At 46.4% G+C, this 456,210-nt stretch carries 371 protein-coding genes, 4 tRNA genes, 1 other RNA gene, 1 pseudogene and 1 riboswitch; of the genes and pseudogenes, 237 read left to right on the plus strand and 140 right to left on the minus strand.

Annotated features, from left to right (window positions below):
• Positions 1 to 399: 399 nt before the first annotated feature.
• Positions 400 to 1,425, plus strand: coding sequence for an efflux RND transporter periplasmic adaptor subunit (locus LZU85_RS04440; protein ID WP_372456870.1), 1,026 nt, complete (start codon positions 400 to 402; stop codon positions 1,423 to 1,425).
• Positions 1,425 to 4,538: a vibriobactin export RND transporter permease subunit VexH gene (gene vexH / locus LZU85_RS04445; RefSeq protein WP_011149859.1), complete on the plus strand. Its 3,114-nt coding sequence runs from the start codon at positions 1,425 to 1,427 to the stop codon at positions 4,536 to 4,538. The genes LZU85_RS04440 and vexH overlap by 1 nt, the downstream gene beginning before the upstream one ends.
• A 78-nt stretch (positions 4,539 to 4,616) precedes the next feature.
• Here the strand turns inward: vexH and LZU85_RS04450 are convergent, their stop codons facing one another.
• Positions 4,617 to 5,198: a porin family protein gene (locus tag LZU85_RS04450; protein WP_237286490.1), complete on the minus strand. Its 582-nt coding sequence runs from the start codon at positions 5,196 to 5,198 to the stop codon at positions 4,617 to 4,619.
• 164 nt (positions 5,199 to 5,362) lie between these two features.
• On the opposite strand from LZU85_RS04450, the gene LZU85_RS04455 reads away from it, so the two are divergent.
• A complete protein-coding gene (locus LZU85_RS04455; protein ID WP_013572165.1) occupies positions 5,363 to 5,680 on the plus strand; it encodes a DUF1244 domain-containing protein in 318 nt (105 codons plus the stop codon).
• A 104-nt stretch (positions 5,681 to 5,784) separates the two neighbouring features.
• Here the strand turns inward: LZU85_RS04455 and LZU85_RS04460 are convergent, their stop codons facing one another.
• Positions 5,785 to 6,870, minus strand: a complete 1,086-nt coding sequence (locus LZU85_RS04460; protein WP_011149862.1) for a PLP-dependent cysteine synthase family protein — start codon at positions 6,868 to 6,870, stop codon at positions 5,785 to 5,787.
• A gap of 129 nt (positions 6,871 to 6,999) precedes the next feature.
• Between LZU85_RS04460 and LZU85_RS04465 the strand changes: the two genes are divergently transcribed.
• Positions 7,000 to 7,461 (plus strand): Lrp/AsnC family transcriptional regulator, encoded by a 462-nt coding sequence (locus LZU85_RS04465; RefSeq protein ID WP_237286491.1) that lies wholly within the window; start codon positions 7,000 to 7,002, stop codon positions 7,459 to 7,461.
• A gap of 94 nt (positions 7,462 to 7,555) precedes the next feature.
• Here LZU85_RS04465 and tesB read toward each other — a convergent pair whose 3' ends face one another.
• Positions 7,556 to 8,419 carry an acyl-CoA thioesterase II gene (tesB, locus tag LZU85_RS04470; protein ID WP_237286492.1) on the minus strand — a complete coding sequence of 288 codons (864 nt, stop codon included), beginning with the start codon at positions 8,417 to 8,419 and terminating at the stop codon, positions 7,556 to 7,558.
• A gap of 185 nt (positions 8,420 to 8,604) precedes the next feature.
• On the opposite strand from tesB, the gene LZU85_RS04475 reads away from it, so the two are divergent.
• Entirely contained in the window at positions 8,605 to 9,030 is a 426-nt protein-coding gene (locus tag LZU85_RS04475; RefSeq protein WP_176298594.1) for a YbaY family lipoprotein, read from the plus strand.
• 52 nt (positions 9,031 to 9,082) lie between these two features.
• Here LZU85_RS04475 and LZU85_RS04480 read toward each other — a convergent pair whose 3' ends face one another.
• Positions 9,083 to 9,385 (minus strand): MGMT family protein, encoded by a 303-nt coding sequence (locus LZU85_RS04480; protein WP_176298593.1) that lies wholly within the window; start codon positions 9,383 to 9,385, stop codon positions 9,083 to 9,085.
• A 146-nt stretch (positions 9,386 to 9,531) separates the two neighbouring features.
• On the opposite strand from LZU85_RS04480, the gene LZU85_RS04485 reads away from it, so the two are divergent.
• From LZU85_RS04485 to ffs, 3 genes are all read left to right on the plus strand, one after another.
• Positions 9,532 to 10,275 (plus strand): VP0952 family biofilm-associated protein, encoded by a 744-nt coding sequence (locus tag LZU85_RS04485; protein WP_176298592.1) that lies wholly within the window; start codon positions 9,532 to 9,534, stop codon positions 10,273 to 10,275.
• 244 nt (positions 10,276 to 10,519) lie between these two features.
• Complete coding sequence (locus LZU85_RS04490; protein ID WP_237286493.1) at positions 10,520 to 12,493, plus strand: GGDEF domain-containing protein; 1,974 nt, start codon at positions 10,520 to 10,522, stop codon at positions 12,491 to 12,493.
• A 152-nt stretch (positions 12,494 to 12,645) separates the two neighbouring features.
• An RNA gene (gene ffs, locus LZU85_RS04495) (signal recognition particle sRNA small type) lies at positions 12,646 to 12,742 on the plus strand.
• 298 nt (positions 12,743 to 13,040) lie between these two features.
• Here the strand turns inward: ffs and LZU85_RS04500 are convergent.
• Both LZU85_RS04500 and LZU85_RS04505 read right to left on the minus strand, forming a co-directional pair.
• Positions 13,041 to 14,792, minus strand: a complete 1,752-nt coding sequence (locus LZU85_RS04500; protein ID WP_176298590.1) for an amidohydrolase — start codon at positions 14,790 to 14,792, stop codon at positions 13,041 to 13,043.
• Between the two features lie 161 nt (positions 14,793 to 14,953).
• On the minus strand, positions 14,954 to 15,676 hold the full coding sequence (locus LZU85_RS04505) for a C13 family peptidase (RefSeq protein ID WP_237286494.1): 723 nt from the start codon (positions 15,674 to 15,676) through the stop codon (positions 14,954 to 14,956).
• A 367-nt stretch (positions 15,677 to 16,043) separates the two neighbouring features.
• Here LZU85_RS04505 and LZU85_RS04510 point away from each other — a divergent pair, with 367 nt between their 5' ends.
• The 6 genes from LZU85_RS04510 to LZU85_RS04540 all read left to right on the plus strand — a co-directional run bounded on the left by LZU85_RS04510 (position 16,044) and on the right by LZU85_RS04540 (position 34,390).
• Positions 16,044 to 16,520, plus strand: coding sequence for a hypothetical protein (locus tag LZU85_RS04510; RefSeq protein WP_176298588.1), 477 nt, complete (start codon positions 16,044 to 16,046; stop codon positions 16,518 to 16,520).
• 10 nt (positions 16,521 to 16,530) lie between these two features.
• Positions 16,531 to 18,219, plus strand: a complete 1,689-nt coding sequence (locus tag LZU85_RS04515; protein ID WP_237286495.1) for an LruC domain-containing protein — start codon at positions 16,531 to 16,533, stop codon at positions 18,217 to 18,219.
• A gap of 1,128 nt (positions 18,220 to 19,347) precedes the next feature.
• Positions 19,348 to 20,583, plus strand: coding sequence for an SAM-dependent methyltransferase (locus LZU85_RS04525; RefSeq protein ID WP_176298586.1), 1,236 nt, complete (start codon positions 19,348 to 19,350; stop codon positions 20,581 to 20,583).
• A 9-nt stretch (positions 20,584 to 20,592) separates the two neighbouring features.
• Positions 20,593 to 21,498, plus strand: coding sequence for a DNA-3-methyladenine glycosylase (locus tag LZU85_RS04530; protein ID WP_176298585.1), 906 nt, complete (start codon positions 20,593 to 20,595; stop codon positions 21,496 to 21,498).
• A 15-nt stretch (positions 21,499 to 21,513) separates the two neighbouring features.
• Positions 21,514 to 22,155, plus strand: coding sequence for a phage tail protein (locus LZU85_RS04535; RefSeq protein WP_176298584.1), 642 nt, complete (start codon positions 21,514 to 21,516; stop codon positions 22,153 to 22,155).
• A gap of 322 nt (positions 22,156 to 22,477) precedes the next feature.
• A complete protein-coding gene (locus LZU85_RS04540; RefSeq protein ID WP_237286496.1) occupies positions 22,478 to 34,390 on the plus strand; it encodes a tandem-95 repeat protein in 11,913 nt (3,970 codons plus the stop codon).
• A 189-nt stretch (positions 34,391 to 34,579) separates the two neighbouring features.
• Here LZU85_RS04540 and LZU85_RS04545 read toward each other — a convergent pair whose 3' ends face one another.
• The 3 genes from LZU85_RS04545 to gap all read right to left on the minus strand — a co-directional run bounded on the left by LZU85_RS04545 (position 34,580) and on the right by gap (position 38,866).
• On the minus strand, positions 34,580 to 36,616 hold the full coding sequence (locus LZU85_RS04545) for a methyl-accepting chemotaxis protein (RefSeq protein WP_237286497.1): 2,037 nt from the start codon (positions 36,614 to 36,616) through the stop codon (positions 34,580 to 34,582).
• Positions 36,617 to 36,803: 187 nt separating this feature from the next.
• Complete coding sequence (locus tag LZU85_RS04550) at positions 36,804 to 37,688, minus strand: D-hexose-6-phosphate mutarotase (protein ID WP_176298581.1); 885 nt, start codon at positions 37,686 to 37,688, stop codon at positions 36,804 to 36,806.
• 182 nt (positions 37,689 to 37,870) lie between these two features.
• Positions 37,871 to 38,866 carry a type I glyceraldehyde-3-phosphate dehydrogenase gene (gap, locus tag LZU85_RS04555; RefSeq protein WP_086467326.1) on the minus strand — a complete coding sequence of 332 codons (996 nt, stop codon included), beginning with the start codon at positions 38,864 to 38,866 and terminating at the stop codon, positions 37,871 to 37,873.
• 288 nt (positions 38,867 to 39,154) lie between these two features.
• Here gap and msrB point away from each other — a divergent pair, with 288 nt between their 5' ends.
• Positions 39,155 to 39,619 (plus strand): peptide-methionine (R)-S-oxide reductase MsrB, encoded by a 465-nt coding sequence (msrB, locus tag LZU85_RS04560; RefSeq protein ID WP_237286498.1) that lies wholly within the window; start codon positions 39,155 to 39,157, stop codon positions 39,617 to 39,619.
• A gap of 194 nt (positions 39,620 to 39,813) precedes the next feature.
• Here the strand turns inward: msrB and LZU85_RS04565 are convergent, their stop codons facing one another.
• The gene (locus LZU85_RS04565) at positions 39,814 to 40,632 is read right to left on the minus strand and encodes a DUF2989 domain-containing protein (protein WP_237286499.1); all 819 of its coding nucleotides are present in this window, start codon (positions 40,630 to 40,632) and stop codon (positions 39,814 to 39,816) included.
• 104 nt (positions 40,633 to 40,736) lie between these two features.
• Here LZU85_RS04565 and LZU85_RS04570 point away from each other — a divergent pair, with 104 nt between their 5' ends.
• A complete protein-coding gene (locus tag LZU85_RS04570) occupies positions 40,737 to 41,021 on the plus strand; it encodes a YeaC family protein (RefSeq protein WP_176298578.1) in 285 nt (94 codons plus the stop codon).
• A 99-nt stretch (positions 41,022 to 41,120) separates the two neighbouring features.
• Here LZU85_RS04570 and ansA read toward each other — a convergent pair whose 3' ends face one another.
• Positions 41,121 to 42,134, minus strand: a complete 1,014-nt coding sequence (gene ansA / locus LZU85_RS04575; protein ID WP_011080934.1) for an asparaginase — start codon at positions 42,132 to 42,134, stop codon at positions 41,121 to 41,123.
• 104 nt (positions 42,135 to 42,238) lie between these two features.
• Positions 42,239 to 44,089: a signal peptide peptidase SppA gene (sppA, locus tag LZU85_RS04580; protein ID WP_237286500.1), complete on the minus strand. Its 1,851-nt coding sequence runs from the start codon at positions 44,087 to 44,089 to the stop codon at positions 42,239 to 42,241.
• 245 nt (positions 44,090 to 44,334) lie between these two features.
• On the opposite strand from sppA, the gene LZU85_RS04585 reads away from it, so the two are divergent.
• The 4 genes from LZU85_RS04585 to LZU85_RS04600 all read left to right on the plus strand — a co-directional run bounded on the left by LZU85_RS04585 (position 44,335) and on the right by LZU85_RS04600 (position 50,069).
• Positions 44,335 to 46,347, plus strand: coding sequence for an NADPH-dependent 2,4-dienoyl-CoA reductase (locus LZU85_RS04585; protein WP_017790716.1), 2,013 nt, complete (start codon positions 44,335 to 44,337; stop codon positions 46,345 to 46,347).
• A 173-nt stretch (positions 46,348 to 46,520) separates the two neighbouring features.
• Entirely contained in the window at positions 46,521 to 47,069 is a 549-nt protein-coding gene (locus LZU85_RS04590) for an NAD(P)H nitroreductase (RefSeq protein ID WP_017790715.1), read from the plus strand.
• An 85-nt stretch (positions 47,070 to 47,154) separates the two neighbouring features.
• Positions 47,155 to 49,125, plus strand: coding sequence for a DNA topoisomerase III (locus tag LZU85_RS04595; protein WP_237286501.1), 1,971 nt, complete (start codon positions 47,155 to 47,157; stop codon positions 49,123 to 49,125).
• 5 nt (positions 49,126 to 49,130) lie between these two features.
• The gene (locus LZU85_RS04600; RefSeq protein ID WP_237286502.1) at positions 49,131 to 50,069 is read left to right on the plus strand and encodes a histone deacetylase family protein; all 939 of its coding nucleotides are present in this window, start codon (positions 49,131 to 49,133) and stop codon (positions 50,067 to 50,069) included.
• Here LZU85_RS04600 and LZU85_RS04605 read toward each other — a convergent pair.
• From LZU85_RS04605 to LZU85_RS04635, 7 genes are all read right to left on the minus strand, one after another.
• Positions 50,064 to 51,539: a phospholipase D family protein gene (locus tag LZU85_RS04605; protein WP_237286708.1), complete on the minus strand. Its 1,476-nt coding sequence runs from the start codon at positions 51,537 to 51,539 to the stop codon at positions 50,064 to 50,066. The two genes, LZU85_RS04600 and LZU85_RS04605, sit on opposite strands and share 6 nt — an antisense overlap.
• A 206-nt stretch (positions 51,540 to 51,745) precedes the next feature.
• Complete coding sequence (locus tag LZU85_RS04610) at positions 51,746 to 52,213, minus strand: NanQ anomerase/TabA/YiaL family protein (protein ID WP_237286709.1); 468 nt, start codon at positions 52,211 to 52,213, stop codon at positions 51,746 to 51,748.
• 135 nt (positions 52,214 to 52,348) lie between these two features.
• Entirely contained in the window at positions 52,349 to 53,719 is a 1,371-nt protein-coding gene (locus LZU85_RS04615) for a TrkH family potassium uptake protein (protein WP_237286503.1), read from the minus strand.
• The gene (locus tag LZU85_RS04620; RefSeq protein WP_011080923.1) at positions 53,716 to 54,378 is read right to left on the minus strand and encodes a potassium channel family protein; all 663 of its coding nucleotides are present in this window, start codon (positions 54,376 to 54,378) and stop codon (positions 53,716 to 53,718) included. Before LZU85_RS04620 ends, LZU85_RS04615 begins: the two co-directional genes overlap by 4 nt.
• Positions 54,379 to 54,677: 299 nt before the next feature.
• Positions 54,678 to 54,768 (minus strand) — tRNA-Ser (locus LZU85_RS04625).
• Positions 54,769 to 54,853: 85 nt separating this feature from the next.
• Positions 54,854 to 56,674: a DUF3413 domain-containing protein gene (locus LZU85_RS04630; RefSeq protein WP_237286504.1), complete on the minus strand. Its 1,821-nt coding sequence runs from the start codon at positions 56,672 to 56,674 to the stop codon at positions 54,854 to 54,856.
• Positions 56,675 to 56,695: 21 nt separating this feature from the next.
• Complete coding sequence (locus LZU85_RS04635; RefSeq protein WP_011080921.1) at positions 56,696 to 56,923, minus strand: YejL family protein; 228 nt, start codon at positions 56,921 to 56,923, stop codon at positions 56,696 to 56,698.
• A gap of 84 nt (positions 56,924 to 57,007) precedes the next feature.
• Between LZU85_RS04635 and yejK the strand changes: the two genes are divergently transcribed.
• Positions 57,008 to 58,009: a nucleoid-associated protein YejK gene (gene yejK, locus LZU85_RS04640; RefSeq protein WP_045619911.1), complete on the plus strand. Its 1,002-nt coding sequence runs from the start codon at positions 57,008 to 57,010 to the stop codon at positions 58,007 to 58,009.
• 116 nt (positions 58,010 to 58,125) lie between these two features.
• A complete protein-coding gene (locus LZU85_RS04645) occupies positions 58,126 to 59,424 on the plus strand; it encodes an Hpt domain-containing protein (RefSeq protein ID WP_237286505.1) in 1,299 nt (432 codons plus the stop codon).
• Positions 59,425 to 59,493: 69 nt separating this feature from the next.
• Here LZU85_RS04645 and pflB read toward each other — a convergent pair whose 3' ends face one another.
• On the minus strand, positions 59,494 to 61,770 hold the full coding sequence (gene pflB / locus LZU85_RS04650) for a formate C-acetyltransferase (RefSeq protein WP_176298566.1): 2,277 nt from the start codon (positions 61,768 to 61,770) through the stop codon (positions 59,494 to 59,496).
• 288 nt (positions 61,771 to 62,058) lie between these two features.
• Positions 62,059 to 63,606 (minus strand): DUF3360 family protein, encoded by a 1,548-nt coding sequence (locus tag LZU85_RS04655; protein WP_176298565.1) that lies wholly within the window; start codon positions 63,604 to 63,606, stop codon positions 62,059 to 62,061.
• Between the two features lie 468 nt (positions 63,607 to 64,074).
• Between LZU85_RS04655 and LZU85_RS04660 the strand changes: the two genes are divergently transcribed.
• The 6 genes from LZU85_RS04660 to LZU85_RS04685 all read left to right on the plus strand — a co-directional run bounded on the left by LZU85_RS04660 (position 64,075) and on the right by LZU85_RS04685 (position 71,787).
• Positions 64,075 to 65,460: a flagellar sheath protein A gene (locus LZU85_RS04660; protein WP_237286506.1), complete on the plus strand. Its 1,386-nt coding sequence runs from the start codon at positions 64,075 to 64,077 to the stop codon at positions 65,458 to 65,460.
• A gap of 254 nt (positions 65,461 to 65,714) precedes the next feature.
• Entirely contained in the window at positions 65,715 to 66,485 is a 771-nt protein-coding gene (locus LZU85_RS04665; protein WP_237286507.1) for an ABC transporter ATP-binding protein, read from the plus strand.
• A gap of 152 nt (positions 66,486 to 66,637) precedes the next feature.
• Positions 66,638 to 67,408 (plus strand): ABC transporter substrate-binding protein, encoded by a 771-nt coding sequence (locus tag LZU85_RS04670; RefSeq protein WP_303396466.1) that lies wholly within the window; start codon positions 66,638 to 66,640, stop codon positions 67,406 to 67,408.
• 90 nt (positions 67,409 to 67,498) lie between these two features.
• Complete coding sequence (locus LZU85_RS04675) at positions 67,499 to 68,239, plus strand: ABC transporter permease (protein WP_237286508.1); 741 nt, start codon at positions 67,499 to 67,501, stop codon at positions 68,237 to 68,239.
• A 6-nt stretch (positions 68,240 to 68,245) separates the two neighbouring features.
• Positions 68,246 to 68,923, plus strand: a complete 678-nt coding sequence (locus LZU85_RS04680; RefSeq protein ID WP_237286509.1) for an ABC transporter permease — start codon at positions 68,246 to 68,248, stop codon at positions 68,921 to 68,923.
• A gap of 146 nt (positions 68,924 to 69,069) precedes the next feature.
• Positions 69,070 to 71,787, plus strand: a complete 2,718-nt coding sequence (locus LZU85_RS04685) for an ImpA family metalloprotease (protein ID WP_237286510.1) — start codon at positions 69,070 to 69,072, stop codon at positions 71,785 to 71,787.
• Positions 71,788 to 71,873: 86 nt separating this feature from the next.
• Here the strand turns inward: LZU85_RS04685 and xthA are convergent, their stop codons facing one another.
• Positions 71,874 to 72,680, minus strand: coding sequence for an exodeoxyribonuclease III (gene xthA / locus LZU85_RS04690; RefSeq protein WP_237286511.1), 807 nt, complete (start codon positions 72,678 to 72,680; stop codon positions 71,874 to 71,876).
• 214 nt (positions 72,681 to 72,894) lie between these two features.
• Here xthA and LZU85_RS04695 point away from each other — a divergent pair, with 214 nt between their 5' ends.
• Positions 72,895 to 75,012, plus strand: coding sequence for a methyl-accepting chemotaxis protein (locus LZU85_RS04695; RefSeq protein ID WP_237286512.1), 2,118 nt, complete (start codon positions 72,895 to 72,897; stop codon positions 75,010 to 75,012).
• Positions 75,013 to 75,056: 44 nt separating this feature from the next.
• On the opposite strand, the gene rsmS is transcribed toward LZU85_RS04695, so the two are convergent.
• Genes rsmS through dinG form a run of 4 tightly spaced genes read right to left on the minus strand, consistent with a single transcriptional unit; the run spans position 75,057 to position 78,673 of the window.
• On the minus strand, positions 75,057 to 75,224 hold the full coding sequence (rsmS, locus tag LZU85_RS04700) for a pleiotropic regulatory protein RsmS (protein WP_237286513.1): 168 nt from the start codon (positions 75,222 to 75,224) through the stop codon (positions 75,057 to 75,059).
• A complete protein-coding gene (locus LZU85_RS04705; protein ID WP_176298555.1) occupies positions 75,224 to 75,769 on the minus strand; it encodes a primosomal replication protein in 546 nt (181 codons plus the stop codon). The genes rsmS and LZU85_RS04705 overlap by 1 nt, the downstream gene beginning before the upstream one ends.
• The gene (locus tag LZU85_RS04710; RefSeq protein ID WP_176298554.1) at positions 75,766 to 76,548 is read right to left on the minus strand and encodes a sulfite exporter TauE/SafE family protein; all 783 of its coding nucleotides are present in this window, start codon (positions 76,546 to 76,548) and stop codon (positions 75,766 to 75,768) included. Before LZU85_RS04710 ends, LZU85_RS04705 begins: the two co-directional genes overlap by 4 nt.
• Positions 76,549 to 76,597: 49 nt before the next feature.
• The gene (gene dinG / locus LZU85_RS04715; protein ID WP_176298553.1) at positions 76,598 to 78,673 is read right to left on the minus strand and encodes an ATP-dependent DNA helicase DinG; all 2,076 of its coding nucleotides are present in this window, start codon (positions 78,671 to 78,673) and stop codon (positions 76,598 to 76,600) included.
• A 513-nt stretch (positions 78,674 to 79,186) separates the two neighbouring features.
• On the opposite strand from dinG, the gene LZU85_RS04720 reads away from it, so the two are divergent.
• Together LZU85_RS04720 and LZU85_RS04725 are read left to right on the plus strand one after the other, a co-directional pair.
• Positions 79,187 to 80,110, plus strand: coding sequence for a porin (locus LZU85_RS04720; RefSeq protein ID WP_237286514.1), 924 nt, complete (start codon positions 79,187 to 79,189; stop codon positions 80,108 to 80,110).
• 72 nt (positions 80,111 to 80,182) lie between these two features.
• Entirely contained in the window at positions 80,183 to 80,815 is a 633-nt protein-coding gene (locus LZU85_RS04725) for a YccT family protein (protein WP_176298551.1), read from the plus strand.
• A gap of 40 nt (positions 80,816 to 80,855) precedes the next feature.
• On the opposite strand, the gene LZU85_RS04730 is transcribed toward LZU85_RS04725, so the two are convergent.
• Positions 80,856 to 81,554, minus strand: a complete 699-nt coding sequence (locus tag LZU85_RS04730; RefSeq protein ID WP_206625293.1) for an rRNA large subunit pseudouridine synthase E — start codon at positions 81,552 to 81,554, stop codon at positions 80,856 to 80,858.
• A gap of 299 nt (positions 81,555 to 81,853) precedes the next feature.
• Between LZU85_RS04730 and LZU85_RS04735 the strand changes: the two genes are divergently transcribed.
• Entirely contained in the window at positions 81,854 to 84,079 is a 2,226-nt protein-coding gene (locus tag LZU85_RS04735) for an NADP-dependent isocitrate dehydrogenase (protein WP_237286515.1), read from the plus strand.
• Positions 84,080 to 84,171: 92 nt separating this feature from the next.
• Here LZU85_RS04735 and cspD read toward each other — a convergent pair whose 3' ends face one another.
• Entirely contained in the window at positions 84,172 to 84,393 is a 222-nt protein-coding gene (cspD, locus tag LZU85_RS04740) for a cold shock domain-containing protein CspD (RefSeq protein WP_176298548.1), read from the minus strand.
• Positions 84,394 to 84,928: 535 nt separating this feature from the next.
• Here cspD and clpS point away from each other — a divergent pair.
• Both clpS and clpA read left to right on the plus strand, forming a co-directional pair.
• Complete coding sequence (clpS, locus tag LZU85_RS04745; protein ID WP_176298547.1) at positions 84,929 to 85,249, plus strand: ATP-dependent Clp protease adapter ClpS; 321 nt, start codon at positions 84,929 to 84,931, stop codon at positions 85,247 to 85,249.
• Between the two features lie 47 nt (positions 85,250 to 85,296).
• Positions 85,297 to 87,573, plus strand: coding sequence for an ATP-dependent Clp protease ATP-binding subunit ClpA (clpA, locus tag LZU85_RS04750; protein ID WP_176298546.1), 2,277 nt, complete (start codon positions 85,297 to 85,299; stop codon positions 87,571 to 87,573).
• Between the two features lie 120 nt (positions 87,574 to 87,693).
• On the opposite strand, the gene infA is transcribed toward clpA, so the two are convergent.
• From infA to aat, 3 genes are all read right to left on the minus strand, one after another.
• Positions 87,694 to 87,912 carry a translation initiation factor IF-1 gene (gene infA, locus LZU85_RS04755; RefSeq protein WP_001040192.1) on the minus strand — a complete coding sequence of 73 codons (219 nt, stop codon included), beginning with the start codon at positions 87,910 to 87,912 and terminating at the stop codon, positions 87,694 to 87,696.
• Positions 87,913 to 87,993: 81 nt separating this feature from the next.
• On the minus strand, positions 87,994 to 88,692 hold the full coding sequence (locus LZU85_RS04760; protein ID WP_237286516.1) for an arginyltransferase: 699 nt from the start codon (positions 88,690 to 88,692) through the stop codon (positions 87,994 to 87,996).
• A complete protein-coding gene (gene aat / locus LZU85_RS04765; RefSeq protein WP_237286517.1) occupies positions 88,689 to 89,402 on the minus strand; it encodes a leucyl/phenylalanyl-tRNA--protein transferase in 714 nt (237 codons plus the stop codon). The genes LZU85_RS04760 and aat overlap by 4 nt, the downstream gene beginning before the upstream one ends.
• 36 nt (positions 89,403 to 89,438) lie before the next feature.
• On the opposite strand from aat, the gene LZU85_RS04770 reads away from it, so the two are divergent.
• A complete protein-coding gene (locus tag LZU85_RS04770) occupies positions 89,439 to 89,894 on the plus strand; it encodes an outer membrane lipoprotein (protein WP_176298543.1) in 456 nt (151 codons plus the stop codon).
• A gap of 124 nt (positions 89,895 to 90,018) precedes the next feature.
• The gene (gene aroA / locus LZU85_RS04775) at positions 90,019 to 91,305 is read left to right on the plus strand and encodes a 3-phosphoshikimate 1-carboxyvinyltransferase (RefSeq protein ID WP_237286518.1); all 1,287 of its coding nucleotides are present in this window, start codon (positions 90,019 to 90,021) and stop codon (positions 91,303 to 91,305) included.
• A 68-nt stretch (positions 91,306 to 91,373) separates the two neighbouring features.
• Here aroA and LZU85_RS04780 read toward each other — a convergent pair whose 3' ends face one another.
• Positions 91,374 to 91,622, minus strand: a complete 249-nt coding sequence (locus LZU85_RS04780; RefSeq protein ID WP_176298541.1) for a YciN family protein — start codon at positions 91,620 to 91,622, stop codon at positions 91,374 to 91,376.
• 412 nt (positions 91,623 to 92,034) lie between these two features.
• Between LZU85_RS04780 and topA the strand changes: the two genes are divergently transcribed.
• The 4 genes from topA to LZU85_RS04800 all read left to right on the plus strand — a co-directional run bounded on the left by topA (position 92,035) and on the right by LZU85_RS04800 (position 98,794).
• On the plus strand, positions 92,035 to 94,659 hold the full coding sequence (topA, locus tag LZU85_RS04785; protein WP_237286519.1) for a type I DNA topoisomerase: 2,625 nt from the start codon (positions 92,035 to 92,037) through the stop codon (positions 94,657 to 94,659).
• A gap of 467 nt (positions 94,660 to 95,126) precedes the next feature.
• Positions 95,127 to 96,344 carry a glucose-1-phosphate adenylyltransferase gene (glgC, locus tag LZU85_RS04790; protein ID WP_176298539.1) on the plus strand — a complete coding sequence of 406 codons (1,218 nt, stop codon included), beginning with the start codon at positions 95,127 to 95,129 and terminating at the stop codon, positions 96,342 to 96,344.
• Positions 96,334 to 97,791, plus strand: a complete 1,458-nt coding sequence (gene glgA, locus LZU85_RS04795) for a glycogen synthase GlgA (protein ID WP_237286520.1) — start codon at positions 96,334 to 96,336, stop codon at positions 97,789 to 97,791. Before glgC ends, glgA begins: the two co-directional genes overlap by 11 nt.
• Positions 97,792 to 97,999: 208 nt before the next feature.
• A complete protein-coding gene (locus tag LZU85_RS04800; protein WP_176298537.1) occupies positions 98,000 to 98,794 on the plus strand; it encodes an alpha/beta fold hydrolase in 795 nt (264 codons plus the stop codon).
• A gap of 64 nt (positions 98,795 to 98,858) precedes the next feature.
• Here LZU85_RS04800 and LZU85_RS04805 read toward each other — a convergent pair whose 3' ends face one another.
• The 5 genes from LZU85_RS04805 to torD form a co-directional block, all read right to left on the minus strand.
• The gene (locus LZU85_RS04805; RefSeq protein WP_237286521.1) at positions 98,859 to 99,167 is read right to left on the minus strand and encodes a putative signal transducing protein; all 309 of its coding nucleotides are present in this window, start codon (positions 99,165 to 99,167) and stop codon (positions 98,859 to 98,861) included.
• Positions 99,168 to 99,176: 9 nt separating this feature from the next.
• Positions 99,177 to 99,857, minus strand: coding sequence for a TVP38/TMEM64 family protein (locus LZU85_RS04810; RefSeq protein WP_237286522.1), 681 nt, complete (start codon positions 99,855 to 99,857; stop codon positions 99,177 to 99,179).
• A 127-nt stretch (positions 99,858 to 99,984) separates the two neighbouring features.
• Complete coding sequence (locus tag LZU85_RS04815; RefSeq protein WP_176298534.1) at positions 99,985 to 100,578, minus strand: TfoX/Sxy family DNA transformation protein; 594 nt, start codon at positions 100,576 to 100,578, stop codon at positions 99,985 to 99,987.
• Between the two features lie 115 nt (positions 100,579 to 100,693).
• Positions 100,694 to 100,782, minus strand: a riboswitch (cyclic di-GMP riboswitch).
• A 195-nt stretch (positions 100,783 to 100,977) separates the two neighbouring features.
• Positions 100,978 to 101,982: an HTH-type transcriptional repressor PurR gene (gene purR / locus LZU85_RS04820; protein ID WP_237286523.1), complete on the minus strand. Its 1,005-nt coding sequence runs from the start codon at positions 101,980 to 101,982 to the stop codon at positions 100,978 to 100,980.
• 308 nt (positions 101,983 to 102,290) lie between these two features.
• The gene (torD, locus tag LZU85_RS04825) at positions 102,291 to 102,938 is read right to left on the minus strand and encodes a molecular chaperone TorD (protein ID WP_237286524.1); all 648 of its coding nucleotides are present in this window, start codon (positions 102,936 to 102,938) and stop codon (positions 102,291 to 102,293) included.
• 235 nt (positions 102,939 to 103,173) lie between these two features.
• Between torD and torR the strand changes: the two genes are divergently transcribed.
• Positions 103,174 to 103,887, plus strand: coding sequence for a two-component system response regulator TorR (gene torR, locus LZU85_RS04830; protein ID WP_013571408.1), 714 nt, complete (start codon positions 103,174 to 103,176; stop codon positions 103,885 to 103,887).
• 80 nt (positions 103,888 to 103,967) lie between these two features.
• Here torR and elyC read toward each other — a convergent pair whose 3' ends face one another.
• Positions 103,968 to 104,768 carry an envelope biogenesis factor ElyC gene (elyC, locus tag LZU85_RS04835; protein WP_176298531.1) on the minus strand — a complete coding sequence of 267 codons (801 nt, stop codon included), beginning with the start codon at positions 104,766 to 104,768 and terminating at the stop codon, positions 103,968 to 103,970.
• Positions 104,769 to 104,865: 97 nt separating this feature from the next.
• On the opposite strand from elyC, the gene cmoM reads away from it, so the two are divergent.
• The 4 genes from cmoM to mukB are packed head-to-tail and all read left to right on the plus strand — an operon-like array spanning position 104,866 to position 112,178.
• Entirely contained in the window at positions 104,866 to 105,675 is an 810-nt protein-coding gene (gene cmoM, locus LZU85_RS04840; protein WP_237286525.1) for a tRNA uridine 5-oxyacetic acid(34) methyltransferase CmoM, read from the plus strand.
• Between the two features lie 2 nt (positions 105,676 to 105,677).
• Positions 105,678 to 107,015, plus strand: a complete 1,338-nt coding sequence (gene mukF, locus LZU85_RS04845) for a chromosome partition protein MukF (protein ID WP_237286526.1) — start codon at positions 105,678 to 105,680, stop codon at positions 107,013 to 107,015.
• Positions 106,996 to 107,718, plus strand: a complete 723-nt coding sequence (gene mukE, locus LZU85_RS04850; RefSeq protein ID WP_011080023.1) for a chromosome partition protein MukE — start codon at positions 106,996 to 106,998, stop codon at positions 107,716 to 107,718. The genes mukF and mukE overlap by 20 nt, the downstream gene beginning before the upstream one ends.
• Positions 107,715 to 112,178 (plus strand): chromosome partition protein MukB, encoded by a 4,464-nt coding sequence (gene mukB / locus LZU85_RS04855; RefSeq protein ID WP_237286527.1) that lies wholly within the window; start codon positions 107,715 to 107,717, stop codon positions 112,176 to 112,178. Before mukE ends, mukB begins: the two co-directional genes overlap by 4 nt.
• A 50-nt stretch (positions 112,179 to 112,228) precedes the next feature.
• Here the strand turns inward: mukB and LZU85_RS04860 are convergent, their stop codons facing one another.
• Entirely contained in the window at positions 112,229 to 113,278 is a 1,050-nt protein-coding gene (locus tag LZU85_RS04860) for an AraC family transcriptional regulator (protein WP_237286528.1), read from the minus strand.
• A 161-nt stretch (positions 113,279 to 113,439) separates the two neighbouring features.
• On the opposite strand from LZU85_RS04860, the gene LZU85_RS04865 reads away from it, so the two are divergent.
• Together LZU85_RS04865 and LZU85_RS04870 are read left to right on the plus strand one after the other, a co-directional pair.
• The gene (locus LZU85_RS04865) at positions 113,440 to 114,924 is read left to right on the plus strand and encodes a coniferyl aldehyde dehydrogenase (protein ID WP_237286529.1); all 1,485 of its coding nucleotides are present in this window, start codon (positions 113,440 to 113,442) and stop codon (positions 114,922 to 114,924) included.
• A gap of 80 nt (positions 114,925 to 115,004) precedes the next feature.
• Positions 115,005 to 116,645 carry a GMC family oxidoreductase gene (locus tag LZU85_RS04870; RefSeq protein WP_237286530.1) on the plus strand — a complete coding sequence of 547 codons (1,641 nt, stop codon included), beginning with the start codon at positions 115,005 to 115,007 and terminating at the stop codon, positions 116,643 to 116,645.
• Between the two features lie 124 nt (positions 116,646 to 116,769).
• Here LZU85_RS04870 and LZU85_RS04875 read toward each other — a convergent pair whose 3' ends face one another.
• The 6 genes from LZU85_RS04875 to LZU85_RS04900 form a co-directional block, all read right to left on the minus strand.
• Positions 116,770 to 117,762: an alpha-L-glutamate ligase-like protein gene (locus LZU85_RS04875; protein ID WP_039554233.1), complete on the minus strand. Its 993-nt coding sequence runs from the start codon at positions 117,760 to 117,762 to the stop codon at positions 116,770 to 116,772.
• 3 nt (positions 117,763 to 117,765) lie between these two features.
• Positions 117,766 to 119,271, minus strand: a complete 1,506-nt coding sequence (locus LZU85_RS04880) for an inactive transglutaminase family protein (RefSeq protein WP_237286531.1) — start codon at positions 119,269 to 119,271, stop codon at positions 117,766 to 117,768.
• Positions 119,272 to 119,278: 7 nt separating this feature from the next.
• Positions 119,279 to 120,025 (minus strand): ATP-dependent zinc protease family protein, encoded by a 747-nt coding sequence (locus LZU85_RS04885; RefSeq protein ID WP_101957205.1) that lies wholly within the window; start codon positions 120,023 to 120,025, stop codon positions 119,279 to 119,281.
• A 132-nt stretch (positions 120,026 to 120,157) separates the two neighbouring features.
• Complete coding sequence (gene cmoB / locus LZU85_RS04890) at positions 120,158 to 121,129, minus strand: tRNA 5-methoxyuridine(34)/uridine 5-oxyacetic acid(34) synthase CmoB (RefSeq protein ID WP_011080032.1); 972 nt, start codon at positions 121,127 to 121,129, stop codon at positions 120,158 to 120,160.
• Between the two features lie 132 nt (positions 121,130 to 121,261).
• On the minus strand, positions 121,262 to 121,999 hold the full coding sequence (cmoA, locus tag LZU85_RS04895) for a carboxy-S-adenosyl-L-methionine synthase CmoA (RefSeq protein WP_026050621.1): 738 nt from the start codon (positions 121,997 to 121,999) through the stop codon (positions 121,262 to 121,264).
• 101 nt (positions 122,000 to 122,100) lie between these two features.
• Complete coding sequence (locus tag LZU85_RS04900; RefSeq protein WP_237286710.1) at positions 122,101 to 122,967, minus strand: DUF72 domain-containing protein; 867 nt, start codon at positions 122,965 to 122,967, stop codon at positions 122,101 to 122,103.
• A 271-nt stretch (positions 122,968 to 123,238) separates the two neighbouring features.
• Between LZU85_RS04900 and aspS the strand changes: the two genes are divergently transcribed.
• From aspS to LZU85_RS04985, 17 genes are all read left to right on the plus strand, one after another.
• The gene (aspS, locus tag LZU85_RS04905; protein WP_176298526.1) at positions 123,239 to 125,017 is read left to right on the plus strand and encodes an aspartate--tRNA ligase; all 1,779 of its coding nucleotides are present in this window, start codon (positions 123,239 to 123,241) and stop codon (positions 125,015 to 125,017) included.
• Positions 125,018 to 125,083: 66 nt separating this feature from the next.
• Entirely contained in the window at positions 125,084 to 125,605 is a 522-nt protein-coding gene (gene ruvC, locus LZU85_RS04910; protein ID WP_011080036.1) for a crossover junction endodeoxyribonuclease RuvC, read from the plus strand.
• Between the two features lie 89 nt (positions 125,606 to 125,694).
• Positions 125,695 to 126,309, plus strand: a complete 615-nt coding sequence (ruvA, locus tag LZU85_RS04915) for a Holliday junction branch migration protein RuvA (RefSeq protein WP_176298525.1) — start codon at positions 125,695 to 125,697, stop codon at positions 126,307 to 126,309.
• Between the two features lie 21 nt (positions 126,310 to 126,330).
• Positions 126,331 to 127,335 (plus strand): Holliday junction branch migration DNA helicase RuvB, encoded by a 1,005-nt coding sequence (ruvB, locus tag LZU85_RS04920; protein WP_176298524.1) that lies wholly within the window; start codon positions 126,331 to 126,333, stop codon positions 127,333 to 127,335.
• A 462-nt stretch (positions 127,336 to 127,797) separates the two neighbouring features.
• Positions 127,798 to 129,384, plus strand: a complete 1,587-nt coding sequence (gene cydA / locus LZU85_RS04925; RefSeq protein WP_237286532.1) for a cytochrome ubiquinol oxidase subunit I — start codon at positions 127,798 to 127,800, stop codon at positions 129,382 to 129,384.
• A gap of 16 nt (positions 129,385 to 129,400) precedes the next feature.
• A complete protein-coding gene (gene cydB / locus LZU85_RS04930) occupies positions 129,401 to 130,537 on the plus strand; it encodes a cytochrome d ubiquinol oxidase subunit II (RefSeq protein ID WP_176298522.1) in 1,137 nt (378 codons plus the stop codon).
• A gap of 12 nt (positions 130,538 to 130,549) precedes the next feature.
• Positions 130,550 to 130,657 (plus strand): cytochrome bd-I oxidase subunit CydX, encoded by a 108-nt coding sequence (cydX, locus tag LZU85_RS04935; RefSeq protein WP_000270284.1) that lies wholly within the window; start codon positions 130,550 to 130,552, stop codon positions 130,655 to 130,657.
• Positions 130,650 to 130,952, plus strand: a complete 303-nt coding sequence (ybgE, locus tag LZU85_RS04940) for a cyd operon protein YbgE (protein WP_176298521.1) — start codon at positions 130,650 to 130,652, stop codon at positions 130,950 to 130,952. Before cydX ends, ybgE begins: the two co-directional genes overlap by 8 nt.
• A 144-nt stretch (positions 130,953 to 131,096) precedes the next feature.
• A complete protein-coding gene (gene ybgC, locus LZU85_RS04945) occupies positions 131,097 to 131,516 on the plus strand; it encodes a tol-pal system-associated acyl-CoA thioesterase (RefSeq protein ID WP_176298520.1) in 420 nt (139 codons plus the stop codon).
• Positions 131,506 to 132,189 carry a protein TolQ gene (gene tolQ, locus LZU85_RS04950; RefSeq protein WP_176298519.1) on the plus strand — a complete coding sequence of 228 codons (684 nt, stop codon included), beginning with the start codon at positions 131,506 to 131,508 and terminating at the stop codon, positions 132,187 to 132,189. Before ybgC ends, tolQ begins: the two co-directional genes overlap by 11 nt.
• Complete coding sequence (locus LZU85_RS04955) at positions 132,189 to 132,629, plus strand: ExbD/TolR family protein (protein WP_237286533.1); 441 nt, start codon at positions 132,189 to 132,191, stop codon at positions 132,627 to 132,629. Before tolQ ends, LZU85_RS04955 begins: the two co-directional genes overlap by 1 nt.
• A gap of 12 nt (positions 132,630 to 132,641) precedes the next feature.
• The gene (gene tolA / locus LZU85_RS04960; RefSeq protein ID WP_237286711.1) at positions 132,642 to 133,709 is read left to right on the plus strand and encodes a cell envelope integrity protein TolA; all 1,068 of its coding nucleotides are present in this window, start codon (positions 132,642 to 132,644) and stop codon (positions 133,707 to 133,709) included.
• 30 nt (positions 133,710 to 133,739) lie between these two features.
• Positions 133,740 to 135,071 carry a Tol-Pal system beta propeller repeat protein TolB gene (tolB, locus tag LZU85_RS04965; protein WP_217904590.1) on the plus strand — a complete coding sequence of 444 codons (1,332 nt, stop codon included), beginning with the start codon at positions 133,740 to 133,742 and terminating at the stop codon, positions 135,069 to 135,071.
• Positions 135,072 to 135,102: 31 nt separating this feature from the next.
• Positions 135,103 to 135,648 (plus strand): peptidoglycan-associated lipoprotein Pal, encoded by a 546-nt coding sequence (pal, locus tag LZU85_RS04970; protein ID WP_176298516.1) that lies wholly within the window; start codon positions 135,103 to 135,105, stop codon positions 135,646 to 135,648.
• A gap of 15 nt (positions 135,649 to 135,663) precedes the next feature.
• Positions 135,664 to 136,446, plus strand: coding sequence for a tol-pal system protein YbgF (gene ybgF / locus LZU85_RS04975; protein WP_176298515.1), 783 nt, complete (start codon positions 135,664 to 135,666; stop codon positions 136,444 to 136,446).
• Between the two features lie 137 nt (positions 136,447 to 136,583).
• Complete coding sequence (nadA, locus tag LZU85_RS04980; protein ID WP_176298514.1) at positions 136,584 to 137,645, plus strand: quinolinate synthase NadA; 1,062 nt, start codon at positions 136,584 to 136,586, stop codon at positions 137,643 to 137,645.
• A gap of 106 nt (positions 137,646 to 137,751) precedes the next feature.
• Entirely contained in the window at positions 137,752 to 138,792 is a 1,041-nt protein-coding gene (locus LZU85_RS04985; RefSeq protein WP_176298513.1) for a potassium channel family protein, read from the plus strand.
• 117 nt (positions 138,793 to 138,909) lie between these two features.
• Here LZU85_RS04985 and LZU85_RS04990 read toward each other — a convergent pair whose 3' ends face one another.
• The gene (locus LZU85_RS04990; protein ID WP_176298512.1) at positions 138,910 to 139,479 is read right to left on the minus strand and encodes a UPF0149 family protein; all 570 of its coding nucleotides are present in this window, start codon (positions 139,477 to 139,479) and stop codon (positions 138,910 to 138,912) included.
• A gap of 225 nt (positions 139,480 to 139,704) precedes the next feature.
• Between LZU85_RS04990 and LZU85_RS04995 the strand changes: the two genes are divergently transcribed.
• The 5 genes from LZU85_RS04995 (at position 139,705) to LZU85_RS05015 (ending at position 144,903) form a co-directional block, all read left to right on the plus strand.
• Positions 139,705 to 142,143 carry a hybrid sensor histidine kinase/response regulator gene (locus tag LZU85_RS04995; protein ID WP_237286534.1) on the plus strand — a complete coding sequence of 813 codons (2,439 nt, stop codon included), beginning with the start codon at positions 139,705 to 139,707 and terminating at the stop codon, positions 142,141 to 142,143.
• A 249-nt stretch (positions 142,144 to 142,392) separates the two neighbouring features.
• Positions 142,393 to 142,842 (plus strand): L-alanine exporter AlaE, encoded by a 450-nt coding sequence (locus LZU85_RS05000; protein WP_237286535.1) that lies wholly within the window; start codon positions 142,393 to 142,395, stop codon positions 142,840 to 142,842.
• A gap of 144 nt (positions 142,843 to 142,986) precedes the next feature.
• Positions 142,987 to 143,074 (plus strand) — tRNA-Ser (locus tag LZU85_RS05005).
• A gap of 312 nt (positions 143,075 to 143,386) precedes the next feature.
• Entirely contained in the window at positions 143,387 to 144,619 is a 1,233-nt protein-coding gene (locus LZU85_RS05010; RefSeq protein WP_011150772.1) for a tyrosine-type recombinase/integrase, read from the plus strand.
• A 92-nt stretch (positions 144,620 to 144,711) separates the two neighbouring features.
• Positions 144,712 to 144,903 carry a helix-turn-helix transcriptional regulator gene (locus LZU85_RS05015; protein ID WP_011150771.1) on the plus strand — a complete coding sequence of 64 codons (192 nt, stop codon included), beginning with the start codon at positions 144,712 to 144,714 and terminating at the stop codon, positions 144,901 to 144,903.
• Positions 144,904 to 144,941: 38 nt separating this feature from the next.
• On the opposite strand, the gene LZU85_RS05020 is transcribed toward LZU85_RS05015, so the two are convergent.
• Positions 144,942 to 145,898 carry a hypothetical protein gene (locus LZU85_RS05020; protein ID WP_130247795.1) on the minus strand — a complete coding sequence of 319 codons (957 nt, stop codon included), beginning with the start codon at positions 145,896 to 145,898 and terminating at the stop codon, positions 144,942 to 144,944.
• Between the two features lie 393 nt (positions 145,899 to 146,291).
• On the opposite strand from LZU85_RS05020, the gene LZU85_RS05025 reads away from it, so the two are divergent.
• Positions 146,292 to 146,930 (plus strand): inovirus Gp2 family protein, encoded by a 639-nt coding sequence (locus tag LZU85_RS05025; RefSeq protein WP_237286536.1) that lies wholly within the window; start codon positions 146,292 to 146,294, stop codon positions 146,928 to 146,930.
• A 40-nt stretch (positions 146,931 to 146,970) separates the two neighbouring features.
• Here the strand turns inward: LZU85_RS05025 and LZU85_RS05030 are convergent, their stop codons facing one another.
• The 4 genes from LZU85_RS05030 to LZU85_RS05045 all read right to left on the minus strand — a co-directional run bounded on the left by LZU85_RS05030 (position 146,971) and on the right by LZU85_RS05045 (position 149,977).
• A complete protein-coding gene (locus tag LZU85_RS05030; RefSeq protein WP_237286537.1) occupies positions 146,971 to 148,452 on the minus strand; it encodes a hypothetical protein in 1,482 nt (493 codons plus the stop codon).
• Complete coding sequence (locus LZU85_RS05035; protein ID WP_080533197.1) at positions 148,449 to 149,147, minus strand: hypothetical protein; 699 nt, start codon at positions 149,145 to 149,147, stop codon at positions 148,449 to 148,451. The genes LZU85_RS05030 and LZU85_RS05035 overlap by 4 nt, the downstream gene beginning before the upstream one ends.
• A gap of 102 nt (positions 149,148 to 149,249) precedes the next feature.
• Positions 149,250 to 149,585, minus strand: coding sequence for a hypothetical protein (locus LZU85_RS05040; protein WP_011150766.1), 336 nt, complete (start codon positions 149,583 to 149,585; stop codon positions 149,250 to 149,252).
• Positions 149,586 to 149,725: 140 nt separating this feature from the next.
• On the minus strand, positions 149,726 to 149,977 hold the full coding sequence (locus LZU85_RS05045) for a hypothetical protein (RefSeq protein ID WP_053541673.1): 252 nt from the start codon (positions 149,975 to 149,977) through the stop codon (positions 149,726 to 149,728).
• A 29-nt stretch (positions 149,978 to 150,006) separates the two neighbouring features.
• On the opposite strand from LZU85_RS05045, the gene LZU85_RS05050 reads away from it, so the two are divergent.
• Positions 150,007 to 150,525: a ribonuclease HI gene (locus LZU85_RS05050; RefSeq protein ID WP_237286712.1), complete on the plus strand. Its 519-nt coding sequence runs from the start codon at positions 150,007 to 150,009 to the stop codon at positions 150,523 to 150,525.
• A 256-nt stretch (positions 150,526 to 150,781) separates the two neighbouring features.
• Here the strand turns inward: LZU85_RS05050 and LZU85_RS05055 are convergent, their stop codons facing one another.
• Genes LZU85_RS05055 through radC form a run of 3 tightly spaced genes read right to left on the minus strand, consistent with a single transcriptional unit; the run spans position 150,782 to position 152,175 of the window.
• Positions 150,782 to 151,225, minus strand: coding sequence for a DUF2787 domain-containing protein (locus LZU85_RS05055; protein ID WP_237286538.1), 444 nt, complete (start codon positions 151,223 to 151,225; stop codon positions 150,782 to 150,784).
• Positions 151,226 to 151,273: 48 nt separating this feature from the next.
• Complete coding sequence (locus tag LZU85_RS05060) at positions 151,274 to 151,702, minus strand: DUF2787 domain-containing protein (protein ID WP_237286539.1); 429 nt, start codon at positions 151,700 to 151,702, stop codon at positions 151,274 to 151,276.
• The gene (gene radC / locus LZU85_RS05065; protein ID WP_237286540.1) at positions 151,699 to 152,175 is read right to left on the minus strand and encodes a RadC family protein; all 477 of its coding nucleotides are present in this window, start codon (positions 152,173 to 152,175) and stop codon (positions 151,699 to 151,701) included. The genes LZU85_RS05060 and radC overlap by 4 nt, the downstream gene beginning before the upstream one ends.
• A gap of 147 nt (positions 152,176 to 152,322) precedes the next feature.
• On the opposite strand from radC, the gene LZU85_RS05070 reads away from it, so the two are divergent.
• From LZU85_RS05070 to LZU85_RS05080, 3 genes are all read left to right on the plus strand, one after another.
• Entirely contained in the window at positions 152,323 to 152,529 is a 207-nt protein-coding gene (locus LZU85_RS05070; protein ID WP_225488112.1) for an AlpA family transcriptional regulator, read from the plus strand.
• Positions 152,530 to 152,678: 149 nt separating this feature from the next.
• A complete protein-coding gene (locus LZU85_RS05075) occupies positions 152,679 to 153,560 on the plus strand; it encodes a radical SAM protein (RefSeq protein WP_130314135.1) in 882 nt (293 codons plus the stop codon).
• A 29-nt stretch (positions 153,561 to 153,589) separates the two neighbouring features.
• Positions 153,590 to 154,360: a hypothetical protein gene (locus LZU85_RS05080; protein WP_237286541.1), complete on the plus strand. Its 771-nt coding sequence runs from the start codon at positions 153,590 to 153,592 to the stop codon at positions 154,358 to 154,360.
• On the opposite strand, the gene LZU85_RS05085 is transcribed toward LZU85_RS05080, so the two are convergent.
• Both LZU85_RS05085 and LZU85_RS05090 read right to left on the minus strand, forming a co-directional pair.
• Positions 154,281 to 157,343 carry a glycosyltransferase family 2 protein gene (locus LZU85_RS05085; RefSeq protein WP_237286542.1) on the minus strand — a complete coding sequence of 1,021 codons (3,063 nt, stop codon included), beginning with the start codon at positions 157,341 to 157,343 and terminating at the stop codon, positions 154,281 to 154,283. The genes LZU85_RS05080 and LZU85_RS05085 overlap by 80 nt on opposite strands.
• A complete protein-coding gene (locus LZU85_RS05090) occupies positions 157,336 to 158,157 on the minus strand; it encodes a glycosyltransferase (protein ID WP_237286543.1) in 822 nt (273 codons plus the stop codon). The genes LZU85_RS05085 and LZU85_RS05090 overlap by 8 nt, the downstream gene beginning before the upstream one ends.
• A 135-nt stretch (positions 158,158 to 158,292) precedes the next feature.
• Between LZU85_RS05090 and LZU85_RS05095 the strand changes: the two genes are divergently transcribed.
• Positions 158,293 to 159,333: an NAD-dependent epimerase/dehydratase family protein gene (locus tag LZU85_RS05095; protein WP_130314143.1), complete on the plus strand. Its 1,041-nt coding sequence runs from the start codon at positions 158,293 to 158,295 to the stop codon at positions 159,331 to 159,333.
• Between the two features lie 53 nt (positions 159,334 to 159,386).
• Here LZU85_RS05095 and LZU85_RS05100 read toward each other — a convergent pair whose 3' ends face one another.
• On the minus strand, positions 159,387 to 160,247 hold the full coding sequence (locus LZU85_RS05100) for a helix-turn-helix transcriptional regulator (RefSeq protein WP_237286544.1): 861 nt from the start codon (positions 160,245 to 160,247) through the stop codon (positions 159,387 to 159,389).
• A gap of 138 nt (positions 160,248 to 160,385) precedes the next feature.
• On the opposite strand from LZU85_RS05100, the gene LZU85_RS05105 reads away from it, so the two are divergent.
• The 19 genes from LZU85_RS05105 to LZU85_RS05195 all read left to right on the plus strand — a co-directional run bounded on the left by LZU85_RS05105 (position 160,386) and on the right by LZU85_RS05195 (position 188,197).
• The gene (locus LZU85_RS05105) at positions 160,386 to 162,413 is read left to right on the plus strand and encodes a competence protein CoiA family protein (protein WP_237286545.1); all 2,028 of its coding nucleotides are present in this window, start codon (positions 160,386 to 160,388) and stop codon (positions 162,411 to 162,413) included.
• 3 nt (positions 162,414 to 162,416) lie between these two features.
• On the plus strand, positions 162,417 to 163,253 hold the full coding sequence (locus LZU85_RS05110) for an HNH endonuclease (protein WP_237286546.1): 837 nt from the start codon (positions 162,417 to 162,419) through the stop codon (positions 163,251 to 163,253).
• A complete protein-coding gene (locus tag LZU85_RS05115; RefSeq protein WP_237286547.1) occupies positions 163,250 to 163,651 on the plus strand; it encodes a (deoxy)nucleoside triphosphate pyrophosphohydrolase in 402 nt (133 codons plus the stop codon). The genes LZU85_RS05110 and LZU85_RS05115 overlap by 4 nt, the downstream gene beginning before the upstream one ends.
• Before the next feature lie 12 nt (positions 163,652 to 163,663).
• Complete coding sequence (locus LZU85_RS05120; RefSeq protein ID WP_237286548.1) at positions 163,664 to 165,565, plus strand: DNA/RNA helicase domain-containing protein; 1,902 nt, start codon at positions 163,664 to 163,666, stop codon at positions 165,563 to 165,565.
• Between the two features lie 46 nt (positions 165,566 to 165,611).
• Positions 165,612 to 166,865 carry a DUF6361 family protein gene (locus tag LZU85_RS05125; RefSeq protein WP_237286549.1) on the plus strand — a complete coding sequence of 418 codons (1,254 nt, stop codon included), beginning with the start codon at positions 165,612 to 165,614 and terminating at the stop codon, positions 166,863 to 166,865.
• On the plus strand, positions 166,849 to 168,672 hold the full coding sequence (locus tag LZU85_RS05130) for a phospholipase D family protein (RefSeq protein ID WP_237286550.1): 1,824 nt from the start codon (positions 166,849 to 166,851) through the stop codon (positions 168,670 to 168,672). Before LZU85_RS05125 ends, LZU85_RS05130 begins: the two co-directional genes overlap by 17 nt.
• Positions 168,673 to 168,710: 38 nt before the next feature.
• The gene (locus LZU85_RS05135) at positions 168,711 to 171,953 is read left to right on the plus strand and encodes a DEAD/DEAH box helicase (protein WP_237286551.1); all 3,243 of its coding nucleotides are present in this window, start codon (positions 168,711 to 168,713) and stop codon (positions 171,951 to 171,953) included.
• A 153-nt stretch (positions 171,954 to 172,106) separates the two neighbouring features.
• The gene (mads1, locus tag LZU85_RS05140) at positions 172,107 to 172,289 is read left to right on the plus strand and encodes a methylation-associated defense system helix-turn-helix domain-containing protein MAD1 (protein ID WP_132699715.1); all 183 of its coding nucleotides are present in this window, start codon (positions 172,107 to 172,109) and stop codon (positions 172,287 to 172,289) included.
• Between the two features lie 8 nt (positions 172,290 to 172,297).
• Positions 172,298 to 172,681: a hypothetical protein gene (locus LZU85_RS05145; protein WP_237286552.1), complete on the plus strand. Its 384-nt coding sequence runs from the start codon at positions 172,298 to 172,300 to the stop codon at positions 172,679 to 172,681.
• 52 nt (positions 172,682 to 172,733) lie between these two features.
• The gene (locus LZU85_RS05150; protein ID WP_237286553.1) at positions 172,734 to 174,878 is read left to right on the plus strand and encodes an HsdM family class I SAM-dependent methyltransferase; all 2,145 of its coding nucleotides are present in this window, start codon (positions 172,734 to 172,736) and stop codon (positions 174,876 to 174,878) included.
• Complete coding sequence (locus LZU85_RS05155; RefSeq protein ID WP_237286554.1) at positions 174,878 to 176,434, plus strand: restriction endonuclease subunit S; 1,557 nt, start codon at positions 174,878 to 174,880, stop codon at positions 176,432 to 176,434. The genes LZU85_RS05150 and LZU85_RS05155 overlap by 1 nt, the downstream gene beginning before the upstream one ends.
• 2 nt (positions 176,435 to 176,436) lie before the next feature.
• Positions 176,437 to 177,756, plus strand: coding sequence for a hypothetical protein (locus tag LZU85_RS05160; RefSeq protein WP_237286555.1), 1,320 nt, complete (start codon positions 176,437 to 176,439; stop codon positions 177,754 to 177,756).
• Positions 177,757 to 177,768: 12 nt separating this feature from the next.
• Positions 177,769 to 182,055 (plus strand): hypothetical protein, encoded by a 4,287-nt coding sequence (locus tag LZU85_RS05165; protein WP_237286556.1) that lies wholly within the window; start codon positions 177,769 to 177,771, stop codon positions 182,053 to 182,055.
• 10 nt (positions 182,056 to 182,065) lie between these two features.
• Positions 182,066 to 182,914 (plus strand): hypothetical protein, encoded by an 849-nt coding sequence (locus LZU85_RS05170; RefSeq protein WP_237286557.1) that lies wholly within the window; start codon positions 182,066 to 182,068, stop codon positions 182,912 to 182,914.
• A 2-nt stretch (positions 182,915 to 182,916) separates the two neighbouring features.
• Positions 182,917 to 184,074, plus strand: a complete 1,158-nt coding sequence (locus LZU85_RS05175) for a hypothetical protein (protein WP_237286558.1) — start codon at positions 182,917 to 182,919, stop codon at positions 184,072 to 184,074.
• The gene (locus LZU85_RS05180) at positions 184,064 to 185,749 is read left to right on the plus strand and encodes a helicase HerA domain-containing protein (RefSeq protein ID WP_207805466.1); all 1,686 of its coding nucleotides are present in this window, start codon (positions 184,064 to 184,066) and stop codon (positions 185,747 to 185,749) included. The genes LZU85_RS05175 and LZU85_RS05180 overlap by 11 nt, the downstream gene beginning before the upstream one ends.
• A complete protein-coding gene (locus LZU85_RS05185) occupies positions 185,697 to 186,299 on the plus strand; it encodes a hypothetical protein (RefSeq protein ID WP_237286559.1) in 603 nt (200 codons plus the stop codon). Before LZU85_RS05180 ends, LZU85_RS05185 begins: the two co-directional genes overlap by 53 nt.
• The gene (locus LZU85_RS05190) at positions 186,296 to 187,765 is read left to right on the plus strand and encodes a serine/threonine-protein kinase (RefSeq protein ID WP_237286560.1); all 1,470 of its coding nucleotides are present in this window, start codon (positions 186,296 to 186,298) and stop codon (positions 187,763 to 187,765) included. Before LZU85_RS05185 ends, LZU85_RS05190 begins: the two co-directional genes overlap by 4 nt.
• Before the next feature lie 111 nt (positions 187,766 to 187,876).
• Entirely contained in the window at positions 187,877 to 188,197 is a 321-nt protein-coding gene (locus LZU85_RS05195) for a hypothetical protein (RefSeq protein WP_237286561.1), read from the plus strand.
• A gap of 290 nt (positions 188,198 to 188,487) precedes the next feature.
• On the opposite strand, the gene LZU85_RS05200 is transcribed toward LZU85_RS05195, so the two are convergent.
• From LZU85_RS05200 to LZU85_RS05215, 4 genes are all read right to left on the minus strand, one after another.
• Positions 188,488 to 191,394 carry a DEAD/DEAH box helicase family protein gene (locus tag LZU85_RS05200; RefSeq protein ID WP_237286562.1) on the minus strand — a complete coding sequence of 969 codons (2,907 nt, stop codon included), beginning with the start codon at positions 191,392 to 191,394 and terminating at the stop codon, positions 188,488 to 188,490.
• 14 nt (positions 191,395 to 191,408) lie between these two features.
• Entirely contained in the window at positions 191,409 to 191,990 is a 582-nt protein-coding gene (locus LZU85_RS05205; RefSeq protein ID WP_237286713.1) for a class I SAM-dependent methyltransferase, read from the minus strand.
• Positions 191,991 to 192,365: 375 nt separating this feature from the next.
• Positions 192,366 to 193,697, minus strand: a complete 1,332-nt coding sequence (locus LZU85_RS05210) for a type II toxin-antitoxin system HipA family toxin (protein WP_237286563.1) — start codon at positions 193,695 to 193,697, stop codon at positions 192,366 to 192,368.
• The gene (locus LZU85_RS05215) at positions 193,691 to 194,014 is read right to left on the minus strand and encodes a helix-turn-helix transcriptional regulator (protein ID WP_011080067.1); all 324 of its coding nucleotides are present in this window, start codon (positions 194,012 to 194,014) and stop codon (positions 193,691 to 193,693) included. The genes LZU85_RS05210 and LZU85_RS05215 overlap by 7 nt, the downstream gene beginning before the upstream one ends.
• A gap of 637 nt (positions 194,015 to 194,651) precedes the next feature.
• Between LZU85_RS05215 and LZU85_RS20985 the strand changes: the two are divergent.
• From LZU85_RS20985 to LZU85_RS05270, 11 genes and pseudogenes are all read left to right on the plus strand, one after another.
• Positions 194,652 to 195,024, plus strand: a pseudogene (locus LZU85_RS20985) (zf-TFIIB domain-containing protein).
• A 147-nt stretch (positions 195,025 to 195,171) separates the two neighbouring features.
• Positions 195,172 to 195,336 carry a hypothetical protein gene (locus LZU85_RS05225; RefSeq protein ID WP_419795956.1) on the plus strand — a complete coding sequence of 55 codons (165 nt, stop codon included), beginning with the start codon at positions 195,172 to 195,174 and terminating at the stop codon, positions 195,334 to 195,336.
• 13 nt (positions 195,337 to 195,349) lie between these two features.
• On the plus strand, positions 195,350 to 195,880 hold the full coding sequence (locus tag LZU85_RS05230; RefSeq protein ID WP_237286565.1) for a nucleotidyltransferase family protein: 531 nt from the start codon (positions 195,350 to 195,352) through the stop codon (positions 195,878 to 195,880).
• A 392-nt stretch (positions 195,881 to 196,272) separates the two neighbouring features.
• A complete protein-coding gene (locus tag LZU85_RS05235) occupies positions 196,273 to 197,268 on the plus strand; it encodes a 2-hydroxyacid dehydrogenase (protein WP_039554146.1) in 996 nt (331 codons plus the stop codon).
• A 218-nt stretch (positions 197,269 to 197,486) separates the two neighbouring features.
• Positions 197,487 to 198,257, plus strand: a complete 771-nt coding sequence (locus LZU85_RS05240) for a TerC family protein (protein ID WP_045595235.1) — start codon at positions 197,487 to 197,489, stop codon at positions 198,255 to 198,257.
• Positions 198,258 to 198,594: 337 nt separating this feature from the next.
• The gene (locus LZU85_RS05245) at positions 198,595 to 199,476 is read left to right on the plus strand and encodes an ABC transporter six-transmembrane domain-containing protein (protein ID WP_237286566.1); all 882 of its coding nucleotides are present in this window, start codon (positions 198,595 to 198,597) and stop codon (positions 199,474 to 199,476) included.
• On the plus strand, positions 199,466 to 200,686 hold the full coding sequence (locus tag LZU85_RS05250) for an efflux RND transporter periplasmic adaptor subunit (protein ID WP_237286567.1): 1,221 nt from the start codon (positions 199,466 to 199,468) through the stop codon (positions 200,684 to 200,686). The genes LZU85_RS05245 and LZU85_RS05250 overlap by 11 nt, the downstream gene beginning before the upstream one ends.
• A complete protein-coding gene (locus LZU85_RS05255) occupies positions 200,683 to 203,781 on the plus strand; it encodes an efflux RND transporter permease subunit (protein ID WP_237286568.1) in 3,099 nt (1,032 codons plus the stop codon). The genes LZU85_RS05250 and LZU85_RS05255 overlap by 4 nt, the downstream gene beginning before the upstream one ends.
• Positions 203,778 to 204,740 (plus strand): helix-turn-helix transcriptional regulator, encoded by a 963-nt coding sequence (locus tag LZU85_RS05260; protein ID WP_419795957.1) that lies wholly within the window; start codon positions 203,778 to 203,780, stop codon positions 204,738 to 204,740. The genes LZU85_RS05255 and LZU85_RS05260 overlap by 4 nt, the downstream gene beginning before the upstream one ends.
• Before the next feature lie 176 nt (positions 204,741 to 204,916).
• Entirely contained in the window at positions 204,917 to 205,855 is a 939-nt protein-coding gene (locus tag LZU85_RS05265; RefSeq protein ID WP_237286569.1) for a DUF2860 family protein, read from the plus strand.
• Between the two features lie 23 nt (positions 205,856 to 205,878).
• Entirely contained in the window at positions 205,879 to 206,913 is a 1,035-nt protein-coding gene (locus LZU85_RS05270) for an alpha/beta hydrolase family protein (protein ID WP_237286570.1), read from the plus strand.
• Positions 206,914 to 207,040: 127 nt separating this feature from the next.
• On the opposite strand, the gene LZU85_RS05275 is transcribed toward LZU85_RS05270, so the two are convergent.
• The gene (locus LZU85_RS05275) at positions 207,041 to 209,131 is read right to left on the minus strand and encodes a sensor domain-containing diguanylate cyclase (RefSeq protein ID WP_237286572.1); all 2,091 of its coding nucleotides are present in this window, start codon (positions 209,129 to 209,131) and stop codon (positions 207,041 to 207,043) included.
• Positions 209,132 to 209,498: 367 nt separating this feature from the next.
• Here LZU85_RS05275 and LZU85_RS05280 point away from each other — a divergent pair, with 367 nt between their 5' ends.
• Positions 209,499 to 210,194, plus strand: a complete 696-nt coding sequence (locus LZU85_RS05280) for a pirin family protein (protein WP_237286573.1) — start codon at positions 209,499 to 209,501, stop codon at positions 210,192 to 210,194.
• Between the two features lie 149 nt (positions 210,195 to 210,343).
• On the plus strand, positions 210,344 to 212,386 hold the full coding sequence (locus LZU85_RS05285) for a PhoX family protein (RefSeq protein WP_237286574.1): 2,043 nt from the start codon (positions 210,344 to 210,346) through the stop codon (positions 212,384 to 212,386).
• Between the two features lie 102 nt (positions 212,387 to 212,488).
• Here LZU85_RS05285 and LZU85_RS05290 read toward each other — a convergent pair whose 3' ends face one another.
• From LZU85_RS05290 to pyk, 9 genes are all read right to left on the minus strand, one after another.
• Complete coding sequence (locus LZU85_RS05290) at positions 212,489 to 213,010, minus strand: hypothetical protein (RefSeq protein WP_237286575.1); 522 nt, start codon at positions 213,008 to 213,010, stop codon at positions 212,489 to 212,491.
• Between the two features lie 17 nt (positions 213,011 to 213,027).
• Positions 213,028 to 213,540: a copper chaperone PCu(A)C gene (locus LZU85_RS05295; RefSeq protein ID WP_237286576.1), complete on the minus strand. Its 513-nt coding sequence runs from the start codon at positions 213,538 to 213,540 to the stop codon at positions 213,028 to 213,030.
• Complete coding sequence (locus LZU85_RS05300; protein ID WP_176299589.1) at positions 213,537 to 214,169, minus strand: SCO family protein; 633 nt, start codon at positions 214,167 to 214,169, stop codon at positions 213,537 to 213,539. The genes LZU85_RS05295 and LZU85_RS05300 overlap by 4 nt, the downstream gene beginning before the upstream one ends.
• Positions 214,166 to 215,083, minus strand: a complete 918-nt coding sequence (gene cyoE, locus LZU85_RS05305; protein ID WP_237286577.1) for a heme o synthase — start codon at positions 215,081 to 215,083, stop codon at positions 214,166 to 214,168. Before cyoE ends, LZU85_RS05300 begins: the two co-directional genes overlap by 4 nt.
• Before the next feature lie 12 nt (positions 215,084 to 215,095).
• Positions 215,096 to 215,428, minus strand: coding sequence for a cytochrome o ubiquinol oxidase subunit IV (gene cyoD / locus LZU85_RS05310; RefSeq protein WP_176299591.1), 333 nt, complete (start codon positions 215,426 to 215,428; stop codon positions 215,096 to 215,098).
• Entirely contained in the window at positions 215,428 to 216,042 is a 615-nt protein-coding gene (cyoC, locus tag LZU85_RS05315) for a cytochrome o ubiquinol oxidase subunit III (RefSeq protein ID WP_419795959.1), read from the minus strand. Before cyoC ends, cyoD begins: the two co-directional genes overlap by 1 nt.
• 2 nt (positions 216,043 to 216,044) lie before the next feature.
• Entirely contained in the window at positions 216,045 to 218,072 is a 2,028-nt protein-coding gene (cyoB, locus tag LZU85_RS05320) for a cytochrome o ubiquinol oxidase subunit I (RefSeq protein ID WP_237286715.1), read from the minus strand.
• 28 nt (positions 218,073 to 218,100) lie between these two features.
• Entirely contained in the window at positions 218,101 to 218,985 is an 885-nt protein-coding gene (gene cyoA / locus LZU85_RS05325; RefSeq protein ID WP_237286580.1) for a ubiquinol oxidase subunit II, read from the minus strand.
• A 977-nt stretch (positions 218,986 to 219,962) separates the two neighbouring features.
• Positions 219,963 to 221,411, minus strand: coding sequence for a pyruvate kinase (gene pyk, locus LZU85_RS05330; RefSeq protein ID WP_237286581.1), 1,449 nt, complete (start codon positions 221,409 to 221,411; stop codon positions 219,963 to 219,965).
• Positions 221,412 to 221,678: 267 nt separating this feature from the next.
• Between pyk and mlc the strand changes: the two genes are divergently transcribed.
• Both mlc and LZU85_RS05340 read left to right on the plus strand, forming a co-directional pair.
• The gene (gene mlc / locus LZU85_RS05335; protein WP_176297760.1) at positions 221,679 to 222,896 is read left to right on the plus strand and encodes a sugar metabolism global transcriptional regulator Mlc; all 1,218 of its coding nucleotides are present in this window, start codon (positions 221,679 to 221,681) and stop codon (positions 222,894 to 222,896) included.
• A gap of 182 nt (positions 222,897 to 223,078) precedes the next feature.
• Positions 223,079 to 224,020, plus strand: a complete 942-nt coding sequence (locus tag LZU85_RS05340) for a chemotaxis protein CheV (RefSeq protein WP_176297759.1) — start codon at positions 223,079 to 223,081, stop codon at positions 224,018 to 224,020.
• Positions 224,021 to 224,100: 80 nt separating this feature from the next.
• On the opposite strand, the gene LZU85_RS05345 is transcribed toward LZU85_RS05340, so the two are convergent.
• The 4 genes from LZU85_RS05345 to LZU85_RS05360 form a co-directional block, all read right to left on the minus strand.
• Complete coding sequence (locus LZU85_RS05345; RefSeq protein WP_237286582.1) at positions 224,101 to 227,175, minus strand: error-prone DNA polymerase; 3,075 nt, start codon at positions 227,173 to 227,175, stop codon at positions 224,101 to 224,103.
• 6 nt (positions 227,176 to 227,181) lie between these two features.
• Positions 227,182 to 228,579 (minus strand): Y-family DNA polymerase, encoded by a 1,398-nt coding sequence (locus LZU85_RS05350; protein ID WP_237286583.1) that lies wholly within the window; start codon positions 228,577 to 228,579, stop codon positions 227,182 to 227,184.
• A 4-nt stretch (positions 228,580 to 228,583) separates the two neighbouring features.
• Entirely contained in the window at positions 228,584 to 229,267 is a 684-nt protein-coding gene (imuA, locus tag LZU85_RS05355; RefSeq protein ID WP_237286584.1) for a translesion DNA synthesis-associated protein ImuA, read from the minus strand.
• A gap of 116 nt (positions 229,268 to 229,383) precedes the next feature.
• Positions 229,384 to 230,127: a YciK family oxidoreductase gene (locus tag LZU85_RS05360; protein WP_176297755.1), complete on the minus strand. Its 744-nt coding sequence runs from the start codon at positions 230,125 to 230,127 to the stop codon at positions 229,384 to 229,386.
• A 130-nt stretch (positions 230,128 to 230,257) separates the two neighbouring features.
• Here LZU85_RS05360 and sohB point away from each other — a divergent pair, with 130 nt between their 5' ends.
• From sohB to LZU85_RS05430, 14 genes are all read left to right on the plus strand, one after another.
• Positions 230,258 to 231,319: a protease SohB gene (gene sohB, locus LZU85_RS05365; protein ID WP_176297754.1), complete on the plus strand. Its 1,062-nt coding sequence runs from the start codon at positions 230,258 to 230,260 to the stop codon at positions 231,317 to 231,319.
• A 195-nt stretch (positions 231,320 to 231,514) separates the two neighbouring features.
• The gene (gene cmk, locus LZU85_RS05370; RefSeq protein WP_176297753.1) at positions 231,515 to 232,195 is read left to right on the plus strand and encodes a (d)CMP kinase; all 681 of its coding nucleotides are present in this window, start codon (positions 231,515 to 231,517) and stop codon (positions 232,193 to 232,195) included.
• A 109-nt stretch (positions 232,196 to 232,304) separates the two neighbouring features.
• Positions 232,305 to 233,975 (plus strand): 30S ribosomal protein S1, encoded by a 1,671-nt coding sequence (gene rpsA / locus LZU85_RS05375; RefSeq protein ID WP_176297752.1) that lies wholly within the window; start codon positions 232,305 to 232,307, stop codon positions 233,973 to 233,975.
• A 249-nt stretch (positions 233,976 to 234,224) separates the two neighbouring features.
• Complete coding sequence (gene ihfB / locus LZU85_RS05380) at positions 234,225 to 234,506, plus strand: integration host factor subunit beta (RefSeq protein WP_176297751.1); 282 nt, start codon at positions 234,225 to 234,227, stop codon at positions 234,504 to 234,506.
• Positions 234,507 to 234,644: 138 nt separating this feature from the next.
• A complete protein-coding gene (locus tag LZU85_RS05385) occupies positions 234,645 to 234,911 on the plus strand; it encodes a LapA family protein (protein ID WP_176297750.1) in 267 nt (88 codons plus the stop codon).
• A 15-nt stretch (positions 234,912 to 234,926) separates the two neighbouring features.
• A complete protein-coding gene (lapB, locus tag LZU85_RS05390) occupies positions 234,927 to 236,096 on the plus strand; it encodes a lipopolysaccharide assembly protein LapB (protein WP_237286585.1) in 1,170 nt (389 codons plus the stop codon).
• Between the two features lie 85 nt (positions 236,097 to 236,181).
• Positions 236,182 to 236,883, plus strand: coding sequence for an orotidine-5'-phosphate decarboxylase (pyrF, locus tag LZU85_RS05395; protein WP_237286586.1), 702 nt, complete (start codon positions 236,182 to 236,184; stop codon positions 236,881 to 236,883).
• A gap of 430 nt (positions 236,884 to 237,313) precedes the next feature.
• Positions 237,314 to 238,336: an ABC transporter permease subunit gene (locus LZU85_RS05400; RefSeq protein ID WP_176297747.1), complete on the plus strand. Its 1,023-nt coding sequence runs from the start codon at positions 237,314 to 237,316 to the stop codon at positions 238,334 to 238,336.
• A complete protein-coding gene (locus LZU85_RS05405; RefSeq protein ID WP_237286587.1) occupies positions 238,336 to 239,379 on the plus strand; it encodes an ABC transporter permease in 1,044 nt (347 codons plus the stop codon). Before LZU85_RS05400 ends, LZU85_RS05405 begins: the two co-directional genes overlap by 1 nt.
• A 26-nt stretch (positions 239,380 to 239,405) precedes the next feature.
• Positions 239,406 to 241,247, plus strand: a complete 1,842-nt coding sequence (locus LZU85_RS05410) for an extracellular solute-binding protein (RefSeq protein WP_237286588.1) — start codon at positions 239,406 to 239,408, stop codon at positions 241,245 to 241,247.
• 18 nt (positions 241,248 to 241,265) lie between these two features.
• Complete coding sequence (locus LZU85_RS05415; RefSeq protein WP_237286589.1) at positions 241,266 to 242,132, plus strand: ABC transporter ATP-binding protein; 867 nt, start codon at positions 241,266 to 241,268, stop codon at positions 242,130 to 242,132.
• 2 nt (positions 242,133 to 242,134) lie between these two features.
• Positions 242,135 to 242,965, plus strand: a complete 831-nt coding sequence (locus LZU85_RS05420; protein WP_237286590.1) for an ABC transporter ATP-binding protein — start codon at positions 242,135 to 242,137, stop codon at positions 242,963 to 242,965.
• Positions 242,966 to 243,190: 225 nt separating this feature from the next.
• A complete protein-coding gene (locus LZU85_RS05425; protein WP_237286591.1) occupies positions 243,191 to 244,060 on the plus strand; it encodes a hypothetical protein in 870 nt (289 codons plus the stop codon).
• Positions 244,061 to 244,089: 29 nt separating this feature from the next.
• Positions 244,090 to 248,226 carry a zinc-dependent metalloprotease gene (locus LZU85_RS05430; protein WP_237286592.1) on the plus strand — a complete coding sequence of 1,379 codons (4,137 nt, stop codon included), beginning with the start codon at positions 244,090 to 244,092 and terminating at the stop codon, positions 248,224 to 248,226.
• A gap of 65 nt (positions 248,227 to 248,291) precedes the next feature.
• On the opposite strand, the gene miaE is transcribed toward LZU85_RS05430, so the two are convergent.
• Positions 248,292 to 249,065 (minus strand): tRNA isopentenyl-2-thiomethyl-A-37 hydroxylase MiaE, encoded by a 774-nt coding sequence (gene miaE, locus LZU85_RS05435; RefSeq protein WP_237286593.1) that lies wholly within the window; start codon positions 249,063 to 249,065, stop codon positions 248,292 to 248,294.
• Between the two features lie 71 nt (positions 249,066 to 249,136).
• Positions 249,137 to 249,901 (minus strand): DNA repair protein, encoded by a 765-nt coding sequence (locus LZU85_RS05440; protein ID WP_176297738.1) that lies wholly within the window; start codon positions 249,899 to 249,901, stop codon positions 249,137 to 249,139.
• Positions 249,902 to 250,237: 336 nt separating this feature from the next.
• Here LZU85_RS05440 and cysB point away from each other — a divergent pair, with 336 nt between their 5' ends.
• Positions 250,238 to 251,212 (plus strand): HTH-type transcriptional regulator CysB, encoded by a 975-nt coding sequence (cysB, locus tag LZU85_RS05445; protein WP_176297737.1) that lies wholly within the window; start codon positions 250,238 to 250,240, stop codon positions 251,210 to 251,212.
• A 58-nt stretch (positions 251,213 to 251,270) separates the two neighbouring features.
• Positions 251,271 to 252,476, plus strand: a complete 1,206-nt coding sequence (locus tag LZU85_RS05450; RefSeq protein WP_237286594.1) for a methyltransferase — start codon at positions 251,271 to 251,273, stop codon at positions 252,474 to 252,476.
• 119 nt (positions 252,477 to 252,595) lie between these two features.
• Here LZU85_RS05450 and ald read toward each other — a convergent pair whose 3' ends face one another.
• Positions 252,596 to 253,720, minus strand: coding sequence for an alanine dehydrogenase (gene ald / locus LZU85_RS05455; RefSeq protein WP_176297735.1), 1,125 nt, complete (start codon positions 253,718 to 253,720; stop codon positions 252,596 to 252,598).
• A gap of 155 nt (positions 253,721 to 253,875) precedes the next feature.
• Here ald and lrp point away from each other — a divergent pair, with 155 nt between their 5' ends.
• The 5 genes from lrp (at position 253,876) to serS (ending at position 260,877) form a co-directional block, all read left to right on the plus strand.
• The gene (gene lrp / locus LZU85_RS05460) at positions 253,876 to 254,370 is read left to right on the plus strand and encodes a leucine-responsive transcriptional regulator Lrp (protein WP_176297734.1); all 495 of its coding nucleotides are present in this window, start codon (positions 253,876 to 253,878) and stop codon (positions 254,368 to 254,370) included.
• Positions 254,371 to 254,513: 143 nt separating this feature from the next.
• Positions 254,514 to 257,453 carry a DNA translocase FtsK gene (locus LZU85_RS05465; RefSeq protein WP_237286595.1) on the plus strand — a complete coding sequence of 980 codons (2,940 nt, stop codon included), beginning with the start codon at positions 254,514 to 254,516 and terminating at the stop codon, positions 257,451 to 257,453.
• A 72-nt stretch (positions 257,454 to 257,525) separates the two neighbouring features.
• Positions 257,526 to 258,122, plus strand: a complete 597-nt coding sequence (gene lolA / locus LZU85_RS05470; protein ID WP_237286596.1) for an outer membrane lipoprotein periplasmic chaperone LolA — start codon at positions 257,526 to 257,528, stop codon at positions 258,120 to 258,122.
• A 6-nt stretch (positions 258,123 to 258,128) separates the two neighbouring features.
• Positions 258,129 to 259,478: a replication-associated recombination protein A gene (locus LZU85_RS05475; protein WP_039553312.1), complete on the plus strand. Its 1,350-nt coding sequence runs from the start codon at positions 258,129 to 258,131 to the stop codon at positions 259,476 to 259,478.
• Positions 259,479 to 259,569: 91 nt separating this feature from the next.
• Positions 259,570 to 260,877, plus strand: a complete 1,308-nt coding sequence (gene serS, locus LZU85_RS05480) for a serine--tRNA ligase (protein WP_011080763.1) — start codon at positions 259,570 to 259,572, stop codon at positions 260,875 to 260,877.
• Between the two features lie 62 nt (positions 260,878 to 260,939).
• Here serS and bioA read toward each other — a convergent pair whose 3' ends face one another.
• Complete coding sequence (bioA, locus tag LZU85_RS05485; RefSeq protein ID WP_237286597.1) at positions 260,940 to 262,217, minus strand: adenosylmethionine--8-amino-7-oxononanoate transaminase; 1,278 nt, start codon at positions 262,215 to 262,217, stop codon at positions 260,940 to 260,942.
• Positions 262,218 to 262,358: 141 nt separating this feature from the next.
• Between bioA and bioB the strand changes: the two genes are divergently transcribed.
• From bioB to bioD, 4 genes are read left to right on the plus strand one after another with little or no spacing between them, the layout of a single operon-like run.
• Positions 262,359 to 263,411: a biotin synthase BioB gene (gene bioB / locus LZU85_RS05490; RefSeq protein ID WP_237286598.1), complete on the plus strand. Its 1,053-nt coding sequence runs from the start codon at positions 262,359 to 262,361 to the stop codon at positions 263,409 to 263,411.
• Positions 263,395 to 264,552, plus strand: coding sequence for an 8-amino-7-oxononanoate synthase (gene bioF, locus LZU85_RS05495; protein WP_237286599.1), 1,158 nt, complete (start codon positions 263,395 to 263,397; stop codon positions 264,550 to 264,552). Before bioB ends, bioF begins: the two co-directional genes overlap by 17 nt.
• Entirely contained in the window at positions 264,552 to 265,361 is an 810-nt protein-coding gene (bioC, locus tag LZU85_RS05500; RefSeq protein ID WP_176297728.1) for a malonyl-ACP O-methyltransferase BioC, read from the plus strand. The genes bioF and bioC overlap by 1 nt, the downstream gene beginning before the upstream one ends.
• The gene (bioD, locus tag LZU85_RS05505) at positions 265,358 to 266,041 is read left to right on the plus strand and encodes a dethiobiotin synthase (RefSeq protein ID WP_237286600.1); all 684 of its coding nucleotides are present in this window, start codon (positions 265,358 to 265,360) and stop codon (positions 266,039 to 266,041) included. The genes bioC and bioD overlap by 4 nt, the downstream gene beginning before the upstream one ends.
• An 89-nt stretch (positions 266,042 to 266,130) precedes the next feature.
• Here bioD and LZU85_RS05510 read toward each other — a convergent pair whose 3' ends face one another.
• Entirely contained in the window at positions 266,131 to 266,298 is a 168-nt protein-coding gene (locus tag LZU85_RS05510) for a hypothetical protein (protein ID WP_176297726.1), read from the minus strand.
• A 332-nt stretch (positions 266,299 to 266,630) separates the two neighbouring features.
• On the opposite strand from LZU85_RS05510, the gene htpX reads away from it, so the two are divergent.
• The 9 genes from htpX to LZU85_RS05555 all read left to right on the plus strand — a co-directional run bounded on the left by htpX (position 266,631) and on the right by LZU85_RS05555 (position 273,830).
• Complete coding sequence (gene htpX, locus LZU85_RS05515; protein WP_176297725.1) at positions 266,631 to 267,497, plus strand: protease HtpX; 867 nt, start codon at positions 266,631 to 266,633, stop codon at positions 267,495 to 267,497.
• 239 nt (positions 267,498 to 267,736) lie between these two features.
• On the plus strand, positions 267,737 to 268,156 hold the full coding sequence (locus tag LZU85_RS05520; RefSeq protein WP_237286601.1) for a nuclear transport factor 2 family protein: 420 nt from the start codon (positions 267,737 to 267,739) through the stop codon (positions 268,154 to 268,156).
• A complete protein-coding gene (locus LZU85_RS05525; protein ID WP_060532009.1) occupies positions 268,153 to 268,878 on the plus strand; it encodes an SDR family oxidoreductase in 726 nt (241 codons plus the stop codon). The genes LZU85_RS05520 and LZU85_RS05525 overlap by 4 nt, the downstream gene beginning before the upstream one ends.
• A 16-nt stretch (positions 268,879 to 268,894) precedes the next feature.
• On the plus strand, positions 268,895 to 270,187 hold the full coding sequence (locus tag LZU85_RS05530; RefSeq protein WP_176297722.1) for an NAD(P)/FAD-dependent oxidoreductase: 1,293 nt from the start codon (positions 268,895 to 268,897) through the stop codon (positions 270,185 to 270,187).
• Positions 270,184 to 270,957 (plus strand): DUF1365 domain-containing protein, encoded by a 774-nt coding sequence (locus LZU85_RS05535; RefSeq protein WP_237286602.1) that lies wholly within the window; start codon positions 270,184 to 270,186, stop codon positions 270,955 to 270,957. Before LZU85_RS05530 ends, LZU85_RS05535 begins: the two co-directional genes overlap by 4 nt.
• Before the next feature lie 35 nt (positions 270,958 to 270,992).
• Positions 270,993 to 272,249, plus strand: coding sequence for an SAM-dependent methyltransferase (locus LZU85_RS05540; protein ID WP_237286603.1), 1,257 nt, complete (start codon positions 270,993 to 270,995; stop codon positions 272,247 to 272,249).
• Positions 272,250 to 272,253: 4 nt separating this feature from the next.
• A complete protein-coding gene (locus LZU85_RS05545; protein WP_237286604.1) occupies positions 272,254 to 272,760 on the plus strand; it encodes a DUF2878 domain-containing protein in 507 nt (168 codons plus the stop codon).
• Positions 272,726 to 273,292 carry a chalcone isomerase family protein gene (locus tag LZU85_RS05550; protein ID WP_237286605.1) on the plus strand — a complete coding sequence of 189 codons (567 nt, stop codon included), beginning with the start codon at positions 272,726 to 272,728 and terminating at the stop codon, positions 273,290 to 273,292. Before LZU85_RS05545 ends, LZU85_RS05550 begins: the two co-directional genes overlap by 35 nt.
• Position 273,293: 1 nt before the next feature.
• Complete coding sequence (locus LZU85_RS05555; protein ID WP_237286606.1) at positions 273,294 to 273,830, plus strand: DUF3833 domain-containing protein; 537 nt, start codon at positions 273,294 to 273,296, stop codon at positions 273,828 to 273,830.
• 134 nt (positions 273,831 to 273,964) lie between these two features.
• On the opposite strand, the gene purB is transcribed toward LZU85_RS05555, so the two are convergent.
• From purB to mnmA, 3 genes are all read right to left on the minus strand, one after another.
• Positions 273,965 to 275,335 (minus strand): adenylosuccinate lyase, encoded by a 1,371-nt coding sequence (gene purB / locus LZU85_RS05560; RefSeq protein ID WP_005460028.1) that lies wholly within the window; start codon positions 275,333 to 275,335, stop codon positions 273,965 to 273,967.
• A 148-nt stretch (positions 275,336 to 275,483) separates the two neighbouring features.
• A complete protein-coding gene (hflD, locus tag LZU85_RS05565) occupies positions 275,484 to 276,101 on the minus strand; it encodes a high frequency lysogenization protein HflD (protein WP_011080746.1) in 618 nt (205 codons plus the stop codon).
• Positions 276,102 to 276,111: 10 nt separating this feature from the next.
• Entirely contained in the window at positions 276,112 to 277,236 is a 1,125-nt protein-coding gene (mnmA, locus tag LZU85_RS05570; protein WP_237286607.1) for a tRNA 2-thiouridine(34) synthase MnmA, read from the minus strand.
• A 191-nt stretch (positions 277,237 to 277,427) separates the two neighbouring features.
• Between mnmA and LZU85_RS05575 the strand changes: the two genes are divergently transcribed.
• From LZU85_RS05575 to LZU85_RS05595, 5 genes are all read left to right on the plus strand, one after another.
• On the plus strand, positions 277,428 to 277,694 hold the full coding sequence (locus LZU85_RS05575; RefSeq protein ID WP_237286608.1) for a hypothetical protein: 267 nt from the start codon (positions 277,428 to 277,430) through the stop codon (positions 277,692 to 277,694).
• Between the two features lie 116 nt (positions 277,695 to 277,810).
• The gene (locus LZU85_RS05580; protein ID WP_176297716.1) at positions 277,811 to 279,115 is read left to right on the plus strand and encodes an inosine/guanosine kinase; all 1,305 of its coding nucleotides are present in this window, start codon (positions 277,811 to 277,813) and stop codon (positions 279,113 to 279,115) included.
• Positions 279,116 to 279,316: 201 nt separating this feature from the next.
• Positions 279,317 to 282,055, plus strand: a complete 2,739-nt coding sequence (locus tag LZU85_RS05585; protein ID WP_237286609.1) for a bifunctional diguanylate cyclase/phosphodiesterase — start codon at positions 279,317 to 279,319, stop codon at positions 282,053 to 282,055.
• Positions 282,056 to 282,173: 118 nt separating this feature from the next.
• Positions 282,174 to 283,733 carry a YjjI family glycine radical enzyme gene (locus LZU85_RS05590; protein WP_237286610.1) on the plus strand — a complete coding sequence of 520 codons (1,560 nt, stop codon included), beginning with the start codon at positions 282,174 to 282,176 and terminating at the stop codon, positions 283,731 to 283,733.
• Positions 283,734 to 283,741: 8 nt separating this feature from the next.
• Complete coding sequence (locus LZU85_RS05595; RefSeq protein WP_237286611.1) at positions 283,742 to 284,647, plus strand: YjjW family glycine radical enzyme activase; 906 nt, start codon at positions 283,742 to 283,744, stop codon at positions 284,645 to 284,647.
• Between the two features lie 11 nt (positions 284,648 to 284,658).
• On the opposite strand, the gene LZU85_RS05600 is transcribed toward LZU85_RS05595, so the two are convergent.
• Complete coding sequence (locus LZU85_RS05600; protein WP_237286612.1) at positions 284,659 to 285,603, minus strand: LysR family transcriptional regulator; 945 nt, start codon at positions 285,601 to 285,603, stop codon at positions 284,659 to 284,661.
• Positions 285,604 to 285,746: 143 nt separating this feature from the next.
• A complete protein-coding gene (locus LZU85_RS05605; RefSeq protein WP_237286613.1) occupies positions 285,747 to 286,706 on the minus strand; it encodes a DUF4382 domain-containing protein in 960 nt (319 codons plus the stop codon).
• Positions 286,707 to 286,925: 219 nt separating this feature from the next.
• Between LZU85_RS05605 and LZU85_RS05610 the strand changes: the two genes are divergently transcribed.
• Positions 286,926 to 287,528 carry a 2OG-Fe(II) oxygenase gene (locus tag LZU85_RS05610; RefSeq protein ID WP_237286614.1) on the plus strand — a complete coding sequence of 201 codons (603 nt, stop codon included), beginning with the start codon at positions 286,926 to 286,928 and terminating at the stop codon, positions 287,526 to 287,528.
• Between the two features lie 109 nt (positions 287,529 to 287,637).
• On the opposite strand, the gene LZU85_RS05615 is transcribed toward LZU85_RS05610, so the two are convergent.
• Positions 287,638 to 288,906 (minus strand): HD-GYP domain-containing protein, encoded by a 1,269-nt coding sequence (locus LZU85_RS05615; protein WP_237286615.1) that lies wholly within the window; start codon positions 288,904 to 288,906, stop codon positions 287,638 to 287,640.
• A 319-nt stretch (positions 288,907 to 289,225) separates the two neighbouring features.
• On the opposite strand from LZU85_RS05615, the gene LZU85_RS05620 reads away from it, so the two are divergent.
• The 5 genes from LZU85_RS05620 (at position 289,226) to LZU85_RS05640 (ending at position 293,993) form a co-directional block, all read left to right on the plus strand.
• Positions 289,226 to 290,137, plus strand: coding sequence for a diacylglycerol/lipid kinase family protein (locus tag LZU85_RS05620; protein ID WP_237286616.1), 912 nt, complete (start codon positions 289,226 to 289,228; stop codon positions 290,135 to 290,137).
• A gap of 175 nt (positions 290,138 to 290,312) precedes the next feature.
• Positions 290,313 to 291,518, plus strand: coding sequence for an aromatic amino acid transport family protein (locus tag LZU85_RS05625; RefSeq protein ID WP_237286617.1), 1,206 nt, complete (start codon positions 290,313 to 290,315; stop codon positions 291,516 to 291,518).
• Between the two features lie 366 nt (positions 291,519 to 291,884).
• Positions 291,885 to 293,027 carry an HD domain-containing phosphohydrolase gene (locus LZU85_RS05630; protein WP_176297706.1) on the plus strand — a complete coding sequence of 381 codons (1,143 nt, stop codon included), beginning with the start codon at positions 291,885 to 291,887 and terminating at the stop codon, positions 293,025 to 293,027.
• Positions 293,028 to 293,164: 137 nt separating this feature from the next.
• Complete coding sequence (locus LZU85_RS05635) at positions 293,165 to 293,641, plus strand: Dps family protein (RefSeq protein ID WP_176297705.1); 477 nt, start codon at positions 293,165 to 293,167, stop codon at positions 293,639 to 293,641.
• 133 nt (positions 293,642 to 293,774) lie between these two features.
• On the plus strand, positions 293,775 to 293,993 hold the full coding sequence (locus LZU85_RS05640) for a hypothetical protein (RefSeq protein WP_237286618.1): 219 nt from the start codon (positions 293,775 to 293,777) through the stop codon (positions 293,991 to 293,993).
• A 65-nt stretch (positions 293,994 to 294,058) separates the two neighbouring features.
• Here LZU85_RS05640 and LZU85_RS05645 read toward each other — a convergent pair whose 3' ends face one another.
• The 4 genes from LZU85_RS05645 to LZU85_RS05660 form a co-directional block, all read right to left on the minus strand.
• The gene (locus tag LZU85_RS05645; RefSeq protein ID WP_237286619.1) at positions 294,059 to 294,607 is read right to left on the minus strand and encodes an MSHA operon transcriptional regulator; all 549 of its coding nucleotides are present in this window, start codon (positions 294,605 to 294,607) and stop codon (positions 294,059 to 294,061) included.
• A gap of 288 nt (positions 294,608 to 294,895) precedes the next feature.
• Complete coding sequence (locus tag LZU85_RS05650; protein WP_237286620.1) at positions 294,896 to 296,671, minus strand: ABC transporter transmembrane domain-containing protein; 1,776 nt, start codon at positions 296,669 to 296,671, stop codon at positions 294,896 to 294,898.
• Entirely contained in the window at positions 296,671 to 298,416 is a 1,746-nt protein-coding gene (locus tag LZU85_RS05655; RefSeq protein ID WP_237286621.1) for an ABC transporter transmembrane domain-containing protein, read from the minus strand. Before LZU85_RS05655 ends, LZU85_RS05650 begins: the two co-directional genes overlap by 1 nt.
• A 546-nt stretch (positions 298,417 to 298,962) precedes the next feature.
• Positions 298,963 to 300,510, minus strand: a complete 1,548-nt coding sequence (locus LZU85_RS05660) for an alanine/glycine:cation symporter family protein (RefSeq protein ID WP_237286622.1) — start codon at positions 300,508 to 300,510, stop codon at positions 298,963 to 298,965.
• Between the two features lie 766 nt (positions 300,511 to 301,276).
• Between LZU85_RS05660 and LZU85_RS05665 the strand changes: the two genes are divergently transcribed.
• Genes LZU85_RS05665 through LZU85_RS05715 form a run of 11 tightly spaced genes read left to right on the plus strand, consistent with a single transcriptional unit; the run spans position 301,277 to position 314,597 of the window.
• Positions 301,277 to 302,692: an undecaprenyl-phosphate glucose phosphotransferase gene (locus LZU85_RS05665; protein WP_237286623.1), complete on the plus strand. Its 1,416-nt coding sequence runs from the start codon at positions 301,277 to 301,279 to the stop codon at positions 302,690 to 302,692.
• A complete protein-coding gene (locus LZU85_RS05670) occupies positions 302,676 to 303,968 on the plus strand; it encodes an outer membrane beta-barrel protein (protein ID WP_237286624.1) in 1,293 nt (430 codons plus the stop codon). The genes LZU85_RS05665 and LZU85_RS05670 overlap by 17 nt, the downstream gene beginning before the upstream one ends.
• 12 nt (positions 303,969 to 303,980) lie before the next feature.
• Complete coding sequence (locus tag LZU85_RS05675; protein ID WP_237286625.1) at positions 303,981 to 304,559, plus strand: polysaccharide biosynthesis/export family protein; 579 nt, start codon at positions 303,981 to 303,983, stop codon at positions 304,557 to 304,559.
• A gap of 1 nt (position 304,560) precedes the next feature.
• Positions 304,561 to 306,711 (plus strand): GumC family protein, encoded by a 2,151-nt coding sequence (locus LZU85_RS05680; RefSeq protein ID WP_237286626.1) that lies wholly within the window; start codon positions 304,561 to 304,563, stop codon positions 306,709 to 306,711.
• Between the two features lie 4 nt (positions 306,712 to 306,715).
• On the plus strand, positions 306,716 to 307,960 hold the full coding sequence (locus LZU85_RS05685) for a lipopolysaccharide biosynthesis protein (RefSeq protein WP_176297697.1): 1,245 nt from the start codon (positions 306,716 to 306,718) through the stop codon (positions 307,958 to 307,960).
• Positions 307,957 to 309,384: a capsular biosynthesis protein gene (locus LZU85_RS05690; RefSeq protein WP_237286627.1), complete on the plus strand. Its 1,428-nt coding sequence runs from the start codon at positions 307,957 to 307,959 to the stop codon at positions 309,382 to 309,384. Before LZU85_RS05685 ends, LZU85_RS05690 begins: the two co-directional genes overlap by 4 nt.
• Positions 309,377 to 310,375, plus strand: coding sequence for a glycosyltransferase family 2 protein (locus tag LZU85_RS05695; protein ID WP_237286628.1), 999 nt, complete (start codon positions 309,377 to 309,379; stop codon positions 310,373 to 310,375). The genes LZU85_RS05690 and LZU85_RS05695 overlap by 8 nt, the downstream gene beginning before the upstream one ends.
• On the plus strand, positions 310,372 to 311,574 hold the full coding sequence (locus tag LZU85_RS05700; RefSeq protein WP_237286629.1) for a glycosyltransferase family 4 protein: 1,203 nt from the start codon (positions 310,372 to 310,374) through the stop codon (positions 311,572 to 311,574). Before LZU85_RS05695 ends, LZU85_RS05700 begins: the two co-directional genes overlap by 4 nt.
• A gap of 8 nt (positions 311,575 to 311,582) precedes the next feature.
• A complete protein-coding gene (locus tag LZU85_RS05705; protein ID WP_237286630.1) occupies positions 311,583 to 312,689 on the plus strand; it encodes a glycosyltransferase family 4 protein in 1,107 nt (368 codons plus the stop codon).
• A gap of 2 nt (positions 312,690 to 312,691) precedes the next feature.
• Positions 312,692 to 313,096: a hypothetical protein gene (locus LZU85_RS05710; protein WP_237286631.1), complete on the plus strand. Its 405-nt coding sequence runs from the start codon at positions 312,692 to 312,694 to the stop codon at positions 313,094 to 313,096.
• Positions 313,097 to 313,115: 19 nt separating this feature from the next.
• On the plus strand, positions 313,116 to 314,597 hold the full coding sequence (locus LZU85_RS05715) for a DUF4832 domain-containing protein (RefSeq protein ID WP_237286632.1): 1,482 nt from the start codon (positions 313,116 to 313,118) through the stop codon (positions 314,595 to 314,597).
• Between the two features lie 36 nt (positions 314,598 to 314,633).
• On the opposite strand, the gene LZU85_RS05720 is transcribed toward LZU85_RS05715, so the two are convergent.
• Positions 314,634 to 315,125: a prepilin-type N-terminal cleavage/methylation domain-containing protein gene (locus LZU85_RS05720; RefSeq protein WP_237286633.1), complete on the minus strand. Its 492-nt coding sequence runs from the start codon at positions 315,123 to 315,125 to the stop codon at positions 314,634 to 314,636.
• Between the two features lie 391 nt (positions 315,126 to 315,516).
• Here LZU85_RS05720 and LZU85_RS05725 point away from each other — a divergent pair, with 391 nt between their 5' ends.
• Genes LZU85_RS05725 through LZU85_RS05735 form a run of 3 tightly spaced genes read left to right on the plus strand, consistent with a single transcriptional unit; the run spans position 315,517 to position 318,311 of the window.
• Positions 315,517 to 316,407, plus strand: a complete 891-nt coding sequence (locus tag LZU85_RS05725) for an ABC transporter substrate-binding protein (protein ID WP_237286634.1) — start codon at positions 315,517 to 315,519, stop codon at positions 316,405 to 316,407.
• 13 nt (positions 316,408 to 316,420) lie between these two features.
• Positions 316,421 to 317,725: a putative bifunctional diguanylate cyclase/phosphodiesterase gene (locus LZU85_RS05730; RefSeq protein ID WP_237286635.1), complete on the plus strand. Its 1,305-nt coding sequence runs from the start codon at positions 316,421 to 316,423 to the stop codon at positions 317,723 to 317,725.
• Between the two features lie 46 nt (positions 317,726 to 317,771).
• Positions 317,772 to 318,311: a GNAT family N-acetyltransferase gene (locus LZU85_RS05735; protein WP_237286636.1), complete on the plus strand. Its 540-nt coding sequence runs from the start codon at positions 317,772 to 317,774 to the stop codon at positions 318,309 to 318,311.
• Between the two features lies 1 nt (position 318,312).
• Here LZU85_RS05735 and LZU85_RS05740 read toward each other — a convergent pair whose 3' ends face one another.
• Entirely contained in the window at positions 318,313 to 319,017 is a 705-nt protein-coding gene (locus LZU85_RS05740; protein WP_237286637.1) for a DNA-3-methyladenine glycosylase I, read from the minus strand.
• A 128-nt stretch (positions 319,018 to 319,145) separates the two neighbouring features.
• Here LZU85_RS05740 and LZU85_RS05745 point away from each other — a divergent pair, with 128 nt between their 5' ends.
• Entirely contained in the window at positions 319,146 to 319,319 is a 174-nt protein-coding gene (locus LZU85_RS05745) for a hypothetical protein (RefSeq protein ID WP_176297688.1), read from the plus strand.
• A 70-nt stretch (positions 319,320 to 319,389) separates the two neighbouring features.
• Here the strand turns inward: LZU85_RS05745 and LZU85_RS05750 are convergent, their stop codons facing one another.
• Genes LZU85_RS05750 through LZU85_RS05760 form a run of 3 tightly spaced genes read right to left on the minus strand, consistent with a single transcriptional unit; the run spans position 319,390 to position 324,801 of the window.
• A complete protein-coding gene (locus LZU85_RS05750; protein WP_237286638.1) occupies positions 319,390 to 322,197 on the minus strand; it encodes an Hsp70 family protein in 2,808 nt (935 codons plus the stop codon).
• 58 nt (positions 322,198 to 322,255) lie between these two features.
• On the minus strand, positions 322,256 to 324,169 hold the full coding sequence (locus LZU85_RS05755; RefSeq protein ID WP_237286639.1) for an Hsp70 family protein: 1,914 nt from the start codon (positions 324,167 to 324,169) through the stop codon (positions 322,256 to 322,258).
• Positions 324,169 to 324,801: a DUF2760 domain-containing protein gene (locus tag LZU85_RS05760; protein ID WP_045596488.1), complete on the minus strand. Its 633-nt coding sequence runs from the start codon at positions 324,799 to 324,801 to the stop codon at positions 324,169 to 324,171. Before LZU85_RS05760 ends, LZU85_RS05755 begins: the two co-directional genes overlap by 1 nt.
• Before the next feature lie 281 nt (positions 324,802 to 325,082).
• Here LZU85_RS05760 and LZU85_RS05765 point away from each other — a divergent pair, with 281 nt between their 5' ends.
• Positions 325,083 to 326,642 (plus strand): sensor domain-containing diguanylate cyclase, encoded by a 1,560-nt coding sequence (locus tag LZU85_RS05765; protein ID WP_237286640.1) that lies wholly within the window; start codon positions 325,083 to 325,085, stop codon positions 326,640 to 326,642.
• An 89-nt stretch (positions 326,643 to 326,731) separates the two neighbouring features.
• The gene (locus LZU85_RS05770) at positions 326,732 to 327,262 is read left to right on the plus strand and encodes a 3'-5' exonuclease (protein WP_130341522.1); all 531 of its coding nucleotides are present in this window, start codon (positions 326,732 to 326,734) and stop codon (positions 327,260 to 327,262) included.
• Between the two features lie 95 nt (positions 327,263 to 327,357).
• Here the strand turns inward: LZU85_RS05770 and LZU85_RS05775 are convergent, their stop codons facing one another.
• On the minus strand, positions 327,358 to 327,804 hold the full coding sequence (locus LZU85_RS05775) for a tellurite resistance TerB family protein (RefSeq protein ID WP_176297684.1): 447 nt from the start codon (positions 327,802 to 327,804) through the stop codon (positions 327,358 to 327,360).
• A 71-nt stretch (positions 327,805 to 327,875) separates the two neighbouring features.
• Positions 327,876 to 328,235, minus strand: coding sequence for a VC1380 family protein (locus tag LZU85_RS05780; protein WP_176297683.1), 360 nt, complete (start codon positions 328,233 to 328,235; stop codon positions 327,876 to 327,878).
• Positions 328,236 to 328,353: 118 nt separating this feature from the next.
• Between LZU85_RS05780 and LZU85_RS05785 the strand changes: the two genes are divergently transcribed.
• On the plus strand, positions 328,354 to 329,658 hold the full coding sequence (locus tag LZU85_RS05785) for a MipA/OmpV family protein (RefSeq protein WP_176297682.1): 1,305 nt from the start codon (positions 328,354 to 328,356) through the stop codon (positions 329,656 to 329,658).
• A 63-nt stretch (positions 329,659 to 329,721) separates the two neighbouring features.
• On the opposite strand, the gene LZU85_RS05790 is transcribed toward LZU85_RS05785, so the two are convergent.
• Positions 329,722 to 330,642, minus strand: a complete 921-nt coding sequence (locus tag LZU85_RS05790) for an Lcl C-terminal domain-containing protein (protein ID WP_237286641.1) — start codon at positions 330,640 to 330,642, stop codon at positions 329,722 to 329,724.
• A gap of 10 nt (positions 330,643 to 330,652) precedes the next feature.
• Positions 330,653 to 333,553 carry a DUF1566 domain-containing protein gene (locus LZU85_RS05795; RefSeq protein ID WP_237286642.1) on the minus strand — a complete coding sequence of 967 codons (2,901 nt, stop codon included), beginning with the start codon at positions 333,551 to 333,553 and terminating at the stop codon, positions 330,653 to 330,655.
• A gap of 247 nt (positions 333,554 to 333,800) precedes the next feature.
• Here LZU85_RS05795 and LZU85_RS05800 point away from each other — a divergent pair, with 247 nt between their 5' ends.
• The 13 genes from LZU85_RS05800 to LZU85_RS05860 are packed head-to-tail and all read left to right on the plus strand — an operon-like array spanning position 333,801 to position 344,530.
• Positions 333,801 to 333,977, plus strand: coding sequence for a Flp family type IVb pilin (locus LZU85_RS05800; RefSeq protein WP_176297679.1), 177 nt, complete (start codon positions 333,801 to 333,803; stop codon positions 333,975 to 333,977).
• Positions 333,978 to 333,979: 2 nt separating this feature from the next.
• Positions 333,980 to 334,411, plus strand: a complete 432-nt coding sequence (locus LZU85_RS05805) for a prepilin peptidase (protein ID WP_237286643.1) — start codon at positions 333,980 to 333,982, stop codon at positions 334,409 to 334,411.
• 15 nt (positions 334,412 to 334,426) lie between these two features.
• On the plus strand, positions 334,427 to 335,266 hold the full coding sequence (gene cpaB, locus LZU85_RS05810) for a Flp pilus assembly protein CpaB (RefSeq protein WP_237286644.1): 840 nt from the start codon (positions 334,427 to 334,429) through the stop codon (positions 335,264 to 335,266).
• Between the two features lie 2 nt (positions 335,267 to 335,268).
• Entirely contained in the window at positions 335,269 to 336,660 is a 1,392-nt protein-coding gene (locus tag LZU85_RS05815; RefSeq protein ID WP_237286645.1) for a type II and III secretion system protein family protein, read from the plus strand.
• A 17-nt stretch (positions 336,661 to 336,677) separates the two neighbouring features.
• Positions 336,678 to 337,247 carry a hypothetical protein gene (locus tag LZU85_RS05820; RefSeq protein ID WP_237286646.1) on the plus strand — a complete coding sequence of 190 codons (570 nt, stop codon included), beginning with the start codon at positions 336,678 to 336,680 and terminating at the stop codon, positions 337,245 to 337,247.
• Positions 337,237 to 338,334, plus strand: a complete 1,098-nt coding sequence (locus tag LZU85_RS05825; protein WP_237286647.1) for a CpaE/TadZ family protein — start codon at positions 337,237 to 337,239, stop codon at positions 338,332 to 338,334. Before LZU85_RS05820 ends, LZU85_RS05825 begins: the two co-directional genes overlap by 11 nt.
• Positions 338,334 to 339,626 carry a TadA family conjugal transfer-associated ATPase gene (locus LZU85_RS05830; protein WP_237286648.1) on the plus strand — a complete coding sequence of 431 codons (1,293 nt, stop codon included), beginning with the start codon at positions 338,334 to 338,336 and terminating at the stop codon, positions 339,624 to 339,626. Before LZU85_RS05825 ends, LZU85_RS05830 begins: the two co-directional genes overlap by 1 nt.
• A 9-nt stretch (positions 339,627 to 339,635) precedes the next feature.
• The gene (locus LZU85_RS05835) at positions 339,636 to 340,520 is read left to right on the plus strand and encodes a type II secretion system F family protein (protein WP_237286649.1); all 885 of its coding nucleotides are present in this window, start codon (positions 339,636 to 339,638) and stop codon (positions 340,518 to 340,520) included.
• Positions 340,521 to 340,523: 3 nt separating this feature from the next.
• Positions 340,524 to 341,405, plus strand: a complete 882-nt coding sequence (locus LZU85_RS05840; RefSeq protein ID WP_237286650.1) for a type II secretion system F family protein — start codon at positions 340,524 to 340,526, stop codon at positions 341,403 to 341,405.
• 46 nt (positions 341,406 to 341,451) lie between these two features.
• The gene (locus LZU85_RS05845) at positions 341,452 to 342,192 is read left to right on the plus strand and encodes a tetratricopeptide repeat protein (RefSeq protein ID WP_237286651.1); all 741 of its coding nucleotides are present in this window, start codon (positions 341,452 to 341,454) and stop codon (positions 342,190 to 342,192) included.
• On the plus strand, positions 342,189 to 342,656 hold the full coding sequence (locus tag LZU85_RS05850; protein ID WP_237286652.1) for a TadE family protein: 468 nt from the start codon (positions 342,189 to 342,191) through the stop codon (positions 342,654 to 342,656). The genes LZU85_RS05845 and LZU85_RS05850 overlap by 4 nt, the downstream gene beginning before the upstream one ends.
• On the plus strand, positions 342,643 to 343,131 hold the full coding sequence (locus LZU85_RS05855) for a hypothetical protein (protein WP_237286653.1): 489 nt from the start codon (positions 342,643 to 342,645) through the stop codon (positions 343,129 to 343,131). Before LZU85_RS05850 ends, LZU85_RS05855 begins: the two co-directional genes overlap by 14 nt.
• A gap of 1 nt (position 343,132) precedes the next feature.
• On the plus strand, positions 343,133 to 344,530 hold the full coding sequence (locus LZU85_RS05860; protein WP_176297669.1) for a VWA domain-containing protein: 1,398 nt from the start codon (positions 343,133 to 343,135) through the stop codon (positions 344,528 to 344,530).
• Between the two features lie 102 nt (positions 344,531 to 344,632).
• Here the strand turns inward: LZU85_RS05860 and LZU85_RS05865 are convergent, their stop codons facing one another.
• From LZU85_RS05865 to LZU85_RS05875, 3 genes are all read right to left on the minus strand, one after another.
• The gene (locus LZU85_RS05865; RefSeq protein WP_176297668.1) at positions 344,633 to 345,181 is read right to left on the minus strand and encodes a hypothetical protein; all 549 of its coding nucleotides are present in this window, start codon (positions 345,179 to 345,181) and stop codon (positions 344,633 to 344,635) included.
• Positions 345,182 to 345,386: 205 nt separating this feature from the next.
• A complete protein-coding gene (locus LZU85_RS05870) occupies positions 345,387 to 345,884 on the minus strand; it encodes a response regulator (RefSeq protein WP_176297667.1) in 498 nt (165 codons plus the stop codon).
• Positions 345,877 to 347,820: an ATP-binding protein gene (locus LZU85_RS05875; protein WP_237286654.1), complete on the minus strand. Its 1,944-nt coding sequence runs from the start codon at positions 347,818 to 347,820 to the stop codon at positions 345,877 to 345,879. The genes LZU85_RS05870 and LZU85_RS05875 overlap by 8 nt, the downstream gene beginning before the upstream one ends.
• Before the next feature lie 189 nt (positions 347,821 to 348,009).
• Here LZU85_RS05875 and LZU85_RS05880 point away from each other — a divergent pair, with 189 nt between their 5' ends.
• Both LZU85_RS05880 and serC read left to right on the plus strand, forming a co-directional pair.
• Positions 348,010 to 349,269: a DUF945 family protein gene (locus LZU85_RS05880; RefSeq protein WP_237286655.1), complete on the plus strand. Its 1,260-nt coding sequence runs from the start codon at positions 348,010 to 348,012 to the stop codon at positions 349,267 to 349,269.
• 127 nt (positions 349,270 to 349,396) lie between these two features.
• Entirely contained in the window at positions 349,397 to 350,491 is a 1,095-nt protein-coding gene (serC, locus tag LZU85_RS05885; protein WP_237286656.1) for a 3-phosphoserine/phosphohydroxythreonine transaminase, read from the plus strand.
• A gap of 126 nt (positions 350,492 to 350,617) precedes the next feature.
• On the opposite strand, the gene cydC is transcribed toward serC, so the two are convergent.
• The 3 genes from cydC to trxB form a co-directional block, all read right to left on the minus strand.
• Positions 350,618 to 352,339 (minus strand): heme ABC transporter ATP-binding protein/permease CydC, encoded by a 1,722-nt coding sequence (cydC, locus tag LZU85_RS05890; protein WP_237286657.1) that lies wholly within the window; start codon positions 352,337 to 352,339, stop codon positions 350,618 to 350,620.
• Positions 352,332 to 354,119: a heme ABC transporter permease/ATP-binding protein CydD gene (gene cydD, locus LZU85_RS05895; protein ID WP_237286658.1), complete on the minus strand. Its 1,788-nt coding sequence runs from the start codon at positions 354,117 to 354,119 to the stop codon at positions 352,332 to 352,334. The genes cydC and cydD overlap by 8 nt, the downstream gene beginning before the upstream one ends.
• 107 nt (positions 354,120 to 354,226) lie before the next feature.
• Entirely contained in the window at positions 354,227 to 355,186 is a 960-nt protein-coding gene (gene trxB / locus LZU85_RS05900) for a thioredoxin-disulfide reductase (protein ID WP_176297661.1), read from the minus strand.
• Positions 355,187 to 355,695: 509 nt separating this feature from the next.
• Here trxB and LZU85_RS05905 point away from each other — a divergent pair.
• Both LZU85_RS05905 and LZU85_RS05910 read left to right on the plus strand, forming a co-directional pair.
• Positions 355,696 to 356,355: a 2OG-Fe dioxygenase family protein gene (locus LZU85_RS05905; protein WP_072616443.1), complete on the plus strand. Its 660-nt coding sequence runs from the start codon at positions 355,696 to 355,698 to the stop codon at positions 356,353 to 356,355.
• On the plus strand, positions 356,339 to 357,583 hold the full coding sequence (locus LZU85_RS05910; protein WP_237286659.1) for a cysteine desulfurase-like protein: 1,245 nt from the start codon (positions 356,339 to 356,341) through the stop codon (positions 357,581 to 357,583). The genes LZU85_RS05905 and LZU85_RS05910 overlap by 17 nt, the downstream gene beginning before the upstream one ends.
• A 38-nt stretch (positions 357,584 to 357,621) precedes the next feature.
• Here LZU85_RS05910 and LZU85_RS05915 read toward each other — a convergent pair whose 3' ends face one another.
• Positions 357,622 to 358,446 (minus strand): DUF2797 domain-containing protein, encoded by an 825-nt coding sequence (locus LZU85_RS05915; protein WP_237286660.1) that lies wholly within the window; start codon positions 358,444 to 358,446, stop codon positions 357,622 to 357,624.
• Positions 358,447 to 358,819: 373 nt separating this feature from the next.
• On the opposite strand from LZU85_RS05915, the gene LZU85_RS05920 reads away from it, so the two are divergent.
• Positions 358,820 to 360,139 carry a GGDEF domain-containing protein gene (locus LZU85_RS05920; RefSeq protein WP_237286661.1) on the plus strand — a complete coding sequence of 440 codons (1,320 nt, stop codon included), beginning with the start codon at positions 358,820 to 358,822 and terminating at the stop codon, positions 360,137 to 360,139.
• 349 nt (positions 360,140 to 360,488) lie between these two features.
• Here LZU85_RS05920 and LZU85_RS05925 read toward each other — a convergent pair whose 3' ends face one another.
• The 3 genes from LZU85_RS05925 to LZU85_RS05935 all read right to left on the minus strand — a co-directional run bounded on the left by LZU85_RS05925 (position 360,489) and on the right by LZU85_RS05935 (position 364,610).
• On the minus strand, positions 360,489 to 361,859 hold the full coding sequence (locus tag LZU85_RS05925; protein WP_176297658.1) for an SLC13 family permease: 1,371 nt from the start codon (positions 361,857 to 361,859) through the stop codon (positions 360,489 to 360,491).
• A 208-nt stretch (positions 361,860 to 362,067) separates the two neighbouring features.
• Positions 362,068 to 362,790 carry an ElyC/SanA/YdcF family protein gene (locus LZU85_RS05930; RefSeq protein WP_237286662.1) on the minus strand — a complete coding sequence of 241 codons (723 nt, stop codon included), beginning with the start codon at positions 362,788 to 362,790 and terminating at the stop codon, positions 362,068 to 362,070.
• Positions 362,791 to 362,921: 131 nt separating this feature from the next.
• Positions 362,922 to 364,610, minus strand: a complete 1,689-nt coding sequence (locus LZU85_RS05935) for an NAD-dependent malic enzyme (protein WP_176297656.1) — start codon at positions 364,608 to 364,610, stop codon at positions 362,922 to 362,924.
• Between the two features lie 252 nt (positions 364,611 to 364,862).
• On the opposite strand from LZU85_RS05935, the gene LZU85_RS05940 reads away from it, so the two are divergent.
• Entirely contained in the window at positions 364,863 to 367,208 is a 2,346-nt protein-coding gene (locus LZU85_RS05940; protein ID WP_237286663.1) for a helicase-related protein, read from the plus strand.
• Positions 367,209 to 367,416: 208 nt separating this feature from the next.
• Entirely contained in the window at positions 367,417 to 367,821 is a 405-nt protein-coding gene (locus tag LZU85_RS05945) for a hypothetical protein (protein ID WP_011080631.1), read from the plus strand.
• Between the two features lie 73 nt (positions 367,822 to 367,894).
• On the opposite strand, the gene LZU85_RS05950 is transcribed toward LZU85_RS05945, so the two are convergent.
• The 6 genes from LZU85_RS05950 to LZU85_RS05975 all read right to left on the minus strand — a co-directional run bounded on the left by LZU85_RS05950 (position 367,895) and on the right by LZU85_RS05975 (position 373,197).
• Positions 367,895 to 368,998 carry a phosphoribosylaminoimidazolesuccinocarboxamide synthase gene (locus tag LZU85_RS05950; RefSeq protein WP_237286664.1) on the minus strand — a complete coding sequence of 368 codons (1,104 nt, stop codon included), beginning with the start codon at positions 368,996 to 368,998 and terminating at the stop codon, positions 367,895 to 367,897.
• Between the two features lie 202 nt (positions 368,999 to 369,200).
• Positions 369,201 to 369,593: a SulA-like leucine-rich domain-containing protein gene (locus tag LZU85_RS05955; protein WP_011150110.1), complete on the minus strand. Its 393-nt coding sequence runs from the start codon at positions 369,591 to 369,593 to the stop codon at positions 369,201 to 369,203.
• A gap of 312 nt (positions 369,594 to 369,905) precedes the next feature.
• Complete coding sequence (locus tag LZU85_RS05960; protein ID WP_011080628.1) at positions 369,906 to 370,583, minus strand: LrgB family protein; 678 nt, start codon at positions 370,581 to 370,583, stop codon at positions 369,906 to 369,908.
• Positions 370,584 to 370,585: 2 nt separating this feature from the next.
• Complete coding sequence (locus LZU85_RS05965) at positions 370,586 to 370,957, minus strand: CidA/LrgA family protein (RefSeq protein WP_011080627.1); 372 nt, start codon at positions 370,955 to 370,957, stop codon at positions 370,586 to 370,588.
• Between the two features lie 46 nt (positions 370,958 to 371,003).
• The gene (gene sbcB, locus LZU85_RS05970) at positions 371,004 to 372,425 is read right to left on the minus strand and encodes an exodeoxyribonuclease I (protein ID WP_011150112.1); all 1,422 of its coding nucleotides are present in this window, start codon (positions 372,423 to 372,425) and stop codon (positions 371,004 to 371,006) included.
• A gap of 73 nt (positions 372,426 to 372,498) precedes the next feature.
• On the minus strand, positions 372,499 to 373,197 hold the full coding sequence (locus LZU85_RS05975; RefSeq protein WP_237286665.1) for an oxidoreductase: 699 nt from the start codon (positions 373,195 to 373,197) through the stop codon (positions 372,499 to 372,501).
• A gap of 536 nt (positions 373,198 to 373,733) precedes the next feature.
• Here LZU85_RS05975 and cobT point away from each other — a divergent pair.
• The 8 genes from cobT (at position 373,734) to btuD (ending at position 381,705) form a co-directional block, all read left to right on the plus strand.
• Positions 373,734 to 374,762 carry a nicotinate-nucleotide--dimethylbenzimidazole phosphoribosyltransferase gene (gene cobT, locus LZU85_RS05980; protein ID WP_237286666.1) on the plus strand — a complete coding sequence of 343 codons (1,029 nt, stop codon included), beginning with the start codon at positions 373,734 to 373,736 and terminating at the stop codon, positions 374,760 to 374,762.
• Between the two features lies 1 nt (position 374,763).
• Complete coding sequence (locus tag LZU85_RS05985) at positions 374,764 to 375,531, plus strand: adenosylcobinamide-GDP ribazoletransferase (protein WP_011080623.1); 768 nt, start codon at positions 374,764 to 374,766, stop codon at positions 375,529 to 375,531.
• A 2-nt stretch (positions 375,532 to 375,533) separates the two neighbouring features.
• Positions 375,534 to 376,094, plus strand: coding sequence for a bifunctional adenosylcobinamide kinase/adenosylcobinamide-phosphate guanylyltransferase (gene cobU / locus LZU85_RS05990; RefSeq protein ID WP_237286667.1), 561 nt, complete (start codon positions 375,534 to 375,536; stop codon positions 376,092 to 376,094).
• A 9-nt stretch (positions 376,095 to 376,103) separates the two neighbouring features.
• Positions 376,104 to 376,742, plus strand: a complete 639-nt coding sequence (gene cobC, locus LZU85_RS05995) for an alpha-ribazole phosphatase (RefSeq protein ID WP_237286668.1) — start codon at positions 376,104 to 376,106, stop codon at positions 376,740 to 376,742.
• Between the two features lie 24 nt (positions 376,743 to 376,766).
• On the plus strand, positions 376,767 to 378,566 hold the full coding sequence (locus LZU85_RS06000) for a M3 family oligoendopeptidase (protein WP_237286669.1): 1,800 nt from the start codon (positions 376,767 to 376,769) through the stop codon (positions 378,564 to 378,566).
• Positions 378,567 to 378,808: 242 nt separating this feature from the next.
• On the plus strand, positions 378,809 to 379,837 hold the full coding sequence (locus tag LZU85_RS06005) for a succinylglutamate desuccinylase (RefSeq protein WP_237286670.1): 1,029 nt from the start codon (positions 378,809 to 378,811) through the stop codon (positions 379,835 to 379,837).
• Between the two features lie 118 nt (positions 379,838 to 379,955).
• Positions 379,956 to 380,951: a vitamin B12 ABC transporter permease BtuC gene (gene btuC / locus LZU85_RS06010; protein ID WP_237286671.1), complete on the plus strand. Its 996-nt coding sequence runs from the start codon at positions 379,956 to 379,958 to the stop codon at positions 380,949 to 380,951.
• Complete coding sequence (gene btuD / locus LZU85_RS06015) at positions 380,941 to 381,705, plus strand: vitamin B12 ABC transporter ATP-binding protein BtuD (RefSeq protein WP_237286672.1); 765 nt, start codon at positions 380,941 to 380,943, stop codon at positions 381,703 to 381,705. The genes btuC and btuD overlap by 11 nt, the downstream gene beginning before the upstream one ends.
• 98 nt (positions 381,706 to 381,803) lie before the next feature.
• Here the strand turns inward: btuD and LZU85_RS06020 are convergent, their stop codons facing one another.
• From LZU85_RS06020 to LZU85_RS06030, 3 genes are all read right to left on the minus strand, one after another.
• Positions 381,804 to 382,379 carry a nucleoside triphosphate pyrophosphohydrolase family protein gene (locus LZU85_RS06020; RefSeq protein ID WP_013571938.1) on the minus strand — a complete coding sequence of 192 codons (576 nt, stop codon included), beginning with the start codon at positions 382,377 to 382,379 and terminating at the stop codon, positions 381,804 to 381,806.
• Positions 382,380 to 382,527: 148 nt separating this feature from the next.
• Positions 382,528 to 383,088, minus strand: a complete 561-nt coding sequence (locus tag LZU85_RS06025) for a DUF1415 domain-containing protein (RefSeq protein WP_237286673.1) — start codon at positions 383,086 to 383,088, stop codon at positions 382,528 to 382,530.
• 72 nt (positions 383,089 to 383,160) lie between these two features.
• Positions 383,161 to 384,369, minus strand: coding sequence for an MFS transporter (locus LZU85_RS06030; RefSeq protein ID WP_237286674.1), 1,209 nt, complete (start codon positions 384,367 to 384,369; stop codon positions 383,161 to 383,163).
• A 94-nt stretch (positions 384,370 to 384,463) separates the two neighbouring features.
• Between LZU85_RS06030 and LZU85_RS06035 the strand changes: the two genes are divergently transcribed.
• The gene (locus LZU85_RS06035) at positions 384,464 to 385,333 is read left to right on the plus strand and encodes a LysR family transcriptional regulator (protein ID WP_013571935.1); all 870 of its coding nucleotides are present in this window, start codon (positions 384,464 to 384,466) and stop codon (positions 385,331 to 385,333) included.
• A 6-nt stretch (positions 385,334 to 385,339) separates the two neighbouring features.
• Here LZU85_RS06035 and LZU85_RS06040 read toward each other — a convergent pair whose 3' ends face one another.
• Positions 385,340 to 385,570, minus strand: coding sequence for a glutaredoxin family protein (locus LZU85_RS06040; protein WP_237286675.1), 231 nt, complete (start codon positions 385,568 to 385,570; stop codon positions 385,340 to 385,342).
• A gap of 134 nt (positions 385,571 to 385,704) precedes the next feature.
• On the opposite strand from LZU85_RS06040, the gene LZU85_RS06045 reads away from it, so the two are divergent.
• From LZU85_RS06045 to LZU85_RS06055, 3 genes are read left to right on the plus strand one after another with little or no spacing between them, the layout of a single operon-like run.
• On the plus strand, positions 385,705 to 386,217 hold the full coding sequence (locus LZU85_RS06045; protein ID WP_013571934.1) for a YgjP-like metallopeptidase domain-containing protein: 513 nt from the start codon (positions 385,705 to 385,707) through the stop codon (positions 386,215 to 386,217).
• Entirely contained in the window at positions 386,217 to 387,311 is a 1,095-nt protein-coding gene (gene rlmF, locus LZU85_RS06050; protein ID WP_111416129.1) for a 23S rRNA (adenine(1618)-N(6))-methyltransferase RlmF, read from the plus strand. Before LZU85_RS06045 ends, rlmF begins: the two co-directional genes overlap by 1 nt.
• A 56-nt stretch (positions 387,312 to 387,367) precedes the next feature.
• Positions 387,368 to 387,583 (plus strand): hypothetical protein, encoded by a 216-nt coding sequence (locus LZU85_RS06055; protein WP_011080609.1) that lies wholly within the window; start codon positions 387,368 to 387,370, stop codon positions 387,581 to 387,583.
• A 92-nt stretch (positions 387,584 to 387,675) separates the two neighbouring features.
• On the opposite strand, the gene pilW is transcribed toward LZU85_RS06055, so the two are convergent.
• The 4 genes from pilW to LZU85_RS06075 all read right to left on the minus strand — a co-directional run bounded on the left by pilW (position 387,676) and on the right by LZU85_RS06075 (position 392,927).
• On the minus strand, positions 387,676 to 388,410 hold the full coding sequence (gene pilW / locus LZU85_RS06060) for a type IV pilus biogenesis/stability protein PilW (protein ID WP_103185159.1): 735 nt from the start codon (positions 388,408 to 388,410) through the stop codon (positions 387,676 to 387,678).
• Between the two features lie 174 nt (positions 388,411 to 388,584).
• Positions 388,585 to 389,526, minus strand: a complete 942-nt coding sequence (gene metA / locus LZU85_RS06065; RefSeq protein ID WP_080536030.1) for a homoserine O-acetyltransferase MetA — start codon at positions 389,524 to 389,526, stop codon at positions 388,585 to 388,587.
• A gap of 160 nt (positions 389,527 to 389,686) precedes the next feature.
• Positions 389,687 to 391,591: a bifunctional metallophosphatase/5'-nucleotidase gene (locus LZU85_RS06070; RefSeq protein WP_176297645.1), complete on the minus strand. Its 1,905-nt coding sequence runs from the start codon at positions 391,589 to 391,591 to the stop codon at positions 389,687 to 389,689.
• 229 nt (positions 391,592 to 391,820) lie between these two features.
• Complete coding sequence (locus tag LZU85_RS06075; RefSeq protein WP_237286676.1) at positions 391,821 to 392,927, minus strand: M20/M25/M40 family metallo-hydrolase; 1,107 nt, start codon at positions 392,925 to 392,927, stop codon at positions 391,821 to 391,823.
• A 410-nt stretch (positions 392,928 to 393,337) separates the two neighbouring features.
• Here LZU85_RS06075 and hppD point away from each other — a divergent pair, with 410 nt between their 5' ends.
• The 5 genes from hppD to LZU85_RS06100 are packed head-to-tail and all read left to right on the plus strand — an operon-like array spanning position 393,338 to position 398,129.
• The gene (gene hppD, locus LZU85_RS06080; protein WP_011080604.1) at positions 393,338 to 394,411 is read left to right on the plus strand and encodes a 4-hydroxyphenylpyruvate dioxygenase; all 1,074 of its coding nucleotides are present in this window, start codon (positions 393,338 to 393,340) and stop codon (positions 394,409 to 394,411) included.
• Entirely contained in the window at positions 394,404 to 395,540 is a 1,137-nt protein-coding gene (locus LZU85_RS06085; RefSeq protein WP_047109150.1) for a homogentisate 1,2-dioxygenase, read from the plus strand. Before hppD ends, LZU85_RS06085 begins: the two co-directional genes overlap by 8 nt.
• Positions 395,541 to 395,580: 40 nt before the next feature.
• Complete coding sequence (locus LZU85_RS06090) at positions 395,581 to 396,600, plus strand: fumarylacetoacetate hydrolase family protein (RefSeq protein WP_011080602.1); 1,020 nt, start codon at positions 395,581 to 395,583, stop codon at positions 396,598 to 396,600.
• A gap of 7 nt (positions 396,601 to 396,607) precedes the next feature.
• The gene (gene maiA, locus LZU85_RS06095) at positions 396,608 to 397,276 is read left to right on the plus strand and encodes a maleylacetoacetate isomerase (RefSeq protein ID WP_011080601.1); all 669 of its coding nucleotides are present in this window, start codon (positions 396,608 to 396,610) and stop codon (positions 397,274 to 397,276) included.
• Positions 397,277 to 397,310: 34 nt separating this feature from the next.
• Positions 397,311 to 398,129 carry a substrate-binding periplasmic protein gene (locus LZU85_RS06100; protein WP_237286716.1) on the plus strand — a complete coding sequence of 273 codons (819 nt, stop codon included), beginning with the start codon at positions 397,311 to 397,313 and terminating at the stop codon, positions 398,127 to 398,129.
• A 67-nt stretch (positions 398,130 to 398,196) separates the two neighbouring features.
• On the opposite strand, the gene LZU85_RS06105 is transcribed toward LZU85_RS06100, so the two are convergent.
• A complete protein-coding gene (locus tag LZU85_RS06105) occupies positions 398,197 to 398,376 on the minus strand; it encodes a hypothetical protein (protein WP_237286677.1) in 180 nt (59 codons plus the stop codon).
• A 229-nt stretch (positions 398,377 to 398,605) separates the two neighbouring features.
• Here LZU85_RS06105 and LZU85_RS06110 point away from each other — a divergent pair, with 229 nt between their 5' ends.
• From LZU85_RS06110 to LZU85_RS06125, 4 genes are all read left to right on the plus strand, one after another.
• Positions 398,606 to 399,271 carry a DUF2726 domain-containing protein gene (locus LZU85_RS06110; protein WP_176297640.1) on the plus strand — a complete coding sequence of 222 codons (666 nt, stop codon included), beginning with the start codon at positions 398,606 to 398,608 and terminating at the stop codon, positions 399,269 to 399,271.
• A gap of 66 nt (positions 399,272 to 399,337) precedes the next feature.
• A complete protein-coding gene (locus tag LZU85_RS06115; RefSeq protein ID WP_176297639.1) occupies positions 399,338 to 400,129 on the plus strand; it encodes a type 2 periplasmic-binding domain-containing protein in 792 nt (263 codons plus the stop codon).
• A 147-nt stretch (positions 400,130 to 400,276) separates the two neighbouring features.
• A tRNA-Val gene (locus tag LZU85_RS06120) sits at positions 400,277 to 400,353 on the plus strand.
• Between the two features lie 35 nt (positions 400,354 to 400,388).
• Positions 400,389 to 400,465: transfer RNA gene (locus LZU85_RS06125), tRNA-Val, on the plus strand.
• Positions 400,466 to 400,583: 118 nt separating this feature from the next.
• Here LZU85_RS06125 and LZU85_RS06130 read toward each other — a convergent pair.
• Positions 400,584 to 401,552 (minus strand): GGDEF domain-containing protein, encoded by a 969-nt coding sequence (locus tag LZU85_RS06130; protein WP_237286678.1) that lies wholly within the window; start codon positions 401,550 to 401,552, stop codon positions 400,584 to 400,586.
• A 772-nt stretch (positions 401,553 to 402,324) separates the two neighbouring features.
• On the opposite strand from LZU85_RS06130, the gene cspE reads away from it, so the two are divergent.
• Both cspE and LZU85_RS06140 read left to right on the plus strand, forming a co-directional pair.
• Complete coding sequence (gene cspE, locus LZU85_RS06135; RefSeq protein ID WP_176297637.1) at positions 402,325 to 402,537, plus strand: transcription antiterminator/RNA stability regulator CspE; 213 nt, start codon at positions 402,325 to 402,327, stop codon at positions 402,535 to 402,537.
• 118 nt (positions 402,538 to 402,655) lie between these two features.
• Positions 402,656 to 403,006: a DMT family protein gene (locus LZU85_RS06140; RefSeq protein WP_011150137.1), complete on the plus strand. Its 351-nt coding sequence runs from the start codon at positions 402,656 to 402,658 to the stop codon at positions 403,004 to 403,006.
• A gap of 63 nt (positions 403,007 to 403,069) precedes the next feature.
• Here the strand turns inward: LZU85_RS06140 and katG are convergent, their stop codons facing one another.
• Positions 403,070 to 405,241, minus strand: a complete 2,172-nt coding sequence (katG, locus tag LZU85_RS06145) for a catalase/peroxidase HPI (RefSeq protein WP_237286679.1) — start codon at positions 405,239 to 405,241, stop codon at positions 403,070 to 403,072.
• 367 nt (positions 405,242 to 405,608) lie between these two features.
• Positions 405,609 to 406,316 (minus strand): glycerophosphoryl diester phosphodiesterase, encoded by a 708-nt coding sequence (locus LZU85_RS06150; protein WP_237286680.1) that lies wholly within the window; start codon positions 406,314 to 406,316, stop codon positions 405,609 to 405,611.
• Between the two features lie 388 nt (positions 406,317 to 406,704).
• Here LZU85_RS06150 and LZU85_RS06155 point away from each other — a divergent pair, with 388 nt between their 5' ends.
• The gene (locus tag LZU85_RS06155) at positions 406,705 to 408,252 is read left to right on the plus strand and encodes a response regulator transcription factor (RefSeq protein ID WP_237286681.1); all 1,548 of its coding nucleotides are present in this window, start codon (positions 406,705 to 406,707) and stop codon (positions 408,250 to 408,252) included.
• Between the two features lie 77 nt (positions 408,253 to 408,329).
• On the opposite strand, the gene LZU85_RS06160 is transcribed toward LZU85_RS06155, so the two are convergent.
• Positions 408,330 to 409,814, minus strand: coding sequence for a histidine kinase N-terminal 7TM domain-containing diguanylate cyclase (locus LZU85_RS06160; protein ID WP_237286682.1), 1,485 nt, complete (start codon positions 409,812 to 409,814; stop codon positions 408,330 to 408,332).
• Between the two features lie 229 nt (positions 409,815 to 410,043).
• On the opposite strand from LZU85_RS06160, the gene LZU85_RS06165 reads away from it, so the two are divergent.
• The 9 genes from LZU85_RS06165 to LZU85_RS06205 all read left to right on the plus strand — a co-directional run bounded on the left by LZU85_RS06165 (position 410,044) and on the right by LZU85_RS06205 (position 426,104).
• The gene (locus LZU85_RS06165) at positions 410,044 to 411,018 is read left to right on the plus strand and encodes a hypothetical protein (protein WP_237286683.1); all 975 of its coding nucleotides are present in this window, start codon (positions 410,044 to 410,046) and stop codon (positions 411,016 to 411,018) included.
• Between the two features lie 48 nt (positions 411,019 to 411,066).
• Positions 411,067 to 414,645, plus strand: coding sequence for a hypothetical protein (locus tag LZU85_RS06170; RefSeq protein WP_237286684.1), 3,579 nt, complete (start codon positions 411,067 to 411,069; stop codon positions 414,643 to 414,645).
• A gap of 245 nt (positions 414,646 to 414,890) precedes the next feature.
• Entirely contained in the window at positions 414,891 to 418,541 is a 3,651-nt protein-coding gene (locus LZU85_RS06175; RefSeq protein ID WP_237286685.1) for an immunoglobulin-like domain-containing protein, read from the plus strand.
• A gap of 201 nt (positions 418,542 to 418,742) precedes the next feature.
• Positions 418,743 to 419,189, plus strand: coding sequence for a hypothetical protein (locus LZU85_RS06180; protein WP_237286686.1), 447 nt, complete (start codon positions 418,743 to 418,745; stop codon positions 419,187 to 419,189).
• Positions 419,190 to 419,199: 10 nt separating this feature from the next.
• A complete protein-coding gene (locus LZU85_RS06185) occupies positions 419,200 to 421,803 on the plus strand; it encodes a hypothetical protein (RefSeq protein ID WP_237286687.1) in 2,604 nt (867 codons plus the stop codon).
• A 64-nt stretch (positions 421,804 to 421,867) separates the two neighbouring features.
• Positions 421,868 to 424,183, plus strand: coding sequence for a hypothetical protein (locus LZU85_RS06190; protein ID WP_237286688.1), 2,316 nt, complete (start codon positions 421,868 to 421,870; stop codon positions 424,181 to 424,183).
• A 143-nt stretch (positions 424,184 to 424,326) separates the two neighbouring features.
• Positions 424,327 to 424,926 carry a hypothetical protein gene (locus LZU85_RS06195; protein WP_237286689.1) on the plus strand — a complete coding sequence of 200 codons (600 nt, stop codon included), beginning with the start codon at positions 424,327 to 424,329 and terminating at the stop codon, positions 424,924 to 424,926.
• A gap of 53 nt (positions 424,927 to 424,979) precedes the next feature.
• Positions 424,980 to 425,555 carry an HD domain-containing protein gene (locus tag LZU85_RS06200; protein ID WP_237286690.1) on the plus strand — a complete coding sequence of 192 codons (576 nt, stop codon included), beginning with the start codon at positions 424,980 to 424,982 and terminating at the stop codon, positions 425,553 to 425,555.
• Positions 425,556 to 425,564: 9 nt separating this feature from the next.
• On the plus strand, positions 425,565 to 426,104 hold the full coding sequence (locus LZU85_RS06205; RefSeq protein ID WP_237286691.1) for a tetratricopeptide repeat protein: 540 nt from the start codon (positions 425,565 to 425,567) through the stop codon (positions 426,102 to 426,104).
• A gap of 7 nt (positions 426,105 to 426,111) precedes the next feature.
• Here LZU85_RS06205 and LZU85_RS06210 read toward each other — a convergent pair whose 3' ends face one another.
• The 3 genes from LZU85_RS06210 to LZU85_RS06220 form a co-directional block, all read right to left on the minus strand.
• A complete protein-coding gene (locus LZU85_RS06210) occupies positions 426,112 to 427,272 on the minus strand; it encodes an HD-GYP domain-containing protein (RefSeq protein WP_176299681.1) in 1,161 nt (386 codons plus the stop codon).
• Positions 427,273 to 427,532: 260 nt separating this feature from the next.
• Positions 427,533 to 429,269 carry a methyl-accepting chemotaxis protein gene (locus LZU85_RS06215; protein ID WP_237286692.1) on the minus strand — a complete coding sequence of 579 codons (1,737 nt, stop codon included), beginning with the start codon at positions 429,267 to 429,269 and terminating at the stop codon, positions 427,533 to 427,535.
• A gap of 159 nt (positions 429,270 to 429,428) precedes the next feature.
• The gene (locus LZU85_RS06220) at positions 429,429 to 430,187 is read right to left on the minus strand and encodes a sulfite exporter TauE/SafE family protein (protein WP_237286693.1); all 759 of its coding nucleotides are present in this window, start codon (positions 430,185 to 430,187) and stop codon (positions 429,429 to 429,431) included.
• A gap of 220 nt (positions 430,188 to 430,407) precedes the next feature.
• Between LZU85_RS06220 and LZU85_RS06225 the strand changes: the two genes are divergently transcribed.
• Entirely contained in the window at positions 430,408 to 431,622 is a 1,215-nt protein-coding gene (locus tag LZU85_RS06225; RefSeq protein ID WP_237286694.1) for a S1 family peptidase, read from the plus strand.
• Positions 431,623 to 431,659: 37 nt separating this feature from the next.
• On the opposite strand, the gene LZU85_RS06230 is transcribed toward LZU85_RS06225, so the two are convergent.
• From LZU85_RS06230 to LZU85_RS06240, 3 genes are all read right to left on the minus strand, one after another.
• Positions 431,660 to 433,201 (minus strand): tripartite tricarboxylate transporter permease, encoded by a 1,542-nt coding sequence (locus LZU85_RS06230; protein WP_013571909.1) that lies wholly within the window; start codon positions 433,199 to 433,201, stop codon positions 431,660 to 431,662.
• 21 nt (positions 433,202 to 433,222) lie between these two features.
• Positions 433,223 to 433,738, minus strand: coding sequence for a tripartite tricarboxylate transporter TctB family protein (locus LZU85_RS06235; RefSeq protein WP_237286695.1), 516 nt, complete (start codon positions 433,736 to 433,738; stop codon positions 433,223 to 433,225).
• Between the two features lie 237 nt (positions 433,739 to 433,975).
• The gene (locus LZU85_RS06240) at positions 433,976 to 434,947 is read right to left on the minus strand and encodes a tripartite tricarboxylate transporter substrate binding protein (RefSeq protein ID WP_072603126.1); all 972 of its coding nucleotides are present in this window, start codon (positions 434,945 to 434,947) and stop codon (positions 433,976 to 433,978) included.
• 350 nt (positions 434,948 to 435,297) lie between these two features.
• Between LZU85_RS06240 and LZU85_RS06245 the strand changes: the two genes are divergently transcribed.
• From LZU85_RS06245 to LZU85_RS06280, 8 genes are all read left to right on the plus strand, one after another.
• Positions 435,298 to 435,993 (plus strand): GntR family transcriptional regulator, encoded by a 696-nt coding sequence (locus LZU85_RS06245; RefSeq protein WP_011080573.1) that lies wholly within the window; start codon positions 435,298 to 435,300, stop codon positions 435,991 to 435,993.
• A 12-nt stretch (positions 435,994 to 436,005) separates the two neighbouring features.
• Positions 436,006 to 436,902, plus strand: coding sequence for a methylisocitrate lyase (gene prpB / locus LZU85_RS06250; protein ID WP_011080572.1), 897 nt, complete (start codon positions 436,006 to 436,008; stop codon positions 436,900 to 436,902).
• A 170-nt stretch (positions 436,903 to 437,072) separates the two neighbouring features.
• Positions 437,073 to 438,215: a bifunctional 2-methylcitrate synthase/citrate synthase gene (gene prpC / locus LZU85_RS06255; protein ID WP_013571905.1), complete on the plus strand. Its 1,143-nt coding sequence runs from the start codon at positions 437,073 to 437,075 to the stop codon at positions 438,213 to 438,215.
• Positions 438,216 to 438,267: 52 nt separating this feature from the next.
• Entirely contained in the window at positions 438,268 to 440,883 is a 2,616-nt protein-coding gene (gene acnD, locus LZU85_RS06260) for a Fe/S-dependent 2-methylisocitrate dehydratase AcnD (protein ID WP_419795958.1), read from the plus strand.
• 2 nt (positions 440,884 to 440,885) lie between these two features.
• The gene (gene prpF, locus LZU85_RS06265; RefSeq protein ID WP_237286697.1) at positions 440,886 to 442,112 is read left to right on the plus strand and encodes a 2-methylaconitate cis-trans isomerase PrpF; all 1,227 of its coding nucleotides are present in this window, start codon (positions 440,886 to 440,888) and stop codon (positions 442,110 to 442,112) included.
• 69 nt (positions 442,113 to 442,181) lie between these two features.
• Positions 442,182 to 444,059 carry a propionyl-CoA synthetase gene (locus LZU85_RS06270; RefSeq protein ID WP_237286698.1) on the plus strand — a complete coding sequence of 626 codons (1,878 nt, stop codon included), beginning with the start codon at positions 442,182 to 442,184 and terminating at the stop codon, positions 444,057 to 444,059.
• 105 nt (positions 444,060 to 444,164) lie between these two features.
• On the plus strand, positions 444,165 to 444,641 hold the full coding sequence (locus LZU85_RS06275; protein ID WP_237286699.1) for a GNAT family N-acetyltransferase: 477 nt from the start codon (positions 444,165 to 444,167) through the stop codon (positions 444,639 to 444,641).
• 203 nt (positions 444,642 to 444,844) lie between these two features.
• A complete protein-coding gene (locus LZU85_RS06280; protein WP_237286700.1) occupies positions 444,845 to 446,278 on the plus strand; it encodes a bifunctional NUDIX hydrolase/phosphatase PAP2 family protein in 1,434 nt (477 codons plus the stop codon).
• Positions 446,279 to 446,329: 51 nt separating this feature from the next.
• Here LZU85_RS06280 and LZU85_RS06285 read toward each other — a convergent pair whose 3' ends face one another.
• Positions 446,330 to 447,967: a methyl-accepting chemotaxis protein gene (locus LZU85_RS06285; protein ID WP_237286701.1), complete on the minus strand. Its 1,638-nt coding sequence runs from the start codon at positions 447,965 to 447,967 to the stop codon at positions 446,330 to 446,332.
• A 155-nt stretch (positions 447,968 to 448,122) separates the two neighbouring features.
• On the minus strand, positions 448,123 to 448,932 hold the full coding sequence (locus tag LZU85_RS06290) for a Cof-type HAD-IIB family hydrolase (RefSeq protein ID WP_237286702.1): 810 nt from the start codon (positions 448,930 to 448,932) through the stop codon (positions 448,123 to 448,125).
• 192 nt (positions 448,933 to 449,124) lie between these two features.
• Between LZU85_RS06290 and queE the strand changes: the two genes are divergently transcribed.
• Together queE and queC are read left to right on the plus strand one after the other, a co-directional pair.
• A complete protein-coding gene (gene queE / locus LZU85_RS06295) occupies positions 449,125 to 449,775 on the plus strand; it encodes a 7-carboxy-7-deazaguanine synthase QueE (protein WP_237286703.1) in 651 nt (216 codons plus the stop codon).
• 12 nt (positions 449,776 to 449,787) lie between these two features.
• Positions 449,788 to 450,483: a 7-cyano-7-deazaguanine synthase QueC gene (queC, locus tag LZU85_RS06300; RefSeq protein WP_237286704.1), complete on the plus strand. Its 696-nt coding sequence runs from the start codon at positions 449,788 to 449,790 to the stop codon at positions 450,481 to 450,483.
• Here the strand turns inward: queC and LZU85_RS06305 are convergent.
• From LZU85_RS06305 to LZU85_RS06320, 4 genes are all read right to left on the minus strand, one after another.
• Positions 450,470 to 452,410, minus strand: coding sequence for a tetratricopeptide repeat-containing diguanylate cyclase (locus LZU85_RS06305; protein ID WP_237286705.1), 1,941 nt, complete (start codon positions 452,408 to 452,410; stop codon positions 450,470 to 450,472). The two genes, queC and LZU85_RS06305, sit on opposite strands and share 14 nt — an antisense overlap.
• A 184-nt stretch (positions 452,411 to 452,594) precedes the next feature.
• Positions 452,595 to 452,945 carry a DUF2750 domain-containing protein gene (locus LZU85_RS06310; RefSeq protein ID WP_237286706.1) on the minus strand — a complete coding sequence of 117 codons (351 nt, stop codon included), beginning with the start codon at positions 452,943 to 452,945 and terminating at the stop codon, positions 452,595 to 452,597.
• Positions 452,946 to 453,058: 113 nt separating this feature from the next.
• Positions 453,059 to 453,685, minus strand: coding sequence for an OmpA family protein (locus LZU85_RS06315; RefSeq protein ID WP_237286707.1), 627 nt, complete (start codon positions 453,683 to 453,685; stop codon positions 453,059 to 453,061).
• Between the two features lies 1 nt (position 453,686).
• A complete protein-coding gene (locus tag LZU85_RS06320) occupies positions 453,687 to 454,952 on the minus strand; it encodes a TolC family outer membrane protein (RefSeq protein ID WP_237286717.1) in 1,266 nt (421 codons plus the stop codon).
• 458 nt (positions 454,953 to 455,410) lie between these two features.
• On the opposite strand from LZU85_RS06320, the gene LZU85_RS06325 reads away from it, so the two are divergent.
• The coding region (locus LZU85_RS06325) for a Calx-beta domain-containing protein (RefSeq protein WP_272909841.1) at positions 455,411 to 456,210 on the plus strand (800 nt) is incomplete at its 3' end.

Below are 456,210 nucleotides of genomic sequence, written 5' to 3' on the forward strand. Positions count from 1 at the left end.
TCGAACCATCGAAGGCGGAGCCGGCAGATTTACAGTCTGCTCCCTTTGGCCACTCGGGAACCCCTCCAGGGTGTTTTCCTAACCTCATCTGGATTAGGCTTAAGCGGTGTTTTCCCAACGCATCGCTCAAGTGCGGAGCGCATCATAGCAAACCAGTTCAGTGTGTAAAGCCTTTTTCTGTGCTTTCCATGCTGAATGCTGCCTTTTTGGGCAAAGATGCCAGAAAGTACACATTTTGGTGACAACTTAGGCCGCTAAATCCTTCACTTCTCACCATTATTTACACAACTTGACGTTACAGTACGCTAGAGCTGATACACTGATAATCTCAACTATGGCTTTATTGATTGACGGAACATGAAAAAACGCATTCTTATCTCATTTATTACTCTGGCTCTTATGGGGACTTCCTCTCTATCCCATGCTGCTCCAAGAGGGCCATCTGCTGTTACTGTGGTTGCAGAAGAAGTGCAAACACACCAAATTAGCCAATCTTTAGCGCTGGTCGGCAAATTGGAAGCGGTGCAGTCAGTGGTGATTGCGTCCGAAGTGTCCGGCAAAGTCGAAAGCATTCAAGTGAAAGCCAACCAGAATGTCACTAAAGGGCAACTGCTGGTGAAGCTTGAGGACGATAAAGCCTTAGCGGCCGTATCTGAAGCAAAAGCTTATTTGAAAGATGAGCAGAGAAAGCTGAAAGAGTTTGAGCGACTGGTCAGCCGTAATGCGATTACGCAAACAGAAATTGACGCGCAAAAAGCCAGTGTCGAGATAGCACAAGCGCGTTTGACCGCGGCCAATGCCAACTTGAATGATCTTCATATCACCGCGCCTTTTGCCGGAACGGTGGGTTTCGTCGATTTTAGCCGCGGCAAGTTGGTGAACTCAGGCACGGAATTACTGACGCTCGACGATCTCTCATTGATGCAGCTGGATCTGAGAATTCCGGAACGTTATCTGTCGATGTTGTCGATAGGTATGCCTGTGACAGCGACATCCAGCGCTTGGGGTAAACAAGTGTTCACTGGCAAGGTGGTGGGTATTGACTCACGGATTAACGCTGAAACGTTGAACCTGCGCGTGCGCATTCAATTTGAAAATCCGGAAAATCAGCTGAAACCAGGGATGTTACTCAATACCGCCTTAGCGTTCCCGGCGATTGAAGCGCCGATCATTCCGGTGCAGGCATTAGAGTATTCCGGGACCAAACGTTACGTCTATGTCATCGGCAGCGACAACAAAGCGAAACGCACAGAAGTTCTGCTTGGTGCGCGAGTAGAGAACCAAGTGGTGATCGAGTCGGGTGTCAACATCGGAGATAAAATCGTCGTGCAAGGTATCGTGAACATGCGTGATGGTGTGTTAGTCAAAGAAATTGGCGGCGCAGCGGCAGGGCAAAAGACCGTAGCGAAGAAGGATGAGCAATAATGTTACTCTCTGATGTTTCGGTGAAAAGGCCAGTTGCTGCGCTGGTATTGAGTTTGTTGTTGTGTGTGTTTGGTTTTGTCTCGTTCAGTAAATTGGCAGTGCGCGAGATGCCGGACATCGAAAGCCCAGTTGTCTCCATTAGTACACGTTACGATGGGGCGTCGGCAACGATCATCGAAAGCCAGATCACCTCAGTGCTTGAAGATCAACTTTCAGGCATCAGTGGTATTGATGAGATTTCGTCGACCACGCGTAACAGCATGTCTCGTATCACCATTACCTTTGAATTGGGTTATGACCTCAATACTGGAGTGAGTGATGTTCGTGATGCGGTTGCGCGTGCGCAGCGTTCGCTACCCGAGGAAGCCGACGATCCTATCGTGTTTAAGAACAACGGTAGCGGTGAGGCATCCGTTTACATCAACCTCAGCTCGTCAGAGATGGATCGTACTCAGCTCACCGATTACATCGAGCGTGTACTCATGGATCGCTTTAGTCTTATCACCGGCGTGAGTTCCGTTGATATCTCCGGAGGCTTGTACAAAGTTATGTACGTGAAGCTAAGTCCTGAGCTGATGGCCGGACGAGGCGTGACTGCTACGGACATTACCGCCGCGCTACGCAGTGAGAACCTTGAAAGCCCGGGGGGCCAAGTGCGTAACGATCAAACGGTGATGTCTGTTCGTACCGCGCGCAGCTATAACTCAGTAGAAGACTTCCAATATCTGGTGGTCAAACGTGCCAGTGACAACACGCCGATTTATCTCAAAGACGTGGCGGATGTCTTTATCGGTGCTGAGAATGAGAACTCGACGTTTAAAAGTGACGGGGTAGTCAACGTCAGCATGGGGATTGTCCCTCAGTCGGACGCCAACCCGCTTGAGGTTGCAAAAAGAGTGCATGAAGAAGTCGATAAAGTGCAGAAGTTTTTGCCAGAAGGGACACGTCTCGCTATCGACTACGATTCAACCGTGTTTATTGAACGCTCTATTTCTGAAGTTTATAGCACCTTGTTCATCACTGGCGGGCTCGTGATTCTTGTGCTGTATATCTTCATCGGTCAAGCTCGCGCCACCTTGATCCCTGCGGTGACCGTGCCTGTGTCGCTGATTTCCTCGTTTATTGCCGCGTACTACTTTGGTTTCTCGATTAACCTCATCACCTTAATGGCCTTGATCCTCTCTATCGGTTTGGTGGTCGACGATGCGATTGTTGTCGTTGAGAACATTTTCCATCATATCGAGAAAGGTGAATCACCTTTGCTTGCGGCCTATAAAGGCACGCGAGAGGTAGGCTTTGCGGTCATTGCCACCACCTTAGTGTTGGTGATGGTGTTTTTGCCGATCTCCTTCATGGATGGCATGGTGGGCCTACTCTTTACCGAGTTCTCGGTGTTGCTGGCGATGTCCGTGATTTTTTCATCATTGATTGCGCTGACGCTCACCCCCGTCTTAGGCAGCAAAATTCTCAAAGCCAATGTTAAGAAAAACCGCTTCAATGACGTCGTGGACGTGTTGTTCGGCAAGTTAGAGTCCGGTTATCGCGCGTTGCTAAAGCGAGCCCTCGCATGGCGATGGCTTGCGCCCGTGATCATCCTTGCCTGTATGGGCGGCAGCTACGCGCTAATGAATCAAGTGCCAGCACAATTAACACCACAAGAAGACCGAGGGGTCATTTTTGCCTTTGTCCGTGGCGCCGATGCCACCAGTTATAACCGCATGTCTGCCAATATGGACTTAGTGGAAGAGCGTTTAATGCCACTGTTAGGGCAAGGGTTCCTCAAATCATTCAGCATCCAGTCGCCGGCGTTTGGGGGCCAAGCGGGTGACCAAACCGGATTCGTTATTATGATCTTGGATGATTGGAATGAGCGTTCAGTGACAGCGCAACAAGCGTTAGGCGAAGTGCGTAAGGCGCTTGCGGGCATTCCTGATGTCCGTGTTTTCCCGTTTATGCCCGGATTCCGTGGTGGTTCGAGTGAGCCTGTGCAGTTTGTGCTTGGCGGCTCGGATTACAACGAACTGCGCGATTGGGCCGAGGTGCTGAAGAACAAAGCGGAAGAATCCCCAATTATGGAAGGGGCGGAGATCAACTATTCTGAGAAAACGCCGGAACTGGTGGTGTCGGTGGACAAGCGTCGTGCCGCCGAACTGGGCATCAGCATCAAAGAGATTTCCGATACCTTAGAAATCATGTTGGGTGGGCGTAAAGAAACCACTTTCGTGGAACGTGGTGAAGAGTACGATGTTTATCTTCGTGGTGATGAAAATCGCTTTAATAACGCAGCAGATCTGAGCCAAATCTACCTGCGCACAAAAAGTGGCGATCTGGTTACCTTAGATACAGTGACCAACGTTGAAGAAATTGCGTCGTCGATTCGCTTATCGCACTACAACAAGCAAAAGGCGATTACGATCACCGCCAACTTATCGGATGGTTACACGCTGGGTGATGCGTTGGATTTTCTTGATCAGCAAGCGATCGAGACGCTGCCGGGCGATATTACCATCAGCTACTCTGGTGAATCGAAGGACTTCAAAGAAAACCAGTCTAGCGTTGCCATTGTGTTTGCGTTGGCCTTGCTGGTGGCCTACCTCGTTCTTGCTGCGCAGTTTGAAAGCTTCATTAACCCTCTGGTGGTGATGTTTACCGTGCCGATGGGGGTGTTTGGTGGTTTCTTAGGCTTGCTCATCATGCAGCAAGGCATGAATATCTACAGTCAGATTGGCATGATCATGCTGATCGGTATGGTGACCAAAAACGGTATCTTGATTGTGGAGTTTGCTAACCAACTGCGTGACCGTGGTTTTGAGTTTGAACAAGCCATTATTGATGCCTCGGCACGACGGTTGCGCCCGATTTTAATGACCGCCTTCACAACCCTAGCGGGCGCGATTCCACTTATCCTGTCGGATGGGGCGGGCTACGAAAGCCGCGTCGCTGTTGGTACCGTTATTTTCTTCGGTATGGGTTTTGCCACTCTCGTCACCTTGTTCGTTATCCCTGCGATGTATCGTTTGATATCTCGATACACAGAAGCGCCAGGGCATGTGGAAGCGGAACTAAATCAAGCCCTCAGCCATGATACGAAAGGCCGAGTGAGTCACGGTTAGACCAATCCCCAATACCCAAAGAGCCGAGGAACAAAAACCTCGGCTCTTTTATCTCGGCTGGTATAGAGTGCTACGATGCTAGAACTGCTTACCGATAGAGAGTTGGAAACCAGAATACTTATCGTAAAAATCGTCGAAGCCTGCGTCAGCAAAGCTATAGACATATTCGGCTTTCAGCCAGAAATTTTGCCCCATATCCCAGCCTAATCCGCCCCCGACGTTGAAAATCATTCCCGCTTCTTCAGAGATTTTCACGGTGTTGTTGGTCACGTCATACATGTTTGCTTGGGTGATCAAACCCGACAAGCGACCGAAAAGTGAAATCGGGGTATCCCCTAAGTTGCCCGTGGAGAGCAGAGCGGAAACGCCCGCTTGATAATAGTCTAGGTTAAGGCTGGTTCCTGCCGTGCTGTTAGTGACTTCATTTTGCGTGTAGCGAAACAGACCTTCTACAGCAACATGTTCATTGAAGTTTTTACCAAAGCCGATCGTAAAGTTTGGGGTTGAAAGCTCGCTGCCACTGTTGTCGCCGTAAGCAGAAACGTCAAAAGCGATGGTGCCTGCACCAAGGTAAAAGTAGTTCGGCAACTCGCCCATGTTCTCCGCGAAAACCGGTTGGGAAAGTAATAATGTTGAACACGCCAGCATAATTTTTTTCATAATTGTTCGCCACCTAAGAGTGTTTCAATAAGATGCATAAGAGAGTGTTGGCTGAGATAGTACACAATTCCTCGGCGAAGAGCTTGGTTTTATTAGTGGATTTTGTACTATGCTGGTTATCCGCCCGTGATCAAGACGGAAAAATGAGAAGAAAGGAAAGTAAAGTGACACAGTTTAAATACCAAGAGTTGACTCAAGAGCAGCAAGACAAACTCGATGCTGCTGCATTTCGCCGTTTGCTGGCTCACCTTGATGCCAACAAAGAGGTGCAAAATATTGATTTGATGATTTTGGCTGGCTTTTGTCGTAACTGCTTTAGCAAATGGTACAAAGCCGAAGCGGATGTTTTAGGGCTAGATCTTGATTTGGATGATGCTCGTGAGCGTGTTTACGGCATGACTTATGACGAGTGGAAAACCAATCATCAACCTGAAGCCACGCCAGAGCAATTGGCGGCTTTTGAGGCAAAACAGAAGAAATAACGCACGCGAATGCCTCGCTAAGCTCAACTCGTCGCACTGTCTAAAACAAAATGCCCACGGAATCACGTGGGCATTTTTTATCGCGAGTTGCTGAATTCTCTGCGTTACGCAGGGCAGCAGATGGGCGCCACGCAGCCATCGCGCTCAATGATTTCAAGCTGCTCTAAGTAGGGTTGAATGTCACCAATGTTGGTTTTTACCCACTCTTCATTAAAGTAGGTGTCTAAGTAGCGATCTCCGCTGTCACACAGTAGGGTCACGATAGAGCCACGCTCGCCACGCTGTTTCATTTCGCATGCCAATTGCAATACACCATACAGGTTTGTGCCCGTTGAGGCGCCAACTTTACGGCCAATCAGCTTAGATACCCAGTGGGTACACGCAACAGAAGCAGCATCAGGGATTTTTCGCATTTCATCCACAACGCCAGCGATAAAGCTTGGTTCAACACGTGGACGACCGATGCCCTCGATCTTACTTCCCGTATTACCGGTTATCGTGTTATCACCGTTTTGGAAGTAGTCAAAGAACACCGAGTTTTCTGGGTCAACCACGCACAGTTTGGTGTCCAGCTTTTGGTAACGGATAAAGCGACCGATGGTAGCCGAAGTGCCGCCTGTGCCCGGGCTCATCACGATCCAGCTTGGTTCTGGGTGCTCTTCGAGCGTCATTTGGCTGAAGATAGAGTTAGCGATGTTGTTGTTGCCACGCCAGTCCGTTGCGCGCTCCGCGTACGTGAACTGATCCATATAGTGACCATTTAACTCTTTGGCTAAGCGGTGAGATTCTGCGTAAATTTGATCGGAGCGATCCACCAAATGGGCTTTACCGCCATAAAACTCGATTTGCTCGATTTTCTTTCTTGCGGTGCATTTCGGCATTACCGCGATAAAAGGTAAGCCCAGTAAGCGTGCGAAGTATGCCTCTGAAACGGCAGTACTGCCGGAAGAGGATTCAATGACGGTGGTTTCCGGACCAATCCAGCCATTACAAATTGCGTAGAGAAACAACGAACGCGCTAAGCGATGTTTTAACGAACCGGTTGGATGGGTGCTTTCGTCTTTTAGATAAATATCAATGCCTTCGAGAGACGGAAGATCAAGCTTAAATAAGTGGGTATCAGCAGAGCGTTGGAAGTCAGCTTCAATCTTGCGAATCGCGTTATTAATCCAGTTGTGGTCCGTACACATGGGGGCCTCTCTTAATTCTTATTGACGGTAACAAAGTACCTACCTTTGCAGAGAAAAGCTTTGCTTTTTATGTGGTGATGTCTCTATATTGTAGAAAATTTTTCTATAATTGAGCGGATTGATAATTGTATGCTGGATAAAGTTGATCTAAAGCTACTTTCGCTATTGCAGCAGGATGGCACCTTGTCCTTGAGTGACTTGGCTGAGCAAGTGAATCTCACCACGACACCTTGCTGGAAGCGTCTAAAGCGTTTAGAAGATGAAGGCTTCATTGAAAAGAGAGTGGCTTTGCTGAATGCAGAGAAATTGGGTCTCTCATTTATCGCATTTGTGCAAATTAAAACCTGTGATCACTCTTATGCGTGGTATGACCGTTTCGTTGCGACGGTAAACGATTTTCCGGAAGTGATGGAGTTCTATCGCATGGCGGGTGAGTACGACTACATGATGAAAGTGTTGGTTAAAGATATGAAAAACTTCGATACTTTTTATAAGAAGTTAGTCAATAGCGTTGAAGGGATATCCAACGTCACCTCGACATTTGCGATGGAACCACTCAAATACACCACCGCGCTACCACTTGGTCATTAGCCTGAGCATGCCAAGTGGTTCCGGCGTCGAGATTACAGTTGTATGGTTGCCCCCGCACCAGTGATGTTTTTGACCCAGCTTCCACTAATGTGCTCTATCGATTGATAAAACGCATTACCCCTTCTTGCACCGCAGTGGCAACAAGATGTCCCTGTTGGTTATAGATTTCACCACGAACTAAACCACGAGTGTTTGATGCGGTAGGGCTTTCGATTGAGTAGAGTAGCCATTCATCTATTTTGAATGGGCGATGGAACCAGATCGAATGATCAATGGTGGCCACTTGGAAATTTGGTGTCATCAGCGACACTTCATGCGGATGTAAGGCCGTGACGAGAAATCCCCAGTCTGAAGCGTAGGCGAGCAAATATTGGTGAATCAGCTGGCTGTCTGGCATCTCACCATTGGCGCGGATCCACAGATACTGTTTTGCTTCCGCTTTTTTCGGTTTGAGCGGATTGATCACGGTCACCGGACGAGTTTCAATCGGTTTTTCACCACAGAAAGTTTGGCGAAGCTTTGGCGGTAAAAATTCAGCAATGTGGCTTGCGAGTTCTGATTCAGAAGCAAAATTTTCTGGTCCAGGAACATCAGGCATCGTATTTTGGTGTTCAAATCCCGGCGCTTCACCATGATAAGAAGCAGTGAGATAAAAAATGGGGCGACCATTTTGTATCGCTTTTACTCGACGAGTACTGAAACTTTTACCATCACGCAGGTTTTCTACATCGTAAATAATCGCTTTCTCGGGATCGCCTGGATAAAGGAAATAACTGTGGAACGAATGTACAGTACGATCTTCTGATACGGTGTAACGAGCGGCAGAGAGTGCTTGACCAAGCACTTGCCCACCATAGACTTGAGGTAACCCGAGATTTTCACTTTGTCCCCTGAACAGCCTTTCTTCCAGCTTTTCCAACTGTAATAAGCTTAATAACTCGTTTAGAGGTTTACTCATGGTTGTTTTTCCTCAGTGCAATCATCGTGAAAGGGATTGGAAGTCAAGTGCGTTGAGTATAACGCAATTCGTTGGTGTGAATATTTTTAACTTAGTCAAACTATTGTCAATAAACATTTGATCCACAAGACAGGATTGAGTGAGGCATTTATAATCTTGGCGAATTTAATAATGAGTGAGGCTCTATGAAAAAAATAATCTTATTGATGATGTCAGTGTTTTTGGGTGCGTTGTTGGCAGGTTGTCAAAGTTCTGAACCCCTTGTCAAAGACCAAGGCATTAAAACCATCAAAGGGACAGTTTTTTATCGTGAGCGCATTGCTCTTCCAGATGACGCAACAGTGACGCTTGTTTTGGAAGATGTCTCGTTGGCAGATGCCCCTGCAACGGTTATTGCAAAACACAAGTTTATTACTAATGGTAAGCAAGTGCCGCTCTCGTTCGATTTGGCTTATGACAGCAAGAAAATTATTGCAAACCATCGTTACAATGTTCGTGCACGCATTGAAGTGAATGGTCGTTTACGTTTTATCAGTGATACGATTACGCCAGTTGTGACCGATGATGCCAATACCCATGATGTTGAAATCATGGTCGTGGGCGTTCGTTAAGTACCACGAGGTGCTCACAGCACGACAATCGAGTTTTAATACCGGTGGTGACTTAAGGTTGCCACCGGTATTTTTTTAAGCTTACTTTTCCTAGCTCACTGACTTCAACCTGTTCAGCCAGTAACAATTGGCGTTGACGATGGAGATCAGAGCCCTGCAACGAAATTTTGCCTTGACTGTTGATCACTCGGTGCCAAGGCAGTTTCGTACCTTCTGGTAAGTTTCCTAATGCTTTACCGACATGCCGCGCGTAGCCCGGAAATCCAGCCATACGTGCAATTTCTCCGTACGTAGTCACTTTACCAAAGGGAATTTGTTGAATTACAGCAAAGATCTGTGGAAAAAATTGGTCCATACTCAAATTGTCCTCGTTCGTTGTTTATAAGGGATTGGTCAGCGAGGTGTTCTAGAAATGAACCCACTTAGCGTACGACTCTGTTTTCAGTTTCTGTGTTGCGCTGAGCCTGGCTACCAACAGAGGTAGGAGTAAAAGGAGGCGCTATGATATTTTCGATTCTTCAGTTCACAATCACAAGCCTTTTGGCGGTAGTTTGTGCCAAGGCGATCAGCGTGAGCGCAGGGGACATCCCAGTATTAGCGTTAGTGATCCCAGCATTGTGGATTTTGCCTCAAGGAGGTATCGCAGGTCTCTTTTTGTTGGCCGCCATGACCAGTTACGGTTTAACGTTACCCCTTCAACCCATTGCTCTCTCTGTCTGTGTGTGGGTTTTGTTCCCATTGCTGATGGTTATTTTTTCCAGAAGAAGCAGCTTAGGCGTTTTGCTAACGGCCGGTTCAATCGTATTCACCTTGATGGTCGGCATTATGGTCACCCAAATGGGAGGGAAGTTAAGTGGCTCACCATGGGTAACGGTAGTGCAGGTACTTTCTGTAACGGTGATTTGGTGGGCAGCCAATCATTGGCGTCCTTCTAGCAAGCACAGTTGGTGGCCGTTATTGCTGTTGATTCCTCTTTGGATTGCAGGCTTACCTTATGCCGTGTTGGTTGCGCTGTGCATTACCGGGATCATCGCCTGTATGGAGAGTCTCAATACTTTAAAATCGTTCTCGTGGAACAAGCTCCTTTGCTGGACATTACCAACAGTCGGGTTCGCAGCGCTGGTTGTGACGCCAACGATCGACGTACCTAATTCCGTATTTGTAGTTTGGATCTGTTTGCTGGGTACCGCCTGGATGACGGATTATATTTTAAATGCGGAAGAAGAGATGAAAGAACAAGATTAGATCCATTGGATCTGTCTAGGACGTACATCGTTAATGCAGCCTCTTATTGGTGAAATAAGACGCTGCTTTTTTTCTGCACGTATAAAGTTCTAATGATCTAGTGCCATGCTTGCTATTAAGTTATCTGGAATGGTGACCGATATTGCATATCATCAAAAATATTTATGCACGCAGTGATAAGTTGAGATAAGGTTCCCAATACATAGTTGAACGCGCGTGCATAACCTCATCGTAAGTTAGTAACATGATAAGAATAATTGGTTGGCTGCTTTCCGGCGTATTGTGTTGGATCTCCTTCAGTAGTTGGGCAAAAAATGCCGACATTACCGTTGCGACAGAAGCGGATGATGTGGTGAGCCGTGTCCTTTTTGACGCCATTGCAGAGCACTTCTCCCTCCGCGTAACCTATGTCAACATGCCTAGCTTTGATGCCATTTTAGACTCGGTGGCAACTGGAGAGACGGACTTTGCAGCCAATGTCACTTTTACGGCTGAACGAGAACAACGTTTTAGCTATTCTTACCCCACCAATATTGAATACACCTATCTTTACTCATTCAATGCCAGCTCTTTGAAAGAAATAAAGAAGGTTGGAGTGCCAAAAGATACCATCTATGGTGAGTTGATTGTTGCCAACTTTCCCTCTGTTGAACTTGTTGCCTATCAGGGGCATGAGGAAGCGTTTTCCCTGCTTCAACAGGGTGAAGTCGATGGTGTTGTCGATGCAATTAATCAGCTCAAGCCAATGTTGCTCAAAGGCGTTGATGCGCATCTGTTGAACGATCAAATTTCAATCAAACCCGTTTCGATTGTCAGTGCCAAAGGGAGCCACTTGCAGGCATTGGCAGAGTTTGCTGATTTTATTCATAGCGAGCAGATGCAAAAACATTTGCGTGAAGGGATAACGCAGTATCAGTTTAATCTTCGCAAGCAAGCGCTTCAGGCTGCGATGGAACGAGCGAATTTCGATGCTACAGAACCACTGCACATCAAGTTGGAGCCGATTTTTCCTTACGTTATCTACCAACCTAATGGTGAAATATCGGGTATCACCGCCGATGTTTTGCGACAGAGCTGCGACATTCTGGCGTTAAACTGTCAGATTGTCAGTCACGAAAATGAGCGGTGGGGCAGCATGTTGCAAGGGTTTGCTCAACAAGAATTTGATATTTTGGCACCATTAGCAATGACTTCATCGAGAGCGCACTTCACCTATTACACCAGCCCACACTACTCTCCCCAATCGGTCATCGTCAAAAGGTTGGGGTATAAACCAAATGTATACAGCCATGTTTCTCAGTTAATTGCTGAGAGGGTGGGGGTGGTTAAGGATGATTACTTTGATTCGCTGTTAACCAAAATGCTGCCTTTGAAAGAGCTACAGCGCTTTCCCGATCAAGATTCAATGTTAGAAGCATTGATCAACGATAAAGTAGATTACGTGACGATGGACACCGCCACTCTCAACTACCTACTGCGTAATGAACAGGATCTGGCCATTACACAAGATGATGCGATAGGTGTGTTTGATATGTCGAAAATATCGATAGGACTGGCGCGAACACCAAAAGGTCAACTCCTTGCTCCCTATTTTAGCCGAGCGATAGAAATGCTGGATCTAAATAGCATTGTTGAACGTTACGATATAAGGCCAGATTGGCGAAGTTCATTGGAAATGGAACAGAGGCTTGCTGCGCAAACCCAAAAACTGTTTGCGGTGGTGTTAGTTCTGGCTTTTACTCTCTCTTTCTATCTTCATCGTTTGTCTAACACGGATAACTTAACAGGGTTAGGTAATCGCCGCTCGTTGCAACGTAAATATGGTAACGGTATTTCGGGCGATCTCGCCATTTTGTATATCGATGTCAACAACTTCAAACCGATAAACGACACCTTCGGCCACCATTGTGGTGATTTGGTGTTAAAAGCCATTGCATTGGAAATAAAAAGTCATTGGCGTGGAAAAGGGTTTCGAGTGGGAGGGGATGAGTTCATCCTCATTGGTAAAGTGTCACAGCAAGAAGTGGAATCGGCTTTTGAACGATTTAGTCAGATTACGCTAGAGAGTGGCATCACAGGGCAACCTCTCATCGTCCGATCTTCGATTGGTTTGTCAGCGAAGCGTGATAAAACCATGAGTCTTCAACGTGCGTTACATTTGGCCGATGTCGATATGTATCAAAGCAAGCATGAACAGAAACAAATGGGGTACTCGTGAGGTCTCTATCTGGAAATGGCTTTTCTGAACAAGAGTTAAGCAGTTGCTCCCTTAACGCTTGAATATTGTGGAATTGGGGTTGCAATCTCAGAGGGGATGCTTAATAATCTGCCCCACGTTAAGCGAAATGCCTAACAAACGAATCTATGGGGCCCTGGTCCTCTCGCAACAATAGTTCGTGAACTCGGTCAGGTCCGGAAGGAAGCAGCCGCAGCGAATGACTTGTGTGCCGGGATGTGGCTGGGGTCCCACCCTTGAAAAAAGCCGCCTTTAGGGCGGCTTTTTGCTTTTTTGTCTCATCCGATTTCTGGGAAGTTTTTGCTAGTTTGCTAGTTTGCTAGTTTTCTAGTTTTCTAGTTTTCTAGTTTTCTAGTTTTCTAGTTTTCTAGTTTTCTAGTTTCCTGGTTTGCTAGTCCCTAGCCCCTAGCCCCTAGCCCCTAGCCCCTAGCCCCTAGCCCCTAGCCCCTAGCCCCTAGTCCCTAGTCCCTCGCTCTTATTTTTCGCCCCCCAACTTTCTGCAATAGAGAAATTAGAGGGCGAAATTGCCTTAGCGTGCCGTATTGGTGAAGACCACTTGTCCACGGCTGATGGTTTGTTGGACTTGTAAGTCTTTCAACGTCGCACTCTCCACTTTGAGAGGATTCTTATCTAGCAGAATGAAATCGGCGTTTTTCCCCACTTCGATACTGCCTTTCATCGCTTCTTCAAAATGTTGGTAAGCAGGCCAAATGGTCATCGCTCTTAATGCGGTGTAGGCATCAACACGCTGATCGGGACCGAGCACTTTATTCGTGCGGGTGGTACGGTTGACCGTTGCATCAAGGACCCGAAATGCATCTGGCAGGGCAACGGGTGCGTCATGATGTGTACTAAACATCAATCCAGCATCACGCACGGCTTTGGTCGGTGAAATAAAATCGGCTCGAGGATGGCCAAGCACTGAATCACGATGCCAATCTCCCCAATAGAAGGTATGCATTGGGAAGAGGGAAGGGAAAATACCTTGCTCTGCGAGGCGCTGGATTTGGTCTTCACGAATGGTTTGGCCATGAATCAGCACTGGGCGTCGGTCTTGTTTGCCGAGTTTTTCATTGGCCGCAGTAACGGCGTCAATAAACTGCTCAATCGCGGCGTCACCATTGCTGTGAGTGAGTACTTGCCAGCCATTTTTAAACGCGGTTTCCACATATTGGAAAGCTTGTTGATCGGTAAAGGTTGGATAACCTGTGTAATCTTTCTTTTGTCCATGAGGTGGATGAAAGTACGGCTGGGTTAACCACGCGGTTTTCCCTTGAGGTGAGCCATCGAAGTTAAGTTTGACACCGCCAATTCGGAAGTGACTCGTATATTGAGGTGAGTTGTACTCTGACGTCATGAAATCACTGCTGGTGGCCATATCAGCATACGCGACAACATCAATCAACAATTCTCCTCGTTTCGAGGCTCGTTTCAGTGCTTCATAGCCTTCTTTTGTTGCTCGTCCCTCTTGCGCGGTGGTGTAGCCATATTGTGCGTACATTTTTTGTGAGGCTGAAAGCATCATGTCTTGCAGTTCTTGGTCGATGAGCATGGTCAAGCGGAAGAGGGTGGCAAAGTGCGCATTTTCTTCGAGCACACCATTGGGCTCTTGGCTATCAGGCATACGACGTATTACCCCACCTTCGGGATTTTTACTTTTGGCCGTAATTCCGACCATTTCGAGCGCTTTGCTATTGGCGACGCTAAGGTGTCCTGAGGTGTGAATGATCAAAACGGGTTTGTCTGTACTTACTTGGTCCAAGTCGGCTTTGGTGGGATAGTAATCTAGCAACGAATCGTCGTAACCAAAGCCAAGAATCCACCCGGTTTTCTCGATGAAAAACTTTTTGGTTTCATCTTGCTCGGAGGCTTTTAGGATCTCAATGATCTTGGCAACCGTGTTTGCACCACCATCAGGTGGCGGCAGGACGTTGGCAACCATCGCCTGCAAGCCAACACCATAAACGTGGCTGTGTGGGTCAACAAAACCGGGCAACATGGTTTTGCCTTTGAGGTCGATAAGTTGGGTTTGCCCAAACTTATGTTCCATCGCGCCTTCTTTTGTACCCACGTAAATGATTTTGTCGTTCAATGTGGCGACAGCTTCAACGTATTCTGGTTTATCGCCCGCCATCGTTAAGATCTCACCGCCGAAATAGATGGCGTCTGCTGCGGTTACATTTAGCGGTTGAGTAACAGCCGTAGTCGTGTCGCTTTTATCAGAAAAACAGCCCGTTAAGGCAAGCCCAGAAAGGGCGACTGGAATCCAAGATGTTTTCATTTTCTACTCCCATTGGAGGAATGGTAATCATGCAGGTTCATATTAGTCAGTTGAAGCCGGTTTGCAATTAGGGTTGTCAAAGGATGTTGATGTGGTACCAAAAATGGTTGATGACACTATCTTGTTGTTTAAAAAGGCCAGGGTAAAACTGGCCTTTGACGTTACGGTTGGGAAAATAACGCATTCAGTTTGTCGCTGATACGCTTTGTGGTTCGCATTGTAGGGTAGGAGTTATCAAAACCCATGTTGTTTTCTCGTTCGGTTATGGCGGCTTTTGCTAACAGAAACGCTTCTTCAAAATTCGTTGTTTGTGTCAGTTGGTCCTTGAAAAATGCCTCACCGAAGTACGTAAAGTCCGCACCGCTTGTACAGCCAAATGAAGGTTGATTTGGGTTACTTGCGGTGATCACCAAAGTGTATAGATCCGCAAGTTCATCGGCAAACTGACCTGAGAAACAAGCTGAAACCACAACGACTTTCCATTTAATGCCAGCTTGATTCAGTGATTCTTTAAGCATTTTCGGTTCGATTAAGCCCTGGTGATGTGGCCAGTAGTCAGTGACAACACCTTGCGAATATGCGCCATGTCCAGTTAAAAACAAAAACACCACATCCTGCTCAGGATCGATGATTTTTCCTACCGCTTTTAATGTTGCGTCTAAGTTTTCAGCCGTTGCCATCGGTAATTGGTCGGAAGTTTGTGAACTGTTAATCAAAGCAACAGAACGGCCTTCAGTGCCAAATTTGTCGTCAAAGAGTTGCTGTGAATACGTCACTTCTTTACGAAACACGCCAATGCTCGAGTCGGCCGCAAAGCCAACAAAGTAGAGATCGGCCTTGTCGGTTCGTTGAGGTAACAGGTTCTCCGCTTGACTTTGAACCATGGCCGGTTGTGCCTGCAGCAGCTCTTTTGATGCGCAACCGGAGAGTATTAGAGTTAAACCTAATAGAAGCAATTTTTTGGCATTGAATGATTTGATTTTTATAGGAAAACTGAACGTAAACATACATCACCTTAATTATTTTGTTGTTATGGGTTTTGTACATGGTTTTCTCGCGGTGGCAAGTTAGTTTGACTCTAATTTAGAGCGATGACAAACAATGGTGTGTTCTGCGCTTCTTAATTTGAGAATGAATCTAAGAAAAGGTTCTCTTTTGTTATTGCACGCATTAAAAAGTGTTGTTAATCAAGTAATTAACTTGTGGCATGTCTTTCGCTTTATGTTCCCACAGCGTAGAGGGAGAACGAAGATGAATGACTTAACAAAAGCGGTGACGTGGGGGGCGGTCAGTTTAGGGCTGTTGGCTGGATGCGGTGGTGGAGAGGGCGGTAGTTCCAGTACACCTTCTACGCCCGTTGTGCAGACTCAGTTTTCCGACATAAAACCACCGACAGGGTTTGAGTGGCGCAGTAGCGAGAATCGTCAACTGACCATTAAAATCGTGAGTAACTACACTTTTCAGCAGGGTGAAGCGGTGGCGATTCGAGGCCAACATGTGGTGCGTTTGTTTAGCGTGGTTGACGATGTAGAAGACTCGGTTGCGATGTTTACTGGGCTCACTGGAGTGTCAGGGGAACTGACTTCTCGTATTGACTTGGCTGGACATTGGCAAGCAATCAAAGCGGTGTCGAATGTCCGTGAGGTTGAATGTGTGTCTCACACAGATGTTGCTGCGATTGTCGATGAAATTACTGTTGGCTGCGATATCGCGCTGGACTCGGATTAGGAGAACGACCATGACATCCACTACTCATTTTAGTCTTTCTGCCATTTTCCTCGGTTTGCTAAGTTCATCTGCTTGGGCTACAGCCACGAACAATACGCAAGTCGTCAATGGCGATGGTTCTGTCACTATCACTCAAACGGTCGATGAAAACAGTAGTTCACCTCACTACAGCTCTCCGGGGGCATACGGTTTTGGTATTTATAGCAATGCCAATCAAGATTATGGCTGGCAGCACACAATAACGATCCCTGATGGCGCTCAGATTCTCGAAGCGAAACTGACCATCTATGCGTACGATGTCGATTCAGAAGCCTTTCGTGGTGAAAATGGTGAGTATGATGGTGTGTCGGTCGATGGTGTTCAACTGAATCCGGGATTTTTACAGGGAACCAACAATACATGGTCTATTACAGAGTTTGCTCTGCCGATTGCCTCGCTGAATGATGGTCTAGTGAATGTCTTTTTGGATATCGATATGAACAACGGAGGTTGGCTAACGACTTTGGATTACAGCTTAATGACGGTGACCTATTTGGTGACGAGTAATACACCGCCGTCTGTTCCTGAGCTAAGTCGTAGCCAAGGGCTTTCAACCAATGATGATCTCGTAGTGTCGATTATTGGCCCTACACCAGCCGACCCTGACGGTGATTCAGTCAGTTACAACTATCGTTGGTTTGTTGATGTTGGGCAGGGTTTCTTTGTCGACGATGAATTTGCGGGGAAAAATAACCATACTGGTGCGAGCGTACCCGCCTCTCAAACCAACAATGGTGAGCGTTGGAAAGTGCAAGTGCAAGCCGAAGATGCCAACGGCTTAATCAGTGATATCACTGAAATCGAATGGCCTGAAATAGGCGATTCAGATGGCGATGGTGTGGCGGATGCAAATGACTATGCACCGAATGACCCCAGTATCGCCTTCTACGCTCGTACACCGACCTCTGGTTGGTACACATTGGCGTTTGAAGACATGTGGCCATTTGCAGGGGATTATGACTTAAATGATTTCGTCTCCCACTACGCTTATGAGCTTTACACCAATGCCAATAATCAGATCACTCGCATTGATTTTCATGGCCAAGCCGTGGCAAGAGGGGCATCCATAGATAATCGTTTTGCTCTGTCGATTGGTGGCGTCGAGGTGTCTGACGTGACGAGTATGAGTCGAATGATTGATGGGGTCAGCTCAAACCTTGTTGCGGAAACTGGCCACACGGGTGAGCTTGTTTTAGTGGTGCTCGACAGCATCAGTACGTTGTTGCCCGCTAACGGTAGTAGTGATTTCTACAACACTGAGCAGGGAGATGACAGACCTTTAATCGATTACAGCGTGTCCGTGGTTTTCAACAATGCTTTGCCGCCACTCGAGAGTCACACATTGAACCCCTTCATTTTCCGTGCGGCTCAACGTGGTCGAGAAGTGCATTTGATGAATTATCCAAGTAGCGATCTTGCCAATACCAACTCGTTTGGCCAAGGGGTAGACGCCACAGATGCGCAGGCAGGCGAGTTCTATTTGACGGCAGAAGGTTTACCTTGGGCAATATCTATTCCTTCTGAATGGAAGCACCCTTACGAACATATAGACAGCACCATGGCTTACCCCGAGGTGACGAGATGGGCGGAATCGGCTGGAACGAGCAACACCACATGGTTTGACACTTGGGTAAAAGGGAAATGCTGGAAATGTAATTAAAGACGAACTGCGATTAAAAGAGTGGGTAGTAAAAAGCACCTAGGACGAAATATCGAGCTAGGTGTTTTTTTAGTTCAAACGATCAATAAAAGAAATCCACTTGCTGTTTCAAGGCGTTTGCTTGAGTTTGAACTTCTTCGGCATTTCGCGAGGTTTGAGCACAGGTTTCTCTACTTCGTTGGTTTAGCTCGCGAGTAGCGTGGTAAGTCCGGGCTGATTGTCCTGGTTAGCGGAGCGCTTTCGACTTTGCAGTGTAACCGCTGGTGCCAGTGTTGCCATTTCTTCGAACGCAGCAACCACTTGCTCTACCCGCTGGTGTTGTTTATCGGCTTGGGTAAGGTTGTTACCTGCCTTGCTTCTCCACGAGCAAGGCAGGTTTTTTGTTAAGTATCTTAGGGCGTTGTTGCCTAAATCAGTTGAAGCATTTCCAATCCCTAGGGTCTGCTCTTTTATGATGTTAAAGGGGGGCTTCTCTTGCACTGCGTGGTTTTATGGACTCGATTTTCAAGCGATTGGATGTTCCGTTGATATCCCCAGACTGCATCTGTATCAGTCAACGCTCAAAGTATTTGGCTAAGGTGTATGGAAAGTGAAAAAGCATGACATAGAAATATGCTAAACGCCTCGCCAACTGCACCTAGCTGTTTGATGTGGATACTCACGAAGAGATGACTGAATAACTCAGTGCTTCAGAAGCTAACTTCTGGGCACTTAGCATCGCTGACTTAAGCTGATTTTATCAACAACGCTGTTTGTCGGCAAAGATGGCTAGAAGTTTTTTGCTGATAAGTGATTGGGGGATGTAAAGCCAAATTTCAGGCATTTACGTGCAACCGATGAGGGTGCCCTGACTACGTTAGATCTTCTGCTCTGGGATCTAATATTTTGTGTGATATTTCTCCCAATGTGATCGGCTTTGCAGATGTATTAATAAAAAATGATTCATATCAAAAATGAATTGCCTCTAAAAATTCATGAACTAACATCGTGTGCATATAAGTGCATATTTATCGGTATTTGTGAGCAAGATTGGCCAAAGCATCAAACACTGTCATGTCGTGGTGCTGTTTGCGAATGGGGAGTGGCGTTCTTTTCTAGGGAGTTTATATTGTGAGTTGCAGAGAACATATGTCCAAGCCGACTAATCACGCACCGCGTCCGGAGGTGGCTGTTGTTGATCCGATACTGGAACAGTTGTTCAATCGATTGTTGAGACAACAGTTAGAGATAGATCAGCAATCGGCAGGGTTGTCTCAGACAGACGCATTGCGACAAGCCTGTGTGAGTTTGATGGAGGCATTGATTCATCAGCCGGAAACTGCTCACGAAAATTGGGTAGCTCTTTTTGGTGATCTCGCGGATAAGCTTGTTACTGTTTTCCAACAGTCCGACCTGACAGAACAAGAGTTGGGTTCTTCTTATATTAATGCCACTGGATTAGTGATGGCGGTGAAGGATGCGATCCATACCGTGAAAGATATCTATCGGGTGAAGGCATTTCTTCGCGGACTTGATCAAGCACTGCAGTCTTCTGCTTTTACCAATCAAGAGAACCTTCATATTGTTTATCCAGCATGTGGTCCTTTTGCGCCCTTGTTGCTCCCCCTTATTTGTTATTACCAATCCACAAATCCTCATGGCCCTTTGTTGAAGATAACACTGATTGATATCCAGCCTGGTGCAGTAAAGGTGTTAAATCGTTTGATTGAGCTAATGGGGATTGCAGAGCATGTTCACCAAGTCCTTTGTATGGATGTGATGGAATACCACCCTGATCACCCAATCGACATTCTAATTATTGAAGCAATACATCACGGTCTGACCCGTGAAGGGCATTTACATTTTTTACTGCATTTAAGGCAGTTTCTTTCAGAACAGGCATTATTGTTACCTGAACAAATTACGGTAGAGGCGGCTTTAGCTAACCCTCAACGAGAGTTTGTCGAGCAATGGCAAGACTGCAATTTCAGTCATTCTCGCTTTATTCAAGACGACATTCGGTCTGAGCGCATTGAACTAGGTGAAATTTTTAAAATAAATCGTGAAATATTAAATCAATTTAATGAAATGCAATTGGGCTCCGGTTTTCGTTTACTTGAAGCCGGTCAGGTACAAATTCCGAGAAATATTCCAGACATACACAATCGCATTTTATTGCTCAGTGTGAAGCTGGGGGTGTTTGGGCAAGAGAACGTTGATCAGTACGATTCGGGTATCACCCATCCTCGGCCAGAAATGTCGGTATGCGTGGATTTCAGGCCAAAAGCTGCTGAGCCTGATGACCTGTTAGTTAAAGGAGGCGACAAACTGAAGTTTTACTATAAGTTGTGTGGTACGCCCGGCTTCTTACCGACGGTGGCATAGGTGAACAGTATGCAAAAAGCGACCTTTATCACATCCTCTCCAATGATTACGCCGATGATTGAGCGACTCCATGCGAAAGGTCTTTTGGCCGGCGTATTTTTTGTATCAGAGAATATTTCACCACAGTTGAGTGAACACCTGAAACAGAGAGGGGTGAAATGGTACGCAGCGGCTAGTTTAGAGATGGATAAACTTTTTTCAATGCTGGCTGCATGGGATAGCCAGTACGTATTGACCTATCAGTATCAACTTGATGGGTCAACTGATATACCGCGCCATTTATCAATGTTTCAACTGCATCTCTCTGATTGTTATTTATCGAATCTAGATCTGATTCTATTTGAGCAGATACGCCAGGGGGCTTCAACGATACCCATCAGGATAACGAGCTATCCGGGAAATGATTTAGTTCTTCACGTCGATGTCGAAATTTTGCCATATGAAACAACAGGTCGATTGTATAACAAAACGATAGAAGTTCTTTCATATACAGTTATCGAACTCTCCTCGATGTTGGAGCAATCAGACAAAAGCCTACCTGAGCTAACAGGTGCAACATATAGTCCCGCCCCAACAGTTCTAACGATGAGTGAAGAGCAACTCCGAATAAATTGGTGTCAACAAAATGCCGGGCAGATTGTTGATTTATGCCGAGCTGCGAACCCTTATTGGGGGGGGGCACGGATTCAAGTGGCTCAGATGACCTGCCAGCTGTTACAAGTGAGCCCGAGCGACATGCCAACTTATGGCGTTCCGGCAGGGACAATTTTGTGCGTTTCAATAGATCAGGGGCTGGTGGTCGCATTGATGGATGAAGCCGTGAGAATTGATGTGGTTGCCTGCCCCGAAGGTGTTTTTGACGGGTACCGTTTTGCCCAGATGGTGGGGCTGCAAGCGGGTATTCTTTTAACTTGAACCAAAGGAATGACGATGAGTACAGAAGCTTTTTTAGGAGAAGTTGAGCTATATGGGTTTAACTTTGCACCACGTGGTTTTGTGTTTTGTTACGGCCAGAATGAAACCGTCCAATCAAACACCGCATTGTTCTCTTTGTTAAGTACATTTTATGGGGGAGATGGACGGGTTACCTTTGGGATACCTGACCTACGTGGTCGGGTTGCGGTGGGCAATGGCAATGGGCCAGGATTAACGCCAAGGCCATTGGGTACACGGTATGGCAATGAGACTCACGTATTGTCACTTGCTGAGATGCCAAAGCACAATCATCTGGCGGTGGCAACTGCGAAACCCGGAGCAGTCATAACAGGGCAAGCCAAGGTTAATGCCTTTAATGGAACAGGGGACACCAACGATGCAGAAAATGCCTACTGGGCAACCGGTGGCATCCCGAGCGGGTTTAATGTGGATCCGATACAAAAAGCCTATTCCACAACGGCGAATACAACGATGGCAAGTGGAGCTGTTCAGGTTGGTTTCGATGCTTCAGACGTTCCAGCTCCAGATGTGATCACGGGTAATACGGGAGCAGGTCAATATTTCTTTATTAACCAACCGAGCTCGGTTATGACCTATGCCATCAGTACGGATGGGATTTATCCGCCTCGTAGCTAAGTGAGCTGCGTTTTCTAGGGGTGACCCCACCCCTGGCACTCAAATGGCGAGTTTTATCTTGTGGCTTCTGCCTGTACTGAGCAGGGTTTTGAGCGCAGAATGGGGTATTGGTGTAGTAGCAGAATTAGGTTGCCAGTGGGTATCCTGCATCTGGTTTTTCGGGAACTAGGAACATCAGGTTTCTTGTTGTTGATGAGTGATCGATTCGCCTACAAATTGAATTGATTGTTTAATAAATGAAAGGCAAAGGTTGTTGCGCTTCCTTTTTATTTGTGTTCTTGAAAAGAAATAAAACTGAAACTGAAAATGTTGGAGCTGGGACGTGAAACTAAATAAAATTACTCAATCTATGGTCGCTATTGGATTCACCGTGGTGGCTTTAGTCCCTGCTGAGGCAGTGGCAGTGGCGCCCAATGATGTAAACTTTCAAAATGGTGGTGCCGCCTTACTATCCAACCCAGTTACTTTTGACAGTGTCACTTATTCTCGCTCTGCCCCCAGCTCCGGGAAAATGGCCAGATATAATGACTCTGTCGATGGACGTGATCGTTTTGGTATCACTGATGGTGCGAACACAGATAATGCGCTGTTGTATCACTTAGCAGATAGCGGCTCTATAAATGCCCCTGTGGGAGATATTGATTTTCGCTTTAAATCTCAGGGTGGTGATGAGTTTAAGCTGGTATCAATGGAAGCTGGCTCGATTACAGATTCATTCACAGTGACATCGACCCTTAATCATGTTGTAACGATTACAGGCTACAAGGATGGCAGTAGTGTTGTATCTGACACAATAGATTTTACCCAGTCTGATAGCAGTGGCTCTGTTACTTTTGCTAAAAATGCCAGCTATAACGATGGTGTGCTGACGTTTGATAGTCAATGGGGCGACATTGACGAGGTAAGGTTTACCACTTCAGGGCAAAGTTCAGCGGTGACTTTCGTCATTATTGATACGATAGACTTTGAATCTCCAACTGCAGCCGACTCAACCCCGCCCGTTTTTGACGGCAGTAATTCAACACCAAATGACAACGCCACAGGTGTTTCATCCAGTAACAATATCGTAATCGATTTCGACGAAAATATTGCGCTTGGTAGTGGGAATATCACCATTCGCAACGTGACAGACAGCAGCGATTTTGAAGTCTTTAACGTAGCAACGGAAAGTGATGGAACAACAACTTCACCCAGCGCCGGGCGTATCGGGATTAGTGGCGATAAGATTTACTTAAACCCAACCAGCAATCTGACTGGCAACCGAACTTATGCGATTCGAATTGATACTTCAGCGGTTGATGACATTGCGGGTAATAGTTTTGCGGGCATTAGTGATGACACCACCTTTAACTTTTCAACGGCCAATACTGCGCCAGTGGTTGATCTAGATTCGACCTCAGCTAGTGATAATAGCAGTGTATCATTCTCCGAAGGTGGTGGCGCGGTTAGTATTACGCCCAATGCAGCCGTGACCGACGCAGACAGCGATACCATTAAAACCATCACAGTGACCTTGACCAATGACCAAGACGGTGCGGCGGAAGGATTGAATGTGACTGCGGCGGCGCAAAATGCACTCGATGGTATCTCGGGGGCGTCAGACATTACCTTGCAAGATACCATCAGCATCTCGGGAGCCACCGCCACCACTGCGCAAGTCGCTACTTTCCTTCAAGCCATTACCTACAACAATACGTCCAGCACGCCAAATCAAACGGCCAGAACCGTGACTGTGGTGATTAGTGATGGTACAAGCAGCAGTGTCAGCCGTACCGCTACGATTAGCGTCAGCAATGTCACCGCTGCCTCCTCAAGTGCGGCTGGCTTTAATACCACAAACGGCACCAACTTATCGCCTGCCATTACCTTTAGCAGCGACGATGAGACACTGACGATATCGAATAGTGCACACGCTGCTGGCTCTACCGCAGACGGCGGTGCAGGCACGGATACGCTCTTTGTCGTCACTGGCACCGATCTGTCGACTCTCACCTCTCTAACCAACTTTGAAACGTTGACGCCAGATAACGATGGCTCGCTCACCTTAACGGAAGCGCAGCATGAGAGCTTTACCACCATCAATGGAACCGGAACCAACCAATTTACCATTAGCAGTGCAGACGGTGATGGTGTGCTGTCGGGTGATGCCGACATCGAAACTTATGTACTTAATGCCGCGCTGACTTTTACACTTGGTGATGCAGCACAAAATGTGACGGGTGGCAGTAGTGCTATTACGGTTAAGACTGGTGCAGTAATTGCTTCTGGCACATTAACCGGCAGCAGTAATAGCGATACCTTAGAGTTGGCAAATGGGGCGAATATTGCAGGTGCTACGGTAAGCACATTCGAAACCCTTTCATTAGACAGCGGCGCATCGGTCACGATGACAGAAGCGCAGCACGATAGTTTCAGTGCGATCAGTGGTGCAGGCACAGAACAGATCACTATTTCGACCGTAACCGATGGTTTTACTGCGGCAAGCAGTATTGAAACCTATGTGTTAGGCGCGGCGAATACCGTCACCTTATCCAGTGGTAGTCAAAATATTACCGGTAGTAGCGGCAATGACACCATTGTTGCCGGCAGCTTAACTCTTACTGGTGCGTTAAACCCTGCAAGTGGTATAGATACACTGAGTCTCTCCAGTGGTGCTGATATCTCTGGTGCCACGATAGTTAATTTTGAAAACCTGACTTTGGCGGACAATGCTTCTGTGACCATGAAAGCCAATCAGCCTTCAAAGTTTGGAGGAACGATCACAGCGGCTGGGTCAGAGACAATAACGATTACAGGTGATGGCAATTTCACGACCTTAGCCAATGTGGAAAGTTTTGTTGTTGGGGATGAAACAACTAACACCAGAACTATTACTCTTGCTACTGGAGGTGCATCGGTTTCTGCAACCTCGGGAACCGATGCAATCACATTTGACGCTGGCTCTCTGACCCTGACGGGCACACTTTCTGGTGAAAGTAGTGTGGCTGATACGCTCTCACTTTCAAACGGAGCGAATATCGCTGGTGGTACGGTAAATAGCGTTAACAATTTAACTCTAGCAAGTAGTGCAAGCGTGACCATGACCGCCGCTCAGAACCAAGCGTTTTCTGGCACAGTGACCGCGACGGGAAGTGAAACGATTTCCATCACTGGAGATGGTGATATCACCACCTTGTTTGACGTTGAGAATTATAGTCTGGGTGATGCAAGCAATAACACTCGGACTGTGACAATCAGTAATGCGACGACCAGTGTCACCGCAGATTCAAGTACGGATGCTGTCACGTTTAATGTTCAGGGTAGTGGCTACTCAGGAACGCTGACCGGTGATTCGGGTGTGGGAGATACCGTGCTTGCATCAACAGGAGCCGATCTCTCTGCTGGTTCGTTCCTTAATATCGGTACGCTGAGCTTAGCCAGTGGTGCAACCGTGGCTATCGATGCGGCCAACATCAGTGACTTTAGCACAGTAATTAGCGGATCCAGCGGCTCAGAAACGCTCAAATTAATGGATGGCGGTACCTTCGACTTTTCAACCACTAGCGTATCTGAAATAGAAAACCTCGCTATTGGCACCAACAATAACTTCACAATAACGCTGACCGATAATTTTGATTCAAACGGTAATCCCGTAACCGTAACAAACGCCAGTGGCAGTGCGATTGTGGGTAATATCAGCCTGAATGCCAGCGCCCTGAGCGGCGATGCCTTGGTTATCTCCGCAACCGACTTTAATGGTGCCGATACTTTTGTCGGTGGCAGCGCGGCGGATACCATCAGACCGGGTGGTGGTACAGATTCAATGACAGGCAATGCTGGCAATGATAATTTTGTCGGCAGTGCGTCAAATCTCTCAGGCGACACCATTACGGATTTGAGCGTGGGCGATACTATCACGCTAACTGGTGTGACCGGCCTCAGAAAGAGTAATGTGCGTTTTAGTGGCAGCAATATTCTGCAAATCGATACCAATGGTACCGATTTCTCTAGCGTTGAAGTGGCGATCTCACTCTCAAATAGCCCAGCGGCTTCTTTAGATTTCACGGTTGCAGACAGCGGTAGCGATACCTTAATCACTTTTATTACACCGAATGACGCACCAACGTTTAGTGGCCTCAATGGCGGTAATACCTTTACCGAAAATGGCAGTGCCGTTGCTATTGATAACAACGCGACTGTTGCAGATACCGAGCTAGATGCACTCAATAGCGGCTTGGGTAACTACAACGACGCCACGCTAACCATTGCACGAAACGGCGGTGCGAATAGCCAAGACATCTTTACTAATGGTGGGCTGCTCGGTGCGCTCGCTCAAGGTAGCAGCTTTACGTACAATGATACGACTGTGGGTACGGTGACCACTAATTCAAACGGAACGCTTGTTTTGCGCTTTAATAGCAACGCAACATCAGCGATTGTTGATTCAGTATTGCAGGCGATTTATTACCAGAACAGCTCAGAAGATCCTACTGCCAGCGTCACGTTGGACTTTACGTTTAATGATGGAACGGCCAACAGCACTGGCACCAATCAGGCCGTGGTCAACATAACGGCGCAAAATGACGCACCAACGGATATTTCGCTTTCAGCGACTTCGGTGAACCAGTCAGTAACAGGAAGCGCTGCTACAGTTGCGACCGCCAGTACCACCGATGTGGACAGTGCAGACTCTCACACCTACAGCTTGGTTGCTGCAAGCAGCAGTGCAAATGGGACCTGTAGTGCCAGCACGGGCAACGACAGTTTCCAATTCACAGGTAGTACCTTGCAAAGTAAAACGGCACTGACGCCTGGAAGTTACAGCATTTGCGTGCAAAGCGATGATGGTACCACCACTTTCCAAGAGTCCTTCACCATTACCGTGGTGGATAACGTGGCACCGGACGCGCCGTCAACACCGGATCTTGATGCTGCCTCTGATACAGGTGCATCGAATACCGACAACATTACCAATGACACAACGCCAACCTTTAGTGGTACTGCTGAAAGTGGGGCGACGGTTAAATTATATAGTAATCAGGTAGGGGGAGGCACAACGGTCATTGGTACTGGCACAGCAACGGGTGGTAATTGGCAAATTACGACGGATCCGTTGACAGCAGGGTTATCACATTCGATTTTTGCGACCGCCACGGATGCGAGCACGAACGTAAGTAATAGCTCTAGTTCTTTAAGCGTAACGATCGATAATACAACCCCTACCGCGCCAAGCACACCAGATCTCGCGGCGAGCAGTGATACAGGTACTTCGAATACCGATAACCTGACAAATGACACAACGCCAACCTTTACAGGAACAGGTACCACTGGTGACACCGTTACTCTCGTTTCCAATGTCGATGGCACCATCGGCAGCGCTGTTGTCAGCGGTGGCGTCTGGAGCATTACTGCAAGCTCAGCACTGACCGCAGGTGACCACACCATCACAGCGCGCGCAACGGACACAGCTGGCAATACCGCTGATAGCGCAAGTTTGGCGATTACGTTGGATACCTCAGTACCAACGCCCACCATCACCACGCCGATTGAAGGCGATGGTAAGGTGAACGCCGCGGAAGACAACGACGTGCTGATTGCAGGCACGGGCGCGGAAGCGGGCAACAGCGTCACGGTCACCATTCACGACGGGGCGAACAGTCTGAGCCGTACGGTCACCGCGGACAACTCGGGCAACTGGACGATCAGCGGCAGCGAGTTTGACGTCAGTGCGTTTAACAACGGCACCTTGACGGTCACGGCTAGCCAAAGTGATGCGGCGGGCAACACCTCAAGTGCGGCCAGCACCACCATCACGTTAGACAACAGCGCGCCGAGTGCCCCGTCCATCACCACGCCGATTGAAGGCGATGGTAAGGTGAACGCCGCGGAAGACAATGACGTGCTGATTGCAGGCTCGGGCGCGGAAACGGGCAACAGCGTCACGGTCACCATTGACGATGGGGCCAGCAGCCTGAACCGTACGGTCACCGCGGACAACTCGGGCAACTGGACGATCAGCGGCAGCGAGTTTGACGTCAGCACGTTTAACAACGGCGCCCTGACGGTCACGGCTAGCCAAAGTGATGCGGCGGGGAACACCTCAAGTGCAGCGAGCACCACGATTACGTTAGATAACGCGCTGCCAAGCATTGGCATTAGCAGCGACAAATCAGCGCTGAAAGCGGGTGAAACCGCAACACTCACCTTTACCTTGAGTGAATCAGAAACTGATTTTACCGCAGCCGATGTGACCGTTGCTGGCGGAACGCTTTCTAACTTTTCGGGCAGTGGCACCAGCTACACGGCCACATTTACACCAGCAGAAAAGAGCACTGAGGATGCAACCATTGATGTTGCCGCAGAGAAATTTAGCGATGCGGCTGGCAATCTCAATACGGCAGCGACTCAGTTGGTGATCTCAGTGGATACGGCGATCCCGACTGGACATAACATCAGTATTGATCAGGAGAGCATTAACAAAACCAACGAACAGGCGATGAGCTTTACCTTCGCAGCAGCTGAAGTGAACGCGATGTTCACTTACAGCGTGAGCGACGGTACCACGACCATTGACGGAGCGAGTCAAACCATCACCTCTGAAACGATGCAAGTCACGGGCATTGACGTCACAAGTTTGCAAGAGGGGACGTTGACAGTCAGCGTGGTGGTCACCGATGCTGCAGGCAATGCCTCTGATGCAGTGACGGATACCGTGACTAAACGCTACGATGTCGCACCAACGGTGGTTGATGACAGCTTCTCGACGGAGGAAGATACGGCGAAACAATTTGATCTGTTAGCCAACGATTCCGATATTAATGATGACATGGTCGCTTCTTCTGCGACGGTGAAAACGCAACCAAGTAAAGGTCAGGTGTCGATCAGCAACGGCGTTGTTACCTATACGCCAAACAGCAATGAGACAGGCACGGACACCTTTACCTATACAGTGAAAGATGCCCTGTTACAGGAGTCACAAGAAGCGACAGTGACCGTCACTATCAGTGCTATCAATGATGCGCCAGTGGCGAAAGCATTGACCATCACTACCGATGAAGATACCGCCAGCGCGGCGCTCAGTGTGCGTAGCCAAACGACGGATGTGGAAGATGGCATCCCAACGGGTGATTTGGCATTGGTGAGCTTGCCTCAAAAAGGACAAGTGACCGTTGATCAAACCGCAGGCACTTTTGTTTACACGCCGAATGCGAATGAAAATGGCAGCGACAGCTTTACTTACACTATCGCCGATAGTGAAGGCAGCGTTTCGCTTGCGGCAACGGTCAGCGTGAATATCGGTTCCGTCAATGACGCACCTGTGGCGTCGGCAGACACGCTTACCTTTGATGAAGATGTCACCTCGACACTCGATGTTTTAAGTAACGACAGTGACATCGAAGATGGAGCATTCACCGCGAGCAGTATTACCTTGCAAGATCTTGGTCAAGGCGAGGGGGTATATAGTTTCGCTACAGTGAGTGTCAACGCAGATGGCACCTTGAACATTGTGCCAGCAGCAAACGTTAATGGTCAGCATCGCTTTACCTACACGTTAACCGACAGTAGCCAGGCGGTCTCAGAGTCGGCAACCATCACGCTCAATATTACGCCAGTCAATGATGCCCCCGTAGCTGTTGATAACAGTGCGCAGCTACTGGAAGAGGGCTCGTTTGAAGTCAACGTATTGGGTAACGACAGCGATGTCGATACGGGAGACAGTTTTGATCTCACCAGCGTCAACGTGGTCGATCAGCCAGCTCATGGTAGTGTCAGCGTGACCGCGTCAGGAGCGATTATCTATCGCCCTGAAGAAAACTACTTTGGCGAAGACAGCTTCACCTACACAGTGGCAGACGTCGCAGGCGCAGTCTCTAACGTTGCGACAGTGACCATGACGGTCACACCAGTCAACGATGCACCAATGGCGCAAGCACAGTCACAAACATTGGATGAAGACAACAGTTTGGTGATCACGCTGGTCGGCTCAGACATTGATAACGATGATGACACTTTGCAGTACGTTATCACGGAACCAGTTAGCCATGGTGTGCTAGAACCGTTGAACAACAACAGTTGGCGTTACACACCAGAAGCGAACTTCAATGGCTCCGACTTCTTCTTGTTCAAGGTCAACGACGGTGATCTGGACTCAACGGAAGTGCGTGTCGATCTGACCGTCAAAGCAGTCAACGATACACCAACTGCTACCGATGTCAGCACTACGGGAGCGGAAGAAACACCGCTCACCATCACCTTAAATGGTAGTGATATAGAAGGTTCATCGCTGAGCTATCAAGTCGCCACCGCGCCACTCAACGGTAGTGTGACCATCACGGGCAACCAAGCGGTCTATACGGGTAACAGCAACTTCTTTGGTCAGGACAGTTTCACTTACAGCGTCAGTGACGGTGAACTCACCTCGGAAGCGGCGTTGGTGACCATTACGTTGAGTAACGTCAATGATGCGCCAGTGATTAGCGGTAGCCCAGCGACGCAAGTGGATGAAGATAGCGCGTATCAGTTTGTGCCTCAGGCATCGGATAATGACCCTGCCGATACTCTGACCTATTCGATTGCTAACAAACCATCTTGGGCGACATTTGACACGGCCACAGGAGCACTCTCTGGCACGCCAAGTAACAGTGATGTGGGGACGCATGCGGGTATTGTGATCAGCGTGTCCGATGGTAGCGTGTCGGCCTCGTTGCCAGCGTTTGCGATTACCGTGAACAACGTGAACGATGCCCCGGTTATTTCCGGTTCACCAGCAACGCAAGTGAATGAAGACAGCGCTTATCTGTTCACACCGCAAGTGTCGGATGTCGACAGCCAAGCCTTCACCTTCAGCATCACGAATAAACCTGCTTGGGTGAGCTTCGATGCAGCGACAGGTACGCTTAGTGGTACGCCATCGAATGATGATGTTGGCACCTATGCGGGGATTGTTATCACGGTTTCTGATGGTTCGGCCACCGCCACACTCAATACCTTCAGTATTGTGGTGAATAACGTCAACGACGCACCAAGCATCAGTGGTACTCCTGCGCTTACGGTCAACGAAGACAGCACATACCGCTTTGCGCCGCAGGCAGGGGATGTGGACAGTAGCAGTTTGAGCTTCTCTATCAGCAACAAACCAACTTGGGCGAGCTTTAACACGGCAACCGGTGTGCTCAGTGGTACCCCAGCCAACGAACATGTTGGTACTACGGAGAATATCGTTATCACTGTCTCTGACGGTGAACTCAGTGCGTCTCTCGCAGCGTTTAACCTCACGGTTATTAACGTTAACGATGCGCCAGTGGCGGTCAACGACACCTTTGTCTTTACTGAAAGCAACGATGGTATCTATCTGCTTGATGTGCTGAGCAATGATAGTGATGTTGACCCAGATACGTTGCAACTGGATTGGGTAACACCGACCTCAGGAAGCGCAACGATGGTCGGCAGCCAAATCCAGCTGGTGACGAGCGCGATTGGGACTGTGACAGTGCAGTATGGTGTCAAAGATGGTAACGGCGGTAAAGCAACTGCGAAAGCGACCGTGACCATTAACAGCGCGAAGTTGGACGCGCCAACCATTACCGCACCAGCTGATGTGGAAGTGAATGCGACCTCACTCTTTACCAAAGTGGCCTTGGGGACCGCGATTGCTGAAGACCGTACGGGTAAACCATTACCGGTCTCTTTGGCCGACAACAATACCTTCTTCCGTCCTGGGGCCAATACGGTGTACTGGCGCACCCAAGACTCGCAAGGTAACGTGGCCGAGGCGAGTCAGAGCGTGATTGTGCATCCGCTTATCAGCATTTCCAAAGATGCACAAACCACGGAAGGCACTAGCCACGCCGTGTCGGTATACCTCAACGGCCCTGCGCCGAGTTACCCAGTGGTGGTGCCTTACACGGTATCGGGGAGCACGGACAGCAGTGACCATACTCTCGCCTCGGGTGAAGTGGTGATTGCCAGCGGAACCGAAGGCAAGCTTTCGTTTGACATCCTGAATGATGGACAGAGTGAAAGTGCAGAAACCTTAGTGATCGACTTGGACAACACGCTCAACCTTGGCAGTAAACGTCGTTATACCTTGACGATTTTTGAAGAGAACGTGGCACCTAAAGTCACGGTCAATGTGTCACAGGCAGGGGAGCAGCGTAGCAAAATTGAAAATGGCACGGAGTTGGTGACCATTACCAGCAGTGTGACCGATGCCAACGCGTCTGATACCCACACCTTTGCATGGAGTAGTAGCAACGACGCGCTCAATCAAGCGATTGCAGGCCAGACAAACAGCGACACACTGACTTTCTCGCCGCAGACGCTCAGTTCAGCCATTTACACTCTGCAATTGACGGTCACTGACAATGGCACACCACCGCTTTCAGTCACCCACGTTGTCTATCTGGAAGTGGTTGAAGCACTGGCGGTGCTTGGCAGTGAAGACAGTGATGGCGACTTGATTCCGGATGACCAAGAAGGCCACAGCGACAGCGACGGTGACGGTATTCCTGATTATCTGGATGCCATCTCCGACTGCAACGTGATCCAGCAAACAGTAGCAGAGAACGACAGTTTCCTCATTGAAGGTCAACCTGGCGTTTGTTTGCGCAAAGGTGTCACCATAGTGGAAAACCTGACAGGTGGAGCACGCTTGCTGGATAATGAGCTGACGGTCGACAACGAGGCGGACAACATTGGCGGTATTTTTGACTTTGTGGCGACCAACTTGCCACAACCCGGTCAGAGCTATCAACTGGTTATGCCGCAGCGCCTGCCTGTTCCGGCGAATGCCGTTTATCGTAAATTCCGAGCCGATGTGGGTTGGGTCGATTTTGTTGAAGATGCTGACAACTCGATTGCGTCTACTTCGGGTGAAGCGGGCTACTGTCCGCCTCCGGGAGACAGCGTATGGACACCGGGCTTAACTGAAGGCCATTGGTGTGTGCAACTTACCATCCAAGACGGTGGACCGAACGATGATGACGGCATGGCAAACGGCAGCGTGGTTGACCCAGGTGGCGTTGCCGCTCGCGCCAGCAGCAATGCGCTGCCACAAGCAAGCGACGATACTGCTGTAGTTACGCGCAATGGCAGCGTGGTCATTGATGTGCTGAGTAACGATACGGACGCTGATGGTGACAGCTTAACCTTAAGCAGCGCTTCGGTGGATATTGGCAGTGTCAGCGTGGTGAACAATCAGTTGAGTTACACCACCCAGTCACAGTTTTACGGTGTGGCGACCATTACCTATAGCGTGACAGATGGTAATGGCGGCACGGGGACTGCAAAAGTGACCGTCAATGTGCTCAACAATCAAAATCCACGTACAGAGGATGATGTGGTTGAAACCAATGACCGTACGCCCGTCACGATTAATGTATTGTCCAACGACAGTGATGTTGATAATGACGCGCTGACGTTAGTGTCAATTCAAGCTCTCCATGGACAGGTCGTGAAGAACTCGGATCAAAGTGCGACCTACACGCCGACCTTGGGCTTTGAAGGTACGGATGTTCTGACCTATGTCATTCAAGACAGCCAAGGTCTGCAAGATACAGGCAAGGTCACAGTGACGGTGAAACTAGTGAAAGATGTCGATGTATCAAACAGTTCAGGAGGCCCGTTAGGCGGTATGGCATTAATGTTACTCACTCTCGCTGGTGCGTTGCGTCGTGTTGGCAAAAAAGGCTGGTTGGCGCTGCTGGCTGCGCTGAGTTTTAACTCTCAAGCGGCCTGGTATCTCGATGCGCAAATGGGTATTAGCCACGCCGATGAGCGTAGCCCCATTAGTATGGAGGATGTGGTCTCAACCGATGATAAGGGCTTCTACCGTTCGATTGGCTTGGGGTATCAGTTAGATGAAAAGTGGTCAGCGATGCTACGCTATGTGGATATGGGAGAGGGGAGTGCAACGCTACGTGGCGCGACCACTTCGCCACAGGAGTACCATCAAAGTGTGGCGAGTGTCTCGCCCATTTTGGCCAGCGGTGTCGGCTTAGAAGTAGAGTACAAATTTTGGCAAAGCGATGCTTGGCATAGCAAGATTAATATGGGTGGGCTTTTTTGGAGCGCAGAGATTGAAAGTACGTATCAAGACAATCGAATAAACACAGACATCGACGGTTTTGATATGTATATAGGTGGTTCAGTCGGCTATACACTTTCCGAAAACTGGGTTTTAGGTTTGGCGTATGATAGATACTTTTTACTTGAAAATGAAGTAGATACCTTCTCGATAGTGTTGGAATTTCGCTAGCCCGAACCAAAGTCCGATTAAGCACAATACTTACCCCGGAGTGACGAGATGGGCGGAATCGGCTGGAACGAGCAACACCACGTGGTTTGACACTTGGGTAAAAGGGAAATGCTGGAAATGTAATTAACACTCAGAATCAAAGACAACAAAGGGCGAAAACTCGCCCTTTGTTCTTGCTCGCTCTTCGAATTAATGGAAAAAGTCGACTTGCGATTTAAGTGAATTCGCCTGTTTTTGCAGCTCTTCAGCACTTTCAGACGTTTGCGCACTGGTGGCTCGGCTCTGTCGGTTAAGATCGCTGATCGAGTGTGCATTGGCCGCAATTTCTTGTGACACTTGAGCTTGTTGCTCTGAGGTGGCGGCAATGGCTTCAGCTTGCGCCGCAATGGCGTGAACTTGGCTCGCAATGGCTTCTAGAGCGCTACCTGCTTCTTGCGCCTTATCAAGCACTTGATTAGCACTTTGCTGGCTTTGGCTCATCAGTCCCACCGCATTACCCGTGGAAGCTTTAAGTTTCTCGATAATCTGAACCACATCCTTGACCGAAGTTTGGGTTCGGTGAGCAAGCGTTCTTACTTCATCAGCAACCACAGCAAAGCCACGACCTTGCTCGCCGGCTCGCGCTGCTTCGATGGCGGCATTCAGTGCCAGTAAGTTGGTCTGCTCCGCAATTTCATCGATCATTTTCGTTACGGTTTGAATGCTTTCGCTGTCGGTGTTGACTTGTTTGATGGCATGGGCAGAGCGATCAAGTTGATCATTCAGTTCTGCCACATCAATACAGACACCTTCCACTAGGCTCAATCCAGATTGACTATCCTCATTCGCACTGCGAACGTTATCCGCAATGTTCTCCACTTGTTGAGCGACCGACTGAGCGGAGGTGGCCAACTCTTCAATGGCCGTCACCACTTGTTCTACCTGCTGTTGTTGGCGATCTGCCTGAGTGAGGTTGTTGCCTGCATCTTCAGAAACACTGTGTGACGCGACATACACGGTTTCAGCTGTTTGACGGATTTCACCGACCAGCATGTTGAGCTGATTGGCCATGTTGGCGACGCCGTTGGTGAGGTTGGTGATCTCATTTTTTGAAGGCTGACCCGAGCTGGCAATTTGAATGCTAACCTCACCTTTGGCAAGCCTTGCCATCAGAGCATTTAAGGTCGTCAAAGGGTGAAGATTACGATTGATGGCAAACGTCAGGATCGCAAACGTAGCAGCGGCTACGGCGGTGGCAATCGCGATAATCAGCTTAAGCAAGGTTTGACTTCCTTGCGTCACTTCCAAAATGAAGGTGCCGCCAAGAAGTTTCCAGTTCCAGCCAGGGATTTCAGTATAGACAAGGTATTTCTCCCCAACGGTTCCTTGATACTCATGGCGGTAGCGAATCAAGCCACTTTTGTTTTCAAAAATGGCGACATAAGGCTTGTTACCGTCGTAATCTGCAGTATCGATGATGGAAGGGTCGTCTTGCGTGCGGGTTGGATGCAGCAAATATTTGCCCAAATTACTCTCATCGCTATCGACGACGATGGTGTAACCTGTGTCCCCCCATTTCACCTGATTCAATGCACTGAAGAGATCTTCCGTGGCTTTTTGAACGGGTAAGCCGATAAAAGAAACACCAGTGACCTTGTTCTGTGCGTCAAGAATGGGCGAGTAATAGGTAATGTAGCTTTCACCAAACAACTTCACTTGTGCGTAATAGGGCTGTCCCGAGCGAAGTTTCTGATAGGCGGGGTGGTTGTAGCCTAAAGAGGTACCTACGACACGTTGTCCAGCAGGGTTTTTCAATGAAGTTGAGACACGAATGAAATCGTTGTCAATTGGCGCAAATAGGGTCGCTACAGCACCCGTATCACGGGTAAAGCTGTCAACGAGCTTGGTATCGTTGATGAGGCTTTCACCATATTGCGTCATATCGCGTAGTGACTTTCCGTTGAAATCCACCTGATAGTCTTCAACGTAGACACCAGCCAAGTAACCATTTCGAAACGTCGATTCCAGTACTTTGGCCGTATGTAAATAAGCATCAAATTGGCCAGCGATTGTGGCAGCCATGGATTCGACCTTTGATTGGTGCTCGCGAAGTGTATTTTCGAGCAATACTTCTGATGCATTACGATAAACAAGAGTGGCGGTGCCGCCAAAGGCGATGAGTAAACATAAGGTGATGACCAACTTCAGTTGGAAACCTACGCTTTGGTTTCTATATTTTTCTAGCACTATTATCTCTGCTGATATCAGCAGCCTCTATACGATGTATGTTTGAAAGATTAGATTGTAATAATGAAAGGTATAATAGCTGAAAATTGATAAAATTAATTGATGTTTATTAAGTAATTAATCATTTGCGGTGATGGTATAACCAACGCAGTGAGCGTTTGTCACTGCGTTTTGAATGGTGGTCAGTTTAACGTGCAGAAAGCACAGTGATTAATCGGTGCCTTTCGCCAGGGTTGAGCGTTTTGCCTTGAGTAATACTGTTTGCATGCAGCGTGGATTCTACACACAGCATGGTTTTGTAGCCGTCATCGCTCATGTCTGCCATGCCAGCGGCACCTTGAGCCCAAGGGTTCCAAAGCACGGCGCTATTGTGACCTTGGTTTTCAATGCACAGAGTACGTTCAATGACTGGGTCTTTAACCACAATCTCTTTCTCAGGTTGTGTGTAGACACGATCGATCGTATCGGTCAATTGTAAAACTTCACCACCATGGCAGACTTCGCCCGCTTTCAAACTGTCAATGTACTCAGATCCCATGCCCATGGTTTGAGTTTGTTCAATATCACCGACGTTCAAATAGGTATGCAGAGCACCCGAGAAAGTAAACGCTTCATCATCAATATTAAGTGTGTTTAGCGTGACTTTTAGCTCATCGCCGATCTCGACGACTAGGCGAACATCAAACATATGAGGCCAGATATTGTGCGATTCTTCTGTCGGGAACAAGGCAAGCTCAACGATCACACCGTTGTCGTTTTCTCGATGTTCAACCAGTTCCCACTCTGAAGTGCGAGCAAAGCCGTGCGCAGGTGCTGCAATACGGCCAAACCAAGGCCAACAAACCGGAATGCCGCCGCGCAGCGCAGTTTTACCATCAAATACTGCCTTGTCACTCATCCAAATGACGTCAGCTTGACCCGCTGGTTGGTAGGAGACGACATGGCCGCCAAACAAAGAGATCCCTGCGGCTGCTTTCTCGTGAATCACACGAACAATTTTGACATTGTCTTTTTCAACAATGGTGACGCAATCAGACAGGACAGTCAGCGCCGGAAGTGAATTAAGATCCATCTGAATTTCCTTAACAATCAGTTTCATAAGATTCGTTGTAGAAACGGACCGTGAAGTCAGACACTGCAGAGAGTCTAAAGCTCCATTGCTAACCTCAAATCCGTGATACTAAAAAGGCGACCTAAGGTCGCCTTTTTGTCTAACGAAATTCTTCGCTAAGTGCTTATTTTACTAAGTAGAAATTACTTAGAGATGTGAGCAATTAGGTCTAGAACTTTGTTTGAGTAACCGATTTCGTTGTCGTACCAAGATACAACTTTAACGAAGTTATCAGTTAGAGCGATACCAGCTTTAGCATCGAATACAGAAGTTTGAACTTCACCGATGAAGTCTTGAGAAACTACTGCATCTTCAGTGTAACCTAGAACGCCTTTTAGTTCGCCTTCAGAAGCTTCTTTCATTGCTGCACAGATAGCTTCGTAAGATGCGCCGTTTTTAAGGTTAACAGTTAGGTCAACTACAGAAACGTTAGCAGTTGGTACGCGGAAAGCCATACCAGTTAGTTTGCCGTTTAGTTCTGGAAGAACAACGCCTACTGCTTTAGCTGCACCAGTTGAAGATGGGATGATGTTCTGAGAAGCACCACGACCACCGCGCCAGTCTTTAGCAGAAGGACCGTCTACAGTTTTTTGAGTTGCTGTAGTCGCGTGAACTGTAGTCATAAGACCAGATTCGATACCGAACTTGTCGTTAAGAACTTTAGCGATAGGCGCTAGACAGTTAGTAGTACAAGAAGCGTTAGAAACGATGTCTTGACCAGCGTAAGAAGCGTGGTTAACGCCCATTACGAACATTGGAGTTGCGTCTTTTGAAGGACCAGTTAGAACAACTTTCTTAGCACCAGCTGTGATGTGTTTACGAGCTGTTGCGTCGTCTAGGAATAGACCAGTTGCTTCAGCTACTACGTCAACACCGATTGCATCCCATTTTAGATCTTCTGGGTTACGCTCAGCAGTTACACGTACAGTTTTACCGTTAACGATTAGGTTACCACCTTCAACTTCAACAGTACCGTTGAAACGGCCGTGAGTTGAGTCATACTTCAGCATGTATGCCATGTAATCTACGTCGATAAGGTCGTTAATACCTACAACTTCGATGTCGTTGCGCTCTTGCGCTGCACGGAATACGAAACGACCGATACGGCCAAAACCGTTAATACCTACTTTGATAGTCATTATAGTTGCTCCACAACTTAATTTCTGATTAAAGATAACTGGTAGTAAAATTACAGAATCCAGTAAACATCTGCAAGTGATAATCGGACTTAACTTGTTTAAAGTCAAAAAAAAGCGACGCTTTTTTTAACAATTCTTTGCAAATGCTCGTTTTTTAAACTTTGAACCGGTTATTCTACTCACCAGTTGGCGTAAAATAACTCAAGAGCAGGTGCTCTAAGCAATTTTAAAACATAGGACATAATGGTGAGAAAGTATGTGCTACAACCATGATGCTCCGCAAGTTTTTTGCACAAAAAGTCGTCAATATTAATAAGAAAAAGGGAAATTAGTGACGTGACAAAAGAGAGTAAAGTTGTGCTCAAGTCAGACCAGCAATGGCGTGAGCAGTTGTCTGAACAGGAATATTATGTGTGTCGTGAGCAAGGAACCGAACCGCCTTTTAGTGGCAAGTTACTGCATAATAAAGAGAGTGGGGAATATGCATGCACTTGCTGTGGTCAGGTGCTTTTTTCTTCCAGTAACAAGTACGATTCTGGATGCGGTTGGCCGAGCTTCGATGCGCCGATTAATGAGGCAGCAGTGCAGTATTTAGATGACTTTAGTCACGGAATGACGCGCACAGAGATACGTTGTGCTCGATGTGATAGTCACTTGGGGCATGTTTTTCCTGATGGACCAAAAACAACCGGAGAACGTTTTTGTGTCAACTCGGTGTCGTTAATTTTCAACAAAATTGAAACTAATGAGTAAAATTACACCGAACGCTGTTCTCCGCTTTCAGTCATATTGTGTCGCGCTATTATACTGAAAAAATCAAAATGGCTTTGAATCGCCAAAAGACAAAAACCTTCCATTGGGAAGGTTTTTGTTTGATTGCGCCACTCTTAGAGCGAAGAGCTGAACTAAAGCATCATTATAAGCCTATGGCGGCTAGAGGCATCAGGCTACAAGTCATTCGGGATCATCATAGCGCGATATTGGCCTTTTTTGAGCGCCGATGCGGCCTGTTCTGCAATAGAGTCTAATCGTTTATATTCTTCAGGGGGAAAACCAAACATCAGTTGCATTTCTCGCTCTGTAGCTAAGGGCACATCAAACTCTTTAGCTATCATCGCCCAAAGATAAGCATGTTTCATTTGGCCTAATCCCTGATACGTGCTTGCCAAAGATTTCAATGCATCTTTGTTTACTTTTCCATCTTTGGTCAGTTCTAAAGAATGATTAAGCAGTTGGATGGTTTTCGTTTGATCACGTGTGGTATAAAACGTTGCCAAGGCGTATTGCATTTCTGCGGTTTCTAGCGCTGGGGTGCCTTCCATTTGTAAAAACTGACGACGCGCGTTGGTGTTGCCTGTCTGACTCCAAAGAAAATAGAGGCTTTCAGGTTCACTTGAAGAACTGAGCTCTTGCACAATACGTTCAAGTTCAGAAATGCTATGCATCAGCGCATTAAAACGTTTTTGTTTTAACGCACTTTGATCGATGGGCGTAATTTGCGAAGCCAACTCCAAGCACTTTCGATACTCGGCGGTTAGCTTGTATTCCTTAATCTTGTTGTTGTCGGATGGGTTTTTCAGTACCTCAAAGCGATGCCAAATAAGATCCGTGCGTGCAACGCGGCACTGCCCGTCATCCATATTCAGTTTTTCACAGCGTAGCCCTGGTTGCGATTGGCATAGCTCTTCTGTGGTTTTGTTGCCTTCTAAGCAACCACCGAGTAACAGCGGCATGCTTAGGGCGAGTAGCCAAGTTTTCTTTCTCATGGTGGTTTGCTTGTGATCCATTACAACAATTTATTTACTGTTTCTTGACTCAGTTTAGTATCCAGATATGTTCTGTGAACAAAATGTTAGTGTAAAGGTATGTTATGAACACAGAGCAGCTACTCAGCGCAATGACACCAGAAGTTTACCAACGTCTGACGTATGCAGTAGAAACAGGACGTTGGCCAGAGGGTACACCACTTTCACAAACACAGCGAGATTCCTGTATGCAAGCTGTGATGTTGTATCAATCTAAGCACAATACTGAGGCAGAACACATGTCGGTGGCCGCGGGTGGAGAGATTTGTTTCAAGTCAAAGGCGGAGTTGAAGAAACAGTTTCAATCGGGTCAGGAAGATATTGTCCGCGTTAATCCAAATCGAGATTAGTCGTTATAGAACCTAGAACCTAGAACCTAGAACCTAGAACCTAGAACCTAGAACCTAGAACCTAGAACCTAGAATAGATCCAGGTTCTAGGTTTTTACTTTATAAGCTCATCTCACCACGCAGCACTTGCTGCATTTGTGCTTTCACTTCTTCATAAGACAGATTTTGACTCAATAGGTAGTGAAGTTTTGCTAAGGCTGCTTCAGGCGTCATGTCGTAACCGCTGATCACGCCTGCTTCTGCGAGGGCACAGCCAGTTGCATAGCCACCCATATTCACTTTACCCGCTAAACATTGCGTTAAGTTGACCACAATCACGCCGCGCTCAGACGCTTCTTTGAGATGGGCCAATAGCTCTGGATTTTGTGGCGCGTTGCCCACACCAAAGGTCAACAGAATCATCGCATTCACTGGTTGCAGTAAGGTGTTGCGAATCACTTCGTGTGAGATGCCAGGGTACATGGTGATCACACCGATGGGTTGCGGGGTGATGTTATGAACTTTGAACTCGCCTTCTGGTTGCGCGCCGACTTTGATGCTGTTGCTGATCTGGATGTTGATCCCCGCTTCAAGCAACGGTGGTAAGTTTGGCGACGTAAACGCATTAAAGCCATCCGCGTGCGATTTCACACTGCGGTTGCCACGCATCAACTGATTGTTGAAGAACAACGTGACTTCGTTAATAGGATAGTTGGCCGCAATATGCAGCGCGTTAAGCAGATTCGCTTGGCCGTCAGAGCGCAGTTCCGCCAAGGGAATTTGAGAGCCTGTGACAATGACTGGCTTACCAAGGTTTTCCAACATGAAGGAGAGCGCCGAAGCGGTATACGCCATGGTGTCGGTGCCGTGTAGGATCACGAAACCATCGTATTTGTCATAGTTGTCACGAATGTCGTTGGCAATGTGTTGCCAATCTTCAGGGGTCATATCTGAAGAGTCCATCAATGGTTCGTATTCGTGAATGGTGTATTGCGGCATTTCTGGGCGATGGAATTCTGGCATGTTTGCTAACTGCTTTTCCATGAAACCAGCGACAGGAATGTAGCCATGATCGGATTTCTTCATGCCGATAGTACCGCCAGTGTAGGCAATATAGATGTGTTTTCTTGTCATAGTGAGTGATCACTTAGGTGTAGGGGAACAGAGCGGCGATTATAGCGAAAACTTGGCCAAGAAAAAGAGGCATCTGCTACACAGATGCCTCTCATCTCTTACTTCTACTGTACTTCGCAGTTCAAACAGAAGGCGTAATAGCCTTTGGGATCGTTGAAATTTTGCAGCAGCGAAGCGTGCTGTTCCATTTGTTGGGCGACAGGCTGTAAGCTCGGTGGCAGGATGCTTTGAATATCGACACCCATAGAGATTTTCACTTGCTTCATAAACTCTTGGATAAACTGCTCTGTCGGTGAGAGCGGCTCTTCGACCCAGTAGAGGTTGTAGTTCTCTAGTTGAGCCATTTTTGCCGCTTCAGCCACGGCGTCATCGAAATCGCCGATTTGATCAACCAACCCGTGTTGCAGCGCATCGTAGCCGGTCCACACTCGGCCTTGAGCCACTTTATCCACCGCGTCCAATGACAGATCGCGATTATCACCGACTAGGCTGATAAAACGTTGGTAACCGTGTTCAATGCCCATTTGGAACGCTTGTGATGCCCCTTTTGAAAGGCCTGTCGAGATGCCTTCACCAGAGAATGGCGATGTACCAACACCATCGGTATAGATACCGAGTTTATTGAAGCCTTTTTCAAAGGTAGTAATGACGCTAAAAATACCAATCGAGCCAGTGAGCGTGGTTGGTTGAGCAATAATCTTATCCGCGCTCATGGAAATCCAATATCCGCCGGATGCAGCTAGGCTAGACATGGACACCACAATTGGCTTGCCAGCGTCTTTTAACGCCTGAACTTCGTTACGAATCACTTCCGAAGCGAATGCGCTGCCTCCGGGGCTATCCACACGCAATACCACTGCTTTTACTTTGTCATCATTACGAGCTTGACGCAGTAATCCGGCAACGGTGTCGCCGCCCACTGTGCCACGCGGTTGTTGACCATCCATGATGGTGCCGCTGGCGACGACAATGGCAATGTCATCGGCATTCACATCAAAATTATCGCGCATGGTTGCTCGGTAGTCGTAGTAGCTGATGGCTTTGTAGCTGTCATCCCCGCTTGCGCCAAATTTCTCAGCCAGTTGTGTTCTCAGTTGTTGGCGAGTTGCGAGCTCATCGACCAAACCCAGTTTGATGGAAAGGGCCGCAAGATCACCGTTGACGGATTTCAACTGAGACAGAAACTCCTCCATCGAAGGATTGAGTGTTTTTGGATCAATCTTACGGTTGTTCGCCACATCGTCTACATAGGCTCCCCACAGTTGCGTTAACCAACGTGTCGCAGATTCCTTAGCGGCTGGTGACATACCATCACGCACAAACGGCTCAATCGCAGATTTATAAGTGCCAACACGGAAAACATGCGTTGTCACTTCGAGCTTTTCGAGAAGCGTTTTGTAATAGAGATTAAAAGCGCTATAGCCTTTCAGCATTACCCCGCCATCGGGGGCAAGGTAGATCTTATCTGCGTAGCTGGCGAGATAATATTGGCTCTGATTGTAAAATGAGCCAATGGCATAAATGGGTTTGCCAGAGGCCTTAAATTCATTGAGTGCTTTGGCGATGTAACGCAGCTTGGTGAGGTTGGTCTCAGGCATATCGCGTAACGACAACACCAAACCAGTGATCTTCTCGTCGTCTTTGGCGTAGCGAATGGTGTCCACGACATCAAACAACACGTTCTCTTTAGGAATTTCTTCACCAAACAATGAGCTGGTGAAAGAATCCATCGGATTGATATAAAGGCTTTGTTCGACGATTGGGCCGGATAGGTTCAGCACCAATGCTGAAGGCTGCTCAACCTGAGGCTGAGTGTCATGGCCGTAGAAATAGACAAAATAAACAAGCGCAACAGACAGTAGAAAAATCAAGTTGGTGAGTGCGAGACGCACAAAGGTAATGGCTTTCCATATTCCTTTAAAAACCAAACCGATGAGTTTGAATAATGATTTCATTGTTTCTCCGTAACGAGATGCCTCAACCATTCACATGAAAGATCGATATGATCGCCAAACTGGCGCCAACGCCATCAATAAGTCATGCAAAAGATAACAGTTATCAAAGCTTAACACGCAAATAATCCAAATGGCATAGCTCACTTAAGATTGATCGGTGTTACAAAAATGTAAACGCATGTTTGATTTTTTAGATAAGAGCTCATACTCTGGTCTGACCACGATAATAAAAATGGAAGTTTGTCATGTCTGCCATGTACCCACATTTGTTACAGCCTTTGGATCTCGGATTTACTCAACTGCGAAATCGAGTGCTCATGGGTTCGATGCATACAGGCCTTGAGGAGCATAAGGAAGGCTTACAAAAACTCGCTGCGTTTTACGAAGAGCGTGCCAAAGGTGGCGTCGGTCTGATCGTGACGGGCGGTTTTTCACCGAATTTACGCGGTCGTCTGCACCCGCTGAGTGCAGAATTTAGTAAACCCAAACACGCTCAAGCGCATAAAGTGGTGACGGAAGCCGTGCACAAACATGGTGGAAAAATCGCGCTGCAGATCCTGCATGCTGGCCGCTATGCGATGCATCCTTTTGCGCAAAGTGCCTCTGGCATCAAAGCGCCTATCGCGAAGTTTGCCCCCAGCGAAATGAGCCCAAGACAGATTCGCAAAACCATCGAAGCGTTCGCCAACAGTGCAGGTCTCGCGCAACTGGCAGGATACGATGGGGTAGAGATCATGGGTTCCGAAGGTTACCTGATCAACCAATTCCTGTGTAAGCGTACCAATATGCGTTATGACGAGTGGGGCGGTACCTACAAAAAACGCATGCGCTTTGCTGTGGAAATCGTCAAAGCGGTACGCAAAGCGGTAGGCAGTGACTTCATCATTATTTTCCGCCTTTCTATGTTGGACTTGGTGGAGCAAGGCAGCACGTTTGAAGATGTGATTATGCTCGCCAAAGCGCTCGAAGATGCAGGGGTGACGATCATTAACACTGGCATCGGCTGGCATGAAGCGCGAGTACCGACAATCGCAACGCAAGTGCCTCGTGGCGCTTTCACTTGGGTTACTGAGAAAGTGAAGCCGCATGTCTCTGTGCCGATTGTGACCTGCAACCGAATCAACACCCCAGAAGAAGCAGAGCGCATTCTCGCTTCTGGTCAAGCGGACATGGTGTCGATGGCGCGACCTTTCCTCGCCGATCCGCATTTCATTGCCAAAGCTGAGCAAGCGAAATCTCACCTTATCAATACCTGTATAGGCTGTAATCAGGCGTGTTTGGACAACGTATTCAAGGGCAAACGAGCCAGCTGTTTGGTTAACCCACTGGCGTGTCATGAAACCGAGTTGGTGGTGACGCCTGCGAGTGAGAAAAAACGCATTGCGGTGGTGGGCGCAGGTCCTGCTGGGTTAGCTTGTTCAACTACCTTGGCGCAACGTGGCCATAGTGTTGATTTGATTGAACGCAATGATCGCATTGGTGGTCAGTTCCGCCTCGCGATGCAGATCCCTGGCAAAGAAGAATTTCGTGAAACCATTCGCTACTTCGCCAATATGATTGACGAAACAGGGGTGAACTTACGCCTCGATACCGACGCCACGTTAGAGCTGCTCAAAGAGTACGATGAAGTGGTGCTTGCCACAGGGGTTGAACCGCGCAAAGTGAATATCGACGGCTTAACCGAGAGCAGTAAAGTGATCGATTATCAAACATTGATCCGTGAGAAAACCCCAGTCGGCAACAAGATAGCGATTGTCGGTGCCGGGGGGATTGGTGTCGATGTCGCGAGCATGGTCACTGAACCCGCTCAGCACAACCTAGACGACTGGCTACAAGAGTGGGGCATCGATAAAGAAATGACGCAACCGGGTGGCTTGTACCCATTCCCGGATGCGATGAGTGACAAAACGGTGTGGTTGCTGCAACGTCGTAAAGGCGCGGTAGGCAAAGGTCCGGGAAAAACCACAGGTTGGATTCACAAGCGCACATTGGAAAAACGTGGCGTGAATTTGCTCGGGGGCGTGAGCTACGACAGTATCAAGCCTGAAGGATTGGAAATTACCGTCAATGGCAAGAAGCAGTTGCTTGATGCCGACACCATCATCATTTGTGCAGGGCAAGAATCGGTTCGCCCATTTGAAGACAAATGGCATGAGCTTGGCGATAAACTGCATGTGATCGGTGGGGCCGATTACGCAGGAGAACTGGATGCGGTTCGCGCGATTAAGCAAGGGGTCACGCTTGCGACAAAACTTTAATCGGTGAAGGTTGAAGGTTTGAACATAAAAAATGCCGCGAAGTTATTCGCGGTATTTTTGTTTGAGCAGTTCTTGCGTAAATCGTGAATTTCCACAATAAACAGACGGTTATATGGCGTAGTGAACTATGCTAAAGTGTAAACGCAAATCGATACCACTATAAGGATTCTTGGATGGACGCTCTCGATCTTCTACTTAATCGTCGTTCTATTGGTAAATTGGCCGCTCCAGCCCCAGAAGGCAAAGCACTTGAAAATATCATTCGTGCGGGATTAAGAGCACCAGATCACGGCGCGCTGACGCCTTGGCGCTTTGTCATCGCGCAAGGCTCTGGCCTGCATAAGCTGTCAGACATCCTAGTGAAGGCGGCACAGGCCAAAGGCAGTGAAGAATCGGTGGTGGAAAAAGTGAAAAATGCCCCATTTCGTGCACCGATGGTCATCACCGTGATTGCGAAAGTGACCGAGAGTGAAAAAGTCCCTGCATTTGAACAACACCTTTCCGCGGGTTGTGCGGTGCAAGCAATGCAAATGGCGGCTGTGGCTCAAGGATTCCAAGGCTTTTGGCGCTCGGGTGAATGGATGTTCGATACGGAAGTAAGACAAGCGTTTGGCTTACAGGGAGACGATGCCATTGTGGGCTTCCTCTACTTGGGCAGCGCAGAATGTTCCGCGATGAAAGTGCCAGAGCGTGATCTGGCTAAATTTGTTGAGTATCTATAACTGTCTATACATACAGTTTTTGTTGATTTTTAAGGGCCACATCCGCTAATGTGGCCCTTTGTTTGTTGAGCTCGAAAAATTTGTTATGACCCGTCTGTTTATCGCTGAAAAACCCAGCTTAGGCCGCGCGATTGCGGCCGCATTGCCCAATCCTCAAAAGAAAGAACAAGGCTTTATTCGCTGTGGCAATGGTGACATCGTGACGTGGTGTATTGGACATTTGCTTGAGCAAGTTGAGCCCGATGCTTACGACGAACGCTATAAAAAATGGAATATGGCGGATTTGCCCATCATCCCTGAGCAATGGCAACTGCGCCCACGTCCATCGGCCAGTAAACAATTGACCGTGATTCGCAAGCTGCTAAAAGAAGCAAACGAAGTGATCCATGCAGGCGACCCAGACAGAGAAGGGCAATTGCTGGTGGATGAAGTGCTGGATTACTGCAAACTGAGCCAAACCAAAAAAGCACAAACCCAGCGACTGTTGATCAGCGATCTCAACCTGCCTGCGGTTAAGCGTGCGTTGAATAGTCTGCGCAGCAATCGTGATTTCATCCCACTGTCGGTTTCTGCACTGGCGCGCTCACGGGCTGATTGGCTTTATGGCATGAATATGTCACGCGCTTACACTTTGCTGGGGCAAAAAGCAGGCTATCAAGGTGTGTTGTCAGTCGGACGAGTACAAACGCCGGTATTGGGGCTGGTGGTGCGCCGTGATGAGGAAATCGAGAATTTCGTTCCGCGTGATTTCTTCACTCTTCACGCGCTGATCCCTTATCAGAATGGCAGTGAACCGTTTGACATCAAAGCACGTTGGAAACCGAGCGAAGCTTGCCAGCCTTGGCAAGACGAAGAAGGGCGAGTCTTGAGTCGTAAACTGGTGGAAAACGTTGCCAGTCGTATTGCTAATCAACCCGCTACCGTGACGGAATCAGAACATAAGCAGACCAAGCAAGCCCCGCCTTTGCCTTATTCGCTGTCGGCGCTGCAAATTGATGCGGCTAAACGCTATGGTATGAGTGCACAACAGGTGCTGGATACGTGTCAGTCACTGTACGAAAAGCACAAACTGATCACCTACCCACGCTCGGATAACCGCTATCTGCCTAAAGAACATTATGCGCAAGCCGCCAGTGTCAGCCAAGCCATTGCCAATAATGCGAAAGAGTTGTCCGATGCGGTGAGTGGCGCTGATCTTTCTTTAAAATCGAAAGCGTGGAACGACAGCAAAGTCGAAGCCCACCATGCGATTATCCCCACGCCGAAACAAGCCAGTGTTAACGCGCTGTCTGGCAACGAAATGAAGATCTATCAATTGATCGCCAGACAGTATTTGATGCAGTTCTATCCCGCAGCCACATACGCTGAAGCCAAACTGGTGTTTGAGATTGCTGGTGGTGTCTTTATTGCGAAAGGTCGCCAATTGACATTTGCCGGTTGGAAAGCACTCACGGGAGCAACAGAAAAAGAAGAGGACGGCGCGGATACCGTACCACCTCTTGCGAAAGGCACGGTGCTCACCTGCCGAGAAGGGGTGATTAAAGACTGTAAAACCGAGCCGCCAAAGCACTTTACCGAAGCGACCTTATTGCAGGCGATGACGGGAATTGCACGTTACGTCAGTGATAAAGAACTGAAAAAAATCTTAAGAGAGACCGACGGATTAGGCACGGAAGCGACCAGAGCGGGCATACTCGACACTCTGTTTAAACGTCAGTTACTCTCTCGACAAGGCAAAGCCATTCTTAGTACACCAGCAGGGAGAGGGTTGATCCATGCGTTGCCACAAGAATCAACTTATCCGGATATGACGGCTCACTGGGAGCACCAATTGCAAGGCATGGCTGAACGCAACCAAGCCTACCAGCCATTTATGGCCGCCTTGCAACAGCGTATTTCGGAATTAATGCAGCAGGTCAAAACATCACCTGTGCCGAGCTCGCTTCGTCAACTGCCACCAGTGGAGCGCCCAGCGTTTAAGCGCAAGAGACGCGCCAGTAGCAGCAAGAAAACGGCGTCAACCGCGACCCAAAAAAGAACCAACAAGTCGGCTTAAACCCCATGATGAGCATCCCTCTGATCTATCACCCAATCTACTCTCAGTTGCCCCTGCCAGAGGGGCATCGTTACCCGATCATGAAATATCACCATCTCTATCAAGCGGTGTGTCGATATCAGCAACAGCATCTCGAGTGGCAGCAGGCATTTGCTTTTTATCAGCCAGAAGCGTTATCGATTGAAGCCATCAAGCAAGTTCACCAACAAGAATATGTGGATCTGCTGACGACGGGCTTATTGCCTGCGGCGAAAATGCGCAGAATCGGTTTTCCTTGGAGTGAAAAACTGATTGAACGCACGTTAACCTCAACCGCAGGAACTGTGCTGACAGCGGAAAAAGCTTTACAACATGGCGTTGCGATTCATCTCAGTGGCGGCTATCACCATGCCCATTTCGACTATGGCAGCGGTTTTTGCTTGTTCAACGATCTCGTGATGGCAGCACATAAAGCATTGGAACACGCCAGCGTCGACAAAGTGCTGATCATCGATAGTGATGTGCATCATGGCGATGGGACGGCCACTTTATGCCAACGGCGCGACGACATTGTGACGCTTTCTTTTCATTGTGATAAGAACTTTCCTGCCCGTAAGCCGGACTCTGATCTCGATATTGGTTTGCCAAGAGAGTGCGGTGATGAGGCGTTTCTTGCGGCGTTTAAAGAGGTGGTTCCGATGGCGATACGTCTCCATCAACCGGATCTCATTATCTACGATGCCGGTGTCGACATTCATCATGAGGATGAGCTCGGATATCTCAACGTCTCCACAGTCGCTTTGTATCAACGTGACGCGTTTCTCTTTGGGCAGGCCAAAGCCAATGCGATCCCTGTTGCCGCGGTGGTGGGTGGTGGATATCGCACGGATCATGAAGCGCTGGTGCCACTGCATTTGCAGTTGATACAAGCGGCCATGGACGTTTTTTCCGCATCGTCGTTATAGCTGTTCCTCAATCGGCAAGACCCCAGCAAACCAAGCGCCGATTTTCCGCCATACCGTGGCTTCCGGTTCGGAATCAAACCAAACTTGAGATTGGTGATCAAACCAAGCCACTTCACCGTTTTTCATTCGCACCTGATAGGCATTGGTTTTTAAACCCATGGGTAATTTGGCTTCTGATGCTTGAACATAATCAGGATGTTCGATCACTGCTGCCATTTCGGTGTTGAGCAAAGCCGAACGAGGATCCCAGTTCATGGAGCCAGCAAACAGCAATCGGTGGTCGATTAACAGCACTTTAGCATGCAGGCTTGAGCGGCTGCTGCCAGTGAAACTCCATTTGCTGTCGATTCTTGCGCTGGCTTTGGTTTCCCATAACTGAATGCCCGCTTCGACAAGATCTTGTCGATACTTGGCATACCAGCCGTGAACAGCAAAGACGTCATTTGAGGCCAAGCTGTTGGTGACAATGGTGATTTCGACGCCGCGTTGAGCCGCTTCTACCAAGGCTTGTGTGCCGCGTTCCGTTGGAACGAAATAGGGCGAGATAAGGACCAAGGAATCCTTCACGGTTCTTAACAGCGAAGTGAGGTTGTCTGCCAATTGTTGTTCTTGTGTGTCGACTTTGTCAGGCAGATCATACCAAACCTGCCCTTTACCCCAATACCAAACTAAACTCTTATCGGTAAACTGTTGGTACAGTTGCAACTGAGTAAAGTCGTATCGTCCTTGAGTAAACTTTTGTTCTAGCTGGGTTTCTTTTAGCCAAGCTTGCAATTCCTCTTCGGTGACGGGAATGGGGTTGTCGGTGAGCCACTCAATTGGTACGGCATGGAGACTGTTCCAATACAAATCAAATTGCTCGGCGGTCTGTTCAACGCTGTTGCCATAAAGCATCAAATCAAAATCCCCAAATTCGACTGGAGAGTTAACCGAAAAATACTCGTTACCGATGTTACGGCCACCAACAATGGCCACGACACTGTCTGCGGTGAGGGACTTATTGTGCATGCGCCGATTGAGTCGTGAAAAATCACTGGCCATCGCAAGCGTGCGTGCCGTTCGATATTGATGCGGGTTAAACAAGCGAATCTGAATGTTGGGATGAGCGCTTAATCGAGCCAATCCTTCATCGTTCCTTTTCTGCATATCATCGAGGAGAATTCTAACTCGAACCCCTCGTTGGGCAGCTTCAAATAAACGCCATGTCAGTAATTGTCCGGTTTCGTCATTGCGGAAGATGTAGTATTGCAAATCGAGCGTTTTATCGGCTGCCTCGATTAACGCCAATCTCGCGAGAAGCGCATCATGCCCTTTGTCCAGAGGGAAAAAAGCGGTCAAGTTTTCTCTGTCTTGAGGATGATGGTTAAGATAGGCCGAAAGGCGAGAGTCGGCTTGGTAGCCCAGTTGGTAGCTCGGTTGCTTGTCGAACGGTGAGTGATTTTCGAGTGATGTACACGCGCAGAGCAACATCACAGAACAATACGTTAATGCTTTATGGATAAATGTTCGCAACGGACCAAGCCCAAAAAATGGATTCTTCAGATATTTTGGAAGTGGCACGGCAGGCATGCAAGTCGCGTGAGGTTTAAATCCAGTAAAGCTCACGATATTGGAGGGAGAAACGATGCGGCCCAAGTGCGTGGCGCATCGTTTTATCATATGGACCTTGAGTGAGATTAAAGCGTTGCGCCATCCACCTTAATGACCACTTTACGCACGGGTGAGCCTTCGCCTTCTAGTGCGATAAGCGGACGATGGGGCTGCCCTGGCGGGAAAATAATGAACTCGTTTTCGCCGAGTGTCACAAATTTTTCATCCACAACATGGTGACTAAATGCCAAGTCGCGCTCTGCGAGATAGTCTTCATCCAATGCTGCAAACGGTAGCAAGCTGTAGCCGAACGTCTCTTTCCCGCTTAACAGAATTTGTACGTCGAGGTAGCGCTGGTGGCATTCTGATTTTCTTAACGCGAGCGGCTGAGTATGGTCACTCATGACCAGAAAGAACGCGTTGTCGCCGTCTAACTCATGACGCCCATCTGCAATGGGCTCAGCCAGTTTAGCCAACACCTGCGCAATGATTTGCTTGAGATTTGAAGAGAGACAAGATGCAGAGGTGAGCTCTGTTGTTTTACCGACAAACACGGTGATTACCCCCAAAAAGAAAATAAAAGTCACAAACCAGTTTTACTGGTTTGCGACGATTTTACTGCTCGCGAAAGTAAACGCTAGTCATTTTTCGAAACGCCGTTTCTAAAATGAGATGTTGTGCGTGCTTTGCTAGCCCGTCAATACGGAATCTTCCGGGTATTTGATCAGGGTGGGTTCCGGCCTTGCCAGCATGTAAGCCAACGTTAGTGGCCCAATTCGACCAATGATCATCACCACAATCATGATGTACTTGCCTGGTTCTGATAGCTCAGCGGTTAAGCCTGCCGTTAAACCGACCGTGGCAAACGCAGAGATGGTTTCAAACATCACTTTGTCAAACTGAGCTTGCTCGGTGATCATGAGTAGGAACATCGCCGTGGTAAGAATCGCACCGCTGACCACAATGATTGCGAGAGATTTGGTCACGGTTGGCCAGTTTACGGTGCGCTGGAACATCACCACATGTTTCTTTTGACGCAAAAATGCCCAGGTCGCCATAAACGCGACGGCGAAGGTGGAGACTTTAATCCCCCCGCCAGTCGAAGTGGAGCCCGCACCGATCAGCATCAAGATGATCATGATCAGCAGCGCCGGTTGCGTGAACTGGGCGAGGTCGACACTGTTGAATCCCGCGGTTCGCGCGCTGGCGGATTGGAAAAAGGCGGCAAGCCACTGCCCAGAAGTGCTTAACTCGCCCATTGTATTGGCATTGTGCTGCTCTAAGACGAAGAACAACAGCGTACCAATAATGAGCAGTGCAGGAGTGGCGACTAACATGATTTTGGTGTGCAAATGCAGGAAGTGAAAACCGCGTCGCCAGTTCATCCACACATCTCCCACCACAGTGAACCCCAAGCCACCGAAAATAAACAGTGCAGCGAGGGTGAAGATGACCAGAGGATCGTCAACGAAGCTCATCATGCTGTCAGAAAAGAGCGCAAAGCCTGCATTGTTAAATGCAGAAATAGCGTGGAAAAGGGCGTAAAACAGCCCGCTTTGCCAGCCCATTTCCGGCACCCAACGAAACGCCAATAACACAAAACCGATCAACTCTGCGACACAAGCGAAGATGACGATTTTTTTCACCAATCGACGCAGATTCACTTGTCGATCTTGCCCAAGCGCCTCTTTGGCTAACGCTTGTTGGCGAAGGCTCAGTTTCACACCAAACATATAAAGTAGCACGGCAGAAAGCGTCATTTGTCCCAAACCACCGATTTGCATCAGCAGCATCAGCAAGATTTTTCCTGCTAAGGTGAAGTGTTCGCCGGTATCCACCACACCAAGTCCAGTCACACTAATAGCGGAAGTTGCGGTAAAAAGCGCATCAGTTATCGACAAGCCTGAGACAGAAAAAACGGGCAGTGTCAGCAGGATTGCGGAGGGTAATAGCACGGCCAAAAAACTAAGCAGAATGATGCGAGGCTCATTCCCTTTGCTCTGTTTCGATGCTTTATCGGCGAGGTAAAACAAGCCGTTGTTAGAAGAAAATGGATTCATAGTGAACTGAGTTTGTTTGCCAATGCATCTTGTGGGCCAACCAGAATGATCATGTCACCGATTTCGAGTTCGACATCTAACTCTGGGGCTTTGACCAGTTCGGGGCCACGTTTAAACCCAAGTACCTGCACGCCAGGGACTTTGCACAAAGCCAACTCTCCGAGGGTTTTGCCCATTAAGCGTGACCCCACCACAAATTCAGTCATGGCCAAGCCGCTGCCAAGTGGATGAAATTCAAGAACGCGTTTGTCGAGCATCTTCCTCGCCACGCGGATACCCATATCGCGCTCCGGCATGATGATGTGGTCTGCGCCGATCTTTTGCAAAACTCGAGCTTGGAACTTGTCATTGGCTTTGACCCAAACGGATTTGACGCCCGCTTCTTTGGCAATCAGAGTGGCTAAAATGCTGGAGTTCATATCTGCGCCAATGGCGACCATCACCATGTCGTAGTCATCCAATTTCAGCTCTGCCATGGTCTCTTCATGTGTACAGTTGGCCACTAGAGCTTGAGTGACAAAACCAGCTGCTAGCTTGACGCGTTCTTCATTAACGTCGATAGCCAGCACTTGAGCACCTGAATCGGTCAATTCCTGACACACCGCAAGACCAAAACGACCTAAGCCAATCACCGCAAATTGTTTTTCAGCTCGTCTCATGAGCGCCTCTTAATCTATGGATTTCGGCAGAAAAGTCTGCGCCTAATTTTACTGCGGTGCAAATTTATTGATGAGAATTTGACAGAAGATTAACGGAAATTGTGCATAAAAACAGCGATGTTTCATGATGGCGAGTGTGATGCGTGAAGCTACACGCCTAAGATTGAACAGAATAAATACTTTTGCTGATTTGTGTGAGAAATGGTGTCTGAATTTACTTGGCAAAAGAAGAGATAACTAATTTGGATGCGGCAGAAACGAAAAGGGCCACTAATGTCTTAGTGGCCCTTTTACTAAAGTGGCGGAGAGATAGGGATTTGAACCCTAGGTACGCTATTAACGTACGCCGGTTTTCAAGACCGGTGCTTTCAACCACTCAGCCATCTCTCCAGTGCGGGCAAATATATAAGCCCAGAATTCGTTTGTAAAGCCCTATGAATGCTAAGTGAATAGAAAATCACCAACCAATAGCGGCTTAGTTACTTTTAACGTAAAAACGCTGTAACTCAGTGAGCCCTTGCATCAAAACGGGCAGTTTTGGGCTGTCGTCGCGAACTCTCTGATAGTGGTTATCGTACAGTTTGAAATTACCGAATTTATCGATCACCGTCGTTTGACTTGGCGTGATCAGCGCGATTTCGCGGGTGTCGCCTGCAAGGATCCAACGGCGTTTACTTTCATCAAACAAATTGCGACCGGAGCTGAAATCAGCCGGATTCGACGCGACCCCCATCAGGTCTTGAAGTAGGGTAACGGAAAGGTCCAAATGACTGGTACTTTGACCAAATTGCGCAGGCAGTTTTCCTGGCCAATGAATCACCATAGGTACCTGTAACTGGTAACGACTGTAGTTACTGTTTGCGCCCCAGCTGTTGGTTTGGGTTTCGTTAAACTCGCTGCCGTGATTTGAGGTGATGATCACCACGGTGTTATCGCTTAACTGCTGTTCATCTAGGGTCGCAAAAATACGTTGTAGCGTGCTGTCGGCTTGTCGCACTGCAACATCATAAGCTTGCTTGAATTTATCGCTCGCGTTGGCCGTGGTTGGCAATGAAGCGGTTTCAATATTATCGAGTTCAGTCACTTCGATGTAGCTGAACCAAGGCGATTTTGCTTGGTTTAATAACCATTCGTTCCACGCATCGACCGCTTGTGCATCGGAATGAGTCACCGCTTGTTGCGCGTTTTTCTCTGCTTCGATCTGCGTCGCTAAATTCTGATTACGGAAGATAACTTCACTATACAAAGGCTCGTTAAAGCCATTGCCGCTAAACAAACCAAATTGATAGCCCTGCTCTTGGAGGACTTTCAAGAAAATGGGGGCGGTACCTTGCGCTTTAATGCTGCTGGCGTAGCTGGTCGGTAGGCCATAGAAAAGGCCAAAAATGCCATAGCCATCGTTGCTTGAGCTGTAGTGGTTGGTAAACCATTGGTTATTAGAGGCAAACTCAAACATATTTGGCATTTGTTCTGCCGATAGACGATCGCTGCGTAAATTGTTTACGCTGATCATCAGTACATTGAGGTTGTTACCACGACGGTTGAATGTTAGCTGGTCTAATGGGTAACGCACCAACTCGACGTTGTTTTCGTTCGCTTCCAAACGTTTTAGGTATTCATCACGATCCAGTAGGCCATGTTTTTCCATAAAGCTTTTCGCTGTCATTGGGTAAGACAACGGGAAGTTGGCTCTTTGGCTAGTCACTGGATTATAGAAATAAGCATCGGACCACATGTAGATCAGATGACTAACAATAAAGCAGACAAAGAAGACGGCAGCTAACGGGCGGCCAATATGTTTGTGTGCGAGTTTACGTTGTTTCTTCCACACCCATTCCGACAAGCCAAGTTGCAGGAAAAAGATCAGCGGAAGCACAATAAACAGATGCTGGAGATCGGCGCTGAGAGCCGATTTGTCATCGCTAAAGAGCAACTCCCAAACCACGGGGGTTAGGTGCAGGTTGATGCTTTGATACGCTTGCGTATCGATCAGCAGCACCGTCAATCCTGTGGTCGCAAAAACCACAGAGGTTAAACGGAACAACCGTTGCGATGGCAATAAAAAAGTTAAAGGAAACAGAATCAGCAGGTATAAGGCAAACACCAAAAAGCCAAAATGACCAACCCAAGAGACAACCAGATAAAATTGCCCGAGTAGCGTTTCTGGCCAAGGGGACTGGGTGATATAACGCGTACCAATCAACATCGCAGCAATGATATTGAAAAATGCGAACCAGTGACCCCATCCAACTAATCTGGATACGCGCTCGCCGTATGAGTTTCCGCTGTCAACCATGTCTGATTCTGTTATCCGTTATTAGTGAGTTTTTGGTTCTTGTAAAGAAGAGATCAGTGCCTGTGCAAACTTTTCAGCAATTAGCTTACGTTGAGAAGCGGCAACTTGTTGATTCAGAACGTTTGTTGCGATGTTTCCGGCAATCATCAGTGATAATTCTGGTGTTGCACCGTGCTTATCAAGCACCGCTCCAATCTCAGTAAGAATGGTTTCTACTTGTTCGTCTGTGTATTTCGATGTAATCGGCATAAAAACTCTAATAATGATAGTAAAAGCGGCCTATGATAACCTACAATGCCTCGCAACTAAAACCTTGAAGCAAGATAAAATACTATGAGTCTGCATCTTTCAAACGTTATTCTGCATCAGCTTAGTAAAAATGATCAGGATGAGCTAATGGTAAACTACCGTTCTGAGTCCCTGGTCAATGATTCTTCTACAGAAAATCTGGTCGCTGAGCTGCACCGCGTGTTTCATTCCAAAGCAGGAAAAGGCTTTGGTTGTTTTCAATCTGACAGCGAATTTCAGATTTGGCTCAATGAATTACAACGCGGCGAACTGAATTTTTATGATTTCTCACAAAAATGCGCCGTAAGACTGAAAGAAGAGTTAGCAAAATACCCGTTTGCGGACGAAGGTATTCTAGTGTTTGCGGAGTACCAAAGCCTAGCGACCGATTATTTGTTCGTGGGTATATTGCCGCTGAATCAAAGTTTGAAAGTGACAGAAGGGTTGGACATCAGCGCGACCGATTATTTGGACATCAATAAGATGGACATCGCCGCACGTATTGATTTGTCGGTGTACGAAGCAGATAAAGATTCCAACCGTTATCTCTCTTACATTAAGGGCCGAGTTGGCCGTAAAGTGGCGGATTTCTTCCTCGATTTCTTGCAAGCGGAAGTGGGCCTAGACAGCAAGCAGCAAAACCAAGTGTTGATGCAAGCGCTCGATGATTTCTGTACCGATGCAAAGTTGGAAAAACAAGAAGTCAACGAATACAAGAAGCAAGTCTATGAATACTGTAATGGCCAGATCAAAGCGGGTGAAGAAGTGGAAATTCGCGAACTTTCTGGTGAGTTACCGCCAAGTCCATCTGGTGCAAGCTTCTTAGAGTTCACTCAAGAGCAAGGTTACGGTTTGGAAGAGAGCTTTCCTGCCGACCGAGGTTTAGTTCGTAAGTTGACCAAATATGTTGGCGCGGGTGGTGGTCTTAACGTGAGCTTCGACAGCTTGCTGTTGGGTGAGCGCATTTTCTACGATCCGGAAACCGACACTTTGACGATTAAGGGCACGCCACCAAACTTGCGTGACCAACTGACGCGTAATCGTTAATCCATACCATTCAAAAAAAGAGAGCGAATGCTCTCTTTTTTTGTGCCCTCACAACATGTTAGCTGTTAGTGTTATAAGCTTAAAAAGGAATGAGTTTTTCTGAACAAGGATGAAACATGGTTTGGTTGAGCCGCTCGCGGGCATTTCGTTACTCATTAGGCATTTTCATAGCCTGGTTGTGCGCTGTTTCTTTCATTTTTATTCAAGTGACCAATATGCGCACGGTCGTCGATGCAATTGAAGAAATTGGCAATAAACTTGAAGAAGTTCATGCATCATTTGCTTACGATCGAGAGCAGCGTATTCAACGGCAAGATGAAATCTCACTGGATATACAACTCATTTATGCCCTTCGAATTCAACTGCAAGCCAACTACGTTGATTCCCTGTTTGCGCCAGACATTTCCCAGTTTCTTCATTCCACCGATCGTTATCTCGACAGTGTTAACGCCATGCTCGAGATTGAAAGTGAGTTGTCGGAGTTGGTTTCAGAGATTCGTGATCAACGCAATCAATACGCGAGAAACGAAGGTTTACTACTATTTGCTTTGCTCGGTTCCTACGTATCAGAAGCCACTTTAAGCAGTTCGATCCGTATCGCCGCTGTGTTCAAAGATATTGATGATTTGGTACTGACTTCAGCCTCCTTACCTGATGAACAAAGAGTGCCTTTTCAGAAGCTGCTTGCTCAAACCGCCATCGTGTTGGGGAGAAATGCAGAGATAAATCATTTGGTTCACCAAATAAGCAATCATGAAGTTTACAACCAGCAATCTTGGCTTGAAGAGCAATACCATCGGTTAGTTTATCGAGCAATGGCGATGGTGGTGATCAGCAGCTTGCTTGGTTTTCTTGGGCTATTGGTGTTACAGCTTGGGTCTAAACAGACAGAAGAAAACGGCAACAAAATAGCAGCGAGTGGGAAACGAGAGAATAACACAAATGCGGAGTTTCGAACGGAACCCTCGTTACCCATGGCAGATTTGGCACAAACGACGCCTTTGCCGGCAGAAAGGGAACCTTTAGCACAAAGTCACACGGAATCTCTGGCTAAGGAACCCGCATCCTTGTTGCCCATTAACGTGGATCTGATGATGGATTCACTCTCTGGCGATAAAGAGTCAGTATTGCTGTTATTGAGAGTGTTTGTGCAAGATCACTCTAATGAGCATCGCCACTTTCTTGAAGCCATGCAAACTGATAGAGAGCGCGCACAGCGAATTGTACATAGTCTGAAAGGCGTTGCCGCAAGTTTGGGTGCGGACGAGCTGAAAGTGGTGTCGATGGAGATTGAAATGGCGATGAAAGAAGGGCGTGAACCTACAGCGCAACAACTCGAGACGTTAAAAAGCAGTTTAGCCAAAACCATCGAATATGCTCAGCAACTGATTAATGGCAACGTGGCCATTCATTAACCCATGGCATTCTAGGGCGCATAAAAAAACCGGCAACTGAGTGCCGGTTTTTTCTAACTGAGCTCTAGATTATAGAGATTCAGTGAAAGTACGCGCGATAACGTCTTGCTGCTGTTCTGCAGTTAGAGAGTTAAAGCGAACTGCGTATCCAGATACACGGATAGTCAGCTGTGGGTACTTCTCTGGGTGCTTAACTGCGTCTAGAAGCGTGTCACGGTTTAGAACGTTTACGTTCAAGTGTTGACCGCCTTCGATGCCTGCTTCGTGGTGGAAGTAACCATCCATCAAGCCTGCAAGGTTAGCACGTTGTGAGTTCTCATCTTTACCTAGAGCGTTAGGTACGATAGAGAAGGTGTAAGAGATACCATCTTTAGCGTGTGCAAACGGTAGTTTACCTACTGAAGTTAGAGACGCTACCGCACCTTTCTCATCACGACCGTGCATTGGGTTTGCACCTGGTGCAAATGGAGCACCTGCGCGACGACCGTCTGGCGTGTTACCTGTCTTCTTACCGTATACCACGTTAGAAGTGATAGTTAGGATAGACTGAGTAGGAACCGCGTCACGGTATGTCTTCAGCTTACGGATCTTGTTCATGAACACTTCAACAAGTTCACAAGCGATATCATCTACGCGAGCATCGTTGTTACCGAATTTAGGGTAGTCGCCTTCGATTTCGAAGTCGATTGCTACGCCATCTTCGTCACGAATTGGTTTCACTTTCGCGTACTTGATTGCAGATAGTGAGTCAGCTGCGATAGATAGACCAGCGATACCACAAGCCATTGTGCGGTAAACGTCACGATCGTGTAGTGCCATTAGCGCTGCTTCGTAGCTGTACTTGTCGTGCATGAAGTGGATTGCGTTTAGTGCAGCAACGTACTGCTTAGCTAGCCAATCCATGAAGTGGTCTAGGCTGCTCCACACTTCGTCGAAGCTTAGGACTTCTGAAGTGATCTTAGGCATTACTGGACCAACTTGCATTTTCAGCTTCTCATCAACACCACCGTTGATTGCGTAAAGCATCGTTTTTGCAAGGTTTGCACGAGCGCCGAAGAACTGCATTTGCTTACCAACAACCATTGGAGATACACAACATGCGATTGCGTAGTCGTCAGAGTTCATGTCTGGACGCATTAGGTCGTCGTTTTCGTACTGGATTGAAGAAGTATCGATAGAGACTTTCGCACAGAACTTCTTGAAGCCTTCAGGTAGTTGCTCAGACCAAAGTACAGTGATGTTTGGCTCTGGAGAAGGACCCATAGTGTATAGAGAGTTTAGGAAACGGAAGTTTGAACGCGTTACTAGCGTACGACCGTCAAGACCCATACCACCCATAGATTCTGTTGCCCAGATTGGGTCGCCAGAGAATAGATCATCGTACTCAGGAGTACGTAGGAAACGAACCATACGTAGTTTCATTACGAAGTGGTCGATCATTTCCTGAGCTTCAACTTCAGTGATCTTACCAGCAGCGATATCACGCTCGATGTACACGTCTAGGAACGTAGAAGTACGGCCTAGAGACATTGCAGCACCATTTTGAGACTTAACAGCCGCTAGGTAGCCGAAGTAAGTCCACTGGATAGCTTCTTGTGCAGTTTCAGCTGGGCGAGAAATATCGTAACCGTATTTCGCTGCCATCACTTTCATTTGACCTAGAGCGCGGTGTTGCTCAGCAATCTCTTCACGAAGTTGCATCGTCATTTGAAGATCTTCACCGTTCTCAAAACGCGCTTGTAGAGACTTGAATTGAGCCAGTTTGTCCTTCATTAGGAAGTCGATACCGTATAGGGCAACACGGCGGTAGTCACCGATGATACGACCACGGCCGTAAGCATCTGGAAGACCAGTTAGAACACCAGACTTACGACAAGCTAGGATATCTGGAGTGTAGATATCGAATACACCAGCGTTGTGTGTTTTACGGTATTCAGTGTAGATTTTAGAGATTTGAGGGTCTAGTTCACGACCGTAAACTTTACAAGAACCTTCAACCATGCGGATACCACCGTTAGGGATGATAGCGCGTTTTAGAGGTGCGTCAGTTTGTAGACCAACGATAGTCTCTAGATCTTTTTCAATGTAGCCTGCATCGTGAGCAGTGATGGTAGAGATTAGGTCAGTATCGAAATCAACTGGAGCGTGAGTTGAGTTTTCAACTTTGATACCTTCCATTACCTTAGCCCAAAGCTTGTTAGTCGCTTCAGTACCTTCAGAAACTAGGAAAGATTCGTCGCCTTCGTACGGAGTGTAGTTCTTTTGAATGAAATCACGAACGTTTACTTCGTTTTGCCAGTCACCTGCTGCAAAACCTTCCCAAGCTTTAGCAAATTGCTCTGCCATGACATACCTACCTTTTTAGTAGAAAAAACACGTACTGTTGTGGCTGTTGAGCCAGCCATCCTCATATTAAAGAGGAGCAGTACACTCTTATGAATAACAATATGTATCGATTTGCGAACTGTTCATAAAACGATACATATTGTCACTGAGTTACACGTCTTGCCTTATCAACTTGCCTCTAGGGTATACTAAAATTTTTTTGCAAACCTTAAACTAAATCAATAAAAGCCAGTTAAATTCAAAAAAATTTGGGTGGTGACCAGCACCACCCACACTTTTTTTGAAAGCTTATAGCCAAGCTTTGATGCCGTATTGGCTTTCTAGCATACCTACAGCAAGCATAGCAACTAGACAGATAATAAGAACACCACCCGGAATCACTACTTTATCGACAAAAGACAGTTTAGATGCACGCTCTTTGTCGCCGATTAGGCCATTATTATCTAGTAGCATAGTCAGTGCCCATGCAAGTACAGGGTTCACAACCGCAGAACCGAAGATACAGATACCCGCTGCTTGTGAATCTTTTGTGCTACGAACCATCTGCATACCCGCTTCAAGTAGCGGTAGGAATACACCCACTAGCAGCGCACAGCGCATTACTGGTGGCCATACCGCAACGTCCATTGGGAAACCAAGAACCGCAATCGTCATCACCAAACAGCCTAGGATAATCGCACCGCCAGGGATTGGACGCTTCGCAATCGCAGCTGGGATCATGTAGGTACCCCAAGATGATGTGATGTTACCACCACCAAGCGCAGTACCCACCATTTGACGGATAGAACACATGGTCATAGTGTCATCGACATCCATCAATACTTTTTCAGTCTTCTTAGGATAGTTCAATTCTTGGAAAATACGGTGGCCAAGGAAATCTGGAGACCACATTGCTACCGCTAGAATCGCAAATGGTAGAGAAGCGATAAAGTGCTGCAGTGTTGGTAGGCCAAGTTGCCAACCGGTTTCTGTGCTGCCCCACCAGTAAACTGGGTTAAGGTTAGGTAGGCCCATTTCCGTTTCGAACTTAAGATCGAAGCCCGCACCAAGTGCAAGTGCAATCACCAAGCCGGTAAACGCACACACAGGGATTGCCAACCAACGCAGGTTCAGTTTAGCAAGCAGTGCGTAAATAACGATGTTAATGCCAAGCACAACCAAACCAATGTAGCCTAGGCTGCCAGCAGCCACGTCAGCAGATTGCAAGCCAACGGCCCATTCTTGAATGGAAGTAATTTGGCTCATCGTCCCAGTAAAGCCGAGGAAGATCAACAAGCCGCCTGCCGTACCTTCGGAGGTCAGGTTCACCAGTTTAGAACCACCTTTAAAGTAGCTCAGTAGTAGACCAAACACGCCAAGTAGAAGTGCCAATGCAAGAGGGTGAGCACCAGCGAGAGCAATCGCGCCGATAAGAGGGATCATTGGACCGTGGTTACCCGCTAAGTTGGCTCGTGGGTTCACGAAGCCAGAAGCGATAACACAGAAGAATAACGCAGGGAACAACATTTCCACACGCGCCACTTCGATAGCAAATTCTTTACCTAAGTTAACGTGGTCCCAAGCTTGAGTTAAACCGTCCGCCCAAGACATCATTACTGCAGAGTACATCGCAATAATACCGATAGTACCAGCAAGCGCAGGAACAAGGTCCTCAAGTTCAAAACGGAAGTCACGACCAGGAAGGTTCAAACCGAAACGGCGTGGTTTCATGATTTGCAGTTCGTGGTCTAGGTAGTCTGAGCGGCTGGCAAATTCAGATGCTGGGCGATGAAGCTCACTGTAGCTCTTCGTTTCAATATCTGAATCAGAATGCACTTTATTCACTGCGTCTGACATAGATTCCTCATATATTTATAAAAGTTAGTAATTCTTTCTGAATTCTAGTGTTCCGCTTCCTGCGGTTTTGTCCTAACAATAGCCATCGCTAGGTGTTTGCTCTATTGTCGCACGAAGGCTACGTGCCTAAGTATGGCTAAGTTTTACTATTTTTGATGACTGGGATCAGCCTCAACTTTACCGCCGAGTCTAGCAAGTTAACCCTTTAGGATGATTGATTTAGATCACTTTAAGAAAAGATGTGAAAGAAAACTACAGAAAGTAGCCAGTATGCGAAAAGTCCTTGGTTTTTATGTGTAATTTGCTTTCAGAGCGGGGCTATTTTTAGATAAATTTTAACGGATATGCGTCTTGGTGAGCATTATTGAGCGGATAGTGAGTAGGGAATAACACAAGTTGGCGCTATTTTTGCAAGAAAGCCGTCAGTGATTTTTATTTGGCGAAATGTTGCCGTATCAGGATGAGAGAATGACAAAATTTAAAATGATGCCGCTGGTGGCCATGATTTCTGCTGGATTAATGGGTTGTGGTAGTAGCAGTAGTGATGGCGGGAGTGCTCCAACTCCAGCGCCTTCGCCAACGGACTATGTCTCTTTACAATTTATTCAAAAAGTTGGTAAGCAACTGTCAGTTCCTAGCGGATGTACTGTTTTGTCCAAAGATACGAGCACTACGCCGACTGAGTTGACGTATGCTAAGTTGGCGAGTGATGTCCGTGTGGTCGCTCATAAAGCTAATGGGGCGATAGATAACAATCTAAAACTCGTGCCGAATGAATCGGGTGTACTGAAAATTGATAAACATAAGCTCGAAGATGGGGGATTTGTTTCTATTATCGATTCACCTTCTGATTCAAAACCGTTTTATTCTGTTATGTCGATTCAGAAGCAATTCCTAGAAAATCAGTTAATTCAAATTGAACGAAACCAAGGTAATGTTGGCTGTTATAAAGACGGAAAAGAGTTAGCGACAGTTTCAGCTGATGTTGCAGTATTTACTTCTAACCTGCCGAATGGCGCGAATGGTTTTCAGTATCTTTCGTCCCAGTTTGATTCAGGAATTGTTTCTTCTAACATAAAAAATGTCACGACAAACACGAATGAACCTGTTCTTGTTAAGAGCTTTCTAACGGGAACATTAAATGGCTATGGATTCGCAACCAATCTAAACACAAATCAGGCGCAGGTAATGTTAGAGCCTCTTGACACAACGGTGACATGGAGTGATGGTTTAACGGGTAACTCTCGCTTGGACTCGCTAAAAATATACGTAGCCAAAAACAATCATGTTAACTTTTGGACCGAACCCGCTGTTTCAACTGTCCAACCTTTTGATATCACATCCAACGAGCAAAATTGGCATTATTCAGCTAGTGGTATGGCTGAAAACTGGTCGCTTAAGTTGAACGGCGCTTTTTCATCTGCGCTTGATATCGGGTTGCCGAATACGCTTACCGTTTCTGATATTGCGCCTGTTGTCACTAATGCATCATCCAAAGGAGTGATAGTGACAAGTGGCGTTGCCTCATCTGGTAGATTGTTGATTCGCGCTAAGTATACGCAGTCTTCTGGTTCTGGATCCTCACTAAAGACCTTAGAGCATGTGGTTGTTGGTGAATCAGTTAGCGGCGAAATAATAGTTCCAGATTTGGGCTTCGAGGATTTGTCGGCAGTTATGCCAGAATCTCTAAAGACAGAACTATTTGACATCGATGAGTTGAGTGAGAAGCAGCTACAAAATCTTTTACGTCAATATGAAAGCGAAGATATCGTAGCGTTTGTTATTCCGCCAAGTGATAAGGAACTGAGTTCTTATTTGTCACAAACCGCGTCATTCACATCGCTAGCTCGTTGATGTAAATAAATTGTAATGACGTGACATTCATCAATCTTAAATAGCCTCCCCATGGAGGCTTTTTTTATGCCCGCTATGCATTGTTAAAAGAATATATTGCTAAATTGTGAATATAAATCTACTTTTCGTTTTTAACTATGCTAAAAATGCAGGTTAATAATTTGTTGCAACTCAATTGATAGGATGCTAGTTTGTATCCATTAAAGGGGCCGGAGTGCCTTGGCAGTGACAAAAAACACAGGGAGTACAAGCGCATGCATGAAGTACCAGCGCTGGATATCAAACAACTGCACAAAACGTTTGGTCAGAATGAAGTGCTAAAAGGCATTTCACTTGCTGCACATAAAGGGGACGTTATTTCCATCATTGGCTCTTCCGGCTCCGGTAAGAGTACCTTCCTTAGATGCATCAACTTACTAGAAACGCCCACCGCGGGTGAAATTTGGGTTAATGGCGAATTAATCCAGATGAAAAACAACCGTGCGGGTGAGGCGGTTCCGGCCAATGAAAAGCAAGTCCAGCGCATCCGTTCGCGCTTGGCGATGGTTTTTCAGGGCTTTAACCTCTGGTCTCACATGACGGTGCTACAAAATGTGATTGAAGCGCCCGTTCATGTACTGGGTGTACCTAAAGCCGAGGCGATCGAAAAAGCAGAAGTCCTGCTGAAAAAAGTCGGCTTGTATGAGCGCAAAGATTACTACCCAGGTCACTTGTCTGGTGGTCAGCAGCAACGTGCTGCGATTGCTCGCGCCCTTGCCGTTGACCCTGAAGTGATGCTGTTTGACGAACCGACATCGGCGCTCGACCCAGAGTTGGTTGGTGAAGTGTTGGGGGTAATGCGAGATCTGGCTGATGAAGGCCGCACCATGCTAGTGGTAACCCATGAAATGGCGTTTGCTCGTGATGTGTCAAATCATGTCATGTTCCTACATCAAGGATTGGTTGAAGAACAAGGCGCACCGTCAAAACTGTTCACCAATCCAGAGTCAGAGCGTTTAAAGCAGTTTATTTCATCGATTTATTAAAAGGGTGATGGCCTTCTATCGTACTAGAACCTAGAACCTAGAACCTAGAACCTAGAACCTAGAACCTAGAACCTAGAACCTAGAACCTAGAACCTAGAACCTAAAAACGAAACACAACATCGCAATACAAAAACAATCACAGGAGTATGGATATGAAGAAGTGGTTACTTGCAGCAACATTGGCCGCAACCGCAGTGTCGGGTATCGCTCAGGCGAAGGAATGGAAAACGGTTCGCTTTGGCATTGAAGGGGCGTACCCTCCATTTAGCTGGACAGAAGCCGATGGTTCATTAAAAGGCTTTGACGTCGATATGGCGAATGCCTTGTGTGAAGAGATGAAAGTGCAATGTAAGATCGTCGCGCAAGATTGGGACGGCATTATCCCGTCACTATTGGCTCGCAAATACGATGCGATTATCGCAGCGATGTCGATTACAGAAGAGCGTAAGCAAAAAGTCGATTTCACCGGTAAATACGCGCTCATTCCAAACAAATTCATCGCTAAGAAAGATGCAGGCTTGGACTTTGACAAACTGAGCGGCGTAAAAATCGGTGTTCAACGCGCAACCACTCACGACAAATACCTAACCGATAACTATGGCAAGAACGTTGATATTGTACGTTACGGTTCGTTCGATGAAGCGTATCTCGACCTCGCCAATGGCCGTATTGCCGCAGTATTGGGTGATGCTTCGGCATTGGAAGAGGGCGTGCTGAACAAAGCGGGTGGTGAAGGCTACGAGTTTGTTGGCCCATCACTAACGGATCCAAAGTGGTTTGGTGAAGGCTTTGGTATTGCGGTTCGTAAGCAAGATAAAGAACTGACTAAACAACTGGATGCTGCGATTCTGTCACTACGTGAAAAAGGTGTTTATCAGCAAATCGCTGCGAAATACTTCAAGTATGACGTGTACGGCGACTAATCACCGCTGAACTCTCGCCCTAATTGCCGGTTCGTTCCTGGATGTACCCGGCAATTAGGATTCTAGATTCTAGGGATTAGGAACTGACCTATGCTGGATTTACAAGGATATGAAGCCTCTATCTTTAAAGGGGCCGTGTTGACCATCGAAGTAGCATTACTTTCCCTTGTGCTCGCCATGTTACTTGGCATGCTGGGCGCGCTTGCCAAAATGGCACCTTATCGTTGGGCGCGTGCCATCGCCACTCTTTACACCACCATCATCAGAGGGATTCCTGATCTGGTGTTGATGATGCTGATTTTCTTCGGTGGCCAGATTTTTCTTAATAACTCTCTCTATGCCATTAATGAGTGGCTCAACGAGTGGTTTACATCAAGTGATCCCACGCATGAATGGGTCTCCTACCTTCCTGACTATGTAGACGTGAGCCCTTTTATTGCCGGTGTGTTGACCATAGGCTTTATCTTCGGCGCGTACATGGCGGAAACCTTCCGCGGTGCCATCATGGCGGTCGATAAGGGTGAGCTTGAAGCGGCAAAAGCGTACGGGATGAGCTCGGCATTGGCATTTCGCCGCATACTGCTGCCACAAATGATTCGCCATGCGCTACCCGGCTTTGGTAATAACTGGTTGGTGCTGCTTAAAACCACCGCACTGGTGTCCATTATTGGTTTGGAAGACATGGTGCGTGTAGGCTCACTCGCCGCAGGCTCAACCAAAATGCCATTTACTTTTTATATGGCAGTGGCATTGATTTTCCTCTTCTTTACCAGCGTTTCTACGGGCTGTTTGAAAGTCCTAGAGCGTAAGTTCAGTATTCATACGAGGTAGGTAACGATGGACTTTTCATTAATCGTAGAAAGCTTTCCTATCTATCTCGAAGGCCTTTGGACAACCGCTTGGTTGGTGGCACTTTCACTGGTGATTGGTTTAGGCGTTGCCATCCCGCTCGCCATCGGGAGAAACAGCCGTAACTACTTGGTGAGCTTGCCGGCTTGGGGATACATCTATTTTTTCCGTGGCACACCTCTGTTGGTTCAACTTTATTTGATTTACTACGGTATGGATCAGTTTTTCCCCGTGAAAGATACGCTTTGGGAAAATGCTTGGTTCTGTGCCTTGGTCGCGTTTGTTTTGAACACCTCAGCGTATACCGCCGAAATTATTCGTGGCGCGATCAATGGCTTGCCGAAAGGGGAAGTCGAAGCCGCAAAGGCCTATGGTATGAGCCATTGGATGGCCTATCGCCGCATTGTGCTACCCAGTGCGTTGCGTCGTGCATTACCAGCATACAGTAATGAAGTGATTTTTATGCTGCATGGCAGTGCGGTGGCGGGGATTGTGACCATTCTCGATCTCACGGGTGCAGCTCGATTGGTCAACTCGCGTTACTACGCACCGTTTGAATCGTTTCTAACCGCAGGCTTGTTCTACATGTCGCTGACGTTCTTGATCCTTTGGGTATTCAAAAATGCTGAGAAACGTTTCCTTGCCTACCTCAGACCACTCAGTTAACCCCCGCGTTTTGCTTATCTAGAACGGCACCTTTTGGGGTGCCGTTTTGTTAGGTTAGTTCAAAATAAATAATCAAATAGAGTGTGTTGGTTGCCGTTATGCTGTGGTGAACTACAATTAAGTAAACAAAAACAATTATTTATAAAATGAAAAGTATTTTTTATTGCACTCTTCTGACACTAACTATCACCGCTTGTGGCGGGGAGAGTGGTGCGGGTGGCTCAACAGAGCAAGTCAAAACGGATGTAGAGCGGGCGCTTGAAAGTGGAAATGCCTTGCTGGTGTCCGATCCAAATGAATTTATTCAAGCCAGTCAGCGTTATGTTGCGCAGACTCAACAACGCAGCGATGCATTGTGGCAGCAATTAGCGGCGAACACGTCCTCTCTTCATTGGGACCCTACCCACGATGCGGCCATTCTTCAGTCTACCTACGGCTTTAACCAAGCGGTTTTACAGACAAACAAAGCGATGGCTGATGGGTATAAAGACCAAGTGTTAACCATTGGTGTCGCTGGCTTTAGAACCAATGATCAGCGCTATGCCGTCTTAGGGAGCAATCCTTTTCGCACGGCTCAACGTTTCCTGACATCCGTAAACAGTGATATGGAGATTTGGCTGGATAACCTGTTGGTCTGGCTAAATGGTGGCTCATTGAAGCAAAGGACGAACGTGGTGATCGCGCAGATGGATCAATCGCATTATTTCCCCGATGAGCAAGCAACAAGAAATTGGTTAAGTAAACGATATGGCGAAGCGGTTAGCTTTAACGAAGCCAACCAGTGTGATGGCGAAAAGCTGCTGGCGTGTGTCGCGGCAAAGCCTGATTTGCTGATTTTATCCCAGCATATGAACAGTGGGGATTCAGTGGCGACTGTCAAAAGTGCCGTTGAGAAAGCGCAGGCTGAGGGTATTCCCATCCTTTATTTGCATTGGGATGGTGGCATGACAGAGCTAGGTAACGCGTTGTTTGAGCTTTTCCATGTCAGTTATGTCGGTGATAACTATTGGCGAAAATTGGGTATTAGCCAATGGAATGCCTTATCGCTGAAGGGCTCAGTTCCCCAAGAAATTGCCGCCCAACAAGCGTTGCTCACCCGTTTGGCCAATGACAGTTTCACTGTGGATCTTACGCAGTGCGATGACAAATCATGTCCAGAAAGCGCCAACATGGACAGTGAGTTCTATCCTGCGGCAAACTCTATTCGCAACCATTTATTGTCTTTGGATCGACGCCAAGTCGATCTGTTTAAAACCGCAGATTACCAATACGAGAAACTGATGGTGCTGCTGGCGGATCGTTATCGCCAGGACGTGGTGTTTCCGATGGATAAATCGACCACAGCATCGCTTGAGTTCTTAAAATCCTATTTTGCCGATTATGTCCAATATCATTCTCGCTCGATCAACCCAAAACAGACGAATATGGGTAATTTTAGCCGCAGTGAATTTGGTGCTGAGATCGCGCGGATCAGCAAAACGGTTCAGTTGGAATCGAAACGCAACTTCCGCTCTGCAGGCGTGTACGCCTTGCCTGGCGAAACGTTCCAAATCACGCGTCGAGATAACAGCGCGGTGAAGGTGTCGATTGCGATTAACTCACTTCGAAGTGGAGCAACCCACGAGTTTTCAAAAGAGGGGTATAGCCGGCCTAAACACCTCACCTCAACCACTTATGAGATTAAGAGAGATGAGACGATCCGTTTAACCTCTCCTTACGGCGGGCCGATTCAAGTCCATTTTGATACCAACGATCTCCCCGTTGAATTGCTGTTCACCAATGTGGCGCAACACCCCGTTTGGAGAAGTGCTGAGGATAATGAGCTGTTTGCCGCGCAACTGAACCAAGACCAGTTTGATTGGGCAGAGCTGATCACACCGGGATTTGAAGTCCATTCAAAACGCGACAAAATGCTGCAGTCGATCTCGGCAACAGAGTGGGCGGGAAATGCCGCTGCCATGGCACAAGCGACAGAGCGATACATGCACAATTTCCCGCATGCGTTAGCTGGCTTTAAAGGCCCAGGCATTGAGGTGTTTGAGCAAGTGCAAACCTACGGCGAAAGCAAAGGTTGGCAGGTAGAAACCATCGATATGGTGAAACACATGAATGCCGATCAAGCCACCTGTGGGTACGGTTGCTCTGGCAATCCGTACGATGCGTATTGGGCATTTAGCCCAGTGGGCCATGGCGATTTACATGAGCTTGGTCATGGGTTAGAAAAAGGCCGTTTTCGTTTTGCTGGTTGGGAAGGGCATTCCACCACCAACTATTACTCTTATTACAGCAAGTCTCAGTATTTTATAGACACAGGCAAGGAGTCTCAGTGCCAGTCTCTAGATTTTAAAGGACAATATGAGCTGTTGCAGCAGAGCCGTCAGCAGGCGGATCCCAATGCCTTTATGGCCGCACAAAATCAAACCGGCTGGAGTTGGGGGGCGCGCGTTTACATTCAGATGATGATGGCAGCTCAGCAGCCACAAGGCATCTTAAACGATGGCTGGCACTTGTTGGGCCGCTTGCACTTAATTGAGCGTGAGTTCAATCGTTTGAAAGGCAGTGCTGAGTTGTGGGAGACGAGGAAAGAGTTCATCGGCTTTAGCCAGTATTCGTTGGATGAAGCCAATGCGATCAGTAACAATGATTGGCTACTGGTCGCGCTGAGCTACATTGCCGAGCGAGACATGCGGGCGTATCTCAATATGTGGGGGTTCACCTTCAGTGATAAAGCGAAGCAGCAAGTGATTACTCACAATCATCCTGCGATGCCACTGAACTACTTTGTCTCCTCCAACACCGGTTACTGTACAACTGACTTTGCGAAGCAATTTGTGCCAGTCGATGGTGTAACCGCTTGGCCGTAGAATTAGCCAGCCGTGAAAACAAGAGAGGAGCCTTAGCTCCTCTCTGATTTTAAGTCGATTGCTTTATGTCGATGAACGAATACGGGTTACTCAAAGGTTGCCCAAATAGGCGCGTGATCTGAAGGTTTTTCAATGCCGCGTAGCTCGTAATCGATATCGGATTCTCGGCACTTGGCCACTAACGATGGTGTAGCAAGAATCACATCAATGCGCAGGCCACGATTATCGTCAAAGCCTTTTGAACGGTAGTCAAACCACGAGAACTTATCATCCACACTTGGGTGCAGTTTGCGGAACGTATCTTCTAACCCCCAATCCAATAAGGTTTGTAACCACTCACGCTCCTCAGGCTGGAACGAACATTTGCCCGTTTTTAACCAGCGTTTGCGGTTCACTTCACCAATGCCGATGTCGGCATCGATTGGGCTAATATTGATATCGCCCATCACAACCACTTGCTCACCGTTGTCTCTGTGAGTGGTTAGATATCCCATCAAATCTTTGTAAAACTGGCGTTTATAAGGGTACTTGGTTTCGTGCGCGATGTTGTCCCCTTGCGGAAAATAGCCGTTCAACACCGTCACTTTTTCACCCTTCTCATCAAGAAAAGTCCCGATGATCATGCGCTTCTGATGTTCGTCGTTGTCGGTTGGGAACCCTTTTTGGATCTCGATAGGCTCTTGCTTACACAACAGAGCCACACCGTAGTGCGCCTTTTGGCCATGAAAGTAGACTTTATAGCCCATTACTTCGACGTCTTCGATGGGAAAGGCTTCGTCGTGAACTTTGATTTCTTGTAGGCCGATCACATCGGGTTGATGCTTATCGATTAGTGCTTGAAGTTGATGAAGGCGAGCTCGTAACCCATTGATGTTGAAGCTGACGATTTTCATTTTCTTTCCTGATTGATGCGTTTTAGACGATGTTACCATCCCATTTTGTGACTTCAAGAAGAGAAAACGAATCGCTGCAATCGCTCACACAAATGGCACAATGATGTGCTACAAATTTGTAACAAATCTAATTGATATCGAGATAAATTATGCTTTAATGGAAAGCAAATAAATCAAAAGTTAAGCCACGTTTGTTTGCGAATAAGGATGTAGTATGCGAACTCTCTCTGTTCAGTGGAAAATTACCCTGCTGTCGGGTTTCTGCTTGTTAGTCACCTCTCTTTCTTTGGTTGGTTTTTCTGTTTACAACGCGATGACCAACCAGCAAACGCTAAAGCAGCAAAGTACCGCCTCCGTCACCAGCAAGTCTGAGCAACTGGTTAAAACAAGGGCATTGCTTAATGCGACTGAAGTGGTTGAGTTTCTTAACGAGTCTCTCTATCGAGCAGAAATGTTGGCGGCCAACGCGCTCTTCTACAAAACCAACAGTGAAGAAAATTTTGGTGAGAGTGAAGTACTGCGTACCGCCTTGGATGAAATGGTTCGCAAATCGGTCCTCAATTTCAAAACCATGCAAGGGGCGTACTTGGTCTTCAAGCCGAACATGCTTGATGGAGAAGACTCAAACTACGTGAGTGCAGAATATGTTGGCTCGAACGAACGTGGACAATTTGCGCCTTACTGGGTTACGGCCAATAATGGCGAAAACGTCATTGCCAATGTTCTTTCGGAAGCAACGTTAAAATCAGATCAAAATAGTGAACGTTTTGCCTGTCCGCTCAATTCGGCGCAAGCGTGTATTACCTCCCCGCGCAAAACAGAACAAGATGGTGGCTCGTTCCTCACCACATCGCTATCGGTGCCGATATTGGTAGACAGTGATCCCATCGGTTTCATGGGCATAGACGTACGGTTAGATTCACTCATTCAGATTGCACAAGATTCAGATCGCAGCTTGTTTGAAGGGCAAGGCAACATCAGTATTGTCAGCTTAGATGGCACGCTGATCGCCAGTGATGATGGCGCAAAAGAGGTAGGTAGTTCTTTTTCCAGTACGAACATTTCAGCCAACATGTTAACGGATTGGTTGTACGGTGGGGGTGAGAGCGTTTCTTGGAGCAAAAATGGCGAGTGGTTATTGGTGTTTGCGCCAATGACGGTGGCCAATCAAACTTGGGGCGTGATTTTCGAAATGCCGAGAGCGGCGGTGTTAGAAGATGTTGAAGCGCTTGATCAAGTGATCAGTGAGAAAGTGTCAGAAGGCATAAAATTTGAGTTATTAGTGGGGGCCATATTTGTTTTGGTTGGCTTGTTCACTATCGCAATTGCCGCTGCAAGATTAGTGAAACCGATAAAGACCGTCGTTGAAAGTTTGCAAGATATTGAATCTGGCGAAGGCGATTTGACCCAACGTTTGTCAGTCAAAAGCCAAGATGAAATTGGTCAACTTGCATCGAGTTTCAATGCTTTTTTAGATAAGTTACAACGCACCATCGGTGAGGTCGCTAACACCTCGCAGCAATTGGCTGAGCAAACGCTGGGTGCAAAGCGTGCCGCGATGGAGACTCGCATGAGCAGTGAATCTCAGTTCCGCGAGGTGGACATGGTGGCAACGGCCGCAGAAGAGATGACTCAAACCGCGAGCCTTGTAGTGCAAAATGCAGAGGTCGCAGTGGATGCCGCCAATCGTGCTAGCCATGCGGCAAAGAGTGGCCGAGAGGTGATAGAGCGTTCTGAGCAAGAGATGCTGAAGCTGGTAGAACAAATGACCCAAGCGGTGCCCGTAGTGGAAGATTTGGCTAAGAACAACGGCAATATTACGGACATTCTTGCGGTGATCGAAGGCATTTCTGAGCAGACTAACTTGTTGGCACTCAATGCGGCGATAGAAGCCGCGCGTGCTGGGGAGCAGGGCAGAGGTTTTGCTGTCGTGGCGGATGAGGTGCGCAAGCTAGCGAGCAGTACACAAGATTCGGTTGCGGAAATCCGCACTGTGATCAGCCAGGTACAAAACGGCACCACAGCCGTGGTGGAGGCGATAAACCAAGGGAATGTTTTTGCCCAACACACGGCAGCTGAAGTGCAAAATGCGGTGGTGCAATTGCAAAGTGTCTTTGACGCTATTGCGGCGATTAACGATATGAACAGTCAAATAGTGAAAGCGGCGGAAGAGCAAAAGGCGGTGTCGGCCGAGGTAAACCAAAGTGTTTCTAACATCCGTGACCTCAGTGGCCAGATTTTGTCTCAAGCCGGAGAGTCTCAATCAGCGGGAGAAATGATAGAAACGCTCTCGCAACAGCAGCAACGCTTAATGGGGCAGTTTAAGGTGTAATACTCACGAGCCGCGTGGAACGCTGCTAACGAAACAGGAAGGCTCTAAGCCTTCCTGTTTAGTTTTGCTTCTAAATCTTGTTGAACGATTTTGAGTGCAGCGAGCGCTACTTCAGTATCGACTTCATTGCTTTCCAAAAGATAGATCAGATCGACCGCCAGTTTAATGTCATCAGGAGCTTGGTCTAAAGGAGGAGGCGACAAATCGTTCATTACTGGTTCTTCTCTCTAAATGTGATCTGATTTTCTATTTTAAGCAGAGCGGCCTGACAGCGTGCTAGACGTTGTTCCGTGGTGAGTAGCGCTTGCTGCGCTTGAGTGCGCAGGAAAGCGGGAGCCGCTTCAAGCTCGCGTTGTTTCTCAAGCACCATCTCTTTTAATCGACGCGTCCATTCCTGATGCTGTGCAAGTTCTTGGTAAAGCACGTTAATGGGCTTGCGGTAGTGACTGGCGTGTTTAATTTCGTTTTTCCGAATGGTGGTGGTTGAGAGTTCACGCTGAATGGCCGCAAGCTGAGATACCAATTGTTCGGTCAAATAGGCTGCCCGTTGGGTGGTCAGGCGCTGCTCTTTTTGTTCACGCAGCAGCGCATCGAGTGTTGCTTTGGTCTCTTTGACGCAAGGGACTAAAAGGCGAGAACGACAGGCGAACAAACGCTCATCAAACAAAGGGGTATGATGTTCACCCCGCTGGCGGTCCAGTTGAGCCGCTTGCATCGCAAGTTCCTCGAGTTTCAGTCCAACTTCATTGAGCTTCATAAGGTCACAAACCATGCTTCATAGGCGAGCTTTATCGCGAGAATGCTCACTACACTAACAAAAACGGGACGAATAAACTTTGCGCCAAAGCGAATTGCGGAGTGAGCGCCGACAAAGGCCCCCGCCATCAGGCATATTCCCATAATTAGCCCCAGTCCCCAATTGATGTGACCGAGCAGGGCAAACATCACTAAAGAAGTAAGGTTACTGGTGAAGTTCATCGCCTTTGCGAGGCCTGAAGCTAGCAGAATATTCAGTTTATACAAAGCCATGGAGCTGACAGTCCAAAACGCACCAGTGCCTGGACCTGCGACACCATCGTAAAAACCCAGAGTCGCCCCTTGAATATACTGCTTTTTGTGGAGCATTGGGCACGGTTTGGGTGTGGTGCTGTTGTGTGAAGCGTCAGGCGCTTTGTGCCAGATGGTGTAAATGGCCGCGGCTAAGATAATCAGTGGCAGAATTTTCTCAAGCCATTCGGTTGAAATGGCATCAACCAACAACGTTCCCAAGGTTGCACCTATTAAAGTAGCAGCAAATGCTCGTAGCCAACACTCAGGCTTAAAGAGTTGCTTCTTATAATAAGTAAACGCCGCCGTGGAAGAGGCAAAAGTTGCCGCCAGTTTGTTGGTACCTAGAGCAATATGGGGTGGCAAGCCCAATGAAAGGAGAGCAGGCACAGTGAGCATTCCCCCACCACCAGCGACGGCATCAATAAATCCAGCGATGAAAGCAACCAATGCGAGTATCACAAGCATGGTTGGTTCGAATAGTTCCATAGGGTATTAGTTCTTCTTTTTATTTAAATCGGTGAAGCAGCAAAAAGCGTTATCTTTCGACAATACGTTTAAACGGCGGTAAAGAGTCGAGAATCGCCTTCCCATAGCGCTTTGAAATGAGTCGTTTATCGAGGATGGTGACTGTACCAGAATCTCGTTCTTTACGCAGTAAACGTCCAACAGATTGAATCATCTTCTTACTCGCTTCTGGGACGGTGATCTGCATAAACGGATTGCCGCCTTTGGATTCTATGTACTCCGAGTGCGCTTGTTCGACAGGTGAGGTCGGTACCGCGAACGGAATCTTGGTTATCACTAGGTTCTCAAGCAGTTCGCCAGGCAAATCTAATCCTTCTGAAAAGCTGCCTGTGCCAAAAAGGATGCTCGTTTCCCCTTTTGCTACGAGGTTTTTATGTTTTTTTAGAATTTCGACTCGAGAACTTTCGCCTTGTCGCTGTAATGCCCAGCCTCTTTTAACGAACTCTGTTGCTAATGCATCGCCAACTTGGTTCATTTGCCAATAAGAAGAGAATAAAACTAAGTTCGCTTGTTTGTCTTTTAAATACTTAGGCAAAATATCGATAAGATATTCCGTAAATTGAGGCGCTTGTGGTTCGTACTTAAGTGTTGGAATAATCAGCTCAGCCTGATTTTGATAATCGAAAGGAGACGCAAGCGCGAGAAACTGTACGCCAGACTCTTCTCGCATATCGATCCCTGCCTGATGACAAAAATACTGAAATGAGTTTAATGCTCTCATCGTTGCTGAGACCAAAAGTGCACCAACGCAGCGGCTCCAGATCTGTTGGTCCAGTTGCCAACCAACTTCCAACGGTGAAACGCTGACGATGACATCACCTTCGCGCTCAGGGTGTTTTTGTAACCAACGTGCTAGTGGTGCGCCTTTTTCTCGGATAGGCTCGGCCATTAAGCGCCAAACTTGTGCCAAGTTTTCAGTTCTTTGTATGTAGAAACCGAGCTCTGCAAGCGCAGGCTCTGCGATTTTTGCTGATAGTTCGCCATCTTTAACACGTTCCGCCACAAGATCTGCGATTTTTGCAACAGCTTGATGGGCTTTCTGGCTAAACGTCTTAAGTTCTTTAGATTGCTCTTCAAGCCATGCTGGTAATTGGCCATGTTCAAAACGATGAATGCCATCAACAAAGTGTGCAGGGTCGAACTGCTTAGATAGCTGTAGCAACGCTGGAATTAAGATCTGAATTGAATCTTGGAGATCATGGCGAAAGCGGCTAACGCGCTTCTCATCCGCTAGCCCTGCAAATTTGCTGCTGTTTTGATTTAAACGTTCTAACCAAGCTGCCGCGCCTTTAAGGCTAGATGCGGCAGAGGCATGATCTCGAGCAACGTGAGGAAGGTGGTGCGCTTCATCAAAGACATAAATGGTATTTTCCGGCTCAGAGAGGATAACACCGCCACCTAAGTCTGCATCTGCCATGACCAAACTATGGTTTGCGATAATGACATCGTGCTTGTCGAGTTCAGAACGCGCTTTTTGAAAAGGGCAGTGACGGTGAATGGGCAGATTGTTGTTGCAGCTATGCTTGTCACTGACAATCAGTTGCCAAAGGTTGTCATCAATCGGTTTTGGCCAACTGTCTCTGTCCCCATCCCATTTCCCCTTAACTAAGCTCTGATACATAGTGGTTAACAGCTCTATGTCTTTCTTTTTAGGCTTAGTCTCGAACATGGCGAGTTGACCACCGTCAACACCACTAGCACTAGCAAGTTTCTCAGCACAGCAGTACCGCTGCCGACCTTTCGCTAAAACAAAAGAGAAATTAATGTCTGAAATGCGTCGATATAAAGGCAGGTCTTTATTCATCAATTGTTCTTGAAGCGCGACGGTTGCCGTAGAGATAACTACTTTGCGGTTATTGAACACAGCAACTGGAATTGCTGCCATCAAGTACGAAAGAGATTTACCGATTCCAGTTCCCGCTTCAGCCACGAGGATACGATTTTTTTTGTGATAGCTACCACAAAGTGTTTTGGCCATTTCTGCAACGAGAAAGTTTTGCGCGCGACGAGGTATAAAGTTTTCAAGCTGATTGTGCAAATTTTGATAACTGGTGCGAATGGAATTTTGAATTTTACTGGTTAGCATACTGTGACCTGTGTTCAGACCCATGGATTTTAGCACACATCGCTAACCGAGGTGTATCTCACGAAATTGGATCCTTTTGATTTAAATCTAGATCTCGTTCACAAAAAAAAACTGAACCTTCATAAAGCGAGAATTAATTCATTTAATAAAAAATATAAAACGCCATGGGTGGTACTTATGTAGCGTTATATTCTGTTTTTAATTTTACTAATGTATGAAATTGGTTGTTTGTGCTGTTTTTTTTGTTTGCTGGTTTGGCGTTATTTGATGCTCTCTTGCTTAGAAGTTACTCGAAAAATTGAATGTAAAGTATGTAAGGTGTTGTTTTTTATTTGATTTACATTTTTTTATGTTGAATTTTTAGGAAATTTGACAGGCAGAATAATCTTTTGCAATCTTACAAACGAAATTTACAGGTACTGACTTGTCTCCTCTGAGAGGTAAATCGGTATCAAAAAAACAAAAGGGAACCGGGCAAGGAACTCCCAAACTAAGAAAAGGCAGTGGATTATTATGAAAAAGACTCTAGTAGCTCTAGCAGTTATGGCATTTGCAGGTTCTGCAAACGCAGGTTTTGAACTTTACAAGAAAGACGCAGTGTCTGTAACTATGGGCGGCGACATCGAAGTTCGTTACGTTCAGTCTAAAGACAAAGATGCTGAACTTAAGCAACAAATTCATGATGCTGACGTAAGCTTTGACGTACGTTACGCAGTAAACGATCAAGTTCAATTCGGTGGTTTCTGGGAATTCCAAGACACTGGTTCTAACAACGGCGACGCATACGTTGCAGCTTACGCTGGCGCGCACACTTTCAAAGTTGGTCGTCTATGTTCAGTACTTGACGACGGCGGTATCGGTTCAGACTACGTATTCGGTCTAAACGCGTTCTTCAATGGCACAGACGAGTTCTGTGGTGAAGAGACAATGCGTTACGATTTCGACTCTGCTGATTTCTACGCGTCTGCAGCACTTCGTCAGTTCCGTAACTCAGACAAACTGAACACAGATTCTCGTCTAATCGATGCTAAGTTCGGTTACCGTGGTGTTCAAGACTTCGACTTCACTGCGTTCATCGGTTCTGCTGAAATCGCAAGCAAAAACGTTGCTCTAGTTGACCAAACTCTATGGTCTCTACAAGCACGTTACAACGGCGTAGAAAACCTAGGCCTAGCTGCAGCATACTACGCGACTGAAAACGACAACGTAGATGGCAGCAACATCGCTCTTGCAGCAACTTACAACCTACAAGTTGTTAAGCTAGCGGCAGGTGTTAACTTCGCTGATACTGACGCAGCAAACAGCGATGTAACAAGCTGGTACGTAAACGCTGGTTACCCTCTAGCACCTGGTGCTGAGCTATACGCTGAAGTTGGTGGCGACGACAAGAAAGACTCTGAGACTGGCTTCGCATTTGGCGTTAAAGCTAAGTTCTAATCCAATTGGATAACCTTATACTAAACACCCTCGCATGAGGGTGTTTTTTTTGGCAATCATTCGGAGATCCTTATGCTAAGAATAATGGCGATAGCCGGGTTACTGGTATCGATGAACATTCATGCTGCGCAGATAACACCAGCAGCGGGCGTGAAAATTCTTTTTACCAATGGAGTCGCGGTAGAAGAACCTCTTAAACCAACAAGCTTGGACAGCGACACTGTTCAATTAGTTGTCCGTTATGCGGATGAGCTTGGGCGAGGAAGTAACAAAAAGGTCTTCGATTCTCCACCTTTTGTGATTACCATCGAGAAACTCAATGAGGATATTAAGCTATATCCACCGAGCGTGTTTAGTTATGAGCAAGCTAATCGAGAGTTTCAATCTTCACCTAAATGGCGCATAGAAAGTAAGGATGGGAACGAAGTGGCTTACGTTCAGGAAAAGCTACAAGGTCACGATGGTTTCATGCCTTACTATGATATCGATAGTCTTATCGCTAAGCATAATAAGGAAAGAGGGATCGTTTTTGATTCGGTCTTGGCTACAGTGGAAGCGACGCCCGCCAAATCACCAGTTGCTTTAGGCGAAGTGGCCAGCAGCGCTCAGGAAGCCAGTTCGCTTCAACAGCTGCAGCACTGGTACACTCAAGCGACGACAGAGGAACGTAAAGCCTTTCGCAAGTGGATGGTTGACCAAGAATAGTTGCTTTTTCACGATATCAGTCGGAATAGCGCGACCCTTTTCATAGCGACACTTCTTGCCATTCACCAGGTTGAAGATTGTCGAGCGTAAGCCCTGCCATTGAGTAACGTACCAGCCTTAGGGTGGGAAAGCCTATGTGTGCCGTCATGCGTCGCACTTGACGATTTCTTCCTTCAATAATCGTAATGGCTAGCCAAGTGGTGGGGATTGCAGCACGAAATCGGACAGGGGGATTTCTTTCCCACAACTGAGGATCTTGGATAATCTCAACTTTAGCAGGCAACGTTAGTCCATCTTTCAGCTCAACACCACGGCGAAGGGGTTCGAGCTGTTCTTCGGTCGGAGCACCTTCCACTTGTACCCAATAGGTTTTAGGCGATTTGGATTTTGGCTGAGTGAGTTTAGCTTGAAGAATTCCGTCATTGGTAAGCACCATTAGCCCTTCACTATCACGATCGAGTCGTCCTGCCGCATAAATGCCTTTAATCTTGATATAGTCTGCTAGCGTCTTTCGACCTTCCCCATCGGTAAACTGACTTAGCGTGTCGTATGGCTTGTTGAATATGATCACTTTACGTTCTGCTAGCGCTAGAGGTTTTTTAACCTGTGCGCTGCTTTTTCGCTTGGCACTATTTGCTTTTAAAGCATCAGCGGATTGGAATTTGGCGTTTTGTTTAAATCGTTTGGTTGCTGACGGCTTGTTCGAGCGAGAAGAGGCGCTGCTTGAACGGAATGACATGTTAACTACCTTGCAAAAATGTAAATGAAGTGTGTGTATAAGTTTTAACTTTTTCCAGAATCAGATATGATCTGCGCGCCTTATACTAACAATAGCGCACAGAATAATAGACTATTTCGCGCAATTTGTTTAATTATAAACGTGCACTCATGGATTTAGAGCAACTGACTCAAAACGTAAAACAAAGAGTGCCAAGCGGCGGTTTGCGCTAGGGGAGATACTGACACTCAGTGAAAGTGCAAAGCGCGTCATTACCACTCATCTCAGCTTGCTGAGGTGTTAAAAAATAGGGAAATTTCATGCCTACAGAAAAACCTACCATTATTTACACCATTACTGATGAAGCACCAGCGTTAGCAACCTATTCCTTGTTGCCAATTATTCAGTCTTTTACCGCATCATCAGGTATTAATGTTGAAACTCGCGACATTTCTCTAGCTGGGCGTATTATTGCCAACTTCCCAGAGCACCTAAAAGAAGAACAACGTATTGGCGATGCGCTTGCAGAACTTGGTGAGCTGGCTCAGACGCCAGAAGCGAACATCATCAAGCTGCCAAATATTTCAGCCTCAATTCCTCAGTTGAAAGCAGCGATTAAAGAGCTTCAAGACAAAGGCTATGATCTGCCAAATTACCCAGAAGAGCCGAGCACTTATGAAGAAGAAGCGATTAAGGCTACTTATGACAAGATTAAAGGCAGTGCGGTAAACCCTGTACTTCGTGAAGGTAACTCGGATCGTCGTGCGCCGCTGTCAGTGAAGAACTATGCAAAGAAAAACCCGCATTCAATGGGAGCTTGGAGCTCAGACTCGAAGTCTCACGTCTCAAGCATGACGGAAAAAGATTTCTTCGGCAGTGAAAAGTCCGTGACAGTAAACGGTGCAACAAATGTGCAAATTGAATTTGTTGCTGAAGATGGTTCTAAGAAAGTCCTAAAGAAAGCATTTGCACTGCAAGATAAAGAGATCATCGACTCTGCCGTTCTAAACAAAAAGGCACTTGTTGCGTTTTTCGAGAAAGAAATTGCAGAAGCTAAGCAACAAGATGTTCTGCTATCACTGCATATGAAGGCAACCATGATGAAGGTGTCAGATCCTGTCATTTTTGGTCATGCGGTCAAAGTTTACTATAAAGATGTTTTTGTAAAATACGGTGATCTTTTCGCTAAGTTGGGTGTTGATGTAAACAACGGACTTGGTGATGTATACGCGAAAATTGCTGCCTTGCCACAAGCACAAAAAGAAGAGATTGAAGCTGCAATTGCTGCGGTTTACGAATCACAACCAGCGTTAGCAATGGTCGACTCTGACCGTGGTATTACTAACCTGCATGTACCGAGTGATGTGATTGTTGATGCATCTATGCCTGCAATGCTGCGTGCCTCTGGCCAAATGTGGGGTCCTGATGGCAAGCAGAAAGACACCAAAGCATTGATTCCAGATCGTTGCTATGCTGGCGTCTATCAAGCGGTTATCGATTTCTGTAAAGAGCATGGTGCATTTGACCCGACAACAATGGGTAGTGTACCAAACGTTGGTTTGATGGCACAAAAAGCGGAAGAGTACGGCTCACACGATAAGACCTTTATCCTCGATGCTGCGGGCACTGTTAAAGTCGTTACAACAGACGGCACTGTGCTGCTTGAACAAGCCGTCGAAGAAGGTGATATCTTCCGTATGTGCCAAGTTAAAGACGCTCCAATTCAAGACTGGGTCAAACTGGCTGTCACGCGCGCAAGAGCAAGTGGTGCTCCTGCGGTATTCTGGTTGGACGAAAACCGAGCTCACGACGCCGAGCTTATTAAGAAAGTAAATGCCTACCTACCTAGTTACGATACAAATGGTCTCGAAATTAAAATCTTGTCTCCAGTTGATGCATGTAAGTTCTCACTAGAGCGCATCAAAGCAGGTCAAGACACCATTTCTGTGACTGGTAACGTACTACGTGACTACTTAACCGATTTGTTCCCAATTCTAGAATTAGGTACATCGGCAAAAATGCTCTCTATCGTTCCACTGATGAACGGTGGCGGCCTATTTGAAACTGGAGCTGGCGGTTCTGCGCCGAAGCACGTACAGCAAGTTCAAAAAGAAAACCATCTTCGTTGGGACTCTTTAGGTGAGTTTTTAGCGCTGGCTGCTTCGTTGGAGCACCTAAGCGTGGTGACAGGCAATGCCAAAGCCAAAGTTTTGGCGGATGCCTTAGATGCAGCGACAGGTGAGTTTTTAGATACAAACAAGTCACCTTCACGTAAAGTCGGTGAGTTGGACAACCGTGGTAGCCATTACTACTTGGCTGCTTACTGGGCGAAAGCGTTGGCAGAGCAAATCGCGGACGCTGAACTGGCGGCTGAATTTGCTCCTATTGCAAAAGCACTTGCGGAGCAAGAGGCAGTGATTGTCACTGAGTTAAATGGTGCGCAAGGTGCCCCAGGTGATCTAGGCGGCTACTACCTATTTGACGATGCAAAAACGTCGGCGTTGATGCGTCCGAGCGAAACGCTCAATCACGTCATCGAAGGCTAACCCAAGTTAGAAAACACAAAACCCGCCAATTGGCGGGTTTTTTATAAGAGCTAAAGCGTTGCTTAAAAGTGAAAATTCTAGCAATACCAGTCTTACTTCGTTGCGTGTACTTCTAGTGGAACGACACTGCTAGCGTGACACCCTTTCGGGCCCTTCTCGATTTCATACGAAACTTGTTGGCCTGCTTTCAGAGTACGATAACCGTCCATTTGAATCGTAGAGTAGTGAGCAAAGATGTCACCCTCTTCTTGATCTGAACAAATGAACCCAAATCCCTTGGCGTTATTGAACCACTTAACTGTACCTGTAGCCATGCTATACATCCCTCATGCATTTTGTTACTGATGTTGTCAGCCAATCGACGTCGTAATGACTGTTGGCAATTTGCTTTTAAGCTAAATGTAAGAATTTAGTGTGATGGATTTTTGGCAGCTAAACTTTTATTGCAAGTTTCGCATTTTGCGAAGCGAAGCACTAAGTGAAGAAAAATGCATCAACAACAACCAATGTAGTCAATGATTTTTGCTAGTCAATAGTAAAAATGTATTAATAACAACATAATCGCAAACAGATCACTTTTGTAATTAACATTTTTGCAAAAGTTTCTTTATTGATTTAATCAGCGGCATGAATTAATGAGTTAACGATTGGTGGTTTAATCGGCAAACAATCACTTAGAGGGTTCTCGGTTTGACTTTTTATTTGCAGCCTGCTGTGGCGTGAATTAGTCTCTAAGTAAGGGAAATGACTCGCGAAGGCTAACTGACTACACCGAGCTCTGTGCTTATGGTAAAGTGTTTGCAGGTATCTGACTCTTTGTTAATAGTCCCAAGTGTTTAAAAAGAAGCCATGAGTAAAAATTTTGAATGGATCACTCCAGATTCAGATTTACTGGAGAAAGAAATTACCCAAATTCAGCCGCCCAAGAAATATAACGTGGTGTTAAATAACGATGATTACACCCCGATGGATTTTGTGATTGAGGTTCTTGAGCGATTTTTCTCGCATGATTTAGATAAAGCAACCCAAATCATGCTTCAGGTTCACTATGAGGGGAAGGCAATTTGTGGCACGTATAGTGCAGAGATTGCTGAAACGAAGGTAGCGCAGGTTACGATGTATTCAAGGGAGAATGAACATCCGCTACTTTGTACGATGGAGCAAGCGTAAAGATAAGACTTGCTCGAGCAACCAAGTTGTTCTCACAGGAGGTACTTATGCTTAATAAAGAATTAGAGTCGAGCCTAAACGGCGCCTTTGCTCGTGCTCGTGACAAACGACATGAGTTCATGACTGTCGAACACCTCCTGCTTGCATTGTTGGAAAACAATGCTGCGAAGGAAGCTCTTCTGGCATGCAAAGCTGACTTAAATGCTTTGCGCTATGAACTTGATGTGTTCATAGACCAAACAACACCACTTATTCCGGACAATGACGAAACTCGTGAGACTCAGCCTACATTGAGCTTTCAACGTGTGTTACAACGTGCCGTATTTCACGTTCAATCTTCCGGTCGCAGCGAAGTCACGGGCGCTAACGTTTTAGTTGCCATTTTCAGTGAGCAAGAATCGCATGCGGCGTATCTACTCAAGAAAAATGATATCTCTCGTTTGGATATTGTTAACTTCATTTCCCACGGTATCACCAAAGCGGCTGGTGCGAGTGATGATTCTTCGTCTTCTTCTGAGTCTTTTGGCAGTGATGCAAATAGTGACGAAAATAGCTCTGATGAGCGTCTAGAAAGTTTCGCAACTAACTTAAATCAAGTGGCGAAAGATGGACATATAGATCCTCTGATTGGCCGTGATAAAGAATTGGAGCGCACGATTCAAGTGCTTTGCCGCCGTCGTAAAAACAATCCCCTTCTGGTTGGCGAAGCTGGTGTGGGTAAAACCGCGATTGCAGAAGGACTCGCGTGGCGTATTGTTGAAGGTTCTGTACCAGATGTAATTAAAGATAGTGTTATTTATTCTCTGGATATTGGCTCTTTGCTAGCTGGTACTAAGTACCGTGGTGATTTTGAGAAACGTTTTAAGACCATCTTGAAGCAACTTGAACGTGAGAAAGACGCGATTCTGTTTATCGATGAGATCCACACCATTATCGGTGCTGGTGCAGCATCGGGTGGACAAGTTGATGCCGCTAACTTGATCAAACCCTTATTGAGTGGTGGCAAGCTGCGTTGTATTGGTTCCACTACTTATCAAGAGTACAGCAACATTTTCGATAAAGAGCGCGCGTTGTCTCGCCGCTTCCAAAAAATTGACGTTGTGGAACCTTCTTTAGATGACACGACCAAAATTTTGATGGGTTTGAAGTCTAAGTATGAAGCACACCACGATGTTCGTTACACCAACAAAGCGCTACGTGCCGCTGTAGAATTATCAGCCAAATACATCAACGAGCGTCATCTGCCTGATAAAGCGATTGATGTCATTGATGAAGCTGGCGCTCGTAGCCGATTGACGCCAGCAAGTCGACGTAAAAAGACAGTTGGTGTTGCCGACATTGAGGCGATGGTTGCTAAGATGGCTCGTATTCCTGAAAAATCAGTCTCCTCTTCAGACAAAGATATCCTCAAGAGTCTGGATGATAAGATGAAGATGTTGGTGTTCGGGCAAGACGCTGCTATTGACGTGTTGTGTGAAGCGATCAAATTAAGCCGTGCAGGTTTAGGTGCCGAAAATAAACCGGTTGGGTCTTTCTTGTTTGCTGGCCCAACTGGTGTTGGTAAAACTGAGGTCACTGTTCAGCTGTCGAAGCTACTTGGGATTGAGCTATTACGCTTTGATATGTCTGAGTATGGTGAGAGACATTCAGTGAGCCGTTTGATTGGTGCGCCTCCAGGTTATGTTGGCTACGATCAAGGTGGTTTGCTCACGGATGCGGTGATCAAACATCCTCATGCCGTTGTGCTGCTAGATGAAATCGAAAAAGCGCATCCAGATATCTTCAACCTATTGTTGCAGGTGATGGATAATGGCACGCTTACCGATAACAACGGTCGCAAAGCGGACTTTCGTAATGTGATTTTGGTGATGACGACGAATGCGGGTGTGGCAGAAACTGAGAAGAAATCCATTGGTTTGATCCAACAAGATCACAGCCCAGATGCGATGGGTGAAATCAAGAAAGTCTTCACGCCAGAATTCCGTAACCGTCTAGATAACATCATTTGGTTCAATAGCCTTGATGTAGCAATTATTCATCAGGTGGTTGATAAGTTTATCGTTGAGTTGCAAGTCCAGTTGGATGCGAGAGGGGTCTCTCTAGAAGTCTCTGAAGATGCTCGTCATTGGTTAGCGGATAGAGGGTACGATAAAGCGATGGGAGCCCGTCCGATGAGCCGCGTCATTCAAGATAAACTGAAAAAACCATTGGCCAACGAGTTGTTGTTTGGCTCACTCATCGATGGTGGCACAGTGAAGGTGACCTTAGAGAAAGACGATTTGAAATTTGAGTACCTAACTGCCCGTGAAGAAGCTGTTCATTAAGTCAGTTTCACAAGTTAGATAAAGCGAGCTTCGGCTCGCTTTACTATGACAAATACCATTTTCACGTAACAAAAAACGGAGCGATAGCTCCGTTTTTTGCATTACTGCGATAATCAGAGATTAACGAGCACGGAAGACGATGCGGCCTTTCGATAGGTCGTATGGAGTCATCTCTACAGTTACTTTGTCACCCGTTAGGATACGGATGTAATTTTTGCGCATTTTGCCTGAAATGTGCGCTGTTACAACGTGGCCATTTTCAAGCTCAACGCGGAACATAGTGTTTGGTAGAGTATCAAGGACAGTACCTTGCATCTCAATTACGTCTTCTTTAGCCATTTAATCCTCTTAGAAACTTGGCGAATTTTAACGGGCATTCTTAGGCCGATAAAATATAAAAAAGTAAAGTTGGGCCGTATTCTACCCTTGCCAACGCTGATTTACTAGTTTTTGGTGGCATTGAAATCGAACTTTATAGTTCATCGCTGGACATTCGTTAATCTGATAACCAAGATAAAGCCACTGTTTACGTTCTTGCTGACAGTATTCAATTTGGAACAAAACCGCCAATGTTCCTAGAGATAGCGAGTGTTCAGGGGCAAAAAACGTATAAAACGCACTGGCACAGTGGCTCATCACATCAGTGACAGCAACCGCAATCAGTTCATTATCTTGGTAAATATGTAAAAATTGCGTTGTGAGCCACTGGTTTTTTGAAAAGTGGTCAAAGTCTGCCTTTTTTGGGGGGTACATGGTGCCGTTGGGATGGCGCACAATAATGTAGCGACTATAGAGTTCAAACCAGTCTTCATCCATTTTGTTTTTTATGCTCCAACTCAGTTTTCGTGCTTTGGCCAATAGCCTTTTTTGACTTTTGGATAACTCAAAGTCAGGCACGGAAATGCGGATCGGCAAGCACGATTGACAGCTGTCGCAGTGAGGTTTGTAGATGGTGTTGCCACTGCGACGAAATCCATTGGCTAGCAGAACTTCATAATTGTCAGCCGTGTGCATATCCGCCTCAAGTGCTACGGCGACTCGTTCTTTTCTCTCGGGCAAATAACTGCAAGGATGATTGTCTGTGAGCCCTATTTTGATCTGATGGATATCTGAACTCATGCATTGTGCCTCTTCAACCATTGGGGTGAGAAACAACCCGACGTTACTCTCTGTTGTTTTAAGCATAGCAGTCGTTGGAGAAATTCCTCTCTCGGCAACGTAAAAGCCCCCAATGAATGCAGATGAGAATTCATCACCTGGCAATCGATCAGCTTGCCACCATGCTCGCTGAAATGACGGCAAAAATACCATAATGCAATTTTAGATGCGTTGGTTTCGAGGCTAAACATCGATTCGCCACAAAACAATTCTCCTATGCTAAGGCCATAGAAACCGCCAATGAGTCTTTGATCTTGCCAAACCTCAACCGAGTGACAGACACCTTGCAAAGCTAATGAGATGTAGGCCGCTTGCATCTCATCATTTAACCAAGTTTCTTCCGCTGGTCTTGTGTTGCCACATAGCTTAATGACTTCTGGCGTCGCATGATTAATGCTGACGTGGTATTGAGCCTTTCTCTGGAACTTTTTAAGGCTTTTTGCGGGTAAGAAGGTATTTGGATCAAAAACGGCTCGCGTAGATGGACTCCACCACAAAATTGGTTCTCCTGGTCCGTACCACGGAAAAATACCATGGTGATATGCCGCGATCAGTCTTTCTGGTGTGAGGTCCCCACCAAAGGCCAACAAGCCATTTGGATCGGCCAATGCATTTTCTGCAGGAGGAAAGTCTAAACTTTTACTATCAAGTTCTGTCAGATAGATCGCCATGTGAGAATATCTATAGTCCGGTTTGAGGAGATGTTTATGAAAAAATGGTTGTATTGCCTGCTGCTTATGCCGTTTCTAGTGCACGCAAACTATGAGAGGAATGTAGCAAAGCCAGTGAATAAAGTCATTTATGGCGAAGTGGAATCGGTTCGATACATTTCTCAACAGGAGATTATGCGCTCTCAAGCCGAAGGATGGAAAACATTACTCGGTGCCACGATAGGTGGTTTAGTTGGAAATCAGTTTGGAGGAGGAACTGGGAAAGAGGTCGCAACAGCCATTGGCGCAGTAGCGGGCGCTGTCATCGTACAAAACCAAGGTCAAAGTGAATACCGCATTGAATATCAACTGGTTGAACTGTTGATTAAGACGGAAAAAGGGCAGTTGATTAATGTTATTCAGGACGTTGATAAGAGTATGTTATTCAATCGTGCGGATAAGATTCGGATACTTTATTTTGATGATGGAGTAAGGGTTGATTTAGCACTTTAGATTTGAGTAATTATTCACTCATTTACACTGGTTTTATCGGTTCTTTTTCGTTAGTCTGAAGTCACGAAGAATAAGTTGAAGTCCCCACCTTAAGGAAAACGGGACTCAAGGATTAACTCAATTAATGGAAAGCCTTACGTTACAACCGATTAAAAAAGTCAATGGTGAAGTGAACCTGCCTGGTTCAAAAAGTGTTTCTAACCGCGCCCTGTTATTGGCTGCCCTTGCTCAAGGCACAACGCGACTCACTAACTTGTTAGACAGTGATGATATCCGTCATATGCTGAATGCGCTAACGAAGCTTGGCGTGCATTATGAGCTCTCTGACGACAAAACCGTTTGTGTTGTGGAAGGCTTAGGCCGTCCGTTTACAGCGACTGAGGCTCAGGAGCTGTTTTTAGGCAACGCCGGTACAGCGATGCGCCCACTTGCCGCAGCGCTTTGTTTGGGCAAAGGGGAGTTTGTACTGACGGGCGAACCGCGAATGAAAGAGCGCCCTATTGGGCATTTAGTGGATGCCTTAAGAGAAGCGGGTGCTCAAATCGAGTATCTTGAAAACGAAAACTACCCACCGTTGAAAATCAACGCAACAGGCTTGCAGGCGGGAACTGTAAATATTGACGGCTCTATTTCTAGCCAGTTCTTAACAGCATTTTTAATGGCGGCACCGTTAGCACAAGGTGAAGTGAAAATTCATATTGTCGGTGAACTCGTTTCAAAACCTTACATCGACATTACACTGCACATCATGAAGCAATTTGGTGTGGATGTGGTCAACAATGCCTACCAAGAGTTTGTTATTCCAGCCGGTCAAAACTATGTATCGCCAGGCCAATTCTTGGTGGAAGGTGATGCCTCGTCAGCGTCTTATTTTCTTGCTGCTGCCGCAATTAAAGGTGGCGAGATCAAGGTAACGGGAATCGGCAAAAATAGCATTCAGGGAGACATCCATTTCGCTGATGCTCTTGAGAAAATGGGTGCCGAAATTGAGTGGGGAGAAGATTACGTCATTTCCCGCGTAGGTCAGCTAAAAGGCATCGATATGGATTACAATCATATTCCCGATGCTGCGATGACGATCGCGACAACAGCTTTGTTTGCAGAGGGAACGACGGCGATTCGCAATGTCTACAACTGGCGCGTGAAAGAAACCGATCGTTTAACCGCGATGGCAACAGAGCTTCGTAAAGTGGGCGCGGAAGTTGAGGAAGGTGAAGATTACTTGATTGTGAACCCACCAAAGCAGCTTAAACATGCTTCGATTGACACCTATGATGATCATCGTGTTGCGATGTGCTTTTCATTGGTGGCACTGAGCGACACGGCAGTGACAATCAACGATCCTAAATGTACCTCGAAAACATTCCCAGATTACTTTGAAAAACTGGCTCAGTTAAGCCAGTTTGCTTAAAAAATGGCGAGATACGCAAATAATAAAGCCTTGGTTTCATCCAAGGCTTTTTGCTTGTTTTCAGCGGGTTATTTTTCGAGCGTGAACTCTTTTGATAGATGGTGTGCAAGATATTTGAACATGTTGAAAACAGCGGTTGTATTTGTGGTTGGTAGACCATTTTGATCAAGGAAATACTCGCCTTTGAAGACAAGGACATCGTCTTTCTCTTCAACACTGGTTGCTCTCATCCCTTCAATATAGTCGTCATGTTCTTGGATGATGTGGTTAGCAATTAACAACAATTCGAATTGAGAAATCGATTTTTTATCGCTCATTGTATTAGACCTGTACTATGTTTTATCAAAACTAGTCTAGGGTTTTAGAAGTTGATTTCAATCTCAATTTTTCGCAAGAAGTGGATAGCATCGTTTTGATTGATGTCGATCATAAAACGTTTTGTGACGCGCAACAGAAAAATTAGGTTTTTATTAGCAACAAAATTCCTCCGTTGCTTAGTATACGTCGGTCTACAGTTTCCGCATTTTTGTCGATAGAAGCAAAAGCCGTTATTTAATGTTGAGCGATGAATTGTCGACCAAACGAATTCGAAATGTAAAAAAGCAGTTGATCTTCTTTTCATCTCGCACAATAGTAAAAAAAGAAGCAATGAAATAGTACAATGTACCGATTACTTTTATCCCGTAAATAAGAGTAATGTGATCATTTTTAAAGGACGTTAGAGTCAATATGGGTAAATCGCTCGTTATAGTGGAGTCGCCAGCTAAGGCTAAAACGATCAATAAATATCTTGGAAAAGACTTTATTGTTAAGTCGAGTGTCGGCCATGTTCGTGACTTGCCTACAGCAGGTCAAAGTACAGGTGAAAAAGCGGCAGCCATTTCCACCAAGGGTATGAGCGTAGAAGAAAAAGCTCGTATTAAAGAAGAGAAAGATCGTAACGCACTGATCAAAAAAATGGGTATCGACCCATATCATGATTGGGCGGCAAACTATCAAATTCTGCCTGGCAAAGAGAAGGTCGTTAGTGAGTTACAGAAACTCGCCAAAGATGCTGACTTTGTTTATCTCGCAACCGATTTGGACCGCGAAGGGGAAGCTATTGCGTGGCATCTTCGTGAGATCATCGGTGGTGATGAAGCGCGCTATAAACGAGTTGTCTTTAACGAAATTACTAAGAATGCTATCCAGCAGGCCTTCAAAAAGCCTGGCCACTTGAACATGGATGGTGTTAATGCCCAGCAAGCACGCCGTTTTATGGACCGCGTGGTTGGCTTTATGGTTTCCCCATTATTGTGGAAGAAAGTCGCTCGCGGCTTGTCTGCCGGCCGCGTACAGTCTGTTGCAGTGAAATTGCTGGTAGAACGTGAACGTGAAATTAAGGCGTTTGTTCCAGAAGAGTTTTGGGACATTCACGCTAACACGCTGACGCAAGAAACCATGCCATTCAAGCTTTTGGTGGCACAAAAGTCGGGTGATGCTTTCCGTCCAGTCAATGAAGCGGAAACCAACGCAGCACTGGCAGTTCTGCAAAAAGCACAGTTTGAAGTATGTAAGCGTGAAGACCGCCCAACTAAGAGCAAACCTTCAGCACCATTCATTACCTCAACGCTACAGCAAGCTGCCAGTACGCGTTTAGGTTACGGCGTTAAGAAAACCATGATGTTGGCCCAGCGTCTGTATGAAGCAGGTTATATTACTTACATGCGTACAGATTCGACCAACTTAAGCCAAGAAGCCGTAGATACGGTACGTGGTTACATCAATGATGAGTTTGGTGCGCGTTATTTACCTTCTGAACCGTTGGTTTACGGTAGCAAGCAGGGCGCTCAAGAAGCTCACGAAGCGATTCGTCCTTCTGATGTCAATATCAAATCAGATGCTCTAGAGGGTGTGGATGCCGATGCACACAAGCTGTATGCCCTAATTTGGAATCAGTTTGTTGCCTGTCAAATGACAGAAGCAGAGTACGACTCAACGACAGTGAGCGTTAAAGCGGCAGAGTATACGCTCAAAGCCAAAGGCCGCATTCTGAAGTTTGATGGTTGGACTCGCGTACAGCGTCCTCTTGGTAAAAACGAAGATACAATTCTTCCTGCCGTCCAAGTGGGTGATAAGCTAAGCCTAGAGTCTCTAGAGCCAAAACAACACTTTACTAAGCCGCCTGCGCGTTTTACCGAAGCCGCCTTGGTTAAAGAGCTTGAGAAGCGTGGTATTGGCCGTCCATCCACATACGCTTCCATCATTTCTACGATCCAAGATCGTGGTTATGTGAAGGTGGAACAGCGCCGTTTCTATGCAGAAAAAATGGGCGAGATCGTGACTGACCGCCTAGATAACAGTTTCAACGATCTGATGAACTATGATTTCACTGCTCGCATGGAAGAGAAACTGGATAAAATCGCCGAGGGCGATGTGAACTGGAAAGAGGTTCTCAATCAGTTCTTTGCAGACTTCACCACCGATCTCGGGCGCGCCGAAGAAGACGAAGAACATGGCGGTATGAAGCTCAATCATATCGTGATGACGGATATTCAATGTCCGACCTGTTCACGTCCAATGGGCATTCGTACTGCGTCTACTGGGGTTTTCCTTGGCTGTTCTGGTTACGCGTTGCCAGTGAAAGAGCGCTGCAAAACTACGATTAACTTAGGGGACGAAGATGGCATCATCAACGTGCTTGAAGAAGACGTGGAAACAGCGGCACTACGAGCAAAGAAACGTTGTCCTATCTGTGAAACCGCGATGGATGCATACCTGATCGATGATAAACGCAAGATGCACGTATGTGGTAACAATCCAAACTGTGAAGGTTACTTAGTCGAGCATGGCGAGTTCAAAGTGAAAGGTTATGACGGTCCTGTTGTCGAGTGTGATAAATGTGGCTCGGACATGGTGCTGAAGAATGGCCGTTTCGGCAAGTATATGGATTGCACCAGTGAGTCTTGTAAGAATACGCGTAAGATTCTGAAAAACGGTGAAGTCGCACCACCAAAAGAAGATCCAGTTCACTTCCCTGAACTGCAATGCAGCAATTCAGATGCGTACTTCGTTCTTCGTGATGGTGCTGCCGGCTTATTCCTTGCCGCGAGTAATTTCCCGAAATCAAGAGAAACGCGCGTGCCGTTGGTTTCTGAACTCGCTCGATTTGCTGAGCGCTTGCCAGAGAAATACAAACACCTCGCAGAAGCACCGGCACAAGACCCTGATGGGGTTGAAGCAGTTGTTCGTTTTAGCCGTAAAACCAAAGAAAACTATGTACGCACTGAAGTCGATGGAAAACCGACAGGTTGGACTGCGCTTTATGTCGATGGTAAATGGGAAGTGACGGATAAACGTAAGAACGCAAAGTAGACGATCTCCTTAATTGAAAAGCAGCCTTGAAGGCTGCTTTTTTTTATGACCAAGTTCAAGAGACTCAGAGGTTGATGAGAGCGATAATTTAACACTCCGGTTTTTCTGTCATGTCAGTATCATATGCCTGACTTATTCTGTTCATATCTACTAGAGATTGCGAGTGTCGGAAATGTGTAACGCTGCTGATCAGGATATGTAAATAAACACCTGTTCGAGTGTGACTTAGATAACGAGTTGCTAAAGTAACAAATGCACGCAGCACACAATACCTTATTTGAAATTGTTTTTTGTAGGAAGTGAGATAACTTATACGAAACTCGTGCAATATTAATGTAATGCCTTGATCAAAAATGATTCGGCTTAAACAATTCAAGGCTTAGTACGGGTGGTTAAATTATGCTCAGTCATCCCCCATTGATTCTAATGACTGAGTTTCCTAGCTATAACGAAATGGAGAACAACGAATGGCTGGTGTTTTGGGAATGATTCTTGCTGGCGGTGAAGGTTCAAGGCTACGTCCTTTGACGGAATCTCGTAGTAAACCCGCGGTGCCTTTCGGCGGTAGTTACCGCTTAATCGACTTCGCGTTAAATAACTTTGTGAACGCAGACTTGATGCGTATCTACGTGTTAACTCAGTTTAAATCTCAATCTCTGTTCCATCATATGAAGAAAGGGTGGAATATCAGTGGTATTACTGATCGATTCATAGATCCTATTCCAGCACAGATGCGCACTGGCAAACGTTGGTACGAAGGCACTGCGGACGCAATCTATCAAAATCTACGTTTTATGGAGCTATCTGAGCCTGAGCAAGTGTGTATTTTTGGTTCGGATCACATCTATAAGATGGATATCAAGCAGATGCTTCAGTTCCACAAAGAGAAGGAAGCGGCGCTCACTGTATCGGCGCTTAGAATGCCATTATCTGAGGCTTCTCAGTTTGGCGTTATCGAAGTGGACGCAGAGGGGCGTATGGTGGGTTTTGAGGAAAAACCTAAAGCGCCAAAATCGATTCCAGGTGATCCAGACTTTGCCTTGGTTTCAATGGGTAACTATATCTTTGAAGCGGATGTGTTGTTCGCTGAGTTGATTGAAGATGCGGACAATGAAAATTCATCTCACGATTTCGGTAAGGACATTATTCCAAAAATGTTCCCGCGTGGTGACGTATTCGTGTACGACTTTAGCCAAAACCGTATTTCTGGGGAAAAAGAGCAAGTCTATTGGCGTGATGTCGGTACCATTGATGCGTACTGGCAAGCTCATATGGATCTGCTGAAGAAAGACGCGCCTTTCTCGTTATACAACCGCAAATGGCCACTTCATACCTATCAACCACCGTTGCCTCCTGCAACGTTTACAGACTCTGATAACGGTCGTGTACAAATTATTGATAGTTTGGTTTGTAATGGCAGCTATGTCCGTGGTTCGCGTATTGAAAAGTCAGTATTGGGATATCGTAGCAACATTGCATCGGCTTGTGATATCAGTGAGTCGATTCTGCTTGGTGACGTTAAAGTAGGTGATGGTTGTGTTCTTCGTCGTGTAATAGTGGATAAAGACGTAGATATAGCACCAGGCACACAGATTGGTGTCAACCTGCAAGAAGATAAGAAACTCTACCATGTTTCTGAAGAGGGTATCGTTGTAATTCCAAAAGGAGCAAGAGTTGGCTACTAACGCTTTGTCGATTCTGTTTGTAGCGTCTGAAGTTGAAGGTTTGATCAAAAGTGGTGGCTTGGCCGATGTGGCCAAGGCACTGCCTGAAGCTCTCGTCAATCTCAACCAAGATGCAAGAATTGCCATTCCGGCTTATACCATGATTCCTGGATTGAGTGATGATGAAATCATCTTGGACACACACTTAGAATCTTGGCCTCATACTCATTATCAAGTAAAAAAGCGTGTCTTGGGCGACACGCCTGTCTATCTCATTGCGTGTGCGCACTATTTTGATCGTCCGTCGATGTACGCTGAAAACAATCAAGCTTACACCGATAACGGTGAGCGTTTTGCGTTTTTCAGCGCCGCATGTTTAGACATGCTGGCAAAGATAGGTTTTCAACCGGATATTGTTCATGCCAATGATTGGCATACAGGCTTCGTCCCATTTTTGCTTAAGCACCGTTACGGTCAGGATCCGTTTTTTGCACAAACAAAGAGCATTTTGTCGATCCATAATGCGGTCTTTAAAGGTGTGTTTAACTACGAGGAGGTACAGTGCCTTCCAGAGTTTCATTGTCGTCACGTTCCTGATGCGGCAGTCAGCAGTACTCACATTACCATGCTAAAAGCGGGCGTGATGAATGCGGATAAAATTAATGCCGTTAGCCCAACTTATGCAGAAGAGCTGAAAACTGAGTTAGGTAGCCATGGCATGGCATGGGAGTTTCAAACGCGAGCGGATGATCTCGTAGGCATTCTCAATGGTTGCGACTACTCAGCTTGGCATCCTGACACCGATACCTACTTGCCAATAAACTATAAAGCCACCAAGCAAAGTATGGTTCGTGGGAAAAACGGTTGTAAACGTGCCCTTCAAGAGCAAATTGGTTTGCCGGTCAAAGATGTTGCTATGTTTGGTATGGTCTGCCGACTAACCCATCAAAAGGGTGTTCACTACCTTCTGCCAATCCTCTCTGACTTTTTAAAACACGACGTTCAACTGGTTCTAGTTGGAACGGGAGATCCGCTTTTAGCCGCTCAATTGCGTGACGTTGCTGCGCAATTTGGTGACAAATTTGTTTTTGTCGAAGCTTACAACAATCAATTGGCTCATTTGGTGGAAGCTGCCTCAGACTTTTTCCTTATGCCATCTGAGTTTGAACCTTGTGGCTTAAATCAAATCTATAGCATGGCGTATGGCTCCTTGCCTATCGTGCGTGGTGTCGGTGGATTAAAAGACAGTGTGAGCGATTACGATGTTGATGCGCAGAGTGCAACAGGATTTGTGTTCTATGAGCCTACCGCTCAAGCATTGTTGATTACGATGCAGCGAGCGTTATTACTTTACGCGCAAAACTTGCCAGAGTTACGTCGTGTCCAACTTTATGCGATGGAACAAGATTTTTGCTGGAACACAGCCGCGCGAGAGTACATAGAGTTGTATCTATCTGCTCTAAAATAGAGTAAAAGTTCTGAAATATGAATGGAAAGGCACCGAATATGGTGCCTTTTTACGTTTTTTAACGGAACACAAATAGAAATAGAAGCGTTATATGGTAGGATTCTTGCTTCTCGATACCAAGGTTCAAGATACCGACATGTGATGGCTTTATTCAACCGCGGAAAATCTTGTTCTAGACTTTAAGCTAACTTTTTATTGGCGTGTCAATATGGCTCAAACGTTACTGTTTCATAAAACCTACCTTCATCCTACCAGTCAAGAATGGGTGGTATTCGTGCATGGGGCTGGTGGCAGTTCTTCGATTTGGTTTAAGCAAATAAAGGCATACAAGCAACACTTTAACTTATTGCTCGTTGACCTGAGAGGTCATGGTAAATCAAATCAACTGTTAAAAGAGCTGATGAGCAACCGCTACACATTTGGCGAAGTGACAAAAGATATTGTTAAGGTATTGGACCATTTAAAAATTCATTCTGCCCACTTTGTGGGCATGTCCTTGGGGACAATTATCGTTCGCAATTTAGCGGAGATGGCGAGTGAAAGAGTGAAGTCTATGGTATTAGGTGGTGCCGTTACGCGTTTGGATGCTCGTTCTAGAGTATTGGTTTCCTTAGGGAATATAGGTAAGCACATCTTACCCTACATGTGGCTTTACAAACTGTTTGCCTACATTGTTATGCCACAAAGAAATCAACAAGAATCGCGGCATTTGTTTATTAGAGAAGCAAAGAAGCTCTGTCAAAAAGAGTTCAAACGATGGTTTATTCTCGCTTCGGAAGTCAACCCTTTGATGCGCTACTTCAAAGAGCGAGAACTACCCATTCCGACGCTCTATTTGATGGGGGATAGGGACTATATGTTTATTAAGCCCGTCAAAGAGATGGTTGCTGCACATAGGCGAAGTGAGCTGCGTGAAATTAAAGATTGTGGTCATGTTTGTAACGTAGAAAAGTCAGAAGAGTTTAACCAACACTCGATAGAGTTTATCCAACGTCAAATCTAACATGAGTGAGAGGAGTGCCAAGCTCCTCTCTATTACCATCTCACTTTCTATCGAAATCCTATACTTATTCGAGTGTAGAACCACAATACCAACAAGCGCCAAATTGCCCTTCAATTTCCTCGCCACAGTGCTTACACTGCCAATTGGCAACAGATGTACATTGGCTTTGGTAACTCTCCACGACTGTTTTGGCAAACGCCAGCTTATTTGGTTCCAACAGCCATACATAAGGATTGGTGTCGTCTGTGGCTGGAAGCTCCCCTTTAAGACCAAATAAACCTTCACCACGTACTTCACACAGTATTTGCTCATTAAGTAGCAACTGACAAACAATATGCGCTTCTATCGGTGTATTAGCCGTAAACACTATCATAATGGCATTCTACTGAGACGTGAACTGTGGACGAAACTTGCTCATCAACCACTTAACAGCGATTGGAAATACACCAAGTAAAACAAAAGAGGCGATGACAGCCGGTGACAAAATACCAGATAAGGTATTGATCTCTGCCAACTGAGTCCCAGCATTGAGGTAAACCGCCGTGCCGGGCAACATGCCAATTTGGCTAGTGACGTAGTAACGACTGATAGAGATAGGGGTTAACCCCATTAATAAGTTAATTAAGAAAAATGGAAATATCGGTATCAGGCGAAGTGAAAATAGGTAAAACGCGCCATCTTTCTCAACACCTTGATTCACCGAGTTCAGTTTGTCTCCAAATCGCTTCTGGACCCATTCTTTCAATAGGTAACGACTGCTTAGAAATGCGATGGTGGCCCCTATGGTACTGGCAAAGGAAACCAGAAGTAGGCTAAACCAAAAACCAAAGAGAGCAGCGCCAAGCAGTGTGACGACGGTCGCGCCAGGTACAGAAAAAGCAGTCAAAGCGACGTAAAGGATGAAATAGCTGATGGCGGATAACCAGAAGTTATCTTCAATAAAGTGAGTTAAAGCGACTTGCTGCGCCTTAGCGTTTTCTAAGGTGAGGTATTGGCTAAAGTTAACACCCAATAAGATGATAGTGGTGATAAGCAACAGTCCGAATACGAGTTTTTTGTTCATTGATAGATTCTCCAGATAGCGTTGTAATCAGACCCGAGTGAAAAAGAAATAATTTCGTGCCATACGAAAAAACCACACCTGTAGGGGTGTGGTTTCTAGTCTATAACTCAATAGTCACTTTGTCTTACTATGAAGACAAGTTATTCACTAACTCATCACGTCGTTGTTGAGGGATAACGCTCCAATGCGTCCCTTTAATTGCGCCCTCAAGTGCCCACAACAGCTCTAAGCTGACTGAGCCCGTGTGTGTGTTTTTAATCGCTTGATACGCGCGAGCAGCGCCCTGCGATTCCAACTGTTCTACGGTTTCAATACCTGCCTTCTTCAACATTCGTTCGGTGGCTAAACGTAGGTTAGGGAGGTCTTTAAGTCTATCCGGTTTTGCAGTTGCTTGTTGCTGCTTGTCACTATTTGCACTCTTTAGTGCCTGTTTCGCTACGGACAGAAGCGCATTTTGGTCTTGCCAAAGCGAATCAGAGATCGCGTAGTACTTAGTGACAACTGGAAACCCACGCTTGGTGTAAACGTATGGTTTTAGTCCTTTCTTTTCGAAAAGTAATGTCGATTTTTGATCCGCGCGAATATGAAGCTGGTCTTTGACAACGAGCGCAAACATCGTCTCATCTGCAAAAAGGCCGAACCCGCCAAACATAGAGCGAGACTTTATCGCACCAAGTTGCTCAAAAAGCTTCATTGAATCTTTGAGTATCGGTTTATCCATGATGTGTTATCTCGGTGTAATTACAATTACGCCACCAAATCAGGTCCGAGAGATTAGCAAACCAATGCAAATACAATGTCATTAATGGGTAAACTTGTTGTTATGCATTTTTGCCATCGGTAACCCCGCTACCTACCAAATTATGAATGGTTTAGGCCGGAGGCTTTGCGTCCCACCTTTTCAGATGGTTTGCCCTGTGCGTGACACTTAAAGAATACGATTTCTATTGGAGTAACATCACATTTTGAGATTAAAAGTGTGACATTGCTTCAAGTAATAGCTGCAGTTAAGTGAATGAGTGCTCGATTTTAAGAACTGAACAGAATTTGACTTAACAAATCACTTACTAAGAATAAAAAAAAGCACCCAGACTTGGATGCTTTAGAATATTAGTGTTAACTAATTGATTTTTTTAACTGTGTCGCGAATAACGAGCTCTGGGTGCATTTCAAATATACGCTTATCGTGCTCTTTATCCTTAATACGCTCGAGAAGGATCTCAAATGCATTTTTACCGACACGACGTTTTGGCTGGTGGATTGTTGTCAATGGTGGCGAGAAGTATTCTGCCAACTCGATATTGTCGTAGCCGATCACAGAGATGTCTTCTGGAATACGAAGCCCTAGTTGTTGAAGACGGCTCATCAAACCCAGTGCCATGGTATCGTTGAAGCAGAAGACTGCCGTTGGGCGATCTTGCCACGACGCGATCTTGTCAGCTGCCATCACTGCCGTGTCGCATTCGAAGTTCCCTTCAAGGATCCAATCTTCGTTGACTGTGATATTGGCTTCCTTCATCGCACGTTTAAAGCCTTGGATGCGCTCTTGGCACGCGGCTTTTTCAAAGTGACCACTTAAACACGCAATTTTTGTATGACCATTTTCAATCAAGTACTTAGTGGCCAAGTAGCCACCTTCCTCTGAGTTATCGATAATTTTATCGGCTTGTGAGCTGATTGGGCCCCAGTCCATAATCACTTTAGGAATATCTGCATGCTTATCAAGCATTTCGCGTAGTTCTTCGGTGAGGTCTGAACACATCACCAAAATGCCATCTACGCGTTTTTCCGCAAGCATACGAATGTAATCACGTTGCTTCTCGTAGATACCGCCAGTATTACAAAGAATTAGTGTGTAGCCTTGACGGTAACAGTAGCTTTCTACGCCATCAATCACTTCAGAAAAGAACAAGTTGGTAGATTGCGTAACCAGCATACCAATAGTGCGGGTGGTGTTGCACTTTAAGCTACGAGCCACTGCGCTCGGTGCGTAGTTGAGCTCGTCAACCGCTTTCATGACTTTTTCTTGAGTGGCTTCAGCCACGAATCGGGTTTTATTGATTACGTGAGAAACCGTTGTAGTTGATACGCCAGCGAGACGTGCGACATCTTTTATTGTGGCCATAGGTATTGTCCTGTCCTAGGTTGCCAGTTGAAATGAAGTACATTCGTGGCAACACGGTTTGCTACCTTTCTCCGATTTCGCCTTAAAAGAAGACACACTAGAAAAGCAGCAGCTTAGCTTAAAAAAACACAAAAACCGCTGTGTTTCAGCGGTTTGCATTAAAATCATGTTTTATCGATTGCGGTCTCAATTTTAGACTGTGACGGCAAAGCTGGCAACCTAATCGAACCGCGAAATCTGTATCCGCGTTCACACTTTAGTGGTTAAAGTGTAACCGAGTGTTTGCTCTATTGATAAGGGCGTAATTATTATCCAACTAAATAGTCGCTGTCCAGCTTACAAAATGCGACAAGTAGTTTTATCGCACTGGAATAGAAACCAAATTCATCACATTCCTTTGCACGAACAGCAAAGCTTGGAAGCCAAGAGAGTAACATTTCTTGGAGAAAGTCGTTTTGTTCGACAAACGCTTCTTCCATGTGACGCTCTTGTTCAAGTTCATTGGAGCGAATGATGAGGTTGCCAAGAAAATCGAGCATGATGGCCAAGTGATCGGCAGGTTCATTCAATTGTTGATTGACCTGTACGCCATGTTTTTGAAGCCAAGCGTCCATTTTTTGTGCCGGCTCACCATTAAGCAGGCCATCTTTTGTGAGATAAATTGATGCGTATGGAAGCGCACCGTGTTTTGCGGTTTTCAAAAACAGGTCACAAAAATCCGCGGATAATTCCAGTTGTGCATCTTGACGGTCAACCAGACGATTGAGGGCATCGACAAAGTCATCAATCGATGGACGTAGCGAATCGTTCTCAGCCAATCCAGTTAAAAACGCTCTAATTTCCATGCTTTGATATTTATCGAGCTCTTTCTGTGTCAGTTCTTTGGCAAACAAGCTGGAAAGCCACCAATATATTTCCGCACGTTTTTCATTAAAGGCTTTTATCTCTTGCATCATTTATCGCTCCTAAATCAATCTCCTATAAGTGTAACCAAAAAAAATGAATAGCAATAACGCCTATTGTTAAGAAAAATATAAAGATAATTATGCTTATTAATAGCTTGATATTAAGCTTGTTTTGAATCAATAAAAATCAAGATACTTGCATTTCAAACGAAGTATGACTAGAAATGTTACTAGTTATGAATAGAATGTCTGCCCGTGTAGACAGAAATGACATGAAGTGGTGTAAATGAGCTATCACGTATTAGTCGTAGAAGATGATGTAGTGACTCGCAGTAAACTTGCGGGTTATTTTCAAAAAGAAGGTTACACAGTAAGTGAAGCGGAAAGTGGTGCTGAGATGCGCCATATTTTGCAAAATAGCTGCGTTGATTTGGTGATGTTAGACATTAACTTACCAGGCGAAGATGGCTTGATGCTGACCCGTGAACTACGCAGCCAATCGGACATTGGCATTATTCTGGTAACCGGACGCACGGATAGCATAGATAAAATTGTTGGTTTGGAGATGGGGGCAGACGACTACGTCACCAAACCATTTGAGTTACGTGAACTGCTGGTTCGAGTGAAAAACTTGTTGTGGCGAATTTCGCTTACGCGCAGTGGTGGCTCAAAACACCAAGACGCAGAAAACGAAGACCATATTGTCCGTTTTGGTGATTGGACCTTCGATATTCATCGTCGAGCGTTGAGTCATAATGGTGAGCCAGTGAAGTTGACCAAGGCAGAATATGAGCTGCTGGTGGCACTGTCTTCTTACCCAAATCAGGTATTAAGTCGTGAGCGCATTCTCAACATGATCAGCCATCGCGTTGATGCGCCAAACGACAGAACAATCGATGTTTTGATTCGTCGTATGCGAGCTAAAATGGAGTTTGATCCTAAGAACCCACAAATTTTTGTGACCGTACACGGTGAAGGTTACATGTTTGCTGGCGACTAGGCGTTGTTTAGAAAGCCAAAATTAACAAACAAAAAAGAGCTGAGTAAGCTCTTTTTTTGTTTTTTGCAGCTCATGAAGCATCATTTTGATGCCCGATTCTCTGCCATGATTTGTTCGTCAGTAAGAAGCAAATCTCGCATGCCTTGCCATAGCTGCCCAAGGGTTTCGTGCCAGTAGCGCTCTGTTTGCTCAAGGTAGATGGCTTTAGGGGCATATCTATCCCAAGCTTGAGAGATGTTTTTTTGCGCAAGGTAGTTTGTTGGCGCGGGTAACGGCGTTATGCCAGCGTCATGAAACTCTTTCATTGCACGTGCCATGTGGCTGGCAGAAGTAACCAAAACCAGCTGTTTCTGACGCACAAACGCCGCTGCTTGTCTCGCTTCTTCCCAAGTATCTTTGGCATCTTCAAGAAGAATAATGTCTGATTTCGCGACACCCAGAGCCAAAGCCACATTCGCCATCATGCGCGCATGGCTGGTTTCTGAGCCGCCCGCATAGCCAGACAGAATCAATTTTGAGCCCGGATACATCTTTAAAATACGAATCCCTTCCGTCAAACGCATCAACGAAGTACGGCTTAACTCAGACGTAGGGGGGATTTGATCATCCACCACATGGCCATTGCCCAATACCATGACGTAATCGACGGTTTGTACTTCGGGTAGAAATACAGAGTATTGCCTTTCTAATGGCATTAATAACTTGCTGGCAACGGGTTGGAAAGAAACCAAGAATATCCCCAAAAAGGAGAATAATATGATGAAACACCCCGTTTTTTGTCTGGTGCTAAACATAATCAGCATCAGACCAGCTAAGCCTATTAAAAGTAGTGCTGGCAAAGGCATTAACAGTGCCGAGAGCACTTTTTTCAGCTCAAACATACAGAAATAGTCCGAAAAAACATCACTTGATAATAAAAATAAGAGAATGCCTCTTTATATCTGCTTTCCTTATGACAGAATAGCAGCACGATTAGATATGATAACTCAAGCTGCTGTGAACCAAGACCGTAATTTCGACGATATTGCCCACAAATTTGCAAAAAATATTTACGGGTCAGACAAAGGCGAGATTCGCCAAGTGATTGTTTGGGAAGATCTTCAACAATTGTTAGCCACCTTTGACGAGGCCAAACCGCCTCTAACCGTATTGGATGCGGGGGGCGGGTTGGCGCAAATGTCACAAAAGCTTGCCAAACTCGGACATCGCATTGCCTTATGTGATCTATCTTCTGAAATGCTGCAATTAGCAGAGCAGGATATTGCAAAAAATGGCTTGCTTGAGCAGTATCGGCTGATCCATTCTCCGGTGCAGAAGATTGGTGAGCACCTAGCAGAGCCCGTCGATGTGGTGATGTTTCATGCCGTGATGGAATGGTTGGCGGATCCAAAATCCGCGTTGGAAACGGTATTAGAACAAGTCGCACCGGGTGGCGCCGCGTCTATTATGTTCTACAACCACCATGGCTTGGTTTATAAGAATGTGGTCTGTGGCAATATCCCACATATTCTTGAGGGTATGCCTCATCGCAAACGCTTTAAGCTGCAACCGCAAAAAGGCCTAGAACCTCAATCTGTTTATCAGTGGATTGAAGACGCAGGTTTTGAAATTTATGGAAAATCCGGTATTCGCTGTTTCAGTGATTATATAGGGAACAGACAGAATATGGGTGATTACCAGTACGAGGATGTGCTCGAGTTGGAACGACGTCTGTGTCGCCAAGAGCCTTACCTCTCGCTGGGCCGATACATTCATGTGTGGGCTAAGAAGAAAGATAAACAGGAATAACAATGAGTGAGACAACTCTCAATGCTGCAGAGCAACCAATCGATGAATTGGTTAGTTGGGTTAAGCAGCACGATTTCTCATTGAACCTGACCACCGAGCGATTGGCGTTTCTCATCGCCATCGCTGTATTAAGTAACGAAAGGTTTGATGAAGAGTTGGGTGAAGGTGAGCTGCATGATGCGTTTACTATCGTCACTCGACTGTTTGAAGAAACGGGTGAAGCCTCAGCGTTTCGCGCCAACAACGCCATCAATGAGTTGGTTAAGCAGCGCCTGATCAGCCGCTTTACCAGCGAAATGACGGAAGGTGCCAGTATCTACCGTCTTTCGCCGTTGGCGATCGGCATTACCGACTACTATGTCCGTCATCGAGATTTCTCCAAGCTTAGATTATCGATTCAACTCTCCATGGTGGCTGGCGAAATGGCGAAAGCCATTGAAGCGGCCAAGCAAGGAGGGACGGCAGGGCATTGGAAGAAAAATGTCTATGCGGTGCTGAAATATTCAGTGGGTGAGATTTTTGATCAAATCGATCTCAACCAACGCGTGATGGATGAGCAACAACAATCGGTTAAACAGCAAATTGCCGATCTGCTGAACAAAGATTGGCGTGAAGCGATCAACAACTGTGAGTCACTGCTTTCAGAAACCTCAAACACGCTCAAAGAGCTGCAAGATACACTGCAAGCGGCAGGGGATGAGCTGCAAACTCAGATCTTGGATATTCAAGAGTTGGTCTATGGGGATGAAGAGCTCGAGTTTATCGAAGAAACTCTGTTTGGGTTGCAGATGAAGCTCGATCGCATCACCAGCTGGGGTCAACAAGCCATCGATCTGTGGATCGGTTACGACCGCCATGTTCACAAATTTATCCGTACCGCGATTGATATGGATAAAAACCGAATCTTCAGTACTCGTCTACGCCAATCGGTCAAAGATTACTTCGACATGCCATGGTATCTCACTTACGCAGATGCTGAGCGTTTGAGCGATTTGCGTGATGAAGCCTTAGTGCTGCGTGACGACGAAGTGACCGGACAAGTGCCACTTGAAGTGGAATATGAAGAGTTTCAACAAGTCAATGATGAGCTTGCCGAGCGTATCGGCGAGATGTTGCGTCTCCATAAAGATAACGGCAAGCCGATCGATCTCGGCATTGTTCTCAAAGATTATCTCGCGCAACACCCTCGCACTCATCATTTCGATTTAGCTCGTATCGTTATCGACCAAGCGGTGCGCATGGGTTATTCCGAATCGGATTACCAAGCGATTCAGCCAGATTGGCAGGCAATTAACGACTACGGCGCAAAGGTACAAGCAAATGTCATCGACCGATATTAATGAATACATGCCAGAAAATCTGGCCAAAGCGATTTGCAACCCGCTGTTTCCAGCATTGGATAGCATGCTGCGCGCAGGTCGTCACATCTCGAGTGAAGATTTAGATAACCACGCACTGTTGTCGGATTACGAAGTAGAGCTGTCGGCTTTTTACCAACGTTACAACACCGAATTGGTGAAAGCGCCAGAAGGTTTCTTTTACCTTCGTCCGCGTTCAACCTCATTGATTGCCCGCAGTGTGCTCTCTGAGCTGGACATGTTGGTGGGTAAGGTGCTCTGTTTCCTTTACTTGAGTCCAGAGCGTTTGGCACATGAAGGTATCTTTACCAATCAAGAGTTGTATGAAGAGCTGATCGCACTGACCGATGAAAAGAAACTGATGAAATTGGTGACCAACCGAGCATCCGGGTCTGATCTCGACCGTGAAAAGTTGTTCGAAAAAGTACGCACCTCATTAAGACGTTTACGCCGTTTAGGCATGATCATCAATGTGGGAGACAGCGGCAAGTTCAGCATCAGTGAAGCGGTGTTCCGTTTTGGTGCGGATGTGCGCGCGGGAGATGATATTCGCGAAGCGCAATTGCGTTTGATCCGCGATGGTGAAGCAGTGGTTCACACTCAAGAGCCGACTCAGGCAAGCCTACTGGCTGACGAAGAAGAACAGGATTATAACGAGCAAGCTGAATTAGAAGGTGAAGCATGATTGAAAGAGGTAAATATCAATCGCTGACCATGGTCAACTGGAACGGCTTTTTCGCTCGTACCTTTGATATTGATGGATTGGTCACCACCCTGTCAGGGGGCAATGGTGCAGGTAAATCAACCACGATGGCGGCGTTCATTACCGCGTTGATTCCAGACCAAAGTTTGCTGCATTTCCGTAACACAACCGAAGCGGGCAGCAGCCAAGCCTCTCGCGATAAAGGTTTGTACGGTAAGTTACAACCGGGTGCCTGTTACGCGGCATTGGATGTAGTGAACTCACGCAATCAACGCTTACTGTTTGCGGTGAAGCTACAGCAAGTGGCGGGTCGTGACAAAAAAGTGGACATCAAGCCGTTTGTGATTCAAGGCTTGCCAAGTCATGTGAAGCCAACGGATGTGCTGATTGAATCGGTCTCGGCCACTCAGGCGCGCGTTCGTCAAATCAACGAAGTGAAAGAGAGCGTTGCTCAGTACGAGGGCGTTCAGTTTAAGAGCTTCGCTTCGATTGTCGATTACCATGCACAGATGTTTGAGTTTGGCGTTATTCCGAAGAAATTACGCAACTCGAGCGACCGTTCTAAGTTCTACCGCCTAATTGAAGCTTCATTGTATGGCGGTATCTCGAGTGCAATTACTCGTTCGCTGCGTGACTACCTGTTGCCACAAAATGGTGGGGTGAAGAAAGCGTTCCAAGATATGGAATCGGCACTGCGTGAAAACCGTATGACGCTGGAAGCGATCAAAACAACGCAAGCTGACCGCGATCTTTTCAAGCATTTGATCACGGAATCCACCAATTATGTGGCGGCAGACTATATGCGTCACGCCAATGAGCGTCACAAGAAGTTAGAGCAAAGTTTGTCACTACGCTCTGAACTCTTTAGCTCGCGCGAGACACTGATTGAGCAAAACCGCTTACTGAACCAAGTTCAGCAAGAGTTGGAAATGCTGATTGAATCAGAATCGGCATTGGAGCAAGACTACCAAGGCGCTTCTGACCATTTGCAGTTGGTGCAAAATGCTTTGCGTCAGCAAGAGAAAATCGAGCGTTACCAAGAAGATCTTGAAGAGCTGAATGAGCGTCTTGAAGAGCAATCCATGGTCGTGGAAGAAGCGCAAGAGCGCGTCTTAATGGCCGAAGAGCAGTCTACCGTCGCAGAAAACGAAGTAGACAGCTTGAAAACGCAGTTGGCCGATTACCAACAGGCGTTGGATGTGCAGCAAACTCGCGCGCTTCAATATCAACAGGCAGTTCAAGCGCTAGAAAAGGCCAAAGTGCTTTTGTCTGACAGCACGTTAACCGCTGAATCTGCGCAAGCCTTGGTGGCGCAGTTAACCCAAAGCGAAGCAGAGCAGACCCAAGCCTTGTTGGCGCTAAAGCACAAACTGGATATGTCCTCCGCGGCCGCACAACAGTTTGAAAATACGCTGAAATTAGTGCACAGCATTGCTGGTCAAGTTGAACGTGCAGAGGCTTCTCGCCATGCGAAAGCGGCTATTCAACAAGCGCGTTCCGCGCAGCAAGTGGTGCAAAACGAAAACCAATGGCGCGCGCAGCATCGTGACTTAGAACGTAGCTTGAATCAGCAAAACCAAGCGCAAGCCTTGGTCGCGGAATACCAAAAAGCACACCAAGTTACGCTTGATGATGAAGTGATGTTTGAGCAAGAGCGTGAACGTCATCATGCTCAACTTGACTCTCTTGAGATTGCGTTGGAAGAGAATCGCGAGTCGCGTAGCGATCAGCGCCGTCAGGAGCAAGATTTACAAAGTGACATCACGCAGCTTCAGGCGATCGCGCCAAAATGGATTGCGGCCAATGATGCACTGGAAAAACTGCGTGAGCAAAGTGGCGCAGAGCTGGCGGATAGCCAATCGGTGATGTCACAAATGCAGCAAGTTCTTGAGCAAGAGAAACAGCTTTCTCAAGCCAAAGACAAGCTGGCAGAGCGTCGCAGCCAACTGGAAAGTGAAATTGAACGTCTGGCCTCTCCTGGTGGTTCTAATGACCCACGTTTGAAAGGTTTAGCGGATACGCTAGGCGGTGTCTTGCTTTCTGAGATCTATGACGACATCACCATTGACGATGCGCCTTACTTCAGTGCGATGTACGGCCCTGCACGTCATGCGATTGTGGTGTCCGATTTGTCGGGCATCGAAGAAAAACTGGTGGAACTCGACGACTGTCCTGAGGATCTTTACATCATTGAAGGCGATGTGGATGCCTTTGATGACAGCTCAATCAAAGCGGAAGAGCTAGAGGGTGCAGTGTGCGTGCGTTTGAACGATCGTCAAATGCGTTACTCTCGCTTCCCTGTGATCCCGCTGTTTGGTCGCGCAGCACGTGAACAACGTCTAGAGCTGCTGCGTAGCGAGCGCGAAGAAGTCGTTGAAAAGCACGCGAAAGCGGCATTTGACGCGCAGAAAATGCAGCGTCTATTCCAAGCGTTTAACCAGTTTGTGGCGGAGCACATTCAAGTGGCCTTTGCCGCGGATCCTGAGCAAGCACTTGTGATTGCGCGCGATAAGCGCAACCAACTGACGCGCACTCTGGCTGAGTTGGAAGCGAAAGAGCAGCAGATGCGCAGCCAAATCCAAAACAGTAAGCAAGCGCTTACCATGCTGGATAAATTGGCACCGATGATGGCGGTGATCAGCGATGACACCATCGCAGAGCGCTTCGCGGAACTGGAAGAGAAAATTGCTCAGTTGGCCGATGCGAAGCAGTTCTTAAACGCACACGCCAAAGCGGTTGAGCAGTTAGAAAGCCAATTAGCGGTACTTGACGCTGATCCTGAGCAGTTCGATGCACTGGAAGCGCAATATCAAAGCGCAGATAGCCAATTGCAAGCGTTGAAGAAGCAAATCTTCGCCTTGTCGGATTTGGTTGAACGTCGCCACTATTTTGCTTACGCCGATTCGGTTGATCTGCTTAGCAAGAGCAGCGAGCTGAGTGAACAGCTAAAAGCGAAATTGGTGGAAGCGGAACGTGCACGTAGCCGTTACCGTGATGAGCTCAAGCAGCAGCAAGAGCAGATGAACCAATACAACCAAGTATTGGCCTCTCTCAAGAGTTCATACCAAGCGAAGCTGGAAACGGTTCAAGAATTTAAGCAAGAGCTGGCAGAGTTTGGTGTCAGTGCCGATGAAGGGGCGTTGGAGCGCGCGATTCGCCGTCGTGACGAACTTCACGAGCGTTTGCACACCTCACGCAGCCGTAAGAGCGAGTACGAACGTACCCTCACTTCAACAGAGCTGGGCATGAAAGAACTCGCCAAGCGCTTGAAGAAGGTGCAAAAAGAGTATGTAGAACTGCGTACGTTTGTCGTTGCTGCGAAAGCAGGCTGGTGCTCAGTACTGCGTTTAGCTCGTGAAAACGACGTAGAGCGCCGTCTACATAAACGTGAGCTGGCTTACTTGTCGGCGGGCGAACTGCGTTCCATGTCGGATAAATCATTGGGTGCACTGCGTCTTGCGGTTGCCAACAATGATGATCTGCGTGATGCACTGCGACTATCTGAAGATAATGCGCGTCCTGAACGCAAAGTCTTGTTCTACATTGCGGTTTACCAGCACTTACGTGAGCGTATTCGCCAAGACATCATCCATACCGATGATCCGGTCGAAGCGATTGAAGAGATGGAAGTGGAATTGGCTCGTCTGACGGAAGAGTTGACCATGCGTGAAAACCGCTTGGCCATCAGTTCTGAGTCGGTGGCGAGCATCATTAAGAAAACCATCCAACGTGAACAGAACCGTATTCGCATGTTGAACCAAGGTTTGTCCAACATCTCGTTTGGCCAGGTGAAGGGAGTTCGACTCAATGTGAAAGTGCGCGAAAGCCATGAAGTGTTACTGAATGGTCTCGCCACGCAGCAAGAACAGCATAAAGATCTGTTTGAAACGGCACGTTACACCTTCTCTGAAGCGATGGCGAAACTGTTCCAGCGCGTTAACCCGCACATTGATATGGGGCAACGTTCACCACAAGTCTTGGGTGAAGAACTGCTGGATTACCGCAACTACCTTGAGTTGAGCATTGAAGTAAACCGTGGCTCTGATGGTTGGCTACAAGCGGAATCGGGTGCACTGTCTACTGGTGAAGCGATTGGTACTGGTCAATCTATTCTCTTGATGGTGGTGCAAAGCTGGGAAGAAGAGTCACGTCGTCTGCGCAGTAAAGACATCGTACCGTGTCGTTTGCTGTTCCTTGATGAGGCGGCGCGTTTGGATGCGAAATCGATCTCAACACTGTTTGAGCTCTGTGATCGCCTCGATATGCAACTGCTTATCGCTGCGCCAGAGAACATCAGCCCAGAGAAAGGCACCACTTATAAACTGGTGCGTAAAGTGTTTAAAGATCACGAACACGTGCATGTCGTCGGTTTGCGTGGCTTTGGCCAAGAGCAGAAACCGAAGAGTGAAGCGCAACAGATGATCGAAGAGTTTGAAGCGTAAACTCAGTAGCGATAAAACCAAACGCCCGCGATGATCATCGCGGGCGTTTTTTATGGTTGATGAAGCTCAGGGCGAGTCAGCGTTTGCAGGCGAAATTGCTTCGGTGAAGCGCCGCTCCATTTACGAAATGCGTGACGGAAATTGGCGCTATCGGAAAAACCAATACGCTCTGAAATCTCTTCAATGCTCATTTTCGTGGAAGCAAGGTAGTGGCGGGCAAAATGGAAGCGCACATGATCTAAGATTTGTTGGTAGCTACTCTCTTCTGTTTTCAAGCGACGGCGAAGGGTTCTTGAGGACATGCCAAGTTCGGCGGACAAGGTTTCAATAGACGGATAATACCCTGGTCTTTCCACAAACATTTGGGTGATTTTCTCCTTGAGGCTCGCTTTGCCGCTTACTTTCTCCAACATTTCGTCGCACGATTTAAGGCACAGTTGCAGTGTGGCGGTATTGGCCGCGGGAAGGGGCTCTTGCAAACTCCTAGCATCAAACTGCCACTCTAAACGTGGGCTGTTAAACTCGATTTGGCAGTGAAATATTTGCCGATACAGTTCACTGTATTCCGGTTCGGGATAGGGGAATCGGATAATCGTGGAAGGGAAGGGCTTTTGCATCACTTCTTCGCATAAGCTGTGTATTGCAGCAAACCAATATTCACAACAAAAAGGCAAAAGAGATTGCAAATCAATCAATTGTTCGGCGCGAAAATAGCCGGTATGGCCTTCAATACCCATGGTCTTTTTGAGCACAGGGCCGGCCAATCGCAGGTACTTAAAGCCAATCATCATCGCGTCGAAGAGCGTATTGCTGCTAAATATCGCGTAACCCAGCACGCCAAAATCACTAAATCGGGCTTGCTGACCGACGCGCAGACCTAATCCGCCCTCTTCTGAATGGGCTAAGGCATTGCTAAAAATCGCCAATTTTTGTGCGAGTGTGATGTGCGTGTCCGGAGTATAGAGTTGCGAAACGCTGAGACCACTGCCGAGCAGCAGTGAGTCAATGCTGACTTTTGATTCCAAATAGCGGTTGAGTAACTGCAGATCTAAAATGCCACAAGCTTGAGCATCCGGTTCATAAACGGCAGCGTATTTCATTGTCCCTCTCCATTTCAACGTCATCCTAGCGCGGACTGAGGTGCGATTCAGTCACCTTAAGATAATTTTGTCCGAATATCACCGTTTTTTGTCTTTTTGTAACCTGTGCATCATGTTATCAAAATGTTGTAATTATTTAAATTGCACCGTGGGAGAGAAACATGAATGTACTGGCTAGGCAAGATAGGGACGTACATCGCGATCAAGGAGTGATGGCAACCCATGACGCCACAGCAAGCGAACTTGCAACGTGGTTTTCCGAATTACAAACGGCTTATCAAGCAGAGCCTAGCGCGAGCTACTTGGTGAGAAAACATCGATTACTGGCGCTAAAAAAACAACTTTCTCGGTATCAAGACGTACTGGCAGAAGCAATGAGTCAAGATTTTGGAGGTCGAAGTCATACCGAGTCCATCATGGCGGATGTGCTTGCGCCAATTCTTGATATCAACCATGTACTCAAACATTTAAAGGGGTGGATGAAGCCCAGCCGAAGAGCGACAGAGTGGCTGTTTAAAGGCAATCAACTGGAGGTTCGTTATCAGCCGAAAGGCGTGGTAGGCATTATCTGCCCTTGGAACTTCCCTTTGTACCTCTCGATAGGCCCGATGATCTCGGCGCTAGCCGCGGGCAATCGCTGTATGATCAAGATGCCACCCAATTGCCCGCAAACCACGCGACAGCTCCGTCGCATGCTTGCCGAGATCTACCCAACAAATCTAGTTCGTATCGTAGAAGGTACGCATCCAGAAGCGATGGACATTTCACATTTGCCTTTTGATCATTTGGTGTTTACTGGGTCCCCTGCGAGCGGAAAGATCATCATGGCAAACGCTGCCGCCAATCTCACACCAGTGACGTTAGAGCTGGGGGGCAAGTCGCCAGTGGTGGTGTTTGATGATTATGAGATAGCAAAAGCAGCGCAGCGAATTGCGCATGGTAAAGGGTTCAACTCTGGGCAAATCTGTATCGCTCCCGATTACGCGTTTGTGCCTGAAGGTAAGCAAGAAGCCTTTGTTGATGCGTTGAAATCTGCCCATCAAAGTATGTACGGTGATATCAAGGCCAATCAAGATTACACCGCGCTAGTCGACGACGCGCAGTACCAGCGATTCCATAGCTTACTTGAGGATGCGCGAAGCAAAGGAGCGACGATTACCCAATGTCTTGAACCTGGAGAAGGGCGAAAAACGCCGCTGTATATTGCGACCAATCTGACGCCAGATATGCGTATCTGCCAAGAAGAGATCTTTGGGCCTCTGTTACCGGTTCATACCTTTCAGGCCATCGAAGAGGTCATCGACTATATCAACCAACGGCCAAGGCCTCTGGCGTGTTACTTGTTCAGCCATCATCCAAAACAACGTGAAACCTTGCTCACTCAAACCCACAGTGGCGGTGTCACCATTAATGGCTGGGGCTGGCATGTGCTCAACCATTCTGTGCCGTTTGGCGGCGTCGGCAATTCCGGAATCGGCAACTACCATGGCGAAGAGGGCTTCCGCGAACTTAGCCACGCACGCACCGTCTTGAAAATGCGTGATTGGTTTCCGATTCAGTTGTTTGCGCCACCATATGGCAATTGGGTGCAAAAACTGGTGGTACGCGTGTTCGCGGGCAAACCTGATCCCACGCTGAAAGAGTGATTTTTAAAAAGCTTCAACCGTACTGATGGCGTTGAAAACGTCTTAAAACAGAAATACCCAGTCGAGGTAGAGGAGAGAGCATGAAGGAATATGATTTTATTGTTGTCGGTGGCGGCTCTGCCGGTTGTGTGTTGGCGTCTCGATTAACGGAAGATCCTAACGTCACCGTCTGTTTGCTGGAAGCGGGGGGTAAAGATAGCAGCCCTCTCATTCATACACCTGTTGGCATGGTGGCGATGATGCCCACTAAAATAAACAATTGGGGGTTTGAAACCATCCCACAAGCAGGTTTGAATGGTAGAAAAGGGTATCAACCGCGGGGCAAAACGTTAGGCGGTTCCAGTTCTATCAATGCCATGATGTACGCCAGAGGGCATCGATACGACTACGACTTATGGGCGAGTTTGGGAAACGTCGGTTGGAGTTATGACGACTGCTTAACTTATTTCAAAAAAGCGGAGAACAACGAGATTCATCGTGATGAATTTCATGGCCAAGGTGGCCCTTTGAATGTCACGAATTTACGCTCACCGAGTGACGTGTTGGAACGTTATTTAGCCGCTTGCGAGTCGATCGGCGTCCCACGCAATCCCGACATCAATGGCGCGCAGCAGTTGGGAGCGATGGCCACTCAAGTAACACAAATCAATGGTGAAAGATGCAGTGCCGCCAAAGCGTATCTTACTCCTCATTTGGACAGGCCAAATTTAACGGTGTTAACTCAAGCTACCACCCATAAAATTCTCTTTGACGGCAAGAGAGCTGTTGGCGTCGAATATGGCCAAAAAGGCCACACGTTTCAGATCCGCTGTAAGCGAGAAGTGATTTTATCTGCTGGCGCGTTTGGCTCTCCACAACTGCTTTTGCTTTCGGGCGTCGGGGCGAAGAAGGATTTACAGCCATATGGTATTCAGCAAGTTCACTCATTACCCGGGGTAGGGGAGAACTTGCAAGACCACATTGACTTAGTTCATACCTATCGTTGCAGTGCCAAGCGCGATACTTTTGGTGTCTCACTTCGTATGGCGTCGGAATTAACCAAAGCGTTGCCACAATGGATCACGCAACGGACGGGCAAAATGAGCAGCAATTTTGCTGAGGGGATCGGCTTCTTATGCTCTGATGACAGCGTAGAGATCCCCGACCTGGAGTTTGTTTTTGTCGTGGCGGTAGTGGACGATCATGCGCGTAAAATTCATGCAAGCCACGGCTTTAGTAGCCATGTGACTTTATTACGACCCAAAAGTGTTGGCCGCGTCAAACTGAACAGCGCCAATCCTTACGATGTGCCCCACATTGACCCGGCGTTTTTCACGCATCCAGAAGATATGGAAATCATGATCAAAGGCTGGAAAAAACAGCAGCAAATGTTGGAGAGCTCGGCGTTTGATGACATTCGAGGGGAGAGTTTTTATCCCGTTGATGCCTCGGATGACAAAGCGATAGAGCAGGACATTCGTAACCGAGCCGATACACAATATCATCCGGTTGGCACGTGCAAAATGGGCGTGGCAAGTGATCCGCTGGCCGTGGTTGATCATCAGCTCAGAGTTCATGGCTTAGCGGGGCTAAGGGTGGTGGATGCCTCCATTATGCCGACCTTGATTGGTGCAAACACCAACGCGCCAACCATCATGATTGCGGAGAAAATCGCCGATGCGATTAAAGCGCACTATGCGGGTTTGGTTTGTGCGGAGAAGGAAACTATGCCAGTGGTTTAACCGTTGTTAAGAGTGTCGTTGTCGACGTTTTAGGATAAAAATACGCCACTGCGCTCAAATGGCCAACAAGAAAACGCCCGCAATCATCGCGGGCGTGTATCGTATAAGTGACGCAAGAATTGATCTAGCTTGCGCTGCTATCAAAATCTTGTTTTGCGCCAAATTGACGCATTGAATACGCGACGCGCTCTTCCGCTGAGGGATAGACCAGTGGTGCGCCCAAGTTCTCAATATGGTGTAAGCGTGGTAAAAGCCCTGCACCGTTGGCAATTTGAATCGCTAGACCAGGGCGAGCGTTGAGTTCCAATACCATTGGTCCTTCTTCTTTATCCAACACCATATCGGTACCGAGATAACCCAGTCCGGTCATTTCCCACGCACTGGCTGCCAAGGTCAACAAACGTTGCCAATGAGGCACTTGTAAAGTAGCAAGATCTTTTCCTGTGTCTGGATGGTGAGTGACAGGTTGGTTGAACTGCACGGCACGAATCGCTTTCCCCGTCGCAATATCAATACCAACCCCAACCGCACCTTGGTGCAAGTTGGCTTTTCCATCCGACGCGGCCGTTGAGCAACGCATCATCGCCATCACAGGGTAGCCTTTGAATACGATGATCCGCACATCGGGCACCCCTTCGAAGCTGAATCCGTCAAAGCAGTTATCAAACTTAATTAAGTTCTCAACCACGGCGACATCGTTCTTACCACCAAGAGAGAATAGCCCCGCCAGCGCATTAGAAATATGACGTTCAATCTCTTCTTTGTTGATGTTGGAACCCGAAGGTTTGGTGTAAACGCCCTCTTTGTGCGAGGTCACCACAAGAATGCCTTTACCGCCACTACCACGAGCGGGTTTGATAACAAACCCGGGCCAATCTTTGACCATTTCGTGAATGCGTTTCACATCGGCCTGATTGCTGATCACACCAATCAACTGCGGCACTGTACAGCCCGCACGTTGCGCGATGATCTTGGTTTTGAGCTTGTCATCCACCAAAGGGTATTTGGAACGGTCGTTGTAGCGACCAATATAAGCGTGGTTACGCTTATTCATCCCCATGATCCCTTTGCGTCGCAGCTTCATCGGTGATGTGTACTTAGACAAAAAGGAGAACATAGATTAATCCTCTGCCAGTGGTTTGAAGCGACGCAACTCGGTGATGCGGTAACCGGTGTAAGTACCCAGTAATAGAATCGCTGCCAGTACAACAAGCTGCAGACCAATAAAGTTAAAGGTCAGGTGCTGGATGTATGGGTTAGTCATGCCAAGGTAAACCAATACTGCAGTAAACAGTGAACCACCGCCTTGCAGTACCACCTCTTTCGCGCCTTCTTCTTCCCACAAGATGGACATACGTTCGATGGTCCATGACAAGATGATCATTGGGAAGAAGGTGATAGAAAGGCCTTCGGTTAGACCAATCTTGAATGCCACGACGGTGAACACGGAAATAATCAGAATAACGGTAATAATGACCGCAGATATCCGCGCAACCAACAGCAAGTTCAGTTTGGAGAGGTAGCTACGAATGATCAAACCCGTACCCACAATCAATAAGAAACCGACAATCCCCGTCACCAGTTGCGTCTGTACAAACGCCACGGCAATCAGTACGGGCATAAAGGTGCCGGATGTTTTCAAACCAATGATGACGCGCAAGAACACCACAATGAGTGCGCCAATCGGCACCAACATAATGGTCTTAAACATCGCTTGTTCTTCGAGAGGTAAGCTGTGAATTGAGAGGTTCAGTAGGCCATCGGCTTCCACTTTGTTATTGGTTGCCGCTTGCGGTGAAATGTCTTGCGCAATCATCGAGAAATGCACTTGGCTATTTTGACCACCGACCAAATCTAACAGCGATACGTTAGAATCATCCCATACCAGCAAGTTGCCTTGGTCAGCGTGTTGCTCAGAGTTTGGCGAGAATAGAACCCAAGATTGCCCATCCCACACTTGAATCATCGATTCAATCGTTTGGCGACGACGGCCATCTTCCAAAGAAATCACGCCAACCAGCTTGCTTTGAACATCGGCAGTCGACAGAAGTTTGTAAATGGTGGTGGCACGGTCAGCGTTGTTAAGCAGTAGCGCTGCGTTTTGGCTGTCGGGATCGTTGAGTGTCTTGATCAACTCGCGCGTGAACGTGATGTTATCAGATGAGCGAGCCATCGCGCGGTCAATCAGAGCTTGTGCGGCGGTTTGTTCCGGATTGGAATAGGTCGGTTTGTTGATCGGCTCAGTGGGCGGTTGTACAGTCACTTTTGCCTGTGGGTCGACGAGAAACTGCGTTTTGTAGTAAATCGTTTGTGGGCCACTTGCCTGACGGATCGACCACTCGGCGCGGCGGCCCGAAGCCGTATTGACGTATGAAACACCATAACCCGGAGAGGATGCCGTTTCGTTGATCAACGTAAAACCATTTTGCGTATGAGGCGCAGCCAACGAGGCTTTGACCTCTTGACCACTGGCATTGAACTCGATACGCGCTTCAATATCCCAGATCTGGCGGCTTTCGCCGGGCGTCCATGGCACGCCATAGGTTTGATGGCGAAACACGCTGAGTGTTATTCCTGCGACAATCAGCAGGATGATAGAGAGATAAAAAGGAACTCGGGAAGTCATAGCCTACCTATTTTTTCTTTTGTCCGGTTTGAATGTAACTGCGACTGACGTCTACAAGAGCAATATCGCGAATAAACTCACGCCCTAGAAGAACGGGATGACTCATTTGTGAGCGATCTGCCAATGTAAATTGTGCTTTCTCTTTGATTGCGCCTACTTTGACCCACAGTTCAACCACCGCGCGTCGTTCAGTATCGTCATTGGTCGATTGACGAATCTTCACATAGCGAATAACGGGGGCTTCAATCCAGTTTTGTTCTGTAGCGGGTTGTTCGGGATCTGAGAGGTGGAAGCGAACCCAATCTTTACCATTGCGCTCGAACATTTCGATGTCCACGGCATTGAGTGATGATGTGGTAGCACCAGTGTCGACACGGGCATCAAATGACTGATTAATAGAGTCGATAGTCACTTTCTCTATCGCACCAAGAATGATTTGATTTTTGGCTGGTGCAGGTGGCGCGGCAATGACTTTAGGTTCTGGTTTTTTCTCTTCAGACGACGCCAAACTTTGCTGTTGAGTCAATTGAAGATGTTCAACTTGTTTTTGTAACTCGGTAATTTGAGTCTCAAGGCTCTCGATGTAATCGACTTGGTTTGAGGATTGCAGAGTGAGATTCTCTATCTTATTCGTAATACGAGCCTCAGAGTCTTGGAGGGCGGTCAGGGTTTTCTGATGATATTGCTCACCATTGGTTAAAGTACAGCCAGATAACAAAACGAGAGCGAGTACTGGCGTCAATCTTATAAACATTGAATGCCTTAAAAAGTGAATTAGGGGAATAAGTTATTGTAAAGAGGAGTGTAGCGTATAAAAAAGGATGCGTGAAGCATCCTCTTGTTAGGGTTTAGTGATACTCAAATTATTGAGTCAAAACCGTGTCAATTATGGCTTTTTCGCCACCAAAATTGCGCGGCGAGGTGCTGGATAACCTTCCACCGTTTTGCTCGGGTCATTCTGATCGAGATAATCAGGCAGTGAATTGTGAGTCATCCAATTGGTGGTGCGTTGCTCGTCGACAGAGGTGACGTTTTCGTCCACGATGCGCACGTCTTCAAAGCCAACCAATTCTAACCACACTTTTAAAGCGCGAGCCGAAGGGAAGAAATACACATTGCGCATTTGAGCGTAGCGCTCCTTGGGAACCAAAACGGCGGTTTCATCCCCTTCAATCACCAAGGTTTCCAGAATCAATTCACCGCCTGAGACAAGCTGATCTTTCAGTTGAATTAAGTGATCAAGCGGAGAGCGACGGTGATACAACACCCCCATGCTGAAAACGGTATCGAACGCTTCAAGTTTTGGTAGCTGTTCAATACCCAATGGCAGCAGGTGTGCACGTTGATCGCCACCCATTAACTTACGGATCGCTTCAAACTGAATTAAAAACAGGTGTGATGGATCAATACCCACGCACAGACGTGCGCCTTCACCCAACATGCGCCACATGTGATAACCATTGCCACAGCCAACATCCAGCACGCTGCGATTTTTCAATGGTGAAATATGAGGCAGAACACGGTCCCATTTCCAGTCACTGCGCCATTCGGTGTCAATATGAATGCCGTGAACGGTATAAGGGCCTTTGCGCCAAGGGTGGAAAGTACGCAGCAAGCTTTCAAGCTTCTTCAACTCGCCTTGATGGAACGGGGTGTCATTGCTAATGGTGACAGAGTGCTTAATGTCTATCTGATCGGGTGCGCCTTCTGGGATCTTATTGAGTGCTTTTAACCAGCGAGGGAAATCACCATGCTCAGCATTTTGCCAATCTGTTAGCTGTTGAGGTAGAACGTTTAGCCATGGCTGAAGACGAGTGTCTTGAGCGATTAACTGGTAAAAATTAGCAAAATTAAACATCGTTTTTCACTGAGTAATAAATTAAAAATTGACACTAAATGCGAAACGTTAAGACTTTCTCGCTTCTCGCTTCTCGCTTCTCGCTTCTCGCTTCTCGCTTCTCGCTTCTCGCTTCTCGCTTCTCGCTTCTCGCTACTTAATCGCAAACATCGATCCAAAGTTAAAGCATTGGAACCAAACATCGTAGCTGCTGAATCCAATTTGCGCGAAGCGCTCTTTGTGTTGTTTCTTCGAATCTGGACGCATCACGTTTTCAATGGCACTGCGTTTTTGGCTGATTTCTAGTTCACTGTAACCATTTGCTCGTTTGAAGTCATGGTGAAGGTCAATCAACAGCTCATTAGAAACTTGATCTTCAAAAACGTACTTTTCGGAAAGGATCAAAATACCGCCAGGACGCAAACCTGCGTAGATTTTTTCCAGCAATGCGTAACGATCTTCCGGTGATAAGAACTGCAAAGTAAAGTTCAGAACCACCACGGAAGCATTTTCGATATCTATGTTGCGGATATCGGCTTCAATCACGTTCACGGGTGTATCGCTGCGGTAGGCATTGACGTGAAGCTTACAGCGCTCGACCATCGCTTTCGAATTATCGACCGCAATGATCTGACAGCCTTCTTGTTTGATGTGGCGACGCATTGAGAGTGTGGCTGCGCCCAGTGAGCAACCCAAGTCATACACATTACTGTGAGGTTTGACAAAACGTTCGGCCAACATACCAATAGCAGAAATGATGTTGCTGTAACCCGGAACCGAACGTTGAATCATGTCTGGAAAGACTTCCGCCACGCGTTCATCGAAGGTGAAATCCCCAATTTTATCGATTGGAGCCGAAAAAATAGTATCTGGATTGCTTTTTGGGTTCATAACCATTCTCTGCTAACAAGCTGCCTATTTTCACATAGGCGGTAAAAAGGCGCGTATTTTAGGGGAATTTCCTCAAGCTGTCATGCATTGCAAGACACGGCTTAGAACATCTGTATTTGGCTATGGCCACTATTGGCAGGAAAATCAGACAGATTGGGCAGTTTCACTTGTTGCTGTAATTGTTGGTAAAGTCGTTTGGCTAACTGGGGGCCTTCTACGTTATCTGGTGTGTGGATCATCAAATACGGTTGCTTACCCTCGGCAATCCAAAGGGGTAATTTGCTGAGCCAAGGGGAAAAGAAGGGCAGGTTGCTCTCTAGATCGGGATGACCAATAAAGCGAATCATTGGATGCTCTCCCGTCGCGATGGCGTGAACGGGCACCTTTGGTTTTTTCTGGTGCGCATCGATAACGGCCTCGGTTGTTGCTGGAGCAGCGAAAACCGGACGGCTATCCATGATGATGCGATCAATCTTTGTTTCCATTAACCATTGATTCAAGCGTTTCTCATCCTCTCCTTTCGCAAAAAAAGCCAAATGACGCACTTCGATTCCCAGCGGAAACCCTTCGGGAAAGTAAGAGCAGAAACGTTGTAGCAGCGGTAAATGCTCTGGTGAAAAAGCCGCGGGAAGTTGGATTGTCCATTGACCAATACGCGGGTGCAGCGGTTCCATGACACTCAAAAACTCGCGTAACAAACCCTGAGAGCCTTTAAGCATCTGCTGGTGGGTAATCTGCTTTGGCAACTTAAAGGTGAAACGAAAATCGTCATGCGTGGCCGCGCGCCAGTTGAGTACGGTTGGTGTATTTGGCGTCGCGTAGAAGGTCGTGTTGCCTTCGACAGTGTGAAAGACCTGTGCGTACTTTTCCAGCCGTTCTGCGGGTTTGGTCCCCGAGCCATAAAAGTCTTGTTGCCACTGATTGTGTGACCACATGGTCAGACCCAATCGAAGAGGAAGCGTGTTCATGGTTTCTCGCTGCATTTATTCCTAGCCTCACTGTACGAGAGTTTTGCTGAAATCGGTAGTTTCGCGTTATAATCCCGACCAATTTTTCACATTTGATGTGCTTTTGAGCAGTTGCTGTATCAAAAAGCATCAATGCATGATAAAACGCAATAAATTGTATTCTGACTAGTCGATTTTCACCGACATTCAGCGTATAAATGGACCTTTGCTCTGTTGAGAAAATGACCGACAGAGAGTAGTTAACAATTTTAGAGAGATTGGGAATTTCATTATGCGTACCCATTACTGTGGTCACCTGAACAAGTCCCTTGCAGGACAAACTGTAGAACTTTGCGGCTGGGTTAACCGTCGTCGTGATTTAGGCGGTCTTATTTTTATTGATATGCGAGATCGTGAAGGTATCGTTCAGGTAGTTGTTGATCCAGATATGGCTGATGCGTATGCAGTGGCAAGCCAACTGCGTAATGAATTCTGTATCAAGCTAACGGGTGAAGTTCGCACTCGTCCTGAAAGCCAAGTGAATAAAGAAATGGCAACGGGTGAAGTAGAGATCTTGGCTAAAGGTCTTGAAATCATCAACCGTTCTGACGTGCTGCCTCTCGACTTCAACCAGAAGAACTCGGAAGAGCAACGCCTGAAGTACCGCTACCTAGACTTACGTCGTCCAGAAATGAGCGACCGCATCAAGCTACGTGCAAAAGCGTCTAGCTTTGTTCGTCGTTTCCTCGATGACAACGGTTTCCTAGACATTGAAACGCCAGTACTAACCAAAGCGACACCAGAAGGCGCGCGTGACTACCTAGTACCAAGCCGTGTTCACAAAGGCAGCTTCTACGCACTTCCTCAATCTCCACAGCTGTTCAAACAGCTGCTTATGATGTCTGGCTTTGACCGTTACTACCAAATCGTTAAGTGTTTCCGTGACGAAGACCTACGTGCAGACCGTCAGCCAGAATTCACGCAGATCGATATCGAAACGTCATTCATGACGTCTGATCAAGTACGTGCAGTGACGGAAAAAATGGTTCGCGAAATGTGGCTAGAGTTACTGAACGTTGACCTGGGTGAATTCCCAGTTATGCCGTTTAGCGAAGCGATTCGTCGTTTCGGCTCTGACAAACCAGATCTACGTAACCCACTAGAGCTAGTAGACGTTGCTGACCTTGTTAAAGACGTTGATTTCAAAGTGTTCTCTGGCCCTGCTAACGATGAGAAAGGTCGTGTGGCCGTTATCCGTGTGCCTGGTGGTGCTGAGCTTACTCGTAAGCAAATCGATGAGTACACTGCCTTTGTAAGCATCTACGGTGCTAAAGGCCTAGCATGGATGAAGGTTAACGACCGTGCAGCTGGCATGGAAGGTATCCAATCTCCAGTCGCGAAATTCCTAAGCGAAGACGTAATCAACGGTATTCTAGAGCGCACTCAAGCAGAATCGGGTGACATCATCCTATTTGGTGCGGATCGCGCAAATGTTGTTTCTGAAGCGCTGGGCGCACTTCGTCTAAAACTGGGTAAAGACCTTGGCCTAACCAAAGAAGGTTCTTGGGCTCCACTGTGGGTTGTTGACTTCCCAATGTTCGAAGAAGACGACGAAGGCAACTTACACGCGATGCACCACCCATTCACATCGCCTCTAGGTCTGACCGCTGAAGAGCTCAAAGCAAACCCAGCGCCAGCGATTTCAAATGCGTACGACATGGTTCTCAACGGCTACGAAGTGGGCGGTGGTTCTGTACGTATTCACAACGCAGAAATGCAGGCAGCGGTATTCGATATTCTTGGTATCGATGCTGACGAGCAAAAACTGAAATTTGGCTTCCTATTGGACGCACTGAAATTCGGTACGCCTCCGCACGCAGGTCTTGCATTCGGTCTAGACCGTCTAGTCATGCTGCTATGTGGTACAGAAAACATTCGTGACGTTATCGCGTTCCCGAAAACAACGGCAGCCGCGTGTCTGATGACAGATGCACCAAGTGTGGCTAACCCAGCAGCACTTGAAGAGCTTGCGATTGCCGTGACGGTTGCAAAAGAAAAAAGCGCAGAATAAGCAATAAGCGTTAAAAAACTCCCGCAAACGCGGGAGTTTTTGTTTAAGGAACAGATAGGAAGTGTCATGTCGATTATTCTAGGAATTGACCCAGGCTCTCGCGTTACTGGCTATGGTGTGATTCGCCAAAATGGCCGACACCTGCAATATCTTGGCAGTGGTTGTATTCGTACATCAGAAAAAGATTTACCTGGTCGTCTAAAGCAAATTTATGCGGGTGTAACGGAGATTATTACTCAGTTTCAGCCGGATGCGTTTGCCATCGAACAGGTCTTCATGGCGAAAAATGCCGACTCAGCACTCAAACTTGGCCAAGCGCGTGGCGCGGCGATCGTTTCTGCCGTGAATCACGATTTGCCGGTTTACGAATACGCAGCTCGTTTGATTAAGCAAGCCGTGGTAGGTACGGGTGGGGCTGACAAAGCACAGGTGCAACACATGGTGCAACATATGCTCAAGTTACCCGCTAAGCCCCAGGCGGACGCGGCCGACGCGTTAGGTGTTGCCATTTGTCACGCCAATACCAATAAAACCCTCATTGCCTTAGCTGGGCAGGCGACCAGTGCTAAACGTGGTCGCTATCGTTAGTCTTGTGTCCGTTTTATGAGATAAAGAACTGGATGTCTATCCAGTTCTTTATTATCCTGTCGCAAATTCATTTCTAAAGAGTATTGAACGTGATCGGACGTCTTCGCGGCATTCTGCTGGAAAAACAACCCCCTGAATTGTTGATTGAAGTTAATGGCATTGGCTATGAAGTTCAGATGCCAATGAGTTGTTTCTATGAGCTTCCGAATATCGGGGAAGAAGCCATTATCTATACTCATTTTGTGGTGCGTGAAGATGCTCAGCTGCTTTATGGCTTCAATACCGTTAAAGAACGAGCGCTGTTTAGAGAAGTCATCAAAGCCAACGGGGTGGGACCAAAACTGGGTTTGGCCATTTTATCGGGCATGACAGCAAGTCAATTTGTGGCGTCGGTAGAAAGAGAAGACATTTCCACGTTGGTCAAATTGCCGGGTGTTGGTAAGAAGACCGCAGAACGTCTTGTAGTTGAGATGAAAGATCGTTTGAAAGGCTGGAGCGCTGGTGATCTGTTCACGCCATTTACCGATGCAGCGCCAATCGATTCAGGCAGTACAAGCAGTAACAGCGCAGAAGAAGAAGCGGTCAGCGCGCTCTTGGCGTTGGGATATAAGCCTGTACAGGCATCAAAAGTAGTGTCGCAGATTGCTAAACCGGATATGACCAGCGAACAGCTGATCCGTGAAGCGCTCAAGTCCATGGTCTAATCGCGCAAAATAGGTATTGATATGATTGAAGCCGATCGCTTAATTGCGCCGAACAATCCCGCTTTTCGTGATGAAGATGTGATTGACCGCGCGATACGACCAAAGAAACTGGCCGATTACCAAGGCCAAGATCACGTGCGTGATCAAATGGAAATTTTTATTAAAGCAGCGCAATTGCGTAACGAAGCGCTCGACCATTTATTGATTTTTGGCCCTCCAGGTTTGGGTAAAACCACCTTAGCGAACATTGTTGCAAACGAGATGGGCGTAAACATTCGCACCACATCAGGACCGGTGTTGGAAAAAGCGGGGGATTTGGCGGCCTTGCTGACCAATCTTGAAGAAAACGATGTACTCTTCATCGATGAGATACACCGACTCAGCCCGATGGTGGAAGAAGTGCTGTATCCAGCCATGGAAGATTACCAATTGGACATTATGATTGGTGAAGGCCCTGCTGCACGTTCAATCAAAATCGATTTGCCGCCCTTTACATTAATTGGTGCGACCACTCGTGCTGGCTCACTGACTTCCCCTCTGCGTGATCGTTTTGGTATTACCCAGCGTTTGGAGTATTACAAAATTCCTGATCTGCAGAATATCGTGCAACGCAGTGCTGACTGCTTGGGGCTTTCCATGGAAGCGGAAGGGGCATTAGAGGTGGCGCGTCGTGCGCGTGGTACACCGCGTATTGCCAATCGCTTGTTGCGCCGAGTGCGCGATTTTGCTGAAGTAAAAGGCAATGGTCACATCTGTGCAGACACCGCAGACAAAGCGCTCAACATGCTCGATGTGGACTCGAAAGGTTTTGATTACATGGACCGCAAGTTGCTGTTGGCCATCATGGAGAAATTTGGCGGTGGTCCGGTTGGCTTAGATAACATGGCAGCTGCGATCGGTGAAGAGAAAGACACGATTGAAGATGTGTTAGAGCCATATTTGATTCAGCAAGGTTATTTACAACGCACGCCTCGAGGGCGAATCGCAACCGATCGGGCTTATCTTCATTTCGGAATTGAAAAGTAAGTTTGCAAGGCTAGGTATGAAATTTCCTAGCCTTTTCTTTATTGTGACCAATGTCACAATAAAGAAAATCCAACTACCTCTAAATAGGTAATGCAAAATCGCGCATTGTAAACATCTCGTAGCCATAATGAGGTGTGCATTTCCTTCTGATTACCTCGAGTTAACAAACTATCTCGTATTCGCTTGATTTAGATCAAGTTGATTGTTTTTTAGGCAGAGATGCCGAGTGTTTCTTGATTCAAATCAAAGCGCTTTGCGTTTATAAAACTTTTGTAACGCTACCTTTTTAGCAGTAGTATTAGCCGCAGCTATATTAGCTGTAGCTTAACAATTAACTAACCAATACGGTACATTTTTGCAACAATATGTTGGTTTAATTCAACATTAATCAAGAAGGTTCAACTCTTGATGATGAAATGTAAAATGTAGAGAGTGTCATTCAGCCGACACATAGGAGTTACCATGATTGACGTAGTTGATCTGTCGCGGTTGCAGTTTGCACTGACAGCGATGTATCACTTCCTATTTGTACCTTTGACTCTTGGTATGGCTTTCCTTTTAGCCATCATGGAATCGTTGTACGTAATGACCGACAAGCAAATCTACAAGGACATGACCAAGTTCTGGGGTAAGCTTTTCGGTATTAACTTTGCTCTTGGTGTGGCCACCGGCCTAACCATGGAATTCCAGTTTGGAACAAACTGGTCTTACTATTCTCACTATGTAGGTGACATTTTTGGTGCCCCACTTGCCATCGAGGCACTCGTCGCATTCTTCTTAGAGTCCACCTTCGTAGGTCTGTTCTTCTTCGGATGGGAAAGATTATCTAAACGTCAACACTTAGCGGTTACTTGGTTAGTGGCATTAGGTTCCAATTTCTCAGCACTTTGGATCCTTGTGGCGAATGGCTGGATGCAAAACCCAGTGGGCGCAGAGTTCAACTTCGAAACCATGCGTATGGAAATGGTGAGCTTTGCCGAAGTGGTGCTTAACCCTGTTGCTCAGGTGAAATTTGTTCACACCGTTGCGTCTGGTTATACCACGGGGGCCATGTTTATCCTGGGTATTAGCTCATACTATCTACTGAAAGGCCGTGACATCGCATTTGCACGTCGTTCATTCGCTATCGCGGCTTCGTTCGGTATGGCATCGATCCTGTCCGTTATCGTTCTTGGTGACGAATCAGGTTACGAGCTGGGTGAAGTACAAAAAGTAAAACTTGCAGCGGTAGAAGCGGAATGGCACACAGAGCCTGCACCAGCAGCGTTTACTCTGTTTGGTTTACCGAACCAAGAAACCATGCACACCGACTACGCGATCAAGATCCCTTACGTTATGGGTATCATTGCGACGCGCTCTTTTGACGAGCAAGTAACGGGTCTTCGTGATCTACGTGATCAGCACGTTGATCGTATCCGTAATGGTATGTATGCCTACGAATTGCTAGAAAAACTTCGTGCTGGCGATCGCTCTGAAGCGAATAAAGCGGCGTTTGATGAAGTAAAAGGTGACCTTGGTTACGGCTTGCTGCTTAAGCGTTATACCGACAAAGTAACTGATGCAACGGAAGAGCAAATTCAAGCCGCTGCGGATGACTCCATCCCAACCGTATGGCCGCTATTCTGGTCGTTCCGTATCATGGTGGGCTGTGGCTTCATCATGCTGTTTGTCTTTGGTGCTGCATTTGTTCAAACATGTCGCCAGAAAATCGAGCAGAAACCATGGGTACTTAAAGCAGCTCTATTTAGCATCCCGCTTCCTTGGATCGCTATCGAAGCTGGCTGGTTTGTTGCTGAGTATGGTCGTCAGCCATGGGCGGTGGGTGAAATCCTTCCAACCCACGTTGCGGCATCTGCACTGACAATCGGCGAGTTGTGGACCTCTCTATTCGCTATCATCGCTCTGTACACCGTGTTCTTGATCGCGGAAGTTTACCTGATGCTGAAATTTGCTCGCAAAGGACCAAGTAGCCTTAAAACAGGCCGTTACCACTTCGAACAAAATGGCGAGTCGATAGAAGACAAAGTTATTCGCCAAGTAGAAGCGTAAGGCAAGGAGACAGAAAATGTTTGATTATGAAATCTTACGACTGATTTGGTGGGTTCTGATCGGTGTTCTACTGGTTGGTTTCGCCGTCACCGACGGTTTCGATATGGGTGTGGGTGCGCTCGTACCGGTTATCGGCAAAAACGACACAGAGCGCCGCGTGATGATCAACACCATCGCGCCACACTGGGATGGTAACCAAGTTTGGCTTATCACTGCTGGTGGTGCTCTGTTTGCGGCATGGCCGTTAGTCTACGCAACGTCGTTCTCAGGCTTCTACCTCGCGATGTATGTCACGTTAGCGGCACTTTGGTTACGCCCACTAGGTTTAGACTACCGTTCTAAAGTCGAAAACCCAAAATGGCGTAGTGCATGGGATGGCGCGATCTGTTTTAGTGGCGCAGTGCCGCCAGTGATCTTCGGCGTTGCTTTTGGTAACTTACTACAAGGCGTACCATTTGAACTAAACAACCTGCTGATGTCAGAGTACAAAGGTTCATTCTTTGCACTATTGAATCCATTTGCATTGCTTTGCGGTGTTCTCAGCTTAATGTTGTTTGTTCTCCAAGGCGCAACTTGGTTACAAATGAAGACAACAGAAGCGCTGCATACTCGTGCACGTAACGTGGCACAAATTGCAGGTCTTGTAGTGGTGGCATTGTTCGTGATTGGTGGTTTCTGGGTTCAATCAATCGAAGGCTACGTGATTACGAGCACCATCGATACATTCGCAGACTCCAACCCGCTGAATAAAGAAGTCGTGCAACAAGCGGGTGCTTGGATGGCGAATTTTGAAGCTCATCCTGCACTATGGGCAGCACCAGTATTGGGCGTGTTCATGCCATTACTAGCGGTGATTGCCTCTCGTTTTGAGCGTGGTGGGTTTGCTTTCCTATTCTCAAGCTTGGCAAATGCTGGTGTGATTTTGACAGCGGGCTTTGCAATGTTCCCATTTGTGATGCCTTCAAGCCTTGTTCCTGCGCACAGCTTGACCATGTGGGACTCAACAGCAAGTGAGCTAACACTTGGCCTGATGACGGCGGTTGCTGCCGTTATGGTACCTGTGATTCTTGCTTACACAACTTGGACTTACTACAAAATGTTCGGCCGTCTAGATAAGAAACACATCGAAGACAACGACGTTTCTGCTTACTAAGGAGTAAAAACTATGTGGTATTTCGCATGGATTCTAGGTGTGCTACTTGCGTGTGCATTCGGTATCATCAACGCTCTTTGGTTAGAGCACAGTGAAATGATGGATAAAGACAGTGAGTAGCTTGGACGCGCGAATCGCTTTGTTGCATGAACCACTAGACAAAACACTATTGAAAGTGATTGCGTTGTTGCTTGGTTTTATGCACGTGGGATTAGTGATGTGGGACCCAGAAGCCTACGCGACTGCGATAGGTGGCTTCAATGCGATAAAAGGTCCTGCTCTAATCTGGGCGGTTTGCTCCAGCATGGTTTACGGCGTTGGATTTAAACCGAGAAAATGGGTGTGGCAACTTCTGTTTAGCCCATACTTCTCTCTATCTATATTGCTGTTTCTCACTGCTTTATACATTTTGTAACCGAAAAGGTGAATAATTGAGCCAGGCATCTTGCCTGGCTTTTTATTTTCCCCACGCAACTCAAAAAAAGTCTGAACTGCGGTACCAATTTGTGCCGCTTACGTTATAGTAATTGCCTTTAAACACGAATGAATTGGTAGAATTTTGAACGGAATACGTCAGCCTTTTACTTGGCCAGTTACGGTTTATTACGAAGACACCGATGCAGGTGGGGTGGTCTATCACTCCAATTATCTGAAGTTTTTTGAGCGAGCGAGAACAGAGTTGTTACGTTCGGTAGGGATTTCGCAAAACCGGTTGCTGGAACAAAACATTGGCTTTGTTGTCCGACACATGGATATCAATTTTATTCAGGGTGCTCGCCTTGACCAACACCTCACCATATTGACTAAAGTTGGCGAAATTAAACGCGCTTCGCTGCTTTTCTGTCAGGAATTAGTCAATGATGAGGGCAAGTTATTGTGTACAGCAACCGTTAAGGTAGCATGTATCGACAATGTAAAAATGAAGCCAATTGCAATTCCCACTTCTATTATTTCGGAGCTGACAAATAGTGACTGCTGATATTTCTATTCTTGATCTGTTTTTACAAGCAAGCCTACTGGTAAAACTGGTGATGTTGACTTTGCTTGGTATGTCAGTGGTCTCTTGGGCAATGATCATTAAGCGCAGCAAAGTCCTCTCTAAAGCGGCAAAAGACGCAGAAGCATTTGAGGATAAATTCTGGTCTGGCATCGATCTTTCTCAGCTTTATCAGCAAGTGAAAGCACGTAAAGATGATCTTTCTGGTGCTGAAGAAATTTTCTATGCGGGTTTTACCGAGTTTGCAAGGCTGCGTAAAACCAACCCAACATCGCCAGATTTCGTGATGGAAGGAACAGGTCGTGCCATGCGAGTCGCGGTGTCTCGTGAAGTTGATGAACTGGAAACGAGTTTACCATTCCTTGCTACCGTGGGTTCCATTACGCCATATATCGGTCTTTTTGGTACGGTGTGGGGTATCATGCATGCTTTCGTCGCGCTGGGCGAAGTGAAGCAAGCGACATTATCAATGGTGGCTCCGGGCATCGCAGAAGCACTGATTGCGACAGCAATGGGTCTATTTGCAGCGATTCCAGCTGTTATGGCTTACAACCGATTTGCCAGCAAAGTGGGCAAGTTGGAACACAGCTACTCAACGTTTTCGGAAGAGTTCCATAGCATTCTGCACCGTCAAGCGATGGCAGGTAGTCAGTAATGGCAGGGTACCAACCAAAAAAACGCAAGATGACCGCAGAGATTAACGTCGTGCCATATATCGACGTTATGTTGGTGCTGTTGATCATCTTTATGGCGACGGCTCCCTTTGTTTCTCAGGGCGTCGATGTTGAACTGCCGAAAACCAGTAATGCCAAAACCATGTCCGATCTGGCTGGTGATAGTGATAGTAGCTTTATTATCATTGAGGTTGACAGCGAAGGTAACCTAGGTCTGAGCGTGAATAACGATGAAGTGCAACGTGGTCTTTCTATTGAAGATGTGATTGTACGTGTCAAAGCAGAACTTTCACTGAAGCCAAATTCTCCCGTAGCAGTGGGTGGTGATGCAGCAACGCCTTACGCTGAAATTGTTCTACTGCTCGACGAGTTAAGCAAAGCAGGCATTGAGAAAGTCGGTCTACTTACGGATATCAAGTAAATAAACTCCATGATGAGAGAAAAGAAGAATAAGAAAAATGACTACATACTCCCGATAGCAGTATCGGTAGCTTTGCACGTCATTTTGGTTATCGCGCTTCTTTGGGGAACCGACTTCACCATGTCGAAACCACAGCAAAGTGGGCAAATGGTTCAAGCGGTGGTGATTGATCCCAACTTAGTGAAGCAGCAAGCCAACCAAATTCGCCAACAGCGTGAGTCCGCTGAAAGGAAAGAGCAAGAACGACTTGATAAACTGCGTCGTGAAGCTGAACAATTGGAAAAAAACCGCAAAGCGGAAGAAGATCAGTTGCGCAAGTTAAAGGAGCAACAAGCTCGAGAAGCGAAAGCCGCAAGGGAAGCTGAAGAGATTCGCAAACAAAAAGAACAAGAGAAGAGAGTGGCAGAAGAAAATGCCCGAAAAGAAAAAGAGCGTGTAGCGAAGCTGGAAGCAGAGCGAAAAACAAAAGAAGAAGCGATTAAAAAAGCAGAACAAGAACGTTTAGCCAAAGAAGCGGCCATCGCGAAAGCAGAACAAGAACGCATCGCGAAGGAAAAAGCGGCAAAAGAAGCAGAAGAAAAAGCGCGCCGTGAAAAAGAAGCCGCCGCTAAGGCAGAGCAAGAGCGCATAGCGAAGGAAAAAGCCGCCAAAGAGGCCGCAGAAAAAGCGCGTAAGGAAAAAGAACGTTTAGAGCGTATTGAGCGTGAGCGTAAAGAAAAAGAAGCGGCATTGAATGATATTTTTGCTGGGTTAGAAACGGAATCTAGCCAAAATAGTGCAGCGAGAAATCAGCACGTCGCCGATGAGAAAAACCGATACGGTGCTATATACACGCAACTGATACAGCAACGCTTGATCAAGGATGAATATCTGTTGGGAAAGTCGTGTAGGGTAAACATTAAATTGATACCAACGGGTGTCGATGGAATTGTCAATTCAGTAAGTATTTTGGAAGGGGATACCCGAGTTTGTAATGCGGCCAAAAGTGCTATTTTACAGGTTGGGACTTTCCCTATGCCAGCGGATGATGCAGTGAGACAAGAGCTACGCAACATCAATTTAACCGTTGATTTCGAATAAAAGGACTAAGACGTGAAAAAACGCCTTTTGATGGGAATATTAGTGCTGCTCAGCAGTGTCACGAATGTAGCCAATGCGGCTTTGGAATTGATCATCACCGATGGTATCGATTCAGCAAGGCCAATTGCGATTGTTCCTTTTAAATGGCAAGGAACCAAAGCACTGCCTGTTGATATTTCGTCTGTTGTTGCGTCGGATCTTCAACGCAGTGGTAAGTTCAGCCCAGTTCCTACTAGCAAGATGCCACAAACACCTTATAACGAATCAGAAATCAACTTTGATGCCTGGACTAACTTAGGTGTGGATACCTTGCTAACGGGTTCCGTGACTCAAAATGAGAAAGGTGAGTATGTCATCAACTATCAGTTAGTTGATGTGGTCCGTGGACAGCTTACTCGTGGTCAGAGTCGAGCGCTGGAAGATGGACAGTTAGTACTTTCTAAAGACCATGTCTTGTTTAATAAAGTCGCGACAATTGCAGAATCGCGTATGCGTGAGTATGCGCATCGTATTTCTGATCTTATCTACGAACAGTTAACGGGAGAGCGCGGTGCATTTTTAACTCGAATCGCGTATGTCGTGGTTAACGACCAAGACAAGTTCCCTTATCAGTTACGCATATCAGACTACGACGGCTTTAACGAGCGCTTAGTGTTGCGTTCTAAGCAGCCTTTGATGTCACCTGCGTGGTCACCAGATGGTCGCCAGCTTGCGTATGTGAGTTTCCAAAATGGCCAGGCAGAAATATTTGTACTGAACATTTACACCGGTGAACATGAGAAACTGACCTCATTTCCTCGACACAACGGCGCACCAAGATTTTCTCCAGATGGCAGTCAACTGGCCATTGTATTATCTAAAACAGGCTCGCTACAGATTTACACGCTTGATCTAAAAACGCGCAAGTTGACACAAATAACGAGCGATAGATCAAATAATACGGAGCCATTTTGGCATCCTGATGGTAAATCACTCATCTTTACATCGGATCGGGGTGGTAAACCTCAGATATATAGAGTAAATTTGAGCGACGGGTCGACTAGCCGTCTTACTTGGCAGGGCAGCCAAAACCTAGGTGGGCAGATAACGCCTGATGGGCGATTCTTGATTATGGTCAATCGGAGCGATTCAGGTTTCAATCTGGCTAAGCAAGATCTCGAGACTGGTGCTGTTCAGATATTGACTAAAACGTTGTTGGACGAGTCCCCAAGTATCGCTCCGAATGGAGGTATGGTTATCTATAGCTCCATATATGACAAGAAAAATGTGCTTTCGATGGTTTCTATCGATGGCCGCTTTAAAGCTAGATTACCGGCAACAAATGGGCGTGTAAGAGCACCCGCATGGTCTCCGTTTTTGTAGCAACTAAGTTTGATTAACAAAGGAAAATAAGATGCAACTTAACAAGGTTCTTAAAGGGCTTCTAATCGCACTACCAGTGATGGCTGTTACCGCTTGTAGCTCTAGTGATGACGCTGCGTCTAACGCAGGCTCAAGTACTGAAACAAACCAAACCACATCTGGTTCTGCAAATACAACTGATACAACAGTTGTGACGCCAATCGATCAAAACGGTCAACTTTCTGAGCAAGAACTGAAAGAGCAAGCTCTTCGTGAAACTCAGACAATTTACTTTGCGTTCGACAATGCAACTATCTCTAGCGATTACGAAGAGATGCTAGCGGCTCACGCTGCTTACCTGAGCAAAAATGTTAACCTAAAAGTGACTATCGAAGGTCATGCTGATGAGCGTGGTACTCCGGAATACAACATCGCACTAGGTGAGCGTCGTGCTCAAGCCGTTTCTAAATACCTACAAGCGCTAGGTGTACAGGCAGATCAAATCGCTATCGTTAGCTACGGTGAAGAGAAGCCTCTACTACTAGGCCAGACTGAAGAAGTTTACGCGAAAAACCGTCGCGCAGTTCTAGTCTACTAATTGAGGAATAGCCTCATGTTCAGTAACACTAAGCGAGCTGTTACGCTTACGTTACTGGCAAGTGCAGCGAACCTAGCGTTCGCTGCACCAGCTCCAGTATCCGATCTCAACAGCAATTCAACCAACACTTCTGTAGCGACCGCTACGTCTTCCTCTGTTCCGGAAACGGAAGTTCAGCGTCTTGAACGTCTACTGCAAAACCGCAATCGTATGCAGTTGCAAATGCAACAGCAAATTGACCAAATGTCTCAAGAGATTGCAGAGTTACGTGGTCAACTAGAACGAAATAACTACGATATGAAACAAATGCTAGAGAGGCAGCGTGAGCTCTTCATCGAGCTTGATAGAGTACGTAGTGAAATCAAGACAGTTGGTGTACCAGCCCAAACAGTCGATCTTGAAGGAGGGGGCGAGCAAGGTGTATTTAGCGCAAATGTCGATGAGCAAACGGCTTACCAAAATGCTGTCGACCTCATTTTGAAAAAGCGAGATTATGCCGGAGCGATTGCTGCGTTTAAACAGTTTCAGAAAGATTTTCCAGAATCCAATTTTGCACCCAACTCGCACTATTGGTTAGGCCAGCTCTATTTTGCACAAAAGCAAGATAAAGAAGCCACGGAAAGTTTTGCTGGTGTGGTCTCCTATAAGGATTCAAATAAGCGTGCCGATGCGTTAGTCAAATTGGGCGACATTGCTGCACGTAACAACAATCTCGAGCAAGCGAAAAAGTATTATCAGCAAGCGATAGATGAGCACCCAGAGAGTGCCTCTGCCAAAGTGGCAAAATCAAAACTGTAACTTAAGAGGAGCGTTTAGCTCCTTTTTTATCTCATCACAAACTCAATGGCTTCTTCAGCACGATTGAGCCTTTTGCATCTTGAGTACTCTTAAGGTTAAAATACTCGGATTAAAGGAAGTTGCGTAGAGCAAGAGCAATGAGCCACATACTAGATAAAATTGATACCGTTTACCCTTTTCCTCCTAAGCCCGTTCCACTAAGCCAAGAAGAAAAAGCTACTTATATTGCGAGCATCAAACAGCTTTTGAAAGAGAAAGACGCTGTTTTGATCGCCCACTACTATACCGATCCAGAGATCCAAGCGCTGGCAGAAGAGACTGGCGGTTTTGTTGGTGACTCTCTTGAAATGGCTAAGTTTGGTAATCGCCACCCTGCGAGCACGTTGATCATTGCGGGTGTACGTTTTATGGGGGAGTCGGCAAAAATTCTGACGCCAGAAAAACGCATTCTAATGCCAACCTTGAAAGCGGAGTGTTCGCTTGACTTAGGTTGCCCCGCAGATAAATTTACCGAATTTTGTGATGCTCACCCAGACCACACAGTGGTGGTGTATGCCAACACTTCTGCGGCAGTGAAAGCAAGAGCGGATTGGGTAGTAACTTCAAGCATTGCACTGGAAATCGTTGAGCATTTGGATGCTGAAGACAAGCCGATCATTTGGGGGCCAGATCGCCACCTTGGTTCTTACATTGCCAACAAAACTGGCGCAGACATGTTGCTTTGGCAAGGGGAGTGCGTTGTCCACGATGAGTTTTCTGCCGATGCGTTACGCAAAATGAAAGCCGTGTATCCAGATGCCGCTATCCTCGTTCATCCGGAATCTCCAGCAAGCGTTGTTGAGCTCGCAGATGCGGTAGGGTCAACAAGTCAGTTGATCAAAGCGGCAAAAGAGTTACCACAGCAGAAAATGATTGTTGCAACGGACAAAGGCATTTTCTTCAAAATGCAGCAATTGGTTCCGGAAAAAGAGCTGATTGAAGCACCAACTGCAGGTGCGGGTGCGACATGTCGCAGCTGTGCGCATTGCCCTTGGATGGCCATGAATGGCTTGAAAGCAATTGAAACCGCGCTGCGTGAAGGCGGTGAAGAGCATGAAATCTTTGTGGATGAAGAACTTCGCATTAAATCATTGATTCCATTGAACAGAATGTTAGATTTTGCTGAAAAATTGAACATGCAAGTGAAAGGTAACGCCTAATTCTGTTGGATTAGTCACAAAATTTCCAACCAGCCACCATGGCTGGTTTTTTTGTATCAATGAATGAGCTTATATTCCTAAATCGGATGAATAACGGTGTTTCTTTATGTCGGTTTGGTTTCTCGTCAAAAAATGGTTTCAAGCGCACGTGTTTAGTTTGAGTAACCGAAACCTTTTTATCTTGCTACTTTGTTACGTAGGGCTTTGTTGGGCGCTTTTTAAATGGGCCGGTGAAAACGCGTTAACTGAAGATTTTACAACGTTTGTTTACTACTTGATGGTCACGGCCTCCACCGTGGGCTATGGCGATTTATCGCCCCACAGTTCGATGGGACGATGGATCGTTGTACTTATCGTCATTCCTGGAGGCCTTAGCTTGTTTGCCGCTTTGCTAGGTAGGCTGGCAAGCTCGCTCATTGACTATTGGCGAGCTGGTGTATTAGGAAAAAGGAGAGTTCGTGTGAGTAATCACATATTGTTGCTTGGTTGGAATGGTCAAAGGACTATTCACTTAATTCGCATGTTACAACACGAAGAAATTGGCAAGCGTCCAATCGTGCTTTGCTCACGTTCAGACATTGAAAACCCACTACCGGGAGAGATTAGTTTTGTCAAAGTCACCAGTTATACCGATGCGCAAGAGATGTCGAATGCGAATGTCGCTGAGGCAAGTTGTATCATCGTTGACAACCAGCAAGACGACATTACGCTATCAGCCGCATTGTATTGCGCAAACTTGAACCCCGAGGCGCATTTGCTGGCTTATTTCAAAGATGAAGCTTTGGGACGTCTGCTCAGTCAACATTGCCCGAAAGCCGAATGCATTCCGGCTGTTGGTGCTGAAATGCTCGCAAAAGCCGCCGTGGATCCTGGCTCAAGTGCTTTACACCAAGAGTTATTAGCTTCAACTCGCGGCATGACACAGTATTCAGTGCAGTATCCCAAAGATCAACCGGATACCAGCGTTGATGCCTTATTTACTTTTTTAAAACGTCAGTATGAAGCAACCTTGATAGCCATTGATGTTGGCACTGGTATCGAACTTAACCCTCATTTAGAGCGCACGATTCCAGCAGGAAGCAAATTATTCTATATTGCCGACGAACGTATTCATTCGTTCGCATGGAACAAAATAAAAGCAAACTAATCTCGCTTTGAACCATGTGAGAAGAGAGCACGCACCCTTTGAGCCCGAAAAATTTGTTTGGGTAAAAAAGAACCCTGCTTATGGCAGGGTTCATTATGTTTTCGAGCGCGAAGTGACTTACTGCTCGTCCGCCAACATCACGCCACGTTGAGTCAGACCGCAGAGCATCATAGGCACCGCGTTGTAAATCTCTTCAAACTGTTCTAGCCCGCTAAAGCCTTGCTCACTTAGCGTTGCGATTGTCGTTTCTGGATCGTAGAGCATAGTAAGGGAAAGCAGCACACCGCCTAGCAGGCTATTTTCTTCGCTGTGTTCAGGCATCAGTGTTTCCCAATCGTCTCGCGCTAACTGCCAACCTTGGAGCAATCCTTCGCAAAAATCACGAGTAGATTCATTCACGATCTCCGCCTCATCCAGAGCACATTCTTTCGGCCATTGCCATGCTCCTTCTAGGAGAGCTGGGCGAGTTTCATTCCAAAGATTGACGATAGCATCAATATAACTTTCGAGCTGTTCGCCATCGGTAAATGGCGCTGTCTCTTCACCACCCCATAGAAAAGGCAGCCATTCGTTAGGAGTCAGTACATTTGGCGCGGCTGCCATCGCGGTCACAAAGCCTTGTGTGTTGGCCAAATTGAGGAGTTTTCCTTCGAGCTCAGGAAGAGAAATAATGTTTTGTAAAGTCAAAATAGAATACCGTTTGATTCATTGAAAGCGCGTGGAAGAGCATCTTACCAAGCAAAACGTTGAGACAAAAGGATAACAGGCCGTTAAAGCATGCTATGGTAGTTGGAACAAAGTGAACAATGGCTATCGCGCGCAACACGTAATACAACGAGCATGTTTGATATGCATTTCGTTGAAAAATGGATATACACTTACGTGAGACAACTGGGAAAGTACTGAACGATTATGAAAATACGCTCGTCATTGCGGAAAAAAAGCATTTATGCACTGAGTCTTTACTTGTGTTTCTTTATTGCTACCTTGGGCAGCATCACCTACTGGGTGGTTGAACCACCAGTGCGAGACAGCGTTCAAAAAAACCTCGATCTTCGAGCCGAGTTGCTCGCATCGCAAATTAAGTCTCCTTTTAACCGTTCGATTGGTGTCCTAAACAGTTTAGTCGGTATTGCACAAAGCCAATCAAACGAAACGTTGCAGCCACAGCTTATCGCGCGCGTGCTCTCCACCAGTGATGCAGTGATTGCCAGCGGTGGCGTATGGCCACATCCGGAGCAAAAAGATGGCAAGCTGCGTTACACCAGCCTGTTCTTCAATAAAGGTGAAAACGGGGAGGTAGAACGCATCCATTCATACAACAACCCAGAATCTATTGGATACCACAAAGAGAGTTGGTACCGCTCGGTGAGCCACTTGACCGCAAACAGCATTGTTTGGTCTAACGTCTATACCGACGCCTATACCCAAGTGCAGATGATCACCGCCTCGCAACCCTATTTTATCGATGGTGAGTTTGCAGGCGTAGCCACGGTAGACATCTCTTTGGAAAGCTTGTTTGAGTTGCTAAAAAATTATACCGAAGAGTATCAACTGGGTGTTTCCATCTCAGATTCTGCCGATAGATTGCTTTTAGAGCATGCTTACACACTGCAGCGTGGACGCTATATCAGTGAAATAAACATCTCAGAGATCAACTGGGAGCTTAGGGTACTCAATGCCAAACTATTGGTGTCGGATGAGGTTTTTCAGCAAGTGATGCGAGTTGAGGCTGGCATCTTGCCATTTCTTCTTATTTGCGTTTTGGCAGGCTACTACTTGCTCAATCGATACGTGATCACGCCGATCGTTGCCATCGCGAAAAAAATTGATGTTTCAAAAACGGGGGGCATTATTGACATTCACTATGAAAGTGAAGATGAAATAAAGCATCTTATTGAAACGATCAATGAAAAAACCATTTATCTCGAAGCGGAAAAAGTCAAAGCGCAAGCATCAACGAACGCTAAAACGGCTTTTCTTGCAACCTTGTCTCATGAAATTCGTACGCCAATGAATGGCGTGCTAGGCACGGCTCAGATTCTACTGAAAACGCCCCTCAATGAAGAACAGCGCAAACACCTAAAAACCTTGTACGATTCCGGTGATCATATGATGACCTTGCTCAATGAAATACTTGATTACTCCAAGATCGAGCAAGGACACATGGAATTCGATAACAACCCATTCCCGTTTGATTCCATTATTGGCAGCATCAACAGTGTTTACTTTACGTTGTGTGCTGAAAAAGGGCTGCAATTTAAAGTGTACTCGAAGGTTCCGAATGGTCGTTGGTACAACGCAGATAAAGCAAGGTTGCGTCAGGTCTTGTTTAATTTGCTGAACAACGCTGTAAAATTCACCGACCGTGGCTTAGTCGAGGTCTATTTAGAAGAGCACCAACGTGAGGACGTAAATTATCTCAGCGTGAAAGTCAAAGATACAGGCATTGGTATCCCTGAAAGCGCACAGAAACGTATCTTTAGACCGTTTGAGCAGGCAGAGTCAACCACCACAAGACGCTTTGGTGGGACAGGGCTTGGACTTGCCATCGTTAAACAAATTGCTGAAAAAATGAAGGGATATATCGAAGTGTCCAGTCAGGTTGGACTTGGTACTTGCTTTACCGTCGAGTTACAGCTTGACACTACCTCGCCCAGTGTCATGAGTAATGAACCGAGGTACAAGCTCAACTACCAAGGGTTGCACGCTCTGATCGTCGAAGACAACCGTACCAATGCCATTATTATTGAGACATTCTTACGTCACAAAGGCTTTAGCTGTGAGAAAGTTGAAAATGGAGAACAAGCCATTGCGCGCATCTCTGAGCAGGCATTTGATTTGATTCTGATGGATAACCATATGCCCGTCATGGATGGGATAGAAGCGATTACCGCGATACGAGCAATGGACTCAAAAAGCAAACGCAGCTTGATCTTTGGCTGTACAGCAGACGTGTTTAAAGAAACCAGAGAAAGAATGCTGGGAGTAGGGGCGGATCATATCATCGCCAAACCGATTGTTGAGTCAGAGTTGGATGATGCGTTATTTCAACATGCCAAGCTGCTTTACCAATTTCGTCCAGAAGCGCTTGGACAACATTACGAAGAGCCTGTGACAGCAGACGATTCTTTAGAATCATTGCTCCTAGGTTTTCACATCGCCCTTGAAAACGTTGACTTAAAGCAAGCCAATAGAGCGTTACAACGCATCAAAGAACAGCTGTCTGCAAGTGACAACGAACTGCTTTTGACAACACTTGATCACATTCAAGCGTCCTTAGAGCAGGACATTCCGCCAGAGCAAGATGCCGTCAACCAAATCACCGTTTTACTTGGTCAGTACCCCTAGCCCATCCAGTTAATGTAGTTAAATTACAATATAAAGCCGCTGTAAAAGCGGCTTTATTCATTTCTGGCGGATTAAACTACATTTTGAACTAAAACTGGTCATTAATTTACAACTCAACTCTAAAAACGGAGCCAAAAACTACAAATTATTTGCTCTAATAGCGCGATGAACTGCATGCTGGTTTGATTGTTAGTTCATGATGTCGTTATTTTGCTAAATTTGCAGTTAATTGTTTTATAGAGGAATGAAATGAAATCTCGTGCGCCATTTTGTATCCGCCATGCGGCAGCTGATACTTTTGCTATGGTGGTTTTTTGTTTTATTACAGGGATGATTATCGAGATCCTGATTTCTGGGATGACTTTCCAGCAATCTCTGGCATCAAGAACGTTATCTATTCCGGTTAACATCGCGATCGCGTGGCCTTATGGTGTGTTTCGTGATTGGGTTCTTCGACAAGGTGCGCGTGTATCGACCAGTGGACTGATGAAGAACGTATCCGATTTAGTGGCGTATGTGCTTTTTCAATCTCCAGTCTACGCCGGTATTTTGCTTGCGGTAGGCGCATCGACAGAGCAGATCATCACCGCAGTGACCAGCAATGCGATTATCTCTTGCGGTATGGGCGTTTTGTACGGCTACTTCCTAGATATGTGTCGCCGTTGGTTTAAGGTTCCTGGTTACTATCAGCAAGCATAATTGCTGGTAGATTGGTCGATTTAGCCAATTACTAGCCAACTAAACTCTTCATGGCGCTTTTTTTTAAAACTGGGCTTGACCAATCCCAAGATAATCATTAAATTAGCGCCTCGTTGGCACGAGTTGCCACACAAAATTTGATTCGGTGAGTTGTCCGAGTGGCTGAAGGAGCACGCCTGGAAAGTGTGTGTACGGCAACGTACCGAGAGTTCGAATCTCTCACTCACCGCCACATTCAAGTTTAAAGACGTCTCAGGACGTCTTTTTTCTTATCTGAAGATTATCAAAATCAATGAGTTACGGTTTCGTAGCGTTCCATAAAGTGTCGTAAAAGCGCTTGTCTAGAGTAATACCTAAAGTAATACCCAGTATTCCTACTTGATGCTAGTATTACTTTTGAGCACTAAATCAGGTATTACTTTGTTGTCATTTTCTCTATCAGTTCGATCTTTAACTTGATGTAAGTTAAGCAGTTATCGACCAAAAGTAATACCTAGATTTTTCGAAAATCGAGCTTTGTTCAGGTATTACTTGAGGGATCAAAATGGCGAATAATCTCACGGCTAGGCAAATCCAAACGGCAAAGCCCAAAGATAAGCTCTACCGTTTATCTGATGGCGGCAATCTTTACTTCTGTGTACGTACAAGCAATTCACGTTCTTGGCAGTTTCGTTATAAAAGGCCTGGCCAGGACAAAATCACTTATCTTTCCTTTGGTACTTATCCAGATATGTCTTTGGCAGAAGCGCGAGAGAAAGCGTTAGAGGCTCGAAAGATGCTTGCGGATGGTATTGATCCTCAGTTGGCCAAAGAAGAGCAAAAAGCCAAAGTAATTGTTGAGCAAAATGCGACTTTCAAGTTTGTTGCTGAACAGTGGAAGGCAACCAAGGAAGGGCAGATAAAAGAGAAGACTCTCAATGGTAACTGGCGCAAACTGGAACTCTACGCGTTTCCTAAGTTGGGTACGATACCCGTTAGTAAAATCACGGCGCCTATCGCTATTGCGGCGTTGCGTCCCGTTGAAACACAAGGTTTATTAGAAACTGTAAAACGTACCGCCCAACTGATGAATGAGATCATGAATTACGCTGTAAACAGTGGTGTGATTCATTCTAATCCATTATCTGGTATCCGTGATGTGTTCAAGAAGCACAAAGTAGTGCACATGAAAGCGCTTCAACCTCATGAGATGCATGAACTTATTCGAACGGTAGCAACCGCCAATATTCAACACGTGACGCGCTTTTTGATTGAATGGCAGCTTCATACCATGGTTCGCCCTAATGAAGCGTCAGGTGCTCGCTGGGAAGAAATAGACATGGAAAACCAGCTATGGATTATCCCGAAAGAGCGCATGAAAATGAACCGTGAACATGTAGTTCCACTTACGACACAAACTCTGGCAATTCTTGAAGCGATCAAGCCAATTAGCGGACATCGAGACTATATATTTCCTTCAAGCCGTAACCCCAAAGTCCCAACCGATTCAGAAACTGCAAATAAAGCGCTAGGGCGGATGGGGTTTAAAGATAGGACGACAGCTCACGGCCTTCGTGCTTTGGCCAGTACTACACTTAACGAACAGGGCTTTGATGCAGATGTTATTGAGGCTGCGCTTGCCCATACGGATAAAAACCAAATACGTAAGGCTTATAATCGTACTGACTATTTAGACTCTCGCCGTAAGCTAATGAGCTGGTGGAGTGAGCATATCGACAAATCGAGTTATGGTAGTTACAGCGTTACAGGTTCACATCATTTAAGACAGGTTATTTGATTTTTGGCCGTAATATACGGCCACTTGCTATCGTTCAAAACTTTTACAGGCATATGTTATCTATGTGATGTTCACACACAGAAGAGGTATATATGCCTAAACCAACTATACGTTTGATCCGTCTAAATGAAGTGCTTGGCATGACTGGCTTATCACGTTCTTGTATGTACCGCTTTATCGAAGCAAACCAGTTTCCGGCGCAAGTTCCGCTTGGTGGACGTGCTGTTGCTTGGGTAGAGAGTGAGGTGCAAGAGTGGGTCCGCCAGCGAGTACTAAACAGGTAAAATTAAATATTGGAGAGCTTTATAGCTCTCCAAGTATGCTATAGAAGCTTAGAGAATTGTGTGGCTTTATTTTTTTTATCTTCTTCAATGCTTCTCATTAATTCTTCAGATTTACTAGCAAACTGATTGGTCATCAAAGTGATTACCTGGTTGATGGGCATGTCAAATTTTTTGGAAAGCTGATGAAGCTGAATTGATACCGTTTCGTCAACAACGATATTCAAGGTTTTCTTGTTTTCCCTTGTGGTTTTTTCTCTATATTTCTTCTGCGACCATGCTCTTTTGAAGTTCATCATGATCAGTTTTTTTTCAGCGTTGCTAATACCTAGTGAATGAAAAATAGCCGGAACGACTTTAGTGTGACTTTCATTGATGTTCATTACGTTTGGCACTTTAGCAACGATGCTCTTTACTGCGGATATTTTGGGGAAATAGTCAATTACCCACGCCATCTGGTCATCATTTTTATCGTCAAGCCAGTTAAATTTAAACGCTTCTGATGAGCTGTAGTACTCGTCAATTATGCCATTGATTAACTCTCTTTTTTTCTTGACTTGTATTTGTGATGAGATGAATGCATTGATAAGGTAATTCTGCATCGAATTGATGTCGGTGATAGTGTTTGGCGGTGTTTCTGGTAGACGTTGAATGGGGCTATTTGTCACAATTTTTGTAAATATGTAGATTATAAGTCGAGTGTCTTTTGTGGTTGAAAACCGCATATCGTTCAATGAAAGTACATCGTAGGCAATCGTTCTTACTTTTGATTCTGGTGTATTGTATAACCCGCCTAGCACGTCCGATACATTCTTGAAGTACTCCACTATTTCTGATTTATACCTTTCCGAAGTTAATTTTGGGTTTGATTGAAAATTAAAGTCAGCGCTTTTCTTGCGATTTAGATGTTGGGAAATTCCCGCAAGTTGATATATGTCATATTGATCAAGGAACTCAAAGCACATTACTTTTTCTAGTGGTTTATCAAATCTTGGCATAGTGATTACTTAGTAGTATTTTTGTGTAATTATTGGATGATTTATAAGCTGTTTTTTGATTGTTTTACAGTGTTTTTTGATTGTATGTAGAGCTAGTTCAAAGTGTTTCATTTACGACTATACCTAGGTTTATGGCACGACGTCGCCTCTTGAGGGGGAGTTAGATAACTTCAGAGTTATCAATTTTGAACTGATTGGCCGGTAACTTACACCACTAGGCTCATCTGAAGTGTTTTGCCAGGTCCAGTTTCGAGGTGGGTAAGGAACAAGCTTTTCCTTATCCAAAGTAGAGATTGGGGATTGCGGTTATGGTTAATATACCGACATGGTGAGGTGAGATTATTTTTAACAACCATCCACCTTTCTATACCGAACCAACCAGAGGTATAGAAAATGAAAACATTGAAAAAGAAAGTCACTCATAATGATGAGTTCAATGGCCTACCTGTTTTGAAACAGAAAGAAGGGCTGTTAGTTGATTATCTACAAAGGATTTATGACACGCTGGATTTAGCTTTGGATGATCATCCTAGAACGATGGCGGTCAGAGTTGATTTGCGATTACCGCTTTTAATGGTGATGGAAGAATCCAATTTGATGAAAAACTTCATTGCTTCGTTGGATGCGCAAATACAAGCTGATTTAAGAAGGAAAGAAAGAGCAGGGAAACCGAAACGGAAATGTCGATTAAGATATGTATGGGTGAAGGAAAAAGATAAAGCGTTACATCATCACTATCACCTTGTTCTGCTGTTTAACAAGGATGTATATAACACCCTGGGGTCATTCTCTAACCGAAACAACCTATCTCACAAAATTAAAACGGCATGGTGTCGGGCATTAGATACTGATCTTGATGATGGCTGTCGTTTAGTGCACTTTCCTGACAATTGTGTATACCATATCGATGTAAATAGCCTTAGGTCTTCTTCGGTTCTTGACGAGCTATTTCGTCGTCTCAGTTACTTTGCCAAAGTACGCACCAAGCAATTTGGTACTGGAAACAGAAACTTTGGTTGCTCAATAAAATAAAAAAAAGAGAGGGGAGACACCCCCTCTCAACTCGTTATGATTAGTTAGCAGGCACTATGGGCAGTTCTTCACACATACCCATATGAGCCACGCCCACTAAAGTATCTAGAGAGTCCCCACACTGCGTTTGGTGAGTGCCGTTAGGGTAAGTGGTACGTACAATCCAGATACCGTTGCTGTTCACGTCGGTGATGACATTTTTCTCAGCTGTACTTACAACGGATGTACGTGTCCAACGTGATGCACCGTAAGATTCAGTTGAGTCCAGTGAGTAGTTCCAAGTTGAGAACTGGTCCAGCACTGTTGGGTTTGTGATGTTAGAGTACAAACCATCGTTGATTAGGTCATCGATAACAGCATTGTCACCAAAGTCAAAACCCCACATACCAGCTTGTAGTAACACATTGCCGTCTTTCAATTCACGAATGACGTTAGCGTAAGGTACGCTAGAAGAGTACACGAGTGGATCAGCACATGCAGTATGGTCGTCAACTAGAACAGAAGCTTGTACAGAGAAGGTAACGGTGTCGTTGCCGTAGTCTTTTGGGTTCTGTACGTAATCATTAGTTAAACCACAACCGTATTTGCTGATTTCTGGCAGGTAGTCGATTAGGTCATCAGTGTATTTTTGCATCGCGCCTTCTTCGGCTTTGATTTTGTTACGGTAAACGATGAGACGGCCTACAGTTTCTAGGTCAGCCGATACTTCAAATATACGTAGAGAATGTGTGTCGGCATCAAACACGCGTTCTTCACGATACCACTTGGTGAAATTACCTGCGTCGTCTTTCTCAACGTAGTACTCAACTGTAGCTTTCCAAGCGTTAGGGTTCGCATCGACTAGAGTTGAAGTTTCAGCATAGCCTTTTGCTAGACCGCTGGTTAGAAGCTGGGCTAGTTGATGCTGCTCGGTGTTACCAGAAGCGATGAAGTCTGCGTATAGCTCGTTAGCAGGAATGTTGTAGCGGTTACCCAACTCGTATTCCTTCTCGGCGACTAGACGTGCAACTTTGTTTTGTGCTTCAGTATTAGCAGCCAACTCTTTACAGTTGCTTACACCACTTTGTAGTAGGTCAGATTCAACCGCTGACCAAATCACTGTAGTGAATGGAGTCGTAGCAAATACATCTTCGCCGACGTTGTCAGATGAGAATGAGGGCGGAAAGGTTAAGCGATAAGGCTTATCAACTAACCCATAATCGCTATCGTATGCACCAGCAGGTACATCGACGATAATTGGCGAGTACTCTTTACAGATTATGTCATCTTCTTCAATCGTAAAATCGAAGCGTCCGTTTTGATCAGTGATGTCACGAGGTTCATCCTCATCCATCACACCATTGAAGTTGTAGTCGAGGAATGCAGTAGCACCTTCAACATAACCATCAATCGCTAGGCCGCCAACTTTGGCAGACGCACTTGGATTAGTACTACCTCCGTTACTACCGCTACCACCGCCACATGCGGTGAGTAGTAATAATCCAGATATGCTCAAGGACGTTTTTATCGTTTTGTATTTCATGGTGTGAGTTCCTTCTTAGAAAGGGGAGTGTTGCTAAGTGAAAAATTGTTGGGATAGTGATAAGCAAAAGTGGTTAGATACGCAGACACAACCTCATCGATGAGGACCACGTGAAAAGTGGCTTGATATTGGTATGCAAGGTAAAAATGGCCTTGCTCCACGATAAATCCCAACGGGTTGACATACAGGCTCTTAGGTAGGTTTATGAGTGATAACCTAACTTCACGTTGGTAAAACACGGCAGTACATAAGGTTTCAAAAACCATACTGTTTGTTTCGTTGGAGTAAGTAGTGACTGGCAGCCGAACATCGATCAGTTTTCGCTTCGTACTCAGAGTGCTAAAAGGTGCGAAAGCACTATCCACCATGCGATGGTAAGAACGTGGTAAGAGTGATTTTAAGTAGGCTTCAGCCCACAAAAACACCATGTGTTCACGGGGACCTAAAGCCAGTTTTGAATTCGCTGTACGGCGATAGCCATAAGGTTGGCTTCGTGTATCTTGCTCTATGTCGAAATAGTTCAGCAGGCTATCAAGATAGCGCTGTACAGTTCGTTTCGTTCTGATTACTCCTTTGTCAGAGAGTGCTTGCTGGATCTCACGAGCGGTGATTTTACGTGTGGTTGGAATGAGAGAGTAAATTTCAAAGATGAGTTCGAGATGCTCAGCACTGCGCCGATTCACTGTTGGAGACATAGGACCACCAAATTTTAAGCACACTTATCTGGCCCCAAGACATCAATGTTTGGAGAGATAGCGGGAAAAATGGAAGGACTGGTGGCCACACAGTCCAGAGGATTACTTTTTGAAGTTCACAACCAGCTTGTCTGCAAGCGGATACTTTGCGATTTCATAGTCAGGGTTGAGTGTCGCAACTTTATGAGCTGCGATGGCGGCGGCAGAGGCTAAGCCAAAGATGACCGCAGGGCCGGAGGCTAGAGCTGCTGCCATGGTGGCAGAGCGACCGGCGGTATAGACTCGGCAAGATAGCCCTTGTTTTTCGATTAGGCGCTCTACCTTCTTCACCGTTTGGTTGAAGTTCTTCACTTTCGTTAACGTGAATGATTCGTGGCGGCGAATAAGATCACTTAGAGCTTGTTCATCGACATGATGCAATACGTTGCTATTACTCATACTTTCATCCTCTTATCGCAAATATGAAAATGAGCTTACTAATGACAGCAAGCATACGGATGAGTGAGACAAATAATGTCTCACTCAGTTATGGAGAGCAGATTTTGTGAAATGATGCACATATTGTTTTTGCGGCAATGCTAAGGATCATTCCTCGCATCTCGAATATCGCTGAGGTAATACCCGCGCTTCATCAGTTCAACGCTGGCAAGTAGGCAGCGTAGATGTAAGACAGGGTGTTGCTTAGCTTCTTCAAACAAATCGTGATCACTCAGCTCATTCATCTCGCGCTTAACCTTTTGATAGTGAGCACTGAGATGGTGATAGCCAGCGAGGGCGGCAGTAAGCACTGCTTTTAAAAGTTTCTCGCGAAACGGGGAATGGGTGATCATAACGTGTCCTTATGGTTCAGGGCACAGTGATGCGAGCGCACTTCATTTTTTACATCACATCCTTATCTGGTGAGAGACAAGCACGTTGCGTTGTCAAAACAGAAAAGGAACCAACAATGAAAAATGAATCATGCGCGTTGTTTATCGCAGTCACGGCGTCAAGTGTGGGTGGCGGAATTGGTTTGGTGGTGTACGACCAAGCTGGTGAGCGAATAGACCAACAATGTTTACCGATGCAGGGATACATCTGTAATACAGAGCTAGAGCTGATCGCGTTGGTGGAGTGCATGCAGTATGCGCGTGATGGCGATGTCATCTATACCAGCAGTGATTTTTGTGTTCGTGGGTTTAACGAGTGGATTGATACCTGGAAGCAAAAAGGTTGGCGAAAGTCAGACAAAAAGCCAGTAGCGAATCGCGACTTATGGCAACAGATCGATGCGCTCCGAGCCGAGAAATACGTCGAGTTGATCAGAGCAACTTCAAGCATGCATCCAGCGTTGATCGAAGCGTATGACATGGCAAAACAAGCACTTAGTAAGTTATAAGGTTAGTTTACCAATGCTCGGTCCTCGGATGTTGCTCAGCCCTTTTGCTACAGGGGTTTGTTGCTCTCTCAAAGGCGAGCGTTTGCAATAAAATATGCCGCTATAGGGCCACAACTGGCACCCTATAGCGGCATTTTCTTTTGTCTTCTTATCACGGCCAAACACTGGGTTTTACCTTCAATCTTACATGCTCAGTGAGGGCATTAATCCACGGCGTTAATGCATTGTTGCTACTCGCAAAGTAACTCAGGGCAGTTCATTGCGGCGCGACGCAAACTTGGTCGTAAGCCCCCATATCGGCGTAGGCGAGAAAGTTACTTTCCCATAACTGGTAGATCTCGATGGCAGAGCGATTCCCCTTGATAGGTCCCCAGCCGCAATACTGTGCGAAAAAGGACTGATCACGAAAATCAAAATCTAAGCAGCGTTCCAGTTCCGGAAAGTAATTCCCGACATAGGCAAAGTCAGTGATGTATTCAATGTTCCAGCGACCATCACCGGATTGGCCAAGGGCAATTTCCACCGGATGAAAACCGCCATCTTCAGCGTTGTAAGAACTGTCACGAAAGTTCATGACGACTGATTGGCTGGTGGCCAGTGTTTCATCTTGTGCCTTGCGTGCGGCCAGTGTTTTGCCCAGCAGTGCATGTAAGGATTTAGCGATGGGTAAGCTTGAAGGGTTAAACAGAATATCAGACATGGTAAAGCCTCCTACAAGAGTAAGATTTGGTGAGAAAATTGGTACGGGTTAGCGAATCAGGGTGAGCTGAATATCGCGAAAAGCGTGTTTGGTGAGATGGCGTTCAAACGCTGCGCACCAAGTGCAAAAAAGATCGAGCACTTCAGGTTGGGCTAAATCAGCAGTACCGGCATCAGGCTGGTAACACCAACGGTTGGTAAGATGAAAGTAGAGCTCGATATCCAACGAGTCTTGCCTGTCATCCTGATACGAGAAGCTGGCGATAAACGCGATGGACCATGATGACTCGCTGTTTTCTCTTTTGAGCTGTATTTCGACCGGATGCAGGCCCATGCGAGATTGGTAGTAGTTTGGATCTCGACAGTTGAGGACAAGACGCTCTGCCTCTTGCGGGATTTTGAAACGGCGAAGTATCACACTCAGGGCATCACAAAAGCTGTCAGCAAGCTGAATCTCTTGATAGCAATTCACGATCATATCCATCCCCTTTCCGCAAACGACACACAGCTTTCGCCGACGACCACATGATCGAGCACGCGAATATCCACCAGCAATAATGCGTCTTTCAAACGTTCCGTTATTCTCTTGTCTGCTTGAGATGGTTCAGGATCACCGGATGGGTGGTTATGGGCGAAGATCACCGCAGCAGCGTTAACGTGCAATGCTTCTTTGACTACTTCTCTTGGATAGACGTTGGCGGCGTCTACCGTGCCGCGAAATAGCTCTTTAAATTCAATCAACCGATGTTGGTTATCCAACAGTAAAACGGCAAAGACCTCGTGCTCGTATCCGGCCAACTTGCAACGTAGGTAGTCTGCCGTATTTTGTGTGCGCGTAAAGGCTTCACCGCGCACATAACGTTGTTCGAGGATCTCCGCTGCTTCTTCAAGCACACGGTGCTCATAGGCACGTTGAGAGAGTAAATAACGGCGGCGAGGGAAATGAGTCATAGCTAGGCTCCTTAGCAATACAGGGAAAGGTTCACAGCTATGACATATACCTGAAGAGATTTTGATTACGGGTAACACCCTGAGTTACTGCATTTTTTAACAGTGTCAGCTCATCCCATGGGACCACAAGAGATAGGAGGACATCCCATGAGATTTCTAAAACTAAAAGAAGTAATGGAAAAAACAGCATTAAGCCGTTCAGCGATTTACCGAAAAATGAATGATGGTGAGTTTCCAAAATCCATCAGTTTGGGGGATAGGGCTGTGGCCTGGGTGGAAGGTGAGGTAGATGAGTGGATGGGGGATGTGCTTGAGGTTCGTGATTTAAATAGTTTAAGTTCACGATGCGGGTAAAAACCTGAGTATTTTTACTAGGCCGTGTAACAATTGCTTATATGTAACAAGTACTTTATCTTAAGATGATAATGAACGATATATCATCATGTTAGGTTGATATATCGTTTGGCGAAGACATTTACAACAAAATTAAAAGAGAGGTCATTGTGGCTTTGCGTCGTAATGAAGAACCATTTAAGTACTCGCGTGGCTACCCTCAGAAGTGGTTTTATGTTGTTAAGTTTTGGTTCAAGCTAAAAGCTTTTTGGCGATGGATTCGCATTCAGAAGCCAATGACTAAGTTGATGGGTTACCAATATCAGGTTGCTGATGACTTGATTGAAATAGATATCACCTACCAGTGTAACTTGAAGTGCAATAACTGTAATCGCTCTTCAGCCCAAGCCCCATCGAAAACACATATTGGACTCGATGAAATAACCCATTTTGTTGACGATAGTCTAAGCCAGAATAAGCACTGGCGAAAAATACGTGTATTAGGTGGAGAACCAACGCTACATCCCGAGTTCAGCGAGATCCTTTCGGAGTTATATCGCCTGAAGCTTGCTCATCCTGCTCTGACTATTCAGCTTGTCACTAACGGCTATGGTCGTCGCGTCAACAAAGTAATATCGATGCTGCCAGAGTGGTTGTGTATTGAAAACTCAGCAAAAACGGATTCCGTTCAACCAGATTTTGGCCCATTTAACTTAGCTCCTGTTGATAGCTGGTACCACAAGTTTAGTGACTTCTCGAACGGGTGTGATATCGCAAAGACTTGCGGTTTAGGTCTAACGCCCCAGGGTTATTACCCTTGTGCGGTTGCTGGTGGTATTGACCGAGTATTAAACCTAAAAGGTGGACGGCAGCGTTTACCATCCAGTGATGATGAAATGCGTGATCTAATGAGGCGTAATTGTGGCTTATGTGGACGATTTCGAGATGGCCATTATGTTCCTCCAAAACTACGCCCTAGAATATTTGAGCAGCAGACTTCAGCAACATGGAAGAAGATTTATCAAGATTGGGAAAGCAACAGAAAATCTTAGGTCTTGCTTGACTTCAAAAGGTATAGAAAGTGGATGAATGGCATATTGTTGGCAATGGTCCGGGTGACTTAGTCATCAAAAAACATGAGAAAGTTATCCGATTTAATCAACCTTTGACCATCGTTTCAAGCGCTGACTTGTTGATTACCAATAGTAAGTTGGCAGGCATCAAGACAGGCGTTCTTGTTCAAGGCGAAGTACCAAGCAAACTATTTTGTAAAAAGCTAGAAGCACATGGGAAGAAATTGGAGAGCCTATTGGGGTGTAAACCTTCAATTGGTCTGCTCACTCTCAAGACAATGCTGGAATTTGGTGTCACGATAAATGTTAGTAGGATGACTTTGCTGCCTTCACTAGAGAGGCCCCTAGATTATAATAAGCGGAAAGCGCTGCCGGCGGCATATCATAACTGGCTTGGAGAACGGCGTCTCGCTTCTGGTTGGATGGACAAATTAAACTGGCCAGGCTTTGAAATGAAGCTAGCGCGTCATGACAAAGTGAATGACGCAACAATCATTCGACAATGCTTCAAGCTTCAGTCGTTGCCAAGCTTACCAAAAGAAGAAGCGACTCAATTATTGAAAGGCCTATCCGAGGTTAAGCCTATGACATGGTTGGAGCACATTGATTCTTCGAGCTTAAAGACCTTAGAGTCACTATTTTTTGTTTTAAGGGGGAGTTGCATCTCCCCAAACTGGTGGCTTTACGACAACGAATTGTCTACTGTGGTAAACCGTCTTCAAAAAAATCTGGCTTTGGCTCAACAAGCTCTACTCCTCTCCGAGAAAGTGAAGGCATAGACATAATTTCTTGAACCATTTGGTTATTGCGCTCTTTTTCATCTCGGCCCAGCTTTTTGCGCATGTGCCAATAGGTGTAGCCTGTATCTAAGTAAATAGGGGCTTTTGCGAGTTCCGCCATAGGTAACATGGTTAAATAATCTGTAGCCGAATCGAACCACTCAGAGCTGTTTTTATGTTTGTAATATTCCTCAGGGACTTGTTCAAACAACGCTTTGGTGAAGACTCTTAGGTGGCTCCATACATTCGCACCGGCAGCAAGCCTAGGACTAGTATAATCCGGCTGGTATAAATGCAGTGGTTTATTAGGGCGGAACATAGGCATCTGAATTAAGTCTGCCCCCTGTTTCTTGGCCGCATACAAAGCATCAACAACATTGGGTTGCATTAAGCAGTCATCTTGGTCTAACACTGCAACGAGGGTGCTAGGATCTTGGCAGATTTCTTTTATTGCCAATATGAAGTTTGGCATTCTCCCAGTATTAGAGCTACGCCTTACTAAGGTGGTTTTAGCTTGTAGCTCATCCAACAACATTGGATAACACCAGTTGTGAGCGGCGCCACTGGCATCGTCAATAAGGACAATGCCAAAATTTTGATTTGTCTGATTCCGCAAAGACTCTAGGCAGCGTCTTAGCAGGGCATGGTCTGTGTACCTACCTTTCAACAAAAAAACGACATTTTCGCGCCTTTGCTCATATTGCCAATGATTGCCGGGTACCCAATCAAACTCCTCATGTTGCTTTGTAGGCTCTTTTCCCTGGGCAATTAGATCTCTCGCTAATGAAAGTTCAGAAAAGTGTTTGTGCTCGTTTCTAGGATGAACGTAGTAACTTCGTGGATCGCCACCACGTACAGCGCGAAGTCCTCTATGTTTCATTGCTTGCTGTAGTGCACGATGCCAGGTGAGAGTGAACTTACCCTCGTCCAAAGGATTATCAATTGGTAGTTGATTGCGAATCTTAGCAAGATCTAAAAGTCCGAAACGGACTTCGGGAGCAAATTCGCCTGGCTCTCCTTTATACGGATTGAAGCTAGAGCTGCTTTTTGGAATATTGAAGCCAACGGTAAGCACATCCTCAGGCTCACAGGCGTAAATCATGTCGGCGATATAATCATGGCTCCAATTGCGGCGACCAATAAGCACGTCTAAATCGCACTGCAGTATATATCGAGTCGTAACTTGGTCAAATGCCCAGATCTGAGGGAATAAGGGAGCATTTTGAATGGTATGTGTTTCTCCGCAATCAGATTGCGCAAACCATTTTTTATACGTTGTATTTATGGTTGTTGCGCTGGTAGGGGAAACTAGCACGGAGTCAATTAGTCCATCGTCTCTCAGCTTCTCGGCTTGTTCAATAACGGAGGCTAGGTTTGGGTTCGAATATTGGCGTAAAAATTCCCCCTCATGAGGGTCAATCAGAAGAATTGTTTTTGCGAAATTTACTGGGTAACGTAGCTGCGTCACGATATGCAGCACTTGGTCAGTAAGTACTTCAGCATCTTGTGCGCAGGCTTTAATCATTAGAGTTACAGCGTCGCTCTTAAACGAGGCCGTTGGGGTTAGTGCTTGGCGAGGTTCGACGCATTGTGGATGAAGCTCTGTGAGCAACTTGCGGTAAAACTGCTCGAAGCCGGGAAGGCTCATTAAAGCATCATCTTGTCTTCGCCAACTCCGCCGACGCACGAGTTCTTCGTCAGCATTGGCCAGTATTCCAATAGAATAGAGGCGGGCGCACATATCCCGAAAGAGTGAAGAGGTTAGAGGCTGTATGTCCTTTCCGATATCAATATATTCCAAGTCTCCTTGTGGAGTGACAATTAAGTTATCTCGCTTGATGTTGAGAGTGCAAACTCCAGCGCGATAGAGTTTTTTGAGGTAATCTACAATGGATTTTTCGGAAAGCTTCTCATTAGTTAATGCATTACTTTGTAAGAAGGTGTTGTACTGCCAAAGTCCATTACACTTTCTCCAAGTCACCGTCGGAATAGGAACGTCTTTTTCAGCGAGTAAGGTTATCAGGCTTCGGACTTCGGTATCAGAAATAGCCCAAGGGTAAAACTCCTTAACCACTTGATTATGCTGTAGCCAAACCGCCCCTTCCATACCAACACCAAGCAGATGACGATTGGTAGACAATAGAGTGCTCCATGTTCTTGCAGCATAGGCAAGCCTTTTTCTCTGCTCTCGCCAACCTTCGTTAGACTTATTTGTCTTTGTATCTTCTCCATCAAGAGAGTAGATTGCATAAATAGGATAAGAACAAACGGCTACCTTGGAAGGATTTAGCATTAATAGTTTAGTGACCAACCAGTGGTCTTCTGCGCTTCTGATGTTTGGGTACCTGATACCCAAATTGGTCTTCAGTAATAGGTTGCATGAAGGGAGCTCGCGTTGTTGCTTGGCAGAAGCAAAATCATCGATAAATTTCGCCAAACTTAAATGATTACAAAGCTCGTCTGGATTTGCGATATTGTTATTTTGGAGAATCACACCTTCTTTTCTCAGCTTATTGCTTCCCAGAGCCGCTACTTTATCTGTATTGCAAACAGCGTTCCAAAGCCCTTGCAGGCTATCTTTAGCAAACAGTTCATCGTCAGCGTCTAATCTTGCAACCCATTGTACACATGGTTGTGTATCTGCCCAGTCTAAGAGAAGATTGCGTGCCCTAGCTGGTGAACCGCATTCTGCTTGTAAAAGGGTAACAGCTGGATGGTGAAGTAAAGCACTTGCTTCTGATGGCCAACTTATATCCGAGCTATCATCCAGTACAACGATGCGCGCAACCTGCTTTTGAGTGAGACACTGATTTATAGCGCTGTTAAGTGCTCGAATGAGATATTGTGGGTGGTTTTTGTGGGCAATGGCGATTACTACTTCAGCAGAGTCAAATTCTGGTGAGGAAGTGTGTAAAACTTGCAAATTACGATCGCACAAGATCTTAGAGTATTGAATGGGAGCTCGTGGGTGAAAGTTAGCCATTGATGCTCTCCAGCAGTTCTATTTCGTCTAATATATCGTTCTTGGAAAGTGCAAACAGCTCTGCAGCGCGTTCGAAATACATATCCATCTCACTTCGTGACATCTTCTCTCCGTGAAGTTTTAGAAACTGCGCACATCCCCGCAGTTTTTGTTTTGAGCCAGGGGCTGATAGTGCATCGGGTGACCGATTACACATCCAATCAACGGTCGCTTTATTGGTATAACGAATAGTGGCCAAATTGGACTCTAAAATTCGAATCGCAAAATCCTTATCATTTCCACTGGTTAAGCCGTCAGTGAATCCACCAATTTTGGTGGCAAGCCCAGTCTTAATAAAGGTATTTGAGCCTTGCCACCCAGGGTTACCAACTAGAAAGTCTCTGACCTCAAGATCTTTGGGAATATTGGTAGCGACCGTTTTGTTATTAATCTTCACATTGATTCCAGGCAGAACGATATCTGCCTTTCCTTCTTCGCTGCTAAGTAGACAAGAAGATAGATGCTCTGGCTGCCAAGCATCATCATCATCGATGATAGCGATATAGCTATTTGGAAAGTTATCAGAGATATAGTTGATACCAGTATTCCAGCTGCCAGCGGCGCCGGATGCACGTGAATTGACTAACACATGCAGGGGAATGCTTTTGAGTTCAGAGCGAAGGGATTCTACTTCATTCTCATTTAGTGAGCGTGTATCTGATACGAGCACAACAGCTTTAGGTTGGCATGTTTGATTGATGACAGAAGGAAGCGCATGCTCAGAAAGTAGTGAAAGCCTGGGCGTTGTAGCGATAAGCACAATGACATTGTTCATTATTGGGACTTTGATTGATAATTAACTTGATTATAATAAGCAAGTTGATAAGTATATGATGTAACTAACTGACATTTATGAGTATTTGATCAACATTTGTACTCTTGATTTGTTTTTCTCAAGCATAGGAAATCCATGAAAACACTTGTAACAGGCGCTGCCGGTTTTATCGGTAGCCATATTTGTCGCAGGCTTTGTGCTGATGGATATGATGTGGTCGGCGTTGATAACCTCAATGACTATTACGATGTGAACCTTAAAAAAGCGAGGCTGGAATGGGTAGGAGATGTAAGGTTCAAATTTCACTGTATGAGTGTCGAAAACTCAGACGAATTGACGCGTCTATTCGATGAAGAGCAATTTGATTGCGTCATTCACTTAGCAGGACAAGCGGGCGTACGTTACTCTTCGGAAGAACCTATGGTCTATGGAGAAAGCAACTTAATGGGTTTTCTTTCAGTCCTAGAGGCTTGCCGAGGCTTTAAAATTAAACACCTGGTGTATGCGTCATCGAGCTCAGTATATGGGTTGAACGATAAAATTCCATTTTCAGTGAATGACAATGTTGATCACCCAGCCTCTCTTTATGCTGCAACTAAAAAGGCAAATGAGTTAATGGCTCATAGCTACTCTCAGATGTATGGATTACCAACAACAGGACTACGTTTTTTCAGTGTTTACGGCCCTTGGAGTCGGCCGGATATGGCGTTCTATAAGTTTACAGAGGCAATGCTTGAAAAAAAGCCGATTGATGTTTTCAATAACGGGGAATTATATCGAGACTTTACTTACATCGATGACGTTGTAGAAGCAGTAGTCCGAGTAACAAAGAGAATTCCAAAGAAGAACCAAGAGTGGCTAAAAGCTAACGGGACCATTGCTCAAAGCTCAGCGCCATATCAGATTTTTAATGTCGGTAGTGGGGCTCCAGTTAAACTCACAAAAATGATTGATTTATTGGAATATCTACTGGGAGTATCTGCGAAAAGACAACTGAAGCCAATGCAGGTAGGGGAAGTGAATACAACATACTCTGATGTAAAAGAACTTTTTGATGAGATTGGTTTCACTCCACAAGTCCCATTCCACGAAGGCGTTGCAGCTTTTGTAGAATGGTATAGTGATTATCGCCAAATTTCTCAGCAGCAATTCAGAAGCACTGTTGAGTCGGTTTAGTTTTATGCTGAACTACAAAGGTGGGTTGTATTCTTTGGAGTATTCACGCGTACCTAAAAAAACAAATACGGCTTTAGTTCATCGAAGTTAGCCACAATAATCTGCTGACCTTTAGGATTCGAATCCAATACATTAATATCGATATTATAGGCATCGAGAACATAGCGAACCAACGCAGCATTGGTTGGTATTGTGAGTTTACCTTTTTCCATACCGTAATCATGCTCAACGACATTGGCTTGAACTTCTGTTAGTCGTGGGTCAGGCATTAAATCAACTGTGAGAGGAGTATTCCATAACTCGTCATGCTCTCTTCCTTTTACTCTTTTAGCCTCAAGGCAAGGAATGCCTCTTATGCGGCTGAGCACAAAATCACGATAATCATTCGCATGTTCACAATAGGCCCGAACATGCCAGCGTAGAGGTGTGCAAACGAGGGTATGTGGAGAGATAATCCGTTCAACTTCAATACCGTCTTTGAGTGATGTGTAGCTTATATCGACACGTTTTTTCTCTCGTATCGCCTGTACTAAAGGACGTAATACTTGTGGTGATATATTGCGAGTTACAGGGCGGACCATGGAAACATTTTCAAAACCCATATCCAGTTCATTAAAGGTCACAGCCATGTCTTCACTGCGCGCTAGAATATGAAGGTATTCATCGGCATGTCCACTGGTTAGCTCTGGAGCAAAGCTGTCACTTGGCTTATAACCTTTTAATTGCTTGTCATAAACGAGGTTGCCAGGTGCCACCTCAGAGAGGTAAGAGTTGATGTCTTTCGATGCTTGCTGTCTGCCAATACCAAAGCTCTTAATCAGGTGATTGGTCGTTAACCGTCCTTCCCATAGTGCGATGACTTCTATCATTCTGTAGCGGAACAGTAGATCCCAACGTATTGGCCATTTGCTCATCATCTAACTCCTGTCTATTTATGCGACGTGTGTATGTAATCAGTATTTACCTGTCGTCATTGGCGTCATAATATTGTTGGGACTGAAAATCGTCAAGAAAGTAACCAGAACAGCGTAACGCACTTGCGGGTAGCCTTTATGAATTACATTAACAGCGATAACAAAAATGGTTTATGGGAACTTGCGATTAAAGGCATCGAAGGTCCAATATTAGCCAGTGATTATCTGGGGCTTTATGGTTCAACACCAGATGAAGCTCGTACAGCATCTATAAAGAAGAAAATTGTAGTTCATAGCGCGGAAGGTGAAGACTTTATTCAATGTGGTTATTGTGGGCTCCCTGTAAGGTATCGAGCACGAAGTGCGACTAGTAGAGCTGCTTTCTATCATAAGCATATTCCGGAGTTGGATGAGGTAGATTGTCCATTTCACAGTGACTACCATGGTGATTTTGCATTTACTGAAGCTGAAATGCATGAAACTCAATGGCACTTTCGCACAAAGCACTTTATTGCCGGTATATTGAGGGAATCAGATCAGATAAAGCGTGATTCTATCCAAGTAGAAAAGTTTGTCTTTGCAGAAAAAGGCACTTCCAAAAAATGGCGCAAGCCGGATATTTACTTTGAAGACACCAATGGTAATCGATTCGCGATAGAGTTGATTCAAGGTTGGTTGGACCCAGAAATAATCCATGCTCGCGAGCAGTTCTTCTTAGGGGAAGAGATCAACCTGATTTGGTTGTTTAGTGAAGGTCGAAGCGATTCTATTTTCTATTACATCATGTACGGTACCGCCTTAGAGGCTCACCCTGAAAGTTTTTCGGAGTTTGAGAGCAAAGTGAAAGACATCCAATGTAATGCCTTTGTTTTCTCTCAAGAAGCGTTAGAGAAAAGCCAAGAGAGTGGAGAGTTCTACTTCGAGGCACATTTCCCCGAGTTTGATTTTAAATCAACAGAGCTTTTCTTAGAGATGAGCTATGGGTGTCAAATGGTGGTATTGAGTGACTTAATATTGTCTCCAGAACGGTTACCATACGCAATCAATACAAAAGCTGCTTTGCATGGAAAGCAACAAGAACTGTCAGCTGCTATAGAGGAAAAGGCTCAACGAGAGTCTCAACAGGCAGTAAAACGAATTAAGCAACTTCTTGAACAAATTGCTTTGCGTGGTGAGCAAGGTGAACTTGCACTGCCAACACTTAAACACCTATCAGGTGAGATAACCGAATGTTTTGATTATGTATTGCTAGGATGTGATGAACGAGATTTGTTGCTTGAAGTTGTCCATCAAACCACCAATAGAGAAAAGGTGAGGCTTGAAGAGCGACAAAGGAAAGCCGAGCGAATAGCTCATGCCAAGGAGCTTAGAGGATTACGCCATCAAATAATTTATGTCCGAAGAGTGCTTAATCAAGGTGTAACAGTTCAAGAGTTAACGGATCTAAGATACCACTTAGCAGATGTTATGAGTGATTATTGGAATGTCATATCTAGCGATTTGTCTTCTCTCATCTGGCGGCGTTATTTGAACATTCTTTTAGAAAAAATTGGTGCTCAAACAACATCACTTGCCAAAGATCTACCTAAACCAGTGGCCATCTGGCGCATCACTAATGATCTTCTCAGCTACCCACTTGAAAAGCGAATGCAACTGTTCGAAGTTCATAGTCCATTGGGTATCGAGATGTCGAATCAGCTCTCAGCATATTCTGTCAACAAATCACCTCAAGAGACTCAAGAGTTAAAAAATAAACTAGATGAGATTAAACGCAGAACAAAAGTGCAGTTCCTGAACAAAAACTGGAAGGCATTGATGGGGAACTGGGACCCGGAATATAGTTATCTTGAGACTTTTCTTCAAGCGGGAGATCTCTTGTGTATTGAAGAGCCATCAGAGCTTATAGGACATGAACAAGATTGGGTTGAAGATGCTTTGAACAAATTTGTAGGTAGGTTGGCTAACCAAGTAAATGAGTACTACTCAGCTGCTTTTGAAAGAGCTTATGCGAGGGTCGATAAAATTAGGCTAGGTAAGTTGCTGTTGTTTTGGGATTGGCTTGAACAAGGTGGGTTTCTCTTCGGTCAACTAGTTTCTGCAGAGAAAGCAGTTGAACTAAGGAAGTATCTGTCAGAGCAAAATTACGACGAAAGCAAGGTAAAATAGGTTATGCACAAACTTAATCCCCTCAAAACTGGTACAAAACTCAACAACACAGAACTATGCGAAGTCTTCGGCTGCAGCCCGCAAGGTGGGATGCGCCGCTCACATAAAACCAATACATTGGTCATTGTATCGAACCACATCAAGTCTATTTATGATGATCGTTGGGTAGGTGACGTTCTCCACTATACAGGCATGGGCTCTAAAGGCGATCAAAGCCTAACGTTTCAGCAGAATAAAACGCTAGCTGAATCGAGAACCAATGGCGTCGCTGTTCACTTATTTGAGGTGTTTACGGACCAAGAATACACCTATGTTGGCGAAGTCGCTCTCGACGGTGAACCGTACTCGGAAATGCAAGATGATGAACAAGGTAATCCAAGAAGAGCATATATATTCCCTCTAAAGCTTGTAACGGGTGAGCGCCAGGTTAGAAAAGAAGATCGCGAGAACGTTGAGAGCGTCCGAATTCGCAAGGCCAAGAAATTGACTCTTGAGGAGCTTCAGTCTTTGGTGACAAAAGGTGGAAAAACCGCTACACGGTACCAACAACAATCCACTAGCTATGAGCGAAATATTTGGGTAGCAGAACTGGCTAAACGCCTTGCTAAAGGTCAGTGCCAACTTTGTCTACAACCGGCGCCATTTAAAAATGCGAAAGGCGAGCCATATCTCGAGACACACCATATTGTTTGGCTCGCCAAAGGTGGTGACGATACGGCTGAAAACACAGTTGCATTGTGCCCCAATTGCCACAAGAAAATGCATATCGTAGATGACGCAAAGGATGTTGAGATCTTAAAATCTCGTAGCAACAAATTATTAGAAGAGCCGAATCAATGAGTAAGAAGCACATTGAAGTCGTTGCGGCTGTACTGAAAAATGAAGGTGAATTCCTAGCCGTACAAAGAGCTCCATCAAAGCTAGATTATGTTAGCGAAAAATGGGAGTTTCCAGGAGGTAAAGTAGAAGCAGGCGAAACGCTTGTTACAGCTATTACCAGGGAGCTAGATGAAGAGTTAAGAATTGCCGTTACTGAACCACAGTTTTTGTTGACGATTGAGCATAGCTACCCTGATTTTGATATCACCATGCATTGCTTTGTTATTGAGGTACCAACGCGCGAACTTGAGCTTACGGAGCATATTGACTCTCGCTGGTTATCCAAAGACCAACTTTGGGATGTTGATTGGGCTGCGGCCGATATACCGGCCGTTGAAAAACTACAGTCTACGTTCTGAAGGATAACGAAAATGGACCTAAAAGCAGGCTGGGATGGGACTTGGCAAGACTTTCTTTCTACAGACAAAGCTAGTTTTCTAGAGTCGTTAGTATCTTTCCATCGTAGTTTGAGTTGGACGCAAGATCTCGATCCTGCGCAACGCTACGCTTGGGAAACTGAATACGATGTAATGACGTCTACCCTTAATCACGTTATTACAGAAACTCAAGTGGAACCAGAGAAGTGCTGGATAGCCTTTGAACAAGAATTGATTGGTGAAGGCGGAAAACGAGCGGCGGATGTTAACCTAGTTACTCCAGCTGGCGAATTGTTTGTAGTCGAGTTCAAACATAAGCAAGAAGCCTCTGAATACGAAATTCTTCGAGCAAACTCTGATTTGCAAACAATGCGACGCTATCACAGTGAATCTATCGACCTAGTCGGTCATGGCTTTGTTGTTCTCACCAAACCTGGTGCTAAGCCGTTCCAACACCCAAACGTTGTGTGTGACATCGCAGACGATGGCCTGGCCCCCCAGTTAGCTTCACAGCTTATAACGTCATTAAGTAAACCTGGTTACTACAATGTACGCCAGTGGGCAAGAGGTGAGTTTTATCGCCAGCCAAGCATATTGCATGGCACTGCTCAGGTCTTTTTCGACGCTAAAATACCTACGCTAAAAACCTCGGCCGGTGAAAATATTGACCAGGCACGTGCGGCACTGTTAAAGCTTTATCAGCATGCTAGGGACAAGCAGCAAAGATATGTTGTTGTCGTTCATGGGCGCCCTGGTGCCGGTAAGACTCTTCTGGGCATTAGTTCTGTTGCGGAAATTGCACGTAGTGAGAGCGCAAATCAGAGTGAACCTATTTTTCTTTCTGGCAATGGACCTCTCGTTCAGGTGCTACAACATACGTTAGATTATAGTGGTAAGCAGTCAGTTGGCTGGACAGGAGATAATGTCATTGATGGTCGAGTGATGATCCAAGATCTGCTCCCGTTCAAGAAGGATCTGAAGCGCTCACTAACATCACGCAGAGAGACTTTTGTCGTATTTGATGAAGCACAGCGAGCGTGGGACAAAGCAAGCCCTAGAGAATCACAATCACCGTCTGAGTTAATGTTGTTTTGTAACTGGCTTGCTTGTCAACCGTTTGGAGTGTTGGTGCTTTTGGTGGGAGATGGTCAAGCGATCCATCGCAATGAGATGCAGTTAGATCAGATGCTAGCAGACCTAGATGCAGCAATAAGAGCGCAAAACGGCAAAGTCATCCCTATTATGCCATCGCTGCACGCCGGTAAAATGCAACTCGTTACGCCAATTAAGAAAGACGTGTATAACCTTAAAACGCCCATTCGTCAGGCCTATACAGAGAGTTTAGACAAGTGGATTGAAGCGGTTCTATCTAACAATTCTGACCAAGCTCAAAAAGTCGCTTTGGATATTCAGGCTTACTACCCATTGCGACTGACTCAAAACCAGCAAACTGCTGAAACTTATGCTCTGGGTGTACAACAAACTCTGCACGAAGGAAACAAGCTTCAAAACGCCTTTAGAACAGGCTGGTTGATGTCCAGTCAAGGTGGCAAGTTTATAGAGGAAGTCCAGAAAGATAAATACAAACCAGGTAAACATATTGGCCCTTGGTACGTTGAGCCACCAAGTTCTGAAAATTCATGTTGTCAATTTGAAGCGGCTTGTACTGAGTTTAGTTGTCAAGGTTTAGAACTATCACTTGCTCTGTTTAACTGGGGGCAGGATATGGTCTATCGCAACGGAAATCTGGTGGCTGAAGACCGGCGCCAGTACGAACATTACACAGAGGGTAGTTATAGAGTGTTGCTCAGTCGTGGGCGTAGTGGTTTGGTCATAAAGTGTGATGACCAGGAAACGTTCGAATACCTGAAACAATGTGGTATGCAGGAGCTTTAAGTGGCTGTTGCTAGATAAAAAATTAATATAAAGATGTGAGCGAGTAGTGAGCCGACAAAAAAGTCTAATTGGCTGGATAGATTTTTCATCCACAGAGCGAGAGCGTGTATCTCAAGTTTTATCCATGTTACAAGAGAAAGGTACACTTGATGAGTTGGGTATAGGACAAATCAGGGATGCCTTTGCAGATCAGCTTTTTCCGGGTTTTTCTACTATCCAAACCCGCGCTAAGTATTTTGTCACTATACCCTATATATTTCATGACTACCGTAAGCTAGAACCTCATGAGAGGCTCCCGCTGGCTGAATACATAAGCCAGCAAGAAGATAAACTGGCTAAGCGTTTAGTCGAAAACCATCAACATGACATGCCCTATGGGATCATTGGAAAAGATAGCCTAGAAAAGGGGGTAGCTCGTAAGCCTTCTTCCGTCTATTGGAATGGGCTACGCCAGTTGTCCATCGCTAAAACGGAACTGTCTTTAAGGGAGTTTGTCAACCAGTACCAAGAGTTAGCAAACAATAAGAACGAAACTCATATCGATGACGATGGGCAGCATTCTGATATTGCACATCTGATGACTAAACCCGATGGTTATAGTGAGTCTTGGTTAAACCAAGTTTCAATAGATCTCACACGTAAAGAAGCTGAATTCCTTAAAAATAAACTACAGCTATCGAGTAAGATTGAACATAGTGTCCCCGCTCAGTTATTTAAGCACAACCTTGTTGGTGAAGCATTGCAAGTGGTTGATATGGTTGTTCATAATAGATGGCAGGCGGAAGCCCTTTATGAAAAGTTAAAAGACTCTCCTATTTCCGATCAAACGAAAACATGTTTTGAAAACGCGCTGGAATTTAGTTTTGTTCTTGAAGGCGCGCATATTCGTTACAACATCCTCATAGCCCAACGTGCCAAGAATATCGAACAGATTGAACAGTTGAATGAAGAGTTTGATGTTTGGTTGAACCAAGCTCATAAACAGCCGAAGAGCTTTGAACAGCAGAGCATCGATAACTGGTATGAGTTTGCTTTCGGACCACATAAAAGCGCTAATAATCGCACACGTCAGTTTATCGAAAACTGGTGTAGCTTGATTCGCGAGAATGCCCCTGTAGATAAGTTGGATGCATGTGTTAAGCAGCAAGCGATAGCAAATAAAGGGGCACGGTGTTTGCTGAAAAAAGCCCTCAATGAAAACCAAAAGTGGGTTGGAATGCGCAAACTAGAATTTCGTTGGCCTTCTGCCAGAGTCATTTTACAAGATATCCAGGAGGGGCTAGATGTTAGTGCCGGATAAAAATCGCTTAGATTATGGCGAACAGCTTATTGCACCCGAAGGTTATGAGCTTACTCATGCTATCGCCACGACTTATAGCTTGGATCTAAATACCTTGTTGACGGTGCCAATTGCCATGTGTTTTGGCCATACCTTAGAAGGTTCGGTTGAACACATGAGAATTGCGCTGTTGGAAGCGTTAGGAATGCTGGGAGATAAACTCACAGTTTTCTACCAACAAGGCAATATTAAGTTGCCAGATAAGTACAACAGCTTATTTGGCTTGTTGGAACGCAGCCTCGTACCTGTAGTTCCAAACGCAGGAGAGTCAAATTCAGCGTTTTCGTCGTTTCACCCGAAATTGTGGTTACTTCGATTCGAAAGCTCAGATGAAACTAAAAATGTAAAATACCGCTTGATAGTGTTGTCACGTAACTTAACGTTTGACCGCAGCTGGGATCTCAGCGCTGTCATTAATGGAGAATCAAGAGGGAAGCGCAAGCCAGCCAATCGTCCATTGATTGACTTTTTCGATGAGGTTTACCGTGGTTCATCAGCGCAATCATTTGATGAAGTGATTGATCCAGAAGAGCTAGTTAGGGTGCATTGGGATAAACCAGATAACATCACTGAACTTGGTTTTCTCTCTACTGTTTTTGATGATGGCAATAAACGACAGCATCCAATTCGTTTAGAGCATGGTAATCAAGCCATGCTTGCCGTATCACCTTTTATTCGAGGAGGTGGCAAAGTCGGTGCTCTAGACTGGCTTAGTACCTTTGCTCCTGATGACCAACGTTACTTATTTAGCCGTAAAGAAGAGCTTGATATGGCGGGCGAGAAAGCGTTGGAGGGTTGGCACTGTTACGCACTTAACGAACACCTTGTCGATGCGGAAGAAAATGAGGAAATGGACCAGTCCCCATTTGTAGAAAACGACCTCAACTTGCATGCAAAGTTATTAGTTGTCGACGAAACTGATTCCACTTCCAGCTGGCACCTTGGTTCTGCGAATACAACTGAAGCGGCAATGGGAGACGCAGACAATAGCCCGAGAAATAGTGAATTCATGCTGCGGTTAACCGGCTCCAAAGATCACATCGGTGTTCATTCACTGATCAAGCAATGGGTTAATGAGTATGGCACAGGCTTATTTACAAAACATGAGTTCAGCAAATTAGAAGAAACTGAAGGTGAAGACTCTGATCGAGCACTTCGTCTATTAGAGTTCAGCCTAATTAGTACAGATTGGAAGCTTGAAGTTGATTTAAGTGGTGATGACGAATATCAGCTTACTTTAAATGGGGCTCTGGTTGAGACTCCGGAGAGTTTTGACGTTAAGGTTTCGATATTGAGCGCGTCACAGCCTCGAGCCCTAGATCGAGAGGTTATTTGGGATAGCCTTAAACCCTCCCAAATTAGTGCGCTAATCCACTTCGAAATATCTGAAAAGGATTCAGTGGTTAAAAATTTAGTCGTTCAATCTGAAATTATATTTAACTGTAAATTGGACCGTGGAAAGGCAATAACCAATGAACTGCTCCAGAATCGCTCGCAGTTTATGAGTTATATCGCGATGCTGTTACATATCGACCCAAGTAAGCAAGATTTGATGAACGGTGTGGGTAAGGGAGACGGTGAGGGGGCGGGTGGCGTGTTCTTCACCAAAGACAGTGTGATCTACGAAAAGTTGATGCGAGCGGCTGCGTTAAGTCCGGATTTGTTAGAAAGAATTGATCGTTTACAAGCGCAAGTCGATGAAAAGATCATTCCAGATGAATTCAAGACGTTATGGGGCGTCTTCTCATCATTTGTACCATCTAAGTAGTACTTCAAAAAACGTCGAAATAATAAGATAACTAAATAATGACACAAGCAATCCTAGAGCAACTAAACGGTGTATTAGCTGGCCTTAAAGACTTTCAAAAGGCAACTGTAGATCTCGTGATAGATAAGTATCAAATACCTGAACACAGCCAGAGAATACTGGTTGCTGATGAGGTGGGGTTAGGGAAAACTATCGTCGCGAAAGGTGTCATCGCTCAATTACTGAAAAGACATGTAGGGTCCAATGCGACTAAACCGATGCGTGTCATCTATATCTGTTCCAATCTTGCATTGGCAGATGAAAATCGCCAAAAGCTGGCGCTTTTTAATGGCGAAGATGCAAAGCGATGGGTGAAACCATCAACATTTGGGCGCTTGGTTGAACTGGCTCTAAAGCCGAAAAAATCTGAAATAAACGATGAGCACGTCATTGAAGTTTGTACGTTAACCCCTTCGACTTCCTTCACGTTAACTGCGGGGGCGGGTAACTGCTGGGAAAGAGCGATCTTAGCGGCTCTACTGACTCAAACGACGAATTTATGTGAAGTCGTGAAGCCAATTCGTCAGCTATTCAAAACCAACCAGATTACCAGAGAGGGTCGATGGGAAGATGAATTGAGGTATCTGGATCAATATTTTGATACAGATCCGTTAGTCGTCTCTCAGCTTGAAAGCAGCTTGACTAAGCCTTGTGAATCTACAGTGTTAAGAGAACACTTTTCATCGCTTCAAGATGCAGCGCTATACCTAGCTAATTGTTGGAACAAAGACTCAGGCGAAACCGATGAAACTAGCCATCTATTTTACCATTTTAGAGTGGAAATGCGTCGACTGGTGGCACGCTGTTGTGCTGGAAGCTTGCAAGCAGACTTGTTCATCCTAGATGAGTTCCAACGCTTTCAATCGTTAACAGATCAAAGCTCCGATTCCGAAGAGTCGTTAATTGCTAGGCAGGTATTTAGTGATAAGGGCAAAGCCAAAAAAGCAAAATCCAAAGTACTTTTGTTGTCGGCAACGCCTTTTAAAGCGATGACGACAATTAACGATGAGGACGATGAAAGCAGTCATCATGAACAATTGCATAAGTTACTCGATTTTCTATCACACAATGATGTGGACTTTGTCTCTCAATACGAAATGAATCGTAATCTGCTTCATGGGGATATGTTAACCTTGTCGTCCGGCAATGCAGATTTTGAGTCTATCAGCGATACGAATGCTCGCTCTGTCGAAAAGTTACTGCGAGAATACATTGCCAGAACTGAGCGCAGCCAAATTAGTAAAGGTTTTGAGCAGCTTATTCATTCCAATGAGCTATGTTGTGGTTCTGACTTTAGTGTTGAAGAAGTCCAAGGTTACCGAGCGATAGAAGCCTTAAACGCAGTGCTGCCTAAGGGGCGTGGAGGTGTATCTCTTATTGAGTTTGCTAAGTCAGCACCTTGGGCTATCTCTTTTCTAAATGGTTATGCTTTTAAGGAGCTGTACCATCGTAATATCAATAACCCTGCTGTACGAAAGTTGCTTAGAAAGTCCCAAAGTAGCGAGCAAACTCAGGCTTGGCTGTCTCATGCTAACATTCAAAACTATAGATTGAACGTTGAACAAAGTGCCCCGAATGCAAAGATAAAAGCGTTAAGTAAAGTGATTTTCGAAGGTTCGCCGGAGAACTTACTTTGGTCCCCACCTTGCAAACCTTACTACCAATTTGACGGTGTATTTAAAGGCAATGAGTCTTTTACCAAGACGCTGCTATTTTCATCGTGGGCGCTTGTGCCAAAGGCTTTAAGTTGCCTGTGGTCTTATGAGGCCGAACGTCGAGTAATAAAAGGGAAGGGTAAAAGGCCTCAGTACCATAGTGGCAAAAATGCTTCACCTCTACTCCGATTTGAAGGTCAATCAACTCTCAACGTATGGCATTTACTTTATCCTTGTAAGTCGCTAGCCGAAGTATCGTATTTAGATGGAAGCCTAGATAAGGTTTTGGCTCAGCAAACCATGTTAATTCAGAGCAAATTAGCCGCTTTAAAGCAATACGAAAGTGATGACAAGACAAACAGCGATTGGTACGTACTCGCTCCTATGTTGCTGGATCGACAAGCTGGGAAGACAGATCATTTCGAGTATTGGTTAGAGGTGATTGAGTCTCGCTTGAACACAGAAGGCCGTACTAAGCATTTTGCCAAAATTAAACAGTATTTTGAGGGGAGTGAGTCATTCTCTTTAGGTAAAATGCCTGATGACTTAGCCAAAGTGCTGGCATATTCAAGCTTAGCTAACCCTGCTACCTGCGCAATGAGGACCATTCAAACTCTATGGTCAGAAGGCATATCTGAATTCGATTTGGTAAGTTACTCTGTTCAATTTGCGGAGCTTACAACCAGACTGTTCAATCATGAATACGCTATTTCCATTGTGAAACGTAACGTTAGACACACTCTGCTATCTGGACAGACGGCTTCGCCTGCTTGGTATAAGGTGTTGGTTTATTGCGCACATGGTAACTACCAATCAATGCTGGATGAATATTGTCACTTACTTGCGACATCAGGCAGCGATGTTCATGCCGCAACAAGTAAGCTAGAGCATGCCATGGGAATACGAAGTTCATCTGAGCAGGTTCACTTCTGGGAGAATAGAACAAAAGCGAAAGATAAATGTTCATCGTCGATGCGTTGTCATTTTGCTGTTCCGCTCGGTAATCAAAAACTCAATGATGATAGTGGCTTGAAACGAGTAGTGAGCGTACGTGACGCGTTTAACTCCCCATTCCGACCATTTGTCTTGAGTTCGACATCGATAGGTCAAGAAGGGCTCGATTTTCATTGGTATTGCCGTCGAGTCGTTCATTGGAACTTACCCAACAACCCCATCGATATTGAGCAACGAGAAGGGCGGGTGAACAGGTATAAGTCGCTTGTTGTTCGTCAACGTATAGCAGAAAATTACACTCCAGATTTTGGCAGCAAAGCGGATGTTTGGGAGCAGCTATTTGCTCAAGCAGCCAATGGTGATGCGAATAAAACGAGTGATATAGAGCCGTATTGGTTTACTCCTAATGGGAAGGCTCAAATTGAGCGGATTGTGCCGACTTATCCAATGAGTAAGGAAGTTGCGAAGTATGCTGAAGTGAAAAAAATACTGGTGCTTTATCGCTTAGCGTTTGGACAACCGAGACAGCAAGAGCTCTTGGAAAGCTTCACAGCTTGCGATATCGAAAGTGAAGAATTTAATCGAGTGAAGGACTCTTTGATCATCGACCTTGCCCCTTTGAATGCTATTTGATTTATCCCCACCAGCGAAAGCTGGTGGGGATTTGCATTTTTTCTATGCACTCAGTCTTGTATTGAGTTATCTCACATTGCCGACTCCCCAATTTTCCCATATTCTCTCACCATTAATTCTGATGAATAAAACCAACATGAGATAACACTCTGAATGGTAGACCAAATTTTAACCTTGAAAGAGGTGGCTGCTTACCTAAAGTTGGCAGAAAAAACAGCATATAGATTAGCAAGCGAAGGAAAGCTTCCTGGTTTCAAAGTCGGCGGTTCTTGGCGCTTTAAGCGAGAAGATTTAGATGCATGGATAAATACGCAAATCCAACAGACTGATCGGTGAGGCTCTCAGTGGACCAAGAGATTCAGAAAGCAAAGCTAAGCCAGCTGTTAGTGCAGTTAAGAGCGCAGCCGAAAACGGCAGAAGTCATCTTTGATGAGCACCAAGAGCTATGGCGCACACTAAGCTTCAGTCAAACTCAGGTGAGGCTGTGGCTTGCTTCATTGCGAGTCGACAACGAGATCAATTATCCAGGCGCAGATTACAACGTTACACCGGATATTTCTTCGCACCTCATTGAGTTGTTGCAAAAAGCAGGTGGGCGAATGCCTTTGGCACAAGTGTTGAAAAAGCTGCCTGCCGGGGTCGTGACCTCAGAACAACAAATTCGCAAATTGGTGCAGCAGCACAGCCAGCTTCAAGTCAAAGGGCCATTTTTGGTTCTGAAAAATTAATTGCTGCATTCAACTCAAATGATCATTAGAGAACAGATTTTAAGAAGACATCATGGCTAAAGAAAAAAAGATAGATCCAACCATTGCGCTCGACGAGCAATTTCAAAAGCTGGTGGCGCAGCATTACGAGTTCACTCAGCCATTGGTAGAACTTCCTGGGCATGAGTTTGCCAAAGCGGGACTTATTCAAGGATTAGTCGAGGGGAACTTGACGCCACCCGTGATGCTGGTTTCACTGCTTGACGGTCATTGGGAATATGCTGCTGATACTGCAAAGTTTGATGATTTGGCATATCAGCTGTTAAGTGATGTTGATGGCGATTGGCCTGTATTTGCCGTCGTGGCAGACGGCAGTAACCATCGTATCCTTGCCCTTTTTGGTGCAGATGGCTCAGACGGCACCCATGGCGTTGATGCCCTCCCAACACTGGAAGAGCTGCGCAATTTTGACCGCCTGGAACGCGACCCTACATTCCGTTGGTCCATGCGCGTTTACACCCGTTTGATGCAGCGTTTTGATGCGTTTCATGAAAATGTCTATCGCGTTACCAAAGATAAGGTGAACGACAAAAATGACATCATCGAAGAAGTGGCCAAGTTACTATTTCTGGAGAGCTTCCGCGTACACCACGATGAAGATCTTACCTTTAAAGATGAAGCCGGTAATACGTTGCGTTTCCGTGATGTATACGATTGGGAGTATGTCGCCAAACACGGTGATAAAGCGGTAGAGCAAATCAAATCTGCGTTTGAAGCATTTAAAAGCCACGAAGATTATGTAGTGATCTCAGACGATGGCTCGCGCAACGCTATCTTTGGTAAAGACACACATTTGCGCCTCTCAGTGGCTAAAAACTACCAAGATTTGCTTGAAGCCATTCAAAACCTTGGGCCAGTTAAAACCAACGATGGCAAAACCGTGAAAGAGCAAGGCACCTTGGGCGATGTGTCAGGTGATTTGCTCGGTCGTGTCTTTGATGTATTCCTGCGCGCTAACTTTGAATCTAAAGGTGGCCTTGGCGTATACCTGACGCCCAACCCAGTAAAACAGGCCATGCTCGAAATCGCGATGCACGATATCGACGATGACGATGAAATGCGCTCGCGACTGGCCAATGGCGATTTTCGTTTTTGTGACCCAACCTGTGGTTCCTTTGGTTTTGGCTCAGTGGCACTCAGTCAAATCGATAAATGGATCGACTTTAAGCTGGTCTTGGCCGACGAAAAAAAACAAGAGCTTAAACAACAGCTTCGCGACAATGCTTTTACGGGCGCCGATGCTGCACCGCGAATGGTGATGTTGGCTCGCGTCAATATGGCGTTGCAAGGGGCACCCAAAGCACAAATTTTCTATACCGATAACTCACTGACGACTCAAGCGCTGAAGCCAAATAGCTTTGACCTTATTTGTACCAACCCGCCGTTTGGCACTCCTAAGTTTGGTAAAGACAAAAAAGGCCAAGAGTCGAAAAAGAACTATGAAGCCAACATGGAGCAAGTCCTCGGTGGTTTCCGCCCAGCGGAAAAAGTGGTCGATAGCTACAACCCCCACTTCGACTATCTAAAAATGAGCTGGAAAGATACAGGCGACTTGTACTTGGATGAAAAAGGTGAGCCCAAATGGGCCGGCTACCGCACCGATTTACGCAAAACAGGTGGTACAGATGCAAACCCTGTTTACAGTTTGCAGCCAAGCACCGCAGGTTTGGCGCTAGGCAGCAAACCCGATGGCAAAGGCAATTGGAAGCAGGTGGGCGCCACCATCGACCCAGCGGTATTGTTTATCGACCGCTGCCTACAACTGCTTAAGCCGGGTGGCCGTTTAATGATTGTGTTACCTGATGGCATTTTGTGTAACTCCGGCGACCGTTATGTGCGCGAGTACATTATGGGCAAAAAAGACGAACAAACCGGCGAGTTTGTTGGCGGTAAAGCCATCGTGAAAGCAGTAATTTCACTACCCAGCGACTGCTTTAAGCTCTCCGGTACCGGTGCAAAAACCTCGATTTTATATTTGCAAAAACGCCACGCCAACCCTGATCAGCCTGAGCAGTTTTTACCCGAGCCACAAACCGAGGTGTTTATGGCGGTAGCCGAAACCTTAGGTTATGTGGTGAAAAACAATATCGAAGACTATAACGCCGGTGTCGCTAACGATCTGGATAAGATTGTCTCGGCTTATAAGCGGGGTGAGTGATGTCAGTTGATAAGCTTCGTGGCTCTAAACATATAAACCTTATTGCTCCATCTGACATTGGGCTGTTGATGTCGGCCCAGTCGTATAGGCCAGAGATTACGCAAGCAATTAGGAAAATAAAATCGCTTAACTGGCGTCCACTTCGAGATCTTGTGATTAACACAATAAGTCCAGGGCCACACCCTAAGTATGGTGGAGGCTATCCTTGTTTAAAAACCAAGAATGTTGATGGCCTCCTAGCAACGCATGAACCCGCAGATTATGCCGATGCAAGCGTGTTCAAAGATTTAAGCAAAGTAACCGTTAAGAAAGGCGATTTGCTCATCAACTTGACTGGCGCGGGTAGTATTGGTCGAGTATCTGTTTACTACGGAGATGATAAGCCAATCACTAATCAGCACATCGCACGGATGTCTGTTAAGGCGACTGCAGATGAAGGGTATTTGGCCTGCTTTCTTCGTTCTTGGTGGGGAGAGAGGGCACTTGAACAAGGAGTTGCAGGTAGTACTGGCCAAATCAATATGGTGAATGAACATGTTCGCTCTATTCCTGTTTATTTACCCGATACACTTGCCCAAAAATACATCGGGGATAAAGTTCGCCAAGCAGAGCAATTGCGCGCTTGGGCGAAGCGGTTGGATTCGTTTATCGATGATAGATTTAGCTTTCTAGTTCAGGATTTACCAAGCCCCAAAAAGCATTTTTCGGTTAAACCAGAAGATTTAGTGCCATATAGGATCAATCCTAAACAATATGACCCGATTGTTACTGGTGCCATATCAAAGGCTGAAAAATCCGGTGTATTGCTAGAGAGATTAGAGGGATTAATTGATGCAAGAGGAATCGCTGGCGGCGCAACCCCAAAAGGAGCGGAGTATAAAACGTCTGGAGTGTTATTCTGCCGAGTGCAAAATGTTAAAAAACTCGCTCTCGATCTTTCGGACGCTGTTTATATCACTAAGGATGACGATGAAAGTCTCAAACGGAGTCGATGTGAAAGTTATGATGTAGTGCTGACAATTACTGGTTATCCCGGTACGGCTTCACTTGTCATCGAGGAAGACCTGCCTGTAAACCTGAACCAGCACTCGGTTAGGTTTGGTTGCGCGGAGTCAATAAAGCCAGGTTATCTTTGCGCAGCTGTAAACTCTTCATTTGTAAAGTTGCAGGTTGAGCGTGCTTCAATAGGTGGGACCAGAGACGCGCTAGATTACCCGTCCGTTGCGAATCTTCTTATCCCTAGACTTCATGCTTCTTTAGAAGATGCAATTGATCGCGCGGCTATAAGTTATGTAAGAGCAATTAAAGCTTCAAAAAAGTTAACCGACTCAGCCAAAACCCTAGTCGAAGCCCTAATCGAAGGCCAACTCTCCGAGCGGCAATTGATCCAAGCCCAGCAAGCCTTGGATGATGGCGACAATAGCTTAGATCAAGCGATTTTAAGCAAGCTTAGTAATGCAGGTTATGCCATTGACGGTGCGACACCGCTATTTAGCGATATCGATGAGCTGTATCGCTTGTTGGAAAGCGCAGCCCAAGCCGAGATTGAGGGGTAGCTATGGTGGCGAGCAACATGGATGGTAACGCACAAGTCAGCAGTCTGTTATCCCATGACGTAGCCCAAAGAGGTTGCCAGTTAATTAGCCAGCTTTGGTACAGTGGCGGCTTAGCAGCTAATAAAGCTTCACCGTTGTTGATTGCCATACCTGCGCTAGAAAAGCTGTTGCAGCCGATTGTTGCTGGCGAGACAGAAGGTGAGCTAAAGGAGGGGATTAACGCCTATTGCCTAAGCGCCCCTTTGCTTGATGCTTATAATCAACTCAGCCAACTAGGTGAATGGCAATTAGCGTTGTTGGGTTTAAACCCAGAAGTGCGCACGCATTGGCTTAATTTAGCCGCAGTCCGCTGCCGAGAAGCCGGAGCCATGAATGATCCGCAGGTACTGGTTAAACTTATCCAACAATTGGGCAATTCCAGTGAATGGGTGTTCACGCAGCTGGAAAACACGGGTGTTACTACAGGGGCTGCGCCACAAATTGCCGCGGGCCCTTTGGCGCAACTAGAGCGAGTCTTACTCGGCCATAGCCTAAACGATAATGCGGCCATTCCAGCCTTATGTCGCATATTGCGTGCCTGTTTTACGCTGCACACCTTAAGTGAACAAACCGAAGTGCTGACGCCAATCCAACCGGTCGATACTAGCGCAAAACAGCTCGCCCACAACTGGTGTCGAGGTCGTTTGCTGGCACTGCCGGACGCTTTGCTTAGCGAATACCGCCTTAATCAAACCATCAAACCCGATGCTAATTGGTTGTTGGTGTCTCGTCCTGTCAATGATGAGGCGAAGCTTATTGAGCGCTTCGCCCACCAGCCTTGGTGGTTTTTATTAAGCCTTCTAAGTTTTGTGCAAGATGCATGGGCTGCCGAGCAGCGCGGCGGTTTATTGCTGACTCTGCCAGCCGGACAAAATGCCTTTTCCCCAAGCCAAGTGAACGTGGCGGTGCAAGGCATTGATGGTGATGAAGTCAGCCTAGGCAGTTTGGCAGAGTTTTTAACGCAGTTGCTGGGTGAGCTAAATATCGCGCTTTACCCCGAGCTAACGAATAGCGCAGAAGATATGCAGCGATTGAATCGTGCACTTAGCCCATTAATTGCCGAGTTGCTGGCAAACAAAATCTGGCAGTTCACTGAAGCAGGCCGAGGCGAACCAGGTCATTACCGTATTCACCCCGATTTTAGCGACGCCTGTTACAGCCTGCCGTTAGCGCCGCTGTTTGGCTATAAAAGCCAACATTTGCAACAGGCGATTAAGCAACTGGCCCAAACCAGCTATGCCAACAAAAAAAGTGTCAGTTCAGCTAACAGAATAAACAGTTAAAGGATTTTCGTGATGAGTTTTGAATTAGATGATGTCGTCGTCGATAAGCTAGCCAAGCAACACCGCTGGGCCGCGACGGGTGTATCGGACTATCCACCGCGTGATCCATTGGTTGGTCAAAGCCGCTTTTTTAAGCGCTTTCAAACCTTTTTACACACGGTTGACCATGACGATGATCGCTTTGCCCATGTATTTGCCGTTGAGGCGGAGTGGGGGCGTGGTAAATCTCGTTTAGGCCATGAGCTGGTGGCGCAAATTAACGACTGCTCCAAAGGTTGGTTTGTACGTGACGACCATGGCCAATTACATGATCAGAAACTATTCACTGTTGAAGAACAAGATAAATACTTAGCTCTCTATATTCGATACTCACAAGTGGAGTCAAAGTACCAACAGGCAGATAACTGGTTTGCCTTTGGCTTGTATCAGGCGCTATTGCCACTGGCGACCCAATCCTTTGATGGCTCCATTCAAAGTGAAATTGCTAAACAGGCCTATGAGCGTTTAATGCCGTTCGGTTTTAAATCTGAGTTGCTGGCAGACGCTTTGCAGTTAGACGTAAATCATAGTGAGGAAGAGCTCTACACTGATCCAAACTTGGTGGTAGGTTTAGTTCAAGCCGCCTACGAATTATTAAAACGCTTTGGTGTGCAATATGTGTTAGTTGTGCTCGATGAACTTGAAACCGTCGCTGAAGCTGCCACCTTTGGTTTGGAAGATGAACAAGACAAACGTCTTGATGGCCAAGCCATTCGTTTAATTGGTAAAGCAATTAAGCATGAAGACCCACGCCGTAAACTGCCTTGGCTGCGTTATGTCGCGCTATGTTCGCCACTTTTGGGTCAGCAACTGCGTGAAATTCAATCAGTGGCGCGCCGCTTTGAATTGGTCGAGCTTGAGCACAATGCATTTGCCGATGTATCAGACTATGTCGCCAGCCTACTAAAAGATGGCAAACTGGGTTTTGATTACCCTGCTGGTTTGGTGGAAGCCGCCTATGCCATGAGTGGCGCTAACTTTGGTTGGTTTAACGTGGTCATGGCCAATGTGGATGCGGTACTCAGTCAATATCAACAAGCGGACCGTACTATCGATGATGTGGGTGAATTGTTTGAAGCGGTGTTGGCTGGCTCTGGCCGCGTTGCCAAACACGTGCTCGATAAAGGCGCCATTGAAGGGATTCAAACTCGCGATAGAGCCTTATTAGGCCAGTGCCGCAGTTTGCTTTATGGCCAGTTACCTGTGCGTTTGGCCGATGTAAGCCAAGCGACTGAACTTTTGGCACTGAAGAATGAAGATCAAGAGCCGATAGCCGCGCACTATCGGAAACTGAGCATCGACCGCTTGCAGTGTCGCCAAGCGCTAGAGCAAGCTAAATTTCGCCGCGACAACGATGAATGGTATTACCCTGCGGTAGACCAAGCGCTCAGTTTAGATACCTTGCTGGATAATCTGCGTACGTTCTCGATTAAAGAGCAGGCTGCCAGTGGTGATAAAGGTGCAGTGTTGTTGCCGCTGTCTAAAGGTGAGTTTAAGTACTTATTGAGCTTACTGTACGATCACCCTGCCATTGAATTCGCCGCTGATGCACTATGGCACAAGCTGGTCGGAGAAACTGCCGAGCTAGATGCCAGCGAAGCGACTCACATTGGTCCGAGCGTGGCCATGTTATTACGCTTGGATTTACGCTACCGAAGTGCGCAGCAGAACTCGCTGATCTTTAAAGACCCAAGCATGGGCGATGGTCACGAACAGGCGATGGCGGCGCTCGGTAAACAAAGCAGCCAAAAGCCGATTATTAAAGCCTTAACCCGAGTAACTGGATTTGTGCGGTTGCTGGACAACAACTGGGGCTATAACGAGAACCTGTTGGACAACAAAGCCGGGCAAGACGATGCGCCACTGGCGATTCTAACCGAACCGCGAAGCCGCCAAGGTGGCCTATTCACGCTGGAAGGGTTTAAGTTGCACCCAGAAGGTAAAGCCTTGTTTGCATGGGTGAGCAACCTGAATGAACTAAGCAATCTACATACCTTTGCCGCAGAACACAGCCGCCAAAGTGGCCGCACGCCCGTCTTGGCGCTCACCGCCTCCGCCCATTTAATGGAACAATACAGCCGTTTGGATGACAGCGATGAATTACGCGATGCGATACTGCTGCACTACGTCAACCCAAGTGAAGCGGACCAGTTAGAGCGTATTGGTTTAAGTTTGGATATCTGCCATCAACATGGCGTGTCTTTGAGTCCCGAGAGTTTCACGGCTAAGTTCAAAAACAAGCTGCACGCGCTGAGTACTTTTGCCAACGAGGCAATCCATAAATGGCGCCATCGTTTGCAAAAGCGCGGTTTAATTGCATGGCCGCTAAAAGTGGACGGCAAGCTATCGCAAAATGATCGTGAACTTTTGTTCAAAGGCTGGTATCAGCTAGCTATCGCACACCCAGAACTTAATGGTGTGTTGGATTTACAACAGCAGCATGGTGTACCGGTGGATGAGCTCAGCGGTTTGCTGGACAAACTCAAAGTGCCAGGCAGCTATATGGCGAAGGGATATACCGCTGATGAGCACGCTGGGTTGTTTACAGAGCTAAATAATGTACAGCGCAGCCAAGCACAAATTCCGCTGTTTTTAGCGCGTATTGCTCACCCAAACAAAAAGCATAAATGGCAGTTCGAACGCTTTAAACAGCAGTTCTATTTTGCCTATGTTGCTGAAACCAATATTACCGCCAGAGGCGTGTTTAATGATTGGATGTGGTGGTGTGGCGAGCTGAATTTGCTCACTTTAACCAATCCAAACGAAAAACAAGCAACGTGGGAAAGCTACCCACGTTCCCGTTTAGAAAATGCAATTACCGAGGCGCAAAACTGGTTCAGTGGTAACGACCAAGACAGTTACAAAGCCAACGTAGAAGTAATGAGCCGCGTGTATGGCTATGGCCGCATCAATGAAGTCTTTGCGCCGCTAGGTAAAAACCAACTGGGTTACGCCACGGTAGAAGCCAAAGAACAGCTGGAAAAAGCACAAGCACTCTTTAGTGTTCTTAAGCAACAAGAAGAACAGCTGGAAGAGATCGCCCAAGTGGGTGAGGCTCATATTTTAGCAGGGCTTGTTAATAAGCGCGCTGAAGTGTTGGACTTGGTAGCCAAAGTTAAGCCATTGAACAGTAGCAAACCTACGCTTAAAGATGCGCATATTCTGGATTTGGAAGACAAAGGCACCTCGCTTTACCAGCGAGTTGAACAGGCTTGTTTATTTGCTGAGTTTGTTGAGCGAAGCGCTGAACGCATCAGTAATCGGCTCACAGACCTAATTAATGATGTTGACGCAGATTGCGCAACGCTCAGCCATTTCCCTAAAAGTTTGTATACCAATACATTGCGCACGATTGGGCATATTTTGGATGGTGCTTTAAAAGAGGATGCCAGCAGCGCAACGGGGAAAAAGGAGCAGCAGGCGGGCAGCGATACTTTATTGCACTACCTGCGCAAACTGGATCTAGGTAAAGCGCAAGATAAACTTTCTGCTCTTGCTACTGAAGTTGGTTTAAATCTGCACACGGAACAGCAGTTACCGATGGCTGAAATCCAAGGCAGTATTTTATCCAGCTACCGAAATTGTAAAGAGCGCTTTGAGAAGCTTATCAATAACTTAGATGAGCAAAGCCAACGTGCTCAAAAACTGCAGCAACTGCTCAGTAGTGCAACTGCTGCGTATGAATATGCTGATGATGTTGCTGAACTTCCCAAACTGGCAATGAAGTTGCAATTGATTGAAGACGCAATTGCTGATTTACCTGTTGATGCTGAAAGTAAACGTCAAAGCATGCAAGCCAGTTTGCGCAATGGTCAGTTCGCGGGATTACGTGATTTACCGGAAGAGCTGATGAAATCGGCGCGTGGACAAATTGCGCCTATTCAAGGTCGACTGAACAATATTGAAAATAACCTTGCAGCTGTAAAACGCGATGCCATCGTTCAGGTAAATAGTTGGTTGCCTCTATTAAAACCACTACTGGTTTCGCAGCAGCAACCACTACCTTCTGAGTTAACACTTGCCGATGTGGACAAGTTAGGAGTCAGTGAGCTTGTGATGGTGTGTGATAAAACCCTATCAGATTGGCAAAACCAAGGTGAAGCGATTTTACAAGGCACAGGGCTAACGCTGGCACAGTGGCAGCCGGTTTATGAGGCGTTAAGCCAAAACCAAGAGCCGATGTTAACACCTGAGCAGCAACAAGGTTTAGTCAATAAAGGCATCGTCAAAATGCGTTTAACCTTTGCTTCAGTATTGTAGAGGTCATACGATGAGCTTTTATTTATCGTCGGCATTGGCTAGCAATCGTAAAGGGCGCTTTTTACAAACGGTTGTAGGAGCAATACCACTTGATACGGAGTGGCTTAGCTCGCCACCAGCCAGCGGTTTGTTGTTGGTGCAAGCTGAAGAGTTGAACAAGAAACAAGTTTTAATTGGCTTGTTCCAATGGGCGATGCAAACGGGTTGTTCGGCTTTAGTTATTAACCCGCAGCCCGAACAGCATGTTGAGTTTGCCGAACTGCAACCAACGCTGGATTGGACATTTGCACCCGCTAGCCTGATCTCTGAAGACTCAGGATTAACGGCAGTGCTGGCAAGTGAAACTAACCAAGCCGTTGTTGGTTTTGCTGGTAGTGCGGATCACAGGCAGCATATGGCGGGTGAAGTGGTACATACTCGCTATGTCCGAAAACACAGCAATAGTGGTTTGTTTGCAGTCACGACTTTGCCTTTGTGGTCGCTAAATCTGCTTGATAATGCAGAAGCTTTAGTAGGCTGGCTAAACTGGTTCGTTGATCATGCGGGCGTCGCAACTCCTGTTGCTGAGGAAAAAGCAGAATTGGCGGCGTATTTGCCTGACAATTACGACTTGGTTGTTCTGTTGCTGCTTTACGCTGGGCACGGTAAGAGCCTAGCGGCACTTGTTGACAATGACACAGTTAAGTTGATGTTCGATGTAAATAGTCTTGATGCCATCAAGCGGAGCGAAACATTGCAGCAGCATGGTTTTATCAATGAAGCAGGATTAACTGAATCGGGCAAAGCCTGCTTACAAGCCTCGCAATATTGGGCTTATGCACCGCTACTCAGCGAGCAGTTAGATACGGGAGCGCTATAAGCATGAATGAAAATAAAACAATGAATTTAGCGCAATCACTTGCCATAGACAGTCAGCTCCGCTTACCAGGCAGTGCTGGGCGTTTACTTAAGCAAATTCGCGATATTGAGCAGGTAGCACCACTGTTTCGTGATGCTGGTTTAGTCAAGGCTGTTCCTAAGCCCACGGTAGTGAATTTAAGCGTGGCGGGTATCGCCACTAAATCGTGCCTAGATAAAGCTCTGGGGGGCTTTATTTATGCCAGCGCAGCTGTACGAACAGATTTGTTGATAGAAGAAAACAAGGTCAGTACTTCTGGTTGTGATTCAGTATCTGAACTGGATGATATTGATTTCGAAGCGCAACGAAAGCGGCTTGACCTGATTGAAATTCGCCAAGCGTATCAGCTGGTTGAGAAACAACTCTTGAGCCAAGAGCGCTGTGATTTAATTTTAATTGATACCCCACTGTTCTTAGCTCGCGATATGGCGCCACTGGAGCGGAATGTTCGCCACAAGCAGGAATATGACAAAACCAAGCGAGCAATAGAATTCTTCTGGCAAAACCACCGTGCAAAGCTGTTCCCATGGAATAAGACGGGAGTGGTGTTAGCAAGCATTTTGGCCGAGCGTTTTAGTGCAATTGTGAGTATTGCCAAACAAGATTTACGTACTGAGCAAGGGCGAAAGCAGATTTTAGATTCGGACGGTTTCTCTAGTGAGTTAATGCAAAATTTGGCTGGACTGGACGAAAGCTTAGTGGGTGTTGGGGATTTACGTTTTATTAATGGCATTTTAGGCAACTACTCGCGGACCATTGCATTTCGTTTATCTGAACAAGAGAACCGCATAGAACCAAGCGTCGAAGCGAAGCAAGGCCTTATTGGCTTTCATTTTCGCAGCGCGCGTGGTGGCCAAATCAAAATGGTGCAGCTAGCTGGTGATGAACCTGATTGGCAGAGCGCAGATCTTGATTTAGTGGCATCTCGATTGATGGTGCTTGATATGCAGAACAAAGGCAATGCCATGCCTTTGCCGCAATTACTAGGCTACCAGCAGCTTGGCATTTTGCCGAAGTTTGCCAAGTTTTACCGTCAAGGTTTGCACGGTGCACTTAAAAATAATGATATTGAAGCAGGCTGGTTGGCTGGCTTGGATGAGGGATTGAACAATGGCTTATAAAGTTTTAGGTAAATTAGTCGGGAATACCGGCGATGCCAGCCAGTTAACTATGGTGGTGCAAGACTCGTTTTCAGTGCGTCGTGGTGAATTTGTGCGGATTATGCACCAAGAGCGTAAAGACGAGGGGCAAGTGGCCGTATTAGGTCGTGTAACGAAGATCAGCCGAACCAATATGCTTTACAACGCAGGCTTTGGTGATGGCGTGACTGAGCTTGAGTTGTTGCCAGGCGCGAATGTGACTGGTGAGAACATGTTTGCGCAGGTAGAGCTGGTGGGATACCGCGATCCTGTTTCTCGTCAGATCAAGATCCCGCGTCGCCCGCTTAATCCCGGTACTGCAGTTGAAACCGTAGATTTTCAGTTTTTGAGTGACTTTTACGAGTTCAATGAGCACTCCAGTTTGCACCTGGGTAATTTGGTTGGTTACGACAAAGGTGAAAATACGGTTCCGGTCTTTATTGATGTAAATAAGCTAGTGACAGAGCACATGGCTGTGCTAGCGATGACGGGCTCAGGTAAGTCTTACACAGTTGGTCGTATTATTGAGCGCTTGGTTGCCGTTAACAATGGTACTGTCGTGGTGTTCGACCCTCACGGAGAATACGGCAAAGCTCTGGCTGGTGGTAATCTGCAATTCTCTAGTCTTTTGGATGCAACAGACGATAAGCGCGATCAAGAAGCATTGCCTCTGATTAAACATACTTTTGAAAAGTTACAAGCTGCAGGTGCGGGCATTAAGGTTTTCTCACCACAGCATGAATCTTTTAAACACAAATATGCCAGCAAAAACACACCACTTGCGCTTCAATTCGACCATTTTGAAATGGATGATATTGCCGAGATTTTACCTGGGCTAAGCGAGCCGCAACAGCGTGTGTTGGATGTGGCTATTCGCTATTGGCGCTCGGTGGATAAGACAGAACCTCGTGATATAAACCGCCTACGTTACTTTTTAGGTGATGGCATTGAAGAGCTAAAAGAGTGGGACGACCTCTCTGAAGCGGAAGCTAAAGCTTTGTCAGGTCGAAGCGCTGCTGTTGCCTCAATGAAGCTCTCTCGAGTGCTAAATGAAGCTCAGAGCTTTTACAGTGCAACGATGGCTGAGCCAACTGACATTTATAAAATGGTCGGTCGCCCAAGCAATCAACAAGGTCGGTTGGTCGTTGTCGATTTACAAGGCTTGAGTGATACCGCGAAGCAAGTCGTTTGTGCTCTGCTCTCCAGTGAGATTCTAAAAGCGGCTTCAAGCAAAACAGACCCACTTCGCCCTTGCTTTATTGTCTACGAGGAAGGCCATAACTTTGCGCCAGCTGGTGGTAACGCAGTAAGTCACAGGATCATTAAGAAAATTGCTGGTGAAGGCCGTAAATTTGGTGTCGGTTTTGGCATTGTGAGTCAGCGCCCATCTAAACTGGACTCAGATGTGACCTCTCAGTGCAATACGTTAATTACTATGCGTTTGAAAAACCCTGACGATCAGCGTTTTATTGCTAAAGCTTCCGATATGGTCAGCAAGGCCGACCTGGATGAGTTACCGAGTTTATCAACCGGTGAAGCTTTGGTATGTGGTCGTTCTATTCCGGCCCCATTACTTGTTAAGGTCGGTAGCAAGGCGCTTATTCATGGCGGTGAGTCTCCAGAAGTATTGCGAGTTTGGGGTTCATTTAATGGCTAATCTCCCCATGCCAGCCCTTTCTTGGGTAAGAGAAGCGTTTCCTCTTATGACTAGCGGAGAATTGTTGGATCAAGATGTTCTGGTCCATAGTCTGGGCTGCAGTGTTTGGAATACGTATGGTCATGAGCAATCTTATATGGCAGTAGTGGAGTGCCCGGCTCCAGGCACTTCTGGAGCCGATATTCGTTCAGATTCCGGCTGGTTTGATAAAAACGCGTCAACACCAATGTGTTTAATTGAGTTTGAACGCTTTGATGGCACTTCCCGAGGCCAGCAAAAACTTGAAGAGAAATTGAAGAACTTAATGGAAGCTGCTCAACGTTGGGAGTATTCACCGAAAAGTTTGGTGCTAAGTGCTTGGAGTCAGGGGCTTGTGAATACTCCTGATACGAAAAAACTTAAAGAGATATGCCGCTCAGGGTTTACTTCATCCGCGGGAACCCAAGTAAGGGCATCGAACGATGTTGAAGTCGTGTTTAGCCGTTTCCTGTTTGTTAAAAATCTAAACACTATCGCTTTGGATAGAATTCACTATGAGGTGTTGATATGAATGTAAAATCAGCACACTTTTTACCGGGTACAAACAAGCGATTGGGTGACAAATACCTATTGCTCGAATGTCTTGGTGATGGCAGTCATGGCTGGGTTTGGCGTTCTGAGCGCTTGCATGATGGCCAGATTGTTGCTGTAAAAATACCTAAAGATATAACTAGGGAAGACCGTCAGCTCGCTGAGGGTAAAGAGTTATTGCAGGTAGAACCTCACGACAACATTGTACAAATTTTTGATATGGGCCGAATCGATAATGAGTGGTTCTATATTGAAATGGAGTATTTCCCTAGTCAAACATTGGCGCAAAAGCTTGATGATAGACAGCGCAATTTTGGCCAAACCTATGAAAGGTTGTTCAGAATTTATCGACAAGTGCTTTGTGCTGTTCAGTATTTATCTGAATTGCCTGTCCCTATCTCACATGGAGACATAAAACCGCATAACATCCTTGTTGGTGAACGAGATCTGGTCAAACTGACCGATTTTGGTAGTTCTGCGTTACCGGAAGAAATATATGTTCGTACTCGGGAAAACGGTGGAACAGTGTTGTATTCCGCGCCTGAGTTTTCTAACGTGGATAGTCGAAGAGGGAGCTTAGAAGAGCTATTGCTCGGGGATGTCTATAGTTTAGGTGTTTTGCTATATCAGCTGCTGACAGGTAAGTTGCCTCATGATACCCCTGCCCAAGTCCAGCGCCATGCACCTTTCAAGCGTCCTACCGAGATTAATAGTTCTATCCATGCGGATTTGGAGCAAGTCGTACTCACGTGTATGCAAAAACGACCGGAGGAGCGCTTTTCAACTATCTCGGCTTTGATGTCTGCATTCGATGCAGCGACACAGAAACAGTTGAAGATTGGAGCTACCGCTCCTGTTTTTCAGTCAAAACCAGATCAAGATTGGTCGAGTGCGGTTCTTGAGGCGATGGCTGAACAGTCATACAAGAAAGCAGCTCAGTTAGCGTCTCAAGAGTACAGCCGTAGTAAGGATCTTCAAGCTCTCCACCAGCAGTTGATAGCGTTGTACCGGGACAATAGGCTCTTCGACTTTGAAAAAGTGGTAGAGAACAATAGGTCATGCTTACTTGAGGGAAAGCTTACTCAATCTGCTGAGTTGTATGAGCTGATTGTTAAGGCAAGTCTGCAGTTAAGAAATATTAACCAAGCTCAATTTTGGTTGCTTCAGAGAAAACAAGTCGGAGAAGAAAACTCTGCGACTATGTATTTAGAGTCTTCCATTCTTGGTCTTGAAGCCAAGTATCCAGAAGCGAGAGCATTGTTAGAAAAGGTTAACCAAGCCACGCCAAGAAAGCTTCACGTGCTTACTCAATTGATTCAGGTTTGTGAGCAAATGCGGGATTACTCTGGTGCGGTCGGTTATCTCAAAGCCACCCTGCGAATGTTCCCCGATTGTGCGCAACTGGCTGATAAGAAAAAACTGTATTCGAACCTAGGTTTACTCTAATGCGTTTTTAACTCACGCTGAGCATTGAAACATACCGAGGAGGGGCTTGACCCCTCTTAGGAGTACTTAGGCTGACTTCTCATACGCAATACATCTTCAAAGGAAATTGCCTTGTTAAATCCCACTGATGTTCAGCGAGCTATAAATCAAAAATCACTTGATGAAATTGAGGCTTACTTATCAACGCGTGGTAAATCTCGCGTTTATGAAGGTGCTAGAAACCTGTCTCTCAATGTATCAGACGATTACGGTGAGCGCTTCTTAGTTGAGCTCATTCAGAATGCTCATGATGCACCTGGTAAATCAGATAAATTAGGAGAGATAGCGCTTGTTTTTGACCCAGAAGAGTCAGACTTTGGTTGTTTATATGTCGCCAATAGGGGGGATGGATTTGCCTGTAGTGGAAGTATGAAGTTTAGATTTAATTCATGAAGTCTGACTAATTGCTATGGCTTGCTTTAAGTAATACCCAAGGTAATACATTTAAATTTAATTATTTTAATTTCAAATAAAAATCAATAAGTTGAGGGTCTAAGTCTGCTGTCTCACTCCATTCAAGTTTAAAGACGTCCTAGGGCGTCTTTTTTCTTGTCTAAAATTTCTAAAAATCAATAAGTTACAGTCCGTATTCTTCCGGATTCATCCAACCAAATCTACTGTCTCAAGTAATACCCAAAGTAATACCCACGCTGTTTTTCTAATGCATACGATAATGAATGAAGTTACTGCGTCATAACCTTTTTCAGCCTCGCAAATGTCTTCATCGAGTCATTGGCTGGCATTAGCTCGTAATCTGGGTTGTTCGCTTTTAGCCAGTAGCGCCCTTGTGCATCCTTCTGCACGACACGTAGTAGGTACTGATTCTCGCCCGAGCTATCTTGGATTTCGATAGCCATGGTGTTGCCTGTAATGGAGCCAGCGGATATTGGCGTCACAAACTCGAGTAACAGCAAATCGCCATCTAAAATGGGTGTCTTGCCACCGTTCATCGAATTGCCAGAGGCTCTGGCCAAGAAATGTTTTTGAGGATTGAGGTTAGCCATATCAACGGGGATGTGTTCAACCTCTTCGTGAGATCCAGTCTTAAAATGACCACAAGCGATCTTAAGGTTTGGGTAGTAGGGCAACAAGGTTCCTTCATTGGCTGCCTCTGCTGGAGTGGTCGGTTGTGCCACTGTTTGATGGGTCTGTTTAGGTGGCCTGTCTGAATACTGAGCAAGTTGTAGGTCCACGAGCTCTTTGACAAAGTCATGAAATGCTTGCTGCTGGAGTGGGGCAACATCAAAGTCTGCTTTGAGCTTTCCGTCGGCAAGCTTAAACCAAACTCGACTCTTGGTTTTGTTTCCACCTACAAATGCGTTGATAGGGTTACTAAGCCAATATTTCAACCATGCCTGAGAGTCTGCGGTTAAGCGTTGGTTGATCTCTGACAGATCGGATGCCTTTAGCTTGGGATAACGAGAGAGCACATGCCAACTTTTACTAGCGAGCGCTTCAATACTTGGAGCATCTCTGAACCCATCCAGCTCGAGGTAGGCTTCAAGTAATATCGCTTTAAAACTCTTGGTCATGCTTGCTTTTTGAATGGCATTGGCAAAGAAGTCACGATGTTCGCGAACTAGGTAATCTAACTCCGGATCCTTGTCCATACTTGCGACCAGCTCTAGCCAACTACCGTGCTGCTTGTTCACTTTGGCAAGGTCGTAACCTGCTCGGTAATACTCGACTGCACGAGGTCTATGACCCAAATGGTTGGTCAAATGTTCAAATTCTTCTTGAGCAGAATAGCGAAGCTGCTTTGTCAGCGTTTGCCAAAAATCGATGATTTTCGGATCGATGTTGGTAAAGCAACCTTTGCCTAATTCGGGCCGTGTTTGTGACTTATCACTCAACTGTTCGAGTGAGCTTGATGTGCTGATCCCTAAAATGTCTTTCTTGTTCAAAAACGAGCGATGGTTCCCAATGAAATCCAATACCACCAAGTGTGATTTGCCTTTGTTACGACGAAGTCCTCGGCCCAATTGTTGAATGAAAACGATGTTGGATTCAGTCGGGCGCAGCATTAGCACGGTATCGATTGAGGGTAAATCAGTCCCTTCGTTGAACAGATCAACCGAGAAGAGAATTTGAATTTCTCCTTTATCCAGCATGCTTAACGCTTCATTACGACGAATGGAGGAATCACTGTGTACAGAAAGCGCCCTCAAGCCTTTATCTGCAAAAGTTTGATTGAAGTGCTGCGCCATAAAATCAGCGTGCTTTTTGGATACACAAAACGCCAAGGTGCGAGCTTGTTGCCTGTTTTGCCAATGTTTAAAAATATGTTTGGCACGTCGTGTGGTTGCAAACTGGGCGTCAAGGGCGGTGGGGTCAAATTTACCATTTCGCCATGGGATCTCTTGATAATCGACCGAGTCATCCCAGATGCCGTAGTAGTGAAAAGGCACAAGAATTTCATCATTGATACCATGCACTAAGTTACGTTCAAACACTAAGTTGTCGTTGCAAAGTGAGAGGATGTTCGCTTGGTCTGTACGTTCTGGAGTAGCAGTTAGCCCGAGTAAAAATTTAGGTTCAAAGTGATTGAGAATATTAAGATACGTTTTGGCGCTCGCATGATGAAATTCATCAACCACGATGTAATCAAAGTAGTCGGGCGAAAAGTGTTTGAGTTGTGCTGCTTTACCTAAACTCTGCACTGAGGCAAACAGCATCTCTTTGTTTTTTTGTTTGCTCTTACCGTGATAGTAGCCTGCGGATTTTTGGGGCCAAAGTTTAGCGAAAGTCATCAGTGCTTGAGTCAGAATTTCTTCGCGGTGAGCAACGAACAGAACTCGCTTTGCTTCCAGTTGTTTCGCATCAAACGCAGATAACCAAGTTTTCCCCATGCCAGTGCCCATCACAACCAATCCACGAACATTGCCTTTTTGACGAGTCTCGCTGAGTCGTTGCAATGCGTCTAACTGTGCCGAGTTGGGTGAATATTCTTCGTTATCCAATAGCGTCGTATCACCGACTGCTGAAAGCTTGGGTGGTGTTCTTCTTCTGATGTAGCTGTCAATCCATTCATCCGTCAGCAATATGGCAGATGGATGATGAAACAGTTTGTCAAACTGTGTTCGGATATTGTGAAACTGCGCCGCTTGAGGGGAGTTGTCTGGTTGCTGGTAATCTAAACGTAGGCACCATTCATGGGCATCGGTGAGTGCGGTTTTACTGATGTTGTTAGAGCCAACAAAAGCAGCTCCTTGGTAAATGGAACGAGCTTCATCGCTGCGAACAAAGATGTACGATTTGAGGTGAAAACTGCGGTTATTGGTTTCAAAAATCTTAATTTCTATCTCATCTCCTTCTAGTTCGATCAGAGAACGCAACGCAATAGGATGAGTGATGTGCAGGTAATCTGACGTTAGGATGCGCAGCTTTAAGGCCTGTTGGCGTGACTTTTTTCGTTCAATCGCCTCGTGAATGCTTGGTAGAAGCAAGTCTAGACCAGAGGGTTGAATAAAGGACACTGCAATCTCTATCTCGGTCGCATGGTTGATCGCGTGGATCAACTGCGGCAGCAGAGGGTCTTCACCACCAGTGGTTAATAAGCTGTCTTTGAGAGTAAGCGACTGATTTGGCATCGACTCTTTCCTAACTATCGTCTAATAAGGATGGCGTTGAGCCATTGTTCCGATTCTCGACCCGCTCTTACGTCTGACGTGATCCAAGTCTGCTTGATCGTTAAAGGTGATGTAGTGAGTGTTGCTTGTAGCTTGTTTTCATCCATATCGGTAAAAAAACGTCCGTTACGTACTTGAGCCGCTTGGCCATATTTGAATGAACAGTAAAAGATACCCTGCGGTTTTAATAACTGACTTAGCGCTAAAAAGGTAGCCGCTAACTCTTGGTCTGGTACATGAAGCAAAGAGGCGCAAGCCCAAATTCCATCAAAACTATCTGACTCTGCACTGAAGGTGTCAAACTTGGCATGGATGACGTTTTGTCCTAAATGGCGAGAAGCCAGTTCTACCAAGGCTTGATTGGCATCGAACGCCGTCACTTTAAAGCCTAGATCTCTAAAATGTTTGGAATCACGCCCAGAACCACACCCCGCATCAAGAATTGCACTATGTGGATTCAGATGTGGAAGAAACTGGTCATACAGTTTCTGAACATCGACGCTTACGGTCGACTCGAAGAAAGATTGAGCATTCTTGGTGTAATATTGGTCGGTGATGTTCATGGAGCGGACGGCCAGCGCATTGAAAGAGACTATTTTGCACTATCTGTTCTCTTTCTTCCACGTGGTACTGCCGTTTGCGTGATATTAACCTATTGATTCTGTTTAAGAGAAACGGTTTTGTCGCTTACACCAATGACACTAAATTAAGAAAAATATTCATCAAAGAATTTTTCTTGAACGGTACAGGTTACGGTGATTTGAAGATGCTCGTTCATTGTCAGGCTGTAGTGGTCTACTAAAATTGGCCGCGTTTTTAGAGTTTTCCCAATACAGGCCTTTGTTCATATCTGCACAAAAGCAATGCATTTTTGGATTTGGTTCGGGATGGCCTTAAATAAGAGACCATCCTTTTTGTATACAGCCACTTCACTAAATATCGAGCCGCAAGTTTTCTTGTATTTCATCTATTAGTGTTTTTGGTACATCCCATTCCTCAGCAAGCTGAGGCCAAGTTGATACGTGCTCAATCGTTGTATCAATAATGTCGTCGATCTTTCTCTTGTTAAAAATAGGGCTTAGTTTCTCTAAGCTATAGAAATCACTGCGTGTAAAGTTATCTCTTTTACCATTCAAGCTCATCCAATGGCTGTTCACCCATTTACTACCTGGTTTATAGCTATAGGCTAAATCATAAGCTGGTGCGAGAGACCATTTGTCTTTTTTTAGCCTGTCTTGTTTCAACATAAAGGCAAAGTTCTTTGAGTGGTCGTCATGATTTCGAGCAATGATATTGAACGTCATGCGCTTGAATAGCTGCTCAGCGTCAACAGCGGAAAGCTTCAACTGTCTGGCAATGCCAAATAACTCTGCGTAAGAGAATGACCCTGGCTTTTTATAATCAATGTGGGCAAGACCGTTTAGCGTTTGTACGTGTACCTTACTATTTTTAATTCGATCAAACCGCTGTGTAATAAAGTGTCGTCGATTGCCTTCATGGAGTAAGCGGCATGGCATCATATCGATACCGCATTCGTTGGCCATTAAATGATAAACAAACTCCATTGCTCCATAACCTAATGGGTCACCGAAGGTTTCTTGATTTTTGTTATGCTCACTAACACCATCAAACTTCATCAAATAATGAGTAAACCCACTTGGCACGTTGGTTTGGCCGGAACGGACTTGAGTAAAATCTTCATTAAATGCTATTACGGCTTTCGGTCTTGCGCCGCCCGCGCTCATACCAACAGATAATAAAGACATCATTGCTTCTCTATCGTCTTGGCCATTTTGTTTGAGCTCTACTTCAAAATTACCTCGTGAATCTAAGATTTCTTGTGCAATTGAAACGAGCGATTGGATTTCTACCTGTTGTGAAGCATTTAAACTTCGTAACTTTGTCGCTGGCGCATATTCAAGAGCGCCCATGCCTCGCTTTCCCGTATATTGGAGGCGTTGCAGTGGTGTAATGTCACTTGGTGAACGGCCCTGACTTGCAACCCATGCGTTGAGAACCGCGTTACCAAAATCATCGGGTAAGGAGTCAGCAATTAAACCTGGAAGTCCTTTAAAGGTATTGAAATCCAATTCGGGAAAGCGATAGATACGATTCGATAATGGCATTTTGATTGGAGACAGCTCGACCCCCTTTTTTACAAAGCTGGGATCATATTCAAATGACCCAAGTCCCTTTTCAGTGTCAAAACTCACAGCGCCAACGAGATCGTCTTGGTAAGTTATTGTAAGGACTTCCATTACCATTCTGGTGTTTCCTCATCTTTATTACTGCGCTGTCCAGAGGCTCTCTGCCTTTTCTTTCCTTGCAGTTTGGCCAGCTGTAAGGGAGAAATTTCTTGTTTAGGGATAAAGAGATCAATTTGTTCTGTAAGGTCTAATGCCATTAATATCGCAATCATGATATCGAGCTGCACTTTTCCTTTTTCTGCATTCAAAACCGTTTTGCGGGCAATGCCAGCAATTTCTGCAACTTCAGATTGTGTTAGGTCTCGATTTAGTCGAGCTTGCTTCAACCTATCGCCGATCTCTTCTGCTAATGCTGCGGCTGTTACATGTTTCACTCTAAAGTCCTATTTCGGTTTCATTGTTTGTGTTTTGTCTGTGTAATGTCCTTAATTTAGGACCTTATGTTGGTACTGTCAATGATTGCCTTTAGTGTTCCATTTTGGTGACATTAAGTATCTTTAAGTCTAGTAAAGTAACTATTTTTGGACTTTGTGATGTTTGTGGAAAATCTCTTCTAGAGGGGAGTGATGGAAGGCTCTTTGGAGGGGTTACCAGAAGCTCAACGGCTCCAACAAGAATTGAAAAGGCGGCATGGCTATCATGCGCTCTCTATCAGAGGCAGCACTGAACAAGCTTACAGGGCTTGGTATGACTGAAACGAAGTTGAATGCCTAATTATCGCAAGGGTGCCGATTTGAATTGTGGGTACACGTTAAAAGTGACAGGTGATTGTTAAGGTGGTGCTAGTCAATCTTTCTATCGGCTTTCATGTCTTCATTATTATTTGATATAAACGTACGACAATAAATTGCTCTTGGTTATGAAAAGGATTCGTAACACATGGTATAATCTTCGGCTGTAACATGCTCTGGTAAAAGAGATTTGTAGAATGTTCCGCTGTGGTGCCTTTCCCCTCTTAACCCATTGTCAGAAAAATAGTGAACAAACAAAGAATAGAAGGAACGAACAAACATGAAATGTCCAAAATGCAGTTCTGATTTTGAACAGCTTCAAACACCGCTAGGTGATGTAGAAAGATGCACGGAGTGTAAAGGGCTGTGGATTGACGCTTATGAAGTTGAAGCGATGAAACCTCTTGCAGATGTCATCGATTCAGGTGATGAAGAGATCGGTAAAGCATTTAACGTGATTGACCGCATCAATTGCCCGGTTTGCCCCAACAACCAGTTACTGCGGCTTAGTTGATCCAAAACAGCCTCACATTTGGTTTGAAAGCTGCCCAACGTGTAAAGGCCGTTTCTATGATGCAGGTGAATTCAAAGATTTAGCCACTCTCGACCTTTCTGACTTTTTCAAAAAGTTTGGCCTAGTTGAACGCTTGTAGACTTCACATCAGATAATGAGGCGGGTTTCCATCGCTTGGTATAGTTAGCTAAGGGATCGGAACTCGCTGATGTTGATGCATGGACGTTGGAAGATACGGCGACCAAGATCAGATTGGTTCTTATTATCCCATCACGGAGCAAACAACATGGAATTAGTTGTCCCTTCACCAGAGCTTGAGCTTGCCTTTGCGCATTTTTACGACGATTTTGCTCAGAATGATCGTGAAAATGCGGACTATTATCTTGAGGGAAAAACAGATTTTTCAACGTATGTTCAGCGTTTGTTGAACATGTTTTGGCGCAGTAAATAACGTGTGTAAGAAAATGGATAAGCTCATTGCCCTCATCAAAGAAGACCGAATGAGAACAGAGGCGTTAGGCCATGTGGCCGAGTTGTCATTACCTCAGTGTTATATTGCCGCAGGCTTTGTGCGAAATTTGGTGTGGGATTCATTACACGGTTTCGTCACTCCCTTGAATGATGTTGATGTGATCTACTTTGATCCTACAGAGTCAAACCCCGATGCTTATCTGCAATATGAAGCGCATTTAAAAGCGCGTATGCCGCAGTTCAATTGGCAGGTTCGCAATCAAGCCAAAATGCATCTTCGTAACGGTGATGAGCCGTATCAAAGCGCGGTAGATGCCATGCGTTATTGGCCAGAGAAAGAAACGGCGGTGGCCGTTCGGCAAGTGGCGGCGGATCACTATGAATGTGTTTCGGCGTTTGGGCTTGAATCTCTATTTCGTGGGCATATCACGCACAATCCAAAGCGTTGTTTGGCAACGTTTGAACAGCGCGTCACTTCAAAAGGGTGGTTGGCGCGCTGGCCCAAGTTAGTGGTGGTGTTGTAACGTGGTGGCCATCAACACGGGTATGGATGCTTTCTAATATCTTAGAGATATTTTTGCCAACGACGCTTTTTGTTGAGCGATATGATTAGTTACCACATACATATCTTGAACTTGATATGTCAATCGTTGCCATGACTGGCCTATCAATTCTCCCTCCTCTTTAAGCACAATTTTTACAGTGTTTTTTTTGCCGATGAAAGGAGTATAGTTGGCGTTAACCCAATGTTTTATCGAACTATATTATTCAATCTTTGCTCAGTTATTAGTCATAAATGGCTCAAAAATCAATAGGTAAAACAGGGTTGGTAATAACAAAGCAAATAGCGCAATGTTTGCTGTAAGCCGTAATAAAAAGGCAAGTGCGAGAGAACTGGCCGACGAAGGAGAACACCATGATCAAGATCGCTTTTTTTAGCGCGAAATCTTATGACGAAGCCTCGTTTAATAAAGTGAATGGCAACAAAGAGTATGAGTTTCACTACCATGATTTTCGCTTGCGGCTAAAAACCAGCAAAATGGCTCAAGGTTGTGATGTGGTCTGTGCATTCGTCAATGACGATCTATCTGCCCCTGTCCTTGAGCAGTTAGCGCTTGGTGGCACAAAGCTGATTGCGATGCGCTGTGCTGGGTTTGATAAAGTCGATCTGCAGGCGGCCAAAGAACTGGGTTTGCAAGTGGTGCGAGTGCCAGCGTACTCTCCAGAGGCGGTAGCGGAACACGCGGTTGGCATGATGATGTGTCTGAATCGTCGCTTGCATAAAGCCTATCAGCGAACTCGCGATGCCAACTTCTCGCTTGAGGGGTTAGTTGGCTTTAATTTCTACGGCAAGACCGTTGGGGTCATTGGTACGGGGAAAATCGGCCTTGCGACGATGCGGATTCTAAAAGGATTAGGGATGGAGATTCTTTGCTACGATCCTTATGAAAATCCGCTGGCCATCGAAATGGGCGCGCGCTACACCACTCTCCAAGAAATTTACCAAAGTGCCGATGTGATTTCACTGCATTGTCCGATGAGCAAAGAAAACTTCCATTTACTCAATGAACACTCGTTTGAACAGATGAAAGATGGCGTGATGATCATCAACACGAGCCGCGGTGAATTGCTTGATTCAGCAGCGGCGATTGAAGCGCTGAAAAAAGGCAAAATAGGTGCGTTGGGCCTTGATGTTTATGACAACGAGAAAGATCTGTTCTTCCAAGACAAATCGAATGATGTGATTGTCGATGATGTGTTCCGCCGTTTGTCTGCGTGCCACAACGTTTTGTTTACTGGCCATCAGGCCTTTTTAACGCATGAAGCGTTGAACAATATTGCCTCGGTAACGCTTAACAATGTCGAGGCTTTCTTTGCTGGCAACACCTCTGGCAATGAGCTGGTGGAATAACGGCCGCTGATGGGTTGTGTGAAGCAGTGTCACTCTTATTGAGTGGCACTGCTTTTATTGTTTTTTGGCGTGTTACGCTTTGTTACAACTGGCCCCATTGCCAAGGTAGGTGGTTGCTGATTTACTAAATGTCCCTAAGCAATAGAGGTATATTTTTTAATGGACGACCCCAGTCGACGAAACACCCTTCTGAATTCCACTGATGTGGAGTTTCCCCTATGTTAGAACTGTTCATGCAACCCGAAACGTGGGTTATTTTTGCCACGTTGTTTGCCTTGGAGATTGTACTTGGCGTAGATAACGTCGTATTTATCTCTGTTTTGTGTGAACGATTACCACCTGAACAACGCAAGTTTGCTCGTAACATGGGTATTAGCCTTGCGGTTTCTGCGCGTATCGTGTTGGTCTTTTCCATCTCGTGGGTGATGTCTCTAACGCAACCGATCTTGTCATTTCAAGATGTTGAATTCACTGGCCGTGATGTGATCATGATTGCTGGTGGCGCATTCTTACTGGCTAAAAGTGCCAAAGAGTTGTGGTCTTGGTTAACACAGCATGAGCATGCACATTCCACCCACGTCAGAACGGGTTTGGCTGTGGTATTGCTACAGATTGTAGCGGTGGATGCCGTTTTTTCTATGGACTCCGTTATCACGGCGGTTGGCCTGACCAATGAAGTGCCTATCATGGTCGCCGCCATTTTAGCCTCGGCAGTGGTGATGGTGCTAACGGCTGAAAAGATCAACCATGTGGTGACTAAGTACCCAGGTTTCAAAACCTTGGCGTTACTTTTCCTGATCCTATTGGGAGGGTTGCTCATGGCCGAAGGTTTCGCAGTTCACGTGAATAAAGGCTATGTCTACTTCGCGATGGCTTTTGGTTTGATATTAGAGCTTTGCCACATTCAGTTGAAGAAAAAGCAAAAGGTGAATATTCGTCGTATTCGTCCGTTAAACGTGTCTATTCAAGGCGATCTTATCCGAGGGTAAAACGCTAAAACTAGGCTATGAAGTAAGGCTCCGAAAGGGGCCTTATTACGTTGAGAAAGTCTTACAAAAATATCGATAAAACGGCTTGAACCAATGCCACTCCGTCCTTCTCGCGAACGCTTTAGGATGGGTCCCCGCCTGCGCGAGGATGACAAGAAAAAGACGAAAGAGACAGGCAGACAAGAGACGGCTCGGGAGAGAGTTGAGTGCTTTTGTCTCCAGAAAGCTTGCCTCTTAAAGACACGACAGATGTTAATCCGCTTAGAGAGCAATTTGGGACACTTTTTAGCTAGACGAATTGGTCATACTGGCGCCATGTTCATTTATGGTGCCTATCATGCCTCTCAAACATCCCATCTCTTTGCTGACAGTGATTCGGTTTCATCCCTTAAAGGTTGCCGCGACTTGGATCATGGTGCTGGCGGAAAACGTCATGCTCGTTTTGCTGCCACTGTTTATTGGTTACGCCATTGATGGTGTATTAAACCAACGCTATCACCCTTTGATGCTGCTGGCGCTGCTGCTTTTGGTGCTGGTGCTCATTAGTGTTGCACGGCGTTTTTACGACACTCGAGTGTATGGTTCGATTCGGGTAAAGCTGGCCAATCTGGTTGAGCGCAATTTGCGTGATTTGCCTATTTCGGCCAAAGACGCACGCTTGACCATGTCCCGCGAGCTGGTGGATTTCCTCGAGAAAGATTTGCCCTCCTTACTGACGGCGGTTGTGCAGCTTGTCGCGACGCTGGTGATTCTCTCTACGTTCCATTTTTCTTTGGCACTTTGCATGCTCTTTTCTGGGTTACTGATGCTCGTTATCTATGGTGCGTTCCACCGCACGTTTACCCAACTCAACGGCCAATTTAATGATCAAGTCGAGCAGCAGGTTAAGTTGCTTAGCGGGGTTCGCTTGTCTGCGCTCAGGGGGCACTTTGAACGTTTAAAGCAATGCGAAATCAAGCTGTCGGATACCGAGGCGGTGGTGTACGGCCTGATCTTTATGACCTTGTTTGGAGCGGTCATCGCGAACTTATGGATGGTGAGCTTACTGGTTGAACCGACCGCAGGCCAAGTGTTCTCGATTGTGACTTACTCACTCGAGTTTGTCGAAACCGCGGTGATGTTGCCCATCACGTTGCAAACCCTTTCACGTTTGACGGAGATAAGTCAGCGCCTCAATTACAGCGCCCTGCCACAAAAGGAGATGCCCTATGAAATTTAGAAAACCACTCTCAGTGCTCGTTGGTTTGGCGGCGATTTTGATGGCCTTGGTGGTGGTGGATGAACTGGCCCCTGAACCGAACGAAGCGGCAGAAAAACAGGCACTACTTAGCCCAGTGTCGGTACTGGAAGTGACTCCGTCACTTCATCAATCGAGGTTAACGCTATTGGGGATAACCGCAGCGCGTTGGCCAGTACAGTTGAAAGCCTCCAGCAGTGCGCAATTAAAATGGTTGGATGAGCGGATTGAACCGGGGAGTTTGGTTAAACAGGGGCAGGTGTTAGCAAGGCTAGATACCGCCGCGGTGAATGCAACGTTAGCGCAATCGTTGAGTGTTGTGAAACAAGCCGAACTGGAGTTGCAGCAGGCTCTGCATGAACAAACGGTGGCGCTCAAAATGTTGAACAGCAAAACCAGTTCCTCCTTTGCTCGTCGAGAACCCCAAGTGCTGGCGGCGCAAGCCAACCTCACTCAAGCAAAACAAGCCTATGTGAGTGCGCAGAAATTATTGGAAGAGTCGGTGATCACCGCGCCGTTTGATGCGGTGATCATCAAGCGTCATATCAGCCCCAGAGAGTGGATCGAAGCGGGACAAGTGACGTTTGAACTCGCGGCCAGCGACTCCATTGACGTTGAGTTACCCATTTCAGAAATGCACTGGCAGCAAGTTCAAGTGGCACTCACGGAGCCGAGTATTAGCGTGGTGAACCGTGCTGGCCATCGCTGGCCTGCTAAGGTGCGCTATGTTTCTCCGTTGGTGGATTCCAGCACTCGTCAAAGGCAGGTGGTGCTTGCGGTTCAATCTCCCTATCAAAACAAAGCGAAGTTGTATCCCAACCAACAAGTTCAGGCGGAGATCGATTTAGGCTTGAGTGAGAATGTGGTTAGCGTTCCGTTAAGCGCAATGACTCGAGACGGGTATGTCTGGACGCTGGACAGCAGCGATCGTTTACGTAAAGAGTCAGTCACATTCATCGAGCAAGGTCACCAGCAGCTCAACATTCGATTTGATGCGCAAAGTGCGCAGGTGCGTCGAGTGGTGCAATACCCGCTCGCGTCGATGCTAAGTGGCAAACAAGTCGCGCCAGTGGTTTCTGAACAGGACCCTGACACCATGATGGTTGGGCGCGTTGCTTCAGAGCCATTGAGCTTAGAGAAGCAAATGTCACTCAGCGCGGAAGAGACGATAAGTAAGGAGTCAAACGAATGAGTTGGATGACCAAATGGTTTATTACCAATCCTGTTGCTGCCAACTTATTGATGATGGCGATTGTCGTGAGCGGTGTGCTCGCGTTCGGGCAACTGCGCGTTGAGTCGTTCCCACAAATCGCCCCATCATCAATCAGCATCACGGTGGCGTATCCTGGCGGCACGGCGCAACAGATAGACGAGAGCGTGACACAACGAATTGAAGAGTCGATCAGCGGCATTGCCGGTATCAAGCAGATCACCAGCCAGTCGAGTGCAGGTCTTTCGCAAGTGATTGTGCGCAAAACCAGCACTACGGAGTTAGATTCGCTGTTGGATGACATTCGCAACCAAGTCAATGCGATTAATGGCTTTCCGGTGCAGGCGGAAAAGCCACAAGTGGTGCGCAACGATTTTACCAATTTGGCGGCGTTTGTGGTGGTGTCGGGGCCAAGAACGGATGACGAGTTGCAACCCATTGCCCAGCAGCTTGAGCAGGCGTTAAAAAAGCACCCACGCATTTCAAAGGTCTCAAATTGGGGAACTCGAACCTCACAACTCATCGTCGAGCCTGATCCCGAACAACTTAAGGCATTAGGATTGAGCTTGGAAACGTTAGCCAGTTTAGTTGAACAGAGTTCACTTGAGGCGCGCAGCGGTGAACTCATTAGTGATGTGGGGCGAATCGTGATTCGTGGCGATGGTTATGCGGATGATTTGCAGAAGCTCAAGCAACTGGTGGTGATGTCAGGCAGCAGTGGCAAAATACGCTTAGGTGACATCGCCAAGATAAGCCGAGGCTATCAATACAGTGGTGCCATTGTACGAAATAATGGGGCTAATGCCATCGCGCTTTTGGTGAGCACCAGCCAAACCGACAACCTGCTAAAAGTGAGTGAGGCCATAGAAGAAACGCTCAATGTTCAGCGAGCGATCATACCGTCGGACATCACCTTGAACACCATGGCAGATATGGCGCCCTACATTGAAGACCAGTTGTTTCGTCTAAGTGAAAATGCGTGGCAAGGCTTACTGATTGTCGTCGTTTTATTGGGGATTTTCCTCGAAATCCGACTCGCCTTTTGGGTGGCCATGGGTATCCCAATTGCGCTTGCTGGCACGCTTGCGGCCATGCAGTGGTTTAACTACAGCATCAATGACATCACCTTGTTTGGCTTCATCTTGGTACTCGGTGTGCTGGTGGACGATGCGGTGGTGGTGGGAGAAGCGATCCACGAAAAACGAGCGAGCCATCTCAGTGGTAAAAACGCGGCGTGGCAGGGCGTGCACTCTGTGTCCGTGGCCACCGTTTTTGGTGTGCTGACGACGATCGCGGCGTTTTCGCCGATGTTGTGGATCAATAACGAGTTGGCCAAAGTGTTTGCTGGCTTCTCGGCGGTGGTGATCTTGGCGTTAATCTTCTCGCTTATCGAAAGCAAATTCATTCTGCCATCACACTTGGCCGAGCTCTCGAGCAAATCCCCATCACTCGGCATTGTTGGCAAGGTCCAAGCCTTCGCTCAAGGTGGCTTACAGCGATTTAATATCAAGCTATACCAACCGACGCTTGAATTCGCGCTGCGCTACAAAGTGGCGTTCTTGCTTGGTTTTGTGTCCACTCTCATATTGGCTTACGGGATGTGGTTCAACGGCACCATTCGCAGTGCATTGTTCCCTGAAATCCCGGGCCGTTATCTCAGCGCAGTGATTGAGCTGGAAGATGGGGCACCTTTGCCTTTGCAGCGTAAAGCTTTGCTGCAAGTGGAGCAGGCGATGTCACAGGTGGAGCAAAGTGTCATGGTGGATTATCCGCTGCAACAGAAGCCCGTTGTCAACTTGCTGGCATGGTCTGACGGACAGGGGGACATCGAAGTGACGGCGGAACTGACCAGCGAATCGCTCAGTGTGTTGCCAGGCAATGGGTTGCTGACACGATGGCGAGAAAGCACTGGGCAGATCGAGGGCGCGTATTCCGTCAAGTTTAGTGCGGCAGAGGAGCCAGCCGGAGGGACATTCTTCACCATTTCAAGTGATGACCGTGAGCTTGCATCGCGTGTGAGCAAGCAGTTGAAGAAAGCGCTGTCATCATTGCAAGGGGTCTCGGATGTGTACGACGATGGCCAAAATGGCGTGCCACAAGTCCGTTTGGTATTGAACCTCTATGGTCAGCAACTTGGGCTAACGCAAGCGAAACTGGCGCAACTTGCCGGAGAAGCGTTTGGTGAAAGAGAAATTCACCGACTGTTGGAAAATGGGCAAGAGACCAAAGTGTTACTGCAATACCCTCGTGAACAGCGTAAAACCTTGGCTCAGTTGCAGCAAACGCTCATCATGCTACCGACGGGGGGCAGTGTGATGCTCGGTGATATCGCGGAGTTGCATCATGAGCAAGAGCCTCAAGTACTGTACCGCCGCAACCGAGAGCAAGTCATCAATCTCTATTGGCAACAAAATCGCAATCTGCAATCACCTGAACAAACTCGAGATCAGCTCCAGCAAACGATCAATGCTCTTCATCAGCAATACCCAAACGTGACGATCAAAGCGGGCGGTGAATTTGAAGAAATAGGGGAAGTCTCCGCGGGCTTTCAATCGGCGTTGATACTGACGCTACTGATGATCTACATCTTATTGGCGGTGCCATTGAAATCGTATTGGCAGCCGATGATCATCATGGCCGTGATCCCGTTTGGCTTTGCGGGGTCGATTTTTGGCCACTACTTGATGGGCTTGCCCATCAGCATCTTGTCCATGTTTGGCATGATGGCCATGACCGGCATCGTGATCAATGACTCGTTGGTCCTGATCACCCGTTTTAATCAGGAATACCGCCAAGGTGTTCCGTTGCAGCAGGCGTTAGTCACGGCTGGGACGAGCCGTTTGAGAGCGATTTTTCTCACCACCATTACCACCGTGTGTGGCTTGTTGCCTTTGCTCAGTGAAACCGCAGAGCAGGCTCAGTATTTAAAGCCCGCAGCGGTCTCTTTAGTGTTTGGTGAGCTGTTTGCCACTGCCGTGACGCTGATCCTGATTCCGGTGCTGTTGGGACTTTTTTGCCGCAAGCCTCCCATCGTTGAGCGTGAATCACTGGAAACGCTGTCTGTGGAGCATTCGTGATTGATTTTATAAAACACACGGGCGATAGTGAGTTCAATTATCCCAAGTGCAGCGACGTCATGATGCCCGAAAACCAACCCGTTTTTCAGCTCGTCCCTGAAATCGCCCTACTCGAATCGTTACCAGAGCACCTGAAAAAGCGCTTCACGCACGCGCTTCACTTAATGCATCAAGAGTGGAGCGAGCGTCGAACGTGGGAAGAAATCGCTACGAAAAGCGCGATTTCTCCCTATCATTTTCATCGTCAATTTACCGAGTTGTTTAACGAAACGCCTGGCCAGTATCTCAGTCGAGTCCGGTTGCAAGTTGCGGTTGGCCTGCTGCTGAACGACGAGCAGTGGAGCGTGATTGACATCGCGCTGTACTGCGGTTTTTCATCATCACAGTCGTTGGCCAAGGCATTGAAACGCGAGCTTGGGGTGACCGCCAAACACATTCGAAAAATGGGTTCGCAAGCGACACCCAAGGAGACGTTGGATTTCATCCAACAGTTAGCGCATCCGGGGATGCAGGCGTCGATGGAAAAAGAGTTGGCGCAAGCAATGCCAACCGAACTTGTCTGGTATCCGCAGCGGGGTATGCAAAAACTCAAATTGGAGACGGCAGATTGGGACAGCGTGTTTGAGCTGTATGGTGAAAAGTCGACACATTTGATGAGCACGTTACCGCTCAAACAAGTGGAGAATGCGTGGGATGCGATTGACGCTGAAATTGGTAACTGGCAAGTGGCCAAAGCGCGTTACGATAGAATGATCCCAGAAGGATACTACTTATGTAGCGAGGTTTATCTCGCTTCCGATGTTGCGTACAGCACGGCGTTAGAGGCGTTGTTTGATGCGGCGGAAAAACAGGGTTTGCAGCTGGATCTCAATGGCTACTTGGTGGAGATGATTCGCCATGTCGATACATCGGATATGGAAGGGGTAACCTTCTCATTCCAGTTACCTGTATTGGTCTAGGCGGCAGGCAACGGTTTTTCACCCTCCATCCCTCTTGAACCTGTTTGCAATTGAGCAAACTCGGACACTTTTTATTCCCATCACTGTGGAACAATCCCACCACAAAGTCATTGAAGCAAACCGTTGGGCTCGTGATGAGTGGACGGAGACATTCTTAAATCAAGAAGGGGTAAAGTGTGAAAACGGAGCTAGTCACGGTTACATCGCTATTTATGGCATTCGCCGCTCAGTGTGCATTTGCAGCAGAGCAAGGATTCTCGGGCAGCATAGGGGCTGTCGCGATCTATAGCGAAACGCAAAGCAACTTGAATGTAGGGGCGGAGAAAATTCTGACATCACTCAACAGAGAAGGCGAGAATGTCACCGGCAGCACTTTAGCCCCTCTGGGGCAGCTGCGTTACCAGTTTGGTCAACATCAGCTGTTTCTCGGTCAAAGTGAAGACACGTTTGTCAAAGGTCTACTGGCTTTGGAGCTGGGTTACCGGTATTCATTGGATGAAGACTCTTCATTCTCCTTTGCCATCGCGCCCACCTTAGCCGCGGGAAAAACGTGGCAGAATCCGTACCTCCTTGATCGCAAACGGGAGGAAACCAACGTTGAAGGGGATGTGCTGAGGTTTCATTACGAAAATCAGTTTGCGCTGTTAAACCTGGCTTACTACGATCGAACGGTTGAGAAAGACCGAGCGCCGAGCGAATTGCTGCGCAGAAATGGCGACGGCTATTTTGCGCATTTTGCGCTTGTTGTGCCCCTTTTTGATAACGTTTTTATTGAGCCGAGCCTTTTTTACCAACAAGATAACGCGCAAGGAAAAGCCAATGCGTTTGAGAAACTTGGCACAGGAATCACCGCCACCTACTTTTTCTACCCTTATACCTTGGCTCTGGACACGCGTCTTTCGGGCAGCAGCTATCAGGCCAAGCATCCGCTACTGGGTAAAATCCGGCAAGATGGGCAGATTAACGTGAGTCTCTCGTTTGAAGAAGCCGAGTTCCTTGGGTATGAACAAATGAGTCTGGTCGCTCAAGTCGGCTATGAGCAGTCACATTCCAATCTCACTTTTTATCACCGCGAAGAATTCGGCATTCTTATCGGTGGGCTATATCGATTTTAAATCGAATGAAACCAAGAGGAAGCATGGTGACTATTATTCTGAGAATAAGACGTTTAACTTTAGTGTTATTGGTTGGGCTCATCAGCGTGTGCAGTTCGAGCGCACTCGCTAAGTCGACGGAGCAGTACCCCTATTTTGAACACGATGGCCACCGTTTAGCCGCATACTTCAAGTCGCCAGATGATAAAGACAGTGTGAAAGGTGTGGTGCTGTTTGTCTCTGGTGATGGCGCAACGCCTTATGATGCGCATGGCTACTATGACGCCATCTGGCAGGTGTTTCTTGATGCGGGTTACGCAGTGTTCAGTTGGGATAAGCCAGGGATGGGAGAGTCGAGTGGCAATTGGCGCGAACAATCGATGTTTGATCGACAAAATGAGGTTCGCGCCGCGATGGATTTTGTGAAACACAACTATCGAAAGGAAGCCAAGACGATAGGGATAATGGGCTTTAGTCAAGCTGGCTGGGTTGTGCCCGCGTTAATGCAGAACAACCCAGAGGTGAGCTTTATGGTTGGAGTGGGGTATGCCATTAACTGGTTAGAGCAAAGTTGGTTTATGACCGAGATGAGGTTGCAACGTCAGGGTGCGAGCGCGGAAATGTTGAAACAAGAGCAGGTGAAATTTCAGCAAGAACGTGCATTTTGGCAAAGCAACCCCAACTACGACGCGTACGTGAGGCTTTTCTTAAATAATGAACAGGCGATCGACAAAGAGCGGTTTGAGTTCATCAAGAAGAATGTGTTGTCGGATGCCACACAAGACTACGTAGGTCTGACGCAGCCGATGTTGATCTTGCTTGGTGAAAACGATGAGCATGTTGACGGCAAGCAGACGTTTAACACATTGACCTCGCTCTATCGTGGGCAGAGCAATGCCACGATTAAAATGATTCCTAACGCCACCCACGCGCTGCTCAAATACCCCAACGTTGACAGCCAAACCAATGATATCGTGCTGTTGGCCAAATTATGGCTGCTAGGCGACAGCCTTTACGCGCCAGACTTTTTGGGCTCGCTTTCTTCATGGTTAGAAGCGCTGGATCTGCAAGGGAAGTGAACACAGAGGCTGTGTCGCTAGGGAACAAGAAAAGCGAGAGTGATTGGCGGCGACTCTCGCTTGTATTCTTCCGTTCCCATGTTGGGTGCGTGAAGTGGCGACAAAAGCCAGCCAATAAAGCCTTGCCCTATTGCTCACAATAAACCACGAGCTGATGCTTACCATTGGCTTTTGCTTGATAAAGTGCTTGATCGGCAAGGCTAAAAAAGCCGTCGGTACTTAGGTCTGGAGTGGGAACGACACACGCTGCACCAATCGAAACCGAAACATGGTTAAAACGTTGCGCAGTTTGTTGATCAAACGCCTCGATAAGATGAGATAACCGCCGCAACTGTGCTTGTTGATCTAAGCCACACATAATCACAGCAAACTCATCGCCACCAAGTCGGGTGACGCGGTCGGTTGGCTCGTTAAACACATCACGCAATAAATCCGCAAACAGCCTGAGCAGTTCGTCACCCACTTGGTGGCCGAGTTGATCATTAACCAGTTTAAAGCCATCCAAATCCATCACGGCAAGGGTGATTTTTTGCAGAGCTTGGTAGGTATGCCAATATTCTTGAATGAACTCTTCATAAGCACGCCGATTGTAAAGCTGAGTTAAGCTGTCAGTCCGAGCCATTTGTGACAACTTATGATTGACGCTTTGCAGCTCCTTGGTGCGTTCGCTAATCCGCTCTTCAAGCGTTTTGTTTAATTTTTCCAACTTTTCTTGTCCGCGTAATCTGGCCAACATTTCCCCAAAGTTACGAGTAAATAATTGAATCAGTTCACGCTGATGTGAGGTGAGTAAACGTTGCCGGAGCAAATTGTCGGCGCAAATGAAAGCGATCAGCTGCTCATCGACGGATAATGCGATGGCCGCATTCCAACCGTAACCCACCATTTTTAGGTCATGCCAAAGAGGGACATCATCGAGGATCACCAAGGTATTGGGTTTGGCAGAGGCCTGCGTAAATAGAGGGGAATCAGGGTAAGGCATCGAAAAGTAGCTTTCGTCGCGGATCACTCCGTCCGTGTCCACACCATAAGTTCCTTGCAACATGCCAGGGTCAGAATCGCTTGTCACAAAAATCCCAATCCGATCAATATCGAGCTTAGAGACGGAGAATTCGACTGCCTGTTGGCAAATCTCCAGTGTATTTCTTGCCTGAGACATAAGCTGAAGTGCTTGGCTGATTTTACGCACTCGGCTGTTGTGGTGGATTTCAACCAAAATTCGTGACACGGTTTTCGCAAACACTTCCAATGCTTCTTGGATATCAAAGTCAAACGGCGTTTGGGTGAGCAAATTGTCGATGGCGAACCAGCCAAGAGGCTCCTGAGATTCGTTTCTCAGTACCACCATGGCATTCCAGCCATGCCCAACAGGTTGGTCTCGATGGTAAAGCGTGATGTCTGATACCAAATAAAACCAGTTGTCCGGCTTGCTTAAAACACTCAAGAAACGTGGGTCAAGTTGAATGTACGGGTAATGATCTTGCGATTCATCTCGATACTGGCCTTGGTCATCGGTACCGAAGACGCCGTGATATCGGCCCGCTTTATGATCAATCAAAAAGCCGCCGACGCGATCCAAGCCCAACTCCTCTCGCAGCAACATGACACTTTGCTTGAGCAAATCAAATTCGTTACGGGTCGAGGTCAACTCAGCAACACCCAGCGCCACATTGCTCATGGCTTGATGACGACGGGTTTGAGTTTTTAGCTTATTGAGGACCAGACCATACTGGTTATCGACGTCTCGTCGTTTCTCTGCGGCGGCTAATTTAATGCATTGGGTTAGCCAGAATTGTTGTAGAACCGTGCCGAGCATATGCCATTGCTCTGAGTGGGCTTGAAAATACTGCTCATCCTCTAGCAGTAAAATAAGGACGGTCGAGTTTTCTTCCTCATAGGAAAGGCGGCAGACTAACGCGCCCCGCTGGTTGTCCAATAAAGCTGGGGGAATCGGCACAAATCCGGAGTCTCTTCTGATGGTAGAAAGCCATTGCCACCAAGGACCATCATGCTGATCAGCTAAGTCAGTTTCCGTCAAAAAAACACCCTCATGCAAGGCACAAAGCGTCAGTGTGGTAGGTTGGCAGATCTGCACACCTTCTACGGGCAGCAATGCCTTTAAATGCTGGCATAAGAGTTGGAATATGTCGTATTGGCTTATTACGACATGTTCAAGTTGCAGTAATGAAGCGGCCGTTTGAGCCAATTTCTTCGGCATGTTAGTCAGTGACCCATCAGTAATAAACAATCATTAGGAGCAGACATATGTGGTCTACTGTAAAGGTAGTCTATTGGCTCAAAGATGACACACAATTGGTGCTAACCCTTCTTTCGCTTAACTCTTACTAAGGGGGAGAAATGAGTGACGTTACTTTAGGTCAGCGATAACGAAGTGGCACTTGTACCATCTCATTCGAAATAACTGAACGTCTTCATCGCTAAACCCTCGTTATCGCCCAAACCTTTTACTTCTAAACTGTTTTCAATACTTGAGCCAGCCAGTGTTTACACACACCAATATCAAAAATTAATGGGTATGTTCGGCTGGCCACTCATCAATGCTCATGGTGTTAAGGGGAGAGATTATGATCAGCGTAAGGCGAGCAGAAGAACGTGGACGCGCCAACTTTGGCTGGCTCGACAGCCAACACACTTTTTCATTCGGCAGTTACTATGACCCGCAGCATATGGGATTTTCTGCGCTGCGTGTGATTAACGATGACACGGTGATCCCTGGCGCGGGGTTTGATACCCATGGTCATCGCGACATGGAGATCATCAGCTATGTGCTCAGCGGAAGCATTGCGCACAAAGACAGCGAAGGCAACGTGCAAACGCTCCCAGCGGGAGAGTTCCAATTGATGTCGGCAGGTCGAGGTATTTACCACAGCGAATTTAATCCATCGAAAACCGAAGCGCTGCGTTTCTTGCAAATTTGGATTCAACCAAACCGTATGGGTGGCCAACCCAATTATCAGCAGAAAGATTTTGGACATGAGTTAGGGCTAACGCCTGTCGCTACGCCAGATGGAAAAAACGGTACGCTGCAGATCCAACAAGATGCGACGCTCTCACAGTTGATTTTAGCGCCGGGCGCATCTCAGAGCTTAGTTGTTGCGCCGACGCGCAAAGTGTACGTGCATCACATCAGCGGCACGCTGATGCTCGACAGCATCACGCTGAATCCGGGAGATGGGGCAAAAGTAAGTGATGTGTCCTCCCTTGAACTGCGAAATATCAGCAGCGATCCTGTTACCGCTCTGGTGTTTGATTTGCCTTAATAGGCAGCACAATGCGATACCGCTGACCGGTGGTGTCGCTGTTTTGGGTATAGGGAAATAAAAGCTTCATCAAGAACAACCTGTTTTGTCATTTTTTTCACCTATCTTGGGTCGCGCTCAACATTCATAAACCTAAGAGATAAAACAGCATGAGTAAGGAAACCTTCGACGCGACCCGTTACAACAAAAGTAAAAACAAGCCTTTTGAAGATGTACTGGAAGCGAGTTTATCCCGCCGCAACATTTTAAAAGGTGGATTGGGTATCAGTGCGATGACAGCATTTGGTGCTTTCGGTTTGGCTGGTTGCAACAGCACCGCAAGTAACGGCACGAGTGCGGGTGCGGGCTCTGCATCTCAATCGAGAGCAATTCTAAATTTTGACTCTATTGCCGGGTCACTCACCGATGCTGTGAGTGTGCCTAATGGCTACAAAGCACAAGTGTTGGTGCCATGGGGTACACCTTTAAATGGCAATGCCAGTGCGTGGCAAGCGAATGGCAGCAACACAGCCGACGACCAACTCAATGCATTAGGCATGCACCATGATGGCATGCATTTCTTCCCTATCAATGGCAATCCAAACGATGGTTTGCTGTGCGTGAACCACGAGTACATTGATCAAATGGCGCTGCACCCAGCAGGCCCGACTTCGGCCAATGGCCTACGCACCGTCGTGGATGAGGTGCGCAAAGAGATCAACGCTCACGGTGTCTCTGTGGTCCGCATTCAACTCGACAACGATCTGTGGAAAATGGTCGACAGTGATCCATTGAATCGCCGTTATACCGGTGCAACGGTCATGGACATCTCAGGCCCAATGGCTTTTTCCTCTCACCTTGTTACCCGTTTTTCACCCGATGGCAGTCAGGCGCGCGGCACACTGAACAACTGCGGCAACGGTTATACCCCTTGGGGCACGTACCTTACGTGTGAAGAAAACTGGCCGGGCTATTTCATTCACACGGGAACGCAAACCGAAGATCAAAAGCGCATTGGCATTGATGGATCCGGTACCACTCGTTATGCGTGGGAAACGTTGGCAGGTCATGCCGAGGAGCGTTTAGACGAGTTCACCCGATTCAACTTGTTGCCAACGGGCGCCTCTGCGCAAGATGATTATCGTAATGAAGCCAATGGTCACGGCTATATTGTGGAAATTGACCCTTACACGGCCAATTCACGTGCGAAAAAACGCACGGCACTAGGCCGTTTTCGCCATGAAGGGTGTACCTTTGGTAAGCTTGTTGCGGGCAAACCAGTGGTGTTTTATTCCGGCCACGATTCTCGTTTTGAATACCTCTACAAGTTTGAATCAAAAGCATTGTGGGATGCGAACGACGCCAACCCAAGCCACCGTTTAGCGACGGGTGACAAGTACATGGACGAAGGCACCTTGTATGTCGCGCGTTTTAATGAAGATGGCAGTGGCTCGTGGTTGCCACTCACTTTAAGCAGTGTGACCACCTCTGGCGGTACTTTGGCCGATCATTTTTCAACGCTGGCTGACATTATCTTAAACACCGCGGGTGCGGCAGATCTGGTTGGTGCAACGCCAATGGATCGACCTGAGTGGTGCACGGTAGACCCATTTACGGGTACGGTATACCTCACGCTGACCAACAACAGCAAACGTACCGAAGCGAACCCAGCCAACCCACGCCTAAACAACAAGTTTGGTCATGTGATCCGTTGGGATGAAGGGGCGAGCGCTACCGAGTTTAGCTGGGATATCTTTGTCTTCGGCTCACCAGCGAACGGTGATGCAGAGACAAATCGTTCTGGCTTAACCGATTTGAACCAGTTCGCCAGCCCTGATGGATTGGCGTTTGACGGCCGCGGGATCTTGTGGATTCAAACGGATAACGGTGCGGGTGAAGTGACCAGTTACACCAACGATCAAATGTTGGCGGTGGTGCCTTCACGCATGGTGGATGAAACGGGCGCGCAAACCCAAGTCAATGCGTCTAACCAAGCGCAGTTGAAACGCTTCTTTGTTGGACCGAATGGTTGTGAAGTGACCGGCTTTGCCATCAGCCCAGATTACAAATCGCTGTTTGTGAATATCCAGCACCCTAGCAATTGGCCATACAGCGACAATGCTGCCGAAGAAACGCCAGCAGGTATGACAGTGCGCCCGCGCGCAGCGACGGTGGTGATTCGTCGCGAAGACGGTGGTGAGATCGCGCTCTAGTGCGATGACGCTGCTCAGCGTTCAATGAATGTAGTCAGCGCTTTTAAGTAACACGGATAAACCTCACCTTTGCGGTGAGGTTTGTCTGCCGTTCTCTGAGCCTTAAGGCTGGTTGATCGTGTATCGTGTGGTGACGAGGCAAATAGCGGGTTTTTGATCGGTCAAAAATGCTTGCTTGCCCGAGATGCGCTTAGCACTCAACACCATGGTTTCTTGACTCAGTTTCCCTTGAAAATCCCATTTACTGAACGCTTCGTGCCGAGCATCCGCACAGTTGGTTTGCAGCACATAGCTTTCGGTGACCGTCGCTTGGCAGTGGCCCAATCTATTCGACACACCGTGAAACGTCACGTGACTAGCGCGGTCGCGGTAATCAGTGACGGCGATGGCACTAAATAGCTCGTTCTCGCTGATCTGGGTTGATTGCTCCAACATACGATGAGGGTTGAGCTTTAAGCTATTGGAGGCCAGTTCAATCAGCAGGGACTCACAGGGCAGAGTGTATTGTTGCGCTATGCTATCCATGGAAGTGATTGGGCGAGGTACCTCTTCTGCGCTGAGCGAGAATGCCATGAGCAAGGCCGCTGCAGAGATGAAGACAGAACGGTGGGTTGGCTTAGTCATTTTCACACTCCAAGATCTTAGTGGTGCGGCTTCATCTCAACCACGGCAAACTCAACCGTGTGAAGGGTGCCGTTTTGTTCCATCAGCTGAACCGAAATGATGTCACCTTCCACCAATCGCTGGTTTAGGTGAGTTAACATCAAGTGAAACCCATCAGGCGCGAACTCAAATCGACCGTTGGCAGGCACCACAACTTGCTCCACTTTTCGCATCGCCATGCGGTTGTCGCGCAGAAACATGCGATGCAGTTCAGTGTGTTTTGCCGCATCGGTCGAGACACCGGTAATCACAATCTCTTGGTCCGAAGTGTTGATCAGCGTGAGATAGCCAGAGCTGACTTTGATCCCCGGAATCGTGGCTTGCACTCGCGCATCAACCACCGATAGCTGTTCGGTAAGTGGCTTAACTTCGCCTTTGCCAATGAAATGTGGCTCTGCATGAAGGGAAAAGGTGGCGTAGAAATGGCGCAGAACAAATCCAAGTGCCATAACCAAGGCCAGACCTAAACCGAAGGTGACGTAACGGTTCATAAGTTTTCCTTCATCAGTTGTGCATACTGTTCAATGGTTCGAGTGATGCGAGCTGCCAGCTCGGTCGGTGTGGTGCTGTGGCTCATTGAGTCAACCAGTTGTCCGTTAGGCGCAATGATGTAAAAGCGTGACATATGGTCAACCGTGTAATCTAACACCGACTTCTCCATATCGACCAAACTGTAGTAAACCCCATAGTTTGACGTCAGTTGGTCAATCTCTTCTTTGGTGCCTGTTAAGCCCAAAATACGTGGGTCGAAGTATTGAGTAAATTCATGCAGCGACGTCACATCATCTCGGCTTGGATCCACACTGATGAAAAATCCTTGTACGCCTTTGCCAACCGATTCTGGGAGCATCTTAAATGCTACCGACATGACACCAACCGACGATGGGCAGACTTCAGAACAGTTCAAGAAACCAAAGTAGAGGACAACCACTTGTCCTTGGTAATCTGCCAAGTTGATGTCGCCAAGCTCGCTTTGCAACTGAAAGTTACCGCCCAGTTCACTAAACTGTTTTGGGCGTTCGCCAATCGGTATGGTGGTATTATCAACGTACAACGCAATAACGATACCGATCGCCAGTGCGCCAGCGAGCAGAACCATTTTTACCGGGTTCATGTTCATGAAAGTCCCTCACTCAGCCATTGTGCATGGGTACTTGCATGGTCAGGGCTCGTCATCGGCATGTGGGTGAAATCGACAGAGATCAATACACAAAACAGCATGATGCATACAATAGAGAGCAGCATCAGTTGTTTGCCCCATTGCTCCGTCGGCATTTTTTCAAAACCCACTTTCGCAATGTACAACCAGTACAAACTGACCAAACCCATCCCCAGTGCAAACCAACTGCCCGCGTAACCGTGGTAGCTCAGTGCCCAACACGCCACGGCAAAGGCAACAATGTAACCAATGATGTGTGAACGCGCTTTGGCGAGGCCTTCTTGGATAGGCAGAACCGGAATGTTGGCGGCTTTGTAGTCGTTGAATCGATAGATCGCGATCGCGTAGGAGTGCGGGATCTGCCAAATGCAGAAGGTGACAAAGAGAATCGCCCCACCAACGTCAAGCTGATGGGTAACGGCAAAGTAACCCATCACCGGTGGGCATGCGCCCGAAAGTCCGCCGATTAACGTGCCGTGAACCGATTGACGCTTGTAGTAGAGGCTGTAGAAACCCACGTAAACTACAAAGCCAAGCACCCCAAAGGCGAATGCGATCTGAGAGGTAAACAAGTACAGGGTAGTGAAACCTGCCACCCCTAGCGTAAACGCAAACAGCAATGCATGGGAAATCGGCACCAGCTTCTGCACCAACTCACGGTTGCAGGTGCGCTGCATGACGGCATCGATATCCTTATCAATGAAATTGTTAAAGACACAGCCTGAGGCGACGATGAGCGACGTGCCCGCGCAAACGGCTAAGAAAAGCAACCAATCAATCTGGCCTTGGGAGGCCAGAAAGAATCCGCCGGCAGCGGCAACGAGGTTGCCGCGAATAATACCGGGTTTGGTGAGTCGTAAATAGTGCTTGAACATGGTGGTTTCCACTTAGTGCCCCATCAGCATGTTGTGATTTAAGTGCTGCATAATCCACAACGAGCCAACGAGCACGATGGCCACAATGACCACGGTAAACACTGCGGTGATGATGTTCCACGCTTGCTCAGATGAGGTGTTCATGTGTAGGAAAAACACCAGTTGAACCAAGATCTGTGCAACCGCACAGATTAAAATCACCACCACTTTCGCTGTCGGGGAACCGATGTCTGCCATGATCATGGCAAACGGAATCATCGTCAGCACGACAGAGTAGATAAGGCCCAGAACGTATTCTTTTACGCTGCCGTGCGCTTGACCGCCATGAGTATGTTCAGAAGACATTACATTACCCCCATCAAGTAAACGACGCTAAAGACACAGATCCAGATGATATCGAGGAAGTGCCAGAACAAACTAAGCAGTGCAAGGCGCGTTTTGTTTGCGGTGGTAAAACCGTCACGCTTGAAGTGGACAAACAGCAACAGCATCCAAATCAAACCGGCAAACACGTGCAAACCATGCGTTGCGACCAATGCATAGAAAGAAGACCAGTAGGCACTGGAATCAAACGTCGCACCGGCTTGGCTGAAGTGATAGAACTCGTAGAGTTCCATGAGCAAGAAGCCAAGACCGAGGGCAAAAGTGATCCACAGCCACTTAAACATCCCTTTCATGTCTTTGTTGTGTTCTTTCAGCATCGCCATGCCGAAAGTGAAACTGCTGAGTAGTAGCAGGGCAGTACCACCTGCAACAAACCACAGGTTGAACAGTACGCTGGGTTCAATGATCCCAGCAAAGCTGTTCGAGTAGACCGCAAAAACAGCGAACAGAGTACCGAACAACAAGCAGTCGCTCAGGATATAAACCCAAAAGCCAAAGATGTCGTCGCCGGCGGTGTCATGATGATCGTGATCATCATGATGGTCATGAATGTGAGTATTGGTGTTCATTTTTATCCTCAAGCCTCTACCGTTTGTGCAGAGCTTTTCGGCTCGGTGTGAGCGTTGAAATGCGGGTGATCGTGTTGAACGCGCGCGAGGTACGGCCCTTCAATCGCTTCGATTTCATCGATTTGTACGTAGTAGTCTTTGTTGCGCTCGAAACTATAAGCTATCCACGCGCCAATCATTCCAACAAAGCCAAGGCCAACCATCCACCAGATGTGCCAGACAAAAGCAAAACCAAACACCAGCGAAAAGGCACTGATGACCACACCAGCCCAAGTGTTCTTCGGCATGTGGATCTTCTTGTAACGCTCTGGCTTTTGGTAAGCCAAACCGTGCTCTTTGCGGTATTGATGCTCGTCGCGGTCATGGATAGTCGGCAGTGTCGCGAAGTTATAGAACGCTGGTGGTGAAGAGGTTGCCCACTCCAGCGTACGGCCATTCCATGGGTCACCTGTGGTGTCCATGTTCTCTTTGCGGTCACGGATACTCACGAAGATCTGCCAAGCTTGCGCCGCCACACCCAAGGCGATAATCCCGACACCCACAGCGGCAATCCAAAGCAAAGGAGCCCATTCAGGGTTATCAACGGTGGCGAGACGACGTGTCATACCGTTGAAGCCAAGTACGTAAACGGGCATGAAGGCAACGAAGAAACCCACGGTCCAAAGAACGCAAGAGATCTTGCCCCACTTCTCGTTCAGCTTGAAGCCAGTGGCTTTCGGGAACCAATACGTGAAGCCTGCGAAATAGCCGAACAAGGCACCACCGATGATCACATTGTGGAAGTGCGCGATAACGAACAAACTGTTGTGCAACACAAAGTTTGCCGCGGGTACCGCCAACATAACGCCCGTCATACCACCGATGGTAAAGGTGATCAGGAAAGCACAGGTCCACCACATGCTGGCGGTGAACTCAACACGGCCGCGGTACATGGTAAAGAGCCAGTTAAATATCTTCACCCCAGTGGGTATCGAGATGATCATGGTGGCGATGCCAAAGAAAGCATTCACACTGGCCCCGGCCCCCATGGTAAAGAAGTGGTGTAGCCATACGATGAACGAAAGCACCATGATGGTCGCTGTTGCCCAAACGAACGATGTGTAACCAAACAGACGCTTACGCGAGAAGGTTGCAACGACCTCTGAGAAGATGCCAAAGGCAGGAAGTATCAAGATGTAGACTTCTGGGTGGCCCCAAGCCCAAATCAAGTTCACGTACATCATGACGTTGCCGCCCATGTCGCTCGTGAAGAAATGAGTGCCGATATAACGATCCAGCGTGAGCAGCGTCAGGGTGACGGTCAAAATAGGGAAAGCAACCACAATCAGCGCGTTTGAACACAACGCTGTCCAAGTGAATGCAGGCATTTGCATCAGCGTCATCCCCGGCGCTCGCATACGCAGAATGGTGACGACGAAGTTGACACCCGTCAGTAGCGTACCGATACCGGAGATCTGCAGTGCCCAGAGCCAGTAGTCAACCCCGACCCAAGGGCTATATTGCATCCCAGATAATGGCGGATAGGCGAGCCACCCCGTTGCCGCGAATTCACCGACAAACAGCGAGATGTTGATCAGCAGCGCGCCAACCACAAACAGCCAAAAACTCAACGAGTTGAGGAACGGGAAAGCAACGTCACGCGCGCCGATTTGCAGTGGCACAATCACGTTCATCAAACCGACCACAAATGGCATCGCGACAAAGAAGATCATAATCACGCCGTGGGCGGTAAAGATCTGGTCGTAGTGCTCCGGCGGCAAATAGCCAGCCCCCAGCGTATCCAACGCTTGCTGGGATCGCATCAGCACGGCATCGGAGAAGCCACGGAACATCATCACCAGAGCGACGATGATGTACATGATACCGATCTTCTTGTGGTCAACCGAAGTAAACCACTCGTTCCACAGGTAGGCCCATTTCTTCTTGTAGGTAATAAAACCCATCAGAGCCAGACCACCGAGTGTTGCGGCGATCATCACCGGCAAAATGACCGGATCGTAGTAGGGAATCACATCCCAATTTAATTTACCGAAAATTGGATCCGGCTCGGCATGCACATCGCCTTTATAAGCCATTTTGGACTCCTGAATGTTTCTCAATAATGTCTTTGAATTGCAACGGATCGACCGTCGAGTAGTAGGTCACTGGATGCGGTGCGCGGATTTGATCTTTCTCGTTCTCTACCAAGATTTGGTAGCTCGCATCGTTCAGAACTTGCTCGGAACTTCTTACTTGCTCGATCCATTGCTCGAACTCTGCATCGTCAACCACGTGCGCTTTGAAGTGCATGTTTGAGAAGCCGAAACCGCTGTAGTTTGCCGACAAACCACGGTAAACACCTTCTTCAGATGCAAGCAGATTCAAACGGTTCTCCATGCCAGCCATCGCGTAGATTTGGCTACCCAATTGAGGAATGAAGAAAGAGTTCATGGTGGTATCTGAGGTCACAAGGAACTCGATGGGTCGGTCAACCGGAAAGGCCAGCTCATTGACTGTGGCGACTTGTTGTTCGGGATAGATGAACAACCATTTCCAGTTCATTGCCACCACTTGAACGGTCAGCGGTTCCTTATCGGATTTCAGTTCTTGCCTAGGGTCTAGGGAGAATGAGGTGAGATAAGTGACATAACCGAGTGCCAAGATGATGAGGCAAGGAACGGCCCAAACGATGATTTCAATCTTCGTTGAGTGTTCCCAATTTGGCTTATACTCTGCGTTGGTGTTCGATTTTCGGTACTTATAGGGAAAGTAGACCGACATAAAAAGAACTGGCACGATGATAATGGCCATCAGCAGTACGGAAATGATGATCAAATCCTTTTGTGCTTCTCCAATTGGCCCTTTAGGATCGAATAACACCATATTGGTGCTAAACACTAAACCAATCATGCTCAGGACCGCGACGGTAAGCACTATCAATGTAACCTTGACGTTACATCCTATTTTCATTGTTCCTCCCAAGAAACCGTAGACTCTTACATAAATCCAAAGACAAAGTTAAAAAGTAAGTTGAATGTTTTTTGAACGGATATTACGTAGGAATTGTTGTTAAAATTTTGCAAATTAACAATTTATCAACCCAATTGTTACGCATTATTTGTTTTTGTAACATTGTGTTTTGTAATGAAATAATAAAATTATTTCCTCGTTGTTTTGGATGTGAATTTAAAATGCTATGGATTAAATACGCAAGTATTTATCTGGGAAAATGACATTTAATTATTTTTTCTTTGTTTCTAAATTTTACATTGAATTTTATTTCTAGACATTTGTCGATATAAGTGTTTGTTTTGTTTGTTTAAATTATTATGGATGGCTATTATTTAAATTGTATTGTCCACTTTGATAAAGTGGTTATTAATATATCCATTATTAATCTGTGGATATTTGTTGTTTAATTTTAATACTTTTGTCATTTTATTTTTGTGGGTATTTTTGGTGAGAGATAATATCCACAATTTTGAGGGTGTTTTATTTGTTGTTTAATGATTTGTGACTTTTGTATATTTGCTTTCGGAGTGGATATAAAACTACTGGAATATAGTTAGTATGGTAAATGAGCAAATATTGAGGTGTTTTGGGAAACTATTGTGGGATTAACGTCTTGGTATATGAATTTTTTGGTTACGATATATCCCTCCTACTTGAAGCTGCAGCGGTGTTGGCTACGGTCGTTCACCCCAATCACATAGTCTGTCTATGTTCATGGGGATGACCTCACTTGCCGCCTACCTGCAACTCCAAGTAGTTTGGGTATAGTGTGTTGAGGTTTTTAGAGCTGACGGGGCTCTCGCTAGTGATCAAGGTCGAGGTTTTGCATGGGTATTGACGCAGAGAGCGTTAAAAGCAGCCTCCATTGACTGCTTCTAACGCGCTCTGATACGACCGATCACCTTATGCGTTTCTAAGGTCCACCTAAAAAGTCGTTATTCGAACACGGGTAGGATCCGCATGCAGTTGGTCGAGCCCTCCACATCCATGATGTCGCCTTGAGTAATGATGACGAGATCACCAAAATCGAGCAGGTTTTTCTTTCTTAATGTGCTCAGTGCTGCCACTGCCACATCAAAGCCGGTTTCCACTTTAGTATCAAAATGAACAGGGGTGACACCTCGATAGAGAGCACAACGGTTCAGAGTGCGTTCATTGGGCGAGAGCGCAAAAATCGGCAGTGTTGAGTTGAGTCTTGACGTCATTAACGCTGTTCGGCCCGATTCAGTCAGCGTGACCATGGCCTTGACGCCTTGCATATGGTTGGCGGCGTAAATGGTCGACATCGCAATGGTTTCTTCTGCCGTGACAAAGGATTTGTCAATGCGGTAGTTCTGGCTGCCAGGCTCCCACATTTTTTCCGCCCCCATACACACTTCCGCCATCGAACGAACCGTCTCAACCGGGTATTTCCCAGCCGCCGTTTCTCCAGAAAGCATCACAGCGTCAGTGCCATCCAGTACTGCGTTGGCAACGTCCATGACTTCCGCTCGAGTCGGCATTGGGTTTTCAATCATCGACTCCATCATTTGCGTGGCCGTGATCACCACGCGATTGAGCTCTTTTGCCCGCTTGATGAGTTTTTTCTGCACACCAATTAACTCAGGATCGCCAATTTCCACCCCGAGATCACCACGCGCCACCATGATGACATCAGACGCCATAATGATGTCGTCGATGTTCTCGTCATTGCGCACGGTTTCGGCGCGTTCGACTTTAGCCACCAGCTTGGCTTCGAGTCCTGCGTCTCGTGCCAGTCTGCGCGCATAATCCATGTCCGCGCCATTGCGCGGGAAGGAGATGGCGAGGTAGTCAACTTTGATTTCTGCCGCAAGCAAAATGTCGTTCTTGTCTTTTTCAGTCAGTGCATCGGCAGAAAGGCCACCGCCTTTTTTATTGATCCCTTTATTGTTAGATAAAGGGCCACCCACAATCACGCGGGTGTTGACTTTATTGCCATCAACAGTCAGGACTTGCAATTGCACGCGGCCGTCGTCCAGCAACAAAATATCTTCCGGGCCTACGTCTTGCGGTAAGGCCTTGTAATCCAAACCAACGGAGTGTTGATTACCTTCTCCTTTAGGTAAGTCGCTATCAAGGGTAAAGAGGTCTCCAACAGAGAGAAAGATCTTACCTTCTTTGAAAGTCGAAACACGAATTTTGGGACCTTGTAAATCACCAAGGAGTGCCACTTGGCGTCCCAGCTTGGCGGCAATTGCGCGTACTTTTTCTGCTCGTTTCTTATGGTCTTCCGGGGTGCCATGAGAGAAATTCATTCTTACTACATTGGCGCCCACACGAATGATCTCTTCCAACACATTATCTTTGTCAGTCGAAGGGCCTAAAGTAGTGACAATTTTTGTTCTTCTGAGTGAGTGACTCATCGCTTCTCCTGCAATAAACGGGTTATGAATTGTTATACAGAAAAGCGTGGTTGCTTTGCTGTTGACTTTCCACAAAAAATAGAAATTTTTTCTAAAAAATTAAGTTTCTGCGGGCGGGATTCATAACGGATTAAATGACGGATATTTGATTCGATACACAAACATTCATGTTTATACGTGATTCGGGTCACGGGGATTTATCAATTCACTTCACAATTACTTCGCAAAGTAAAAAAATTATCTGGTTATAAAATGTTGGAGTGCAAGATGTACATGGCTCAACCGGGCCATATTGATCATATCAAACAGGTCAATGCTGGTCGTGTATATAAACTTATTGACCTTAAAGGTCCTATCTCTCGAATCGATTTGTCCAAAGAAAGTGAATTGGCACCGGCGAGTATTACCAAAATTACTCGTGAGCTCATTGAGGCACATTTGATTCATGAGACTACGGTCCAAGAAGCGATCAGTCGGGGCAGACCTGCGGTTGGCTTGCAGGTGAATAATGCCGGTTGGCAATTTCTTTCGATGCGTCTTGGTCGCGGTTATCTCACCATCGCACTCCACGAACTGGGTGGTGAGGTTTTGATTGACACCAAGATCGATATCCATGAACGAGATCAAGACGATGTTTTGGCTCGCCTGCTCCACGAAATTGAAGAATTTTTTCAAACTTATTCAGATCAGCTCGACCGTGTTACCAGTATCGCCATCACTTTACCTGGGTTGGTGAATTCGGAGCAGGGCATTGTATTGCAAATGCCGCACTATAATGTGGAGAATTTGGCGCTCGGCCCTGAGATTTACAAAGCGACTGGTTTGCCTGTTTTCGTTGCCAACGATACGCGCGCGTGGGCGCTGGCGGAAAAGTTGTTTGGTCACTCTCAAGAAAATGAAAACTCGGTGCTGATTTCTATCCACCACGGTTTGGGGGCTGGCATTATTCTTGATGGGCGAGTGCTACAAGGTCGCCATGGCAACATCGGCGAGTTGGGGCACATTCAAATCGATCCTCAAGGTAAGCGATGCCATTGCGGAAACCTCGGTTGTTTAGAAACGGTGGCGAGCTCAAAGGCGATCCGTGAAGAGGTGATGGAGCGCATCGAAGCTGGCGAAGCGTCAATTCTCGCAGAACTTGAAGACGTGACCATCGAAAGCATTTGTGAAGCCGCGGCGAATGGCGATCCTTTAGCGGTGGATGTGATTGAAAAACTCGGTCGTTATCTCGGTTCTGCCATTGCGATTGTGATCAACCTGTTTAACCCTGAGAAGGTGTTGATCGGTGGCGTGATTAACCAAGCGAAAGAGGTATTATACCCAGCTATTCGTCAGTGCATCCAAGAGCAGAGCTTACCGGTTTACCATCAAGATTTGGAAGTCGTGGAGTCTCGCTTCTATAAACAGGCCACCATGCCAGGTGCGGCGCTGATTAAGCAAGCCCTCTATGACGGCTTACTGTTGATGAAAGTGGTGGAAGGTTAATCACAACAGAATGAAAACCTGGCGATGTGCCAGGTTTTTTGATTTTAGCGCATTGAAATCAGTGACCTGTCTATCTCAATTCATGTCCATCAATTGATCTCTGTTTTTCATTCATGTAGTTTTGCCCCCAGTTATGTTTTTTAGGCTATTTTTAATAGAGCTTTAACCCATTAGGATGTTGTATGTCTGGAGTTTTAAATACTGTAGACCAGCGAACCAATTTGGTTGGTGAAAACCGTCTGGAACTTTTGCTGTTTAGTTTAAATAGCCGTCAGTTATTTGCGATCAATGTGTTCAAAGTGAGAGAGGTACTCAAAGTGCCGCCTCTGACAAAGTTACCAGGCGCACATGCAAACATCCGAGGCGTGGCTTCCTTACGTGGTGAGCCAGTGCCGGTGATTGATTTACGTCGTTCGATAGGCTTTCCAGCTTCTCGTCTAGAAAACCAAGAAGAGAACCTGATTATCACCGAGTATAACCGCACGATTCAGGGCTTTTTGGTTGGCCAAGTGCGTAATATTATCAATACTGCTTGGACGGAAATTCAGCCGCCACCGAAAACCTCAGGTCGCAGTAATTATTTAACCGCGATTACCCACGTGAAAGAGGGCAAAGAAACGAAGATCGTTGAGATCATCGATGTAGAAAAAGTACTGGCTGAAATCATCAACTATGATGTGACGATTTCTGACGGTATTTTAGACACGAAACTCTCGGATGAGATGGTGGGGCGCAAAGTGTTGGTGGTGGATGATTCTTCAACTGCTCGCAACCAAATCCGCGATACATTATCGCAATTGGGCTTGCATATCATTGAATGTCGTGATGGTTTGGAAGCGTTGAATCTTCTTAAATCTTGGTGTGATGAAGGTAAGGATCTCAATAAAGAGCTCTTGTTGATGATTACAGATGCGGAAATGCCAGAAATGGATGGCTATAAGTTGACGCATGAAATAAGAAATGATCCACGCATGTCTAAACTCTTTATTACACTCAATACGTCGCTCAGCGGCAGTTTTAATGAAGCCATGGTGCAAAAAGTGGGTTGTGACCGTTTCATTTCAAAATTCCAACCCGATTTACTGGTTCAAGTGACGCAGGACAGACTAAGAGAGATTATTTAGTCTTGAGAGAGTTTTAGAATGAAAGGAGTGAGTTATCACTCCTTTTTCTTTTTTTGTGATTCTATTTTGAGCGGTCTGCTTTAATGAAAATCACGTGATTTTGTTTTGAGCTCTGCTAAATGTTCTGTCAGGTCAATAAGCCGACCGGCAATGACATGCGTTACTTCTCCTTCACGCTCCAAAATGCCTTTGACCATTAACAATTTTGCGGTGAGGTAGGCTTGTTTTTGTGCTCTTGCGGTTGCCTGCCAAACGACCACATTGGTGTTGCCTGTATCATCTTCAAGAGTAAAAAATGTAACCCCAGCCGCGGTACCCGGTGACTGTTTTCCCGTCACTAAACCCACCACAGTGACTAAAGAACGATGTGGCAAGGTCGGCAGTTGATTGGCTCGGCTAAAGCGCGTTAAGACACCCGCTTGTTCGAGCATCGTAATAGGATGCAGCCCCAAAGAGAGGCCCGTAGAAGAAAAGTCCTCTAAGAGATCTTGATAAGGATTGGGCGCAGCTAAAGGTGCAGAAGATGAAGAAGTTTGCTGGTGGAACAGGGGTAACGCATCAAGATTGTCCATGACTTGCCAGCGAGCATGATAACGGTTGTTAGCCATTTGGTGGAATGCATTAGCAGAAGCAAGGTGCTGAATATCTTTGGCTTGATTCACGATCTGTTTGACTTCGCTGATGCTATGAAAACCATTTGAGGGGCGGTGCTGCAGCAAACGTTGTATACCTTCTTGGCTTAAACCTTTGATGAGATTTAACCCCAAGCGAATGGCGAGTTGCCCTGAGGGAAGGGGAGTCAACTGGTGTTCTGCCTGCGATTGATTAACGCAAATCGGTAGAATGTGGATACCGTGTCGCTTGGCGTCTTGCACGAGTTGTGAGGGACTGTAGAACCCCATCGGTTGACTATTGAGTAGTGCGGTATAAAACTCGGCGGGGTAATAATGTTTCAGCCAAGCAGAACAATAGGCTAAAACTGCGAAAGAAGCAGAGTGGCTTTCTGGAAAACCATACTCGCCAAAGCCACAAATTTGTTCAAAGATGCGCTCTGCAAAGTCTAACTCATAGCCTCTTTCCAACATGCCATTGATTAACTTTGTTTTGAACTTGAAGACGTGCCCGTTTTTTTTCCATGCCGCCATTGCGCGTCGCAGTTGATCCGCTTCTCCGCCACTAAACCCTGCCGCAACCATCGCCAGTTTGATCACTTGCTCTTGGAAAATCGGCACTCCGAGCGTTCTTGCTAGAACTTCTCTCACCTCTTCTGAGGGGTAAGAGATCGCCTCTTCACCATCTCGACGCTTTAAAAATGGATGCACCATGTCACCTTGAATCGGCCCTGGGCGAACGATGGCGATTTGTATCACCAAATCGTAATAACAAGCGGGTTTTAATCGTGGCAGCATGCTCATTTGTGCGCGAGATTCGATCTGGAAGACGCCAATGGTATCGGCTTTTTGGATCATGCGATAAACCTGCTCGTCATCTTGTTGACGCGTGATGTCTGCGATAGCAAGAGAACGCTTGTGATGTTGCCAAATGGAGGTAAAACATTTGCGAATGGCGGTGAGCATTCCTAATGAAAGGACATCGACTTTCAGCAATTTTAAGCTTTCCAAATCATCCTTATCCCACTGAATGATCGTACGTTCCGCCATGGCCGCATTTTCTACCGGCACCAGTTCGTATAACGGGCCAGAGGAAATGACAAAGCCCCCAACGTGTTGTGACAAGTGACGTGGGAATCCGATAATTTCATTGACCAATTCGATAAACTGTTGGCCTTTGAGTGAATCGGCTTCCAGCCCTAGTTCGACGATTTGCGCTTGCCAGTCTAACTCTCTATCTCGACGGTTAATGTTTTTGAGGAAAAAATCGAGTTGTGTTTCCTCCAGCCCTAACGCTTTACCGACTTGTCGTACCGCACTTTTAAAACGGTAAGAGATTACGGTTGCAGCAAGAGCGGCTCGTTGACGACCGTATTTCTGATAAATATATTGAATGACTTCTTCACGTCGTTCGTGCTCAAAATCCACGTCAATATCGGGTGGTTCATCGCGTTCTTTGCTTATAAAACGCTCAAAGAGAACCGCAATTTGCCGTGGATCGACAGAGGTGATTTGCAAGCAGTAGCAAACGACCGAGTTGGCGGCCGATCCCCGACCTTGATAAAGAATGCCTCGGCTTTTGGCAAACATCACAATGTCGTGAATGGTAAGAAAGAAGAAAGGGTAGCCTTGCTCCTTAATCAAGCGCAGCTCTTTTTGGATAGTCTGCTCAATCGCTTCAGGAACGCCTTCAGGAAACCGCTGCTTTTTCCCTTGTTCAACGAGGTGCTGCAAATAGGAATCTGGCGTGAAGCCATTTGGGATCAGTTCACTGGGGTATTCGTATTGCAATGAGGCCAACTCAAATGTGCATTGCTGAGCAATGGTGAGACTCTCTGCAAGCCATTGGGCTTTGAAAAGTTTGCGTAGCTTACTCTCGGAGCGCAGTGACTGTTCAGCATTGACCAGCCGATGTGGCCCTAGTTGTTCAACAGTACAACCGTGGCGAATCGCCGTTACAGTGTGTTGTAAAGGTAAACGTTCAGGTCGGTGCATCAAAACTCCGCCACAAGCGGTGATAGGGAGATCAAGCTGTGTGGCTAGTTGCTGGCAATGATGTTGATAAATGGCATCGTCATGGCGTAAGTGACGCTGTAGCCCTAACCAAAGCCGCGATGCGTGGTAGCGCTGTAGCCATTTCCCCCACTGATAATCACACGCTTTGCCCAGAGGTAGCCACAGCACAAAGCAATGCTTTAGTGAAAGGATGTCCCATTCGGACAGTTGGTATTGGCCCTTTTCACAACGCCGACGCGCGTTGGTGATGACGCGGCACAGTTCGGCATAAGCTTGGCGATTGGGGCAGAGTAACACAAAGCGACATTCGTCGTTGAGATGGAAAAGGCTGCCGACAACTTGCTTAATATTGAGTTTGTGTTGTTTGATGGCACTGTGTGCCCGAACGATCCCAGCTAAAGAGCACTCGTCGGTAATGGCAATGGCATGGTAGCCCAGAAAGTGGGCTTGCAGCACCAACTCTTCTGGGTGTGAGGCTCCAGTTAGAAAAGAAAAATTGCTTTGGCAAAATAATTCAGCGTAATACATCACAACTCAACTAAATAGACCGTGTAAAAACCAATGTTTGCTTTGATCTCGAAATACCCAGAGCCATTGGCCTTGTTGAGTTCTGGCAATAAAGTAATCGCGCATAACACTTTCTCCATCCCACCAACCACTGACAATACGCTCTGGGCCATGAATCAGCGAAACATCCTGCTGCAAAGGCTCAGGTGAGGGTAATAATAGGCTTGGTCGTAAGCGATCGTAGTCGATCTCTGTGGTCATTTGCCCATTTAAGGCAGGTTGATAGCTTGTGGCCTTTTCTGGTCTGGGATCATGGTTAAGAGCCAGCGTTGAAACGGCTTGCTTACCGAGTTTCGCTTGGAGTACGGAGCAAAGCTCAAGCCTAGTTAGCTTGCCACTTTGGTGAGAAAAAAGATCATCGGGCTGACTTTGCTGCTCACCATCTCGAATAACAGCAAGGCCAAGGCGAGTCACGGCCGATTGCAACACAAGGGACTCCAAGGTGAGAGCCGATAAGGTTTGCCACTTTTGCCAGCGATACTCGCCTTGTGCAGAATGGATGGCAATGGTGTCCTGTCGATCATCACGTTGATACAACGTAAGAGCAAGTTCAAACGCGACACGATCGCGCATAGTGAGATAGTGTTCTAAGTGCTGAAAGAGCTTACTCAGGGGTTTTTCGAGCCATTGAACATTCTCCAATTCATACAACAGTTCGAACTCTTGTTTGAACAGCGAAGGAGGGTGATAAAAATCCACTGGATGTTTAAACTGCCCTGTGATTTTTCCCATATAGTTGACCAGATCGATATCAAATCGGCGAGCCACTTCTGGCAAAGGTAGAACGAGCAACTCTCCTAGGGTATGAATGCCCAAGCGCTGAAGTTTTTCAATGGTGGCCGGTTTGATTTCACTGCAAGTTAACGCACGCTGTTGTAATAGGGTTGAGATACGGCTTTTGTCTTCAGTAATCAATGTGAGTCCTGCTTTAGCAAGCATTTTAGCCGCTAACGGCGAATAACCACACGCAGCATAGTATCGCAGGTGTCTCACATTGAGTTGCTTGGCCAAAGCATGCCAATAATGGTCAAGCCCATCGTATAACAGCAGCATTTGACTGGCTCTTATCAGTAGTCCACTTGGCGGATCTAACACAATATCGGCGGTGATCAAGTAGAGCCATTGAGCAATTTCTTTTAATTTGTTTTGTTCTAATGTCGAATCATGGGCCACGACGTGCAAATCGGCGCAAAGTGCCGCTGCATTGGCGAGGCCCATATGCAATTTTATCCCAGCAGCATAAGCCAGACTATTCGCTTGGGTTACTTGATGTGACAGAGGATCAAGCACAACAATGGGTTGCTCGTCATCCATGAACGAATCAAGTTGAATCGAAGGAAAATGCAAATAGAGCCATAACGTCATGATCTTAGCCTTGTAATGCCACTGGGAAGGGAATAACTCGATGTTCTGCGGTAGCTTTGCTTAAGGTTAATTGCGGAAAAAGCCGCTGATAGTTAATTTCTACGGTGCCTCGCTGCCATCCACCTTTACGCTTTCGAACTTTGACACAAATGCCTTGTTCGGAGGGGGTGAGTTGCAATGAAAGTGAAATGGGTAGAGAAAGTCGAGCATGCGAGCTTTCTCTAAACATAAACAGCAAGCTGCCCCCTCGTTCACAAGCGACTTGCAGGCGTTTAACTTGATGAATTTCAATCACATCTTGCCAAAGCAGTGCGGTTTGGCAAACACCGCTTTTTAAGCATTGCTCGGCTGACCAAAGGGCTTCTTTTTTTGTTGAAGGTGACAAAATTAAGCTATCGGCGAGAGAAAGCCCTACATTGCGCCAAAATGCCGCATTGATCATCGCAGGTGGCTGGATAAGAGCTACGGTGTGTTGTTGTGATGCTAGAAAAGGGCTGAGTAAACGTAATTCACCAATGCCTAAAAGGGATTCTATTTCCACCACACCATGACGAGGGAATCCGCCTTCTAATAACGTGTCTAAATCGGTTAATCCTGAACTGTAGCAATGCTGCTCTTCTCGGTAGTGTGCCGAGCTTGCATGCCAGATGAGTTGCTGACGCTTAAGATCTTGAATGATGTTCTGCATAATAAAATACCTGTATGTACGTACAGTATATTTCACTAGTGGAAAGGTGCAAGATCTTTGTCGAGAGAAAATAAAAAAGGCAGCAACTGCTGCCTTCTATGCCACTAGGTATATCTCTAGCGCTTAGGTTGTGCGTCGATACATTGTCCGTTGATTTCTGTCATCGCAGGATCCATTAAGTGTAGATACAGCGGCATGAGATCTTGCGGCGTTTTCAACGTGTTGGCATCTTCACCAGGATAGGCTTTTTCACGCATACGTGTGCGTGTGGCTCCGGGATTAATTGCGTTGACACGCATCGGCGTATCGCTCAGTTCATCGGCAAGCACTTGCATCATACCTTCAACAGCGAACTTAGAAATCGCATACGGACCCCAGAAAGCTCGACCAGAGTGACCAACGGTTGAAGAGGTAAAAATGATTCGGCCAGCCTCAGCTTTACGTAACACGGGCAACAGAGCTTGAGTCATCAGCACTTCCGCTTTGACATTAATCTGCATGATGTCGTCAAAATCTTCTTCGTTGATTTGCTCAAATGGGCAAAGTGTACTCAAAACGCCAGCGTTATGAAGCAGACCATCCAAACGGCCAAACTGACCTTCAATCGTTTCTGCCATGTCAATATAGTTTTGCTTTGTGGCACCCTTAAGGTCGAGCGGGATGATCGCCGCTTGAGGGTAACCTGCCGCTTCAATTTCATCGTAAACCGATTCGAGGTTCTTCACGTTACGGCCAAGCAAAATAACGGTTGCGCCATGTTTTGCGTAGCTCAATGCAGCTTGACGACCGATGCCAGCACCAGCACCAGTCACAAGAATAACTTTATCGTTCAGGGCATCTGCAGAGATTGAATAGTCCACTGTGCTCAATCCTTATATTTCTATTTGTTCTATCCTGCGTTGCAAAATCAAACAGATATGCAACGGAAAGTCTTGGTAATTGTGACAAGATGGCTACAATACACCAATTCACACTTTAGGGGATATTACATTGGAATTTTTATTGGATTACGGCTTGTTTTTAGCCAAGGTGGTGACCTTTATTGTGGCGATTGTCGTGTTATTGGTGCTTGCGAAATCTTTGAGTAGCAAATCGTCTGCCACGAAAGGGGAGCTGGAGATAACCAATCTTTCTGAGCAACATAAACAGACTATCGAACATTTAGAGCATTACCTACATGATGACGCCTACTTAAAAGCACGTGATAAAGCGGTTAAAAAAGAAGAAAAAGAGAAAGACAAACAGCGTGAAAAAGAGGTGAAGAAAGCCGCGAAAGAAGGGACGCTGGAGCATAAACGTGAGCCTCACCTATTTGTGTTGGATTTCCATGGCAGCATTGATGCAAAAGAAGTCACCTCGTTGCGTGAAGAAATTACCGCCATTCTTGCTGTGGCAGGAGAAGGTGATGAAGTGTTGCTACGGTTAGAGTCGGGTGGTGGCATGGTTCACGGTTATGGGCTTGCCTCATCACAATTGGATCGCATTAAAGCAGCAGGATTACCACTAACGATTGCAGTAGATAAAGTAGCGGCCAGTGGTGGTTACATGATGGCTTGTGTCGCGGATAAAATTGTTTCTGCCCCATTTGCCATTGTTGGCTCAATCGGTGTTATTGCGCAGATACCAAACTTCAATAAGTTGTTAAAGAAGCACGATATTGAGTTTGAACAGATGACAGCCGGTGAGTACAAACGCACGCTAACCATGTTTGGCGAAAATACCGACAAAGCACGTGACAAATTTAAGCAAGAGTTAGAAGAAACGCATGATCTGTTTAAAGATTTTATTCGTGAGCATCGTCCGGCATTAGAGCTTGAAAAAGTCGCAACAGGTGAACACTGGTTTGGTACACAAGCAAAAACATTGGGTTTAATTGATGATGTGTCCACGTCCGATGATCTGATCGTAGCCGCTTGTAAAGAGAAAACCGTGTTGGCGATTCATTACGTTCAGAAGAAAAAACTGACAGATAAATTAGCGGGTGCAGCAGCGAAAATTTCAGATCGCGTGCTGCTAAAGCTTGTCGAGCGTGGGCAGAAACCTATCGTTTGATTTCTTATTTGGTTAGCAACTCATGGTAAACGGCGAAAGAGAGCTCTTTCGCCGTTTTTATTGAGAGACAACACTTTATTGGTGTAATCGATTACCTGGGGGATTTCTCCTCGCCCCCAACGCCGAATGGCATTATAATATGCGCCTCTGAAACTGGGCCTTAGCCTAAAAAAGAAAACATAAGTGGAGAACAACATGTCGTCTCAGACTCCGGTAGTAACCGTAGATGGACCAAGTGGCGCGGGTAAAGGCACTCTTTGTATGCTGCTGTCAAAGAAGCTCGGCTTTCAACTTTTAGATTCCGGTGCGATCTACCGTGTATTAGCTCTTGCCGCCATTCACCACGGTGTGGACACTGAGTCAGAAGATGCATTGGTTCCACTCGCGACACATCTTGACGTACAGTTCGTTGCCGAAGGTGACTTAGTCAAAGTCATCCTTGAGGGTGAAGATGTTTCAAAAGAATTACGCAAAGAAGAAACGGGCATGGCAGCGTCAAAAGTAGCCGCTTTGCCAAGAGTTCGTGAAGCATTACTACGTCGTCAACGTGCCTTTGAAGCGGCTCCTGGTTTGGTTGCCGACGGAAGAGACATGGGCACGGTCGTTTTTCCTACTGCGAAAGCCAAAATTTTCCTTGATGCGAGCGCGGAAGAACGTGCACATCGTCGCCTTAAACAGTTGCAAGATAAAGGCTTAGATGTTAGATTTGACGACCTTTTGAGCGAGATCCAAGAGCGTGACGATCGCGATCGTAACCGCCCAGTGGCACCATTACGCCCTGCAGAGGATGCGCTTGTGCTAGACTCCACCTCGATGAGTATCGACGAAGTGGTCGAAAAGGCACTACAATATATCGAATCTAAGCTGGCTGAGTAATTTCACTCAGGCAGGTAAGAACGTCGGTCGCAAGGATGATGATTGGCGAATTTAATAACCCCATGCGGTAGGATACCCATGGAAGTTTAATTTTTTGAAGATTAAATAAATGACTGAATCTTTTGCTCAACTCTTTGAAGAGTTTCTAAACGAGACTGAATTCCAACAAGGTACTATCGTTAAAGGTACTGTAGTAGCTATCGAAAACGGCTACGTTCTTGTTGACGCTGGTCTTAAGTCTGAGTCTGCAATTCCTGCTGAACAGTTCAAGAACGCTGCTGGCGAACTTGAAGTTGAAGTTGGTTCTGAAGTAGACGTTGCTCTGGACGCTGTAGAAGACGGTTTCGGTGAAACTCAACTTTCTCGTGAGAAAGCGAAGCGTCACGAAGCTTGGATCGTTCTTGAGAAAGCTTACGAAGAAGCTGCAACTGTTGTTGGTATCATCAACGGTAAAGTTAAAGGCGGTTTCACTGTTGAACTAAACGGTATCCGTGCTTTCCTTCCAGGTTCTCTAGTAGACGTACGTCCTATCCGTGACACTGCTCACCTAGAAAACAAAGAGCTAGAGTTCAAAGTAATCAAGCTTGACCAGAAGCGTAACAACGTAGTTGTATCTCGCCGCGCAGTTATCGAATCTGAAAGCACAGTAGAACGTGACGAGCTTCTAGAAACTCTACAAGAAGGTTCTGAAGTTAAAGGTATCGTTAAGAACCTAACTGACTACGGTGCGTTCGTAGATCTAGGTGGCGTTGACGGTCTTCTACACATCACTGATATGGCGTGGAAGCGCGTTAAGCACCCATCTGAAATCGTTAACGTTGGTGACGAGATCCTAGTTAAAGTTCTTAAGTTCGATCGTGACCGCACTCGCGTTTCACTAGGTCTTAAGCAGCTAGGTGAAGATCCATGGGTAGCAATCGCTAAGCGTTACCCAGAAGGTCACAAACTATCTGGTCGCGTAACTAACCTAACTGACTACGGCTGTTTCGTTGAAATCGAAGAAGGCGTTGAAGGTCTAGTACACGTTTCTGAAATGGATTGGACTAACAAGAACATCCACCCATCTAAAGTTGTTAATGTTGGCGACGAAGTTGAGGTTATGGTTCTTGAAATCGACGAAGAACGTCGTCGTATCTCTCTAGGTCTGAAACAGTGTAAAGCTAACCCATGGCAGTCATTCGCTGAAGCTCAAGCTAAAGGCGATAAAGTAACTGGTAAGATCAAGTCAATCACTGACTTCGGTATCTTCATCGGTCTAGACGGTGGTATCGACGGTCTTGTTCACCTATCTGACATTTCTTGGAACGTAGCTGGCGAAGAAGCGGTTCGCGAATTCAAGAAAGGCGACGAAATCTCTGCAGTAGTTCTAGCAGTAGACGCAGAGCGTGAGCGTATCTCTCTAGGCATCAAGCAAATGGAAAACGACCCATTCAATGCTTACGTTGCTGACAACAAGAAAGGTACTCTAGTTAACGGTACTGTAACTGCAGTTGACGCTAAAGGCGCAGCAATCGAACTAGAAGATGGTGTAGAAGGTTACATCCGCGCTTCTGAAGTTTCACGTGATCGCGTTGAAGACGCAACACTGATCCTAAGCGTTGGTGACAAAGTTGAAGCGAAATTTACTGGTGTAGACCGTAAGAACCGCGTAATCAACCTGTCAATCAAAGCGAAAGACGAAGCTGAAGAGCAAGAAGCAATGGCAACTATCAACAAAGCTGACGAAGCTGCGTTTGGTAATGCAATGGCTGACGCTTTCAAAGCAGCTAAAGGCGAATAATAGACGTCTTAAAAAGGAGCCGAAAGGCTCCTTTTTTTTGTCTCAATTTCTGCTATATGTTTACTGTTAGTTGTAGTATTAAATACACAAGATATTATGCTGTTATCTATTTCTAGGTATCTAGTGAAAACTTCCTCCAAAGGATTACATCCAAGTGTCGGATTTTTCACTACAATTGATAGCAAGTATTTGGTGTAATTGATATTACTTACTATAATAAGTGATAAAAATGACTCGAAGAGGGAAACTATGACTAAGTCTGAACTGATTGAAAGGCTCTGCGCTGAACAGACACATCTTTCAGCGAAAGAGATTGAAGATGCTGTCAAAGATATTTTGGAACACATGGCTTCAACGTTGGAGAGCGGTGATCGTATCGAGATTCGTGGTTTCGGTAGTTTCTCGCTTCATTACCGTGAACCACGTGTAGGCCGTAACCCTAAGACTGGTGATAAAGTGGAGTTAGAGGGTAAACACGTACCGCACTTCAAGCCAGGTAAAGAGCTACGAGAGCGTGTTAATCTAGCTTAAATAGAACGAACATAGGTACAAAAGCGGCATACATAGCGTATGCCGCTTTTTTATGATTAGATACCTGTTATTATCCGTGGTCGTCAGGAAAGTTTTCCTGCATAATTGTATCGGCTGATATCTCTAAGGTGATGACAGATGAAAATTATAAAAATCATTGCTGTAATGGCTCTCTTCCTAATTGCTTTGGCATTAGGCTCGCAAAATCAAGAAATTGTGACGTTCAACTACTTACTGGCTAAAGGTGAGTTTCATCTTTCCACTTTGTTGGGGGGAGTGTTTGTTGCTGGCTTCGCTGTATCGTGGGCAATTTTTGCAAGTATTCAATTTAAGACTCGACTAAAAATTAGAAAACTCAACAAACAACTAAAAAGCCAAAACACACAAGTAAAGAAACAAGCGTAAGGACGAACCGGTTTAATGCTTGAATTACTCTTCTTGTTACTCCCAATTGCGGCTGCATACGGTTGGTACATGGGCCACCGCAGCGCACAGGATGACAAGCAGAAGCACTCCAATCAGATCTCTCAGCAGTATGTGACGGGATTAAACTTGCTTTTATCGGATCAGTCAGATAAAGCCGTTGATCACTTCATCGAACTGCTTCAGGTCGACAACGATACGATTGATACTCATCTAGCGTTAGGTAATCTCTTTCGCTCAAGAGGAGAAGTCGATCGCGCTATTCGCATCCATCAAAATCTCATTTCTCGCTCCCGTTTGACGATAGAGCAAAAGAACATTGCTTTACAACAATTGGCCAAAGACTACATGGTTTCTGGGTTTCTGGACCGGGCTGAAAAAATCTTAGAGCAATTGGTTGAAGAGCCGGAACACCGAGAGGCCGCTTTACAGCAACTAGTCCTGATATATCAACAAACAAGAGAGTGGGATAAAGCCATTCATTATGCGCATTTGTTGGTGAAGACGGGCAAAAAGTCGATCAGGAAAAATATTGCTCATTACTGGTGTGAGCTAGCCATGCTTGATCAAGCAGACGGTAATCAGACAAAAGCAATTAGTCATTTTAAGAAAGCACTACAAGAAGATCCTAAGTGTGTGAGAGCCTCTATCTCATTAGGGCGGGTCTACCTTGAGATGGAAGAGTATCACAAGACGATTGAGTATCTAGAAAACGTCTTGGAACAAGACACGGATTATATCAGTGAAGCATTGCCAATCATGGCTGAGTGCTATCACCATCTTGGCCAAGAAGATCAATTGGTTGAGTTTCTAAGGGCTTGTATCAACAAAAAAGCGGGTGTGTCTGCGGAGCTAATGCTAGCTCAGTTAGTTGCTCATCATGAAAGTGTTGGTGCTGCCCAAGAACTACTCACTCGTCAGCTAATAAAGAATCCAACGATGAAAGGCTTCTACCGGCTCATGGATTACCATTTGGCAGAAGCAGAAGAAGGAAGAGCCAAAGAAAGCTTAACCACTCTTCAGGCAATGGTTGGTGAACAATTGAAAGTGAAACCACATTACCGATGTCGTAAATGTGGCTTTTCCACCCATTCTTTATATTGGCATTGTCCATCATGTAAGGGGTGGGGAACCATTAAACCAATCAGAGGATTGGATGGTGAATAATTTTTATGCAGCCGGCAGTTTTTCTGTCCGCTGCATTTTTTTTAGATAAATAAAGTAAAGAAAAAGAAAATCGTTAGGAGATGAAATGATTGACCAAAAAGTAATAGTGGCGTTGGACTATGACAAACAAGTAGACGCGTTGGCTTTTGTTGACAAAATAGATCCAGCTTCATGTCGCCTTAAAGTAGGCAAGGAAATGTTTACGCTCTTTGGTCCAGATTTCGTACGTGAACTGCATAAGCGTGGTTTTTCTGTATTCTTAGATTTAAAGTTTCACGATATCCCGAATACTTGTTCGAAAGCTGTGCGCGCTGCCGCTGAGCTTGGCGTATGGATGGTTAACGTCCATGCAAGCGGGGGAGAGCGTATGATGGCGGCATCTCGAGAAATTCTTGAACCTTACGGCAAAGACCGCCCATTGTTGATCGGTGTTACTGTGCTAACGAGCATGGAGCAAAATGATTTGGCTGGAATCGGATTAAATATCGCTCCTCAAGAGCAAGTGTTGCGCCTTGCCCACCTAACGAAGAACTCGGGGCTCGATGGTGTTGTATGTTCTGCACAAGAAGCATCTTTACTTAAAAGTGAATTAGGAAAAGATTTCAAGTTAGTCACACCGGGCATTAGACCCATTGGCACTGAGCAAGGGGATCAGCGTCGTATCATGACGCCCGTTAACGCGATAGTTTCAGGAGCAGATTATCTAGTAATTGGCAGACCAATCACACAATCGATGGAACCTGCGGCAGTCCTAGAGGCTATAAATACAAGTCTAAAGTCGTTATAAGGGTTCGTTAGGTGATACTAATGCGGTTGAAAGTGTGAGGTTTATCGAAGTTTTAATTAAATCTTACAATTTCCTCGCATTGAATAAAAAAGCACAATTAATGCATATTAATTGTGCTTTTTTTGAATCAAGATCTAGGTTTTGTTAAATGAGATGCCGCCAAAACTGAACCTATTGACTAGTACATTAGTAATGTAGGGTGTGAACGTGATCAGTTGGTGACTATCTATTCACTATGTAACGTTAATGTAACGGGCATATTAGAATTTTCGAATTTGATATCTGTTCCGCGTTTGGTTTTTAATGCGCAATCAGTCATCGGAATGAGTTGGCTGAAATGACCTAGAATCTTTCACATGGTCACACTTTATTGCAACCGGATTGTTGCAAATTTCGAATTTGATATGTTACAGCATGGAGCGCATAGTAAGTGTTATCGTATGTCTTTCGGCGTATGGCTTTAATTGTCCCTACGTTTCTTGGTATTACTATCCTCATTTTTGCCATCACACGTTTCGTTCCGGGTGGACCAGTAGAACGCATGTTGGCAAGTATGCATTCAGGTAGCGACACGGCAACAGTGAGCATTGCTGGTAATAACTCTGCACTTTCCGAAGATCAGATGGCGGAGCTGAATGCCTTCTACGGCCTAGACAAACCTATATTTGAAGCTTATTGGAGTTGGTTAACTCGTTTGTTAGTACTCGATTTCGGGGAATCAACTCGTTACTACGAACCCGTCGGAACGATGATCGCTGAACGCTTACCTGTATCGCTGTTTTATGGAGGTATGACGTTTTTCATTAGCTATTTCATTTCCATTCCACTGGGCTATTACAAAGCCATCAGGCATGGAAGCGTTTTCGATTCCGCCTCATCTATCATGATTTTTGTGGGGTACGCACTTCCAGGGTATGTGGTTGGTGTATTTCTGATTACCGTTTTTGCCTATAACCTTGAATGGTTTCCAATGGGTGGTTTTGTTGGTGATGATTTTGACGACTATGAAACCTTCTGGCTTCAGCTTAAAGATATTATGTGGCACGCCGTCTTACCGCTAATTTGTTATTTGATTGGTGATTTTGCGACGTTAACAATGACGATGAAGAATAGCTTAATGGAAAATCTGTCTTCAGATTATATCCGTACTGCAATCTCTAAAGGATTACCCTTTAAAAAAGCGGTAAGAAAGCATGCATTGCAGAACAGTTTAATTCCAATAGCCAGCCATTTTGGTAATTCACTATTATTTTTTATGACGGGTTCTTTTTTAATTGAAGTTATTTTTAATATTAATGGAATCGGCCTGTTGGGCTACGAATCAATTATTGAACGTGATTATCCAGTTGTAATGGGTATTGTCGCTATTAATGCCGTAATGTTAATGGTAGGAAATATTCTTTCAGATCTTTGTGTGGCATTAACTGACCCACGAGTAAGGTTCGGTGCTTAATGTTTACTGTTAGCCCTTTAACTCAAAAGAAAATAAGAGCGTTTAAGGATATTAAACGCGGATACTGGTCGTTTCTTATTCTTGTTACTTTATTGACACTGTCTTTGTTTGCGGAACTGTTGGTGAACAGTAAAGCCTTGATCGTTAAATACCAAGGTAATTGGTACTTTCCAGTGATTAGTGATGTAAGAGCTGGGAATGAATTCGGGTTAGATTACGCAAGTGAAGCTGACTACCGTGTTTTGCAAAAGACTTTCCAAGAAGCTGAAAGCGGTGATTTCGTCTTAATGCCGATCGTACCGTGGAACCCCTATGAGCAGGATTTTAGTGGCGATTTTCCACCAACGGCACCAAGCCTAGAATCTAAGCACTATCTAGGCACTGATGTCATTGGTCGCGATATCCTTGCACGTCTCGTTTATGGGTTTAGAACAGCAATGGGTTTTGCTTTGGCAACGATGGCGGTCTCCTATGCAATCGGCACCGTTGTTGGATGTGCTATGGGTTTCTTTGGCGGAAAGTTTGACTTGTTTGTTCAGCGTTTGATCGAAGTATGGTCTATGGTGCCATTCCTCTATGTGATCATGATATTGGTTTCAATCACTCAACCCACCTTTACGCTGTTTGTCGCGATCAACGTTTTATTCGGTTGGATGGGAATGACTTGGTACATGCGAACCATGACCTACAAAGAATCAGCGCGAGAGTATGTTTTGGCTGCAAAAGCGTTGGGGGCGTCAACTTGGCGTATTTTAATGCATCATATTTTACCCAATACCATGGTGATGATTGTGACGCTTGCCCCGTTTACGATTGCAGGAAATATTACCGCTTTGACAGCTTTAGATTATCTAGGGCTCGGGCTAATGCCTCCAACGCCAAGTTGGGGAGAACTATTACAACAAGGTAAATCTAATTTGGATTCTCCGTGGATTGTTTCGTCTGTTGTCGCATCGATTGTTACCGTTTTGGTTATGGTAACCTTCATCGGTGAGGCCATTCGAGCTGCCTTTGATCCAAAGAAATTTACGCGATACGTGTAAGTATCCGTTTCAAGGAAGAAATACAGATGCAACATACCAAATTGACTCTAGCAAGCATTGCGGCTTTGTCCGCGTTAAGTTTCAATGCAGTGGCTCAATCGCTGCCAACTGCGCAGCAATGGACAACGAATGCCAATGAACCGCTTTTTGCCTCAAGTGAAGCGAAACGCGGCGGGACTTTGACCACTTATATGGTTAGTTTTCCACAAACGTTAAGAAGCGTAGGACCGGATGCCAATTCAGGCCTGCGTCATTATTTCATGGATGGTGCGCCTAAGTTAGCTCAACGTCATCCAAATACCGGTAAATGGATTCCTCAGTTGGCAGAAGCATGGGCTTTTGATGAAGACAACAAAACGGTTTATTTCAAACTGGACAAAAATGCAAAATGGTCAGATGGTGAAAAAGTAACCGCTGATGATTACGTGTTTATGATGAAGTACTACCAATCAAAAGACATTATCGATCCTTGGTATAACGACTTCTTCACCACTAGCATCAAAGAAGTAGTGAAATATGATGACTATACCATTGCTATCAAAACAGCGACTGCACAAAGCAACGACGCATTGATGGTGTTGATCAATATGCCAAGTAATGGTGTACAACCACGCCCAGAACACTTTTTCAAAGGGACTAAGGACGAGAATAACGACGGGATGCCAGATAACTTCGTTCGAGCGTTCAACTTTAAAGCTGAGCCAACGACAGCAGCCTATTACATGGCTGATGTAGAAAAGGGCAAGCGAGTCACTTTTAAACATGTTGGCGAAGACTGGTGGGGTTACACGAATCGTTATTACCAGCACCGTTACAACGTTGAACGAGTTCGCATCAACGTGATCAGAGATCAGGATATTGCCCTTAAGCATTTCGAGAAAGGCAACTTAGACTTCTACGATATGATTTTGCCTGAATTCTGGCATAGCAAAGCAGATTCTGAAGGGTTTGAAAAAGGTTATATCCACAAGTTTTGGGGTTACAACCAAGCACCTCAGGGCGCAGGAGGTCTGTGGATCAATACTGCCATGCCGCTACTCGGCGATATTAACGTTCGTAAAGGCATTATGTCTGCGACAGATTATGACGGCATGATTGTCAACATTATGCGTGGAGATTATTCGCGCAAGCCTCACGGTTTAGGGTTTGGTCATGGCCAATATGATAAAGCTGATAATAAAGCACCTGAATTCAATGCAGAAACGGCTATTCAACACTTCGAAAACGCTGGTTTTGATAAAATAGGTGCAGATGGTATTCGCGTGAATAGCAATGGTCAAAGATTGTCGTTTTCGATCACTTATGGCTACCAATCCTGGACACCACGAATCGCCTATCTGAAAGAACAAGCCAAATTAGCCGGTTTAGAGTTCACTCTAAACCTTGTTGATGGTTCCTCTGCATTTAAGTACATCCTCGAGAAAAAACACCAACTTGCCTTCTTGAACATGGGGTCGGGAGAGATACCATCTTATTGGGAGTATTTGCACTCAGATAATGCCAACAAACCTCAGACCAATGCACACACAAACTATAGCAGCCCTGAGCTCGATAGACTGATTGAAGAGTACGACGCAGAATTTGCACAAGAGAAACGATTTGCACTTTCTCATCAAATCCAAGATTACGTGTCGGCGGCCAACATCATTGTGCCTGGATACATGGTTCCTTATACCCGTGCAGTACATTGGCGCTGGTTGAAAATGCCAGAAACCCCAATGACTAAAGCAACAGAGAACATCTTCCATCCTATGGATATCGGTAACTTCTGGATTGACGAGGCGGTGAAGAAGGAAACAGAAAAAGCGATGAAATCTGGTAGCACCTTCCCGAAAGTCACGATTGTCGATGAAAGATACAAGATGTAGTTAGTAGGGATTTGGAAGATGAACAACGAAGTAGTTCTCAGCGTTAGAAACTTAGAAACTGAGTTCCAGACAGACGATGGAGCCGTGCAAGTGCTTCACGGTGTGAGTTTTGACGTAAAGAAAGGACGTACACTAGGTTTAGTGGGTGAATCTGGATGTGGAAAAAGTGTCACGTCAATGTCGATCATGGGTTTACTTCCCAAACCTTATGGTCGAATTATTGGCGGGCAAATTCTATACCGTGGTAAAGATCTTGTGACTTTAGCAGCGGAAGAAATGTACTCCATGCGTGGTGACCGTATTTCCATCATCTTCCAAGATCCCATGACGGCGCTTAATCCCGTTCACACAGTCGGAAAACAACTGATGGAAGTTCTAAAGCTTCATCGACCAGATTTGAACGGCAGAGCAAGGCGTGAACAAGCTTTGGACATGCTTAAAAAAGTGCGTATTCCGATGCCTGAAAAACGACTAGATGAGTATCCACACAATCTTTCCGGTGGTATGAGACAGCGCGTTATGATCGCGATGGCATTGGCTTGTAAACCGGAAATATTGATCTGTGACGAGCCCACAACCGCCCTAGATGTTACCGTACAGGCCTCTATCTTGGAGTTGATCAATGAACTTCAAGAAGAAACGGGTATGGCGGTGATCTTTATCACTCATGACCTTGGGGTTGTGGCAGAAATATGCGATGACGTTGCCGTTATGTACGGCGGTAAGATTGTTGAATATGCAGATGTATTTGAGTTGTTTGACTCACCGAAACATCCTTATACCGAACGCCTTATGGGATTGATGCCAAGCCTTGAACACGAACCAAAACAGCTGATTGAAATCAAGCCGATTGATATTTCCAAATTTCCAGAGTTTCGAGGTTGATTATGGAAGAGATACTCAGAATCGAAGGTCTAAAGCAACATTTTGTTTCAGGGAAAAAATTATTTTCAAAAGGTTATACAGTCAAAGCCGTTGATGGCGTTTCGTTAAGTGTAAAGCGCGGTGAAACGCTAGGCCTTGTTGGAGAGTCTGGCTGTGGTAAAAGCACGTTAGGCCGGACTATCTTAAAATTGTTTGAGCCAACCGATGGAAAGATCTTTTTTGAAGGACGTGATATTACCAAGCTCTCACCGAAAGGCATGAGACCATTGCGTAAAGAGATGCAAATCGTTTTTCAAGATCCACTTGAGTCGCTTAATCAACGCCATACTATCGGTATGATATTAGAAGAGCCTTTTATTATTCATAAAGTAGGCTCTCCTCAAGAGCGTAAAACCTGGGTGTTGGAGCTGTTAGAAAAAGTGGGTTTGCCGAGCAATGCGATTAACCGATACCCACACGAGTTTTCGGGTGGACAGCGTCAACGGATAGGCATCGCGAGAGCCATTGCATTAAAACCCAAATTACTTATTTGTGATGAGTCAGTATCGGCTTTAGATGTTTCAGTCCAAGCACAAATTATTAATTTGCTCTTAAAATTGCAACAAGAAATGAATTTGGCAATTATCTTTATATCGCATGACTTATCTGTCGTGAGACAAGTTTCAGATAATGTGGCAGTAATGTATTTTGGTGAAATTGTGGAGTACGGTAAATCCGTCGATATCTACAATGACCCGCAAAATGATTATACGAAAAAGTTACTCTCAGCAATACCGATTACTCATCCCAAATATCGAACGAGAAAAAGAGATTTAGCTCGAAAAATATCATAGTTTGTTACATATAGAGAAAGTGAATCTTTTAGAATTTAATATTATTTTGCTATAAAGTGAGATAACAGTAGATTAACAATAATATGGAATTTAACCGTATGGTAAACGCCTTGCGGTTAATAGGCTTACCAAGAATTTCTGCGAAGGACACGCACAAATTGAGCTTGGTAAACCGTTTAACTTAAGTTTATTTAAATAAACTTAATTCTCATGGAAGTTAACAATATGCAACACACTAAAAAGTGGAGGATTACTCCGCTAGCTATTCTATTAGGTGCATTATTTTCTTCATCATTATATGCCGAGGAAAATAGTGAAACACAAGATAGCTCGCAAGCAGAGTTTACTCAAACCGACGAAAGTGCATCTTGTATTCTTTGCAATGTCGGCGGGTCTTTGTCACTGACTTACGACACCAATATATACGATAAAGATGACTATCGCTCAGTCAGAAGTTTTTCTTGGGGTGGCAGCTTAAACTACAAACTGACAGATAAAACCAGAGCCTTTTTTTCAAGTGGTGGATACAGGACGCTAGAAGACAAAACCGGTGATTACATTACCGATTCTGTAGTGGGCGTAAACTATTCCAACCTATTCACTTTTGGTGATACTGGACGAGTCAGTTTAAGTGGCCAATTTACGATTCCTACTTCTGAAACTTCTCAAAAAGACGAACTGAATACTGCTTTCCGTTTGGCAGTACCCGTCAGTTTTAAAATTTGGGATGTCAATTTCAACGTATCTCCTCGCTTAAGAAAGAATTTCCACGAATATAAGACGATTGCTGGCAGGTCGCTAACCGAGTGGACTTACTCACTCTCCAGTAGTGCAAGCATGTCTTGGGGTTCTTTTTCTACAGGTATTTCGATGCTGGGTGGCAACACCATCAGTTATCAAGGGACACGACGTTCAAGTTGGACATATGGTGGCTCCATTTATGGCAGTTATACGATCAACGACCAATGGTCTGCCTCTCTGAGTGCTTCGTCTTCTGGTGTTTATCAGGATGCAGAGCGCGGGACGTTAGGCAATATCGATCTATTTGACCAAGATAAAGCCTCATATTCAGCAACAGTTACATTTTCCTTCTAGGAAGCAACAAATAAAAAAAGGAAACAAACATGGCATTTAGGAAAGTGGTTTTAGCATCGGCTATAGCTTTCGCTTTGGCGGGCTGTGGTGCAGATGACCAAGCATACGATTACTTGGATAAAGACAGTAATCAAATAAGTATCGCTTCTATAACAAGTTATAAACCAGTAACAGATTATCAAGATATTAAAGAGATCCCGTTGCCTGGTGTTTGGATGTATCGTCCATCGACGTCATCTGCACCTCGTGATTCGGACATGTATGCCTTTTTTGCAGGCAGCGAAGTTTTAGTTAGCTTAAGTTTAACCGAGCACGGCTTGGTTGCTAAGCGAATTGACCCCGACATCGTTAAGTACGATCCAAACAACCCTCAATCACTTGAAGAAAGCCGTTGGGCTGACAGTATCAATGCAACACCAGTTCTCAAAATACCTGGTGATTACACAGCCTATCGTTGTCAAGAAGACAGCTATGGCGATTGTACCAACAAAGAAGAAAAAGTACCTGATCTCCAGGCTGAGTGGTATGAACGTACGCATTTTCTTCCAAAGTTTGAAAAGCTAGAAGCTTACATCAATGATATTAACGACTATTTTGGTAAAGATGCCAAAGCGACAAAAGTTGCGATGACGGAGTTTGATCCAAATAGTGGGGTCATTAACATTGAGCTAGAGCGTGAGTTTAAAGGTGGGAACGGAAAAGGACGTTTCTTCTACTCCCTTGTGCGTCTAGACAAGTTTGCAGATCCAAAATATCAAGCAGTTTACCAAGCTCCAGCGGATCAAAATAAATTTGGCTTTTTCACCAGTAGCTTTAAGAAAGCGGACACAAATGGGGCAACGCAATCAGAGTTTACGCGTGGTTCTTATCTGAATCGTTTTTCACCGAATCGAGACTCTATTGACTTTTACTTGAATGACGAATTTTTTGAGCCAGAGAACGAGATGTGGCTGAAAGCGACGCTTGAAAGTATGGATACCATGGCTCGACAGATGTCACAGATCGGTATACCACCAGTGAAAGTGGTAAACCGGGACAAGCCTGCAGGGATTGTTTCTGGGGACCTACGCTACAACGCGATTAATTTGTTCACAGAACCTTCAGATACAGGTCTTCTCGGTTATGGACCATCTGCTGCTAACCCACTAACTGGTGAAATCATTAGTGCGTATACCAATATGTATCCAGGAACTGTTTTAAGAACGGTACCGCGTCAATGGGATCAGTTTGTTGACCTATATAATGCAAATCAGTTAGCAGACTTGCAGAAAAATGCTGAGCCAGTAGAAGTTGCGGGCATTGCACTGAACTCTGTTAAAGTAAAACCTCTGCCCACTAATCAGTCTGAGGGAACTTCTGACGGCTATTTTGCTCCAGAAACAGAACGTGTACTGGAACTTAAAACTCGCGAGATGACAATCATTGACCCGACTGCTCAGATTCGTAGTAGTGAAGCGTACGCAAACTTATTTGGTGATGCTAAAGAAGCGGTTGATGAGATCCTTGACCAAGACAAAGTTGAAGAGTTCTGGTCACGTAACAACATGTTCTCAGCGAAGAATGTATGGATATCAAGCACTGAAAAGAATTCTCTACCGGGTATTGATTTCGAAAACCAAGGTTTCTTAAATGCTAACAAACAATTAAAAGACTGGGATGCACTTAATTACCACCAGCGCAAAGTTGTAAACAACGTATTTGGTGTTCATAACTATAAAACGACATTAGTGCATGAAGTTGGGCATAACCTTGGTCTGCGCCACAACTTCGAAGGCTCAGCGGACAAGAGCAACTTCTATAGTGAAGTCCAAGCTCAATCATTGGGTCTAAGAGGTGTGCCAGCAGCTAGCTCAATTATGGATTATGCGCCGTCCGAGCTAGATATCGAGCCATTGTTTGGTCAGTATGATATTGCCGCATTGCGTCTGGCATATGCACGAGAGATTGAAGATAAAAATGGTTCTTTCCACAGCTTAAAGCCATTTGATGCTAAGTATGCAAATAAGTACTTACAAACAAATCTTCCCGAAAATACCGAGCGTTCAGTCTATTCACCAATTACGCAACTAGAGTTTTCTTTAAGTGAAAATCATTCAGTTGAGTTGGCTGAATATAAAGCAGCGCATAACGAGTATGCAGTAGCATTGGAAGCTTATCAGCGAGCATTGGCCGAATATGAGGAAGCGATAGCGAATGGAACTCCAGAGTCTGATTTAGAAAAACCAATAGAGCCAGTTGCTCCGGCTTTACCTCTACCTGCAGAAATCACACTAAGATCATATGAGTTCTGTACTGATGGTAATGTTGGTAGTACTTGGAGTTGTGATCGCCATGATGAAGGTACTACCAGAATTGAAAGTGCCAACTATCACTATCAGAACCTACGTGATTTCCATGAGATGTTCAATTTCCGAAGTGATGACTATTCGTTTACGGAGCGTGGAACTATTGGGCGATATTTCTTCTTCCGTAACCGCATGATGGATATTGCTAGCCATGGTATGCAGTCCTGGGGCTGGATTAATATGGCTGCTGAATTCAACGGCTGGCCTGATGCAGATGAATTTGGTAAATCAATGTGTATCGTTCAGCAGAGCACTGGTAAACCAAGATGGGACACTGCTTGTGACTACTACAATGCCGCCCAAAAAGCTGGCGATTTGATGGTCAGCATTCTTGCAACACCGGAAAAAACTTGTCAGGTTAAGGTCACAGAGGATAAAGGCAAAACGCTTTCAATCCAGAACATGACTCTAAGTGAGCTATATGGAAAAGTTCGTTGGGACTTAGATGCATCACATAAACTTCCAGTAAACTGTTTTGATAAAACACTTAAAGAGCAGTTAAAGCTTAATTTTGACGAGGATGTACCAAATAATCGTGAAGGCTTTGAAGTTATAGCAGAGCTAGAGGGCGGTCAGTTTATGAATCACCAGACTGCAGGTAGCACGGTTAACCATGAAATGAGCGATTGGTCTAACTATGATGAAATTGATGCATTTGGTGTTTGGTTCTATCGCTTAATTGCAGCAGAAATGATCGCTAGCCGAGATATGGTTCGTGGTGGAGATACTGCAATCTTGGATATCCCGACAGTGCGCAACAAAGTTGACGAACTAGTGCGTCACTGGGTTGTGGGTACAGAGTACTCTGACTACAAATTTGTTGATCAGAATGGGCAGTATGTCGCTTCTCAAGCGCCTTACACACCGGATTACACCACTCAGAAGATCAGCCGTTTAGGTTATCCTGAGAATATCATCATGAGTTGGTTTACTCACATTAACCGCACTCAGGAAACTAACCTTGTAGAAGCTACGTTGAAAGCGTTAGCTTATGATGCAGAGTCAGCTCATCCAGAGAAAAAGTTTTTGTCGAGAAACTTTATTGATTCTATTTCGGTATTAGATACGACAGGCGATGCGGCTCGAGTTGGTCACTTGGAGCTAGAACTGGATGGACGTAAGTACTCTGCAGGACGTGAGCATAAAATTGCCCAAGAGTTGATTTCTAAAGCTCTTAACTCAGAGGTATTCCGCACTGAGGCATACTTGAAGTCAGAGCCTTCTTTAGATGGCGTAACAGAGTTTGTAGAACAGTACGATGTTCAATGGAAAGAAGCACTTAAGTCAGCTCCACAATTCGGCGCTTATATGAGTACTCCTGATCAGACTGCGGTTTTGCGCCAACCTGGCGCTTATGCATTGATGCTCGCGGTTGAGCCTCACATGGTACAGTACAACATCGTAGCTCGTGATAAAAACTCAACAGCTGAAGACGTAGCGGCTGCTAGGACAACGTTATTTACTGCTTTAGATACCGTTGTGGCGGATCTAATTCAGGCTCAGAAGATAGTTGCTTCAAATAATGTTGGATGTGCTTATCAGTTTACTGACGGTGTATGTGTTCTAGACTCTACAAGTAGATACACAAGTACTTTCTTCACTATCATCAACTATACCACTCGTTGGATCCCTCCTTTCTGGGCGGAAGCGAAAGAAGTGGCTAAGCAGTTTGATGTTAACTTCCTCCAGAAGCACGAAGGTAAAGAGTATCTTGGCAAAGACTTTGACATGCTAAAATCGTTTACGATAGGTACAGACTTTGAACTTCGTAAGTATCAAGAAGCGAAGATGCTAGAGAAGCTACCTCACTACTACCGCTAAATCTCCACTAAATCAAAGCCCGCTTACCAGCGGGCTTTTTACTTGTTAATCAGTAAGTAATTTTCTCAGCGCATGGGCACGCCACTGTGAAATTTAAAGTCACTGTCTTTTGAGTAAATCAGCTGAGCTTCAATTTGACCGAAAAAGGCAACTCGCTCGCTTATATCTTTGCCAGCGATCTGCTCTGCGAGAGTGAGGTAATCTTGGTAATGACGAGCCTCTGAGCGTAGTAGAGAAACGTAGAACTTGGCAATATCATCATCCATGTGAGGGGCAAGTTTAGCGAAGCGTTCACAAGAGCGTGCCTCAATATATCCACCAATAATAAGTTTATCGATCAGTGTTTCTGGCTCGTGTGTTTTCATGTGTGACAGTAACCCCTTTGCATAACGGCTTGCGGTCACATTTTCGTATTCAATCCCTCTAGCACACATGATTTCAAGAACTTGGTAAAAGTGGTGTAACTCCTCTTTTATGAGTAAGACCATTTTATCAATAAGCTCTTGGCTATAAGGAGAGTTTGACTTAGCCATAATGGCTTTAGAAATGTTACTTTTACCTTTTAGTGTTTCAATGGAACCAATTCCACGATAGGCAAAATCTTCATATGGCTTAAACCAATCGAGTAGGGTATGTGAGCTTTCTTTATCCACTGCATATTTGCGGATTAGGTACATAGCGGATTGGCCTGCTTTTAGCTCACAAAGCAAATGGTCGATCAAAATAGTCGGCAGGTTTTCCGCTTTTTTGGCTTCGGCAACCCATTCATCAGGGGTTGGGCATTGCAAAAATTGGTTAATTGGTTCTAGCAGGTCTTGGTACGCTTCGAGAGACATCATAAATCAGTTTAACTTGTGATGAAAAAAGGCCGCGTTGGCGACCTTTGTAAAGAGAATCGTTGTGGCGAATCTTACCACTTTTTCTTATCGCCGAAGAGTGCATCCATATCGTTGTTACGCTCTTTTTCTTCCATTTGCTGCAACTCTACCGCATTTTTATCAGAACGTTTACGGTCTAATTCATTGAGCATAGTTTCCAACTTTTCTTTGGCTTGTATTGAGTATGCATCGTTTTTAGTGCTTAACACATCAATGCCTTTGCGTAATAGTTGAACTGCTGTACCGGCTTGGCCTCTCGCAATAGAGTCGTGTGCACGTTTAATGACGTTTTCGATGTTAATACGAATTTGAATGGTTTCAAGACGAGCATTTTCCTCAACATATGCTTGAGTATCAAAACGGCCTTTGTTGTGCTCGTTGCGAATGGTATCTCTCAATCGTTTCACAAGTTTCAACATGACGATGGCTTGTTTGTCGCTGCTAGGTACCTTAAATGCAGCACTTTCCCCACCTTGAAAGTTATTTTTGAGATGATCTATTTGCTGTTTCATCGCTTCGACACGCTGTGCAAGTTGCTTACTTTTGGGATCAAGTGAAGCCATGTTTTCTAGCGCATCTAAAATGCGGTTGTTTAAGCAGACTAAAAGGTCCTTGCTATAAGGTAAGTGATGAGCATGCCCGATCAACTCTTCGGTTGCATCAATAATGGCAACATAGCGGGCTGATTCTTGTCTTTTCGCAGTTTCAGCCTTGACTTTGTATTGCAACATAACGTTGTAACCAATAACAAGGACCAGTAAAACGGCGACCAGAACGATGATTAAACCAATATTCATATCTGTGTTGTCTGCTTCAAAGAGTAACGGCTAACGACAAAGGATACACGATTCTAATGATGGCATGTACCTATTAATCATATTCTTAGTGATTATTACTGTTATGAAAAGCTTTCATCATCAAAAGTTGTTACGCCTCTCAAAGAATGCGGGGTGGATTACAAAATCCAAGAGTCCAAAAAACTCTTTGCAGCTTCAACCAAATGAAAGACGCGATTTCTCTGTTCATTTCAGTTCTTACACGTTATAACTAATAATTATATTTGAGAACTGAGTTTGCGCGAATTTTACTTTTATGTGTAGGATTTGTTATTAGTAACGGAGTACGAGGCCAATATGAAACTGCAGCAACTGAAGTATATTGTTGAGGTTGTAAATCATAATTTAAACGTGTCTGCCACAGCGGAAAGTTTGTATACCTCCCAGCCAGGGATTAGTAAGCAAGTCCGATTACTTGAAGATGAGTTGGGTATTCAAATTTTTGAGCGTAGTGGTAAGCATCTGACGCAAGTGACCAAAGCGGGTGAGGATATCGTGCGGATTTCGCAAGAAATTCTTTCTCGAGTTGAGAGCATTAAAGCTGTTGCTGGTGAGTACACCAATCCTGAAATGGGAACGCTGAACATTTCAACCACCCATACCCAAGCTCGTTATGCGTTGCCTGATGTGATCAAAGGCTTCGTCAAGCGCTACCCGAAGGTATCCTTGCACATGCACCAAGGAACACCAAGCCAAATGTCTGAAGCGATTGCGAAAGGAACGGCAAATTTCGCGATAGCAACCGAAGCTCTTCATTTATATCAAGATGCGATTATGTTGCCTTGTTACCATTGGAATCGTTCGATTGTTGTACCTAAAGATCACCCATTGGCAAAGAAAGAAAAAGTGACTATTCAAGATTTGGCTTCTTATCCATTAGTGACTTATGTATTTGGATTTACTGGGCGATCTGAGTTAGACACCGCGTTCAATCGCGTTGGATTAACGCCGAGAGTGGTGTTTACAGCAACCGATGCGGATGTCATCAAAACCTATGTACGCATGGGTATTGGCGTCGGTGTGATTGCCAGTATGGCGGTGGACAAAGAGCAGGATAAAGATCTGGTATCGATAGACGCAAGCCATCTATTTGGGGCAAGTACTACCAGTATCGGCTTCCGCCGAGGAACATTTTTACGCTCCTATATGTTCGATTTCATGGAGCGATTTGCCCCTCATTTAACTCGCCCGGTAGTTGAGCAAGCGATTTCTCTTAAATCGAATGTAGAAATTGAAGAGATGTTTAAAGACATTGTCCTGCCTGTCCGTTAAATCCCTTTTCACACACTCTTGTTCCCCCTAGAATAGCGACGCGATTTTAGGGGGAAACATGCAAAACCAATTTCTGTTGCTTGATGAATGGCTTACCGGGCAAGAAAGACTCTGGCGTTTTGAGCCGTTTCATCAGAGTTTGCACAGTCAACTTCCTTGGTTCGAAACGCACCCTGAGATGTGCGCTTGGTTGGAATCACTCACTCAACAAGAACTGTCACATTACAAATCCGATACTTCAAGCTTGGTTGAGCAGCTAAGTCGATTTATTCCAGGCAGCAAAGCTGTATTTGCGGCGATTTCTCTTGCGCCATCTTCGACTGCCAACATTGGCTTAGATAAACGTTTAGATATTGGAATTCCTGGTCGAAAGCTTAAGCAAATTGAAGCAATGGGTTCGTATAGCTTGGCATTTCATTATGGAAAAGAGTGGTTGGAATGGTGTTCTGGAAAGGGGTATCTAGGACGTGTTTTGGCATCCCAAACGGGTCAGCGTGTTACGAGTTTTGAGTTTCAATCATCTCTATGTGAAAGTGGCCAATCCGAGGCAAATGCGCTGAACTTGCCGATACATTTTGTCCAAGGTGATGCTTTGCAACCGACAGCTAAACAGTATTTTAAAGCCGAGCAGCATGCGGTAGCGCTGCATGCGTGTGGAGACTTACATGTTCGCTTGATGCAGTATGGTTGTGAAAAGCGATTGGCCGCAATTACCCTGGCGCCATGTTGTTATCATTTGGTTCAGAATTCGTCATACCAAGCTATGTCGACCATGGCAAAAGGCTCTACTTTGAAGTTGAGTCGAAGTGAACTGAGAATCCCGCTTCAACAGACGGTGACTGGCGGTCATCGGGTTCAGCGCCATCGTGAGTTAGAAATGACATATCGTCTTGGTTTGGATCTGTTGCTTCGTCATGAGTGTGGCTTGCAAGAATATATGCCTGTGCCGAGCATCAAAAAGTCGCAACTTTCTCTCGGTTTTGAAGCTTTTTGTCAATGGGCGGCTGAAGTTAAGGGTTTTCATTTGCCTAAGGTAAGTTTTGCCCAATATGAGAAAAGCGGTGTAGAACGTTTTTGGCGTATGGAAGCGTTGAGCTTGGTGCAGCAAGTTTTTCAACGCGCGCTCGAAATGTGGTTGATCTATGATAAGGCGATGTATCTGCAAGAGCAGGGGTACGATGTGTCATTATGTGAGTTTTGTGAGCGGGATATTACTCCAAGAAACATTATTATCCATGCCTCTCGCAGTAAAAAGTCCCAATAAATGTGTGTGTGGCAGTAATATATCTAGACTTTGTAGTTATAATTTAGAACTTGCTGTAATAATAAAAAGGCTCGCGTTTAAGCGAGCCTTTTAATGATAGCGTTGGCAAACGTAATAAATTAGTTGAACGTACGAATGGCTTCCGCCGGGTCAACGTAGTCCAATCCAAAACTTTCAGCAACCTCTTTACATGTCACTTTTCCATGGATGACATTAAGGCCCAACAAAAAGCCTTTATCGGCAAGTAATGCGTCGCGGTAGCCTTTGTTTGCAAGCTTGACAATGTATGGAAGCGTCGCATTGTTTAGTGCGAATGTTGATGTGCGAGCAACCGCGCCTGGCATGTTGGCAACACAGTAATGGACAACATCGTCGACAACATAAGTTGGGTCAGCGTGCGTTGTTGCATGTGATGTTTCAAAACAGCCACCTTGGTCGATAGCCACATCAACCACCGCAGAACCCGGTTTCATCTTCGCGATGTGTTCTTTGGTCACGAGTTTAGGCGCTGCCGCACCGGGGATCAGAACCGCTCCGATAACCAAATCGGCTTCTAGAACGTGCTTCTCAATCGCATCTTCTGTAGAATAAACGACTTTAGCACGGCCTTGGAATTCTTCGTCTAACTTACGAAGAGTATCAACGTTGCGGTCAAGGATTGTGACGTCCGCACGTAAGCCAATTGCCATACGAGCTGCGTTAGCACCCACTACGCCGCCGCCAATGACGACAACTTTTGCAGGTTCCACACCTGGTACGCCGCCTAGAAGTAACCCACGTCCACCGTGAGATTTTTCTAACGTCTGTGCACCAGCTTGGATTGACATTCGACCTGCAACTTCAGACATTGGAGCAAGTAGTGGTAAGCGACCCATATGATCTGTTACAGTCTCGTAGGCAATACAGACAGCTTTGCTCTTGATTAGCTCTTCAGTTTGTGGAAAATCTGGAGCTAGGTGCAAATAAGTAAATAATATTTGCCCCTCTTTGAGCATGGCTCGCTCAACAGCTTGAGGTTCTTTGACCTTTACAATCATTTCTGCTTTGGCAAATACGTCAGCAGCAGTAGGAAGAATGGATGCGCCTACAGCGATGTAATCATCGTCTGAAAAACCGATGCCAGCACCGGCATTGGTTTCGACAAAAACTTGGTGACCATGTGAGATCAGTTCTCTCACACTGGCTGGGATCATACCGACACGGTATTCATGGTTCTTGATTTCCTTTGGAACGCCAATAATCATCCTGACTCCTCGATTTATTATGGTTGTATTGACTATGTGTAGGGTGTAATGTCGAATTTGTGCCTAGTATAGATGTGATGTGGCAAAATTTGATACTGAATATTAAAAAGTTGTAGTATATTTTTTTGCAAGGAAGTAATAAGGTGGAATAAAAAATGGTAGATAACTACAAAAGGCCGTCCAAGGATTTAGACCGTATCGATCGCAATATTTTGAATGAATTGCAAAAAGACGGTCGCATTTCAAACGTAGAACTTTCTAAACGTGTGGGTCTTTCCCCTACACCCTGTTTAGAGCGTGTGCGTCGTTTAGAGCGTCAAGGCTACATTACTGGATACACAGCGTTGCTGAACCCACAGTATCTTGATGCTTCATTACTTGTATTCGTGGAAATCACACTAAACCGTGGTGCTCCAGACGTGTTTGAACAGTTTAACGCAGCGGTTCAAAAGCTTGATGATATTCAAGAGTGCCATCTTGTTTCCGGTGATTTCGACTATTTGTTGAAAACACGCGTATCCGATATGGGTGCTTATCGTAAACTACTTGGTGATACACTGCTTCGCTTACCCGGTGTAAACGACACTCGTACCTACGTAGTTATGGAAGAAGTAAAGCAAACCAATCAGCTCGTGATTAAAACACGTTAAATTCTTGTAAGGAAAGTGGCTTAACTCGCTGCTTTCTCTTTCCAAGCGTTGGGTTTTTCCTTTTGATATGGTTAAATCGACTTATGAATTCGAGCGGCATTTGCCGCTCGGAATGTTTCAGTCAAAATGATTCAAGTTGATTTATGTTCAAAGAGAACGCTAAAAAAGTACAAACCATTATTAAAACAAGCGAAGAGGTGCAGTCTCTGCGTCTGAACGGTTTTCAACGACTTAAAGAGTGCTGTCTAATTTTAGGAGTGCTCAGCTCCGTATTTCTTTCTATCTCTTTATTGACCTTTAGCCCCGCAGACCCATCTTGGTCACAAACCTCGTGGGGAGGTGATATCAGTAACGCGGGTGGCCAGTTTGGCGCATGGGTTGCAGATACACTCTTTTTTACTTTTGGCTTACTTGCCTATCCACTGCCTATCTTGCTTATTATCGCAGCATGGATTTTCTGTCGTAAGCGTGAAGAGGATGAGCAGATTGATCTTATGTTATGGGGTACTCGCTTACTCGGTTTAGCGATTCTTATTTTGACCAGTTGTGGTTTAGCAGACATCAACTTTGATGATATTTGGTATTTCTCATCAGGTGGTGTACTTGGTGATGTTCTCAATAGCCTTGCGTTACCAACTTTGAACTTGCTCGGCACCACTCTGGTACTATTGTTTGCCTGGGGAGCGGGTTTCACCCTACTCACAGGCATTTCTTGGTTGTCCATCGTTGAAGGCGTCGGCAGTGTTACCTTAAATGCGTGCCAATGGCTTCTAAATCGAATTCGCGGTGAACAAGCAGAAGTGCTTTCTCCAAAGCTAAATACAATCTCTTTAGACGATGAACTTTCTGAGCCTGTGCGTCAGGAAGGTGTTGCAGTCCCTGAACGAGATGAAAATGTACAGGTAGAGATGGTCGTTGAGCCTCAACCTACTTCAGCTTCTTTTCACGTTCCTGCGCCTCGTAAAGAATACCCCATTCACATGCCTAATACAGTGCAGTATCAAGTGGATTCCGATGACCTAGACAGTTTCCAAGATTCGCCATTTGAAAGGGCCAGAAAGCTTAATGCAACAATTGAAGAGCTTGAACATGAGGCAATGCACGCCAACGATATGCCAGAGCCGTTGATGGATGAGCTCTTTGACTCTGTCGTCTCGCAGAGCGATGCTGAGCAATCAGAGAAAGAAGATACATTGCTAGCGAATCATGACGAAGGCACAGATTTCAATGTCGACGTTGAGGAGTACGAGCACGTTATATCAATGGTGGAGTTGGACAAAATATCTCAAGAAATTGATGAACCTGTCACTGTTGCTTTTACGGAATCGGAACAAGAAATCGTACGACAACCTCGATTAGAGGAAGACATTGAGGTGAGCGCCCCGAGTCGACTTGAGACTCCATCACTAGACGCGTCAGTTGACTATTTAGATGAAGAGGAAGAGCCGTCTGTCGAAGATACTCAGGATGACGAAGACCAAGATCAAGATGTGGCCGCCTTCCAAAACATGGTCTCTAAAGCGCAGCAAAATATGGCGGCGACGCAGAACCCGTTTTTGATGAAACAGGATACAACGCTACCTGTTCCTAAGGAGCCATTACCGACGCTTGAGTTGCTTTACCATCCAGAGAAACGTGAGAATTTCATCGATAGAGAAGCGCTAGAGCAAGTTGCTCGCTTGGTTGAGTCTAAACTGGCCGACTACAAGATCACCGCGGAAGTGGTGGGGATCTTCCCTGGACCTGTGATTACCCGTTTTGAACTTGATTTAGCTCCGGGCGTGAAGGTTAGCCGCATTTCGAGCTTATCCATGGACTTAGCGCGTTCACTTTCCGCCATCGCTGTTCGAGTCGTGGAGGTAATTCCGGGCAAGCCTTATGTTGGCCTAGAGTTACCAAACATGAGTCGACAGACTGTTTACCTTTCAGATGTAATTGATAGCCCACAGTTTAAGAATGCAACATCACCAACGACCGTTGTATTAGGTCAAGACATCGCTGGTGAAGCATTGGTCGCAGATTTGGCGAAAATGCCGCACGTGCTGGTAGCAGGTACCACGGGCTCTGGTAAATCTGTTGGGGTAAACGTCATGATTCTTAGCATGCTCTATAAAGCAAGCCCAGAAGATGTGCGTTTTATTATGATCGACCCGAAAATGCTGGAGCTTTCGGTGTACGAAGGCATTCCACACTTATTAGCGGAAGTCGTCACTGACATGAAAGACGCTTCTAATGCATTACGTTGGTGTGTTGGTGAGATGGAGCGTCGTTACAAACTGATGTCTGTGATGGGCGTGCGTAACATTAAAGGTTTTAATGAGAAACTGAAAATGGCGGCAGACGCGGGCCATCCTATCCACGATCCTTTCTGGCAAGAAGGGGATAGCATGGATACAGAGCCACCATTATTAGAGAAACTGCCATATATCGTCGTCGTCGTTGATGAATTTGCGGATCTCATGATGGTGGTCGGCAAAAAAGTGGAAGAGTTGATCGCACGCTTGGCGCAAAAAGCGCGTGCGGCGGGTATCCACTTGATCCTAGCAACACAACGTCCATCGGTAGATGTCATTACAGGTCTGATCAAAGCGAACATTCCAACACGAGTGGCGTTTACCGTTTCCACCAAAACCGACTCTCGTACCATCCTCGATCAAGGCGGTGCTGAATCGCTATTGGGTATGGGTGACATGCTTTACCTGCCTCCGGGTTCGAGTCACACCATCCGAGTGCATGGTGCCTTTGCCTCTGATGATGACGTGCATGCGGTTGTGAACAACTGGAAAGCGCGTGGTAAACCAAACTACATTGACGAGATCATCAGCGGTGACCAGGGGCCTGAAAGTTTGCTACCTGGCGAACAAATGGAGAGCGATGAAGACCTTGATCCCCTTTTCGATCAAGTGGTTGAGCATGTTGTTCAGTCACGTCGTGGTTCGGTTTCTGGTGTTCAGCGCCGTTTCAAAATTGGCTATAACCGTGCGGCGCGTATTGTAGAGCAGTTGGAAGCTCAGGGTATCGTCAGTGCTCCGGGCCATAATGGCAATCGAGAAGTGTTAGCTCCTGCACCACCAAGAGAATAATGAACTTTCGTTTGGAAGGAGGAGTCAAAACGTGCAACTCCTTTTAAACCTTAGCCGTAAATAGGGATAAAAATGAAAAAATGGTTAGTTGTATTTTTCCTTAGCGCGTCAGCATTGGCAAATCCACAGCAAGAGCTTAATCAGAGATTAGGCATGAACGATGGTTTTAGCGCAAACTTCAACCAAACGGTGACAAGCCCAGAGGGTGACGTCGTGATGGAAGGGGAAGGCAGCGTTGATATCGCCAGACCAAGCCTGTTTCGCTGGAGTACCTCTTTACCGGATGAAAACCTGTTGGTTTCGGATGGAAAAACCTTATGGTATTACAGCCCATTTATTGAACAGGTAAGCATTTACTGGCAAGAACAAGCTGTACAACAAACACCGTTTGTTTTACTCACTCGTAATCAGTCCAGTGATTGGGAAAACTATCAAATCACTCAAGATGGTAATGTGTTCACTCTTGTGCCGAAAGCGGTAGACTCTACCCAGGGGCAGTTCCAAATTGATATTGATGCAAAAGGGATTGTGCATGGTTTTAATGTCATTGAACAAGATGGGCAAAAAGGCATCTTCAAGTTTACGGATATCAAGTTAGGAAAGCCTACTGCTGCCCGCTTCACCTTTAACATCCCTGAAGGGGTTGAAGTGGATGACCAAAGGAACTAATCACCAGTGTCAAATTACACCTTAGATTTTTCAGGGGACGAAGATTTTCGTCCCCTTGCTGCTCGTATGAGGCCGGAAACGATCGAACAGTACATCGGTCAGCAGCATATTTTAGGCCCTGGTAAGCCATTACGTCGCGCGCTAGAGGCCGGCCACATTCATTCAATGATTTTGTGGGGGCCTCCAGGTACAGGCAAGACAACATTAGCGGAAGTAGCCGCAAACTACGCCAACGCGGAAGTTGAACGCGTCTCTGCGGTCACGTCCGGCGTGAAAGAAATTCGTGCCGCAATTGAAAAAGCACGCGAGAACAAAATGGCGGGTCGTCGCACCATCTTGTTTGTGGATGAGGTACATCGCTTTAATAAATCACAGCAAGATGCCTTCTTACCGCACATTGAAGATGGAACAGTGACTTTTATCGGCGCGACCACAGAAAATCCATCGTTTGAACTGAACAACGCATTATTGTCACGTGCTCGTGTGTATAAGCTTACGTCACTCAACAAAGAAGAAATCTCACTGGCATTAAACCAAGCGATCAACGATAAACAACGTGGTCTGGGTAATACACCAGCACACTTTGCTGATAATGTTCTGGAGCGTCTGGCTGAGCTCGTCAATGGTGACGCGCGAATGTCTCTTAACTATCTTGAGCTGCTGTATGACATGGCAGAAGATAATGCTCAGGGTGAAAAAGAGATCACGCTAAAGCTACTGGCGGAAGTAGCGGGGGAGAAGGTCTCTCGTTTTGATAATAAAGGCGACATTTGGTACGACTTAATCTCTGCCGTGCACAAATCCATCCGTGGTTCCAATCCGGATGCTGCGCTTTATTGGTCGGCGAGAATGATCGCTGCCGGTTGTGATCCACTCTATATCGCGCGACGTTTGCTGGCCATTGCCTCTGAAGATGTGGGCAATGCGGATCCGAGGGCAATGCAAGTGGCACTTTCCGCGTGGGATTGCTTTACCCGTGTTGGACCCGCAGAAGGCGAACGCGCAATTGCACAGGCGATCGTTTACCTTGCGTGCGCGCCGAAAAGTAACGCGGTCTACACCGCTTGGAAGCAAGCGCTGTCGGATGCACATAATCTTCCAGAGTTTGAAGTGCCTTTCCATTTGCGTAATGCACCGACCGGATTGATGAAAGATCTCGGTTATGGGGAAGGTTATCGATACGCTCATGATGAACCAGGAGCCTACGCCGCGGGCGAACAATATTTGCCTGCCGAAATTGCTGATCGCAAGTACTATCAGCCAACAAATCGAGGCTTAGAAAGCAAAATCGCTGAAAAGTTAGATTACTTGGCTAATTTAGACGCAAATAGCCCACAAAAGCGCTATGAAAAGTAGGCATTTTTGGATACATTTGTTCGGTTAATTTTTTCAACGTGCTCGACAGGATTGGGTGCGTACCTTCACAACAAAAAGCATAGGATTAACAATGCTGGATTCTAAATTACTTCGTACAGAGCTGGATGAAACAGCTGCTAAACTGGCACGTCGTGGCTTTAAGCTAGACGTAGAGACAATCGGTAAACTTGAAGAACAACGTAAGTCCATTCAAGTAGAAGTTGAAAATTTACAATCCACGCGTAACTCCATCTCCAAGCAAATCGGTCAACTGATGTCGGCTGGTGACAAAGAAGGCGCAGAAAAGATCAAGCAACAAATCGGGTCATTGGGCTCTGATTTAGATGCGAAAAAAATCGAACTTGACGCGGTGATGGCACAGTTAGATGACATCATCCTTTCTGTTCCAAACATTCCTGCGGATGAAGTGCCAAATGGCAAAGACGAGAACGATAATCTTGAGATTTCGCGTTGGGGTGAGCCAAAGTCTTACGACTTCGAATTAAAAGATCACGTTGACCTAGGTGAAATGGGTGACGGTCTAGATTTCGCCAGCGCAGTTAAGATCACTGGTGCGCGTTTCATCGTGATGAAGGGGCAATTTGCTCGCTTACACCGTGCAATCGCTCAGTTTATGCTTGATCTTCACACTGAAGAGCATGGCTATACGGAAATGTATGTGCCTTACCTAGTGAACGCAGACAGCTTGTTTGGTACGGGCCAACTACCAAAGTTTGGTAAAGATCTTTTCCACACAGAGCCGCTGACAGAAAAGGCAAGTGATGAAGAGCCACGTAAACTGTCTCTTATCCCTACAGCAGAAGTACCAGTAACGAACCTTGTTCGTGACACGATTTCTGATGAAGCTGATCTGCCGCTTAAGATGACTGCTCACACACCGTGTTTCCGTTCAGAAGCCGGGTCGTACGGTCGTGATACTCGTGGTCTGATTCGTATGCACCAGTTTGACAAAGTAGAACTGGTACAAATCACCAAACCAGAAGATTCGATGAATGCACTAGAAGAGTTGACTGGCCATGCAGAGAAAGTGCTTCAGCTTCTAGAGTTGCCTTACCGTAAGGTGCTATTGTGTACAGGTGACATGGGCTTTGGCTCGCACAAAACTTACGATTTGGAAGTATGGGTTCCGGCTCAGAACACTTACCGCGAAATCTCGTCTTGTTCAAACATGTGGGATTTCCAAGCGCGTCGTATGCAAGCGCGTTTCCGTCGTAAAGGCGAGAAGAAACCTGAACTTGTACACACACTAAACGGTTCTGGTCTGGCGGTAGGTCGTACCATGGTTGCTATTCTAGAAAACAACCAAGAAGCAGATGGCCGTATTGCTATTCCGACCGTACTTCAGAAGTACATGGGCGGCGCAACGCACATCGGTTAATTGATTAACCATAAAAAATATCAAAACCCAGCCACTGTGCTGGGTTTTTTTATTATCTCGTGCTAAACAAAACACTCGGTACGCTGAAGTGCGGTTTCAATGGCGTTTACCAATTGTTCTATATGAGCCGGCTCGCTGATAAATGGCGGCATCATATAAATCAGTTTGCCAAAGGGGCGAATCCAAACACCTTGTTCAACAAACAGGGCTTGGATGGTTTCCATATTCACCGGGCGATGTGTCTCCACTACACCAATCGCACCTAACCAACGGGTGTTTTTCACCAAGTCGTATTCTTCAAGTTTTGGCAGTAACTCAGAAAACAGCGATTCGATTTGCTTGGTTTGCTGCTGCCATTGGCCTTGCTCTATCAACTCTAAACTGGCTGTTGCAACGGCGCAGGCGAGTGGATTGCCCATAAAGGTTGGGCCATGCATGAAACAGCCTGCTTCACCGCCACAAACCGTATCTGCGACGTGTTTGCTGGTTAAGGTGGCGGAAAGGGTCATATAGCCCCCAGTCAGTGCTTTACCGACACACAGAATGTCCGGTTTGATATCGGCATGCTCGCAGGCGAACAGCTTGCCAGTACGGCCAAAACCAGTAGCAATCTCATCTGCGATTAGCAGTAGGCCGTATTGATCGCAAAGTGCTCGAACGCCTTTTAGAAACTCTGAATGGTAGATACGCATCCCTCCCGCGCCTTGTACGATGGGCTCGAGAATCACTGCGGCCAAATCTTGATGGTGCTGTTCAATCTTCTGTGCAAAGTCAGTGAGATCTTCTGGCTTCCACTCATCCCAAAAGCCACCAGTCGGTGACTTCGCAAAGATGTGCTCTGGTAAAAAGCCTTTGTAGAGTGAATGCATCGAGTTGTCGGGATCGGTGACCGACATTGCTGCAAAGGTATCGCCATGGTAGCCATGCTGTAATGTCAAAAATTTCGGCCTGCGCTCACCTTTTGCGTGCCAGTATTGCAAGGCCATCTTCAAGCTCACTTCAACGGCTACTGAGCCCGAATCAGCGAGAAAGACATGCTCTAGATTGCTTGGTGCCAAGGACAGTAACTTTTTACACAAACTGATCGCTGGCTGATGAGTGATACCACCAAACATCACATGGGATACTTGATCAATTTGACGATGTGCCGCTTGATTCAAATGAGGGTGATTGTAGCCATGAATGGTCGACCACCACGAAGACATACCATCAATCACTTTACTACCGTCTTCAAACTCCAGATAAATACCTTCTGCTGCTACCACTGGATAGCAGGTCAGAGGTGTGAGAGTCGAAGTGTAGGGATGCCAGATGTGCTGGCGGTCGAAGGCCAAATCCATAACTATGTCCATGATTAACCTGTGCAATAAATAATCACATGTAAACTTTTGATTATTCCGATTTGTTGACAGTTTATCGAGACTCGGTAGACTGTCAACAAAACTAAAATGACTAGATTAACTATTAAGCAAGGAATACACGTGGAAGTACGTCATAACTGGACTCATGCACAAGTACGTGAGCTGATGGAAAAGCCTTTTATGGATTTGTTGTTTGATGCTCAACAAGTTCATCGTCAATATCATCCTGCCAACTATGTTCAGGTGAGCACGTTACTTTCAATAAAAACGGGAGCTTGCCCAGAAGATTGTAAGTACTGCCCGCAAAGCGCTCGTTATCAAACGGATGTAGAAAAAGAACGATTAATGGAAGTGGAGCGTGTTCTGGATGCCGCGCAAAAGGCTAAAAATGCCGGTTCGACTCGTTTTTGTATGGGAGCAGCTTGGAAGAATCCGAAAGAACGCGACATGCCTCTGCTGACTGACATGATCAAAGGCGTCAAAGATATGGGGCTGGAAACCTGTATGACTCTGGGTATGCTAACGCCAGAACAAGCAAAGCAACTTGCAAGCGCTGGTTTGGATTATTACAACCACAATCTCGATACCTCGCCAGAATATTATGGAAACATCATTACCACCCGCACGTATCAAGATCGTCTAGATACCTTATCTCATGTCCGTGATGCGGGAATGAAGATCTGCTCTGGCGGCATCATCGGTATGGGTGAAAGCGCTAATGATCGAGCAGGTTTGCTTGTTGAATTGGCGAATCTGCCTACTCATCCAGAAAGTGTTCCCATCAACATGCTGGTGAAAGTTAAAGGGACACCTTTGGAAACCGCTGAAGAGGTTGACCCGTTTGACTTCATCCGCCTAATTGCCGTTGCTCGTATTATGATGCCAACCTCTGCCGTTCGTTTGTCGGCAGGGCGTGAAAACATGAATGAACAAATGCAAACCTTGTGTTTTATGGCGGGCGCAAACTCTATTTTCTACGGCTGTAAGCTACTCACAACGCCAAACCCATCTGAAGATAAAGATATGCTGCTGTTTAACAAGCTGGGTATCAACAGTCAGCAAGTCTCGCAAAAACCCGATGAGATAGCGGAAAATGAACTGTTAGACCGAGTGGTTGAGCGTGTCGCTGCCCGTCCAACAAAAGATGACCTGTTTTATGACGCGAGCGTTTAAATCACGCGTGGTTCAAGCTCTGGAAACAAGACGTGAGCAGGGCTTGAATCGTCAGACTTCGGTGATCTTTTCTGGAAACCAAACGGTTTTAGAACATCAAGGTAGGCGCTATCTTAATTTTTCTGGTAATGACTATCTCGGTCTAGCCAATGACCAGTCGTTGGTACATGCTTGGCAACAAGGCTTAAGTCTATACGGCTGTGGGAGCGGTGCATCACCGTTGGTGACGGGTTACACGCCCGCCCATAGTAATTTAGCTGCCTCTCTGTGTGATTGGCTTGGCTATGAAAGTGCGGTGTTATTTGGCTCAGGATTTTCGGCCAATCAAGCGGTGTTGTTCAGTTTACTGGAGAAAAGCGATTTATTGCTGCAGGACAAGTTAAATCATGCTTCGTTAATGGAAGCTGGCATGCTTTCTCCTGCGACAATGAAACGTTTTAAGCACAATGACCTCTCTTCGTTAGAAGGGTTGTTAAAACAGGCCTCATCTCCGAAGTTGATCGTCACTGAAGGCGTTTTTAGCATGGATGGCGATCGCTCACCGATAGCACAGATTGCGTTGTTGGCTGCACAACATAACGCTGCACTGATGGTGGATGATGCACACGGTATTGGCGTTCTCGGTGAAGAAGGGCGAGGCAGTTGCGAAGAGGTAGGTATCAAACCAGACATCCTCGTGGTGACTTTTGGTAAAGCTTTTGGTCTCTCTGGGGCTGCGGTTCTTACCGATCAAGCAACAGGGGATTATTTTACGCAACTTGCACGACATCATGTTTATTCTACTTCGATTCCACCCGCGCAAGCCTTTGCGCTTACCCATGCGATAGAGATGATCAGACAGCAATCGTGGCGACGAGAAAAACTCCACGAGTTGCAACAGCAGTTTGACGCGCTATTGGGTGAGCACAGTAGTTTTGTGGCCACCGCAACACCTATTAAACCTTGGATTTTAGGTGATAGCCAAACTGCGCTAAATGTTGCCACACGCTGTCGTGAGCAGGGGATATGGTTGACGGCAATCCGTCCGCCGACTGTGCCCCAAAACAGTGCTCGTTTAAGGATTACCTTGTCGGCAAATCACAAGAAAGAGCATGTTCAGACATTAGCGAAGTCGTTACTAATGAACTCTGGGGAGATGTAATGGAACAGGCACAGTTGTATCCCTCTTTTGATGATACTCAGGCAGACAAGTTGGCCATTGCGCAAGCTTTTGGTAAAGCGGCCAAAACCTATGATCAACATGCCGCGTTTCAGCGTGATGTCGGACATCGATTGCTTGCCAAGTTACCGGAAGATTTATCAGGTTGGAGAGTGTTAGACCTAGGTTGTGGTACGGGCTATTTTTCTCAGCAGTTACAACAAAGGGGCGCGAGAGTAGTTTGCGCTGACCTTTCGATAGAGATGTTGGCGCAATCCGCAGCGAGATGCGGTGAAGAAAACGTCGCCTACCGGTTAGCGGATGCAGAATCCCTGCCATTTTCGGACAATGAATTTGATGCTGTTTTTAGCAGTTTGGCCTTGCAGTGGTGTGATGATTTATCGGTGCCGCTGAGGGAAATGAACAGAGTAACAAAGCCGCAAGGGCAGATTTTGTTCTCGACTTTGTTGGATGGCTCACTCAAAGAGCTTAAACACGCTTGGGCGAAAATTGATACATATCAACACGTCAACCGTTTTATCTCTACCAATCAGGTAAAAATTGCGTTAGCGCAATCTCATAGTCATAACCATCACTTAGACTTGACCGATATCACAGTCTGGTACGAATCAGCGTTTGCAGTCATGCGTGACCTCAAGGGGATCGGTGCAAATCACGTGAGCGGTCGCTCACATGGTTTAACAACACGACAGGCGCTTCGAAGTGTTGAGCAAGAGTACCAGACATTTCAGAACCATCTGGGTCAAGTACCGGCAAGTTATAAGGTTTGTTTAGGGGTTATACAGTTATGATGAAGGCATTTTTCATTGCAGGTACGGATACCGATGTGGGCAAAACCGTGGCATCGAAAGCCATTCTTCACGCATTAGCGGCCAAAGATCTGCGTACTATTGGTTATAAACCAGTAGCGGCAGGCAGCGATAAAACGCCAGAAGGTTGGCGTAATTCAGATGCCTTGCATCTGCAAAAGGCCGCAACTGTTGAAGTAGCATACGATGACATCAATCCCTACGCATTAGAGTTACCCGCCTCTCCACATATTGCAGCCAAGCATGAAAGCGTTGAGATTGATTACCAAGTATTAAGCGACAAACTTGAACAGCATAAAGAGAATGCTGACATTGTTTTGGTTGAAGGTGCGGGTGGTTGGCGTGTTCCGGTATCGGATACCGACAGTTTATCAACCTGGGTGAAGCAAGAGAATTTACCCGTAGTGCTTGTCGTTGGGATCAAGTTGGGTTGTTTGAGTCATGCGTTACTCACAGCGGAAGTGATCAAATCAGACGGTTTGAACTTAGTAGGTTGGGTGGCGAATCGTGTCAATCCTGGCACCGAGCATTACGCCGAGATCATTGATATGTTGGAAGAACGATTGGCAGTGCCAAAGTTGGGCGAAATCCCATACATTCCAAGTGCGAAGCGCAAGGATTTGGGTAAGTATATCAATGTCGATGCGTTAGTTGAGCTCTAAGTACCGTTGAGTGTTTAGCGAGACAACTCAAAAGGGCTGCAATTTTCATTGCAGCCCTTTTGCTTTCCATTATAAGCAGAGTTCTTCGCTTACTTGTTTTGAACTAAGCCCATCAGTGCTTGTTGGGTATCAGAAATCTGACGAGCAACCTGCTGCTCTGTCGAAATACCGAGCTGTTGCTTTGCTTCTTCTTCCGTAATCCCTAGGTGACAGCACAATAAATCAATAGCCATTTGATAGTTGTTAGCTTCTACCATGATCATGTCCTTTGTTAACATGGAATGAGGTTTGTCCCGCCTTTGCCAAACTTTTTAAAGTAGGCTTTAACATTGGTGTCGGAACAAGATTAAGTTCTGCTATTGAAAATAGCATGAAGTACGAGAAGCACAATAAGACAAAAGTCTAACCCACAGGAGGGTGTGTATAGCAAACTAACGTGTTTCCGATGTTATTGAGTCGCGCAACTTGGTAAACAAATGTTGCAATTTATCGCTTAACCTTGTTTTTAAACAAATTAGACTATATCTATTAGCAAAAGAGGTCAGTGTTACTGGCGTTCACTATAAATAAGCTTCTTTGGAGAAAAGTAATGAAGCGAGTCATGTTGTTTTTGATTACCAACCTTGCTGTGGTTTTAGTCCTCAGCGTCGTGTTGAACATTGTTTATGCTGTAACTGGAATGCAGCCAGGAAGCCTCTCAGGTTTATTGGTGATGGCTGCGGTATTTGGCTTTGGTGGTGCACTTATCTCCTTGATGATGTCAAAGGGGATGGCACTGCGCTCTGTCGGTGGAATGGTGATCGAGAGTCCTCGTAACGAGACCGAGCACTGGCTGTTGCAAACGGTAAGCCGTCAAGCTCAACAAGCGGGCATTGGTATGCCAACTGTTGCTATTTATGACTCACCAGACATCAACGCATTTGCGACAGGTGCAAAACGTAACGATTCTCTGGTGGCGGTGTCAACAGGATTGCTGCATAACATGACACGTGATGAAGCTGAAGCGGTGCTGGCACACGAGGTGAGCCATATTGCCAATGGCGACATGGTGACCATGACGTTGATGCAGGGTGTCGTGAACACTTTTGTTATCTTCCTATCTCGTTTTATCGCCAATATCGTTTCTTCAAACAACAGTGACGAAGAAGGCGAAGGGTCAAACATGATGGTCTATTTCGCGGTTTCTATCGCGCTTGAGCTGGTGTTTGGTTTCCTCGCGAGCTTCATCACCATGTGGTATAGCCGCCATCGTGAATTCCATGCCGATGCGGGTGCCGCCCGTTTAGTTGGTAAAGAGAAAATGATAGCGGCTCTAGAGCGTCTAAAAATGAGCCAAGAATCAAAACTGGATGGCACCATGATGGCATTTGGTATTAACGGTAAGCAATCTCTAACGGAACTGCTTATGAGCCACCCGCCACTCGATAAGCGCATCGCTGCCCTTCGCAATTTCTAATGATGCGACAAGTGAATCGCGAATCGACGCAAAGGTGAGCCAACTCATCACCGAAATGGATTCGAAACAGAAAGCCTGGAGAACTCTCTCCGGGCTTTTTCGTTCTGAGTGATCCAAATTTTTCCCTTCTCGTATTCATTATGAGTTATACAAAAAAACAATCGGTATAACTGCTTACACTAGTCTATGTTTTAAATGTGACTGTTTTTAAAACACTTTAACCATGGAACAAGGGAAATATGGACGCGATGAAGGTCGGTAATGTGTACCGAGCACTGAATAAAGACAATCTTCACTTACTGGCGGATGTATATCATAGAAACGTCGTGTTTGAGGATGCTGCACATCGCTTAGAGGGTTGGCAAGCGTTGGAGCTTTACTTTACCAATCTTTATGAAAACGTGGTTGAGTGTCGTTTCGATATTCATGAGCAGTACCAAATCGACAATGTAGGCTTTCTTACTTGGACGATGACGTTACAGCATCCCAAACTCAAAAAAGGGGCCTGTGTCGAGGTTAAAGGCGTTTCACACCTCAAATTTGAAGCGGGGAAGGTGATTTACCACCGCGACTATTTTGACCTTGGCGAAATGCTCTATGAAAACCTTCCGTTACTGGGTGGGATCATTCGGGCCATAAAGCAGAGGTTAGGGCAATGAACTCAGTGCTCATTACCGGTGCGACATCGGGGATCGGCAAGCAGCTAGCGAAAGATTTTGCTGATGCAGGTGCAAAAGTGATTGCATGTGGACGCAATCGTCAGGTTCTCCAAGAGCTAGAACAGTATTCCTCCGCCATAGCAACGATCAGTTTTGATGTCACGGATTACCAGCAAACGCGAGAGGCATTATCGGTGCTGCCCTTTATACCAAACGTTTGGCTATTTAACGCTGGTGATTGTGAATACATGGACGATGGCATCGTTGATGCCCAATTGATGCAACGTGTGTTCAGCGTCAATGTTTTTGGTGTGGTGAACTGTATCGAGGCCAGCCAAACCCATTTTCAACCTGGACACAAGGTGGTGATTGTCGGCTCTATTGCTTCGGAACTCGCCCTGCCAAGAGCGGAAGCGTATGGCGCGTCTAAGGCTGCGATTGGGTATTTTGCGCGTAGCTTGTCGCTCAATCTTCAAGCCAAGGGCATTGATGTTGTCACTGTCTTTCCTGGTTTTGTTTCCACTCCGCTGACGGACAAAAACACGTTTGCCATGCCGATGATCATCACGGTTGAACAAGCCTCAAAGGCGATTCGGCAACAATTGGCATCCGGGAAGCAGCACATCTATTTTCCCGCTCGGTTTACCGCTCTTATTCGGTTACTTGCGTTACTGCCTTACCGTTGGCAGAAGGCGTTAGCTTCAAAATTAATTGCCCAATAAATTCAAAGGATAATGTATGAAAATTGCAATAATAGGTACAGGCATCTCCGGATTAACATGTGGCTACCATCTGCACAAAGCGCATGACATTACACTGTTTGAAGCCAATGATTACATTGGAGGGCATACGGCGACGATCGATTTTGCACTCAACGGTAAAGACTACTCGGTCGATACGGGGTTCATCGTCTATAACGATCGAACCTACCCCAATTTCATCAATATGATGGATGAAATTGGTGTGACTGGGCGTGCAACCCAAATGAGCTTTAGTGTTCGCAATGACAGCAATGGACTGGAGTACAATGGCCACACGCTGGCGACACTGTTTGCCCAAAAAAGGAACTGGTTTAAACCGCAGTTCTACAGTTTTATTTTTGAAATTCTGCGCTTTAACAAACTGGCAAAAGCGTCTGCGAAACATAACGATATTGCCCAACAAACACTTGGGGAATTCTTAGATACACATGGCTTTAGTGACTATTTTAGCGACAACTATATCTTGCCGATGGGGGCTGCGATTTGGTCATCGACCTTAGCGGATATGCGTGCATTTCCGCTTACGTTTTTTCTACGTTTCTTTCTCAATCATGGCCTTCTTGATGTTACCAACCGACCACAGTGGTACGTGATTGATGGTGGCTCAAAAGCTTATATCCCGCCACTAACGAAGGACTTCTCTGATCGCATTCGTTTGAACTGTCCAGTTGAAAAAGTGATCCGTGACTCAACGGGTGTCACATTATATGTGGCAGGAGAAGCACAACGTTTTGATCACGTTATTTTTGCCTGTCACAGCGATCAAGTGATGTCGCTATTGGAGGATGCTTCCTGTGATGAAGCCTCGATTTTGTCGCGTATGGCATATCAAGCCAACGAGGTTGTTTTGCATACAGATGACAGCTTGCTGCCTCGCAGAAAGGCTGCGTGGGCATCGTGGAACTATTTACTCGATGGTAAGGAAGGAGAAGACACACGCTTACCTTCGTTAACCTACAACATGAACATTCTCCAGCACATTGAAGCAGAACATACGTTTTGCGTGACGCTCAATAGCAGCGACAAGATAGACGAAGACAAAGTTATCCGTAAGTTTGTTTACCACCATCCGGTATTTACCACAGAGTCGATCGCGGCACAGCAGAGACGAGATGACATTCAAGGGCGAAATCACACATGGTTTTGTGGTGCGTATTGGTACAACGGATTCCATGAAGATGGCGTTCGCAGCGCCTTGGATGTGGTGCGAGGCATCAACCTTGTGCAAGCGAAAGAAGAGGCGACTTCTTTTCACCAAGGGGCGGCGTGAGCATGGCCATCAGTAGTCGTCTGTTTGTGGGTAATGTTCGGCACCGCCGCTTTACCCCAGTAGAGCATAGTTTGAATTATCAATTGTTCATGCCAGCGATCGACTTGGACGAGTTAACGCAGCTTGAAAAAGAAGTGTGGGGGTTTGGCACTCGCTGGTGGCATTGGGCGCGATTTAAACGCAGCGACTATTTAGGGGAGGGCTGCCTCAAACGCGCAGTGCAAGAGAAAATCACAGAGCTCACCGGAGAGTCAGTCAGCGGTAGGGTTATCGCGGTGTGTCACCTACGCTATCTTGGGCTCTACTTTAGCCCGGTTAATTTCTACTACGTTTTTGATGAGAAGAAACACTGGCGCTATTTACTGGCGGAAGTCAGTAACACACCTTGGAATGAGCGTCATTATTACGCTATTTCTGCGGATGAACATGACTCGTCTTTTGGCTGGAAACAGACCAAAGCATTTCACGTTTCGCCCTTTAACCCTGTTGAACAGTCTTATATTTGGCGACTTAAGCCGCTCAGTGAAAAGTTACATATTCATTTGGAATGCCACAAAGAAAATAAACAGTTTGATGCCACCATGGCGATGAGCGCAGAGCCATTTTCTAGTAACAATTTGCTAAAACGACTGATCGTAACGCCTATTCAAACAGCAAAAGTGTTGGTAGGAATTTACTGGCATGCGTTCAAATTATGGAAAAAAGGTGCACCATTTTATTCGCATCCCAAATACCGCTCTCCAACAAACCATACTGAAAATAACAACTAAACTGTGAACAATAATAATTTTAGGGAGAATTTTGCATGTTAAACACTTCTTCAATGACATTGACCTCTCCGCTTTCTACAGCGCAAAAGGCAGCGCGTCGCATTTTATTCCAGTGTTTACAGCGTATGGAAATCGGCACTTTGACGGTCATTGAAAGTTTTCAAAGTGACTCTCAGGAGCGCAGTGAGCGATTTGTAGGGGCCCACAATCACAAACCGGGTTTGGCAATTAGCGCAACAATAGAAGTCAAACACCCGGCATTTTATTCGCGTTTAATGCGGGGGGGCAGTATTGCAGCGGGTGAAGCCTATATGGATGGTTGGTGGGACAGTCCAGATTTAACTTCGTTAATGAAATTAATGGCGCTCAATCTGAATGCATTAGATGGATTAGAAAACCAAAGTAGCTGGGTCACCAAACTGCTTTACAAACTCAATCATTGGAGCAATCGAAATACGCAGGAAAACTCGCGTAAAAACATTCACGCCCATTATGATCTTGGTAATGACCTCTACAGAGTATTCTTGGATGAGAGAATGTTGTACTCATCGGCAATGTATTGCTCTGAAAATGATTCTTTGGAACAAGCACAAATAAATAAAATGGATCGCTTGTGTCAGCAATTGCAATTAAAACCCAGTGATGAGGTGATTGAAATCGGCACAGGTTGGGGGGCAATGGCGATATACATGGCGGAAACCTATGGCTGCCGGGTGACAACCACGACGATTTCAGATGAGCAATATGACTACGCAAAACAACAGATTGCAGAAAGAGGTTTGACTGAGCGTATTCAGTTATTGAAGAAAGATTATCGAGATTTAACTGGGCAGTTTGATAAATTGGTTTCTATCGAAATGATAGAAGCGGTAGGTAAGCAATATTTACCGTCTTATATCAAGGTGTGCCAGTCGTTATTAAAACCTGGTGGTTTGATGGCAATACAAGCGATCACCATCGCCGACCAACGTTACGAATATTACAGTAACAACGTCGATTTTATTCAAAAGTACATTTTCCCGGGTGGATTTTTGCCGTCAGTGACTTCACTGGCGCAAGCCACGACCCAATACAGTGATTTAGTGATTAGAGACTTGTTTGATATTGGGATGGATTACGCAAAAACATTACAAGAATGGCACCGACGTTTTAACCACGCTGAAGAGCAAGTCAAAAGACTAGGGTATGATGAGCGATTTATTCGTATGTGGCGTTACTACCTAAGTTATTGTGAGGGGGGATTCTTAGCTCGTAGCATCAGTACCGTACACATGACGCTTCAAAGAGCCTAGTATCATGGCTCTTATTCTCGCCTCTGCTTGGTTCAATCTCGTTTGGTTTCTGGCGGTTATTGGCACTGAGCAGTGGCAATGGGTCACACTTTGCTTTGCCTTGATGACATTAGGGTATCAGTACCGAGTAGACCCAAAAACCTGGAAACCAACGCTTTTGATTGCCGTGGTCGGCTGCCTAGTCGACTCGCTCAATCAATATCTCTCAATTTTTCAGTTCACGTCGACTTTCTTACCCGTTTGGCTTTTAAGCTTATGGGTAGTTTTTGCTTGGTACGCTTATCAACTGAAAAGAATTTTGCTCCGTTTTGCGCCGTTTTACGTATTAACAGTAGGTGCATTGGGGGGCTGCTTAAGTTACTACGCAGGTTATAAACTCAATGCGGTGGCTTACGGTTACAGCGTGTTGATAACGGCATCAATTGTGTTTTTAGAATGGGCAATCATCACGCTCTTTATCATTAAGGTTCTTCGCCATGATGAGAAAAGCAAGTTGTGTCATTCGGAGTAAGTTTCTTAGTATTTTACTAGGTTTTTCGTCTAGCTCGTATGGTCAAACAGGATCGGCAGACATCGAGACTTGGCAGCAATGGCCTACGGTAGGACAAGCACGCTTGAGCTGGTTTGTGTTTGATGTATACGACTCAAGGCTGGTCACACCCGATGGGCGTTTTGAGGTCAATGAAGATGTGACTCCTCACCCATTGGCATTAGAAATTCGTTATTTGCGCGATATATCCAGTAGAGAGCTGTTGAGTGCCACGGAAGAACAATGGCACGAGATAGGTATAGAATCACAAAAACAGTGGAAAGAGACGTTATCGCTGTTGTTTCCTGATATCCACAAAGGGGACAGACTCACCTATCTAACCGATGGCGAAATGGGCCAACTCATCTTTCAAGCCAAAGACAGTCAGGCAGAGGAAATTGTTGGGCACGTTACCGATCGTGATCTCAATGACGCGTTTTTAGCGATTTGGCTGTCGCCAAGAACACAATTTCCCGCATTAAGAAAGCAACTAATCGGTCAAGAGAAACGTTGAAATGAAGATAACACGTAGCATTCAAATACGACTTTGTTTGGTCTCACTCCTCTTTATCTGGGGGTGCTCTGCGGACCTTAAGGACTACCAGCAAGCATCCCCAAAATTTGAACTGTTTGAGTATTTTTCTGGAAATGTGAAAGCTTGGGGCATGGTGCAAGACTATAGCGGTAAACAAACCAGACGCTTTGAGGTTGAGATTGTTGGTTCTGTTGACAATAACACACTGACGCTCGTTGAAGATTTTGTTTTTGACGATGGTGAGATTGATCAGCGCATTTGGCGGATTACCCGATTGTCCGATGGTCTCTATCAAGGTGAAGCTGATGATATCATCGGAGTCGCTGAGGGAATGGAGCTGGGTAATGCACTGCAATGGCGCTATGATTTTGAACTGCAAGTCGATGGTTCAAGCTTGACGGTATCCTTTGATGATTGGCTTTATCGCCAAGATGAAAAGCATGTGTTTAATCTCACCAAGATTAAGAAGTTTGGCGTAGAGGTAGGGACAATTACGTTGTTTTTCCAGAGGCAATAAAACAGTTAGGAACGCTGCGCTCCGAGATACGGGAACGCTTCGCTTTAGGAGTCTAGCCTTATCTCTTCGCCCTAAAGAAAGAAAGGGTTGACGCTTTCACGTCAACCCTCACAATTATCCGATTCTCGATTCTCTTACAGCTTGTCTGTCAGCTCGATAGCTTGACCGATGTAGTTTGCTGGCGTCATCTCTTTTAGACGAGCTTTCTCGTGCTCAGGAAGCTCAAGACCGTCGATGAAATTACGCATTGCTTCGCCGTCTACACGCTTACCACGAGTTAGCTCTTTTAGCTTCTCGTATGGCTTCTCAATGCCGTAACGACGCATAACGGTTTGTACTGGCTCTGCAAGTACTTCCCAGTTCTTGTCTAGTTCCGCAAGAAGCGCGTCACGGTTGACTTCCAGTTTGCTGATGCCTTTAAGCGTTGATGTGTAAGCGATGATTGCGTAGCCAACACCCACACCAAGGTTACGGAGAACTGTTGAGTCCGTCAGGTCACGTTGCCAACGAGAGATTGGCAGTTTTTGTGCTAGGTGACCAAACACTGCGTTCGCAAGACCTAGGTTGCCTTCAGAGTTTTCAAAGTCGATTGGGTTAACTTTGTGTGGCATGGTTGAAGAACCGATCTCGCCAGCAATGGTTTTTTGCTTGAAGTGGCCTAGTGCAATGTAACCCCAAACGTCACGGTCGAAGTCGATCAGAATCGTGTTGAAACGTGCCACAGCATCGAATAGCTCTGCGATGTAGTCATGTGGTTCGATCTGCGTGGTGTAAGGGTTCCAAGTAACACCGAGAGATTCAGTGATGAACTCTTCAGAGAATTTGTGCCAATCGAGCTCTGGGTAAGCAGAAAGGTGTGCATTGTAGTTACCTACCGCACCGTTGATTTTCGCTAGGATCTCAACGTTTTCGATTTGCTTGTATTGACGCTCCATACGGTACGCCACGTTTGCCATTTCTTTGCCCATTGTCGATGGAGAAGCTGGCTGACCGTGTGTACGAGATAGAAGAGGAATGTCACGGTATTCAACAGCAAGTGCTTTGATTGCGTCAATCAGGTTGCGAATTTCTGGAAGAATGACCGTCTCACGTGCTTCTTTAAGCATTAAAGCGTGTGAGGTGTTATTAATGTCTTCAGAAGTACAGGCAAAATGGAAGAACTCGTTAACAGCGTGAAGCTCAGGAACGTCAGCGACTTTCTCTTTTAAGAAGTATTCCACCGCTTTAACGTCATGGTTAGTAGTACGCTCGATCTCTTTGATGCGTAATGCGTCTGCTTCAGAGAAGTTAGCAGCAAGATCGTCGAGGAATTGGTTTGCTTCTGCGCTGAACGCTGGCACTTCTGCAATTTCAGCAGTAGCAGCAAGCTTTTGTAGCCAGCGGATTTCAACGATAGTACGGTACTTTAGTAGACCGTATTCACTGAAAATTTCGCGTAACGCAATTGTCTTGCTTCCGTAACGGCCGTCTACTGGTGAAACAGCAGTCAATGCTGACAGTTCCATGATGTTCTCCTGAATTGGGTTTCAAAATTTCGCGAGCTTTATACCAATAACTGTGGCAATTGTCACGAATATTGCGCAAACGTTTGCGCTAAGGTGATTTTGACCAAAACAATTAGCTCGCGTCTGGCGCGAGCTAATGATGGTCGAATTACATTCTAGCCAGCAGGATCTGCGCCTGCTCAACCATTTTCTTTCTGCCGAAGATCAGATGGCGGCGTCGACCGCCAACTTGACGCCAAAGCACGGCACTGCGAATACCAGAAAGGAGTAACGCACGTACTTTGTGTTGATTCGATGTTTGTTGTAATACCGTCGGCGTCCCTGTCACTTGGATTCGAGGGCCGATAGGACTGATAACATCGAGGTAGATACTGGCCACATTGCTGATCATCTGTTCTTCAAAAAGATCATAGTGTTCCGTCTGTCTTTGTACCATCTGAATACGATCGCCAAGTTGTGACATCGCATCATTCCTGCCCATCAGTTTGCGCTCTAACGCCATCAAACTGATGAGGTAGCGAGTCACTTCGCTACCAGTGGGGGTACTATCAATCCCTTTTACTAAGCATTCCAAACCCAGTTTGAGTTGTGACTCATTGCCAAACACATCAAGTGTGTTGGCTGGATTGGTATTCAAAATTGCTTTAATAGAAGTTTCAAAGGCATCTTGATCACAATGTCCGTTTCTCGCGATTTGCTGAACTAATGCCACAGCTTGGCACATGCCAGCAAAAGCAATGGTACGGTCATAAAGTGTATTCGCCACGTAACGACTCCTAAGCTTGAGTATATTTAATGCGTTTCTCGATGATACCACCGCCAAGACACACATCACCTTGGTAGAAAACAGCGGATTGACCTGGGGTCACTGCGATCTCAGGTTCATCGAAAATCACTTTAATGTTTTCGTCATCAATAGGGATGATTGTACAAGGAATATCTTGTTGACGGTAACGAGTTTTCACCGTGCATTTCACCACATCGCGAATTGGCTCACGTTCTACCCAATGAAGCTGAGAAGCAATAAGGCCTTCGGACTTCAGCATCGGGTGATCTTGTCCTTGAACGGCAATCAACACATTGCGCTTAAGGTCTTTTTCTGCAACAAACCATGGTTCTTCGTTACCGCCACCGCCTTTACGGCCACCAATATGTAGGCCTTTACGTTGGCCTAGCGTGTGGTACATCAAACCCTGGTGTTGACCAAGCACTTCGCCTTCTGGCGACTCAATATTACCCGGTTGAGCTGGTAAGTAGCGGCTTAGAAAATCGGTGAACTTACGCTCGCCGATAAAACAGATACCGGTAGAATCTTTCTTTTTCGCGGTAATCAGACCTTGTTCTTCCGCAATGCGACGAACTTCTGGCTTTTCCAGCTCGCCAACAGGGAAGAGGCTACGTGCCACTTGTTCGTGACTTAGCGTGTAGAGGAAGTAGCTTTGATCTTTGTTGCCGTCTAAACCACGCAGCATCTGTGGTTTTTCACCATTTTCAGGGAAAGAACGACGGACATAATGACCCATCGCGATGTAATCGGCATCAAGTACTTCGTCAGCGAACTCTAAAAATGCTTTGAACTTAATTTCTTTGTTACAAAGAATATCTGGGTTCGGTGTACGGCCCGCCTTGTATTCGGAAAGGAAATATTCGAATACATTGTCCCAGTATTCTGCCGCAAAATTGATCTTATGTAGGTGAATGCCAAGTTTGTCGCAAACAGCTTGTGCATCGGCCAGATCCTCTGCCGCGGTACAATACTCAGAATTGTCATCTTCTTCCCAGTTCTTCATGAACAAGCCTTCTACTTGGTAGCCCTGTTGCTTTAGAAGATAGGCAGAAACCGATGAATCTACACCGCCAGACATACCAACGATGACTTTCTTTTGGCTGTTATCAGACATTACTCAACACCACTAAAATTAACTGGAGGCGAATTCTAACAGAAAGCAGAAACGGGTGACAGATCCGAGATCGCAATCACAATTCGTTTTCGCTGGTTTTTTCAGCAAAAGGTCGATGAAGACCCAATTTTACAAGGAGCTGGAGTGATAACTGTGGCATAGTGCAGGCAAACCAAATGAGAGTAATCAAAATGACAGACGAACAATTTATGCAAGAAGCCGACCTGATTGAGATCATCGAAAATCAGCTTCAGGACGGAAACCCAATCAAAGTCAAAGAAACGTTAATGCGCCTTATGATGACAGGCACGCCTCGTGAAGATGCGGTGGCAATGATGGCATGTGCCATGTCGATCGAAATCTTCGATGTGATGAAAAATGATGGCCAATTTGATCTCAAACGTTACTGCGAGCACTTAGATCAACTACCAGATATTGGCTTTATGGAAGGCGAATAAAGCAGCATAAATAAAAAAGCACAATGCAAACGTTTGCTATAATTGCCTTTATTGCTGCTTATCGGAGTGCGAGTTAGAATCCGCACTTCTTTTAACCCCGTACTCAGACAAACACTATGAAATTTCCCGGACAGCGCAAATCAAAACACTATTTTCCCGTACATGCACGTGACCCATTAGTGAGTCAGGCGCAGGAAAGCAAGAAAATGACGCGTACTCATATTATCGGTATCGACCAAACTCTGGTGGATATTGAAGCAAAAGTGACGTCGGAAGTGATTGAAAAATATGGTTTGAGTAAGGGGCACTCTCTCGTTATTGATGATGAAAAAGCGGAAGCTTTATATCAACAACTAAAACAAGAGAATCTAATTACCAACGAGTATGCGGGCGGAACTATCGGCAATACGCTGCATAATTACTCTGTGTTGGCGGATGATCGTTCGACTCTGCTTGGTGTTATGAGCCAAGACATTAAAATTGGTAGTTATGGTTACCGCTATTTATGTAACACATCAAGCCGTATGGATCTTAATTATCTGCAAGGGGTTGATGGGGCGATTGGTCGCTGTTTCGCGTTAATTACTGAGGATGGTGAACGCACTTTTGCGATTAGCGAAGGACAAATGAACCAACTTCAGCCAGAAAGTATCCCTGAAAAGATCTTCAAGAAGGCATCTGCATTGGTGTTAACGGCGTATTTAATCCGTTGTAAAGATGGTGACCCTATGCCGGAAGCAACCATGAAAGCGATTGAGTACGCGAAGAAATACGATGTTCCCGTTGTGTTGACGCTTGGTACTAAGTTCGTGATTCAAGACGACCCAACTTTCTGGCAAGACTTTATTCGTGAGCATGTTTCTGTGGTTGCGATGAATGAAGATGAAGCTGAGGCTTTGACGGGCGAAACGGACCCTCTTGCGGCATCGGATAAAACATTAGAGTGGGCGGACTTAGTGCTGTGCACGGCAGGTCCAGTTGGCCTATTCATGGCGGGTTACACAGAAGACAGCGCGAAACGTGAAACATCGTTGCCACTACTTCCGGGCTCGATCGCTGAGTTCAATCGTTATGAATTTAGCCGTCCGACGAAAAAGGCGTCTTGTGAGAACCCAATTCGAGTTTACTCGCATATCTCTCCATACATGGGCGGTCCAGAGAAAATTAAGAATACCAATGGAGCGGGGGATGCTGCACTTTCTGCGGTACTGCACGATATGGCGGCGAACAAATACCACAAGGAAAACGTGCCTAACTCAAGTAAGCATGTTCACGAATTTTTGACCTATTCGTCGTTCTCTCAAGTTTGTAAATATGCAAACCGAGCGAGTTATGAAGTGTTGGTTCAGCATTCACCGCGACTCTCACGGGGTCTACCTGAACGCGAAGATAGCTTAGAAGAAGCATACTGGGAAAGATAACCATCAGAAGCGGCCAAACATCGGTCGCTTTTTTATTCTCTATCATTTATTCCTAACGATGGTTTTAGGTTGAAGTCGTCTCCAACGTTGTGATGTGCGCTTTTTGATTAATTGAACCTAACGCAAATCATTTAGCGGATTTTTGTCTTACACTTTAAACAATTACACCAATAATGATTCGGTCAGTTGACCTTAGAATAAATGACTCGATTTCGCTTGTTACATCTCACACTACGCAGCCGTACCGCACTCTACTTTGGGTTTGGTGTGGCTGGCGTGATTCTCAGCACCCTGTTTGTTACTCGTTGGTTTTTTTTATACAGCTTAAATGAGTTGGAGAACTATGAAATTAATCATGCCAATCATCAAGCAAAAGCGGTGATTGAAATGATGGTTAGCCAGCAAAAAGCGCGCTCCTATGACTGGGCGTACTGGGACGAGACTAATCAGCTCTTTATCAATGGAGATGTGGAAGGGTATCGCGATAGGAACTTGTATCAAGAGACGCTGGATACCTTGAGCCTCGACATGATGATCTTCCTCACGTTAGAGGGCGAAGTGTTGGATTCATTAGTGCGTTTTCAGGACGGCAGTGCAGTCAATCACTTGGTTGAGCAAGTGGTGAATGACGCCAGTGTTCAACAACATTTTGACGCAATGAATCGTACTTTAGATGTTCGTCGCGAAAGTAACGCTGGGCTGGTGCTTTTGCAAGACTCGCTCTGGGTGATCAGCATGACTCCGGTTCGTGATAGTGAAGGCACGTCGGCCACAAGTGGTTGGCTAATCTGGGGACAAAACTTAACCCAACGTTTTCCAGGGAACTTCGACGCGATTCTCACGGCCAATAACCAATTATTAGCCGTATCAGACACAGTTTTACCGCTGGATAAACTGACGGCGATCTCATCCAATGAGTGGCTGCAAAGAACGCAAACGAAGGTGATGAAATGGTCTGCGATAGAGGGGATTTCTGGAAATCCTGTGGTTTATCTTAAAACCACAGAAGAGCGTTCTCACTATGTCAAAGGGCAATCTCTATTTCTCTATCTCATCGGTGCTGCAGGTTTTTTTGCTAGTTTAATTGGTTTTATTACATTCCTCATGTTTAAGAAACGCGTGTCAACACGCTTTGCGGATTTCGAGCAAAGTGTTATGCGGCTATTCTCCAAATATCAATTGGACGATTTGTCTCATCGTCGTAGTGATGAACTCGAGCGCATTACCCAACTGGTAGAAATTTTGGCGGAGAACACCTCGTTAACTCAGGATAAACTGCAAGATACGCTGCAAAAATTTGATGCTCTCTATCAAAGCCGAACGATGGGCATGTTATTGGTGGTGGACAGAGAAATCATCGATATCAACCAAGCTGCTCTTGAACTTTTAGGCTACGACAAGGTGGAGCTGGTTAATCAAGATCTGAATATCTTATGTAAAGTCGATGACAATCAACCGGAGTGCCGTGTTGAGCAGATGTATCGTGCACTGAACAACGGTGTCACACATTTTGACGCGATCATGCTGAATAAAAGTGGCAAGGAAATAGAGTGTCTTATCGATGTGAACCTAATCCATCACGAAAACCAACAGGCATTAATGCTGTCGGTTAGTGATATGAGTGAGCAGAAAAAACAGGCAAAAATGATCAACGATTTGGTCGGTCGCGATCCGGTCTCGGGACTGTTTAATCGTCCAGCGTTGCTCAGTAGGCTCGATGATCTAATTGAGAATAGACCGAATCAGTTTTCGTTTCTGTATATCTCAGTGGCTAGGTTGAAAAAAATCTCCGAAGTTTATGGCCATCTTATTTTTGACGACACCATCAGTTACATCGCTTCCGTTTTTGGCGAGCAGCTTTCATCCTATCAAGTTGGTCGAATCAGTGAGTTTGAATTTATTGCGGTGATCGAAGAGATTGAGCAGTGCAACAATGCCATTTCATGTGCGACTCGTTTTATGGATGTGATGTCGCGCAAAACTCAGATCTTGGGAGTGGAACTTGATCTCAGTTCCCAAGTCGCGATTGTGGATCCTGAGATTACTCATCAACACTTGGGCTACTTGCTGCAGGCCGCTTCCTACGCCGTACAACATTTTCAACATACCCCGGTGACGGAAGTCATACACATTGATCAGGCGCTGGCAAAGCAAGCTCAAAGCACATTAGTGATCAATCGCGACTTAGCGCAAGCGATACGTGACGAAGCTATCACCGCTTATTATCAGCCGATTGTTGATACAGATAGCGGCAAGGTGAATGGCTTTGAGGCACTCGCTCGTTGGAGTCATCCAGAGTTGGGCTTTGTTCGACCGGATTTATTCATTGAAATCGCTGAACAAAATCACCTTATTGTCGAACTTGGGGAATCGATTCTTCGTCAAGCATGTCACTTTATCACCGTTATCAATCAACAGCGTGTCGAAGAAGGACTAAGTCCGTTAACCGTCCATGTGAATTTCAGTGCTATTCATTTTTATCATGCCCATTTACCCGATTTGCTTCGCAAAGTGATGGATGAGTTTGGTATTAGTCGCGGGCAGCTTGTCATAGAAATCACAGAAAGCACCTTACTGGGGATTGAATCTGAGACCTTAGAACGAACTCGCGAAATCAAATCGATGGGCATTCAGTTAGCCTTAGATGATTTCGGTACGGGTTATTCCTCATTCAGTACCTTGTGCTCATTCCCACTAGATATTGTGAAATTGGATAAATCTTATATCGACCAAATCGAAAATAATGACCGAGCGCGGACCTTGATTCGGAGTATTGCAGGTATGGCGAAAGAACTTGGCTTAACGACCGTTGCTGAAGGGGTCGAATCAGCAAGCCAATTGCGTAAACTAAAAATCTGGAATATTGACGAGATCCAAGGGTATTACTTCTACAAGCCCATGCCTGAGCAAGAGGCGTTGAACACTTTTGCCCATCAATAGATCAGATTTCGCGGGGTAATGGTACTTTCCAAATCGGAAATAACTCATTCTTAGTTTTTCAATAGTGGAAACTATCAATTAGGGCTAGACTGCATAAAATTCAGTAGGATTTCCCTTTATGAGCAGTAGTTTAGCCCTCGTCCAAGCACGTTTGACCTCCATCATCAATGACCGAAACTTAACGGTTAAACAAAAGAACCAGTTTCTTGCTTTAGAAGCAGAAGGTCTTTTGGATTATGCGCCAGTTTCTCAAGCGTTGAATGAAGCCATGGAGCAGGGGATCATTTGTGATATGTTCGAAGGCAATGCGCCGTTTAAACCGCGCTACGTATTACCTGACTACGCTCGCTTTCTAAGTCAAGGTAGCGAGTTTCTCGAACTCGCCCCGGCGGAAGAGTTGGATGACGCACTCAATATGCTCACCATTCTCTATCACCACGTGCCTTCTGTTACCAATATCCCTGTGTATTTGGGTCAACTGGATGAGCTGTTATTGCCCTTTGTTGGGGCACTCAGTGACGAGCAGCTTTATAAGAAAATCAAACGCTTTTGGATCATGTTGGACCGCACTTTGCCTGATGCCTTTATGCACGTCAACATTGGCCCGACTGACAACATTGTGTGTCGCACAATTTTAAAAGTGGATGCGGAACTTAAGCAAATTGCCCCCAATCTCACCTTTATGCACGATCCTGAGGTGACGCCAGAAGATTTGCTTCGCATCGCGACAAGTAATATTTGCCAATGCAGCAAACCACACATCGCCAATTACCCAATGCACGCCGCAACCTACGGTGACAGACAGTTCGGTATCGTCAGTTGTTATAACTCTCTGCCACTTGCCGGAGGCGCAAACACACTCGTTCGCCTCAACTTAAAAGAAGTTGCATGTCGTGCTGATTCCATTGCTCATTTCATCGAAACCGTGTTGCCGAGTTACTCAGACTTAGTCATAGAGCTGATGGATGCACGCACCGCCTATTTGCATGAGCAATCTGGTTTCTTTAGCGGCTTTTTGGTGCAAGAGAAGCTGATTGATGAGGCACGTTTTGCGCCAATGTTCGGTATTTACGGAATGGCAGAAGCGGTTGCCATCTTGTTGACTAAAGAGGGGCTGCCAGGGCGTTACGGTTGGGATGATTCTGCCAATCAATTGGGGGTGCAAATTTCAAAAACATTGGCGTCGCTTGTTGAGAATCGCCCTGTGAAACATGGCTGGAAGCAACGCGCTTTGTTGCACGCCCAAGGCGGTATCAGCTTAGATTTAGGGGTAACACCGGGCGTGCGTATTGCCTATGGGGAAGAGCCTGATCCTGTCAGCTATATCTTAGCCAATGCCCCCCATCATGCTTATTACCCATCGGGCATTAGTGATATTTTGACCATTGATGAAACCGTGAAAAGCAACCCAGAGGCGATGTTTAACCTCTGTAAAGGTGCACTCGCGGCAGGATATCGAGAGTTTACCGCCAACGTTGCAAGCAACGATTTAATTCGAGTGACGGGGTACATGGTTAAGTTGTCGGAGATCGAACAGTTTGCCCAGCGTGGATCGCGAAGTAATACGACATTCCTCGCCGCAGAAGCAGCCAAAAATACCGCTATTTTAAACCGACGCGCACGTGTCATTAGCATGGAAAGCATGCCGACTTATCAAAGCGCGGCACAGTCGAGCTGAACAGTCTGATGTTAGCTGTTCAGTTCAACAAGAAGGGGAAAGTCAGTCGAGTTCTGCCTTTCTCTTGTGTTGATGGGCCTGGGAACCGCCTAGTGATATTTTTGCAGGGATGTAATTTCCGCTGCTTGAGCTGTCACAATCCGCATACGATTCGACATTGTAATCATTGTGGTGACTGTGTGACAGCGTGTCCTGAAGGTGCCCTTATAAAGAAAAACAACAGCGTTGTTTGGCTAGAAGAGGTTTGCTCCCACTGCGACCACTGTCTCGAGGTTTGCCCGTATCACTCAAATCCAAAAATTAAAGAGTGGACGGTGTCAGAGATGGTCGATTTGATACGGAAACAGCATCTGTTCATCAGTGGTGTGACGGTATCCGGTGGGGAAGCAACCTTACAACTCGGTTTTGTCCGCGAGTTGTTCAAAGCGATAAAAAACGATGCTCAATTGGCGCATTTGAGCTGTTTTATTGACAGCAATGGTTCACTCGCAACTCATGGCTGGGAAACCATCAGCCCGTATCTCGATGGGGCAATGATTGATCTAAAAGCATGGCAATCAGAAACACACCATTGGTTGGTCGGGCGTGATAATCACAGAGTCATATTGTCAATAAAACATCTTGTTGAGCTAGGTAAGCTACATGAAATTCGCTTACTGCATATTCCCGGACGCAGTGATCTGGATAGTGAGTTCGTAGCATTAAGTGCTTTTCTCGCCACGCTGCCGAGTAACGTAAAAATACGCCTCAATGCCTTTGGTCACCACGGTGTGAAGGGAGAGGCGACGCAATGGCCAGTGTGTACGCCGAGCGAGCTTATTCATTTCGCGCGTCTACTCAGTGCACGGCTTCCCCACGTAATACAATTGCCGGCAACTTCTGAGTATCAATCCTCGATCTCTTCTCTTTCCTAATTCGCCTCATCTCAAACGATAGAAGCTGGAAGCTTTGACGCGCGTGCTTTTGTGGTCATTAGTTGATTTTTTAACCAAGTCAAAGCGGGGTCATTCAAACTCTGTTTGTTATAGACCAAACTGTACGCCACTTGTCCATAGTCAAACGGGAGAGTGCGACTTACTAGCCCTTTGGCTTGCAAGGCTGTGTCTGCCCAGAGCTTTGAGCAGGTAAAGAGTAACGGTGTTCGATGACACATGACTGCGGCTGCCCCGAAATCCGCAACCGCCAGAGCGATCTCTCTTGGTTTATGACTCTGAATCAATGTCTGCTCAAAGTAAGGAATGGCTAGTTCTTTATCGTGAATGCCAACATGTTGAAATGAAAGGTAATCCTCAATGGTGAACCGAGTGTGCGTCGCTGGGTGTTCAGCGTTCATCAAACAGATCATTTCGTCACGCATGATGGTGTGCCAGATCAACTCTTTGTTCATGGTTGGAGGCTGGCTAATGTCGTGAGGCAGCAAAATAAAATCCACTTGTCCGCGTAATAACGCTTCAAAACCATGTTGTTCTTTGGCGTAAATGTGGAGGTGTGCATTCGGTGTTTGAGCGGTAATGTCGCTGAAGGTTTCAGCAAATACTTCAAACGTGCTTTCACGCATGGAAAGGGAAAATGTCCCGCTATATAGCTTGGGATCAAACGTTCCTTGGTGGATGACCCCGTTCATGCTCGATAGAATGCCATGAATGGCCGGCCCAATACTCAGTGCATACGAAGTGGGGATCAACTGTGTGCCATCACGATAAAACAGTTCATCATTTAAAACATTGCGAAGCTGCGACAAGATTTTGCTGACGCAAGATGGGGTCACACATAATTGTTCCGCGGCACTGGTGACACTGTGTGTCGTGAGCAACACATGCAGGACCGTAAGGTGCTTTAGACTAATGCGAGAAAGAGAGATGTAATCCATAAAAAGGGCGTCTATTGAACGTTTGAGGGATTACACCACATTTTCAAAGCGAAGCAACCTCTCACGCTCATTGATTTTGCCGAACCGATAAATAACCGTGACTTTTTGATGGGAAGTCACGGTTATTCAATATTTGATCTGGTTTATGGCAGAGGATTAAAGTCAATTGTCCCGTTTTCGCCAGCGGCAAGTTCGATGGTGTGTACTTGGCCAGTTGGTAATGGAATCGATGTGCCGTCATACTGAACAGGGTCATCCCCACCCGCATTACAACTGAAGGCTAGGGTATAGGTTCCGGCATTTAAAAAGCCAAAAGCATACTCGCCATTCTCGTTTAACCCCGTGGAGGCAAGCGGTTTAACAGCGCCTACGGGTAACGGATTTTGTGAGTTAAACTCTTCATCGTTTTCATCAACCAAATCAATCAGATTTGCACTGTCATGGTCTTCGCCTTGGTAAAGATACACAAAACTTTTGCTATCGACCGTACAGCTTTCATCTTCCGTAAGCAGGTTGTTGTCGACCGTGCCTGAAATGCTCACAGCCGATGCATTCGCAACAATCGATACACCATGAGGTTTTAAGATGTAACCATTGTTATTACCTTGATTGCCTAGCATCACCAGCGATTGGCGAAGATCAAACTCAATTGTATACAGTTGAACCGCTTCAGAGGTGACATCAAAACTACCTAGTTTTAACTTACTACTCGGCTGTTTCAAAGGTTGTTCGCCGTTAAAATCAATCACATAGTTGACGTTGTTTGCGCTACTTATGTGCAAAATGAGTTCTTTATAGCTGCCAACAGGAACGGGTTGGCTACTGACAATCAAAGCAGAATCACTGCCTTGATAATCTAAGAGGTCAATTTGTTGGTAGTTTGCGCCATTGGAAGGGACAACGTCGAGAAAGACAGAATTTCCTTCGTTGTCAACCAATTCAACTTGAGTAAATCCGATCGTTACCGAACTCGCATAGTCAACTGGTGCATCTGATACATAAAAGGAAACGTTGGCCGTGTTGCCCCCGTCACTTCCTCCACAACCAGCAAGTAGTGCTGCTGCTATCACCGAAGCAACAGCCGATTTTGTAAGTCCATTCATCTTTCCATATCTCATTACAACTGATGGTATTATCAATTATAGTCAACAATTGGCTACGCAAGACGGCATGCTGCAAGGTTTCGGTAAAGAGAATGTCAATTGCCTAGTGATGGAATCATCTTGACCTCTAATCCTGACGATAAGAATTATTGTCTGTCTTCCATCTCGACTCCCCGCTATAAACAGCACGCCAAAATATGGTGCGGATGATGAGTGAAAATGGAGAAGTTGATTGATGCGTTAATCACCCACGGCTATTACGTTTGGGATGATTTTCTCGATCCAAAATCAGTTGCACAACTGCGTGAGGCGATACCATCGCAATGGAAACAGGCGCGGATTGGCCGAAATGAGGACTTGGTTAAAGCAACTAAGATTCGCAGTGACAAAATTCAGTGGATTAAACGTGATAAAGAAGTAGCGGTCGATCACTATCTCGACTTGATGGAAGAGATCAGATTGAGTGTTAATCGCTATCTTTACCTTGGGTTGTTTGAGTATGAAGCGCATTTTGCCAAGTATGAACCTGGGGATTTTTATCAAAAGCATCTAGACAGCTTTCAAGGCCAGGAAAATCGCAAGCTTACAACGGTGTTTTATATGAATGAGCACTGGAGTGAGGGCGATGGTGGCGAGTTGTTAGTCTACGATTTGGACGACCAGTTACTAGAGAAAGTGCCACCAGTGAGTGGGCGATTAGTTGTGTTTCTTTCAGAAATGTTTCCTCATGAAGTGCTGACGAGCCACATTAACCGCTACAGCATTGCAGGTTGGTTCCGCATTAATGGCGTGAGAGATAACCTCTTGGATATTTCGAAGTAGTTGGTCAACATCTACAACAGAAAACCGCCCATTTGGCGGTTTTCGTCTATATAAAGGAAAGAGCTCGAACTGGTGGAGACTCTTGAGGGGAAAAATGCTATCCAGCACGTCACTCGTTGTGTTGAATTGACATCTTGTAGCAGTGGTGCAAATAGCGTTGTAATGTTGCAAAAGCGACTGGACAGAGCTTGCCATTATCGACCATCGCTTGCATCAACGGCTCAATTTCTTCTTCTGTCATCCGGTTTCGATACGGCCGATCTTGTGATAGCGCTTGAAAGACATCCGCTACAGCAATAATGCGTGACGGAAGGTCGAGCTCTTCTTCGGTCTTGTGGTATGGATAACCAGAACCATCTAATCGTTCATGATGATTCGACGCCCATTCCGCGATTTTTGAGTTGGGAAAGACTTTATGCAGAGCCAGCTCGGTATCGATGGTATGGCGTTTTATCCGCGTGTATTCCTGATCACTTAATTTGCCTTGCTTGTGGAGAATCTCGTCTGGAGTTTTGAGTTTGCCGATATCATGAACCAGTCCGGCGATAAAAATCATCTCTTGATCGTATTCTGAAAGCGCAAGTTTGCCAGCCAAAAAGCGAGCGAGCTCTGCCACTTTTTGCGAGTGTTGGTAGGTAAAAGGGCTTTTAGCATCGACGATGCGGGCAAGAAACAGTCCGAGCGTCACCAGATCAGATAGCGTTAACTGCTTCTGCAACCAGTCAATATGAGAAAACCCTAAACCGATGGTTTCGATGTTCTCGGATTCCATTGCAAACCAAAAGCCATCGGTCATGATAAGTTTGATCATGGTATCGCACATCTCAGGATGAAACAGAGTCCCCGAGTTGGCCCGGATCGTATCAGCGATGGTTTGCTCGTGTAAGGTGACCAAATCGCTGTGGCAATCACCAGTGTATTGTGCTCGCAGGAAATCGAGTCGATCCGAAAGGTAAAGTAGCGCGGCAATATCCTTGTTAAAAGGTGAAAGATCCAGCGATTCTAACTCTTTCCAATGCGTATGATGATAGAGAATAGGCAGAGCAAACTGAGCGAGAATGTTGCATTGCTGCAGTGACTGATAACCGCGTATGCAATGCGCTTGCGCGTCTTGCGGCATCAGTGTTTCCAGCAGCATTAGGTGCTCTTTGGTCTCTGATACACCGCAGTCGTGCACCATACCTGCGAAGTAGCTAAATTCGGCCTTTTTTAAATCCCAGCCAAGCGCAAGCGCACATTTGTAAGCCATATAAGCGACGCGATGGTTATGATGAGTGTCGTCAACGCCCACGTAATCTAGGGCTCTCGCTACCCAAATTAATGCGTGTTTCAGATCAACTTCAAAATGCAGTGAATCTGAATGATGTTTGTTTTCCATTTTTATTCCGACGATACGTTATTGTAATTCTGTTTGTTTGTAATAATTTTCATTAATAATACTAAGGAAATCGCTAAATTATCATCTTTGATACAGGTGATTGTTCAGTATTTTGAACTAAGTATTGTTTTTGCTTCGTGGTCTGATCTGGTTGCGGCAAGGTGTATCGGAGCTTTGTCGTCTAAATGGTCACAAATTAGTGAGTAAGGCGAAGAAAAGAGGGTGTTTGATCACAACTGTTCCACAATGGCATTTGTGCTGTTTTTCTAACGCTTAATATGGCGACTGATCTTGATGAAATCTTTGAAGTTAAGGACATATGATCTGGAATTTTATTCTTAATCCACTTGCTGGTGGTGGTAAAGCGTTGAAGTTTTGGCAGCAAGTCGAACCATTATTGGTAAAACATAAGATTGCGTATCGCTTTCATCTCACGGAGTACCAAGGCCACGCAAGAGCACTTAGCTTTGAGTTGGCCCAACAAGGCGAACGAGCTTTTGTCGCGATAGGGGGCGATGGTAGCGTCAATGAGCTTCTTCAGGGACTGTATGAAAGCCAGTTGCCGTTAAGTGAGTTTGTCTTGACCGTCGCGCCGCAGGGAACGGGAAACGACTGGGCTCGTTACCATAAAATTCCTCAGCAACCTCAAGCCTGGATCGATTTTTTACTGCGACGCACTGTGGTAGCACACGATTTGGGCTTGGTCTCGTTTGGTGAAGGCTATACACAACGACATGTGTTCATCAACATGGCGGGGTGCGGGTTAGATTGCCACATCTTACAAAAGATGGGCTGTGCGGGGGGGAAATCACTGCGCTATTATTCCACTCTGCTTTCTTCTCTCTATGCCTATCAAGGAGAATGGTTGTCGATTCGAACGCAGCAGAAGCATGAAGAGACACAAGCACAGAGCTATTTGTTGGCGATGTACTGCATTGGTCGATACGGTGGTGCCGGTATGGACTTCTCGCCCGATGCTTTTCACCAGTCAGGGCACATTCACCAAGTCGCGATCCACAACATGCCATTTGTTCATCGGTTACTCAGCTTGCCCTATTTATTAAACGGCAAAATTGATACACATCCAAAGGTTTCGGTTGAGAAAAACACCGCCTTCTATATCGATAGTGAGCGTAATGGTCAGTTTCAGTGTGATGGAGAACTCGTCGGTAATTTACCTGCGAAGGTGGAGCTTGTGCCAAAGGCAATACATGTTCTCTCAATGAGTTAAATTTGGGTGTTTAATTTTATTTACAGTTGTGGTTTTTTATCTTTACATTTTGCTTGATCTTAATATGAAAGTACTACAGAATCGCCACTTACCCAGTTTGTTGATTGGTTGGTGACCTTTTTTTCACCACGAATCTCTAAGCATTAAATAAAACTGTAAACATAAGAATACACTCATGAGTCGTTCAAAGATTTTTGGTAGTACTTTGATTATCGCTGGTACCACAATTGGTGCTGGTATGTTGGCCTTACCCCTTGCTTCTGCTGGAATTGGTTTCTCAACTTCTGTCATGATCATGGTTGGCTTTTGGGCCCTAATGTCTTACACCGCATTGCTTATGGTAGAGTTACACCAAGAAGCCGACAGCAGTGCTACTTTGCATACTTTGGCTAAACAAATTCTTGGTGAAAAAGGCAAATGGATTGCAAGTTTTGCCATGCTGTTTTTGTTTTATGCGCTTTGCGCTGCCTATATTGCAGGAGGCGGCGCACAATTTTCTGAGCGAGTCGCACAATCTTTGAATATTGAGCTGAATGCGCCACTTGGCACGATAGTGTTTACTTTGATCGTTGCCGCTGTCGTGACTGTTGGTACGGCAATGGTAGATAAGGTAAACCGAGTGCTGTTTGGGTTGAAGATTGCAGCGATGACGGCCGTTTTGTTCTTTCTTGCCCCGAATGTGACTGAGTCTTACCTGTTAAGTATGCCGATGCAGCAAGGCTTGATTGTCGCGGCACTTCCGGTGATTTTCACCTCGTTTGGTTTTCACGGCAGTATCCCGGCTATCGTTAACTACCTCGATGGTGACACTAATGCATTGCGTAAGGCAATCGTGGTCGGTTCTTCGATCCCATTAGTGATCTATATCTTTTGGCAGTTAGTGACTTTGGGTGTTATTCATCAGCAAACTCTGGTCGAAAACGCTGGGCTGAGCGCTTTGATTGGTCAGTTGGCTGCCAAAGTTCAACAATCTCATTTGAGCCAATTGGTAGGCGTCTTTGCAGACCTTGCTCTATTGACCTCGTTCTTGGGTGTGAGCTTGGGTTTATTTGAGTTCTTGGGTGATGTGATTAAGAAGCAAGGGAAAACACAAAATCGAATTGTACCAGCGTTGGTGACATTTACTCCACCATTGATGTTTGCGCTGTATTACCCACAAGGTTTTATCATGGCGCTCGGATATGCTGCTATCGCATTGGCGATCTTGGCTATTTTTCTACCAATAGTCATGGTGAGAAAAGTGAGAAAAAAGAGTGATAAAATGAATCGCTACCAAGTGGTAGGTGGGCAAGCAACGCTTATGCTAACCGGTATCGTGGGCATTGTGATTGTCGGTGCTCAACTGCTCATCAGCTTTGGTGTGTTACCTGCATTAGGGTAGAAAAAACAAGACAAGGCTGGAAATTATCCAGCCTTTTTTGATCGTTGTCTTTACCGCTGGTGATGCAAGGGGTGATGCTGAGTTTCCCGTAAAAGCCCTCGAAATCGTCCAATCTCGGTGATCTGCCGTTGAGATAAGACCAGTCATGTTTTTGGCGTTACTTCCGATAATTACATTAAAATAAATGACTTAATTTTAGCCAAAAAATCGGTTTATAAATTGAGATCAAAGTCTCTTAAGAAAGAGCGCTAACATGTAGGCGTATTGGCCAATTTTTTCCTAAACTTACTCTGTTGGGAGACAAAATCGGCGTTTTCATTAGGTGGGGTAATCCCCTACCTAGTGTTGCGTGCAAAGGAGTTAGGAATGGAACTGCTAAGTGAAATGAGCAATTGCGCCTATTTTCATCATGCTCACTCATTGAACGAGCAACTTGAGAATATTCGAGATCGCATGAGAATTCATGAACCGAGTATCGATAGAATCTCCTTTGCATTATTTGATGAAGAAGAACAAGTGTTGAAAACCTATGCAGACAGTTGTGGGCACTACACAGACCTTGCTCATTTTAGTGCTCCTCTCTCGGAATTACCCATGCTAAGAACTTGTGTCGAGGAGAGAAAATCTCGCATTGTGGGTAATTTACACTTACTGAGCAGCAGTCAGCACGTAACGTCATTATTGAGCGTCGGATATCGCTCTTCCATTGCTATCCCATGTTTTGAGCAAGACAAATTTGTTGGATTCTTGTTTCTTAATTCCCGTCAAGAAAATGCCTTCGATGAAAGCTTGATCGAGAAAGTAAAACCATACATTGACATGGTGAAGTTTTCCATCGTCTCCGAATACCAGATTGTTCATGCGATTGCGGGGTGCGCAGAAAGGACGCAAGCACTGTTTCCTGTCTACCACAAAGATTCTTGCGCACACAAAGAGCGCATCAGTCATTACACACGCATCATCGCCACTGAGATGGCTAACGACTGGCTGTTAGATGATGAAACCATCGAGCACCTTTCTCTATTTTCGCGCTTCCATGATTTAGGCAAAGTACGCCTTTCCATCGATTTGATCTGTAAATCAGAAACGCTTGATACATCGGAGCGAAGTACCATGCGCAATCATGTTGAAAACGGCATAGAGATTATGGATCGCATCCTGGAGTCGCTGGGTAACCCAAATCATCCAAGCATCACTCTTCTTACGCAAATTATGGCGTACCATCATGAGTTTTTAGATGGTTCTGGATATCCCTTCGGCCTCAAAGGTGAAGATATTCCGCCTGCCGCAAGAATTGTTTCTGTGGCCAACATCTTTGATGCTTTGACAACACATCGCCCGTACCGGCAAGCTTGGTCAATTACTCACGCTTTGTTGGAGCTTGAGAAAATGGTGATCGCAGGAAAAGTTGATAGAGGATGCGTCAACGCTTTGCGAGAGCATCAAGAGCAACTCAAAGCGATCATCGCTCAATTTCCTGAGCACGATCCCAAAGATGGTTTCTACTAAGATCCCGTAGGAATTTTAAATAGGTAAAAGCGATTGAACTTATAGGTTTAATCGCTTTTACCTTTTAATCGCCTTTTCATAGACTACACCCATTGAGAGAAGAGTGGCTTCTCTAACCAAATTAAAAGGGTGATGCTATGTCTAATAAAACAAACTACATCGGTCTCGATCAGCAGCTAGCTAAAGCATTGGCGGAGCAGCTAAACCAGTTGCTTGCTAATTATCAAGTGCTCTATATGAATACTCGCGGTTATCACTGGAACATCAAAGGGCAGCAGTTTTTTGAACTGCACATCAAATTTGAAGAGATCTACACCGATCTACAAGTTAAAGTTGATGAGCTCGCAGAACGTATTTTGACATTGGGTTATACGCCGAAACACAGCTTTAGTACCTATTTGCTCAATAGTGATATCGCAGAACATCAAGATGTATTTACTGGGCAAGAATCTGTTATGGGCTTAGTGGATGGGTTTAGCAAGCTACTGGTTCAACAACGTCAAATTCTCAAGCATGCGGGTGAGGCTGAAGACGAAGGAACTGCAGCTCTGATGGGGGACTACATTCGTGAGCAAGAAAAGCTTTTGTGGATGTTAAACGCTTATCTTCAATAATTGAGGTCGTTTGGTTTACAGTGACAAGCCATACATAGGGCTTGTTACTGTGTGTATGAACAGTATTTTGTTGACGAACAACGAAAGTTGACTATACTGAGTATACATACAGTTTCTTTGCGGAGGTGTTGTTATGTTCTGGGAAACTCTCGAACGTGTTAACCGACTCAGGCAGGAAGCCATGGCGAATCCTGAGTTTGTACAGTCAGCCAAAGAACACGAAAAAGCGCTTAATGAACAGGAGCTTATTTACTGTCATAAAACTAAGCGCAGAGTGAAAAAGCCAAAAACCCTGGCAGATATTTATCAACAAAGCGAATTTGGGACGCGAACAGATGTCCATCAACATTAAACAAAAATAAAGCCGCTATCTTTGACAGCGGCTTTTTTGATGATGTTGAAATAGGCAATAGGAAACTAAAAATCGGCTTTTTTGACGAAGTATGGGTTGTTATATTTCTTCTCTGGGCCAAACTCTTTCAAAACCAATCGATTCCATAACTGCTTATCAAAATTTTCTTTCGGAATAGAAGGGTAGAGTGTTTCGAGTTCTTCCCATGCATAGTTCATAAACTCTTTCTTTTTTATTTGGTTATATTGTCGCGCAATCTTGTTGTGTTTCGATATCCACTCTTTTTTAAATAGAGTTATTGCTTTTTCAGCTTCTTCTAACGGCATGCGAGAGAGAAACACACGCTTGTAAGAAACCTTTCGGTCTACCATGGTTCTCATTGCCGTTTGAATATATTTACCATGGTGTGTTATCGAGCTTTCACTTTCGTCCACTAATGGGATACACCACCCTTTAGGGAAAAAGTCTGGCTTGTGATATTGCTTGTTACGCACGGTCAGTGCTTGATGCAAAACGAGATCGGAGGTGCCGCGAAATGTTTGTTGCCATTTCGCTATGCGAATCTGCAGTGATCCCGGTAGGCGATAAATATTCGTAAACTTGTCTTCGTTCATGGACACATTACACAGTAGTTAAAGGTGATAGATATGACGAATAACAACCAGTCTTTCTGATGGAGTAATTATTTTTAATGAAAGACACTGACGATCTCACCCTAGCGTTAGCATTTAACGGCTACTCAAGCAGTTTAAGTTGTGAGATGGCAAAATTGTACAATAAGTAACTCATAAATTGCGAGTGGTTTATCGCTGTAAACAAAACAGGAAATTGTAAAAGTGTTAATCAATAGGCTGAATTAACGGAAAGATAAGCCGTGCCAGAACACTGGCACGGTCTACTTATTAGCAAGCTGGTTCTAGCGTTTGTTCCTCTTGCAACTCGATTTCGCGAATATGTTGGCCTGCTTGTTGGAGCTGATACATCTGAGCATAGCGCCCGTTGAGCGCCAACAATTGTGGATGGTTGCCCATTTCGACAAGATCTCCGTGGTGGAGTACGACAATTTTGTCTGCATCCATGATGGTCGATAAGCGATGCGCAATCACCACTAACGTCATATCGTGGCGAAGCGCTTTTAAGCTTTTCTGAATCAAGGCTTCTGTGCCTGAATCGATGTTTGCTGTCGCTTCATCAAGAATGAGGATTTTCGGTTTTGCGATAAGCACTCGGGCCATCGCCAGTAGCTGTTTTTGTCCTGCAGAAAGATTGGTTTCACCTTGGCCGAGTGGTGTGTCTAACTGCTGCGGATATTGTTTCACTTGTTGAGCAAGGCCCACCTGTTCAAGCGATTGCCAAAGTACTTCATCCGACACTTCTCTTCCGAGCGCGATGTTCTCTCGCACGGATGTTGGCAGGATATGCGGGTCTTGCTGCACCATGGCGACATCTTTTCGCAACACACTTTTACTCAACGCTGCAATCGGTCTGCCATCGAGTAACAGGTCACCCTCAGAAACGGGGTAAAATCCCATTAATAGTGAAGCCAATGTGCTTTTTCCGCTCCCAGTATGGCCTACCAATGCGACAAAATTCTGGTGTTTGATCTCGATATTCAATCCATTTAGAACCTTTTGTTTTCCATCATAGCTAAAGTTCAAACTACGGATATCTATTGCACCGGTGCTCAGTGGAGTGCGATCGCCTCCATACTGTTGCTCTGGCGAATCCATCATCTCGAAAATCCGTTCACTGGCCACTAAAGCTTGCTGTAACAGCGCCAATTGCTGCGTCATTTCAATCAGAGGTTCGGTAATGCGGCCTAAGTAGCTGATGAAGGCATAGAGAACGCCGACGCCGATCATCTCTGTTCCGCTGAAACCAAAAATCCCGACGAGAGTCAACAAAGCGATGCCAGCAAGAAGATCCATCAATGGGCGCAGGAGAACACCATTGAGCTTAATTACTTTTCTCCCCGCATTGAAGTGCTGCTCAGTGAGTCGATTGAAGCGAGTGTTGAAACGCTTTTCTTGTCTCATCAATTGGATGACACTCATCCCCTGGATTGATTCACTCATGTTGCCGTTGATGTCGGTGAGCAAGTCACGCATCACTCGGTATGCATGGGTGCTGAGCTTTTGAAATAGCACCATAAAAGCAACCACAACGGGCAGCAAAACCAAAACAACTAACGTCAGCTGCCAGCTCAAGATCAGCATAACGCCCAGCATGACTAAGATCATCACGAGGTTCTTTACCACGGAGGCGATCAACAGCTCGTAAAACTGTTGAAGTGATTCCGTATCATTGGTTAAACGTGAGACCAACTTCCCTGTTGGGGTGTAGTCAAAAGCGGACAGTGGTTGTTTGATGACACTGCTAAACGCTTGTTTACGTATGGTGCGAATGATACCTGTGGCAACGATATTAAACTGAAGACCTTGAAGGTATTGAAACAGCGATGAGCACAACAACAGGGCAAGGTAGCCACCACCAAGTAACAACAAACTTTGTTGCGTGTAGTTATCTTTGGTGATGTGCTCATCAATAAAATACTGGATAAGCCAAGGCCCACCGGCGTTGCTGACGGCAGCAATTAAAAGGAAAAGCAGCCCTGTTATCATCGCTTTTGGTTGAGCAAATGGGTAGGCAAATAATCTTTTTATCGTCGACTTCTTCATTACTTTGCCTCCTCCATGGCTTGTTCGAGTTGCTGATATTGATACATCTCAGCGTACCAAGCCTGATTGGCGACTAACTGGAAGTGCGTGCCTCTTTCCACTATATGGCCATGGTTGAAGACCACAACTTCATCTGCTTTTTCGAGAGCCGTTAAACGATGAGCAATGACAATCAAAGACTGGTGACGATAATGCTGCTCGAGGTTGCGCAAGATTTCATGCTCGGTGCGGCCATCAACGGCGGAAAGCGCATCGTCTAAGATCATAATTTCTGCGTTCAGCAGCATCGCTCGTGCGATGGCGATACGTTGTTTTTGTCCACCAGAAAGCGTAATGCCTTTTTCACCGACCTCCGTGGCGTATCCGTTAGGAAACTTCAAAATATCATCGTGAATACAGGCGAACTTCGCCGCGCGGTGCACCTCTTCTTCACTTGCATCTGGGTGGCCAAGGGCAATGTTTTCGTAAATAGAGCAAGAGAACAAAAATGGAGTTTGGCTGACAACGGCAAATTTGCCGCGCCATTGTTCGAGATCCGCTTGAGCGATGGAGGTGTTACCATAGCGAATATCACCATGTTGTAACTCTTGTTGCCTGAGGAGTAAGGCAATCAGTGTCGATTTGCCACTGCCGACCGGGCCTGCAATGCCAAGCATAGCGCCGGGTTTTAGGCTGATGTGGCACTGAGAAAGTGCAGCGGGTAAATCGTTGTTCCAATGAAAATCATTCACGTCGATGTGTAGCGTTTGCGCAATGCTTGAAAGGTTCTCGGAACCACTTTGAATTTCCGGTTGCAGCTGGAATATCTCATCTAAGCGGTTCCAGGCAGCCGCGCCACGCTCCAAAATATTAAACAAGAAGGCGAATGCGAGCATTGGCCAAATCATTAAGCCCAGGTACATGGTAAAAGCGGTCAAATCACCAAGCGTAATTTCTTGAAGGTGGACCAAGTACGCGCCAACACTGATACTGAGGAAGAAAGAGAGCCCGATCGAGAGTTGTATGGCGGGATCAAATCGTGCGTCCACGCGCGCGACCGCAATGTTCTTGTCACCCGTTTCATCGACCATTTTCTCAAAGCGTGCTTGCTCTTGCTCTTCCAAGCCAAAGGCGCGCAACATTCTCACGCCATTGAGTGATTCCTGGGTCAGATCCGACAGTTCAGAAAAAGCTTCTTGTGCAACTTTGAAACGTTGATGGAGCACTCTCACGATGTAGAAAATCGTGATGGCCAGAAAAGGCATAGGCAATAGTGCCATCACGGTGAGTTTCCAACTGATTTGGGTGATCATGATGATCAACACTGCAATGCCCGTAATCAGTGAATCTGCGGCAGTCAATACCCCTTCACCCGCGGTGACAACGATATTTTTTACGTCATTAGTGCCTCTTGCCATGAGGTCGCCGGTTTTATAGCGTTCAAAAAAGCGAGGAGGTTGCGTTGATAAATGTTGGTAAAGGCGATTGCGCAGAATACTGCCCAGCTCAATACTCGCACCAAACAACCATATACGCCAAAGCACGCGGCAGCCATAGATTGCGAGGATAATGACAGATAACCCTGCAAACCATTGCAGCATTTCCGAAGTGCTCATGGTTTTCTCTACAATACCGTCAACAATGTGTCCCACCGCCTTGGGTGTGACCAGTTGCATTGCGGAAATAAGCGCAAAAAGAAGAATAGAGCCAAGATAATGCTTCCACCTTAGCCTGAAGAACCACCTTAACTGCCAAAATATTTTCACTAGAGCCTCCTGCACCTGTTGTTTTTATAATGTGTTGTGTCTGGTTTGCCGAATTTTTGAGGTGACAAAGGCTCAGTAAAAGCCGTTATACCGTTTGGCAAAGACACGAAAGTGATTATTGTTATGTCGCCTAACGCTGCTGCTTGATGAAACAAGAGAGAAGTTGAGCATAGTTGTTGATTTACTTGACTGATGGAAATGAAAACCATCGGATCAAGTTGAAAAGTAAAGGCCCAATCAGTGAACTCAGACTTACGTGTTGTGAAACGCAGTTAACCCTATTGTCGAATGAAATCGAGAAGACAAACTCATTGGGAAGGTTCAATTATTCTATGTTAGAAGGGAAAAACAAGGTGATTTTTTGCTCAGTTTGAAAAACGGCACAAAGTAGCGCATATGTTGGTTTGGTAGTAGTGGGGCGAGCGTATTAACTAGTTATTGTGACAATGATAGAGAGTTATCATCATTTAAGGCGTAAATGTATAACGACTGGTTAAAACAAAGTAGCAGCCGAAGCTGCTACTTTTTAACGAGTAATCGTGTGGATCACGCCTCGGTTGGTTTGTTCATCGAGGTTTGTTGTACTTTATAGACTTTGCCTGCGGCTAGGCGCGCAAGGTAGTCTTTCATGTCGCGTTTAACTTCAGGAACAAGAATGTACAGGCCAACAATGTTCACCAATGCCATAGCGAAGATCATCGCATCAGAGAAATCAATCACCGGCCCAAGATTCATTGCAGAGCCAATCACCACAAAAGCACAGAATTTGATTTTAAAGATAAGTTCTGCCGTTTTGCTTTCGCCGAACAGATATGTCCACGCTTTTAGACCATAGTAAGACCAAGAAATCATGGTTGAGAACGCGAACAATACTACTGCAATGGCTAGTACATAAGGGAACCAACTGATGGCGCTACCAAAAGCAGCAGAAGTTAATTCAACACCCGCGAGACCAGAGCCGTTATCCAAGTAACCAGTAATAATGATCACCAAGGCGGTCATAGTACAAATCACGACGGTATCGATGAAGGGTTCAAGGAGCGAAACGAAACCTTCTGACATCGGTTCTTTGGTTTTCACCGCTGCGTGGGCAATTGCTGCCGAGCCCACCCCCGCTTCATTCGAAAACGCTGCTCGTTTGAAACCTTGAATCAATACACCAATCACACCGCCAGTAATCCCTTCGCCGGTAAATGCACCGTTGAAAATCGCGGCAAAAGCATCGTCAATGCGGTCAAAGTTCATCGCGATAATGATCAATGCGGTACCAACGTAGATACCCGCCATAAAGGGGACGACTTTTTCCGTTACCTTCGCGATGGATTTAATACCACCGATGATCACCACACCAACGATCACTGCGAGGATTAAACCGAACAACCAACCTTTGTCAGCAAGAAACGACGAGGTTCCGCCAGTCACCTCAACCACTTGCTTGAATGCTTGGTTAGCTTGGAACATGTTGCCGCCACCCAAAGCACCACCGATGGCAAATACGGAGAAGAGTACCGCAAGTGTTCGACCAAACGCCGCGTTGCCTCGATCGGCAAGGCCTTTGCTGAGGTAGTACATAGGACCACCAGACACTGAACCATCTGGATTGGTGTTGCGATACTTCACGCCGAGCGCACACTCAACAAATTTGCTCGACATACCCAATAGGCCCGCCAGGATCATCCAGAAGGTGGCACCAGCACCACCAATGGAAACCGCGACGGCTACCCCAGCAATGTTGCCAAGTCCGACAGTGCCAGAAAGCGCCGTTGTCAGAGCTTGGAAGTGTGAAACCTCACCTTGGTCTTTTGATTTCGGATCGGAGTATTTACCAGCGACGAGATCAATGGCGTGTTTGAAGCCGCGAAAGTTGATAAAACCGAGGTAAACGGTAAAAAAAGTGGCGGCAACGACTAACCATAAAACAATCCAAGGTACCTGCACGTCTGAAAATGGGAATGGAATGGTCGAGAAGATCATTCCAACAAAGGGGTTGACGATAGGTGCCACGACTTCATTGATTTTTTCATCCAAGCCGGCTGCTGATGCATTAATAGCAACAGTACTGCCTAACATGGCCAGCATAATGTTTTTTACCATTGTGTATCCTGTCTGTTTACGAATGTGTGTATTTTACCTACTTCAACCCGTGTAAAATCTTTTGCGCGTCGAGGCGTGCTGTAGGATTTTCTGGGTGAATGTGGGCGCATTTCTATTATTTGTGTTTATAGGTGATGTTGTGTTGTTACTTTTTTGTAACAAGTACATTATTCCGAACGCTAACAAATTTGCAACACGTATTGATGGTTTTATGATCAATGAAACAATCTGTGATATCGATTGAGATATTGCTTGAATTTAAGTGATTTATTTGTTGATAAGTAAATTTGCAGAGAAAGGAATCCATCCTGATCATCATGAATGGCAGCTAACACCTGATGACGTACAAAATCAAATAGTTATTATGACAACGCGATGCTAAGTGTGGTTAACGAAAGTTTGAACGGTGAGCGATGTCATCGCCATACCAACGCTTAAGGTCAATGTTCGTTTATTGTTATCTAGCGCAAAAAAATCAATATATTCTTATGTTTACACTTAGACGGCTCACACATGATTAGGCATTTGAGTTAGTATGTCATTAGATGCTTAGTGTCGCATAATCGCGTGTTATGAAATGCACGGGTACACTATTTTAGTGATGAATATTGGCTATTTGAGTTATTAATTTGACAACTTCTTGACAGTGAGAATGTCAATATTTTGTACATTGCCCCCAACTATTCGTATTCATTCAGAGTTTCTTTATAGAACGGTTCGAGTTCTATCTAGTGCGTTATTCGCCCAAGTTGTAGACAGGTTTTTGATGACTCCAAACAAAGCGTTAAAGTTTGCCGATGACGGCTACGCGACTTTACTTAAAGTGGCAGATTTCCTTCTAATTAATCTCTCTTTGTCTTTCTTAGTTGAATGGATGGGCGAAACAGAAACGGCCATTGATGTTATGGCTTCATTTGTTTTGTCCATTTTGTTCTTGCTGGTTGGTGAGTATTTTAAGCTCTATGGCGACAAAACCATTCGACGTATGCGCCTTTCTTCGATGAGATTGTTGTTGGTTATGGTGCTGTCAGCCATCCTGATGGATCTCATCCGTCATGCTTTTGCGGGTATGGAAGGGGTTACTGTCAGTAATCTCACCAATGCACTTTTCAATACTTGGTATGTGATGATTTTTCTTGTTTCGCTGGCATTGCGAATCTCCATCATCGGTGCTGTTCGCCTATTTAGGAAGTACACCAATCAGACCGAACGAGTGGCCATTATTGGTTTAACTCCTGCCGGATTGGCGATCTCAAAATCACTTTTCGTAGATGCGCCGACAGAGAAGCTGGATGTCGCCTTTTATGATGATCGTGACGAAGAACGTTTTGGCTATCTTAGCCAAGTGCCATATTGTGGCAAAGTGGATTTGGCTATTGAGAAAGCACGTAATGGCGAACTAGACGAAGTTTATATTGCGTTACCGATGATCGCCAAAGATCGTATCCGTGATTACCTCGACGCGCTTTCTGACAGTACCGTTGACACCTACCTTGTGCCGGATTTGTACACCTATAACTTGTCAATTTCTCAGGTTAAGTCGGTCGGTGGCGTTCAAACTTTCAGTGTCTTTAGCTCACCTTTTGACGGCGTTGGTGCATTTGTAAAACGCATTGAAGACATTGTTATTGGTTCGCTCATCACTTTATTAATTTTGCCCGTGCTGGCGGCAGTCGCGATAGGCGTAAAGCTGAGTTCACCCGGTCCGATTTTGTTTAAACAAGATCGCTATGGACTTGGCGGTAAGAAGATAAAAGTATGGAAATTTCGCTCGATGAAAGTGATGGAAAACGAAAGTGTGGTCACACAGGCGACAAAAAATGATCCACGTGTAACCAAGTTCGGCGCATTTATTCGTCGCACTTCGTTGGATGAACTACCTCAATTTATCAATGTGTTGCAAGGTTCGATGTCGATAGTCGGTCCCCGCCCGCATGCGGTGGCACATAATGAAGAATATCGTGTGATTGTTGATAACTATATGATTCGACATAAAATAAAGCCAGGTATTACAGGCTGGGCACAAATCAATGGATACCGTGGTGAAACCGAAACGGTGGATAAAATGGAAAAGCGAGTTCAGTACGACATCCAATACATGCAAAATTGGAACTTGTGGCTAGATATAAAAATTATTTTTATGACGATTTTCAAAGGGTTTGTGAGTGAAACCGCTTACTAGTGCTTGGTTAGGCTTGTTCATCTGTTTGCCCGTACAGGCGGAGTTGGAACCCAAATCGCACATCGACATGACTGGGCTCGATTTTCAATCTCAAGTGGCTGCAAGTTATGGTGTTAACGATAACGTTTCCTACCAAAAAGTAGAGAGTGAAGCTCAGCAATCCAGTTACGCGGCGCTGGCTCCTTATCTTCAAGCCATGGGCAGAAGAGGGGAGGATAGCTATTTGCTGGCTTACCGTGGTGATTATCGGCAATACGACGACTCGCCAGCGGATGATTACACAAATCACTTTTTTCAGTTTGAAGGCAAATGGCGTTTCGGCCAAAAACATGGGCTAACATGGGGGATCTCGCAAACTTACGGTCAAGAAGAACGTGGGGATGAGTTGACACAAGGGTTTACCCAACAGCAATTTGAGCAATACGGATTCTCTCAACATGGCTTAAGAAACAGCATGTTTGATACCAGTATGCGCTATAGCTATGGCTCATTGGATGGTGAAGGAAAGCTTGAAGTGATGTTGAAACGAAAAGAGCTGACCTTCCGAGATACCGAAGATATTGAAAACGCAAGTAGCCACTTTTTTCACTACGTTGAAGAACAGCAATGGCAAGAAGATAGCTTGGTGGTCGATTTATTTGACCAAGTGAGTAAAGAGAGTCGCTTTCGTTATAGCGTCATCATCAATCAACGCAGTTACCAAGCGAATGAGCAGAAAAACAGCAATGAGTACTACTTACTGTTTGGCTTAAAAACCGAAAAAACGGGGAAAACGAGCGTAGAGGCGGAAGCGGCATTATTGCAAAAAAGCTTCCCGAACAACAATGATGCGGAAACGTTTCGGGGGGTTAACTGGAACCTAGAAGCCAATTGGCGCCCCGTGAAACATTCAATGCTAACGCTGTATACGTGGCAAAGAGTCAAAGACCCTAGTGAAGAGGGCGGGTTCATCCTCAACAGTCACTATGGGATTGCGTGGCAACACCATTGGTGGCGAGATCGCTTGTCATCGCGAGTCGAATATGGCTATGAAGCGGAAGATTATCGAATGCCCAACACCGATCGACGTGATGAGACGAATTTGGTCAAAGTATCGGTAGGGTATGATTTTAGGCCGTCGGTTCGTTTGGAGCTGAATTATCAGTGGAATGAGTTGGATTCCAATCAAGCAACCGACCGATTTTACATTGGCCAAAATGAAACGGGCGAATGGATAACACGCCAACTTGGCTACGACCAATCGTACATCGAGTTGCAACTTAAGTTGCAGATATAAAGGTAAAAGAGAATGCGAAGAATACTGGTTTTGTTATTCGCCATGTTGTGGCTTGGACAGGGGTGCGCAGAGACGAACTCATTGGCCAATATGACGGACGAGCAATCAGTGCAGTCAGAAAACAAAGACTTGGCCGAGGATTATCAGCTGGGTACTGGCGATAAAATTGAGATCATCGTTTACGGTGAAGACGATTTGTCGATGAAATTGAAAGTCGGTAAAGCGGGTGTAGTGAACTTCCCCTATATCGGAGAAGTGCGGTTGACTGGGCGCACACCGGGCGAGATCGAAGCCGAGATAGAAAATCGTCTGCGTGGTGATTATCTCTTAAACCCAATGGTGACCATTAATCTGGAATCGTTCCGTCTGTTTTACATCGCAGGAGAAGTTGAACAGCCTAGTGGCTATGAATATCAGCCTCGTTTAACGGTGGAACAGGCCATCGCGATGGCTGGTGGTTTTACTGATCGTGCGGACAAAGATGATATCAATATTCGTTCAGGAGCCACACTCGAGCTCATCGAAAACGTTGAACTTACCCACCCAGTGAACCCGGGTGACACTGTAATTGTGGAACAGAGTTTTTTCTAATATGGCAAATGGAATGGTAAAACGTGGCCAGCAGGTCGAGAGTAGTATCGATTTTTCACCACTCGTTAAAGGTTTGAAAAAGCACGCGTTAAAGGTGGTGATCTTTACCATGATCGTCACTGGTGCAGCGGTGCCCCTCATCATGTCGATGAGTTCAAAATATGTATCGACCTCTGTGGTTCTGCTCAAAGCGCAAGCAGACAATGCGACGCCAATAGAACAAGTGGATGGGTATGATTCGACCCGTGCCTACTACTACGACACTCAGTTCAACCTGATGCAATCTCGTGTTGTGCTTGAACAGGCAATTCGTCAACTTAAGCTGGATGAAAATGCGCAATACAATGGTGATGATAAGTCGAAAGATGCATCAGTAACCTGGTTATTGTCCCCACAACAACGTATGGATAACGCAGTCAAAACACTGCGTAAACACCTAACTTTTACGGCAGTGCGATTAACTCAGTTAGTCTATGTCTCCTATGAATCAGAGGATGCACAAGAAGCGGCTCGTATTGCCAATGGTGTTGCACAAGCGTTCATCGATTACTCAGTAAACCAAAAAGTAGCGAAAACCCAGACTGCGCAGCATTGGAACCAAGTCCAAATGGACGAGCTACGTCAGCAAGTGACGGAGAAGAAAAAGGAGATGGAGCGCTTTTTAAACAAAGAGGGCTTACTCACTTTCCGTGGTATTGATGGGTTTGAAACTGAAGAGCTTGGCATCACGACAAACAAGCTGGCCGATGCGAAAGAGCGTCGCCTCGCCGCGCAAGCTCAGTATGAGATCGTGCTAAAAAACCTCGATGCGCCTCTGGAGGACGTGGCGGCGATTCCTGAAATCTCCAGCCATCCACAATTACAAGATCTGCGTATCGCTATGATTCAAGCGAAACGTAAACTGTACGATTTACAGAATAAATATGGGCCAAAACACAATAAAGTGCTGGAAGCGCAAGCACAGATTCAAGCCATAGAGACACAAACCAAAAATCTACTGAGTGAACTCAAGGATGGTTTGTATAAGCAGTATCAAGCGGCATTGAGCAAAGAGTCGCGTTACAAAGCACTACTTAATGAACAGAAGAAGCAGTTCCGTACCTTGGTGGCGAAGCGAGACCAGTACGACAGCATGAAGCTGGATTTACAGAAAACTGAAGATCTCTATAAGCAGTTGTTCTTACGTAGCAAAGAACAAACGCTCTCAGCGCAATATCGCGAGCCTGACGCCTTAATTTACGATCCTGCGGTTGCAGCAGAACGTCCACAAAAACCGAATAAAAAACTACTGATTGCCATGGTTTTTGTGTTGTCACTGCTTGTTTCAACCTTGTATGTGATTATCCGCGCGGCGATGAACAAGCGAATTGAGTCGCTAGAGCAATTACCGACGAAGTTAGGCATAGCGGCTCTTGGTGATCTGCCAGTGTTTGATCAAACGTTGGATAGTGCTGGTTTGGTCAGATTGCTTGCTGGCAACGCGGAAGCGATGGAGATGATTCATGGCATTAACAGCGCAATTAAGCTAAGTGCACCCAAAGTACGCCTTATTGGGGTGACATCGAGTTGTGCAAAGGAAGGAGCCAGTACAGTGGCACAGCTAATGGCCCACGGCTTAGCCTGCCATCAACGCACGCTGTTGCTGGATTTGGATTACCGCAGTCAGCAGTCGCTCTCTCAACAGGCTGAGTTTTTGACGGAAGAGTTAGAAGAACGCGTGGGTTTTGCCCAATGGTTAACGAAACAGGATACGCTTGAGTTATACACGCAACCAATGCAGCAAGGTGGTGATTTCTTGGCAAGAGGCCATTTAGAACAATCTCCACTGGTGCTGTTCGCACAAGATACTTTGGCGTCAGCGCTCGAAGAGTTAACGATGCGTTATGACCGCATTGTGGTCAACTTGCCGAACTTGAATGAGAACAAAGATGCCCAGCTGCTGGCAAAACTGTTGGACGGTGTCGTTGTCGTGTTGAAAGCACAGCAGAGAGCGGCGAATGCAATTGTCCAAGATATGGAGAAGTTAGCACTCGTGCAGATGCCCCCAATTGGCGGCGTTCTGAACCTAGTTGAAGCAGATAATCTGAAAAGTGAAGAGGCATTGCGATACATCGCACAAGGGAGTGTCACCGCATTAGGCTCGGAAGATTAAGCGCATGAGTTTAATAAAAAGCATCACTACGGTCGCCAGCTCTTCCATCTTGTCGCAAGTGATTGGCGCCTTTTCGATTTGGTTGATTTCATACCGTTTTGGCATGGCCGAAGTGGGCGTTTATGCGCTGACTTACAGTGTGGTGTTAATTGGCGCGCAAGTGTGCACTTTTGCCACGCAACTGTTACTGCCAAAGCAGAGTGATGAACAGTTGCCGCAAAATATCGTGTTCTGTTTCATCCAAACCGCAATGCTCGCGTTACCTTATGCTTCGTTGGTAGTGGTGCTATTTGAACAATCATTTCTGTTGGTGTACGGCTTGACGCTGGCGCACGCTTGGGTGTTGATATCTGAAAACCTACTCATGCGTGATCAAAAGATGACGCAACTGGCGATGCAGCGTTTGACCATATCACTGCTGGTGGCGAGTTGTGTCTATTTTTCAACACAACCGCAGCAAATCTATTGGGCTTGGGTAGTCGGTTTGAGCGCGTTGCTGTTGTTATGGTTGGTCTATTCCCTGTCATTTAAGCATTTCAAGTGGTGCCACTTTTCGCTCTCTGGCAACGTCCAATTTTTTATGGCGAACCGACAACATATTAGCCGTATTGGCAGTGCTGAAGTATTGGCGATGGTCAATGGCAACTTACCCACTGTGTTGATTACATTTTGGTTTTCTTCGCTCACCGCTGGCTATTTCGCGGTAGTTAGCCGTTTTTGCCTTTCGCCTGTGGTGATTGTAGGCAATGCCGTTCGTCATTCAATTTTCTCTAAATGGTCAGTTGATTTTAGGCAGCACCGCTTTAACTTTGCGGAGTTTCTAAAAGTGAGAAAGCTTCTCCTTTTGTTGGGGTGTTTCGCCACCGCCGGGGTGTTTTTGCTCTATCCACTGGTGATGGCCTTTGCTACTGAGCAAGGATGGGTAAGCCATGAATGGCTTGACTCCGTACCGACGTCTCAATACATGTTGCCGTATCTGTTTACCGCGTTGGCGATCTGTCCGTTAACAGTGGTCGAGCTGGTGTTTGGTTCACCCAAATATTTCCTTCGAATCCAGTTTGAACAGCTATTGGTGGTGATGTTCGCCTTCGTTGTGATGCCGTATTTTTACCCAAGCTATGAAGCTTCGATCATCGCCTTTGCACTGCTTTCTGCGCTGCGTTATGCCTTCATTTACCGCAAGGTGAATGCGCGCGCTCATTCGATGGCTGACGGCGAGTTAGCGTCCACGGGAGTGAGAGACGCGTGATGGTGAACAATGGCTTATATCTACAAGCGTTCACTTGGATTACCTTGGTTGCTTGTGGTTTGATTCAGTATTTCACTGGCGTTGGCGCTGTTCTTTGGCTGCCTTTCTTGTTCGCTTGCTGCATGGTGCTACTGTTGCTGTTACAAACGCGTTTCAGCCATTTTGCATTGGATGCGAAAGAACAGTGCATTGTGCTGATGTTGCTTGCACTTTTTATCGTCTCATTGCTCTCCACCTTTTTGCAAAATGGCCTAACAGTCACCATTGTCGGGTTCAAAAATGAACTTGCGATGGCATTGGTCACGTTCTGTTTGGCTCTGGGATTCTGTCGTGAATCGCAAATCTATCGTGTTACACAATCACTGTATTGGATTTTTTATTTGCAGTTTCCGGTGATCCTTTATCAAGTGATGATCGTGTTGCCAAAGCGCGTGGCGTCGTTAGGTGAATACGAAAAATGGGATTCAGTGGTGGGTACGTTTGGTGGTGACCCAATGGGCGGTGGCAACACCGCTGCTCTAGGCTTGTTTTGCTTGTTGATCATGTTGCTTAAACTGTCTGAGTACAAACATGGTGTGGCCAGTAAACTCAGCACTGCTGCTCATATTATTGCGGCATTCACCCTCTGTATTTTGGGTGAAATCAAGTTTGTCATTTTGATTTCACCGCTGCTGCTGGCCTTTGTTTGGTTCGCGCCTAGCTATGTCAAAGGAATGCGCCGATATGGCTTTAAGATGGTGCTGATTATTCTCTTCGGCATGCTTGTGCTCATTACGGCGGCCATTTTGATTTTAGCAGCCTCGTACGCTTCTGCTTTTGGTGGGGATCCGAGCAAAGGGGCGCTGACCATTTTCCTAGATTCGCTCTCTTATGTGTTCGACCCACACTACATCTTGCCTTCAGGTGAGCTTGGCCGAATGACGACACTGTTTTTTTGGTTAGAAAACAGCGGTCTTTATGGAGTGCCTAGCCAGTTGTTTGGCTATGGATTGAACGCAACAAACCATGGCAGCTCGGTTGCTCCTGGTTTTCTTAACCAAGTGTTCAATGTGCTGCTGGATTCCACGTCGCTGAGCATGATGTTGTGGGAATTTGGCATTGTCGGTGTGCTGCTGTTTATGCTTCCGGTTGGCACCATATTGTGGATTGCGTTACCGAAAGCGTCGTTAGAACAAGCGCAGCTAGAGATCGAAGATCGCCGCATGGTTGCCTCTCAACCGGCGTTTATTGCCTTCGTTTTGGCGGGGTTGATGAGCATCCCTTACAGTCAAATTTTAATGTTAGTGCCCATGCTTCAGTTCCTATTTTATTTTTCGCTTGGAGCACTGTTGGTCAATCGTAAATCCGTTTTGGAATATTACGCCTTGAATAACCACAGCATAGTTACGTCACACCATCCACAAAGAGAACAGAATAATGAATGAACAGCCGTTGATCAGTGTCATCATTAAAACTTACAACGAAGCATTGGGAATAGCGAAAACCATCGCCAGTATTCGTCGTGATTTGGCTCACTGCTCCTATGAAATTTTGGTGGCCGACAGTCTGTCGAGTGATGAAACCCAAGCCATTGCTCTGGCGGAAGGCGCAACGGTGGTGAGCTTAGTCAATGGCGAGGAGCGCTGCTGTGGCGTCGGTCATCAGCTCGGTTATCTGCACGCTAAAGGGCAGTTTTTGCTGCTCATGGATGGTGACATGCAACTGGCCTCCGGCTTTATCGATGTTGCGCTGAGCTTTTTACAATCTCATCCTCACTATGCAGGTGTTGCAGGCATGGTTGAAATGGATGATGCGGTCAGCTATGAATTTAAGTCTCGCAAGCAACGGCTAAACAAAATTTATCCGCTTGGAGATTGTAGTCATCTTGGGGGCGGTGGCCTATATCGTAAAAGCGCCATTGACGAGATTGGTTACCTCACTAACCGTAATCTTCACGCCTATGAAGAAGCGGAACTCGGCATGAGGCTCAATCGAGCGGGCTATAAACTCCATCGTCTCGAAGTGCCGTACTTTCACCATACTTCCTATGAAATGTCGACTTGGCAACTACTGAAATACCGCTGGCGCAGCCAATATCTGTTTGCTCCCGGAGAGTTACTACGCAGTGCATGGGGCAAAGCGCATTTTCTAGATGCATTACACACAGTAAAAAATGAAGCGATATTTACGCTCTACCTATCTTTTTTACTCTTGGCCACGCTAAGCATGGCGCTGCCGCTGATCTTGCTCGCGCTATTGCCGTTAATCGCCTTTTTCCTCTTGAAAGCGGTGAAGAATCGCTCGCTGCGCGACGCACTTCAGAGCGTGATTAATCTCAGTGTCTTCTCTGCTGGCTTAGTTAGAGGTCTTTTCTGCGCACAAAAAGATCCGTATATCGCTCCTCAAAACACCATTCTTAAGGCGAACGACAAATGAAAATAGTATTAGTGAATAAGTTCTTCTTTATGAAAGGTGGAGCGGAAACGGTGTTTTTCCAAGAGAGGCAAATGCTTGAAAACGCGGGAGTTGAAATCGTCGATTTTTCAATGCAACACGAAAAAAATTGGTCTTCGCAATACAGCGAGTTCTTTGTTGAAAACGTGGATTACCACCAAGGGCATGGGATCCTAAGCAGTATTCAAACCGCTTGGCGTTTTATCCACAATCGTGAAGCCTGCGCCAAACTTGATGCGCTGCTTGAGCAAGAAAAACCCGACATCGTACATTTTCACAATATTTACCATCAGCTGACACCATCTGTGATCAAAGTGGCAAAATATCATGGTTGCAAAACAGTGCTTACAGCACATGATACGAAAATTGCCTGTCCGAGTTACACCATGTATCGCAATGGTCAAACTTGCGAAGCGTGTTTGGATGGCAGTGTTTGGAATGCATTTAGAAATCGCTGTCAGCAAGGCTCTTGGTTTAAAAGTGCGCTTTTGTCACTGGAAGCGAGTTATCAATCGCTCGCGGGTAACTATCAGTCACTAGATGTGATTGTTTCGCCAAGCGAGTTTCTTGCGAACATTCTTCGTCGCAAGTTACCTAACAACCGCATTGAGGTGATCGTCAATGGTATTGATGAACATGTTGATCGCAGTGATGTTAGTGATGATGGCTATTTTCTCTACTTAGGTAGATTGAGTCAGGAAAAAGGGGTCGCCACGTTAGCGGCCGCCTATCAGCAGTCGCAACAGCGGTTGCCACTGAAAATCGTGGGCGATGGTCCGCTTCACGATGAGCTAAAACAGCAATACAACACAGTTGAATTTTTGGGTTTTCAATCAGGCGAGGCATTACATCGATTGATTAAGAAAGCCAGTGCGATTGTGGTGCCATCGGAGTGCTATGAAAACTGCTCAATGTCAGTACTTGAAGCGATGGCATATGGAAAACCTGTGATTGGAGCCAACATTGGTGGGATTCCAGAACAGGTAAGAGAGGGAACGGAAGGGCACCTATTTGTTGCAGGGAACTCTACTTCTTTGGCTGAGGCTATGGATGCTTTTGCCCAACAACCAGAGAAGGCGGTCCAACTAGGCACTAACGCGAGAAAACGTTTAGAAAGCAAATATTCGTTATCACGTCATCAACAAAGCTTGCTGGATCTCTATCGAACCTTAATCAATTAGTGAGAAGCATGACGTTAAAAATTACCGTGTTGGGTACCCGTGGTATTCCCAATGTTTTAGGTGGTGTTGAAACGCATTGTCAGCATTTATACCCTCAAGTCGTAGAGCAGTCCGGTTCTGAAGTGTGTGTTCTCGCACGCTCACCCTATGTGGACTACCGACATTCGCAGTATCAAGGTGTGGAAACCAAATCGGTTTGGGCACCAAAAAAGAAATCACTTGAAGCCATTATGCATTCTACGTTGGCGGCGCTATCAACGTGGGTCGACCGCTCTCAAGTCGTTCATGTACACGCAATTGGACCCGGTCTCGTGGTGCCACTATTGCGTTTACTGGGCAAAAAGGTTGTTTTTACTCATCATGGGCCCGATTACGATCGTCAAAAGTGGGGGGGCTTAGCGAAAAAAGTCCTCATGCTAGGAGAAAAACTCGCGGTACGCTGGGCGAACGAAGTGATCGTCATTTCCGATGTGATCAATAACCTCATTCAAGAGAAATACCATCGTTACGATGCGCATTTGATCTACAACGGTGTTGAAACGCAGCAAAAGCTCGATGACGAGTTTGTTCAGTCAACGTTAGCCAAGCATGGTGTCGTCGCGAAAGGTTACTTTGTCGGTGTCGGTCGATTTGTTGAAGAGAAAGGTTTTCATGATCTGATCGACGCTTATTCGCGCTCTGGCAGCGAACTACCGCTGGTATTGGTCGGTGATACGGATCATGCAACCACCTATAGTGAGGCACTAAAAGAGAAGGCACGAACTACGCCGAATGTGATTTTGACGGGCTTTTTAAATGGTGATGAGCTCAAAGCGGTGTTCTCTCAGGCGCGCGCTTTTTGCATGCCGTCTTACCATGAGGGCTTACCCATCGCCTTATTAGAAGCGATGTCTTATTCTCTGCCAGTGGTGGTGAGCAACATTCCCGCGAATGCAGAAGTCGCATTGCCGCAAGAAGATTACTTCCCTGTTGGTGATATAGCCGCGTTGAGCTATAAATTGAACCAAGTTCAACATGCGAAACCGGTGGATTATTCTGACTACCTTAGCAAGTATGATTGGCACAAAATTGCTGATCAAACCATCGCCGTGTACCAAAAGGCACTGGAGAAATAAATTTGGATAACAAAAAAGCCAACAAGGCAGTGGCTCAGTTTTATCACACACTGGATACTGAGGTGGCAGCAAGTTTAAATGCCAAGCAAAAGAAAGAGATTGAACAGGCGGTTCTCTCTCTTGGCTTGGTGGCTAAGCACTCTGTAGATGTACGCAAAAGTTTGCCTTGGTTTGGTAAACGATACTATTTGGTGCTGTTGTGTGGCCGAGATAGAAGGCAACAGCTGAGATCCGAGGAATCCAAACTGGCCAATTTTCTCGCGGTGAGTTTCACTGTGCTACTGATTTTGGCGTTGGTTGGATTGTCGTCCTTGGCGCTCTACCTGTTAAAGTCTGCGCTTGGTATCGATATTTTCGAGAACTTTTCTCTTGGTCTCTGGGATTGGTTTAAAGACTTGATTCACTAACAACAGCAAAGGGTTCTCCATGAAGCTCCACATCTACCAAAAAGCACTGATCGTTTCGTTATGTGTGTTACCGATAACGGCTTGTTATGCCAAGAAGGAGCAGATAGGCAACCCAGGTAACAATAAACCCGACAAACCGATCATTGATGGTGGGGATTCTATCGATGAGGGATGGGTCACCGTCACACCTAGCGCGGTACTAGGCCCGATCAGTAATCCTGGGGTAGGGGTAGAAACTTTCCACGATAGCTGGGGTGTCTCACTGAATAAATCTGAGTATCCGGACGCTGGAATCGACTATTACCGTTTCTATTGGAGTGAGTTAGAGCCAAAAGAGGGCGAGTATAATTTTGCTTTGCTAGATCAGTTATTGTTAGAAAATCGTCACGAGTTACCGGCAAAAATGGTGGCACTGCGTTTTATGACTGCCGATGAACCAAATTCCGGCAGCAAAATCCCGCGGTGGTTAATAGACAAAGGCATTGCCGGAGATTGGAGCCAAGATCACAGCACCTTTATACCGAGTCTCGATGACACCGTTTACCTTGATTACATGGCGAAATTTCTCTACGCATTTGGCCAACGTTACGATGGTAATGCCAACTTAAGCCACATTGATATTGGCATGGTGGGTTCGTGGGGAGAATGGCACAACAGTAACTTTGCCAACTTACCGCCACTTCATCAGCGATACAGTACTGACGAGCTAAACCACATCATTGACTTGCATTTTGCTGCCTTTCCTAAAACCGCTAAAGTGATGCTGATCAGTGGCGGTGACAGCCTTGCTTATGCGACCGAAAAGGGAGCCGGTTGGCGCGCCGATTGTTGGGGAGATTGGCACCATTTCTCCGCCTCCTGGAGCCACATGAAAGACGATTATCCCCATCGGATAGAACAGGCGACAACAATAGACAGCGGGTTCAAAGAAACTTGGCAGCAGGCGCCAGTCAGCTTGGAAACCTGTGGAACCATGCAAGAGTGGCAAACCATGCAACGTTATTCTTTGCAAGAAGTGCAAGCCAGCTTGGATTGGGCATTGGCTCAGCATGCGTCGTCACTTAACTTAAAATCGAAACCTATTCCAGACGAATATCGCCCCTTGCTTGATGAAGCGCTCACCAAGCTCGGCTATCGTTTGCGCATCGAACGCCTTTCACACCAACAGCAACTCACCGCGGGAAGTACATGGGTTGTTGATACTCAATTTGTCAACGAAGGGGTAGCCCCTCCTTATATTGAGCGATACATCGCCTATCGTTTAGTGGATGATTCTGAGCAAGTCCATTACATGGCGATTTCAGATTACGATGTCAAAGCAATGCTGCCTGGAAAACATCCAACTCGCACCAGTTTGACTTTACCGAGAACATTGCCGTTAGGTGAGTATTCAGTAGAGATTGCGTTAATTGATAGCCATGGCGACTTGCCACTTCAGTTAGCCAATGACGGTAAACAACTCAGTGGCTGGTATCGTTTGTCTCGTCTCATCATTCAATAATCAATAAAACAGCTTCGCAAGCATAAGAAGACGGTGTCAACAATGCGCCGTCTGCAATTGATAAGTCACCTCTCCTCCAGCAATCGATGGGTAAAAGACTTCTACATAGCAACGATGTGTTGGTCCCACCGGTTTATTGGCAAATCCTATTAAGAAAAATGGCTCGGACGGGTCATCAACACCGTACCACTTATGGATGGTCAATTGAGGATCCAAACCTGCAAGCTCTCGGGCCGGCATGACGTACTTAATCAATCCAAAATAACCAATGAGATCGGCACGGCCATCATTATCCAAGTCGATATTAGGTCTGCCTGTTGCGTCGATGTTCTCCTGATTTTGTAAAATAGCTTTGGTATACACTTGTGTGTTGGCTGTTTCCAGCGCAGCGCGTGCCCCTTGTAACACTGCAATTCTCGCCTCAGTTTGAATGCTAAGGAAACGTGTTGCAGCCGTAATGCCAACAACACTCACGATGACAATAACGGCCATCAACTCAATCAGAGTAAAACCGTGCATTTTGAACATACTTAATCCAGATATAAGCCAGTAACCAAATGATTTTTAGTAGGTTACTTCGAAATTATCCGCGCAAGAAGTCAGCCAGTGAACGTTATTACCGTACCTTGCTCGGAATGCGACTCAATCTCTCTCTTTGGTCGTTTTAACTGAGAGAGTACTTACTATTTTTTAGGGGGAAGGCGACTGACCTATCACAGCTAACCGGCATCATTTGTACACATTGGCGCAGTTTTTGTGATCCACTACCAAACTGGTCATTTAGTACTATCATTTATGTTAACTCAGTTGCTTATGTTTATGGTGCTTTGTGAAACGAGTAAGTGCAATGCTGGCTTTGTGTTTGATGCTCTTAGCCGCAAGTGTGTCTGTTTATATCATGCGGGAAGAACCGCCTAACATGTCAGTACAAAAGCTGACGATTGGCGTTTCTCAAACACCACTCTCTGCTCCTTTTCTTATTGCTCATGACTTAAACATATTTAAAAAACATGGTCTTGATATCGAAATGGTGCCATGTTTTGGTGGGGTAAAATGTGCTGAAATGATGTTTGGAGGGCAAGTTGACTATGCGACAGCGTCTGAATCCGTGGTGATGTTTTCAAGCTTCAAACGGCAAGATTTCTCTGTTTTAGCCAGCTTTGTGGAATCAGATAACGATTTGAAACTGTTTGCTTTAAGAGAAAGTGGCATTCAAACACTGAACCAATTGCACGATAAAAAAGTCGGTGTTGTCAAAGCAAGTTCAAGCGAGTTTTTTCTTGATGCCATGATCATGCTAAGTCAAAACTCTCAACTTAATGTGATCAAAACCTATTTACCTCCGACAGAGATTAGCCAGGCATTAATCAATGGAGAAGTGGATGCGATATCGATTTGGGAGCCTTACGGCTACCAATTACAAACTTCCGACACCCATCCTGTGATCGATTTAAGTGTTCGCGGCATTTACCATCTCTCTTTCAACTTGTTGTCACTCAAATCAACCATTCACGACTACCAATCGGAGAGTGAACGGCTGCTCATGGCGCTTAGAGAGGCGTTAATTTGGATGAACGAGCATCCCATCGAAACACAGCAGCGTGTCGCGCAACACTTAAATGTGCCAATTGGGCAGCTTTCGTGGACTTGGGAGGATTATGTTTTTCGGTTGGCTCTGAGTAATGGCTTGCTTTCCAACTTGCAAATACAAGCACGCTGGGCGTTAGACAGCGGTTTGGTGAGCGGCAGTATGCCAGATTATCGTAAGTTGCTTGACAGAACCATGCTACTTCAAATTATGAATCAATAAAGGTGCTATTAGAATGCGTTCGTTCCTTCAAAAGCTCACACTTTTGTTTTTTTCCACCTTATTGGTGGTAGGGGTTGTCGCCCATTCGCTTTGGAACGTTTACGAGGCACAAAGTCGCATAAAGCAAGAGATTCTTGTGGTGAGTCAAACACGTTCGCACCTTGAACAATTGCGCACACAGTTGTCTCTGTTTCTGCAATACAAAGATCAAGAAAGTTTTGAGCAGCTTTTTTCGGCGCAAAAGCGGTTAGAGATCCATATTCAGCAGACGGCGGCTTTTAGCCACGTGATGAAAAACTTGGAGCGGATGTCGAAAACGTTTCAGGATCTGCTTAATCATGAGCAGTCACTTCAAGCGGTGAACGATACAACGAAAGAGCTCATTCATTCACGCTACAACATGATCGTCATGTCGATGGATGAAGAACTCAGCTCATTACAGCGAACGGTACTGGAAAAACGTTTAGGACAACTCACGGAGGTGGTTTTCAATAGTGGTTTGTCCTTAGTGTTTTTTACTTTGCTGGTCAGTCTGATTACGTTGGTGATCCTCAAGCGCTTCAAAAAAGGGTGCGAAACGTTACAGCAAGGGTTTAATGAACTGAGTCAAGGTGACCTCAATAGCCATATCAAACCCAAGGGTATCGACCAAGAATTTGTCGTGGTTGCGGAACATTTTAATGAGATGAAAACTTCCTTAAGCCAAATTACGGTGACACGTGAACAGTTGGAGCTGGAAGTTTTCCGTCAAACGGCAGAGCTGAGAGAACAAAAAGAGCAACTTGTCTATCTGTCGGAAAGCGATCCCTTGACTGGACTTAAAAATCGCCGTGCTTTTTTGACGGCAGTTGATGAGGCGACAATGAAAGCGAATCGAAGTGGGCTTAAGCTGGCGTTGTTGTTCGTTGATCTCAACAAATTTAAGGAAGTCAATGATACCTATGGTCATGACGCGGGTGATGCCGTTTTGTGCGCGATTGCTGAAAGGATGAAAACCTGTTTTCGAGCTTCCGATATTTTAGGGAGATTAGGAGGGGATGAGTTTGTCATTTGCCTTGATTTGCTCAAAGATTATTCGGGTGTGATGCACAAAACGGAGCAGTTTGCGGAAATGGTCTCGCAACCCATCACATTCAATGGGCAGACCTTAACGGTATCGGCTAGTGTCGGCATCAGTTGTTACCCGGATCAGACGAGCTCGATTGCTGAGTTGGTGAAGTTGGCGGATGAAGATATGTATCGAGCAAAAAATGATATCGCTGGTGGTATAGTGAGCCGCTTTTTGAACGTGTCATCGAAGTTTGCGTGTGTGAAATGAGCGTGATTTCTTGTAAGCTCATCGCTTCGTCTACAAGGAGAGAGCGATGAAGTTTGACAGTATCCGCTTAATAGTCCGAGCGCCAGAACTATGGGACGCTTGGACGCTGTATCAAGAGTACTTCTCAGATCCTCATGCTGCTAAGTATCTTGGTCGCTTGCCACATGCCACCCCTGATGTGACTTTAAATAGCGTGCGCTTGTGGCAGTCTTACTTGTACGATCCAAATGCGAAAACCCTCGTCCTAGTCATAGCAGAAAAAGCCACCCACCGTGCACTGGGGATTATGGTTTTGAAATTGGAAAGCGATGTAGCAGAGATTCACTTTGGAATTAGTCAGTGCCATAGTGGCAAAGGATTCGCCAGCGAGGCTTGCGCTGTGGTTGGTGGCGCTCTTAAGCAGCAAGGCTACAAGAAAGTCTGGAGTTATGCTCATATTGAGCACACGGCGAGTCTGCGTGTGTTAGAAAAGGCCGGCTTTCAACCTGCAAGGAGACTAAGGTCGTGGATGGTGTTCCCCAACCTTAGTAACGACAAGCAAGATTGCCTTGAAATGATTTATCAGGCTGGCGTGCCCGCCCAATAATTTACTCTTCAATTGCACTTTGTACGCGGTTATCTCCCGTGCTATAAGCGATAACTTGGCTAATTTCCGTGAGGCTGCGACCACTTTGCTGTTGCCAATGAGTAAAGGCCAGTGTTGCGGCTTCTAATGAACGCTTGGTTTCTTTCCCACCTTCAATGATTTTATAGCTGCGCAAGTACGCCTCTACATCCCCAGACAAAATAAAGGTATCGACGCCAAGCTGACGCAGGCTGTAAGGGCCGGTGTTACCGCCGAGTCGACTGCCGTGTTTTTTCAAAAACGCCCAGAGTCCGGTGATCTCTTCTTTCGGCCAGTTTGCCACCATTTGGCCAAATGAGCCGTGTTGCAACCCCACTTCGTGCATCATTTGCGCATTCGCCTGAATGGATTTGACCTTGGCGTGATGGCGAATAATGCGCGTGTCTGCTGCTTTCAGATCCCACTGTTCATCAGAAAGCATCAACAACGGCGCCACTTTAAAACCAAAGAAGACTTCTTCGAAATTTGGCCATTTGTTTCTTACGACTTTCCAAGAAATGCCACTTTGGAAAATCTTCATACTGAAGGCAGATAGCCAACGATCATCCGGAATGGCGGCAATTTGCGCTTGGGTGAGCGGTTTGGACAAAAGGGCTTCAAGCTTCGCTTCGCCCCCTTTGCGCTCGGCGGCTCTTTGATAGATGTCGTCAAATTTTTCTAGCTTCACAATCTCAATCTCCCTTTCTATGCGCTTTTACCGAGGACTAACAAAGCCAAACGATATGTTGACTAACGAATGACATTTTAAAAGTAAGAGTCAGTAAAGTCTGCGACAAAACATGAGGTTATAAAACGATGAAAAAAACATGGGTTGCGCTAGGTCTATGCGCATTTTTATCTGGCTGCCAATTAACCAGCGTTGAAGGGGAGTACAAAGACGTGGAAGTGAAACTGAAGAACAAGAGTTCCAGCCACGAGGAAAGCCAATCATTTTGTCCTCCGGGACAGGCGAAAAAGGGGCGATGCTAATTGGTTAGTGCTCGATAAAAACAATCAGCCAGCATGAGGCTGGCTGATTGGGAGGTTCGCTAATGACGGTTTACTGAGTCACCAGACGCAACCCGCTCGGGAGAGCATCACCAAACACGCGTTTAGACTCGCTTTCAGAAAGCTCTTTGATCTCTTCGACCAAGCTTACCCACGCTTCCGGTACTCGGCTTTGCTTCAGTTTGGTGAGCACTTGTTGGCGGAAATCTTCAGAGATATCAAAGAGACGATCGCCCGTTTTACGACAAATCATCACCGCAGCAAAGGCGATCATCGGTTCTTTCTGCCAGTTCTGATCCAACAGTTTCGGTAACCATTGTTCCGCTTGCTCACGTGGAATAACACGATGTTGGCTTGCGTAGAGCGGTGTACGAGAGGCCAATCGCCCAATCGCCCACCAGTGCGCTTGCTCAAATTGGTTTTGATTCAGAGCTTTGCTTAAAAACCAACTGGTTAGCAAAACTTTATCTTCCATTTCCAGATGCTCTAGAGACGCGGCCAGTCGAACCATGGCTTCGTAGCCCATGTCTTGCGCGGCTTTGGCCGTTTGTGGGTTTTTCATCGCACCAGGGTGTAAATACTTGGCAATGTCGGCAAGCAGCGTTTCTTGTTGTTCTTGGTTCAAGCCTCCAGCTATACGACGCCAGAAAACCCACCAATCGGTCCAACCTTGATGATTTTGGAACTGGATACCTTGTTGGTAGAGCCCCCAAACTTGCTCAATACGCCAAGAATCGGTTGCATCGCCAAAGCCCGGGCGAAGAGAAAAACCGGCTAAACGCAGCCAGTTCTTTTCGTGTTGTTCAGAGCGGCGACGACGTTTTCGACCTTGTGCAAAGGCATCAAACAAGTGGCGTAGGGTGGTGAAGTCCCATTCATCGCGCTTGCCAAGTTTGCGTTCAAGCTCTTTGGCTAACAGTTTAATCTCATTGCCATCGCCACTTTTCTTGTTGCCACTATAGAGGCGGGTAATCAGTTCTTTACACTCATTCAATCGTGGGTGAAGTGTGGCATTTTCTTGTTCTTCCGCTTTTTTGTTGCGAACTTCAAACTCCAGTGCCCAACGTTTGTCCTCTTCTTCGACACTGACGCACTCCATTTTCAGAGTGCCGATTTCGGTCAATTGGCAGGCAAGTTGCACTTCCACACGCTCTTTTTGATTGGCTTCTAATTCTGCGCCTTCCCCCTGCAATGTAACGATATACGGAGGAAGTGGGGTGAAGATATCAGGGTCGATATCCGCCATGACGCCGTTTTGAATCGCCACATGATGGGACAAGGCATCGTGCGTTGACGTGAGCAGGTTAAAGCGTACGGGTTCGCCAAGGGTGAGCGAGAAACGTCGTCCAGTGAGACGAATTTCTTGCCCTTCTTCGGTGCCTTTTGCAAGCAAACAGAGCGCTTTACCCATTTTGTTTTTTTCTTGCAGATGCAAAAAGTAAGACCGAGCAGAACCGCCACCGATTTTGAGTTGTGCCCCACGGCGGGCTTTGGCAAACGCGACAGCGCCTAATGCCACAGACCAATCCGGATGCGGGTTATCAAGGACGGTGACCGGTGCGCCTCGCCAGCGACCGAGCAACTCGGTCATCCGCGCAGTGACGAGGTCACTGTTAAACACGCCGCCGTTCAACAACAGACCTACCGGAATGGCGGGTTGATCACTTTCTGATTGTCCTAACGCAGCGTGAGAGACTTGTTGGTGCTGAGATAAAAACTCGGCCACGTGTTTGCTCACAGCGGGGTCGGCGACATAAGGCAAACCAAATTCGACCACGGCGCTGCGGCGTTTATCCGGCGTTTGCGCAAAATCAGAAAGAGGGAAGAAGCCGTCGAGGGCGATTTGATGAACTTCTTGTTTATTCAACGCGATGCTCTTGGTGCCACCAAGCAGTTTGGAACCGCTGCCCAACATGGTGATCTTCACTTCTTCCGGCGCTGTACTCGAGAGGAGTTGCTCTTTGGCTTTGCGTGTTTGCTGAATCAGTTTGGTGAGGCTGGCCGCATTGAGTTTTTTGCTTTGATTAAAGCGCTGCTCCGCTAAATGCGCGAGAGCCAAATCTAGGTTATCACCACCGAGCATGAGGTGTTCACCAACCCCGATGCGATCCAAGGCGAGGGCGTCTTGGTTAAATTTTGCTTCAATCAAGCTTAAGTCAGTGGTACCGCCGCCGACATCACACACCAAAATCAGCGGGATTTCTTTTAATAACTCTGCGGCACTGTGCTGGTGGCGAGCATACCAGTCGTAACAAACCGCTTGAGGCTCTTCGAGCAGAAGCACTTGGCTTAAGCCTGCCAGTTGAGCAGCTTCGAGGGTCAGCTTACGTGCAGTTTCATCAAACGAAGCCGGTACGGTGACCACCACCTCTTGATCTTCGAGCAGATTGCCCGGGTGGCGATGATTCCATGCTTGGCGAATGTGATTAAGGTAACTGGCACTGGCAATAACAGGGGAAACCTTCTCAACATCGCTAACCCCAGCCCACGGCAGTATGTCTGAATGGCGATCAACCGCTTGGTGAGACAGCCAGCTCTTAGCGCTTGAAACCTGACGCCCTTCCACCTTCGCGCCCAGCTCACGCGCCCATTCACCAATGATCACATTAGCAATGTCGCCAGCCACAGTTTGGTTTTCCCACGGCAAGGTGAGATCCGCAGGGGCGATTTGCCCGTTGGCAGGGTGGTAGCGGAAAGAGGGAAGCAGCGGTTTACGAACCACTTCACCGGGGCCAATAAGCTGGTCAATATCGAAAAGGGAGACGTTGGATTGTTGTAAGTTCTCGGTCAGTTCACAAAACGCAACCACCGTGTTGGTGGTGCCTAAGTCAATGCCGACAAGATAGCGAGGAGATGCCATGACAAACCCTTGATTGATTTAAAAACGGCACCCTTCGGATGCCGTTTGCTTTGTTCGATTATTCTGCCAGAGAGGCATCGTCACGCACGTCAAATTCCACGTGCCATTTTTGACCGTTATCCGCCGCAATCGCTTCTAAATACAGCGTGCCAAGTTCAGTCACGCGTGAGGCCAATGTCACCGGCACCACTTCGCCTTCACGGCGACCCTCTGAAACCGGTAACGTCACTTGAATCTCAGGTAATTCTTCAAGTTCATCTGGGCCCCAATGGTCTAGATGTGTCCCTGCAAGATCGTCACGACGAACCGTTGAGCCAAAGAATTGGAAGTTCACTGGCTGGCCGATGATCAAACCAAACTGCTGACTTGGTACATCGACGCTGGTGCCTTCTTCCATGCCAAACGGTGCCACACACAGTGCTTCCATTGGAGGGGCCATACCCGGAATGGCAGGCATTGCGCTCTCGATACCGACGTAATAGCTTGAAGCAATACCACCGCGGATACGCACACCTTGACCACGACGCACTGCGCCATAGTAAGCCGCGCCGCTCGCCACCGCGAGATCCAAATCGACGCCGGTGAGTCGTTTTGCCATCTCTGCATCAGCGTCAAGCAACCATTCGTTGATGGTCTCTTCTAAGCGTTCTGCTAATAGAGATGATTTCAGCACACCACCATTGAACAAAATCGCAGTCGGTTTGATGAAATCGACAGAAGCTTGTTGAGCGCCAGGCATACCCGGCATTCCACCAACAAACGGATTGTAATCTTGTGCAGGTGCCGCTTCACTGTTGGCATTTGCTTGCTTTGACAAGAAAGCCGCAATGTGGCGAGTGATGCCTGCATCTTGTGCATAAGGCAGGCCCATCTGGGTCAGTGCACCGCGGTTACGTTGAACTGGGTGTTCTGTGATGGCGACTTTAGGGAAAAAGCCATCGACGAGCATTTGCTGTACTTCTTGCTGCGTCAGTTCGGTTTTCAGCGTAGCGCCGAGCAATTTAGAACCGCGACTTGGCACGACAATCGGTACCGATTGCAGCTCTGCATCATTGAGCAACGCTTCTTTCGCGTCGCGGCAAGCGTGCGTCATGGCTTGTACTTGCCAAGGTTGCAGCTCTTTGCCTTCCTGAGCCAGCTTCATTTTTAAGCTGTAGGCGAGGGCAAGATCCATGTTGTCACCGCCCAGCAGAATGTGTTCACCGACAGCGATACGTTTGAGGGTCAGATTGCCTTCTTCTTCGGTCACTTCCACCAGAGAAAGGTCAGTGGTACCACCGCCGATGTCCACCACCAGCACGATATCACCCACAGTGACTTCATCGCGCCATTTGTCATTGCTGTTGTCGATCCAGCTGTAAAGTGCCGCTTGAGGTTCTTCCAACAAGGTAAGATGCACAAAACCGACATTGCGCGCCGCTTCTGCCGTCAGATCGCGCGCTGCTGGATCAAACGATGCCGGCACTGTGATGGTCACGTCTTGCTCTGATAGCGGATGGTTTGGCTGTGCGTGATCCCACGCTTGCTTAAGATGCTCTAAATAAAGCTCGGTTGCGCGCAGTGGTGAGACTTTTTCAATCTCTTCTGGGCTGCCAGCTGGTAGAAACGCATCGCGGCGATTCACGCCACCATGGCAAAGCCAAGATTTCGCACTGGCCACCAAACGCAAAGGCGTTTTGCCACCCAGATTACGTGCGATCGCACCGACAAGGGCTGTCGGTTCTGTCGTCCATGGCAACACGCGTGACGCAGGGTTCATCTCATGCTCATGCGGCTGGTAAAGAAACGAACCAAGCTGGTTGCGAGACTCAACGGTGCCAGGCGCCGTCAATTGTGGAATGGCCATCACTTGTACGCGAGCTTGCTCATCCTGGGTATCCATGAATGACATAACACAGTGCGTGGTACCTAAGTCAATACCAACGCTGAATTTTGCTACTTGCTCGGTTGCGGGTGTCATCATCGTTTCCATTACAGCTCAACCTCAGCGGGTGCGATGATCGAAGCGTCGTAGTTTTCCGCCAGTTTCGGTAGCGTCATTGCAGAAGCTTTCCAACCTTTGTGGATTAAGGTGCCGTTAAATGGCGCGTTACCTGTTACGTTTCCGACTAAACGAATTGCTTGAGGGTTAAAGCCTTCTTCGACCACAATGCGGCTCTCTTCGTCTTCGTTACGGATCGCTTCAAGCGTTACGTACTCTTTAAGGACTTTTTGGCCACCGCTATGAATAACACGCGCTGCTGCGCCCACTTCTTCATCAGAGAATGAGGTGAGATCTTCTTGTAGGAAGTCGATCAAGCGAGCTTCTTGTTGCATGATAGAAAGCAGTTGCATCGCAGAATCGGTGGATGCGGTGGCAAGCTTAGATTGTACTTCCACCACTTTTTCAATCACTTTCTCAACTTCAACAACTTTCTCGACTTCGACAATTTTTTCGACCGGTTTTTCGACTTCAACGATTTTTTCTACAGGCTTCTCAACCACTTTCTCGATCACTTTGGATTTACGAGAAACCGCCACGAGTAGTAATAAAACGCTCGATGCCGCTAGACCTGCGTGAAGCATATCGAACGTTTGAGGAATAAGGTTTAAATCAATGTTCATGCTAATTTTTCTCTATTCGATTGATTTAAAGGTGCGTAGATTGGCTCGCTACACGCAATCTTGTTTAATAAAATTGCGATTTGCACCTAGTATTAGACGTAAAAATGGTGATGAATATTAGCATATTCAAGTTGCTAGGCTGCAATAAATGCGTAATTGAGGCAAAATTCAGGGTTCGATTGCTGAAAAAAACAACATAACCGACTGGCGTACGATTAATAGTCTTGATGTTTATACGGTTATCGTGTTAATTGGTGTTCGATTCGGTGATATGGAATTAAATGGATTTGTTTGTGGGCCAACCTGTTTCTGTTTTCTCTACTCAATGGTTGCGTAGGCATTCTGCCTCGCTGAAAGCGTTTGTCGCGACGTTAGTCGTCACCGCCATTTTTCTGCTTATTTCTGCCAAAATCCAGCAACGTTATACCACGACTATGTTTAACAACCTCGCACAGCGGCAAGCAGAATCTTTACGCGAGTTTGTTCAAAACGATTTGGATTATATAGGCTCGGGTGCCAATTTCTTTTATTCCGTTGCTCCAGAAGATTGGGACCGATTTGAAATTTTTGCTCGCCATACGGTGGCATCCTCCAAGAGTTTGATTGGTTTGCAGTGGATGCAAAAGGTGTATCCCGAACAGCTTGAACAGCATATTGCTCAAGTTAGAGAAACCTTTCCAAATTTCTCGGTCTTTACCGTACCTAAAGATGGACCAAAAACGGAAGGTTATGTTTTTTCTGATGGCCGACCTATCTACATTGCCAGTGATATTTTTCCACGAAATGAGAGAAACATTGAACTGCTGGGCTTTTACTCTGCTCGCTTACGTTTTGAGCTGATTCTGGACGATATTTTTAGCACTGGGCAGCCAAATATTTCCGATAAAGTCCGTTTACTACAAGACGGTTACGACCGCACATTAGAAAAAACGGGATTGTTGGTCTATCACCCAGTGTTCGATCAGCGTCGTGAAAGTTTGCTTGGCGTTGTGGTTGGTGTGATTCGCAGTACGGTCTATTTTGAGGAACTGGTGACAAAAACCGCGACTGAGCAAAGTCTTGTCGTGAGAGTGACGGACTTAGGCTTCGATGCTGAAGATGACCCAATCCTGTATCAAAGCCCTAACTGGTTAAACATTGACAGCGTTGTGGTGAGTAAAGTGGTGTCATTGCCAAACCGTGACTGGCAAGTTGAGTTCAAACTAGAAAGAACCCTATCCAAGTGGGATCGCGCGGTGTTGATGGGGATAGTGGTGATCGGTTTGATCATGGCATTTTTGGTGGCACACGTGGTGAATTTGCAAACTCGTGAGAAACAACGTCTCAACTATATGCTCAATGAGAAAACCAAAGAACTGCAGTTTATGGTCGATCACGACTCGTTAACTCAACTGTTGAACCGTAGAGCGTTTCGCCACGACTTAACTCAGATGATTGAAAAACAAGTGCCATTCAGCTTGATTGGCTTTGATGTCGACCATTTTAAACAAATTAATGACCGCTATGGCCATCTCGGTGGGGACCAAGTGTTGATTGAAGTCGCGCGCATCATCAGTGCCTTATTGCAACCGGGTGACCGCTTTTACCGTTTTGGTGGTGACGAGTTTGGTATTCTCTCTTCGGTGACACAACCAAACGAGCTGTCGTGTTACCTAGAATCTATTCGAGCCGGAATAGAAGCAACGGCCTGCTATTTTCAGGAAACACAGATCCATTGCACGCTCAGTATTGGAGCTGCTATCCATAGAAATGAAGAGGTGGAAGAGCTGATCCAAAAGATGGATATTCAGCTTTATCGAAGCAAAGATAAAGGACGAAACTGTGCCACAATTGCAGGGTAAATAGACAAACGGTATGGCTTGAGTCGAGTTTCTGTTTTGATTGAGGTACACTTCCGCGCTTTATTGGCTGGGAAACGAAAAGGCGATTTATGAACCATAACCGAATTGTTTGCTTTGATTTAGAAATGTGTTGCTGGAACGAAAATGGTGTTGGGCGCACAGGTGAAATCATTGAAATCGGTTTAGCAGAGATTGATTTGCTCAAAGGTGAAATCGTCAAGCGCGCTCAATACTACGTTAAACCCGAGCACGATGAAGTGTCGCTATTTTGCGCTGAGTTGACTGGTATTACGCCACGTAAGATCGAAAAGCAGGGCAGGCCGTTAGCCGAAGTGATTAAATCGATGATCAAAAATTTCGGTGGCAGCAATAAAATCTATGCTTCTTGGGGGCGTGACGACCGAATCCTTATGCAAGAATGCCAAGAAAAAGGCATAGATGCGCCATTTAATGAGTTCATTAATATTGCGACCCTGTACCGAATTCAACATCGCTTGAAGGAAAAACGTATTGGTCATCGTGCTGCGCAAGAAGCTAAAGGTATTGAGTGGGAAGGGCGCCAGCACTCTGGTTACGTCGATGCTTATAACCTTGCTAAATTGGCATTAACCATGTTCTAACTCGTGGACGGACAATAACCTAGAGTTCGCAATAAAAAACGCGCCTTGGCGCGTTTTTTGGTTTCGTTTCTATGCATCAAAGTACGACTGAAGTATTACTTATCAATCACTTGTAGTTTGGCACGAATGAATTCGCTGTGGTCGATATAGAGCAGTTCTGCTGTTTTGCGAATGACGGCGTCTTCCAATGGGTCAATCTCACCATCTGCGTGGGCAATTTCCCACATGCCTTTAATCAAATCAAAGCGGACTTCTTGAGATAACTCTCTAAGCTGCGAGGTGAAGTCATACAAAGAGGCCGATTCAGTGACACCGGTTTGTGCTTGCGTTAGCAAGGTTTCTACTTGGGCATCGTCTAGCTTGAGTAGGCGTTTGAGTAACTGTCTTTTAACGGCTTGCTCACGCTCATCGATTTGGTAATCGGCACCGGCGACTTCACAAAGTAGGCTCGCAATGGCCAAATTTGGGTTGGTCGCTTTATGCTTACTGAGGTCAGAACCCTCAATAAGCTCCTTAAATAATGAAGTTAATACATTAAACATAGTGTTCACCAGCAAACGAGGTTAACTACAACATGAAGTCATTTGCGTCATTTTACAAGGTGTGACGCAGATTAATATCCATCACGGTCGTCGTTTTCTTCGAGAATCTCGATCACTTCAGAGCTCGAAAGTTCATGGCCCATCAGAAATAAAGCCAACATAGCATCGGCTTTGGTTCTAGTGTCGCTGGCTTCATCAAGAATGTGTTCAAAGCGCTGTCTTATCATGGCAATTTCATGTTCGACAAATCCACGCCCTTCTTCATCGCCTTGGTTTTCTTCTGGGGCATTATCGAATTCAAGAAACAGCAAATTGTCGTCAAGTCGCGTATTCACTAACCTTTCTGGTAGCCATTCTTCTCCCATCACAACATCAGGATCGCAGCCATTTGGTAGGCTATCTAGAAAAGTTTTTAGTTCTGAGGCTTTCACATTAAATTCAAATAAATGACAATATCTACTAATTGTAACGGCTAATTGAAAATGAACATAAGAGCTTTTCTTCTGTTTGATGATTTAATCAGCGTAATTAACTGGAATTTAAGCAAATATGAAATCTAACTGGTTGGCATTAGGCTCAGTCGCCGCATTAAGCGCGCTTTCCCTCCCCACTTTGGCACAAGAGCAAAATTGGGGCATTGCGGCAATGTATCGTACCGCTTCGATTCCGTTCGATACCCTAGATGGTGATCAAACGGTTAGCACCTTTGTTCCTATGATGTTTTTTGACAACCAATACGTGTTTATTCGTGGTATTGAAGGTGGTGCTTATCTGTGGGAATCGGATGAATACCCACTACAGTTCAACGCTTTAACACGCATGCGATTTATAGATATCCCGAAAATAGTGCAAAACGCGGTTGAAGGTGATACTGCCGATTTTGGTGGGCAATTAGCATATCAAGTCAATGATCAATGGCGTTTTGAAGCTGAGCTCATGTTTGACGATGGCTTTCGTTTTCACTCCAACTATCGCTTGGCCGCCAAGTATGACCTCGGTGATTGGGAACTAGAACCTTCGGTTACGTTGCGCTATAAAGACGCTGATTTTAACAGCACGTATTACGCCTTTGCTGATATCACCAAGCAGTACATCGGAGCGGGTGTCGATACCAATATTGCTTTGAAAGGTCGTTACCATGTAGCCTCAAATCTCTATTTGCTCGGCAAGACCAGCATCACACGTTTAGATAATAACGCCTATGATAGCTATGCGATTGAAGACCGCTATGAAGGCGAGTTTTACGTTGGCTTTGGTTTCTTTAATGATAAAACCAAAGAACGAAAGTCTAATCTGAAAAACAAGCCGTATCTGCGTGTGGCACACGGTTGGGGAACACCGTCGAACATTGGTGAAATCTTTAACTTTGAACGCGAAAAAGATCCTTACAACAACCAGTTAACGTCACTGTTCTATGGCCATCCGTTAACGGATGAGTTGTTTGGACTGCCGTTAGATCTCTACTTACATTCGGGCATTGCGCACCACTGGAGTTCAGAAGTGCAAAGTGCAAGCACGGAAACCGTGGTGTCTATCAAAGCGTATTACACCTTTAACTGGCCGACACAATGGCGCTTTGGTGTGGCAGAAGGGATGTCTTATATCGACAACATCACCTATATCGAACAGAGTGAAATGGAACGCAAGGGTTATACTCCAAGTCATCTACTCAATTACCTCGACTTTTCGTTTGATGTGAATGTGGGTGATTTGGTGGGTAAGAACGATTGGAAGAACGTTTGGTTTGGCTATTCCTTGCATCATCGTTCTGCGATCTTTGAAAAAGCCTCTCAATTTGGGCGCATCAAAGGCGGCAGCAACTACAACACGATTTATCTGCAATTCGATTTTTAACTGATTATTTAATCCGTGTTGCAAACATTAGAAAGCAGGGGCACGAATGCCCCTGCTTTTTGATTAGCGATTGTCCTGCGGTATCGCTCTAACCAAACGTACGTAATACTGTGTCCAGTCCGATAGGTTTCCTAATGTATATTGTGTGTACATGTATGAAATGTTTAAGTGATTGTCACTTGCTGTACCTAAATCCGGTACGTTTTGGAACGAGACGCTGTACCCCGCTTGAGTTGAATAATTTTGAGCCAACACAGCATAGTGGGTACGGTAATGCGCGCTAAGCTTCTCGAGTCCCAGCTCCGCATCGCCCCAATGAAACGCATTAGAAAACTTATTGCGGCTTGCTGTGGCGGCAACCCACTCTGGGGCGTTTTCTTTGAGCCACGGAACCAGTTCTTTATAAACGTAATCTGACGTCTCGCGTGACCATTCACCACCAAACAGCTTGCGACTGTTTTCCAACCACTCAATGACTTTTTCGTCTACCTCAGGGCTGGATTGACGCTTTTTCTCCAGTGCAACCAGGTTGTCTTGGTGTTGTTGGTAGAGAATATCGAGCTTCTCTTTATACGGAGCGATGGCTTGATATAACTGCTCCAGTGCTTCGGTCGTTTGTGACAGCTTAAAGAACTCAGGATAAGTACCATAACGGCAGCTCTGATCGGTAATGGTAATCAACTCTTGGGTATGAGGCATGCGCCATGTGAGTGCAGCGTCACTCTCCGCTTGATTGAAGGTTTCAACGAGTGCGGCAAGATTCACTCGTTTTTCTAAAATGGCATCACCTGCGCACTGTTCGCCTTGTTGTCCCATTGGACACATCATCCATTGAAGGTTGGTTCTGTTGTCGTTGATCACCCAATAGTTTGTGCCGTGGTAATCAATCGTGGTTTTTTCAAAACGCCCCTCTTCAGGAAGGCATTGCGCGTAGAGTGGAGCGGAGATCGCCGCTGCTAATGAGATGAGAAAAGTCGTTTTCATATGTGCTTCCTTATTCCTGATTCACTGTTAAACCATCACTCACCAACATCACCTGGTGAGGCACCTCTTTGCCTTCCAATTGCGTTCTTACGTTCCAACTGGTTGGGAAAAGTAGATTTGCTAGGGTTTTAACATCAGGATTTTCTTGCTTCATCCACAGCATGTTGCCGTCAATATTAGGGAAGAAATCGTCATCAAAGTTCAACTGAGGCTTACCTTTCAAAGTCATCACATTGAGCGTTTCTTCGTAGGTTGGCAGCCTCCAATTGGTAATGCCGCAAAGTTTGCTTTCGTTGGCACGTTGAACAAGCTGATTCACCGTACAGTGGCGAGCTTTGTCTTGGCTATAAACCTCACCGTTGATGGCGACACAAAAGCCGTTGTACTGGTCGTCAGTCACCGGCAAGTTATCACCATGCAGATATCGGTTATCGATGCTGTACCAGTGACGAATGCGATCACCTTCCACCATCTCGCTATTTGGCACGGCCCACGTTCGGCCAGTTTTTCTTTCAACTGCACAGCTGTGTGGTGTTGCAATATAAGGGAGATCTTGTCGAGTCAAGCGTTCGCCTTGGGCATCCACTTTGAGGAATGAAAGTGATTGATAGCCATCGGCATTGGAGTTGCGCGCATAACCACTCATTGGGTCACAACTAAAATCCGAATCAAAGAGATGTGGGTTGGTCAGGCCAGCATCACCGATACGAACGTCAAACTGTGCGCTCGGTGCGCCTTTGTGTGCAATTTGGAAGTAGTAACGAGTGAACTTAGTGAGCCCTGTTAACGTCACGATGTGCTCTGCAGATGCGGTTTGATTGGCTGCGTCATTCAAGTTAGCAAATGGTTTGCTATCCCAGTAAAGCGTGTAATCGCTGTTGCCTTGTGGTTCCCATTCCAGGGTTAACCAGTCGTCACCGCGTCCACGAACGGCGATACCACGGATTTGGTCCTGAGCAAACTCTGTGCTGCAAATAGACTCTAAACCGTTGATGGGTTCAGCGGGTAGCCAGCTGGTGTTAGAATCAATCGCTTTGTTGAGATCGGATGCCATCTTGGTATCTGCCGGGAACTGACTCAAGTGGCTAAATGCCTGAGCGCTCCATTTCAACAAAGTGTTGATGGTGGTATCGGTGTCTTCCATATGGTGAGCAACATCTGCGATGTTTTTCAGCAGTTGGATGACTTGAAACGGTTCGGGCAGAATGTTGCTTTTACTGTACATGCGATATTGGGCGTTGTAGTCCAAATCAAGCAGTTGAGCTGCGGTACGGAAAAAATCTGACGCATTGTCGATGGCTGGCAGCTTGTCGTTGCGCGCTGATGACATTTGCATCGCCACAATAGAGCTCATGAGTTGCAGCATATCTGGTGTGTGCTTGGCAAATAGCGTATCGATAGCCGTCTGTTTCACTGGTTTTGCGTATTGGCCACCACCGTGATGCATTAAGCCGCTGCGTTCGGCCAATAGCGCATGGGCGTTATTTTCAAATGAGATTTTTAAACGTGGGAACTCGTCGGCAGTGACGATACCATCTTGGTTCTTATCGATATCTTCTCTCGCCAGTTCACAAAACGCGCCCAAGTAGGAACGCATTTCAACGCCCGTGTCTGGATCAAACGCAATCACCGTCAGCAAATCTTGCATATTGTCTGTTGGATGAGTGCTTGGCTTGGTGAGGTCTTCATTCTGATCGTAATAAACGTACACTTCATTGCCTGTCGGCTGACAGGTATCAAAGCCATGAGCGATGTCACTTAGCGTGAGGCTAAACTCAAACTGGTGGTTTGCCCCTTCAATGGCGGTAGAGGGTTTCTCTTCCCCAAGCGGCGTGATAGGCACGAGCAACGGTCGTTTCGGTTTAAGCGGGTTATCGTAGTGGCTGTTTGCTAAAGGATCGTTAGGATAAGAACCAATTTGTAGCGAAATCTGTGGGTTTTTCATTCCCGAAACCGTTTCACCACGAAGCACCAAGGTGCGGGTTGGGTAGGAGTTATCGAGTACTTCGCGCAGTACATTGCTTTGCTTGACCGCATGCATCTCGATCCATTTATCTTCGATACGCTTCTGCCACCCATCAGCCAAAACGATCTCTTGCTCTTGCGCCATCTGCTCATAGGCAGAGCTCACCAAATCGAGCCAACGCGTGCCATCAACCAAGGGTGAAGCAATCATTTCGTGTTTTAGTAGGGCATCAATCAGCAACGCTTTCTCCATCTCCAGCGAAGAAAGTGCAACCTGTTTTTCGTTATCAAATGGGTCGAAAATGGTGTGTAACAACGCGGCGAGGGCCATGATTTTCTCACGTCCATGTTCATTCATCAGTTCAAGTGAACTTTGTTCACCGCTGGGATCGAGGGCGACAAACAACGAGTTGGTTTGCGAGAAGGTCAGTGGCAACCATTCGTCATGGGTAATGAATTTGTCGTTGTTTTTATCTGCTGAAAGCAGTGATGACTTAGTACCAATGGCATTGCGATAAAGCAACACTTCACGAGTTTCTAAAACCGTTTGATCTGCCGTTTGTTCTTGCTCTGCAGCGCGCGCATCGGCCTTTAGTTCACGTGGGGAGATGATGCTGACCGCCTCAATGGCCATCGGGAGATTTTCGCTGAGTGTGTTCGGTTCCACGGCCAATAGATAGCGAGGTTGATGCTCTCCGGCGTGTATTTGTGGTGCCGAGCGCGCGATGATCTTTTCACCGACCAGCAATCTCACTTCTGTTTTTACGGTTTGATCAACCGTAGTTTGTACGGGTTGAGATTCGGTCACAAAGCCCGTTAGTGTTACTTTTGTCGGGGTTGAGGGTGCGGTTGGGCTGGCCGTCGAACCACCACCGTCACCACCACCACACGCAGTCAATAGACCCGCAATTGCTGAGGCAACCAAACTCTTGGCAAATAAGCGCATTTTCACTCCTTATTGAAAAATCTGCTTGATAAATGAGGTAGACATCACGTCATTGGCTGAGTAAATACTCTACTTGTCAGATCAATGATCTAAATTTTGTCAAAATGTCGATTACAAACGCTGTTAAAATGCTATTTCGTAAAATATTCATCGCTTTATTTGTTGCGCATAATAATATAAATGTTATCATTTGCAAATGATATTAATTATCATAACCATTTACATGTTGTTTCAAAAAGGAGTAATGATGCTGAAACAATTCATTAACGATGAAAACGGTGCAACCGCGATTGAGTATGGAATCCTTGCTGCTGGTCTTGCGGCTGGCGTGCTAGCAATTTTTGGTTCTGATGGGGTGTTTATTTCTGCATTGAAAGAGAAATTTATTGGCATCGTAAACAGCCTGAACCCAGCAGGCGAGTAAACGTGAATCCAGAGATTGTCGCCTTCGCTGCTTTGCTGGTACTGCTGATGATGGTAGTGCTTAGTGATGCATTAAAGCGAAAGATATACAACGTTAACATTGCTCTCTTGTTCTCAGTGGCAATCGCTTATCGCGGTATGCAGGGCTCACCTTTTTGGCTCGATGCCACTTTGTATGCACTCATTGTCTGCGTTGCGGGGATGGTGCTTTGGCAATACGGTTGGCTCGGCGCAGGGGACGTAAAGCTCGCGGCAGTCTGCACTTGGATTGTTTTTCCTAACTGGTTTGAACTGATGTTACTCAGTGCGTTTGGGGCAGGAATATTGGCGGTTTGGCAGTTAACTCGTGCCTATTTCTCCATTTCTAACATTCACCAACGGACGATTCCATTGGGTGTTTCGATTGCTGCTTCAACCGTTTACTTTCTTTTATAAATTGGATTTTTCATCATGAGTCGTTGGTACATGGCTGTTTTTGCAGCTTTGTCTATTGCGTTATTTCTCGCAGGGTTTGTTTGGCTAGATACCGCTCAGACCCAGCAATCGTCAAACACCCTGTCGCCCGTTGAGCGAAAAGCGAAAGTGTTGGTCGCCAACCGGGCGTTGGCAATGGGATCATTTATCGAGCGAGAGAGCTTAGAGTGGAAAGAAGTCTCGCTGCAAGAGCGGGAAACCTTGGGTGATGTGTTTCTTCAGCCCGTATTTGAACTCGAACAGATTTCCGGCAGTGTGGCGGTGCAGTTTATCCCAGCCAATACGGTGTTGTCCCCTGATATGCTGTTGCGTCCTGAACAATCGGATTTTCTTTCTGCGCTGGTGAAACCAGGCATGAGAGCGATTTCGATTGAGCTCGATCCCATGGCGGCTGGGCTCGGTTTACTGCGTCCTGGAAACAAAGTGGATGTGTTGCTGACAAGTCAGTCAGAAATCGATCAAGATGCCAATGGCACGCCAATCTATAACAACATGGCGGTCGAAACGGTACTACAGAATATTCACCTATTGGCGATTGGTAACCAGTACTCAACACATCAGAAACCTGAAAAAGCCAGCAAAAGTTATGATCCAACCTCGGTGACTTTTGAAGTGTCGCTTCAAGATGCAGAAAAGTTGGTATTGGCGAGTAAATTGGGGGAGCTATCTCTGGTGTTGCGAGGCAACCACGATCAAACCGAAGTGGCCAATAAACCGCTCAAGTGGGCCAAGGATATTTCGGGTGCGTATGACCTTGAACAACAACCAACTCAGTCGGTGACGGTGATCCGCGGCAACGTGAAGGAAGGGCAGTAATCATGATGCATGTGGCTAAACAATGGTGGCTAATTGTCGCTTTCACGTTGGTCGTGCCTTTTGCGCAGGCCGCCAAAGAGATCACCTTAGAAGTGGGCCAAAGTCGCCTGATTCCGCTATCGAAAGAGATGCGTAGCGTTTACATCGTGGATTCGACCATTGCCGATGTCAAAACGCCCTCTGCACGCAGTGCGTTGGTGTTTGGTGCGCAAGTAGGGAAAACCGACTTGGTCATCGTTGGTAAAGAAGGGGATGCCATTGCGCACTACAGGCTGAATGTGAAAAACAGCGGTTTGAGTCAATTAGAGCGTCAACTAGAACTTTTATACCCTGCATACCACATTAGCCTTCAATCGGTGGGCGATTCGATTGCCGTTGCTGGCACGGTAGCAAGCCCAGAAATGGCGGCGGATATTTTGAGTCTGGTGAACAATTTTGCGCTAGGCCAAGTTGCAGACAAAGACCGTCTGAAAGAAATTACGGCGGAAGTGAGCCGTAAATCCGCTAACCAGCCTGAAGGGCCTGGTGGTCAATCGGTGCTGCCTTTGGTGATCAATCAGCTGAAAATCACCGCCGCGCCTCAAGTGAACATTTCAATTCGCATGGTGGAAATGGCCAAAAGCACCAGTGAAGAGCTGGGCATCCGCTGGCAATCGGTCAATCCGAACTGGATGTTAGGCGTGTCGCCCGGTAACGAATTTGCCGCAGGGTTGGATTTGACTGACCCGGATAACCTGATCAAAGAATCGGCGTTTATGGGCATCATCGATGCGTTGGCGTCAAAGAGCTTAGTGAATGTGTTAGCGGAACCGAATCTCACGGCAAAATCGGGTGAAAAAGCCGAGTTTCTGGTGGGGGGAGAATTTCCTTTCCCAAGCATTGATGGCGATTCGGTGGGCGTCGAGTTCAAGAGCTTTGGTGTCGGTCTTTCGGTGACTCCAACCGTGCTCTCGGAAAATCGCATTTCCCTTACCGTGACACCAGTTGTGAGCGCATTAAGTCGTCAAAACTCCATCAAGATCAATGGTGTTGATGTACCTGGCTTGGATAAGCGAACGGCCACCACCACGATCGAGTTGGCTGACGGGCAAAGCTTTGCGTTGGCTGGGTTGTTAAGGACATCAGAAGAAAACGCGGTAGATGCTATTCCATTTTTGGGGGAATTGCCGGGTGTTGGCGCACTTTTTAGAACCAATAAGAGCAAACAGATTGAACGTGAACTGGTGATCATTGCCACCGCGAGTCTGGTTCAGCCGACGGGTGATCTCGAATCTATTCCGACACCACTGGATAACTTCCGCTCGCCAACGCGTTTTGAACGCCTACTCTTTGGTGAGTTAGAGGGAGAGGCAAACACGCCAAAGTTGATTGGTGATTACGGCTATCGCTACTAACAGGATTTCACGACAACATGATTAACAAACTTCCGCATCTCTCGATGCTTTCAGCCGCGATGCTGTTCAACGCGGGGTGTTCTTCAACGCCGAACTTATCCGAACAGCGTGAGCTAACGTTGAACGCACAAGACGATATTTTCCCAGCGATACAGCAACTGCTTCTACCTACTCAGCATAGGCTTGAGCAAGGTGAAGTCTCGGTGTTGATCCGCACACAACAGGTTTCTCATAAAAACCTCGCGCTGTGGCAACAGCAACTCAGCGATGCACTTTCATTGCCTGTGGATATGCGTTGGCAGCAAGTGGAGCAAACTGAGGTTGGGGTGAAGATTGATGTGGCACTTATCCCAGACACTTGCCGTTTTGAGCCTGACCTAGCGTTGAGCGAGGCACAATGTCGTCACAAACGCCGTCTACAAATGGCCATGGCCAATCAACAGCATTATCGCCAAGGAGCGCAGTTACTGATTACCGAAAGCAGCTTAGAAGTGGGGGCCGTTGAGCGTCTACGCCAAGGTAACGTCAGAATTGCCGAAGACCCAGCGAAGATCACCGACGGTTCAGGAGGTGAAAGTGGAAATTAAGCGTCAATCGATGATGGTGTTTGCCCAGAAAGGCGAGCAACTGAGCGTGATTGAGTCGGTGTTGGATCGCATCGCACAACTTGATTGCCAAATCCACACGCAAAGCTTGAGCGCAGCGGTTAACCATTTAGCGCAGCGTCAATGTGGCGACATTCTGTTTTTGCAAGTGCAACGTAATGAGTTGGAACGCTTGGTTGAACTGGCCAAAGTAACGCCTCCGGGTTGCCAAGTGATTCTCTTCGGTGAGGAAATTTCCTTGTCGGAATATCGCCATCTGATGCAGATGGGCATCGCGGATTATCTTGCATTGCCATTGGATCCGACGGCGCTGCACAAGAGCTTGTTACACCTATTAGGGCTGCATTCGCACAAGGGTTTCCAACAAGGCCAAGTCTATTTGGTGAGTGGTACCAGCGGTGGTGTGGGGACGTCGACCGTCGCGGCTAACTTAGCGGCTGATCTGGCTAAGCATCGTTCGGTCGCTTTAGTCGACTTTAACCTCAACTTTACTCAGCATCCGATTTTGCTGGGCGTGGAATATCAACCGTCACTTCATCGCTTGGTGAAGGAAGTGGAACGGGTTGACTCGGTACTGATTCAGCAATTCGGTCAAAACGTGGGCCACCAGTTGAGCCTGTTTTATACAGAGCAGCAGGAGGAGTTATCTGTGCAACAGCGAATCAATGTCGTCAATAAGTTAAAGCAGCAATTTGCTTATGTGATTTTGGATGTGCCTCATTATCTGATTGAAAGCGTTGAGGATCTGATGATGTCGGCGGACAACTTCTTATTGGTGCATGATTTCTCGCTGCAAGCGGGTCGTCGAGCCGATGGCATTTTGTCAAAGCTGGATGGGTATTTGCACCATGTTCACCTCGTTGGTAATCAGAGCCGATCGAAATCGCACAAACCATGGAGTGAGAAACAGTTGTTTGAGGCGTGGTCAATCACACAATTTAGTGAACTGCCATTCGATAGCAAAGCGGTACAAGCCGCGGAACACAACGGCGAACCTTTGGTAAAACGCGGTGGCAAGTTAGCCAAAGCGATCAGCAAACTAAAAACGCGCCTAGCGGGGATCGCCTAATGTTTGGCCACAAAACTCAACTGATACAAGCCTCCCGAGGTAACCCTCTCGATATGCCAGAAGCCGCGCAAGCGGCTTTTGAAAAACTGATTGAGCCTTCAGAAGCCGTTAAACTGAGCCGCTCTCAACTGCAACAAGAAATTAAGAAAGCCGTCGGACAAATGTCAGCCCAACAGTTGCTGCCATACAACCAAAGCGAGTTGGCCGTGTTGGTGGAACAGTTGTGTGATGACATGTTGGGTGTGGGTCCAATTCAATGTTTGGTCGAAGATCCGTCAGTGAGCGACATTCTCGTCAATGGGCCGGAGCAAATCTACATTGAGCGACAAGGCAAATTGTTGAAAACAGACATCCGTTTTCGCGACAAAAAACACCTGCTCAATGTGGCGCAGCGAATCGTGAATGCGGTTGGCCGTCGCTTAGATGAGTCGACACCCCTGGTGGATGCGCGTTTGGAAGATGGTAGCCGCGTTAATATTATTGCGCCGCCATTGGCGTTAAATGGTGTGTGTATTTCAATTCGTAAGTTCCCAGAACGTCAGTACGATCTCCCCGGTTTGGTTGCTTTTGGCAGCATGAGCGCGGAGATGGCGGAGTGCCTTGCGTTGGCGGCACGTTGTCGTTTTAACATCTTGGTGTCTGGCGGAACGGGGGCGGGTAAAACCACCTTGTTGAACGCCATGAGTACACCCATCAGCGACGATGAACGCATCATTACCATCGAAGATGCGGCTGAACTGTCACTCACTCAACCTCACTGGATCCAGCTCGAAACGCGAACCGCCAGCTCTGAAGGAACCGGGGCGGTAACGGTGCGCGATTTGGTCAAAAACGCCCTACGCATGAGGCCCGATCGCATCATTTTGGGCGAAGTTCGTGGCGCTGAAGCTTTTGACATGCTGCAAGCGATGAACACCGGCCATGACGGTTCCTTATGTACCTTGCACGCCAACTCACCAACCGATGCGATGCTGCGTCTTGAGAATATGTTGATGATGGGTGCAGAACAGATCCCATCAGCGGTTTTACGCCAACAAATCAGTTCAGCGCTGGATTTGGTGGTACAGCTAGAACGCTCTCACGATGGCAAGCGCCGTGTTACCGCGATTTCCGCGGTTGGTGGGTTGGAAGACGGACAGATCGTCATACACCCACTATTTGAATATCGCCTTGATGACGAAGGGCGTGGTGATTACCACCAAGGTGTTTTACCGCACGATGTGATTGAACGCGCGCGTCACTTTGCGTTGGATAAAGCTTGGACGAGCTTATTTCCCAGGGTAGGGGGCTAAGAGAACACCATGCTTTGGCTATTGTTTTTGTTGATTTGGCTAACGATGGGCACATTGTTCATGCATTCACGTCGCGTTGAAGCGAAGCGTGAGAAACAGCGTAAACGCTACCTTAAATCGTTGGCGGTGACGGAGAAGAAACGCCCCCAATGGCTCGCGTTTTACAGCCGTATCGAAACCTTGGTCGGTGCTTCTCGATTGCAAAAGTACCGTCTGTACTTAGTGATGGCGAGCTCCGGTCTATTTGTTGCCTTGCTCTCGCAAGGCATGGCAGCGTCGACAGCCTTACTTTTAGTCAGTGTCATGGCGGTGTTGATGACGGTGTTGGCATTTCGCCATTTTGAGCAGCTTGCCATCAGCGAGTTCAACGCGCAAATGCCCGATATCATCGACAGCATGGAGCGTGCCGTTAAAGTCGGCGCACCTTTACACGACATCTTTTTGGCCCTTGCAGAGCAGTATCAAGGCAGTGCCAAACGTCTGTTTCTGGCGATGCATGATCGCCTTAAACTGGGTCACAGCGTCGAAAGAGTAATGCACTTCGCTGCGTTGCAAATGCCCAGCCAAGAGTTTCGCTTCCTAACGACTTTACTGAGCCTACAAAGTGAAACCGGCGGTAAGTTGTCTCATATGCTCAAGCAGCTTGGGCAGACGCTGCGTGAGCGCAGTTTGATGGAAAGCCGCGTGCGAACCATCACATCGGAATCTCGGACTTCGGCTAAGGTGCTGGCGATCTTACCCCCCGTCTTGATTGGCGTGCTATATGGTTCTGCCAAAGAGCATTTTGATTACCTGCTGCGTGACGGTACCGGCCAATGGATACTGCTCTACGTGGTGCTCAGTGTCACCAGTGGCTTGTTGCTGATTCGCCAACTGACCAAGTTCAAGGGGTAAAAGATGGAACTTGTACAAATCATCGTGATGTTTAGTGCGCTGATGCTATTGGCAATGGTTATTGTCGCGTTGAGAAACACCCATCAGGGTAAGCGTCGTGAGGCAGGGTTAAAACGTTACGTAAAACGGAAAGAGCTGGTTGCTCAGCAGGGCAATGCGTTGATGCACAATTGGGTGACACAAAATGAAAAAGCGCGTTTAAGTCGTTTGCTGGCCAACGCGGGTTTTCATAAGCCACAAGCATTGACCTGGCTTTTATTGGCGAAGTTTGGCACTGGTGTGATCGTTGCGCTGATGTTGTTGGGGCGCCAAGCATTCAACGGCGAAGCGATAATCAGCATGTGGTCACTGACCCTAGTGTTGGTCGGTTATGTATTGGGTGCGAATGGCCCTGAATGGTGGTTGAATCTCAATGCGGATCGCTATCGGAAAAAGCTTAAGCAGTCTGCGCCCGATGCGATTGATCTGCTGGTGTTGTGCGTGGAGTCTGGCTTGTCTTTGAATCGGGCATTTGAGCGTGTTGCGCGATATTTGCAAAGTCAGCATGGCGCAATGTCTGAACAATTTCGCGTCACGTCTGCCGAGCTTGATCTGCTTAATGACCGCACTCAAGCGCTGAACAACTTGAGTTGGCGAACGGGCATTCCTGAGCTGCATACCTTAGCGACCACGTTAACAATGGCAGAAAAGTATGGTTCACCTTTGGCTGACACGCTTAGGCAAATTAGTGAAGATGCACGTCGGCAACGCGCGCTGGATATTGAGGAAAAAGCCGGCAAATTGCCCGGAAAAATCACTTTAATTCAGATGACTATGATCATGTTACCGATGTTGGTGATGGTGATTTCACCTATTCTCTCCCAGCTTTTAACCAGTTTGGCATAGCCTTCAGTTAGGGCAGTGGTTTTCGCTGCCCATTTAGGAACCACCCATGAAATTTGTCTACAAACTCCTTTTATCGACTTGTGCCTTTTTGCTTGTGGGGTGCGCTGCGCCGTCTTCACAACCGAGTGCACAATCGCTCAATAGTTTGGCGGATACCGCTTTTGAATACGCCCGTTACGATTCGGCCAAAAATAAATACCAACAAGTGCTAGAGATCTACCCCGAGGAAGCCCACGCGCGTTTGATGCTTGCTCGCATTGACCTGTTAGAAGACAGGCCGCATGCAGCGCAAGCTCAGTTGCAGAAGTTGCTGTTAGAAAAATCAGACAATGCCGCCGAAGCTGCATTCATACTAGGGCGCCACTATCTCAACCAAGGCGAGCTTTTACAAGCCAGTGACTATTTGCAGCAAGGCTTAGGCTTTGATGAGCGACATGCAGGCCTGCACAACTTATTGGCCATAACGAAAGACGAGCAACAGCTGACCGAGCTGGCGGAGAGGCATTTTCTACGCGCGATCGAGCTAGAGCCTGACAGCAAAAGCTTTCGTGTGAACCTCTCATTTCACTACCTGCTTCAAGGGAAATTCAAACTTGCACAATCGCAGTTGCAGCCCTTGATGAAGGGAAATCGCGTCCCAGATTTCGTCACGCAGCATTATGCTTTGGTGTTGTTGGCACAAGAGCAAGAACAACAAGCGTTTGAGTTGCTTACACGCAGTATGTCGTCGCAACAAGCTGAGCAAGACATAGCGCTGCTTAAGCAGCAGTTGGGCCGATTGCAATGAAAGGTCACAAAGGTCAAATAGGCAGCGTCAGTGTAGAAGCGGCGCTGATCATGCCGGTCTTGCTTGCCTTAGTGGTGCTGTTTTTTGAAATTGGAAGGGTACAGTGGCATTTCTCGGCGTTCGATCATGCGATTCAGCAAGCAAGACGCGCCACCCAATTGAAACAGGTGGCGAACCCGAATGCGTTAATTGAACATTTTTCGCAACAGCTTCAGTTACACAGCCCGGAGTTGGCTCGCAACGCCAATATTGAACCCCAAGTTTTCGCTTCAATAGCGCAATGGCTGGGTGTTATCGAGAGAGAAACGGCGCAACAGGGGCAGTTACAGCAAGGCGTTATCATTATCACCGTTTCTCTCGAACTGCCTCCTTTGGCCATCCCCTTATTGACCAATAAAGAGATGGTATACCGTTACCGCAATCAGATTGCCTTAATACCGGAGAAAGCGTTTGAAAACGAGTAAATGTGATCGCCGCCGAACGCAATCGGGTGGTGTGTCGATGGAAGCGTTGATGTTTATCCCGCTTCTTCTACTTATGGCACTGGCTTTTATGGACCTCACCACGCTGATCCGCAGTAACGATAAGGTTCAAGAGCTCAGCCATACCTTAGTTCGAGCGGTTTCGATGCAAGATGTCCAAGACGGAAATCAATTGCGCGAATCAATGCCTGCCTACTTACAAAAAGCAGAGCAATTGATGGCAAAGCCAGGTTCTGTACTGGGGGTGAATGTTCAATTTCTTTCGGAGCAGAACAGGTTTGCAGCGGCCGAAGGGGCGTGCCAGCCGCCTCAACCTGACATTAGGGTAAGCGAGGTGGATCTTTGGATTGTCAGTGTTTGTTATCAACCAGCACCAAAACAGCTGTTATCCCATTGGTGGGTACTTTTTTCTGAGCAGCAAGCCCTAGTTAGTCACGCGATGTTTAAAAGGAGATAAGATGCACAAGCAAGCAGGTGGAATTTCCGTCTTTATGCTGGTGATGTTGGTGAGCATGTTGGTGTTTGCGGCTTGGGTGACGGATGTGATGCGTATTTACAGCGTTCACAACCAAGTGGGCAATGCCACCGACGCTGCGCTTGCTTCCGCCATCATCAGTGAGGTGCCAGAAACAACGGCCGTTGAACTGTTGAATGCCAACCTCAGTTCGGGTGCGGCGAGGCCTTTTGCACAAGGTGTGCGTGTTATACATCAGCGCGATGAACAAGAAGAAAACTTGCAGGTTGAGCTCGATTTTGTGCCCAACTCACTCAATATTGCTGCCACGGAAACAGTGCCTATTAATGCTCAAGCCAAAGCGGGTGTGAGCAGCAACAAGGCGGAAATTGTCTTCATGCTGGATGTTTCAAATTCGATGTCTGGCGAACCGATGGCCAAAACCAAAGAAGCGTTATTGGCTTTTGCCGACAAGCTGTATTCGCGAGGTAATCGCAATCAAAACTACGTAGTGAGCATTGTGCCTGCCTCGGGGAATGTGAATACGGGCCCGATGGAGGAGATCTATCTCGGCACTTTTCGCCGCTACAATCATGCACAAGTGAAGCGAGAAAATGGTTGGAGTGACATGTTTGATAAAGGCAGCGCTCGTGCACCAGCCGTACCAGGGAGAAAACGCAATGCCATGTGTCGCGATCTGGATTACGAAGGAAACAATCCGGGTACACTCGGTTTGCGCTATTTCCGAAACTTGGAGAAACAACCGCAGTTCGCCAGCAACAACTCCAAACGGATAATTCGCCCGATTCACAAACCTGCGGTATTGTTCTTCGATGATGGTACGCCGCTCGATCCGGCGGTCTATCCGTCGACGAACACACGTGAAAACTATCGACCGTTTCATGAAGATAAGGCAATTTTTGATGACATCGAATGCCATGTTAACCCGATCGTACCGTTTATTACTGAGCGCCGACATTTTGAAAGCACCGTTCAACGCTTAGTCCCAGGCATGAATACCAACAACGCCGAGGGAATGGTTTGGGCGTTGCGTCTTTTGTCGCCATATTGGCAGGGCATTTGGGATGCTTCTCGTCCTCAGTTGCCACGGCACTATGATGATGAAAACAGCAGTAAGTACTTGGTGATATTTTCAGATGGCAACCATTTAATTGACCCTGCCTTTCGCGATAAAAAAATGAAGCTGATTTGTACTCAACTAAAACGACCGGGTCGCGATGTGAAAGTCATCACCATCAATTTTGGTGGCGCGGCCAGCCAGAGTTTGATGCAGTCGTGCGCCTCTGGACCGGAGTTTTACCATGTGGCGAGTTTGTTCAGTGTCGAGCGCGTGTTTGAGCAGATCGCCGATCAAGTGATCAGCAGTTCGTTGATAGAGTAATGGCGTAGCGGATAGCGAAAACGGGACGGCAAGACAGAGTCAGAAGAAAAAAAAACCGAGGTGTCTAAGCGCCTCGGTTTATCATCGGTGTACGGATGACGATTAGAACTTAAAGCGAGTGGTAAACATCAATTGGTCATCGTAAAAATCGTTAATGCGCGCTTCTACACCGATTGAAAAGAGTTCCGTCGAATGGAAACGAGCGTACGCAGAACCAATCCAGTCATCGTCGTTATCAATAGAGACGTAACCAACTTTACCACCCACTTCAAGTTGAGGACCAAGCCATTGGCGAATACCTAAGTTCAGTTCCATACCGATGTCTGAACTGCTTGCGTTCGCAGGTTCAACAATGCGCATGAGCATTGCACCAGTCAAATCAGCCCAGTTGTTGATTGGAGAGTGAAAGCCAAAACCTGCCGCTGCGTCGAAATCACTTTCAAACTCTGAATCGATGCGCGCGATGATGTGTGCATTTGGATGGACGGATTTGCTGTAAGCAGCACCAAATGTCATTGGGCTAGCGCCGATACGGGCTTCGACATAGTCGTAACTAAAGTTGCTCATGGTAGCAGGGCGGTTTGGATCTTCCTTCGCCATGGCGTGGCCAGATGCAATCAGCAGAGCTGCAGCTAGAATTGTCTTACGCATAATGATGGTAAACCTTCTTTATTTTGTTACTTCCCGGTTGAGCCTAGGCTGCTCAACGCATAATTCAATTGCGACATCTTAATCAACTTGCAGACAAGTCACCAATAAAAAATGCCATTCTTTTGTCGTCTAGCCAATAATTAAGCAAAATCAATGCCACCTTACCTGTTGCTATTCAGCGAATAACACATTGTTAAACCGCTGGTTATTCACCAAATGAACTGCGCTTTTCTGCCATCGCGTTGAGTATCCGCTCTGGATCCAAGATGGAAGTCCATGACAATAAATTGTCGTCATGTTCAATCACGTAAGAAGTCAGTTGGTTCTTAATTGCCTGACGCAGATCTTCACCATGCCAAGGTTTCGCGATGTAAAAATCTAAGCTGGCATGATTCACCGCTTCGACGGTGTCTTCGAGTCCGGCTTGCCCAGTTAACAGCACTTTTCTTGCTCGCCGTGTATGCTCGTGACTACTGAGCTCAATGAGGAAGCTAATACCAGTTTGTTCGGGCATAATGTGGTCGCACAGAATCAACGCCAGCGGTACACCCTCGTCATCACATTGTTCGATGACGCTGCGGGCTTCAGCGACCGATTCAGCGCCTTCTAGTAGGAAATGCTCTTCAAATGGTGCAAGATCTTGAAGCACGCTATCGAGCACTTCTCTCTCATCATCGACACATAAAATCAGATACTTATTCATGGGATGTTCCTTCTGATAGCAGGGGAAGCCAGATGGTCATGCAGGTGTACTGCTCGGGGATAGAATCCACCTCTATCCAGCCTCCATGGCTATGAATGATTTGATGGCAAATAGACAGACCAATGCCAAGGCCGAAATTACCTTCTTTTTTTGTGGTGTAGTTCAGTTCAAATATGGTGGACTGCTGTTCGAGTGGAATGCCGCACCCATTATCCTTGAACGAAACCGTAACGTACGACTTGTGTTTTGAATCCTGTACTTGGGTTTTGATCTCTAACTGCCCGTGTTCTGGCATCGCATCTAATGCATTGGAAATCATGTTGGTCCACACTTGCTGCAGTGCGATGGGCTGGCAATAGATGGGCGGAAGGTCGCAATAGTCGGTAGTGACTTGATGGCGCTTGAGTTTGTTCTCAAAAATGACCAGGGTATCTTCGATACCTTCGTGGATGTCTGCGATATGTGTTTTTTCATCATCCGCACGCGCATAGCCTTTCAGGCTTTTCACCATATCGGCGATACGACCTGAGCAAACATCAATCGAACGCAAAGCATTTCCGATGAAATGGTAGTGCTCGAGGGTTTCCAATTCTTGAGCTCCTTGTGCTGGTTGGCGTTTGACCCGGCTAAGTAGTTCGGTATCGGAATCGAGTCCTAACGTGACGAGTTTTTTCGCTATCGTGCGGTTATCAATCAACGACATGAGTGCGGTGACTTTTTCCCTTTGTGCCGAGGTCGACATGGGTTTGCTCAGTTTGGCGTTTTCAAGCAAAGCTACGCCTTTCATGGTCAGAGCATCCTGCTTATTGAGTGCCAGCACCTGCTCTAAATGACTGTTGAGGTTCTCTATTCCCCGTAATATGGCGGCAATGGGGTTATTTAGCTCATGCGCGACCCCTGCAACTAACTGCCCAAGCATGGCCATTTTCTCTTTTTCAATCAGTTGCTGATGTGCCGATTCCAAGGACTCGAGGGTTTTTTGCAACTGCAGTTTGGTATTGATACTGCGTTGCAAACGCCGGTTAAAGTGTCGTAGCAACAGGTTGGTAAACAGAGGCAAAAGGTTGGAATCGGATTGCATCACTTGGGCAAAAACGTTGCGATCTAATTTGATCACTTCCGTCTTGGTGAGAGTGAGGGCGGTTGAGAACGATTTCTCGCCGGTGACGAATGACATGCCACCGACCAAGTTGCCTTTTTTGTGTCGTACGACTTCTCTTTGCATCCCCAGTTCATCACGTTTATACAACGCTACTTCGCCTGAGGTGATAAACCAAAGAAATTTGTTCGCTTCGCCTTCGACCGTCAATAAGTGGTCTGGCGAGTAGGTTCGACAGGCGCGAGTTTCGTCTTTCTCTTTGAAAAAGCTTTGCAGTGCGTTGGTGAACCGTTCCGTTAATTCTGCGTCAGAGAGCGTGTGATAATCGTGAATAAAACCCGCTTGGTAATGACGCATCTGATTTTCTATGTGTGCTCTCAACAATCGATTTTGATCGAGCACTGAGCTGTAACTGAGGAGATCCTCTTTTTCGAACTTGAGAATAAATTGCGTTAACTCTTTTAGCGCGGTTTGAAACAGGATTTGATCAGGAAGAGGCTTGGTAAGGCAGTGGTCGAGGCGACCTTCATTTACGGCGGTGAGAATTGCAGCGATGTCACTCGAACAACTGATAAGAATGCGTCTTGCATCTTCTGTTCTTGGGTTGCTATCGAGGCCAATTAAAAACTCCACCCCGTCAAACTCACTGTGATGACTGGCGATCACCAGTGCCATGGTCTGGTTTGCTTGCTCCAAATATTCAATAGCGTTGTGCGCCTCTTCAAGAGAATCTGCGGTAAATACATCAAATTTATGAGCAAACGTCGAGAGCTCTTGGCGAAACTGCTCGATGCTGATTGGATTATTGTCTAAACACAAAATAGCGTAGCGATTCACAGGGCCTCATCATAACGAACAAATAGCGACTAAGATAAGTTAACAGGAAGTGACGAAAATGATTGAGAGCTGAGCTTGAATTTCGTCAGTCATTCTGTTGTTCTTAGCAATAGTCTGATTTATCTCAATGTTTTAACCTAAGCATAGATAAGGTAGACTCAACGCAACTCTTCACAAGTAAGTGACACTATGAACAACTTAAAGAAAATTGGTGCCGTTGGTGGTGCCATCTCCCTTGCACTGTGCTGGCCGCTGGCTGTCGGCCAGATTGGCCAAAATGTAATTGAAGATGCCGTTGAGAACGTTAACGGTGCTCAGCTCAAAGCAGAAATCGTCAAATATGATCGTGGTTACCTCCAGTCATCAGTATTAACTCGTTACACTGTGACGGACCCAATGTTGATTGAACAGCTCACTGTAGATGGTTTACCTCTGGTGTATGAGATGCAGTCGTTGCTCACGCATGGGCTTACATCCATTCGTTCTCAGTCAGATTTGCTGGGAGAGCAGGCGTTACCACTTCGTATTGATGCGACAACGCAGCTCAATGGCAACACGGACTTCGTTGCGATGATGGATAGCTGGCATTTTGTCAGTGACAGTGAAGGTGTTGCGGTTTCTACCGCACCGATGAAGCTGTCTGGCAATGCCACGGTATTGGGTGATGTCGATTTTGTGCTTGATATTCCTTCGATTCAGTTTGATTTTGCCAGTGGTGAGTCGCTGCATGTCGCGAATTTGAGTGGCAATGGCAAAGGCAAACACAAAAAGGGCTATTGGCTTGGACAGCAAGATATTCGCCTAGGTGAGTTCCAAGTTGAAGATGCTTCAGCGCAGCCTTTGTTTGGCGTATACGATGCCCAATATGTGGGTGAAACCACACCTGATGCGAAAGGGGAACGTTTAGCAAGCACGCTTAAATTTAAAGCGACCAAGTTATTGATGTCGGATGGCAGTGAGATCGAAGATCTCAATTTGGATTTTTCATTGACCAATTTAGATATGCAATCTTTCGACAAGCTCATGGATGTTTACCAAAGCGCGAACACACTGACACAAGAGGATGTCGATGGGTTGATGCCCTATGTCGACACGCTGTTTGAGAAAGGGTTTGATGTCGCTGTCACCGATTTATCATTGAAGCTGGGTGAAGGCGTGTTTGAAAATACGTGGAACTTATCGATGCCACAGGGAACGACTCAAGTGACTCAAGATCCAATGAAAATCATGACCTCAATGACGGGTGATCTGAGAACCTTCTTCAGCGATGAATTGATCACTGAATATCCGTTTATTCAAGAAGGGGTGGATGAGTTACTGGTGATGGAACTTTTACAGCAAGTTGAGGGTGGCTACGCGCTAAAAGCGAAAATTGGCGAAGGAAAGCTGATGTTTGACAATGGTCAACAGTTCCCGTTACTTGCATTGTTAATGCCGGCCTTAATGTAATAATTACTCATTTAGGCGGTTTGAATAAAAAAGAGGTCATAAGACCTCTTTTCTTGTTTTTAAGCGATGAAAAACGTGATATTACTTGCAGAGTTTTTCTAAATATCGAGCAGGAGCAAAGAGCGTCATGGAACAAAATACGGACAACGTATTTAACTTTAGTGCCGGACCAGCAGCACTACCTAAGCCTGTAATGCAGCAGGCGCAACAAGAACTGTTGAACTGGCAGGGGCTTGGGACTTCCGTTATGGAAATCAGCCATCGTAGTAAAGAATTTATCGCGGTTGCAGAGCAGTCTGAGCAAGATCTGCGCGATTTGCTCAATATTCCAGATAATTACAAAGTTCTATTCTGCCAAGGTGGTGCGCGCGCTCAATTTGCGGCCGTACCATTAAATTTGCTTGGTGATGCGCCAACCGCCACCTACATAGATGCGGGCTATTGGGCAGAAAGTGCTGTTGAAGAAGCGAAAAAATACTGTCAGCCGGATGTCTTTGTTGCCAAAGCGGAAAAAGAGGGTAAGCAAGCGGTACTACCTGCCTCAGAATGGCAAATTCATCCCGATGCGGCTTACGTGCATTTTTGTCCTAATGAAACCATTGATGGCATTGAGATCAATGATCTTCCAGTGACGGATAAGCCGATCGTTGCCGATATGTCTTCGACCATTTTGTCGCGTGAAATTGATGTATCAAAATACGGTGTGATTTACGCAGGTGCGCAAAAAAATATCGGTCCTTCTGGTATTGCGATTGCCATTGTACGTGACGATTTGCTTGGTTTGGCGAAAGAAGTATTGCCAAGTATTCTCAATTACAAAGTGTTGGCAGAACAAGACTCGATGTTTAACACGCCACCAACTTTTGCCTGGTACTTATCTGGCCTTGTTTTCAAATGGTTGAAAGCACAGGGTGGGGTAAAAGCGATTGAGCAAGTAAACCGTGAGAAAGCGGCGATTTTGTATAACTACATTGATGAGTCCGATTTTTACATCAATAATGTACACCCAGATAACCGTTCATTAATGAATGTGCCGTTCCAAATGGTGAAACCAGAGCTAGACGCAAAATTCTTGAAAGAAGCTGAAGCATTGGGTCTGAAATCACTAAAAGGTCACCGAGTAGTGGGCGGCATGCGCGCCTCCATTTACAACGCAATGCCAATTGAAGGCGTGAAGGCGTTAGTCGATTTCATGCGCCAGTTTGAGCAAGAAAACGCTTAATTTCAGTGCGATAGATGAGAAAAACAAAGGGAAGTGCGTCAGCACTTCCCTTTCTCTTGTTTGCCATTGTCCTATTGATGGCTGAGTAATACTACCCAGCCATTTAAGAGGCGCTGGCGGTGCAGTCTACAGCGTTTGGTTGAGTTCGAAATAGCGACCACGAGCGGCTAAAAGTGCTTGATGGTGACCATATTCGACAATCTCACCTTGTTCGATTAGGCAGATGCTGTCCATTTTGTCGAGGTTGACCAAGCGGTGTGTAATGAAGAGCACGGTTTTTCCGTCAAAGTGCGCTTCAAGTAACTGCATGATCTGCTGTTCCGTCTGCTTATCTAAGCCCTCTGTCGGTTCATCAAGCAGTAAGATTGGTGCATTGTGTAGCAAGGCTCTTGCAATGCCGATACGGCGTTTTTCACCACCGGATAACTGGCGACCACCTTCGCCAAGCCATGCGGATAGCCCGTTATCGTCGAGCAGTTTTTCTAGCCCGACTTTGGTGAGCATGTCAGACAATTGTTCGTCGGTTGCGCTAGGGGAGGCCATCAATAAATTGTCTCGTAACGATCCGTTTAAGATATCTACACGTTGACTGACAACACTGATGGAGCGGCGCAGCTGGCTTTCACTCCACTCGGTGATCGGTTTGCCTGCAAGCAAGATAGAGCCTTGATTAACATCCCAATAACGATTGAGCAGTTGCAGCAAGGTTGATTTTCCTGAGCCCGTTTGGCCGACAATGGCCACTTTGTGCTGGGCTGGAATCGTCAAGCTGACATTGCTCAGGGCCATACTTTGGCTATCCGGGTATTTGAACGATACGGCCTGATAGTCAATAGAGTATTCACCAGAGTGAGCCACATCCTCTTTGGCAAAACGGACTTCAGGTTCAGCCAGAATAACTTCATTGAGGCGACGGGCGGACGTTAAGGTTTGACCAAGGTGCTGGAAAGCGCCCGCAATTGGCATGAGCAGTTCTACGCTTGCCATGGTGGCGAAGGCCACTAGTGCAATCATAGGATCGGGTGCGTTACCACCGACGCCATCTGCGGCAAGCCAAAGCATCAATACCAAGGTCCAACCGTTTGCGAGCATCAATAACGCTTGTGCCAAACCAGAAAAATTGGCGTTAAAGTATTGGTTTTTCAGTAATTTCTCTTGTACATGCAAAATGGCGTGGTGGTAGCGTGATTCGGCACCAAAGAGTGTCAGTTCACTGTAACCTTGCAACCAGTCCAAAGTTGCAACACGCAGCTCTGCTTTATTGTGGGTTAGCGCTTGTCCATTGCTTTTCCCTAGCTTGTAGAAAAGGACAGGCCAGAGTAGCAGTAGCAGAGTCAGAATTGCCCCCAGTGTTAGGCCCAATGTCATATCAAACCAACACAGCACGGCCGTTAAGCCCAGTATGCCAAGTGTGCCGACGACCATAGGGCTGATCAAACGCAAATAAACATGATCCATTGCGTCAATGTCTGCTACCAAGCGGTTAAGCAAATCGGCGTCACGAAGATTGGAGACTCGTCCTGGGATCAGCGGCGCTAACTTAGAGAAAAAGAAAATACGCAGGTCAGTCAAGAGCTTGAAGGTCGCGTTATGGCTGACCACTCTTTCGCCCCAACGTCCCGCTGTTCGTCCCATCGCAAAACCACGCACAAATGCCCCAGGCAGCATGTAGTTGAATGTTTCACGAGCAATGGTCAATCCGGCAATGGCTGCGGCAGAAAGAAACCAGCCTGACAAAGTCAGCAGGCCAATAGAAGCGAACAGCGTTAAAAATGCCAGTAGCATCCCTAGAGAGAGACCAAACCAGTGTTTCTTATACAGTTTTAGGAAGGGAATTAAATCACGCATCAAGATTCCCCTTATCAAGTTGCTTGAGGGCTTGGTTAGCCAATAACATTTCTTGAAACAAGCCTTCTTGATGAGCAAGTTCGTCATAACTGCCTGCTTGAACGATGTCACCGGCACGCATCACAAGGATGGAATCGACTTGTTTAAGCGGCGTTAATTGGTGAGTGACCATGAGTGCTGTTTTACCCGCGATTTGTCCTTCGAGGCCTTGCATCACCAAACGTTCGCTGCGAGCATCGAGGCTAGCTGTGGGCTCATCGAGTAGCCAAAACTGGCCGTTTTGTACCATCGCTCGAGCAAGAGCAAGACGTTGTGCTTGGCCGACGGATAAGCCCCCAGAACGATCAGAAATGGCGTAATCCAATCCGTGCTGGCTGACAAACTCGGCAGCAAATGCATTTTCAAGTGCCACTTGGATATCGGTATCGCTGATATCCGACTTGCCTAAACTGACGTTGTCGCGAATAGTTCCATGGAGTAGCAGCGGATTTTGTCCCACCCAACTGATCTGGCTGCGCCACTGAGCAAGGTCAAGCTCCGTTCTTTCGATGCCATTGATGGTTAATGACCCTTGATAAGGCAAGAATCCCAATAATGCGTTAATCAAGCTGGTTTTCCCTGCACCACTGGGACCGACAAGCGCCGTGGTTTGTTGAGCGGCAATGTTAAAGCTCACCGGGCCAAGTAGCTTTTTTCCTTCCGGTGAAAACACTTCTAAGTGTTCCGCTTTGATGGTGATAGGTTGACCTTGTTCAATTTTTTGCTCGCCGCTGCGCACTGTGCTGACGTCAGTTTCCAAGAACTCAACGATGCTCTCTGCTGCACCCACGGCTTGTTGCTTGGCGTGGTAGAAAGTACCCAGGTCTCGGAGCGGTTGATAAAACTCTGGAGCGAGGATCAAAATAAACAACCCCGAAAACAGAGTGACGCCTGCACCATAGTCGCCGAAGTTAAGTTCGCCGATAAAAGCAAAACCAAAGTAAACGGCAGTGAGAGCAATCGAGATCGAAGTAAAGAATTCGAGAACCGCTGAAGACAAAAAAGCAATTTTCAATACGTCCATCGTTCGAGTACGGAACACTTCGGATGCACCACGCATCACTTCGACTTCAGCATGAGTACGATCAAAAAGGCGAATCGTCGTCATCGCTTGTAAGCGATCATAAAAATGACCAGACAGACGTTGAAGCGCTTTGAAATTTTTTCTGTTGGCGTCGGCAGCTTTAATGCCGACCATCGCCATAAATAGAGGGACCAATGGCGCGGTAATCAAGAAAATGAGCCCCGCAGCCCAGTTGACAGGAAAAACAACAATAAGAATCACAAACGGCACCAGCACGGCTAAGGACATTTGCGGCAGATAGCGAGCAAAGAAATCCTGCATATTCTCAACCTGTTCAAGAACCAAGGTTGCCCATGCGCCAGCTGGCTTGCCTTTGATGTACGCCGGGCCGAGCTCTCGCAGCTTATCGAAAATCAACTGGCGGATGTAGATGCGAATTTGCTCGCCGCAACGGTAGCCAGCGATCTCGCGGCCCCATGAGCAAAGGGCACGCAGGCCAATCAGTGCTACAAGAACGATGAAGTGAGTAATGAGCTGATGTTTGTCGACTTTCTCAATGATTAATTGATGAAGAATGGTGGCGAGCAAGGCGGCTTGTGCCAACAAAAACACACTTGATAGTACGCCAAGGCCAACGGCAATCATTAACCAGCGCTTGGCTAGTTTGCTTTGCTGTTTGAGCCACAGATTCAAGCTGCGTTGTTTCTTTTTATCCATCTTGAAGGCTTAATGATAATTGTTTTACTAAGAGGGGGCCTAGTATACAAAAGAAAGCCCGGCGGGAATACCGCCGGGCTGTAAGGATATGACACAAATGTGAAAAGTTATTTGTCGTTTAGCGAATCTAAGTAACGTTCTGCGTCTAGTGCTGCCATACAACCAGTACCAGCAGACGTGATTGCTTGGCGATAGTTGTGATCCATCACATCACCCGCGGCAAAAATACCTTCGATGCTAGTTTGTGTTGCGTTTCCTTCAAGGCCCGATTTCACCACAATGTAGCCATCTTTCATTTCCAGTTTGCCTTGGAAAATCTGTGTATTTGGCTGGTGGCCAATTGCGATAAATGCGCCCATGACGTCGAGATCTTCGAGTTCGCCAGATTTTACGTCTTTCAAACGTACGCCGGTCACCCCCATATCGTCGCCCAATACCTCTTCTAAAACACGGTCGGTATGAAGAATGATATTGCCGTTCGCCACTTTATCCATCAAACGATTGATAAGGATTTTCTCTGCACGGAAACCGTCACGACGGTGAATCAGGTGAACTTCTGAAGCGATATTGGACAAATAAAGTGCTTCTTCAACCGCAGTATTACCACCACCGACGACCGCCACTTTTTGATTACGGTAGAAAAAGCCGTCGCAGGTTGCACAGGCTGACACGCCACGTCCTTTGAACGTTTCTTCAGACTCCAAACCAAGGTACTTTGCAGACGCGCCCGTAGAAATGATCAGTGCATCACAGCTGTAACTGGCTGCATCACCTTTAAGCACAAATGGACGTGTGGAGAAATCCACTTCGTTAATGTGGTCGAATATAATCTCGGTTTCAAAACGCTCTGCATGCTCTTTCATGCGGTCCATGAGTCCAGGGCCAGTCAGACCTTCAGGATCACCAGGCCAGTTTTCAACTTCGGTTGTCGTGGTTAATTGACCACCTTGTTGCATCCCTGTAATCAGTACAGGGTTGAGGTTTGCTCTCGCCGCGTAAACTGCTGCGGTGTAACCCGCAGGGCCAGAACCTAGAATTAGTAATTTACTGTGTTTAATGTTGCTCATTCGCACTCCCTAGCGGGCAGTTAAGTTTGTTGAGATTGTATGGAAAATTTGGCGCTAATAAAAGAATAAACCAAGAGCTTATAACGAATTTCTGGTTATAGGTTATACCTTCCGATCAGGAATTGTCGAGCGACTGGTCAAGTCCGGGTGTACTCAATCATTTCGTCGTTTTTTGTTTTTTAGAGGTTGTACTTTTCCCATCGAGATAGGATCTCAAATGATTGGTTTTTTGCTTCTATGTATAGCGACATTAGAGAGACGTTTGGTGCTATCTGATTGATTTTTAAGCTACAGTTCTTCCTAGCAGAATACTGAACTGCTTTTTGAAAATGTTAAGTTTTTGTTTTGGTGTTGTGTGTTGGTCTTTTCTTATATTCTGGAATTAAATGCTTTATTTTGTTTTTGGTTGGAATTTTTTGTGGTGTAAAGTTGATCTTGCGATATTTGGCATTATTCTGTCTGAGTTGTGTTTAACAATAAAATAACAAATGTATCAATCAAAGGAGTGAATGATGCTACATTCGCACGAGAGTACCCTACATTTAACTCAACTCAGCCGTCGCGCAATTGAACAGTTGTCGCCATCTTTTTCTAAGTTACCCCACACGGAGCATGCGGATGGCAAATTCCGTTTAAGACGCTATTCCGTCGTCTCCTTGCATCAAGGTAGCGTGATTGACCTGGACAAGCATGACTTTGTACAGACTTCAGATATCAACCGTTTCCAAGGTGATGTGGTTCGACAGTTTTCTCCGATTGAAAAGAGCACACTAAACAGCGAAGGTTTTCGTGAAATGTGTCAGTTGTTTGCGGTGAAGAATGACCTGAGGGATGGACAGGAAATCGAAGTGCATCAAATCCGCATTACCGCAATATATGACGAGACGCAGGTCGCCCCTGAAGGCGTGCACCAAGACGGATTTGATCATATTGCGATTGTTGGTGTTGGCCGTAATAACATCGAAGGGGGGGATATCATGCTGTACAGTGATTTTCACTCCGAGCCGTTTTTTAGAAAAGTGTTGAATAATGGCGAAATCGCGATGCTGGCAGATAGCAAGTTGTGGCACAACGCCAAACCCATTCGCGCTATTGAGCAAGAACGAGAAGGTCATATGGATGTGTTTGTGTTGACGGCAAAAGGAATGGCACATGAATTGGTCGCCTAATCAAGTTCGAGCGCGGTTTCCTGCGTTGGCACAGTATCATAACCAAAGACCAGTAACGTTTTTTGACGGGCCGGGCGGATCTCAAGTGCCGCAATCAGTGTTGGATGCCATGGTCGGCTACCTCGGGCATTTTAACTCGAACTTAGGCGGGCACTATTTTTCCAGTCACAAGACGGTTGAGGTAATGAAGCAAGCGCGCCAATCTGCGCAAGCATTACTCAATGCGCCATCGCAAGACAATATTGTCTTCGGTGCGAATATGACCTCTTTGACGTTTCAGTTAAGTCGAGCCATTAGCCGAGATTGGCAGGCGGGGGATGAAGTCATTGTCACCGCGTTGGATCACTATTCCAATGTCTCGAGCTGGGAGCAGGCAGCAGAAGACAAAGGCGTGACGGTTCACCAAGTGCGGGTGAATCCTGAAGATTGCACCTTGGATATGGAACACTTTAAACAGTTGCTCAGTGCTCGCACAAAATTAGTGGCCGTCACCTTTGCCTCGAATACAACGGGCACCATTGTTGATATTGCGTCAGTGGTGAAGTTAGCTCGAAGTGTGGGCGCTTTGGTGTATGTCGATGCGGTGCACTATTTGCCGCACCACTTAGTGGATGTGCAAGCCTTGGATTGCGACTTTCTTGCCTGCTCGGCATACAAGTTTTTTGGCCCTCATGTCGGTATTGCTTATGTCGCTTCTCCATGGTTAGAGACGCTGCGTCCTTATAAAGTGGAGCCCGCCACGAACATTGGGCCGGGCCGTTTTGAGACAGGTACACAAAGCTTTGAAGGCTTAGCGGGTGTGTCTGCGGCCATAGAGTACCTCGCTCAATTTGGAGAAGAAGGCGCCAGTTTGCGCCAGCGGCTAGAGCAAAGTTACGCGCTTTATGCTCAACATGAGCAAACATTAAGTCAGCATTTCTTGCAGCGTTTGTCGGCACTGGATGGGGTCACGTTATACGGCATTAACGACGCATCAAGTGATAAACGTACCCCGACATTTGCGATTACAGTAGAAGGCTATTCTCCAGAGTTCATGGCAAAAACATTGGGTGAGCACAACATCTGTGTCTGGAATGGTCACTTTTATGCCCTTGGCCTGATTCGGCAATTAGGGTTGGAGTTCAGCGGCGGAGTGATTCGGATTGGTTGCATGCATTACAACACGGTCGAAGAGGTCGACTTGTTGTTTAATGTTTTGGAGAGTATTGTCGATCAACCGAGTGCATAGTAAGGAAAGAGCCAGCGAATGCTGGCTCTTTTGTCTCATTAGGCTTCAAATTCCACTTCATAAGAGGTGAATTTGCGAACATTAATCACGCCCGTATCCAAAATCAGATACTGCCCCTTAATGCCTTGAAGTACACCACTCACCAGCGGATTTTTATCAAAGTTGTGCGACTTGATTTTGCTTGGATGTTGCTCCACAGGGTATTGGATGCTGGTGGTTACGTCCTGAAGAATCTCGATACTGTCATCGCCGTACTTGGCACGAATTTCACTGATTTTCTCTTCAATCAATGGCAGCAGTTGTTGCGCTCGCTCTTCAAGCGGAAGGGGCGTGCCATCCCCTTTGAGTAACGCTTGCCAATTGGTTTTATCCGCAATGTGCTTTGCCAGCTCGACTTCAATCAGGCCGGAGATTTGACGAGTCTTCACTTTCAGAATCGGTAAGCCTTGCGTCGCACCTTGATCGATCCAGCGGGTTGGGATCTGTGTATGGCGTGTAATGCCAACCTTAAGGCTAGAAGTATTCGAAAGATAAACATAGTGATCAACCATGCAGTGTGTGTCTGCCCATTCGGGTTCACGACAGGTACCTTGATCGTAATGGCAGGTTTCTGGCTTCATGATGCACATATCACAACTTGCCAATTTACTCATGCACACATAGCAGTGACCTTGCGCATAGCTCTTCTTGGTTTTCTTACCGCATGAACAACAAAAGATGTTGCCTGTGTGGGTAAGGGTGATGCTCTGGCCGATAAACGGCGTCAACTCGATTTCAGTGTCTCCAACAGGCAGTCGGTATTGCACCACACCCTCTAAAGTTGCACGCATTTTATCCAGCGTGCCTTTCGCATTTGTAGTCATGACATTACTCATTATTTGTTTTTGCGGAAGTATATACCAATAAAGCGACAAAGAGTCAGGTGCATGAAGGTGGGCTTTCAAGAGCGATAAGTTTGAATGGTTTTTATGCAGGCTGATGAATTTTTGGCAGGCATTTCCCCTTGTTGAGGTGATAAGAATCTGCCTACTCATTCGCTATTCTTATGTAACTTATTTTACATCGTGAAGTAGGTCGCATTTGCTTACATAATAGAACGCTAATTTAAGCTGGAATGAATATCACATTTAATCTGTATGGTATGATGTTTCGTGATTGAGAATGTAACTAAAATAATCAAAAAAACATTGACGTATCAAGATTTGTGTGAAATTGGCTTTTTATTGGAGGCGAGTGATGAAGTGGATACATAAACTTATTTTTGCTCTCGCAATATGCACCATTAGCTTAGTCGCGCTTTACAGTGTGCTTGGTGATACTCGTAAACTTGTGATCACGCCAGATCGCTATGACTACTATGCAACAGATGATCGTATTGCTGGTGGTGTGACCACAACGGAGATGTCGATCGGCAATCAAGCGGTCGATTTGAACTGTAATATTCAAACGGCAAATTATCCTTGGCCTTATTGTGGTATCTCTATCTTTACCGATACGTTGGAACCAACCAAAGGTATTGATCTTTCCAACTACCATACCATGCGACTAAAACTGAGCTACGACAAAAGCGGTGATTCTCTTGGTCGCATACGGGTTTATCTGCGTAATTTTAACCCGGCTTACTCCAATATAGAGAATGAATATACTTACAAGTACAACGGCATGGAGTTCACGCCAAGTGCGAAGATGGAAACGATAGAGATCCCTTTAGCCAACTTACAAGTGATGACCTGGTGGCTGGCAGACAATAAAATTCCGATTGAGCACTCTGCGCCAGAATTTAACAATGTTGCGCGTATTGAATTGGCTACGGGTTCCAGTGCGGCAAATGGCCTACATCATTTACGTGTAGAGAAAATTGAGTTTGAAGGGGCCTATTTAGCGCAAGAAACGCTACTGTTTGCGTTACTGCTTTCTTGGGTTTTGCTTGGATTAGCATTTTCTCTGCACGAGTTGCGAAAAAGTAAGCAGGCTTTTGTGGAAGTGAGAGTACGTCAAGCTCACTTAAAGAAAATGAATGCGGATCTGCGAGCGCAGAACTACGAGTTTGCAGAGCTTGCCCATCGTGATGCACTGACTGGCGCGATGAACCGCCATGCAGTCAGGACGTGGTTGGAAAAAACAGCACGTTCAGTGCGATGGGGTCAAGAGCGGTTGTCGGTGCTCTATTTGGATTTAGATAATTTTAAAAAGATCAACGACCGTTATGGGCACCAAATGGGCGATGATATTCTTCGTGAGTTTGTTCTGGTGATTGCCAGTTCGTTGGATGACGGTGAACGTTTGGTGCGCTGGGGTGGGGAAGAGTTCATTGTTTTCCTACCTGAAACCGATTTGATGAAAGCGGTTGCAAAGGCCGAGACGATCCGAAAAAACGTCGCCCATCACATGTGGGTACATGGCGGTATACTCACTTGTAGTATTGGTGTCGCGCAAATGGAAGAAGAGCGAGTGACCGAGTTTCTTGCACGGGCAGACGAGGCGCTTTATCAAGCAAAACATCGTGGGCGTAATCGGGTTGAAGTCAACTTTGGTAAGCAAAAAGTCTCCGCTTAGCCGTATATAAGACTGTTACTTCATCGTCAAATGCCATCTGTTCTAAGATGGCATTTTCTTTTGCCGTCACTACCACCTTCTCCTGAACAACACCAAACAGGTTTGAAGTGCGTTAACCTTCTTCATCTCATATCACCATAGGTGTTTAATGTTGCAGTGTACGAGTCAAATTAGTACGCATTTTTTGTTTCAGCTAGACGGTTATTGCGAGGATGAACATTGGTTGAAGTTGTGGTGGAAAAAAAAGGTGGCCAATTTGGCCACCAACTGAAAACTACAGATTCACCCTAGGGGAAGTGCGGGTGCAGAGCAAGCTCTAACCTGCAGCGTAGTGCTCTATTGCCGTGTTTTACCAGAACAAGGTTGCAAACAGGGTTAGGGCTGCAATACAGGCAATGTTCAGCACCATACCGATTCGCATCATCTCAGTTTGTTTAATGTGGCCAGTTGCAAACACGATTGCATTCGGCGGTGTTGCCACGGGTAACATAAAGGCACAAGAGGCCGACACAGCGATTAGTGCCGATAAGATCACTGGAGAAAGTCCTAGCGCTTCAGCGATTGTCGCGAAAACAGGAACCAACAGTGCTGCACTTGCCGTGTTACTGGCAAACTCTGTTAGGAACACCACAAACGTCACCACAGCAAGAATGGTTAAGAAGATACCTGCTTGATCAAGGAACGCACCAAGTCCTTGTGCCAAAAATACGCTGGTGCCAGTGACTTTTAGAATATTACTCAAACATAGACCGCCACCAAATAGGATCAATACGCCCCAGTCAGTCGTCTTTTCTATGTCTTTCCATTCAACCGCACGTGAAACACCCAGAGCGACGATCGCACCAATCGCAACAAGCGTATCGAAGCTTTTGAAACCACCAAGCATTGCGTTGACAGGCTTAGAGAAAATCCACAATGAGACCGTTACAAGGAAAATCGCGAGGGTGATTTTCTTCCCGTTAGTCCACTCAACAGGTGTATGGTCGAGTTCAAAGGAGTGCTTAAGGTTTGGTTTGGTCATCGAGTAGAGAATGATCAAAGCAATAGGCAGCAACAAAATGGTAATTGGTAGGCCTAATTTCATCCAACCGACAAAATCTAAGCCAACTTCGGCAGCAGCGATCGCGTTCGGAGGGCTGCCCACGAGTGTGGCGATACCGCCGATAGAAGCACAGTACGCAATACCAAGTAATACGAACAGATATGTGCTGTGGTTTTTCTCACTGTCAAGTTTGCTCATGACGCCGAGTACGAGCGGAAGCATCATGGCGGTGGTAGCTGTGTTTGAAATCCACATCGATAGACCAGCACTGACGCCAAAAAGCATGAACACGGCTGTCGACATTTTGCCTTTCGCCAAGATCAGCACCTTATCGGCGATGGCTTGGTCGAGTTTTTGTTTATGCAGCGCTGCGGCTAGAGCAAAACCGCCCAAAAACAAGAAGATGATGGAGTTTGAAAAGTTGTTCAATGCAGCTTGTGTTTCAAACACACCTAAGAAGACCGCCAGCAATGGAACAAGCAGTGCGGTAATACTGACGTGTATGGCTTCTGTAAGCCACAGAACAGCGACAAAGGCTAAGATACTGAGGCCTACAACGACCTTAGGATCAAAAGGTAGAGTGGTCATTAGGGTAATAAACAACAAAATATTCGCGATGAATATGATGCTGTTTCTGGTGAGTAACCAGTTCTTTAACGTAACAGCGAGTGCGGTCATAGCATGTGCTCCTTTTGCGTCGCCTCTGTAGGGATATTGTTTTCTGTCTTAAACTCCGAAAATGGAGAATGGAGACTATTTTTGAGGCTGATTTCTGACTTGCGTTGCTTGAATGTTACGAAAGTTGTGATTTTTATGTTGGTAAGAATTAACCTGATAATAACAAAATGTGAGTTCTAAAAAGTAAAATGTGTAGAACTCTACCCATTTACTCAGCGAGTGGGGTGGATGGTTGAACCTCTTCACTCACCGTTTCACTGTTAATGGGCTCTTGGGGACCCAAAAATCGAGGTTGGGTATCGATGATGTAGAGGTCAAGAAAGGCTTTAACACGCGCGAGAATTTCCCGAGCTCTCATCGACCAAACTTGTTTGTGGCTGTTAGGACCAGATACAGCCAAACAACGAGCATTAATTTGATAGGCATCGGCAATAAACAGTGCACGTTCACAATGGAAACGTTGGGTAATGATTAAGAAATGGTCTGAGGCAAAGATTTTTTTTGCGCGAACAATGGAATCTAAGGTGCGAAAGCCTGCGTAGTCGAGGTGGATGTTTGTTTCAGGTACGCCTGCTTTGAGCAGATCACGTTTCATGGTCCAAGGCTCATTGTACGAGCGATGGGCGTTGTCGCCACTCAGTAGTAAGTGTTGTATTTTGTTTTGTCGGTAAAGCTCAATGGCGGCATCAATGCGGTGCGTGTAGTAAGTATTGAGTGTGCGACCGATGTATTTACTGGTTCCGAGAACCACAGCGACGTCAAAACCTGCTACTTGGTCGTAACTGGTGATGATTTTGTCCGAAGCTTGTAAGCTCACCCAGCGGTCCACGGCAATGACAAACAATATCATGCAGAGTATCGTAACGAGCGATCCCCAAATCAGCCGTTTTAAACTTTTCCATTTTTTCAAACTGGCTAGGCGATGAAACACGACATATCACTCTCCATTTTTCTGAACTGACATCTTAACGGAAAGTCGCGCAGTAGTTGAAGTCAAATTCTGGTTAGGTCTCGCATTTTTCCGTCAAAAAAGCCCTCGTAAAGAGGGCTGTTTGACTAGGATTAAAACGCTGTGCGTTTATAACGGCGGTATACCGGTTGCCAGAAGTGTTGTTCAATCGCCACTTGCAGCGCATCGTCTGCAATTTCCAACGCCACACCTTGTTCGATGGCTTTTTTCGCCACCGCATAAGCGATGCGTTTTGATACCGTGTGAATCGCTTCAAGTGGTGGTAAGAGCGCGCCTTTGCCATTAATTGCCAATGGAGAACACGTCGCCAAAGCGCGGCTCGATTCCATCAACATTTCATCGGTAACACGTTTGGCGTTGACTGCCAAGACACCCAATCCGATACCAGGGAAGATGTAGCTGTTATTGCACTGTGCGATTGGATAGGTTTTGCCTTCGTGAATCACAGGATCAAATGGGCTACCGGTTGCGACTAACGCTTCGCCATTGGTCCAACGAATGATATCCGCAGGGATCGCTTCCACACGGCTAGTTGGGTTCGACAGTGGAAAGACAATTGGGCGAGGGCAGTGTTTGTGCATCTCTTGAATGACTTCTTGAGTAAACAAGCCAGGAGCGCCAGAAACCCCGATCAATACGGTTGGTTTTGCGTTCTTCACCACATCAAGCAGTGAGAAACCATTGGCTTCGGTTTCCCATTCTGCGGTCACCGAGTTCTTCTGCACCAGACGTTGTTGGAAATCGAGCAGGTTTGGCATGCCCTCTTGCAGTAAGCCCCAACGGTCAACCATGAACACTTGCGAGCGTGCTTGTTCATCGGAAATACCTTCCGAGACCATTTGCGCAATGATCGCTTCGGCAATACCACAACCGGCTGAACCTGCGCCAAGGAAAGTGATGCGCTGTTCCGATAGCTTGCTGCCAGCGGCTTGACACGCGGCCATCAAAGAGCCAACTGTCACTGCCGCGGTGCCTTGAATATCATCATTGAAGCAACAGATGCGGTGTTTATAACGCTCAAGCAGCGGCATCGCGTTTTTCTGTGCGAAGTCTTCAAACTGAATAAGCGCATCTGGCCAACGGCGTTGAACCGCTTGGATGAACTCATCAACGAATGCATCGTAATCGACACCGGTAATGCGCGGGTGACGCCAGCCCATGTACATAGGGTCAGCTAGACGTTGTGGGTTGTTGGTGCCCACATCTAGTACGATAGGCAAGGTGTAAGCTGGGCTGATCCCGCCACAAGCGGTGTAAAGCGAGAGCTTACCGATAGGAATGCCCATGCCGCCGATACCTTGGTCACCCAGACCAAGAATACGCTCGCCATCCGTGACCACAATCACTTTGACATTGTGGTTGGAGGCGTTGTTCAGAATGTCATCGATGCGGTCGCGGTTTGCGTAAGAAACGAATAACCCGCGGCCACGGCGGTAAATATTGGAAAAGTTTTCACATGCCGCGCCCACGGTTGGGGTGTAAATGATCGGCATCATCTCAGTGATGTGGTTCTGAACTAAGCGATAGAACAAGGTTTCGTTGGTATCTTGGATATTGCGCAGGTAGATGTGCTTATCCATATCACTTTCGAACGCTTTGTACTGCATGTAGGCACGTTCAACCTGTTCTTGAATCGTTTCCGTGGTTTCAGGAAGCAGACCTTCAAGGTTAAAAGAGATGCGTTCTTCGGCGGAAAAAGCGCTGCCTTTGTTTAGTAGTGGGGTACTTAGTAGCGCCGGTCCCGCAAATGGGATGTAGAGTGGGCGTTTATCGTTATGCATTGGCTGCCTTAGTAGGGTTTTTAGAGGAATCGTGCAAAATGATAACGGCTTCACTAATTGGTTGTAAATAGCGCTTGATATACATCAAATCAAGCCCGGATGAAAAAAGTGCCTTTGTGCGTAAAAAATCACCATTCAAACAGCCGTATCGACGATTCTACGAGTGGCTTGATAGCGAAACAACGCTCTGGTAACCCTTTTCTTTCCTATTAAGGTTATACTCCGTTACAAATTTAAACGTAGTGAAATCTCATGTCCGTACTTCCTATCGACGTCATTAAAGCGCAATTTGATCTCCACATTGGCCACGCTCATCTTGTGGTGGAAGCTGAAACTGGTTCAGGAAAATCCACTCGCTTGCCATTGTGGGCGGCAGAGCACGGTCGAGTGCTGGTGATTGAACCAAGGCGAATTGCTTGTACGTCATTGGCCGAGTTTTTGGCTGAGCAATCTGGTCAGCCTTTGGGTAGTAAAGTTGGGTATGCGATCAAACTTCAGGCTGCTTATGACGCGCAGACCAATATCGTGTTTGTTACGCCGGGTGTGGCATTACGTTGGTTAGCAGAAGATGGTCTTAGCGCATTTGATATCGTCATCATTGATGAATTTCATGAGCGTCGATGGGACATGGATCTTCTCACTGCGATGCTCAAAGCGCAAAATAACCATCGCTTGGTTTTAACCTCAGCGACGTTGGCGGGTGAAACGCTGGCGAAATATCTCAATGCCGAACGTTTGCAATCTCAAGGTCGCTGCTACCCAGTCAGCATCGAATATCGAGCCAAAGAGAGTCACCTTTTGCCCAGCAAGAAACAGTGTGAGCATGACGTGATGGCCGCGATCAAGGAAGTGTTACAAACCGATGGCCAAGATATCTTAGTTTTCTTACCCGGCAGGAAAGAGATTTCGAACCTTGCCAGTCAATTGCAAGCGCAACCCTCTTTGATTGTGGCAAAGTTGCATGCCTCAGTGTCAGAGGAAGAGAAACGCATTGCTTTAACCGAGCAAGCCCAGCGCAAAGTTGTGTTAGCGACCAATGTGGCGGAAACCTCGCTGACGATACCGAACATCACCACCGTGATTGACAGTGGTTTAGAGCGACGCACCATACAACGAAATGGCCGAACAACCTTGATCCTTTCTCATATCTCCAAGGCCAGTGCGGCGCAAAGAGCAGGGCGCGCAGGTCGTGTTATGGCTGGCCAATGTTTGCGTCTGTACGGTGAACACGCGCCACTTGAACTTGCCACGCCCCCCGAACTGCAGCGAGAAGATCTTAGTGAGCCGATGCTGGCAGCGGCCTGTTGTGGCTATCGCTTGGCCGAGCTTGAGTTTTTGGATGGCCTGCCAGAGAAATCCCTTGTGCAGGCACACAAGATCCTCAATGACATGCAAGCCATCACAACTGAAGGCAAAGTGACCGAGCACGGGAAAAAGCTCTATCCCTTACCTGTTGACACGCTTTACGCCGACCTTGTCACTCGCATGCCAACCAAAGCACTCAAAGAGGCGATGATTGATCTCGCCGCTGGTCTCTCTGTCCCAGCGGCGCTCTATCAAGTAAAAGGGGGAGAAGAAGCTGAGACACTACTTGAACAAGAGCCGCAACAGTGCGACGCCACGTTAATGATTCAACTCATTCGTGGTCAGCGCTTTAGTGGTGTGCTCGTGGATGAAGGGGCGTTAGAGGAAGCGCGAGGCTTGTCTCAACAAATGCGCGATCTGTTTGAACTGCCCGATCTTGAGGTGAGTTCGAGATACACGCGGGTTGAACTGGTTAAGGCGATCGCTCGTTTGCATCCAGAGTTGGTCTTTATCCGCCGAGCCAAACGACGTGAGGCGTTGGGGAATGGAAAGATGGAAATGATGGTTGGTCGCCAAAGCCGTTTTTCTGACAAACACGAGCTTGCTCTTGTGTTAGATAGCCATAGCTTGCCGGGGAAAGGTGTGAAACAGACGCTTAACTTAGCCAGCGTGATCATGCCCGCTTCGTTGACCTTGATTAACGAACTCGAGTTAGGTGAGTGGCGACAAGGGGAAACGCGCCCATCAAACGATGCGGTCGAAGTGGAGATGCAACTGGTTTACGCTGGTCGAGTGGTGGAGAGCAGGCTTGAACAACCTCAAGGAGAGGATGCGATTGAAACCATCGTTGCTCTGGTCAAAAAAGGCCAATTGCTGCCAGAGCTCTATGCTTGTGTCACGACGCAAATGACGCATTGGCACTTGTATTGCGCGTTAGGCTTGAATGAAGAGCAGCACCCCATTGGATTACTGGACTTTGACCAATGGTTACGCGAGCAGCTTGATGCCATGGGAGTGAACGAAGTGGATGAAATGGCACTGTTTGAAAGCCGAGATTTCCCGTATCGAGGGATCCCAGAGTGGCGATACAAGGATTTTGCAGAGCAATTTCCGTTATCGCTCTCTTTGCCTGATTTACAGCTGACGGTGGAATATTTTCCTGCTGGAAAGTTGGTGCAAGTGGTCTTCGCTGGCGGCAACCGCAAAGGCGATCCAAAGCGTTGGGAACTGCCTCGTTTTTCCGGCTGGCGAGTGCAATATCGTAAAGCGAGTCGAGTGATTGATGTTCGTTAAAGTCTAAATTTGTTTTAAACGCAAAATATTAATCAATCCGACGCATATCGTTAAAGAGTCTGAGTGACGATTGTTACAACTCTGGTTTTAATATTTCTTTTCCTCTCGAAACTAGGGCATAAAAGACCATTGTTTTATATCCTATTGCTATATCAAAACACTTGGCTGATATTGAGTATGTTGTGTTGCCAATCTGTCGGGGGACAAAATGGAAAAACAGGGAAAGAGACACGTCGAATTCGACTACACCAGTTTTCTAGGGGCTTCATGCAGTAAAAAATGGACGTTTTTAGAAGCCTTAACCACCTTTGCTCCAGTCTTTGGTGTGATGTGGAAGAACAGTATCGCAGAGCTTTCAGAACCAGAAGATCGATTGTGGGATGCAGCCTTAAAGAGCATGTCTTCACGCCGTAGCGATGAATCCAACTTGGTGACGCTACTCAAACTGGCAAAACTGGAGGGGATAGACGAGCTGACGGTGGTGATGCCGTATGCGCTAGAGCCCACCCAGATCGACTTCATTCAAAATCGCAGCGAAAGCAAAATTGACTGCCGAGAACAAGATGTGTTCGTGATCCGCTTGAAAGATCTCAGTGAGTCTCAGTTTGATTAAGTAATGTCAAGTGACGAGAAAAAACGCCTGCAGCGATGCAGGCGTTTTTTTGTTTTGAATCGTTGGCGATGACTTAGTCAATCAAACCGTATTCGCGACCAAGAATATCGATGATTTCTTGCTTTGGATTATCGCTTAAGATGATCGCGCTGCCGGTAATTTTCTCTGCGATGTTGATGTAAGTACGAGACACTGCCATCAGCGCTTCTTCAGGCAGTTCGTTGTCGCGAGCGAGCGCTTCACGCTCAGGCATACGATCTTTATTAAGTAAAATATCTGGGTCAGGGAAGTAGTTAAGCAAGAATTGTCTAAAGCCTTCTTTTGAATTCTCAACAATTTTGCCTGCTTGATACTCTTGGGCATCCCAAATTCGTGATGAGTCTGGTGTACCCACTTCATCCATGTAAATCAGTTTTTCATTTCCAGCCGCATCCGTGACGTAACCAAATTCAAATTTGGTATCGACAAAGATTTGCCCCACGTTTGCTAATGCTTCACTGATCACACCAAAGCCGTCTTTCAGCAGTTTTTCGTAAAGCGCGATATCGTCGGCACTAGAGAAATTAAACGCGGCAAAGTTGTCAGCGATATTTTGGCGGGTGATATTAACGTCATCTGCTTCCGGAACTCCTGGAATGCCTTTCAAAATGCCTTTTGTTGATGGCGTCATGAGCAGATCCGGCAATGCTTTGTCTTTTTCCAAGCCTTCTGGTAGCTGAATACCACAGAATTCACGTTCACCTTTTTCGTAAGCACGCCACATTGAACCAGTAATGTACTTGCGGCAAATCGCTTCGATTTTCACCGGTTTGGCTTTCTGTACGATCCAGACAAAAGGATGTGGAATATCCAGAATGTGGCTGTCAGCAAGGCCATTTTCTTTGAACAAGCCAAACCAATGGTTTGAAATGGCATTGAGCGCAGCGCCTTTACCCGGTACGCCATTCAACCCGTGCTCTCCATGCCAAATGCAATCAAAAGCGGAAATACGATCGCTGATCACCATTATCGCCAATGGGGCGTCAGGGGCAACATTGTATCCTTTCTCTTTAATCAGTCGGGCACTGTCTTCTTCGGTCAACCAGTAAACAGAGCGAACTTTTCCACTGTGTACAGGTTTATCGGTGCGGATGGGTAGGTCATCGTTGACGGCAAGTACTTGGTCAGCAAGGCTCATTTTGACATTCCTATCATAATTTCAAACGTCATGCGGGAAATGAATCGGACAACAAAATCTAACGGATTCATCGATTACCGGGGCATGATACCAGAACTATTTGAAGTCGCCAGAGAAAAAGCAAACGTTTGCCTTGTTTTTGCCAAACAAAAAATGCCTCCCATTTGGGAGGCGAGATGCAGGATGGATAACGTTGAACTTGTTAGTGATACTTGTGTGCTCTGCCTTCAACGAAAAACACTTCACAGCCATACTCGCGAGCGAGATCGCTAAGCAAAGATTGGTTAATCAAATCGATTTGATCGGATGCGACAACCGCAGCGGCATTGCCAGAGCGAATTGCTTTCATCACGATCTCCATTTCAGTCATCGTCTGAGAAGCTTTCATCTGGATGACGTTCTGGCAGCGGATATTGGAAGCAGTAAGTTGTGCAAAGTCAGGTCTTGGGCACTCGGCTGTAAACAAAATCCACTGGTTTTGAGCGGAAAGATTAGCCAGCTTTTGCAACAACTGATCAGAAACATTCATAGGTACGGTTGGCTGAGCCAACACGTTAAAACGAGAATAGGGTCGAGTTTGAGTTTGAATCTGCATCTTACTGTTCCTTTATACATACTGTATGCGTATACAGTAGTTTTTTTAAGGCGATTGATCAACTCTTTTTGTTGGATTTTTCACCTAAACTGATTGTCTGGTGAAAAAGATATGTTGTTATCTATTTGATTTTTAGTGGTTTATATTTCGTTTGGTACGTAGTGATAAGTATGAGGATTTGTGACGAATATCACTGGTAGCTGAGTCGATTGGTAAGATGAACAGTAAAACTACTGTATAGCACTTTATAAAAGCGTGAATAAAAAAACGCCCTCAGCATAAGCAAGAGGGCGTCTTAGTCAGAAGTCGGTGTTAACCGTATAGCCAAACCGCGAGGGCGAAAAAGCTTGGTGCGAGAATAGAAGTGATGATGCCACACAGTACTAACGCTAAAGAAGAAAAGGCGGCGTCGCCCGGTGCTTTCTCCACGCAGGTCGCGGTACCGAGTGCATGCGAAACTGTCCCCATGGTGAGTCCACGTGCGATAGGGTGCTTAATGCCAAGCAAGTTATAGATTGGGTAGGCAAGGATTGCCCCAAACAGCCCAACGAGCAGCACCAGAATAGCAGCAACGGCGGCTTCGCCCCCTAAGTGGCTTGAGATTTCCATTGCAATCGGCGTGGTGACCGACTTACCAAGCAGGCTAGCGATCAAGCTAATGTCTGCCTTGAAGGCGACGGCAATGAGCATGGCGGTGAGCATCGACATTACACTGCCTAAAGTGCATGCTAAGGCAATGATTCGCCAATTGGCTTTAATTTGAGGCAACTGCTCATATAAAGGGTAAGCAAGGGCGACCACCGCAGGTTGCAACATGTAGCTGATCCATTGATTGTCCGCGTAATAGGTTTCAAACGGGATCTTTAACACCGTCAACATCGGAATCAAAATAGCGATACTGATCAGTAGCGGGTTAGCCAAAGGATTGTTGATTTTGATGGCAAGCCAACGGGCAAATAAGAAGACGGCAATAGTCACGAGTAACCACATGATTACGCCTCCTTACCAAGAATGCGCTGCAGCAGCCAACCAAGGCTGACTAATACGATGAGTGAACCACCAATCGCGCTGGCAATAATAGGTAAAGCATTGGCGATGAGCATGTCAAAATGCTCCATCAGCCCGACACTGATGGGCACAAAAAGCAAAATCATGTAGCGAATCAATAAGCTTGCGCCCGGTTTGACCCATTCGACTTTGACCAAGCCAATCGCCATCGATACGAACAGCACCAACATCCCTATTACACTTCCTGGCACTGAGGTTCCTGTCCAGTGCTGAATGCCTGATCCAATCGTCAGGGCTAGGAAAATAAGGCCAAATGATAGAACAAGGCCAAACAAATCTTTGGGGGAGAATTTCATAGTTAGGGAGTCATTTTTATAATGGGAGCCCTTTGGCTCCCAGCAATTATGAGATCAAGCTCTCAGTATAGCGGTACACGGATTTTAATATCGCCATTTTCTTTTCGTCACTTTCATGTTCGTGAACTAAGTTTTCCAAATTAAGCATGTACTCTTCAATTCGACTTTCGAAGTATTCACGGCAATGATTCGCCCAACGGCGCTGTTCGTTCTCATCCAACGTCCATGGGTAATTGCGCGCACGGTAGCGAAACAGCAGCGGCTCGATGCGTTTATCGTTAAACGTGATGTCCAAAGCGGCAAGGTGCGTTGGATCGGTTTGGCGGATAATGTCCATCGAGGCTTTGTCGGCAGGCGAGAAGAAACCGTCGTACAACAGGGTATCGACATCATGACTTTTCTCGAACTCGCGTTCAATTGAGAACAGCTGCACCAACTTTTCTCGCACTTCTGGATGCTGGCGAATAAGGGCTAAGTTTGCCAAACATTGTTCTCGGTCGATGCCGATATTGGCGGCGTTCTCCGCAGTGAGGGTTTTGGCTGGTGCTAAAATCGGGCACTTATTCAAATGCACCAATTTAACTGGCACAGGCAATAAGTCGCCGAGCTCATCATGACGAGTGTAAAGACGCTCATGCAGCGCATCGGCATCCAAATCAAAGAGGGGTTGAGGATCTTTGGCTAAGTCGACCACAATCACCGCATTGTTGTTGGTCGGGTGCCAAGCTAACGGCACTATCCAACTGGTGTATTGGCATTCACGGCCTAACATGCCAGAGACATGCATCAAAGGGGTCATGTTAACAATATCGATCAGCTCATTGAGCTTACGCTTATGGCGCATGCTAAAGAAGTAATCAAACAATTTGGGTTGCGCGGCTTTGACTTTTTTCGCCATTTCGATGGTGGCGATCACATCGGCCATCGCATCATGGGCGTTACTGTGTTCAATGCCATTGGCCACAGAAAGGTGCTCCAGTTTAAAGCTGGTAAAGCCTTCTTCATTTTCCGGCCATTCCACCCCTTCCGGTCTTAATGCGTGACAAGCTCGCATCACATCAAGCAGATCCCAGCGTGAATTGCCGTTTTGCCAGCTCCATGAATAGGGATCGAGGAAATTGCGATAGCAGGTATAACGCGTGACTTCGTCATCGAAGCGAATGCTGTTGTAGCCAAGGCTAGTGGTGTTCGGACGCGACAACTCTGCGTGGATTTTTGCGATAAATTCTGGCTCGGGTAAGCCTTCTTTCTGCGCTTTTTGCGGCGTAATTCCGGTAATGAGTGCGGCTTCGGGGGCCGGTAAATAATCGGCAGGTGGGCGACAATAAATCACCAATGGTTCGCCGATGATATTGAAGTTTTCATCGGTACGAACGCCAGCAAATTGCGATGGACGATCTTTTGCTGGACTGGTTCCCCAAGTCTCATAGTCAAAAAAGAAGAAAGTGGGCTGATTGTCTTGCTGCATTCGGCTTACCTAGCGTTCAAACGAAGCGTGTATTAGACCATTGTGAGCCCTTGCTGGCAATGAGTTCCCGTGTTTAGCGGTATTGTCCGAGCAATTTAACCATCTCGTTTTTATGCAAAATTTCCACTTTCTGTGGATGAGGTGCAAAAACACGATAGAGCATGGCTAGCGCGACCTCTTTGGCATCGATAGGGGTGTAATTGCGGAGCTTGCCGCGCATTAAGGGAATAAACGGGCGCATCAGGCGTTGCAACCATTTTTCATCACTGCGCGAGGCGTGGCGTTGGCCCTTGAGTGGGCCGGGACGAACGATAACAAGCTGTTCAAAGCCCATGTTCATGAGAGCACGCTCCATCTGTCCTTTACATTTGAGGTAATGGAAGCGCGATTGTGCGTCTGCGCCGAGGCTTGATACCACGGCGACTCGTGTGACACCAAGCAATTTCATGGTTTGAGCGACTTGGCACACCAGTTCAACATCAATCTGACGCAATTGCTCTTGGCTTCCGGCTTGCTTTTTGGTTGTTCCTAAACAGATGAAGCCTACCGTGGGCCTCGCTCTTTCATCTGGCCAATCGGAGATGAGCAGATCGGGCTCGATCAGATTAACGAGTTTGATCGCTTGGGGAATGTTGACGGTAATTTGGCGGCGAGTTAAGGCGTAAAGTGTACTGATTGCCTCATGCGGTAAGATCTGTGCAATCAATTGCGACCCCACCAGTCCTGTTCCGCCAGCGACTATGACTGCTGTGTTTTCACCACGAATCGTCATCGTGTTGCTCCTAAAACCATCAAGAGGGTTATCTTGTTGAACTCTCTTGAGTTTAGCAATGGAAAGCGTTCAAGGGTTTGATGGTGGTAACAAAAGAAAAGGCCCGAAAGGGCCCTGTGTGGGAGTTAGGTCATCGACAATGGAACTTGCCGATTGTTCTGAGGGCGCTTCGCATTGCCACCCGATTTAGGTCTACGACTTTGATTGGCAAACATAACAGGTACCTCAGTGTGTTGGAGACAGGATAATCCCTGCATATCCTATGCCATCACTTGAACGCCGTTTCGGGGACGTTGAGTGCTGAAACCGCGCGCTTTGTGCAAAAAATGCGGTTTTGATTCGCAATTTGAGAAAATCGAAGCGCAGAGATGGCCACGGTTAAGTCGCGATCAGTCAAATGGGTGCTCAGCAGAAAATGGCTGTCGACCGCTATTTCCCTCGATGAAGCGTATCTTGACTCTTTCTCCACGATCCCTTCGCCTGTACACTAGAGAACTTCTTGTTTTTACGCCATTTCGACACCAACAGGGACCGTTATGTTAGAGCAACAATTTGCCGCTGAGATCCAGCACATCATCGACAACAAAACCAAACCGCTAGGCGCACTGGGGCAACTCGAGCAAGTCGCCTTACAATTGGCACTCATCCAAAGCCAAGGTAAAGAGCAAGCGGCGACGCATATTGAGCTCAAGCAGCCGCAGATGTTGCTTTTTGCTGGTGACCACGGTGTCGCCGATGAAGGAGTGAGCATCGCACCGAGTGCGGTGACACAACAAATGGTATTGAATTTTCTCGCAGGTGGCGCTGCGATAAACTGCTTTTGCGCGCTTCATAACATCGACCTGACGGTGGTTGATTGTGGCATTTTGTTGCCTGTCGACAGTGACGCTCCGAATCTCATCTTACGTCGTTTGGGCTCACGCACCGCCAACTTTGCGACTGAGTCGGCCATGACGACTAAGCAAGTCGAACAAGCTTTGCATAATGGTCAACAAATAGCGGCAGAGAAAATCGCTCAAGGCGCAGATTTATTGATGTTTGGCGAGATGGGTATTGCCAACACCAGCTCTGCCGCGGCGTTGCTCAGTGCGTTATCTGGCCACGAAGTGGATCACTGTGTCGGCAGAGGTACGGGCATTAATGAAGAGCAACTGTCGCACAAAATTAAAGTCGTGGCGCAAGGCGTAGGGCGCTGTGAAGGTCTATCGGTTAATGCGATCCTCGCTGAAGTCGGCGGGTTTGAGATCGTGACCATGGCTGGCGCGTTTATCGCTGCGGCTGAGCATAAAACTCCAGTGCTAGTGGACGGTTTTATTGTTTCGGTTGCGGCCTATATCGCGACGTTGCTGAAACCGGAGGTGAGAGGCTACTTGTTGTTCGCTCATCGCTCCGAAGAACAAGGGCACCAAATTGTGTTGTCACTCCTTGAAGCGAAGCCTTTGCTGGATTTGGGGCTGCGTCTTGGTGAAGGAACAGGAGCCGCGCTGGCGTATTCGCTATTAAAAGCAGCGGCGCAGTTTTATAACAATATGGCAAGCTTCGAAAGCGCAGGAGTAACGGTTTGATATGAAAACCTGGCAGTATCAGTACCAATTGTTTTGTTTGGCGGTGAGCTTTTTTAGCCGTTTGCCTGTGCCCAAATCAACACCGTATAGTGATGAAAGAATGAATCAGGCTGGGCGTTACTTTGCTTTAGTCGGTACATTGCTTGGCTTACTGTGCGTACTGGTTTATGCGTTTGCATCGCTGTTTTTCCCTTATCAGGTGGCGATTGTCCTGATGATGGCGTTTAGCTTACTGCTGACAGGCGCCTTCCATGAAGATGGACTCACTGACATGGCGGATGGCATTGGTGGAGGGATGACGCTCGACAAACGCCTCACCATCATGAAGGACAGTCGTATCGGAACCTATGGCAGCGCCACATTGACCATGGCGCTGATTGGTAAGTTCGTTTTTCTCACCACGTTGGCACGTCAACCCGACTTTGGCTTGATGATTGTTGTCGCCTACACCTTGAGCCGAGCCGTTGCCGCCACACTGATTTACGACATGCCTTATGTCTCTGACAGCGATACCAGTAAAAGCAAGCCATTGGCGAATGCACAATCCTCCACGGAGCTGGCGATACTGATCCTCACGGGGGTATTAGCGGCAATCAGCTTAGGGCTGGGTGTTGGTTTGCTATTGATTTTATTTGCGATCCTCTTCCGCTGGGCATTCAAACGTTGGCTGCTGGCGCGTTTGGGCGGGTTTACCGGAGATTGCTTGGGCGGGGCTCAACAATTGATGGAACTCGGCATCTATTTGGTTCTGATTGCGGTGGTGCAGTGACGATGAGTTATTCAACCAACAAAACGCTGGTGTTGGGTGGGGCTCGCTCGGGTAAATCTCGTTTTGCTGAACAGCTTGCGCGGCAATGGTCTCAACAACATGATACAAAATGTCACTACGTCGCCACGGCGGTGCCTTTTGATCAAGAAATGGCAGAGCGCATTCACCATCACCGACAGCGACGTGGACAAGGTTGGTGTGAACATGAGGCGCCGCTGTACTTAGCGGAGCGACTCTCGCAGTTTGGTGCTGATGATGTGGTGCTGGTGGATTGTTTAACGGTGTGGCTCAATAATTGGCTGTTTGAGTTTGGTGAGCAAGCGAGCAACGAAAAACTGGAGCAAAAGGTTGCCCAGTTGGCATCCGTTGTGAAAGAAAGCCCAGCGCAGATCATTTTGGTCTCCAATGAAGTGGGGTTAGGCGTGGTGCCTTTAGGGCAAATCAGCCGCCTATTTGTGGATAATGCAGGTCGTATGAATCAATCACTTGCTCAGGTGTGTGACAACGTCACTCTAATCGCGGCGGGGTTACCCCTCATACTGAAATCGAGTGGTCATCAATAGGGAAATACGATGGAAGTGATCTTACTGCGTCATGGCAAAACAGCAGCGGAAGCGGGTTTATTTGGCCGAACCGATGCCAAGGTACCGGCGGATCGTCAGCAAGCGATTGCCGAAGCGTTGTTCGCTCAGCATGACGATGTTGAACTCATCGTGAGCTCGCCTCTCTCTCGATGCCATGAGTTGGCTGAGTTGCTGGGTCAACAACACCATTGGCCAGTTCGATTGCAAGCAGACCTGCAAGAGATGGATTTTGGTTTGTTAGACGGAGTGCCTTTTGATACTCAGGACTATCCGTGGCCTCTCCTCAACGCCTTTTGGCAAGACCCTGCCAATGCCTCGTTGCCAGAGGGCGAGACGTTGGCTGAATTTCAGCAAAGGGTAGTGCAGTGCTGGTCGCAAATCATCAGCACAGAACATCGCAAAGTGTTAATCATCACTCATGGTGGTGTAATTCGACTTATCTTAGCTCACCTTTTGGGTGTAGACTGGCAAAGCCCTCACTGGTATCAAAACTTGGCCATTGAGAACGCAAGTCTGACACACATAACGATTTTTACCGATAGTGACCAAACGCAGTTTCCGACAGTCAAAATGATCGGGATGCCTCTCTCTATCAGGGAAGAACAGACGAATCATCCAGTCGATTAGTCACAGATTCATAAGGAACACAGAATGACCGCGCCAAGCTGGGATCTTTCTATTGCCTATGCAGATTTAAACGATGTTCGTATCGAACAAGATATCGAACTGATCGAGCAGTGCATCAAACTGCTCAATACACAAGCGTCACAGCGTGAAGTGGTGAGCGTGATGCAAAATGCCATCGTCACCCGAGAAGCCGCAGGGCGTTTACTTTCGACGGTTTACACCTTTGCCAACTGTTATACCTCGGTGGATGTGACTCATCCTCAAGCCAAAGTTTTGGTTGGACGCATGGCCAAGCTGAGTTCTGAAATGGAACAGGCATTTAGCCCATACCAACTGGCGTTAATGCACGCAGATGACGATTTCATCGCCGACGTTTTAGAGAGCAACAATCCCGATGTGGCTGGTCAGGTATTCTCCATTGCGCAACTGCGCAAGCTGGCGGATCAAAGCTTGAGTGTGTCTGAGGAACAACTACTTTCTGCGATGCAGGTGGACGGGCGCGATGGTTGGGGCCGTCTCTACGACAACCTGACTGGCACCTTAAAAATCACCCTAGATGCCGAAGACGGTAAACAAGAAACGCTTGGATTTTCTCAAGCCGCCAGTCTGCTTTATGGGGCCGAGTTCTCTCGTCAAGAGCCAGCGTGGCGTGGGATTCAAAACGCAATGGCAACACATCGTGAAACCTTTGCGGCAATTTTGAATGCGCTTTCTGGCTGGCGTTTAACCGAATACCAAAAGCGCTCGCACCAACGCAATATCCACTTCTTGGAGCCAAGCCTTTATGAGAGCCGTATTGAGGCTCAGACCTTAGAAACCATGATCTCTGTGGCAAAGGAAAGTCGCTCGGTTGGCCAGAAGGCGGGGAAGCTAATGGCGCGTGTGCATGGCTTAGAGGCAATGAAGCCTTGGAATCACTTGGCCGCAATGCCAGCGTTTGACGGCGAAGCCAAAGTGTATGGCTTTGATGAAGCGATTGAACTGATCCGCAATGCGTTTGCACAAGTCAACCCAGAGATGGCAAGCTTTGTAGACCTCATGGTGGAAAATGGCTGGATTGATGCTGCGCCTTCGGAAAATAAACGTCTCGGTGCGTATTGCACTAAATTAGCGGCCACCCGCACACCGCTGGTGTTTATGACTTGGTCGGGCAGCCGTTCGGATTTGCTGACTTTGGCCCATGAACTCGGGCACGCGTTCCACAACTGGGTGATGAAAGACATGCCTCTTTGTCAAACGCGTTACCCAATGACGCTGGCAGAAACGGCGTCTATTTTTGCGGAAAACATTGTTCAGGATTACCTGATTGCACAAGCCGTCACCGCTGAAGAGAAACTGGAAATGTTGTGGGAAGAGCTCTCTTCTGCTTACGCGCTTACCATCAACATTCCTGTGCGTTACGAATTTGAAAAAGCGTTCTATGAGCGTCGTGCCAGCGGTGAATTGTCGGCGGATGATATTTGCCAGTTGATGAGTGAAACCTGGCAAGCGTGGTATGGCGATTCAATGTCAGAATCCGATCCCTATTTCTGGGCCAGCAAACTTCATTTCTCGATTTCAGAAATCAGTTTCTACAACTACCCCTATTTGTTTGGTTACCTTTTCTCGAAAGGCATCTACGCTCAGCGTGCGGCAAAGGGAGAGTCTTTCTATCGTGATTACGTCGCTTTGCTGCGAGATACAGGGGCGATGATGGCGGAAGAGGTGGTCGCGCAGCATCTACAAATGGATCTGACGCAAGCGGATTTCTGGCAACAGAGCATCGAACGTATCCGTGAAAAAGTGGATGAATTTGAACAACTATTGGTGCAGATCGGAAAATAAAATTCCGTGATCTTGTTATAACGGAAATGGTTAGGGATGTGGTAGAGTTCACTCCCTAACATACTGTTATTGTTTAAGAAGTGTTCGGCGACGGTGATCTCAGTCAGCAAATCGTCCAGAATGAACGCAATTCTTGGCTTTTTGCGGTGAAAACTTCGATTTCTCTTGATAAGTGAGATCCTAGCAACATAAATGTTGTGTACATTTTATTAACATACCGCCGTGCAATTAAGGAGTAACGCATGACGAATTCTCTCTTTCGCCAATCGTTTTTGTCAGACACCCTAAATATGCAGCAATCTGTCGAGGCGAAAGCGACGACGTTAAGCAATGGGGTAAGATTGCAGCTGCATCAGCGTGGTGTGTTAGAAGTCATTCCGGCAAACAATAGCGCGGGAACGAAAAATATCATTTTATCGTCAGGGATCCACGGTGATGAAACTGCACCGATGGAACTGATTGACAAGATTGTTCACGATATCGAAACGGGCTTTCAAGATGTGCAAGCGCGTTGTTTATTTATCATTGCTCATCCAGAAGCAACCAATGCGCACACGCGTTTTATTGAAGAAAACCTCAACCGCCTGTTTGATGAAAAAGAGCATCAGCCAAGCAAAGAGTTGGTGATTGCCGATCAACTGAAGTTATTGGTGAAAGCGTTTTTCGATAACACGCCCGTAGAGAGCCGTTGGCACTTAGATTTGCATTGCGCGATACGAGCGTCGAAGCACTATTCATTCGCGATCAGTCCGAAAACACGCCATCCGACACGTTCAAAAGCGTTGGTCGATTTTGTCAACCACAGCCATGTCGAAGCGTTGCTGCTCTCTAACTCACCATCCAGCACGTTTAGCTGGTTCAGTGCAGAATACTATTCTGCTCAAGCACTGACGATGGAGTTAGGCCGAGTCGCTCGCATTGGTGAAAATGATTTAAGCAGATTTACCGCACTGGATTTAACCATGCGTGATTTGATCGCGGAAGTGACCCCAGAGCATTTGCCTAAGCCAGCCATTACTTATCGTGTTAGCCGCACCATTGTTCGTTTGCATCAAGACTTCGATTTCAGATTTGACGATCAAGTGGAAAACTTTACCTCGTTTATGCACGGTGAAGTGTTTGGCCACGATGGTGATAAGCCGTTGATGGCGAAGAATGACAATGAAGCGATTGTGTTCCCTAACCGTAACGTGGCGATTGGTCAACGCGCCGCACTAATGGTTTGTGAGGTCAAAGCCCGTTTTGAAGACGATCAACTGGTTTACGATTAAGCTCTTTTGCTCTCAGGCTGCTTAAGAGCAACAAGAGAGCGAGTTTAATGGTTTATTTCTGAAAGGCTTAACGTTAGAGTTAAGCCTTTTGTTTAGCGAGCGAATTGAATCATTGCCCATGGAACTGCACCAACTGATAGCCCACAAAGAGAAGCGATGGCGAGCCACCTTATTGGTGATGTTGGCTGTGCTTTTGGTTCTCTCTGCTCTCTATTTGATGGTAGGTGAAGTCTTTCTTTCTCCGTTTTCTTCCTTGAGCAGCTTTGAACACAAGCTGTTGGTTGATCTGCGCCTGCCGCGACTGGTGGCGGCAATGGTGATTGGCGCGGCATTAGCGGTCTGTGGGGCGACGTTACAAGTCTTGCTTGGCAATGTGCTTGCTGAACCTGGTGTGTTAGGCATCTCCGGCGGGGCGAGTTTGGCCATGGTGATTGCGCTCTTTTTATTGCCAGTGATGCCGACGCCAACGGTGTTTATGCTGGCAGCGATCATTGGTGCCTTGGTCTTTACGTTGATTTTGGTGGGGATGGCAAGAGCGATGCATTTGTCGACCTCGAGAATGCTCCTCGTGGGGGTGGCGCTCGGTATTTTGTCGGGCGCGTTTGTCACTTGGGCCTTTTATTTCAGTGACGATCTCAGCTTGCGTCAACTGATGTATTGGTTAATGGGGAGCATTGGCGGAGCAAGTTGGCATCATCATCTGGTGACAGTCGTGTTGCTTCCGGTCTTGGTTTGGCTCTGTCTGCAAGGGCAAACCTTGGACAAACTGATGCTGGGTGAAACGCACGCCGCGCAACTGGGCGTTGATGTGCACAAGGTACGTTGGCGGCTGATTTTGGCTGTCTCCATCTTGATTGGTTGTGCGGTGGCCCTTGGCGGCATAATCAGTTTTGTTGGTTTGGTTGTGCCTCATTTGCTGCGCATGGCGTTTGGTTCCGAAAACCGATTCTTGTTGCCGCTGTCGGCGTTTGCCGGGGCGACGTTATTGGTCTTTTCTGACATTTGGGCAAGAACTTTATTGGATTCGGCAGAGCTGCCGCTGGGGGTGATGACCACCACCATTGGCGCACCCATCTTTATCTGGATGCTGATAAGGAGCCACGATGCACATTAATCATATTAGTGTCGGAAATCGCCTTTTACCCCTGTCTTTTCAATGCGCTGCAGGTGAAAAAGTGTATGTGGCGGGCCCAAACGGTTCTGGAAAAAGTACCTTATTGTCAGCCATCGCGGGCACACTGAGCTCGCACGAAGGCGCCAAAGGGGAAGTGTTGATCAACGAGACCTCTTTACTCACGCTGCCTTTAGCGGAACAAGCGATTTATCGGGCTTACCTGTGTCAGCAATCGAGACCGGCGTTTAACGTCGATGTGTTTCAGATGTTGGCGCTCTCGTTACCGGCTGGAAGGCATGTGGCTGAGCCAGAGGTTCAAGCGGCTGTGCGTAGAGTGGTGGAGTTGGTGCAACTGCAAGACAAGTTGCATCGCAGTGTGCAGGCCCTCTCGGGTGGCGAATGGCAACGCGTGCGTCTAGCTGCGGTGTGTTTGCAAGTGTGGCGCTCGCTCAATCCTTACTCGCAATTGCTGATCTTGGATGAGCCTGCCGCGCCACTGGATGTTGCCCAAGCGAAGTGGTTGTATCAACTTATCGATGAAATGGCTGCGCAAGGCTTGGTGGTGATTGTCGCCAATCATGATCTCAATCGTGTTTATCAACATGCGGACAAGGTGTTGTTGCTCAACCAAGGCGTGTTAACCGCTTATGGCTCCGCAGACGAAGTGATGAGTGTGGAAAATCTACAACAGGTATTTGAAACGCCAGTGAAAAAAGTGGCCGTTGAGGGGCAGCCGTATTTGATTTTCACTTAGCTTTTATTGAAAGCCGATAAAAAGCCCGCACTTAGGCGGGCTAGCTTCATCAAACGGTTGGTTTGCTAAAAACGGATGGCCAACTGAGAACAGATGGCTTACTGAGTCAGCGGAACCAAGTCTGCAGGGCGGTAGTATACCGATTTCAATACCTTACCAGCACGAATCGTTTTGCCTTCGCCTTCGAAATCTTCGGCACATTTTGCAATCAGGTAATCACCTTTTTGCACCGCCATCAACTTTACACCTTGCTCTGCGTAGAACTTCTCAGTGTCGGCATATTCTTGTTCATTGCGGCACACTTTGCTCATGTTGCTTGAGTGCACTTCGTCCCAGCATGGAATAAAGTCGATACCACGATTTTTTGCGACGTTTAGCAGTAGATCAATCAAGTAGCTGATAGCAAGATTGTCTTCAACGTTTGCCGCGCCAAGGTGGACTAGGCGACCCATAAGCACGTAGACCGAATCAACAATCGCATCTGCTTGTTCTGTTTTGCTATCCGCTTCTGCCAACTCCGTCATCTCTTCAATGATCAAAGAGGTGTGCAGCGTGTCCGCTTTTTCATCCAGGCTTTCAGGTGCCGCCACAGGCAAATCAAACGTGCTACGGAACTCAGTGATGTCACGGTACAGGTGATCAAAAATGTCTTGGGTAAGTTGAGACAATTGCATGTGTTTTTCCAATAGTTTTACGTAAGGGCGAATGATACCAGAGCCTAGAGGTAAGCTCTATCCCCTTGCCAATTGAAGCAGCGTCACTTGTGGCTCAGTGCGCATGGCCGTTGCCTCAGATTTGGTTGATGTTCTTTGCCCTTGCTGTTTAGCGAAAAAGATAAGGGAATAGCTTTTTACGTTCGTCTTCATTGAGCGCTGAAACACGAGCAATGTTGGTGTCAGGGATCGATTCTGGGTCAGGGTAATGGCGCAGCACCTTTTCCATGCTTTCTTCTCGAATAAGATGAAAAATCGGATAAGGCGATCGATTGGTGAGGTTTTCATCGTCTTCTGGCTCGGCACCACCAAAACAGTAGTCCGGATGGAAGGTGGCCACTTGGAAAACGCCTTCCCAATCTTGTTGTCTGATCAAGGCTTCCACCCAATCGATGAAAAGATTGTAATCCCAAAAATCACTGAGCATGTTAGGGATAACAACCAGCGTGGTTTCTAACTCACTGGGCTCTGTTTGATCGAGCTCCATCAGCAAGCTGAGAAGATCTTGCAGCAACAACTCTTCGTTATCGGCATCACTGACGTGGATTTTGATTTGCTGATTGCGTTGCGGTTTGGCGGCAAATGGGCAGAGATTTAAACCAATCACCACATCGTTGAGCCATTGGTTCACTTCTTGATGAATGGTTTGTTGTGTTGAGCTTTGAGTCATGATCGTATTCTATTGCGTGTTGAGGGGGCAGTATAACCACTCGTGGGGTTCAATCCTATCCCCTTTGACGACTCAAGGATGCTTGACCAAGGCCTCTTCCATGCACGCGTATTTGGGCTTTTTCAGTTGCAGTATCACCGCAAACAGTAATACGTACATACTCAGCGCCGCGATGATCACACCATTCCATTGCCAATGTTGCCAGCAATAGAGCAAGAAGAATCCGCCAAGGCTACCGCCTACATAGTAGTGCACCAGGTACATGGCGGTTGCCGTTGCTTTTGCGTGAGTGGCTTTTTGCCCGACCCATCCATACGCCAAAGTGTGCGTGAAAAAAGCGCCGAAAGAAATCAGCACTAGACCGATAAACATGGCGGCTAAATGTTCAATCGAGGTAATTAGCATGCCAAACAAACTGATCGCCGCGCCCAGCAACATCCCTCTGACCGGATGAAAATGTTGATTCCATTTGCCGGTGTATTTGGAGCTGATGGTACCGCCGAGGTAACACAAAAAAATCAATGAAGCGAGGCCAACGGGTAGGCCATGCGGCTCCGCCACGAGGCGGAATCCCATCACCGAATAGAGGTTAACGAAAAGGGCAAAATTGAGCCCGCCGATCACCATCGCCAACCAAACTCGGGTGTGACGCAGGTGCTGGACGATGGTCTGATTGTGTTGCCATAAGCTGTGAGTGCTGGGGGAGAAATGTTTCTGCTTGGGCAGCAAATAACTCACCGCAATCACGCCCAGTAGCGTGAAGACCAGCATCACCTCAATTGCGACCGTGGTACCAAACCAGTCGGACATCAAACCGCCACTGATTCGTCCGCTAATACCGCCGAGTGAATTGGCCGCAATGTAACCGCCGATGGCGTGGCTAAACGCTTTGGGGTGCAACTCTTCCGCCATGTACGCCACGGCAACTGCCGCAAAGGCCGCCAACGCCACCCCAAGGAGCGCTCGGCAAATGACGATAAACAAGAAAGAGTCGTTAAGCAGCAGAGCGGCACTGCACAGTGGAATGGCGAACAAACCCGCCAACATGACCGTGCGTCGGCCAATTTTTTCAGACAACACCGCCATGGGAACAAGGCTAAGGGATAAACCCAGTGTGGTGGCGGCAAATACCCAGTTTACCTGTGTTTCCGATACCGCGTATTCCAACGCCAATTTAGGCAGCATGGGTTGAAAGAGGTAAAGATTACAGAAAACTAAAAACGAACCGAGTGCCAAGGCAATGGTGATATGGCGATACTGAGAGCTGCCGAGTTCGTACATCTTAATTCTCCTACTGATTTGTGAGCACAGTATCAGTCACGTAGTGATAAACAAAATATATTAAAAATATTATGACGATATATTTTTGATCTAGATGGAATCGAAACAACTCAAACAATTTTTGGCGGTGGCCGAAGAGAAAAATTTCACTCGTGCTGCGCAGTCTTTGCATATCGCGCAGCCTGCCTTGAGTGTCTCAATCAAAAAGCTCGAACAAAGCCTCGGCGTGACGCTATTTAAGCGTGATGACAAACAGATCACACTGACAACGGAAGGGCAAACCTTGTATGAGCATGCCAAACGTGTTGTGCAGCAACTGCATGATGCCGAGTTGGCGATGAATGAACTGAAAGGGCTTGAGAAAGGTGAGGTGCGCCTTGGTGCGCCAAGCATGATGGGCAGCTACTTCTTTCCAGAAATTTTAATGGCGTTTAAAAGTCACTATCCCAACCTCAAACTGACACTGATTGAAGCGGGGACGCAGTCGATTCGTAAGATGCTGCTTGATGGGGATTTGGACATTGGCGTGATCACGGAAAACGACGTACCGGACGATTTAGAAATAGACCACCTGTTCTCTAGCCAGATGATGGCGGTAGTTGGCAGTGAGCATTCGTTATCGCAACGAGCATCACTCACTTTTGAAGAGTTTTTTCAACATGAACTGGTGATGTTCAAATCGGGTTATTTCCACCGTGATTTTCTTGATCACTTTAGCCAGCAGCATGGCATTGAAATGCAGTATTCTTTTGAAACCAATCTATTGCCATTGATTTTGAAGATCGTAAAACGAGAGTTTGCCATTACTGCATTGCTTCAATTGGTGACCGAGAATGAGAGTGGCGTGGTCGGCGTGCCATTTTCTCCGCCCGTCACCCTGAACTTAGCATTGGCTTGGCGACGTGGCGGCTATCTGTCGGTGGCGGATCGCACCTTTATCGAATTTATAAAGCAGTATGTTTAGCCGTGATCACTTATCGCCGTACATGCTTTCAAAGTTCTTTGGGTTCCAACCAATCATCAAGCGGTCACCGATTTTAAGTACAGGCACAGAGCGCGCACCAATCGCGTCAAGCTCTTTACGGCCGCGATGCATCTTGGCATTACACAAGCGGTATTGAATGCCTTTGCTATCCAGATAGCGCTGCGCATCTTTGCAGTGTGGACATTTGTCTTTGATATAGAGGACGACACGTTTCATCTTGTCTTGCCATGTAATGAAAAGGGGCGCAAGTGTAGCCAATTTCGCTGCGGACGAAAAGAAAAAGCGATGATTCAAGGGGCGGAGTCAGGTAAACTAGCGCGCTTTGAAAAATGATCAGGTCCGATTCCATGATGCATCCGTCACTTCGCTACATTCAGGGATACCCACAGCATATCGTGCAGCAAGTGGCCCAATTGATTGAGTCACAACGTTTAATTCCTTGGTTTGATAAACGCTATCCTGTGCGTCACGACATTCGCAGTGAAAAAGCATTGTTTGACTACGCGATGCAGATCAAGAACCAGTTTATGAAGAAAACGGGCCCCATCAGTAAAGTGGTGTACGATGGGAAAATTCATCTGATTAACAACGCGCTCGGCTTGCACAGTGTCGTCTCTCGCAACCACGGCGGTAAACTCAAATCGAAAAATGAGATTCGCATTGCCAATGTGTTTAAAGACGCGCCGGAGCCTTTGCTGCGCATGTTGGTTGTGCACGAATTGGCGCACATTAAAGAGAAAGAGCATGATAAAGCCTTTTACTCTCTTTGCTGCTACATGGAGCCGGATTATCACCAACTGGAGCTGGATGCTCGTCTGTTTATGATTTACCTCGATTTAAAAGCTCAGGAAGCAAAAAAATAATGACGAACAAACGAAAATCCGCCAAGCCATTAGAGCCTGCGAAACGAGCCCCAAAACCGCGCACGAAAAAGAGTCGTGATCTCAGTGCGTCTGAATCGAGTTGTGATTTTGTCAAAGTTACGCGTGCTGGGCTGCATTCGCGCAACAAACATCAAGGGCGTTACGATTTTGCTAAGTTAACGCAGGCGCTGCCATCGCTTGCTCCTTTTGTGATCAAAAATCCTAAAGGTGAGGCGAGTATTTCTTTTTCAGATTCAACGGCAGTAAAAATGCTCAATAAAGCGCTGCTCAGTGCTTACTACCAAGTGGCAAATTGGGACATCCCAGCAGGCTATTTGTGCCCGCCAATCCCCGGGCGTGCGGATTATATCCATCGTCTAGCGGAGCTCTTGGAAGGAGAGGTGAAAGGTAAATTTCCTCATGAGAAAGTTCAGGCGTTGGACATCGGTGTCGGTGCAAACGCCATCTATCCCATTATTGCGATTTGTGACTATCGTTGGCGCTACACGGGTAGTGACGTTGACCCTAAATCGATTGAGTCCGCGCAGCGCATTGCTGACTCTAACCCAGTGCTGCAGGGGCAGCTTGAGCTCAAATTGCAAGACCAGTCACAGCATATTTTCCAAGGCATTATTGGCCCCACAGACTACTTTCATGTGACGACATGCAACCCGCCATTTCACGCTTCGGCACAGGAAGCGGCGTTTGGCACGCAACGAAAATTAGACAACCTCGCCGCCAACCGTTTGAAAAAAGGTGTAACAGCAAAAGCTGGTTCACAAAAAATCTCGAAAAACAAACCTATACTTAACTTCGGAGGTCAAAATTCTGAGTTGTGGTGTCAAGGTGGAGAATCCTCCTTCTTGAAGCGCATGGCGAACGAAAGTGAGCGTTTTGCCCATCAGGTTTTGTGGTTCAGTACGCTCGTTTCGAAGAAAGACAACGTAAGACCTCTACGTAAACAGTTGGAAAAATTAGGTGTACGCAGTATTCGTGTCGTCGAAATGAGCCAAGGACAAAAGGTCAGTCGCTTTGTTGCTTGGTCATTTATGGACAAACAACAAAGAGGAGAGTGGATCAAACTGCGAGGGTGATAGAAACAATTATCCCGAGTTAAAAACGAATAGGTTGCGTAATAGGAGGGCATGCGATGGATTTTGAAATTTATCTACCCTGTCAGCCAGATTGGCTGTGTGAAAGCTTCCTGAGCGTTTTTACCATTCTGCTCATCATTGGCTTAATTGCGTTTATTCGGATTATTTACCGTGAATATCTGACGATTAAGAGAAAAACCAAGGTGCGTAAGTTACGCAATACGCACCGAAAAGATCGCTACAAAATCCGCAACTCAACCTCAAGACGTTGAGTTATGTAGGCGGTAAAACCATAAAAAACCTCTGCTTTTTGGGCAGAGGTTTTTTGTGAGTCGCGTCTTTTGAATTCACCCGCTAGCAATCGCTAGCCTTGGCGGGCAGTCAATTTGTCCAATTCACTCTGATACTTCTTCACCAGCGCCACATTGCCTGCTTTGTCTTCTAAATCGATCATCAGTTTAAGCGAGGGAATTTGCAGCCCATAGCTTTGGTGGAAGCGCATCAAACGCAGGCGCGCTTGGGTATAGTTACCGGTATCGATTTCCAACTTAGCGAGGTTGAGCACCGATTTGGGACGGTGTGGGTCGTAGTCAATCGCACGAGTAAAATAGGTTTGCGCTTTTACATTGTCGCCCGCCTTCAGAGCGCAAAACGCGGCGTTTTCATAACTGGCAGGAATCAAGTAGTAGTAAGGTTGCTCGATGGCACGATTAAACATACGATCCGCTTTATCATACTCGCCCTTTTTGCATAAGAACGTGCCGTAGTTGTTCAATACGTTGCCGTTTTTTGGGTGCTGACGAGCCGATTTTTGATAAATATCCTCGGCCTTGCCGTTTTCGCCGACACGTTCGTAGTAGTGGGCCATGGAAAGCTGCGCTCGGTAATAATCAGGAGCGTGAGTCAGGGCTTGTTGTAAGTTGTCATGGGCTTTGATCATCGCGCCATTTTCGAGATAGCCAAGCCCCAGGGCAATGCGAGATTCTGCCATGCCAATTGGGTCCGGATCTTTTTGTGCTTGGCCTTCAGTGACGGTGACACACCCAGTCAAAAGAGTAAGTGCTACCAATTGCGGCAAAAGAAGAGTTTGTTTTTTCATCGTTTTCGTTCTTTTTAATGTGGCCTGAAGAGATGATAAATCCTTGGGGTCTATTGCCTACCAATCGACATCGACAATGCGAGTCACTTTGCATAAACGATTAACGGGTATAAACGACAACAGGCCGCGTGAAAGGCGGCCTGTTGTAAAAGAACGGTTTGATTTCGTGTGGCGCTATTCGTCCTTGGTAAACGCTTCTTCGCTGAAATGATCGAGATCGTAAGGCGTTTGTTGGTAAACGCAGTAGTTCAACCAGTTCGAGAAAAGCAGGTGGCCGTGGCTACGCCAGCTTGCAATTGGCGGATTATCTGGGTTGTCGTTGGGGTAGTAGTTAACCGGAATCGCCGGTTCCATGCCTTCACCCAAATCGCGAATGTATTCATTGTGCAGCGTGTGCGGGTCATATTCTGGATGGCCAGTAACAAAGACGTTGCGCTTGTCTTTGGTGGTGGCTAGGTACACGCCTGCATCGTCAGACGTGGCGAGAATATCCAAATCGGTGTGTTCTGCGAGATACTCTGGTGAAAAATCGGCGTAGCGAGAATGGGGCGCCAAGAAAGAATCATCAAAACCACGTAAAACCGGATGGTAAGGTTTGTGAATACGGTGGTGATATACGCCAGAGAGCTTCTCTTTACGCGTTTTCTTCGGCAAATCGTAGAGCAGTTTGAGCCCAGCTTGTGCTGCCCAACAAACATAGAGGGTGGAAGTCACATGGGATTTGGCCCATTCCATAATGGTTTTGAGGTGATCCCAGTAAATGACATCTTCAAACTGCACCAAACCAAGCGGCGCGCCAGTGATGATCAGGCCGTCGAAGTTACGGTTTTTCACCATCTCAAACTGACGATAAAAATTGTCGAGATGTTCAGTAGGGGTGTTTTTGCTCGGGCGATCGTCAATGCGTAGCAACTCAACGTTAACCTGAAGTGGACTGTTGGAAAGCAGGCGTAAAAACTGAGTCTCGGTCTCAATTTTTTTCGGCATCAAATTGAGAATCAGCACCCTTAGTGGACGAATCTCTTGGCTTGCTGCACGAGTTTCGTTCATGACGAAGATGTTTTCAGTACGCAAAACATCGGCGGCTGGTAATTGATCTGGAATACGAATAGGCACAGCTTTCTCCCTAAGCTAATCTCTTTTAGACGTCTATACATCTAAAACTATCCTATTTTTTTTGTGATGTCGACAGGCAAAAGCGCGCGGAAGGGAATTTTATTGTGACAATTTTGCGAGAGAAAAAATGTGCACCTACCAAGAGGTGCACAGACGTGGTTTATGGGTTCAGTGCTTCGATGAGGATCAACTCGCGCTTAAGATGTTGTTTCTCCGCAGGATTCGCTTCCTCAATTTTAGCAAGGCGAGAAGTAATGGCTTCGTTTTTAGCCTGTGGATTGGTGAACACCAGTGCTTTGACATTCATTGAAGCAATATTGGTGTAGCGGCCATCTTCACTGGAAGGTACATCGATTTTGCCTTCGTTGATCAACTGTTTGACGATCGCCCTTTCTTTCTCAAACCCCTGCAAACCAGAGAGTTTCCAGCGTTGCATCGGTTGGCCAACGTATTGTCCTTGCTTCTGCTCGGTGAGGTAGCGGATGGTGAGATTTCGGATGGTGCCTTGTTCCTCTCCATATTTTGCTTCGGTATCAAACAGAACAGGGAAGGTTTTGCCCTCTAATACGCCGCCTTTTTTGGTCAAATGGCCCATACGGTAGCTGTTCATACCGAGGCGAATCTCGCTGTCGTCTAACACGGGTTTGCCATCGGCAAACTTGAGATCAGTAATGCGTTGGCCTGCTTGCTGAGTTAAGTCGATGGTGTAGGTGACGCCCGCGAAGAAGTCGTTGGTTGAGTACTTTGAGGCGCGTCTTTCAGGATTAAAGCTGTATGTCACATCCCCCGCTTGCACAGAATTGAAGTAACCAGCAGACCATTCCATGTACTGCTTCAACTCTTTGCCCGTCATTTGATAAACCGTGATCTCGCCACCCGCATATTGGTAGTTGTATGCGATGTCTTTAGCTTTGATTGGGCCTACGTCCAACTTGGCGTTGTCATTGTCAATTTGCAGTGCAATGACGTTGGCTTGAGGTGCGTAGAAAAAACTCGCTTCTTGGAAAAGTGCACTGATCCCTGTGTCTTGAATATGCACTTGCGGGATACCACGAATGTCGTTTTCTGGTACTAAATTCACGCCAGTTAGCTGTGCCACTTCGCGGTTGGCCATTTCACGCAGACGCTTGTGATACGGTTCGTAGAGCGATTCCATCTTGTCATCCGAATCGACGCCTTTGATCTTGTAGGTGTAGCTGTCTTTGTTGATCAAGGTGAACTGGCCATTTTGCTCTTCAAACTGCAAGTCAATGCGTGACAGCGCGCGGCCATATTTGTCGGGCTCGGTGATGATGACGCCATTGACCACGGCTTTATCAATGCGCGTATGCATGTGGCCGGCCACAATGGCATCGAGCTCTGGGTTACCGTTGGCAATGTCGGTGACACCGGTGTCTGCGATGTCATTTTCATTGTCGAGGCCCATGTGGGCAACTAGCACAATCGCATCGACTTTGCCCTCAATCTGCTTGACGATTTTTTTCACTTCCAGCGTCGGGTTAGTGAAGGTCATCCCTTCAAGGCGATTGGTTCCTTCAGCGAAGACTTGCGTCATGGGTGTGTCCATTCCGATCACGCCAATTTTGATCCCGCCACGCTCGATGATGGTGTAACCCGGCAAAAAAGGGTTGCCATCAGGGCGTTGAATGTTACCTGCCAGAGAGGTGCCTTTGAATTGGGTGAGAGAGCGATTAAGCACGTTCAAGCCAAAATCAAACTCATGATTGCCTAATACCCAAACGTCATAGTTCATCTCATTGAAGCCGAGCATCATTGGATCGATCGGCTCTTCTTTAAACGTTTCGACAAAGTTGCCTTGAATGGTGTCACCTGCGTCGACCAAGATGACGTTATTTTGTTCTTGGCGAATCGCTTTTACTTTGGTGGCGATTTGGCTCAGGCTGCCGCTCATATTGAGTTTGTCCGCAGCGTAGTCCCAAGGCATAAAATGGCCGTGAAGATCGGATGTGCCGAGAATCGTAACGTTATGGATATCGCCATTCGCGGCGAGGGCTGGAAAAGTCAGGGAGAGCGCTATTGCACTGGTTAACAGGGTCTTTTTCATTTGATTATCACGTTATTAATTAAAACCAAATGCATAGTAATCATTTGAATAGCAACTAAATGTGATGATTATCGATAAATCTATGAAAGATAAGCTCTCGTTTCATTGCTTTGCGAGATCTAAAGAACTTTCAACGCAATGGGTGATCAGAACTTGGGTCCGAGAGAAAAATAGGAGAGGAAACAAACAACAGAGAAAACGCACTGGCGAGGCCAGTGCGTCGAAGGGGTTACTTGGCTAAGTAGTGAGTCAAAAATTCGGTGATTTTGACCATGTCCGCAATGGCAATGAACTCTTCCGTGGTGTGTACTTTTGACATGCCGGTTGACAGATTGACCGTCGTTAAACCCTTGGCATTGAAGTTATTGGCATCACTACCACCTCCAGTGCCTTTGGTCATCGCGTCCACACCAATGTCCGCAAAAGCTTGCTTAATTTCCACGACGTGAGGATGGTCATCGCTAAGCACAAACGCGTTGTACGCACGGCTGGACTCAATCTCCACTTCCGCACCATGTTTTTCGGCGACACGCTCAAAAGTCGTGATCATGTGCTCGACTTGCGCATCGAGCTTTTCTGCATTGAGTGAGCGAGCTTCCGCGACAATTTTCAACTCTGGCATGACGATGTTTGTTGCCTGACCGCCGTGAACCGTGCCAATGTTGGCGGTCGTTTCCGCGTCAATACGCAACAACTTCATTTGATTGATGGCATCGGCGGCAACCATAATGGCACTGATGCCTTCTTCTGGTGCCAAACCTGCGTGGGCAGGGCGGCCTTTAATCGTGGCGACGATTTTCTGTTGGCCAGGTGCCGCCGTGACAATAGAGCCAATTGGGCCACCGGTATCCAGTACAATCGCTTGCTGAGCAGTGACGTAGCTCATATCAAAATATTCGGAACCAAATAGCCCGCCTTCTTCATGCACAGTAAAGGCAAGCTCAATGGTTTTGTGCTGTTGATTCTGCTCTTTCAGCAGACGGACCGCTTCCATAATGGCGGCGATGCCTGATTTGTCATCACCACCAAGAATGGTGTTTCCTTTTGAACGGATAATGCCATCTTCAATCACAGGTTCAATGCCATTGCCCGGCGTCACGGTATCCATGTGACAGCTTAACAAGATGGAACCTTCAAGCTCACCCTCTAGGCGTGCATAGACGTTAAAGCCATTGGAGATGTGTTCTGGCACAGGCAGTTTGTGCACGCTAAAGCCCATGTCGCCGAGCTGTTCAGCCAGCGCTTCGGCAATTGCTTTTTCATTCATCGACTCACTGTCGATGCGCACTAACTGACAAAAATGCTCGATAAGACGTTCTTGGTTTACTGGAATCATTCGGCTGATCTCTCTTTTGCTGTGGGCAGCGCCCGTGTAGGAACAGAATGCTCCATTGTGCATAGTTGGCAGACAATAAAACTGCGTTGAATCAAATAAACGGACTGACTGACACAATAATGACGTTTTAAACAGCGAAAAAATAACCATCAGTCATTGGTTAACATAATGTTTACATTTGCGGTTGATGTGTAAATTGGCTCGTACAACGCAAAGGGGTAATCGAAGAAGGAATGGCACGCTTTTGAGTCAAATTATGGCTATTGGTTTGCGGTGTAACAAATGCTTTACATTTTTGCTGAGGGATTGAGTTTTTCTTGAGTAGACAGGCGCTATTCCAATTCTTCTGACTCTGGTTCAAGTTAACAAAGTGTTAACCAAAATAAAAAGCAGTCTAAAAGGAGAAAGTCATGGTGGATGCAATCAACCCACTGGGCACAGACGGATTTGAGTTTGTCGAATACACCGCCGCAGATAACACAGGTATCGAGCAGCTTAAGCATTTGTTTTCCTCGCTGGGCTTTGCGGAAGTCGCCAAGCATCGCTCGAAAGAAGCTTGGTTATATCGCCAGGGCGATATCAACTTTGTCGTTAATGCTCAGCCGCACAGTCAAGCTGAGGAGTTTGCAAAAGTTCATGGACCTTCAGTATGTGGGATGGCATTTCGAGTGCAGGATGCAGCGTCAGCACTTAAGCACGCATTGACCAATGGCGCAGAAGAATACAAAACAGAAATCGGGCCGATGGAGCTGAGTATCCCTGCTGTGTATGGCATTGGTGGCAGCTTGCTCTATTTTGTCGATCGCTATGGTAAGCAGAGTATCTACGATGTCGATTTTCGTTTTTATGATGACGCCGCTCAGCGCCTAGCGAAGTCGGATGTTGGCCTATATGAAATTGACCACCTTACCCACAACGTAAAACGCGGCAACATGGATACTTGGGCGGGATTCTATGAGCGTATTGGTAATTTCCGTGAAATTCGTTATTTCGATATTGAAGGAAAACTCACCGGTCTAGTGAGCCGAGCGATGACCGCACCATGTGGCAAAATTCGTATCCCAATCAATGAATCTTCGGACGATAAGTCACAAATCGAAGAGTTCATTCGTGAGTACAATGGTGAAGGCATTCAACACATCGCGCTCACCACGGACGACATCTACCAAACGGTTCAAACGCTGCGCGACCGAGGTATGGACTTTATGCCCACGCCGGATACCTATTACGACAAAGTAGATAGCCGTGTTGAAGGGCACAAAGAAGATGTGTCTCGATTGCGTGATTTACGCATCCTGATCGATGGTGCACCGCTAAAAGATGGCATTTTGCTACAGATCTTTACCCAGACGGTTATCGGGCCTGTCTTCTTTGAAATCATTCAGCGTAAAGGCAATGAAGGTTTTGGCGAAGGTAACTTCAAAGCGCTATTCGAATCGATAGAAGAAGATCAAATTCGCCGTGGAGTACTCAATAATGCATAAATGGATCACCTTTCCTCATCGGGAAGGTGTCTGCTCCAAGCAGGCACATGCCGATTTTCCCGAAGAGGCGATTTACGAACGTGAAGCGGGGCGTAGTGGGTTCTTTGGCCCCGCTGCGCATTTTCATCATCAACATGCCCCAACAGGCTGGGTCGATTGGCAAGGCGATTTAAGACCGAGAGCGTTTGATTTCACTCGCGTGACTAGCGCCAATCAGGCCTCTCCTTGGAGTGTGCCGCATTTGCTTCACAATCACGAATGTAAAGTTCGAGTCTGGAAAACCCAAACTAAAATGGAATTTCTGGCGCGAAACGCCGATGGCGACGAGCTGCTCTTTATTCATCAAGGTAAGGCCGACCTTTACTGTGACTATGGCCATTTGTCAGTAGAAGAAGGGGATTACGTGATGATCCCGCGTTCAACCAACTGGCGCTTGGAGCCGTCAGAGGCGATGTTTATTTTGATGATTGAAAACACCGATGCGGCGTATTCACTGCCAGAGAAAGGGTTAGTTGGCAATCATGCGGTATTTGACCCTGCGGTACTTGAAACGCCGTCGATCAACGACCAGTTCAAAGCGCAATACTCAGAGCAAGAGACGCGTGTGGAAGTGAAACGCCACGACAGTGTGAGCGTGATTACTTACCCATTCAATCCATTGGATGCCATAGGTTGGCATGGTGATCTCTCTGTAGTGAAACTGAACTGGCGCGATATACGCCCATTGATGTCTCATCGTTATCACTTGCCACCGTCGGCACACACCACCTTTGTTGGTAACGGCTTTGTTGTTTGCACCTTCGTGCCGCGTCCTATCGAAAGTGACCCTGGCGCGTTGAAAGTGCCGTTTTATCACAACAACGACGATTATGATGAAGTGTTGTTCTACCATGCGGGGGATTTTTTCAGCCGCGACAACATTGAAGCAGGCATGGTGACGTTTCACCCGGCAGGCTTTACCCACGGGCCGCATCCTAAGGCATTCAAAGCTGGCCAAGAGTATAAGAAAAAGTTCACCGACGAAGTCGCGGTGATGATTGATACGCGCCATGCATTAACGTTTGCACAAGAGCTCGACAGTGTAGAAAACAAAGAATACGTCTACAGTTGGCGTGAAAATCAAAAATAACACGGACGACAGAACAGCAAGGTTTGAGAAGGGAAGAGAGATGAAATTAGCAACGAAGAAGAATGAGCATCGCGATGGTGAGTTGATCGTCGTTAGTCGCGATTTGAGCCGTTATGTTTCCGCGACCGACATTGCGCCGACATTGCAGCTTGCACTGGATCATTGGTCTGTGTGCGAGCCAAAGCTGAAAGAGCTTTATCAAGCGCTCAATCAAGGCGAGGTGACGGGAAGCTTGCCGTTCGAAGAGACCTTGGTCCATTCACCGTTACCGCGTGCTTATCAGTGGGCCGATGGCTCTGCATACGTCAATCACGTGGAATTAGTGCGCAAAGCCCGCGGTGCTGAAATGCCAGAAAGTTTTTGGACAGACCCGCTCATGTACCAAGGGGGCTCCGACGCCTTTATCGCGCCACGTGACAACATTGAATTTGCCAGTGAAGAGTGGGGCATTGATTTTGAAGGTGAAGTGGCGGTGATCACCGGTGACGTGCCAATGGGGGCCAGTTTTGCACAAGCAGAAGACGCGATTCGTCTCGTGATGCTGGTGAATGATGTTTCGTTGCGTGGCCTGATCCCTGCTGAACTCGCCAAAGGCTTTGGCTTCTTTCAATCCAAACCCTCTTCTGCGTTTTCTCCCGTCGCTGTTACTTTGGATGAACTGGGTGAAGCCTGGTATGAAAACAAACTTCATCTGCCGCTGATCTCAACCTACAACCATAAACCGTTTGGCAAACCGAATGCCGGCGTAGATATGACCTTTGATTTTGCCGATCTGATTGTGCACGCGGCAAAGACGCGTCCGCTGTCTGCAGGGGCCATCATCGGGTCTGGTACGGTGTCGAATAAGCAAGGAACCGATCACGGCACGTCGATTGAAGAAGGTGGTGTTGGTTATTCGTGCATTGCCGAAATTCGCATGATTGAAACAATTCGTGATGGTCAAGCCAGCACGTCATTTATGCGTTTTGGCGATTCTATCCGCTTAGAAATGTTTGATGCGCAAGGGCAATCTATTTTTGGTGCGATTGAACAACAAGTGAGTCGTTATCAGCATAAATGAGGTTGGTATGGAGACAAGTCTTAAACTCTATGGTTATTGGCGATCGTCTGCCGCCTATCGCGTGAGGATCTGCTTAAACCTGAAGCAGCTCCGCTATGAAAACCACTCGATTCATTTAGTGAAAAATGGCGGAGAGCAGCATCTCGCGCATTATCATGCTCTGAACCCCAATGAGCTGGTGCCCGTGTTGGTGGATGGGGATCTGGTACTCAATCAGTCATTGGCTATCATTCAGTATCTCGATGATAACTATTCATCGACTCAAGTGATTCCGTCTATGGGGCCACTCAAGTATCAAGCGTTGGCGTTGGCGCAAGACATCGCGATTGATGTCCATCCTCTGAATAATCTTCGGGTCCTGCAGTATCTTGAAGGCAGTTTGGAGGTGGATGAAGAGCAAAAACGTTTGTGGGTGCATCATTGGATTCATATGGGTTTTAAAGCGGTGGAAGAGAAGCTATTGACTCACCGTAAACACTATGGCGAGTGTGTTTTTAGCGTCAGTTCTAGTCCAAGTATCGTCGATATATGTTTGGTCCCTCAGGTGTATAACGCGCTCCGTTTTGGCGTAAACATGACACCGTATCCAACCATCAATGCCGTCGTCGCCGCTTGTAATCAACTGCCCGCATTCGATCTCGCTAAGCCCGAAAATCAGCCTGACGCTCAACTTTGAATTTACAGGTGGCGTTGTGATTCCTTGTTGGTAGATATGTCAATTCGGGACTACATTTACTTGCAAGGGATCACAATTAGGGGGCGTTATGTTCCGTTCAATTCTGTTTCTTATTACTTGCCTACTCGCGACAACCAGCCTAGCTAAGTCCGATCTACAAGCAATAACCTATCTCACCGAAGAGTACCCACCTTATAACTTCACTGAAGAGGGGGAACTTCGTGGTATTGCGGTTGATCTTCTGGTGGCTGCAAGCGCTATAGCCATGCAGCCGGTCACCAAAGAAGATATTTCAGTCCAACCATGGGCGAGGGCATATCGCTCGGCGCTTATTGATAAACACACAGTGCTGTTTTCCATGACCAGAACCAAACTGCGTGAAAATCTGTTTAATTGGGTCGGACCTATCAGTTCAACCAGAATTGTTGTTATGGCTAAGAAAGATGCTCAGATAGTTATTAACCGCTCCAGCGATTTGGTCCAATATCGCATTGGTGTGATTCGTGACGATGTTGGTGAGCAGCTATTGCTGGAGTTAGGGGTGCCAAGAAACTCAATGCAAGAGAGCTCATACGCATCAACCCTTGCGGAGCAGCTATATAAAGGGCGAATTGATTTATGGGCATACGAAGAAAATGTCGCAAGCTGGTGGATTTCTAAAGCAGGCTTTAACTCGAATGAATTTGAAGCCGTTTACGTGTTGCAAGAAGGAGAGCTCTATTATGCCTTTAACAAGGACGTAAGTGGAGATTCCGTGCGTATGCTGCAACAAGCAATTGATGTGCTCAAGAAAACGGCAAGTGATGGTACCCAGCAGACCTTGTATCAAGCGATCATCGCTAAATATCGATAATAGGAGAGTATGTCACTCATCTGCTACTTCGTGAAAAGCAGACGGGTGACATAAAGAAAATGACCTATTATCGCATCATCAACAGTTCGATGAGTTCATTCTCTGTGCTAGGTTCCCGAGAGAGCTTAATCTCTTCTGAACTGCCGCCCTTTAACATATAGGCGGTAGTGCCACAGTGGTCATAGTGATACCACTTACCGTCGATACACACATCGGTGTAACAGCTTGGGTCTTGTTTCAACTCCATGGATATTTCCTTACTTCCGTGTTGGCTTTGTATTAACATTTCATTAACTAGCTACTTGACTCTAGTCAGCGTTGAACGCGATTGAGTTGATCTAAATCAATTTGAAACGTGAACTCTACCAAAGTAGTAGCATCGACGCGTGCCACTGACGGGTTTTCTCTTGTCATCCAGTTGGTTTACACATAGTGTATTTGGCAATTAAAGCTATGTTTTGAGTGACATTACCCAGATGACTGAGATTTTTATCATTGTTGTGCTGCTGATTTTGTTTTTCTTCATCATTCAGAAGTATGTGGTTAAACAAGATGACACTAAGGATTATGCGTATCGCTCGAAAGGCTCGGTGCTTAAAGGGCATGAAGTGGCATTCTTCAATGCATTGAAAACCGCGATTGGCGAGCATGGCGTAGTCTTTGCCAAAGTGAGCATGGCCAATGTCGTTGCCCCAAAAGACATTAACAGTAAAAAACAATTGTTTATCGCCAGCAATCGTATCTCACGTATGTACTTTGACTATGTTATCTGCGACCCGCGCACGTTTGAGCCACGTGTGATTATTGAGTTGGATAACGGAAAAGAGCTCAACAAAGTGAAAGTCGAGCGGGAAAAATTACTGATGCAAGTGTGCAAAACGGCCAATATTCCGTTGATTGGCACCTCAGTGAAACACAGTTATCAAGTGGGGCGACTAAGACGCTTACTTGCCGCGCATATTGATCTTATTGAACCAGATAAGGAAGTGCGTTTCTGTAAGAAATGTGGCAGCCCGATGGTGATTAAAATTGCCTCACAAGGAGAGTTTAAAGGGCGGCGTTTCTTTACTTGTAGTCGACAACCCAATTGCACATACACAGAAAATTACAACGTCGTCTTTGATGTCGAAGAAGATGATTGATTTGCTTGCTACCTAATAACCGAAAAAGTCCTATATTTTAAAGAAGCGATAAATAGAGGACAGGTTATGAGATGGTTTGCTGTGATATCACTGTTTTTTAGTTTCTCAATTTTTGCTGCCCAGCCTAATGCGATTACTTTGGTACTTCCCACCCAACTCGACGGCAGCCATCTCTTCTACCACGAGTTGTTACGCCAATCCCTAGAGGGCATCGGCGTTAAGCTCAACATAGAAACACCGTTTGAACATATCCCGCAAAAGCGTTTGGTGAAAATGGTGGAAAACAATCAACTATCCGTGATGTGGCTATTGCAGACCAAAGAACGGGATCAGCAATACACTTATATTGATTCCCCAGTAACCAATGGTTTGATTGGTCAGAGAGTCTTGTTGATCCCCAAAGGTGCACAAGCACAATATGATGCAATTAATAGCCTCGATGACTTGAGAAAAAGTGGTTTAACGGCAGGACTCGGTTACGCTTGGTATGATTCTGCTGTTTGGCGATACAACGATCTCGCTTTCTATCAGCAGGACGGTGAGTGGCGAATGCTTTATGACAAGCTATCAAGCGACGGTCCAATCAACTATTTTCCTCGCGGTGTCAATGAAGTGATGGCTGAGTCTCGTCTCAATCCACATCTTGACATTGAACAGCATCTGTTACTCATTTATCACCGTGATTTTCGTTTCTATTTAAGTGAGGAAGCGAAGGAGCACAAATCTGTTATTGAGAAAGCACTACGGCAGGCGGATAAGTCAGGGTTGCTAAAACGGTTAATTGACCAATACTGGGCTACAGAAATTCATCAGTTGAAGCTGAAAGAGCGTAAGGTTATTGAACTTGCTACGCCTTAAAATGTGAATTAGATCATATCACTGTCGATTAATCAGGCTAAAAACAGAGCAAAAAGATTAGGAATAGAGCAAACGGTATGAAAAGGGCAAAAATCTACTTGCGCCATACCGCTTCACTGGGTAATATCCTCCTCGTTCTCAAGGAATGCGTCCGTAGCTCAGTTGGTTAGAGTATCGCCTTGACATGGCGGGGGTCGGTGGTTCGAGTCCACTCGGACGCACCATTCAAACGAATGGTTAGTCGAGAACAGTGCGTAAAGCGTCCATAGCTCAGTTGGTTAGAGTACTACCTTGACATGGTAGGGGTCGGTGGTTCGAGTCCACTTGGACGCACCATATTCGTTCTTCTAGAACAAACGCAAAGCCCGCTCATCTGAGCGGGCTTTGTTGTTTCTGTCATTGGTCATTGGTCATTTGTATTGGTGACTGGGCGCAGAAATCTTTCACACGAGTATTAGTCCCTTTGTACAACCACCAGATTTCTACCTTGAGATTTCGCGGTATACAGCGCTTGGTCAGCACGTTTGATCAAATCATCAATCCCATCTCTTGGGAGTAACTCCGTTAAACCGATACTCAGCGTTAGGCCTCTACCTGACAGTGTTGTCAATTTTTTAAGTTCGATGGCTTGGCGGATCACTTCGGCAAGTCTCTGTGCTTGCAAAAGATCATAGTTGTTCAAAACCACGAGAAATTCTTCTCCACCGTAGCGAAAAGCCAGATGTTCAGTCGGAAGAAGCGATTGAATCTCTTCAGCGCAACGTTTCAAAATGTTGTCGCCCTCTAAATGGCCGTAAGTGTCATTGATCAACTTAAAATGGTCGATATCAAGCATGAGTACCGAAAGTGGTTGCTGCGATTTTTGCGAGGTGTGAACGAGCTGTGGCAGTTGTTGTTCAAGGCCGTGGCGATTAAAGAAACCAGTGAGATTATCTGTTAAAGACATTTCCTGTAGCGAGGAGATCAAGCGCTCGTTAATCAACCAAACTAACCCAAAGGTGGTGATGGCGATATTGAGTGTGCCAAATAAGTAGGACATTTGTAGAACAAAAATACTCGCATTTGAGCCGTTAAAATAGTCTTCCTCTGGCCAAATGAAGAAGTAGCTCGCTCGAATCAACTCGGTCGTTCCGACAATGCTGAAGGAAGCGACTATGATATTGACTGGCAGGCGGGAGTCGCTAGCAGCACCTTTCCAAACGTTATACGCCGTCATGTAAAGTGTGAGTGATAAGAAGGTGGCGATAACAACGATACGTGCGCTGATGGAAGGTTCTACGTAAGTAAAATAGGCGAAACCCAGCGTCAGGGGAAAAAGAAGGAAGAAGGAAAATTGCGCAAAGCGATTTGTCGACTTTCGAAACTGGCTGTAACCGTAGAGAAAGCATGAGAAACCAGCGCTCATTAAAACATTGGCGACCATAATAGAGACAAAGTCGGGTATGAACTCCCGTAACGCGACCAATATTGTCGAAGAGCCTACGAGCAAGAGCGCCAAAACGAAGGTCAGCAAATTATACTGTTTAATGTGTGCACGGCTAAAAAGCGCAAGCCCAGCGCCATAAGATAAGCAAATACACGATGTGATAATACACAGTGTTCTAAGGTCGAGTGTAAAAGCCATTATCTTTAAACTAATTTCCTTTAGTGCAGTGATTAGATTCTATGTTATCGCTGTGTTAGCAGCAAGTTTCCACCAAACGGGTTGACTTCGATTTCCATTAACTTGGTCTTTCTGTTGATTAATTGTTCGATATGTCGAAGGTGTGAACAATTTGTGTGTTAGATCGTTAGCCTAGGACTATAACAAGATAGTTTGTTTTTATGCATTAAGTTTTATGTGTTTGTTTTAAAACTATAATGTGCTTTATTTTTTACCAATATGCACGACAAGAGCCAAATGAGAGTGGGAAGCTTCCTAAGGGGATAAATCTAAAATTTTCTTTATCTACCGAGGGGATAAAAAAAAGAAAACGATTTCATTCTTTTTGTTAAAAACACTTGTTCTTTTCTAGGAACCAAGTATAGTGTTGCTCAGCTCTTACAAAGAGTGCATGTGTTAGATTAAGTAAAAGTTCCTTCTCAGTTAGTTCTCGATATACCTCGTTAAACCTGCGTAAACTTTCTCTCGATAGACCATTCATGCACTAGTAACAGCTAGAAATGTTTAATGTAAATTTTTAATAGAGGTCACTATGTCTGGTAAAATGACAGGTACAGTTAAATGGTTCAACGAGACTAAAGGTTTTGGTTTTATTTCTCAAGACAACGGCGGCAAAGATGTATTCGTACACTTCCGTGCAATCGTTTCTGAAGGTTTCAAAACTCTTGCTGAAGGCCAAAAAGTAAGCTTCAACGTTGAAGACGGTCAAAAAGGCCCACAAGCTTCTAACGTAACTGTTATCTAAGCTTGTTTTACTTGTGGTGATACCACGAGAAGAATATTTAAGCGGGCGCTCGAAAGAGCGCCCGTTTTTCGTTGATGTTAAAGAAATCTTTTTAAAGGATTTTTAAGCGAGAGCAGAAGTGAACCCGATTGTTGTCAGTGTTGGCTTGTTAATTTGCAGCAATGTATTTATGACATTTGCTTGGTATGCGCATCTTAAAGAGTTGAACAACAAACCTTGGATTATTGCCGCTTTGGTGAGTTGGGGGATTGCGCTTTTTGAATACCTTCTCCAAGTACCCGCGAACCGCATTGGATACACGGCACTCAATGTAGGCCAGCTTAAAATTCTACAAGAAGTGATTACCTTGATGGTTTTTGTACCGTTCTCTGTGTTCTATTTACGTGAACCACTGAAACTAGATTACCTGTGGGCTGGTTTGTGTTTAGTTGGCGCCGTCTATTTTGCGTTTCGCAGTAAATTTTCATAAAAAAGCCCCCTAGCGAGTATGTCAGCTAAGGGGCTTTGAGTGCAAGTTTGGTAACCGATTCGATTAGATATCGAAGCGATCCGCGTTCATTACTTTAGTCCAAGCGGCCACAAAGTCTTTCACGAACTTCTCTTTGTTGTCATCTTGAGCGTACACTTCAGCGTAAGCACGCAAGATAGAGTTGGAACCAAACACTAAGTCGACACGGGTAGCTGTCCATTTCACGTTGCCACTGTTACGCTCGACGATATCGTAAGAGTTGCGACCGGTTGGCTTCCAGGTGTAACGCATGTCTGTCAAGTTCACAAAGAAGTCATTACTTAATGCGCCAACATTATCGGTAAACACACCATGCTTAGTATCGCCATGGTTTGTACCGAGTACGCGTAGCCCACCAATCAATACCGTCATCTCTGGTGCTGTTAAGCCAAGCAGTTGAGCACGATCCAGCAGCAACTCTTCAGGGTTGACCGCATAGTGTTGTTTCTGCCAGTTGCGGAATCCATCAGCAATTGGTTCAAGGACGTCGAAAGATTCCACATCGGTCTGCTCGATGGTGGCATCGCCGCGACCTGCTGCAAATGGAACAGTGATTGCAATACCAGCGGCTTTCGCGGCTTGCTCAACACCCACATTACCTGCAAGCACGATGGTGTCTGCCACACTGATGTTGAACTCAGAGGAAATTGCTTCAAGGACATTAAGCACTTTCGCGAGTTTTTCTGGTTCGTTGCCTAGCCAATCTTTCTGTGGCGCAAGTCGAATACGAGCACCGTTGGCACCACCACGTTTATCTGAGTTGCGGAAGGTGCGTGCGCTATCCCACGCGGTCGAAACCATTTCGCCGATGCTCAAACCACTGGCGATGATTTTCGCTTTCACTGCATCTACGTCGTAGTCTTTACGGCCTGTCGGAACTGGATCTTGCCAAATCAACGTTTCTGCAGGGACATCTGGGCCAAAGTAGCGAGCTTTTGGTCCCATGTCGCGGTGAGTCAGCTTAAACCAGGCGCGAGCGAAGGTTTCAGAGAAGTAAGCGGGATCTTTGTGGAATCGCTCAGAAATCTTACGGTACTCTGGGTCCAGTTTCAGCGCCATATCCGCATCGGTCATGATGGGGTTGTGGCGAATCGTTGGATCTTCCACATCAACTGGTTTGTCTTCCTCTTTGATGTTCACTGGTTCCCATTGCCAAGCACCTGCGGGGCTCTTCTGTAACCACCAATCGTAGCTAAATAGCAGGTGGAAGAAGCCGTTATCCCATTGTGTTGGGTTTGTCGTCCATGCGCCTTCAATACCACTGGTCACCGTGTCGCGACCAATACCGCGTGACTTGTGGTTGTTCCAACCTAGGCCTTGCTCTTCCAAATCCGCACTTTCTGGATCGGCGCCTAAGTTTGCTGCGTTGCCGTTACCGTGTGCTTTACCAACCGTGTGACCACCCGCCGTCAGCGCGACCGTTTCTTCATCGTTCATCCCCATGCGAGCAAAAGTCACACGCATGTCTTTGGCTGTTTTTAGTGGGTCAGGATTACCATCTACACCTTCAGGGTTAACGTAAATAAGGCCCATCATCACAGCAGCAAGCGGATTTTCTAGGTCGCGCTCACCAGAGTAACGGCTGTTTTCTGCACCAGATGGCGCTAACCATTCTTGCTCTGCACCCCAATAAATGTCTTTTTCTGGATGCCAGATGTCTTCACGACCAAAGGCAAAGCCGAAGGTTTTCAGACCCATTGACTCGTACGCCATGTTACCGGCAAGGATCATCAAATCAGCCCAGCTAATTTTGTTGCCGTACTTTTGCTTAATTGGCCAAAGTAGACGTCGCGCTTTATCTAGGTTGGCGTTATCAGGCCAAGAATTCAGCGGAGCAAAACGTTGGTTACCAGTATCCGCACCACCACGGCCATCACCCACACGATAAGAGCCTGCTGAGTGCCACGCCATACGGATCATCAAACCGCCGTAGTGTCCCCAATCTGCTGGCCACCAATCTTGGCTATCAGTCATCAGCGCCTTGAGATCGCGTTTGAGTGCTTCAACATCCAGTTTTTTGAGCTCTTCACGGTAACTGAAATCGGCACCCATTGGGTTGGATTTACGGTCATGTTGATGAAGGATGTCGAGATTGAGGGCTTTAGGCCACCAAGCGACATTGGATGAATTTGAAGAAGTGGCGCCGCCATGCATTACTGGGCATTGGCCGCTGGTGTGGGTAGGTTTCTGTTCCATTTGTTGCTCCTTGTCGGTCGCATTATTCTAGGTGAGGTCTGCAACGTTGAGTGATGTGGTGACGACTATTTCAGCACCTGTTGACACTAATCTTATGCCTCAAATGGGGGTTTATCTAATTCGTTGTCTCTATTTGATTAATAGGTGAAAACAAGAAAATAGAAGCTCACATCAACCATCTCTAACATACAGATACCCATGTTAAAGTTATGGTTTTACTGAGTGGGAGCGATTAATACTACTGTTTGATCTCGTAAATCGAGACCAGATCACGTTTGCCGTTTTTTGTTCTGTAAAAATAAATGCACCCAATGAATGTGGGTGCATTTACAGGTTAATCGCGATTGATGTTGTATTGATTTGGTGATTATAAAAAACGTTCTGGATAGTCCGAAAAAATGGCGTCTACTTTATCGAGATAGCGAAACTTATCCGGTTGATTGAGGGTGTAACACCAGATTTGATACCCGCCCGTTTTTAAATCGCGAATGTGTTTTTCTGTGATCCAGCGGTAGTTGAGGTTACAGCTGAATGCGTTGACTTCCTTGAGCACTTGGCGGTCTCGTTGAGACAATCGCTCACTGAGCACGCCGAGCTTGTAACCAGGACAGTGCTGATGAAGCTGTAAGATGATGTCGTGACTAAAACTCGAGAGCAGAATTTTATCGGCGGTCAGGGGGCTTCTATCCAAAAGGTTTTTCAGATTCAAAGCCACTTTAGCCACATCGTGGTTGTCGACTTTCACTTCGATATTGAGCCCTAAATCGTATTCAGCAGCGAGTTTGAGTAGGGATTCTAGGGTCATAATCGTCTCGCCAGTAAACTGCTCGTTGAACCATCCCCCAAAATCAAACGCTTGAAGCGCTTTCAAATCATAAGCATCGACACGGCCTTTGCCGTTACTGCAGCGATCGATCGTATGATCGTGGCAGACAACCAACACGTTATCCTTGGTCGGCTGCACATCAATTTCAACCCAGCTCAGGCCAAGGTCAATAGCCGCTTGTACACTCACTTGGGTATTTTCAGGGTAAGAACCAGCCACACCACGGTGGCCGACAATCATTGGAGGCATTGGGTTTCCTTAATTCAATCACACCTCATCGAGAAGGGATGAGCGTAACTTGCTGATCCTGACACAGCTGAAAAAACGCGGGTGTGATTTCATCCACAAAAAGCTGTTCCATTTCAGTTGGTTGATCGTTAAAAACACACTATCGCTGAAAAAGGTTTCAAACACCATCTTAATGGACAAACGACACAGAGAGGGGTTTATTTTCCTCGGTGGCGTAGCGTTACCCACGGATAAGATAAGATAGAAAACCATGAAAATTGTAAGATTTAGCACTAAGTGTCATAACATTATAAATGTGATCTTCATTCATAAAATGTCATTGCTAATATAAGGAATATCTTGAAAATGGTACTGATTCTCGAAGTTGATTCATCAGGAAAAGGAAGCGATGTCACTACTAATTGCTACAGCGATGTTGGTTACGGGGTTACTTGGTTACTTCCTTTCTTGTTCTCTTTCTAAGCGCCGTCATCTCCAAGCTCAACTTCAGCAAGTAAACCAGCAGTTAGACAAAACAGCACATCTTGCTCAACACGCTCAATTAGCGAATCGTCAGTTAATCGAAGTGATAAAAAAAGAGCTTCAAATGCTTACGCCGTACATCGTGCACGTACATGGAAAAGAGATAGAACATCGCATCCGTTCACTGTTGTCGCTTGCCAGCCCAGATCAGGTTCTAGATGGTAGTGAGCTTGATTCATTGATCTTATTACAGCCTTGGTTGAAATCGAAACTTGAAGGCTTTCATCAAACCGAGACTAATCACACCATCATTCACGCGAGAGCAATGCCAGCACTTATTTTGCGAACCAATCGCGAGCTACTAGATTCGGCGTTGGTCAAGTGTTGTGAGTTGTTGACAAAACAAGACCAGCAGCAAACTTATCTTTTGGATGCAGAGTTTGGCGCTCATTTTGAACTGCGCTTGGTTAACGAGTCTCCTGCAACGGGCCCACTTACATCATGTCACGATGTTGAGTACCTTTTTCTTGCCAAACGAGTAACCGAAGCAGGTGGCGAATTCGGGATTATCTGCGATGGCAATGCGATCAGCTCCGCTGTCATCAGGATCCCCGCCAATTTACTGCCACTTGAAGTGACCATGCCGCGTCCTGCGATTCATCAACAAGGTATGGCGGACAAAAGCAAACCACAAATCTTGGTTGTTGAAAGCGACCCAGAAATGCTCGAATGGCTGGAATTTCATCTTTCTCCAGAGTTCAGGATCATTTGGTGCCAGAATTTACAAGGTGCTGAGTATGAGTTGGAGCAGGGCAGTCCAGAACTGATTCTGTGTGATTCTCAGCTCGATGATGGTACGGCGATAGATTGGTTGCAGACGTTGCGACATCGGGAAGAGTGCTCAACGATACCCTTTGTCATTTGCAGTATGAACGCCTGTGAACAAAGTCGCCTAGCGGCATGGCAAGCCAGTGCCGATGATTGCGTGCGGAAAAGTATCGAACCTATGATTTTGATCGCGCGGTTAAACGCCCTCATCGAAAACCGACGCATTATTCAGCAAAGAATGCTTAATTTGGCCCTAAATCGTCATAAAATCACCGAAGAGATTGAACTTGATATGGATATCAAGGTGGAGAACACGGTCGATAACGAGTTTGTTGAGCAGTTGAGATTGGTTTTTGACCGATACCTGACCTCTCACGAGCTGACCGTAGAGTTTATGGCTGAACAGTTCCATATGAGCGTGCGCTCTTACCAGAGACGGATACAAGCAGTGTTTGGTATTTCGTACACACAGTATTTGAAACACGTTCAGTTTGAAATTGCCAAAGAAGCGCTTGCGTCTGGCCTGAGCGTAAAAGAAGCCGCGTTTAACGCAGGTTTTCGCGATCAAGCCTACTTTGGTCGAGCGTTTCGTAAAGAGTTTGGTGTAACTCCAACTCAGTATAAAAAGGCATTAAAATCCTCGTAATCCATAAACCTTGTCACCGCTTTCTCGGTGTTGGTGTGTACAAACAACTCTCAAGCCATGCCTTTTGCGTTGGACGATTACGCTGAGGTTTGCTCCACCCAGTCCTGAACTTTGTTTTTACGTTTATGGCTCAACAGTCGATCCAGAACTTGTTTCATACTTTCTTCTGGACGATGTTGTAGGCAGGCTGAGTGTAGCGAGAGGGCTAAACGGCTTCTCGCTTGACGAATGATCTCTTGTTCAAGATCCTGTGCTTGCTCAAAACTGGTATCCGGTAAGACAATGATAAACAGATCACTCACATAGCGCGTCAGCACTGCATTGACGGGCATGATGGCGCTCAATAAATTCGCAAGTTGCTTAAGGCGCATATCGCCAATCGTATAACCATGAATGGCATTGACCGTTTTAAAACCGATCACGTCGATAACAACCAGAGAAAGAGGTGTCTGCTCGGTGCGTGCTGCGACAATGGTTTGAGGAAGTGTTTGAGTTATCGCTTGTCGGTTGAAGCAACCGGTCAGTTCATCGGTATTGGCCAAAGTAGAAATATGCGTCAGCATCTCTTCTCTTTCCGTCACATCTTGAATAGTGATCACTCTGCCCAGTGTCAGTTCAGGTGTTTTGCCAATTGGGTTTTGCTCAAATTTAAGGTACACACCGTTGTCTAACTTCATCACCCTATCGATGGTTGGCCAATTTGCCCCGATGATGGGGAGAGTTTCGATCGACTTACCGATGATCTTAGCGTCAATATCAGGTAAAAATCGTTGAGCGGCTGGGTTAAAGTCAACCACGCGCTCCTCCTCATCAATCACGATATAGCCGTGCTCGACACCATAAAAAATATGCTCTCTGGCGATGGGGGCGATTTTAATAAAATTATAGCGAAACACGCTGATGGAAAACGTCACCACGCAGAAAATAAAACCGAACGCACTTAAATCGAGGCCAAATGGCGTGGTGCCGCTCAAGGTCCATAGGTAGTTCAGCCAAGTGAGGGTAATACCGGACAGAATCATCACGATCTGCGGACGTAGAGCAGGGTGTGCGCTGACCAAACATTGGAAAAACATCAAAATGGAAGCAATCACTGCGACTTGAATATAAACCGCATAGATCCAATACAGCACGCCGAGCTCATAACTAACGACTGAAAGGCCGTTAATGCGCTCCAGCTCAGTGAACGTAAACCCAGTGTGATGATAGCTATTAGTAAGCTGGCCAATCAGTACCAGGATGCTGAATGTATTCAGTGTCACAATCAGCCACAGCGGTGGTGAGGTTCTATTTTTGTAAGCGTAAGCGAAAAGCAATACGAAAGTGGGAATAAACGCCGCGCCAATAAACTCAATATCCAGCCAGAAATTGGCCGTGTCGAGGTCTTTACTAGTGAGCTCAAAGGCGTAACCAAAGGCTTCAATCGCATACGCGAGCAACTGAGCGACAAACCAAATGGTAACTGGTTGGTAGCGAATTCGCAGTGCCGCGATGGCTAAAAGTAAAGAGAGTGCCGAACACAGCAATAAAAACCAGCTAAAAATCGTTAACTCTGTCCACATTCCTTGTGACTCTTTGTATGCCTGTTGGAAAAACAGCCGCAATAATAGTCTCTTGCGGTCTGATTGCATAGTGGTGATGAATGAAACGTTGATCACGAATAATAAAAACAAATTCGGACTTTGATGCCAATCATTCGGACTTTCGCGCCAAAGGACTGTTTATTCTTCGCTATTGCCATTTAACTGCAGTGAATCTAACAACAAACAGTTTGGCAAAGGAACTTCCTCAATGCGAATGACACCATGGGCTCATTGTCTAATCGCCCTTTCTTTTAGCAGTTTTACTGCGGTTGCCCTAGCAGAAAAACACGGTTCTTTTAGTGAAGTATCGATCGGGTTTGAGCGCATCGGATATAGCGAAGAATTAAACGATGTGGGTGGTTTAGGTAAGCTGTCTCAATCGGTAGCGGTGATGAACCCAGCCATTAGGCAGCTTTCTTATACCGGCATTAACGAGCAATGGGGGCTCTATATCCAAAGCGCCAGTACCTTGACCACAGAGATTGAAACGGAGTACTGGGAAGTCGGTGATTTTGGTCGAGTACAACAAAATGCCTTCAAAACCAAAGCCAATGAGCTGGGGCTAAAACTGAGCTACCACCAAACACCACAACTGCAATGGTTGGTCGGTGGTCGCTTCTACACCAACAGTTTTACCCGCTCTAACTTTAAATTTGTTCAACCCGGTGCCGCCAAATTTGACCAAGCACTGATGGATCTGCCGCGAAATCCAGGCGATGAAGTGCCACGTTTTGTGCTTCCTGGGCAAAACACCACCGACGGCACCACACCTCAAGCCAATAACCCTGACCACCTTGTTCCAGTGATCTCTGTGACGGAAGACCACATGGGCTTGATTGCATTGTTTGGTGTTCGTTACGACAGTCAGTTTGACCACCACAATAAAGGGCCTTGGAGTTGGTTCGTGGAAGCGGAAGCGAACGTTGACCTTTATTCACAAACGCAAAACACCCAGTTTGAAACCACAACACTCAGCGACTACTTCAGTGGCTATGGCCTTAACGCAAAAGCGGGTGTTCGATATCAGTTTCTCGACAATCTTTCCGCGATGGCGACGTTGGACAGCTACGTCAAAACCCGTGAAATGCTCGAAGGAACCTTAGAAAGCGGCCAACGCGTGCGTGTTCCGGAAATTACCTACTCAAATGTCGCTGTCGTCGTGGGATTACAGTGGCGCTATTAATCGATGAACACACTAACAACGAAAAATTTGATTGGCTGAGGATGGCAAATGAACAGAAAACCCAAAATTTGGTTACACAGCATATTGCTCTGTATCACGATGATGCTCACCGCATGTGGTGGTGGAGGTAGCGATGGCGGAGCTGGTGGCAACACGGCGGTACCGGTAACAGAACGAATACAAGCTGTGCAGCACAAAGCCATCAGTGTTCAGTTTGATGCACCAAAGAGAATCAACAGTCAGGGCACTTTAGAGGTGGCGCTGAGCGCATTTAGCCAAGAACAAGGGGGCGTGTCGATTGATTGGACACTGCCTCAAGGCTTCCATGTGCTTGAAGGGGACGATGATGATAGTGATTCGAGCATTGTCAAAATCAAAGCGCCGAAAGTGACGAAAGACAGCGTGTTCCAAATTGCGGTCGACATTACCGACAGCGCCAACAACCTCGCGCGTTATGTGCATGAAATTAAAGTGCTACGTAAAGTCTCGACAGTGACGATTACTGGTATGGTGACAGACAGTGTTATCGCCAATGCCAATGTGACCGCAGTATTAAACGGACAAGCGTTGAATACAGTGCAAGCGGATGCGAATGGCCGGTATGTGCTTGAACTCGATACTGACCAATTGAGTGCATTGTCATTGCCAATTGAGCTGCGAGCCAGCGGCGTTGGGGAGCAAGCATTTGTTGAGTTTCGTTCGATTATCCCATCGTTGACCAGCTTGATTGCACAAAGTGGCCAAACTGAGTCGGAGGCTGTGACCATTGACACTTCGGTGGATTTTGGCGTGAACATCACCAATGTCACCAGTGCAGTCAGCTCGTTGATCGCCTCACAAAACCTGCAAAGCGACCAAGATCTCAATCAAGCGCTGCTTTCTATCGATACCCAAGAGGTGTTACGCCGTGCAACATTGATTAAGCTGGTGGTCGATAAACCTGCCGAGTATCAACTACCCAGCGGCGTTGAGAACACATTGGCGTTTATCAACAACTCCGACGCACTGCAAAGTGTGGAAACCCAAGCCACGCAAAGCAACGATTTTGCACAGGTTCAGCAACAAATTCTTCAAGATACGCTATTGGTCAGCGATAACGCTCAATTGTCCGCTGCCGAATACATCGTGCAACTGGCCGAAGAAGCCTTCGTTTTGCAGCTCAATGCCGATGGCACAGGAAACATCTATTCGTTAACGGGCAGTGAGTTAACCTGGACATACGCTAATCGTCTGCACACCATAACGGTTTCCAACCCGGTGGCGACCTACCGAGATACAGAAGGTTGGCTAAAACGGCTGAAAAAAATCGAGTTGCAAGTGGTGAATCAAAGTAATGGTCGCGCCATGGCGAAGATGACACGAGTGTTTGAACGCATTCACAACGCGTCACTGGAGGGCGAGCTGACCTTAACCCAAGACGCCATGGTGATGGACACGCGTCAAACGGTGATGGTGCCATATCAGGAACTGCTTGGTGATTGGCGAGTTGAAGAAGCCATGCCTGTTGCTGAACCGAACGCACCTTTTACGCTGCGTTTTGCTGAGAACGGCATAGCGCTGGACATCGAGGCGCAAGAGCAATCAACTTGGGCTTTACAAAACCATCGCGTACTGTTCTACGACCAGGACCTAGCAAGCAACGATGAACCGAGCCAAATGTGGTTTACTCGTCACTTATCGCCAGAAGGGCAGAGTGAATACCGTTATCTGGTATTAAACAAAGCACATCAAGAGATCTACTACGGTACCTTTTTCAAAGTAAGCGGGTTACCAGTTGAGCCGCCAATTGCACTCCCATTGTCGCAACAGGCGCAAGTGCAAGATCCGCTGTTAGCGCGTTGTTTGGATGCGACCAACGTCACTCACCCTGAAAACTTGATAGAGCTTTACTGTTTAGACTCTCCGCAAGCGTTCACCAGCTTGCAGGGCTTAGCCAACTTCACCAACTTGCAAACAGTGGTGTTGGCCAATGTTCAACTCGCAGAACTGCAAGCGAATGATTTACCGAGTAATCTACAGTCGCTTTACTTGCCTTCATCCCACATTGATAACTTAGCATTGAATGGCTTAATGCAATTAACCACCCTAGAAGTGACAAACTCATCGCTCAACCAAATGGCGATAGACCAACTTACCCAGCTGAAAAGCCTCAACCTATCGAACAACCAACTCTCGACTCTTGATGTTAGTGCGTTGTACGCCTTAGAAAGTTTAAATGTGACAGAAAATCAACTCACAGAACTTGATATCACCAACCTAACGCAGTTGGTGAGCTTGAGAGCTGGCCGCAATCAGCTCAGCCAACTAAACATGATCAACAACACTCTGCTAAAAGAGGTCGAAGCGTGGGATAACCAACTAACCAGCCTTGACGTGGGGCACCTTGGGTTACTGGAGTACCTCATTGTTGGTGGGAATCAGTTGGTCACATTAAATGTGCAAAACAACATTTATTTGAAAAGTTTGGACGTGGCGACAAATAAACTCGTTCAGGTTGATCTCTCCAAACAGCCTCAGCTCGAGTTTTTGAATGTACTGAGCAATCAACTGACGGTTCTAGACCTAACCAACAATGCTCAGTTGTTATCGCTTTATGCAGATTACAACCAATTAAGCGCCATAGATGTTCGCCATTTAAGTGAGTTAAACATACTGAGTATTACAGGCAATCAACTGACCAGTTTGGATGTCACGGGTAACCTCAAGCTCGAAGAGTTGTGGGTAGGCGGCAATCAACTTACCGCGCTAGATGTCTCTCCACTGACTTTGCTCTACTCGCTGACGGTGTCGTTCAATCAGTTAGGGAACTTGGATCTTACAAACAACACCGAGTTGATTAAGTTGACGGCGGAGTCATGTCAATTGACCACGTTAGATCTTTCTTCTCTGCCCTTACTTCAGGAACTCCGAGTTTCTTATAACCAGCTAACGGCCTTAGACCTCAGTCAGAATCCTAAACTGACTTGGTTGGATACCAATGATAACCAATTAGCCACCATTGATACCGCTCATTTGTCTCAACTACTCTCTCTAAATTTGAGTAACAACAAGCTCACGAGTTTAGATGTGAGTAATAACCTCAAGCTGATTCAAATGGTTGTTGAACACAACCAACTCTCTGCGCTCGATGTTCGTGCGCTAGGATCGTTAAATCATTTGAACGTCTCTACTAACCAGCTTACAAGTTTGGATGTCAGCAACAACAGCCAGCTGCAAATGCTCTATGTAAACGACAATAAGCTAGCCAACGTAGACATAAGTCAGTTGGAAAAATTGACGGACTTCCAGATCCATAACAATGGATTGCTGGCTTTGGATGTCAGCATGAACCCACAGTTGGTCAACTTGCAAACTGTAGGGAACCTGCTGACAGAGTTAGACATTCGTCAACTTGGCCAATTGGAATATCTTGATATAGGGGAGAATCAGATTACGGCTATCGATGTAAGCCAAAACACCTTACTAACCTCGTTGAATGCGTCTATTAACGAGTTGACCACGGTGTTAGGTATTGAAGCGCTAAACAAACAAGCGGCGATTTTCTTAACAGACAACCCGTTAAACCAAACCACAAAGGATTACTTAACCAACTTGCAGCAGCAGGGATACAGCTACCTCTATTTCTAACCTAACCAACCGCCCGCTAATGCTGCGGGCGGATGGCGACTTGCCAAAACATTCGCACTATTGTGCCAATCATTAGGACTATCGTGCCAATTTGCTGAACAGCTATTGATGAAGTTGATAATTTCCAAGGAAAATATTCGCAAAATGCGCGCGACGCTTGCCCGCCGAGAAAAACAATCCTCTTGGCTTCACGAAGTGTGAACGCCCAATTTATGACCGCCCTATGCAGAAAAGGAAAACCTGTGATGCTAAGTAACAACCTCGTCAAATCGCTACTGTTCGCCAGTTTGCTGACCCCCACCTTGTATGGTTGCGGCGGCGGTGAAAGTGGTGGGGATGCGCAAGTAGATAACACACCTCCAGTTGTAACATTAAATGGAAGCAACAATATTGAACTTATTTTAGATACCCCTTATGTAGAGCCAGGAGCGAAGGCTATTGATGAAGTCGACGGGAACATTGAAGTTGTCATTAGTGGGGATGTTGATACTTCAGCTCTTGGAACGTACCTAATAACTTATACTGCGAAAGATGCCGCGGGTAATGAAGTTACTCTGACAAGAGAAATAACGGTTGTCGCTGCACCAGTATCTTCAATTACAAAACTATTTACATCACCATCAAAATATATAGACGTCTTTCCGGGAAAGGCTCGAACAATTGCAGTTACGCCCGAATTTGACGGGGCAGACAAAAACGCCTTTATTCAGTTAGAAAACAACCCAGAGTGGATAACGATTGACGAAAATGCTCTTATTACCATTACCCCCGAGGCTGCGATCGAGGCCACGACAATCTCATTTGATGTTATTGCGACGGTTGAAGGCGAGACGATTAGCAAACGCAAAACCTTAGTTGTTTCGATCTTAAACAAAATTACCTTGGTATCCGGTGTGCTTGGTGCATCAGGTGGAACAATAGAGAACGATTGGAAAGACATCGCGATCTCGGTAGAGGCGAATAAACTTAGCCAAGAGTACAACGTTAGATACGATATTGGTATCGATGTGGATGGCGAAGTCAGCTTTAGCCTAGAGTCTGAGCCTGCTATGCCTGAAGCGGAAATGGCGGCGTTGAATATTATACAACCATCCGTTGAGGAAATCATACATAACTACACCATTGAAGTGCCAACATTTCGAAGCAATCGAGCGATGTTTGCTAAAGAGAACATGATCGCTGCAGATGCATTAGCTATCTATTCCGCGAATGGAGTCGATCAAGCGTGCAAGCCTGGTATAAACAGGAAAGATCTCTCAGCTAACGAGATGGTTTGGGGGCATCGTAGTCCGGAGGACGAAGAGAGTGAAGATAGTCAGGCGGACAAAGAGAGTAAAAAGTTCAATCACCTTGCATTGAGTTATGTTTGGCAAGGTAAGGAAGATTTGTTTGATGAGAGCGGATATGCAGGCGCTTCCGTGCGAGGGATGCATCCAAGACTTCAAAATGGGAAAAAAACTAAGCACGCGAAGGTAAGGTGTGCAAGCGCGCTACGCAGTCCCGTTGCTATTGATAACGAAGAAATAAACGGAAAAATTGCTGTTTTGCTGGTTCACGGCTTTATTAATTCTGGAGAACTTGGTGGTTACAACCAGGAAGAAGATAATGCTGTAGACGGGCTTTATTTCGGCCGTTTCCCTACGATCATAAATGAATGGGACAACGGTAAATATCTTCCATTTGTTTTTCAGTGGCGCACTAATGCGAAGTTTCAAGATGTCGCAACTGAACTAGCAGATGCGGTTAAACTGATTGCAGAAAAAACAGGGCAGAAAGTAAATATTGTTGCTCACTCGTTTGGCGGAATTTTATCTAGAACCTTAGTTCAGGGTTTGGCTACCTCTTATCCCGAACAATATTATGTTGAAGATTATGTTCAAACATTGACAACGGTAGGTACACCTCATTCTGGTGTCTTTGGCAGTGAGAAACTAGTATCGTTTGATGAAGGTGTAGAGCTCGAATTTCCACAAGGGCGTAATGGTGGTCTAGGAGCCCTTATAGAAAATTGCTCTGCCATTACATGCTATCAAGCTGGAGTAGAGGTACAAAAATTTGAGGGCAATGAACTCTATGGAACTGAGAATTCAGAGGGCTACATCAGCTATAAACTCGCACAAACACTGCAATCTTATCCGAATGTGAAAACCCAAGTACTGATTGGGCTAGTACCTAGTAATGTACACTGTGAGGATCGTAAATTTGAACAGTCCGTTTCGAGCAACAGTAGTTGTTCATTGACCTATGATTTATTGCATACAAGCGTCGCCAATCCTGGCATTGGGGATAATTTGATATCGTTGCAAGGTCAGCGTTTCCACCCCGGTTTCTTAACTAGCCCGTTAAAGGCGAATCCGGCACTTCATTATGAAGAACATTTGTTACCTATGAACGTCTCTTCGTTTGATCGTGGTATGGATAATTATTTAATTGATCACTATGAAGAAGAGTGGCTCGATAGTTGGAAAATACCAAAATATGGTGATGCGTCTTTCAAATACTTTAAATCGACGGGACATGGTTTTAAGACGGCACATGGTATTAAGGAGATTCGACATTATAATCAAGATTCTTCAGCAGCTAATTACTATGTGTTTGGTTATAACCATCGAACGAGTGCGTATAAGGAACAGGAAAGATTTACTCCGAATTTCTTACTGAACTCATTAACAGAAATAGTCATGTATATGCCTAGATTGACAGAGGTGGGGCTACATAATTGTCAATCAGCAACCGATTGTAATCATGGTACTTGGCACTATGTGAACGACTTCTTGAAATTAACACCTTCCCAGCCAGCCCCAACCTCAGCCATTATTCAGATTAATGGTACTGTCGTCGTAAGTGAAAATAGCGTAACGAGTCCATTATCTGATGGTGTGGTTTGGGTTTACGCGAATAACAGGCGAGTTGAGAGTTCAGAGGCTGCTACAGATCAAAATGGCCATTTCAATATTGAAGTTGAGTTTTTGCCGAACACCCAATATCACCTTTTAGTGAGGAGTCGTGTAGATGGTGTGTTCAGAATGGCAAAAACGCAAGCTATATCGACAGCTGATACGATTGAAGAATCAAGATTGCAGTTCCCTCTGGTCACTTTGGTTAAAAATAGTTTACCAAGTGAGGCAATGGGTGATCTAACCTTATCGATCAAAGACGCAGCAAACGGTAGACAACTTTCAGGGTTTAGCTATCAAATAAATAATCCGCAAAGAGAAATTGATAGAGGAACGACCGTAAGTGCATCTCATATAGTTACTCAACCGAATGGCGATTATCGCATCACATTTAAGAAAGAAGGTTACAATGATGCGAGAAAAATTTGTACGGTTAGCGCTAATACAAACAATATTTGTGAAGTAAGTATGATCGCAAAATCACATCTTGCTCAAGGAGACTTAAGCGCTATATTGGAATGGAACGTTGACCCAAATGATCTCGATTCGCATCTAATCAAATATGATGCAACTGGAAAACAGCTTTATCATGTTTTTTATAACAATGAAGTTGCAGGTGACGCGAAACTCGATGTTGATGATACAAGTAGCTACGGCCCTGAAACAATTACAATCAACAATATAGAACATGAAGCGTATTACATTTATGCCGTTCATCATTTTTCTGGTAGCGGTTCGATTACTTCAACCTCTCAAGCTAGAGTAAGGTTACAAACTGGTGATGTAGATACTACTTATTATGCGCCTTCAACTGGTGAAGGGAGGTGGTGGAAAGTTTTTGAAATAAAAGATGGTCGAATTATTCCATGTAACTCGGGTTGTATAATTAATGGGGATCTTTTAAGTCAAAGAGCGAGAACTAATCATTCATCTAAACCATCGCATTGGTTAAAGGATATTTCAGAGGACTTAAAAACAAGTAAAACGGTATCTAATTAGATAGTTCACTAGAGTCATGAAGTTTTATGACTCTAGTGTAATTTATTCATGATTTAGTCAGAAAATAATACTATATACCCATCAGCTTGCTTTGATTTCCATTGCTTGTTGTTGAGTTTTATATTTTCAATAGTAACGAATGTTTTTATGTTTTTTACGTTTTAAAATAGCGTGCTTTACTATTTAATTAATGGAGTTGAAATGAAAAAAATAATTACGTTTTTGTCTTTGGTGTTGTTTGCTAACAGTGGTTTAGCTAACACCATGCCAAATGCCGCACCCTCTGCTCTCGATCTCGATAAATTAGAGCAACAAGAGGAGCGTTACCAAGATTTACTTTCGGCAGCAGATAGAAATGACGTCTATGCAGATACTTCACGTTGGAGTTCTTATGTTGTTGGGGGAGGTAGCTTTATATATGCTTTTGCGACATTAGAAGAAACGCGAAGTGGAGAATACACATTTAGTGAAGATGGTCGTATCGCTTTCTATGCGGGGCTCGCGGTTTTTGCAGCTGGCTATCTCGCAGGACAATATTTTGACAATGAAGCTTCTAACTTACGTTCTGAAGCGAGTAATATTTCTCAGGGGTTAAGTTACATTCCTGAAAATAATGAGTTTGTATATACCGTTACTTTTAAGTTTTGAGGTAATTGTCGTGGCTAAGAGAATCAGCTATTTACTGTTATTTTTGCTATTGGGTTGTGCTGGTCAGTTGTCCAATACAGAACACTTGCAGCATGGCTATCAATCCTTGTCTGAAAATAAACTAGATAGTGCTCAAAGCCACTTTGAGCAGTCATTAAAAGGATATGAAGCATCGGGTGTGAGTATCGGACAGTTTTATGCACTGACAGCGCTAGGTGAACTTAAATTGGCCAAAAAAGAGCCGCAATCAGCAATTGAATATTTTAATAATGCATCGGAGTTTGAATCAAAAAACCAGCTCAACTTGGATGTTGCAGTAAAATCGCATCACAAAGCAAAAGAGCGCGAGGCATATTATCAATTATCAAAAGAAAAGAACGATTCAGCCATCTACCATCAATATCTTTCACAACAAGATCCCGGTGAATATTCAAAGTTTTTAATCAATGAGTTGGCTAGGCTGACCAATGCAAAAGATGTAAAGGGCTTGGAGGAATTTTCCGAAGTAACAAAAGGGAGTTATTTCTCTCGGCAAGCACTGTTCTCGGTGCTGGAAATTGAATATGAAAAATTGGATGCTAAAAACATCTCTCAACTGAGACAGTTTATTCAGAAATATAACGACAAAAAAGTAAATACTTTGATTTCTGAACCTAAATTAGTTCGGGAAACAAACTTATACGACTCTCCGCAGTTTACAAATGTTAAGGCTCGTCTTAGCCCTGCGATGCAATTAATGGTGATCGAAAGTAATTCAGATGCCTTATGGGTCACATTAGAGAACCAACAGCATGGTTGGGTAACGAGTAAAGATGTAACGTTGGCGGCCAGCAAAGAGCAACAGAGACGATATCAATCAATTACTGCATCCAGTAGAGAGGCGATTCGCACGCTCTTATATAAAGACGCGATGTATTCTAAAGATACGGCAGTATTAGTCAGTTACTTAGGGCAATACAAAGCGCACAGCTCTGCAGCTGACGTGAAGAATCGACTAGTTGGTCTTTATAGAGAACAGAAAAGTGTGCAAGGTTATCGCAATGCGTTTAAATGGTCTGGTGATTCGAGTGATTTATCTTCCGAGTACGCATTGATCAAAGGTGAAGACGCACTTTTAGAATTTGTAAAGCTCTACTCGCCTGCGGTCGCGTTACCTGTTGTGTATTCGGCAAAGAGTGAACTGATCGGTTTATATCGTTCGAAACAAACGGTGTCGGGTTTCCAAAACGCGTACCTTTGGTCAAAGGAAAATGGCGATTTGAAATCTGAACTGGCCCTATTGACCTCAGAAGAGCAGTTGATTGATTTTTCTAAACGGAATACTAAAAATTCGGAAATTTCAGCCTTGGCCAAGGTGAAATTACTGTCGCTGTACAGAGCGCAGAATACGTATGCATCTTTGAAGAAAGCATACGATTTGTCCGGCGAAAAACAGGACCTCACCAGCATTTCAAAGATACTGACTTCAGAAAACGACTATGAAAAATATCTAAAGGATTTTGCCAAGACGAAATATCAAGACGTATACCAACAGACCAAAGAGATCTATGTTGCTTTGTTAAGAGACAAGGGGCAATTTTTAGCACAATTCCGAGCGTATCAATTAACGTTGTTACCAAGTGATGGTCAAAAGTCACAGCAGTTGGCCAAAACAACGGAACACCATAAGATTTTGGAGGCATTTGCCTTTGAATCAATCAAAAACAAAGAAGGGCTGTTTAGGCTAGAGTTGACAAACTTAGATTCTTCCGTTGATGGCCGAAAAATTGCGCGTTGGGGTTGGGCTTCTCAGTATTCTTACGAAGTTAACGCGACCGCCAGCGTTGGTTACCAATTGATGTTATGGAGCAACGCGCCTTTTGTCCCCCAGTATCATGATTTTAATGTGGTGATTGAGTTTTCATTCAACCTACCACTGGAAAAGGAAGTAAAAGCAAAGCTTACAGGGACTTCAACCTCCAAGCCACGTATTAGTCTGGAACAAACAGTAAGTTCAAGATTGAGCCCAGAAAATTCAACGATTCAGAATACGGTAAGGTTTGGCGCATTTCAGACTGCGTATTTAGATCGCGGAACGCTAGGCGGATACACGATCATTTATCCCGGTGGGGTCGCAAAGATTTCAGCAGAAATTAAATCAGTGTCACTTGTCGCCGCAAAAGAACCGAAAGCCAAAGGTACCCAAAAGCTAGCATTCAGTGCGTTTGCGCAGTTACCACCGGCACCAAGGCAATCAGGAACAATGTACTCGATAGTTACCAAAACAGGCGAGCTTTACAATCAGTTCGTTGGTGAAGATACCAAGCGTATGGAATCGCGGCGCTATGCGAGTACAGATGCAGTAGATACTGCGACAACGGCTGTTGCCACTACGGCTACAGCAGGTGCCGTGGCTAAATCAAACACAGTTGCTACAAATCAACGAGGAGTAAAGCGCGTTGTTTCGAATGGCAAAATAATGGGGGCAGCTTCGTATCGTGTCGAATGTACACAAGGTTCTGACCATATCATTTACTTCTGGGATGGTGAGTGGAACCATGGTTTTTTGGGTCGTATGGGATTAAATAACTTATCTCAAAGTGAGATTGAAAAGTATGTTTGTACAAAACTGTAGCTTTCGGCCAATGATGAATCCTCTGACCATTTACTACCTGACCTCTGATTGTTAGCTTACCGGTATGGGACAGAATTACACGGTACAAAGTAGTGTAGCCATACTCATCACGCAGCCTAAACGCTCCCAGCGCTACCTAGGTTTTACCCTAACCCAGTGGCGCGGGGCGTTTAAGGCGTGGTTGCAGTTGCTGCCATCCCTTACGGTGGCTTGGCTGTTTGCGCTGCTAAGCGTTAGCGACACTTTAAACCAGCAGCCCGCTTGGTTATTTACGGCTTGGGCACAGGCGCTGATGTATTTGGCGATGGCAGCGCTATTTTTACTGCTGTGTTTGCACAGTTATTTATTACGCACGCTGCCTAAGTTTGCGCTGCTCTGCGCCGTGTATCTGTTGGGTGGAGCACTGATGTTATCGCTACCGCCATTTGGCCAAGTGGCGGTGGTGGCGGTGTTTTTCACTTCGTTACTGCTGTATGCGCTGCTGCCGTGGTCGTATTGGTTGCCGCAGGTTAAAGCACTGCGTGAGGTGCATGAGCACGCTATTGAGCTACGCCATACGCTACAGCAGCAACAAACACAGCTGTTGCTAGTGGTGCCGCAACAGGTGCCAGCATTGGCCAGCGCCTTGGCCGCCGATTTGCAGTTGCTTGTTGATACCCTTGGCCCGCAATACATCGATAAAAACCGCACCTTTGCCAGCTATGTTCACGATAGTGTCAATTTTTCTGCCTCGCTCTGGCTAGTGTTGGCGCAAGATGCCGCCGAAGGTGACGCCATTCATCGGCTTTGTCAGCAGTTTATTACCCTCAGTGACGAGCAACGCGCCGAGTATAGCGATGCCACCTACTATAGCGATTATCTGCGCCGCCAACATGCTTATTTTCCGGTGGAACAGCATGATGGTTACCAGCATTTGCTGGCGATTCAAACCGGGTTGTTACTGTGCCAACGCCAAGCCGATGCCACAGCCAGCTTGGCGCTGGACTTCACCCTATACCAGTTACCACTGCTGTGGCGTGAACTGAATATTTTCCCCGAGCGAGAAGGGCTGCCGCAATCGTTGCTGCATAGCCAACAGCGCGTCTTCTATCTACTTCAACGTGATGCTTGCCAGTTGGATGTCGCGCAGCAAAATCGTTGGTTAACATGGCTGCAAAACCTGCCAAAATGCACAACGCTATTTCCATCGTTACTGGCCTCCTTTTGTGAGTACGATGCTCTTTATCCAGCACATCGCGATGCGTTTAGCCCTGCGGGGTTTGCCTATGTGGCAGAGCGCGAGCAGCGTTTCTTAGCCGCCTGTGATGCCATTGCTGCACGGGTTAAATCGCCAGAATTTGTCGTTTGGCACGCTAAACAAGCGCAGCAGTTACTCAAGCAACTAGAGACACCGCTTGTGTTCGCCTTCCACCAGTTCTTGCTCTATACCCCAGAAGCGTTATTGCTGAACTGGTTAAACTTGTTACCACCCCAAGGGCGCGAGCAGTTTTATCAACTGCACCAACAGCGGCTTAATATTGACGCGAGTGCGCTTTTTGAATCGCAACGGCAAAACGCCAATGGTGATGCGTGCGACATGGCGCGAGTGTTGCGTTGGTGGCAGTTTGCGCAGCGCGTGGCTTTTTTCCACGGTGTTGCCGATGTGATGTGGGCCAAAGGCAACTATCTGCAAGATAGTCAGCGTTACGAATACGATACCGAAATGCGCCTAAACAATGCCTTGTTGCTGCCGCTAAGCCAACTGCCCAGTGCTGTGCTGGCGGTTCTGCAAGAACTGATGATGGATGTGCAGTCTCAGCAGTTGCCATTACAGCCGTTTGTTGCGCATTTGCAGACAAAGTTTGGCCCCTTGCTGCGCGTTTTGCCCTGCGAGCATCTGCCATCGCCCATTGCTTGGTTATTGGCACAGCCGAGCGCGCAAGCCAAACAACATAATCAAAGTGAAGAAAACCACGAAAGCGATACTGCGCCCAACTGGGCATCGCGCTTAATCACCACCTTGTGCCGCTATTATCAACATCAGCAAGCAGGGCAGCAGGCGTTGGCGTTCGAGGCATTGCTCGAACTCTTTACCTTGCACCAAACACGCTACCCAATGGCGCAACAAACCAGCGAAGGGTTGTTGCTGCAAATCCTACTTTCACTGCCCCAGCAAGGTTTCACCCCCGAGCAAAACCAACAGGTGCTGAAACAAGTGTGTGAACTGCCCAAAGAGTTGGCCGACAAACTGCCGATAGAACTGTGCCTACGCTGGCGCGAACTGGCACGAGTAACGTTGCAACAACATCAGTTGTTAGAAAAGTTGCCGTTAGAGAAAGACTATCAAGAACATTGGCGAAGGCAGCAAGCAATCATTCATTTTGATGATGCAACGCAGTGATTAACTTTATCAATAGATAGTATGTTAGTGATTATTGAGAGTGATTTATAAATGTGGCTTGGTGCGGGCCGGACAGTGATTGGTTTTTTTGCCTGTGCACACCGCGCCATTTTTGTTGATGGCATCGAACTAGGGGAAATGTAATGAAAACTCGCTTAAACCTACTCAAACCCTATTTGAGCAGTGTGGTGTGCGCTTTGCTGCTGACGGCGTGCGCCAGTTACCCATTGGGCATGAGCGAAGCCCAATGGCTGGCATTAACCCCCGAGCAGCAGTATGACGCGCAGTTAAAACAAGCCGAGTTGGATAGGCAACGTGAAGCGCGCCGTTTAGCAGAGCAACAAGCACGCGAGCAAGCGCTGAAAGAGCAGCAAGCACAGTTGGAGTTGGCGCGTGAAAACGCCAAATATGGCGAGCGCGTGCAATGTGTGCTGCAAAATAGCGAGCTGTACTTTAATAAAAAATGGCGAGCGAGCGAGCCCTTGGCGCTCGATCTCTTGGCGAAGCAACCGGCGCAAGCGGTGAAACAAAGCACGGCTGATGGCCGTTATGGTTTCACCCTCTACGCGCAGTTTGATGGCCAAACCCTCAGCCTGTGCCGCCATGAAAACAGCCGCCGCCAAGAGTGCGCGCTGATGCTCGGCACCTTTAACGACTACCACCGAGGTTTGCGCCAAACCATCCAGCAAGACAACTGGCTGCGCGGTCAACTGCGCTGCCAGTTTGTGCCGAAGGTGTGGTGATAAAGGCAAGGTTAAAGGCAGCATACTGAGGTAAGTGTAAGCAAGTAGGACAGATGATGAACTGGAACCCCGATGATTACTTGGCCGCGTGGTACTTTGCAGCGCGCGCCCATGCTGGGCAAACCTTCAAAGGCCAACGGCCTGATGAGCACTTGCCTTATTGTGTGCATTTAGGCGCGGTGGCAATGGAGGTGATGCATGCACTTAAATCGCGCCCCGATCTTGATGGCCGTTTAGCACTGCAAGTGGCGCTGCTGCATGATGTGATTGAAGATACTTCAACCCGTTATCAGCAAGTGGAAGAAGCGTTTGGGGAGCAAGTGGCGCAAGGCGTGTTGGCGCTGAGCAAAAACAAGCAGGTAGGCGATAAGGCAGCACAAATGGCCGATTCACTGGCGAGGATACAACAGCAGCCAGATGAAATATGGCTGGTGAAGCTGTGCGATCGCATCACCAATTTATCGCCACCGCCACACCACTGGAGCCGTGAAAAAATTGCTGCCTATCGCGATGAAGCGCAGCGTATTTTAGATGCCTTGGGCCGTGCCGATGCAGGCGCTGCGCAGCGATTAAACGCACGCATTGACGATTACGCGGCGTTTTGTTCACCGCAAGCTGAGCAGCAGTAAAAGGAAGGAGTGAAGAGCAGAGTGGCACCCAAGATGGTCAATACTGGTTTCATACGGCATAGCATCAACCTACTCTTATTGCTAGCAATCAGCAGCTCGGCTTATGCCGTGCAAAACAACCTCAAACAGTGGGATAAAAATTCCGCCACTTTTCAAAAGGCCTACACGCTGTTGCAGCAACATGGCGCATCGCTGGATTTCGAGCTATTTGAAAAGCACCCAGCCGAATACCAAGCCTATTTGCTTGGCAGTTACAGTGCTCAAGCGTATGACTATCTGCTGGCGATTGAATGGTTGAAACGCGCCTATGCGGACGTAGAGAAACTGAACGAGTTCACTCAGCAGAGTGTGCTCTATCAGTTAGGGTACAGCTATGCGCAGCTTGGTCAGCTGGCCGAGAGCGAAACTTGGTATCGCCGAGCGATAGCCAAAGGCAGTGCCGATGAGTGTGTTAACTTAGGGGTCATGTTTGAAACAAAAAAGCAGTTTCAACAAGCGGAACAACTCTACTTAAGCTGCTTACCCGATAACGAGAGTGCCTTACTTTAACGCAACATTAAGCCACACATCCTTTAGGGAGTTCTTCTTGATCGAGATACCTATCGCGAATGGCGAGGAACTGTTCCAAGTTGTCGATTAAGGCGCTAACGCATTCTGGGTCAAACAGTCGACCTGTGTTATCTCTTATGTAGTCCATAACCGCATCCACCGACCAGGCGGGCTTATAGGCACGGCGGCTCAAAAGCGCGTCAAACACATCCGCCAGCGTGACAATTCGCGCTTCTAATGGGATGGATTGTTCTGCGAGTTGATCGGGCAACCCTTCACCATTAAAGGCTTCATGATGGTGACGAACAATGTGTTTGATGAAAGCCACTTCGTCATCGGAAACCAGTTCTGCGTTGGCCAAGCGAATGACCTCCTCAATCATCTCTTCCCCATAGATAGTGTGCATATTCATGATCTGGCGTTCTTCAGCAGTAAAGCGTTTATCGCTAAAGAGAATGTGATCGGGAATTTTATACTTACCAATATCGTGAAACGGCGCGTAGAGGCGAATGCGATGGATAAATTGGTGGGTAATTTCGGGTTTTTGATTGGCCAATAATCGGGCCAGCAATTCACTGATCTTGCCCATGCGAATGAGGTGCTCTTTGGTTTCGGGGTCGCGAGCATGGCCCATGTTCAGCGCAACAGAGAGTGCCGATTGAAAGTGCTTTTGGTTTTCATGTAAATGAATAAACAGGTGCGCGACAAGATTGGACAGAAAGGCAAAATCTTTCTGGATGTTGTCATCTGAAAAGAAGCTCGATACCGCTGCGTTGTAAAAGATAAAGCCGAGAGTTTTATTGCGATAATTCAGTGGGACGGTGTAGCTGCTGCGGTGGCCGAGACCAAGCAAACGAGAAACGCGTTCGGTTTGCACCATGGTGCTTAGATTATCCACAATGCGAATGCTGTTGCTATAGGCAAGACCAGTAAGGGCAGAGTCTATGCGCAACTCATGATCGACATAATCCAATTGCTGGGACGTTTGCTTAGAGAGCAGGCGATCCTGCACATAATAGTTGGAGGCTTTTTTGTCACCAAGGAGTGCCACAGAAAAACGGCTGAATGTGGGATAGCACTCGACGCAATGCTGGAATAGCTCATCGAGTATGGCAACGATCTCTTTATCTTGGGCAGCGATGTTGTTCATCGCGAGATAATCTAACATGGGGCCTCTGTTCCTATTAGAGGCTTTTCCGAACAAAATGGAACCTGCCTCGCAACTAATGGCTAAAAATGTATCAAAAATGCTACATGTTATTAACACTCAACGTCGCGAATTTAGAATTTCATCATGAAAAATGTGGTTAATTTGAGCAGGGATTCAAAACGATGTGCGTTTATGCACAGTTTCTTTTAAATCAGGATATTAGAAAAAGCACCATCAAAGATGGTGCTTTAAGTAAACGGGAAGATTACGTGGATGGCTTACTGAACCCTAAATCGGCCTACCACGTCAGTTAAGGCATGAGAGGTGTTTTGCAACTCATCGCTGACCGAGGTCACTTGCGCCGCGTTGTTGTTGAGCTCGCGCACCATCTCTTGAATTGCCGCCATGTTTTTGCTCACTTCTTGCGTCACTTGGCGCTGTTCCATCGCTGAGGTTGCCATCAAGGTGTTGAGATTGTTGATTTCTGCAACCGAATCGGTGACCACATTGAGCGAATCCATCACTTGGTTGGTGCGCTCAGCTGTCTCTTCACATCGGTTTCGAGTTGAATCCATCTCTTTCACCACGTTTTCGGTGGTGGTTTTCAGCTTGGCCAGCATCTCGTTGATCTGGGTGGTGCTTTGTTGAGTGCGCGAGGCGAGGGCTCGTACTTCATCGGCAACCACCGCGAAACCACGTCCTTGCTCACCAGCTCGAGCGGCTTCAATCGCGGCATTCAGCGCCAAAAGATTGGTTTGCTCCGCAATCGCGCCAATCACTTCCAACACAGAGGTAATCTGCTTGGTATCGTCATTCATGCGAGAGATGGTGTGCGACATGGATGATACTTGAGTCACCAGCCCACTCACACTGTTTACGGCACTGGTAACAGTTTGCTTAGACTCGTCAGCGTAACGATTGGTGCGTTCGGTTAGTAGCGCAGCATCATCGGCACTTTGCGCAATCGAGTTGGCGCTGGCGCTCATCTCTTCAATGGCGGTGATCGCTTGTTCGGTTTCTTGCGTGTGCTGGTTGAGCGTGCGCAGGTTTGAGCGAGATTGCGAGCTTAACCCGACCACGGCTTGGTCGATCTCTTTCGAGGAGTCGGCCACTTCGATAAACATCTGCTGTAGTTTTTCTATAAACAGGTTGATAGAGTGTGATATTTGGCCAATTTCATCTTTCGATTCAATCGCTAAACGCTGGGTTAGATCGCCGTTACCTTGCGAGAGGTCGGCCACCACGCTGTTCAAGCGGCTAAGTGGTTTAAAAGAAACATGCAGAAGAATCACGCTAGTGACAATGATAATCGCAGCGCACACCAGCAGCGCTAATGTAATCATCCAGTTGAGTTGGTCGGTGTTGGATTGGATATTATCCATATCGATGTAACCGACAAGCTCCCAACGTTGCCCGGCAAACTCGACAGAACGAGAAATCGGCGTGAGGTTGTTACCTTGCTTGTTAGTGAAAATCACGGTGCCATTTGCGGAAAGTTCTGCATAACTGCCATCGGCTGCATACTCTTCCACCACTTGGCGAAATTGGCCAAGATTCACAACAAAAAAGTCCACCGAGTCATCAATACGTTTCAACGAAAACGTAATCGAAGGCTCGCCATTGACCATAGTCACAGGGCTAACAATGGTGGTGTCGCCATGCGTCTCCGCAATCTCAATGTAACGCTGTGCTTCCTCTTCACCCATATTTCCACTGTCGTCAAAGGCATAGCCGTTGACGATTTTAATGATCTTATCGAAACCAGAGCTCTCTTTAGTGTCACTGATGTCCATCATGCTGAAGTTCAGGCTATTGGCGAGGGCGAGTCGGTTATTGAGCTCGTTCTCGAGCTTACGCTGAATCAGGTCTACATTGTGGGTAATGTTTTGACTGTCGGTTTTTTGAATGTAGTGGCTGATAAAATAGTTAACACTAAAGTAAGAAGTGATGATGGTGAGCGAGATAATGGCAATAATCAGCGCAATTATCTTGTTCTTAAAAGAAAGCGGAGTCATAACACTTTACATCCTTAAAAGTGACGAATGAAAACGCAGCATTCCTACCGCGCCGTACAGCTGTTCAATTTAACAATTGGCTCAATATTAAGTGAGCTGTGCCGTTGTTGCAAACAAGTTGCATTCGTTTGCAGAGATAACTTGGAGCTGCACAATAAGTTAGGTGTAGATTTTTACAAAGAAGTAACCCGTAATGGCAAAAGAAGTGACAGTCACAAAGCGATGAACCCAGATTTTATTCACGCCTCTTACCACGACGGCAGCGATATATCCGCCAGTGATGCTGCCCAACATCACAACAAAACCGTTCCACCAATCGATTAAACCATCGAAGGTGAAGATGATCACGGCGACCAATGAAACGCTGGTAGAAATCAACAGCTTTAACCCGTTCATCGTGATGATGTCTCGATGACCAGAAAGGGTAAGGTAGCTCAGCGTCACAATGCCTAATCCCGCATTAAAGAAACCACCATAAGCAGACACTAGGATCAAAAACAGCGCTGGTAGGCAGAGCAGAATTGGATGAGGCTTGTTGCGCTTGCTTTTGCTTAACCGTTGATTGATGGCACCGCCAAACACAAACAGCAGGGTCGCAAAGAGCAAGAGCCAAGGGATGGCGGTCAAGAAATCGGCTTCATTGGTGTTCAAGAGAAGAAAAGCCCCCAACATACCACCGATCAGGCTAAAAACGATGGTTTTGGGTACGATCTTCTTTTGTTCATAGAGCTCACGACGATAACCCCATGCGCCGCTAATGTAACCCGCACAACTGGCAAAAGTATTGGTGGCATTGGCGACAACCGGTGGAATGCCGATCGCCATCAGTGCAGGGAAGGTGATAAAGCTGCCCCCTCCGGCGATGGAATTAAGCATTCCGCCGAAGACTCCAGCAAAGAACAGCAATGCAAAATCCATTTGATGTGGTTCGTCCTTTTTGGCGTCGAGTGACGCTGAGATTGATGATGATGCGTGCGCTTGGCCAGTTACAGATGGCTCACGCCTGAACGCTATCCTCAAGTTAACAATTTGGTTACATGACAAACAGTAAATTTGTGAAAAACAGTGATCTCGGCAGGCGATTTCGCTCACATTGTCTTATTCTTTTATGGGTTAGGGTGCATATGGAAGCGATGCGATGAAAATAATAGGGTCAGTTGGCGTGATAGCGCTATGTATGCCAATGATGGCACAAGCCATTGTGGGTGGTTCAAGTTCGGCGGAGAGCTTTGTGGTAAGTGTGGACGCCAGCTCATTTGCAGAGCAGTCCAGATGTGGCGGCACCATCGTTAACTCTCGGTGGATCTTAACCGCTGCGCACTGTTTGATTAAATCGAGTTCGACCCAAGAAACGTCAACGGGGAACCCGGAATCATTTACCAACTATGACATTGTGGCGTTAAAAGAAGTGTCGGTCAGAGCGGGTATTCTCGATCTGTTTCAATCACAAGTGGAACACATTTACGATGTCTCCCATGTGGTGATCCATCCCGATTACATGCCTTTAAGAACTACCAAGCAAACCGAGCAAGGAGAGGAGCTGGTCAGTACGGCTTATCAGAATGACCTAGCGCTTATTAGAGTGAAACGGGACTTACCAGCCACACCCGTTACCTTAATTAACACCACCAGTTATCAAGAATTTTTGACGGATGTGGCGATCTGGGACGATGCCACACGAGAGGAAAATGCGCGGGTCTTGGGCTGGGGGGAGGACGTTCCCAATTCGCCGAATGTTGACACGCCACCACCCATTCCTGAGGAGATCCTACTGAAGCAGGCCGATATCGCCATGGTTCCAATTGCAGAATGTTTCGATATGTTGGAGCAAACCAACACGCTGCCGCTCTATATCGCCTCTTCCGCCGATGTGACCAAACTGTGTACCTTGCCAAAGAAGCTAATTCATATAAAAAACGAAACTTACGGTCACGGTGCTTGTTTGGGGGATTCCGGTGGTCCGCTAGTGTGGACTGATGGTGTTGGAAATCAATTTCAAGTGGGTATTATCAGTGCATCACCTTTGATCAATACCGTTTGTAGCTCTGTCACTTACCCCACTTGGTATACCAATGTGGTGACTTATCTCGATTGGATTCGTTCTTACACCGATGCAGCGAATCCACCCACACAGCAGATTACCAAACCAATGTTTATGACCAGTGCGACCACAGAAACACCGAGCGAGGGCACTCAGCCAAGTGGGCAATGCAACAGCAATACATCCGCCAGTGTCGGTGGTGGAGAGGTCGCTTTGGGCTGTGCGGACAGTGAAAGCAGTGGCTCTTTGGGCTGGTTGAGTCTGTTGAGCTTGCTTTTTCTTTACTCAGGAAGAAAAAACCGCCTCGGTTGAGGCGGTAAAGCGTAGTGCAATATGGAGATGGTTATTGTTATTTGGTTGCTTGGGGCACGTTCGACTTTGCCGTGTTGGGCTTGATTTTCTGGTAGATCGCACCTAATAGCGGGCTGCTAACCATCAAAATCGCAATCACGGTGAAGGCCAGTGTCAACGGACGTTCCCACAAGAAGCTGATCTGTCCATCCGAAATCATCAGCGCGCGGCGTAAGTTTTCTTCCATCAAGCCACCCAAAATAAAGCCAAGCAGCAGAGGGGCGAGTGGGAAGTTGGCAAGACGAAGCGCAATCGCTCCCATCGCCACCAGCAGCATCACAAACACATCCATGGTGTTAAATGACACCAAATAAACGCCAGTGATGGAGAAGAACAAGATCATCGGTAGCAGTACGGTTCTTGGTACTGCCAGCAGGCGCGAGATGTACGGGATCAGCGGTAAGTTCAGGATCAGCAGTACGATGTTGCCGACGTACATGGAGATGATCACCGACCAAAACACATCCGGATGGTCAACAAACAAACGAGGACCCGGTTGAATACCATAAGCGATCAACGCGCCAAGCATGATGGCCGTGGTGCCTGAGCCCGGAATACCGAGCGTTAGCAGTGGCACAAATGAACCGCTTGAGGCTGCGTTGTTGGCCGACTCAGGCGCGACAAGGCCACGGATGCTGCCTTTACCAAACTCTTCGCGTTTCTCTTTCGGCGCCAGATTACGCTCCATGCCGTAGCTGAGGAAAGCCGCGATTGTGGCCCCCGCGCCCGGTAGAACACCGGTAAAAAAGCCCAGAATAGAAGAACGAATGGAGACGGGAGCCGCTTCTTTGATCTCTTCACGAGTCACTTTCATCGAGCCAATGTTGCTCATGCGCTCTTGCTCTTCGGCGCTGTTGTCCTGATCAGGCTTGAGAATGCCCATCAATGTTTCGCCCAAAGCGAAGGTCGCCATCGCCAATAGCAAGAAGCTGAAACCATCCATTAAATCAGTCAGGCCGAACGTAAATCGTTCGACACCAACGCCTTTATCAATACCGACGGTTGAGAGCATCAAGCCAAGAATGGTCATCATCCATGCTTTGATCACTTGCCCTTTACCCGCAAAAGCCGCTACCGCAGAAAGCCCAACCAGCATCAGCGCGAAATAGTCTGAGGATTGGAAACTGAGTGACACGGTGGCCAGTGCAGGTGCCGCCACTAACAGCATGATGGCCGATAGCGTACCACCAGTAAACGAGGCGTAAGCGGCCAAAGCGAGCGCTTTACCCGCTTGGCCTTTTTGCGCCATTGGGTAGCCATCAAACGCGGTGACTACGGTTGAAGAACAGCCCGGAGCGTTGATCAAAATAGAAGAGGTTGAGCCGCCAAAAATTGCGCCATAGTAAACACCCGCCATCAAAATCATGCCCGAAGAGGGCTCTAGGCCGTAGGTGATTGGGATCATCAGCGCAATGGCCGAGATTGGGCCTAAACCCGGTAACATGCCGATAAAGGTACCGACAAAACAACCAATGATCACCATCATCAGGTTCATTGGCATCACTGCGGTCGATAGACCTTGTAAAATTCCGTCTAACATAAAATCAGTTCCTTATGCCAATTACCAAAGGGTAAAAATCAGGCCCGGTTCGAGGTAAACATCCAACCCCTTGGTGAGCAGTAGATAGAACGCCAATACGAATGGGAAAGAAGCACCAAACAAGACGCTTTTGCGTCGTTCGCCAAGTAGGTAGAACCCCGCCAACAGGAAAAATCCGGTGGCTAAGACGAAGCCAAGATAGGTCAAGCCGAGGCCATACAGTGCCATCAGCACCAAAAAAGCGATCAACAGCTTCCAGTCAAACTTAGTTACAGCACCACTTTTGTTATCGGGTTGCCCAGTGACGAGCAGCAATAGAGACAACACAATGCCGATGCCGGTGAGAATAAAGGGCAAAGTACGCGCGTTGAACGGTTCGTACTCATCGCCGGGAAACATAGGAATTTGATAGGTTTGATAGCCATAACCCAAACTGAGTAAAAGGAAAATCAGCGCGCCGACACGGTCGCGACTAAGGAGAAACTCTGTTGAGAGCAGCTTATTGCTTTTAAACGAACTGGTTGGTAAATCCGACATATCCAACTCCAATCATTGAGGCAAAGAAAAAGAGAAAAAAGCCGTTATTGAAGCGTCAATGAAAAGAGGGTCATCAACAAGGCGTGCTACTCGTGATAACAGGGACACAGTAGCAAGCAGGACTTTCAATCAACAAAGGAGTAGTGTTACTGCTCATGGCAGTACTTCAACAACGGCGAAATCGGTGTGGGGCAGTTTCGTTTCTACGATGACCACCCCAACAAAGTCATTGAGACATTACTTGAGGAAGCCGAGCTCACGCATCAGGTCACCCATCTGCTTTTCTTGCTCTTCTAGGAAGGCGTAGAACTCTTTATCGGCTTTGTAGTTGTCGATCCAACCATTACGGTCACGAACCACTTTCCACTCATCGGTGTTGTACATCTTGGTTAGAGCCGCGTTCCATTCGTTGATCTTCTCTTGGCTCGCCCCCGGTGCGGCAAAGAAACCACGCCAGTTAGCAAAGACGGTTGGGTTGCCGTATTCGGTTAGGGTAGGAATGTTTGGCGCTGCTTCGAGACGTTTTGGTGCCGTGATTGCCAATACTTTTACTTGACCCGCTTTCGACATCTCAAGCACTTCACCTAGGCCAGTAGAAAGCAACTGAGTTTCGCCAGAAAGCAGCGCAGCCATGGCTTTACCGCCTGCATCATAAGCGATGTAGCGAACTTGTTTGGCGTCAAAGCCTTGTCCTTTAAATGCGGCAGCGGCAACGAGGTGATCCATAGAACCACGCGCAGATCCACCAGCGATTTTCACTTTAAGTGGGTTCTCAGCGAAGTCTTTGGTGACCTCTTCCCAACTGTTGTATTTCGAGTCTCCTGCAACCACGATGGCACCGTAATCAGCCACGGTAGCTGCGACTGGTGTTAAATCGCGGAAGGATTGTGGGAAAACACCGCTTAGTGAACGCACAACGATCGGTGTTGAGTTGATCATCAACGTGTCTTCTTGACGTTTTGCCGTCTCGATCAGGTGTGCAATGGCTTTACCACCGCCACCACCAGATAGGTTTTGGTAAGAGACATTCTCCACCAAGTTGGTTTTTTGTAGAACATCACCCGTACCACGGGCGGTCATGTCCCAGCCACCACCGGCACCCCCAGGGATGAGAAAGTGGATTTTTTCGATCTCTGCCGCGAAAGCGTTAAAAGAAAAAGAGGCGGCGATGATCGATGCGGCCAGTGTAGGTTTGAGTGCCTTAAACATGTTTCACGTTCCTTATGTCGGCGCTTCGGTGATGAAGCGAACTTATTGTTATCTGTGGTTCTTGTTATCAGTGGTTCCTCACTCGCAGTGGCGAGTTAGGAATGATGAAAGGTTAAAAAGGTGTTAACGAATTGTCTCTAATAGGCAGTTAAAAAAAATAACGGTCATAAAGTCGATTTTGTTCATAAAGTTCACGAAACGACGATAGAGATGGGGAAAAGGGGATACACGGAAGGTATACCTTAGTCTAAATTGTCGACAATTTACTTGATTGTCGACAATTTGATCGACTATTTTATATTCAGAGACAGACATTGTTGACAGATTGCAGTCAGGAAACGTATTTGAATATGAATGTAGACACCAAAGCCATTGGCAAACTTGCGGGCAGCGACAAGGAAAACACCAAATCCGAATCGCTGACCGAATCCTTGGTTGAAGCGATTGTGAATGGACAAATCGCACCGGGAAGCAAAATCTCGGAACCCGAGTTAGCCAAGCATTATCATGTGAGCCGAGGCCCACTGCGTGAGGCGATGATGCGACTAGAAGGGCTTGGCTTGATCGAACGTGTTCCTCATGTTGGGGCGCGTGTGATTACTCTTTCACCTGAAAAATTGGTGGAGCTGTATGCGGTGCGTGAAGCACTAGAAGGCATGGCCGCAAGGCTTGCCGCTCGCTACATCAGCCAAGAAGAGCTGTTGAGCCTTGAACTGCTATTGTCGACACATTCGAAACACATTGATGAAGTAGAAGGTTCCTCTTACTTCCATCAACACGGTGATTTCGACTTTCACTACCGCATCATCAAAGCCAGTCGCAACCGCGAATTGATCGCGCTGCTGTGTGACGAGCTGTATCACTTACTGCGCATGTATCGCTATCAATCACCGCGTGCCCAATCACGACCCAAAGAAGCGTTGGAAGAACACAAATTCATTCTGCAAGCGATTCGCAATCGAGATGAAGAGTTGTCGGAAATGTTGATGAGAAGACACATCTCCGGCAGCCGAAAATTAATCGAACAACAGATCCTAAAGGATTAGAGGAAACGTGTTATGAGCTTAACTCCGGGGGCGAAGTTCAGACTCGCCGTACAACAAAACGATCCGCTGCAAATCGTCGGCACCATCAACCCTTATTGCGCCATGATGGCCAAACGCCTCGGCCATCAAGCCATTTACCTTTCTGGTGGCGGTATCGCTAATGCGTCTTACGGCTTGCCGGACTTAGGCATCACCACACTTAACGACGTGCTGGTGGACGTAGAGCGCATCACCAACGCCTGTGATTTGCCTCTGCTGGTGGACATTGATACCGGTTTTGGCGGCGCATTTAACATTGCGCGCACCATCAAAGCGATGGAAAAAGCCGGCGCAGCCGCGGTTCACATGGAAGATCAAGTGGCGCAAAAACGTTGTGGTCACCGTCCAAATAAAGCGATTGTTTCTCAGCAAGAAATGGTCGATCGCGTTAAAGCGGCGGTGGATGCACGAGTCGATGACAACTTTGTGATTATGGCGCGTACCGATGCGCTGGCGGTGGAAGGGATTGATAGCGCAATTGAGCGTGCGATTGCCTGTGTAGAAGCGGGTGCAGACATGATTTTCCCCGAAGCAATGAACAAACTTGAGCAGTATCAGCAATTTTCTGCTGCTTTGGCGCAAGCTACGGGCAAGCACGTGCCGATATTGGCTAACATCACCGAATTTGGTCAAACGCCTTTGTATGGCTGTGAAGAATTGGCCAAATCCAACGTGGATATGGTGCTGTATCCGTTGAGTGCTTTCCGTGCGATGAACAAAGCGGCGGAAATGGTCTATCGCCACTTATTGGAAGTGGGCAATCAAGAGGCGTTAATCGACTCAATGCAGACGCGTAAAGAGCTCTATGACTATCTCAACTATCACGCGTACGAAGACAAGCTCGATCAGCTGTTTTCAGAAGGAAAATAATCCCAACGCGCTTTTTAGATGAGAGCAAAGTAGGGAAGCCCAAGATAAGAAAAACAAAAAACGGAAGTTCAAGAAGAATACCGTCGGAATTAACTTAATCCAATAACGTGAAACCGTCTGATGATAAACGCTCCGCTAGAAAGCAAAGTCAGACAGAAAAGGAGTTCAAAATGCCTAGTTCTTTAACGAAGAAAGGTGAGTTAGGTGGCGCGGGCCTACGTGGTCAAAGCGCTGGAAGCACCGCTTTATGTACTGTCGGTAAAACGGGGACAGGGTTAACCTATCGTGGTTATGACATCACTGACTTAGCCAACCATGCACAATTTGAAGAAGTGGCGCACTTGCTGTTACGCGGTCACTTGCCAACGCAGCAAGAGTTGGATGCTTACAAAACTCGCCTGATCGGCCTGCGTGGCTTACCGGCAGAGTTGAAGCAAGCGTTGGAGCTGATCCCGGCGTCTGCGCATCCGATGGATGTGATGCGTACAGGCTGCTCTGTGCTGGGGAACTTAGAACAAGAAACCGATTTTTCGCAGCAGCTTGACGCGACAGAGCGCATGTTGGCGCTGTTCCCTGCGATCATTTGTTACTGGTATCGCTTTAGCCACGATGGCGTGCGCATCGATACGCAAGACCAATCGCAAGATTGCATCGGTGGTTACTTCCTCAAAATGCTCACGGGCAAAGAGCCCAGTGAACTGCATAAACAGGTGATGCATTGTTCGCTGATTTTGTATGCAGAGCACGAGTTTAATGCCTCTACCTTTGCCGCTCGAGTCTGTGCCTCAACGCTGTCTGATATTCATTCTTGTGTGACTGCGGCGATTGGCACTTTGCGTGGCCCTTTGCATGGTGGTGCTAACGAGGCAGCGATGGAGATGATCGAAAACTGGCAAACACCAGAAGAGGCGGAAAGCAACATCCTGCGCATGTTGGCCAACAAAGAGAAAATCATGGGCTTTGGTCATGCGATTTATCGCGAAAGCGACCCACGTAATGCTCTGATCAAACGTTGGTCAAAAGCCTTGTCAGAAGCGGTGGGCGATACCCATCTTTACGCCGTCTCAGAACGTGTGGAAGCGGTGATGAAACGCGAGAAAGATCTGTTTTGTAACGCCGATTTCTTCCATGCCTCGGCCTATCACTTCATGGACATTCCCACCAAGCTGTTTACGCCGATTTTCGTCATGAGTCGCTTAACAGGCTGGACGGCGCATGTGTTTGAACAGCGCGCCAATAACCGAATTATTCGTCCAAGTGCTGACTATATTGGCCCAGATCACCAAGATTGGGTGCCGATTGAACAGCGCTAGCGCCTAGAGATTGACCTCTCCTCGTCGCGAGGGGAGGTTTCCGCCCTTTTGCATGGGAAGCAAGTCCATGAGCAATAAAAACAATACCTTATATCGCAAACCTCTACCGGGCAGTTCGCTGGATTACTTTGATGCGCGTGAAGCGGTCGAGGCGATATCTCCAGGCGCGTACGCGCGTTTGCCATACACTTCGCGCGTATTGGCAGAACAACTGGTGCGCCGCTGTGAACCTAGCACGCTCACCGACAGCCTGAAACAGTTGATTGAACGACGTCGCGATCTTGATTTTCCTTGGTATCCAGCACGCGTGGTTTGCCACGATATTTTGGGCCAAACCGCATTAGTCGACCTTGCCGGTCTGCGTGACGCGATCGCCGAGCAAGGTGGTAATCCAGCGAACGTCAATCCTGTGGTGGAAACCCAACTGATTGTCGATCACTCGTTGGCGGTGGAATATGGCGGTTTTGACTCAGAGGCGTTTGAGAAAAATCGCGCCATCGAGGAGCGTCGTAACGAAGACCGATTCCACTTCATCGAGTGGTGTAAAACCGCGTTTGAAAACGTCAGTGTGATTCCGGCGGGTAACGGCATCATGCACCAAATCAATTTGGAAAAAATGTCGCCAGTGGTGCAGGTAAAAGAGGGCATCGCCTTTCCTGATACCTGTGTTGGTACCGACAGCCATACGCCACATGTCGATGCCCTTGGCGTGATTGCCATTGGCGTCGGTGGCTTAGAAGCGGAAACCGTGATGCTCGGCCGCCCGTCAATGATGCGTTTGCCCGACATCGTTGGCGTGAAGCTGGTAGGTCAGCGTCAACCGGGCATTACCGCCACCGATATTGTGTTAGCCATTACTGAATTTCTGCGTCAAGAACGGGTGGTTTCCGCTTATCTTGAATTCTTTGGCGAAGGGGCGAAAGCACTGACGATTGGCGATCGCGCGACCATTTCTAACATGACGCCGGAATATGGCGCCACCGCGGGCATGTTCTACATCGACGAGCAGACAATCAACTACCTACGCTTAACAGGGCGCGAGCCAGAGCAAGTGGCTTTGGTGGAAAACTACGCCAAACACACCGGATTATGGGCCGACGATTTGCATCAGGTCGATTATGAGCGTGTGCTGGAGTTTGACTTGTCTCAGGTCACGCGCAATCTTGCTGGGCCGTCTAACCCTCATCGCCGTTTGCCCACCTCTGAATTGGCCAGCCGTGGCATTGCCGGGCAGTACCAAGAAAAAGAAGGTCAACTGCCAGATGGCGCAGTGATCATTGCCGCCATTACCTCGTGCACCAACACCAGTAACCCTCGCAATGTTGTCGCGGCAGGGTTGTTGGCGAAGAAAGCCAACCAGTTGGGTCTCATCCGTAAACCTTGGGTGAAATCCTCCTTTGCACCCGGCTCAAAAGTGGCCAAGCTTTATCTTGAAGAAGCGGGGTTATTGCCCGAGCTCGAAAAGCTCGGATTTGGCATCGTCGCGTATGCTTGTACCACCTGTAATGGCATGAGTGGCACGCTTGACCCTAAGATTCAGCAAGAGATCATCGACCGCGATCTCTACGCGACCGCGGTGTTGTCGGGTAACCGCAACTTTGACGGCCGTATTCACCCCTATGCCAAACAAGCGTTTCTCGCCTCTCCGCCTTTGGTGGTGGCGTATGCAATTGCTGGCACGATGCGTTTTGATATTGAGCGTGATGTGCTGGGGATGGATAGCAGCGGCAAAGCGATTTATCTGCGCGATATTTGGCCAAGCGACGAAGAGATCGACGCGGTCGTGGGTAGCTCAGTGAAGCCTGAACAGTTCCGCCAAGTCTACATTCAAATGTTCAAACTGGATGAAAGTGAACGTAGTGAATCGCCGCTTTACGATTGGCGTCCGATGAGCACTTATATTCGCCGGCCACCTTATTGGGAGGGCGCACTCGCTGGTGAGCGTACGCTTTCAGGCATGCGGCCTTTGGCCATTTTGGGGGACAACATCACTACCGATCACCTTTCGCCATCGAATGCGATTTTGGCCAGCTCTGCGGCGGGCGAATACTTGGCAAAAATGGGCGTGCCAGAGGAGGACTTTAACTCCTACGCGACCCATCGTGGTGATCACTTAACCGCGCAGCGTGCAACGTTCGCTAACCCGAAACTGTTTAATGAAATGGTGAAAGAAAAGGGCCAAGTGGTGCAAGGATCGCTCGCTCGAGTGGAGCCTGAGGGGAAAGTCACTCGCATGTGGGAAGCGATTGAAACCTACATGCAGCGCAAGCAGCCATTGATCATTGTCGCAGGGGCGGATTACGGACAAGGCTCCTCTCGCGATTGGGCGGCAAAAGGGGTTCGACTTGCTGGGGTAGAAGCCATTGTTGCGGAAGGCTTTGAGCGCATTCACCGTACTAACCTCGTCGGTATGGGCGTATTGCCGCTGCAATTTAAAGCAGGTGTGAATCGTAACAGCCTGCAATTGGATGGCACCGAGCTCTATGACGTGATGGGGGAAATCAAACCCGGAGCCGACCTCGCACTGGTTATCACTCGTACCAATGGGGAAAAAATCGATGTCGCGGTGACGTGTCGTCTTGATACCGAAGATGAAGTGCATGTCTATCAAGCTGGCGGCGTGTTACAGCGATTCGCGCAAGATTTTCTCTCCGAGCAAGGAGCGTAACGATGAAACCTTCTACACAATCCTCTACGCGTAGCTCTGCACGGCGCGATACGCGGATGAGCCAAATGAAAGTGCCTGCCACGTATATGCGAGGCGGCACCAGCAAGGGGGTGTTTTTCAACCTTGCGGATTTACCGCCAGAGGCACAAGTTGCCGGGGAAAAACGTGACCAACTGCTGCTGCGCGTGATCGGCAGCCCAGATCCTTACGGCAAACAGATTGACGGCATGGGCGGGGCGACATCCAGCACCAGCAAAACGGTGATTGTGAGCAAAAGTAGCCGCGCCGATCACGATGTCGATTACCTGTTTGGTCAAGTCTCTATCGACAAACCGTTTGTCGATTGGAGCGGTAACTGTGGCAACTTGTCTGCTGCGGTTGGCCCATTTGCCATCCATGCTGGCTTGATTGATGAACAACGCATCCCTCAAAACGGCGTGGTGACGGTGAAAGTGTGGCAAGCCAATATCGGCAAAACCATTGAAGTGCACGTGCCCATTCAACATGGTTTGGTGCAGGAAACGGGTGAGTTTTCTCTTGATGGCGTGACATTTCCTGCTGCAGAGATCCAAGTGGATTTCGTTGACCCTGCCGATGGTGAAGGGAGCATGTTTCCCACAGGCAATTTGATGGATGACCTTGTCGTTCAGGGTGTTGGTACCTTTAACGCCACGCTCATTAATGCGGGCATTCCCACCATTTTCCTTGATGCTGAGGCGTTGGGGTATTCGGGCACGGAACTGCAAGAGCAGATCAATAACGATGAGCAAGCGTTAGCCAAGTTTGAAACCATTCGCGCTTATGGCGCGCTGAAAATGGGTTTGATTAGTTCGATTGACGAAGCGGAAAGTCGCCAGCATACCCCAAAAGTGGCGTTTGTCGCTAAGCCAAAAAGTTACCAAGCCTCAAGTGGCAAAGTGGTGGAGGCAGGAGAGGTTGATCTGCTGGTTCGCGCCCTTTCAATGGGCAAGCTGCATCACGCCATGATGGGGACCGCAGCGGTCGCGATTGGCGCAGCCGCTTGCGTGCCGGGCACTTTAGTGAACTTGGCTGCCGGTGGTGGCGAGAAACAAGCCGTCACCTTTGGCCATCCGTCTGGGACGCTCAAAGTCGGCGCTCAAGCAAAAGCCACTGAACAAGGCTGGGTGGTAGAAAAAGCCATTATGAGCCGCAGTGCTCGCATACTGATGGAGGGCTTTGTGCGTGTTCCCTCCGATCTCTTTGAATAAAACTGTGTTTGATGACTTGTTCAAAGAGCAAGGTGAAAAGGACCGTTAAGACATACTGGAGGAAGCACTATGTCTGCTTATCAGAAAGAATATCAATGGGCGAAGCAGCAACCGGAAAGCTTTTGGCAAGCCCAAGCAAAGAATATCGATTGGTTTGAATTCCCTAAAACCATTCTTGCCAATGATCCCAATGGCATTGAGCGTTGGTACCCCGATGGACTGCTCAATACTTCATGGTTGGCACTCGATTACCACTGTGAACAAGGCCGAGGTGATAAAGCGGCGTTGATCTATGATTCACCTGTGACCGAAACTAAGCAGGTTTACAGCTATTTCGAAATGCGAGATCGCGTGGCTCGTATCGCTGGCATGTTGGCTGACCAAGGCGTGACGAAAGGCGATCGCGTGGTGATTTACATGCCGATGATCCCAGAAGCGGCGATGGCGATGCTTGCCTGTGCACGATTAGGGGCGATTCACTCCGTGGTGTTTGGTGGCTTTGCCCCAAATGAGCTGGCGGTGCGCATTGAAGATGCCGAGCCCAAAGTGGTGCTGACAGCGTCATGTGGTATCGAAATCAACAAAGTCATCGCCTATAAGCCTTTGGTGGATAAAGCGATCATGGATAGCCGCTGGAAACCGGAAAAAGTGGTGGTACTGCAACGTCCTCAGTGTGATGCCCAGCTCAACAGCGAACGCGATCTTGATTGGCATCAAGCGGTTGAAAACGCGCTACCACATGCTTGTGTTCCGGTATTGGCAACGGACCCTCTGTATATCCTCTACACCTCAGGCACGACGGGCAAACCGAAAGGGGTGGTGCGTGACAACGGTGGCCATGCCGTGGCCATGAAGTATTCAATGAATGCCATTTACAATATGCCGCAGGATGGCGTGTTTTGGGCCGCCTCTGACGTGGGTTGGGTTGTCGGGCACTCTTATATCGTCTATGCCCCTTTAATTCATGGTTGCACCACGATCTTGTTTGAAGGGAAGCCAGTGCGCACGCCGGATCCTGGCGCCTTTTGGCGCGTATGCGAAGAGTATGGAGTGAATGTTCTTTTCTCTGCGCCAACGGCGTTCCGAGCGATTAAAAAAGAAGATCCACAAGGCGAGCATCTAAAGAACTATGATCTTTCCAAGCTTGATACGATTTTTATGGCGGGAGAAAGGCTTGATCCGCCAACCTTGGAATGGGTTCAAAGCCAAACGGCCAAGCCCGTGATTGACCACTGGTGGCAAACGGAAACCGGCTGGGCGATTGCAGGCAACATGGTGGGTATTGAGTTAATGCCCGTCAAAGCGGGTTCGGCCACCATGCCTATTCCGGGTTATCAAGTGGACATTCTCGATGAAATGGGGTTAAGAGCTGGGCCGATGCAGCAAGGTTTTGTCGCATTGAAAAGACCTTTGCCGCCAAGCTGCTTGCCAACCGTGTGGCGCAATCATGATCGATTTGAATCGGGTTATCTGAGCCAGTTCCCAGGTTACTATGTGTCGGGTGATGGCGGTTATCTGGATGAAGAGGGTTATCTCTTTATCATGGGTCGCATTGATGATGTGATTAACGTGGCTGGGCATCGTCTCTCTACCGGAGAAATGGAAGAGATTGTTGGCGCGCATCCTGCCGTTGCGGAATGTGCGGTTGTCGGCGTGCACGATGAGCTCAAAGGGCAGTTGCCACTGGGGTTTGTGGTGCTTAAAGATGGGGTGAAAATCGACCCAACCGAGCTGGAGCAAGAACTCGTCGGCAAAGTGCGCAATGAAATAGGCGCCGTTGCCTGCTTTAGACAAGCCTTGGTGGTGGAGCGTTTACCTAAGACGCGCTCAGGTAAGATCTTGCGCCGTACCATCCGTCAAATTGCCGATGGTGAACAATACGCTGTGCCATCCACCATTGACGATCCGACCAGTCTTAATGAAATCGAAAAAGTACTGAGTCGCTAACGCTATCGCCAATCCATCATCAATAGTGATGGATTGGCAAATTCACTTGCTTTATGCACTGTCGCACCACACACTTAGGTCATTATTTCTCGTAAGTTGCTCTCTATGACCGCGTTTATTCTCTCTTCTGCACGTCCTTCAGACCTTGAAGCCCTTAATGATTTGATGTTCGATTTGCATGATGAGCATCATCTACAGTGCCCTGAGTTTTTTAAAAGCGCAGAAGAGATCGAGCAAGAGAAAAGCATTGCTCGCTATCTCGATGACCCTGAATGTTTGGTGTTTGTCGCTAAAGTAGATGAGGAAGTGGTGGGGTTTGTGTCAGGGCATTTTTGCGAGCTGATTTCGACAGTGAGCCGCCCTTTACCTATGGGCAGTGTCGATGAGTTATACGTTAGTAAGCCGTTTCGCCAACAAGGGATTGCTGAGGCGCTATTAGCCAAAATCGAACAAACTTTCCGTGATTATGGTGTTGAACAAGTGTTTGTTGAAGTGTGGGATTTCAACCAAACTGCGATTGCCTTGTACGGGAAGAATGGCTTTCAGCCGCATATCCACTGGTTGAGAAAATCGTTACGTTAGATTTTGGAAGTGGCTTTAAGTCGCCCTGTGGACAATAAGGCGAACAAATAGTGGCTATCGCAAACATTTACTTAATTTCAGTCGAAAAAAATCTATTTTCCTGCCATTATTGCCTCCAACTCATCGAGCACGGAGGCGGTGAAGCATATTGCTAGTTGTCACTGAGTTCGAGCAACAAATAACAAAAGTAAAGGTTGTCACCCGTGCATAAGCGATCATTTCTAATCGTATTAAGCTTCATTTTTTCACTGTTCTATTCTTCTTTTTCTGTCGCCAATAGTTCGACTGCTTTTCCTGAAGGGATCAAAGGCGCGCTTTGTTTGGTACGAGCAGACAACAAACTGGTGTTGGTCAACGAAATACTCACACATCAAATCTCCCTGCCTGGTGGTACTATCATCGAAGGGGAAGACCCAGCAATAACGGCGCAAAGAGAAACATGGGAAGAGACGGGGTTGGTTGTCACGGTTGGTCAAGCACTTGGCTTTAGTGAACAAGCGGTTTTCTACGATTGTGTTTCGGATTCTTCTATTGTTGCATTTAATTTTAACAATGCATTGGATGGTAATGAGCTGCCAGTTTGGTTTGCTCCTCACTACGGCGTGGAAGTTTCCTCGGCGATGTTGATTGCGCCAAACACCTTGCCTGCTAGCCAATATCGTTATCCTGAACAGTGGGAGATGGTGAAAGGGATGTTCGATAAAGCCAGTGAGCAGCCAGTGACCTACGTGAATGATCTCGTCAATGCTGCACCGGCTTATCATCAAGTTGAATTGGGTTGGCTAATGCAGTTGCAAGCATGGGTCGCTTCATCTCCATTCATTACCCTTGCAGCACTGTTACTGGGACAGTTAGCGCTTTACTTAACATCACCTGAATTATTGCTTGTGATCTTGCCGCTGGTCATGTGGCGCATGGGGCGTGATTTCACCTTTCAGTTATTTTTTGCACTTTCGACGACATCGTTGTTGGTTTTGGTCGCACAGCAAGGCTTCTCGATGCCAAGGCCTCATGTTTATTGGCCAATGCTTGAAATGACGCAAAGTTATGGTTACGGCTTTCCAAGCTTACCAATTGCAGTTTGGGCTTGCTGTTCAGCATTGCTTTTAAGGCGCTCTGGATTATTACGAAATGGGCGCGCTTTGCGAATCGTTTCACTGGTGATTTCTTTAATAATGATCGGCAAGTTCTATACGGGAGCCGCTTTTATTGCAGATATGTTGGTCGGTGGCATTGTTGGTGGGTTAGTCGCATGGCATATCATCCGATTGGAAGGTAAGCCAAATTTGAATGTTGCGCAGTTGCTTGCGTCGAAAAGTGTCTGGATTGCGCTTGCTGTGGCTGCGGCATTATTGACAGCGATGTGGCCTTTGCCGGTCTTTTCCGCATGGTTGGCAACACTGATTGTGGTTTCCGTTTTGGTGATGTTTTTCAAAACGACCCAAGTTGTGCTATCTCAATCGCACGCACTGATGGTGGTCGTCGCACTGCTTACGTTGAACTTGATTGTCACCTTGCTGCAAGGCGCTGTTTCTTACAGTGGCCTTTACTCATTTATCGTTGAAACCCTTCGTTATCCGATGTTGGCGCTGTCTATGGCCTTACTGATAAAACAGTTCAGCGAAAAGAAAGCCTAAAGAAAACGCCTCGCAATGCGAGGCGTTATTGTTTTTAGCGCTTAATGCGTTTTAGCACTTAAATTGAGAAACCAGACGATCCAATTGGCCACATTGCTGTGATAGACGTTGGATAGCGGTCTCGGCATTTTGAACCACACTCACAATCGCGCTGCTGTTGTCTGCGATGCGTTGAACGTTGGCGTTGACTTCTTCACTTACGCTGCTTTGTTGATTCGCTGCGGTGGCGATTTGTGTGTTCATCTCACTCATATTGGCGATCGCGCGCAAAATCTCTTGCAGAGAATGAGTTGCAGTTTGCGCTGACTCAATCGTGGAATCACTGCTGCGTTTGCTTGATTCCATTACCGATACCGCTTGGCGAGCGCCGCCTTGTAAGCGTTCAATCATGGTTTGGATTTCCCCCGTACTTTGCTGAGTGCGGCTTGCGAGTGAACGTACTTCATCTGCGACGACGGCAAATCCACGGCCTTGCTCACCAGCACGCGCCGCTTCGATGGCTGCGTTCAGCGCCAGAAGGTTGGTTTGTTCTGCGATGCCACGAATCACGTCCAAAATAGACGCGATGTTGCTGACATCTTGGTCCAATGTATTGATGACTTGACTTGCGTCATCGACGTCATCCGCCAAGCGACGGATCGCGGCGACAGTGCTATCAACAATTTGGCTTGTCGTTTGAACTTCGTGATCCGCATTGTGGCTTTCAGTTGCTGCATCCGTAGCGTTATCACTCACGCTTTGACTGGTTGCTTGCATTTCATGCACGGCAGCGGCCACCACTTCACTTTCTTGCTGTTGGCGATAGGTGGAATCTGCAACAGAACGAGTGATTTCCGTTAGCTGGTTCATTTCACTACGGACATTATTGGTCGTGTTCACCACCTGCTCAATGGTTGCTTGGATTTTGCTGACAAACAGGTTAAACGCGCCCGCAAGCTGGCCGATTTCGTCTTGGCTTTCCACCTTGATGCGCTGACGCAAATCGCCATCGCCAGAAGCGATTTCATCCATGGCGGTACGAATATGTTCAATTGGCGTCACGATGGCTTTGATTAAGAACCAGCACATAACGGTGGCAAGCATAATGACAAGCAGAGTACCGAGTTCCAAAGTGCGTTCGGCTTGCGCAGCGGCATCATTAACTTGCTTTTGTAACTCTTGCTGCGATGCTTCAACCAGCTCTTTCACAACATTGAGTTGTTTACGAGTCGCTGAAAACTTCTTATCGAATGTGCCCTTGTTTTCATCGTAATACGCAAACCACTGATCCTCAGGTAGGCTGAGTAGTGTTTCGTAATCCTTCAACCAGCTATTGGCCAGTGTGACTAACACGTCGAGCTCACGTTGCGCGTTGGAAGGCAACAACCCTGAATCAATTAACTTTTGCGCCGCTTTCATACGAGGAATAGCTTTGTGCGCATTATCGCTATACTCAAACTTTTCACGTTCAATTTCTTGTTTGGTATCAGAGAGAACAAGCCCCTGAATCGCAGATGTTGCTTGATACATATCACGATAAGCATCTTCTATCTTGAACAGAGTAGGTATGACTTGATCACGTAGTGTGATGGTTAATTCAGTTTGTTTTTGGGAGGCCAAAATGTTCAGCACAGAGCTGACGGCGAATAGAGAAATAATGAGAAAAACAGGGAAAATAATTTTTTGTTTTACGGATAAATTGACAAACATTTTCTGCTCACACTGTTGCTATTAAATTAATTGCACCAATGCTACCACCAGTAATGGCTATATGTACTGTAAAACAGAGCTAAAGAGGATAAAGTATTAACCCGCTCCCAGTTTGAAAGTGTTAGAGAGGGAAGAGAATCCCTCTCTAATCGTCATCAGGCTTGCAGAACAAACTTCTTAATGGCGGTTGCGACGCCGTGGTCATTATTGCTGTCAGTGATGTAATCTGCGATTTGCTTGGTCTCTTCCATCGCGTTAGCCATGGCAATGCCAAGACCTGCGTACTTCAACATATGGTGATCGTTTTCTGCATCTCCCATACAAATCACTTCTTCCGCGCGAATACCCAGATATTCCGCAATCGCAGCCACGCCAATTCCTTTATTACTGGCTGGGTTTAAAAACTCTAGGAAGAATGGTGCGCTTTGAACAATGGTGAACTCATCATGCAATGTGGCGGGTAGGGCGGCGATGGCTTTGGTGAGCTCTGAGGGCTCAGCCACAATCATGGTTTTGATGATTGGGTGGTCATCCGCTAAGGCATCAAAACTCATTTCGGTAATATTGAGACCATTGATGTTGGCTTCAATATCGGTGTAAGGATTGTTTTGCGGAGTAATCAGGCCAAATTCTTTGCTGAACGCGTGTACAAATACCCCCAGTTTATCAGCCAAACGAGCGATTTTTTTCGCCGCTTTGCCATCGATGATCTGCTCATGGATGATCTCACCCGTTGCCACGTTCTTAACCATCGAACCGTTGTAAAAAAGAACAAAGTCTTTGTCTGAGTCGATCTGTAATTCTTCCAGTTTGCTTTGCATCCCCTCTAACGGGCGGCCTGAAGCAAGTACCACGGTCACGCCTGCAGCGCGAGCTTGGCGAATCGCTTCTTTATTGGGTTCAGAGATCTGTTTGTCACTATTGAGTAATGTGCCGTCCATATCCAGCGCAATCAACTTGTACATGCTTACCTACACTTAATGAAAATGAAAAAGAGAAAAGAATAATGAGGCGTATGAAACTATAAAATGAGTCAAATTAACAATGAATTTTTTCGTTGAGAAGAGATTCATTTGACCTCGGGGCGAGTCTCATTTAAGGTCTGCGCCTTGCGAAAAATTTTTAGGGTTGTAGTGACGTTGTACAAAGTTAACGAGATGTTTGAAACCATTCAGGGCGAAGGTGTGTTTACTGGTGTTCCAGCGGTTTTTGTGCGCTTGCAGATTTGTCCTGTAGGGTGCTCTTGGTGTGATACCAAGCAAACGTGGGAAGCAGCAGAGCAAGATGAACAAAGCTTTGCTGAGATCATCGTTAAAACAGGGGACAGTCCGACGTGGTGTCAAGCGGATGCCGCAGCTATTGTTGAGCAGTACCAACGTCAAGGCTACAGTGCCAAGCACATCGTCATTACTGGTGGTGAACCTTGTTTGTACGATCTCATCGAGCTGACACAAACATTTGAAGCCATTGGCTGCCAATGTCAGATAGAGACCAGTGGTACTTACGAAGTCAAAGCAAGCGAAAACACTTGGGTGACGGTATCGCCTAAAGTCGCGATGAAAGGTAAGTTGCCGATCTTAGACAGTGCATTACAACGAGCCAACGAGATCAAACATCCTGTCGGTACCCAGAAAGACATCGACCAGTTAGACGCTTTACTGCTTCGCGCTCAAGTGCCTGCAACAACGGTGATCGCACTACAACCTATTAGTCAAAAAGAGAGAGCCACTCAGTTGTGCATCGACACCTGTATTAAGCGCAATTGGCGTTTGTCGATTCAAACACATAAGTATCTGAGTATCGCGTAAGAGGGATTGTTTATGAACAAAGCCGTTGTGGTTTTTAGTGGTGGTCAGGATTCGACGACCTGTTTAGTCAAAGCACTCAATGAATTTGATGAAGTGCATGCCATCACGTTTGATTATGGCCAACGTCACCGTCTTGAAATCGAAGTGGCGCAAAATCTGGCAAAAGAGCTGGGTGTAGCGGCGCACAAAGTGATGGATGTGACGCTGCTCAATGAGTTGGCTATCAGTTCACTGACTCGCGACGATATTCCTGTATCTCATGAACTGCAGGAGAATGGTTTACCTAACTCGTTTGTTCCCGGTCGTAACATTCTTTTCCTCACGCTGGCGGGTATTTACGCTTATCAAATTGGCGCAGAGACGATCATTACTGGGGTGTGTGAAACCGATTTTTCTGGCTACCCAGATTGTCGTGATGACTTTGTCAAAGCGATGAACAGTGCTCTTGTGAAGGGCATGGATAAGCCATTAGTGATCCAAACACCACTCATGTGGCTCAACAAAGCAGAGACGTGGGCGCTTGCGGATCAAAATAACGCTTTGCAATTGGTCAGAGAAAAAACCTTAACGTGTTACAACGGCATTACTGGGGATGGTTGTGGTGATTGCCCTTCTTGCCATTTACGTAAGGTTGGTCTTGATGATTACTTGGAACAACAGGACGCAGTTAGGGCGTCGCTGCGAGCCAAGCAGTCTAGCGTTCAATAGGTTCATTGTACGCATCAACAATAGTGTTACGGCCAGATTTTTTAGCTTGGTAAAGTGCTTGATCTAAGATGGAGTAAAGTTCATCGAAATCAGACAGCGCTCTAGATGTGGCTAAATAAGATAGGCTGGCCGTGATGGATACAGAGGAATGATTAGGTGTGATCACAGCACTTTCATTAATTAGTTTGTGTAATTTTTCTACGCGAAACTGAACATCAATATCTTCTACTTCCTTGAGCATAACGACAAACTCTTCGCCTCCTAATCTTCCCAACAAATCTCCGTGGCTTAATTCTGCTAGCAGAGTTTTACTGATGTGAATCAGAAGTTGGTCACCAGTTGGGTGACCATATTGGTCATTGATGGTTTTGAAGTTGTCCAAATCAAACAAAATCAAGATGTTGTTACAGTGAGTTGTCTTAGATGATGGGGTTTGACGAATTAGTCGTATGGCGGCCCCTCTGCTGAGAGCTCCCGTCATGGGATCGATTTGTGCCTGTTTTCTTTTTTGATGATTGTTGATGAAGAACACGCATACGATGATGATGCTCGCTGCTGCTAAAAGGCTATAGAGAGACTTTGTTTGTTGATAATTCTGGATCTCAATCAGTTTTTTGTCGTTATCATTTTGCAACTGTGCAATTTGCAATTGGTAGTCGAAATGTTGTTGAGCAAGATCGAGTGCTTCTATCGCACGGGTGGTTTCATGATCTCTCTGTTCGAGCTCAAGCTGCGCATAGCGTTTATGAAAGTCGTGCGCTTTCTCATACTCTCCCAATCTGCTATAGATTTCAGATAGCTGAAGTGATGCTTTGGCTTGCATCGTGAACCAGTTCATTTCTAAAGCCGTTTGGTACGAGTATCTTGCATGTTCAAGTGCAAGTTGAGTGTTGTTTTCTTTAAGATGAGCAACGCTAAAGCGGTAATGGACTTTTGCTGCCAATCTATAGTTCTGGCTATTCTCAGCCTCATTAAGGGCTTTCTGTAGCAGTTGCTGACCTTCTTGATACGTTCCTTGATCAACATAGACCGAACCTAACCCCAAGTAAGTCATGACCAGACCCAAAACGTATCGTTCTTGTTCCAATATCTCAAGTGCTTGTCGGTAATAGCGGATAGCGAATGTTGGCTTTTGCCAGTCTCGATACAGTTGTGCCAAGCTATGTAACACTTGTGCACGCTCAATCAGCGAATCAGAATCTGAGCGAATTTCAAGAGCATCAACAAGGTACTTTTCAGCTTCCTTATACTGGCCTAATTCACGGAGCTGAGCACCAATATCATTGTATGCTCCTGAACGATCGGAATGTAGGGGTAACACTCTCAACATTTTCTGGTAGTTAGCAATAGCTAAGTGCGATTCACCACGGAAACTATAATTGTTGGCGATAACTCGATAACTTAAATAGGTAGGCAGTAGTGTTTCATTTGATTTTGCCATCAACTGTTCTAGTTGAGAGCAATAATGTTTTGCTTTATAGAGATCCCCTTGCTCGTTGAGCGTGTAACAAAGTTGGTAGAGAAAAAGCTCTTTTTTTTCAATGTCATTATTCGTGTTTTTGTCACGCAGTAGCGTTGTAAATTTATCGATCGCTAAATCATATTGACTGTTTTTTCTATTGAGAAGCGCATCGATATAAAGTTTCTCTTGCTGTGCAAATAAACTATCGCTGCGTTGGCTTCCACCATAATAAGGTTGGTTTCTTTTGGATAAGTAATCAAACAGCAACCCGCTTATATAGAGTTTTTCACCACTCGGTGAAAGTGCAGAATAACGTTGATTCAATAGGTGCAATGCAGCTTCTTGATCGGTTTTGAGTTTTTGCTGATAAAACTCGTACCATTGATGTAAGCTACTGTTTTCTGCATATGAATCTGTCGAGAACGACAGCAATGCAATGAGTAAAAGAGACGAAATTTTTAGCATTGTGATCGTGAGAATGAGATGGTGTTCTAGCTTAACACTAGACGTTTTAGTGGTAATGTGATCAGTTCGATGATCAAGAAGGCCAGAGATGAGACAGCGTTGAATTTATATTTTTTATAAATGAGTTAGACAGTAAAAACAGACCAGCGCGCTGGTCTGTTTTATGAGAGATAGGGGCTGAAGGTTACAAATACAACTTAGCCAGTTCAGACGGTTCGATTTCTTTACCTTCAAGTTGAGCATTCCAGTTAATACCAACCAGCACACCGTCTTCATCTAAGGTGATCAACCAATCTTCGACAAAAATATCAAGGGGTATTTCCAGTACTTCAAAATCAGCCCATTCTTCAACGTTGTGGGCGAGAGCATCTTCTTTTGCAGACCAGAAAGGCATTACTTCACTGTTTTCAAACTCAGTAGAGTCACAAGCTAGCCATCCTTCTTCGTTGCGTAATCCCCAAACTAACTTAGTATTTTGAGTTTCTTTAATGAAAAGGTCTAAATTCGCTTGGATATCGGCAGTCAATTTGCTCATGATAAAATCTCGTTAAGAATAACTGGCGCCAAGAGTACCATTTAATAGGAAATTTACCAATGTGAGATTAAATAGAGGCAAAAGAAAAGGGGCCAGCTGGCCCCTCAAAGTATCTATTTCTTCGCCTTGGGTAAGCGAGTGAAAATATTCCACTCTTCTTTTACATCACCTTTGTATCCGACAACGGAGGCTACCACTCGGCGGTTAAGTGCATGACTGACTTCATCTGTCCCTTCATTGGCGACTGCACTGTCACCAAACCCGACGATACGTACGCGGCTTTGAGCAACACCGTATCCTATTAACATCTCACGCACATTGTTTGCACGTCGCTTTGACAAATCTAAGTTGTGCTCGGCGTTACCCGTGCGACTAGCATAACCCTGGAGCTCAATCGAGGTTGATGGATAGAGCTTTAAAAATTCTGACATTTCCTTAATTTGCTTACGGAAAACAGGATTAATTTTATCTGAGTCGTTCGCAAACAAAACTCGAATTTGCATTTGCTGAGAGGTCTTCACATAAGTACCACAGCCGTCATTGTCGATTTCAGCAGTACTTGGTGTGTCTGGGCACAAATCACGCGCATTGATCACACCATCTCGATCTTGATCTTGAAGGTCAGCGATTTGGTTAGCTCTTGGAGTCTGAATATATTCGTACTCATCTGATTTGTCAGACGCGTAGGTCGATTGAGACACGAGCATCAATATCGTTAGAGGTAACATTAACTTTTTCATATTAATACTCCACCTTCTCTAACCACTCCTGTGGAATATCGACACGCAATGCAGTAAGTAGTTGACCAGTCGCGTTCATCACACGGAACTTTGCGTATTGTTCGGCATATTTTGCGTCCAAATAGCCTTTGCGAGCTTCAAATAGTTCGTTTTCGGTGTTAAGCAAGTCGAGCAGTGTTCGCTTACCAATACGATACTGCTTTTCATACGCGATCACTGTTTCTGAAGCAGAATCTACGTGATCAGATAAAAACTCTTTTTGTTGCAGTGTTAAATCCAGAGCACTCCATGCGAGGCGAAGCCCTTCCTCAACACTGCGAAAAGTACGTTCACGAAGATCTTTTGCTTTATTGAGCTGGTGTGCCGAACTTTCTGAATTTGCCGAATCACTACCGCCGTTATATAAGTTATACCGCATTCTTAACATCGCGGTTAACTCATCGCTACTTCCTTCAATGCCACCTGCATCTTCACGCCATGTCTGCGCAGCTTCAAAAGAAAACGTAGGGTAGTTGCGCCCTTTTGTTTGCTTATATTGATAGCGAGCAGAATCGACATCGACTTGAGACACCTTAATTACGGGATGCTGTTCAAACGCCTTGCTAATCGCTTCATCGACGGTGTAGGGAATCTGTGTTTGATCTGCACGAGGAAATATCAAAGATTGAGGGGTTTGCCCAACCAAACGTGTAAACGTAGTATGAGAATCAAACAAGTTGTTTTGGGCTGCGGCGAGGTTGCCATGTGCTTTAGCGAGACGAGCCTCTACTTGAGATAAGTCTGCCGTTGAACCAATGCCGGAGTTCACTCGTTTTTTAATGTCGCTGTATATGCGCTTATGTGTGGCAAGATTACTCTCAGATAAGGTCAAAATCTCATAGGCTTTGACTGAATCGAGATAAACTTTCGTCACCTCAAGTGCTTTGTCTTGAGCGTCTGCAAGTAGTTGATAACGTAGTGATTCTGCTTCAGCGGCAGTACGGTCCATATCGTTTAAAGTTGATGAGCCATCCCAGATAAGTTGGGTAAATGTCAAAGAGGCTTCTTTACGTGTGAGATCGGTCTCTTCACCAACGGCAGGGTCAATCGACTCGTATCCTATACCCGCGTCGAGATCTATTCTGGGTAAGTATGCTCCTGATGATGCTTCATTAGCGTAACGCTTACTCACAAACTCATTAAAAGCACTTTTGAGTTCAGGATTGGTGGCGAGCGTTATCGATATGGCTTGCTCCAGCGTTTGTCCTGTAGCAGGAAGTGCCAACATTACGCCTAAGGCGAATGCATTGAACGGTATCCACTTCACTGTGTTTCTCCTACGAATCGGTTCGAAGTTATCAGTCTAAGTTATAAGTCATCTTAATTTTGAGATTGTTATAAGAAAACGTCAATTTTTTAACACTGACATTACCTGTGTGAATGTTCAAAATATAAGAAAAGCTAGCGTTTTTTGACATTGTAGTCGTTTCATTGCCCAAATTCTAACTTATTGAAATCAAATTATATAGTCGTTTTCATTTTTTAATGATGCAAATGGTAGTGTGATTTCGCTTCAAAAATGAGACTGCGTGATCAAAGTCGCCAATAGGTGACGTAAATGTGAATTGATGAAGATTTGCAGATGCTGAATCTATGCAGCTTTGGTATAGTATTGGGTAAGAAAATAGAACTAGTCTAACGGTCAAATAATTGACGAAAGTACTACAGTTATCTCAGAGGTTATTTATGGATTTCACAGCCTTCCTTGCCGGTGCATCACTTACTGCTGGACGCATCGTTGTTCTGGGTTTAGATGGTCAAATAAAAATTTTGGCTCCAGGGCAAAAAATTGCGCCTGGAGAGTTAGTCATTGAAACGTTGGAAGAAACCGATGTTACTCAGATTCGCATCGGAACAGAAAACGGTGAAAAGAACATAACTGATGATATACAGCAAATTTTTGCCGCGTTAGAGCAAGGTCAAGACCCAACGCAGTTGGGTGATGAGTTCGCAGCAGCTGCCGGTGAAGCGGGTGGTTCCAGCTTAGTTGCTGGCGTTTCTGTATCTCGCACAGGCGCAGAACTGTTGGCAAGCACAGACTTTTCCACGCAAGGTTTACAAGCTTTGGGTTTGAGTGAAACCCAAAGCTTAACGTTACTGGATCAGTATAAGAATCGTTTTAGTAACTTAGAAAACAATACCGGTGGTGTAGAGACACCAGACGATCGCCCAGCGGTATCCTCTATCAGCAGTCCAACCGTCTCTGAAGGGGACAACGCTACGTTCGATGTTAGCCTGAGCAACGCGAGCACCACAGCGACCACCGTGACCTTAACATTGGCGGGCGATAGCGCGACCGCAGGTACGGATTTCACCAGTACTGAAGTGACCATCACCTACCAAGATGGCACCACACAAACCGTGGCCGTCAATGGCGATGGCACCTTTGACGTGGCAATCCCAGCTGGCGACACCACATTCAGCATCTCGGTTCAAACCACCGATGACAATATTTTTGAAGGCGATGAAACCTTCACGTTGAGTGG

The organism is Vibrio floridensis (assembly GCF_021852965.1).
GTDB lineage: Bacteria > Pseudomonadota > Gammaproteobacteria > Enterobacterales > Vibrionaceae > Vibrio > Vibrio floridensis.

Excerpts from the sequence above, each read along its gene's own strand:
- LZU85_RS04535 (WP_176298584.1), top strand. The coding sequence starts at position 21,514 with ATGAGTACAGAAGCTTTTTTAGGAGAAGTTGAGCTATATGGGTTTAAC.
- LZU85_RS05625 (WP_237286617.1), top strand. The coding sequence starts at position 290,313 with ATGAGTCGTTCAAAGATTTTTGGTAGTACTTTGATTATCGCTGGTACC.
- LZU85_RS05200 (WP_237286562.1), bottom strand. The coding sequence starts at position 191,394 with ATGCCAAATCAGTCGCTTACTCTCAAAGACAGCTTATTAACCACTGGT.
- LZU85_RS05865 (WP_176297668.1), bottom strand. The coding sequence starts at position 345,181 with ATGCGTAAGACAATTCTAGCTGCAGCTCTGCTGATTGCATCTGGCCAC.
- cydA (WP_237286532.1), top strand. The coding sequence starts at position 127,798 with ATGATTGACGTAGTTGATCTGTCGCGGTTGCAGTTTGCACTGACAGCG.
- mukB (WP_237286527.1), top strand. The coding sequence starts at position 107,715 with ATGATTGAAAGAGGTAAATATCAATCGCTGACCATGGTCAACTGGAAC.
- LZU85_RS05575 (WP_237286608.1), top strand. The coding sequence starts at position 277,428 with ATGACAGACGAACAATTTATGCAAGAAGCCGACCTGATTGAGATCATC.
- trxB (WP_176297661.1), bottom strand. The coding sequence starts at position 355,186 with ATGAGCAACATTAAACACAGTAAATTACTAATTCTAGGTTCTGGCCCT.
- yejK (WP_045619911.1), top strand. The coding sequence starts at position 57,008 with ATGAGTCTGCATCTTTCAAACGTTATTCTGCATCAGCTTAGTAAAAAT.
- LZU85_RS06315 (WP_237286707.1), bottom strand. The coding sequence starts at position 453,685 with ATGAAAAAGTTAATGTTACCTCTAACGATATTGATGCTCGTGTCTCAA.
- torD (WP_237286524.1), bottom strand. The coding sequence starts at position 102,938 with ATGATGCAAGAGATAAAAGCCTTTAATGAAAAACGTGCGGAAATATAT.
- LZU85_RS05645 (WP_237286619.1), bottom strand. The coding sequence starts at position 294,607 with ATGAACGAAGACAAGTTTACGAATATTTATCGCCTACCGGGATCACTG.
- LZU85_RS05230 (WP_237286565.1), top strand. The coding sequence starts at position 195,350 with ATGGATAAGCTCATTGCCCTCATCAAAGAAGACCGAATGAGAACAGAG.
- cpaB (WP_237286644.1), top strand. The coding sequence starts at position 334,427 with ATGAGTCGTTGGTACATGGCTGTTTTTGCAGCTTTGTCTATTGCGTTA.
- LZU85_RS06225 (WP_237286694.1), top strand. The coding sequence starts at position 430,408 with ATGAAAATAATAGGGTCAGTTGGCGTGATAGCGCTATGTATGCCAATG.
- pyrF (WP_237286586.1), top strand. The coding sequence starts at position 236,182 with ATGATTGACCAAAAAGTAATAGTGGCGTTGGACTATGACAAACAAGTA.
- LZU85_RS05880 (WP_237286655.1), top strand. The coding sequence starts at position 348,010 with ATGAACAACTTAAAGAAAATTGGTGCCGTTGGTGGTGCCATCTCCCTT.
- LZU85_RS04875 (WP_039554233.1), bottom strand. The coding sequence starts at position 117,762 with ATGTTCTCCTTTTTGTCTAAGTACACATCACCGATGAAGCTGCGACGC.
- LZU85_RS05940 (WP_237286663.1), top strand. The coding sequence starts at position 364,863 with ATGTCCGTACTTCCTATCGACGTCATTAAAGCGCAATTTGATCTCCAC.
- LZU85_RS05040 (WP_011150766.1), bottom strand. The coding sequence starts at position 149,585 with ATGAGTAATAGCAACGTATTGCATCATGTCGATGAACAAGCTCTAAGT.
- LZU85_RS06270 (WP_237286698.1), top strand. The coding sequence starts at position 442,182 with ATGTCTGCTTATCAGAAAGAATATCAATGGGCGAAGCAGCAACCGGAA.
- rlmF (WP_111416129.1), top strand. The coding sequence starts at position 386,217 with ATGACGAACAAACGAAAATCCGCCAAGCCATTAGAGCCTGCGAAACGA.
- LZU85_RS05345 (WP_237286582.1), bottom strand. The coding sequence starts at position 227,175 with ATGTATTACGCTGAATTATTTTGCCAAAGCAATTTTTCTTTTCTAACT.
- LZU85_RS04780 (WP_176298541.1), bottom strand. The coding sequence starts at position 91,622 with ATGAGCGATAAAAAATCGATTTCTCAATTCGAATTGTTGTTAATTGCT.
- nadA (WP_176298514.1), top strand. The coding sequence starts at position 136,584 with ATGAGCCACATACTAGATAAAATTGATACCGTTTACCCTTTTCCTCCT.
- LZU85_RS05680 (WP_237286626.1), top strand. The coding sequence starts at position 304,561 with ATGGCAAATGGAATGGTAAAACGTGGCCAGCAGGTCGAGAGTAGTATC.
- LZU85_RS05815 (WP_237286645.1), top strand. The coding sequence starts at position 335,269 with ATGATGCATGTGGCTAAACAATGGTGGCTAATTGTCGCTTTCACGTTG.
- LZU85_RS04630 (WP_237286504.1), bottom strand. The coding sequence starts at position 56,674 with ATGGTTGACAGCGGAAACTCATACGGCGAGCGCGTATCCAGATTAGTT.
- LZU85_RS05055 (WP_237286538.1), bottom strand. The coding sequence starts at position 151,225 with ATGTCTGATATTCTGTTTAACCCTTCAAGCTTACCCATCGCTAAATCC.
- LZU85_RS04440 (WP_372456870.1), top strand. The coding sequence starts at position 400 with ATGGGGACTTCCTCTCTATCCCATGCTGCTCCAAGAGGGCCATCTGCT.
- LZU85_RS05600 (WP_237286612.1), bottom strand. The coding sequence starts at position 285,603 with ATGGATTACATCTCTCTTTCTCGCATTAGTCTAAAGCACCTTACGGTC.
- cyoE (WP_237286577.1), bottom strand. The coding sequence starts at position 215,083 with ATGTTCAAGCACTATTTACGACTCACCAAACCCGGTATTATTCGCGGC.
- LZU85_RS04570 (WP_176298578.1), top strand. The coding sequence starts at position 40,737 with ATGAACACAGAGCAGCTACTCAGCGCAATGACACCAGAAGTTTACCAA.
- LZU85_RS04760 (WP_237286516.1), bottom strand. The coding sequence starts at position 88,692 with ATGAGTTCAGATATCCATCAGATCAAAATAGGGCTCACAGACAATCAT.
- LZU85_RS05090 (WP_237286543.1), bottom strand. The coding sequence starts at position 158,157 with ATGAACAATGTCATTGTGCTTATCGCTACAACGCCCAGGCTTTCACTA.
- vexH (WP_011149859.1), top strand. The coding sequence starts at position 1,425 with ATGTTACTCTCTGATGTTTCGGTGAAAAGGCCAGTTGCTGCGCTGGTA.
- rpsA (WP_176297752.1), top strand. The coding sequence starts at position 232,305 with ATGACTGAATCTTTTGCTCAACTCTTTGAAGAGTTTCTAAACGAGACT.
- LZU85_RS06130 (WP_237286678.1), bottom strand. The coding sequence starts at position 401,552 with ATGGTCGCCAATGTTTTAATGAGCGCTGGTTTCTCATGCTTTCTCTAC.
- LZU85_RS05985 (WP_011080623.1), top strand. The coding sequence starts at position 374,764 with ATGAAAACCTGGCAGTATCAGTACCAATTGTTTTGTTTGGCGGTGAGC.
- LZU85_RS06040 (WP_237286675.1), bottom strand. The coding sequence starts at position 385,570 with ATGAAACGTGTCGTCCTCTATATCAAAGACAAATGTCCACACTGCAAA.
- LZU85_RS06110 (WP_176297640.1), top strand. The coding sequence starts at position 398,606 with ATGACTGAGATTTTTATCATTGTTGTGCTGCTGATTTTGTTTTTCTTC.
- LZU85_RS06105 (WP_237286677.1), bottom strand. The coding sequence starts at position 398,376 with ATGGAGTTGAAACAAGACCCAAGCTGTTACACCGATGTGTGTATCGAC.
- LZU85_RS05540 (WP_237286603.1), top strand. The coding sequence starts at position 270,993 with ATGTTAAACACTTCTTCAATGACATTGACCTCTCCGCTTTCTACAGCG.
- LZU85_RS06030 (WP_237286674.1), bottom strand. The coding sequence starts at position 384,369 with ATGTACGAACTCGGCAGCTCTCAGTATCGCCATATCACCATTGCCTTG.
- LZU85_RS06320 (WP_237286717.1), bottom strand. The coding sequence starts at position 454,952 with ATGTTGGCACTTCCTGCTACAGGACAAACGCTGGAGCAAGCCATATCG.
- LZU85_RS05210 (WP_237286563.1), bottom strand. The coding sequence starts at position 193,697 with ATGGTAATGGAAGTCCTTACAATAACTTACCAAGACGATCTCGTTGGC.
- LZU85_RS04605 (WP_237286708.1), bottom strand. The coding sequence starts at position 51,539 with ATGTTGCTCTGCGCGTGTACATCACTCGAAAATCACTCACCGTTCGAC.
- LZU85_RS05760 (WP_045596488.1), bottom strand. The coding sequence starts at position 324,801 with ATGAACATTGATTTAAACCTTATTCCTCAAACGTTCGATATGCTTCAC.
- LZU85_RS06055 (WP_011080609.1), top strand. The coding sequence starts at position 387,368 with ATGGATTTTGAAATTTATCTACCCTGTCAGCCAGATTGGCTGTGTGAA.
- cmk (WP_176297753.1), top strand. The coding sequence starts at position 231,515 with ATGTCGTCTCAGACTCCGGTAGTAACCGTAGATGGACCAAGTGGCGCG.
- LZU85_RS05300 (WP_176299589.1), bottom strand. The coding sequence starts at position 214,169 with ATGAACATGAACCCGGTAAAAATGGTTCTGCTCGCTGGCGCACTGGCG.
- LZU85_RS05960 (WP_011080628.1), bottom strand. The coding sequence starts at position 370,583 with ATGTGGTTACTCGTGACTATTGCCGTCTTCTTATTTGCCCGTTGGCTT.
- LZU85_RS05280 (WP_237286573.1), top strand. The coding sequence starts at position 209,499 with ATGATCAGCGTAAGGCGAGCAGAAGAACGTGGACGCGCCAACTTTGGC.
- LZU85_RS04810 (WP_237286522.1), bottom strand. The coding sequence starts at position 99,857 with ATGAACAAAAAACTCGTATTCGGACTGTTGCTTATCACCACTATCATC.
- cydC (WP_237286657.1), bottom strand. The coding sequence starts at position 352,339 with ATGCGTGATTTAATTCCCTTCCTAAAACTGTATAAGAAACACTGGTTT.
- LZU85_RS05700 (WP_237286629.1), top strand. The coding sequence starts at position 310,372 with ATGAAAATAGTATTAGTGAATAAGTTCTTCTTTATGAAAGGTGGAGCG.
- torR (WP_013571408.1), top strand. The coding sequence starts at position 103,174 with ATGAGCTATCACGTATTAGTCGTAGAAGATGATGTAGTGACTCGCAGT.
- LZU85_RS06195 (WP_237286689.1), top strand. The coding sequence starts at position 424,327 with ATGAAAACTCGCTTAAACCTACTCAAACCCTATTTGAGCAGTGTGGTG.
- LZU85_RS05610 (WP_237286614.1), top strand. The coding sequence starts at position 286,926 with ATGGAGAAGTTGATTGATGCGTTAATCACCCACGGCTATTACGTTTGG.
- LZU85_RS05755 (WP_237286639.1), bottom strand. The coding sequence starts at position 324,169 with ATGGAAACGATGATGACACCCGCAACCGAGCAAGTAGCAAAATTCAGC.
- LZU85_RS06025 (WP_237286673.1), bottom strand. The coding sequence starts at position 383,088 with ATGACTCAAAGCTCAACACAACAAACCATTCATCAAGAAGTGAACCAA.
- LZU85_RS04680 (WP_237286509.1), top strand. The coding sequence starts at position 68,246 with ATGGACTTTTCATTAATCGTAGAAAGCTTTCCTATCTATCTCGAAGGC.
- LZU85_RS05130 (WP_237286550.1), top strand. The coding sequence starts at position 166,849 with ATGTTAGTGCCGGATAAAAATCGCTTAGATTATGGCGAACAGCTTATT.
- LZU85_RS04900 (WP_237286710.1), bottom strand. The coding sequence starts at position 122,967 with ATGAACACGCTTCCTCTTCGATTGGGTCTGACCATGTGGTCACACAAT.
- LZU85_RS04815 (WP_176298534.1), bottom strand. The coding sequence starts at position 100,578 with ATGGATAAACCGATACTCAAAGATTCAATGAAGCTTTTTGAGCAACTT.
- LZU85_RS05820 (WP_237286646.1), top strand. The coding sequence starts at position 336,678 with ATGATTAACAAACTTCCGCATCTCTCGATGCTTTCAGCCGCGATGCTG.
- LZU85_RS05795 (WP_237286642.1), bottom strand. The coding sequence starts at position 333,553 with ATGCGCTTATTTGCCAAGAGTTTGGTTGCCTCAGCAATTGCGGGTCTA.
- LZU85_RS05160 (WP_237286555.1), top strand. The coding sequence starts at position 176,437 with ATGGTGGCGAGCAACATGGATGGTAACGCACAAGTCAGCAGTCTGTTA.
- LZU85_RS05120 (WP_237286548.1), top strand. The coding sequence starts at position 163,664 with ATGGACCTAAAAGCAGGCTGGGATGGGACTTGGCAAGACTTTCTTTCT.
- LZU85_RS06000 (WP_237286669.1), top strand. The coding sequence starts at position 376,767 with ATGACCGCGCCAAGCTGGGATCTTTCTATTGCCTATGCAGATTTAAAC.
- cmoA (WP_026050621.1), bottom strand. The coding sequence starts at position 121,999 with ATGAACCCAAAAAGCAATCCAGATACTATTTTTTCGGCTCCAATCGAT.
- lrp (WP_176297734.1), top strand. The coding sequence starts at position 253,876 with ATGGTAGATAACTACAAAAGGCCGTCCAAGGATTTAGACCGTATCGAT.
- LZU85_RS06090 (WP_011080602.1), top strand. The coding sequence starts at position 395,581 with ATGAAATTAGCAACGAAGAAGAATGAGCATCGCGATGGTGAGTTGATC.
- LZU85_RS05785 (WP_176297682.1), top strand. The coding sequence starts at position 328,354 with ATGAAATCTAACTGGTTGGCATTAGGCTCAGTCGCCGCATTAAGCGCG.
- tolA (WP_237286711.1), top strand. The coding sequence starts at position 132,642 with ATGAGAGAAAAGAAGAATAAGAAAAATGACTACATACTCCCGATAGCA.
- LZU85_RS05630 (WP_176297706.1), top strand. The coding sequence starts at position 291,885 with ATGGAACTGCTAAGTGAAATGAGCAATTGCGCCTATTTTCATCATGCT.
- purB (WP_005460028.1), bottom strand. The coding sequence starts at position 275,335 with ATGGAACTGTCAGCATTGACTGCTGTTTCACCAGTAGACGGCCGTTAC.
- cobU (WP_237286667.1), top strand. The coding sequence starts at position 375,534 with ATGAGTTATTCAACCAACAAAACGCTGGTGTTGGGTGGGGCTCGCTCG.
- LZU85_RS05190 (WP_237286560.1), top strand. The coding sequence starts at position 186,296 with ATGAATGTAAAATCAGCACACTTTTTACCGGGTACAAACAAGCGATTG.
- LZU85_RS06165 (WP_237286683.1), top strand. The coding sequence starts at position 410,044 with ATGCGAATGACACCATGGGCTCATTGTCTAATCGCCCTTTCTTTTAGC.
- LZU85_RS04720 (WP_237286514.1), top strand. The coding sequence starts at position 79,187 with ATGAAAAAGACTCTAGTAGCTCTAGCAGTTATGGCATTTGCAGGTTCT.
- LZU85_RS04885 (WP_101957205.1), bottom strand. The coding sequence starts at position 120,025 with ATGTTTATAAGATTGACGCCAGTACTCGCTCTCGTTTTGTTATCTGGC.
- LZU85_RS05685 (WP_176297697.1), top strand. The coding sequence starts at position 306,716 with ATGAGTTTAATAAAAAGCATCACTACGGTCGCCAGCTCTTCCATCTTG.
- cobT (WP_237286666.1), top strand. The coding sequence starts at position 373,734 with ATGTTAGAGCAACAATTTGCCGCTGAGATCCAGCACATCATCGACAAC.
- LZU85_RS04695 (WP_237286512.1), top strand. The coding sequence starts at position 72,895 with ATGCGAACTCTCTCTGTTCAGTGGAAAATTACCCTGCTGTCGGGTTTC.
- queE (WP_237286703.1), top strand. The coding sequence starts at position 449,125 with ATGTTTGAAACCATTCAGGGCGAAGGTGTGTTTACTGGTGTTCCAGCG.
- LZU85_RS05045 (WP_053541673.1), bottom strand. The coding sequence starts at position 149,977 with ATGATCACCCATTCCCCGTTTCGCGAGAAACTTTTAAAAGCAGTGCTT.
- LZU85_RS04685 (WP_237286510.1), top strand. The coding sequence starts at position 69,070 with ATGAAAAGTATTTTTTATTGCACTCTTCTGACACTAACTATCACCGCT.
- LZU85_RS05845 (WP_237286651.1), top strand. The coding sequence starts at position 341,452 with ATGAAATTTGTCTACAAACTCCTTTTATCGACTTGTGCCTTTTTGCTT.
- LZU85_RS05050 (WP_237286712.1), top strand. The coding sequence starts at position 150,007 with ATGCGAGCGCACTTCATTTTTTACATCACATCCTTATCTGGTGAGAGA.
- LZU85_RS04615 (WP_237286503.1), bottom strand. The coding sequence starts at position 53,719 with ATGAATCCATTTTCTTCTAACAACGGCTTGTTTTACCTCGCCGATAAA.
- ansA (WP_011080934.1), bottom strand. The coding sequence starts at position 42,134 with ATGACAAGAAAACACATCTATATTGCCTACACTGGCGGTACTATCGGC.
- LZU85_RS05905 (WP_072616443.1), top strand. The coding sequence starts at position 355,696 with ATGATGCTACATTCGCACGAGAGTACCCTACATTTAACTCAACTCAGC.
- LZU85_RS04725 (WP_176298551.1), top strand. The coding sequence starts at position 80,183 with ATGCTAAGAATAATGGCGATAGCCGGGTTACTGGTATCGATGAACATT.
- LZU85_RS05295 (WP_237286576.1), bottom strand. The coding sequence starts at position 213,540 with ATGAACCGTTACGTCACCTTCGGTTTAGGTCTGGCCTTGGTTATGGCA.
- LZU85_RS05240 (WP_045595235.1), top strand. The coding sequence starts at position 197,487 with ATGTTAGAACTGTTCATGCAACCCGAAACGTGGGTTATTTTTGCCACG.
- xthA (WP_237286511.1), bottom strand. The coding sequence starts at position 72,680 with ATGAAAATCGTCAGCTTCAACATCAATGGGTTACGAGCTCGCCTTCAT.
- LZU85_RS05030 (WP_237286537.1), bottom strand. The coding sequence starts at position 148,452 with ATGAAATACAAAACGATAAAAACGTCCTTGAGCATATCTGGATTATTA.
- serS (WP_011080763.1), top strand. The coding sequence starts at position 259,570 with ATGCTGGATTCTAAATTACTTCGTACAGAGCTGGATGAAACAGCTGCT.
- LZU85_RS04670 (WP_303396466.1), top strand. The coding sequence starts at position 66,638 with ATGAAGAAGTGGTTACTTGCAGCAACATTGGCCGCAACCGCAGTGTCG.
- LZU85_RS04730 (WP_206625293.1), bottom strand. The coding sequence starts at position 81,554 with ATGTCATTCCGTTCAAGCAGCGCCTCTTCTCGCTCGAACAAGCCGTCA.
- LZU85_RS06070 (WP_176297645.1), bottom strand. The coding sequence starts at position 391,591 with ATGAAAAAGACCCTGTTAACCAGTGCAATAGCGCTCTCCCTGACTTTT.
- cmoM (WP_237286525.1), top strand. The coding sequence starts at position 104,866 with ATGATAACTCAAGCTGCTGTGAACCAAGACCGTAATTTCGACGATATT.
- LZU85_RS05245 (WP_237286566.1), top strand. The coding sequence starts at position 198,595 with ATGCCTCTCAAACATCCCATCTCTTTGCTGACAGTGATTCGGTTTCAT.
- LZU85_RS04995 (WP_237286534.1), top strand. The coding sequence starts at position 139,705 with ATGAAAATACGCTCGTCATTGCGGAAAAAAAGCATTTATGCACTGAGT.
- LZU85_RS05650 (WP_237286620.1), bottom strand. The coding sequence starts at position 296,671 with ATGAAGAAGTCGACGATAAAAAGATTATTTGCCTACCCATTTGCTCAA.
- LZU85_RS04465 (WP_237286491.1), top strand. The coding sequence starts at position 7,000 with ATGCTGGATAAAGTTGATCTAAAGCTACTTTCGCTATTGCAGCAGGAT.
- LZU85_RS06290 (WP_237286702.1), bottom strand. The coding sequence starts at position 448,932 with ATGTACAAGTTGATTGCGCTGGATATGGACGGCACATTACTCAATAGT.
- LZU85_RS06020 (WP_013571938.1), bottom strand. The coding sequence starts at position 382,379 with ATGCAATTGTCTCAACTTACCCAAGACATTTTTGATCACCTGTACCGT.
- LZU85_RS04860 (WP_237286528.1), bottom strand. The coding sequence starts at position 113,278 with ATGAAATACGCTGCCGTTTATGAACCGGATGCTCAAGCTTGTGGCATT.
- LZU85_RS05020 (WP_130247795.1), bottom strand. The coding sequence starts at position 145,898 with ATGCCAAGATTTGATAAACCACTAGAAAAAGTAATGTGCTTTGAGTTC.
- LZU85_RS06245 (WP_011080573.1), top strand. The coding sequence starts at position 435,298 with ATGAATGTAGACACCAAAGCCATTGGCAAACTTGCGGGCAGCGACAAG.
- LZU85_RS04515 (WP_237286495.1), top strand. The coding sequence starts at position 16,531 with ATGACATCCACTACTCATTTTAGTCTTTCTGCCATTTTCCTCGGTTTG.
- LZU85_RS04460 (WP_011149862.1), bottom strand. The coding sequence starts at position 6,870 with ATGTGTACGGACCACAACTGGATTAATAACGCGATTCGCAAGATTGAA.
- bioD (WP_237286600.1), top strand. The coding sequence starts at position 265,358 with ATGATGAAGGCATTTTTCATTGCAGGTACGGATACCGATGTGGGCAAA.
- LZU85_RS05920 (WP_237286661.1), top strand. The coding sequence starts at position 358,820 with ATGAAGTGGATACATAAACTTATTTTTGCTCTCGCAATATGCACCATT.
- LZU85_RS06220 (WP_237286693.1), bottom strand. The coding sequence starts at position 430,187 with ATGGATTTTGCATTGCTGTTCTTTGCTGGAGTCTTCGGCGGAATGCTT.
- LZU85_RS06285 (WP_237286701.1), bottom strand. The coding sequence starts at position 447,967 with ATGTTTGTCAATTTATCCGTAAAACAAAAAATTATTTTCCCTGTTTTT.
- LZU85_RS05765 (WP_237286640.1), top strand. The coding sequence starts at position 325,083 with ATGGATTTGTTTGTGGGCCAACCTGTTTCTGTTTTCTCTACTCAATGG.
- LZU85_RS04770 (WP_176298543.1), top strand. The coding sequence starts at position 89,439 with ATGAAAAAATGGTTGTATTGCCTGCTGCTTATGCCGTTTCTAGTGCAC.
- LZU85_RS05420 (WP_237286590.1), top strand. The coding sequence starts at position 242,135 with ATGGAAGAGATACTCAGAATCGAAGGTCTAAAGCAACATTTTGTTTCA.
- htpX (WP_176297725.1), top strand. The coding sequence starts at position 266,631 with ATGAAGCGAGTCATGTTGTTTTTGATTACCAACCTTGCTGTGGTTTTA.
- LZU85_RS04655 (WP_176298565.1), bottom strand. The coding sequence starts at position 63,606 with ATGTCAGACGCAGTGAATAAAGTGCATTCTGATTCAGATATTGAAACG.
- LZU85_RS04600 (WP_237286502.1), top strand. The coding sequence starts at position 49,131 with ATGATGAGCATCCCTCTGATCTATCACCCAATCTACTCTCAGTTGCCC.
- LZU85_RS04550 (WP_176298581.1), bottom strand. The coding sequence starts at position 37,688 with ATGGATCTTAATTCACTTCCGGCGCTGACTGTCCTGTCTGATTGCGTC.
- LZU85_RS06210 (WP_176299681.1), bottom strand. The coding sequence starts at position 427,272 with ATGTTAGATTATCTCGCGATGAACAACATCGCTGCCCAAGATAAAGAG.
- LZU85_RS05715 (WP_237286632.1), top strand. The coding sequence starts at position 313,116 with ATGAAGCTCCACATCTACCAAAAAGCACTGATCGTTTCGTTATGTGTG.
- LZU85_RS05415 (WP_237286589.1), top strand. The coding sequence starts at position 241,266 with ATGAACAACGAAGTAGTTCTCAGCGTTAGAAACTTAGAAACTGAGTTC.
- mads1 (WP_132699715.1), top strand. The coding sequence starts at position 172,107 with ATGGTAGACCAAATTTTAACCTTGAAAGAGGTGGCTGCTTACCTAAAG.
- LZU85_RS04645 (WP_237286505.1), top strand. The coding sequence starts at position 58,126 with ATGGTTTGGTTGAGCCGCTCGCGGGCATTTCGTTACTCATTAGGCATT.
- LZU85_RS05165 (WP_237286556.1), top strand. The coding sequence starts at position 177,769 with ATGAGTTTTGAATTAGATGATGTCGTCGTCGATAAGCTAGCCAAGCAA.
- LZU85_RS05945 (WP_011080631.1), top strand. The coding sequence starts at position 367,417 with ATGGAAAAACAGGGAAAGAGACACGTCGAATTCGACTACACCAGTTTT.
- LZU85_RS05350 (WP_237286583.1), bottom strand. The coding sequence starts at position 228,579 with ATGACGTTATGGCTCTATTTGCATTTTCCTTCGATTCAACTTGATTCG.
- LZU85_RS04710 (WP_176298554.1), bottom strand. The coding sequence starts at position 76,548 with ATGGAACTATTCGAACCAACCATGCTTGTGATACTCGCATTGGTTGCT.
- gap (WP_086467326.1), bottom strand. The coding sequence starts at position 38,866 with ATGACTATCAAAGTAGGTATTAACGGTTTTGGCCGTATCGGTCGTTTC.
- LZU85_RS05520 (WP_237286601.1), top strand. The coding sequence starts at position 267,737 with ATGGACGCGATGAAGGTCGGTAATGTGTACCGAGCACTGAATAAAGAC.
- LZU85_RS05150 (WP_237286553.1), top strand. The coding sequence starts at position 172,734 with ATGGCTAAAGAAAAAAAGATAGATCCAACCATTGCGCTCGACGAGCAA.
- LZU85_RS05430 (WP_237286592.1), top strand. The coding sequence starts at position 244,090 with ATGGCATTTAGGAAAGTGGTTTTAGCATCGGCTATAGCTTTCGCTTTG.
- LZU85_RS05425 (WP_237286591.1), top strand. The coding sequence starts at position 243,191 with ATGCAACACACTAAAAAGTGGAGGATTACTCCGCTAGCTATTCTATTA.
- serC (WP_237286656.1), top strand. The coding sequence starts at position 349,397 with ATGGAACAAAATACGGACAACGTATTTAACTTTAGTGCCGGACCAGCA.
- LZU85_RS05925 (WP_176297658.1), bottom strand. The coding sequence starts at position 361,859 with ATGACCGCACTCGCTGTTACGTTAAAGAACTGGTTACTCACCAGAAAC.
- LZU85_RS05660 (WP_237286622.1), bottom strand. The coding sequence starts at position 300,510 with ATGGTAAAAAACATTATGCTGGCCATGTTAGGCAGTACTGTTGCTATT.
- LZU85_RS05580 (WP_176297716.1), top strand. The coding sequence starts at position 277,811 with ATGAAATTTCCCGGACAGCGCAAATCAAAACACTATTTTCCCGTACAT.
- LZU85_RS06310 (WP_237286706.1), bottom strand. The coding sequence starts at position 452,945 with ATGAGCAAATTGACTGCCGATATCCAAGCGAATTTAGACCTTTTCATT.
- LZU85_RS05170 (WP_237286557.1), top strand. The coding sequence starts at position 182,066 with ATGAGCTTTTATTTATCGTCGGCATTGGCTAGCAATCGTAAAGGGCGC.
- bioA (WP_237286597.1), bottom strand. The coding sequence starts at position 262,217 with ATGGATTTGGCCTTCGACCGCCAGCACATCTGGCATCCCTACACTTCG.
- LZU85_RS05840 (WP_237286650.1), top strand. The coding sequence starts at position 340,524 with ATGGAACTTGTACAAATCATCGTGATGTTTAGTGCGCTGATGCTATTG.
- LZU85_RS05545 (WP_237286604.1), top strand. The coding sequence starts at position 272,254 with ATGGCTCTTATTCTCGCCTCTGCTTGGTTCAATCTCGTTTGGTTTCTG.
- cobC (WP_237286668.1), top strand. The coding sequence starts at position 376,104 with ATGGAAGTGATCTTACTGCGTCATGGCAAAACAGCAGCGGAAGCGGGT.
- cydD (WP_237286658.1), bottom strand. The coding sequence starts at position 354,119 with ATGGATAAAAAGAAACAACGCAGCTTGAATCTGTGGCTCAAACAGCAA.
- aspS (WP_176298526.1), top strand. The coding sequence starts at position 123,239 with ATGCGTACCCATTACTGTGGTCACCTGAACAAGTCCCTTGCAGGACAA.
- LZU85_RS06170 (WP_237286684.1), top strand. The coding sequence starts at position 411,067 with ATGAACAGAAAACCCAAAATTTGGTTACACAGCATATTGCTCTGTATC.
- LZU85_RS05750 (WP_237286638.1), bottom strand. The coding sequence starts at position 322,197 with ATGGCATCTCCTCGCTATCTTGTCGGCATTGACTTAGGCACCACCAAC.
- LZU85_RS05105 (WP_237286545.1), top strand. The coding sequence starts at position 160,386 with ATGAATTACATTAACAGCGATAACAAAAATGGTTTATGGGAACTTGCG.
- LZU85_RS06045 (WP_013571934.1), top strand. The coding sequence starts at position 385,705 with ATGCATCCGTCACTTCGCTACATTCAGGGATACCCACAGCATATCGTG.
- LZU85_RS05025 (WP_237286536.1), top strand. The coding sequence starts at position 146,292 with ATGAAAACATTGAAAAAGAAAGTCACTCATAATGATGAGTTCAATGGC.
- ybgF (WP_176298515.1), top strand. The coding sequence starts at position 135,664 with ATGTTCAGTAACACTAAGCGAGCTGTTACGCTTACGTTACTGGCAAGT.
- cmoB (WP_011080032.1), bottom strand. The coding sequence starts at position 121,129 with ATGTTTAATTTTGCTAATTTTTACCAGTTAATCGCTCAAGACACTCGT.
- LZU85_RS05180 (WP_207805466.1), top strand. The coding sequence starts at position 184,064 with ATGGCTTATAAAGTTTTAGGTAAATTAGTCGGGAATACCGGCGATGCC.
- LZU85_RS05720 (WP_237286633.1), bottom strand. The coding sequence starts at position 315,125 with ATGTTCAAAATGCACGGTTTTACTCTGATTGAGTTGATGGCCGTTATT.
- LZU85_RS04675 (WP_237286508.1), top strand. The coding sequence starts at position 67,499 with ATGCTGGATTTACAAGGATATGAAGCCTCTATCTTTAAAGGGGCCGTG.
- LZU85_RS06175 (WP_237286685.1), top strand. The coding sequence starts at position 414,891 with ATGCTAAGTAACAACCTCGTCAAATCGCTACTGTTCGCCAGTTTGCTG.
- btuD (WP_237286672.1), top strand. The coding sequence starts at position 380,941 with ATGCACATTAATCATATTAGTGTCGGAAATCGCCTTTTACCCCTGTCT.
- aroA (WP_237286518.1), top strand. The coding sequence starts at position 90,019 with ATGGAAAGCCTTACGTTACAACCGATTAAAAAAGTCAATGGTGAAGTG.
- LZU85_RS05590 (WP_237286610.1), top strand. The coding sequence starts at position 282,174 with ATGAGCAGTAGTTTAGCCCTCGTCCAAGCACGTTTGACCTCCATCATC.
- LZU85_RS05835 (WP_237286649.1), top strand. The coding sequence starts at position 339,636 with ATGCTTTGGCTATTGTTTTTGTTGATTTGGCTAACGATGGGCACATTG.
- LZU85_RS06305 (WP_237286705.1), bottom strand. The coding sequence starts at position 452,410 with ATGCTAAAAATTTCGTCTCTTTTACTCATTGCATTGCTGTCGTTCTCG.
- LZU85_RS04505 (WP_237286494.1), bottom strand. The coding sequence starts at position 15,676 with ATGGTTCAAAGTCAAGCGGAGAACCTGTTACCTCAACGAACCGACAAG.
- LZU85_RS06275 (WP_237286699.1), top strand. The coding sequence starts at position 444,165 with ATGACCGCGTTTATTCTCTCTTCTGCACGTCCTTCAGACCTTGAAGCC.
- LZU85_RS05665 (WP_237286623.1), top strand. The coding sequence starts at position 301,277 with ATGACTCCAAACAAAGCGTTAAAGTTTGCCGATGACGGCTACGCGACT.
- pyk (WP_237286581.1), bottom strand. The coding sequence starts at position 221,411 with ATGAGTCACTCACTCAGAAGAACAAAAATTGTCACTACTTTAGGCCCT.
- ruvC (WP_011080036.1), top strand. The coding sequence starts at position 125,084 with ATGTCGATTATTCTAGGAATTGACCCAGGCTCTCGCGTTACTGGCTAT.
- sppA (WP_237286500.1), bottom strand. The coding sequence starts at position 44,089 with ATGAAATCATTATTCAAACTCATCGGTTTGGTTTTTAAAGGAATATGG.
- LZU85_RS05285 (WP_237286574.1), top strand. The coding sequence starts at position 210,344 with ATGAGTAAGGAAACCTTCGACGCGACCCGTTACAACAAAAGTAAAAAC.
- LZU85_RS06240 (WP_072603126.1), bottom strand. The coding sequence starts at position 434,947 with ATGTTTAAGGCACTCAAACCTACACTGGCCGCATCGATCATCGCCGCC.
- LZU85_RS05850 (WP_237286652.1), top strand. The coding sequence starts at position 342,189 with ATGAAAGGTCACAAAGGTCAAATAGGCAGCGTCAGTGTAGAAGCGGCG.
- LZU85_RS04590 (WP_017790715.1), top strand. The coding sequence starts at position 46,521 with ATGGACGCTCTCGATCTTCTACTTAATCGTCGTTCTATTGGTAAATTG.
- maiA (WP_011080601.1), top strand. The coding sequence starts at position 396,608 with ATGGAGACAAGTCTTAAACTCTATGGTTATTGGCGATCGTCTGCCGCC.
- LZU85_RS06085 (WP_047109150.1), top strand. The coding sequence starts at position 394,404 with ATGCATAAATGGATCACCTTTCCTCATCGGGAAGGTGTCTGCTCCAAG.
- aat (WP_237286517.1), bottom strand. The coding sequence starts at position 89,402 with ATGGCGATCTATCTGACAGAACTTGATAGTAAAAGTTTAGACTTTCCT.
- LZU85_RS04510 (WP_176298588.1), top strand. The coding sequence starts at position 16,044 with ATGAATGACTTAACAAAAGCGGTGACGTGGGGGGCGGTCAGTTTAGGG.
- LZU85_RS04665 (WP_237286507.1), top strand. The coding sequence starts at position 65,715 with ATGCATGAAGTACCAGCGCTGGATATCAAACAACTGCACAAAACGTTT.
- katG (WP_237286679.1), bottom strand. The coding sequence starts at position 405,241 with ATGGAACAGAAACCTACCCACACCAGCGGCCAATGCCCAGTAATGCAT.
- LZU85_RS04635 (WP_011080921.1), bottom strand. The coding sequence starts at position 56,923 with ATGCCGATTACATCGAAATACACAGACGAACAAGTAGAAACCATTCTT.
- LZU85_RS05935 (WP_176297656.1), bottom strand. The coding sequence starts at position 364,610 with ATGCATAACGATAAACGCCCACTCTACATCCCATTTGCGGGACCGGCG.
- LZU85_RS05635 (WP_176297705.1), top strand. The coding sequence starts at position 293,165 with ATGTCTAATAAAACAAACTACATCGGTCTCGATCAGCAGCTAGCTAAA.
- LZU85_RS05725 (WP_237286634.1), top strand. The coding sequence starts at position 315,517 with ATGTCAGTACAAAAGCTGACGATTGGCGTTTCTCAAACACCACTCTCT.
- LZU85_RS04485 (WP_176298592.1), top strand. The coding sequence starts at position 9,532 with ATGATATTTTCGATTCTTCAGTTCACAATCACAAGCCTTTTGGCGGTA.
- glgC (WP_176298539.1), top strand. The coding sequence starts at position 95,127 with ATGGCTGGTGTTTTGGGAATGATTCTTGCTGGCGGTGAAGGTTCAAGG.
- infA (WP_001040192.1), bottom strand. The coding sequence starts at position 87,912 with ATGGCTAAAGAAGACGTAATTGAGATGCAAGGTACTGTCCTTGATACT.
- LZU85_RS06075 (WP_237286676.1), bottom strand. The coding sequence starts at position 392,927 with ATGATTCCAGTAAACCAAGAACGTCTTATCGAGCATTTTTGTCAGTTA.
- bioC (WP_176297728.1), top strand. The coding sequence starts at position 264,552 with ATGGAACAGGCACAGTTGTATCCCTCTTTTGATGATACTCAGGCAGAC.
- clpS (WP_176298547.1), top strand. The coding sequence starts at position 84,929 with ATGAGTAAAAATTTTGAATGGATCACTCCAGATTCAGATTTACTGGAG.
- ald (WP_176297735.1), bottom strand. The coding sequence starts at position 253,720 with ATGATTATTGGCGTTCCAAAGGAAATCAAGAACCATGAATACCGTGTC.
- LZU85_RS05085 (WP_237286542.1), bottom strand. The coding sequence starts at position 157,343 with ATGGCTAACTTTCACCCACGAGCTCCCATTCAATACTCTAAGATCTTG.
- LZU85_RS05100 (WP_237286544.1), bottom strand. The coding sequence starts at position 160,247 with ATGAGCAAATGGCCAATACGTTGGGATCTACTGTTCCGCTACAGAATG.
- LZU85_RS04450 (WP_237286490.1), bottom strand. The coding sequence starts at position 5,198 with ATGAAAAAAATTATGCTGGCGTGTTCAACATTATTACTTTCCCAACCG.
- LZU85_RS06230 (WP_013571909.1), bottom strand. The coding sequence starts at position 433,201 with ATGTTAGACGGAATTTTACAAGGTCTATCGACCGCAGTGATGCCAATG.
- LZU85_RS04800 (WP_176298537.1), top strand. The coding sequence starts at position 98,000 with ATGGCTCAAACGTTACTGTTTCATAAAACCTACCTTCATCCTACCAGT.
- LZU85_RS04490 (WP_237286493.1), top strand. The coding sequence starts at position 10,520 with ATGATAAGAATAATTGGTTGGCTGCTTTCCGGCGTATTGTGTTGGATC.
- LZU85_RS05465 (WP_237286595.1), top strand. The coding sequence starts at position 254,514 with ATGTTCAAAGAGAACGCTAAAAAAGTACAAACCATTATTAAAACAAGC.
- elyC (WP_176298531.1), bottom strand. The coding sequence starts at position 104,768 with ATGTTTGAGCTGAAAAAAGTGCTCTCGGCACTGTTAATGCCTTTGCCA.
- LZU85_RS05155 (WP_237286554.1), top strand. The coding sequence starts at position 174,878 with ATGTCAGTTGATAAGCTTCGTGGCTCTAAACATATAAACCTTATTGCT.
- LZU85_RS05185 (WP_237286559.1), top strand. The coding sequence starts at position 185,697 with ATGGCGGTGAGTCTCCAGAAGTATTGCGAGTTTGGGGTTCATTTAATG.
- tesB (WP_237286492.1), bottom strand. The coding sequence starts at position 8,419 with ATGAGTAAACCTCTAAACGAGTTATTAAGCTTATTACAGTTGGAAAAG.
- LZU85_RS05410 (WP_237286588.1), top strand. The coding sequence starts at position 239,406 with ATGCAACATACCAAATTGACTCTAGCAAGCATTGCGGCTTTGTCCGCG.
- mlc (WP_176297760.1), top strand. The coding sequence starts at position 221,679 with ATGTACATGGCTCAACCGGGCCATATTGATCATATCAAACAGGTCAAT.
- LZU85_RS05275 (WP_237286572.1), bottom strand. The coding sequence starts at position 209,131 with ATGCCGAAGAAATTGGCTCAAACGGCCGCTTCATTACTGCAACTTGAA.
- LZU85_RS04985 (WP_176298513.1), top strand. The coding sequence starts at position 137,752 with ATGTCGGTTTGGTTTCTCGTCAAAAAATGGTTTCAAGCGCACGTGTTT.
- LZU85_RS05770 (WP_130341522.1), top strand. The coding sequence starts at position 326,732 with ATGAACCATAACCGAATTGTTTGCTTTGATTTAGAAATGTGTTGCTGG.
- LZU85_RS05060 (WP_237286539.1), bottom strand. The coding sequence starts at position 151,702 with ATGATCGTGAATTGCTATCAAGAGATTCAGCTTGCTGACAGCTTTTGT.
- LZU85_RS05340 (WP_176297759.1), top strand. The coding sequence starts at position 223,079 with ATGTCTGGAGTTTTAAATACTGTAGACCAGCGAACCAATTTGGTTGGT.
- LZU85_RS04705 (WP_176298555.1), bottom strand. The coding sequence starts at position 75,769 with ATGAAGCTCAATGAAGTTGGACTGAAACTCGAGGAACTTGCGATGCAA.
- LZU85_RS05015 (WP_011150771.1), top strand. The coding sequence starts at position 144,712 with ATGCCTAAACCAACTATACGTTTGATCCGTCTAAATGAAGTGCTTGGC.
- LZU85_RS05235 (WP_039554146.1), top strand. The coding sequence starts at position 196,273 with ATGATCAAGATCGCTTTTTTTAGCGCGAAATCTTATGACGAAGCCTCG.
- LZU85_RS05175 (WP_237286558.1), top strand. The coding sequence starts at position 182,917 with ATGAATGAAAATAAAACAATGAATTTAGCGCAATCACTTGCCATAGAC.
- prpB (WP_011080572.1), top strand. The coding sequence starts at position 436,006 with ATGAGCTTAACTCCGGGGGCGAAGTTCAGACTCGCCGTACAACAAAAC.
- LZU85_RS05965 (WP_011080627.1), bottom strand. The coding sequence starts at position 370,957 with ATGAAATTCTCCCCCAAAGATTTGTTTGGCCTTGTTCTATCATTTGGC.
- cysB (WP_176297737.1), top strand. The coding sequence starts at position 250,238 with ATGAAACTGCAGCAACTGAAGTATATTGTTGAGGTTGTAAATCATAAT.
- LZU85_RS05955 (WP_011150110.1), bottom strand. The coding sequence starts at position 369,593 with ATGCAGATTCAAACTCAAACTCGACCCTATTCTCGTTTTAACGTGTTG.
- LZU85_RS04475 (WP_176298594.1), top strand. The coding sequence starts at position 8,605 with ATGAAAAAAATAATCTTATTGATGATGTCAGTGTTTTTGGGTGCGTTG.
- LZU85_RS05000 (WP_237286535.1), top strand. The coding sequence starts at position 142,393 with ATGAAATCTCGTGCGCCATTTTGTATCCGCCATGCGGCAGCTGATACT.
- LZU85_RS05705 (WP_237286630.1), top strand. The coding sequence starts at position 311,583 with ATGACGTTAAAAATTACCGTGTTGGGTACCCGTGGTATTCCCAATGTT.
- LZU85_RS05585 (WP_237286609.1), top strand. The coding sequence starts at position 279,317 with ATGACTCGATTTCGCTTGTTACATCTCACACTACGCAGCCGTACCGCA.
- LZU85_RS04620 (WP_011080923.1), bottom strand. The coding sequence starts at position 54,378 with ATGAGACGAGCTGAAAAACAATTTGCGGTGATTGGCTTAGGTCGTTTT.
- LZU85_RS05115 (WP_237286547.1), top strand. The coding sequence starts at position 163,250 with ATGAGTAAGAAGCACATTGAAGTCGTTGCGGCTGTACTGAAAAATGAA.
- LZU85_RS05510 (WP_176297726.1), bottom strand. The coding sequence starts at position 266,298 with ATGGTAGAAGCTAACAACTATCAAATGGCTATTGATTTATTGTGCTGT.
- LZU85_RS05270 (WP_237286570.1), top strand. The coding sequence starts at position 205,879 with ATGGTGACTATTATTCTGAGAATAAGACGTTTAACTTTAGTGTTATTG.
- mnmA (WP_237286607.1), bottom strand. The coding sequence starts at position 277,236 with ATGTCTGATAACAGCCAAAAGAAAGTCATCGTTGGTATGTCTGGCGGT.
- LZU85_RS05250 (WP_237286567.1), top strand. The coding sequence starts at position 199,466 with ATGAAATTTAGAAAACCACTCTCAGTGCTCGTTGGTTTGGCGGCGATT.
- LZU85_RS04955 (WP_237286533.1), top strand. The coding sequence starts at position 132,189 with ATGGCAGGGTACCAACCAAAAAAACGCAAGATGACCGCAGAGATTAAC.
- LZU85_RS05035 (WP_080533197.1), bottom strand. The coding sequence starts at position 149,147 with ATGTCTCCAACAGTGAATCGGCGCAGTGCTGAGCATCTCGAACTCATC.
- cspD (WP_176298548.1), bottom strand. The coding sequence starts at position 84,393 with ATGGCTACAGGTACAGTTAAGTGGTTCAATAACGCCAAGGGATTTGGG.
- LZU85_RS04660 (WP_237286506.1), top strand. The coding sequence starts at position 64,075 with ATGACAAAATTTAAAATGATGCCGCTGGTGGCCATGATTTCTGCTGGA.
- cspE (WP_176297637.1), top strand. The coding sequence starts at position 402,325 with ATGTCTGGTAAAATGACAGGTACAGTTAAATGGTTCAACGAGACTAAA.
- LZU85_RS05675 (WP_237286625.1), top strand. The coding sequence starts at position 303,981 with ATGCGAAGAATACTGGTTTTGTTATTCGCCATGTTGTGGCTTGGACAG.
- LZU85_RS05525 (WP_060532009.1), top strand. The coding sequence starts at position 268,153 with ATGAACTCAGTGCTCATTACCGGTGCGACATCGGGGATCGGCAAGCAG.
- acnD (WP_419795958.1), top strand. The coding sequence starts at position 438,268 with ATGGGAAGCAAGTCCATGAGCAATAAAAACAATACCTTATATCGCAAA.
- LZU85_RS04480 (WP_176298593.1), bottom strand. The coding sequence starts at position 9,385 with ATGGACCAATTTTTTCCACAGATCTTTGCTGTAATTCAACAAATTCCC.
- LZU85_RS06215 (WP_237286692.1), bottom strand. The coding sequence starts at position 429,269 with ATGACTCCGCTTTCTTTTAAGAACAAGATAATTGCGCTGATTATTGCC.
- pal (WP_176298516.1), top strand. The coding sequence starts at position 135,103 with ATGCAACTTAACAAGGTTCTTAAAGGGCTTCTAATCGCACTACCAGTG.
- LZU85_RS06005 (WP_237286670.1), top strand. The coding sequence starts at position 378,809 with ATGACGAATTCTCTCTTTCGCCAATCGTTTTTGTCAGACACCCTAAAT.
- LZU85_RS06190 (WP_237286688.1), top strand. The coding sequence starts at position 421,868 with ATGGGACAGAATTACACGGTACAAAGTAGTGTAGCCATACTCATCACG.
- LZU85_RS05735 (WP_237286636.1), top strand. The coding sequence starts at position 317,772 with ATGAAGTTTGACAGTATCCGCTTAATAGTCCGAGCGCCAGAACTATGG.
- LZU85_RS04530 (WP_176298585.1), top strand. The coding sequence starts at position 20,593 with ATGCAAAAAGCGACCTTTATCACATCCTCTCCAATGATTACGCCGATG.
- LZU85_RS05800 (WP_176297679.1), top strand. The coding sequence starts at position 333,801 with ATGCTGAAACAATTCATTAACGATGAAAACGGTGCAACCGCGATTGAG.
- LZU85_RS05910 (WP_237286659.1), top strand. The coding sequence starts at position 356,339 with ATGAATTGGTCGCCTAATCAAGTTCGAGCGCGGTTTCCTGCGTTGGCA.
- LZU85_RS04735 (WP_237286515.1), top strand. The coding sequence starts at position 81,854 with ATGCCTACAGAAAAACCTACCATTATTTACACCATTACTGATGAAGCA.
- LZU85_RS05450 (WP_237286594.1), top strand. The coding sequence starts at position 251,271 with ATGCAAAACCAATTTCTGTTGCTTGATGAATGGCTTACCGGGCAAGAA.
- LZU85_RS05070 (WP_225488112.1), top strand. The coding sequence starts at position 152,323 with ATGAGATTTCTAAAACTAAAAGAAGTAATGGAAAAAACAGCATTAAGC.
- LZU85_RS04595 (WP_237286501.1), top strand. The coding sequence starts at position 47,155 with ATGACCCGTCTGTTTATCGCTGAAAAACCCAGCTTAGGCCGCGCGATT.
- cyoA (WP_237286580.1), bottom strand. The coding sequence starts at position 218,985 with ATGAAAATAGGATGTAACGTCAAGGTTACATTGATAGTGCTTACCGTC.
- LZU85_RS05915 (WP_237286660.1), bottom strand. The coding sequence starts at position 358,446 with ATGACTACAAATGCGAAAGGCACGCTGGATAAAATGCGTGCAACTTTA.
- LZU85_RS04500 (WP_176298590.1), bottom strand. The coding sequence starts at position 14,792 with ATGAAAACATCTTGGATTCCAGTCGCCCTTTCTGGGCTTGCCTTAACG.
- LZU85_RS05950 (WP_237286664.1), bottom strand. The coding sequence starts at position 368,998 with ATGAGCCTTGCTGACCAAGTACTTGCCGTCAACGATGACCTACCCATC.
- LZU85_RS05695 (WP_237286628.1), top strand. The coding sequence starts at position 309,377 with ATGAATGAACAGCCGTTGATCAGTGTCATCATTAAAACTTACAACGAA.
- LZU85_RS05730 (WP_237286635.1), top strand. The coding sequence starts at position 316,421 with ATGCGTTCGTTCCTTCAAAAGCTCACACTTTTGTTTTTTTCCACCTTA.
- ruvB (WP_176298524.1), top strand. The coding sequence starts at position 126,331 with ATGATTGAAGCCGATCGCTTAATTGCGCCGAACAATCCCGCTTTTCGT.
- bioF (WP_237286599.1), top strand. The coding sequence starts at position 263,395 with ATGACGCGAGCGTTTAAATCACGCGTGGTTCAAGCTCTGGAAACAAGA.
- imuA (WP_237286584.1), bottom strand. The coding sequence starts at position 229,267 with ATGCAGAACATCATTCAAGATCTTAAGCGTCAGCAACTCATCTGGCAT.
- LZU85_RS04880 (WP_237286531.1), bottom strand. The coding sequence starts at position 119,271 with ATGACTTCCCGAGTTCCTTTTTATCTCTCTATCATCCTGCTGATTGTC.
- LZU85_RS05775 (WP_176297684.1), bottom strand. The coding sequence starts at position 327,804 with ATGTTTAATGTATTAACTTCATTATTTAAGGAGCTTATTGAGGGTTCT.
- LZU85_RS04525 (WP_176298586.1), top strand. The coding sequence starts at position 19,348 with ATGTCCAAGCCGACTAATCACGCACCGCGTCCGGAGGTGGCTGTTGTT.
- LZU85_RS06180 (WP_237286686.1), top strand. The coding sequence starts at position 418,743 with ATGAAAAAAATAATTACGTTTTTGTCTTTGGTGTTGTTTGCTAACAGT.
- LZU85_RS05605 (WP_237286613.1), bottom strand. The coding sequence starts at position 286,706 with ATGAATGGACTTACAAAATCGGCTGTTGCTTCGGTGATAGCAGCAGCA.
- mukE (WP_011080023.1), top strand. The coding sequence starts at position 106,996 with ATGTCATCGACCGATATTAATGAATACATGCCAGAAAATCTGGCCAAA.
- LZU85_RS05595 (WP_237286611.1), top strand. The coding sequence starts at position 283,742 with ATGTTAGCTGTTCAGTTCAACAAGAAGGGGAAAGTCAGTCGAGTTCTG.
- LZU85_RS05530 (WP_176297722.1), top strand. The coding sequence starts at position 268,895 with ATGAAAATTGCAATAATAGGTACAGGCATCTCCGGATTAACATGTGGC.
- LZU85_RS05975 (WP_237286665.1), bottom strand. The coding sequence starts at position 373,197 with ATGACGATTCGTGGTGAAAACACAGCAGTCATAGTCGCTGGCGGAACA.
- LZU85_RS05010 (WP_011150772.1), top strand. The coding sequence starts at position 143,387 with ATGGCGAATAATCTCACGGCTAGGCAAATCCAAACGGCAAAGCCCAAA.
- ihfB (WP_176297751.1), top strand. The coding sequence starts at position 234,225 with ATGACTAAGTCTGAACTGATTGAAAGGCTCTGCGCTGAACAGACACAT.
- lapB (WP_237286585.1), top strand. The coding sequence starts at position 234,927 with ATGCTTGAATTACTCTTCTTGTTACTCCCAATTGCGGCTGCATACGGT.
- radC (WP_237286540.1), bottom strand. The coding sequence starts at position 152,175 with ATGACTCATTTCCCTCGCCGCCGTTATTTACTCTCTCAACGTGCCTAT.
- LZU85_RS04870 (WP_237286530.1), top strand. The coding sequence starts at position 115,005 with ATGAAGGAATATGATTTTATTGTTGTCGGTGGCGGCTCTGCCGGTTGT.
- LZU85_RS05225 (WP_419795956.1), top strand. The coding sequence starts at position 195,172 with ATGGAATTAGTTGTCCCTTCACCAGAGCTTGAGCTTGCCTTTGCGCAT.
- prpF (WP_237286697.1), top strand. The coding sequence starts at position 440,886 with ATGAAACCTTCTACACAATCCTCTACGCGTAGCTCTGCACGGCGCGAT.
- LZU85_RS05135 (WP_237286551.1), top strand. The coding sequence starts at position 168,711 with ATGACACAAGCAATCCTAGAGCAACTAAACGGTGTATTAGCTGGCCTT.
- LZU85_RS05640 (WP_237286618.1), top strand. The coding sequence starts at position 293,775 with ATGTTCTGGGAAACTCTCGAACGTGTTAACCGACTCAGGCAGGAAGCC.
- LZU85_RS06115 (WP_176297639.1), top strand. The coding sequence starts at position 399,338 with ATGAGATGGTTTGCTGTGATATCACTGTTTTTTAGTTTCTCAATTTTT.
- LZU85_RS05095 (WP_130314143.1), top strand. The coding sequence starts at position 158,293 with ATGAAAACACTTGTAACAGGCGCTGCCGGTTTTATCGGTAGCCATATT.
- pflB (WP_176298566.1), bottom strand. The coding sequence starts at position 61,770 with ATGGCAGAGCAATTTGCTAAAGCTTGGGAAGGTTTTGCAGCAGGTGAC.
- LZU85_RS04805 (WP_237286521.1), bottom strand. The coding sequence starts at position 99,167 with ATGATAGTGTTTACGGCTAATACACCGATAGAAGCGCATATTGTTTGT.
- LZU85_RS04865 (WP_237286529.1), top strand. The coding sequence starts at position 113,440 with ATGAATGTACTGGCTAGGCAAGATAGGGACGTACATCGCGATCAAGGA.
- btuC (WP_237286671.1), top strand. The coding sequence starts at position 379,956 with ATGGAACTGCACCAACTGATAGCCCACAAAGAGAAGCGATGGCGAGCC.
- LZU85_RS05870 (WP_176297667.1), bottom strand. The coding sequence starts at position 345,884 with ATGAATAAGTATCTGATTTTATGTGTCGATGATGAGAGAGAAGTGCTC.
- LZU85_RS05440 (WP_176297738.1), bottom strand. The coding sequence starts at position 249,901 with ATGAATATTGGTTTAATCATCGTTCTGGTCGCCGTTTTACTGGTCCTT.
- LZU85_RS06035 (WP_013571935.1), top strand. The coding sequence starts at position 384,464 with ATGGAATCGAAACAACTCAAACAATTTTTGGCGGTGGCCGAAGAGAAA.
- sbcB (WP_011150112.1), bottom strand. The coding sequence starts at position 372,425 with ATGCAGCAAGACAATCAGCCCACTTTCTTCTTTTTTGACTATGAGACT.
- topA (WP_237286519.1), top strand. The coding sequence starts at position 92,035 with ATGGGTAAATCGCTCGTTATAGTGGAGTCGCCAGCTAAGGCTAAAACG.
- LZU85_RS06235 (WP_237286695.1), bottom strand. The coding sequence starts at position 433,738 with ATGTCGGATTTACCAACCAGTTCGTTTAAAAGCAATAAGCTGCTCTCA.
- LZU85_RS05550 (WP_237286605.1), top strand. The coding sequence starts at position 272,726 with ATGATGAGAAAAGCAAGTTGTGTCATTCGGAGTAAGTTTCTTAGTATT.
- LZU85_RS06160 (WP_237286682.1), bottom strand. The coding sequence starts at position 409,814 with ATGTGGACAGAGTTAACGATTTTTAGCTGGTTTTTATTGCTGTGTTCG.
- prpC (WP_013571905.1), top strand. The coding sequence starts at position 437,073 with ATGCCTAGTTCTTTAACGAAGAAAGGTGAGTTAGGTGGCGCGGGCCTA.
- LZU85_RS05745 (WP_176297688.1), top strand. The coding sequence starts at position 319,146 with ATGAAAAAAACATGGGTTGCGCTAGGTCTATGCGCATTTTTATCTGGC.
- LZU85_RS06150 (WP_237286680.1), bottom strand. The coding sequence starts at position 406,316 with ATGCCTCCAATGATTGTCGGCCACCGTGGTGTGGCTGGTTCTTACCCT.
- mukF (WP_237286526.1), top strand. The coding sequence starts at position 105,678 with ATGAGTGAGACAACTCTCAATGCTGCAGAGCAACCAATCGATGAATTG.
- LZU85_RS05615 (WP_237286615.1), bottom strand. The coding sequence starts at position 288,906 with ATGGAAAACAAACATCATTCAGATTCACTGCATTTTGAAGTTGATCTG.
- LZU85_RS05860 (WP_176297669.1), top strand. The coding sequence starts at position 343,133 with ATGCACAAGCAAGCAGGTGGAATTTCCGTCTTTATGCTGGTGATGTTG.
- rsmS (WP_237286513.1), bottom strand. The coding sequence starts at position 75,224 with ATGAACGATTTGTCGCCTCCTCCTTTAGACCAAGCTCCTGATGACATT.
- purR (WP_237286523.1), bottom strand. The coding sequence starts at position 101,982 with ATGGCCACAATAAAAGATGTCGCACGTCTCGCTGGCGTATCAACTACA.
- pilW (WP_103185159.1), bottom strand. The coding sequence starts at position 388,410 with ATGAAAAAACAAACTCTTCTTTTGCCGCAATTGGTAGCACTTACTCTT.
- cyoD (WP_176299591.1), bottom strand. The coding sequence starts at position 215,428 with ATGTCTTCTGAACATACTCATGGCGGTCAAGCGCACGGCAGCGTAAAA.
- LZU85_RS06155 (WP_237286681.1), top strand. The coding sequence starts at position 406,705 with ATGTCACTACTAATTGCTACAGCGATGTTGGTTACGGGGTTACTTGGT.
- LZU85_RS05555 (WP_237286606.1), top strand. The coding sequence starts at position 273,294 with ATGAAGATAACACGTAGCATTCAAATACGACTTTGTTTGGTCTCACTC.
- LZU85_RS05620 (WP_237286616.1), top strand. The coding sequence starts at position 289,226 with ATGATCTGGAATTTTATTCTTAATCCACTTGCTGGTGGTGGTAAAGCG.
- queC (WP_237286704.1), top strand. The coding sequence starts at position 449,788 with ATGAACAAAGCCGTTGTGGTTTTTAGTGGTGGTCAGGATTCGACGACC.
- LZU85_RS05290 (WP_237286575.1), bottom strand. The coding sequence starts at position 213,010 with ATGACTAAGCCAACCCACCGTTCTGTCTTCATCTCTGCAGCGGCCTTG.
- miaE (WP_237286593.1), bottom strand. The coding sequence starts at position 249,065 with ATGATGTCTCTCGAAGCGTACCAAGACCTGCTAGAACCAATTAACCAA.
- dinG (WP_176298553.1), bottom strand. The coding sequence starts at position 78,673 with ATGCTAACCAGTAAAATTCAAAATTCCATTCGCACCAGTTATCAAAAT.
- hppD (WP_011080604.1), top strand. The coding sequence starts at position 393,338 with ATGGTGGATGCAATCAACCCACTGGGCACAGACGGATTTGAGTTTGTC.
- LZU85_RS05385 (WP_176297750.1), top strand. The coding sequence starts at position 234,645 with ATGAAAATTATAAAAATCATTGCTGTAATGGCTCTCTTCCTAATTGCT.
- clpA (WP_176298546.1), top strand. The coding sequence starts at position 85,297 with ATGCTTAATAAAGAATTAGAGTCGAGCCTAAACGGCGCCTTTGCTCGT.
- cydX (WP_000270284.1), top strand. The coding sequence starts at position 130,550 with ATGTGGTATTTCGCATGGATTCTAGGTGTGCTACTTGCGTGTGCATTC.
- LZU85_RS05790 (WP_237286641.1), bottom strand. The coding sequence starts at position 330,642 with ATGAAAACGACTTTTCTCATCTCATTAGCAGCGGCGATCTCCGCTCCA.
- LZU85_RS04565 (WP_237286499.1), bottom strand. The coding sequence starts at position 40,632 with ATGAGAAAGAAAACTTGGCTACTCGCCCTAAGCATGCCGCTGTTACTC.
- lolA (WP_237286596.1), top strand. The coding sequence starts at position 257,526 with ATGAAAAAATGGTTAGTTGTATTTTTCCTTAGCGCGTCAGCATTGGCA.
- LZU85_RS05405 (WP_237286587.1), top strand. The coding sequence starts at position 238,336 with ATGTTTACTGTTAGCCCTTTAACTCAAAAGAAAATAAGAGCGTTTAAG.
- LZU85_RS04585 (WP_017790716.1), top strand. The coding sequence starts at position 44,335 with ATGTCTGCCATGTACCCACATTTGTTACAGCCTTTGGATCTCGGATTT.
- cydB (WP_176298522.1), top strand. The coding sequence starts at position 129,401 with ATGTTTGATTATGAAATCTTACGACTGATTTGGTGGGTTCTGATCGGT.
- tolB (WP_217904590.1), top strand. The coding sequence starts at position 133,740 with ATGGGAATATTAGTGCTGCTCAGCAGTGTCACGAATGTAGCCAATGCG.
- LZU85_RS05110 (WP_237286546.1), top strand. The coding sequence starts at position 162,417 with ATGCACAAACTTAATCCCCTCAAAACTGGTACAAAACTCAACAACACA.
- LZU85_RS05255 (WP_237286568.1), top strand. The coding sequence starts at position 200,683 with ATGAGTTGGATGACCAAATGGTTTATTACCAATCCTGTTGCTGCCAAC.
- LZU85_RS06200 (WP_237286690.1), top strand. The coding sequence starts at position 424,980 with ATGATGAACTGGAACCCCGATGATTACTTGGCCGCGTGGTACTTTGCA.
- LZU85_RS05830 (WP_237286648.1), top strand. The coding sequence starts at position 338,334 with ATGTTTGGCCACAAAACTCAACTGATACAAGCCTCCCGAGGTAACCCT.